The sequence below is a fragment of the Dictyobacter alpinus genome, from assembly GCF_003967575.1.
Taxonomy (GTDB): Bacteria; Chloroflexota; Ktedonobacteria; order Ktedonobacterales; family Ktedonobacteraceae; genus Dictyobacter; species Dictyobacter alpinus.
In genome coordinates this window covers 4,902,074-5,363,446 of the sequence record NZ_BIFT01000001.1, presented here as the reverse complement: position 1 = coordinate 5,363,446, position 461,373 = coordinate 4,902,074, and the positions used below count along the sequence as shown (strand labels likewise).

Here is a 461,373-nt window from a genome sequence, read left to right as displayed (position 1 = left end):
AGGCGTGGCTGGATGCGATGGCGCTGGTAGTTGAACCTGCGCGCTGGGCCATCCAGCGTTCAGCATCGGGATTGATGGTCTTGTCGTTTTCGGAGACAAGATACCAGGAGGGGAGTTTTTGCCAGGCGGGCGGGCCGGATTTTTCAGTCAGGCAGCCGAGTCCGGTTGGGCGCTGGACGGCGGCAAGGACACGAGCCTGGACGGGTTCGACGTCGGCGGCAAAGACCTGGGGAAAGGCCTCGGGATCAATATAGAGTGCGTTCTCTAAGTAGGAAGGACCAATTTTGCCCTGGCCTTCGGTAGGAGGGAATTTCTGGTTGAGGTCGCCGAGCGTTTCGCCCTCGGCGGGCGCGTAGGCAGCGATGTAGACCAGTCCGGTGACGTTGGCCAGGTCACTACCAGCTCCAGTGATGACGGCGCCACCATAGGAATGGGCGGCCAGGATGGTTGGACCAGCTAGCGAGGCGGTGGCACTCTTGACCACAGCGATGTCGCTGGATAGGCTCACGAGGGGAAGCTGTACAGCGACGACATGATGACCGGCCTCTTGCAGTAGTGGGATCACACCGGCCCAGCTCGAACCATCGCAGAAGGCTCCATGCACCAGCACAATATTGACGTTAGACGACATATTCTTGTCCTCTCCCTATGAGATTTCGTCTCATATTTCACTTTTCCCTTCTCACTCCCGTTTGAGTAAGAAGGATCACGTATTGAGGGTCCCGCAGAAAGGATATAATGCATGGGAGTTACGTGTCCAATATATCTTTTGTTACCCGATGATATGAAAGGGATATCATGCCATGGAGCTGCGACACTTGCGCTATTTTGTGGCGGTGGCCGAAGAATTGAATTTTCGCCGCGCCGCCGAACGACTCTCGATGGCTCAGCCTCCTCTCAGCCAGCAGATTCACGATCTGGAAAAGGATCTGGGAGTGCAGCTCTTCGATCGCTCCAACCGCACGGTACAACTTACGGTGGCCGGCCGGGTGTTCCTGACGGAAGCATATGACATTTTAGCAAGGAGCGAGCGAGCGGTCCGCCGGGCGCAGCGGGCAAACCGGGGCGAACTGGGACAACTCACGCTTGGCTATACCAGTCTAACCTACAATCCCCTCTTTCCTCAAATCCTACGCCTGCATCGCATGCGCTATCCCGAGGTCGAACTTATCTTGCGCGACCTCGTGACGATTGAGCAGATGCAGCAGTTGAACACAAATATGCTGGACGTGAGTTTCGCCACCCATGCCTCTTTCGCGATCACGTCGCTGGAACAGGAAACGCTGGCGCAAGAACCTATTTTGCATGAGCCTATGGTTGCTCTGCTCTCCGCCAACCATAAACTTGCCAGGCAGCCAAACATCACCCTCGCCGATCTGGCGCATGAGGCGTGGATCTGGTTTGCTCGCCCTTTCGATCCCACAACTTACGACTATATGATGCGCCTCTTCGAACAGGTCGGTTTCCATCCCAACGTGACGCAGGAAATCAATCAGCAGCACATCATTCTCAGCCTGGTCTCTGCCGGCTTCGGTGTGAGCCTGGCACCAAAGAGTACGGCCAACCTGGGATCTTATGTGGACGTTGTCTTTCTCGACGTAGTCGATCCGACGCCCATCGTCGAATTCAACATTATCTGGCGCCGCAATGATCCTTCACCCATCTTGCAACGTTTCCTCGCGACTGTACGCGAAGTCGTTCAGAACGGAAAGCACAAATAAGCATCTAGATATCATATAATAGATAGCAGGGAAAAAGATCATGGGAGTTTCTTAATTGATGAATAAAGGATAAAAGAAGATGGCAACACAATTCACTCCTGAAGAAATGAAAGCGTTTGTACGTCAACACTTCGAGGATTTCGTCAACAACAAAAAGGCGGAAGTGATTCTCCAGAATATGACTCCTGACTTTTACGATCATGATGGTCCCGGTGGTAAGCCTGTTGGCATTGCAGAGGATGAAGCTATGATGCGGCAGATGTATGATCTTATGCCCGGTATCCAGATTACGATCGAGGATATGGTTGCGGAGGGCGATAAGGTGGTCTGTCGTAATATCTGGCGCTGGCAGGATGCCAGAAGTGGCAAGCAGATGGAGTTTCATGGCTTTGTGCAATGGCGCTTCGAAGGCAAGCAGATCGCCGAGCGCTGGGCCACCGTCACGCCGCCCCACGAAGCCTCCGCTTAAAACTGTCCAAATGGACAGTCATGTGCGCGAAAAAAAAGTGTTAGAATGCCTGATAGCATCAACGCGATATATCGCTATGCAATCAATCAGCAAGGAAAACACAACAATGCAATGGAAACAAATCAGCCAGCAGCCGACCAAGAGTCCGGCGAACCCACGCTGGCTCGTAATTGCGCTGGCCGCCATCGGTATACATCAGGCTCAGAGCATGCTCGCCGAGCCCCAGGAGCGGCCATTCCGCATCCTGGCCTTTACCATTATCGGCCTGATGCCCTTAACCTATCGCCTCCCCCAGCGCCTACGCGGCGGACTCTGGATGCTACTTGGCGGCCTGCCAGTCTTTGGAGCCTTTATCGGACACCTGATCCCAATTGTACGTAAGCAAGAGGTTCCACCTGCCAGCGAAACCGCCCCCCTCAACCTCGCCGGAGGCGCCTTCCTGGTCGCACTCGGAGCCGCCCAGGCATTTGGACGCATCATCAATAAATAGGACCGCTGGTGGCCAATCCTTTTCGGTTAGCTCATCTCCATGGCATGGCGTCGTGTACGTCGAGTGGGGGTATGAGCCAGCGTGACGGACGTCGAGTGGCGCCACATGCAAGGCCGCACTGCTGGCTTTTCGTGGGCCAGGATGTCAGAACGACTCGCAGTGCTGTGGCGCCTACACCAATCTCGTTGGATGTTGCCTAATCATGTTGGAACGTGTGTGAGGGAATATCACATGATCGCCCACCACACCATTCCGAAGCGATCATGCTTGAAGAACCATGATTGGTGTAGGCGCCACAGGCATGCGATGCTTTCTTAACATGTATCGCCTTTGATCATGCCGCATGCCGGCCTTGCGTGTGGCGCCCACTCCACGTACGTCACGCTGGCTTCTCACGTCTTCTCCTCGATAGACGCGCTGCTTTTCACACCGTTTTCGTGGCCCCCAACGTGCTTAAGCGATGCGAACCTTCGCCCACGAGCGAAGCCGCCCACGCCATAAGTTCACCTGCCACCACGTCTCGCCCCACGATGAGCTCCGTCCGCCTGCCCCTTTATGTCAATGTTATGATCGCAGGGGCAGGTGGACGGAGATGGTTGCAAGGGAAGGCTGGCGGGTACGTGTACTCGAAGTGCTGGCGGATTCGCTCGTGGGCGAAGGTTCGCAGCCACCAGGGCTGCCGCTACTGCTGCTATTTCTTTTTTTGTTATATATGAATTGCAACTTGAAACGTTATTTCCGCATTTTGTCTTATCCCCAGGAACTAGTTAGTAGAGGCTGGATCAAGGATACTCCTCCGTCCCCGTCGTCCTTCTCGGGTTTGTATCTCTGGATCGGCTATGGCACTCGCTCCCGCTCAAGGCGGGTGCCACTTGTCTTTCATTCATACCAATAATGCATTTCTTTTTTTACCTTACTCACTATATCTGACCACCCTATGATGGCCATGGTAACAGATTACGCAAAAATACCACCAACGCTTGACAAGCCTGAATTTCCTGGTTATTATATGTCTATTAGACATACTAGTAGACCGTCTGATAGATCTAGCTTTATTGTGGGACATAATACGTGTAAAGGAAATAATGAACGATGATTTCTTCACCACTAAATGTATTGATCATTGGCGGCGGGATCGGTGGACTGTGTCTGGCTCATGGACTTAAGGCGGCAGGCGTGCGGGTGGCGGTCTATGAGCGGGATGGGGCGGATCCGCAGCATTGGTTACAGGGCCATCGTATCCATATTAATCCTATTGGTAGTCGGGCGCTGCATGTATGTTTGCCTGAGGCTCTCTGGGAGGCGTTTGTGGCGGTCTCCGGTCGGCCACCCGCCGGACTAGGCTTTATGACGGAACAGCTACGGGAGTTGGTGGTGGTGGGGCAGGATTTTATGGCCCATGGCGAGGGCAATGCGGTCGATGCCCATCATCCGATTAGTCGTATGGCGCTGCGCCAGATCTTGCTGGCGGACTTACAGGATGTACTGCATTTTGGCAAGACGTTTGAGCGCTATGAGCGGGCAGCCGATGGGACGGTGACGGCCTTTTTTATGGATGGGAGCACGGCTACAGGAAACGTACTGGTGGGGGCCGATGGGGCTAATTCGCGGGTCCGTAAGCAGTATCTGCCACACGCCCGGCGGGTCGAGGCGGGTTCGGGAGGCATGGGCGGTAAGCTGATTCTGACGGAGCAGAATCGGGCCTGGCTGCCTGCCGCACTTTCGAGCCGCTTGAATCTGATCATGGCTCCAAACAATTATACGCTCTTCAATGCCTTCTTCGATCCGTCTCCGGCGAATCTTGCCGGTCTGGAGAGCAGGCGCCCTCAGCTTGAGGCCGCGGGCCTGGATCTACAGAAGCTGGTGGATACGTCAAAGAGCTATCTTCTCTGGGCCTTCATTGGCCGTACTGAGAATTTTCCGGCCACGGCGGATACCCTGGATGGCGCGGCGTTGCAGCAATTAGTCAAGCAGCGTATGACGGGCTGGCATCCCGACCTGCTACGCCTGATCACCGAGGCGGATCCCGATAGTGTGGGCTTTACGACCTTTAAGTACTCGGCCCCGATCGGACCATGGGAGAGCTCAAATGTGACGTTGCTGGGCGATGCCATCCACAATATGACTCCGGTTGGTGGGATGGGGGCCAATATGGCGCTGCGTGATGCCCGGCAACTGGCACAACAACTGGCGGCCGTTGAGCGTGGCGAGCTTGAACTATTGCCGGCCATTAAGAGCTATGAGGCCGATATGCGCAAATATGGCTTCAAGGCGGTTCACAGCACGCTCCAGAATGCCCGACTTGCAAGTTCCAATGGTCGCCTTGGCCGCGAATTCAACCGGACCTGGTTCCGGGCCTGCAATCTTCTTCCACCTCTCAAACATGTTTTTGAGGAGCAATGGACCGAGGAGATGCGCAATCCAGCCGAGCTGGTAACAAGCCATTAAACAGTACTAGGCCTCGGAGGCTGGTGGCTCGGCCGCAGCCTCCTGGCTAGCATGGAGCCGGGTCGCCCATTCCAGCTCTACCCGCCAGAGCGCGGCCATATGATCCATGGTCTGGATGGCCGTTTCTCGAAAATGCAGATTGTGCGTATTCGTAGCATCTATCTCATGGAGCAGGTTCTCTGATTGGGTCTTGATATGCAGCAAGCAGGCCTGACAGTAGTTCATGTAATGATTGAGTAAGTGCAGGCGATCTTTCTGTGCCAGCAGGTCGAGATAAGGGACCTTGAGGTGGAATAAGCGCTGATAATCACCAATATTAGATGTAGTATCCATCATTACCTGATAAAAACGCTTGCGGCCTGCCTCAGTAATCATAAAGGTCCGAACCGACTGCTCTCCGTCCCCCGCACCATTGGCGCGCACAATCAGTTCCTGCTTCTCCAGGCGATTCAATAGCGGGTACAGGGTCCCGTTACTCAATTTGGCCCAGGGACCGATCATGTCGTTGGCGATCTGCGCAATTAAATACCCATGCAAAGGAAAACGCATCAAGAGCGAAAGGACAATTAATTCGTACATTTTTGGTTCCCCTGGCCAAAGCTCAACGTATCAGATAGTAGGAGGGTCGACACGACGGTCGGCAGCCTGTAAGATCTTCAGTATAAGGTGGTGGCCCTGCCTCGTCAAGCAGACAATGAGCGCCATGAAAGGATCGATATTTATGCATATTACGGCACTGGAACCAGAAAACGCGGTAACGCTCCATGAGGTTGCGAAACTCTTAGTTGAAGGCTTTGCGCCCGATTATCCCGCTGCCTGGCCCAATATAAGTGTGGCGACCGAAGAGGTACAGGCCTCCTTCGCCGATGGACGCCTGAGTCGCGTGGCGCTGGATGAGGATGGCACGGTCCTGGGGTGGATCGGCGCGATCAGCCAGTACGAAGGACGCGTCTGGGAACTTCATCCCCTGGTGGTGCGTGTCGATAAGCAGCAGCAGGGAATTGGGCGCGCCCTGGTGGCCGATCTAGAGGAACAGGTCAAGGCACGCGGCGGCCTTACGATCATGCTGGGGACCGACGACGAAAGTGGTCGCACAACCCTCTCGGACGTGAATCTCTTCACCGGGGTCAGCGACCACATCGCCTCAATTCAAAATCTCAACCACCATCCCTATGAATTCTATCAGAAGCTCGGCTATATCATCGTCGGCGTCATCCCTGACGCCAACGGACTCGGCAAGCCCGATATCCTGATGGCTAAATCGATGGTGCGTCCGCATCAGCCATTAGCGCCATCGACGAATGCCTGATCTTGCTAGCAAGGTTATACTTACGCGCCAATGCTGTTCAGCTCGGCCAGATCTTCATCGGACAGGGTCAACGTAGCGGCAGTAATGTTGCTGCGTAGATGCGCGACCGATGAGGTGCCTGGGATCAGCAGGATGTTCGGTGAGCGCTGTAACAACCATGCCAGGGCGACGGCCATCGGTGTCGTGTCCAGACGCGTAGCGACCGCCCCCAGTTTGTCGGACTGCAGAGGAGAGAAGCCACCAAGCGGGAAGAAGGGCACGTAGGCTATACCCTGCGTGGCCAGAGAGTCGATCAGGTCATCGTCGACGCGGTGGACGAGATTGTAGAAGTTCTGCACGCACACGATGGGCGCGATAGACTGTGCCTCGGCGACCTGTTCAGCGGTCACGTTACTGATACCGAGATGCCTGACCAGTCCTTCCTGCTGGAGTTGCACGAGTACCTTAAACGGCTCGGCGATCGAGCCTGGCGTGGGACGATCCATGCCCCCGACGCGCAGGTTGACGATGTCGAGGGCGTCGAGTCCGAGATGCTCCAGATTGTCCCGTACGGCCTGACGCAGTTGCTCGGGGGCCAGCGCCTGAGGCCAGTTTCCCTCGGCGTCCCGCAAGGCTCCAATCTTGGTGACGATGTGCAGATCACCAGGATAAGGGTGCAGGGCCTCTTTGATGATCTGGTTGGTGACATATGGACCATAGAAGTCGCTGGTATCAATGTGCGTGATACCCAGCGCGACCGCCTCGCGCAATACGGCCACGGCAGCCTCACGGTCAGCGGGTGGGCCGAATACATGCGGGCCCGCCAACTGCATCGCGCCATACCCCATACGCGTGACCGTCAGACCATCGGCCATGGTAAATGTTCCTGCGGCTGTAGCCGGTAGATTAGTATATTGATTCCCTGAATGCGATACCATAAGAAACTATCCTCTTTCTTTTGTTGAAACTGCGATGATCACGCTGTGTGATACACTTATGAGTATCCCATCAGGGCTAGCATATGACCAGAGTCTCTTTATCGTATGATTGAGACTAGTAGGATAAGGAAGCAAAGGATGATCAACGACGAACAACGCAGACAGGACCTGGCAGATTTTCTACGTACGCGACGTATGCGCCTCACGCCTGAACAGGTGGGGTTGATAGGCGGTGGCAGGCGGCGCACGCCAGGATTGCGACGCGAAGAGGTGGCGCAACTCACGAATGTGGGCGTCTCCTGGTACACCCTGCTGGAGCAGGGGCGCGCGATCCATCCTTCCAGCGATGTACTCCATAGTATTGCGGATGGATTACAACTCACGCCTGACGAACGGCAACATCTTTTCTTGCTTGCTGATCAGCAACATCCTGTCGATACCTATGTATCGCATGAACAGGTAAGTCCTACGTTACGCCGTGTGCTTGACACGCTTGATCCTTTTCCAGCCCTCGTCATTGGTCGGCGCTGGGATTATCTAGCCTGGAATACGATGGGTGAGCAGCTCTTTCTGCTCATGGAGCCAGTACCGCCCTATGAGTATAATGCCGTCTGGCGTCTTTTTACTGATCCCAGGAGTCGTCAGATCCACAATCCCAGCTGGGAACAGGTCGCACAAAGAGTGCTCGCGGAATTCCGTGCGGATAGCGTGCGTTACGCTGATGAAGAATGGTTCAAGCGCTTGATCACTGACCTCCAGCGTGTCAGTCCCGAATTCCGTGACTGGTGGCCGCGTCACGATGTCCGTGGCAGGACCGATGCCCGCAAAGACATACAGCATCCCCTGGTAGGACTGCTGATGTTCGAGCATACAACCCTACAGGTCCCCCCCACGCCCGAACTCAAAGTCATGATCTATACCCCACTCCCTGAAACGGATACGCTAACCAAATTACAGCACCTCATGGCGATGAAGGTACCCGCCACTCCCGTCGGCTAACTCACATGCCTGTCACACCCAACACAAGGGTTTTGTAACAGAATCATGTTTCGGCAACCTAACCGTGTGGCAAGGAGACGGTCCACGTGAACGTCCCTCATCATGACCATGGTGGGGATCACCTATCGCGGTATGAGGGGATGAGTCTCTGGTCCATGGCTGTCTGCCTTTGCAAAAAAATGAATGACACACGATTTTACACAGCCACTTGACAAGTAACGTTAGTTAGATTAGTATCAGGATATGAACAGAAAAAAAGAAATCACGAAAGCTTATAAGGAGCGCAGAGCCAGTGGCGGTGTCTATACGATTACCAATACGCAAAACGGGAAATATCTGCTCGGACATGCTGCTGACCTTAACAGTGTGCGCAATCGCTTTCAGTTTGCGCAGACAACCGGACTGGTCGTCCATCCAAAGATGAAACAGGATTGGGAGCAGCAGGGTCCGCAGGCCTTCAAACTAGAGATACTTGAGGAGCTTGAGCCACAGCCTGGCCAGAATGCCAGCGAATTTCTTGCTGATCTAAAGATGCTTGAGGAGCTGTGGCAGGACAAACTGGAGCTTCAAAAAGCCTACTAAAATAACGCGGCTCTCACCAGAGGGGGAGCCGCGTCAAAAACAGAGGATCAGCTAGTAGCGACGCCTCCAGGTAGTATAGAGGCCCGCGCAACCCAGTACAATGGCTGAAGCCCCGACCAGCGCGAAAAAGCATTGGGTGCTAAAGGTGCTAAATATCGCCACCCCATGCATATTATAGCCAATGATATACATGGCAAAAATACCTATCCCAACGGCAATCAACATATTCTCATTTGGCCTGCGCTGAAACATGGGTTCCATCCTTCCAGTTCACGTTATCGACAATCTTCAGCTATAGTTTTCTTCTATTACTACGAGGACTGCTCCGCTTTCGCTTCAGCTTTCACCACTGTAATGCTACAGCTTTTATCGTTTTTAACAAGTATCGTAGCTACAGTATCGCACAATAATCATTACACCGCCACTGAACACCTGTCCTACTAGCAGTAAAAAATGCGCTACCCTCAACACGCACACCTCCCCCCTTAGCGTTACACCCCCGGGTCGTGTATGATCATGGTGGTCATGTTGCCACATGGGAACTTTTTTCTGCTGTGATCCGTCTACTTTGTAGAAGGAGGACACTATGCGCAGCAATAAATTTTCTATCACCTTATTCATCGCGGTCCCGCTCTGCCTGATCTTGTTGGCAGCTTGTGGAAACCAGGATGCTCAATCTAACTCAAATTCTTCTGCATCGAATCCTACCCCGAAACCTACGCCAACACCAACAACACAACAATCGACACCTACGCCAACGCCAACGCCTCAGTCGCTGACCCCGACTCCGACGAACAAGCACCAGATGCGGCCCCCCAGCCGGGGTGTGCCAATTCCAGGATCTCCCCAGGATCCGAAGAGTGGCATTAAATTGGCTCTGGATAAAGCCGGCTATTCAACCAAAGATCCAATCAACGTAACTATCAGCAATAACATGAAAGATACAATCTATCTATCCGCGACCGGGACCAGTTGTAGCATGATTCAGCTTGAGATGCTGGTCAATGGCAACTGGCAGCCACAGGGCCGCTGTATCAATGTACACGCGGCTCCCCTGGTCCCACTGAATACGGGCAAGTCAATTAACCAGAAACTACAGCCACAGACAGGTCCGATGCCCACGAAGCGCACCGATACCAGCGTCTGGCAGCCTGGCACGTATCGCGCCACACTCAACTTTAGCGGCACAGTAGACCCCGATACCGTGGGCGGCAAAAATATCGTTGTATCAGCTACCTTTACTATTAGCTAATACAGGTACCATTGATAAAAAACGGGGATGCAAGGGGCGGTCAACCCCTTGACTAGGGGTTCGGGGGCTGTGCCCCCGGCTTCTCTCCCCCACACCGCCCGCGTAGCGGGCGCACAACCGACCAAACGAAGTTTGGCAAAATACCAGTACTTATCACCACCAAAAAATTCGTATAAAAACTCACGAAAATGAATTCAACAGGCAATTACGAGCTAGAGGAAACGAAATTATGTAACATTTCTAGTAAGACGTATGTCCACACAAAAGAAGACTGCATTGACATTTATCATTTGCTCATGTATCCTTACAGACATGTGAGTATTTAGGGTGCTTTGTGCCAGGAGCACCAGGGACACTGGTTTTATGCTGTGCGTGACCATTTCGATTGATGCGTCGGGGGATAGCATCAGTCAACGTTTTCCCTTTCAGTGAGATAGGTTGTTGCTCTTTATTACCATACGCTGACATGCGTACATCGTTACGCATCGTTGTCCGCACCTCTATCTCAATATATATGTCTATACACATGCATATATCCCGTGAACCACGGCCCACGAAGGCCTGGGTTCTGAGCAACCAGCGCTGCGCTGAAATGCCGGGCGTACAGCATAAGATGATATCCCCTCCAATTTTCAAACCGATGATCGGGTAACGAAAACACGGAGGTATATAACTCATATGGCTCGTTCCTCCCTTTTACGTCGATATAGTATCTTTAGCATCTGCGCTGTCTGTATGCTTGGGATCTCGGCACTAATGGTGCCATCGGCGGCGGCCTATCCTATTCAGCCGCACTACAATCATTTTCTGTATACGAATCATGATGATTATTTGTATGATGACAACGCTCAGAACACCGAAGGAGCTGCTCTGGCGCAACAACAAGCTTACGATGATCGCGCTTTCCCTCATAATTACATTGACGACAATCAATCTAATGCGGCTTATAATGCAAACCAGGCACTGGCACAACATCCACTGCCCACAGGCGATTCACAGTCACGGAGTGGTCGAAGCTGGAAACAGGTTGGCCCGCTCTACGGACAAGAGGCTGCTGAGGCGACCTACACTGGTCGTGCTACAACTGTCTCTGGCCGTGTAACCGCGATCGTGGTGGCGAAAGATTGTAACGAGAATGTCTGCCGCGTCTGGCTGGGTGCAGCCGGTGGCGGTGTATGGCGGACCGATAACGGGCTGGCCGAGAAGCCAACCTGGCAGTCAGTCAACAATGGTATTCGTTCGAATGCGATTGGCTCGTTGACCCTGGATCCTAATGATCACAGTGGTCGCACCATCTATGCTGGTACCGGTGAAGAGAATGGCTCCAGCGATTCTGAAGCTGGCGTCGGACTCTATAAGTCCACGGACTATGGACAGCACTGGCATCTGGTTTCTGGCAGTGTTTCGGCTGCTAAGGACCGCTCGATTGGCGCAGTCGCGGTAGATCCAACCAATGCGAAGCACATCTATATAGGTACCGATGTGGCTCGTCATGGTTCCTCAGCCTCCAATGGTGGCCGTTTCTCACCTCCGGGAGCACCTGTAATTGGTTTATATGAATCAACCAATGGTGGTCAAAGCTTCAAGCTGGTCTTCAGCAAGGAGTCGGATGTGGTGAATCCAGCTTCACCAAATGGGAGCGATTTCTTCCGTGGCGGTGTCAGCAAGATTGAGTTCTCGACCACTGGTCTGGCCGCTGGCGTCAAATCACAGGTCTACTTCTCGGTCTTTGATTATGGTCTGTATCGCTCGGCCAATGGCTCGTTTGAGCAGATCTTTGCTTCCGCTGGCGGTGGCGCTATTGCGAATAGTGCGACATCCCGCACAGAGTTCTCTCTGGCTCCAAATGGTCAGAAACTGCGTATCTACGTTGGTGATACCGATGGCGGACCTGCGCAGTTATATCGCGTAGACGATGCCAATGTAGCGGCGGCAACCCTGACCAACGGTACGGCTAATGCAGGCTGGCTCGATCTGTCGAGTCCAACACCTGGCACTCCGGGCTACAGTTCCTACAACTATTGTGGCGAACAGTGTTCTTATGATATGCCAGTCTATTCTCCTCCAGGACAACCTGACAAAGTCTGGATTGGTGGACAGTTCCAGTATGCTGAGGTCACCCCAACCGGTGCGAAGTCTAATGGTCGCGCGGTACAGCGCTCCGCTAACGCTGGAGTCAGCTTTACCGATATGACCAATGATACGCAGTCACCACCACAGGGCATGCATCCTGACCAGCACGCGATGGCCTTCAATCCCAATAATCCGGATGTTGCCTTCCTTGGCTCGGACGGTGGATTGGTTCGTACCAGCGGCAAGTTCGCTGATACCACCAGCGAGTGTACCGCTCGTGGCTTGACCGGCGCTGATCTGGTAGATTGTCAGATCTGGCTCAAGGCGATCCCGACCCGCATCTACAGCTTGAACAGCGGTCTGGGTACCATTCAGTTCCAGAGCGTGACCTACAATCCACAGGACCCCAGGCATGATGTGATCGGTGGTACCCAGGATAATGGTACGTTCAATACGACTTCGACCCCGCTGACCTGGATCCAGAATGTAGGCGGCGATGGTGGACAGTCGGTGATCGATGCCGGTAATCCTAATATCCGTATGCACACTTACTATGGTCCTCAGGGTGATGTGAACTTCCATAAAAACGATCCTAAGGGCTGGGACTATTGGGGCGATCCGCTGGCGGCCAGTGGGGAGGGTGCCTCCTTCTATGTGCCGTTGATCGGTGATCCAAAAGTCAGTCAGACCATGTTTGTCGGATTGGAACATGTCTGGCGCACACAGGACAGTGGTGGTCCACAGGCATACCTGGATCAGCATTGTAATGAGTTGACCGGCGACTTTAATCCCGCCACACCTTGTGGCGACTGGGTTGCTCTTGGTAGCAATCTGGTAGACCAGACTTATGGTACCGACAAGGGTGGTAGCTATGTGGTCGCGATCACTCGCGCTCCTAGCGACAACCAGACGCTGTGGACCGCGACCCGCCGTGGCCGCCTCTTCATCTCACAGAACGCCAATGCGGCTGCTAAGGATGTGGCTTATACCCGTTTGGATACGGCAGCCCAGCCAACGCGCTTCATCAGCGGCATCTCGGTGGATCCAAAAGATCCAAACCATGCCTTTGTCACCTATTCCGGTTATAGCGCGTACACACCAGGCACACCAGGACACGTCTTCGAGGTTCGTTACAATCCAACCACGAAAGCCGCAACCTGGAAAGATATCAGCTATGACCTCGGTGACCAGCCGATTACAGGTGTAGCCTTTGATGGCGTCACCGGTGATCTGTATGTCGCCACCGACTTTGGTGTAGGTCGCTTGAAAGCCAACCACAACCACTGGCGCCCGGCGGCCTCCGGACTTCCTATCGTTGCAGTGTATAGCCTGACGCTCTCGAACAATGGGCGCATCCTCTATGCCGCAACCCATGGCCGTGGCGCCTGGAGCCTCGACCTCTAAACCATCTGTCCCTGCTTTGCTGGCACGCAAAACATAAATACCACACGATCCGGGTCCTCGCAGACGAGGGCCCGGATCTTTTTTTCCTCTGGCTCAGCAAATCACCCATAATACCAGGTAAAAAGAAAAACACGTTGTAGCGGCAGCCTTCATGGCTGCGAACCTTCGTCCACGTGCGTAGCCGCCCGCACCATGAGTGCACGGACCCACCAGCCTCCCCCTACGACAACCTTCGGTCACCTGCCCCTTGTGTCAATGCTATGATCGCCAGGGAACGTTTTGGTGAGCCTGCTCGCCAAAACGTTCCCCCCATACATTCCGCAACACCCAACGTGATGCGTGTAGGCGTCACGACCAGAAAGTTCGTCGCCTATTTTGTCGTCTCAGGAACAATTATGGCCTCTAAACCTGCGAAGGGCTGAATAGGAATAATTTCCCAGGCGGTAATACCAGCCTGAGAAAATGGAATTGTCCCCAGCTTTTGCCGGGCTTCTTCCAGGTTTGAACATTCTAAGATGAGAACAGCGAAAGGATTGTCGCTGCGCTGATACATCTCTCGAATCGTCCCCTCTTTGTATAATTCCCAGACTCTTGTTACATCTTTCTTCAGCAGGCTGTTAACCTTCGCTGTATCCTTGGCACCTTCGAGTCCGTGATCCATTGCAAGAAACTTCATCAAAACCTCCTGTCACTTACACATTCGCTTATTTTTTTAGGCTAGGGATGCGTGCACTCACAACGGTCCATGACCATTGAGATGAGTGCTCCTTTCACAATATATGAATATATTCATTATATGGCTTTCAGGTATCAGTACCTTCTCTCTTCGTGCTCTCTTTTACTCTGTTCTTGCTCTTGTTCGGAGTGCAGGTTTTTAAGAAAGAGGGTTGGACTGGCGCCAGTGAGCCGTTTAAAATGACGGTTGAAGTGGCTTTGATTACCGAAACCAACGCGATATGCGACTTCTCGAAAGGGGAACGTTTTTGTCATGAGCAGGCGTTTGGCCTCCTCGACGCGGTATTGAATAATATACTGATGAGGTGATACGCCTACCGATTGCTTGAAAATACGCGCAAAATGGTATGGGCTCATTCCTACTACCTCAGAGAGTTGGGAAAGGGAGAGATCTGTGTCTAAATGGTCGTGGATATAGTCAATAATACGATGGAGATCGGACTGGACTAGCTTTCCATGGATGGAGGGAATATGAATTGAAGAAGCTGCATAATGTTGAAGCAGATAAACGGCCAGAGCGGTCGCCATCGATTCCGCATATAATTGTCCAGAGGATGCCCCGGTCTTCAGTTCCGCCAGAAATGCTCGTGCCAGATATTCGATCTGTGGATCATGACCGCCAAAGAGTTCCAGAAGCTCAATCTGGTCTGTATTAGCTACTTCTTGAGCAATTTGAGTGAAAAATGCCGGCGAAAGAGCAATATTGAGCACCTCCGCTTCCTGATGCCAGCGATACTTGCGGAAAGAGTCTGGAACATAGAGACAGAAGTCTCCCGGGAAGAGCGACCTGGATTGAAAGCCTCCACGAGCTTGCCATTCAAATTTCGTCAACGGCTTAAGCTGGAGGTTAATCGAATAGTGTGATACGGAAACGACTGGTGTCTCCAGGGGAGGCAAGCGTTGTTGTTCTACAAGCACGCTCTTCCATCCAGTATTAGCGCTCGACAATAGGATAGATGAGTCGGGCGCAAGGTGGATAGGGAGATGATGCTCTCGTTCGATGAGGAGAATAGAACTTTTTGACACACTTAAAACCTTATGCGAGTGGAAGATTTTCATCTTCAGACTTTTGACGTGTATCGTATCCCATTTTTGCGAGCGAAGCAAGCGACTATCTCAGAGGTGAAATGGTTTCTCCAGACCCGGATCTTTTTTTCACACAATACCAATCTCGCTCCACTTTAGCTTCTATCAACGGCAATGCGTGTTAATGACGCATTACATGCCTTTGGCTCCTATATCACACTCATGCTTCTTGATCCATGATCGCTGGAGAACGTTTTGTTTGGTGCGCCTGCTCGTCAAAACGTTCCCATAAATTCCGCAAAACCCAACGTGATTCGTGTAGGCGCCACAGGCATATATGCCTTTCTATCACGTTTCGCCTTCGCTCATGATATATGCCGGCCTTGCGTGTGGCGCCCACTCGGCGTACGCTCGGCCGGCTTTTCACGCCTACGAACAAGATCGCCAATCATGATTGGAGCCAAACATATGCTGATACATGGGGCGCCCACCCGACGTACTCTCTGGTTGGCTGATCAGGTCGCGACTACCGCGCCCCGCTACACGCGTCTTATGCCTGTGTTTCGTTGCGTCTGGGCGGGCATGAGCATGTCGGACAGATGCCGGTCAATGGCCTGGATGGCTTGTTGGATTCCGTCCTCTTGCCTGAGTCTATAAGCGATTTGCCGGGCGCTGTGCCGCATAGCTTGATCTTCCAGGACAGTTTGGATGCTGCGGGCTAGCTGGCGTGGGGTCAGCAGGTGGCGGCTGAGTGGTTTGTGCGCGGCTCCGGCCCTGGCTGCAAGGGTGCCCCAGAATTGTTGGTCGGCGATGTGATAGACAGGAATCGAGGGCACGCCAGCGCGCAGGCTGGCGGCGGTCGTGCCGGCGCCCGCGTGGTGGACGATCGCGGACATCTGTGGAAACAGCCAATCGTGCGGGGCGCCGTTGCTGATATAGATATTCTTGCTCCACCACTGCTCGAATAACGTCTCGCGCGCGGTCAGGATAATGCCGCGCTGACCCGAGAGGACCAGGGACCTGAACGCCAGGTCCAGCGTGCGCTGTGGCTGCTGGCTGATCATACTGCCAAAGCCAATATAGACCGGTGGCGGCCCCGCCTGGATAAAGTCTACCAGTTGTGGGGCGGGCTCCCATTTCCTGGGCGCCTCCAGGGGCCAGAATCCAGTAACTTCGATATTATCAGCCCAATCGTCAGGTTTGGCCAGCAGCAAGGGACTATAGCCCAGCAGGATCAGGTCGACATGCTGTGGCAGCGTGGCATAGAGCGATTCGCTCGGCAGCGGGGGCAGGCCGTAGAGGCGCTGACGAGCACGATTGACCGCCGGCGTAAAGAAGTGCCAGAAGACCTTTCCCGACCCGAGATGCGACTGCTCATTGATAATCTGCCCCATCTGGACCGGATGCTGCGGTAACCAGGGCGCGCTCGGCTCAGGAAAGGCGGTGGTGGGCAACATTGATGGCTGGAGAAAGGAGGCAATCAGCCGACAGCGCAGTTTCTCCGCTATCGAGTACGCAATCAGGAAACTCATATAGGTAGAGATAATCACATCGGCATCTCGACTAGCCTCCAGGCTGCGCTGCATATAAAGATCCATACGTGGTGCCAGGTAGGCGCGTAAACGATAGACAAATAGGAAGGCATTATTGCTCGCCTCGAGTAATTTCACTCCATCCTTTCCCTGAAAAAATCCGGTTGGCTCATCGTCGATGGCCATAAAATGAATGCCGTAGCTCACAACGAACTTCTCGAAAACGGCGTGCGTCGCCAGACATACTGTGTGTCCCGCCGCTACCAGCCCCCGACTCAAGGCCACATATGGCTGTACATCCCCCCGAGATCCGATCGCAATAATAGTGATACGCATAAAAAAATATAGCTCCAAGCATGAAGAGAAAGAGATATCGATATTTCTATCATCTGGTAATAGATAATAAAAATAGACCAGTACTATAGAATATGGAAATTTTCTATCTTTAGTTTCAGCTAATGGGTGATTGCCCGCTACGCGGGCGCGGTGGGGGGAGGGAGGGAGTGCTGGGGCACAGCCCCCGATCCCTCAGTCAAGGGGCTCGCCGCCCCTTACATTCCTGCTTTCCAGTCAGGCAGGGAAAGGCTCACCTTCTGGTTTTTCTGCTTCCAGATACAGCATGGGCACGGTCAGACGTAGTTCTCCAGCCGCACTTGCAAGCTGGTTCAACCTGTTTTCCAGGAGCGCAAAGACGCGCTCTTCGTCCTCTTGATCGACCACCTGTCTCCAGCTATCTAAGAAGCCAAGCTGCGTTAAGGGGTGATTGAAAAAGGCACTTCCGTCCAGGTAGCGTAAGTGGAAACTATCCTCTCGGATCTTGACCACGCGAAATCCTGCGGCTTGAAGCATGGCGCTGAGAGATTCTTTGGTTCCGCGACGCGCCTCATCTGCTTGTAAGCGCTCCAGGTAAGCCGGCTTCTGGAGCTCCTGCAGCGTCTGGCGAAAGACCTCATAAAACTCGGACATATGTCCGGTCGGATTCGTCGTGAGGACGATGCGCGCCCTGGCTTTTGCGACACGGAAAGATTCTGCCAGGACCGCAGCGGGATCCGTAAAATTGTTTACTCCCAAATTGGACACGATCAGATCAAAGCTTCCGTCTGCAAACGGAAGCTGGGTGGCATCCGCCTCCAGCACCTGCACATTAGGACTCTGATACGTTTGTGCTTTCAATCTGGCTCGCTCTATCCCTTGTTTCCAGATATCGACCCCCGTCACCTGGCAGGAGGCTCCATGCATCTGGGCCAACTCGAATAACGGAAAGCCGGTTCCACAGGCCACATCCAGGATGTTCTGCTTGGGGCGTAATTCCAGGTGGCTCACAAGGAAGAGGCCGAAGTGAGCGGCCCAGAGCGAGACCTCGTCAACTACTGAAGCGATGGCTGGGGCGTCCTGGTCATAGGTAACATGAAGAAAATTTGGCATGAGCAATCCTTTCCTTTTGCAAGAGGTTCTAAGCCATCAACGCCTGCCCCACCACTTGCAAGTCGAGCCAGTTCTTCAGGCTCTCAGTATACCATAGGTCTATTTCGCCGCAATGTACTAGTAGCCGAGCAGGGCGCGCATGTTGTTGGCTTTGGCCATGATGCGTGGATTTTCGGCGGCAAAGACGGTGTCGTCGCGATGGCAGTAGTAGAGGGTGTTCCAGATGGTCCAGGCTCGATCACGTTTGGGTCGCTCGCGCGCCAGCCGTCGTGCCCGCATGAGGAAGAGGATGGTGGCGATGATGAGACAGCATACCAGCATGAAAATATCCATGTTCATCGATGCAATGTGCTCGGTGGTAGGATGCTGGTGCGCGGCTTGATAGGCAAACCAGCTCATAACTGCCGTGATGGGAGTGAGGACGGCGCCGAAGGCCAGAAAGAGCAGTGTCAGGGCACCATAGTGCTGCTCGGGAAACGCCAGCTGCTCACTCAGCGTCACCTGACCAAACTGGTGAGCAGGAGACGCCTCATCTGGCGACACGGGCACACTGCCATTTTTTATATAGAGCCGATAAGTCTCGCTCCCGGCCATAATCGCACTGACCTTCTGTACAGCATCCACACGCCTACAGAGGGGACACTGCACTAATCCAGCTTGCATCCAGCTTGATCTCCTGTAGAAATTCTCAAAACCTCTTCTATAGAATGATAACATATCTCATGTGCATTAAACAACGATGAAAAACAATCATTTAGTAGCTTGCGCGCTAGCTCCGGAAAATTTCTCTGATTACTCAAATAATGGAGTCGCCTGGAAGTTGCGTCCTAGAGAGGATCAGCTTCCAGGAGGTCTGAGAAGCGGTAGCCGATGCCGGAGAGGGTCTGGAAGAAGCGAGGATGACCGGGATCAGGCTCAAGTTTGCGGCGTAGATGGGCAATGTAGACGTGCAGGTAGTTGGCTTGTCTGGCTTCTTCGTTGCCCCAGATCTGTTGCAGGAGCATCTGCTGTGTGAGTACTTTGTCCTGGTTGCGCAGGAAGATCAGTAGCAGGTTGTATTCAGTGGGCGTGAGTTTGATCTCCTGGTCGTTGAGCAGGACACGATGGGCGGCGGTGTCGACGCTGAGCGGACCAACTTGATAGGTGGTGGCGCCAGCACTGACGCTACTGTGGGCGGTATGGCGCAAGGCGACCCGGATGCGGGCCAGGAGCTCATCGAGTCCAAAAGGCTTGGCGATATAGTCGTCGGCTCCCAGGTCCAACACTTTGACTTTCTCGCGCTCTTTACTGCGTACAGAGACGACAATGATTGGTGGCAACTGTGAACGCGCACGCAGGCGCTTACAGACCTCCATGCCACTGATATCGGGCAGACCAAGGTCCAGCAGCACCAGATCCGGCTGCTGCTCCTCCACAATCTGGAGGGCGGTCGCGCCTTCCTGGGCGGTCAGTACCTCATATTTCTGGGCGACGAGGCGTTTTTGCAGCAGGCGAATAATGTCCTGCTCATCCTCAACGATTAAGATGCGTGCCTTCCTGGTCATCGATCGGTTCTCCTTGTTGATTGGGAAACGGGAGAGTAAAAGCAAAGACCGCACCCCCTGTAGGACGGGACTCAGTCCAGATGCGTCCCTGGTGCGCTTCAATGATCCCACGGCAAATAGCTAGCCCAAGTCCCATGCCTGCTGGCTGCGGTGGACGACTCTGGGATGGGGTCAGACGATAGAATTTTTCAAAGATATGTTCCTGCTCCTCAGCCGGAATGCCCGGACCTTCGTCCAGGATGCGCACCATGATGCTGTCGGTCAGGACGCAGAGCTGGATCTCCAGTGGTGAGTTGTCCGGTGTGTAGTGCAGGGCATTGGTGAGCAGGTTGGTCAGGACTTGCTCGATCAACACAACATCGATAGGCACGGGCGGCACGTCAACTGGCATGGTTCGCTGTATCTTGCGCACCCCAATCGAGGGTCGCAGGCGCAATAGCACATCATCCAGCAGGATATCCAGGGCATACCAGGTTGTTTGTGGCTGGAGCACCCCCGACTCGATGCGCGACATATCCAGCAAATTTTCAATCAAACCGTCCAGCCAGTCCGCTTCACGTTCAATTTCGGTCAGCAAACTATGGTGTGCTGGAACCTCGCCGCCGAGTGCTTCCTCAAATAAGAGCGTACTGGCCGCCGCTTTAATCGTCGTCAAGGGCTTACGTAAATCATGTGAGACCGAGGTCACCAGGGCCGAGCGCAACTTCTCGGTCTGCTGATACATCTGTAGTGCCAGCCGCTCCTGGCGCAGCTGCTCCTGCTGCATCAGACTCACCACATGCTCCAGCAACGTCGAGAAGAACAAATGAGAGGCCGAAGAAGAGATGCCAATACTGGACCAGAAGGGCTCTTTGTATTCTCGACTATTCATCAGGACATGCAGGCGCAGGATGCCCATTACCTTCTCCTGATTACGCAACGGAATCAGTTGGACACCGCTACGGATGTGGCGCTGCTCCTCCTTGAAGATGCGGAAGATGCGTGGAAAGAACATCCGCCGCCGCACGGGCAGCTGGCGTAGCGGCTCATGCAACATAATATGCTGTCCATGTTCACGCACCCAATTCAGGGCCAACGTTTCATCGGGAAGGATCGATGCAAACTGTGGCCCAAATGGCGGTACCGCCACCAGTCCTTTTTCCTTATCAGCATCCGCCAGCAGAAACGTACACTCCAGGAGTCCAAGGGGACGAAAGACCTCGACCAGCGAATGGGAGAAGAGCGATAGCTGCAATTCTAACGTCTGCTGACGATTAGAGGTCTCGGCCAGCTGGTACAATAAACGTGTCTCCCGTTCCTTCTGGCGCAGGCTCTCGATACGTCGATGCAGCGCCGAAGCCAGATAACTTGTTAGAAGGGCACTCAAGAGAAAGGACAACAGGCTCAGCACATCCTCAAATTTCGACGCCTGGAAACTATAGACCGGTGCCACAAAGAACAGATCAAAGGCAAAGAAGGCCAGCAACGATGCCAGGAATGCATCATAAAAGCCCCGAAAGGCCGCCAGGACCAGGATTACCAGCAAATAGACCAGCAAGCTATCCGGCAAATGTTGTGGCAACTGGCTGATAGAGATCAGTGCCGTCACCAGCATTACACTCCCCAGGGCCAGCAAGCTCTCGCGCACATACCACTGCCAATGCCACTTCTTCGGCTCAAGAAACCATGGCAACGGCAAAAACTGACTCATAGCAGACCTCCCCATGGAGTTAAGGCACACTGTCTCTATCGATCTCAATCGCACCCCTACGCCTGAAGTATAGAAAGCATCATCAGCCTCGTCAATAGCGCCCTCAACCCCCCCACGCCCAACATAGCTAAAATAGCCACCCTCTATATTTCCCGTATATGCCCCGGTGAGCGGGGTTGCAAGGGGCCGGCGGCCCCTTGCCGGGGTTCGAGGGGTGTCCCCTCGCCTCTCTCTCCCTCCCCTATCTTCCCGAGAAGCGGGGTTGCAAGGGGCCGCCAGCCCCTTGCCGGGGTCCGAGGGGTGTCCCCTCGCCTCTCTCTTCCTCCCCCCACGCGCCGCCGCAGGCGGCGTGTCCTGCACCATTCCTCCGGAGTTTCGGAGCAACCCATCCATTTCCCAGAAAAATAGATACATAATATATTGGACATTATGCACATAGCACAAAGAAAATCTATCTATATCCTGAAAATGCTGGATGACATTCTGAAAAACTTCTTAAAATTGCGGCATGTTTTATGAAATATGACTGAAATTTTACTCTCATATGTGCAACATGCACAAAACAAGCTGTCTCTTCTTTGAATAGATTGTCCCTATGAAGACACCTCGCTGGACATTATACTTGCAAGAAAGACGCATGTAACGAAAACAAATCAACGTCGAATTGTTCTCTCCGCATTGCTGCAGTTCCGACCATGCATTGAGTCTCGTCGATGACAAGCAACGCAAAGGTGTGTTTTCCCTTTATTGGCATTCTGAGGATACAGGCAGGACACTTGTTGGCTGGCTAGAAAATACCAACAAAATGTTGCACGCTTGTCCTTTTGTCTCGATGTTGTGTGCCAACAGACGACGCAACCACGCGAAGCCCGTAAAAGGGAATTTGTGTATTTCGTACTACATAACTTTGGAAGGCATACGCTTTTCGTGCACATTGGACGAGAAATAAGGGACTGGGATTACATGCGTTTCTTATTTTTTAATGATGGAGAAAGTGAGCGCTACAGATGATAACAACTGAAGTTACCCCCTCATCAGAAAAAAAACAGGCGGCCTCCGTCGGCAATCGGAATCGGACGCTACTTATTCAGGTCATTCTACTGGCAGTGATCGGTCTGATCGCTGGTTACGCGTCAAAGTACTTTGCTGGCGCTTCGGCAGGCAATTTCGATGCTAAAGCAATCAATGCCGGTGATACGGCCTGGGTCCTGACGGCGGCCGCGCTGGTTATGGTGATGACTCCTGCGGTCGGCTTCTTCTATGGTGGTATGGTTACCAGCAAGAACGTGGTTAGCGTCATCAAGCAGACGCTATTGATCCTGGCGCTGGTAAGTGTCCAATGGGTTGTGATCGGCTATAGCCTGGTCTTCGGCAATGATATCGGTGGTGTCATCGGCGGCCTGAACTACTTCGGCCTGAGTGGAGTTGGCTATGCTCCCAGTGTGTACGCTCCAACCATCCCACATCTGGCCTTTATGGTCTTCCAGGGTATGTTCGCCATTATTACTCCCGCACTTATTATCGGATCCTTTGTGGAGCGCATTCGCTTCCGCACCCTGGTCATCTTTGTCCTGCTCTGGTCCACCCTGGTCTATGATCCTATTGCCCACTGGGTATGGGGAACCGGCGGCTGGCTGCACAATCTAGGCGCCCTGGACTTCGCGGGCGGTACGGTCGTGCATATCAGTGCTGGCTTCGCGGGTCTGGCTGCGGCCATGGCTATCGGCAAACGCAGAGGTTTCCAGAAGGGCGAGGCCCTGGCATCGAATAACGTCCCCTTTGTCCTGCTTGGTGCCGCCCTGCTCTGGTTCGGCTGGTTCGGCTTCAACGCTGGTAGCGCCCTGGCTGCATCGCCTCTCTCGGTAAGCGCCTTCGTTGTCACCAATACGGCCGCCGCCGCCGCCGCCCTGACCTGGATGGCCTTGAGTTGGGCCGAACATAAGAAACCCAGCGCCATGGCGACCGCGACCGGCGCGGTCTGTGGATTGGTCGCCATCACACCAGCCAGCGGCTTTGTCGGACCTGTTGCCAGTATCGCCATCGGTATCATCGCCGGTATCGTGACCTACCTGATGCTCTTCCTGCGCAGCAAATTCACCAACATCGACGACACCCTGGACGTCTGGGCCGCCCACGGTATGGGTGGTGTCACCGGAGCCATCCTGACCGGAGTCTTCGCCGAAAAAGCCATCAATAGCGCCGGCAACAACGGCCTACTCTTCGGCAATCCCGGCCAGTTCGGCACCCAGGTCCTGGCGGTCCTGGTTACCCTGGTCTACTCATTCATCCTGACCTTCATCCTCTTCAAGCTCCTCTCCCCCCTCGGCCTACGCGTACCAGCCGAAGACGAAGAGCTGGGCCTCGATATCGCGGTCCACGGCGAAGAAGGCTACCGCTTATAAGCCAACAGCAATCACAAAATCTTCCCAGCAGGAGCGGTGATCGCCGCTCCTGCTTTTTTCTCCATAAACCACAACATAAACATAAATATTGTAAAAAAGAACACAAATAATACATTTTATTCGCAAACGCCCTCGTAGCTGCGACCCTCAGCGGTCGCTTGCCACTCGCCGCAGCGTGGTGGCCCGGTATCCGTCTGGTTCGGCTCCCCCACCGTCGACACCTTGCCCAGAGAGGGATCCCCTGCGATACCTCTGCCCCCTCCATAACGCGACCAGATGAAGGTTTCGTTTGGGCACCGCGTGAGAGAACGAGTCAGACCAGGGGAACCGGATCGCGGAGATACCGGGCCACCACGCTGCGGCGGGTGGCAAACGGCCGCTGAGGGCCGTAACTACGGGGACGTGGTCGTGTTCGGGGGCGGTGGCAAAAAAAACGTATGAGACCCCACCTAATATACCATCTTGACATGATTAGAGCTTTTCATGTATGGTACGGGCATTCAATGTTGCTACTCAGTAGCTTTATGACAGAAGATTGGAGAATCACCAAATGCGGCAATTTAACATTATTATCACGCAGGAGAATGAAATGAGAAGAGATACGATAAGACAGAGGATGCTACTGCATGAGAACAGTAAACATCGGGATCGTGGCGCACGTAGACGCTGGAAAGACCAGTCTGACCGAACGTATCCTGTATGAAACCCATGTTATTAATGAAATTGGCAAAGTTGATCAAGGCAATACTCAGACCGATTCTATGGAATTGGAAAGACAAAGGGGCATCACCATTAAGGCCTCGATTGTCTCATTTTGTGTGCAGGCTCATGAGCTAAAAGTTAATCTCATCGATACCCCCGGACACGCGGACTTTATCGCGGAAGTGGAGCGCTCATTCAGTGTGTTGGATGGCGCGGTCCTGCTGATATCGGCCGTGGAAGGAATTCAGGCGCAAACGAAGTTCCTGATGTCCATTCTGATCAAGCTGAATATCCCCACGATCATTTTTATTAACAAGATCGATCGCCGTGGCGCGCAATCGGATACGCTACTCACGCGCATCACAGAAAAGCTCACTGAGCGCATCATTCCTCTCTCTACACCTGACAACCTCGGCAGCAAACAGGCGTTTATTATCGAGAAGAGCTTCGAGCACGATCAGGCCTTCCTGGAAACATGCCTCGAACAACTGGCACTTCACGATGATCGCTGGCTGGAGGCCTATGCCAGCAATGAAAACGTGAGCGCCGAGCAGATCAGATGTGCCTTGACGAAACAGGTCCGGGAGGCGAAGCTGTATCCGATCTTCTTCGGCTCGGCCATGACCGGCGTTGGCGTCACCGAACTGCTCACGGGCATCGCCACCTTTTTTCCCACCAATACCAACGTAGAAGATGCTCCGTTATCCGGAGTCGTCTTTAAACTGGAGCAAGAGGTGGGCGGCGAAAAGATCGCGTATATCAGGCTATTCTCAGGCCGCATCAATGTCCGCGCATATATTACGGTGTGCCAGAGAATGGACGCACATGAAACAGAAACACATACGGAGAAAGTAAAAAAGCTGCATGTGTTCAAAGAAGGCAAAACCATACAGGTCGCCAGCGTGGAGGCCGGCGATTTCTGTAAAGTCTGGGGATTGCAGGATGTGCGTATCGGCGACATTGTGGGTACGTGGTCGGAGCGCATCAAGGACCTGCATTTTGTGGCGCCCCAGATGGAGGCACGCATCGAGCCCAGACACCCGGAACAGACGTTGCAACTCTACCGGGCCCTGGTGGAGATGTCTGCCGAGGATCCACTGATCCATGTGCTCAAAGATACCTTTCATCATGAGCTCTATCTGCGGCTCTTTGGGGAGGTGCAAAAAGAGGTCGTTGCATCAGTGCTATCCGAAAAATATAGGCTGGCGGTACACTTTTCAGAGACGCGGGTGGTCTGCGTCGAAAAGCCAGCCGGAACGGGACAGGATGTAGAGTACAAGGGGGCCGAAGGTAATCCATTCGTGGCAACGGTGGGCTTCAGAATTGAGCCCGGTCTCCCGGATAGTGGGATCAGCTATAAGTTGGAGGTCAAGCTGGGTTCGTTGCCGCTCCCATTCCATCGGGCCATTGAGGAGACGGCCCGTGAGACCTTAAAGCAGGGCCTCTACGGCTGGGAAGTTACCGACGTGGCCGTATTCCTGACCCACACCGGCTATAGCAGTCCGGTCACCGTAGCCGGCGATTTCCGCAAACTGGTCCCCCTGGTCCTGATGAACGCACTCGCGCAAGCCGGTACGGCCGTCTATGAGCCACTCTACCAGTTTGAACTCAACGTGCCGGCCCATGCTATCAGTAAAGCTATGTTCAAATTGTCAGCGCTACAAGCCATCTTCGAGCAGCCCACACTGCGCGGCGATACCTTTGTATTGACCGGCACCATACCCCTGACAACGGCCGAGGAATTTAAAAACGGCCTGCATGCTTTCACCGAGGGCGAAGGTATCTTTGTAACGAAGCCCGGCGGCTTCCGCAAAATAGAGCACACTTTCCCCACCCGCAAGCGCGCAGACTATAATCCCTTGAACCGTAAAGACTACATGCTGCATATCCTGCACACCTACTAAGAACCAGCCAGCCAGCACACGCGCTGTTGTGATACTTCATACAGCGCGTGAACTGGCCGGTTGTTGCTTTTTCTTGTCTACATAGTGTATGGTGTAGCTATATTATGATCGAACTATATGTTGGGAAGGGGTGGTGAGCTATGTATGATCCATTACGCAAATATTCTTTTGATGAGTATTGGAGTATGGTTGAAAGCCTGCCAACACGGAAATTTGAGTATATCGATGGTGATATACGCATGATGACTGGCGGCTCGCTATCTCATGCGCAAATTGCTGCACGCATTGCTGGTATGCTTGATCGCGCATTGTTCAAGACCGATTGCAACGTCTACGGCTCAGATGCGGCCGTAGCATTGTCAGACAGTTGTATCTATTATCCCGATGCATCTGTATCCTGTGATCCATTCGATTGGACGCGCAAGAAAGCGTTAGAGGCGCCTACAGTCATTGTAGAGGTCCACTCGCCCTCGACTGAAAAGACTGATAGAGGTGAGAAACTGATCGCTTATCAGCAGTATCCGACCATCCAGGAAATTTTATTTGTGGACTCGCGTAAGCGTTTTGTAGAACATCATCATCGCATTGGTATCTCCACCTGGCAACACTCTATCTACACAAAAAATAGCGATAGTGTAGACCTCTCAAGTATTGAAGTAAGCTTCACACTCCAGGAAATTTACGCCAAAGTATACCTCGAACTAGAGGAAGAGCTCTAGAGCTACCCCTTGGTATTGCCCCCCACAACACATACCACCATTTATAGAGGATTTGAGCAAGATAGGAGAAGTTTTTTGCTTTACAAGACGGTAGAATATCTTGTATGCAGTTAAGCAGCGGATAAGTTAATGACTCTGGAAGCGAGCTGATCGTACGTGGGTTTTCCCACCCAGACCGGATCGCCAGTCATGATCATGTCGCAGATAAAATGCTTAGCATAAAAGAGAGGAGCCTTGCGGCCAATACTTTCAACGTAGGGAACGATTGGCGGCCGCTACACTCGCTCCATTGAGCGCGTCTCTCAACGTAACGGCAGGGCTTGTCCCTGCTCCAGTTCACGTACAACCTGTCCCTGAGACACGTGCTCGTTGTGAGGCCGAGTATGGCGAAACATGTCTGCCTCGGGCTTGTGCCTGCTTGTACGTGAACTGGAGCAGGGACAAGCCCTGCCGTTACGTTGAAAGTATTGAGCCTTTCCGCTCCCATGAAATCGTCAAGGATTGATAGTATGAAACTTCTGCTCACCTCTGGTGGCATCACCAATGACAGCATTCGTAACGCCCTGGTTGATCTGCTGGGCAAACCGATCGCCGAGTCCAGCGTCCTCTACATCCCTACGGCACTGCATGCCAACCCCAATGGTCCAACCATGATCGCCCGGCTGATCAGTGGAGATACCAACAGTGCTCCATTCCCGGATGGATACGTCTCTCTGTGCCACCTGGGGTGGAAGTCGTTAGGCGTGCTTGAGCTTACCGCGCTGCCCAGTATCGATAAAGAGCGTTGGGTCTCTCGGGTCCGGGAGACGGATGCCCTGCTGGTGGAAGGCGGCGACCCCCTGTATCTTTGCTACTGGATGCGGCAATCTGGACTGGCCGATCTCTTACCAGAACTTCCACGTGAGCTGGTCTATGTGGGGCTGAGCGCCGGAAGCATGGTGATGACTCCCAGCATCGGGGAGGACTTCGTCGGCTGGAGGCCGCCTACCGGTGGTGATACCACGCTGGGACTGGTTGATTTTGCCATATTTCCGCACCTCGATTACCCCTCTATGCCGGATAACTCCATGGCCAACGCGTTAAAGTGGGCCGCCAGCATGCCGGTGCCGTCATACTTGATGGACGATCAGACCGCCATCCAGGTAATTGACGGCAAAGTCAAAGTGATCTCCGAAGGCCAGTGGAAACGCTTTACGGCTTAGGTTCCAGGTTCAGGGAATGTTGCGGATTTTTCCCATTCGGCCCGCCAGGCGGGATTTGTCACGCACAAATAGCAGGATGTTCCAAAAATATATAGATATATAGATAGGAAATACGATGAGAAAAGTTATTGTACTCGAATTTATCACTCTTGATGGTGTCATACAGGCCGGAGGTGGGCCAGATGAAGATACCAGTGGTGGCTTCGCGTATGGCGGTTGGCAAAGCCCATATTCCGACGAGGTGCTTGGAGCCGTCATGAAGAAGCAGATGAGTCTGCCGTTTGATCTGTTGTTGGGGCGCAAGACCTTTGAGATCTGGGAACCCTACTGGCCGAAGAATGTCGACATATGGCCGGGCGCCAGTACAGCGACCAAATACGTCGCCTCGAATACCGTGACTTCTAGCGAATGGCAGCCCTCCGTGTTTTTAGGCGGAGACATTGCGGAAAAAGTCAGCCAGCTCAAGCAGCAGGAAGGTCCAGATTTGCACGTTTACGGCAGTGCAAATTTCGTTCAGACGCTGATGAAGCATGATCTGATCGATGAGTTCTGGCTCAAGATCTACCCGCTAACGTTGGGCACTGGAAAACGCTTGTTTGTCGATGGCACCATCCCAGCGTCGTTCAAGGTGAAGGAGAGCAAAGTCTCGCCAAATGGCATCATTATCGTGAATTACGAACGTGCCGGCGCGGTTACCACCGGCACGGTGTCAGGAAGCTGACATCCCTGAGGTCGCGCATCACGCGCGACTCATCAACCCATGTGAATGTTCCTGAGCATGGATATGTGGATAAAAGAGATGTATTGGGCCTCGCGTGCAATACATCTCATGATCAGGCCATTTCAGCATGTACTCAAGCGGCGCTGATAGAAGGCAACGATGAGCAGCGCCGTCAGCAGCGGGACGATACCGATCCAGGCCAGTTGCGTGATGGCAAAGGCGCGCAGGGCCAGTCCACCGACGGCGGCCCCACCGGCAATTCCCAGGTAGAGGGCGGAATTATTGAGGGCCAGGATCACATTGGCGTGCTCTGGCGCGATATTCAGTAAACGCTGCTGCTGCGGAATGAAAAGCAACGCGAAACTCATTCCCCAGAGGATAAACATGATTGCTCCACCAACGAATGTGGTCACGACCAGTGGCAGGAGCAGTTGCAGCACGATCAGCATAGCAAGAAAAACTATAATCAGGCGCTGTGGATTAAAGCGATCTGCCAGCAGGCTACTCAATCTATTGGCGCATACGATTCCCAGCCCGAAACAGGCTAGCAGCAGACTGACATCTCTAATCTGTAGCTGCTGCTGTATAAATGGAGCAACGTAAGCATACATACTATAGACACCAATATTCCACAGCAGGGCAGGCAAGAGGACAAGCATCACCCGGGGTTGCGCGATTGGCCGCAGGCGCTCTTGCAGGGAGAGCGGACTTGGGGGAGCTGATCTGGGCAGTCCACAGAGCAGCAGACAGAGAGACGCGATCCCGGCCAGGAGCGCGACCATGGCGAATGAGAGCCTCCAGCCAAGCCGCTCACCGATCCAGGTCCCCAGTGGCGCGCCCAGGACGGTGGCGATATTCAGGCCACTGACAACCAGGGCCAGCGCCTGGCCTCGCCTGGCGGGCGGTGCCAGTGACATGCCGGCGGCAAAGGCCAGCGGCGTATAGGTAGCGGCGAAACAGCCGGCCAGGATACGCGTAAGCAATAATATGGGAAACGAGGGCGCGAGCGCTGAAGCCAGATTGGCCAGACAGAGCAGGCCAGACGCGCCGATCAACACGCGGTTTGGCGCCCACCGACCACTCAGGGCCGCCAGCACGGGCGCACCCAGACCATAGGTCAACGAGAACACGGTAATTAACTGACCAACCAGTCCCTCGCTTACGCCTGTATCTTGCGCAATCACTGGCAGGACACCCGCTACAATAAAGGCGTCCGTGCCCAGAGCAAACATGCCCAGGGCCAGCAGGAGAATACGCGGATTCATGCGTGTGGGCGGCTCCTGCTCTACTACACTTGCGTGCATCTTTTTCGTTGGTATCATATAGAAATGCTTTCTTCCCGGTAAAGATATGATAGCTGCCATGTCATCGTGCAAACGTATGTGATTGCACTATATATCGGATCAGGCGCGTCCATCATACCAGCGCAGGCGTGGAGAGAGGAATAGCAGACACGAGGCGATATGCTATACTTTCTTAAAAAAAGAAAGGCAATATAGGAAATGGCTTTACAGTCTGAAAGGTCGCTTGATCCGACCGATTGGAAGATTTTGCGTGAGCTGCAGCAGGACGCCCGCCTCTCTTATAATGAACTCGGCAGGCGCGTGGGCTTATCATCTCCGGCGGCCGCTGAACGCGTACGCAAGCTGGAGGATGCCGGGATTATTATGAGTTATGGCGCACAGATAGATGTCGCCAAAGTTGGCCTCCCCTTGCTGGTCTTTATCCAATTACGTTGCGCACCCGATAGATGTCTGTTTAAAACCAGTAACGCCGGGAAATTCCCAGAGATCCTGGAGATGCATAAACTCAGTGGTAGCCACTGCGCCCTGCTCAAGGTCGCGCTTTCCTCAATGGAGCATCTAGAAGCCTTTAATGAGAGGCTAAGCGTTCATGGCGAGCAGATCACCAACGTGGCAACCTCCACTCTCTTCAGGCAACAGGTCATCGACTGGGAGGAACCGGGCATCAATCTTCGTCCCTCAATCCAACCCGGCTGGAATGAACGCTAGGCGACGCTTGCGCTGAACGCATGGTTTATCGCTCCGTTGCGGCAGTCGGGTGGTAAGCGCTTTTCTTCAAGAAACATCAATACCACCCATAAACCTTTTATGCATCAGCGAATGCCTACATATAGATATCACAGTCCTTAAGTGCCTCTGTGATCACAGCCGGCATTTCTTCCAGGGGATTATTATAGATCATCAGATGATGCAGGCTCGTGAGCTGGGCGAGTTCAAGCGGCAGGGTCGTCAGGAGATTGTTCATCAGGTTCAGGGTGTGCAATTGCTGCAAGGCGCCGATCTGGGCGGGCAGAACCTGAATGCGGTTGTTGGCGAGGACGAGTTCGTGCAGTTGGACAAGCTGGCCGATCGTGTCTGGTAGCTCGGTAAGCTGGTTGGATGAGAGGATCAGGTCTTCGATGTGGGTCCAGTTGCCGATGCTGGCGGGCAGCCCGGTGAGCCGGTTTTTGTGCAGGCGTAGCAGGCGTAACTCACTCCAGTGGCCGATTTCTGTGGGTAGCTGGCTCAGGCGGTTGTTCTGGGCATAGCATTTCTGCAACTGCTTCCAGCCTCCTACACCAGCAGGCAGGTTTTCAAGCAAGCTATCGTTGATCTGTATCTCCTGTAACTGCTGCCAGCCAGACACGGTTGGCGGCAACTGTCGCAGGTGGGTACGCGAAAGCTGTAGGCGCTGCAACTGCGTCCAGCCGCCAACGGCTGCTGGCAACTCTTCAAGAGGATTATAGGAGAGCGAAAGGATCTGCAGCTGGCTCCAGCCCGCGACTTCAGCCGGCAAGGTGGACAGACGGTTCCAGCGCAGGTCCAGGTCCTGGATGCTCTGCCACTGCTGAACTGTGCCTGGAAGACTGGTAATGTTACAATTCTCAAGGGACAGGTGACGCAGGCGCGACAATTGGCCGAGAGCCGTGGCCCATTCAGGGTCCTGGGACCATTCACCACCCTCGATTTTCAGGCCGCTAAAGGTGAGGATCTGTAATTGGGCCAGTTGCCCGATCTGATCTGGAAAACGACGCAGCGGACAGCCAGACAGATACAAGGAATGCAGGCGGGCCAGTTGTCCCAGGCTGACTGGCAGAGATTCGAGAGGATTAGCATTCAGGTTCAGCTCTTGTAGAGTGGCCAATCCGCCCATCTCTTCTGGCAAGCTGGCCAGACGATTGTTGTCCAGCAGGAGGCGTCGGAGTTGGGATAGCTGGCCGATCTGATCTGGCAGGATGTTGAGCTGGTTCTGACGTAGGTCGAGTTGCTCCAGGGCGCCAAGCTGGCCGATCTCGGCTGGTAGCATGGTCAGGGCGCATTCTTTGAGGGTGAGGAGACGTAGCTGACCGAGCTGACCGATGCCGGCTGGCAGCTGCTCCAGGCGACACTGGCCCACCGACAATTCTTCCAGCTGCGCCAGCTCCCAGAGCGTCTCCGGTAGCTGTGCCCACAGAGAATAACCGAACAGCGCCAGTGTGTGTAGGGCGGGTAATTGACTTAAAGAGGATGGTAGTACCGGCGCACTGGCACAGGCCAGGGACAGCTTCTCAAGCCGCTGTAGCCCACTCAGATCATCTGGCAAGGACACAGTTTCACGGCCCCATACCTGGAGCTCACGTAAATGCTGCAGCTGATTAAGCTCGTCCGGCAAGGAGACGCTATCACCTGTAAGTTGCAAAGAAGTCAGCTGCCGCAATTCATCAAAGCCCGCCACCACCTGCATGCCCCCCGCCTCCCATGCATAACGCCATTCCCGTTCCATTTCCAGCGCGCCACCCTCAATGGATCCGCCCAGTTGCCGCAGTAACGCGACCATAATTTCTTGATCATGCATAGATTCAATCATCCCTCGACCTCTTTCACCGCGAAAAATACATATAAAATATCAATATATAGATGCTTGCTTCATTGGTTAAATTTGATCATAACACCGCATTTTACCACCTGTGCTTAACACCCAATGGACTATAGGTATTTTGGGCATAGTCGATGCGCATCGCCATAGCGATCAGATAAATCCATGACTTTACCGCTTTTATATAGAGGTAGGAGATAATACCATTCAGTATTTTATTGCATCTTAAGCTTTTTTTACGCAAAGGTCGATTTTCTCTTGAGAAATGGAGTGGAGCGCAATGTCCAACGAGCAACCAGGCCCGTCTCCATTTGAGACGCGATGGGCGCAAGCAATGGATCCAGAGACGCTGCCAGCGCTACTGGAAACGCTGAGCAAAGATCAAGCATGCGAGATACGCTGCTGTGTCACGCTGAATTCAAACACACCACTTGACTGCTTACTTCTACTAGCCAGAGAATTTCCTGCTGATTTCCTACATAATCCACTCATCGCGCTCCTTGAGCTGGCACAACCACATTTTTTCCAGTATATCGATGCCGAGACATGGCTACATTTACTCAAACTCAGGTATGTCCCGCAGCATTGGATAGACTGGATTATCAGCTCGTTTGCCGCGCTAGAGCGTGAGGATGGCCGGATTGCGATGTGGAGCACGCATGCATGGGGGCCTGGAAAAATCATGAAGGGATACACAGTATTAGAAGCGGCTCTTTTACATGGAGCGTCCGATGCAGCGACCGCAGATACCTTGCGCTTGCAAGCAGCAGATCTACTGATTCGTGAATGGACCATCGATTGGGTGGATATGCTCTACACGGTACTTGAGATAGCAGACCGCCTACCTCCTGGCTGGCTGACGCAACTTGCCTTGCACCCCGATGAGCGTTTAAGAACCGCAGTGGCGGCCAATCCCAACACGTCTGCCGCTACGCTCCTGTCGCTCTCAAACGATGCCACCACAAGTGTTCTCTATGCGGTTGCCGGCCATCCCAACACTCCTGTGGATGTTATCAGTCGGCTCGCCAGCCACAGTAATCACAGCATACGCGCCCATATCGCCGAGCGTCATGACATTACAGAAAAGATCATCACGCAACTGACGCTTGATCCCGAGAGCTATGTGCGCAGTACCCTGGCGCGCAATCCAGCCACCCCAGAAAAAATCCTGGCGCGCCTGGCTACTGATCCCGAAACACCCGTGAGACTCATGGCGGCCAGGCATCCACAGTGTCCCCAACACCTCTTGCAACAACTGGTCACCGATCCCGAAGAAGCGGTAAGAGTGGCCGTGGCCCAGAATCCCATCACACCTGCTGAGCTCATCCTACACATGGTCACCGATCCATCATTACAGGTACGCTGCATCATAGGACAAAATGCCTGGACGCCCACGGAGACCTTAGCACGCTTGCTTGCGCAGCCTGACACGACTATCCAGCAAGCAAGCGTCTGGCATCCTGCCCTAACCCGCTCTATGGTTTCAGAGGCTCAATCAGCACTGGCAGGTGTTCCTTGCCGCCTCGCCCCATTGGTTTGAACGCTTTATCCTGGCCAGCCATACAGACACCTCAACCACCATCCTTGAGCAGTTAAGCAACGACGGCAATCGAGCTGTTAGCGCTCTCGCCCACTGGCAACTAACACACGAAGAGAGGCCTTTCCCCGGTTGAAATGAGGTAGATGATGACGACCCAGGGCACATATATGTCCTTTTCTCATCATTGCGCCAGCACGACCAACAAATGTGCTACACTATTTTTGTATTCAAATGTTGGGAGAATATGATGATGAAACATTCTACTCGGACCCTTTTTCCGGAGTTGCCGCGACCACTGATTTTTGCGCATCAGGGCGGTGAGTTGCTGGCCCCCACAAATACACTGGCCGCCTGCGCGGTCGCGGATGCCATTGGAGGCGTAGATTTTCTGGATATCGATGTCCACATGTCCCGTGATGGGCAACTGGTGGGTATCCACGATGCGACGGTGGATCGCACCACCAACGGCCAGGGCCGCGTCGATAGCTATACGTTGGCAGAGTTGCAGCAATTGGATGCTGGCTATCATTTTCAGGATCTTCAGGGGGCCTACAGCTATCGTGGCCGGGGCGTGACGATTCCCGCCCTGGATGAGATATTCCAGGCCTATGCCTCAAAATATTATCTACATTTTGAGATCAAGGATGCCTATCCAAAGTCCGGCCCATCCCAGATCGAAGAAAAGCTCTGGACACTGATCCAGCGTTACGGAGCAGAGAAGCGCGTGATCGTGTCATCATTTATCCAGGATGTCGTGACACGTTTCCAGACAGTAAGTGCGGGCCGTGTCGCCACCGGAGCGGGCCGGTCCGAAGTCGCCGCCTTTGTCCTGGCCCACAAAGCCCGCCTGCCCTGGCTCTATCGACGCCGCTCCACCATCCTCGCCATCCCTGACCGCAATAGCGGCGTCAATCTCCAGGATCCCCACCTGATCGACGGCGCCCACCGCCACGGCATGGACCTCTACTACTGGACCATCGATGAGCCCGCGCAGATGCGCCAACTCATCAACATCGGCGCAGACGGTCTCTTCACCAACCGCCCCGACCTGCTCAAAACCGTCCTCCAAGAAATGCACCTGCGCTAATGCGCAACAGGAAGCCTGAGCATACGCAGAGTGGGCATATCAAGCCAGCCGGGCGTACGTCAAGTGGCGCCACACGCAAGGCCGGCATGCGGCTTGATCAACGGCGATATGTGCATAAAAGACCTCGCATGCCTGTGGCGCCTACACGAATCATGTTTCTTCAACCTTGATCGCTCCGGAATGTTTTGGTAGGCGATCAGGGGATGTTGCCTCACACACGTTCCAACATGATTAGGCAACATCCACCGTGATTCGTGTAGGCGCCACAGCACTGCGAGCCGTTCTCGTACGTTCGCCCACACAAACCCAGCAGTGCAGCCTTGCGTGTGGCGCCACTCCACGTACGCAACGTTGGCTAGAGGCGCCCCATATCACGGCGTACGCTCGTCTGGCACCACACGTTGAGCCAACCACGGCTAACGCGCACCAATACAGCTACTTTTGGTCCACGGCGGGCACGATGAAGTCTGGTATCAGGGCGCGAATCTTATTGTGTTGTTCTCGATCGATTTTGGCTTGCTCGGTAGATGCCGTCGCGACAATAAGTAGATCGAGTTGTGGAATGGCGTAGATGTATTTGCCGCCATAGCCAGAGGCGAAGAATGCGTGCATGCCGCGCACCTGCTCGATCCACCAGAGATAGCCATAGTTCGCGTTGACGGGAGGTCCACCCGCGCTCTGCTGGCGCGTGGAGGCCGCGATATACTCCTGTGGAATCACCTGTACGCCATCCCATTGACCCTGGTTGAGATAGAGGAAGCCGAGCTTCGCCATCTCGCGGGCAGTAAAATGTGCCCCAAAGCTCCCAGTATTGGTGTTCTGCAGGGTGACTTTCCAGGGATAGCCATCCTGCTCATCCCATAATGCGTCTCCATGCCAGGTATGGGGACCGGTTCCCTCTTGCTTCCAGGCAAAACGTACGTCTTGATCGCGCCAGATACCAAGCGTCTTGAAGAGCGTCTGCTCCGCGAAGGCCGCCGCCTTCATGCCTGTGACTCGCGTCAAAATGCCCGAGATGATATCAACACTCAGGTTATCATAGAAGAAGCGCTCGCCCGGTTGCTCAACCATCGGTCGCTGTACCGAGGTCAGGACAGGATTACGCCAGAACTCAAAAGGATACTCCTCGCTAAAGCCGGTCTGGAAGCTGAGCAGATGATGCAAGGTGATGGCCTGTTTGCGCGTATCCTGTTCCTGCTTGGCGATCTCTGGAAAGAAGTCCAGCATATGTTGCTCAACGCTACGCAGTTTTCCCTGCGCCAGCGCAACTCCGACCAGGGCCGAGATAAAGCTCTTGGTGGCCGAACTGATCGAGTTGAGGCTATGCCGATGAAAACCTTGATAGTAACGCTCAAAGGCGAGCTGCCCATGGCGCACAATCAAGAGTCCCTGTAATCCGGGCAATTGCTCATCTATGTATGCCTGCATAGGTGTAAGCGATGCTTGCTGCAAGCCAACCGCCTCTGGCTCACATGTTTGCCAATCGGTTGTCGGCCAATAGGTTCGTTGTGGAATCGAGTTTGACATAAATACACATCTCCAATACAGAAAAACTCTTATCGTATTGTAACACTTTATGTAAATTTCCAGTGTCTCGTCGCACAAGGCAGCGTCTCGCACGTTTGTATCCTTGCCCTCCCATGGGGGATACAGCCCGGTTTGTGATATATTCAGTGGGAACACCTTACTCATCGGGCGGCTGTGATAGATTCAACTGAAAGGGGAAAGAATGACGCAGAATAATCGTTTGCGCCAGTTACGCATCGCAAAGAACTGGCGTCAACATGATCTGGCTGAACAGTTGGGCACTTCAGTTCTCACCATTCACCGCTGGGAACGAGGTGTCCAGCACCCCGGCGCCTTTTATCGTGCGAAACTCTGTGCTATTTTTGTGTTAGCGTGCAAGAACTTGGTTTGGGTGAAGATGTATCTTCATCATCACTTGCCCGTCGTGGTCAGCAAGCGACGGGATATCCAGAATCCGTGGCGACAACCTGGTCGCTCTCCTTTGCGCATATCGAGCAAAACAATCCGGCAGCTGCGGATTTGTTGCAGCTCTGCGCTTTTATGGCCCCGGATCATATTCCAGAAGAGTTGTTTACCGATGCTGCTGCCTATTGGCCAATGCCGTTGCGGGAAGCCGTGGCCGATCGTTTGCGCTTCAACCAGATGATTAGCGAATTGCTGAGCTTCTCCCTGGTCAAGCGGCTCTCAGAGGATCGCCTATTGAGTATTCATCGCCTGGTGCAGGTGGTGCAATTGGAACGCATGCCTGAGCAAAAACGGCGCCAATGGTCGGAGAGCCTGGTCGGTGCCGTGGATGCGATATTCCCTCGCAATCCAACAGATCCCGTTGTAGCCTGGCCCCTTTGTCGGCGCTATTTAGAGCAGGCGCAGGCGTGTGATATCCTGATCCAGGAACATGAACTTGTGTTGCCAGAAGCGGCTGCGTTGCTTGACCGTACAGCGACCTACCTGCGAGAACACGCGCTCTACCCGCTCGCTGAACCACTGTATCAGCGGGCGCTCCATATTAATGAGCAGCAAGGGGCGGGTGAGAACGTACAGACAGCTGATATTCTTACCAATCTGGCTGTACTCTATCTAGAGCAAGCAAAGTACAAGGAGGCCGAAGCACTCTATCGGCATGTGCTGCAGATTCGCGAACAGTAGCTGGGGGATGAGCATCCCGATGTAGCGATAACCCTCACAAAATTGGCTATCCTCTATCAGGAACAGGCAAAATATGCCGAGGCCAGATCGCACTTCCAGCGGGCACTACGCATTTGGGATCAACAGGCTGAGCCTGACTATCACCATATGTTGCATACTCTGCTAGTATTGGGGGCTGTAAATTACGAACAAGGACAGTATACACAGGCTGAACAGCTCTACAAACGGGCATGGCATATCCGCGAGCAGCAGTTTGGCGCTGAGCACCCCGACGTGGCGCTTGTATTGTATGCATTGTCGTGGGTGTATGGTCGACAAGGAAGATACGCGGAGGCGGAGGCGCTTTACCAGCGAGCACTGCGCATCTGGGAACAACACCCGAGTACTGACTATAGGATAACCTATGCGTTGACAGGACCGGCACATCTGTATCGCGATCAGGGAATGTATGCAGAGGCTGAGTCGCTCTACCAACGCACTATCGATATGCAGGAACAGCAGTTGGGACCTGACCATCCAGATCTCGTTGCTGCGCTCACAGGATTGGCAACTCTCTATCAGAAAGAGGGAAAGTATGAGGCGGCGGCGGCGCTGTACCAGCGAGCACGCTCCATAATAGAGCAACATTTGGGAATGGAGCATCATGATCTGGCGAACTTGCTCTATTATGTTGCTGACCTGCAACAAGCGCAAGGCCTGATCCGAGAGGCCGCCGACACATTCCAATCCGCGCTTACGCTTCGTGAGAAGGCGCTCGGATACGAACACCCGTTGGCCGCTGAAACTCGCGGTCGCTTGCAGACAGTCCTGACTTTGTTGAAGTAGACAATGCTTATGTAGCAGCATTTTTTGCAGGCATCGATTGGGCTGACAATAGCCTATGAGTATTGAAGTACCCTACATCAAGCTATAAAATGGTAGCGATACGTATCTATTATATATAATCTTTATTCTAAAAAGAAAGGCAGGGGAGTCATGGAGACCGTGAAACACGATGTATCGCGCAGCGGTACGTTGTCTGAGCCAACGGGCGAGCTTCCCCGGCTACGCTGGACCCGTCTTGTGGCGATCAGTATTTTCGCGCTGGCCCTGAATTTTCAGTGGGCGGCCCTGGGTACGATTGTGTTGCCAAGCCAGATCGTGAAGATGGTAGGTGATCTGGACAAGGGGTCGGCCCTGGCTTTTGTGCTGATTCCTGGCGCATTTGTCTCGCTCTTTGCGAATCCACTCTTTGGTTGGCTCAGTGACCGCACGCATGGCCGATTGGCGGTCTGGGGCCGGCGTCGACCATATATATTTCTTGGGACCGTGGGGAGCGTGGCCTCTCTTATCTGGATGGCGACGGCACGCGATGTGCTGTCTCTGGCGATAGCCTATGCGCTGACCCAGTTTGTCAGTAATGCGGCCCAGTCGCCTTTCCATGCCCTTTTGCCCGATATTGTACCACCACAACAGCGCGGCCTGACCTCTGGCGTCATCGGCATCCTGGTCATCATCGGCAATATCGGCGGAGTCCTGCTGGCAGGCCATTTTATCGATGCATCTCTGCCACTGCCCGCATATACACAGGGGCTCTGGCTAACCTATGGTATCATTATCGTGATCCTGGTAATCTTTATGATTATCACCCTGTTCTGGGTGCATGAAATTCCTGGCCCTGTCCAGAGCCAGACACGTGAGCGGCGTCCACTGTCCTACTGGCTACGGCAGCCAGCGACCCGCACGATTGCGTCGGTGCTGGCTACTACAGTGTTGGCCTGGGGCATCATCACGCTATGGAATATCTGGCAGATTGGTGGTATCGACATCGATAGCAACTTCGAGCAGGTCCTGATCGAGGTCATCGTCACCATCGGCATCCTGCGCCTCTTTGATTTTCGGCCACGGCGCGATCCCGATTTCGCCTGGGTGCTGGCGACACGCCTGATCATGATGCTCGGCATCAACATCATCCAATCCTTCCTGCAATATTATATGCGTGACGTCGTCAAAGTCGCGCATCCGGAGCAAGCCACCACCAATTTCCTGATCATCGTCTCGCTGACCAGCATCGTCAGTGCCTTTGGTGCTGGCTGGTTCTCAGACCACTTTGGCCGTAAGCGCATTGTCTATATCGCGGGCGGCCTGATGACGGTTGTCGGCTTAGTCTTCGTGATCACGCATCAACTCCCCCTCCTGATCGCCGCCGGAGCCATCTTCGGGCTGGGATATGGAGCCTATCAAAGCGTCGACTGGGCGCTGGTCGCCGACACCCTGCCCTCCAAAAGCAACTACGCCCGCGACATGGGAGTCTGGAACGTCGCCCTCTCCCTCTCGCAGGTCGTTGCCCCCATCATCGGAGGCCCCCTTCTCGACACCTTTTCCCACGCCGGCCGGCCCGTGTTAGGTTATCAGGTCCTTTTCAGCATCTCAATCATCTTCTGCCTGCTCGGCACCGTCACCGTCCGCTTCATCCGTGGCGTCAAAAATTGAAAGGCTCCCAGCGTAACGGCAGGTCTTGCCCCTGCTACCATTACATGTACGAAATGTAGCTTAAACATGTTTAGTATCAATACGAGCACGGCTCCTGATCGTACATGCTACAAGGGCAGGCGCGAGGGCCAATACCTTTCGGTTAGCCCAGCTCCATGGTGTGGGGTCGTGTACGTCGCGTAGGGGTATGAGCCAGCCGATCGTACGTGGAGTGGGCGCCACACGCAAGGCCGCACTGCTGGGTTTGCGTGGGCCGAGGTGCGAGAACGACTCGCAGTGCTGTGGCGCCTACACCAATCACGGTGGATGCTGCCTGATCATGTTGGAACGTGTGTGAGGCAATATCCCCTGATCGCCCACCAAAACATTCCGGAGCGATCAAGGTTGAAGAAACAAGATTGGTGTAGGCGCCACAGGCATGCGAGATCTTTTCTGCACGCATCGCCGTTGATCAAGCCGCATGCCGGCCTTGCGTGTGGCGCCCACGCGACGTACGTCACGCCGTCTCATACCCCCACGCGACGTACGTCACGCTGGCTTCTACCCCCTCTCGACGTACGTCACGCTGGCATCTCACGTCTTCTCCTCGATGGACGATGCGCTGCTTTTCACACTGTTTTCGTGGCCCCTAACGTGCTAAACCGAAAGGTATTGGGCACAAGGGCATGCCAATTTGACAAGGATCGGGGAAAAATCTATAGTAGAGATTATCTATAGGCTATTTATCATATTGAAGGGCGCGTATTGCATGGATGCTCGGACTATCACAGATCTGGTTGGTAATATTATCGGGGCACTTTTCGTGGCGTGCATAATCGTCGTAACTGTGATGCAGGAGACTGGCTACATATTGATACGTCTGAAGCTCTATCGTTGGGCAACTACCTATTACACTTCACTTATTTGGCTGGTACCGTGGAGCGAGGCGCTGTATATCAATCGGGCCTGGGCCCGGCTCTGTCTGGCCGAATTCGATGAGGCGATTGAGGATTGTGATCAGGCCCTCAAGATTAACCTTGAGGCCGCTATGGCTTATAATAATCGCTCGGCCGCCCAGCTGGGACTTCAGCACTATCCGGAAGCGTTACAAGATGCAAACCAGGCAATCCTCATGGATAATAAGCTTGGGAGCGCCTATTATAATCGCGCCTATGCGCTGGTAAAGCTCGGTAACTATGCGGCGGCCCTGAAAGATTATGACCGGGCCATCGAGCAACGTCCAAGGCTCTATAACCAATACTATATGCGCGGCAACTGCCATCTCTATCTCCAACATTATCTTGAAGCGATGGCTGATTACAATAAAGCCATAGAACTTGATCCCAGCGCGCAAAACGTCTATCATAGTCGCGGTATCCTCTTTATGATTTATGACGACTATCAGCAAGGATTGGCTGATCTGGAGAAAAGTTGCGAGCTCGCGCCATACGAATTATTTCATCCACTGGTCCTGCAATGGTGCCAGCTCTGCCTGCATCCACAGCTGAACAATGAGGTACGCGCACGCTTTGCGGCCCTGGCTCCACTTGTGGATGGCCATAATGCCTGGCACCTGTATCAAGGGATGAGCTTGTGGTTTGAGGGAACTTATGCCGATGCACTCTCGCAGTTTGAGCTCTATATTGCTGCCGACCACAGAGGTAGCGAAACTGGTTACTTCTGGTCTGGTATGGCGCTGGCCGCCCAGGGTCACTACGAAGAGGCCCGGAGAGTCATCGATTATGCCCTCAAGCACAACCTCCCTCGCTTCTTCCTTCAAACGCTTGCGCTCCTACCATCCAAGCACAGCGGATTCGCCGACCGTTATCTGTAATTCGACCTACACGGCCAGCTTCTTTGCTCTACGATAGAGGAATTCAGGCAGGATCCAGGGTTTTGGCCATATGGAGGTCGGTGATGATATAACCGAGCTTTTTGTACATTTCCAGGGCACCACTATTAGCACCGAAGACGTGAAGTGAGATCGATTTAATACTGAGCTCGTGTACCTTTTTTTCCATTTCCTTGAATGCCTGGGAGCCGTAGCCGTGGCGCTGGTGGGCATCCTGAATACGAACGTCATAGACAAATGCATATGGCGTGCGCATCGGCCTCTCTTCGATCGCGAACCAGAGGATACCGACCGCCTGCTGCTGCTCGGCCTCAACGATAGTAAATAAATAGTGTTTTGGCGTCTCTACTCCCTGCGGCAACAACTCGCCATATTGCTGACGCGAGAGCTCTAAGGCCTGCTCCTCCGTCATTATAGTGCTATTAGCTGCGATATCTTGTGCATAATCCCGGATCGCTGGCTCCAGATATGCTTGAAATTCTACTTCAGTCATAGGCCGTAATATAACCATAGCTCTATCTACTCCCTCATTACTGTTATCCACTAACATTACGGCACCTATTATACTACTTATGGCGAATTTGAAGAAAGCGCTAATTCTGCGTATCCTTATATGTGCTTTCCTATTGTATTATTATTATATATTTGCTATCTATGTATTGCAGAAAGAAATAGTGATGCTACGCCGCTACTATCTTGCATCCTTGTTATTGGTATTACTTTATTTGGGGATCGCCACACCAACCTCGGCGGCTTCCCAGGATCAGCCGAAAGACTATCGTGCCAGCGCCTTCAATCAGGATATTGTGGTGCAGAAAGATGGCTCGCTACTGGTCACTGAACAGATCACCATTCGCTTTACCGGCGGTCCATTTACCACCTTCACCCGCGCGTTCACGGATAATCCCGCTGCAATCGATACATTGCAGCAGGTCGGCATGGATCATCAGGATGGTGGGGAGCCGGCTGATACTATTGAGGTCAGCCATACACGCCGGTCGGTGGGCGTGACCTGGACATTTCGGCCGCTCTCAAATGTCAGCCAGAAGTTCTTGTTGAGTTACCGTGTCTCTGGCGCGGTCCAGCAAATGAGTGATAGCGACCTGCTCCAATGGATCGCTGTACCAACCGAGCATCCATACCGTATCGATTCCGCGATCGTCCACATTCACTATCCGGATCAGGCACGCCTCCTGTCGACGCCACAGGAGATGCAGGGCAGGAAGACGCAGATTACGCCGGGGTCCCACGAAACGATCTTTGTGGGCAAGGATCTGGCACCCAATGAATATACGCAATTCCAGCTCTTATTTGCGCCCGGCAGCGTGATCCCCCAGGACCCCTGGCTGCTACAGCAGCGCCACCTGCTGCCCTATTTGATTGTGCCATGTCTACTCGGCGGCATGCTACTCTTCGCCATAGGCTGGTGGCTCCTGGCGCTCCGGGCCCGCAAATATCGGCGTCCATTGCCAGCCGGGTCCCAGCCCTGGACTAGTGTCAAGGCGCCTCCGGACAAGCTTTCACCCGCCATGGCTGGCATCCTCGCGCGCAATATGCCCGATGGCTCCCTCTGGAACCAGTTTTTGGCCACCGTTTTCGATCTCACCAATCGCCATATCCTGACCTTCCAGGAAACAGAACATGCCTATAGCTGGCAAAAAGAGCCGGACAGGCAGTACTGGCTGGAACTACTCTCTCAGCCAGATGATCTCCTGCCACACGAGCAGGCGCTCCTGAAGGTCCTCTTCAAAAGCTCGAAGCAGGCCTCGGAGACCAGGATCAAGGTCCATAATATTCGTGGTCGCTACAATATGCATAAATTGCAATTCGATAACGTGCTCCAGCAGATGATCCAGCAAGAGAACTGGTTTGATCCACAGCGCCGCCAGCAACGCCATTTCTATGCCTATAGCACCGCCACCCTGATAATCCTGGGCGGTATCGGCATCATACTCACCATCATACTCATGGCACGCATCACCCCCTACTACGGCTGTCTCTTCCTGCTCGACGGCCCCATACTGACCCTGGCACTGGTAGCCGGAACCTACTATAGCAAGCATAGCCTGGTCCAGGACAAATACTGGCCGCTCGCCTGGGAGTGGCAACAGTTTTCAGCCTATCTGCGCCAGGTCAGTTCTGCCGGCGCCATACTCACCAACAACCAGGCCGCGCAGATCGACGGCTATCTCCCCTATGCCGCCAGCTTTGGCCTGGCCCAGTCCTGGCTTGCGCATTTCTATGAGCCCACCAAAAATAGCCTCCCCGACTGGTTCTCCACCCAGATCCACGACCCCCAACAACAACACAGCGCCTTCATGAACATGCTCTATAACAGCCAGCTCATCCCCACACCCAAAAAACGTACCACCACAAACCCATACGCCCCATAAAAATGAAATGAGTGGTAGCGGCAGCCCTGGTGGCTGCGAACGTCCCTTTACGAGCGGAGCCAGTAAGCACCATGAGCACACCTACCCACCCGCCTCCCTTGACGGAAACGTTCGCCCACGTACCCCTGCTTCTATGATCTCAAGGGTACGTGGTCGGAGGGTATCATAGGGCGAGACGTGATGGCAGGTGAACTCGTGGTGTGAGCGGCTTTGCTCGTAAAGGGACGTTCGCAGCCACCAGGGCTGCCGCTACCGCTCGTGTTATTCTATTTTGTCTTTTCCTGTGGCAGCTGGCTTCATACATAGGGCATGGAGCCAGCTGCTATCTTGCAACAATGCGAGATATTATGCGTAATGATTAAATAATGTACTTAAAACTATTTTAAATCATGGAGAGAATAACATGGATGTAGTGAATCAAGAGCTGGCTCAGGTCGTCAAAGACACATTACAAGAAATTACTAAGGATGTTGTGCAAGGTACAGCCGCATTGAACCGTCAACCATTTGTAGTCTCGCATCATGTAGAGGTCGCATTAGCAGATGATGTTGCCACGCTAAAGGCTTCCCAAATACAGGAAACTACATTAGCAACGACGGCCCGCGCGTTATTCAACATCTGGAAGGAGCGCCGGCACAATGAGTTCCTGAGCAAAGGTGAAAATGTAGCCATGTTGATTGAAGAGATTATCCGCATGGGACGAGATGGTCATCTGCAATCTGAGGCTACCACAAAAAGCAGCTATACGCACGAACAGCGGGAACAGGTCATCGCCAATGTGCAATTCCTGGCAAACTTTTACGTGGTGGATACATCAACCCTTACCTATCATGATCAAAACCGGACAATAGCCTTCAATGGTCCATATCTCCACGTGAGCGTAGTTAACAAGGTCCCCGCTAACGAGATCGTTGGTTTCTATATCCAGCTAGCTCCGTGGGTTTCTACTTATAGAGCAGCACTTCAGCAAGAGACAAGTAAAATGTGAGATAGCTAATCGTTTCGTGTTGTCTGCTTGTCTAGCGTGGTAAGCCAAGCGAACCATACAGCACGCCGGCTGATCACACCATCCTATATGAAATATGGGAGAGTCTGGCTCTCCCATGTTTCGTTCTGACCTTTATGCTCTGTCGCTAGCTTTGCATGCGTTCAAAGGTTACTGGCAGGTGACGGGGGCCGCGCAGGACGGCGTTGGGGCGGTATGGTGGTGGATCTACCTTCAGGCGCGGCTGCACGAGGCGGTGGAAGAGCGCGGTCAGAGCTATCTGGGCCTCGATACGTGCCAGGGGCGCGCCAACACAGTAGTGGACGGCTCCGCCGAAGCCAAAGTGCTGGTTGTCGGGTCGATCTGGATCAAAGTGATCTGGATTGACGAACTGCTGGGGATCACGATTGCCTGAGCCGAAGATCAGGCGAATACCGGCCCCTTTGGGAATGGTGGTGCCGGCGATCTCGATGTCGGCGAGCGCGTAGCGCTGAGCAAACTGTACCGGCGGCTCGTAGCGCAGGACCTCTTCGACGACGCGGATGATGCGCTCCGGCTGCTCATGTAGACGCGCGAGTTCCTCGGGATTACGTAGCAGGGTCAGGCTGCTATTGGTGATCAGGTTGACGGTCGTCTCATGTCCGGCGATGAGGAGCAGGACCAGCGTTGTGATCAGGTTGGCATCGTCCATACGGCCCTCGGGATCGTTGTTGACCGCCAGGGCTGAGATCAGGTCATCCTCAGGATGCTCACGCCGCTTCTGGACCAGATCAAGCATGTAGGGCGTGATCTCCTGTCTGGCGCGTAGTGCCTCGGCCTCCATATCTTCGCCGGGCTCGGGGTCCAGGCTGTGCGCCAGGATATCGGCCCACTCGTGGAAGCGGCCCTCATCTTCGCGTGGTACACCCAGCATTTCACAGATCACGGTCACGGGCAGGGGATAGGCCAGATCATCAACGACATCCAGTTCCTGGGAGTCGCGCCGGGCATCCAGCAGTTCGTTGACGATCCCGACGATCCGGTTGTGCATCGCGTTGACCCGTTCCGGCGTAAACTGGTGCATTACCAGGGCGCGCAGGTGGTCGTGCTCGGGCGGATCCAGGAACAGAAATGGTGGCGTGGGCGAGACGCCGCGTGCCCCCACGGACACCTCACTCTTGCGCTGATCCTTGCCCGCGCGCGGATCATGCAGGAGCGCGGCGATCTCTGGATAGGTGCTCACAGCATAAAAACCATCGTCCAGACGCGCCACCGGCGTGGCACGTAGGCGCTCATAGAGCGGATAGGGATTGGCCCGATTGGCGGGGTCCATGACCTGCGCGAACAGCTCCGTAGAATTACTTGCTACTTGACTCATATATCAAAACCTTTCGATTGATCGATGCAAAAATCACCGGACCACGTATGCAATCCGGTGCTCCACTTAGATTGAAGTGGGACCGGATGGGACGCGTGGATCGGATGAGCCATTCATGTCGGGTCCACCAGCAGGTTGCGGCGGTGTTCCGGGGCCAGGTCCGGTTGAGGTGGCGACCGGACTATGCGTTGACTGACCGGGAGCCGGGAAACCGGATGGCCTGACCTGCAGTTCCTCTGGTCCATCGGGCGCGTTCAGGCGTGGGGGAAATGCTGCACGCTCCTGGATCATCTCCGCGTAGATACCAAGTGAGCGCGGCATATTCACCGCGACGGCAGCCACGAGGCGTCCTTTCAGTCCATAGGCCGCTACGAAACGACGGCGCTCAACCGCGCCCTGCGTCACCACGATCTGATCGGCTACGGTCGGCAGGCCAACGGCTTTGATGTTGAGGCCAAACTGATTGGACCAGAAGGTGGGCAGGGGCCGGTGTGGCTTGCGTTGAGCTGGCTCACAGAGCATATTGTGGGCCGCCGTCTCGGCCTGCTCTACGGCGTTGCCCCAGTGCTCTACGGCCAACAACTGACCATCATAGAGTGGATGCGGCCAGCGTGCCACGTCGCCCGCGACAAAGATATCATCCAGCACAATGCCATTGGCATCGAAGGCGCGACAGGCACCATCGCAGACCACGCCACGCGCGTCCACGGCCAGTCCCGAGGAGAGCAACCATTCAACATTGCGGACCGCACCCAGCGCCACAACCGCTACATCGATCTCCAGCGCATCGCCATCCGAGAGGTGCGCCCGGCGCAGGTGTCCGTTGGCATCCCCTTCCAGGGCCAGTACGGTAACATTACAACGCAGATCAACACCGTTCGCACGCTGAAAACGCGCCGCCACCATCCCGGCTGCACCACCGAGCGCACCAGCCAGAGGGGCCGCACTACGCTCCGCCACCGTCACGGGGAGTCCCAGTTCACGACAGACCGAGGCGACCTCCGAGCCGGTGAAGCCCGCGCCAATGACCAGCACCCGTTTAGGATTGGCCGCCAGCACCTCGCGCAGGCGTTGCCCATCGTCTAGCGTACGAATACTGAAGACGCCATCCAGGGCCATCTGCTCCGCGTCGGGCCAGGGCCGCGCCCGTGTACCTGTCGTAATCAATAGACGATCAAATGGGATACGCCGACCGTCGGCCAGTTCGACAACATGCTCCGACAGATTCAGATTGGTCGCGGCTACCCCCAGCAGCCATTCTGCCTGAATATCACGCATCTGCGGGAGATAGGTATGCGATACCGGGAGCCAGCCACTCAATACGGTTTTGGAGAGCGGGGGACGATCATATGGTGCATATGGCTCGTCGCCGATCAAGGTCAATTGCCCCTTGAAGCCCTGATCACGCAGAGCCTCGGCCGCACGTAGACCCGCCAGGGACGCCCCCACAATCACGATGCGTCCATCAGTCCCAGCTTGTCTGCCTGTATTCATGAGGCCGACTCCTTCTGTGTATCGGGACGTGGCCCATCCTGCCTCTTCACCATGGGTAGCGGCTCACTGGCCCGACCAATATGGATCGCCTGCACCGGACAGGCTGCGGCGGCGCGCTCGACCTGCTCACGCAGAGCATCGTCGGGCGCATAGTCATATTCCAATGATTCGTCGCCATGCAGCCGGAAGATCGTCGGCGCCGCATAGACGCACTGACCATAGCTCTGGCACTTGTTCAAGTCAACGACAATTCTCATCACAATAACTCCTTTAAGTCACGCTTACAGTCTCAGGCTCTATCTTTCTCATGCCTCCTCTACAGCATAGCCCTGAAGCAAAGTATCTGGATAGAACCGGTTGCAACGGCAAAAAAAGAGAGAAGTGGGGGCTGTGCTCCCCACACCCCCACTTCTCCTCCTCCTCACCACCACAGATGGCAAAAACGTCAGCCATATCTTGACAGAGAGTTAATTAGTAGACATACTGTCTAGATAGAAACTATACTCGTGGAAGCGAGGCGCTGTCAAGAAAAAAAGCGCTCCGGCGCACGTTCCTGGACACCCTTTGTGTATTAATAGACAGCTGTCTCAAAAAGAAGGAGATGCAGATGGAGGATCGTCGTGTCCAGCGCACGCGCAAGCTACTGGAGCAAGCATTGTTAGAGCTTATCGCCGAACAGGATTACGATAGTATTACCGTGCGGCAAATCACCGACCGGGCCAATATGGGGCGGGCCACCTTCTATCTGCACTTCACAGATAAAGAGCACCTGCTGCTCACCACGGTCCAGGTCCTGCAGAAGGATCTCGCGCAGCGCCTGCAGCCGCTCAATCGGCAGGATCTATTAAGTGAGGAAAATATGCTGGGCGAGAAGATCTTTCAGCATGTCGCTCACTACCAGGACCTCTACCGGGTACTCCTGGGCGAACGCGGGGCCGCAGTCGTACGCCAGCGTCTGATGGAAGCAATGACACAAGCGGCCGAACACTATGTGGTCCACGCCCTGCTCGAAATTACGCCCGAGCCAGCGATCCCGACGAGCTTTCTCGCCTCCTTCTTGAGCAGCACCACCTATACTGCGATCAAGTGGTGGCTGGACCAACCGCAGCAGCCGCCTCCCGCCGAGATGGGTCGGCTCATACGCAAACTCACTACCCCCGGCATGCTGGCCATACTCGACATCGATCCGCGTCAACTCTCATCTCCCAGTTGAGAATAAATGACCATCATTGTGTCATTTTGTATATTCTCATTCTTTTGTGTAGCAATAACAAATGGCGGCACTTTGGTCTAAAAAGCCAGCTATGTTCCTTGATAGAAGTTATGAAGATAATGCCAAAATATCCTTTAAATTTTGCAACTTTTCTTTGCTGCTCAACGTTATAAATTTGTGCATTTAAATACAATATAAATACACAAATTTTAATTAGTATCTTATCTCTATGATAAGTAGCAAATGACTGCGAAGGTTGATGCCCTTATGCAAAACACAAAATTTCGTTTATCAAACTGGTTATCTCTTTGTCTGTGCATTGTTCTTTTTACGCTGTTTTTGAGTGCTTGTGGATCAACCCAGGCTGATAGCACGCCAGCTCCCGCCAAGCCTGCCCCGACTGCGACCCCCACACCTATGCCCACGCCAACGCCAACCCCCAAACCAACTACCGCGTTTAAGGGCGAAGGCTTTACCTTTAACTACGACGCCGCCGAATGGACAGTAAAGACTTCGGCCGCAGGACTGAATGAGCTTATATCCAAAAAAAATCCTGACATGGTTCTGGTTGCAGGCACTGCTCCAACACAGGGCAATACTAATCTGGATAAAGTTATCGCCTCCATGGAGGCCGGTGTAAAGGCAACTGCGACCAGCTTTAAAGAGGATCCGTCTGCTCCTGCGACCGTCAAGATTGCTGGGCAGGATTGGAAGCAAAAAGCTGCGGATGCGCAGGGTAAGGATGCCAGTGGTAATGTGAGCTCGGTGAAAGTGTATGTTCTGGCTACCCAGAAGGGTGCAAAGGCCTATATTATGGATTATACGCTTCCAGCGAAGACTGCTGATACTGATCAGAAAGAGTTGATTCAGCCTATCCTGGATTCGTTTAAGTTTGTCTAGTCCAGGTCTAATGGTTGCGAGATAAGAAGGTGCCGGCTGGAAAACCCCAGCCGGCACCTTCTTTGTTTGCGCACACCTCGCGCCTGCGGCGCTCGCTTATTTTTTAGGAGGGTGTCGGGCGGCTGCGGCCGCCCGACACCCTCCTAAAAAGGATGGAGTTCGCTTCTCTTTCCTACAGTTGGCACCCTCCACGGGGCTTGCTTTACTTTGTGGGTGGTTGCATTATAGGGGTTGGTTCCAGTTGATGCGGTAGGAGTACATCCAGTCGGAGGCTTTGGGGTTGGCGAAGAGTTTGAGGAAGATGGGGGTGGTGAGGTCGCGGAAAAATTGTTGTGAGGGGGTGGTGGCATGTTTGCCGGAATCGCCTTGCTGGCCGGCCTGGTATATTTTGCGGGTGCGCGCGCGACGAAGGTGTTCGTAGGTGCTGAAGGCTTGCTCAAGTTGTGGGATGTCACGCAGGCATTTGGCTAGGATGCCGGAGTCTTCGAGGGCCTGTGAGGCTCCTTGTCCGGAGCTGGGTGCGACTGCGTGGACGGCATCACCGAGCAGGACGATGGGTCCCTGGTGCCAGCTGGCAGGCTGTTCTGGGAGGGCATAGGATAAAAAGTAGGGAAAGATGGATTCGGCGTTCTGTATGGTCTGCCGGATGAGCGGTTGATCGTCCTGATAGAGATCGAGTAAGGTCTGTTTCTGCTGGTGTGGATCGATGGTGTCGAACTCGCCCCGGGCTGGTTCCGTGGATCGGGGATGGTTGGTAAACCAGTAGGTATAGCCGTTGTCCCCGATCAGGTAGCCGAAGAAGGCTTTCTTGCCAGCGATAAAGTGCATGGTTTCTGGCTCTGAGTCCAATGGCATGTTGGCGGTGAAACCACCACAGTTGATCAGGCCAGTATAGTGGGCGGCGGGAAAGGTTGGGTAGAGCAGTTGACGGGTACGCGAGTGGACGCCGTCGCAACCTACCAGGAAGTCGCCTGTCGTGCTGCTTCCATCCTCAAAGCTGGCGACAACGCCTCCCTGACTGGTCGTCTTGATGTCGCTTAACTTTTTACCACGGAAGATCGGAATACCCCGGCGCTCAACTTCGTCAGTCAGGATATTGCTCAGTGGGATGCGCTTGATAAAGTAGCTCTTGCTGCCATGACTGGCCAGGGAGCCACCACCGAGCGACCTGCCACGTCCATTCCACATACGGAAACGGGTTACTGCTGCTCCTTCAGCGGCGACTGCGCCATCTAATCCGAGTTCTTGCAAGACGGCGACACCATTACATGAGAGCGTGAGTGAATAACCATCGGGTTTGGTGCGGGCCTCATAGATCTCCGCATCAATGCCCGCTCGCTGCAAAAAGAGCGCCAGAGCGGGACCAGCGATCCCGCAGCCAATAATCAATGCCTTCTTCTGCTGACCCATTATCATGATTCCTTTCCTGATATACCATTGATACAATCAATTCTCTGTAGAACTTCCTGTTTCTGAATCGTTATACTCATCGAGCTGTTCACTACTCAGTGCAGCCAGGTCTGGCCGCGTCACCTTCCAGACGCGTTTTCCTTCCGCGAACATGGTCACGGTCCCATTGTTGATATCGAGTACCAGTTGCGCCAGGAAACCGTGTTTTGCCTCTAACAGGGTCAGACTATAGAGGTCCTCCATCACAAACACACGGTCGACCCCTATCTTCTCCGCTCGCGCCAGCGTTGTGCGACAGACGCTGATCTGCTGATCCAGGACCTCTAGATGTTCCTTCAGCAGCGCCGCGACCTCATCTGGAGAGAGGTTACCCAGCAAGGCCAGGCCGGCCGCGAACTGTGTATACTCGACCGCCGGCCGCCGAATCAATGAGCGCAACCAATCTATCAGTTCCGCCCGACCCGCCTCGTTCGTCGCATACACTGTCCGCTCCGGATAACGGCCCTCGCGCTGCGTCTCCAGTGGCTCAATCCACTTTTCACGCAGTAACGCCTCGATCACCGAATACAACGAGCTCTGATTCACCTTGATCACCGTCGTCAGTTCCCGTTGCCGCATTACCGCCAACATCTCATATGGATGCATCGGCCGCTCCGTCAACAGCGACAAAACAGCCAGTGCCAACAAATTCGCTATCTTCCGTTTAGCCATACGTCTCTATTCTCTATTCAACTATTCCGAACTCGACTAGTCTCACAGAGAGTATAAAATATACCTTCTCTATTGTCAATACCAGAACAAGAACGGAGTACTATTCATTTTTTGCAACGACATGCACATCATCGTGGACATGCTCAGGGACCTTGGCGTAGAGACGGCGATCATGATCGTCAACAGGTGCTTTGACATGGAGCGAGGAGACGGCAACCCGCAAGGGGATTGCCCTACATCTGTCTTTTTCTCGTTAGGTTTCTTGAATATTAAATAAAATTTCAAGCTTGAAAAATTCAATAAGGTAACCTGGAAATGACTATTGTAGGGCAATCCCCTTGCGGGTTGCCGTCTCCTCCCCTCTCGATTCGGTTGTTTTAACACGATTCGGTCTCTCTATTCCAGGCGACACTGCTGCGGTTCCCTTGTTTCCGCCTTCATCCAAACAAGGGGAACCGCATAAAGGAGGGTGAGAGAAGATAAGCGAACTGGGGGCGGCTGGGATACTGGGTCCCACCTTAAGGGCGGGACGAATTGCCCGCTGAGGGGCAAATCTACGCGGACGGAATCGGGATACGCGTGACGGGTGGGATCGGATACGTGTGGCGGGACGGGATCGTTGGATAGGTAAGACGGAGCGGAGGGAGATGGGGTGCTATTGAACAATTGGTGAAATGATACGTATGATTATATAAGCGTATATTTTGCGCTGATACATCTCTTTAGCTATATATTGCTGGGAGGCGAAAATCAGGCAAGAATCAGCTAACAATAACAATGCTTGATTTGATTGACATATGCACATATGAAAACGATCAGAAGAGGAGATTTTATGGGTACACCACAAATGGCGAATGGTGAAAAAATAGTGCTTCTCAGCTATTGGCCACGCCAGCAGGCGGGCGAGGAGCATATTGGTTTTGGTATGCCGCGCAACTATTTGCTCTATAGCCTGTTCATGGTCCCTCTGTCGCTGTCAATGGAATGGCTGATTATCCCAAGGTTACAGCCGATACCAATTTTGTCAATTATAAATCTTATGACGTTTTTGCTCTTCTTGCTATTTATACCAGCAGGACGACGCACCGGCTTTTATAGTCTGGATGAGCAGGGGAAAGCCGTGACCTTCCTACAGAGGGGTGTCCCCGGACAGCTCAACGGCCAGCTGGGGATGGACCGCAAAAGGTTTTTAGCACAGACTGGCGTATTGGCTTAATACGAAGAAGATATAGAAAGGATCTCTTGATGCTTCAACCATCTGAGTCAGCGATCCCCAAAGGATTATTCATCACGAGCTACTGGCCGCGCCAGCAAGGGAACGATGAAAACATCGGCTTTGGAGTCAGCCGCGACTATATGTTGTACCGAGTTGCGTCTATGCTCCAACAGCGCAGCTTACGTTTCTTCATCTTACCGCGTCTGCGCGCAAAGCTTCCCCTGCTGATACTCGTCAATATCCTGGCCACAATCCCCAACACGATCAGTAATACTATGATCATGCGCGGCTGGCTACACAATAAAAAGGGCTATTACGTGCTCGATGATGAGGGCAAAGCGCTCTCATTCCTGGGTGCTCGTATGCCGGAGAATCTCATGGGCCGCATGGGAATGGGGCGTCAGAAATTTCTGCGTCGGCTCAGCCAACAATAACTTGCCGCTAGCAAACGCCACGCCTGATCATACACAGCCTGATCAGGCGTGTGGGGCCAGGAATAATACCATGAGCACTTCGTCGAAGTAGGTATCATCAATCTTGATGCCATGCGGCTCCAGGCCATAAGGTTGGAAGCCAAGGCTGTCATAGAGGGCACGGGCCCCGGCATTGGTAGAGACCACACTCAGGTGGATCTGCTCCAGGCCGGAAAACTCATGGGCGCGCTTGAGTACTTCCTGCATCAGCATCCGGCCCACGCCCTGTCCACGCACCTCTGGAATCACATACGTTCCCCAGATGGTAGCTTTGTGGCGCATCTTGGAGTGCGATTCGCGAAAAAAACCAACCAGACCCACCATTGTGCCCGCAGCATCAAACGCGCCCAGCACAAAACGCTCACCATGAGCTGCCGCAGAATCCAGTCGTGACTCAACCAGGGACAGCGGGAAGTCCCGCTCCTCCTCAAACGAAGAACCAAAGGCCTCCGGCACCTCCCTTAGCGCACGTAAGCGTAGCTGCTGGTAAACCTGAGCGTGTACGGGCGTCAATAGCTGAATATTCAATATCTGAGTCCTTTCCAACAAAAACATCCATCATAACGCACAATCCCTATTATCTCGAGGAACCCACCGCCACGTCAATAGCCAAAATAGCCACAATGTCCTCCCATAGGCATCCCGTTGCTCCTATACAGAGTAAGCCGAGCGTACGCCACAAGCCCGCGTTGCGTACGCCGAGTGGGCGCCACACGCTGACCGAGCGTACGTCGAGTGAGCGCCACACGCCGACCGAGCGTACGTCGAGTGGGCGCCACACGCCGACCGAGCGTACGCCGAGTGGGCGCCACACGCGAGGCCGCACTGCTGATTTTACATGGGCCAACGTGTATGAACGACTCGCAGTGCTGTGGCGCCTACACGAATCACGGTGGATGTTGCGGAAGTGATGGGGAACGTTTGGCAGGCCATGTTCGTCCTTTGACGGAGAGGAACGCCAACCATGAGTGGTGGGCTTACACGTTGCTCCATGAGTGGTGGGCTTACACGTTGCTCAACGATCAAGTCTGAAGAACCATGATTCGTGTAGGCGCCACAGACATGCGATGCTTTCTAAACACGTATCGCCCTTAATCATGTCGCATGTCGGCCTTGCGTGTGGCGCCCACTCGACGTACGCTCGGCTCGCTTCTCACGCCCACTCGGCGTACGCTCGGCTCGCTTCTCACGCCCACTCGACGTACGCTCGGCTCGCTTCTCATGCCGTCCCATCCAGGGCGCGTCGAGCTACCACGAGACGTCCTGGCGACAATGGCAAGCCATCCCACGTATCATGATAGTTTGAAGCAATGCTCAATCCATCTCACCTCACTCAACTGAAACCTTCACTTCTGGGACTGTGCACGCGCCAGGTGCTGGTTGATGGTGCGGTACAGATTCTCGACATCGCGCACTTTATTCGGGATAGTCATATGGGTGCCAGTAGTGGTCAGCCAGACATTGGGGGCGATCTGCTGCTTGAGATCCTCCCAGCGGTACGCAACCAGCTTACGGTTGGTCGGGGCGATCAGTCCATCTTGATACAGGTACAGGCTACTGCGTAGACTCTGCTGCTTGAAGCTGTCAAAAATGATAAATCCAACAGCCACAATGAAGATGATTACTAATATGATGATATTTATTATTGGAATGCTCGCATAATTCGTTATTACCAATATAACGAGTACGAGAGCAACCAAAACAATAAAAAGAAATATGCCACCAAGCGAATTTTCGGAGGAATACACCCGGACCGGCTTGCCAAGCTGTTTCCGAGTAGCGATCTTTTCTATGCTGGCTGGCACAACAACCTCGCCAGCCGAGCTTCTGGCGTCTGCCTGTCTTTTATGGCCAATCCCTGTAGCAAGCATACTGATAAAAATGCTTACACCAATATTGCCGATGATCAACACGACAACCCACGGAGAAAAGGCACGCGACAGGTTTCCATAGCTCAAACCCACCCCGACTAAGAGCACAGGAGGGACAATGGCGGTAAGAAGGCTAAGGAAGAGGGTTGCCTTTAAGCTGGCGCTACGCAGACCCATCAATAGTGCCAGTAGAAAACTGTAGCCACAATTCATGAGGAACACCACAGGGACTGCATCATATCCTGAGTAACTTCTTCCATAAAGATAATAGAAACCATTGATCAAGATAATCGTGACCAGTCCGATCAAGATCTCCCCGGAACTGTTCCGTCTGGGCGTCACGGACGCAGGTGTTTGGATCTCATCGCCGGCTTGAACGACGGGCGAAGGACTCGAAACGGCGGGCTGCGGACTTGAGACGGGCTGCGGGACCGGGGGTTGTGTGGTCCTGGGTTTTTCCTGCATCCAATCGCTCCTGCCGGGCAGGATAAGTTTCGCGGGCTCGGTCCCGGCCGATGGAGGGTCCGCGACTGGTGCCGGCTGCATTGAGAACGGGGCTGGATTGGCGGGTAGCGTCGGGGCCAGTGGCGGTTGATAGTTTGTCTGCTGGCTCGCCTCTACAAAGGCACGCGCAAACTCCTGGACGCTCCTGAAGCGCCGGGCAGGATCTTTGGCCAGCGCGGTCTGCACAACCTGCTCAAGGGCTGGAGATACTTCGGGCACGCTGGCACGCAGCGCCGGTGGCGGGGCCGATAGGTGCTGGGCAATAATCTCGGTCGAGGAGCCTTGAAAGGGCAGGTTACCAGTAAGCCAGAGATAAACGGTGACCGCCAACGCATATTGATCGCTGGCCGGACGTGGCTTGCCCTGAAGTTGCTCGGGGGCCATAAAGGCCAGGGTACCCAGCGAGCTTTCAGTGCGCATCGAGGAGGTCGCATGCGCGATGGTCGCGATCCCAAAGTCGCCCAGCAATAGCTTGCCCTGCTCCCCAATCAACATATTCTCCGGCTTGATATCACGATGGATCAGGCGCCGATCATGAGCATACTGCAAAGCATCCGCGATCTGCGTTACATATTCAACCACCTGAGCAAGTGGTACCCGCGATCCACGCGCATGGCGCTGCCGCAACGAACCATAGGGAGCATAATCCAACACCAGAAACGGCTGTCCCTGCTGCACATCAAAATCCAGGATCCGAATAATATGCGCATGCCGCAGCTCAGCAATCGTCCGTGCCTCCTGTTGGAACGCGGCAATATCCTCATCAGCCATCAGATGCGTATGCAAAATCTTCAGCGCAGACTTCATCCCCAGGCGCACATGTTCCCCGAGATAGACCTCGGCAAAGCCGCCCTGTCCAATCAAACGCAGCAAACGATAATTGCCAAATTGCTGTCCACTATAATCAGGCATCCTGCCTCCCCGTCTTCCATATCAGGCAGCACACAAACAGAAGAGTTCTAGAGATACTGTATATGATACCGCCATACGACTATAAGATTTTTGTTTGCCACATAAAGAGATAGACAAACGGCACCTATGGCACTTATATAATAGGCCCTGAGAGCAAGAGCCAGAATAATAGAAGCACGCTGGCTACGAACGCGAGCAATGAGAACAGACGCCCTCTAGACCAGCCAAGGTCCCGGGTTGCCACAAGGGCGGTGATTGCCATCATCAGAGACAACAAGGAACTAATAATTAAGGTCAAAATGAAGACGTCCCAGGCATATCCCGCTGCTTTCCCTGTTACGGGAACGGTGCGTAGAAGGATATGAGCAACCACCGCCAGTAAGCTACAAACCAGACTCCCGAGCGCGGGCCAGTAGAGCCGCTGCCGTGGCTGATCAGTTAAAATCAGGCCGCGCAAAATTGATAATAGGCCCAGAAGAAAGCATGGGATAGAGACAAACACGATGACCATGGCGCCGTCCACGCCGCAGAAATCATTGGATGGCGCACAGGTGGCATGCATCAAAACATACCAGCGAAAAAACGGAAAGATGATGCCGAAAAGTGCGAGTGCTATGCCCGATGTGATCAGCAAGCGTTTACTCTTCTGTGTATCTGTTGCCATGGGTATTATCATCCCCACCATATCAATAATCACCAATATATATAGAACTATATAATCGCTGCTATTAGTATAGCCTGTTCTATCTCATAAATAGGAGTGTCAATTGACCTATTCCATTCTATTGTACTCGCCATTCAACAGGCAATATACTAAAAGATCAAGCGCCGGTATCTGGCGGGCAGAACTTGATTGACAATATGCATGTAATCAAATACGATACGATACGGCAAAATGGATATGATGATATTTCGATCTTTTAGACTATAGGAAGGCGCGAGAGACGATGAGACCAGAGGTTCTGCTTGAGGAGTGCGAGGCGTTGACGCATAAAGGGCGGATGTTGCGGATGGTTGAGGTTGGTCGCCTGGCTGGCAGTGATGAGAGTGCACGCGAGACGATTGCGGATCTGTTGCAGGGCTCGATCTATGAGCGGTTGCTGGGATTGCAGACATGCTTTGGGAGTGGTGATGCGGCTCCGGCGCTACTGGCTCTGGCTGATCCGTCGCGTAGCGTGCGGGCTCTGGCAGTAGCTCTGGTGGCTCTGTTTGCTAGTGATGCACAGGTGCTACAGGCGTTGGATACGCTGGCACTGGATTTACGGGTGGCGCTGCTCCATCGCTTAATCCGGAGGCACAGACTGGCGCTGATCGATGACTATATCGGGATGCTGGCGACACGCCGGGATGTCCATTTTAAGCGGCTAGTACCGCTGGCTTCGCAGGAGCTGGTGGCACGCTCACTGCCTGCCTTGCTGGATCGCTTTGATGTAATTGACTGGCAACGCCTGACACGGATGCATCCTGAGCTGGCACATGCGCAGGTTCAGGCTTTGGTCCAGGCAACAAATGGGGTTGAGCAAGATCCGCGGCTACGCGGGATTGTGAATACGGTGCTACTCGCGTTGAGCGAGTCTATGCCTGATCTGGCGCTGGATATTGTAAGGACGCTGGCGACCCTGGTTCCTTTGGGCCGTTTGCGGCTCTATGTCCTGCTCAAGAAACGGCCACAGGAACTGGCGGAGCTGGTACTGGCAAGTGATGAGCAGTCTCCGGTTACTTTTAATGCAGTGGCTCCGCGCTTAAAACTGGACCAGCTACTGGCATTGTTCGAGCGCTATCCTACGAGTATTAATCAATCCTGCTTCACAAAGTTGCGGCCAGAGCAGCGGGCGGCCGTTTATCAACTCTGCGGTCTGGGCTGGCGCTCAGGGGAGGGTGTGTTAGCACACGAGCTTGTGGCGGCCCTGCCAACTGAGCAGCGGGTAGCAGAGGCGCGCCGGCATCTGGAGCTACCGGCGCTACAGACACGGACTGAAGAGCGACTGCGCTATGCGGCATTCTTGCCATGGGATGAGGCCGTGGCGTTCCTTGAGCGTTTTGTGCGCTCAAATGATGCCGATATACGCGCTGAAGCGCTCGGCACGCTGATTGCGGCTATCCGCTATCAGGGCGCTCACAGCCAGGATGCTCTGAAACTGGTCTTGCAGCGCCGCTTTGAACAGGATCCGGTGCGGCGCGCGATGCTGACCGAGCTGGCCGCCCTCCCTACTGGTCGCTGGCAGTCAGAACAGCTCAACGACCTGACACAGATTATCCGCGATGCGCTTGATGCCAGCGACCTCTCGTCCATGAGCATCTATGCACTACTGACGTTAAGCACAAAGTTGCTACCATTCCATCCTGAGTGGGCGGCAAGCCAGCTGGCACTGATCTATCGTGAACGCGCATATATACGCCTTCCACAACTCAATAGAACACTCACGCTGGCCGAGACACGCCATCTTGCCAACGAGCTGCTACCACTCCTACCCATCTGGCACAATCGCGAGAGCGAATACATACTGCTAGCCCTGGCTTATATATTCGACAAACGCATCCGGGACGTGCCTGAGTTGCTGACAATTCTAGATGCAATCCTGCGGGACACCTTGAACAGCTCTGTGGCTGAGAGCATTCTCTCGCTGTTTAAGCAACATACACCTGAACGGCTGGCTGTGCTCGTGCCCCAGCTGCTGGAAATAGACAAAAGCTTTATCACGCTCAATGCAGTCATGAATTATCTGAATCGTCAACGCCAGGATCTGCTGACGCCGTTCCTGGGTCAACAGGCCTATGCGGGACGCTTTAGTACGGGTAAGACGCGGCTGATGCTGGGGATAACAGATGGCTTCCAGCGCTGGACGCCACGTCAGCAGGAGCTGTTCGCGCAGACGCTGCTGGAGCTGGCTCGACAACAAGATCGTGCGGCGTATGAAGTTATCACGCCCCTTAATCAATTGGGAGCAATGGCCTTTATCGATGCCGCGGCCCTGATCTCATTTGCCAATGACCCACGCCTGGGTGTACGAGATCACGCGCTGCGCGTGCTGAGCCGTCTGGACGCGGGCCAGGGTATCCCGACCCTGCTTGAAGCCCTCGATGATGATCGGGCGCGCATCGCGATCTATGCGCTGCGCCGCATCCTGCTGAAGATGCCTGAGCAGGAGGCGCTACGGCTCTTACAAGCTACTCCACTTAAAAAGATTACCGTGGCTAAAGAGGTCGTGCGCCTGATTGGCGAACTGGGATCCGAGGCGGCCTACCAGCAACTACAGGAAATGGAGAAGGAAGAGCTCCATCGCGATGTACGCATCGCCCTGCTCAGGGCCTTCTGGTCCTACCTTGAGCGACCGGAATCCTGGGACAGCTTCAGGCGGGCCGCTCAGGAGCCGGATGTCTCGGTCGCCCAGGCGGTCGGACGTATTCCGGAGGATGGTCTCTCCTCCTGGGCACGCGTACAACTCCTGGACCTGCTGAAGCTCCTGCTGGCCCATCCAGAGCCAGAGGTTCGGGTAAGCACCCTGCAACGTATTGGGGGCGATCACCTGACAGACGCCGATCAGATCCTGGTGACGCCGCTGCTCAAGCTGATGCACTCACTGCTACCCGATGAAGCATCCTGGGCGTCACAAGCGGTCTTTGCTACCTATGCCAGCCAGCAACCGGCACTGATTGGAGAGGCTATCCGAGAGCTACTGGGGAAACGCGAGGCATTAACTACCACCATCCAGAACTACCTGAGCGTGCTACGCATGGGACGCCAGCGTCTCCTGCCAGCTACCCGCGTACTCCTGGCAGTGCTGGACGAGGACCCACTTACCCTCACCCTGCGCATGCGACTGACCCTTGCAGGACTGCCATGGGACGAGCTTGCAGCGGCCCTCATAACCCTTGCACCTGAACTACACGCCGATGCCCTGATCAATACCGAAAGGGAGATCGAGCAATTGTACACACGACCAGAAGTCCGGCTGGACGAGCTAGAGCAGCGGCTGGCCGCCAACCCGGATCCCCGCCTGCGCCGGCTCGCGCTCTCCGCGCTCCATGCCCAGGTCATCCAGGGCAAAGGCTGGAACGACCAGTTGCGCGCCCGCCTGTCCAGCTACCAACAAGATTCATCGCCCCTGGTAGCGGAGGCCGCCCAATATATGTTCCCCGCATAAACCTGTCCGTGACATGGTCCGACATGGGCGTCACCATCCCGAGACATGTGTCGCCCACTCCATGTACGCTCGGTCCGCTTCACACGTTTTCCCACCCAGGAACGGATCGCGCTACCCATGGTCGTGATCAAGTATCAGATCTTTGTGGCTGTTACATCACTCTCTCCTGAAGCGTGCTGGTTAATAACATGGGCGTATACCTGTGTCAGAGATGAGTTAGTCAGTGTTCTATTAGGAGAAAGGACTAAACTATGAGTACCGTACAAGATCGTCGTGCCTCGCAAATTGGTCTCTTTATACTCAACTTTCTCAAGAAGCTAGAAGCCCAGGGAGGGCCTCCTCTCTATTCATTATCGCCCACCGACGCGCGTAATGTTCTTGTTAGTGTACAGAACTCGGTAAATGTCCCGAAACTATCAGCCGATATTGAGGACCGTACTATTGCCGGTGGTCCAACGGGTGAGATTTCTCTACGCATCGTCCGACCGCAGGGGGTGAGTGCTGCCCTACCGGGGGTTATGCATTTCCATGGTGGTGGTTGGATCCTTGGTGATAAAGAAACCCATGACCGCCTGACACGTGAGATTGCTAATGGTGCGCAGGCCGCTGTGGTCTTCGTTGACTATGAACGTTCGCCGGAGGCCAAATATCCGACCGCGATCGAGCAAGCCTATGCCGCGACAAAGTGGGTCTCAGAAAATGGCGCGTCCATTGGCGTTGATACGTCACGACTCGCGGTCGTCGGTGATAGTGTCGGAGGCAATATGGCCACCGTCGTCACCATGCTTGCAAAGGAACGTGGTGGACCTAAAATCGATTTTCAAGCCCTCTGTTATCCTGTAACGGATGCTAATCTGAATACAGAATCATATCGCATGTTTGGGGGCGATGGATACTGGCTTACGCGCGAGGCAATGAAGTGGTTCTGGGATAGTTATGTACCACAATCTGAGCGGGATAAGCCAACGGTCTCACCATTACAGGCCTCGTTCGACCAACTTAGCGGACTTCCTCCTGCATTGATCATTACTGCAGAAAATGATGTCTTGCGCGATGAAGGTGAAGCCTATGCCCATAAACTCATGGCTGCAGGTGTACCGGTCGCCGCAACTCGTTATATAGGAGCAATCCACGACTTTCTGCTACTCAACCCGATTACAATGGCCCCGGTTGTGCGTGCGGCCGTCGCCCAGCTCAATCAGACTTTAATGATGTATTTGCACGCAGACCAGAGATAATAGTTGCTCCAGCTTGGCCGCTTATCCATTGTAGGAAAGCTGGTAAAAAGGGAAGGGAGACGCGATGCAGGCTGGTCCAATGTGACCAGTCTGCATCGCGTCGTCGCACGCAAGGAATGCGAGCAACTGGCTAGAGACTACTCAAAATCTCTGCCCCGTGTCGAGTAACGATCACGGTATGTTCAAACTGCGCTGCCCATCCCCCGTCTCTCGTTCGGACGCTCCATCCATCGGGATCAACTTTCATACGTGCCGATTGTTCGACCAGGGTCGGTTCAATGGTAATCACCAGCCCTTCCGGAATCCTGGGGCCAGTGCCAGAACGACCAACATTTGGCACATCTGGCTTCTCGTGCATGACATGACCGAGGCCGTGTCCGATATACTCACGCACAACGTTAAAACCTCGTGACCAGGCTACTTGCTGGATGGCATATCCAATGTCGCCGATGCGCCTCCCAGGGCGTGCTGCCTGGATACCTGCCATCATGGCTTCGTGTGCTGTCTCGATGAGATACTGATGTTTTGGGGCGATTTTCCCAACCGCAATGGTGATCGTCGAATCGCCAGCATAGCTATCTAAAAGCATTCCGGCATCAATACTCAACACATCCCCGAGCTTCAATTTCTGCTTGCCCGGTACTCCATGCACAGCGACATCATTCACCGAGGTATTGATACAGCCTGGGAACCCCTCTTCTGTCGCAAAGACAGGTTTGGCCCCCAGTTTGGTGATGTAGTCCATTGCGTAGTCATTCAGCTCACTCGTTGTTACCCCTGGACGAGCCAATATTGCGAGGTCTTGTAAGAGCTTTGCTGTAGCTTGATTCGCTCGTCGTAAACCAGCTCTCTCCGCTTCTGTGGTAGCGACCAAGTTCTTTTTCCCCCTTTTGCATAGACTTCCAGTTTTCTGGAAGAAACCTGAATTGTAGTATACCATCAAGGAGCCAGGGATACGAATGCGCGGAAAATCAGGAACAGCAACGTGTCACAAACAAGGTGATGTTCCCGTCTAGTGTGCAGCCAATTGTTCAATAAGAAAGAGAAAAGAGGCTCACATAATGGATAAATATGCTTTGAATACGGATGAGGAGCATACAATGGATGAAAATGGCGTACATACGGACACGGATGTAGTAATTGTCGGTGGCGGGCTGGCGGGACTGGCTGCGGCCTGTTATCTGGCACGCGGAGGGGCTTCGGTACGCCTCTATGAGAAGGCGGCGCGGCCAGGTGGTCGAGCGGCGACGACGGTGTTTGAGGGTTATCATTTGAATCTGGGGGCACACGCTCTGTATAGTGGTGGGGCGACCGAAGAGGTGTTGCGTGAGTTGGGGATTGCCTACGTTAGCCATCGGCCAACCGATATCTCGGTGTTACGCGAGGATCGGCTCTATCAGTTTCCGGATAGTATATCGAACTTGCTGCGCACAAAACTACTGGACCTACGCGATAAGCTGGAGTTGGGACGTATCTTCGCGCAACTGACTGGCTTGAAACCAGCGTCACTGGCCCGGATGAGCGTGTCGGACTGGATTGCGGCGAGGGCCAGACGTCCACGCGTCCAACAGTTCCTACGTATGTTTGCCTGTACGAATGTGTATAGCGCGGCCCTGGATCAGGTGAGCGCGGAGGTCCTGATCCATAAACTCCAACTTTCCCTGAAGCATCCGATCCTGTATCTCGATGGCGGCTGGCAGGTACTGGTGGATGGCTTGCGTCAGGCGGCCGAGCAGGCTGGTGCGCAGATCAGCACGGGTGTCCGTGTGGAGGCGGTCGAGCAGCGGGGTCGCCGTGTGCAGGGGGTGCGGCTAGCCAATGGACACTATGTGGCGGCGCGGGCCGTGCTTATCGCGACGACTCCCAGAGAGGCGATCAAGTTACTGGACGCGGTATCAGCAGCCCCGCTTGGCAGCTATCTGGCTACGATGCTACCCGCCGAGATAGCCTGCCTGGATGTGGCACTACGCAGCTTGCCTGATCATGCCCATCCCGTGGTACAGGACCTTGAGGGGCCGCGCTTCCTGACGGCGCAGTCCCGCTATGCACAAATAGCACCGGCAGGTGGTGCGGTCATTCACACCTTCAAGCAACTTGACCCACACCATCCCAGTGATCCCAGAGAGGATGAGCGTGAACTGGAAGGTTTACTAAACCGCGTACAGCCGGGCTGGCGTGAGTTGCTGGTCAGGCGGGTGTTTCTACCACGTATGGATGGTGTCAGTATGCTCCCAACTACGAACATTGGTGGCTATGCCGGTCGACCCAAAGTTCAGGCAACAGGCATTGAGCGGCTCTTGCTGGCTGGAGACTGGATCGGCGAGGGATTTCTGGCCGATGCCAGCATGAATAGCGCCCGTCAGGCGGCTCAGCTCTTGCTTCAGCAACTGTCATCCAGGCACATAGCTCGAGCGGAAGCTGTGCTACAATAGCATCTGACATGGTTTGAGGAGTGCGAAAAAGATGTCCATGTGCAATAAGCCCGAAGATACAACGACCGTCATCTTTCAGCAATATAAAACGCTGCTCTTTTCGATTGCTTATCGCATGCTGGGAAGTTGCAGCGACGCCGAGGATATGGTACAGGAGACCTTTGTGCGCTGGCTACAGGCGCAACAGGACAGGGTGGAATCCCCAAAAGCATATCTCTCAACGGTAGTGGTGCGGCTCTGTATCGATCACTCGCGCCTGGCACGGACACAACGCGAGATCTATGTCGGTCCCTGGCTACCTGAACCACTGTCCGATAGCCTGTATCCCGAGCTCTTTGAGAGCGTGATACAGGATGAGTCGCTGTCGTATGCGTTCCTGGTGATGCTGGAGAAACTAGGTCCACTGGAGCGGGCGGTGTTTCTGCTGCGCGACATCTTTGATTATGAGTATGCCGATATCGCGAAGATGGTTGAGAAGAGTGAGGCCAACTGTCGCCAGGTGCTACGCCGTGCCCGCCAGCACCTGGGTCAGCAACGCCTGCGCTTCGCGGTCTCGCGTGAGCAACAGGAGCAACTGACCCAGCAGTTCCTGCGCGCCAGCATTGAGGGCGATATGCAGGGCCTACTCCACCTGCTAACCGACGACATCGTCTTTACCGGCGATAGCAACGGCACAGGCCCCCAGGCACGCAAACCGGTGATCGGCCCCACCAGAGTCACCCGAGGCATGTTTGGCGGTATGCGCTTCATCCCTCCCGATAGCCAGGTACGCATCATCAATCTCAACGGCCAACCCGCGATTATGATTTATACCCCGCAAGGCATCTACGGCGTCATCCTATTTGAGATCCAGGACAACCGCATCCGCAATATCTACAGCATCATCAATCCCGCCAAACTCCAACGCCTGATGCCCAATGCACACGATTCCACACCTCGTCTAAAAGAGTGATGGTCGTCTTTTCTCTCGCTGTGTTTCGGCAACGTATCAGCTCACATCCTCTTTCATCGTTGATGCAGCAATGGCGCATTCGCGCCATTGCTGCATCAACCAATAAGGCAAGAATGGAGGCGCCTGCGCTCCCCAGGCTGGCTAAAAACGCACCACTTCCATTGGGATGGAAGTCAAACACGCGCTCTTAGATCTGTGCCAGGCCCCCATCGACAGCCAGTTCGATACCAGTAACAAAACTACTGTCGTCCGATGCCAGGAACACCACGGCCTTCGCAATTTCGTCAGGATCGGCCATACGCCCTAGTGGTACGCTGGCCGCAAAGTTTTTCCTGTACTGCTCGCGCTCCTCTTCTGTCGCTACTAAGTCGTCAGAACCAGGAGTATTGGTTGGACCAGGACTGACGGCATTCACGCGGATCTGGCGGTCTTTCAGGTCCAATATCCAACTGCGTGCGAATGAGCGGATCGCCGCATTCGTTGCACTGTACACACTAAAGGCCGGTGTGCCTTTGTTCGCGGTGCTTGACGCGGTTAGAATGATCGAACCACCATCCCGCAAGAGTGGGAGCGCCTTTTGCACCGTGAAGAGCATTCCTTTGACATTGATGTCGAAGGTTTTGTCGAAGTGAGCCTCGGAAATCTCCCCCAGGGGAACAAATTCCCCAACGCCGGCGTTTGCGAAGACGATGTCGATGTGGCCATGCCGCTGCTGCACGGTGGCATACAGGCGATCAAGATCGGCGAGGTTCGAGACATCTCCCTGAACCGCAGTCACGTTCTTGCCAATCTTCTGTACCGCAGCATCCAGTTCACTTTGACGGCGACCGGTAATGTAAACATAGGCACCCTCCGCGACGAAGCGCTGAGCTGTCGCGAGTCCAATGCCACTGTTAGCACCCGTGATGACGGCAACTTTTCCTTCAAGCTTATTCATGTCTTTTTCCTTTGTGTGAAAATGAGTATCGACGCGAAAGCGCATTATTAGTCTGTTCTATCGATCATCATAGAGCGGACTGATAATGGTCTATAAAAGAGCGGAAGATATCACTTTCTCGCTCTTCACTGTGTTTAATGTAACCAATACAGTTACATTAAACGCTAAAAAAAGAGGGTTTCTCCTCGTATGTGGAGAACGCCACGTTTTAGACAGGATCTAGAATATTAAGGTTCGCTCCTGTTTGCGTGGTTTGAGAAGAGGGAGTCAATGTCTCAGCGAGAACGTCGGCCACAGTACTCTGAGCCAGATGCCGCTTCATCGCAGCCTCTGCATCACTATAGAAACGTGTCAATGCTGGCTGGATGCCTTTTCCGATGACACATTCCTGGTTGGGAAGTGTATGATGCAGTTCGAACAGCGGCGACTGCTCGACTGCTTGATAGACCTCCAACAAGGATATCTGCTCAGGAGGACGTGTCAATGTCCATCCGGAGCCTGCTCCACGCTGTACATTGACCAGACCGGCTTTGTGTAGCATTCCCAGGATCCTCCGGATAAAGACGGGATTCGTGTTGACACTTCCCGCTATCTGATCTGAGGTGATGTTATCCTGTTGTTGTGACGCCAGAGCGATCCAGGTTAAAATGTGCAACGCGACAGTAAAATGGCTATTTGATCTCATATATTTTCTCCGCTTCTAATCGTAACCATTATAGTTACAATTAGAAGCGTTGTCAAGAGGTCGCCTTCACTGATGGGTGCCATTTATTTTTTGCAATGCCATACATCCTATCATGGCCATGTTTAAGGATCTTCACAGAGGGCGAGGAGACGGCGATCATGGTCGTCAACAGGTGCTTTGACATGGTGCGAGGAGACGGCCCACGAGAACGTCCCTCATCATGATCATGTTGGGGATGACCTATCGTGATGTGAGATGTATGAGGGGATGGGTCCATGGCTGCTCTTGTCAAAAAATGCATGGCACCCCTCACTGATCTTTAGCATTGCGGTGAGGGGGCGCTTCTCAAACCATTGCACTCGGATTTACCTCTCGCTTATGGCGCTCAGGAGTTCTGCTTGCTCAGGATGGCTTGCAGGTCGGTGATGGTTTGCTGGCTGTTCTGAAATTGGATGGCCTGCATGCCGACCTGCCAGGCGGCGGCAATGAATGGTGGGCGATCATCGATAAAGAGACATGCTTCAACCGGCACGCCCAGGCGCCTGGCGGCCAGTTGATAGATTTCGGGCTGTGGTTTATGCAAGAGTTCTTCGGCCGAGATAATGATCAGGTCCACCAGTTGGTCTAGCTGATATTCTCGTGTGATCAGCCCACGTACATCTGCGGGCGCATTGCTCAAGATCGCTAGCTTGTACGTCGGCCGTAACGTACGTATATACTCCACCAGTTCCTCGTTCAGGCTGAGTCCGGAGTTAAACACTTTCGCCAGCACATGCCAATCGGAGCTAGCCAGTTTGAGTCGGCCAGCCACATCCTCCCATAGCTGCTGCGTCGAGACACGGCCCGCCATAGCATCGCGAAAGAGAGGCGAGCTCAGCATCGTCTCCTCTACAGAATTCTCAGGTAACCCCCGCTCACGCTCAAACGCATGTCGCACATGGCGCTGCCCCTGCAATAACAGGACATCAAACAAATCAAAAATGACCGCAGAGATCGGCATACAAACTTGCTCCTTCATAATCGCAGATAACTATCTATCTAAAACTTACACGCTAAAAGCGCGGAAAACAAGTCCTGTATGCCGATCTCACGCCATGAACAACGGGCTATCCTTGTCCGGTAAAGAGACCATAGAATAAGAGCACGGCCGCCGTAACCATGACCAGGGCTGTCAAGACCAGGATGACGTTGGTGAGCCAGCTTAAGGACTGGTCCCGCATCACTTTGCGGCTATTGCCAATAAAGATCAGGTAGACGACCAGAATCGGAGCCAGCACGCCTGATATGACGTTCGCCCAGAAGATGAGTGTGATCGGATCCAGGTGCAGCAGGGACATACCCACGCTGATCAGCAGGGCCACGGTCAGGATCAGGTAGAAGCCCTCGTTTTGCCAGGGCTTCTTGGAGAGTCCCACGGGCCAGCCGAAGGTGCCGGCCACCGCATAGGATGTACTGGCAAGCAGGACCGGAATGGCGACCAGGCCCGCGCCGATCAGGCCGATGGAGAACAGGTATTTGGCGACTGGTCCCAGCACATAGACCAGCGCCTGAGCCGCGTCCGCGGCGGTCTGGATACTATTGTGATGCTTCGGATTCGCGAAGATCGTGGTGGCGGTCGTAAGGATAATAAAGTAAGCGACAAGGTTGCCACTGATGACGCCGGTCGCGATATCCAGGGCCGCCAGGCGGATCTTCTGGGGCAGCGTGCCGGGGCGCTTCTCTTCCTTTTCACCCTGCACCTGCCAGAAAATGTTATAGGGCGAAATGGTGGCACCGAGCAAGGCGACGGCGGCACTGATACTGCCAAAATTAAAGTCCACATGCGGCACAAAGGTATTATACAGGACCGTACCCCAGTTTGGATGCGACAAAATGGCCGTGAAGGCATAGACAATAAAGGCCAGACTCATAATGATAAAGATCTTTTTGAGGGCCTCAAAGTCCCGGAAGACGGTGAAGTACCAGATCAGAGCCGCCACCGGGACCACAAACCAGATCCAGTGGATGCCGGTGATCAGTTCCAGGCCACTACCAACGGCAACCAGATCGGCCGTGATCAGCGAGAGATTTGCGACAATCAATACCATAGCCGCGATAATGGCAACCCAACGACCATAATGCTCACGCAACACCTCGGCCAGCCCCATCCGGGTGACGCGCCCGATTTTCGCGCAGGTATACTGCACCGCCTGATACATTGGCGTCGAGAGGAGGAGCAGCCAGAGGTGTCCATAGCCATTCTGCGCACCATCGATCGAATACGCCGTGACCGCCGAGGCATCGTTGCCCGCCGCGCCAGCCATAAAACCAGGACCCAGCGTGCGTAGTAGCTCAGGGATACCACCGCGTCGCTTCGCATCCGGCTGAGGTGTCTCCTCCCGCTCTTCAGCGTCTGATGCCGCCAGGCGATTGCTCAACTCCATCTCGCGCACACCCTCGGCCGTCGGAATATTCTCCTCGATCTCGCGCAACACCCCACTATCCTGCTGCCGTTCTCTCAGCTCATGCTCATTAGCATCCGCAAGTTCCTCAGGACCGACCGTGCTCAATGCCTCTAGTTCTACTTCGCTAGCATCGACCCGCACCACACCCACACCGTCAGGGCCGCCAGCCATATCAACGCTCTGAATACGGTTGGCCGGAATCTCCAGTTGCTTCTTAAAGAGCGCACCTTTTTCAACGACAATTTTTGCTACATCGCCATGAGCATCGCGAACGACCCCTTTTACTTTGGGTTTACTGATATCATCTTCACCCAGATCACCATGTGTCGCCTCAACCGCCATCCCTGCTTTTATTTCTCCGGCTGATTGCGCACTCTTTTCCACCTGATTTTTAGCCATAAAAAAAAGACCCTCTCATCAAAGATCCTATGAGCCCCTGCAAGACGCAGACTGCTAGCTAATAGGTTACCTATTAATAACATGCAAACCCGGAAAAAAGTTTCGTGCTAACCCTCTTCATACTTCGTACGTTCTGCCGCTGACACGTCGCAGGCCTGGAATCCATATAGGGACTATATTCCTATAAAGGCATAAACTCAAAAATCTATATAGGTAGCATCATCATCTTTATGCACAACAGGATTACTTGTGTGGCTCAAAAACAACACGAGCAGGCTCAGCCCGATGACGCACACAGCAAACCAGATAGTGAATCCAAGGATGCCAGCAAGAATTGCGAAAGGGAGCGGGTCAGCGGGCAGCAATGCCATGCCAATGAAAGCCACAGCCACTACAACGACTGAGATGAGAAGTGACCGGAAGGCCATCTTACGTATAAAGCGGCGATCAGCCGCGACCTCGCCTTCTGGTCGCGGGTCAGTCTGAGCAGACGTGTTGCCTACAGCAAATCTTCTCGAAAGACTATCACGCATTCTATTACGCACTCTATGACGACTCCAGGGCAGTTTGGGCCATAGGTACAAGAGTGCTTGAAGCAGCATGCCAGTGATGCCAGCAATCAAAGTATATTGGCCGTAATGGCCAAAAAGATGCAAGATAAAAATGATGCCAATGCCAATACAACACAGCAAGAACAAATTGAAGATCAGATTGAAAGTAAAACATCCCATCGGCTGACTACGCATGACAGGTGGCATATCAGGTGGTAGGTTAGGTGGTGTACGATATTCTTTTGGATCCATAGAAGCATAAATACTTTCTTGCTTGCCAGGTAGCAAATAACTGTCTATCTACTGCCCATCGATTCATCTACCTTTATAGACGTTATTCTATGTCATCCATCCAACAAATGCATACTCAAACCCAACCGGTAACGGCTGCCCTCGTGGCTGCGAACGTCCCCTCATGAGCGGAGCTAGCAAGCACCATGAGCTCACCTTCCACCAGCCTCCCTTGAGGATAGCTTCCGGCCACCTTCCTCTACGTCTACGTGCACAAATAAACATGATCTCTAGGGAAGGTGGCCGGAGATGATCAGAGGGCGAGACGTGAAGGGAGGTGAACTCGTGGTGCGAGCGGCTTTGCTCGTACAAGCACGTTCGCAGCCACGAGGGCAGCCGCTACTGCTCTTTTTATTTCTGTTTGGTCTTTTGCCGGTTTATTTTCCCTCTATTCGGTAAAGAGACCATCGCGTAACGAAAAGTATTAACCACGAGCGGTCGCCGCGACCGCTCGTTTTGTTTTTATCTGGTCTTTATGTGCGGGCGTTGAGGGCAGGCAGGACTTCGTGGGCGAGGAGTTCGAGGCTGGTTGTGTCGGGAAAGCCGCCGCCGTTGATCATGAAGTAGTCGATGCCGAGGTCGACGATGGGTTTGAATTGCTCGACGACCTGTTTGGGGGTGCCGGTCAGGCCTGGTCCAAAGGGTCCTTTGTGCTTGGAGGTCAATTCCTGCAATTTTTGTTCGTTGGGTGCGCAATAGCAGCCAATCATGGCGGTACGGCGGATGGTCTTCGGGTCTCGGCCGATGGCCTCGCAGGCTGCGTCGAGTTTGGTCACGAGCTCTCTGGCACTGTCGAGATCGCGATAGCCGATATTCCACCAATCAGCATGGCGGGCCACCAGGTGCAGCATACGCGGCTGGAACGCGGCCACCATAATCGGAGGAATCGGCTCCGGCTTGGGCTGGCAGAAAGCATCGGTCACACGATGATATTTCCCTTCAAAGGTGACGTGGTCCTCGCGCCAGAGCGCCTTCATAATCTGGAGCGCCTCATCCAGTTCATCAACACGCTGTCCTGGACCAGGATAAGGGATATTGTAAGCTTTACACTCGGCTTCGTTCCATCCGGCACCAATACCGGCGATAAAGTTGCCCTGGCTCAGATATTGCAAGGTCGCTGCCATCTTGGCCAGCAGGGCCGGATTACGAAACAACTGGCAGAGCACGATATGCCCATATTTCAAGCGTGGCTCCCGCGCCGCCAGATAGGTCAGGGTTGTCCAGCCCTCCAGGAAATGACTATCATCAAATTGCACATGATCTGGAAACCAGACCGAGTCAAAATGACCCACAATCGTATCCAGACCACGCTGCAAATTTCCCATAAACTCTTGCCGCGGCAGCGTATTATCCCCCACCGGAGGCATCCACCCAAATTCAACGTTAGCCATACAAGAACCATCCTTCTAAATACTTCTCTCTGCCCTTCATTATAACCAGACAGTAATGCCGCAAGAATGAATAGAAGAGATAATAATGATCAACACCAATTCAACTCTATTATACACACACATATCGAAGAAGTGCATTTATTGTGCCTCTGAAATTGGAGTACAAGGATCATAGGTGCGCGTTTTTTCCTAAACGTTTCGACTGGCACTTAAACACCCAAAGCATGGTAAAACTGGCAGTCGTAGATAGAGGTATTTTCATGTTATACTGCAAGCATGACACAAAATATGCGTTTGACTTGTTTGAGCGGTTGTTCGTGCTGGCGGTTTCAGAGCATGTGGCGTGTCCTACAAGTGGTTTAGGAGGCAGCATCTTAGACGATCAGCATCAGGATAGAAACGAAAGGTAGCATGTTCCATGGGTGATATCTTGCGAGATTTTGAGCCGGCCCAACTGGCTCTGGCGCTGGATGAGAATTATATTGATTTTGCTCGTTTCATTTGTACCTTGCCGCAAGCGCGCTTCCATGAGGAGCCGGGACTATCATGGTTCGAGACGGGTGTGCCGCTGAGTTTCTTGAATGGCGTGATCAAGACGCAGCAGAGGCCCGAACAGCTCTCGACCACGATCAAGCGTATCCACACATATTTTGCGCAACGGCACCTGCCATTTCACTGGCATATAGGATCAGCCTCAGAGCCCGCTAACTTTCACGCTCAGCTTGAGGAGCAAGGCATTGCCTATGATGAATCTGAGCCAGGTATGGCGCTGGACCTCCAGCAGATCGGCGACGAGGTGTCGAATCCGATTGGACTGGAGATTCAACCAGTAACGAATAGTGTCAGGCTGCGGCAATGGATTGAGGTCTGGGGCTGTGGAGCACCGCCTGAGATCAATGAACACTTCTACCAGGCCTACAACCAGCTCTCTCTGGAACCGGGGAACCCATACCGCCTATATCTTGGACTCCTCAATGATCAGCCAGTAGCTACAGCGGCCCTTTTCCAGGGCAAAGAAGTGGCTTCGATCCGCTATATTGTTACGATCCATGCGGCCCGCCGCCAGGGCATCGGGTCAATTATGACACGCACGGCCGCCCTTGAAGCGCGCCGCCTCCACTATCGCGTCGCCGTCCTCACCGCTTCCCCCCAGGGACGCTCTGTCTATGAGAACATCGGCTTCCGCCCTTTCTGCACCGTCTCCACATACGAATGGTGGCCCGCCAGAGGCTAGACCAGACGATAAGCGCACAACCGGGCTAGATTTTATATTGACCAACTGCCCATTAATATGCTATACTAAGGGCAAGAAGAAAAAAGCAGGGTGAGATCGAGAGGGTGCTATGCCAAAGATTGTAGATGAGCAGATGCGGGAAGCCACACGGCGCAAGATTCTGCGTGAGGCGGCCCGCGAGTTTGCGCGCCTGGGCTTTGATCAGGCCAATATTAATCTGATCGCGGAACAGGCCGGCATCGGCAAGGGCACCATCTACCTCTATTTTGAGAATAAACGCGAGCTGTTCCTGGCGATGCTGCGCACGATTGCTCAGACGCAACTCGGGACGGTGCGTACGGCCCTGGCGGAAGCCGGAACGTTAGAGCAACGCATCGCGCGGCTCTTTCTGGCCTTTGCTCGTCTGGCCGAAGAAGATAGCGATAGTTTCAGCGTCTATATGAGTGCCCTCTACGGCGTCAATCGCGCCTTCCAGGCCGAGGCGACGCGCCTGCTACGCGACTACCTGGCCGTGATCTCTATGGTTCTGGAGCAAGGTCGGGCCAATGGCGAGATCCAGGCCGAGAGCAGCGAAGCCAACGCGCTCCTCGTGCTTTCCCTTACCGAATCCTATATCTTATCGGCCCGCGTCCTTGATTGGCCTGAAGCCGAGATTACCAATCGTGCAAGCGCCATCGCCCACGCAATTATCCAGGGCCTGACTGCACAACCCACATAATCGTGGGGATATCATGCGAAAACAATCGGGGACAAGCCCCGAATCTACGTAATCGTTTTTTTTTGTTGTTTTTTAATGAATGACTGCCCACTCATAATAATATAATCAGGAGTAACAAGAGCTTATGAATTCTTTATCAAGTCGTTTAGCCGGCCGCAAGCGCTTCCGACTACAGCGTCTGATCCACAGCTTTGAGAGTCCACGCTACCTGCTCAAATGGGTCTTTCTTAGTACGTTGATCGGCTGTATCGCGGGTCTGGGCGCCATCGCGTTCTATGCGGCGATCCATTTTTCGACGAGTATTTTTCTTGGTGGATTGGTTGGCTATCAGCCACCCGAGCCGGCCGGTGAGGGCGCAACGGTGGTGACGTCTTTCTGGGCGGCGGCCCATCCATGGCTGCTACCGCTGATCACGGCGCTCGGTGGCTTGATCGCCGGTATTATCGTCTTTACGCTGGCACCTGAGGCTGAGGGCCATGGTACCGATGCGGCGATCGCGGCCTTCCATGAGGGCAAGCCCATCCGGGCACGTATCCCGATAATCAAGCTGGTGGCGTCCGCAATCACCATCGGGACCGGAGGCTCGGCGGGCCGGGAGGGTCCGGCGGCCCAGATTAGCGCGGGCTTTGGCTCAATCCTGGGACGTGTACTACGGCTGGATGCGCAGGACCGGCGGATCGCGCTGGCGATCGGCATCGGCGCGGGCATCGGTGCCATTTTCCGCGCCCCACTGGGTGGCGCGATCCTGGCGGCCGAGATCCTGTATCGCGATGACCTGGAGGTCGAAGCCCTGATTCCAGGCCTGATCGCCTCGATCGTCGGCTATAGCATCTTTGGCGCCTGGTCCGGCTGGGATCCTATTTTCTCGACTCCCAATAATCTGGCCTTCTCATCGCCTCCACAGCTGATCTACTATGTCGTGCTGGGACTACTCTGTGGACTGGTCGGCCGACTCTATTCCAATGGATTCTATGGACTCACGCACGTTTTTCATCGTATGCCTCTCCCCAACTGGTTTAAGCCAGCGGTCGGCGGTCTGCTGGTTGGTCTGATCGGACTGATGATCCCACAGGCAATCGGCATGGGCTATGGCTGGGTGCAGGTCAGTATGCGTACAAATGGCCTGCTCGCCATTCCGCTGTGGATCATTATCACGCTCCCCTTTGTGAAGATCCTGACCACAGGACTCTCCATCGGCTCCGGCGGCTCCGGCGGTATCTTTGGTCCTGGTATGGTGATCGGCGGGATGCTCGGCGCGCTGGTCTGGCGGCTCTGCTACCATGTACTACCCGGTATTCCAGCGACACCCGGCCCCTTTGTGATCGTGGGCATGATGGCCCTGTTCGGTGGCATCGCTCACGCGCCCATTGCGGTAATGTTGATGGTCGCCGAGATGACCGGCAACCTCTCCCTGGTAGCACCGGCCATGATCGCAGTCAGCCTGGCCTACCTAATTGTTGGGCAGCAGTCCATTTATAGCAGCCAGGTCGCGACACGGGCGGACTCGCCGGCGCACCGCTTGCAGTTTACCTTCCCATTACTGGCAACGCTCTCAGCACGTCAGGCCATGAAGCCACTGGTCCAGCAGCTACGACCGGAGACCCCGCTCAGCGAGGCCATTGCCCTCTTCGAGCAACATAAGCTGAACGGCCTACCAGTCATAAACGAACACGGCACCCTGGTCGGCATCCTCACACCCGGCGACATCGAGCGTACCGAGGAACGGCTACGCGCCAGCCATACGGTCGGCGAAACCATGAATCACAAAGCCCAGAGCATCAACGCCGAGGACACACTCGACAACGTGCTTGAAGAGCTGACCACACAACGGATCAGCTGGGCCCCGGTCGTTGAGCAGCATCCACTCACCCAACTTAACAACGTCCTGGGCATCATCTTCGTCGCCGACGTCATGCGGCTCTACCGCAAAACCGTCCACAACGATGAACGCCGCATCGACACCATCATCCAGAAGAACGTCCCGGCATAAGATTGGGAAAACATGATCATCCGGCTCTGCGACGTGGCGCTCACTCCACGTCGCAGGGCCGGATGATCGTGCTTCACACAGCCGTACCACACGTTCCTCATCACTGACGCATCATCACCGTGATTGGTGTAGGCGCCACAGCACTGCGAGTCGTTCTTGCACGTTCACCCACGTCAACCCAGCAGTGCGGCCTCGCGTGTGGCGCCCACTCCACGTACGCAACGCTCGCTCATGGCACCCGCTCCCTCGGCGTATGTTCGGCACCGATCATGGGCGGCGATCTAGGTCGTCATGGAACGGCGTGTTCCGCCGGCCGAGCGTACGTCGAGTGGGCGCCACACGCAAGGTCGGCATGCGGCTTGATCAACGGTGATACGTGTTAGAAAAGCATCGCATGCCTGTGGCGCCTACACCACTCATGGTTCTTCAAACATGCTCGCTCGGCAACGTAGAAGCACACGAATCATGGAGGTGATGCGCTTCGTACGGGCACGATTCTGGATGGACGAACACGCCCGCCAGACCTTCCCCCATCAATGTGGTCCCATCCAACGTGATTGGTATAGGCGCCACAGCACTGCGTCCCGTGCATGAACATTCGCCCTCGTAAACACAGCAGTGCGGCCTCGCGTGTGGCGCCCACTCGGCGTACGTCACCGTCGCATACACACATCTTACGTAACGATTTTCACACTCAACATGGTCATGAAAAGGGAGCGTAACATAGGTAAGTATTTGCTCCTCGATTATTATTTTCCTGCATAATATCTTTTCAAGTATGTCCTATTTCTGGTGTCCTGGTAGTCTATATAGACAGATATGCATAAAGAGATGTGAAGGGTGTGAGAAAACTTAGCGGGATCGGGGCGCGCCAGCTTATCCACACCATGTTGTATAGATGCACACAAGACGATGGGGTCTCTCGAAGAAGGAGTCGAGTCATGACAGAGGCAGGTAGCGAGCCTCCGAATATGGAGGATCTAGTCCGGCGAGCTCAGCAGAAGGATGAACAGGCATTCGCTGTTCTCTACACGACCTATCTTCATCAGATCAATATGTTCTTACATAAAAAAATGAATAATGATCATATGGCTAGAGATCTGGCGCAGGACACGTTATTTAAGGCCTGGCGCAATCTGGCATCGCTGAAAGAGCCGGCAGCGTTCAAGAGCTGGTTATATCAGATTGCCAATCATAGTTTTTTGGATCTTCAGAAGCGCCGGAAGAAGATAGCGACCGTCGATATCGCTTCCTGCCAGGAGAATACCTATCATTTACAGGTTGAGGGTCCCGAGGATGGCTATATCTCTAAGGAGTTGTTCTACGAGGCACTTGACCTGATGAAGCCCAAACATCGAGACTGTTTACTACTCTATGTCCACGAGAATAAAAGTAAAGCTGAAATCGCAGATATGCTAGGAATAAAAGAAAATAGCGTCGACAAATATCTTTCGCGTGCACGCCAGGAGCTACGCAGCATTTATGCACTTATTGTAGAAAGAGAGAAAGATCAATGATGGGTCAGCCACCATGTGCCGCCTGGGAGGGAAAACTGGCACTCAGGAGCAGCGATCTCTCACATGCGGATCGGATCGCACTTAACGCTCATGTGGCTGGGTGCGAGGCATGTCGCAAGACACAGGAAAACTATTACCTGATGGATCAGGCTTTGCGTGCCTTGCCACGGTCCTATAGTAGACCTGATCCTGGACCTGCGCTACAGGCAAAACACAAAAAAGTGCGCGCTAGCTGGTCACCGCGAATTATATCGATGCAGGACAGACAGCCGGTGTCCATACAACGAGCGGCCGCGCTTCGAGTGCCTGCCCGTCCGAAGACGGTCAAAGCAACGGCCATGTTGCTTGTGGCGGCGACAATCTTGTTGTTCGGCTTCCTAAGTATCCTGAACACAAGTCGCGCCTCGGGGACCGCCCTGCTGACATTTAACGGTCAAAATGATTATGTGAGCGCCCTCGCCTGGTCACCCAATGGTCGCTACATTGCCACAGGCGGCTACAACCATACGGTCCAGGTCTGGGATGCGGCCACGGGCCAGGTGGTCATGACCTATACCGGCCATAGTGAGCCGGTAGATGCCCTCGCCTGGTCGCCCAATAGTCAGTTCCTGGCTTCGGGGAGCTGGGATCACACGGTCCGTGTCTGGCAGGCCTTTACCGGCCATACCGTCGAGGTCTATACAAACCATAGTTCAGAGGTGAGCAGCGTCGCCTGGTCGCACGATGGCAAGGAGATCGCTTCCGGGAGCGGTGATCATAGCGTACAGGTCTGGCAGGCCTTTGATGGCCATCTCGTGGTAAAGTTTATCGGACACGGCGAATTTGTGAATGCCCTGACCTGGTCGCCCGATGACAGCGAGATCGCCTCTGGCGGTCGCGATGGTCGGGTACTGATCTGGAATTCCCAGACTGGCGTCGTACGTTTAAACCACATCTATGCCATAGGATATACTGTAGATGCACTGGCCTGGTCGCCCAGGGACCAGACTATCGCCATCGGGGGTCGCGACAAGACGGTGCAGGTCATCAATGCTCAGAGTGGAAAACTGCTCTTCGTCTACCGAGGTCACACTGAAGATGTCGATGCCCTGGCCTGGTCGCCCGATGGCAAATACCTGGCCTCCGGCAGTTGGGACAAGACGGTCCAGGTCTGGGATGCGAAAAATGGCCTGCCACTTTTCACCTATCAAGGGCATAAGGATCTCATCGATGTCCTGGCCTGGTCGCCCGACAGCAAGAGAATAGCCTCCGGCAGTTGGGATCGCACGGCACAGATCTGGGAGCCCGGCACATAACGGATCGGCCCATGCGGCTGCTCTCATGGCGAGAGTGGCCGCATGGCGAGCAGGCAGTTGCTTCACCTGGCATCCTGGCGTGTATCAATGATGTTATAGCGCAACCATGCAAGACACAAGGAGGGACCCGCAATGACGATTTTCGGGCGGCATGCCAGACAAGAACTTGACCTGTTAGTTGAAGATTTCGTGGTGACCAGGATCTCAAGACGTGAATTCTTCTACCGTGCCACGGCGGCCGGATTGAGCCTGAGCGCGGCCTCCTCCCTGCTGGCGGCCTGCAATGAGAATCCCGGAACCCACACCAACAGCAATAAATCGACCCATGTCCAGTCCATCGAGACCCTGACCGTCTGGAGCGGTGAAGAACTGGATAGCTTCCTGCAGATTAACGCGGCCTTCACGAAAAAGACTGGTATCGGGGTCATTAGCGAAACCACGCGCGATATTAACGCCGTGCTGGCGACCCGCCTCAAAGGCAATAATCCACCGGACGTCTGCGGCATGCCCAGCGTGAGCACCTTCCACCAGCTTGCCAGCCAGAACAAACTGCTGCGGCTAGACACTTTTCTAGATATGGGACAATTCCAGAAGAACTATGCGCAGACCTGGATCGATTATTCCTCGTATCGCGGCGGCATCTATGCGATCCTGCCTAAAGCCAATGCCAAAAATACCATCTGGTATAATCCAAAGGCCTTCAAGGCCATCGGTGCCAGTATCCCCAAAACCTGGAACGAACTGATCGCGCTCTCAGACAAGATCGCCGCGCAGGGCAAGTATCCCTGGTCGATGGGCATGAATAGCGGAACGGCCAGCGGCTGGCCGGCGGCCGACTGGATCGACGAGATCTATATCAATAAATATGGGCCAGATATGTATGACGAGTGGATCGCCCATCAGCTTCCCTGGACCCATCCCAGCGTCAAGGATGCCTTTCAGCTCTTTGGCCAGATCGCGCACGGCAAACACTACATCAAAGGCGGTCCCCAGACCATCCTGTCAACCAATTTCCAGGATGCCTCCTACCTGCCATTCGACCAGCCAGCCAATGCCTACATGTACTACCTGGGCGATTTCACGGCCGGCTTCATCAAGGATCAATTCAAGAATAGCCAGAGCGGCAAAGATTTCGACTTTTTTGCCTTCCCCACCATCAATCCAAAGTACAAAGGCTCCGTCGTCGGTACCGCCGACCTGATCGCAGCCTTCAAGGATAATGATGGGACGCGCCAATATATGGAGTTTTTATCCAGTGCCGAAGCCCAGAGCATCTGGGTCAAGCGCGGAGGAGCAACCTCCATCAACGCAAATGTCGACCTGACCAGCTATCCCGACGACCTGGCCCGCAATGCCGCCAAACAGATGGCGACCGCCAGTTCACTCCGCGTCAGTGCCGACGACCTGATGCCCCTGATCGTCGAAAACTACTACTGGCAAGGAGCCCTGCAGTATATTGAGAATCCCAAACAGCTGGATAACATCCTTGCCACGATCGAAGAGATTGCACTACAAGCCTACATATAAATACAGAGATCATTAGACCGTGTACACTGACTATCGATAACATGCAGCAAAGGTTGACGGCAGCATACGAGAGGGAGTTTTAAGAGGTCAAGAAAAGATAGACGGCCAGCAGGACACCAATGATACAGGCCAGAACCGTCAACACAATCGGGAAAGCAACCACAGGATGGAACGTGTCACGGTCAATGTCGCGTCGTACTTGAATAAAGTGGAAGAGCGACCAGACGATTGCCAGTACACCCAGAAAGGTCAGGGCCACACCAATAATCATCGAATAGTGTAACGAGACCAATGGTAACGGCTGATTTTTCACACCCAACTCACGCAAAAATAAACCAAAACGAGCCACCACAAAACCAATCGTAATCGTCGCCAGCCCTGTCCGCATCCACGCCAGAAACGTACGCTCATTCGCCAGATGATTCGTCACCTGGCGACTTGTCCAGCGCCTCGACTTCTTCTTCTCATCTTGCATCTACACGCTAATCCTCAATCTTTCCTCCAAAATAGAGCCCTTTCCACCATACCACCGCCCTCACCACCATGTCAAAACCCAAACAACGGCCGCCAGCCGCTCACCCCACGTAACGGCAGGGCTTGCCCCTGCTCCAGCTCACGTACGTAATATCCCTCAAACACGTAATCTTGTGAAGGCGAATCTATCCAGATACGTGCTGCGTACTGCTTTTGCATAGTCATACGTCTACAGGTTGCAGGCGCAAGACCTGCCGCTACGTTACGCGGGGAGACGTGGTACTGTTCGCCGACATTGCAATCGAGATGAGCTTGAGTGGAATATATGGGCAACAAAACCACCTGCACAGATAATCAATAGCGGTTCGATAGGAAAGCGAAAACGCATCGTGCTATAGAAGATAACGTTTTGAAGGATGGTAAAACCAAGCACAAGATACAGCATCAAGAGCGGCTTTTTGTAGCGCCTCCACGTCAGGAAAAGTCCAACGGCCGCGAGCAGATAGGTAGGCCAGGTCTGGATCGGGATGAGGATAAGCAGGATTTTCGACGAGAGGCGCGCAGGAAACTGCTCAAGGGGCAGTCCGTGTGAGTAAGTGTAAGGCTTCCACATGTTTATAAAATGCAAGCAAAAGATAGTTGGTAGTTCCGCCAGATGTGTCCACATCCAGTCCAGCGCTCTGGCTGTCTGCTGCTTATCATCAGCAAGCGTATAATTAATTTCATCATGAATGCGGCTATCATCGGGAGGAGTCCAGAAGCCACGCTGATTGGGATCGCCAATGAGGACCTTATCATTGTAAGCTCCATCCAGCACCTCACCCATACCAGTGGCGACCAGCACCAGTTGCTGTGTGACCAAGTAATTGCGGTAGGTCCAGGGGATGACCAGCAAGAACGCCAGGAGCGCAATCAGGACCGTACGCCGCAGAGAAACACGCCAGGATTGTAGCTTGAGAATAGGCAAGAGCAGCATCCATAGTCCCAACACCGCAAACAACCCCGAACCATTGGGACGCGTCAGGATAGCTGCGGCCAAAAAGCAGCCCGCAGCCATCAACCAACGCATGTGCAGTACACGTTTGAGCATATCTACCTGCTCATGCCGCTCAACTGTCTGAGAAAAGTTTTTGACATACTGAACACGGAACAAAGCATAGGTAAAACCAAGCAAGCAGAATGTGTACAGCGACTCCGTATAGAGCCAGCCATCATACAAAAAGAGCCCGGTATAGAGAGCAGCCAGACAGCCACAAACGGCAGCAATTCGCCGACCAAAGAGATCCCGGGCAAAGTAATAGATCAACAGACAGGTGCCCGCGCCAAGCGCACAATAGAACAGGCGCGGCAAGAGAGGATCTTTACCACCGACCACATAGAGAGCCGCGATAATCCAGGGCCAGAGCGGCGCGCGGCTCACCGAAGCAAACTGACCATGCACACAATAACAATGGTTATCAATCAAATTACGCGCAATATGCTCATAGATCCCAGCATCATAAGTAGCCACATATCCATGCGCATTGACCAGATTATAAGCCAGCCGCACCACCACCGCCAGCACAAAGACTCCGATCGCAAGCCCATGACGCCGCCGCATAGTACTCGATGAAATCCTTTTCATCATAAATTATGAAACATCCTCTTCTGCAATTATTTATATATATCTATCATAATATACATCCCGCACATAAACAAGCACAAATAAAGCCTGGGTTGTGTGAATAGCTATAATGTAGCAACGTATATTCAAGATAGTAATTGTAAATAGTAATACTAAAAAGTGATAGAAAGGATTCTGAGGTGCTAACTGGCAATCGTATTCGTCGTTATTCTTATGGGTTAATAGCTACGGCTGGATTATGTTGTCTATTGCTGTTCAATGGCCTGGTCGCTTGCTCTCCTGGTACAACTGGCGAGGTGAATACGTCAACGACACCGAGACCGACGCCGACAAAGTCACTGGCGGGAACAGTGTTGTATCAGTCGAGTTGGGCGGGCGGGCTGAAGGTATGGCAGGCGACGGCCGGCTGGAAGTTGGCGGGAGACTATGCACAGACCGATCTGGGCGAGCATCGTATGTTGACGATCCCTTATCGCCCGACGGTGGCTAATTATGCCCTTGAGTTCCAGCTTCAGGTGGTCGAGGTACCAAAGGATGGCGGCTACTTTATCGTCAAAGCCGACCCACAATCCAGCCGCGACGGCTTCCAGTCGCGCATCCTGAATCTTTTGGATACGAAACCACATGGCTATGCCACCCATCCTCTGGTCGAGACGGTGATTGATCCCGATATGCATCAGCAGGCGAATGTGAATGCGCAGGCATTTGATTATGAGCCTGGCAGCCAGTGGCACACATACCGTGTCGAGGTCTCAGCCGAGCAGACACAATTCTTCGCCGATAATGTCCGCATCAGTCGAGCCTCCAGCGCCAAAACCGCCACCCTCTCCAATGGTCCACTACGCCTGGATTGCGGCAAAGCCATCCTGCGCGTCAAAGGATTTGAAGTGACGGCACTTTAACTGACGGACCTGTTTGACCGGTTCAAAGCAGTGGAGAGATCGAGAGAGCAGGGGTTCATAATATAGAGGAGGAAGTGTTTACTTTTTATAATAAACATAGACCTGGAAGTGATCAACTAAAAAGCTATAGCAGGTCGTTTATCTATTGAGATGACGAGCGGCACTTGTATCATGAATTTCCATGCGTTCAAGTTCTCACTCAACCTCTCAAAAGGAAAGGAATTTCATGATGTCTCAAACCGAGATAAATGATTCCCAGCAAGTAAACGCTTCCCAAGGGGCCGTTATCGGGCAGATGGCGAACGATGTTTTGCAGACGAGTACAATCCAAAGCATGGTCGCAGGCGAAGCGACTATGAAGCGCACGCCGGCGAGTCTCAAGTCATCCGACAAAACCATGGAGGCTGGACATCCATACCTCAAGCAAATCCTGGATTTACACCATGCCTATTCACCCGTCTATCATCCACATTCTCCTGCTGATTACGCGCCAGCAACGCCATCAAGTCCTGCATCGACACCACCGGTACCCACACCAGTACCACAGGTAACCATACTTGGACCGTTCAACACGAACTATATCGCATTTGATAATGGTGTTCCTGTTGGTGGCTCTGCGTCTCTCACACTGCATTCCGATGGAACCTATAGCTTTAATGGCAGCTTTCACGATTCGGGCGCACCAAGCTATAATGTTGAGTTCTCATGGGTTATCGTGGGTGCGGCAGGGACGGCATATTCCTTTACCGCCTCTGGCCATATGGCGGGTACATTTGAGAGCGGCTCACGCGATTGTATCTGGACGCAATCTAATAGGAATGACGACATCGCCTTACACTGGGATGAGTTGACGAGCGGATACACGTGGCGTTGGCAGGCATATGTGAACTGGAATGTTCAATCTGCGGTCGATAGCCTTGTCTCGGCACTTAAAGCAGCGGGCACCGTCATTGCAACGGTCGTGGCTGTGGTGGCGGTGGTGGCTTAACAAGTCACGCTCTCCTGAGAGATAACCACAGATTTCATCATTGCACGTATGTTGTCCATATATGCAATGGTGAGGCAACCTCTCAGGTTTAATGGCACGACGTGTGGCAGGAGCCTTGCGTACGTGAAGTAGCGCCACACGCAAGGCCGCACTGCTGAGTTTACGTGGGCCAGAGGATCTTAACGTCCCGCAGTGCTGTGGCGCCTACACCAATCATGTTTTGGTGTGCTTGATTGATGAGGAACACTTTGCAAGCCACGTCCGTACATCCAGACGCGTCCCTTGGCGGAGACCATGCTTCATATGCTTACACCTTGCTGAACGGTCATGCTTGAAGAAACATGATTCATGTAGGCGCCACAGGCATGCGATGCTTGCTCAACTATGGAGAGCGCATATTTTTCGACAAATATGAGGAATGCCATGGCTGATAACACTCTTAATAATTCATTGGTTATAAACGCACCGGTTGAACAAGTGTGGTTGTTGGTCGTTGAGAAGCAGCAAGCCGATAAACAAGATACAATGGCAAATAAGTACATCCAGAACGCACCTGAGGGACCACTGGCGGCAGGGCAAGTCATTCATATGAAAGTAGGGCCTGTACGTATAACTATCTATGTGGATGCTGTTGTGCAAGCCAACCCTCCATTGGAGGGTCAGACAATCTCTGCCAGGATGACTTTTTTCGGGAAGGAGGGCAAGGTTATCGGTCGTTGGTTTCGCGATGCCGAACACCATCTCATACAAAACTACTCAGAACTAAACCATCCCTGGTATACGTTCATAGACCAAACCGATATTCGGTGTATATCTATAGATACAAACTCGTCCATCTTTGTCTATAGTACACAACCTGAGGCGACTTTTCGTCTGCGTCTGATGCCACGATGGTTGGCCCGACGCTTCAATGATGATGAGATGATAAAAAAGGCAACAATAAAGGCGATGGAAAAATATTTGCAAACGATTAAAACTGAAGCCGAACAAAATTTCAATCAGGCAATAAGAGGTTAGCGATTGATTAATTATATGGGATGATATATACTTTCCGTGTTACTACTGATTTTATAGTGATGAAAGGAGGGTCCGACTTATGAATATAAAGGGATTTTATATGGAGCGGTGCACCTCTGGACGGTTTTCACTTTCGATATTGCTACTGACAATCTCATAACCACATTCCATATTGTATATGGCTCGATAATCTCTCCGGGTGCACTTTCTCTCTTCTGACGATTCCGGGCAAGACTATGCTCTATAAGCTGTGGATACTTATTGCTTGTTGAGGGCTGGTCTGGTTGCTCTTAGAGTGAATTTTCACAATTTCGATGTCTGTATGGGTCAGGCCACGTGGCTGACTTATCGCTATAAGAAAAACGAGACGAGGAAAGTTAAGTATGAATACGCATACACCATTACATCTGGCGAAGTTTTATCAGGGTTGGGATGGCTATCAGCAGCATCTGGTGAAGGCGCTTGCTCCGCTGTCGGCGGAACAGTTGAGTTCGCAGATTGCGCCACATTTGCGCTCGGCCTATACGATTGCCGCGCATATCATCGGAGCACGGGCACGCTGGTCGTATTATGTGTTGAAGATTGGTGGCGACGCGATGTTTGAGATCGGGGCCTGGGATAGGTCCGGCCAGCCGGTCAGGTCTGCGGCCGAGTTGGTACAGGGGCTGGAGCGGACATGGGATGTACTGCAACAGGCTCTGGCAGAGTGGACGCCTGAGGATCTGGATGAGATGCTGGAGGATGTGGATGATGATGGGACGGTCGAGCGCATGTCGCGTCAGTGGGTGATCTGGCATTTGATCGAGCATGATATCCATCACGGCGGCGAGCTCTCTTTTGTGCTGGGCGCCAATAAGATTCCGGCCATCGATCTCTAAGTTCCCAATACTGCACAGACGCGGGGTATCCCTAAAAAGGGATACCCTTTTTTTGTAGCTGCACAATTTCTGTTGAAATGCGCCACAACATTGGTTAATATGTGGAGGGTTTCCTCGACTGCAAGCGGTTAAAGATTTCCTCGTAGAAGGCCGTAGGATTGGATGTATGGGAACAACATTTTTTCGCACAAGCGATCTGGCGCGCGAGCTGGGAGTCCACGTGAACACCATTCGGATTTATGAAGCCTCCGGGTTCCTGACCCCCATTCCGCGCGGGACCAATGGCTATCGCCAGTATAGTGAGCTACATCTCGAACAAGCACGGCTCACATGGCTGGCACTTCGCTGGCCATATGCAGGTGATAAACATCAGCTCATTATGCTAGTGAAAAATGCAGCGAATGGCGATCTGGGCATGGCAATGGAGTTCGCGTATCAGTATCTTGCTCAGGTACGTGTCGAACGCACCTATGCCGAATCCGCGCTTGAGTTTCTTGAGCGTTGGGCAGCGGGACGTACAATGGACGCCTCACCACATCCTATGCATATTCGCCAGGCAGCCCTACACCTTAATGTTTCTGTTCATATGCTGCGCAATTGGGAGCGTAACGGACTGCTCACAATCCCACGTGACCCGACCAACGGCTACCGTCTCTATGGAGGCACCGAGTTTGGACGGCTGCGGGTTATTCGCATGCTTGTCAAGAGTGGCTTCAGCCTCATGGCGGTTCTACGTATGTTGAACCAGTTTGATAGCGGCAACACGGAGAGCCTGCGTGAATCACTGACTGTTCCACCGGAAGAAAATGTCGATAAAGTTATTGTTGCGGCTGCTGATCATTGGCTTGCAAGCCTGCTAGAACTGGAGCAACGCGCCCAGGAAATGATTGGGCAAATTGGACGCATGATCGAGCGATTTTCCACAGGATAGGAGACTTCTCCTCCTCTCAAACTCTCCACTTACACACCACCCTTTTAAAATACAATTACTAATGAACAGCACAACGTTTTCTCGTCGATTTGAAAGGAGAGCAACTATCCATGAAATTGAACCATCTCAATCTGAGCGTCACCGATGTCCCGGCAGCAGCAGATTTTCTCGAACAGTATTTCGGGTTGCGCAAACAACCAGGAGACAAGAAAAGCTTTTGCGCGCTCTTTGACGACGACGGCCTGGTTCTCACCTTGATGAAGGCCAAAAACGTCGCCTATCCTGCTACATTTCACATCGGCTTTGGTCAGGAGAGCGAGCAACGCGTGAACGAGCTGTATCAACGTTTGAAAGATGACGGCTTTGAGATGCATCCACCACAACGCAGCCATGCCTGGACATTTTATGTGCAAGCGCCTGGCGGATTTACTGTCGAGATTGCCGCATAGTTGGCGAACCAGCATGCACATTTCCTCTCAGAAAGAGCATGAATACAGTATCCTCTGCTCTTTCTGAGACTTTCATCATTTTAAGGGTAAAGAAACGTAAGTCTCCTGAGCGCGATCTTGCAGATCTTGAAGACAAACTCATCAAGGCAGGTTTGCCAACATAGCAAAAGAGCAATTTAGAAGAAGTTTGCTAACTCTATCTGAGCTATACTTGTCCTGGTACTAATGTTCCAGGCTACAAATTCAATAATATAAAGGAGAAAACAACAATGATTACCAAAGTTGGCGCTGTTTGTGTCGCGGTATCAAATCAGGATGAGGCACTCGACTTTTATGTCAATAAGCTCGGCTTTGAGAAACGCAGCGATGTGCCGATGGGTGATGATGGACGCTGGATAGAGGTGGCGCCAGCCGGTGCGGCTACGACGATCGTGCTGGAAAAGAATCAGAACAATCCGGGACAACGCATGGGCACGTTTATCGGCTTTATTGTGCATACCAGAGATATCCAGGCAACCTGCTCCGAACTCAAGGACCGTGGTGTGCGCTTCACAGCCGAACCCAAACAGGAGTTCTGGGGCTACTGGGCTCAATTCGTGGATCAGGATAATAACGAGTATGGACTCTTTGAAAACAAAGAAAGTTAAGTCATAGAGACGATTAAGGAGGCAAGCTATGCAGAAAATTGTTACCAGTCTGTGGTTTGATGGCAATGCGGAAGAGGCCGTCAATTTTTATACATCGGTCTTCAAAAACTCAAAAATCACTGACATATCACGCTACACTGAGGCCGGCCCCGGCCAACCCGGAACGGCCCTGGCGATTATGTTCCAGCTCAACGGTATCGAATACATGGCCATCAATGGTGGTCCAGAATATACGTTCACACCCGCCATTTCGCTGATGGTCAACTGCGAGACGCAGCAGGAAATTGATAGTCTCTGGGAACAACTCACTGCCGGCGGTCGCGAAGATCAATGCGGCTGGCTGACCGATAAATATGGCCTCTCATGGCAGATCGTCCCCGCCAATATGGGCCAGCTCATGCAGTCTAAGGATCCCGAAAAAGCCAGGCGCGCCACAGAGGCCATGTTCAAGATGAAAAAGCTCGACATTAAAACCCTTCAGGAAGCCTGACCGCCACAAAAAATCAAACTACCTGAAGATGCTTCTTGCTTTTCCTGGCCCCCCTTTCCGCTGAAGGATACTTCATTGAAAAGGGGGGCTACCAGTCTCTTTATGCTACGTGCGATGCAGTTTTGAAGTAGGAGCGACGACCATAAAGGACAAATGCCGCCAGGAGGCCGAGTATTAATGGAAGTAATGATGCCGCACCATAACCCCATACGAGCGAACAGATGGTTGCGCCAGCCATGAGAATCGTCAGGCCGGTAGCGGCCAGCGGCGTCAGGATGGGCAGGATGCGTAGCAGCATCGGCAAGAGCAGGCCTAATGCACCTAGTACTTCAGCTGTTCCGATCAGCCGAATGATGATACCTGGCAGCGGCGTCTGCGCAGTCAATACTTCAATTGGTGAGAACAGTTTTGTACCACCAAAGAACAGGAAAGCCAGAAACAGCAAGACCTGAACCACCCACAATAACACATTCATGGCCGGCCTTTTTCGTCCCGTCGTATCGGCATTTTCATTCATCTGCTGCTCGTTCAATATTTTGCTCATATTGTGATTATCTCCATTCGCATATATCGTTAAATGCACATCACCTTATAAAAACAATATAACACGCCAGAAAGAAAAAAACTTCTTCCATCTTGCTCTTTCAGCACAGATTGGTAGTCTTGTCCACATCGCTTTGAATATACATTTTCGTGTGGAGAACAGACCGACGGTAACAGCAGTAGCGGCAGCCTTGGAGGCTGCGCACCTCCCCAATCGAGCGGAGCCGCCCACACCATGAGCTCACCTCCCTCCTCGTCTCGCCCCGCTCTATCCTCCGGCCACCTCCCCACATGCAGATGCATCCACCTTATAAGACTTTATTGCTTTTTCAACTTGGCCTTAATAGGATTATTCAGAATATAAGCCGTTTGATTAGCAAAATCGATCTCGTTACGCACAATATGGTCGTAGAAACGACGCTTCCAGAGAGCGGTTGGTAGTTTAATTTTGTTCACGTAAACGTAATATTGCCAGACATTGTAGACAATGGATTTATAAGCACCAATGACATCGCTCACACTGCATACATCTTCGACATTGCCATCAATCAACAGCATGCAATGGAGATGATCGGGCATCACCATAAATGTCATAGGCGCGACACCGGGAAAGCGTTCAGCAAGTTTTGCCCATTCTGTTTCAAGGATAAAGCGTAGATGGGGATGACAGAAGATCCGGGTACCAATTTTGGCCTTGATAGTGATAGCGTAAGCTCCTCCTGAACGATAATCGTATCCTTTGAGGCGCATGGGGTTGTGATATTTATGCGACATTAATTTGGCCCATCCTTTCTAGAGTATTTACTATAAATAAGATGCCTTTCATAGGCGTAATAGCGGAAAGTATGGGGGGAGGATTTGAAGGTGCGTTTGCGTGGGGGTAGGTGGCCGGAGGTGGTCGTAGAGCGAGGCGTGAGGAGAGGTGGATTCATGGTGCTAGCTTCGCTCGTGGGGGGAGGTGCGCAGCCTCCAGGGCTGCCGCTACGACTATGTGTTCGCCAACATGGTTGAAAATGAGACGGTTTCGTGTTCGCCGGCGGTGGTTGAAATTGAGACGGTTTTGATACGTTTAAATTTGAGACGGTTCTGAAACGAGTTCTGGCTTTATTGGATGAAAATTGGCCTCAAGGGGCTTTTTGGGCTTGACCTGATGGGCTTTGCGGAGTATAGTTTGTAGAGATCAGTGCGTGACCATTTATATCAATTTGGTCATTTGTTTATGAGAAGGAGAAAGTATTTTGGTAGAACGGGGTCAGGAGACGATGGTGGCGGCGCCTGAAAGTTCGCGGCGCGAGGAGCGGGCGAAACGTATTCTGGATGTTGCGACCACTCTGATCTTGCGCTGGGGCTACGCTAAGACGACCCTTAACGATATCGCCAGCGAGGCCGGGGTGGGAAAGGGGACGCTCTATCTGCATTGGAAGTCGCGTGAAGAGCTTTTTGAGGCGCTTATCACCCGTGAGAAGATAGAGATGGCTGAGGAGATCAGGGTGCAGATGGAACAGGACCCGCAAGGGGCGACGCTGCATGGTATCCTCAAATATTCAGCGTTGGCCTTGCTGAAACGTCCGTTATTGAAGGCGCTCCTCTTACGCGATACTGATATGCTTGGCAAGCTGGCCCATGATGAGAAGGGGACAGCGGCCTACATGGAGCAAATATCGGGCTTCGTGACCTATCTGCAATTGTTACGTGAACAGGGATTAGTACGGACAGATTTGAGCCTGCAGTTGCAGGTTTATACCTTTTCCGCCATTTTTACTGGCTTTTTCCTGGTGGCCCGCTTCCTGCCAGCGGAATTTTTACTTTCCGATGAGCTACTGGCCGAGATGATGGCTGAGACGGCCCGCCGTACGTTGGAACCAGGTGGTCCTTCATCATCCAACGCCTTCCAGGCAGCCTCTCAGGCGTTCTCAGACTTCATGGATCGCGCGGTAGCCAATGCGCAAGAACAGTCCGACCACACGCAGGAATTCACGGCCCACCTATCTACCAAACGGGGGCCTGGCAGAGTCCGAGGCAGGAAGGGCGGCCGACCAAAGAAGCTACAGACAGATGAGCGGATTACACTGGCACAGCGCCTCTACACCGATACCGATAAGTCTATTGAAGAGATTTGCGCGACCCTCGGCATCTCGCGTGCCAGCTTATATCGCTATATGAAAGAGAGACCAGAAAGAGAGTCATAGTTATGCAAGATGCTGCGATTGAAGTTGTTGATCTGACAAAAGCGTTTGGTCGGGTGCAAGCGTTGAATGGACTGAATTTGAGCGTGCGCACGGGTGAGGTGCATGGCTTTCTAGGACCTAATGGGGCTGGGAAAACTACGACGATTCGTATTCTGCTAGGACTGCTGCGGGCGGATACTGGTTCTGCCCGGCTCCTTGGTGGTGATCCCTGGCAGGATGCAGTGCCACTGCATCGCCGGCTGGCGTATGTGCCCGGCGATGTGACGCTCTGGCCTAATCTTACTGGCGGCGAGGTCATCGATCTGCTTGGACGCTTACGCGGTGGACTGGACGCGCGGCGCCGCACTGAACTACTGACACGCTTCGAGCTCGATCCTCGTAAGAAGGCGCGCACTTACTCCAAGGGTAATCGGCAAAAAGTCGCTCTGATAGCGGCGCTGGCCTCCGATGTCGAGCTACTCGTGCTGGACGAGCCAACGTCGGGCCTTGATCCTTTAATGGAGGCGGTCTTCCGCGAGTGCATTGAAGAACTGCGCCAGCAAGGACGCACTGTCCTGCTCTCCAGCCATATCCTCTCCGAGGTCGAGGCCCTCTGTGATCGCGTCAGCATTATTCGCAGTGGTCGCCTGGTGGAGAGCGGCAGCCTGACCGAGCTGCGCCATCTGACCCGTACTTCGATCTCGGCCAATGTCGCTAAGACGCCGGACCAGCTGGCGACCCTCGCGGGCGTGCATGGTCTACAGGTGCAGGGGAATCGCGTGCGCTTTGAGGTCGATACCAGCGAGCTAAATACTGTACTCAGCTATCTTAGCTCGCTGGACCTGCAAAGTCTGGTCAGCCAGCCACCAACCCTGGAAGAGCTATTCATGCGCCATTACCAGATGGAACAACCAGGCGGAAATTCCAATGAGAAACAGGCGGAGGTGGCACGATGAACGAATTTATAGGAACAGGCAGCTTGCTGCGCTTTATGCTGCGCCGAGATCGCATTGTGCTCCCGATCTGGATCCTCTTGATCGCGCTCCTTGGCATCAGCTTCGCCTCCAGCTATATGCAACTCTATCCCACTGAAGCTGCACGCCAGGCCTTTGCCGGTCAAGTTGACGCCTCTCCTGCTGAGGTCGTTATGCTCGGTCGGGTACTTATTCCCTCTGTAGGCGGACTTACGGCGTGGCGCTTCTCCATGGCTAGTGCGATTATCATTGGGATCGCCAGTATGCTCACGCTGATTCGCCATACGCGTAGCGAAGAAGAGAGCGGGCGACGCGAACTGCTTGGCGCGGCAATCATCGGTCGTCAGGCACCCTTGACCGCCGCGCTCCTACTGACATGCGGAGCCGATTTCGCCACCGGAATGATCCTTGCCATCGGACTGCTTGGCCTTGGCCTGCCCGCCGCTGGATCTATCGCGCTTGGACTATCATTAGCACTGGTGGGATGTTTCTTTGCAGCCATGGCGGGCGTGGTCGCACAGCTATGCCAGCGAGCAGGCATGGCGAGAAGCCTGGTAGGGATCGCCATCGGCCTGTTCTATGTCCTGCGCATGCTCGCCAATGCAGGCGAAGCCAACGGCTGGTCCTGGCTCTACTGGAGCACCCCGCTCGGTTGGATGCGTCAGATCCATCCCTTTACCAGCGAGAACTGGTGGGTACTGCTCCTCTTTCTCGGCTCGGTCGCTCTCCTGCTTGGCACGGCCTATGCTATCGCGGCCCGCAGGGATCTCGGCGCCGGACTTTTCTCAGCACGCCTCGGACCAGCCAGCGCGGCCCCGGGCCTGAATGGTCCGCTGGCTCTGGCCTGGCGTCAGCACCGTGTCGGCCTGTTTGCCTGGACCAGCGCCTTCGCGCTCCTGGGAGCTGTATTTGGCTATATCGTCCAAAACGCCGAGAGCCAGCTCCCTCCTGGACTTATCAGCAGCAAAGCCCAGGTAGGAGATAGCTTTTTCACGCTCGCCCTGACGATCTTTGTCGAGGTTGTCGCCGTATATACCGTCCAAGCCACCCTCCAACTGCGCTCCGAGGAAACAAATGGACTCGCCGAACCCATACTGGCAACGGCGGTCCAACGGCTCAGGTGGGCGGGTTCTCATCTACTGATCGTACTCCTTGGCTCAACGCTGATCCTGGCCACATTCGGTTTCACAGCGGGACTCACCCACGGCATCAGTACAGGGAATGTAGGCCATGAACTCCCACGTATCCTGGCCGCCTCACTGGCCTACGTTCCAGCCGTCTGGGTCCTGCTCGGTATCACCATTGCCTTCTTCGGCCTGCTCCCACGCTTCGCGGTCATCGCCAGCTGGACCGTGCTGGTAATCTGTGTCGCACTCGATCTCAGTGGTGAGTTACTCAGAGCCAACCAGCAAATACAATATATATCACCCTTCACCAACGTCCCCAAACTGCTGATCGGCCAGGGGTCGCCTGGCGCCATCGTCTGGCTGCTCGTCATTGCCCTGCTATTGATCATAGCAGGACTCGCCAGCTTCCGCCTCCGCGACCTCCAATGAGCAGCTGATAGTGGGTGGTGAGTTTATAGGATCTCTCTCACCATCCACTATCATCTTGATTTCTCCGAGAGCAGTTGCGAGATTTTGGTTGGTGTATCTCCTTCATCCACGGGGGTATAGACATTGACATTGAGATCGGGCGCGTCAAAGACCTGAAAGGTGAGATGCTCAAAATGGAGATAGCCAGCCTGTGGATGATTAAACGTTTTGTGGCCTTCTAACGGACCAAGCACCTCATGATCGGACCACCAGGCCCGGAATTCAGGGCTACATAGCATCAGATCATGGATCAGCTCTGTCAAACGCGGATCACCAGGATACCGACCACAGCTGGCACGGAACTGCGCGACCATCCGGCGCGCATGCTCTTCCCAATCAACCAGGAAGTGTCGATGTCCTGGCGTGGTGAACATGCGCCAGATGGAATTGCGTTCGCGACTGGTCAGCTGGTTATAATCGCCAAAGAGGATGCTAGCCGCTGCGTTCCAGGCCACAACATCCCAATGTCGTCCTAAGACAAAGGCTGGACTCAAACCCTGATGATCCAGGAAGTTCTGTAATGTTGGACTCACAATCTCCAGCTCCCATGCTCTCTCGGGAGGCGGCTGCTGATGAGCTAAGAAGAAGAGATGTTCTCGCTCACTAACATTCAAGCGCAAGGCCTGGACGATGCTTTCTAAGACCTGGGTCGAAGCGGTAATCGAGCGCCCCTGCTCCAACCAGGTATACCAGTCCACACTGACGCCTGCTAGCTGAGCCACTTCTACTCGTCTGAGTCCGGGCGCTCGTCGCCTGCCTCCTCGTGGCAATCCCACGTCTTCAGGAGCAAGCCGAGCCCTCCTGGTGCGAAGAAAATCTCCGAGCTCTTGCAAGCGCGGATTCTCCTGCTCACGTATCGTCATTGCTGCTCCTCCTTTTGTTCCCCTGGATCGCGAGACTATAGGAGTCTGACTCCTATGATAAACGCTCATCTTGTTCTAGTATCTCTTGCAGTATACACTTTCGATATGTCAAGAACAACTTGCAAAGACAAATTTTAACCCTAAAGCTATAAAATCTAATGGAGGAATTTCCCATGAGAGTTTTTGTCACCGGTGCGACCGGCTATATTGGATCTGTGCTTGTCCGTGAACTCCTTGATGCAGGACATCAGGTTGTTGGTCTCTCGCGCTCGGATACGGGCGCAGCCGCGTTGAAAGCGGCTGGTGCCGAGGTGCAGCATGGTACGCTGGACGACCTGAAGAGCCTGCGCAGTGGTGCCGCTGCGGCGGACGGCGTTATCCATCTTGCCTATGTCCACGATTTTTCAGACATGGCGGCCGCGGCCGCGATCGACCGGCGCGCCATCGAGACCATCGGTGCGGTGCTCGAAGGGAGCGGCAAGCCGTTCGTGGGCACCTCGGGAACATTGATGCTCACACCGGGTCGCGTGGGAACAGAGGAGGAAGAAGGCGCGGCTGGATTACCCCGGGCCGTTGCGGAAAATACAGTCATAGCGATGGCCGGGCGCGACGTGCGCTCAGCGGTCGTGCGACTCGCGCCGACTGTACATGGCGAAGGCGACATACACGGCTTCATCCCGAGTCTGATCGGCCTCGCCCGCGCGAAGGGCGTGTCGGCCTACATCGCCGATGGCGCGAACCGCTGGCCTGCCGTGCATCGTCTCGACGCAGCACAGTTGTTCCGGCTAGCCCTGGAAGACGCCCCGGCCGGCACCCGACTACATGGAGCCGCCGAGGAAGGTGTGCCATTCCGCGCTATCGCCGAGGCCATCGGCCGTCAGCTAAAGCTACCGGTCGTCAGCATTGACCCCAAAGACGCAGCAGACCACTTCGGCTGGCTCTCAATGATGGTGCCAATCGACAACCCAATCTCGAACGCGTTAACCCGTGAACGCATGGGATGGCAGCCAACCAGGCCTGCGCTGATCGAGGACATCGAACACGGTCACTACTTCAACCTCAAGAAATAATATCACCGTAGATAGGCTCATGGTGCGGACAGCATTGCTCATCCGTGCCATGAGCCTGAATCCTTTCCAGAATAATCTCGATGTCTTCCCAGCTTGAGAGAGGAACAATGTTGAGATCTGTCGACGGTAACTCACGTTCATATGCGCGCATGGCTATAAGCAATAGCCTCTCTTGTAATAAAACATATTCGTGTTTCTGAAGCTGCTTGATTTCTTCAAGTATGCGTACATAACTATCATCAATAAGGATTATATTATCATTTTTAGCGATCTTCAATATTTCTAATACTTTTCCTTGTATCCGGTTACAGAATACAACCTGTTCATAATTTATAAGTTTTTGGTATTTCAACCAGCTGAAAGTGGCTTCTTCTATCTCTTTTTGTATTTCAGGTGTTTCTGAATAGCGGGAGGTATAGTAAATAATCTCTCCAATTGAGGCCAGTTTCGCAACACCTATGGCTGCATCGTCGAGCGGCAACGATGCCAGCAGACATCGTTCTCGAAACTCAATCCAGGCCAACTCATCATCTAGATATGGATGCTCGGATCGCGCAGCCTGAACCTCTGGCAGCACATAAAACGCGTCTTTGCTTTCCAGATTATTCAGGATGTCTGGGTCGATGTTCAGATTAAATTGGCGATTGCACTCATCTAAAAAAACGGGCAAATTACTCCAGCATAGCGTTCCATCAATATCAACAGCTATCTTCATATTTTACCTCTCAAACTTCTTTTATATCCAGTATATTAATGCCCCCTAATTATTTAAATCGTGGAGATCATACATTTTTGCAACAACATGCATACCATCTTGGACATACTCAGGGACCTTAATGTAGAGCGGTTTGCCGTCTCCTCGCTCTATGTGAAGGTTCCTGAGCATGAGCATGTCGGATCCGAAACGTTTGCTACGTGAGATGTATTGGGCCTTGCACCTATTCCAGTTCGCTTTACACGACGAAGCGTGTAAAGAACGTTACGTACGTGGTCAGGTTGCAGGTGCAAGACCTGCCGTTACGGTTCTTCTCAGGCTGTGCGTAGGGTGGCGAGGATGGCACAGACGAGCAGGCCGATGGCGATGGCGGTCAGGATTCCTCGGACGCCGAGGGGGATGAGTAGGAGGCCGCCAAGGGCGGTGCCGAGCGGTTCGCTGCCATAGGTGAGGAAGCGGAAGGCGCTGTTGACACGGCCTTGCAAGTGATCGGGGGTCAGACTGAGCCGATAGGATACGACGATGACTCCGTAGAGCGGCCAGACCAGGCTGGTGAGGGCACTACCGAGAATAACCATGATGGGTGATGTGGAGAGGGCCAGCAGGAGAGCAGACAGACTCCAGAGCAGAATACAGCCAATTATGGTCAGGCCACGGCTCACACGTGTCTGGAGCCAGGGAGCACAGATCCCGCCGAGAATACCACCGATCCCACTGATCCCGAGCATCAGGCCGAGCATGCGTACATCCAGATGCAGGATGTTCTGGGCCAGGATGATCACGACCAGCGTGAGCGGGGCCTGCAAGAAGTTCACGGCCATGGTGAGGATGGCCATGCTGCGCAAGAGCGGTTGATTCCAGAGAAAACGCAGTCCTTCTATGATCTCTTTATGCAGGGCACGCCTCTTAGTTAGCGGGCGCTCGGTCTGGAAGGATGTGCGGATACACAGCAGCGAGATCAACGAAACCAGATAGGATAGGCTATCGGCCAGATAGGCATAGCTAGCTCCCAGGACCACCACGGGAGTCAGGCCGATAATGAAGCCACCCAGGCTCGGTCCCAGCAGGGTACCAAGGGATTCGCTGACGGTGTCCAGCGCATAGGCCTGGGCCAGACGAGGCTCGGCCACCACCTGAGGTAGCGCGGAGATCTGGGCCAGACTGGCAAAGACATAGCCACTCCCCTCGACAAAGGCGACAAGATACAGTTGGAGCAACGTCAGGTGTCCCAGTGCATAGGCCAGCGGGACCGAGCCCAGGGCCAGCCAGCGCGTCAATTCACAGCAGATCATGACCGTTTTGCGGTTCCAGCGATCGAGCAGGGCGCCCGCCGGCAGGCTGAACAACAGATAGGGCAGGAGACGCATGGCAGTCAGGAAACCCGCCTGGGCCGGCGAATGTGTCAGGGCCAGCACCAGCAGCGGTAGAGCCAGGGCCGACACGTTCGATCCCAGCATAGAAATACTCTGGCCGTTCCAGAGCAACAGGAAATCCCGATTACGCCACAGTGGTCGCTCGGAGGGCTGCAATTCTGGTTGCATAATAGTAGAAACTCCTTCTTCATGGCTAGATTACTTGACAAAAATCGTTCTATACAGGAAGAAGCAGGAGGACCACGGGCAGCACAAACGACCGCAGCGCCAGGCGACGTGCGGACCAAAACATGCCAGCAACACAGGCTGGCAAGCCAGAAGATGCTAACAGATTACGAGTCAATTATGTCCGAACATACGGCTCCCTTTTTTAATATGCTTGCCTGGTTGTGGGCCGCGCTTAGTTAGAGGCCCTGCCAGGCATAGGTGGTATCGGGTTTGACGTCAGGCGAATTATAAGCCAGGGTCACCAGGGTATGGGACTGTAATTCAATGTTATGGAAATCGCCGCTATACGGCTTACCATCCACATAGGCCTTCCAGCCAGTAGCCTGATCTAATTTAGGCTCATACTGAAGATTCGAGAAGCGTTTGCCCCACAGTTGTGTGAAATCACCAAGGGTATATTTCTTCTGGGTCGGCGACTCGATATGGATGATGCCACTGGTATCATGGGTATGCAGCCAGTAAATACAAGAATTGTCGCTGGCAATACCGATCGTTTGCGGCACCGCTACGGGTTTACCATCGATATACATCGATAAATGGGCGTGAACATGATAGGCCAGTTGCTCCTGGGTGTCACAGGTAATGCCGTTCAAGGGAGCATATGGCGTCGTAGCGCTACTCTGACTATTTGTTGCTGTTGTGTCAGGGGTGCTGGCCGTATTTGTTGTCGAGACGCCACTAGCCATGCCGCGCCAGATAAATACACCCATAATCGCCACCACCAGCACAATGGTACCAACGATCAGACCAGTCTTCCTACGTTGACGCTGCTGTTCACGCAAGCGCTCGGCTTCACGGCGCATCTGCTTGTCACGCCGATTCTGCTTGACGCTCTGAGGATTTGTTCGGTTCATACAGCTCATCTTTCATCGAAAAAATATAATACTATTATATATCAGATTGTAGTTCTAAGAGATCAAAAAAGGACCCTTTATCCAGCGTAATGTTGTAAAATTTTTATCAAATCATCCGTATGCAAGGAGTTTTATGCTGCCAACCTCGACACAGCAACCAGCGGCTACGCGAGATATGCTGGCTGGTTCACAGACCTTATTTGAGCTGGCACGGCGTGGCAAGCGCCTGACACCCTGGTTTGTGGCGCTACCACTGTTGTTTGCCTTCTTTGCCTGTCTGCTGCTGGCCTATGTGATCATGGTTCTCCTGGGACTAGGACCCATTCTGAACGCATGGGGAAGCAGCAAGAATGTCAGCCTCCAGGCGCTGAGCCTGCTGATCCAAACGGCATTCCAATATAGCTTTGTCATTCTGGGTGTGGCCTTATGGGTCAGGCTCTATGAAGGGCGCCCATTCTGGACCCTTGGTTTTCAAGCTCAGGGTGCCGCTAGCAAGATTCTGCGCGGCTTTCTGGCGGGACTGGCCATGTTCGCGCTCTCGATCGGTGTCCTCTGGCTGACCGGATCCGTACGATCCATTAACAATACGCCGGATCAGATCGGCTGGTCGGCCCTCTCAGGGGTCCTGATTGTACTGCCGGCGTTTTTAATACAGGGACCCACTGAAGAGATCTTGATGCGTGGCTGGCTGATGCCGACCCAGGGCGCACGCTATCGGCCCTGGGTCGGCATCGCGCTCTCAACCATCACCTTCACACTCCTGCACATTCCAGACCACCTCGGCAGTTATAACCTGCTATCGGCCCTGGTCCTGATTGTGGTATCGCTCTTTCTGGCTGGCTACGCCCTGCTCGAAGGGAGCATCTGGGGCGTCTGCGCCTGGCACGCCGCCTGGAACTGGGCGGAAGGCAATATTTTTGGCATGCAGGTGAGCGGCATGACCATCTCCGGCGGCACCCTGATCAAGCTCGCGCCCAGCGGACCCGACTGGCTCACAGGCGGCGTTTATGGTCCTGAGGCCAGCGTACCCGTACTTGCCATCCTGCTCAGCGGACTGGCCTGGATATGTTACCGCCTGTACCGCCGCTCCCGTACCTACGTACAGGCATTATAGACAGGGAGCGAGGCCGCCAGAACAAAAGGGTCGTAGCGGGCCGTAGGGCGGCTCCATTGCGCAAAGAGCGTTTTTGGTGACATGATGAAGGCTGAAAAAGCGTTGGGGACAGAGAGCCACGAGGCAGAAATAGGAGTTCAAAAAAATGAAAATCGCATTATTTGGTGCCACGGGCATGATCGGACAACGTGTGCTGGATGAAGCATTGAGGCGCGGCCATCAGGTCACGGCGATTGTGCGTGATCCAGCCAGCATGGATCTCTCAAATCCTAATCTGGTGGTCGTAGCCGGTAATGTGCTGGATATTGAAAGTGTCGCCCAGAAGGTCGTGGGCCACAATATCGTTATAAGCACGCTGGGACCCGGTCATGATGGGGATCCCGAGCAGTTGCTCACGATTACCCATTCATTACTAGATGGGGTCAGGCGCTCAGGTATCAAGCGCCTGATCGCGGTCGGCGGGGCTGGCAGCCTTGAGGTCGCCCCCGGTGTGAAGCTCGCCGATACGCCCGAGTTTCCAACGGGCTGGAAAGGGATAGCCAGCGCGCACGAAAGCGCTTTGGATATCTATAAGCAAGAGAAGACATTAGAATGGACCAATGTGAGTCCTGCGGCCCTGATTGAGCCGGGGACACGCACCGGACACTACCGTACCGGCACCGATCGACTGCTCACAGACGACAAAGGCGAGAGCAAGATTTCCGCCGAAGATTTTGCGGTCGCCATCCTCGACGAGGTTGAACATCCCCAATTCAGCCGCCAGCGCATCTGCGTCGCCTACTAACCAGACTCCTCAATTCACGGCCGCGACAGAACCTCGCAGCCGTGAATTATGCCATTGAAGCAACCTGAGCATACGGGAAACAAGCGGCCGCAAGGGACGAATCTACTTGCTTGTTTGCATCTGGTGGGATATACTTTGGATGGCAAACGATTGGTCTTACAAATAGACTCAAGGGTTACAACATTACACTAAAGGATGGGCAAAGATGGATAGCGACGCAGGCTCTGCGGCGGATAAGGTACGGATGCTGTGTACGACGATCATGAAGACGGCGCGACAGGAGTTGATGCAGCGTTTAGACGATGCTGACATTGGGCTTTCACCACATCAGTTTCTGGTGTTGCGCCGCATTAGTGAACGGGCAATGGCATTGAATGAGGTGAGTCGCGATCTGGGATTAGATCCTTCGACGCTGGCTCCAACGGTCGAGTTGCTGGTGCGCAAAGGCCTGGTGAGGCGCGAACGTGATCCATTGGATCGCCGACGCACCCCCCTGTCCCTGACACCAGAGGGCAGTGAAACCCTGGATCGCCTGCAACGCTCTAATGGAGAGAGTCCTTTGCATAAGAGCCTGAGCACGATGGGACCTGATAAAAGCCAGCAGTTGCTGTCACTTTTACAGGAATTTGTGGATTCATTGGATACGCATCCAATTGATGAGACAATGCACCATTGTAGAAATCATTCTCTTGACAAATAATCGTGCCCGCTGGCCTGAACATGGGTTGGCTCAGACAAGAATCCAGATTTTCCATCGATAAAGGATTGATTATAAGCTCATGACACGTTATGCAATTATAAATGTGCCGGCCTATGGACATGTAAATCCGACGCTGGCTCTAGCCCAGGAATTGGTGGCTCGTGGCGCTCAGGTCGATTATTATGTGACTGAGGAGTTTCGAGCCTCAATCGAGTCCACTGGCGCGACCTTTCATCCTTATCACATGCCGGAGTTTGGACCTCCAGCCGAGATGCCTGCTCCACAGGGTGGGCCTCCTCAGATGATGCTGATACAGATGCTACACGCCAATACGCTGGCCTTACCCGAGATTATCGAGCAACTACAGGCCGAGCGGCCCGACTGCCTGATCTATGATTTTATGAGCCTATCCGGTCTACTGGCGGCCCGCATTCTTGATGTGCCCGCCGTCAAACTGCGTCCTAGCTATGTTCCCAATTCTAGCATAGGCGCGCTAATGGCAAGGGGACCTTTCGTCCAGGGTCGCCCTCCCATGGGAGCTCCAGGACAGGCCCCGACGACGCCGCCAGCGGGCGCGCCTCCCATGGCCCAGGGTCCTTTCTCTCAGATCAAGGGACCAGAAATGACGGCATTTCAGCAAGAATTGGATCGGTTATGTGCCCGCTATGACATTGAACCGGTCAGTCCCCAGGATCTATGGTTCCACCATGAAGAGCTGAATATCAGCTTTATTCCTAAGGAGTTTCAACCGGGTGGTGAGAACTTCGACAAGCGCTTTGTGTTTGTCGGACCCTCGATCTTCCCGCGCCAGGATGCACCAACCTTTGAGCTACGCAAACGGGCCGAGGAGCCGGTACTATATATCTCGCTGGGTACGGTCATGAATAATCAGCCGGACTTCTTCAAGCTCTGCTTTGAAGCCTTTGCCCACGAGCCCTGGCACGTCGTCATGGCACATGGGAAGCGCATCGACCTGCAAAAACTGGGAGCGGTGCCAGCTAATTTCCAGGTCGCACCCTATCTCCCACAGCTAGAAGTGCTCGCGCAGAGCCGTGCCTTTATCACCCATGGCGGCATGAATAGTACCATGGAAGGACTCTACTATGGCGTGCCACTCATCGTCGTCCCGCAACAGCCCGAGCAAAGCATCACCGCGCAACGTGTCAGCGATATAGGACTGGGTATGGCGCTGAAGACAGATGAACTCAATGCCACCATCCTACGCGAAGCTGTTAAGCGCGTCAGCCAGGATGCAACGATCCGCAAAAATGTCGCAGACATGCAACAAACCATCCGCAACTCCGGCGGCGCCCATCAGGCCGCCGACGCCATCGCCAGCTTTAGCGGCCAGCCATCCAAATAATCCACTAATCATCCAGAATCCCTCTCTCTCGCAGGAACGAGAGAGAGGGATTCTATCTCAGCAGGTCTTGCCCCTGCTACCGCTTCACGTAACGGCAGGTCTTGCCCCTGCTACCGCTTCACGTAACAAATGTCCCTCAAAAATGCATTTACATTGAAGCGTGCCCAGCAAAGCGCGTCCTTCAGCCTCCGGCTTGTGCCTGGTCGTACGTCGGACCAGTCGCAGGGACAAGTCCTGCCGTTACGATTTGTCCTTTGAACTACCACTTTTGGCTATTCTTGTCGGTAAATGTAACATTATGTGCGGTACAACGATCTATTATAATAGATACATTTGAAGCTATTTATATTTATTTCAATCATCAAGAAGAGAGGCCGCTAGCTTTTCATCTCTATTTCTACTCTCATAACAAAAAAATCTTTTTATTGAAACAATCGTAATAGGAAGAGGAATATTTATATATGCAAGAAGAGCAAAATTTGTCCGGGAAGAATAGTGCAAAAGGAGGTCAATTTAAATCTCTCTCAGGTATACAAAATACGCTTCCTGAAAAAAATCCTCAATTCAGGTCTCTTGTTGGCACAAACAATGCCACACCCGCACAAAATCCACCACGCATCTCTCTGCCCGATGTGAGTACGCCTACACCAACGCAAACGCCGCCACCCATCTCTCTTCATGGCTTGAGTATGCCCACACAAACTCCATCAGGAACGTCGCTCTCCGGCCTGGGTACATCCCCACCCGCGCAATGGCCGCAGCATATTTCTCTCTCGGGACTGGGTGCGCCGGCCCAACCTCCGCCTATGGTATCGCAGCCCGGTTTGAGTGCTCCCCCGCCCGTACAATTGCCTCAGGCGGTATTGGGCTCCAATACTCCATCCATTGGAGCCGCAATCAGGAGAAAGAATGCCAGCGTGAAGAGAAAAAGAATGAAATATATCATTCTGGGCACGATCCTGGTATTACTCATCATTTCGCTAGTGATCGCGGGCATCTGGCTGACGTCTATAAGTTAGGCGACTTTTTTGAAACGAGACGCGTGTGTATCCTATTTGACGTTTACCTGTATCACAAGGTTTTCGCCACAACCATCTAAACAACTTTCCATCCCTTGTTTTACAGAAGAGCCGGCGTGACGTTACGTACGTAACGTCGTATTCTCACTTCTTCCACTCGATACACGATTTGCTGCTTTTTCCACTGTTTTCGTAGCCATAAAAGCGCTTAACCAAAAATTATGATACTGCTGGCAACATCAATTCGCCAGCAGTATCAGGTATGAGGTCTATCCAACAGGATCGCGCCACAAGCGCGCGATCAGGAATGTTTGGCCGGTGTGTATTCGCCGGGTACATTACGGAAGCTGATGCCGAAGCGGTTCCAGGCATTGATGGTGGCGATGGCCAGTGTGAGATTGGCGAGCTCCTCTTCGCTAAAATGCTGGCGCACCTGCTCATAGACTTCATCGGGCACATGATCAATCGAGATCAGGGTCAACTTCTCGGTCCAGAGGAGGGCGGCCCGCTCACGCTCGGTGAAAAATGGTGTCTCATGCCAGACGGGAAGCGCATAGAGGCGCTGCTCCGACTCTCCACCGGCACGCGCGTCCAGACTATGCATATCAACACAGTATGCGCAACCATTGATCTGCGAGGCACGCAACTTGATCAAATCCATTAAAGCTGGCTCCAGACCACATTTGGCAAGATACGTCTCAAGTCCATTCATGGCTCGCATAGCACCTGGAGCAGCTTTTGAATAGTTCATTCTGGCTTTCATAATTCTCTATCCATCCTTTACTTGCTTCTATACTCAAACGATGTATTTGTCTTAACGATAGCCATAGAGTAGCAAAAAAATGGCCTTGTTAAAAGAGCCATTTTTAGTTATAGTAAAGATGCCATTATTGATAAAATTGAAAAGGAATGAAGCAGGTAAGGATGATGAAACGAGCACTGCCAATCGAGAAGACAAACATTATCCTGGATCAACATGCGGCCGCGCCACTTTATCGACAGCTCTATGAGCGGCTGCGTGCCCAGATTCTGGCGGGACAGTTGGAGATGGGGGTGCGCCTGCCTTCGACGCGGGTACTGGCGAGCGAGCTAGGGGTTTCGCGCAATACGACGGCTCTAGCCTATGAACTGCTACTCCTGGAGGGCTATATCGAGAGTCGGGTCGGCGATGGTACCAGGGTAGCCCGACTACAGTCTTCACTGTTACGGCAAGCAGGCAAGAGTGTCAAAAAGCCAAGCAGACAACCGGGCGTAAAATCGCCGCTGGCACAGCGTGGCCAGGCATTGCTCGATGCCGAGCGCACAGGAGATATCTATAGCGAGCAGGCCACATCTGGCACCAATCCATTTCGTGTGGGTCAGCCCGATGTGACACATTTTCCATACGAGCTATGGGCCAGGCTCGTAGCAAAACAGGCGCGGCAAGCGCTACCGGACGTCGCAAGCTACCAGCATGCACAGGGCTATCTGCCATTACGTGCGGCGATCGCGACCCATATCGGCATCACACGCGGTGTCCAATGTACACCAGAACAATTAATCCTGACCTCCGGCTCACAGGGAGCGCTGGACCTGGTGGCGCGCACCCTGCTGGACCCTGGTCAGTCCGCGTGGGTTGAGGATCCTGGCTATATGGGCGCACGTGGCGCGCTCCTGGCCGCCGAAGCCAGATTGATACCAGTACCGGTAGATGAGCAGGGCCTGAATGTCGAGGCCGGCCGGCAGCTAAGTTCCTCGGCCAGACTGGTGATAGTGACGCCATCACACCAGTTCCCGAGCGCCGTCACCATGAGTCTGGGGCGCCGCCTGGAACTACTGGAATGGAGTCGCGCGGCACAATCCTGGATCATCGAGGATGATTATGATAGCGAGTATCGCTTCAGTGGTCGCCCCCTGCAAGCACTCCAGGGACTGGATAACAGTGAGCGCGTCATTTATATTGGCACCTTCAGTAAGGTACTCTTCCCCTCATTACGCCTGGGCTACCTGGTCGTGCCGCCCGCGCTGCTGCCCGGCCTGAACGCGGTCCGCCGCCTCATCGACGTCCACCCTCCGCTGCTCGAACAGCTAGCGCTCACCGATTTTATTGTCGAGGGCCATTTTGCCCGCTACCTGCGCAAGATGCGAGCCATGTATCTTGAGCGCCGCAATACACTGATCACGGCACTCACCCAGGAACTTGGCGGCCTGCTAGAGATCACCACGCCCGAGGCTGGCATGCATCTGGTTGCCTGGCTCCCACAGGATATGAGCGGCGAGTACATCATCAAGCAAACGACTCAGCAAGGATTGCCCATCCTATCCCTCTCAACCTACAGTCTGCGCCCCCTCCAACGCGACGCCCTGGTACTCGGCTTTGCCACCTCCACCCCCAAAGAACTCCAGACCGGCGTACAAAAACTGGCCCGCGCCCTCCGTGGGCGATCATGAGGCCCATACATCTCACATAACGTTTTTCGCCTGGAACAGATGGACACAATCATGTTTGAGCTACGAGACAACGTGGAGCGAGGAGACGGCGATCGCGATCGTAACCAGGGACATGAACGTGGGCCGTCTCCTCCGCCCACGTTCATGTCCCTGATCATGACCACGTTGGATCTGAAATAATTGCCTCTTATGATTCGATTGATATGCTTATCACCTGAAATTATGTAAAAAACATACATGTCCAATTAAGCAGGAGAAGGTGGCACCTGGGCTTCCCAGGCGCCACCTTCTCCTGCTTAATGCCAGGGTAGATCCTCAGTCAACTGTGATAAAGCCGGCAGGCGCTACACCAGGGCCAGGGCCGATCGCTACTGGAGGTGCGCCAGGACCAGCCCAGGCCTGCGGCAAGGAAATAGCTCCGGGACCAGCCCAGGCCTGCGGCAAGGAAATAGCTCCGGGACCAGCCCAGGCCTGCGGCAAGGAAATAGCTCCAGGACCAGCCCAGGTCTGCGGCGAGGAAATAGCTCCGGGGCCAGGGCCGATCGCTACTGGAGGTGCGCCAGGACCAGCCCAGGCCTGGGATGAGGGAGCAGCAAAATGAAACACAAAGAGCAGCAGAGCCAGACAAGCGATTGCAAGTACCAGGATGGCAATGTATTTGCGAGAAGGAGTGGAAAGAGCAGATTGTGTGTTCATTAACAGACCTCCTGAAATTTAAATATTTAAATACATTAGTGATGTTTAACGAAGGAACTGATAGAAGTATGCAATAAAAAAGCTAGCAAAACAATGAAGTAGCTCACAGATAGAAAAGTGATTTATCTCACATTCAGGTCGTTCCAGGTGGGAAAGTGCTACCAATCGTTCATTATGTTGCAGGCACAACCATGCAATGCTCAAACAAATGGTCCCACATGGATGCACCATGTGGGACCATCTGTTTGAGTCGCCTCGATAGTCAAACGAAGGATCGGTTTATACCAAAGCATCAGGGTTTAGTGGTAGCACAATCGTAGAGCTGATTGCCAGCCTGCTGGCTTATAGCGCCGGTTGAACTGGAGGATGTTTGCCAGGCGCTGGTAGGAACCAGTTGACAGTTACTGGTCACCCAGGTGCTGTCCTGGTTTTGTCGGCCAAAGCCGCCAGCCGTCACGGGATTGAATTGGCCCGGGGTGGTCGTGCGACCGGATGTATTGCTACTAGCTGAACTGAGCCAGAAGTAGCGTACGGTCCCATTGCTGATCAGCTTCTGGAGGTCCGTGGTGGTCAGAATGGGATCGCCTCCACTGAAGCCTCCGAGGGCCATTACGGGTTTATTGGTGGACATAATAATGGAGTCGGCGGTATTGGAACTGGCGGTGGCGAGCAGAAATTTGTCTGTACCTTGATGCTGTTCCAGGTAGCTGACCAGGGCCGGATTGGCGTTTCCACCCCCGCCAAAGCCGCCTATCGCTCTGGCAGCCGCATTCTGGCCGCCACGCGTGCTCCCTGCCGCGCCGGTTCGGCCAGGGAAGCCAGGGAAGTCAGGGAAATTAGCGATGGCATCCGTCTGGACCGTGGGGCCAGCGGTAGGCGAGGATGATTCGACATTACGCAAGACCGAGTAGCCGGACCAGATGGTTGGGGCGACCAGCAGTACGAGGAGTCCGGGGAGCGCGAGGCTGCCGAACAGCCGCGATACGCGGCCGAAGCGGTTGAGGCGCGGCCGAGCACGGAAGACGATCAGGGCGATCACAACCAGGGCCGTCAGTATGCCGATGATGGGGCTCAGCCATAGCGACCAATCAGGATAGCTCGTCAGCATATAGATCTGGGCCACAGCGGTCAGGGCCAGCGCCAGGGGAAGCAACCAGCCATCCCATGTCTCGCCGCGATACGCCCGCCACATTCCCACCAGTCCGATACCGACCAGCGCAGCGATGCCCGGTGATAGCTCAGTCATATAATATTGATGGAACGAGCCATCAACCGAGAAGAAGGTCGCCATGGTCAGCAGCCACATGCCCCACAGTACCAGCGCGATCTGGCGCTTATTCCCCTGGAAACGGAAACGCTGCTGGACCAGGAGCGCAATCAGCGCGATCAAGGCAAAGGGCAGCAACCAGCCAATCTGCCCACCCAGAGTAACCCCCAGCAAGCGCAATGGTCCGGCCCCACCATTCTGCATGCCTCCTGGGCCGGCGGCGAATTGACGGCCCGCGCCATTGCCACGCGGAAATTGACCACCACCTGGGAATTGACGATTCGTGGCCGTAGGAGTAGGCGTTGGAGCAGCAGTACTACGATAGCTCACCGGAGCCTGTGAAGCGGTGGTACGCGATTGAGGGGGAGTAGTAGGATTGGCGTTTTCAGGACGCGTGCGGCCACCGCCACCACCAAAGCCATTCCCGCCAAAACGCAACCGATTCAGGCCGTTATAACCAAAGGCCAGACTCAACTCCGAGTTATCCTGGGTCGAGCCAACATAGGGCCGCATTGAGGCGGGAGTCAGATCAACGGCCAGCGCCCAGGAAAGGGAGAGGACGAACATGACCAGCAGGGCCAGTAGCAGGTGCCAGACACGGGTCCAGACTTTGCGCGGCGCGCACAGCAGGTAGGTCAGACCTAGAGCCGGCACCACCAGGTACGCCTCGGCCATCTTAACGTTAAAACCGAGTCCAACAAAGACCGCGCTAAGCAGCAGCCAGCGCAACTTGCCACTCTCGGCGGCATGGATCACCGCCCAGGCGGCCAGCAACAACACCAGGGCCAGCGTGCCATCAATAGTATTATTGCGATTAGTAACCACACTGATCGGAGTCACAGCCAGGGCCAGTCCGGCCAGCAAGCCAGCCACCGGACCAAAGTGGCGCGTCACCAGGCGATACAGCAACCAGACCGCCAGCACACCACACAGCGCCTGCGGTAGAAAAATACTAAACGGCGTAAAACCAAAGATTTTAGCACTCAGCGTCTGCAACCAGAAACCCAGCGGCGGCTTATCCACCGTCACAAAGCCACCAGGATCAAACGAGACAAAGAAAAAATTATGCCAGCTATCCGTCATACTACGCACACCGGCCGCGTAATAGGCATTACCATAACCATTCTGGCCCAATTGAAAGAAATCCATAAATACAGCAAGCAGGAGTACTGCCCCCAAAGCAATACGCTGCCACAAACGAGATATCACCATATCTCGCTCTGGTGGATTTTGCTCGATCGTAGGTGTAGTTGCCACATCAACAATATCAGCCATGAGTTTTCTATCTCTCCTTCAAGGAAGGTTGATCATTTCCAATGAATACAGGACATGTCAAAATCCCCCACCGCATAAACACATGCATATGCATACACGGGTTCGCTATGCACAGTATAAGAGACAGTTCTCAATAAAAGCACAGGCATTTGTAAATAAATTATGAAGTGGCCATTTCACCCTCCCTCCACATGCAATCTAACGTCATCGTATCTACGTGAAGTGGATCACAATTCGCGAAAATTAGAGCTCCTCATCTGACTCAACCTCATTAGTAGATTGCTCTTGATCTTTTGATTGGCTTTGCTTTCGCTCTTTCTCATTCGCCTGCGCATGTCGTCTCTCCTCAAACACTGCCGGATTATTCAAGATGTATGTATGCTGCGCTTTAAAATCCTGCTCCCCACGAATAATATGGTCGTAGAATTTCGACTGCCATATTTTGCCTGGAAGATCGATATTGTTCTCTTTTATGTATCGTAACCAGGCGTTTGCAGCACATGACTTGTATCCGCAGATCATTTCTATCACACTTTTAACTTCTGGGTCCTCTATTTCAATCGTCAAGATACCATGGATGTGATTATGCATTACCACCATAATACCGGGAGCGATACCTATATAATGTTGAGGAAGATTAATCCATTCCTCATATAAGATAGATCGTAAAACAGGATGTTGAAAGATCCATACTTTTTGCTTTGTGCATATCGTAATGGCGTAGGACCCTGGTAATCGATAATCATATCCAAATAAATGCATTTCATTTCTCCCAACATATCTATACACCTCTCTATGTAACCAGATACCAGGATAAAGATCGAAATCAGGAAATTTTTCCAATGTATTTGACGAATTGGTAATCGGAGCGATCACGCTTGAAGAAACATGAGTGGTGGGCCTGCCAAACGTTCCCCAGCGGCCATGCATCAAGAAACATGAATAGTGTAGGCGCCACAGGCATGTATGCCTTTATGCATGTTTCGCATTCGATCATGCTACATGCCGGCCTTGCGTGTGGCGCCCACTCGACGTACGACCAACCCGCCTTTCACGTCGTCCCATTACTAACAGGATCGCCAATCTTGAGGGGAGCCAATCGTACGCCGTGATACGGAGCGCCTCCAGCCAACGTTTCGTACGTCGAGTGGGCGCCACACGCAAGGCCGCACTGCTGGGGTTTCGTGGGTCGAGGGGTTAGAACGAGACGCAGTGCTGTGGCGCCTACACGAATCTTGTTTGGCGTTGCCGAGTTGATAAGGGTCAGGCTCCAATGGTGTGGATGAATTCACGGGCTACGCGTGAGATGGGGCCGATGCGGCGGTAGATGAGGGCGAAGATGAATTCTTCGGTGAGGTCGGCGATGGGGAGCAGGATCAGGTCGTGCTCTAGATGGGATGGGCGGATCAGGGCGGGTAGGGTCAGGGTGACGCCGATGCCTTGTCGGACCATTTCTTTGAGGCCCTCGACGGATTCTATCTCTACCAGGGGCTGCATGGGGAGGCCACGCTGCACAAATATGCGTTTGGTGATCTGGCCCATGCGCGATGTCTGGTCCAGGAGCAAGAAGGGCTCGGCGATGGCCTGGGACAGGGTGACGCTCTTCTGCTGGGATAGGGGATGCTGCGCCGCGACGAGCAGGTGGAGCGGCTGACGAAAGAGTTCTTTGATGATCAGGAGCTCGGATTGCATCCTGGGATCGAGGATCAGGCCCAGCTCGATCTCTCCCTGCTCGACACTGGTTACCAGTTCGTCAGTGTGGTTGACGCGTACTTTGAGGCGGACATTGGGATATTGCTGGTGAAAGGTGGCGAAGAGGGCCGGGAGAAATGAGGTGGCCAGTGATTCGATACAACCAAGCTGGATGGTGCCCCGGTGGCCGGCCTGTAGCTCACTCAGCAATTGCTGACCCTCCTGCAATTGCTCCATGGCGTTGCGCACGTGCAGCGCGAACTCTTCTCCCGCAGGCGTGAGGGTGACGCGTTTCTTGTGGCGCGTAAACAGCTCAACCCCTAACTCGTCTTCCAGGGCCGCGATCTGGCGGCTCAAGGCGGATTGCGCCACTAACGAGAGTTCGGCGGCCCGGCGAAAGTTTTGCGTCTGCGCCGCCGCTAGAAAATATGTCAGTTGATGAAACTCCATCTCGGCCTACCCCCTATAGTTGATCTCACGGTAAGATCAACATTATATCAAATAGGTGTTGGACGCATCAACTTGCATGCTTTATAGTAATGGAGTGATCACAACAACAGCATAGATGAAAAAAGAGAGTAGCAGTTTTAAAGCCATTTTCTGTCGCTCCTGGACGGAGCAGAAAAGAGTAAGCAATGACGCAGGTTGAACAATTAGCAGAGTTTGTTGCGCGCGTGCGATACGAGGATCTTTCAGAGGATGCGCGGCAACAACTGAAGATCCGTATCCTGGATGCGCTGGGATGTGCCATTGGCGCGCTGGACGCTCCACCGATCAAGATGTTGCGTGCCCAGCTTGATGACTTTGGCGGCAAGCCTTTGAGCAGCCTGATTGGTGGCGGCAAGACCGCTCCCGATCGGGCTGCACTCTATAACTCGGCCCTGGTACGCTACCTGGACTATAACGATAGCTTTATCGCCAAACAAGAGACCTGTCATCCCAGCGATAACCTGGGAGCGGTCCTGGCGGCCAGCGAGTATGCGCAACAGGACGGCAAGGGATTGATGACGGCCCTGGCACTGGCCTATCAGGTGCAGTGTCGGCTCTCGGAGGTAGCTCCGGTGCGCGCGAAGGGCTTCGATCATACGACGCAGGGCGCTTATGCGCTGGCGGCCGGCGTGGCGAAGGCGCTCAAACTGGACCAACCAGGGATCGCGAACGCGGTGGCGATCAGTGCTACGGCCAATAATGCCCTGCGCGTCACGCGTACCGGCAACCTCTCCAACTGGAAGGGACTGGCCTATCCCAATACGGCCTTTGCCGCCACGCATGCCACCTTCCTGGCCATGCGCGGCATCACGGGTCCCATGGAGGTCTTTGAAGGAAATAAGGGCTTCATGGATGCGATCAGCGGCCCCTTCATCCTGGACTGGTCTCAGGAGGATCTTGAGGCGGTACGCTCTACCAGCGTCAAGAAATATAACGCGGAGTTTCATTCGCAGTCCGCGCTAGAGGGACTACTAGAGCTGCGGGCGGCCCATCAGATCCAAGCGGAACAGATCGAACGTGTCCAGATCGACATCTTTGATGTGGCCTATCACATCATTGGCGGCGGCGAAGAAGGTGATAAACGCCAGATTCGCACCAAGGAAGAGGCCGATCATAGCCTACCCTATATAGCGGCGGTCGCGCTCCTGGATGGCGATGTTTCGCCCGCACAATATCTCCCCGAGCGCATCGGACAGCATGATGTCCAGGATCTCCTGCGCCGCGTCAGCATCAGACCCGACGCGGCATTGAGCCAGCGCTTCCCCGCCGAGATGCCCTGCCATATCCAGGTCACACTCAAAGATGGTCAACAACTCAGCATCGAGAAACAAGATTACGCAGGCTTCCAGCGCCGGCCCATGTCCTGGCAACAAGCTCTCGCCAAGTTTGAACGCCTGACCACGCCCTACACTGATAGCGCACAACGGACAGCGATCAGCGAGACCGTCGCCGCGTTAGAAACAAAAACGGTTGCCCAATTAACCGCAGTATTACAGCCAGCATTTGTCCATGCATTCTAGACTATAAGAATAAAAAGGAGCAGGTATCATGAACGAGCGTGCATTTCCATTTATCCGTATGAATGAGCGTGAAGGCAAACCGCGCACACGCGGCATTACTGAGATCCGTGGACCGTACTATACGCCGATGGGCAAGCGTTACCTTGAGGATGTATTGGAGACGATGGGTGAATATGTGGATTCACTGAAGTTCGCGGGTGGGTCTTTTACACTGATGCCGCAGAAACAACTCAAAGAGTTGATTGAGCTGGCCCATAGCTATAATGTACAGGTCTCTACCGGCGGCTTCATCGAACATGTATTGACCCAGGGGCCAGAGGCCGTGAATCGCTATATAGAGGAATGCCACAATGTGGGCTTCGATATCCTGGAGATCTCTAGCGGCTTCATCACGATCCCGGTCGATGACTGGCTGCGGCTGATCGAGAAGGTGCAGCGCGTCGGACTCAAAGCCAAGCCCGAGGTAGGCATCCAGTTTGGCGCCGGTGGCGCCACCGCCATTGAGGAACTGGAATCCGAGGGCACACGGGACGTAGATTGGGCCATCGGGCAAGCCAAAAGATTCCTGGATGCCGGCGCCTACATGATCATGATCGAGTCCGAGGGCATCACCGAAAACGTCAAAACATGGCGTACGGATGCCGCCGCCAGGATCATCGGCGCACTCGGCCTGGAGAAAGTCATGTTCGAGGCCGCCGATCCCGAAGTCTTTGCCTGGTACATCAAGAACTATGGTCCTGAAGTCAACGTGTTCGTGGATCACAGCCAGATCGTCCAACTCGAATGCCTGCGCGCCGGCATCTGGGGCAACAAAAGCCTCTGGGGCCGTGTCCTGACCTACAAAGGCTAGTTTGTCCGGCTCTGGCTCTCCTCAGGGAGCCAGAGCGCAACCGCCCTCTATGCTGGTGAAAGTCTACATCTAGATACATTCATCATCTCTAGCGTGAGACACTTCCTTCAAGGTTGGGTGTTCCTTTACCCGTGGTGATCAAACGCAACAAACTCTGTTGGATATACTGTGTCCACGCAGGCATGCAGGCACCATAACACTCAACCTGGGGAACTAAACCTTCGTGAGTAAAGGTGAGTTTCGTTTTATCGCCTTCCTTAGAGATGTCAAAAATGACTTTTGTGCCCGTCCACTCGCTTTTATCTGCAAGAAAACTCATATCGCTATCCGTAACCAACCAGACAACTTTTCTGTCAGGGATTACCTCTATCAATTTTTGTTTGGAATAATGGACGCCTGGAACCTGAAAGATAAATTCATCATTGAGTTTTTCGGCGTTACCTTCAATGCCTCTTGACCACCATCCGCGCACATTGGTGACGGCATTAAAGACTTCGCCTGGAGGTCGATCTACCAAAATGGTCGTGGTGAAATTCTGAGTACTAGATGTGTTCATAGCTATCCTCTCTTCCCTATCTCTCTTAAAATTCGCTCATGTTGATAATAGATATTCCTGCATACTGCAATTATAATTCTACCGATAAATAAAGAAAAAAACTTCTTCGATCTTGCTCTTTATCTGGGAATACAACACTTATAGAAATATCTAGCCCATACAAATACAAATTTAACATGAAAGGCATGATAGTTTGACTTATATTCACTATACTCCACAAATGTCAGGTAATTAAAGGTTTTTTTGGCCTGTTATAAATATCAGGAGGATTTCTGGGTAAATTACCAGGGACAACTGTTCGCGTATAGGTGATAATAGAGAAGGAGATGCTAAATGAATTTTCTGGCTTTTCTTGATAGAGTGAATAAAAGCGGGTATATGGTTTATTAAGGAGTGCATAGCATGGAAACCGAGAAGACGCTGCCACCAACCTTGTATGAGTGGGCCGGTGGCGAGGAAGCGTTCAAGCGGCTGACGACGACGTTCTATACGAAAGTATTGGCCGATCCCCTGATCGGGCCGCTCTTTGCCGGAATGGCTGAGGATCATCCACAGTATGTGGCGTGGTGCCTGAGTGAGGTCTTTGGCGGCCCGAAGTCCTACACGGAGCATCGGGGAGGCCATCGACACCTGATTATGCAGCATCTGAATCGTCACCTCAGTGAGCAGCAGCGCGCCCATTGGGTCAGTGTGTTGCTGGAAACAGCCGACGAGATCGGGCTGCCCGCTGACCCGGAGTTTCGCGCGGCCTTTGTCAGCTATCTTGAATGGGGCAGCCGGATCGCCCTGGCCGTTTCGCAGCCCGGCGTAGAGATCGGCGAGGACCTGGATCCGATGCCCCATTGGGACTGGATCGTTCAGCCTCCCCAGGATACGACCCCTTAACGACCATGAATGCGGCGGATCTCCTGGATCTCCTTGCAGTGGGTCATGACATGATAGGCCTGGCTATGAAGCATATCCTGTACGCTCAAGGTTGTCGCTTCATGGCCAACCCAGGTAAATACGACGCAGCGTTTCATAGCAGCCGGCAAATGCCGCACCAGTTGCAATGTGTGCTCATGGTTAGCACGAAAAAGCGCCAGGGCAGGTCCAATGGCTCGTCCAGCGTAGTCCAGCTTACCGGCACTGGCATTATCGGTGGTATACCAATCATGCCGATACTGGCATCCCGATTGTGTTAACGCAGCCTTGACTACATGCATCCAGAGATCATCGCCGTCAGAGATATGATGCACCAGTTGCTGTATACTCCACTCACCGGGAGACTTCGTTAGCTGTAGATCCTGCTCAGATAACCCGGCCAGTGCCTCATCCAGGAGTTGTGGTCCCTGGGCATAGCGCTCAAGCACATCCTCAGCTGAACGCGTCGTAAAAAGCAGAATATTGCCATCCGGATCACGCACACCCAGCGCGGCATCACCGAAGACCGTCTTCAGTTCCCGTATACTGGTAAATCCGCGTGTAGCCCACTGAGCCTTCAATTCGTCCAGATCCGGACAAAACAGCGTCAGGAAAGTGCCAGGCTCGATCGTGACATATCTCTCCTGCACATAATCCGTAATATCGCCCGCATCGGGGCCAGCCAGTAAGATTGCCTCATGGCTAAAATCTGTTACCACTGCCAACGTTGCGGGCAGATCCTCATCACTACTCCCAAAACCAAGCACCTCAGTATAAAACGCGCGACTGGCGACAAGGTCCTTGACATGTAACAGCAAAGCCGGACGAGAGGGTAACTTATCAACCTGTACCATAAGTTCTGCTCCTTCAGCATCTTTATCCCATTACTCTATACTTATACCTTACAAAATTATGCCCATCTTCGTCAACCATCTCACCCCCACAATAACGAGATGAGGGATGGCGTAGGCGCTTGTTTTCGCCTACGACATCCCCGGATGTATCTTCGCTGAACTTTATGGATGGCTATGCGCAGTACGAGTTAGGAGCTACGGCGAACGTCATGCAGTTTCCTGAGCAGCATTCACGATCGAAGCCACAAATGACCCCTTTGGCTTTACAGCTACACTTGCCGTTGAAGCAGTCGCCCGAACAACAGTCACGGGCGTGCGCGCACTTCGTCCCATAAGAACTACAATTCGCGGCGGCCAGGGCTTTGCCGATGCCACTGGCACCGAGCACACCACCCACAGCGCCCGCGAATAATACCCCCATAGCCCGTCGACGGGATGTACTGGTCGCCAGCGATCTGGTCAACGCATCAAATTTACTGGTACCCATACTTTCTTTTTTCCCTCTCGCATTCCGCTCACAGACAAAGCTATACTTGCATATAACTCGTCATAAAGCAGGCCGGGATCAAAAGGGGCATAGAAGAAAAAATGCCCCTTTTAAATCCATCAAATGTACAACCACAACTATTATTTGTAGAAGTGCGGTTCGTAGTACCAATACCACAAAAGAGAAAAGAAAGTCAATAAGATCATGATATGCGATAAGCAGGAAAGCCCCATGATAATAGTGTTTGTGGAGGATATTTGTGAGCTCGCATAGCTCACAACCACATGGTTGCGAGCTATGCGGGATATGCTCATCAGGAGGGATTAGACTGAATGCAGTTGGCCGCTCAGGATGGTGATGGCCTGACCACCAAGGTGGACGCGCTCGCCGTCGAGGGTGACACGCACAATGCCGCCACGCGTGGATGCCTGGTAGCCAGTCAGGCTTTCACGACCAAGTTGCTGGCTCCAAAAGGGACTGAGAGCGCAGTGGGCGGATCCGGTCACGGGATCCTCATTGATGCCGACACTGGGACAGAAGAAGCGGGAGACAAAATCGTATTCGGCGGCCGCATCGCTGGCGGCGGCTGTGACGATGACTCCACGTGCAGGAATGGTGGCGAGCAGCCCAAAGTCCGGCTGCAGACTACGCACAGCGGCTTCTGATTCCAGCTGCACCAGATAATCAAGCTGGCTTTTGACGACACGCTGTGGTGTCACCCCCAGGCTCTGGGCCAGGATGGGCATAGGCTCGGCTACATCTTGTCCTGGCTTGGCAGGGAAATTGAGCTCGATCCAATCGCCGGCTCGTCGGGCGGTCAAGAGGCCGCCGCGTGTATAAAAATGGGCCTCCGCCTCTGGTGCCAGGAGACCCTGCTCCCAGAGCGTATGGGCACTGGCCAGCGTACCATGACCACAGAGCTCAAGCTCTGTTTTGAACGTGAACCAGCGCAAGCGATAGCCATCAGACTCGGGAGAGAGAAAAGCGGTGGCCGCAAGGTTCATTTCTCTTGCTACCTGCAACAACCAGTCATCTTCGCGTGGCCCATCCAGCACACAGACCGCCGCCGCATTGCCCGCAAAAGGTGTGCGTGTAAAAGCATCAACGTGAAACAAAGGAAGGCTCATATTCCATAATTCTCCTGCAATATAACATTATTTCTAATCCCATTGTAGAAGATGCTCTATGCTCTACTCAACAGCCAATATGCTATATATCGAGCAAGCCAATAGTGCTCTATTTTAGCTAGCGCTTGTTTCCTACTCTCATTGTGGAGGTATAGCCAGCCACACTCGGGCGCCTTTGGCGCTCCAAGAGTTTTACGTGTGGTGTCAAAAAGTGTTCGGAGAACACTTTTTGACACCACACGTAAAAGAAGCATGGGCCCTTCAGAGCCCGAGTACGGCTGGCTGCACGCTCCACGATGAGTGTGGAAAACAAAGGCTGTCAAAGAGCGAAAAATGTACAAAGTCGAGCTTATAGGTGAGCCCGACGAATTTGATGGCGCCACTATCGTTCAAAGTGATTATTTATTATATAGTGCAGTCGTTGCAAGCGGCAGCGTGAACCAGAAGGTGGCGCCTGCTCCGGGGCGGCTGATCACGCCGGTCATGCCCTGGTGCTGCTGGGTAATAGCGCGGCAAATATGCAGGCCAACGCCTAGTCCGATGTTGGGAACGCCCGAATCTTCCTGGACATGGATGGTGGACACTCGATAGAAGCGCGTCCAGATCCGCTCCTGCTCGTCTTCGGGCAGGCCCGGACCTTCATCGCGCACCTGCACTCGGGCCTGGGAGGCCTGCTTCTCAATGCGGACAGAAATTGGCTTATCGCTGGGGGCATACTTTAAGGCATTGGAGAGATAGTTATTGACGACCTGCGCAATACGATCTGCATCCGCTACGACGGAAACACATTCATCGGGGATATCTTCCAGCACAATCGTACGCATAGGAGCAATGATGCGCTGGCTCTCGACGGCCTCGCGTACAATCTGGACCAGGTCACAAGGAACTTTGATCATGTGGAGTCGCTGCCCCTCGATACGGGAGGCGTCCAACAAATCATCGACGAGCCGATGCTGCACCTCCGTCTGCCGTAGCGCAATGGAGAGCACCTGCTGCACCGATGTGAGTCGCTGCTGATCAGCTGGCTCGCTCTCTTTAATGTAGCGCCGCAATCGGCGCTGGGCCAGTTGAATATTGCCCTGGGTCGCCGTCAAAGGCGTCTTTAGCTCATGGCTCACCAGGCCAATAAAATCCTCTAGCTGTCGATGTGCCTCCTGGGCCTTATCGGTATTCAACTGGGCATGCAAGCGCGCTAGCTCACGTTGATGGACAATTAAAGAAATAATGATGCCAGAGAGCGCGAAAGTCGCTAAAAAGCTGATATTGTAGATGCTCCAATTATGAAAAATAAGACCATAGGGATGGACATAGAGCCAATCGATCACCAACAAACCCAGCAGAAGCGTAAGAAGCGAAGGACCAAAGCCCCAGATAAAAGCCACCAGAATAATATAGAAATTCAGGAACGCACTGGGAAGAAAGACCGGTATCTGCCAGCTTTCGCGTTCAAGGCCTGTCAGGAGACCAATGCTGACCAACAAAAAACCAGCCAGATATCCATAGAGAGGACGACGCCACAGCGGCATGTGTCCCATCGTATAGATATGCCACTGGATATGTTTTCTTTGAGGCCACAGATTGCGTGCATAAAACTTACTTAACACGTTGCATCTCCCAGACACAAAAACTCAACCTATCTGCATAAAAGCTCCTCTATACTTAGTCATACACCACTTTGATTTTATAGTTTAATTTTTCGATCGTCAATGTACCCCAAAGCAGGAGAGGTTATTTATTTTTTTGCAACGACATGCACACCATCGTGGACATGCTCAGAGACGTTCACTTGGGGCGAGGAGACGGCGATCATGATCGTAAACAGGTGCTTTGACGTGGGTCGAGGAGACGGCCCAGGTGAACGTCCCTCACCATGATCATGTTAGTGATGACCTATCGTGATGTGAAATGGATGAGGGAATGGGTCCATGCTTGTCCCCAATGGTTGTTTGTAGAATGAAACCGGGGCGTGGTCTCTGGCGTGTTGCTTAATGCGAGATTGATTGTGGCACGCTTGAGATTGGTGAAGCCAGAAAGAAGAGCAAAAAAGATGGTTGAAGGGACACTTGTAAAAAGCAAAGGGAGTCCGGCTCTGGCATATGGACTGCTATTTGGAATTATCCTGAGCATAATCCAGGTTGCGCTTGTTCTGCTCCTGAATTATCTGCGACAGCCTGCTCTGACATTACCACTTAGCCTGGCTGGACTTGTGCTGGCACTGGTGATATATTTCTCTGCCGGTGCACGGGCAGTACGGTCAACGGGACGTGTGGGCACAGGGGCTTTTGCCGGTATGTGGACCGCAATTATCAGTTCCCTCATCAGTCTGGCCGCTGCCTCTCTACTGGCCGCCGGTAATAGCAGCACGTTACATAACATGTGGAACCTGATGATCGAGGATATGTCGAAACGCCTCAATCAGCCAATTCCGGCTACCGCCGATCAATTTCTGGTTGGAGCCGTCGCCGCGACCGGCCTCGGCAGTTTCCTGCTCATGCTACTGCTTGGCATTCTGATTGGCGCGATCGGAGGCATGATCGGACGTAGTCAGACGACACGCTATAGCCGTGTGTACGACAGTGCTCGTACCAACCTTCCCAAAAGAAGCTGATGCTTAACCTATAGAGGTTGGTAAGAGGCGGCACTGGTCGTGCCGCCTCTCCTGCATTTAGCGTATATAGGAAAGGACCAACGCACGGAGATTCCATTGCTGATTGAGTGATTGCGGTGTATTTCTAGGATAGGAAATGATCTGCGTTCCTGGCGCTGTGTTGCCACCATAGATGTCAAGCACGTAGCCATTAAGCTCGCTGATAATGTAACCACGTGATATGCGCCAGCGCTGGTTGGATGATGCGGGTGAGTTACGAGGATAAGAGATGATCGGGGTTGCCGGCGCTGTGCTGGCACCACTTATATCCAGTACATAGCCGTTAAGCGCGCTGACAATATAACCATCCGCGCTAATGTACCAGACCTGATTGGGCGTGAGTGGGGTGTTCAACGGATAAGCAATAATACGCGCTCCTGGCGAGGTATTGCCACCTCGGATATCCAACACATAGCCATTTAAGCGACTCTGGATCACATAGAGGCCTGCCTCGACATCATTTCTAGGCAGCCCATGCTCACCTCTATCATCATCTCCCCGTGGAGGCGCAAACGGAGGCTCTTTAGCTGCGAAAGTTGTCTGAGGGAAGCTCAGAGCCAGGCCAGCCGCCCCCAATACACCAGCGGTCGCCACCTTTAAAAAGTCAGTGCGGCTCAGATGGCGCTCCTGACTCTGTCCACTTTCAAGTTCTTGCTGCTTATCATCATTTTTAGACATAATTCTCTCCTTCTTCTTTCCACATATGATATCTATTTAGATATCTACTACTACTATAAAGAGTTCCACAATATATAGCGATGAATTTATTATCTATTTAATTATCTCATCCATTTATGTGAACTATTTCATAGCTTTTTCGCACCTGCCTCTACCAAACCACACCAGCTTTGCTAAGGATTACAGATCCAATACCCCCTTGCTTTTTATATATCGATTCGTTATACTATGGCATATACTACTATCGAATCGATATATAAAAAGGGATACCCGATGGCGACGAACGAGAACCAACCAAAAGTGAAGAAAGCACAGGAAAGTAAAAAAAGTAGTGGCGGGCGCAGTCCCCAGCCAGCCTATGAGCTATTTGTGCTTGGGGAACTGATGAATGGACCACAGCATGGCTATAAACTGCATGCGATTATCCAGCGTATCCTGGGTCCATTCCATCGTCTCAGTTGGGGTACCCTTTATCCTCTGATCCGCAGGCTGGAAACGCAGCATCTGATTACATCGGAGAGCGAACAGGACGGTGAGGAGGGAGCCGAACGAGGGGAACGAGGACAGCAGCGCAAGCATTATCGCCTGACGGAGGCCGGTCAGGAACGCTTCTTTGCGCTCATGGCAGATCCGGGGGATTATAACGCGGACTATCCAGATCTGTTTGCGATCAAACTCTCCAAGTTCAATCTGGTATCTCCCGAGCAGCAACTGGCCGTGTTGCAGCACTATTATGACTATCTACGTGTACTGCGGGACCACTATGGGCATGGACGCAGCCAGATCATGGCCAATCCTGGCATCAATGATGAAGAGCGACCCTTTGTCCTGCAGCTATCCGATTATCATATGAGTTATCTCGATGCCAGGCTAGCCTGGCTTGAGACAAAGATCGCTTCCCTGACTATAGGACAGTGAATACCAAAGAATCGAGATCGATAAAAAATGAATGATATCAAACAGGCAAAGGTGACCGGGACAGAAAAGGATCTTCTGTCCACTTCAACCGGCAAAAAACGTTCGCGTAAACGCTATGTCCGGCGTGTCTTGCTGGGCTTGTTATGCATTCTGGTGGCAGGTGGCGCGCTCTTCGGCTGGGGTATGTGGTCCTCGCGCTATCCCGATAGGATCAATATGGGGACGGCCTGCGATATGGGCTCGATGCCTGGCATGGATATGAGCTCGACACAGGATACTATGTGCCAGGGCAACACCCATACCAGCGGGACACCGATCGCGGCGCTGCAAGCACCTCAAACGGCGGCCCATGTTGATACATTTACCCTTATCGCTCAATCCAAAAAACTTACATTGGGTAGCGGCAATACGACCGATGCCTGGACGTTTAATGGTACATCTCCAGGACCTACCTTACATGCACGACAAGGTGACCTGCTGATCGTACATCTGGTCAACCACCTCTCGGTCTGTGTCAGCATCCACTGGCATGGTATCGCGGTCCCCAATATTGCCGATGGCGTAGCGGGCGTCACCCAGGATGCGGTGAAGCCAGGCCAGACCTATACCTATCGCTTTGTGGTTAATGATCCCGGCACCTACTGGTATCATTCGCATCAGGAGAGCTTTGACCAGACAAACCGTGGACTCTTCGGCATGCTGGTGGTGGCGCCAAAGACGCCTGCGGTGCATGATGATGTGGATATGCCGCTGGCCCTGCATAGCTGGAATGGAGCATTTACCCTCAATGGCAACGCCGGCACACTCCAGATTGCGGCCCGACCTGGACAATGGGTGCGCTTGCGCCTGGTTGATACTAATAGCTCATATCAATTGACTCTGGCCGGTACTCCGTTTATGGTGGCGGCCCTGGATGGACACGATATCAACCAACCTGCCTTCCTGACAACAACCACACTCGCGGTAGATGGTGGACAGCGCTACGACCTGCGTTTCCAGATGCCGGCTCAAGGTTCAGTGGCGCTCTTCGCGGCACACGATGGCGAGCAACAATATCCCAAACAGCCCGCGCTCCTGGTCGGAACAGGCGCACAGGCGGCCCCAACTATCAGCAAGACCGTGTTTGACTTCGCGCACTACGGCCAGCCACTGCCAGAAAAGATTACGCCTCAGAGCCATTTCGACATCACCTATACCATCTCGCTCGGTACCACCATCGGCTTCTCCAACGGCCGACCCGGGCCCGTCTTTACACTGAACGGCAAAGCTTTTCCTGATACCCCCAACCTGCTAGTAAAACCAGGACAACTGGTCCGATTACGCTTTGAGAACGGTGCCAATAATGGCATCCATCCCATGCACCTGCACGGCCATACCTTCACCCTCCTCACCAAAAACGGACATGCCCTCACCGGGAGTCCCATCCATCTGGACACCATCAGCTTACACCCCGGTGAAAGCTACGAAGTCGCCTTCTACGCCGATAATCCCGGCCTCTGGATGATCCATTGCCATAACCTTTTTCACGCCAACCATGGCATGGACATGATGCTGGTCTATCCCAACATCTCCACACCCTACAGCATCGGCAACGCATCCGGCAACTTCCCCGACTAACCGTAACGGCAGGGCTTGTCCCTGCGACCTGTTCACGTAAGAAATGTCCCTGAAATACAGCTACCAGCGAACAGTGGCACGTACGACCAGGCACAAACCAGAGGCTGGATGCGCTTTGCTCTGCTTGTTTTAAGGATACGTGTCTCGGGGACATTTCTTACGTGAACAGGTCGCAGGGACAAGCCCTGCCGCTACTGCTCGTTTATTTTTTATTTTTCGTTGATGTATCTTTTTCATTGAGGAGAAATTGGGAGAAATGCCTATTGCACTTCGCGCTATTGAACTCTACAATAGAGATAGCTAGACCTTTACATATTTGATGGCCTTTGATGTTATGCCCATTGTCGCGTTTACTAAAGAGAAGCATTCAGTCAATTAGCAGTATCGAAGGGAGCACACGATGTTTCGTCCCAGAAATATCTCAGGTGGCATCTTTCTCATAGGGTTAGCCCTGGCAATCATTATCGGTCATAATCTATTCTTACCCATTTTCTTTGTTACGTTAGCCTTTACCTCACTCTTCGCGTCTGGAGAGCTTGATAATCCACAAGCCCGCTTTGGCAGTCTATCGGGATTTGTCTGGCTACTCACTCTGGCACTGTGTTTCCTGACAGGGCAATGGGCATTAATCCTGCTTGGTATTGGAGCGACAATCATATTACGGGCATACCAGAATCCTATTAATGACCGAATGCGGTCCTGGACTAATAATCCTCCTCCACCAACCTATCAGGCTCCTCCACCAACCGCTTACTATCAGCCACCCAGCCCACAGGCTCCGGAGCGATCCTACAACGAAGGCTATCCACCAGCAGAGCCTGTCCGCCCGGCCGAACAACCACCCGTGGCTAGCGATCCCTATGCCGCCGAACAATATGATCGTCCCCAGACCAATTATCCGGTTCAACCTCCACCCATTCAGCAATAAAGTTATCAGCTAGCCTGGATGCCTGGACACTACATTTTCAGCGTGTCTAACCATCCAGGCGGCACTCTATATAGAGTGCAGTACGCGACTAGCTCAGCAGCAGTTGTTGCACTAAGAGGTAGACATTGACGGCCGCGATACCAGTCGCCAGGGTCCAGGCTACAATATTGAGCCAGCGCTTATTCACAAACTTGCCCATCTGTTTTTTGTCGCCGGTGAACTGGACCAGCGGGATGACTGCGAAGCTGAGTTGGAAGGAGAGGACGACCTGGCTCAGGACCAGCAGGGCGCCGGTTCCGCGCTCTCCATAGATGATGGTGACAATAACAGCTGGAATAATGGCGAGCAGACGTGTAATCAGGCGTCGAATCCAGGGCTTGAGCCGTAGATGCAAGAAGCCTTCCATTACGATCTGGCCTGCCAGGGTACCGGTGAGGGTAGAGTTCTGACCGGACGCCAGCAGGGCAATGGCGAACAGGGTACTGGCAATTGGAACGCCCAGGACCGGCGAGAGCAGTTTGTAGGCGTCGGCGATATCGGCGACGTTGGCGTTTTTGGTGCCGTAGAAAGCGGCGGCGGCCAGAATTAAGATGGCGGCATTAATAAAGAATGCAAAGAGTAATGCGACAGTCGAGTCGATGGTCGCGTATTTGACCGCCTGGGTCCTGGCTTCGTCGGTATGCTCGTATGCGCGGGTCTGCACGATACTTGAGTGCAGATAGAGGTTGTGCGGCATCACGGTAGCTCCGAAGATACCAATGGCGATGTAGAGCGCGCCCGGATTGGTGACGATCTGCGTTGATGGGATAAGTCCACCGGCAATGCCCGCTAATGAGGGCTGTGAGATAAACAGATTATACCCAAAGCAGACGGCAATGGTCAGGATCAACACGGCAACGATGGCTTCGATGACGCGAAAGCCACGGTTCTGTAATAACAGGATTAAGATCACGTCAACGGCTGTAATCAGGACACCGACAATCAATGGGATCCCAAACAAGAGGTTGAGGGCAATGGCCGAACCGATGACTTCAGCCAGATCACAGGCGATAATAGCAATCTCACAGATGAACCAGAGTCCGATGGCAACGGGACGCGAGTAGTTTTCGCGACAGGCCTGGGCCAGATCACGGCCCGTGGCGATCCCCAGTTTCAAGGCCAGATGCTGGAGCAGGATAGCGACCAGATTTGAGATCAAGATGACCGAGATTAAGAGATACCCAAAGCGTGCGCCGCCAGCCAGATCGGTCGCCCAGTTACCGGGATCCATATAGCCGACCGCGACCATCAGGCCGGGTCCGCCATATGCCAGCATCGTGCGCCAGAAACCCTTTCCCTTAGGAATATGGACCGATGCATACACTTCCGGCAAGGAGGGTGTGATCAGTGTTTTCTTCCATCCACTCTTCTCCGGGATGGTGCTGGTTGGTGTTTCTGCCATGATCAAACTTTCTAGTGTGTTTCTTTACATGCTCAAAAAACCAGTAAAGATAAATTTTATAGTTACAAAATAATTTTTTATAAGTCTAAAACTTTATTTAACATACTTTCAAATTATTGTCAACCTTTATTGAAATATTTATTTTGCGAGTGGACTGAACCACTTCATGTGATAGGTCGTTCGCCCACTACGCGGGCGGTAGGAAGGGAGAAACGGGGGCCACAGCCCCCGATCCCCCAGTCAAGGGGCTCGCTGCCTCTTGCATCCCCGCCTGGCTATTACATGCTGTCTGACGAACTACTGGCATAAATTATCAGCGCTTTGCAACACGAACAGGCCATCTTTCGTACATTTTTTAGTTCAGGATTCCTTAAGCGTGCAGAGGATGAATAAATTCTTATAATCATGTAAAATGCTTATAGCTAACATAGGGCTGCTCTAAAGCAAAGGAATAAATATTTATGGCCAGAACACTTGATGGAGGTCTGCTCACCCGGAATCAATCCGCGCCAGAACGTGCGTTGCACGCGGTCTGGACGCTGCGCTTAGCGCTGGGATTGACCGCCCTGCTGGGGGCGATCTTGTTTCTTGAGGGAACCAGTTGGGATATCCAGTGGCATATCTTTTTAGGGCGTGATCGCACCTTGATCCCCCCGCATATGGTGATGTTGACCGGTGTGGCACTGAGCGGCATTTCAGGCCTGCTAGCGGTGGTACTGGAAAGTTTCTGGGCCCGCCGTGATAGTCAGGTGGCGCAACGGGGCACCAATTTTGCCAGCATCTTCTCCGGCTCACTGGGAGCGTATATCGTCGGTTTCGCGGCCCTGGATGCCGCCATTGCTTTTCCATTGGATGCCTACTGGCATGCGCTCTATGGGATCGATGTCGCCATCTGGGCTCCGTTCCACATTATGTTTGTCGCCGGTATGGGAGTTGTCGCACTGGGATCCGCCTATATGCTAGCCTCGGCCGCCAACCTGGCATTCAGTCGCCGTGGCAAACTCGTGGCCTCAATCGGCCTCGCGCTAGCCCTGGCCACCGTTTTAAGCATCTTTACCCTGCTACTATTTGACTCCATGGAAGTGGGCAATACTCCCTTGCTGGGATTTTTCTACCTGAACTTTTTCCCGCTCCTGGCAGGTGTATTGACGACATTTGTACTGGTAACGGCGGCCTATGCCTTACCCTGGCGCTGGTCGGCGACGGCCATCGTGAGCCTCTACCTGCTCCTGGCTGGCATCATGGCGGTCTATGTACAACCCGCTACCGACTGGCTGGCCAGCGTGGAGAACCTGAGTTATCGACGGGAAGCCATATTCACATCCGCGGTCACGCTACAATGGTTTATGGCGCCCGTGCTCGTAGCGCTTCTGATCGACATCGCTGTACGTCATGCCCAACACAAACACTGGTCCACGCGCAAACTCACCCTGGTCCTGACAGCCATCGCGATGTTGAGCACCTTGCCATTGGAGCTCTTGCGGCCCGAACTTCTTCTGATGGTCTTTGTCTATCTCGGCCCACTCGGTAGCCTCGCCTCTTACCTGCTTGGATTGGCAGGGGTGTATATAGGACAACACTGGGGACGAACCGTTGGCGACTCGATGGCTATACTTGAAAGGTAGGGAAGCGAATATGTCCAAACCACTCCAATTTGTCCTGCTGGGAATCGGTGTCCTGGCCTTACTGGTAGTACTGGGTGAACTGGCCTACTCGGTAGCTGCCACCACCCATGGCAGCACACCAGCCAGGGTCGTCAAGGTCAATGCGGGCAAGTATCCCTTGACCGTCAATCTGTATACCTATCCTGCCAAAGCCAGCTATGCGCTCCCATTCTCGATCGAGCCGCAGCAGCCGATCAATGGCAAGCTCAGCTACGACGTCACCTCGACGCCCGATCCCAGCGATGCCAGCGCCACCCCGGTACGAGCAGGATTAAGCCCGGACGCCAACCACCCCAACGCCATCCAGGGCACCGCCGAAATCACCGTCCAGGGACTCTGGACCCTCGACATCAGCGTTAATGGTCCCGACGGCCCTGGTGAGGCCCGCATCCCTATCACCGCCACCGCGCCACCCGCCCTCCCCCAATGGCTCGGCTGGGCCATCGGACTCATCCCCATCTATGGGCTCACCATCTTCCTTATCGCTCAGCGCCGCCGGCCCAAAACGCAACAACCCACCGTCGCCGCCTGATATCCAACCGACCATTACCGTTGTAGGTAATGGTCGGCTACATAGGGGTAAAAAAACATAAAATAATTTATTTCTCTTTTTTCCAAAATAATAGTATTAAATAGGATTACTGGTACTATACACTATAGTATGTAATATCAGCATTTAAGAAGGAGCTTATTTTGAATACGACCAGTTCAACAGCGACACGACTCTATCTTTTACAATTGGCGCTTGGTGGCGAGGGCACACCGGTACCAGGTTATCTCATCCAGACCAGCGATGGCAAGAATATTCTGGTGGATACGGGCGTTCCGCTGGATGGCTCATTCACGCCAAATGGGGGCCATGAGATGCAGGTTTTCTCCGTGGTGGAGCAACTGGCCACGATTGGCCTGACACCACAGGATATCGATATACTTGTCTGTACCCACTTTGATCCTGATCATGCCGGCAATCATGATGCTTTCTTGTCTTCGGAGCTCGTGGTACAGCGTGCGCACTATGATTTTGCTCGGGCCAGTGCCTCTCCCCGTTTTCAATTGACGCGTGCGCATTGGGATCATCCCGCGTTACGCTATCGCTTCGTAGAGGGAGATACGGAGCTGGTTCCAGGTGTGGAACTGATTGAGAGCAGTGGACATGTCCCTGGACACCAGGCGGTCCTGGTACATCTACCCGAAACGGGGACGGTCTTGCTCGCCATCGATGCGGCGGCAATGGCGGATGATCTAGATCCCGCCACACGCGCGTTTGAAAACGGCGTCGACCTCGATCCCGCTCAGGCACTGGAAAGTGCACGCAAACTCTTCAAGCTGGCACAAACAGCCGGTGTGACCCTGACCGTCTTTGGTCATGATGAGCAGCAGTGGCCCACCCTTAAAAAAGCGCCCGCCTACTATGCCTGACAGCTAGCAGGACGCAGAATCGTGCAAGGGATTGGACATCGGTATAGCCAGCTGCTTCAGAAGAGCGCTGGCTATACAACAGGCGGTTCCCTCGCTTTCACCATTCTTCCAGGCAGGGGAACCGCAGCAAACCAATGTATCTTCATACAATTGAACCTGCACGTAAGGATACTGGATCGCCACGCTGCGGCGGGCGACGAATTGCCCGCTGAGGGGCAAAGCTACGGGGATGGTGTCGTGTGTCATGGTAGAACAATTCTGCCATGGCGCGTTGATCGCGAGGATGTTTTACTATATAGGAACTTTTTTATATCCCTATCCGTCTTCTTCTTAGAGGAGGGATACTATGCGTAGTAATAAATTTTATGGCATTTTATTCATAATGGTCCTGTTCTGCTCAATCTTCCTGACGGCTTGCGGGAACCAGGGGCCCCAAACTGGCTCAAATTCATCTGTAGCTCATCCTGCCACGACACCACCGCTAAAGGGCGGTCAGATTTCTCGGCCCACGGGCACCGGCACCAATCCTGAACCTGGGACTACGAGCAAGCCTCAACCGGCGCCAGCGGGACATGCGGAGTCAATTGTTGTCGCCAATGGCCAGGCTTATGTAGGATCAGACAATGGCCAGATCTATGTCTTCGATGCGTCTCATGGCAACATACGCTGGCAACACAGCGAGCAGGCAACGCATCTTTTTGCTGTGGATGGTGACACGCTCTACGCTGGCGATGATGCCTATAACACCTTCTACGCCCTGGATGCCAGCAATGGCATGGTACGCTGGCAGCGCGCGCTGAACATGGGATTTAATGTGGTCAAGGTTGCGAACGGGATAGTCTATGTTGATGCTCTCAGCGGGAGTTCCCCCTCGACGATCTATGCGTTGCAGGCCACGACTGGAAAGCTGCTCTGGCAATATGCAGTGGCTTCGACTACCCCCAGCCTAGTCGCAGTCAGCCAGGGCCGCGTCTATGATATTCCTTCGCGTGATACCAACAGTTCTGGCGCACCCACGCCATTAACGGTCCTGAATGCTACCGACGGCCATGTACTCTGGCAACTAACGCCCAGGGCCGGCGAGGGCACCTTTGGTAGCGGAATCGGTGGTGGCATTGCGGAAAACAACGGGGTCGTCTATTTCTCTACGACGCAAGGGACGGTTTACGCAGTACAGGAGGCCAGCGGAACAGTGCTCTGGCACACCAGCCAGCCGACCAGCGATGCTCCCAGACCGGTGTTCAGTGCGGCGGCCCCCGTCTTCATGAATGGTGTGGTTTACGCTGGCACGAGTAGCGCAGTTTTCGCCTACCAGGCCAATACTGGTCAGCAACTCTGGCAGTATCATACGAGTAAACAAGGAGGACCGCCGCTGAGCATTCAACCTCTGGCTAGCCAGGGCGCAATCTACTTTGCTACCGGCATTCCACAAGGAGATTTGGTCGCGCTGAACGCCAGCACTGGTCATGTGCTCTGGCAACATCCCCGGACCGGTGGAGGTGGTGGCGATGCCTGGCTCCTGCTCAATGGGCTGATTATCAACCAGATTGGTGAGGTTGCTGCCTGGCGCACCAGCGATGGCGGCCAGGTCTGGAGTCATAACAGCAATAACAACGCGGGCCCGCCCGGTCCCGGCAGAAACGTCTTCACCGATACCAGCACAGGCACGCTCTATGTAGGCGGTAGTGATGGAAACCTCCAGGCCTTGCGCGTAAGCGATGGCGCGCAACTCTGGACCTACCACATTCAAGAAAAGCCAGTCCAACAAGCGGCCATCTACAGCGCCCTTGTGACCTTCCGCAACTCGCTCTCCTATGAACAGGCTCTCCAGACTGTCAGCGACCTAGGCTTGAAAACCTTCGCCGTCTGCACATTCTCCTGGGCTCCCGAGGACAGCAAGGACTCGTACACGAAGTATCATACGCTCGAAGTAGCCGCGAATACCAATTCCGCGCCGCTCTGGTTGAACCGTTTGCAGGCTATACCAGAAATATCGCAGATCCAGGGACAACCAGTAAATGCTATGCGCCACTGCCCACTGGAACCGGTTGGTCCCATTCACCGTCTCGATCCGAAACAGGCGGCCACCTATCTTCAGATTAATTTCACCAGCGCTACGCCCTACCTCAACGCCTGGGAAAATCTGAACGCGCTGGGCTTTCGCCTGGCCGATCCTTGCTATGAGAAAGAGCGAGCACAGGGCAAGGCACCCACCTGGCACGTTATGGGTGAAGAAAGCAGCTTCACGCAAACACACACCCTGGTCCTGGCTACCACAACCTTCAACGCGACCATCTGGCACCAACAACTTCAAAGTATCGTTAGCGTCAAACAAGTGACCACGCTCTCAGGTTCAACCTGCCCTTAATACAGGACGCAACACCCCAAAAATCATGTTGCAGCTAAACTGCCAGTCTCTTCTCTGATTGTATATAGAGAGAAGAGACTTTTTTTTTGTTTGCGGCAGATTATCTCCTCTTTAAAGTTTTTGGTCCCTGTACTTATACTAAGAGTAGAAACAGGGTTGCCTTCCCATAGAGGTTTTCATAAAGGCAGTACATGCGAATTCCACCGATGATTGTCGATCTATGAACGTTTTTGTCGCCCTGGACGGGGCGGCAAAAACGTTTCCTCGTGCTCCATGATGCATTGTCTACCATTAATGGGCACGGGTTGCTAATATGGATGCCAGACGTTCGGTATAGCTCAATACACCCAAAAAAGGAATGTATGAAAAACATGCGGTCAGTAGAAAGTAGCAGCGACCGTAGATCTCTGCTCATAAGAATACTCGCTATCCTTGCGCTTGTTTGCGGCCTGTTCGTGTTACGCCCACTTGATGCCGTACACGCCGCCCCTGTTAGTCCTGTGGCGATCAATGTCTATGGACAGGGCGGTAGCTTCACGACCGCGACCGCGAACAAAGGTGGCGTTAGTGCCAACAGCCTGAATGCACCGGTGGATGTCGCTCACGATAGTGCGAACAACCTGTATATAGCAGATACGAACAACAACCGCGTGCTTTTCTATCCCAGTGGCAGTACGACCGCGACCCGTGTCTACGGCCAGGGCGGTAGCTTCTCCACCGCGACCGCGAACAAAGGTGGTATCAGCGCTGACAGCCTCAATGCTCCACAGGGGGTCGCGGTCGATACCAGCAACAATCTCTATATCGCCGATACCAATAATAGCCGCGTCCTCTTTTATGCCGGTACCAGCACGACCGCCACCCGCGTCTATGGTCAGGGCGGCGATTTTACCACTGCGGCGGCGAACAAAGGTGGCATCAGTGCTGACAGCCTCAATAGACCCACTGGTGTTGTCGCGGATAACAGCAACAATCTCTATATCGCCGATACCAATAATAGCCGCGTCCTCTTTTATGCCGGTACCAGCACGACCGCCACCCGCATCTATGGTCAGGCTGGCGATTTTACCACCGGCACGTCCAACAAAGGTGGCATCAGTGCCGACAGCCTCAATAGCCCTCAGGGCGTTACTACAGAAGGTAGCAATCTCTATATCGCTGATACCAATAATAGCCGCGTCCTCTTTTATTCCGGCTCCAGCACGACCGCGAGCCGTGTCTATGGCCAGGGTAGCGATTTTACCACCGGAACGTCCAACAAGGGGGGTATTAGCGCCGACAGCCTCAATAGTCCCGCGCACACCGCGATTGATGCCAGTAGCAACGTCTATATCGCCGATACCAATAATGCGCGTGTCCTCTTTTACGCTGGCACCAGCACGACCGCCACCCGCGTCTATGGCCAGGATGGCGACTTCACCACCGCGACCTCCAATAAGGGGGGTATCAGTGCTCAAAGCATGACCCAACCAGCCAGCCTGGGAGCAGATAGCCTGGGAAACCTCTATGTGGCTGATGTCAATAATAACCGGCTGCTGGACTTTCAGAACAGCCTTAGCGTCAGTACACAACTACCCACGTCAGTGGCAACGGACACGCACTTTACGGTCGCCGGCGAGTTGATTGATCGCGGCTCCGGCTCGGCATTCTCTGATTTCACCGGAACCGTCACGGTCCAGATCACGCCAGGGTCGGGTACAGCAGGAGCGGTATTAAGTGGAACCACTTCGGTAGCGGCTGTGGGTGGAGTTGCCACCTTCTCTGATCTCTCGATAGACAAAGTTGGCAACTGCTATCGACTAACACTAAGCACTCCAGGGGCTGCGTCGACGCAAACGCATCAATTTAGCGTCACTGGACTGGCAACACCTGCGCCCTGTAGCGGCAATACCTGTACTCTGCATATTTGCCTGGCAGTTACTGGTAGCACACTCACCGTTAACAGCAATCCTACCTTGATCGTCAACCATGGCCAGACCATTCCCGTCATCAACCAGGATCAGTTCATTCCCTTTTCTTTTCTTGCCACCGTTGCTGACCTACGCGGCACTGCCCATGGCTGGACAACCGCTGCCAGCGCGACAGCCATCAATTTCGCAGGCGGAGGCTCAGCCGATTTAATCCTTGCCGACACGTTTCCCATCATTGCAACCTGCACCGGAGGCGCTAATTGCTCATCCCCATCCACCCTCACACTTGGCTCCGGCGGTCAAAATCTGGTTCCGGGCCCAGTCACCCTGGCCACCGCCTCCATTGAGGCCGGCGCAGGCTCATATAACATCGCTGCCAACGGCACCTTCCTGGTCCCAGCCAACGTTGATGCCAATGGTTATACCGGCGGAGTCATCACAATGTCAATCACAGGCAACCCCTAACACAACACACCACCAGCACCGATCATACCTACCACATTCATCCAGAGCCTTCTCCTAATAGGAGAAGGCTCCCCTTATTATCTATTATGTACTTTTAGCATCACCACAACTATTCTTTATTATTTAACGCCACGTACAATTTTTCTACATACCCACCTTTTTTGAGGAGGGAAATAGCGAGGCGGTTGTGACCGCCTCGCTATTTCCCTCCTCAAAACAAGCGAGAGCCGTAGGCGCGAGGTGTGAGGGATAAAACTTGCACATGGCGTTATGTAGGAGGTGGAGTACGGATGTGCAAAATTCGCACATCCGTACTCCACCTCCTACATAATAAGGTAAGGATGCTTTAGCACCCGAGTGTGCCCAGGCACAACAATCCCAAACCACATCCAAGATGTTATACTGCTAGAAGAGATTTTATACATTGAGGAGCACAAATGATGAAATTTGCAATCAATACACCAAACTTCGGCAGCTTTAGCGATGCGCGCCTGATGGCTGAACTGGCTCATGAAGCGGAGGAGGCTGGCTGGGATGGCTTTTTTGTATGGGATCATATCGGAGGCGGTACCGCGACCGCCCAGCCGATGGCGGACCCATGGATTGTACTGACAGCGATGGCGCTGGCAACTAAACGCATCAAACTGGCTCCCCTGGTAACACCGCTCCCACGCCGCCGACCCTGGAAACTGGCACGAGAATGTACCACCCTGGACCATTTGTCGAATGGCCGCCTGATCCTGGGTGTGGGTATCGGGAGCGATGAATTCTTTAAAGAGTTCAGTTCCTACGGTGAGCCAACTGAAGATAAACTGCATGGCGAGATGCTGGACGAAGCCCTGGATGTACTGGCATTGCTCTGGTCCGGCGAGACCGTCAATTATAGTGGGAAACACTATCAACTCAATGACGCAGTCCATTTACCGAAACCACAGCAGCAGCCACGCATCCCGATCTGGGTCGCGGGCGTCTGGCCCGCCAAAAAACCCTTCCAGCGGGCCGCACGTTGGGATGGTGTCGCACCCCTGGCACGCCAGTTCCACTCGATGAGTCCCGCGGAAATTCGGGAAGTCAGTACCACTATCCAGTATTATCGCGAAAGTGACGCCCCATTCGATATCCTGGCCAACGGCAAGACCAGCGGCACAGACCATCAAAAGGACCTGGATCAAGTACAGCCCTATATCGATGCAGGCGCAACCTGGTGGCAAGAAGATGTGGGCGCAGGCAGTTCACAGGACCTGGCAGCGATCCGCCAACGTATCCACCTTGGTCCTCCAACGCGCTAACCAGAGATAGTAATTCTTTTAAATTCTCGGCTGCACACCTATATATAGTGTGCCGCCGAGAATTTACAACTCCACCATATCAGGGTTGATGGATACGGGTCCCCGTAAGTTCCTGGGCCAGTGGATCGAGGATAGTTCCGCTTCTGGAGGCCTGGAATAACTGGTGCTTTGCTTTGGCGTTGCGGACCGCGCCAAGGAGGCGACCAACTTCCTTCTCTGCTCTTTGCAGTTCGTTCTCCGACTGGATCGCGCGCTGCAGCCGCGCCAGCAAATTATTGAGGCCATAGCCAACTTGCCAGAGTACGTTGTCTTGTGTCAGCGGCGCCCGCGCCTCAAAATTGCCATTAGCAGCCTGGACATGCGTGTGTAAGATCTGCTGAATGCCTTGCTCCAGTTGTAGTTTCTGCTCTGCGGCCGCTCGGTCACGCTCGGCGAGCGCACGTTCCAGGACCGCAACCTGCTCGGCTCTCGCGATCGCCTGTCTTGTACCCTCAGCCCAGAGATAGGTTACGATCGCCACAATAACTTGCAAGACGATAGGACTGGCAAGGGCACTATAATAAGCTGATGTTGTGACTAGCTTAAAATCTGGGGCATGGGGAAGAAAAGAAATAGCCGCCCAGGTAAATATGGTATTACAGAGGGCCACGATGAACACGCTCTTACCAGGCAAGAGGGATACGGCCATCAACTCTGTCAGAACGATTAGATGGAAGATCGTCAATGAACGCGCCGTTATGCCAGTGCGCGAGGTAAGTACAACGAGGATAAATGCGATTTCCACCACCACAACCATAGTGCTCCCCGCCAGCAAAACCTGTCCTCGCCTGTTGAGTATGAACGCACCAGCATCGATTACCATAGCAATAAGCACGATAAAAAGAAAGAAGTGATTGGTACTCATAAATGCATTTGGTAGTTGCGTAATGCCGAAGCAAAACATAATAAGCAACATCACACTGGACAGGCGCCCGGCGCGGACACGTTCCCGATCTTCTGAGGTCGATTGTTGCGGCTCTAGCGGGGCAGCCAGACGATACCACCATTCTAGTGGACCATTCTGGGAAGGTGGGGCAACGCTCTGTCTGTCCCCAAGTGTTATCCCTCTATCATTGGGAGGCGTTTTATTCTCATCGGATGCGAATGCCTCTGTTTGCATAACCATATTCCCCCGTTCTCAGGTTATTTCATTTATAAAATACACAGGTACGACTTGTAGCAAAAATAGCGTAAAATATTGCCTCCTTAGCAGCGTATAGTGTTCCCCCTTCATACACCATTAAACTAAAAATGGAATATAATCTTAGATCAATTGTGATGCTTGATGGGTATGTATGGAAAGGGGCCTTGTATTTCTCCATTCAGGGTAAAAGCAAATACCTCTATAGAATAGCCAATCCTCTATTTATTGTCAATAACTCGAAATTTTTGGCTATCTATCTTCTTGCTTGCTTTATCTTTACCTATCACAAATAATTCTATGCTCATGCTACTTGAGTATATATAGATATATATCTTACTGAGACGCTTCAATCCTGTAAGTAGGTAAAGGAATCTGGCCCTCTATCTACAGATAGAGGTGGCCGGCTCAAAAAAATCAATCTGCCGATAGATGCGCCTGCTATGCTGATTCGCTATACTTGCCTGAGTTGCGAAAAGCTATTCATTTCCCTGGCTGCGAAAGGAGATCGCTATGCAGACGGTTCGCTTGTCAACATGGCAGCGCGTGGGTCCAGTAATCACATTGCTTGTTCTGGCACCACTAATTGCTGAATTTTTGTTTGGTTCGACCCATATTACGACTTCCTACCTCTTCATCGTTCAAATGGGAGGTTATGGGTGCGCCTCCCTCATTATTCGTGACCTGGTGCGTCGCCAGCATAAAGGCTGGCTGGCAATCCTGTTGCTGGGTGTCGCTTATGCGCTTCTCGAAGAGTGTGTGGTACTACAAAGTTCCTTGTATCCCCTCTTTTCACAGGATATTCAACATATCTATGATCGAGCATTTGGTGTGAATTGGGTCTATCTGCTTACCATGCTGGTATACGAGAGTATCTGGGGGATTGTCCTACCAATTCTGTTATGTGAACTGATCTTCCCGGCACGACGTGCGGAACCATGGTTGAACAAACAGGGATTTATTATTACTATTATTGGCTATCTTGTGGGGTCTGGGGTAGCCTGGTTTTCATGGACGCAGCATGCTGTTCCCACCTTCTACCCAAAATTGAACTATCAACCGTCATTACCAACCATAGCGCTGGCCATAGTGGTTGCCATATTGATAGCGGTTATCGCCCTTGGACCATGGCCATTGCCTCAACATATACAGACAAGCAAACGGTCGGTACCCTGGCCGTGGTTGGTTGGTTTGCTTGCCTTTATGCTGGCCCTGCCCTGGTTTATCCTGATCCTGTTCCATTACGGCGTGGCTCCCTCGATCCCGGTTGCTATCCCGCTCATCGGTGGGATAATCTGGGTGGCGCTGGCTTTCTGGCTGATCTGGTACTGGTCAGGTAGTACGAACTGGCAGGATAGGCATCTCCTGGCTCTCAGCATGGGTGCTCTTTTGGCCAGTATGCTGGCTGGATTCGTGACCAGCGGGGTCGCTCTTCCTATCGATCGCATTGGCAAACTGGTCCTCAATATCATCGCCATTGTGCTGCTGGCTTACCTGGGCTATAAAATCCGGCACAAAAAATTGGTGCCGCACGGCGCTTGAGCAGTTCAATAGTGTATTCTAAACTAAGAGCTGCTAAAATATCGTACCTATATATATAGTGCGATTTTATCTGTTGAAGCGAGGAGAATAGTGCATGAGTTGGCAGATTCGGAGTATGACCTCCATCCTGACGCTAGCCATTGCGATACTCTATGAGATTTTTCTCAAGCAGACATTTCTGGAATGGTGTGTACTATGTGCCAGCCTGCTGCTCTCCTTGTTTATGATCTGGATTCATCAATCCTGGTGGAGCCGTACAAGATATATAGTGGCAACTGGCTTGCTCATCGCTTTCATGCTTATCCATTCTTTTTTCAACGCCTGGAGTCCCTATAGCAGTCTACTACTGCTCCCCCTTGTCCTGGTTCTGGCGCGGGATGTACACAGATATCCACGTCTTACGACCATACTGGCAGTGGTCACTATAGCGGCAATGCTCGTGATTTCATCGACCTCCAACCTGACGTTTACGCTGATGCCATGGCTAATTTCTGCGTTCATGGGTGTACGCGCCATCAATGCATATAAATACGCATACAGCATCAGCCAGCTACACCTGCTGGAACTCAATCAGGCACATTGTGCATTACAGGATACACATGACACGTTACAGGAAGCGACAATCCATTCGATCCGTTATGCAGCCATGGCCGAACGCACACGGCTAGCGCGGGAGATGCATGATGGGCTGGGGCACCAGTTGACTTCGTTAATTGTACAGCTACAGGCACTCAAGCTTATGCTTCCCATGCAGGCTCAACAGGCGGCAGATGCAGTACCAGCCATGCTCGAAGTTGCACGTACAGCCATGGCTGATGTGCGCCAGGCTGTACATGCGTGGGATGAAGATGAAAGCGCGTCGGCGCTGGTGTCGTTACAGGGACTGGTTTCACAAACTGCGGCCCATGCGCCTCTATCCCTTGATTTTCGCCAGGATGACGCGATCTCGGACTGGCCAATAGAGATCCGCGTCACGCTCTATCGTATCTTGCAGGAGCTTCTCACAAATATTATGCGCCATGCCGAAGCGACCTCGGCCACGATCCAGGTACAGGAACAGGAACAACAGGTTATTTTGACGGTGGCGGACAATGGCAGCTACACGGCAGATCGACAGCTCACGCCAGGTTTCGGATTAAAAGGTATTATGCAACGCAGCCAGAAACTGGGAGGGTCCTGTACATTTTCTCCATGTCAGCCCCATGGTTTGCAGGTACAGGTCATTTTGCCGGCCACACCCACAGTTCAACATGCGCAAGCGCTACATCAAGGAGAGGACAGCCATGGATAAGCCTGCCCCTATTCGTATCGTGCTGGCCGAAGATCAATCTATCATCCGACAAGGCCTGAGCTATATCATCAATACACAGCAAGATATGACTGTGGTTGGCGAGGCCGTCGATGGCGATGAGGCAATCCAGACGACCATGCACATGCTCCCGGATCTTGTCCTGATGGATATTCGTATGCCGAAGCGCGATGGGATTGAAGCAACCAGTGCTATCTTAGCGACCCTGCCCGACACGAAGATCGTGCTGTTGACTACCTTCGATATCCAAGAATATGTATTCAAGGGGATTCGGGCCGGGGCGGTCGGTTTCTTGCTCAAAGATGCCGATACCAGTGTCTTGCTGGCCGGGATACGTGCGGCACAGCAGGGGGCCATTATGTATCACAGCCATACTTCGGCCCAGGCGCTGGCCGAGGCTATGCAGGCCCGGCACGAAAACATCCCATCCCAGGACCAGACCAACACCTTGCTTGAGCCCTTGACAGAGCGCGAACGAGAGGTTCTGCAACAGATGGCTTTCGGTCAGCGCAATCAGAAGATCGCGCACATTCTCAATGTCTCGGAGGGTACGGTCAAGACCCATGTCCATCGCATTCTCCAAAAATTTGGGGTAGAAGATCGCACACAGGCGGTTGTGATGGCGCTGCGCCAGCGTCTCGTCGAATGAGTAGCGTCGCTAGAAACGGCCGTCGCTCCGATAGAGTTGTCGTGGGGCGATGATCTGGCTTTCGCTGGTAGGGGGTTGCAGATCGCGAATGGCCTGGGCGCAGAGGGCGATGCTCATCAGGAAGTCGTCGTGACCTTCGGCGGGATCTACATACATGTCGATGCAGTTCTCGGCCGGGATGCGGTAGCGGGCCAGCCGTAGCTGTTTCCAGCATTCTTGATAGATCTGCTCGGGTGCCTCGTCTGGTTGATAGAGCTTGAGTCGCGCGGAACTGGTCAGGCTGAGTAGCTGATAGGTGAGCTGACTCTTGCTGGGACGACTGAATTTATAGCTGCTGATGCGCTCAGCACCGAATTTGTCGAGCAGCAGACTGGATAGGGCTTCGCCGAGTCCGGTACTGTCGATCAATACACGGCGCAGGTTCCAGTGCTGGATCAAGGCGCTGACACGGGCATATTGTTCGCTGTGCCGCAGGCCGGTCCACCATTGTTGATGGACGATCTCGATGGCCGGTAGCTCCAGTTCGTTATAGCTGACACGCGCAATCGTCAGGATGGTACTGTCACGTTTACGGTTGGGCTGCGTTTCGGCTCCGGGCCGGGGACGCTCTTCGCCGCCAACATCCAGTCCGGCGACATAGTACTCGTCGCCAGTGGGTTCGGCCAGCCAGCTATGACTACCTGGGAGCATACAACGTTGCAGGTCGTTAAAGAGCATGCCGGCTCCACTGATGGGCAGGAGCCGGTACTGCGTGCGGATCGAGAGGTGGTCTTCCCCAAGGCGCAGTATCTCGCCTGCGACAAAGCGCCGATAGCGGGGATTGATGGCCGCCAGCACGCGCCAGTCACACTCAAAGTGGCGCTGGATACCGTCCTGCTGCTGCCGCTCCAGATTATGGGCCCGCATGCGGGCCAGCAGGGTATCCTCGGTCCAGGCGGTGCCATACATCACGGTCACGGCATTATTGGTGGCGGCCATCGGTTTAAGCTCGACATCATACTTGCCCGGCTGGACATCCTGGGCTTCGTCGATCTCCAGTAACAGGCTGGCGGTGGCCCCCACGATCGAGGATTCAGGTCCCGCTGAGAAGAAGAGGATGCGCGGCCCGCTCTGCACATCGACTTCGGCGGGATCAGGAGCGAGACCGATAATATAGCCAAAGGCTTTCCAGACGCGCTCACGCAGCAGGGGGGCCTCCAGCATACTCAGCAGGCGCATCCGTGAGTTGACGATCTGCGGCTTATAGGTTGGGGCGGCCTTGACGATGGAGCCATCTGGATACGCGAAGAGCAGATAGGCCTCCAGGACGGCACTGAGCTGGTTCTTGCCCATCTGGCGCGCGAACATTACGCTGAAGGTATCGCCGCGCCCCTCACGGATCGCGGCCAGAATGGCATCACCAACCTGCTCCTGGTAGGGGTAGAGCGGCTTGCCCAGGATATGGCGGGCGAACCAGCCAATGCCCGCCGGAAACGTCTCTGCTATCTGCATGACCTTATGCCTCGACCAATTCTATGCTGACCTCATAGGAGGCGGCCAGACTACCTCCCGTGGCTAGCGCGATGACCTGACTATGCAGATCGGGGATACGCTCACTATAACTATCAAAATGGACCGCGACGCTGCCATTGAGCGGATCTACAAAGGATAGGGTGCTGCCCAGACTGCCAGTATAGCTGGCGCGCAAGGTATCGCGATACGCCTGACCAGCCAGACCGGTGGGCCGGCCATCATAACGCTGGAGATCATTCAGGCACAACACCACCATCTGCCAGCGCCGCTTGCCGGGTCCCAGATCCACATAGGAGAGGGCGCCATCGGCCCGCGTGGTCGCGCTACGTACACGCGGCTGCTGCATCTGATAGCTGCCCGGCTTCAAAAAGTAGCCACAGCCATCCAGCAGCATCTCACAATCCACACCAATCGTCGCCATTAGAGAAACCGCTCCTCCTGAATCCTCGTCGTTGTGCTTGTTCCACCTGAATCGCTAATCGAGACCATATCACCATCAATCGAGATCGCCATCCCACGGCTGCGCAGGGCCGCGCAGATCGTATCGATCAGCAAGCTCAAGCGCGTATTCTCATCCTGCATATCCTGCAACTTGCCACGCATCCCCGTCAACTCCAGTTCCAACGCGTGAATCACCCGCTCCTGAATCTCGTTCGCCGTACGCGCCACGCCACTGCGATAGGCCAGTACACCTCCCAGAATGCCGGTCACCGTCAAAATCAAATTCAACATCCCTAAAAAATCCATCAATCACATCGCTCCTCTCTCAAACCTGATATACATGCCCTGCTTAGATGCGTCCTCTCCAGGTGAGGCGCGGGGCGGCGGCCAGACCTTGTTGTCGCTGGCGCTCTTGCAGGCGAGCCATAAATTGCATCTGCCGTTGCAGGGCCACCGCAGACCAGGCGGCGGGTATATTACTATCATCCAGGCGATCATGCAGGAACCCATCCTGGAAGGTAAAGTTATCGTTGGTCGGCACCTGATAGGCCTGCATGGCATAGCTACTGGCCCCAAGCATGATCAGGTCACGGTCAATATCGGGAATAGTAGAGCCGCTGGTATCGAGCTGCTGGCGCGTCGCATAGAAGATTCGCAGCATCTGTGTGGTGTCCTGGGGCAGCTCGCAGTCCGGCATGAGCAGCGTAAAGGATGGCTGCTGGCCGGCGCCCATGCCGGGAGCATAGCTGGAATCGAGCAGGTTAGAGTGCTCCGCGAAGGCCAGTGTACGACCCGGCGACGGCACAGGATACCAGATGCGCTCAATCCAGAGAATGGGATAGCTGGGATTCCAGCTATCCGGGAAGGCATAGGTGCGCTGGCCGGCCTGGATGGGCAGGTCGGCAGAGGCAATATGCGGGATATAGTGCGAGTAGCAAACGACGGCTTTGTCGATGGCTCGCTCCAGGTCAGACTGGTTCCAACGCTGGCCGGGTCCGGCGGGATCGAACAGGTCGAGGCGTAGCAGGTTAACGGCGTCGGACAGCAGCATAGGCTTTTTCTACTCCTTTTACCACAGAGGCTAACGCAATCCCGCCTGAAGCTGTGCGGACGCAGCCTGGACAACTGGATTGACGCGGGTCGCCTGATCCACATACGGACTCCCATTGCGCCGGGTCTGGTTTAACGCGAAGACAGCAGCCTCCAGGGCGGTATTGAGCACGCCAGGCTGGGGAATAGGCAGATGGAAGGCCTGAAACAAGTCGATAGCGGCCCGCAAAGCAAACTGCTTCTTTTCGAGTGGACCAGACTGGTCATAGACCTGTTCGGCCATCGACACAGCCATCTGGACACATTTCTCCAACATCTCTTGTTGCCGCGTAGGTAACTGGTGCTCAAAAAACTTGAGGCACCAGACGGCGGCCACACACAGAAACGGGAAGGCATTAAGCAGGATGGCGGTCAAAAGATCAACATGATTCATAGACAAACTCTCTCTCTTTCTAACAACTACAACTATCCATTCGTTCCAGGTAAAAACATGGGACGACGTGTTCCCCAGGCCGATCGGACGTCGAGTGGGCGCCACACGCGAGGCCGGCATGCGGCATAATCAAGGGCGATAGGTGTTTAGAGAGCATCGCATGCCTGTGGCGCCTACACTGATCATTTTCATTCACCATGACCACACAGCAACGTTTTGATCGGCGAGTATGCACACCAACAATGAAGCTGAGATCCTACCGCTCCATCCGTTCCCTCTTGATGCCGCACCATCACCGTGATTCGTGTAGGCGCCACAGCACTGCGTCTCGTTCATACACCTCGGCCCACGAAACACAGCAGTGCGGCCTTGCGTGTGGCGCCACTCGACGTACTTCACGCTGGCTGGCGGCCCCATAACCCGACGTACGTCACGCCGGCTGGTAACGCCCATTACTCCATATACAATCGATAGGCATGTGAAGCCCATTCAACACGCGCCTCAGGCTTCGGTGATAGGAACGCGTGGGGCGGCTGGAGCCTTGCTCTGGCTGGCTGCCGCTAGCTGCTGGTTGAGCTGCTTGATCTGCGCCTGGAGTACTTCACAGGTCACGTCATTCTGTGCTAGTAAGGCCTTCAGGGTATCGCGCTCGCGGGTGACCTGTCGGCTCAATTTTTCAAGGGCGATCACCTCCTGACCGGTCCAGGCCTCAAAGACGCCACGCAGACGGGTCCACTCCAGGGTTGATCGCCGGAAGCGCTGGCGGGTGCCGCCTCCCAGCGAGGGATTGGAGATCTCTAACGGGTTCGCCCCCTGCTCGGCTTCAAGCGGCAGGTCATCACTATCCCAACCGTGGGTCAGGATATAGCTGCGGAAGCCCTTGACAACCGGTTGGCCATTTGGTGCCCGTAGCGTGTTGCCATCATCCTTCCAGCCGGGCGGGACGTGCTCGACCAGTCCTGGTTGGGGTTTGGCGAGCGGCCAGACAGCATTATATTTCAGCACCTTGAGCCAGTCAGCGTCGCTTCTGGTGATGGGTTTGGCGATATAGGGATCCATGGCGGTCAGGGTCGTGTTGGTACAGCCATAGAAGGCCAGCATATGTGTCCAGTCAAGCTCGGCGCTGACATAGGGATCGAGCTCGGCGGCGATGACAGGATGTCCCTGGGCCAGTTCGCTGCGGATCGTGCCGAGCAGACCGGGAAAGGTGCCGGTCAGGGTGCGCAGGATCACGCCATGGTTGGCGACCTCGGCCACGTAATCGCTCATATAGGTTGCGCCGACAAAGCTGGCCCCATAGATGCGATTCTTGAGCTCGCTACCCGTGAGCGCCGTTCCGGTCAGGAATTGAACGCAGGCCGCGATACTGGTGGCCACGCAATCATATTCAGCATTGGCCTGGCCTGGATCTTCGGTACGCTGGGACTTCATCGGAAAATTCTGTAGTTCCATCAGTGTTTTACACTCCTTGTAGTTCTAAGCTGGCGGAAAATTCGGCGTGCGGGGCATCATAGACTACGCGATTACGCATGATGCGCACCGTGCTACTCTGGCCGGTGCCGGTAGGGATGGGTTGATCTGCGATGGTCAGGACATCCAGTAGCTGGTGCTGAGGATTCTGAGGCACGCGGATCTGGTGCTGACTCTGGGCTCGCTGCTGCCGCGCCAGTAGGAAGGCGGCCTTGCTGGCGCACTGGGCCGCCGTCAAAAGTTTCTGGTCAACGTGCTGCATTACCCGCTCCTGACCACTCCACTGCATCTGCACATCATCATAGACCTCGGCGGTCGTGAGCGCGGTCGCCGTCGCGCTTACGGGCGGCTTACCGGTGACGATAATATGATTGCTCATCTGCTCATGTTGTCCAAAAGTCAGCAGCTCCAGTTCCGACCGATACGACCAGCTGGCAGCGCTGGTGCTGCTCAGATCACAGAACTGCAACACCTCATCCTGATCCAGGAAGTATTGCAACTCGTAGAGCTGGCAGAGCTCATTGAGGGCCGTACGATACGAGCTACCAGCCGGCAGGACAAAGAAGGGAACACTCTGGCTGATCTGGCTACTGGCGCCCGGCAGCACCGGAGCAAACAGGCCGGCCCGCGCGCAGACCTCACTCAAGAGCCAGCCCAGGGTCTGTCCTACATATGTCAGCTGGAAGCGATTGATCAGGTCCAGTTGCCGCGTCAGATCACGACACAGCAGGCGCAACCGGGAAGTTCCTGCCGTACGTCGCAGCTCGATGCTCTCGATACGATAGGTGCCGACCCGCACCGTCTCCCCCACGCCCGGTGGATTGCCGGTGTGATAGCCTTCACGCACCACTACCGAACAGTTCGGCCCGATCGGTCGCGTGGACCCTGACTGGCTCAAGGCCGCCATCAACGCTCCCTGGTTGTTGTCCAGCTCCAGTTCCAGAGTGCCGGGCTGGCCCAGTTGCTCCTCACGTCTATATGAAATCACAGCGGCACTGCAGTCCTGGTAGCGCTGGCTGCTCTGGCTATAGCTCTCGGCACGCCGGATACTGGACATGCTGATGAGCAGGTTGCCGGTGGGGAGGGATAGAAAACAGGTGCCATATTGGGCACTGATACTGTGCAGGATACTGCCCTGGGACCAGTGTTTGAGGTCGGCGCTCTGCCGCAGCCGGGGATAACTGTAGACGGCTCCGGTGAGGCTGCCGCTGTCGGCTTCGATACAGGTCAGGTTGTAACGTCCTGTACTTGTATCGTAGCGTAGACAGGGGGCACGGCGCAGAATAGCATTGCCGCTGGCCGGAACGATGACGGGATAGCCCTGCCAATTGGTAGTGGCTGGCGTGTAGCTACTCTGATAGAGGGTGGTCCCATCGCTGAAGACCAGCCAGTAGCTCTGACCATCCCAGTAGGCACTCAGGCCGGCCCCATAGGAGAGCGCCGAGAGCGTGGTCGTGCGCAGCGCGCTCCAACTACTTCCACTGAAAAAGGAGCAGCCGGTCAGGACACCGCTGGACAACTGGTAGAGGAAGAAGATGTCGTTATTGCCGGCGCTGCCCATGCCCAGCAAGGTCGCATTACTGGGAGGCGTCAGGACCGTGCCGGGAGTCGCGCTCCAGTGCTGGCCGTTGTCGCTGCTACTCCAGGTCCAGAGCACGCCACTACCGCTGCCCTGCTGGACAAAGGCGCGCAGTACCCCATTATTGTTGGAGATGGCGCAGCCGCCGTCGCCAAAACAGGTGGTGCTGGCCCCGCCCAACGTGGTCCAGACCGTCCATTGGCTGGCATTACTGGGGTCCGTGATGCGCTGCCATTGCAGGGATTGCGCATACATATTACTGCCACGCGTCAGCCGCACCCGCACGATGCTGCCGTCGCTGGCCAGACAGGCATCATGCCAGCCATCCGCTGCATTAGGAGTCTGATAAGACTGATAGTGTAGGATATGATCCTCGATGCTGACCGCGATTGCCGGTACGCGTGTACTGGCCTGGATCGAGGCGGTGAGCGCGGGACTAACGACGCGGGCCATCATCTCCTTCTCCTCCTTCCTCTTCTACTACTACCCTGCCACCATCCAATGCCTCTACAGGCGCCTCACCACGCATCTGGCGCGTCAAATTCTGCAACATAATCTGGACATTGTTGGTGGGCACGTCCGGTGTATCCAGCTTCTGCCTGAGCGTCAAAAAATGCTGGATCTGGCTGATGATCTTGAGCGCGAAGTTCAGGCGCTCCTTCTGACTCAGTTCCTCGATGTCGATGTCCAGGAGCAGACTATAGGCCTGCTCCTCCAGGCGCTGGACCCAGCGCTCAACCTGCTGCCTGGCTGCGTTGCTGTCTGTCATCTTGCTCATAGCACATATCCATAGGTGTAGAGGCTGAGCGTACAATTGCCCACAAAAGCCTTGATATCCACCCGGCCCTGGCCATCGAGGGCCAGCAGGCCACAGCTATTCACGACCACATTCGCCACGGCGGCATTACCGAGCGTGACATAGGCCCCCGGATCGCTGGCGCCATGCGGGGCGAGCTGCATATAGCTATTGACCGTAGGACTACTAAAGAAGGCTTTGTAGAGCACTCCCAGAGCACGCGCGGGAATCCCGCTGCCACCCCCGCTCAAGGTATAGGTTGCCAGCGTTCCGGCACTAAAACCATCGCCATTGATCTGCCGATAGCCCGGCACAAAGGTCACACGGCCCGGAGGCGGCAGCGGAACCGCCGAGCCGGTACTATAGACCGCGAGCACCACGGCATCGCTGGCATTATGCTCATCGAAGAAGAGGACCGCGCACAACGCGCCATTGCTCGGCGTACTACTCCCATCCACATGAAACGCGATCGGCACATTCGTCAACTCGGTCGAAGTCGCCTCCAGCAACAGCACCGACGCCGTATAGCTGGCCGCATCAAAGCCAGTCAACACCGCCCGCTTAATCACCTGAGCCATCTATCATCCTCCCTTCCTTTATTCCACACAACCAAACATCATCCAACCTGATCAGGCATCATTACTACCTTGACCAGGATTACCGATCAAGTCGGCGGCCCCATGGGTATGAAAGCTAGCCGCGCTATAGCTGCTCCCCAGCACCGCATTCACATTCGCAGCAATATTCGCCAACGTCTGCGTCCCCGACGCATCCACCCGCACCCACGTCCCATCCTGAGGCAAAACCCCATCCGCCGTCAGCTGCTGAATAGCCAACGTCCTCGGACACAAGTAACTCCCAATCGGGGCAACCTGCCCCCCGTTATAGCGGCCAAAGGCCAGCTCCAATTGATTCAACATACCTCTCTCAAATCCTTTCTCTCATGCAACCCACCCTCAAGGTGGGACTTGTATCACCCTTCATTCACTCCCTAATCAGCGAGCGAAACATACGTCGAGTGAGCGCCACACGCAAGACCCAATCCATCTCACGTAGCAACATTTTCTACCCGACATGCTCATGTTTAGGAACCTTCACATGGAGCGGGGAGACGGCAACCCGCAAGGGGATTGCCCTACATGAATCATTTCCAGGTAATTTGTCATAATTTGAATGGGTAAGAATAATACGTATTCGATGCAATCATGCAACAAGGAACACGTAAAGTGTAGGGCAATCCCCTTGCGGGTTGCCGTCTCCCCGCTCCATGTGAAGGTTCCTGATCATGATCATGATTGAAAATCCGGTTTTTGCTGTGAAGGCGTGTGAAGCGAACCGATCGTACGTCGAGTGGACGCCACACGCAAGGCCGGCATGCGGCATGATCAAGGGTGATACGTGTTTATAAGGCATCGCATGCCTGTGGCGCCTACACCAATCTTGTTTCTTCCACCTTGATCGCTGAGCAACTTGTAAGCACATCAATCATGGTTGGCGATCCTCTCCGTTAAAGGACAAACATGGCCAGCCAAACGTTCCCCATCACTTCCGTTCCATCCACCATGATTCGTGTAGGCGCCACAGCACTGAGAGTCGTTCTAACCCCTCGGCCCACGTAAACCCAGCAGTGCGGCCTTGCGTGTGGCGCCCACTCGACGTACGTCACGCCGGCTTATCACGCTTTCGACGTACGCTCGGCTGGCTCATGAGACCCACTCCACGTACTCTCAACTCGCTTCTCACGCCGTACCATTATGTATAAGAATGCTTATCAAGGGTTTGTGTTAAAACTCGGCGTATTTGATGCTGATGGCATAGCTGCCGGCGGCATAGGTTTCCAGGAATAATGTGATGCCGTTGGCGCTGCCGGCTGGCAGGTAGATGATCTGCTCGTTCTGTAGGAGCTCGATGGGGCCGTTGGCGATGTCGAGCAGGACATAGGGAGCGGTCGGCGTAGTACTACTGCTGGTATAGGTGCAGTTGGTGGCGATGGCGCTGGCGGCCCCGCCGGCCTTCTGGTTGCTGACAGTCGCGCTACTGCTGTAGACCGGATCGCTGGTAGTCATCTTCAGCCGCGCCGTGATTGAGCTGGCGCTGGCCGTGCTGGCCACCAGGCGCAGCGAGTAGATCAGGATGTTCTTGCCGCTGGCCGCCGGATTGAACAGGCTAAGCGGATAGTTGTTGGTGCCGGCCGCCGAGCTTTGCAGGCCGCCATGGACACAATAGGCGCGTCCCTGCAAGGCCAGTTGACGTACCCAGTTCTGTACGCTCGGCACACCATTAACGCCAACCGCGCGATCCAGGCTGGTGCCATTGAAGAGCGCTAGACTTCCCAGCGGGATATTCGAGCCCTGACAGTTATCCTGTGAGGCGGCCCGTACCAGGTAGTAGTTGCCGGCATTAGGATCGATGATCACATTGGCGACAGGATCTATGCCGGTTGCCAGTAGACCATTGAGTAGCGGACCCTGCGGCGCATAGCCATCCCAGAAAGCGCCGGTATGATTGGCATAGACAATACCGGACTGCAAAGGCACCGGATTATTGCCGGGCGTATATCCTGCGGCCACATAGATTACTTCGGTATAGCCTCCGCCGACCAGCAGGATCGGCGCGCCGGCGATCAGGCCAGTGACCGAGGTCAGGGTCAGACTGGTTGAGCCTACGCCCGCTCCCGCGCTGATGTTATTAAAAACGATGCCTTTTCCCTGTAGCTCACGCTTGCGATCAAAGCTATTCGCGCCCGGCGCGCCATTATTAAACAGGTATGGCACCCCCGGCATCATGGCCTGACCCGCGCCACCGTCCAGCCCCACACCACCTGCTGGAGCTACCCGCAGACTGCCAGCCGCATCCACGCGTAAAGCCGCCCCCAGTCCCTGCGGATCCAGCCCTCCAATCAGACCAGATCCGTCCGCATTCACAAAATTTGTCATACGCCATTCCCAACCGCTAAACCCATACACATCCCAACATGCGCATGTTTACACACCACGATAAAGTCCACGGTAATCAACGACGGCCCCACCATATTCATGGCGAATCTTATAGGTGATCGCATCCTGCGTGAAATTGAGGCCAAGGATCGGCTGATCCTGGATGAAGAGCGTAGGATTCACCTGTCCGCCTACAAAGCCGATTTCGATGGTATCTACCTCACGCGGGTCTCCAACCAGGAACCATTGGGTGGCGCTACTGAGCTGCGGCGCGATGATCGGGGTCACGTAGCCAAGCATCGGATTGATGTCGTTGTTGGGCGAGCCCGGCACGCCCGCCGATCTGGTGACGACCATACTGGTCCATTCCAGCTCTGGCGGCACAACCAGATAGCGTGGGCGCAGTCCGAGCCGCTTGCCGGCATAGTTGGCCTGCTCACGCATGGCGGTAATGCCATTCTGCATCGCCGCTGAAGAGAGTGCGGCCGCCCCCATGTTGTTATGTGGAGCGCCTGTGGTGAACAGGTTGGCCGCATCATAGATCAAGGGATTGCTGGACAGAAAAGCGTAGACAAACTCGGCCAGCGTATAGGCCGCTGAGACTGCCAGCTTGGCAGGTATCTGCCGGATAGCTTGCAGGTCGTCATTGAGGATGGTCTCACGCGAGATGGTGACCAGGTTGCCGCGCTTCTGCGGCACGTAGGTCGCGGCCGAATCGGTGAGGGTGATGGCGCTATAGGGTGTGTCCTCGGCCACGATCGGCAGGCTGCCGAAGGCCCCCAGGCGCACACGCGTCTGCTGCTTGAAGTCCCGGATGGGTACGATCGTAACGAACTTCTGCCACTCGGCTGGCCAGGCCTGGTAGTCCTTGAGCAGGCGCTTATTCATGCTGGTACCAAGCAGGTAGGAGAAGCTGGCGGTTGTCGTGTCGGCCTCGCTGATGCGTCCAATCGGCGCGCTCTCCGCGACCCGGATCGCGCCCAGATGGCTGCTACTACTGATACCCGCACGTAGCGAGGCATCTCCGGTGACGCGGGTATAGGCTTCATGGATACTGCCAAAGCCATGGATATTACCAAGTCGGCTGCGATCTACATCCAGATCAAACATGGCATCAAAGGCGGCCTGGACCTTCTCGGCCTCGGTAATCATCTGACTTACCGTGGCTTTTTCATGGCCGTTGCCACGGATCAGGCCGTCGCGGGTGAGCTGGGCCAGCAAAGCTTGCGCGGAGGTCAGTTCGGCCTCCAGTTCATGCTCGTCGAAGGCGCGACCCTGCAAGCGCTGACGCACCTGGGCCTTCACAGCTTCTGGCAGGATGCTTTCTTGCAGTCGGCGCTCCAGGCTCAAGGTGGCCTTCTGCATAGTCACCTCGCTCAGCAGCCGCTCAACCTCCTGACGTTGCTGCTCAATCTGCTGCTGCTGCTCCTGTAACCGGCCTGCGCCAACCTCTGGCTGGGCCTCCACGGCCTCCTCGCTCTTTAACGTCTCTGTCATAAGATACGCTTCTCCTTCTTCATACTCTTCTAGCGCCGTCCGGTCCTCATGGAGGATACGCCGGAACGTGCCACCGGCACTGGGGCGCGTCACGATGTCGCAGGAATTGACCTGCTGGATACTGATAATCTCTTTGGCTTTACTGGCCTCATTCAACTGCCACTGGCCGAAGATGTCGATTGAGAGCCCAATCAGCTCTGGCCGCCCCAGCGTACAGGCCTCTTTGATAATGGACCAGAGCCAGTCGGCGGCGGCAAAGATGTGCAGGGTGGCGTCAACGCGTCCACCATCGGGTCCGTCAGGATGATAGCTGGCGTCATGGTAGAAGCCGATGACATCACGGACCGAGCGGTTGACCTGATCTTCACTTGAACGTGCATGATCGGCATAGGCCTGGGCGCCCTCGATCAGGTGCGCGATCCGCTGTAGCGAGACCTGATCATACACATAGCCATTCCTGGAGCGTCCACCCTGGATAATCGTGACGCGTACCGCGTGTCCCTCACCTGTATCAGCACCTTCTAGCTGCTCGACCAGCTGTCCTGTAATGCGTATGTGCTGCTCATTATGCACCAGCGCCTGCGGACTCACCACTCTTCCTGCTCCCATCCGTAGGCCAGCAGACTTTGATGCCGCTGCCGCCGTGAGGCCTCAGGATTATCCTGGCCCAGCCATGACGCTGGATAGCTCGGATCGTTGTCCTGTTGATAATACTGCAACCAGTCCGGACCCACGTCGCCGACTGGATCCGCATCAGGCGCTAAAGAGGGCGGTACTCGATCCGCCGGCGTAAACGAAACGCTCTCATCGGGGAGATACTGTGGATACATAGCATCCTTTCCTTATCTGTTCTCTGTGGATGAATAATTGCGTGGAAATGTTCGTGGGATCATCAAACCAAATGGCGCAGATAGGCGTGGATACGCGTGCCGCCGACCGGCATGCCAATCGGGATGGCCTCGATGACCTGGTATTTACGGGCCGCCTGGACCGCGCTGGCGCTGGCGGTTGTAGTATCGGCGATCAGCACTACGCCATTAAAAGAGGTACCCAGGGGGGCCTGGAGCAGCGTATCGTAGTCTCGCTGCGGCTCGGCTCCTGCCTTATTCTGGATCTGCCAATCGACGCGCTCACGTGGACGCCACAGGACCTCGATGGCCTGGTAGCTATAGCCACTGCCGTTCTGATACACAAAGACGACTGTCTGCTTACGGCCGCCCCAGGAGCGGGTCAGGATACTCTGGATGTGTTCGATTTTGCGGCTATCGAGTGGCATGCCGCACCTCCTGTTGCGCGATCTTCTCACGCTCGGCATGCACATCCACTTCGGCCCCGACTAGTTGAAAGAGGAGACGCATGGCGGTCTCGTCGCTGACCCAGCCCTGCTGACGGGCACTGCCAAGCGCGCTAACCAGCGACTCCATGGCGCTGGCCAGCACCTGATGGTCGCTACAATCAATCTCGGGGAAAAGTATATCGTAGCGCGTATCAACCGTCCGGCCCAGCTGACCGGCCCGCTGCGCCTCCAGGATCACGCGATCCAGAATTGTACGCACGATATGTTTGAGGATTTTCTGCCGCCGCTGAAACCTGAGCAGGGCGGGCAGGCCCATCTCAGCGGCCGTCGCCCGATTGCCCTGTGAGGAATCGCTCAGGTAATGCTCCGGCAAGCCGGCACCGACTGCGATCATCAGTTTGATCGCGCGCCCATCTTCCCGCGCATCATTAGCATTGATCGCCGGCTGGACCGCGTTCCATTTCTCGGCCTCGTTGTGCAGGATCACGCTACCCGGCTCGGGAGGATAACTATACTCAATGCGCTTGCGCTCGATGGTCTTCTTATCGGCGCCTGTGAGCTGCACATCCCACAGAAAGGCGCCCTTATATTTATTGATCCGGACGCGGTCTGTCAACCAGTCCTTGTAGCGCCGTAACCACGGCAGCAGTGTCGCCAGATCCGAACGCCCACGCTTGGCGTTCGAGACCTTATTGATCGCAAACTGCACCACCTCGCTACCAGCGCTCAGCCACTCACCATCGCCGGAAGCCAGTCCACCAGCCGGCGTTGCCTGGATCAACGTCGCCTCTGCATCGTGCCCGATTGAGCGTCGATGAAAGCGCCGTGGCGTCTCCACATCCTCTGGATCGGTCTCAATCACATCGATCAGCGACGGATCAATCAGCCGCACGCGTACCGCGCCATCATAAGGATTCACAAAGAAGCGCACAAAGATCTCGCCATACAGCGCCAGCTCCTGGCAAAGATCATATATCCGCTCATCCATGCGGTTAGATGGCTCATTCCAGAACGTCTGCAACAGACGCTGCACGCGCTTATGGCCGGCCTCGATCGTCACGCCCTTGCCCAGCACAAAGCTCGTCGTCATCTCAATGATCGCCGCCGCAATCGGATTTACATTCCAGGCCTCATAGCACTGCTGATGCAACTCCAGATACGTGGCTGGTCCCAGATCCTTCAACGCCAGCTCGCCACCCAGCCGCCGCCAGTAGTAATCCTCCTCCACACCGGTCGCTTCCGGTGCTCCACCATCCAACACAACATCCTCACGCACCAGCCCACCACCTCGCCGCCGTGGTCCACCCCTCTGCCGACCCATAAACGCACAACCTCCTCACCACACCCAAAAAATCAACAGTAGCGCCGTACCACTACTCTGCTACACACTATACACCCAATAACCGCAATTGTCAACACAAAAGCATTCCAGCCAGCAAAAATCATTATTTATACGTATTTCATAAAATTACAGCCAGAATATTTCCACATCCCCACAACCCAGAAAGAACCTCATATCACCAAAAGCACCCCATAAACACAAAGCGGTAGCGGCAGCCCTGGTGGCTGCGCACGTTCCCCATCGAGCGCAGCCGCCCACACCACGCGCCAACCTGCCCCCACGGCTCGCTCAGCGACAGCCTGCGCCCACCTGCCCCTGCGTTAATGAGAAAAAAAACATAAGGTCACAGGGGGACGTGGACGGAGGTTATCATAAGGGAAGGCTTGCAGGCACGTGCACTCATGGGGCAGGCGGCTGCGCTCGATGAGGGAGGTGCGCAGCCACCAGGGCTGCCGCTACTGTTATTATTTATTTTTACTTTGTATTATGCTTTTACTGAATTTATGTATATTACACTTAAGGTAAGGCTTGCGATGATAAGGAGCGCAAACAATACCTCAACACCAATGCTTGTTGGTAATCCTTGACTGCTCATCACAAGAAAGATCGCCAGGATCGCGGCTCCCATAAGGATTATAAACACTAGCAGCGGACCGGCAAGCAGGTAGCCGAGGGGCTTTTTTCGCCACAGCAACAGGGCGGTCAGGAGGATGGCGGGCAGGTAGAATGCCAGGTCCAGGATGTGTACAGGATTGGTTAGCACGCCGTCCAGTGCGAGGCTCGTCGGAACGCTTCCTGTGATCAGGGCCGGGATCTCCTCACCTAGCCATAGAAAGTAGAACAGCAGACACAACACGAGCAAGAATCCACTCACCAGTCTGGTTGGAGTCCTGGCCGCAAAGGTCTCCTGAAGCTCTGCCAGGCGTATGTGTATGACGCTACTAACAAGCGCGTAAAAAGTGAGGCCCAGGATTGCCACATAGACTAGAAACAGGCGGTTAAAGTGGATATCAAACGCGTAGATAACATAGGCATACAGCAGATAGAGTAGCACCCCGCTCCAGATCAGGTACGCTTTGATTGATCCTTTGCTGACAAAATAGAGCGCGATCAATAAGACAACCACGGCAACAAGATTGACAATATCCTGGCCGACTCCTTGCAGAGCCCAATCGGGAGTCTCTCGTGCATAAGTACTCTTAAAAATAAGACCTGAAACACTCGCGACAACCACCAGTAGGGCAGCTATCACTGATAGCCACAGGGACATCTTTGCTATTTTCATGGTATCCTCTCAAAAGAGATGTATGGATATAAGAAACTTCATTTCTTCCATCTTCTCCTATAAAAGGATAACCTCTTTCCTTCTCAATGCAGTCACAAATGCCTGTATCCATCTCACAAACGTTGTAAAAAACAACGGTAAGTGAGATGGCTATTTTTAGCGGAATGCCTCCGGTAGTTGCTGCACGTCAACGGCGTCGCCCCATAACAGGGGAATGACGTGCCGGGCCAGTTGTGTATCGCTACTGGTCCAGAATTGCTCGTCGCCGCGTAGCTGATCCTGGTTCAACAAGGCGCGGGACTCAAGTACGCGCCGCAACTGGGCGGCAACCGCCTCTCCGGTGTCGATCAGGAGCACTTCTGGTCCGGCGATCTCTGTGATAAGTGGGCGCAGATGGGGATAATGGGTGGAGCCAAGGACAATGGTGTCGGCGCCAGCCGTCAGCAGTGGGCGTACATAGCGCTCAACCAGCGCACGCGTGGTTGCGCTTGTGAGGTCGCCTGCCTCGATCTGCTCGACCAATCCTGGAGCAGGCTGGACGATCATGGTGCGATCTTGTCTGAAGCGCTCAAGCAGTGCGGCAAAGCGTGTGCTTTGCGAGGTCACAACCGTGACCAGTACGCCAACAACCCCTGTCTTCGTGGAACTTACAGCCAATTTCAAGGCTGGCTCGACCGCCACAATCGGTACAGGGAAGGTCGAGCGCAGCAGATCGGCCGCGGCCGCTGTCGTGGTGTTAGATGCGATCACCAATGCTTTCACTCCCTGCTCAAGCAAGAAACGTGTAAGCGTGAGTGCGCGCTGCTGCACATACTCCGGCGACTTATCGCCGTAAGGAGCATGGCCCGAGTCTGCAATATACAGCAAACGCTCCTGGGGCAGAGCCTTACGAATGGCTTGCAGTACGGTTAAACCACCCATTCCTGAATCGAAAACACCTATTGGCGCAGCAGTATCCATAAAATTACGATCCTCTACACATAAAAATTTCTATCTCAACCAGATTTTATCATACCACCAACCATCCTGACCTCATCCGAACAAGCTCCGCAAACGTAGCCCAAGTAATAGTAAATATAGCTATCTTCTATTCTAAGACACGTCATGTATAGACAAGCATAGAAAGGATTCATATCATGCCACGCCGACAAGTTGTATACTATCGTCGTCCGAGTCTGAAAACTATGTTGGGCATCACCAAAGCCAAAAAACGCTTTAATCGGGCGGTTGGCATTACTGCGCTCAAGCGGCCATTTCGCGCTCCAGGCAACTTTAAACGCAGGATTCTAAGCCGGGTTGGCTATTATAGCGAACCGATGAAAGCATTCCGCGCTATGCAACGCATGAATAAATAAAGACAATACGGCTGCCCCTTTAATGAGGAGCAGCCGCATATTTTGCCTTCTTATTTATCTGCCACCAGACATGCTGGCAGCAATGGCACCCAGCAAAGCGAAAAACAGCGCAACTCCGATGATTGCGAGAACTACACCTATAATTGGCAGAAGAAGTACTGCCAGGCTGGCCTTTCCTCCACTTAAGCGGTGCACGGCCATGGTCATAAAGATCAGCAGCACATACATGTAGATGCTGAGCGCGAAGCTTGCGAAGAAACCCACAAACGGAATGAGTATTAGCAATCCACTGATGATATGGATCGGAACAGTGATGAGTGCGCAGCTATAAATGTATTCGAGGAAGGTTCCCTGTCCCTTGAAAAGTTTGGCAAGCCCAAAGAAGATTGACCAGGAAACAAACGCACTAAGTGGCGTTGTTATGATAGCAGACAAACCACTCCTTAATGCCACATTTCTATACACCACTACAAAATCAGTGCCTCCCACTTTTGATATGTGCGTCATTGAGGAAACAGTCGACGAGAAAAGCATCGGCAGTACGAAGGCATTGGTTGCAAAAGCCACTAATGCGCCGATGACCGCCAAAAAAGCCAGTTGGACTAAAATAATATTCCAGGCGGCCTTCCGCTTCTCCTCCGCAAAGGTGGCGACACCTGGCTTTGTCAGCACTCTCAGATATTGTTTAGGCAGTTGCTTGATCGCTTCCCACAGCGGCAATGGCTGAAGATAGCTATGTTCGCCTGCATAAGGTTGTCCATTGGCTTGCGTTGGCGGATAACCATAAGGAGCATAAGGCGGTTGCGGATAGCCACCATAGTTGGGCGGCGGGTAGCCACCATAATTAGCATTGGCAGGTGGCGGCGGATAGCCATAATTAGCATAAGGCGGTGGATAGTTCGTGTGTGCAGGTGGTGGATAACCGGTTCCCGGTTGAGGTTGTCCATTGGGTTCCGGGGGGTACTCGCGATAAGGCTGTGGTCCATCCGATGCTGGATCATTATTTGCATCAGGTTCTTCAGGCATAGCGAATCCTCTTTTTTTCTTATAAATATTTCATCCATCAAGAGAACATAGACAAAATCGATTGACGCATTTATTCTAATAGAAATACATAAATTAAGCAATATTCTTTTTCGGCTACTACTCCTTAGAAGTACTTGTATATATCGCTCATTCTTACGTCTCTATATTTATCTACACTATCCATACAACTCAATATATAAGAAAGAAGAATACTATGCTTCAAAACAACACTGCGCTAGCCTTCAAACAACCCATCATTGCCCTTGTTGCCCTGGGAGCTTCTATAACGTTTCTGCAAACACTATACCACTTTAGCTTCTGGACTACGATCATCGGGGCGACCCTTCTGCAAATCCTTCATACTTACGGCCATGCGCAACCAGCCTCACGCGCAGAATGTGTAACCTATGCCGCAGTCTGGGCGCTCTGCCTGCTACTCACTATTAGCTGGTTCCTGACAGGACTAAACATCCTCTTTTTCAGTCACCTGCCGCGCTTAGCCACTACTATCAACGGTATGTCTCTAAGGCTCGATTATTTCGACATACTCATGTTCGTTTGCTGGCTGCTCGCCTTCTTGATTGTGAGCAACCGGGAAATCCAACACCTGAAGCGTCCCCAGGTCGAGCGGGCTCTATAGCACATCTGCCAGATATCGCTATGAGATGTGTGTGGAGGCACGGCCCGATAGTGGGCCGTGCTTTACATGGAGGTTGGTTCTTTTCCTCACCAGTCGAAGCTGGCGAGAGCATAGTCCATTTCTTGCAGGCCGTGGGGATAGCCGTTTTCTGTGTAGTACCAGCCAGATCCCTGATTATTGTGGTCGTCAAAGTTACAGTCGTCATGGCTGAGTGGGTCGGCAGTATCGCAATAGCTGGCATTGCCGTCCATGAGGAGGGAGGGGTCATGGATGGCTCCGCCGTGGTTGTAGCAGGTGCCGTTGCTGGAACTATCATACCAGACTTTATGGTTGGCGCTCATCATCAGGGCGCTATTGCCGATCAGGTAGTCGCAGTGACTACCAATGATGGTCCAGTCCGTGGTGGTGGTTCCGCTATTGGGATGCTGGGCGTTGGCCCCCAGGTCACGTATAAAGCGGCTGTTCCAGCCTATTTGCTGTCCCTGGACACAGTTGCCGCAGGCCAGGGGAGCGCCAATGGCACCATTATGCGGGGTGTCGAAGGTAATCGCGTCCGTCACGCTACCAAGGGTGGGTGGCAGCCAGGGCATCGCATGTTCCTGGACCAGTTGCATGGTGCGACGGATGATCAGACCTCCCATACTATGACCAACCAGGACCTCGGACCAGCCGCGCTGCCCAAAATTGTAAAAGAGATACCAGGCAAGCAGACAACTGACGTGGTCGAGGCTCTCGTTATTGGTGCCGTCGTTAGTATTGCCCAGGCTGGCGCAGTGGGCTCGGTACAGAGAATCATGGAGATCGGCCGAGTAGTGGCTGATACTATTGCGTTCATTCCCGTTGCTGGCACAGGCGGATCCATCGGACTGCACCTCATCGCTATAGTAGCTGAGCTGGCGGAAATCCCCTCCCCAACGCGACGCCAAAAAATTGGCGGCATCGGACCAGTAGGTCTGGCAATCTGGCATGCCTTCGCTCCCATTGGGAGCCGATCCAAACAGACCATCGCCCGCGTTGAGTCCATGCACAAAGACGACGCTGGTCTGACTATAAGCGGCATGCGGAACAAATAGGGGCGTCCCCTTTTCCTTTACATGCACCTGCCGGGGGCCGGTTACGTTGGCACGCGGCTGACGAGCGGCAGGAGTTTTTTCCTGTGCCACGGCAGGACTGGCCGGGGTCAAGAGTAAAAATAAGAGTGTCCCCAGCGCGAATAGGAGAAAGCCTGTACGCACAATAGCCAACCGACCCCCCAAAAAAGAAAAAAAACGCATACAGTACAGAAATCCTTTCCATCCTCGGTTCTCACTACGGAAAATGGCGCGAGCTGTCGGGCCACTGACTGACTGACTGGCACACGACATCTCTACTACTAATAATAACATTAAAACCGCTTGCTTTCCTGTAAGAGAAAACGTCAATGGCTCATATTTTAGGGCTTTTTAACGTATTGGGTTATCCATACTATTGGAAAGCAGCTTACGCCTCAGATAAAATAAACATTAAAAAATAAAGGCGAATTGGCTATGTATGCTATCTTACTCTAGAAACCTCTGGCTCAAGATGTTATAGTAAATTTATATATTTAGGATTTCATACATTTCTTGTGCTATCTTAATCAGAACGTGGAAAACACACGTATTTATTTGCTGCGATCGAAAGGAATAGCGAGCTGATGTCAAATGCTCTGATACTAGGGGAAGATTCACCAGAACAGGTCGAGCAGGAACCGCAAAAGTCTGTCTCGGTCCTGTTTGTGGTGCTGATGTGTCTGGCTTCATTGACGATGTGGATGGGCTTGATTCCTCTGGCCCAGACGGTTATCCCGATGCATATCATGTATCTGTATGGGGGGAGCACACAAAATAACGCGGTCTATGGGAGCACGTCTGTTCTCCAGTCTTTTACAGGTATTACATCGATATTTGTCTTTCCGCTAGTGGGAGCGTTCTCTGATCGGACGCGTTCGCGCTTTGGGCGGCGGCGACCCTGGATTGTAGGAGGAGCGCTCGGGGCGGCCGTGATGCTGGTCCTGCTGGCCAATGCGAGCTCGCTCTGGTTTCTGGGGGCGGCCTGGTTTGGCTTCTGCGTCTTTGCGGTGAGCGCCCAGAGCTCGATTATGACGCTGCTGGCCGACAAAATTCCCATAAATCTGCGGGGACGCGTGGCCGCGTTTACGGGCCTGATGACGCCGGTTGGGATCGTGATCGGCACGATTATCGCGGGCGTCCTGTCGCGACAGGGAGGAAATCACTTCACACTGGTCTACTATATTATCGCAGGGGCTGAAATTGTCGGTGTCGGCTTATTTGCGTTCCTCCAATTACGCAACGAGCAATTACCGGCGCAGGAGAGCATTCCGCCGTTCCGCCTGGGTCAGTTTTTCCGGGGCTTCTGGATTGACCCACGGCTGCATCCAGATTTCGCGATTGCCTGGTTGGCGCGGCTGCTGATTGTCTTTGGTTGTACTATTTTGCAGGACTATCTGAAGTTTTTCCTGGGCGATTCTGGACTCTTTACCCACGATGCGGCCAGTTTCGGGGTGGCGCAGTTCCAGTCCCTGTCGACGGTAGGAATCCTGATCGGTAGTTTCGCGACCGGCTATCTCTCGGATCGCCTGCGGGCCCGTAAGCCGTTTGGTGTCTTCGCGGGTGTGTTAGTGGCGTTATCGCTGCTGGTCATTGCTATCTTCCCCAATCTCTTGATGGTCTATGTGACGGCCATCCTCTTTGGCCTGGGCTTTGGCGCCTACTCGGCAACCGAGATTGCGCTCGGCACCCAGGTCCTGCGCTCACGGGAAGGCTATGGACGCGATATGGGCGTGCTGGCCCTGGCCGGCAATATCTCACAAACCATTGGACCCTATGCCGCGTTCTCGATTATCGCACTGACTCACAATTATGTCCTGCTCTTCCTGCTGGCCGCGATCTTCCCGCTGCTAAGCGCACTTTGTATCCCATTTATTAAACGCGTCAACTAAACATTGAAGTACATAAATACATACCCACTGCTGATAAACAAAGGATGGATATGAGTTTTGTATCGGCTTGATCTAGAGACGCTCTTGCTCGTATTGCGAGGGCGTCATGGCATTCTGGAAACAACGATCACGAGTGCGCCACGTTTAAAAGGACCCTGCCGGGTGATTGTGACGGTGGGAAACGGACAGGTAACGTCCTGCTTGATCTATGATCAGCAGGACAACAAGCTTGTCGGTGAGATGGCCCTGAAAGCAGTACTCGGCAAGGTGTTGGAATGGAATTACCGTGATCCTCCGCCATCGGCACCACCCGCACCATGGTCACCTTCCACCGGGAATGATCCATATGGCGAGCGTCCTCCATCGGGTGGATTGCCAAACATGCCACCGAGTGAACGTCCTCCGTCGGGCGGATTACCAAACATGCCACCGCAATACTCGCCACGGCGTTTACCGAATAGTGATTATGGGATGTCTCCCCGTTCGTTCCAGGGGGAGACGCCAGCGTTCAATCTGAGCTTGATTCCCAGGCGCATGGCCCAGCCTTCGTCACAGGATATGCAACACTGGTCGCGCCAGGAGCGTTCAATCTTTTCGCTCATCAACGGCACGCATTCAATCGCCGCCATTGCAGGTCTACTGCATATGGATGCCCTCGTGACCTTAAAGATTATCGCGAATATGGCCTCCCAGGGACTGGTCGTTTTCTAGCAAGGTCATCCCCTTTGCGGCCGTTGGCCTAACGCTACGGTCTTTAACATAGATAAGATAAGGAATGGAAATAGAGGTATGAATCAATCTCTTCCGCCCAACGATCAAGGGGCGGCGGCACTCCTGCCTGATAATCAGGTCAATGACATTGGTGACCTGAGATGGTTACGCTGGTGGTATCGTCTCTCATTGCCTGCCCGACCAGGTGAAGGGGCCACCTTTAGTCAGCAGGACACCTATCGCCGGGCGCACCTGGCTTGCATCCTGCTACTCATGATGCTGATCATCATGAGCTTCGCGATCCTGGTCTCTAGCATCGCTGGCAAACTACCAACCACAATCATCGCCCTGGCAGTACTCGGGGTGCTCATCGTGGCCGTCATTCTCAATCGTCTTGGATGGCTGATCCTGGAAGGGATCTTGATTGTTGGTCTCTACACGATTGGTATCGCCCTGTCATTTGTGCTTTTACCCCGACTTACCGTCGGCAATATCATCCAATATGATCTGCTCTCCGTGGCGATCCTGCTCGCCATCACCTTCTTCCCACCGTGGAGTGTCTTTCTGGTCGCGATCTTCAACTGCGCCTTTATCGTGATCAGTCTGCACCTGCTCAGCTATGATCCCATGTTACAACAAATGCTTGCCAGCGAGGGCGAAGGTCGGATCGTGACACGTCCCATTTCATTGATCGCTGTGATTACCATCATCACCTATCTCTGGGCCCGCAGCAACCACTACGCCTTGCAGCGCGCCGACCGCGCCGAGATGATTGCCCGCCTGCAATATGATCTTGCCGAACGCGATGCACAGATCTCATCCCAGAATATGCAGATGGAGCAAAGTATCCAAACAATCACCGATGTCCTGACCACCTATTCCAATGGCAACCTCAGGGTACGCATACCCTTAACCCAGAATAACGTACTCTGGAATATCTCTGGTCCGATCAATAACCTGCTCAACCGTGTCCAGAACAGCCGCCAGCTAGAAGTCGAACACGAACAAATGCGCAACATGCTCATCCAAATGCAACAGGAAAACAATTATCTGCGCAACACATACGCCCGACAAGCAGGACCAGATGCCCAGACACGTCAATAGACCATAAGCAGCCCCGCTACGCAAGATGCGCGCTAACTCCTTCTGGAAAGCGCGCATCTTGCTTCACACCACATCCTTATCATACGACCTATTCCGCCACTTCAACCAGTTCAAATACCTCGGCCACCAACATCATCTGCTCCGTCAACGCATAGCCCTGCTCCTCAAACCAGTCCTTCCACTCAAGCCGATGATCCTGACGAAACTTCTCAGCATCCTCACCGGCCCCCTCGCCACTGACCAGACGTGGATCAGGGTCGCCAAATGGAGTCTCAAACACATCCAGCATACGAATATTGCACCACGGCCTCTCATCTTTATCGATTACCGTTACAATTTGATCCTTATTGGCATAAATCTCCGCCAACTCGTCCTCCGTATAACTAAACATAGGAGAACAGGTCGCCGTCTTAGAGCCATCCATAATCATCCGAATGATACGCATACCGCGACCATCATCATCCTCCCAACCAAACTGGGCCGTGCGCTCAGATATAATCATCTATTTCCTCTTCTTTTTTTCCTACCCATCAGCAACAGGTAAATATCCAACACATCAAAAGCATACAACAAATTGTATCAGGTCGAGCAAATCCAGCATGATACAATGCCTCACAATACTCACGACCTGAACATAACCAAACTGGACGTTCTCTCACACACGTTCCGGAATAACACAACACCACTCATGGTTGGCGATCCTCTCCGTCAAAGGACAAACATGGCCTTCCAAACGTGCCACCCCCAATTCCGCAACATCCACCGTGATTCGTGTAGGCGCCACAGCACTGCGCGTCGTTCTGACAACCCAGCAGTGCGGCCTTGCGTGTGGCGCCACTCCACGTACGGTCAGCCCGTTTCCGATAACGTTACGTCAAACTTTCGACTATACGAATTTATCCATGCAGGCGCTCCCATTCTTCGCGCAGGATCGCATACAGATATTCATCGCCCCACTTGCCTTTAAACCAGATATTCTGGATAAAATGGCCCTCGCGGCGCATGCCCAGACGCTCCAGCAAAGTTACGGAGGCGCTATTCTCACAATCGGTAATCGCGATCACGCGATGCAGATCAAATGTGCGGAAAGCATAGCTGAGCCAGGCCGTAACCGCCTCGCTAGCAAAACCATAGCCTTGATAGGCACGCGCCAGACTATAGCCAAGCTCGGCCTGCCGGGGCTCTTCGGCCTCCAGTTTAAAATAACAATCGCCCAGCAGTTCCCCGCTCTCCTTATGCTCGATCGCGATCTGCATACCTACCCCAGGCACACCCGGCTGCAGATCCCGCTGCTCACGCAAAAATGCCCACGCCTCCGCCTCACTAATACCCTCCCAACTCTGATATCTGGCTACCTCAGGATCATTACGATATTCCAGAAAAGCCGCCAGATCAGTATCCTTGAAGCGCCGCAAGCGTAGCCTGCTCGTCTCCACATCCGTAAACTCAAGCATATCGTTCTAACATCTTTCTACTTCGCTAGTATAGCAAGCGTTACAAATCTCGGATGTATGTGCTTGATGTACTACATATAAATACTTCACGCTAGAAGGACCATCGAATTACTTTATATTATGCTATATCTACTCAACACCTACTTTCCTACAGCAGTATGTAGCTAATGCTTCACCCTACGCTGCGCCGCAACATGGCATCCATAGAACAAGATGTTAGAGTAGGGATACTATCTTCGCGAATTTCTACCTTAGCATGAAAATCAAACTATTATTCTGTCACATTTTATACATGCCAAGCATCTTCTATAGATACGTGATGTTCAGTGTTAGAGAAAGCCGAAAAAACGATGCAACTCATATTCGCCAGATGTGATCCACCAACTGATCTCAGCAATATCAGGTATGTCTACTTGCTATGCGCAGTCATACTATTAATCGAGGCATTGCTGCTTCAACGTACAATCAAGACACATATCTTAAGAACAAGAATCTTCATATTATTCGTCCTCTTTGCCAGTACAACCGCATTTCTATTGGCATTAACCACGAAGCGAGAAGTCTTGTTTTGTAGGCTCATGATAAGTCAAGTGGAACAGATGATAGATATCTACAGGTGGGATAGTTTCTCTATGCAGACTAAATTCCTGCCGGCCATTATCGGTATCATCACGCTCATAATAATTAACATTGGTATGGTATCATATCTACAAATGATGAAAGGATTTAAACGTTTATTATGAGTAATATGACTTACCAGGATCTGAATGAGCAGTTCTTTAAGCTGCATGGTGCGAAAGAATATGAGCAGGCCGTTACTTTGCTGGCAGGAAAAGAGCAGCAGTTTCCGGAGCACGCCAGAGACATTTATTATAATCGCCTCTGCGTAGAGGCGCTGGCCAGCAAACAGTCCGAGGCGTTACAGACTCTCAAGCAGGCATTAGAACAGGGATACTGGTATGCCCCTGAATGGTTGCAAAAAGATGCTGACCTGGTCTCGCTACGTGAGCTTCCGGAATTTAAAGAAGCCATCAAGATATGCGAGCAGCATCTAGAGACTGCGCAGTTTATGGCCCGGCCCGAACTCGTGGTGTTACCCGCTGGCACCACTGAGACGCGCTATCCTCTACTGGTGGCGATGCATGGCAATAACGGTAATGCCGCAAACAACAGCGAGCCCTGGACCGGCGTGGCCGAGCATGGCTGGCTGGTCGCCCTACCGCAGTCCTCGCAGATTGTGGGACAGGATGCCTATATCTGGGATGACCGTATGAAAAGTACCCATGAAATTCAGGCACACCTGGAGACGCTCTGGCAGAAGCATAGCCTCGATCCTCGCCGCGTGGTCCTTGGTGGTTTCTCGATGGGTGGCGGCCAGGCGGTCTGGATGGCCCTGCACAAATCCGTGCTCACCCTCGGCTTTGTCGCCCTTGCCCCCTACCTGACCAAAGACGAACTGGACGCCTTACCCGCCCTGCTCGCAGAACACCAGACCCCCCATATCCGTGGCTATATCATCGTCAGTGAACGCGATCAGGAATGCCTGCCCATTGCGCACCAGATCGCCGACATCATGCACAACGCCAACCTACCCTGCGAACTAGAGATCATTCCCGACCTGGGCCACTCCTACCCAAAGGATTTCTCTGAACGCGTCATCAAAGCCCTGGCCTTCGTCGAGCCACAATAAATTCCCCCAACGTTGGGGCAACATACACGCTCGGCCTTCGCCAAGCCACAATAAATCCCCAACGTTGGGGCAACATACAAGTAACGGCTGCCCTCGTGGCTGCGAACCATCGCCCACGTGCGCAGCCGCCCGAACCATGAGCACACGGTCCCGTCAGCCTCCCTTACAAGACCGTGCTCGCCCACCTCCCCCTACGACCATGCCGGAATGCTAACGCGCCGCTTGGCGGCGTAGCGTCAGGCGGGCCCAACTTAGCAGCACTACCATGACAACAGCCAGGATACCCGCGAGGATGGCGACCGGCGGGTTGGAGCTACGCACCACATTCGCTACGACGATCCCGATCAGCGCCCAGACAAAGGTGAGGGCATAGCCAGCGTTGCCACGGCTCCTGATAGTCACAAAGCCAGCGATGCCTGTTCCTACCAGCAACATGATCAGCGTCCAGGCCGTCGCGGAGAGTCCCAGCAGGCTGGTGACGCCGGACTCCTGGGCGACCGAGGCTGGATTGGCGATTGAGGCAATGGTGGCCCAGGCCGTGTAGATACTGATGGGCAAGATGACCAGCCAGCGCTGCGCCTGCGTGAATGCCGTACGCCACTGGATAATCTGGAGGAATGCACCCAGCAGCGAGGCCAGAATCCAGAATAGACATACCACTGTAAACCAGGCCACGCCAGTCTGGGCAGCAATCAACCACACAATCGTTGCTAGATAGGCCGAGGCGGTATAAAAGCCAATCCTCCGCAACAACTCATCCTCACGCTGCCGTGGCAACGCCTGATAGATTGCATATACCAGCGCGCCCGCATAGATCAAAGACCAGACAATAAAGGTATAATCCGCCGGCACGATCGGCGAGGTCGCAGCAGTACTTGAGGAGAATTTACTATTTGATCCCACGATATAGCCCAAAACTGTCACCACCACCTGTCCCACAGCCAATACTACATTCAGGACTTGCCGCACCAGGTCTCTACCCGGTCTGGCTACACTGCTTGCAAGACTAGACATCGCGTACAACCTTCTTTCTTTTACTCGCATCTTCGATTGATTATCAGACGCGTCTGTGGTGCACTCCAAATAGCTACCAACAAATTGGTAGCTTCAACAAACAAAAATTTTTCTGCTCCCCTTTGACGCCTAAGGACGGGGAAGCAGACCATTGAACAGGGCATCGATCATGACATAGGCCATCTCCTGTCGGCTCTTCACCAACGCTGGCTCAGGGATAGCATGGAAGGATTCAATCATGCCAAGGATGCCGCCAGCGATCGGACCAAAATCCAGCTGCGTGATCTGTCCCTGTTGCTGTGCGTGCTCAAGGGCGTTATAGATAGGCTGGATCATCGATTCCAGGGCCAACTGCGAGAGCCTCTCGGCATGTCTGGGCTCAATCGCGGGCATGTCAGAGAGTACCATGCGTAACAGGTCGATCGGTGGCTGGGACAACAACCAGTCGGCGGCCGCGAACAGCTGCTCTCTGATCCCAGGTTGTGCCTGCTGGATAGCCCGGGTCAATCCTTCACGATGACGCTTCAGGTGCCGTTCCGTGACCTCCACAAACATCTCTTCCTTGCCACCAGGCACATGATGATACAACGATGTATGCCGGATCCCGACCTCAGTCGCAATATCACGCAGCGTCACAGCCGCATACCCCTTACGCGCAAACAACTGCTCCGCAGCCGCCAGCACACGCTCCCGCGCTTCCGTCTCTAACATACTCACACACTCCCTACCAAACGTTTGGTATTACCATAACATCCCTAAACGGAACATGTCAACCTCTATGTTCAGACGAGCCCCGCCAGGATTGTACGGTCTCTGACCTGGAGCTGGTCGTACGTGAACCTGCCGCTACGTGAGGAGAAAGTATTGGGGCTTGCACCTGCTCCAGTTCACGTACGACCAGTGTATACATGTGATCCCTCGTCTCCCGCACGGATCGGAAACCTCGGGTCCGTGCATTTTAATCACACATTTTCCTATCCAAAATTGGATCGCAAATTATGATTCGGACACATGACTTATACCAGGCCTTCAAACTGGTCCTGCACATAGGCATGCTTGGCGGCATCGTCGCGGGACGAAGAGAGATAGCGGGTCCAGGCCTGCTGCTCATGCCAGACGGCGGCAAGCACCCAGACACAGAATGTTGGTGTCGTGTCTTCACGCCTGACTTTTTGAAAGGGACCGTCAGTGGTCAGGTCCTTGATATAGAGGGTTTCCCATACCTCGTTTTCGTTGCGCCAGCTACATATATAGAGGATATAGACACTACTGCACTGGTGATGGATGGCGAAACCGACCTCATCCTTCAGTGGCAGCTTTCCACGCTCTAGCTCGGAGAGCAAGAAGGAGCGTGCCTCGGCACCCAGTTCGGCCGGTATAGGGGTTTCCTGGCGATAGATATCATACCACTTGAGATAAACATGAGCGGTACTGAGAGCCTCACGCGGCATGACTTGCTTTTGACGATGTTGATAAGCTGGCGCGACCTGCCCAAACATTTCTAGATATGGTACTTCTATTTGAGACATATATTCCTCCATGAATAATAGTATGTGCTCATAGCAAGAAACGCACTATTCTTTATCAAAGAGCGATGAGAATTCGGCACCGGATAGGCTGTCCTGTTGCATGCTAGTGTAGGTGCCGTGCTGATGGAGTTCGCTGGCGATGGTACGCAGATGTCCCAGGACGGCACGCATGATGTCGCCGGCGAGGCTGACACGGGCCACGCCGAGCTGCTCAAGTTCCGGCAGGGTGGGCGCGGGCGGGCCAGCGAGGATATTGATGGGACCATTGATGGCTTTGACCAGTTCGGCGGTCACGCTACGGTCGAGGCGGCCAATGGGATAGACACAGTCTGCCCCGGCCTGGAGATAGGCGTTGGCCCGCCGTACCGCGTGCTGAAGGCGGTCCCCCGGCTCACCGATGCCTAATAGGAAGACATCGGTGCGGGCATTGATGACGAGTGGGATATCCAGGTGTCGCAGCGCCTGGATCAGCTCGACCTGGGCCGCCATATCTACTAATTGACCCGGGGCGTGCGGCAATGAATCCTCGATGTTGATGCCGACCGCTCCGGCTTCGATGACCTGCTGGACCGTGTGGAGTATCTCTTCAGGCGTATCTCCATAACCGGCCTCGATGTCGGCGGTCACTGGCAGATCGACCACACGGGTAATGCGCGCGATCGCCGCGATCATCATCTCACGACTGATCTGCTGACCATCGCCATATCCTAGCGCGGCCGCGATCCCCGTACTGGCCGTAGCGATCGCCGGAAAGCCTGCCTGCTCCACGATACGCGCGCTGGCCGCATCCCACACATTTGGCAAGACCAACAACTGCGGATCATGGTGCAACTGACGCAAACGCTGCGCACGCTCGCGCTGTATTTTTAAATCTATAGATACCATAAGCTGGCTCCTTATTGTGTTTCATTGAGCGCTATCACCAGGAAAAATCGGAGGCAAGCTCCGAACCTACTATAAGGGGATAATGGTCTAGGGGGAAGATCCAATTATGCTGTCCGGGGCCATACCATTATTGGGGATAGCCGAGCGCTCCATTTTGTCTATTCCTCTATACTAGAGGTAAGAATGATCGTGCCAATACTGTTAGGAGAAGAAGGAAAGAAACTATGCCTTTTCACGAACAAGTCGACATGCACACAGAACGATCCGAGGTCGACAGCATGCACACGCTGCTGGCCATCCCGCCCAATTTCTACTCCATCCCATTTGGGCTGGTAGGGTTGGCCAGAGGCTGGCGTCTTGCTAGCAATTTCTATGGCTTACCTGTCTGGATTGGGAATGCGCTATTCCTGTTGGCTGCGGTCATCTTTTTATTATTTCTTGTTTTACTCATCATAAAACTTTTGATCGCACCCAAAATGGTCCTTGCGGACCTGACAAACTCTGCCGTCGGCCCGTTCTTCTCGCTCCTCCCGATTATTGGTATGTTGCTTGCGGTCGGCCTGGCGCCTTACGCTTTGAGTGGGGCACGAGTACTGTTCCTGGTATTCTTTGTCGCGACGGTGCTTATTGGCGGATGGTACACGGGCCAGTGGATCATCGCTGCATTGGATGCCGATAAATTCGGCCCCGGCTATTTTTTGCCTACCGTTGCCGGTGGTATCCTTGGGGCCGATAGCGCCGCCAGCTTTGGCCTGACCGGACTGGCCTGGATCAGCTTCGGTCTTGGCATCATCTCCTGGCTGATGCTCAGCCCAATCATCCTCAATCGATTGTATTTGCGCCCCAATTTTCCGGCGGCACTCATTCCTACGCTCGCGATAGTCATTGTACCCTCGGTCATAGCGGGCAATGCCTACTTCACACTCACCGGGAACAGGGTTGATCCGGTGGCTTACATCCTTGCTGGTTATACCGTGTTGATGGCACTTGTACAGTTGCGCCTGCTGACACTGTACCTTAAACTGCCATTCTCTCCGGGTTTATGGTCCTTTACCTTCTCGTACGCGGCAACCGCTGCATATGCGCTGCGCTGGCTTCACCTGCAACATTTCGCGGGGGCCACACTGCTAGGATATATAGTGCTCGCAGCGATTACCTTGTTCATAGGCGGTATTCTGCTACGTTCACTTATTGCACTGGGACAGGGCACGTTCCTACCCCGCGCCGGCAACTCCTGACACCTCCCCACCCAAAACCAGATCACCAGCCATAAGCATAAGGAGAGGACACATCCCCAGCGAGCCCTCTCCTCACCACGGACACATCCTTCCATGGGGGTCAATACATCTCACGTAGCAACATGCCATCCCCAACATGGTCATGATCAGGAACCTTGATATAAGCCTAAGAGATGGCCCACGTTAAGGTTCCTATTCTGATATTTTTTGTGATTTTTTATGTATTTTGTGTCTGGGATGCTCTAATGCTTCTAGATATCTATTATCTAAAGGAGATTTAATATACTATATAAAATTTACTATAATGATTTGTAGCTATTTTTATAATTAAAATAGAAGGAGCACATAGGGCAAAATTTGTCTAGTAATAAGTGTTTTTTTTGTTCTATTCCGGGTTGGTAACCATGTGTTGTTCAGTTCGATCAATAGATTGGCGGAACAAAATTCATTGGATTGGATAGCAATCACTGTATTGAGTCTCAGAGTGGCATTGTTAATCAATCACCTCTGCTCCTCAGGAGGTTGCTTTTCTTTGGAGGTCGCTTTGAAAAGAGAGGGACAACACAACAGATGTGTGCGCTCGCCGTGGTTGGTCATGTCCTTGTTGTTTGTATTGATGACCGCCAAGCTGTTAACCAGCGTTTCATCGACATCTGCCATGCTAGCGAGATCACAGCCACAGGCGGTTAAATTAGCTGGTCATATTGCACCATTGCTCGACAATCTGCCAGTTGTCGGAAAACTTGCCGGCACTATACGGCTTGAGCATCTCCAGATTTATTTGAAGCTACGTAATCAGCTGGAACTGGATGCGTTGTTGGTGGCGCAGGAGAATCTTGCCGCCCCCGAATATCATCGCTATCTCTCGCCGCTGGTCTTTAAGAATATATTCGGACCCGCGCAGGAGACGGTTGATAAGGTCTCAGCGTACTTAAAAAGTTGTGGCTTTCAGGTCACGGCTGTCGCGCCCAACAATTTGTCGATCAGTGTATCCGCGACCGTCGCGACCATCGAAAAAGCGTTCGCGCTCACGCTCAACTATTACCACCTCAGAGGTGGACTGGTCTATGCTCCCTCCACGAACCCATCAGTGCCGGCGACGGTGGCGCCGGATATCCAGTGCATTATCGGATTGGATACGGTTGAGCGCTTTTATCAGCAAAAAAAATCCCTTCAAGCAGGTATGGGTGTGGTTCATGGCTATACTCCGGGTGAACTACGCAATGCCTATAATGTGAGTCCATTGCTCAATATTGGTGTCAATGGTCATGGGCAAACGATCGGCCTGTTTGAACTGGATGGTTATAATCCAGCCGATATTGACCTGTTCCGCAAGACGTATAAGCTTGGCCCGGGCAAATACTCTAACGTCCTGGTTGATGGGGCAACAAATACACCAGGGGTCCATGCGCTGGATGTGGAGAAGGACATGGAGATGGTCTCGGCGATTGCACCAGGGGCGGCACAGAAGGTCTATATTGCGCCTGATACGACAACCGGGGTCTATGATCTCTACAATCAGATCGTTACAGAGGATACGACCAGTGTTATCACGGTTGGTTGGGGTGATTGTGAGGCGGCCTCTGGCGCGAGCACACTAAATGCCCTGAATAACATCCTCAAGCAAGGCGCGATACAGGGACAGGCTTTTTTCGCGGCCAGCGGTAACGCAGGGGCCTACGGTTGTGGTGATAACAATCTGAATGTTTCTACTCCGGTGGACAGCCCTTATGTGATTGGCGTTGGAGGCACCTCGCTCTCCACTGGCAGAAATGGCAGCTATACTGGTGAAGCGGCCTGGAGTAACCCTTCTCCCGCACCACATGTGCAGGGGCATGGCGCTGGCGGCGGTGGTGGTATCAGCGCGTACTTTAAACGTCCCTCATACCAGGCCGGTCCTTATCTCAAGAGCACGTATCGTCTGATACCGGATGTCTCCGCCAATGCGGATCCCGCCACCGGCGATAGGATATATTGTAGTGTTCCTGCTGCTGGCTGCTCAGGCTGGATGGTAGAGGGAGGCACCAATGCAGCGGCACCACTCTGGGCCGCGATTGCTGCTGATATTAATCAATATCTGTCTGATCGTCATAAGCCAACACTGGGAAGGGTCAATTCGGATCTCTACCTGCTGTATACTATTCCCCAACCCTATGTGCCCTTTCACGATATTATCACCGGCACGAATCTGTATTACACAGCCAGCGCAGGCTATGATCCAACCACAGGACTGGGTAGTCCCAATGCCTGGAATATCGCGCGCGACCTGGCGGTGGTGATCCCCCTGGCCATCCTGTGCCGGGCCTCCGATCTTGATCCTACCCCTCATGTGGCCGTCCTATGCCGCTCGGCTTCAACCAATACCGTGGCTGTGGAGATGGTCGTTAATCTTGATGGCAGTGCGGTGCTCACCTCCTTGCCTGGCGACGGTCTGCCAAACGTTGACACACAATTGCCGAAGGGCACGATTGACAATGTGTCCCTGGATGCGCTGCTGACACAGATTGGAGATGTCACCACTATTCCCGCCCATTACTGTCTCAAGCCCATCTCCTTTGGCACGATTACCACCATAACCTATCACGGCCAGACCAGCAATGATCTATCCTGTCTTACCTCCGCTGATCAGGAAGATCACCACAAGCTCTGGCATGTAGTCGATGATATTCTGAGCCAGTATGTTCAACACGCTCATACGTAATCGACCCGTTTAAACGTGTGTACGCGGCAATACAATTCACGTAAGTAATCTGGAAGCAATTCATGTGGAATAATCCTCTTGCGGCAGTGGGCCGTCTCCTCGACCCATGCCCTGCGCTTAAAATTCCTGGAGAGAACAATGAAAAAATCTTGCAGTCTCTATGCTGCCAGGTATTGGACAACAAGGCTAGCGACAAGTATATGTACCGGTATCGTCCTGCTACTCCTTAATAATATGGCTACTCCTCTTGCGACGCTGGCATCTGAGCAGATGCCGCAACGGGAACATGGACAGGGACAACGTATTCCAGGGCATGTCGTCCCACTCTTGAGCAAAATCACACCTATTGGTCCAACACCAAAGGCAACACCTATGCATCTGAGCGTGGTCTTGAAATTGCGCAATGAGGCTGGCTTAGATGCCTTGCTGGCGGCCCAGAATGATCCCAGTCTGCCTCAGTATCATCATTATATAAGTACCCAGGAATTTAATAGCCGCTTCGCGCCCACCCAGGCTACGGTGGATGCAGTCTCAATCTACCTGCGTCAGCAAGGATTGCATATTAACTCGATTGCCCCAAACCATGCCTTGATTGATGTCTCAACCACGGTCGGCGAAAGCGAAGATGCTTTTTCTATCACCATGAATAACTATCAACTACAATCGCGCGTCGTCTACGCCCCGAACACCGATCCGCTCATTCCCAATGCACTAGAGAATAGTATCCAGACAATTAGCGGTTTAAATAATGTGGCACTCTATCATCCTGGCAGCCTCCAGCACACGCTCAAGCAACTGCATACGCATGCAGGCCCGGGTGGTGGATATACGCCGGTGGAATTGCGCAGCGCCTATGATGTCAACCCCTTGCTCAATGCCAGAATGAACGGGAACGGACAAACGGTGGCCCTCTTCGAGTTGGATGGCTATGATCCCGCAGATCTTGCCACTTATCGGCAGCAGTATCAACTGGGACCACTCAACGCCTCCAATGTGCTGGTGGATGGCGCGACCAACACGGCTGGCCCGAATGCCATTGAGGTCACACTGGATATGGAAGTCATCTCGGCGATGGCGCCCGGGGCGGCGCAAAAGGTCTATATTGGTCCGAACAACGCATCTGGCATTAATGATACCTATAATCGCATCGTCACCGATAACGTGGCCAAAGTCATCAGTGTTAGTTGGGGCGAATGTGAATTAGCCAGTTCACCAGCACGACTGAATGCCCTGAATACCATCATCAAGCAAGGCGCGGCCCAGGGGCAGACCTTTTTCGCGGCCAGTGGAGATATGGGAGCTTATGATTGTATTGATAATGGCATCCAGAGCTTAGCCGTTGACTCAATTGCCAGTAATCCTGCGGTCGTCAGTGTGGGTGGCACCACGTTGTATACAGGTCCAAAAGGAACGTATGACCGTGAGACCGCCTGGGGCAGTACCCTTGGGAGTATCTTCCATCCGGTGGGCAGCGGCGGCGGCAAAAGCGCGCACTTCTTACGCCCCGCTTTCCAGAGTGGCACCAATCTGACCGATCAGCAACGCCTGGTCCCTGATGTCTCCGCCAATGCGAATCCTGCGAGCGGCTATTCCATCTATCTGACGGCCGGGAAACCGAAAAAATCGGGCTGGCAGGTGGTAGGAGGCACCAGCGCGGCGGCCCCGCTGTGGGCGGGCATCGCGGCTGATCTCAATCAGGCGCTATTGGCCGCCCATGCAGCGCCGCTCGGGCATGCACTGCCGGCCCTCTATCGTCTCTATAATACGCCGCAGGTCTATCCTCCCTATCATGATATTGTTACAGGCTCCAACCTGTATTACCAGGCGGGACCTGACTATGATCTGGCCACTGGCATGGGGACGCCGGACGCCTGGAACATCTTACGCGATCTGCAGAATGCACCCAGCCTACCAACACATTTGTTGCGCAACGGGGGCTTTGAGGATGGACAGGCACCGTGGCAGGAACACTCCGGCGGCGGCTTTAAGATCATCAATAATGCCAATCCGCATACCGGCAAATATGCGGCGTACTTATGCAGCTATGTGAATTGCCATGATCGTATCAGCCAACTGGCTGTTATCCCGGCCTTCACCAAGAAAGTCACGCTGAGTTACTGGGTCTATATCGGTCGGGGAAATACGTCCACCGGTTGCCAGAATAATTTTCAGGTGTTTTTACGCACCGCGAAAGGTGAGCCGATTAGCCAGGTACAGAAGTTATGCAATACCGATGCCGACGGCTGGATGCAATATACGTTTGATGTGACCTCAACGCTGGAGAAATATGTGGGGCAAACAATTCAACTGGCCTTCGAAGCCAGCGGCACCAGTAGTCCACGCTCGAACTTTTTCGCCGACGTGGATGATGTGAACTTACAGGGGCTGGCCGTGGCTCCGGGTATCACCTCCCAATTGATCCAGAATACGAGCTTTGAAGCCGGGCGTGCTCCCTGGCAGGAAAGCTCTAAAGGTGGTTATGAGTTGATCAATACGGTCATTCCACATACCGGCCAATCTAGCGCCTACCTGTGTGGCTATCCCAACTGCGCTGATACGATTGCGCAAACCGTGAATATCCCTGCCTCAATCCATAATGCCGTGTTGAGTTACTGGATCTATATTGGGCGGGCAGATTCCACGATCGCGTGTGCGGCGACCTTTCATTCCGCCTTACGCTTGCGCACTCCCCAGGGAGCCACGATCGCTGACATCCAGACCCTCTGCGATACCTCGGCGCCGGGCTGGACCCTCTACAGTTTTGATCTGACCAGTGCCCTGACACCCTTTGCCGGTCAACCTGTGCAGATCAATTTTGAAGCGGTCGGATCGAGGAATGCCCGCGCCAACTTTTTCGTTGTGCTGGATGACATGACGCTGTATGTGACGCACGATTGATTTTCAAATCTCATTACATGCGTTGGTTTCATTTTCTACCTGATTCGTTTTCTTGATCATTTCGGAGGGAAAGATGGAAAAAGCTTGCAGCACACCTATTTCTCAGTGTAGCTACACGAAGATAGTGCTTCGACTGTGTAGCGGCATTATGTTGTTACTGTTTAGTAGCCTATCCCCGCCGGTGGTAATGGCCTATCCCCACAATGTGGAGCAGTCGCATGTACAGGGGCAACGGATTCCGGGGCATGCCGTCCCGCTCTTAAATAAACTCACGCCCATTGGTCCAACACCAAAAGCATTGCCATTGCATTTGAATGTGGCCTTAAAGCTGCGGAATGAGGCTGGCTTAGATGCCTTGCTGGCGGCCCAGAATGATCCCAGTCTGCCTCAGTATCATCACTACCTGACTAGCCAGGAATTTACCAGTCATTTTGCGCCCACCCAGGCGACCGTCGATACCGTTGTGGTCTATCTGCGCCAGCAGGGCTTGCATATCAACGCGATTGCCCCAAACCATGTGCTGATCGATGTCTCGACCAATGTGGCCACAGCTGAGCATGCCTTTGTGATTAATCTTCATAACTATCAGCTCCAGACGCGGGTGGTCTACGCGCCTGATGCTGATCCGCTCTTGCCTGATACATTGCAGAGTAGCGTCCAGACAATTAGTGGCTTAAATAACGTTGTTTTTTACCATCCAACAAGTATTCAGCAGAAACTTAAGCAACTGCATACGCACGCAGGCCCGGGTGGTGGGTATACGCCAGCGGAATTGCGTAGCGCCTATGATGTCAACCCCTTGCTCAATGCCAGAATGAACGGGAGCGGACAAACGGTGGCCCTCTTCGAGTTGGATGGCTATGATCCCGCCGATATCGCTACCTATCGGCAACAGTATCAACTGGGACCACTCAACGTCTCCAATGTGCTGGTTGATGGTGCCAGTAATACCCCTGATGCAAATGCGATTGAAACCACGCTGGATATGGAAAACATTTCGGCCATGGCACCCGAGGCAGCACAAAAGGTCTATATTGGTCCGAACAACGCATCTGGCATTAATGATACCTATAATCGTATCGTCACCGATAACGTGGCCAAAATCGTCAGTGTCAGTTGGGGCGAATGTGAATTAGGGAGTTCATCATCACGGTTGGATACCCTGAATACGATCTTCAAGCAAGGGGCGGCCCAGGGACAGACCTTTTTCGCGGCCAGTGGAGATATGGGAGCTTATGATTGTATTGATAATGGCATCCAGAACTTAGCCGTTGACTCAATTGCCAGTAATCCTGCGGTGGTCAGTGTGGGTGGCACCACGTTGTATACAGGTCCAAAAGGAACGTATGACCATGAGACCGCCTGGGGCACGACAGTGAGTGGGGGCATCTTGCATCCGGCGGGCGGCGGCGGCGGTAAAAGCGCGCACTTCTTACGCCCCACTTTCCAGAGTGGCACCAATCTGAGTGACCAGCAACGCCTGGTCCCTGATGTCTCCGCCAATGCGGATCCTGCGAGCGGCTATTCCATCTATCTGACGGCCGGGAAGCCGAAAAAATCGGGCTGGCAGGTGGTGGGAGGCACCAGCGCGGCGGCCCCGCTGTGGGCAGGCATCGCGGCTGATCTCAATCAGGCGCTATTGGCCGCCCATGCAGCGCCGCTCGGGCATGCACTGCCGGATCTCTATCGTCTCTATAATACGCCGCAGGTCTATCCTCCCTATCATGATATTGTTACAGGCTCCAACCTGTATTACCAGGCGGGACCTGACTATGATCTGGCCACTGGCATGGGGACGCCGGACGCCTGGAACATCTTACGCGATCTGCAGAATGCGCCCAGCCTGCCGACGCAATTGTTGCGCAATGGGGGCTTTGAGGATGGACAGGCGCCGTGGCAGGAACACTCCGGCGGCGGCTTTAAGATCATCAATAATGCCAATCCGCATACCGGCAAATATGCGGCGTACTTATGCAGCTATGTGAATTGCCATGATCGTATCACGCAACTGACCGCCATCCCGGCCTTCACCAGGAAAGTCACGCTGAGCTACTGGGTCTATATTAGTCAGGGCGATGTTTCCACCGGGTGCCAGAGTAATTTTCAGGTGTTTTTGCGCACCGCGAAAGGTGAGCCGATTAGCCAGGTACAGAAGTTATGCAATACCGATGCCAATGGCTGGATGCAATATACGTTTGATGTGACCTCAACCCTGGAGAAATATGTGGGACAAACGGTTCAACTGGCCTTTGAAGCCACTGGCACCAGTAGTCCACGCTCGAACTTTTTCGCCGATGTGGACGATGTGAATCTGACCAGCCTGGCTGTAGCACCGGGCATCACCGCCCAGGTGATCCAGAATCCCAGCTTTGAAGCTGGCCGTGCTCCCTGGCAGGAAAGCTCTAAAGGTGGTTATGAGTTGATCACAACGGTCATTCCACATACCGGCCAATCTAGCGCCTACCTGTGTGGCTATCCTAACTGCCATGATGACATTGCCCAGACCGTGACCTTGCCGACCTCTATGAATAATGTGGTGTTGAGTTACTGGATTTATGTTGGGCGGGCGGATTCCACCATCACCTGCGCGGATACCTTTCACTCTGCTTTGAAGCTACGTACCTCCCAGGGAGCCACGATTGCCGACATCCAGACCCTCTGCGATACTTCGGCGCCGGGCTGGACCCTCTACAGTTTTGATCTGACCAGTGCCCTGACACCCTTTGCCGGTAAACCTATTCAGATTGATTTTGAAGCAATCGGATCAAGTACTTCACGCGCCAACTTTTTCGTCGTGCTGGATGACATGACGCTGTATGTAACGCACGGTTGACCTTAAACCAGGGATGCGGGGAGGACCCCCTGCCCCCCCGCATTGGAAGCAAGGACTGTCATGCAGCCGGCATGCCTGCCATATTAGTATTCTTACTATTTTTGGAGGGAAAGATGAAAAACGCTCGCACCAGACATGTTTCTCAGCGAGGTGGAACGCAGGTTATGATTCTTATGTGTAGCGCCATTGTACTATTGCTCTTTAGTGATCTGTCTCCCCTGACTGCCATGGCGCATCCCCGCAGTATAGAGCGGCCGTACATGCAGGGGAAGCGTCTTCCTGGGCATGCTGTACCGTTGCTGAATAATCTGAAACCACTTGGTCACACTGACAAAAATCAGCCTTTGCGCTTGAGCGTTGTCTTACGACTTCGGGATGAGCCAGGCTTAGATGCATTAATCGCTTCACAGGATGATCCCACATCGCCCTTTTATCGTCACTATCTGAACTCGCAAGAATTTAATAGCAGCTTTGCCCCTACCCAGGCGACGGTCGATGAGATCAGCACTTACCTGCGGCAGCAAGGATTTCAGATTACCTCAATCTCCCCAAACCATGTGCTCATTGATGTGTCAACCACGGTTGCTACAGCCGAACACGTCTTTGATGTAACTTTCTACGACTATCAACTCAGGACGCGCGTCGTCTACGCGCCCAACATCGATCCAGTCGTTCCAGATTCTTTGATTAACGCTATACAGACGATTGTTGGCTTAAATGATATTGCACTCTATCATCCCAATTATATTCAGAGTAATCACCAGCCACTCTATCCCCATGCTGGTCCTGGTGGCGGCTTCACCCCTGATGAATTGCGGGCCGCCTACAATGTACAGCCCTTAATTGATGCAAAGATGGATGGGACAGGGCAGACGGTGGGACTCTTTGAGTTGGATGGCTATGATCCAGCCGATATTCACGCTTACCGGCAACGCTATAAGCTTGGTGCGCTTCATGCGTCTAATGTGCTGTTGGAGGGCGCGAGTGATACGCCGGGTAAAAATGCCCTTGCGGCGACCCTGGACATGGAGGTCATCTCGGCTCTGGCTCCTGGGGCCAGCCAAAAGATTTATCTGGGTTCCAACACGGCGGTTGGTATTAATGATACCTATAATCGCATCGTGACCGATAACGTGGCCAAAGTTATTAGTGTCAGTTGGGGCGAATGTGAATTAGCCAGTTCAGCGGCCCGGCTCGACGCCCTGAATACGATCTTCAAACAAGGAGCGGTGCAAGGACAAAGCTTCTTTGTGGCCAGTGGGACTTCTGGGGCGTATGATTGTGTTGACGATAGTCAACAACAAGTTTTAGCGGTTGACTCACCTGCGAGCAGCCCGTATGCGGTGGGTGTTGGGGGCACCACATTACATACTGACGCGAAAGGTGGGTACGTCAGTGAAACTGCCTGGAGCGATCCCTCTAGTAAAGGCATGGGAAGTGGAGGAGGCAAAAGTGTGCACTTCATGCGCCCCACGTATCAGCATGGCCCCAATCTGTCCGACCCTGCTCGGCTGGTCCCGGATGTCTCCGCCAACGCGAATCCCGCGAGCAGCTATTCTATCTATCTCACGACTGGGAAGACGAAGAAAGCCGGTTGGCAAGTGGTGGGGGGTACTGGTGCCGCGGCATCGCTGTGGGCAGCTATTGAGGCTGATATCAACCAATCCCTGCTGGCTGCACATGTAGCGCCGTTTGGCCATGCAATTACGGCAATCTATCGCCTCTATAACACGCCACAACTTTATCCTCCCTATCATGATATTACTACCGGTTCAAACCTCTATTATACTGCAAGTCCCGGCTATGATCTGGCCACAGGCGTTGGTACTCCTGATGTCTGGAATATTGTACGTGATCTCAAAAATGAGCCAGCGTTATCCGCGTTGGGGTTACGTAATGGTGGTTTTGAAGATAAGGGTACCAACTGGATACAGCACTCGAGTGGCGGTTATGATCTCGTCAGTGCGGGGAATCCTCATACGGGAAAATACGGCGCGCTTTTTTGTAGTTATGCGAACTGTCATGACTCTATAACGCAGGCCGTGGTAATACCGGCGTTCGTCAGGCAGTTGACGCTCACCTATTGGGTCTATATGGGTGGAGGCAATGCCTCAAGCACCTGCCAGGATAATTTGCAGGTCTTCTTCCGGACCGCTAAGGGCGATCCAATTACGACGGTTCAGAAACTGTGCAATACGACGGTCAATGGTTGGGTGCAGTATAACTTTGATGTCACGCAGGCTCTGCAAACATATGCTGGTAAGACGGTGCAGGTTGTGTTTGCAGCAACAGGGACCAGTGGTCCGCGCTCAAACTTTTTCGTCAACCTGGATGATACGAGCTTGCAGACCCTGGTGGTTGCACCAGGTATTACCACGCAGTTAATTCAAAACTCGAGTTTTGAGAATGGTCATGCACCATGGAAAGAAGCTTCTCAAGGTGGCTATGAGCTGATAAGTACCGTGTTTCCACATACAGGTAAGTATAGTGCCTATCTGTGTGGCTATCCCAACTGCCATGACTCCATTATGCAAACGGTACTGTTACCAGCCTCAATCCGGCATGCCGTCCTGAGTTACTGGCTCTATACTGAACGTTCTTCCTCCTTGAATGCCTGTACAGATGTATTTCGATCTTACTTGCGCTTAATTGCGGAAAATGGAGTTATTGTGGCCGATATTCGAACAATCTGCGATACAGATGTCAATGGCTGGACCCTCTTCAGCTTTGATGTGACCAATGCATTGGCAACCTATGCTGGCAAACTCATGCAGGTAGATTTCGAAGCAATCGGATCGAATGAAGGTCGTGAAAGGTTTTCCGTGGTCCTGGATGACCTGACGCTCTATGTTACCCATGACTGATTGTATAAGCAGGGATTATGGGCACTGCACGGTAGCCTAGCTTGCTGGCAGATGAGCACTGGCAAGAGACCTCTCATCAGAGCGAGATAGATCCTCCTCTTATACAGGGGTCTCTGCAACTATAAATAAACCCTGAACACTATAGAGATGTGCAAACCTCTCCAATGTATCTGCCTCAGTTCTAGTATAGCTCGTGTTCTTGATAATCCTGGAGGTAGCAATGAAAACATCTTGTGGCATATATGTCAGCTATCGCATAGCAATGGTCTGGATACATATTTGCGCGGCAATAGCACTGACATTGTTTAACTGCCTGACCACACAGTTAGCTATGGCATCGCCTCAGCAGCAGCATGTGCGGGGTCAACGCATTCCAGGGCATGCCGTCCCACTGCTAGAAGGCCTGACCCCTATTGGTCCCACGGCCAAAGTTCAGCCCTTACATCTGACTGTCCTCTTGAAATTGCATGATGAGGCAAATTTAGATGCCTTGCTGGCCGCCCAGAATAATCCGACCTCGCCACAGTATCATCACTACCTGAGTACACAGGAATTTAACAGTCAGTTTGCGCCTACCCAGGCCGAGGTTGCGGTTGTCGTCGCCTACCTGCGACAACAACGTATACGGATCAACTCAATCGCTGCGAACCGTCTGTTGATTGATACCTCGACCACCGTGGCCACGGCCGAGCAGGCCTTTGCCATCAACATCAATAACTATCAGCTCCAAACGCGTGTCATCTATGCTCCTAATGTCGACCCATACGTGCCTGATACTGTTAATACTATTATAAAGAATATTACTGGACTAAATAATGTCGCTCATTATCGTCCGATCAACTTGCAGCAGCGGCTAAGGCCGTTGCATCCTCATCGCGGCCCCAAGGGTGGCTTTACGCCACAGGAATTGCGTAGCGCCTATGATGTGACGCCATTGATTGATGCGAAAATGGATGGTCGCGGTCAAACGGTGGGCCTCTTCGAGTTGGATGGCTATAATCCCGCTGATATTGCCACCTATCGGCAACAATATCAGCTAGGACCACTAAACGCCTCCAATGTACTGGTGGGTGGCGCCAGCGATAGGGCTGGCCCGAATGCCCTTGAGGTCACACTGGACATAGAAGTCATCTCGGCCATGGCGCCCGGGGCGGCGCAAAAGGTCTATATTGGTCCGAATGACTCGGCCGGCATCAATGATACCTATAACCGCATCGTGACTGATAACGTGGCCAAAGTCATCAGTGTCAGTTGGGGCGAATGTGAATTAGGGAGTTCGGCGTCACGGTTAGATACCCTGAATACGATCTTTAAACAGGGGGCGGCCCAGGGGCAAACCTTCTTCGCGGCCAGTGGGGATTCCGGGGCGTATGATTGTAATGACAGTGGGATCCAATCCTTAGCCGTTGATTCTCCTGCCAACAATCCCTATGTGGTGGGGGTAGGAGGTACCACGCTGCGCACAGACCCGAAGGGGGTCTATGTCAGTGAAGTCGGTTGGGGTGGTTCCCAGCTCGGGGGCCTCCTGCATATCACGGGAAGTGGCGGTGGCAAAAGCATGCACTTCTTAAGTCCGGACTATCAGAGCGGCATTAATCTGACTGACCCGCAGCGCCAGATCCCGGATGTCTCCGCCAATGCGGACCCTGCCACCGGTTATTCCATTTATCGCACGCCCAAAAATCCGAAAGATCCAGCCTGGCAGGTGGTAGGAGGCACCAGTGCGGCGGCCCCGCTATGGGCGGGCATCGCCACCGACATCAACCAGGCGTTGCTGGCCTCAAAGCTCTCCCCACTCGGGCATGCGCTGCCAGCCCTCTATCGCCTTTATAACACGCCGCAGGTCTATCCTCCCTATCATGATATTATTAAAGGCTCCAACCTGTATTATCAGGCGGGACCTAACTATGACCTGGTCACCGGCATGGGAACGCCGGATGCCTGGAATATCCTGCGTGACCTGCAGAGCTCACCTGGATTGCCCACGCAATTGTTGCAAAATGGGGGCTTTGAGAGTGGCATGACGCCCTGGCAAGAACACTCCGGCGGCGGCTTTGAACTCATCAGCACGGCTAATCCACATACAAGCAAACATGCAGCATACTTATGCGGCTATGCCAACTGCCATGATACAATCACCCAGACAGTCTTGATCCCTGCCTTCGCCAGGCGCCTGACACTCGATTACTGGATCTATATCGGGCGCGGCGATACCTCAACCACCTGCCAGGACAATCTGCAGATCATTTTCCAGACCGCGACTGGCGATCCGATTAACCAGGTGCAGAAGTTGTGCAATACCGACGCCAATGGTTGGGTACAATATAATTTTGATGTGACCGCTCCGCTGACAAAATATGTCGGTCAGAAGATTCAAGTTGCCTTCGAAGCCAGCGGCACCAGTGGGCCACGCTCGAACTTTTTCGTCGATCTGGATGACGTGAACCTGACCAGTCTGGCTGTTACGCCGGGCATTACCACGCAGCTCATCCAGAATCAGAACTTTATAACTGGTCAGGCTCCCCCCTGGCAGGAAAGCTCCAAAGGTGGCTATGAGATTGTCAGTAGCGCCAATCCGCATACGGGTAAATACAGTGCCTATCTGTGTGGCTATCCCAATTGCGTTGATACGATTGTGCAAACCGTGAACCTGCCGGCTTCCACGCGCAATGCCGTCTTGAGTTATTGGGTCTATATCGGGCGGGCTGATACTACTACCACCTGTACCGATACCTTCCAGGCGTTTGTACGCCCCCCGGGCTCTCCGAGCGCACCGACCAGTAGCACAGATACGGAGATTCAGAAATTGTGCAATACCGATGCCAATGGCTGGGTGCAATATAGCTTTGATATCACCGCCACCCTGGTGCCCTATCTCGGCAAGCCCGTGCAGGTCGGTTTCCGCACCATCGGTTCAAGCAATCCACGCTCCAACTTTTTCGTCAACGTCGATGATGTATCCCTGTATGTGACACACACGTAACCAGAAAAAAATGACAATACATGCGTTTAAGGGAGGGAAGAAACGCCCCGTAGTTACGGCCCTCAGCGGCCGTTTGCCACCCGCCGCAGCGTGGTGGCCTTGTATCCCTGCGATCCGGTTCCCCTTCTCTGCGGCGTTCCCTCACGCGGTGCCCAAACGGGACGTTCCCATGGATGTTCTCATCAGAGAGTATCGCGGGGGACCTCTCTCTGCCGGAGGTGATAGTGATTGAGGAGCCGAACGAAAATGATACCGGGCCACCACGCTGCGGCGGGTGGCAAACGACCACTGAGGGTCGTAACTACGGGATCGTTTGCGTGGGAAGGGGAGGGATCGCTTCACACATTTTGCCATTCAAAATTCGGATGTTCGGCTTTCTCATCGGCCGGATAAGGCGAGCGTTTCGCCGCGTAGTCGCTGCACATCGCGCATGGGCGGGATGCCAAAGAGGCTTTTATATTCGCGATTGAAGTAAGAGGCGTCCTGGTATCCGACACGGTAGGCGGCACTCGCGGCGTCAAGGTCCTCGCTCAACATCAGGCGACGAGCCTCCGAAGGATTTTGCCACGCCCTTACTTAGACTATACGAAATACTGGATCAGGGTGACCGAAGAATCCTGGGGGTTGGAGATTTCGGCGTCCTGGAAGCCGTGGCGCTGATAGAGTCGGAGGGCGGGATTGGCGCGATCAACTGAGAGGCTGAGGGCGGGATGTCCCTGGGTGGTGGCGGATTGGATGAGCGATTGGATGAGCGCTCCTCCGAGGCCGAGGCCACGGGCATTGGCGCTTACACTGATGGTGATTTCTGGGATGTTGGCCGCGATAAAGCCATAGCCGGGAGCTTCAGCCGGAAAGAGTCGATACCAGGCGGCGCCAAGTGGCTGCTGATCCTCGTCCACGGCGATCCAGCCGGTATCGCCTTCGCGCTGGCCCCAGTTGTCCAGGTATTTGCTGACACTGGGCACGGCCAGCGCCTGCTCACGTCCAAGGGCACGCATGCCAGCATCGACGGCGGCGGCCTCATAGAGCATGTCACGCATAAATTCCAGGTTGGTGGGTTCAACGAGTCGCAATATATAAGTAGAAGCCATAGAGAGTTTTGTATCCTTCCCAATCAATAGAGTTTGTATTTTTCGTACGCCGAGTGGGCATCATACGTCGGCCGATCGTACGTCGCGTGAGCGCCACACGCAAGGCCGCACTGCTGAGTTTACGTGGGCCAACGTGTATGAACGACTCGCAGTGCTGTGGCGCCTACACGAATCACGGTGATTGTTGCGGAAGTGATGGGGAACGTTTGGCAGGCCATGTTCGTCCTTTGACGGAGAGGAACGCGAACCATGATTGGTATGTTACAACGTTGCTCAGCGATCAAGGGTGAAGAACCATGATTCGTGTAGGCGCCACAGGCATGCGATGCTTTCTTAACATGTATCGCCGTTGATCAAGTCGCATGCCGGCCTTGCGTGTGGCGCCCACTCGACGTACGATCGGCCCGCATTATCCGTTTCCCCAACCTTGACCGGATCGCCAACCATGATCGTGACCAAGCATAAAATGTTGCGATGTGAGATACATTGCACGCGCCACCCTCACGTACGCCGAGTGGGCGTACGTGAGGGTGACGCGTGGCGGTAATTATGCCAGATCGCTACGGGTGATGACTTCGGTTTTGAGGCGCTCGGCGAGATCAGCAATGGAGAGGGTGCCGAGGTCGCCACCGCTACGGCGGCGCACGGCTACGGCGCCATTCTCGGCCTCTTTATCTCCAAGGACCAGCATGTATGGGATCTTCTGCATCTGGGCGTTGCGGATCTTTTTCTGCATGGATTCGCGGGCCTCGTCGATCTCGATACGCAGGGTACGACCATTCGGTAGGTTCACGTCCTGCAAGGCGTTTTTGACCTCATAGGCGTAGTCCAGGTGCCGGTCGGCAATGGGAATGACCACGGCCTGGACCGGGGCCAGCCAGGTTGGGAAGGCGCCAGCATAGTGCTCGATCAACACGGACATGAAGCGCTCGACCGATCCCAGGATGGCGCGGTGCAGCATGACCGGACGCGTCGCATGGCCGTCGGCACCCACATATTCCAGGTTGAAACGCTCCGGCAGATTGAAGTCCAGCTGGATGGTTGCCAGCTGCCAGGAGCGATCCAGGGCGTCCTTGGCGGTAAAGTCGATCTTGGGACCATAGAAGGCGGCTTCACCAGCCTCTTCGACCCAGGTAAGGTTGTTGTCACGCAAGAACTGACGCAACTGCTCCTGGGCATTGTTCCAGGTTTCAGCTGTGCCCAGATACTTCTCCGGATGCCTCTCATCCCAGAGGGAGAGCCGAATCGTGAGCTGCATGCCAAAGGGTTTGTAGAAACCGTCGATGATCTCGTAGATGCGCCGGGCTTCGTCGGCGACCTGATCGGGACGGCAGAAGACGTGGGCGTCGTCCTGGGTGATGGCGCGAACACGTGAGAGGCCCTGCAGGGTGCCTGGCAGCTCGTCACGATAGACGGCCGTAACTTCACTCAAACGGATTGGCAGTTCGCGATAGCTACGCATACGGCTGGCAAAGATCTGCGTATGATGCGGACAGTTCATCGGCTTCATACAGAAATCCTCACCACTCTTGCCACTGACATGGAAGATATCATCCTGGAACTTGTCCCAGTGTCCTGATACTTTGTACAGATCGCTCTTGGTGATGTGTGGAATACGCACGCGCTGATAGCCACGGGGCTTTTCCAACGACTGCACAAACTCTTCCAGCAGATCACGGATCACCGTACCCTTAGGCGTAAAGAGAGGTAGACCACCACCAACCAGATCCGAAAACGTAAACAGGTCTAACTCCTGCCCCAGACGGCGATGGTCCCGCTTCTTCGCCTCCTCCAGGAACCAGAGATAATGCTCCAACTCTTCCTTCGTATTGAAGGCGGTACCATATAAACGCTGCAACTGCGGATTCTTTTCATTGCCACGCCAGTACGCGCCCGCGATACTCATCAGCTTGAAGACACCAATCTGGTTGGTTGCATCTACGTGTGGTCCACGGCACAGATCCACAAAATGACCTGTCTTGTAAAATGAGACCTTATCGACGCCCTGATCGCTACTCACGCCGACCGCATCGCTATCGCCAGTCTCCTCGACCACAGCCGTACTACCACGCTCCTTCAGCAGGTTCAAGAGCTCTACTTTATAAGGCTGCTTACGCTGAGTCATCTCCTCAATGGCGGCATCGATATCCATCTCAACGCGCTCATAAGGCAACTTCTTATTCTTCAGCTCACGCATCTTGGTCTCAATACGCTCCAGATCCTTAGGAGTCAGAGCGGCCGGTAGCTCGATATCATAATAGAAACCGTTTTTAATGGCTGGCCCAACGCCAAATTTAGCATCCGGCCATAGCAGCTGTACCGCCGCCGCCATCAAATGGGCCGTCGAGTGGCGCATACGATCCAACTCATATTGCGCCTGTTCGTCAGATACTTCCATTGAAGCACTCATGTAATTATTCCCTTTCTCAATCACTCATCAATCTATAATTCTCAGCAGTAGCAGTATCTACTAGTGCCGCGCTCTATTCAAAATCGTTTCTCCATCGAGGTGGGAGTACGGGAGAAATAAAAAAAACCCTCTCATCCCGCATAACGGGGACGAAAGAGCTTGCTCATCCGTGGTTCCACCCACAATTCATTCATTCTACACAGAGAACGAATCTCTATAGCCCGCTAACGGAGGCTCACCGCTCACGCAGAGAAGCTTCTTGAGTGGTATCCATCGAAGCGTGTTCAGGACAACTTACAGCCAGGATTGTCCCTCTCTATCAACACCCAAAACGACGACATTGTCTCAAGCTATGCCAGTTTTAGCAAAATTGTGTTGCTTAAATACCATACTAAAGCGACTATAACATAAAACGCCAGCAGTGTCTACTCTCCTAAGTCCGTTGTGTTACGGATCAGTGATATTGTCAGGAGAGACGAGTTCAGCGAAAATGTCAGTATGGAAAAAAAGACAGTGACACTGAACTCACAAGAACAACAACGAATCAAACGACTCAATGAGCACATGGCCGGACTCTTGAGCATCAAACAGGTGGCCGAACTGATGCAGGTTTCTGAACGACAAGTCTACCGATGGAAAGCCAGCTATCGAGAAAAAGGAGTCGAAGCTATGGCTCATAAAAATCGTGGGAAAGCAAACCCTCGGCGCATTCCTGACCCAATGCGTGAACACATTGTGCAGCAAGCGAAAGGGGTCTATGCCGGGTGCAACCAACATCATCTCCGTGACTTACTTGAAGAACGTGAAGGAGTGATGATTTCACGCAGCAGCCTCAGGCGCATCTTGGAGGAGGCCAGCATCCTCACACCGATTCCAGCCCCCAAGCTCAAGCATCGACTGCGGCGTCCGAGATATCGGCAGGAGGGACAGTTGGTCCAGATTGATGCGAGCCCTCATGCGTGGCTGCAGGAACGTGGTCCACGTTTGAGCTTAGTTGGCGGTATCGATGATGCAACGGGCAAAGTCGTCGGAGCCATCTTTCGTGAACATGAAGATCAACACGGCTATTTTCAGGTTATTCAACAAATGGTTGAACGCTACGGTCGTCCATTGGCCCTCTATCATGATCGTCATACCATGTTTCCCGCTTCTGATCACCATGCGAGCCAGCACGAGAGCGTTGAGGAGCAATTACGTGGAACGAAAACGCCAACGCAGTTGGGACGATTATTTACGCAATTACGGATGACGTCCATTGCTGCCCGTTCTCCTCAGGCGAAGGGACGTATTGAACGGCTCTGGGGAACGTTTCAAAATCGTCTCGTGAGCGAGTTGCGCCTGGCCAAGGCCTGCACGCTGGAAGAAGCCAATGCGGTCCTGCAAGAGTATCTTCCACGCTTCAATGCCCGCTTCGCGATCGCCGCAGCAGAGTCAACCGTCGCGTGGCAAGCCTGGCCGGATGAGCTTTCATCCCAGGACTGCTTCTGTTTGCAAGAGCAACGCTCAGTCAGCAATGACAACACCATTTCCTACAAAGGACAGCGTATCCAACTCTTGCCAGATGAGCAACGAATCAGTTGGGCACGCTGTAAAGTCATGGTTCACGAACAGTTTGATGGCTCAATACGTATTGTCTACCAAGGACAGTCGGTGCCCTCACGTCAAGCGCCTCCTGATCCGATTCATCATCGCCATCAGGAGCCACCACAACCATCTGCAGCCGTCGAGAAGACAAAGGCACAACCGAAAAAAGGACACACACCTCCAGCGAATCATCCCTGGAGAAAGCGTGCCGTTGTCTCATCTCGTCAGTGACATTTTGAGTGAACAGAAAGGATGACATTTTCAATGGACCTTGACACTCTCCTAAGTCCGTTGCCACAAGACAAGACAAGCGGCACGATATGAGAAGCAGGACAACAATCTACCGAGTAGGCGCCACAGCACTGCGAGTCGTTCGTGCATGTTGGCCCACATAAGCTCAATTGACCTCCGCATGGGGCGACCACACCTACCATGATTAGTAATCCGGTTCGCAATGGGCCGAAGCATGGTTGGAATGAAAGCCTCAGGACCCGGTAGGACCTGGGCGTTGTCGTTGACGGTGTCTGCGAACTTTGGCTACATTTCCGCAGCCGGTGGCGGAACACCAGCGGCGGCGGTGATTTTTCGTGTGATCGACAAAGAGCCAGCTACAGCTAGTATTCATGCATTCGCGTACCAGGACGAGTTGTGGAGACGTCAGGAGTTGGGCAGCCGATCGTGCTACTGGTCCGAGCATCTGGTCAAGCGCATAGCGGTCACCCACCCACTCCCAACCGAAGCCATCTGCGACCGGGACGATGCGCCCTCCAGCCAGTGATTTACCTAGATAAGTATTCAAGGTGGCTAGATCAGTATCCGTTGGCTTTTTGTTCGTTGCGATCGCGGCAAAGATACGATAGATAGCTTCTCTAAGTGTACGGGCGCTAGCAAGCACGGCATTAGCTTCGTGTGGATGATGTTGCTTTTCAAGGAGAAGAAAAGCAACATTGTCCGTAGCCATGGACTCCATCTGTTGACCCCATGCGACTAGATCGTCGTAGCTGGATAGGTATTCCTGTGTCTCACCACCACGTAGCCCGCCAAGCGTGTTGGCAAAATCCAGGCACATTTGCCCTCCAATGGATGGAAAGCTCTTTGTAGCTGTTTTACTGGTGCTCATCTTCTTTTGTGACCTTTTATATAGATGTTGACAAGTTACATATCACTAACTACAATGTAACTATCTATATATATTTTAGATGGTTACAAATATCTGTCAAGGGAGGCAATATAATGCAGAAGTTCCCCTTTACGGTAGATATATCCCAGACGGTCCTTGATGATTTGAAAAGCCGACTGGCGCAGGCTCGCTGGCCTGATGAAGTGAAAGGGGCAGATTGGGACTATGGTACGGATCTGACCTATCTGAAGGAGCTTGTAGACTACTGGCAGCATACATTCGATTGGCGCGCCCAGGAAGAGAAAATCAATCGTCTGGCACACTTTCGTGCGGAGATCCATGGTTCAGGGATTCACTTTATTCATGAACGTGGTCAGGGTCCCCAGCCATTCCCAATTATCATTACCCATGGCTGGCCTGGCTCATTTTTCGAGCAGCTCAAACTTATCCCGTTGCTCACGGATCCAGCGAGCCATGGTGGCAATCCAGAGGACGCGTTCGATGTGATCATTCCATCACTGCCAGGATTTGGCTTCTCGGACCGCCCTGGGGTTCGCGGCATGAACTCGACAGAAACGGCCAAGCTATGGGCGCTCTTGATGACTGAAGGGCTTGGCTACACACGCTTTGCGGCCGCAGGCGGAGACATCGGCTCGGGCGTCACACAGCGTCTGGCACGGGCACATCCTGAGCTACTCGTTGGCATCCATCTCACCTACATCAACCCATCATTTTTACAGCCAGGACAGCCCAATCTCTCCGAGGCTGAACAGCGCTATTTGCAGACCATCGAGCAGTGGTCGAGAGAGGAAGGAGCATATTCACACCTCCATTCAACAAAACCACAGACGCTCGCCTATGGCCTGAATGACTCACCAATCGGCCTGGCAGCCTGGATTACGGAGAAGTTCCGCGCATGGAGCGACTGCCAGGGCGAGGTCGAGAGACGCTTCAGCAAAGATGAGTTGCTCACCAATATCATGCTTTACTGGGTGACCCAAACCCTACCATCCTCAATTCGTATCTACTACGAGAACGCCCATGCGCCATTGCCACTACAACCTGGACAACATATTGAGGTACCCGCCGGCATAGCCCTTTTCCCAAAAGAGCTTGGTTCACCTCCACGCGAATGGGCCGAACGCGGCCTGCGCGTACACCGCTGGACCGAGATGCCACGAGGCGGCCACTTCGCCGCAATGGAGGAACCAGAACTACTGGCTGATGACTTGCGCGCCTTCTTCCGTCCGCTGCGCACGACACCAGCCTGAATCATGTGGCAGCTACTCGTAGTAGGCTGGGGAGGTCTTGAGCGTTTTCCATTGCGCGCCATCGTGGCCGAAGATGACGAGTTTGATATGCTCTTGCTCGATCAGGTCCAGCAGTTTCTGGGTACTGGCACGTAGTTGATCTTCGTTATCATCGATGGGTCCGGCTTTGCGGGCGGGGGTAAACATGAATTGGAGCATCACGGCATCGATGGCGAGCAGAACCGGACCCGTCTTTGGTAACCGTACCAGCACGGATTGGTGTCCCGCTGTATGCCCGCTGGTCTCAAGCAGGGTCAGGCCGGGAAACAGTTCGGTATCACCATCGACCAGCCGATAACGCAGGGCCGGATCATCCCAATGCTTGCGCGCGGGCGCAAAACGGGGATGTCCACTACGCGCCAGTTCATAGTGCTCACGCTGCACGATCAGCTCGGCAGCGGGAAAAGCATCATGATAGCCTGCATGATCGACATCGAAATGCGTACAGATCAACATATCAATATTGTCAGGACCCAGACCAAGTTCCGCCAGACACTGGAGCACATTCTTATCCTGGTCCGAGGCGCTCATCCCCGGCGATGGCGGGACATCATTCGGATAACCACTATCAATCAGGATGCGTTTACCATCGCTCATCTCGACCAGATAACAGCCAGATACCATATCCAGCATGCGTGGACCCACAGCAATAGTCGTAGTCGACAACGAGAAAAGATAGAGTCGTTGTGGAACAGCCTCATGCGTTGCCATAAATCGATCCTTTCTAGCAAGGAGAGAGATATCTTTTTCTCTCCTCTACTTTGACCAGATTTATCTTTTAACTGTTTATGATACAAAAACTATAGATATGGTTGGATTATAACAGTTTTTGCAGTGTAAAAGCTGTTAATGATTTCATAGACAGGATTCACGTTTTGTGCTATGTTTGTGGAAATTAGGGAGTGCCCGCTACGCGGGCGGGAGGGGAGGGAGGGAAGGATGCCGGGGGCACAGCCCCCAATCCCCCAGTCAAGGGGCTCGCCGCCCCTTGCATCCCCGCTTTACAGTTAATCGGCAAGCCGCCCCTTGCATCCCCGCTTTACGGTTAATCGGCAAGCCGCCCCTTGCATCCCCGCTTTACAGTTAATCGGCAAGCCGCCCCTTGCATCCCCGCTTTACGGTTAATCGGCAAGCCGCCCCTTGCATCCCCGCTTTACGGTTAATCGGCAAGCCGCCCCCTGCATCCCCGCTTTACGGTTAATCGGCAAGCCGTCCCTTGCATCCTCGCTTTACGGTTAAAGGGAATGTTAGGAAACATGTTCGGGGGCGGCGCTCAGGGAGCGTTGTTCTAGTTGCTCGAAGGCGGCGCGCATGGTGGCGGGTACGGGATGGGGGCGGCCGGTGTGGTAGTTGCACCAGACGAGGATGGAGCGGCCAGTGGCGAAGATGCGGCTGTGGTCGGTGGTGTCGCGGATCTCGTGCTCCATGATGATGCTGGTAGTGCCAACCCTGGTGACACGCACACCAACCTCGGCACGATCACTACGTACCAGCGGGATATGATAGGTACAGGTCGCTTCCTTGACCAGAATGCCATAGTGGTGGCCCCGTGGACCTGTCTGGATACGCGGATTATGGTCCTCCGTCGGCTCCTCCTGGGGTAGCTGATCGGGCTCCTCAGCCTGCTGCTTACGCCATGGCGCTAGCTGATCAAAATAGAAGCTACGCGCCTCCTCTAAATACACAAAATAGACCGTATTATTCACGTGGGCCAGCGGATCTAAGTCCCGAAAACGGATCTGTACGGGATACCAACAATGATACGTCTCAACCGACATAACAAATAGTTCCTTCCTGCGTCCAGTAACCTGGCTCGGCTGCTTAAGATTCTACAACAAGGCTACTATACCAGATAGCTGTCTTTGTAGAAAGCATGCTGCAAGCTACAAAAATACTATGACCCGCCATTATAGTCATATGTCCATATGGATATGATACAATGCTTGCAGCATGTATTGTTGAGGTAGTTCAAGGAGAGAGAAACCGTGCAGAATAAGATCCCGTGGCGTATTGCTCTGGTGGGGCTGGCGGTTGTGGTTCTACTGGCCCTGGTGGCCATTCCTTTGTACTTCTGGCAGAATGCCAATCGAGATACGGCTGCTAAGACCCCTACTCATCCAAGCTCGGAATTTGTGACGCGCTCAGGTTCCCATTTGCTGCTACATGGACAGCAGTTCCGCTTCGCCGGGCCGAATATCTACTGGTTGGGCCTGGATACCGATGGCCATGGTGAGCTCTATCCCAGTCATTTCCGGGTCGATGATGCCCTGACGACGGCTGAGGATATGGGCGCAACAGTCGTACGGGCACATACACTAGGAATCTCGGTAGGTTGTCCACTCTGTGTGGAACCTACGCTGGGCAGCTTCAATGAGACGGCCCTGCAACATATCGACTATGCCATCCAGGCGGCCCGAGCACACCATCTACGACTGATCATTCCCCTGGTCGACAACTGGCGCTACTACCACGGCGGCAAACATACCTTCACCGATTGGCGCAATGTGGATGCCGAAACACTCTTCTACTCCGACAAGACAGTGATCGCGGACTTTGAACAGTATATTGAACACATACTCAATCATATCAATAGCTATAATGGAATCGCCTACAAAAATGATCCAACGATTATGGCCTGGGAGACCGGCAACGAGATCTCACCATCGGTAAACTGGACCAGGACAATCTCTGACTATATTAAAGGTATTGATAACCATCACTTGATTATGGATGGGAGCAAGAACATCAGTGCAGGCACGCTCGCCATCAATTCGGTTGACATGTTCACCCAGCATTTCTATCCCCTCAGTGACAGCTTACTGACATCCGATGCTCAGGTCGCGAGCTATCAACATAAGGTCTTTGTGGCCGGAGAATACGACTGGACCGGCACAAAGGGCGGCGATACGCTCAGTAGCTTCCTCCCCAGCGTTGAGCATAATAGCGAGATCGCGGGCGACCTCTACTGGTCCCTGTTCGGACACAATGATACCTACGGCTATACGCAACACGACGACGGCTATACCCTGCACTATCCCGGCAATACAGCGGACCGACGCGCACGTATCCAGTCCTTGCGCAGCCATGCCTATGCGATGAGCAAGCAGGCCGTGCCGAACTTACCCGCGCCGGGAGCACCACTAATTACCAGCATAGCCGGCAACAAGATCAGCTGGCGTGGTAGCGATATCGCCGTCAACTACAGCCTGGAAAGCTCGGTCAGCGGCAACAATGGTCCCTGGACGATCATTTGCCGGCAGTGCGCCACGGACAATGATACTCCCTGGACCGACGATGCGCGGCCCCGGCAGAAAAGCTGGTACCGTGTCCAGGCCTATAACCTGGATGGTGTGGCTGGACCCTACTCGCCGCCTGTTTTGGCCTCATCATAAACCCAAATCTGGCCTTCGGTGCACAAAAAGCTTGTCCCGCAGACATCTCTGGCAAATCACACGCCCGCTTGACGTCGTGTGATTTGTTCAACTGCGCATCAAGAATATAGTTGCTTGTGATCTGCCAGCATATCAACAAACTTTTGGATGCGAGCCACACGAGTCTCCGTCTTCTTAGCTGTTTGAATTCTCAATAGGATCGCATAACGATTTGTTTTATTCAATGTATCAAAAAACATTTGCGCCTGTGGATTCTCATCTAATGCCGCCTGAAAATCCGCTGGAACACTGACCTGGCTTTGTGAACTATAAGCCGCATCCCAACGCCCATCTGCCTGAGCCAACTCGACCTGTCTGATCCCTGCCGCACGCATCCTACCAGCTGCCTGTAGAACAGCAACTTTGTCACGATTCACCTGCGACCAGGTACTTTTGGCGCTACGCGGCGTAAACTTTTGCAGCCAGAATTGAGCATCAAATGGAGCCGTCTGACCATCAATCCAACCATAACAGAGGGCTCCATCCAAAGCTTCCACACGGGTAATCGATGGAATACCACTTCCTTTCCTGGCAAGCTTGAGCCATACGCCCTTCGCTTCATTATGATGATCTTCAAGCCATAGTTCCCACTCCTGCTGTGTTTCAAATGTTAAGGTAGGATAGTTATCAGCGTTTTTCATACATTCACTCCCTAAGTCAGGCGCTATATGGTGCCGCTTGACATTCTATGCACCGCTGCACCATCCATTTCAATTGCTCGCTGTAGCAAGTATAATCTCAAAGGGTGACAGAAACTGTCCTTTATTTTTTGCTTTTGGTCTCCCGTATCTCATTTATCACCTCTGAGCCGGGCGCGCCACTGATTACCAGCATAGCTGGCAACAAGATCAGCTGGCGGGGCAGCGACATCGCCGTCAACTACAGTCTGGAAAACTCGAGCAGCGGCAACAATGGTCCCTGGACGATTATTTGAATGAAGAGGTCAGCGAGGGCAATTGATCGCGCCGGCTGGCTTTTGTCCCTGGAGGGTCTGGATGATATTATGGGCGGCCTCCAGTTCGATGGCGAGGCGAAACTCGTCCACGGCTGAACCCAGGTGGGGCGTAAAGCAGGTGTGGGTAGTATCATCCAGCAAGACCTGTGGAACCTGTCGTGGATGGTCGGGCCGCGCCCAATCTTCCATCTCAAAGACGTCCGCGGCATAGCCGGCGAGCTGGCCACTCTGCAAGGCGGCCGCCACCGCCTCTTCATCGACCAGGGAGCCACGCCCAACATTGACGAGGATAGCCCCCCGCTGCATACGGGCCAGGCAGGCCGCATCGAAGAGATGCAGGGTCTGGGGCGTCAAAGGGAGAAGCGGGAAGATGATGTCGCTACGCTCCAGTAGTTCCTCGAAAGGAGTATAGCTGGCAGACAGGCTGGTTTCTTTAGCTGGATCAAGCCGGAGGCGGTCGGCGTAGAGGATGTCAACATCAAAACCAGACAGGCGGCGGGCCAATGCCCGACCCACGGCACCCATGCCGACAATACCAACAGTGCGACCGGTCAGAGCCGTCCCATAGAAGTGCGGCCGCCAGCCCTGGAAGCCGCCGCTACGCATAAAGTGATCCCCCTCATGCAAATGGCGGGTCAGCGAGAGCAGCAGGCCCAGTGCCAGTTCGGCGGTCGGAACCGTCAAGATATCCGGCACAATCGTCAACTGGACACCATGGCGCGTACAGGCATCAACATCAAAATTATCATAGCCCTTCAGAGCCGCCGACACCACGCGCAACCGCGGACAGGCCGTCAGAAACTCCTCATCCACATGATCTGGCATAAACGCCATCAACGCCTGAGCATCCCGCGCCCGACGCAGAATCTCCGCGCGCGGCAACGTCTCCCGCGTCTCATTCACCACCACCTCACCATAGCGCTCCAACAACGCAACCACCTCATCATGAATCCAATGGGTCACCACAACCTTCGGCCTACTCTGATTACCAGACACGCAACACTAATCCTTTCGCAATAACAACAACATACTACATCCCATCATACGCACAGAATGGACCAGCCCACAAGCGACTAACAATCCAGGCCATATTCATGTATGATTATTATATGCAGGCGCAACACAACACGTAGATTTGGCCCTTACGGCCAATTGGTTCTTCTACATTGCACTCTGATCCAACCTGATCACCTGATTCGTTTTAATGAAGGGAAGAGTGACCTGGATGATAAGATGTGAGAAGCAGGCCAATCGTACGTGGAGTGGGCGTGAGGAGCGGGCCAATCGTACGTGGAGTGGGCGCCACACGCGAGGCCGGCATGCGGCTTGGCAACGGCGATACGTGCTTAGAAAGCATCGCATGCCTGTGGCGCCTACACGAATCATGATGGGGGATCTTGTTCGCAAGGGAAGGGGGATAATGGAACATCCCACCATACACACGTCCCTGCTCTACCCGGCAACACCAAGCATGATTCGTGTAGGCGCCACAGCACTGCGGGTCGTTCTCGCACGCTGGCCCACGTAAACCCAGCAGTGCGGCCTTGCGTGTGGCGCTCACTCGGCGTACGATCCGCTCGCGTGTAGCGCTCACTCGGCGTACGATCCGCTCGCGTGTGGCGCTCACTCGGCGTACGATCCGCTCGCGTGTAGCGCTCACTCGGCGTACGATCCGCTCGCGTGTGGCGCCCAAAATGCGTAGGATCACTATGTGAGACTTATCAGGTACAAGGACCAAACATACATTCTTGTGCTTCTATTGTTTCTTTTGACAGGAAGGATCCTTTATGTTGGATGAGTTTACGCTTTCGTTGCAGCAGGCTGAGGATGTGCTGGGATTGCTGGATCTGCGCGGTCCGGTACAGGTGGCGCAGGTGCGAGATTATAATCATACATACCGCCTGGTGTGTGCGGGCCAGACATTTTATTTGAAGGTACATACAAAGGATTGGTATCCTCAGGATGATGCGGAGACGGGCTATTCGGCACGCCATGAGGCGAGCGCGTGGAAGATTTTGGCCGATCATGGATTAGCAGCCCCTGAAGTAATGCTGGTCGGTGTAGGCCGCTCCAATCCAGTGGGACGGTCGTTTCTGTTGACACGTGAGGTGCAGGGCGAACCACTCCAGCAGCTATTCAAACGCGCGACGCCACAGCAAATACAGGAGATGCTCTATGCGGTCGGCGCCTATCTGCGCCAGATGCACACGATCCATTTTCGCTATCCCGGCTATATCATCGACGATGGACCTGCGGCCCCACCCCACGAGGATCAATGGCAGCACTTCATCTGGTCCCTCACGACACGTCAGCAGGAGACACGCACCTGGATCCAGGCTCACAGCAACGAGCTCTCAGCTCCCCTGCTCACGCAGCTTGAAGCCTGTATCGATGAAATGCCAGAGTATCTCTATTTAGACTATACGAAACCTCGCTTCACGCAGGGAGATTTTAAGGCGGACCAGATCCTGATGCGACAACAGGATACACACTGGCAGGTGGCGGCGGTACTGGATATGGAGGTGGCTTCGGCCGGCGATTGTCTGTCAGATGTGGTGGCTTTCTGTCTGGCAGCGGCCCAGTGTCTAACTACGGAGAGTAACTGGTGGCTGGATCTTTTCGCCGGCTATGGGCATGAGCCTGACTTCAAGGCTTTTATCTTGCGCGCACTGGTTGGCTGGTATCCATATCAAGCCAACATCTGGCCCGGCACGGGAGAGAGCGGCTTCAACCATCTACTACACTCAAACAACTGGTCCGAATTGTTTGCTCATGCTCACCTGACATAAGTACATGAAGCGCCAGGTACCCTGGACGATATGACGTGAGGAGCAGGCCAATCGTACGTCGCGTGAGCGTTATACGCGCTCACGCGGCATACGATCGGCTCGCGTGATGTAATATCCTTATAGAGATGAGAGAATAGAAAAGACGTCGTGATACAGTTTCTGTCCCATATCGTCACCGGAGCAGGAGATATCGGGGCTGATCTGGGTTCCATAGACGATATGGGTGGTTGTCGCAAAGGAGACTGGCTTGATGCAGTTCCTTCTCTCAGTAAGGCTAGTCAGAGGGGTGGCAGAATTGACGTCGTCAAAGAATTTCGACACCGTCACCTCAGAAAGTTGATGGGTGGTTGTTCTATTGCAACGTACGAGAGAAATGGTACCACCTGAACTCACCGTCATCGTGACGGCACAAGTATTTGTTGAACGTGAGATAAGAACAACGAGCGTATCAAAAGGATCGACGGTCTTTCTTGCGGCTACCTCGCTCTGCTGAACATGACGAAATAGAACAGCAGGTGACACGTGGGCCGCGACAGGACTGGTCCACAAGGCTCCAATCATCAAGCAGCAGGCACAGAATATGAAACGTAATGCTAATGTAACCATACGACCTTCCCTTTCCTCCACAAGAGCAGGCTCAGCTACTCTCATTTATAAACTATGATCTGCGAAAAACAACGCGCATCAAATGCAAAGTCTATATACTGGACAGGATATCATAGACATCATGATAAAGGGTCAGGCCAATCGTATCACGCGAACAGGATACATCAGGACTTACTTGCGCGGCAAAGGTAATAACTGTGCTGGTTCCAAAGGATGGGGATTTCACGCATGGATGGGCCGAAGGAAGATTTGATAATGGTGGGGCCGTAATGACATCACTAAATAATTTCGCCACAACTACGGCTGGCGGCTGTTCTACCGCCGTTTTTTCACACCTCAAAACAACCACATCACCATTCGAATTCACTACCAGTGTTACCGCACAGGTATTTGTCGAGTGTGAAACAAAGACGACGATGGATTGTACGCTAGAGTTAATTCCCTTTACGAGAGGCACATCAGAAGAGTGACCAGGTACGTGAGCAGCTAACGTAGAGCCTGGTAAGGGTCCAATCAGTAACGTTCCAATCATGACACAGCACACAAGGAATGTGAGACGTAACATACAAATATACCTCCATTGTCGGGAAATCAGGAATGGCTTTACGCTTCTCATACACAACCATGCGAAAAATAAATCCTTATCCCGCAAAAACCTTTCTACTTTTACAAAACATCTTTCCATTTTTTTCGCTATACAATTATGTTCCATATACAGTATACGAAGATGCCAAAACAATATTTGTATGCTCTAACTGTAGAGTTTATACAAAAACTATAGTAGTGTGAGTGATGGAACACAACGATAAACCAGATGCCATACATTTTTTGCCGAGGCTGGTGGCGCTGGGAGGCGCACTGGCTGTGTTTGACATGGCGGGTCGAGAGAGATAAGCTGAGAATAAAGGATGATGGTTTTGGGTAGGCGTTTATTTGCTGCTGTATGTATCGGAGGTGCGCTGATGAGGGCAACGACATATGAGGAGGCGTTGCGACGTGTGGAGGATTTAACGGTGCGGATCCGCTATCTTGAGGATCAGATGAATGAGTTGCTGGAACGCATGCTGGCGCAAAATTCGTGGTTTCGGGTGATAAAGATCCTGAATCAACGCCAGGCGGTGGTGTCTGCACAGCATGTGTTGCTCAATGAATGGAATCAAGCAATGAACGAACTGGTAGGATTTCTGGAGTTCCCCGAACGTGAACGCATGTATGCGCGCTTCCGTCCGGGTGTCTATTAGCCAATGCTTATATAATGTCCACTGCCTGGAGCAGGGCAGTGGACGATAGTAATACTACTTTGTAAACACAGAAATGGCGAAAACCACGCCTGGCAAGCCAGATGTACTATTACTGCTGGCTGTGCAGAGCTATGATGGCTTGGACCTGGATGTGTCAGCGGCTTGAGCGTCGCTCATGACGGGTTCAGGTTTTCTGGCCTGGCGGATATCACTGAAAAGTAGCAAGACAAAGAGGAGCAGGACGGCGACCGAAATGGCTGCATCGGCAACATTGAATATATAGAATTTGAAGTTGAGTTGTGGGATGCGGAAATAGATAAAGTCGACAACATAACCACCACGGATAAAGCGGTCCATGAGATTGCCGATCGCGCCCCCCAGGATCAGGCCGAAGAGGATTTTATAGATGGCGGGCCCACGGCTAAACCAGCGTATATATAAATAGAGCAGAACGATCAATGCCACGGCGATCAGCACGGTCAGCAGAATCGGATTGCTGAAGAGGCCCATGGCTGAGTTCCAGTTCTGGATATAATACAATGACAGATAATCCCCTACTAGCGGGACAAGCTTCCCACTATCCGGCGGACTCAGGCGCGCAACCACCAGATTTTTTGTCCACTGATCCACAATGATCACAAGGATGGCACAGACAGCGGCCAGCAGGTGAGAAAAAAGTTGATTTTTTGTTTTCATCGATCAATACAGCCATTTCTCTTACTAATAACTACGCCTCTTTTTTATCACAGCTATTCCCGAAAAGCAACCCAACCAATACAACGCCCAGGGCTTTTTCATGTTCCTTTTTGGCGCCTGCGGCGCCGGGTTGGGGGGTGTGGCGCGCGGCTGCAGCCGCGCGCCACACACTCCACACCTGAAATAATGTACATCTGATCGCTTGCGAGTGATTTCCCTGCTATCTCCAGGCGAACATGAAAAAGCCTTGTACAATTCCCACCACCGCGCATAAACGGCTGGAATTCTGCTATGCCTTGACTCTCAAGTCGCTGGAGGGATTATACTTTATTACCGGAACCCAATATCTTGTTGAGAAGTAGTAGATACTATGTCGTAAAACTCAGATCTTTCTGACTGAGAGGAGATTATCATGATAATGCAAGAAGACAAGATCGTTGATATCCCTGCCGAGCGTATCAAGTTCTTTGGTGGCCCGGGAAAAATGCTACTACCATGTCCCGCGACCATCGCGGCGGTCATTATGAGTATACCGGAACAGCAGTTGATGACGACAAACCAGCTCACAAAGACGCTTACAGCACAATTTGAGGTCGAGGGGACCTGTCCAATTACTACCAAAAACTCGCTCAAGGCGCTGGCGAATGATCCCAACCAGCAGGTCGCTTACTGGCGCGTGATCAAAAGTAGCGGCGGCCTCTTCTCAAGTTTTCCGGGTGGCGTCGATGGTCATGCCGCCCGGCTAGAGCAGGAGGGCTGTACGATCGATACCCATGGGAAGGCACCAAAGGTCAAGGATTTCGGCCAGCGCCTGGCTCGCTTCGCTTGATCTGTGTAAAGGCACATTTAAAAGGCTATAAGAATACAACCTGTCTGAATAATATGTACATACTCTTCAATATATGATACGATACGTGCTACGAATGATGATGTGCATAACTTGAGAAGGGCTGGAATTTTATGGCCTGGCTGCTACTTGATATTGTGATCATTTTTTTGCTGGTCTTTGTGCCTTCTATGCTAGCCAGTCGCGCACGGCGAGAGTCATCTCCACGGTCCACGCCATCTTTGCGGCAAGCTAAAGTAACCAGGCCACGGCAGCCGAAGATATTTCGGGAGCATACGCCACTCATAGCTGATCAACTGCAACAGGGACAGGCGCGACATGGACTGATTGGACAACGAATAGAGCTGGTGCAGACACTGGTACAGCCACAGACGACACTGCTCTACATGCTACGTGCTCGGGCGATCGCGCTCTACCAGGAACAGGAATCCTGCTCCTGGCAGGAGGCAGTGGAGGCAATCACCTACTTTGGCCTGAATACAGAGACCAGCGGACCCGGCCACGCGGATCCGCTGGTGGTCTATTTCCTGCTACAGGCTAATTGCCGCGAGGACGCGATAGCCTACTTCAGCTTCAGCACCGGCTCTCCAGCAGACGTAGCGCGTGAAGTAATCCAACAGATCGAGCAGATGATCGCGGATGGCAAAACCGAACTACTTGAAACAGGTCCGCACGATCCTGATCCACAGGCGCTACGCTTTCTTCTGGAGTCTGGCTATGCCCTGCTCGCCATACGCTACTATCGGCAATGCACCGATGTGAGCTTGCTGGATGCCCTCGCGGCTATCCAGCATCTCCAGGAGCGGTGGGAGCTACCCACGGATCCCCTATAGTGTGGGCACTTCCTCTTGACTATAGGAATTCCAGTAGCTTGCTTAGACACTCTCGAAGTCGGGGATGCGCCGCTTGAAGACGGCGGCAAACCTTTCGGCTTCCAGGGCCTCGCCAATCAGCATACGCGGGTCTCTGCAATAGCGCATAACAAGCACACTAACAAGCTCCCAGCCCTCCAGACCATAGCGGCTAGTAACCGTCTCTACTTCTCCGGCATCCAGACCAACGTGCAAGTATTCCCACTGTTCCATGATAGGCATCTCCTATTCTATTTTACATGCGATAATGCTTTGCATATCCTCCTGTTTTAGTAGACGCAAAAATCTTTTATTTATCACATCGGTTTTGGGAATCTGATGTCAGGAGAGCGGGCTCCGATGCGTAGCAGTTGCCAGGTGGCGCAGGCGTCGGCGCGGGCTCTGGTGCCCTGACCGCTCGGGCGAGGAATATGGTGGCGTTGGCAGACCTGGATCAGGCTGGGCCATTGACAGGGACTGCCCTGGGGGGAGAACTCGGCCTGGTATTCGGTGTAGGCAACCATGGCACAGTGCCAGATATGTTCAGGCATGGTCATATCACGCAGGGCGGCGGTACGCGTCAGGAGTTGCGAGTTATAGAGTGCCCCATAGCTAATGATGGTTTTGTTAAGCAAGACATCATTAAGATCGGACCAGATCTGCGCGAAGGTGAGCAGGTCGTCTATATCGTCGTCCAGGAGGCGGCCCTGATTACTGGAGTAGGGACGAAACATACGCTCGAAGATGACCTCTCCCTGGTGATCAACGACGGCAACGGCGATAGCTTCAGCACGCTGGCCGGTAATCACGATGTCTTCGGTAGCCAGTACTACCCAATCGTTGTGCCACTGGAGGGTGCGGCACCAGCGGGAATAGGCCTGCCGGGTTGGCATGATATATTGTGTCATCATAATTGGTATTGTCCTTCTCATATTTCAGTAAAGTACAGTACAATCAGCACAGCATTACAGGGCCGCGTTTCGTTCGCGGCGCTCGATCTCTTCATAGTAGAGCCCCAGTCGGACCGAGACCAGGATCTGCTCACGTTCATGATCGGACAGGCGGCCGGCCAGCAGGTCCTGCTCATATTGCGCGCTTAAGGGCTGCTGCAGACGGCGCTTCTCATCAACCAGTTGCTGGTCTGTGAAGGTGTACTGATCGATCTGATCGGAAATAGCATGAAGGTCGTTCAAGTTGAGCACTGGCTCCTGGACCTCCTGGCGGCCCCAGAGTTTTTCTTGCTGGGACTGATAACTGCTCTGCTGACCGGGCTGAGAATCATCATCGCCGTAACCGCGCAACACAAAGACACGATCAACGAGTTGGATGACCTCACGTTCAAGTTCAGTGAAGAAGAGCGGCATTCCATTGGGCTTTCCACGGGAATTTTTACAGCGGAAGCGGACACCACGCAGCCGCTCACGTACGGCTAGCAGTATTTCGGCAAAGTAGTAATCAGGGTCAAGCATGGTGTATTCGTCGTCCTGCTGATTGAGCAGGAGCAGGTGGCGGTAGAGCTTGTGGGCACGGGTGAGCGATGAGCGGGGCGCATCATCGCCTAACTCACGGGAGATATAGCGCATGGTGGTCAGGATATTTGAGCCTGGCTGCTCGTCTGTCAGTTGCCAGCTAGCGGCCAGTAAATCATCGATCAACTGACGCTCAGATTTTGCAGTGGCCTCAAGTTCCTCACCCTGTAGTGTGCTCTCCACTACCACGGGCTCTTCGGCTGGAGATTGTGGGAAGAACGCTATGTCTGTCTGTGTCTGTCCACAATTGTCAGAGGGAGAAACGGCATTCGAATTCGAAGTAATATAATTATTATTATAGTTATTATTATAACTCGAGTTCGAGTTACTCGAAGGAAAAAGAGCAGTTGGCTCATCTGCCACTGATGACATTTCTGTCATTGAGCTCAAAACCATGGTTGGCATGGACATTTCTGTCATTGATATGGCTCTATTGTCATTTTTGTCCATGACACAATTGACCGGCTGGCGGAGCTCATTGACAGAAATGCCATCAACACACACTGCGGGCGGGACATATGTGTCATCAGTATATGGGGATATATCGTCAACTGTGTCCGTACTATCCTCAAGGATATGAGGACACGACGTGACCGACCGGTAGCTCTGGTCCGTGGCGACCAGGGCCGCGATCTGCTCAAGGAATGGCGTGCAATCAAACTCGTAAAAGGTTTCGAGGCGACCATAGCAATCGTAACACTTATGCATGAGCAGATGTCCATTCCTGACCATAGCCTCCAGCTTACGCCGGATCTGGCGCTCGGAGAGGCCATAACGGCGCGTAAGTGCCGAGAGTTCCAGGCGGCGCCGAGGCTGCTCATAGTCGCCGGTCAACAAGATGATCCGTACAAAGGAATATTGCCATTCGGTGATACCTGTCTGAGGATACCAGAGTTCAACCTCTAGTGGAATCGGAGTCAGATCAGACTGCGACGAGCCTTGTGGATAGCAGTGATAGCGATTCAGCCCTCCTATGGCAATATCATCGATAGTTTCTACTGACTTAGCGCTCGACACGGTCATGTTCATGATTTATCCTCCTGCTTTTGGACACAAAATGTCCTCTAAATGTCAATAAAAAATGTCTAATTTGGACATAGATGTACCTGCAATTCCGAAAATCCGGAATTGATCCAACATTGCATTGACTGCTTGCATAGCGACTGCTATGCTCTTCAACAGGTGAGAGTGCCGGTAGGGGTTGGGATTTGACAGATCATTTACCCTCTTCCTGGCACAGCCTTTTTTTTATACGGCACTCCGCTCAGTCATATAGGCGGCCATTCACGATTGGGCTTCAAAGGCAACTCCTTTCAATTGTGTGAGCTTCGCTAGCCGCGCTTGAGCGGCGTTCACAATTGCGTTTCAAAGGCAACTCCTTTCAATTGTGTGAGCTTCGCTAGCCGCGCTTGAGCGGCGTTCACAATTGCGTTTCAAAGGCAACTCCTTTCAATTGTGTGAGCTTCGCTAGCCGCGCTTGAGCGGCGTTCACAATTGCGTTTCAAAGGACACACTGACATTCGTCACCGGGGGGGGCACGAAGTAGTTGCGTCTGCGACAGGCAAAACGAATCGCTGAAGAGATTAGTGAGGGTGCATGAGCCGATATACGCTGGCACTGCACACCAAAAATGGACGGCCGGATCGTCCAGAAGACCTTGTGCGGCTGCGGGAATATTGGAAGAGTCAGTGACTGCCAATTGATATAAAAAGCTGAACTGAATTTGGAGTTCTCACCCACACCACCATCCCCAATCAAGCGATTTTCCATTTTATGCCGGTAGCATACCACGCAATTGCAACGTCTGCAATAGTTAAAAGCAAGTATTTTCCTCGTTATATGCGGCTATATTTACTACATATAATTAATTACATACCTATTTATAACCCCCTTGAGCACAAATACGCTTGCGCCGCTTCGCAAAGCAAAAAAAAATGGTAGTGTGACGGTGCAGAAAATTGTCGGCTGAGCCGACAATTTTCTGCACCGTCACACTACAAACCTGATTAATATCCCGGGCATCGACCAGGCCTGAATAGTTACTATCCACTATTTCAAGTGTGTCATGAGCGTGGCAGCAATGCCATTGATTTTTAGCTACAACTATTTTATGATGAAAATCCATAATTACTATTTTACAAATCGGATGTATGATACATTATTTTATGCGATGCCTGTATCTCCATCATCAGAAATGAAACAATAAAGAGAAGATCGCAGAGTAAATACTGCGTATGATAAAGTAAACAAGAAGGAAAGTTCTCGTTCATGTTAAAGATAGCTGGTAATACTGCATTCATTTTAAGAAATTTACACACACACCTCTTACTGATTATGCAAAAAACGCAAAAGCAAAAGAATATATCGTGGCTGCTGCTCTTCATGATAATTCTGGTTGCACTATCAACTCGCTTCTTTCTGATCATAAATACCTGGCCAACGACGAACAGTGATGAAGCAATAATGGGGCTGATGGCCATGCACATTACACAACATGGAGAATGGCCGGCGATGTTTTATGGACAAGGCTATATGGGTGCCATAGAAGCATATATCGCCGCCCCTTTTTTTCAGCTCACAGGACCATCCTTACCAGCTTTACGGATTGGCTTATTATTATTGTTTGGTGCTTTTTTGGTAGCGATATACTATCATACGCGCTTCCTCTATACTAAAAATTTTGCATTATTTATTTGTCTTCTACTTGCTGCCGGTTCAAAAGATATAATTGGACGGCAATTAAAAGCGATTGGTGGCTATCCCGAACTACCACTACTGGCCATGCTGATCTGTATACTGGTAGCACAAATAATCTGGTCCGCTACTGAGACGTCCAGGGAAAGATTCAGCATAAAGCGAATTTTTTTATACTTTTTACTGGGCTTGATAATGGGTCTTGCCATATGGGCCGATCTACTCATCCTCCCATTTATCGCGACAGGGCTGGTGCTCCTGCTCCTCTTTTCTAGAAAAGATCTCTTCTCTCTACCAGGTATAGTTTTACTGGTCGGCCTTTGTGTCGGCATAGCGCCAATGATTATTTATAATGTAACGGCCCCCTTCGATCAAAATATAATCGCCAATATGGCTGGATTTATTAATGCCAGCGATGGCAAAAGTTATTCATTGCTCCAAAAGATCGCCGGTATCTTCTTCGTCAGCATCCCTGGCGCGACTGGTTATCCATATCTCTGTAAGCCAGATGCATTTCCAATCCTGGGAAAATTCAATGCACAGTGCACATTCCTCCAGGCTGGTTGGAGCCTTGGCTACCTTGTTTTATGGACACTGGCAGTATGGCGGGCCGCAAGCAATATTCTGCGCGCAAGAAAACAGCCCTCAGCCGTTGCCCTCCAGTCTCAGTCTCAGTTCCGGCAAAAACAGATCCTTGACTATAGCCGCCTGATGATACTGCTTAGCTGTGGCATCACAGTTGTTCTGTATGCGACCAGTATGTCCGCGGCCGCAGAGCCCCAGATTGCCGCACGCTATCTGGTGTGCCTGCTCCTATCAATTCCAGTTGTCTTATGGCAACTCTGGCCACACACACACACTACACGTACAGTAAAATCCAGCCACATACCCGCTCTACTACGGTCCAGTGCCAGTGTGGGTATTTTGCTACTGATTACAGGTATATTTTTGATTGGTATAGTGGAGACCTTTAGCGATATCACACAGGCACAACACTTTTCCGCGCAACAAACAAAGCTCGTTGAACGTCTACAAACCCTCGGGGTCACCCGCCTCTATACAGAATATTGGACCTGTAATCGCTTGATCTTCCAGAGCCATGAAAAGATTATGTGTAGCATACTGGCAGAAGATTTCAAGCCGGGCATGAATCGCTATCCCCCTTATAGACGCGCCGTGCAAGAGACTGCGAAGCCTGCCTACCTGTTCCTCTATAGATCATCATACGATCTAAAATTCATTCAAGAACAACAGAAAGCGAAGCAGTTACAGAAATACCGTTACATCAAATATGAGGGCTACTCTCTCTATGTTCCTATCTAATGGGCGCACAAGCAAGTTGACAGGAAGACGGTCTATCCACATGGAATGTATTTAACATGAGTTCTTACGCACCAGAATCCATAAGCTGACTAACAAGAAATCAAGCATATTTTTATATTCTCATGCAAAAAACGTCATCAATATTAAGGGAAAGGGGGAAGAAATATGATTGATTTTTTAAAGGAGCAATGGGCGCACATTTTAGTGGTACTCATAATGTTCGGCATTGCCACATTCCTTCTATACACGACCATTGACTTATGGAACTTTCATCAGGGACTACAGAATCCAGGTGCCACCGACACCATCAAGGGCAAGGTCATCCAGGCAGATTTTGTGACTAGCGCTGACAGTAGCGAATGCAAAACCGTAGTCCGCTTTCATACCCGGGCCACAGAGCAAGGCTACAACATCTATTTCAATGACACCGCTGCGGATGAGGCAACATGCCAGCAATATAGAGGGAAAGAACTCAATGTAACCTATCGTCGGGATAATCCCTACAATGCAGAAGTGATAACACCTCGCAGTGATTTGAGCAATTTTTACTTTCCTTTGATTATGGGCATAGTGGGTTTTGTATTCACAAGTCTTTGGGGTGGCACAGAACTCTTCATTATATTGAAAGATGTAATAAATGATTTTAGATATCGGCCATAATAAAACAGAAGTTGATCATGCTTACTGCACCGGATCTTGGTATACAGCAGCAACCAGGTTTACTTCTTGCAGAGTCTATGTTATTCTTTGCCTAAGAAAGATAGATAGATACAACAAAAGGATTTTTTATGCCGCTGTACGATTATATCCCCTATGATGCCACGGCCGCTCAGGCGAACACGCTGGACCTGATGCGGCATGAATGTGTAATGGATAGGTAATCGCTATCCAGACCAGCTGACAAACGAATTTTCCGCATACTTATCCACTTGCGTGTGTTCGCCACAGGGCATTTCTCGTTCGACGAGGGCCTGCGGCTTTTTTTGCGTACACGCCTGTAGCTACTCTGAGAACCAGGGAGATGTCCCGGGGCGCTTTGTGTGCAATCGCGCATATTCAGAAAGGACGTTACAGGTGTCTACCACTACTACTCATTCACCGACTACCCCGTCGGAGCCGAAGTCGCTCTGGCGTAATGTGAACTTTTTGATTTTGTTGTCGGGTCAGGGTATTTCATTGACCGGGACACAGATTACGCAGGTGACGCTGCCACTATTACTGCTCTCATTGACGAACTCGCCGGCGGTTGCTGGCCTGATAACGGCGATCGGTTCATTGTCACTGCTCTTGTTCTGCCTACCAGCCGGGGCTCTGGTGGATCGCTGGAATCGCAAGAAGGTCATGCTGATCTGTGATGCTTTGAGCACGCTGGGACTGGTTAGTCTGGCGCTGGCCCTGCTCTTGAACCATCTTACACTGGTCCATGTGGCGATCGTGGCTTTTTTCAATGAATCGCTAGGCATCTTCTTTAGTCTGGCGGCCACGGCGGCCATGCCGGCGGTGATCGCAAAGAAGCAGATTCCCCAGGCCCTGAGCATCAACGAGACCGTGACCTCGACCGCTGGAACCGTGGGTCCAACGTTGGGTCCGTTACTCTTTAGTCTGGGGCGGGCGGTCCCCTATCTCGCGGACGCGCTCTCGACGGCGCTCTCAGTGATGTCGCTACTGTTTATCCGCGCCCAGTTTCAGGAGGAACGTAGCGGCCAGCCGCCCGGCGCGCTCTGGCACGATATACGCGAAGGCATGCTCTGGCTCTGGCAGCACAAACTGATCCGCTTCCTGGCCCTGACCACCTTTGGCCTGATGGCCCCATGCTCTGGATATCTCCTGATCATCGCCGTCATGGCCCGCGAGGTCCATGCCAGTGAGGCCGCCCTCGGCCTTATCCTGGGTAGCGGCGGCATCGGCAGTATTATTGGTGCCTTGCTAGCAGGACCACTATACCGCCGCTTCGGCCTGACGCGTATGATCGTCGGCTCGGTCTGGATCTGGGCCCTTAGCTGGCTGCTCTTCGCCTTCGCGCACGATCCCATCATGCTCGGCGTAGCCAATGCCGGAGGCTTCGTAATCGTGCCCATCTATATGGTCCAGCAGCTCAGTGTACGCACGGCCCTGACCCCCGACCACCTGCGTGGCCGCATCAACGCCGTCTTCCGCCTGATCGCCTTTGGCAGCCAGCCAATCGGACTCGCCATCAACGGCCTGCTCCTGCAATATGTCGGACCCTACTATACCGTCGCCATCCTGTTTGTACCACAAATCATCCTGGCCATCGGTATCCTCTTCAAAATCAAATTCCTACGCCAGATGGAAACCATGATCAACGCCTGACCCGAGACGTGTGAAGCCGGCCGAGCGTACGTCGAGTAGCGCCACACGCAAGTCCGCACTGCTGCTTTGACGCGGGTCAACGGGTCAGAACGACGCGCAGTGCTGTGGCGCCTACACGAATCACGGTGGATGTTACCTGATCATGTTGGAACGTGCGCGAAGGCAATATCCCATTATTGTCGTCCCTTGACGAGCAAGATCACTCACCATGACCATGATCGCCCACCACAACGCTCCGGAGCAGGCAAGGTTGAAGAACCATGATTCGTGTAGGCGCCACAGGCATGCGATGCTTTCTGAACACGTATCGCTGTTAATCATGCCGCATGCCGGCCTTGCGTGTGGCGCCCAATCGACGTACGTAACGCTGGCTTATGACGCTTTCCCCAGCATACACGACGCTGGCTGGTGCAACACGTGGTATCATTCACAGCAGCGATTTTCTGGGTTCCCAGACATGGATGGTTTTCGCTTGGTCGGCACTAGCGATGCGTGTACTGTCAGGGGACCAGGTTATGGAGTTAACCCTATCTTGATGTTCGGAGTAGGTACAATAATGCGCGCCGCTGCTGACATCACGTATACGTACAAGGTGGATACCAGGCAGCCAGAAGGGTGAGATGGCGGTAGCGATCCACTTACCATTGGGGGACCAGGCAATCGGTTTGTCCAGTCCAACTTCGGGCCAGTTATTAACAGCAATGCCGGTCGAGGCATCCAGTATCAGCACAGAATTTTGCTGGAGGTAGGCAATGTGTTTACTATCCGGTGACCACGCGATCGCATCAGTGTTTTTATCACAATTGATGCGAAAGTTACTCACCCCTGTCTTTGCGTTCCAGATCCGCACACTGAGATCATTGCTGGCAGTCGCAATAAGCTTATTATCCGGCGACCAGGCCACGGCACTAATAGTATCCGTATGTCCATAAAAATTACTGGGATATTTATCAGACACAACATTCCAGATCCACACGGTGGGGGTTTCATTTGCGTTATCCCAGTAACCTAAAGCAATTAGCTGACTATCCGCTGACCACGCAATAGGAATAGAGGCATTATCAGACGATAGGGGGAACAAATTGAAGTTGGAATTGATGCCATCGGATGTCTGCCATACCTTTACAGTACAATCCGTAGCAGATGACGCTATATATCGACCATCTGGCGACCACACTAGTTTTCCAACACTGACATGAGAATTAGCCTCAGTAGCAGGTTCATAAGTATGAATATCAGTATGCCCATAATAAATATAGTCAAGGGAGCCATCGGCCGTCTTCCACATATGAATGGTGTTATCATCACTCCCTGACGCGATACGCTTGCCATCCGGTGACCAACCTACGGTATTGACGGCCCCCGTATGTCCACGATAAATATACTGAGGATGTAACGTGTTCGTCCACCACAGGCTGCTGCCAGTGACATATATACCGGCAGCCGCGGCTGCGCCCCCGATTAAGAGGTCCCGCCGCGAGATGCTGCGGCGGCCTGGGGAAGCAGGTGGCGGCGAACTGGATGGCATCTGCAGTCCTTGCTGCTGTTGTCCAGACATCAACTATGCGCTCCTCATAATAAATCATATTCAATAATATAAAGTTTAAAAGATTATGTATCTCTCTCTCTATACATACGCCATTTGTTATGCATTTATCTCCCAGACATGGACCAATCTATCGAGATCGGATGATGCGATACGCTTACTATCAGGGGACCAGGCGATAGCATTGAGTCGTGTTTGATGGCCGGAATAACTGTAAATATGCGCGCCGGTTGTGGCATCCCACACGTACACAACTGGCAGGTCAAACATTGAGGTTCTGGCCGCGACGGCAATATACTTGCCATCCAGCGACCAGACTGGCTTGACGAGCGTATCAATAGTATGAAACCGGTCTGCTTGCAAGGACTGGACGATCTTACCGGTTGCAATATCCTGGATCCGCAGGCCCGGACCAGACCCATGGAAGTAGGCGATACGCTTGCTATCGGCTGACCAGAGCACATCAATGGTAGAAGAGTCAACATCTGTTTTAAAAAAAAGGTCACCTGAGATGGGATCCCATACCTGTATGGTATGGTCCTCACTGCCGGACGCGATCAGTTTCCCATCTGGGGACCAGGCCACGGCACTGAGAGCTTGCGTATGCCCACTATACATTAGCGGGGATTGGCCAGTCAGGGCATTCCATACCCTTACAGACGGTGTCAATCCGTCTAGATAATCCCAGTAGCCAGAAGCGATAAACTGGCTGTCCGGCGCCCATGTAATTGGGACGACATGCTCATTAAGGCCCCAAGAATCAGGGCGATATGTATGGATATCGGCTCCATTGGCTGCATTCCATACCTGGACCCTTTCATTCGTAGTGGATGATGCGAGATACTTGCCATTCGGGGACCATATAACGCTTTTGACGCTACCTGCACGCATATATTCCACCGGTTTCGCCCAATGCGTGTAGGCTAACGTACCATTGGCAGCATCCCACACCCGAACCTCATTGCTACGACCTGAAGCGATACGCTTGCCATCTGCTGACCAGGCCAGCGCGTTGACGCCATCGGCCGTTTGCTGCAGACCAGGAGTAAACACGGTATAGCCACGATAGATGTACAGAGAACGGGGCCTTGTCGCCCACCAGAGGCCGCTACCAGCAATATACGCTCCTCCAAGTGTCGCCAATCCTCCGAACAGGACGTTCCGGCGCGAAAACTTGCGGCGACCGGGCCCACTATTTTGGGCTGAAATAGGCGGTGAACTGGATGGCATCGGCTGTTCCTGCTGCTGTTGTCCAGGCATCGAACAATTCCTCCTCTTAAAGAACTGCCTGTCAATGGATCAATTTCTTCTGTACTAGCATAGAGGATAGAGATCAGACAGGTCAAGCCTGAAGAGTTCCAAGGGCAGATTTGCTTTTAGCGGCTGAATTGAATATACTCATACTGTTTTGATATACATATAGGAGGTAGATTGTTTTTATGGCCCTTGCAACCTGGTGGCGCACCGATCTTTTGCCCGCGCTTGCACCCCTGCCGACGTTTTCTGTACAGCTCTCAGATGACCGGGAACTCATTGCGCGCCTTGCCCATTGTTCTCCACGGATTATAGACGCGCGCTTCGAGGCCGGAGACCGCCTCTACCTTGCATTTATGGATGAAAAGCCGGCCGCTTACGGCTGGGTAACGACGCACAAAGGATATATTACCGATCTCCGTCTGACCTTCGCCTTGCCTGCCCACAATAGTTATCTCTATGATTTTCTAACCCTGCCCGAGTGGCGTGGACACGGCATCTACCCACGACTCCTGCAAGCCATCATTCGGCAAGAAGAGTCCTGTGAGCGCTTCTGGATTGGCTATAGGCCGGGCAACGAGGCATCCGCACGCGGCATGAGCAAAGCCGGTTTTCAGATCATCTGTGATCTCGTCGTCACCCAGAGTCGTGCCAGCGGCCTGATCCTCTTCGAGCAGAGCGAACACGCCCTTGCCAGTTCCGGGGTATTCCAACTTCCAATAGTGGCTACAGAATCCTCATCCCGCTAGAAAAGTGCCAATTTCAAGATCACGCATCGGGGCAAGTCCCTCTTCGGAATCCCAGTAGCCGGAGGCAATGCGTTTACTATCGGGCGACCATGAAATCGGGACATCAAGGCCGACATCCGAATTTATTGGCTGATAACGATAAATATGCTCGCCGGTAACGGCATCCCACACCTGGACCGTGTTATCAGCGCTCCCAGACGCGATGCGCGTCCCATCAGGTGACCAGGAAATCGCATTGACGGGAGCCGTATGCCCACTATAGATCTGCGCCTGTGGCGAGATCGACCACCACAGACCACTACCGCCGACATACGCACCTCCCAGCGCGACCACGCCACCGATCACGAAGTTACGCCGCGAAAACACACTGCGGCGCGGCGCAGTTGATGCTACACCAGATCGTACTTGCTGTCCCTGCGGACGACGTTGAGGCATTCCGGGTATTCTCCTCATGCATAAATTTCATATTACCCTATATAATGTAAAGGAATAAACACACCCAGGTCAAGCTCAAAGGGCATCCGAAGCGGATTTGCTCCCATAACAACACCAACAGTAGCGGCAGGGCTCGTCCCTGCGACCGGCCCAACGTACGATCAAGTCCAGGCCAAAAGCTACCCTGCCAACCGAAAACGCGTGTTTTAGCGGCATAGATTACGTGTACCGGCAGCAGGGGCAAGCCCTGCCGTTACGGTGCGCTATTCGTTGGCGACAGTGGTTGGCGCGACATAGCTGATGGTGGCCAGATAGCGCTGGAGGGGCTCGACGGTGATGGGCTGGCTGCGCAGGCAGATGTAGCCGTCGGGCCGAATCAGGATCAGGCCTTCGTCGGAGATGCCGTAGCGGGCGGCCAGGACACCTTCTGGATCATAATATGCTTGCTTGCTCTTGCTATGTGGCTGGCTACGCAGGATCGGATAGACGTCCAGCCAGTCCTGCCACTCGCTGAGTGTGCTCTGCAATTTGTGCCTGGCCGTCTGGTTATCCTGATGCAAAAAGATCAACAGGACATGACGTGTCCCATTTAACAGAGCATAGAGACTCCCCGGTTTCTTGGCAGTCCCGATGGTAACAGGACCATCAGGGGCACGGTCACCGGATTTGAGCAGGGTTTGGAGCGGCTTGACCTTTTCCTCACGATACTCGCTGGCCAGTGGACTATGGCGATAGGAGACGCTGAGCTCTGCAGCGGTGGCGGTAAAGGTGGCCTGGATCTTCTTCATCTGGGTGAGTCGGGGCGCGATCGCGTCTCGGGTCGCGGTAATCAGCGGCTGTTGCAGCAGGGCCAGATTGGTCAGGCGGCCAGTTGCCACCAGGAGTTGACGGCCAACGGCCGATCTTTCACTGGCATAGCTATCAAGCAGGGTAGATGGTGATTTCCCCTGGACGATCAAAGCCAGTTTCCAACCCAGATTAAAGGCGTCCTGAATACCGGTATTCATGCCTTGCGCACCAATGGGAGAATGGATGTGCGCGGCATCGCCGACCAGCGCCACACGTTGCCAGACATAGCGATCAACCTTGCGTTGATTGACCTGATAGCGTGCCAACCAGGTTGGATCACTGGCACGCGCGCCCTGCGGACCACAGGAGTCGATAGCATGCTGAATTTCGGCCAGCGTGATATCTCCGGTTGGCGCATCCTCTGGCTTATAAGCGATAATAAAACGGTGTTGTCCATCCGGCATCGGAAAGTAGGCGATAAAGTTGCCATGATTCAGGCGCGCAAAGGCCTGGTTGCCGGGTATATCCCAGTGCATACGCACATTGCCGGTCGCAAAGCTCTGCTCAAAGGTCTTGCCCACAAACGTAGCACCCACCAGATGGCGAACCGAGCTATGGGCACCATCGCAACCAATCAGCCAACGCGTCCAGACACGTTCCTCGACACCATCGGCCCCGCGCAACAGCACCTCAACGCCATCAGTATATTGCTGTAGACTCACCAGTTCAACACCACGCTCAATCTTACCTCCCAGATCCTCCACATGCTGCGCCAGCACAGACTCGACCGCGGGTTGTGGAACCATCAGTACATAAGGATAGGCACTCTCAACGTGACGTGAAAAATCAAAGGAGGCCAGTTGACGACCTTCACTATAGATACTAAAGGCCGGCACCTTCACCCCTTGCGTCACCAATTCGCCCGCGACCCCCGAAGGCGTCAAGAGCTCCAATGTCCGCGCCATCACCCCCAGCGCCTTCGTATTCTGGGCCGGCAGACTATTCTTATCGATCAAACGAGGCTGGATACCGCGCCGCAACAACTCATGGGCCAGCGTCAAGCCAACCGGGCCGGCCCCCACAATCAAAACATCGCTCCGTGACTGAATATCAGAAGACATCATCGGTTGCTCATTTGTAAACACTGTTATCAAGCTCCTTCCAGCAAATCCATCCAAACGTTAGTGTGGCAAGACAGCACGCATGATCACCTCAACAACGGCATCGGCGCGCTCCAACAACTCAGGCTGAGCCGGCTGGCCCACAAAAAACACATCCAGCAAAGCATAGGTCAGCAAGCCACCCAGCAGCGCATGGCTCACAGCATCTTTATCGACCTCATCCACCACCTGCTGCTCCCGCGCCTGCTGCAATAGTAGCGTCATAATCGACAAGCCACGCTGCGGCACCGCATCCTTAAACAAGCGACCAAGATGTGGGAAACGCGGAGACTCGGCCATAATAATGCGTAGCAGGGCCAGATATTCTGGCTGGACCATCACCGACAAGATTTCACGTGCCACTATCGTCAGTCCCAGCCGTAGAGAAGGCGCATCGCGCGGCACCGGCAGATCCGCCAGTACCGCCGCCGGCCGTGCCTGCTCCAACGTCATATGCTCCAACACATCCACAAACAACGCCTCCTTATTCGCATAATGGCGATACAACGTCTCCTTCGAAGCCACCCCCGCCTCCGCCATAATCGCATCCGTACTCGTCCCCATAAAACCAGACTCCAAAAAGAGCCGCTGCGCCGCCGCCCGAATCTGCTCCCGCGTCCTCTGTGAACGCGCACTCACCTTCTTATCCATCCAACTTATCTCCGTATCGTACTTTACGGTACGATTATAAAACATCCCGCCACCAAAAGCAAGAGCAACAAATCCAATCACCCCCTGCGGCCAATACTCCTGGAGTAACGGCAGGGCTTGCCCCTGCTGCCTGTTCACGTAATAAATATCCCTCAAACACGTATCCGTGTTAAGGCAAGCACAGCCATGCACGTCCAGCCTCTGGATTGAACATTGTCGTACGTTGAACTGGTCGCAGGGACGAGCCCTGCCGCTACTCTGGGGAGCGTCCTGGCATAGAAAAACTGAACAATTGATTATTTATATTGATTTATCTATGTTACACTCTTTTTATAATCTACAAGACATTTTATACACAGCAAAATAAAGCATAAGTTATTGATAGTATGTTATACTTTTCGATAAGCAAGCATCTAAACAGTGGGTACTTTCATGACAGATACAATAATAGCCGTTTGTTGTATCACTACATTGAAGAAACAGTGTTGTTTTCAATCCGCTACGAGTTTACAGATCTTTGCTGATCTGCATGGCTCAAGGCACAATGTAAGGAGCCCAACATGAGTATTCAGCGTTGGTTGCGTAAACCACCCGCTATTTTGCTACTCTTATTTTTGCTCTCAATGGCCCTGGGGGCCTGTGGAGAGAAGACAGGTGGCCCGAAGGAGATTGTCTACTGGACCAGCGTTACCGATACGCTCGACATGCAGGCCCAGCATGATATCGCGGATGCCTTCAATAAGGCTAATCCTGATCTCCATGTGCGGGTCGTGCCTGAACCTTCGACGGGAACAGGCGATTCGACGTCATTGATTACGTCGGTACGTGGTGGGGTGGGACCGGATGTCTACTTGATTGATCGCTTCACGGTCGGTCAACAGGCTGCCCTCGGACTTTTAACGGACTTGCAGCCCTATGTCAGTAAAGACAACCCCAATCTCTCCAAGGAGTATCTCCCCTTTGCCTGGTCCGAGGCGCTGCTCGGTGGTCATCCCTATGCGGTTCCGATGGATACCGATGCGCGGGTACTTTACTATAATAAGAAGGTGCTACGCGACGCGGGCATTGATATGTCTGTGCTGGATCCTAAGAATGGTCCGATCACGATGAGCAAGTTGAAGGAGCTTGCCTTTAAGGTCAATCATAAGGATGCTCAGGGCAACTATGATCGCGTGGGCTTTATTCCCTGGTTTGGTCAGGCCTTCCATACGACCTGGGCACTGGACTATGGGGCGCAGTTCTTCAATAATAGCAGTTGCCAGTTGACGGCGCTTGAACCTGCTATGCTGAACACTTTCAATATGTATCATGAGTGGTCGCAGGCCCTGGATTATCAGAAGATCAGTACCTTTACGGCCACGTATCAGCCCGCCAATGCCCTGCCCTCACAGAATCCTTTCTATACCAATCATCTGGCCTTCAAAATCGATGGCGACTGGGATCTCTCCAGTAGCAAGCAGTATGCGCCAAATCTGGAGTATGGCGTGACGTATATGCCGGTTCCAGATGATCGTACGACTCCCTTTACGTGGTCGGGCGGCTTTGCGCTGACGATTCCGACGGGCGCCCAGAATGCCGATGGCGGCTATCGCTTCTTGCGCTACATGTCTGGACCCGACGGTCAGCGCATCTATACGAAAGAGACCAGCCACCTGCCAACCTGGAAGTCTTTATTGGATGAGAAGCAACTCTTTGATCCTGGTCATGCCTTCTTTGCGAAGACCCTGGATTACTCGGTCAGTCGCCCACCATTGCCGGTTGGTGGTCAGATTAGCGATGAACTCAGTTCGGTCCAGGATAAAGTTGACTTCAATACCGCGACCCCCAAAGAGGCATTACAGGAATACTACAAGCGCGTCCAGCCACAGATGGACCAGTATTGTCCATTTAAACTGGAAGGCTGGAGTAATCCCTATAAATAAACTGACTTGCTTATAGAGTTTACCCACATATGACTGCTGTGCTTGCTTTATCAGTAGACAATGATGTTGTAATGCTGAAGGTGCACCGACAGACCCGGCACCTTTCCATGTAAGGAGACAGTGTTGTGATAGCAGTAAAGTCTGACCAAAAGACAGCGCCCAGACTCACGCGGCGCGAACGAACAAACCTGACCAAAGGGCTCCTCTTTATCAGTCCCTGGATCATTGGATTGATAATCTTCACAGTGTATCCGATGATCTATTCAATCGTGCTCAGTTTTACACGCTACTCGGGCTTCAAGGATCCGGCCTGGCTGGGCGTCCAGAACTATACCCGTCTGTTTGGAGATAGCCTCTTCTGGCTCTCGCTGAGCAATACGCTGTATTACGTCCTCTGGGCTGTTCCCGTGGGCATTGTGGTCGCGATCTTGCTAGCCATCGCCATGAACCGCGATGTGCGCGAGGTCAGCGTCTATCGCGCGATCCTCTATCTACCCTCAATCCTGCCGGCATTTGCCATGGCCTTTATCTTTATCGTACTGGTTAATCCCCAGTATGGTATAGTCAACTATATATTCTCGCTGTTCGGAGCCCCCACCCAGGACTACCTGAGCGATCCAACAGGCGCCAAGAATGTGATTATTGCGCTGGCCCAGTTGGGGGCCGGCAACGCAGCCCTGATCTTTCTGGCAGGACTACGCGGCATACCGGATACACTGTATGACGCGGCCAGAATCGATGGCGCAGGCGTGATGAGACGCTTCTTCTCGATCACGCTGCCACTGCTATCCCCGATTATCCTCTTCAATCTGATTACCGCCCTCAGTGGTGGTCTGCAGATTTTCCAGCAAGCCTATATCATGACCAAAGGTGGACCAAACAACGGCACATTGTTCTACATGCTTTACCTGTATCGTAACGCCTTCGCCTACGCCCAACTCGGCTATGCCTGCGCCCTCTCGCTGGTCCTCTTCATCATCGGCCTGGCCCTGGCTGGCGTCCTTTTTACCGTCTCACAACGCTTTGTGAACTACGAACTGGTAGGCTAAACATACCTTTGGGAGGAGATCAAGATGACAACTCAAGTTATGGACAAGAAGGTCGTCGAGACCGAAGAGATGGTACGCTATCGCCGCCGCGCCACGCTACAAAAATTTATGCAGACGGCCGGTCCACGCGTTTTCCTGATCATCATGTGCCTTATCTACATCGTGCCATTTTATTGGATGCTGAGTACGGCGCTCAAATCAAACACCGAGCTCGCGGAATTCCCGCCCAGCCTGTTCCCCAAGTCCCTACACTTCGAAAACTTCGCAACCGCGGTCAACACGATTCCCTTTGGCCTCTACTTTAGCAATACCCTGCTCATCACCATTCTGACCATCATCGGATCCGTACTCGCCAATCTGGTCGTGGCCTATGGCTTTGCCTGCATCGAATGGCCGGGACGCGACAAGGTCTTCTACATCGTGCTCGCCACCATGTTCATCCCCTTCCCCATCGCCATCGTGCCCCAATTCGACCTGTTTGCCCGCCTGCACTGGATCAATACCATCCTGCCGCTGGTCGTCCCCCACTTCTTCGCGGGAGCCTTCTTCATCTTCATGCTACGCCAGTTTCTGCTCCAGATCCCCAAAGAACTGATCGAAGCATCCAGAATGGACGGAGCCACCGAACTCCAGATCATGTGGAGCGTCGTCCTCCCGCTCTCGCGGCCCGCGCTGGCCGCCGTCGCCCTCTTCTCAGGTATCAGCGCCTGGAACGACTTCATGGGACCCCTGATCTACCTCCAGGACGACCTCAAGCGCACCCTGGCCGTTGGACTCCAGGTGTTCCGCTCGACCCACGACATCCAATTCAACCTGCTTATGGCCGCCTCCCTGCTCACCGTGCTCCCGCTGATCATCCTCTTCCTCTTCAGCCAGAGCTTCTTCATCAAAGGCGTCACCGTCGGCAGCATCAAGTAAATACAGTAACGGCAGCCCTGGTGGCTGCGCGCGTGCCCTCACGTGCGCAGCCACTTTATTATTTTTCTATAGCGAGGCGGATACCGAGGGCAATGAAGATGCCACCGGTAATATAGTCGAGCCAGCGTTTGGCACGTAGGTAGGCCCGGCTGATGGCTCCGAGGGAAAAGATGCAGGCAACGATACAGAACCAGCTGATAGCAATGACGAGCATCAATATAGCACTCGTAATCAGGACCCAGAGGGGTGGATTGGCAGGCAAGATGACGATAAATAGACTGCTAAAGAAGGCGACCGCCTTTGGATTGCTGATATTGGTGATAAATCCTACCCGCCAGGCGGAGAAACCGGGTGCAGGAGCAAGTTGCTGGGACGATGATACGCTGGCCGGGCGATGCGCGTGCAGGATCGTCTTGATGCCAAGATAGACGAGATAGCACGCGCCAATCGTCCTGATAATCTCAACCAGCCAGCTCATGCGCACAAGTAGCGCTCCTAATCCAACGATACTGCCAACGATCCAGATGGAGATGGCACTGGTCACGCCCAGCGCGACAAGCATGCCATCGCGCCGGGAACGTGTGGTCGCATATTGGACGATGGCGGCAAAGTCTGGACCTGGACTCATAACGGCAAGCAACCAGACGCCCGCGAGCGCGATCAGACTGGGTACATATGACATAGATTCATTCCTCTCGTTCCTGATGATTTTACTTATTGTATCATAGGAAAATCAACCTGTATCCAGCCCGATCGTCGCCCTATAAAGCGATCAGGTTCGCCGCTATTGCACTGCTGCATTGATCGGGGCCAGCACCCTTCTTCCCAAGAGTAAGAGGCCAATAAAACCCACACCCCATAGCACCAGGGCGGCCCCAAAGCCGAGTACAACCCACTGGAGATTGATCTGGTAAGTACCCAGTTGCGCATGCGCAGGTAGTACGAACAATGCGAGCAGACCAAGCACACAGAGTATTGCGCCAACCAGATAGTAGGACTTCATGTGAAAGAGAGGGGCCAGCGGGAAGAAATGCAGACCAACAATGATCGCCATAATAGGAAAGAATAAGTCAAAGCGATGAAGCACTGCATTGCAGATAATACTCGCCATAAAAATCAATATCCCCTCAGCAGCAAAGATAATCATAAACCACATATTCATCCGCTTGCCGCGCTGCTCGTTCGCTTCTGTCGTCTGTTCAGGTAAACTCCGTGCCGAACGGATCAAGGAGAACGCACCGGCAAGCAATCCTAGCGCGATCAACACAACCAGGACCCATGGCCAGATGCCACCCCATCCCTGCAGGCCTCCAATCCCGATAGCGGCCCACAATGTAGAAAAAATCGCCATAAAAATCATGCCAGAAGAAATACCACGTATCGCAGAGCGAGGAATAGCTGCTGTTGTCTGAGCCATAGAAGCATTGATTCCTTTCAACAAATTCCTAATAAATGCAAAATGCACCAGGAATGGTGTTTCTATTAGATATAGTTTTTCTAATACAGACAATAGAATAGTCGTTCCATCATATAAAACTTTCCTCATTTAGTCAATTGATTGATCAAGCAATATTTAGCCATCGATCATTCTACTCTTACTTCTCACACAATCTGCTAAAATAGCATAAATATATATACATAGAGCACAGGAAAAGTTATCCGTAGAGAAAGCAACAGGAGAAGAAAAAACTATGTTCTTTCACTTTCAGCTTCACCCCATTGCGGAAATCAAACCGTGGGGTGGAAAAGAAGAACCGGTATTACATTGGTTCGGGCTCTCAGATGGTTGGTATTGGTTTCAAATTGGTGAGACAGAGATATTCCGCTATAGCAAACCTTTCTTAGCGGCCTACCCGCCTATACCACATCCTCCACGACCATATATAGACTACTATGTCGTGCGTTTATGGGAAGATATCCTGGAGATTGTGCCCGACATCATCGATCCGCTCCCAGCGCCATTGCTACAGCGCATGGAATCCATCGACCAGTGGCTCAACTGGTGCAAAAAAGCGGAAAAGTGGCGGGAAGACGCACGAGAAATGTGTAGTGAAGAGGAGAGCGACGCCAGGGGTGAACTTCTATCCACTGCCCTTGAGTGGTGGTGGAGACGCCACCTCTATACAGGTCCCTTCATCATTACTCCAGGGATGCACTTTTGGAGTGATGGCCAGATAGTCCACTGCCTATGGGACACGCGGCAGGCACAATTCGCAGACGATCAATTCATCTGGGAAGCTATCTATGGTACAAAAGCCATACCTGTAACCACATTTATGGAGGCCGTCACCTCCTTCAACGAGCGCTTCATCGCTGCAATGGCCGAGCGCGTCAACACGGTCCTTACCAACTGGTCTCGTCCAGAGATCACCATAGATTTTGCCCATCTGGCCCGTGAGCATGTTCAGCGCTCAGAACACTTTGCCAGCCGCATGGCCGAGGTTCCAACCAGGGCAAGAACAGCAACAGCGTGGGAACAGTGCTTAGAAGCTATCAAAGTTATTGAAAATGATACCGCTTTTCAACAAGAATGATGAGGTGAAAGCAAGAGCTTCAGGGTGCCATTCATTTTTTGCAACGGTATACGTCCCATGGAAAAGACCACGTAGTTACGACCCTGAGCGGTCGTAACTACGTGGGCTTGCTCGTGATGAGGGAAGGAATCGCTGGGGTATGTATGGGGTTTCTTCTCATGGTTGCGCTTGCAAAATAATGCATGCCACCCGCTCTTTCCTGCACGGTTGACAAGCCCGGGCCTTCTGTTTACAATATTGGTAGGCGGCTCATAAGATGTTACCTCATGGGGAACATGAGATTTGTATCCCCAAAAGAGTCTTGTAGGAGCCGCCACCAGCATATATTTATCCCCACTCAACCTTCTCCCTGTAGGACTCTCCGCGTTTCACACTACCTGTCTGTTCATGGATGCGCTTCAACACGATTACGGGTTTAAGAGATATTTCTGACGTGGGCGGTTTGCAGGAGCAAGACCTGCTGCTACGAGCGCTGCTTCCACCATGTCCAGCTACATGCGATGGCCAGGAGGCTGAGGAGGGCGCCGATGAGCAGGGCGGTAGGGGCACCGGAGGTTTGGGAGAGCCAGCCCATGAGGAGATAGCCCAGGGGGAGGCTGCCGTCGAAGAGCAGGACCTGGACTCCGGTGACGCGTCCGTTGAGGTGGTCGGGGGTGATGGTTTGTAAGGTGGACATGGACTGCATGGCGAAGAGTTCTTCGCTGAAGCCAATGCTGGCAATGAGGAGCAGGGAGAGCAGGTAGATGTTTGAGTAGGAGAAGATAATCTCCAGTAGACTGAAGATGAGCATGATCAGCATAACGCCGCGTATCGTTGAGCGTCGGTTGCTCCAGGCCAGCCAGATAGCGGCGAGGAGGGCGCCAATGCCGGTGGCGGCTGATAAGAAGCCGAAACCACGGGCACCTGTATGCAGCAGGTTGGTAGCGATAGGTAACAACAGAACGCCAAAGTTCGAGCCAAAGAGCAGGACCAGTCCGACGGCCATGGTGAGCATCAGGATTTCCGGTGTGTGCCGAACGTAGGCTAGTCCCTGGCATAGACTATTCCAGGTGCTTTGTTGGTCGGCCCCGCTTTTATCCTGGGACACCGAAACATGTAATTCATGGCTCCTGATCAAGCTCAGGCTGACAATGATCGGCAGAAAACTGAGGGCGTTAAGCAAAAAAAGCACGGTGACATCGGTGGCGGCGATGATCAGTCCTCCCAGCGCCGGACCGACGATGCGTGCCAGACTGGAAAAAGAAGAGTTCAGGGCATAGGCGTTGGGCAGATCTTCACGGCCAACCATCTCGATGATAAATGAGCGACTGACCGGCTTGCCCAGGCTATTGGTGAGTCCTGATAACAGGACCAGCAGATAGAGCTGCCAGAGTTGGAGCATGCCGGTAACGATGAGTATCCAGAGGAGTAAAGACTGGCCCATGGCCGCGTATTGGGTGAAAAGCAGGATGCGCCGTTTAGGCCAGCGGTCAGCAAAGACACCACCAAAAATCGAGAAAAACAGGATCGGTAGGGCCTGGAGCGCTCCTACCAGGCCGATCTGCCAGGCGCTATGGGTTAGTTCCCACACCAGCCAGCTCTGCCCAATGCTTTGCATCATCGCGCCCAATAGCGAGATAATCTGGCCGGACCAGAATAGCCTGAAATTACGTTGCCGTAACGAGATAAATGCCCGCCGCCAACCAATTCTCACCACAATTGTTTCCCATACCTCTCTATACTATATTGAAGTATCTGCGATCTGTTTTGCATTCTAAGTTTAATCGTCAGTATATAGGAGGCATAGACAAAAAACACCGTCCCAAAGCACGATGTCCTGCACTTGACAAAAATGCTATAATTAAAATGAGAAATAAGGGTTCTAGCTATCAAAAATGCGCATGATTTTCTACTATTTATAAAACTCATATCAATATTTTATACTACTTGCATAAATGCTACTTTTTGTGTATCGTCTACTGAGTAGTTATATCCAACGATCCGACCGCTAGAAAATCCCAGAGGAATTTTACCTATGATGCAACAGCCTCCAGATGGAATGCCCGCCACATCTATCGAGACCAGCGAGCAGTTCTCTCGCGAGGTTACCGGTCACGAGTCAGGCAAAAACCTCATGAGCCTGCTGGATACATTGGGCGCGGCCGTCTCGACCATTGATAGGCAGTGGCGCTACACCTATGTGAATCCCCTGGCGGCTGCGCTGCTTGGACGACCACAGCAGGCCTTGCTCGGACAATTGGTATGGGATCTCCTTCCAGAGACGATCGCAGACTGCTTTGCTACCGAGGCGCGTCTCGCCAGCCAGGAAAACACAGTCAGGCAGTTTGAAGGCTGGTACCCGGCCCTGAATTGTTGGTTTGAGAGCCGCATCTATCCCTCACCGGCCGGCATCTTGGTTGTTTCCCAGGATATCAGCGCACAAAAAAAGAACGAACTCAGTGCAACCTTCTTAGCCGATGTGGAGGAACAGTTCAGTCCCCTCTCACCTTCACAGAATATCCTCCAGTCTGCTCAGTGGCTTGAACATGCCCAGGCCAGAGAGAGTGAGGCGCGCTTCCGCACGCTGGCTGATAATATTTCCCAGTTAGCCTGGATGGCCGATCAGAGCGGCTGGATCTTCTGGTACAATCAGCGCTGGTATGACTATACCGGCACCACTTTGCAAGAGATGCAGGGCTGGGGCTGGCAGAAAGTGCATCATCCTGATCATGTACAGCGGGTCAGAGAGAAATTTCGTCACTATTTGGCCATAGGAGAAATCTGGGAAGATACCTTCCCGCTCCGTGGGAAAGATGGGGAGTATCGCTGGTTTCTGTCGCGTGCGATTCCACTTAAAGATGAAAAGGGCCGGGTGCTACGCTGGTTTGGCACCAACACTGATGTGACGGAACAATGGCAGGCTGAAGAGGCCCTGCGCCAGCTCACCATGCAGCAAGAAGCAACGCTAGCGCAACTGGATTCACTCTTACAACATGCGCCCGTTGGCATGGCTTTTTTTGATCTTCAACATCGCTATCTACGCATCAATGACTTTCTTGCAGACATTAATGGCGTTCCCACCCATGAGCACATCGGCAAAACGGTCAAAGAGGTGCTGCCAGACCTTGCCACCTTTATTGATGTTATTCTTGATGACATCGTAAAAACACACCAGCCATTCATGAATCTGGAAGTGGTGGGGAAGACACCAAAAGTGCCCGGCATCACACGCTACTGGCTCACCTGCTATTATCCTGTCATGGATAAGGCCAATCGAGAGGTTGAATCGATTGGTGCCATCATTATGGAGATTAGCGATCGCAAGAAAATGGAGCAGCAGAAGGACGAGTTTATTGGGGTCGCCAGCCATGAATTAAAAACTCCGGTCACCAGTCTGAAAGCCTATGCCCAGTTGTTGGAACGCCGTTTCCGTAAGGACGGCGATACGCATGCAGCCAGCTTGCTCCAGAAAATGGGTCTGCAACTCAATAAACTGACGACCCTGGTTGAAGAACTCTTGGATGTCACGAAGATTGAGAATGGACAGCTACAGCTCCATTTTTCCTCGTTTGATAGCAATACGCTCATCAACGAAGTGGTCGAAGAGACCCAGCGCGTGGCAACCAGACAACGTATCGTGCGGGACCTCACGGACTCCGTCACCCTCATGGCGGATCGGGACCGCATCGGACAGGTGCTGACCAATCTACTGACCAACGCCATCAAGTACTCACCACAGGCGGATACCATACTGGTGCATACCGTATGCGCCGAGGACAAGTTGATTATCTCGGTACGCGATTTTGGCATCGGCATTGCCAAAGAGAAACAGTCAAAGCTCTTTGAGCGCTTCTTCCGCGTCGAAGGCGAGAGCCAGCTCACCTATCCCGGACTGGGATTAGGCCTGTACATCTCAGCCGAATTTGTGAAGCGCCATCACGGCTCGATCTGGATCGAGAGCGAACCGGGCCAGGGGACAACCGTCTCATTTTCACTACCACTATCCCTCCCAGACCAGCCCTGAACAGCAATGACGAAGAAAGAGTCGGCCAGTTCGTGATGAACTGGCCTCTCTTTTGAGCCATGTTGCTACTGGTTTACGCCACCGCAGTCATCGACACGATCTGCGTATGGTCCGCTTCCCAGGCCAGGGTGCCATCCAACTTATACGCATAGAGCTTGCCAGTATTGGAAGTGATGCCAAAGACTGCGACATACACCTGATCATTTACCACAACCGGATTGATCGCCAGCCCAAACATAAGGGGCTTCTTCCATTTAAGCTGGCCGGTACTGGCATCCAGGGCCGTTATGGTACAACTCTTTCCTTGTGGTCCGCTATAAGTTGGTGCATAGATAACGCCATTGGCTATCGCAGGTGCCGCCGACGCATTCCCATCAATTTCACGACTCCAGTCAGGTTTGCCATTCTGGATATTGTAGGCATACATAATACCACCAAACGCATGCAAATTACCGTCGACGAAATGCATCAGGCCAAAGTATAATTTCTGATTGCTCACCGTCATATCGTACACCTGATTGGAAAGCTCATTGGTGCTCCATAGATTCGCGCCAGTCTGCGCATGATACGCCCTGATAAATGATCGCATCACCCCGCTCTCTTTGCTGGTGTAGTTGAAGGCGACATAGACAACACCATTCACGATCTGGGGACGCGTCACAATAAACGGGTTACCAACGTTTATCTGATCCTGCCAGGCAATCTTACCATCATGTGCATTCATCACATACAATCCCCGACTGGTGCCCATATATAAGTTGCCTGCATACCAGGTCATAGTTATGCTGGCGAAGGAGAAGGTATAGCTTTTCTTGATGCTGCCTTTGCTCGCATCTAAAGCATAGATCGCTGACTTGTCGGTAGGAGTATTCACGACAAGCGTACTGACATAGACCGTACCATCAGCAACGATCATGTCCTGTGGCTCTCGATCAGGCAGGCTCTTGTGCCAGAAGACCGCGCCAGTCTGCGCATTGAGGGCCACGACACGTTGCTCATAGGCACCAGCCGGATCAAGGATGTTGGCAAGCAACACAAAAACCGTGTTACCAAGCGGGACAATACGATACACCTTCTGATATTCCGTCTTGACACCGGTAGCACTTTTTATGTCGTAGCGCCAGATGATTTTTCCCGTCAGAGGATCGTTCTTGGTCAGATACTGATCATCGCCAACGTAGACGCCGGAGACAGTCTTTACCTGAAGATTGGGTGCGTTGACGACCGGTGCTGTTGGTCGCGGCGGCGGGCTGATAGTACTCTTATGATGCGATCCACCCGTAATATTCAGGAAAGCGATCAGGCTTCCGACCAGGAGGGCCGCAACGAGTACGGCAGCGATCAGACCAAACCAGCGTGTCAAAACCAGCCTAGAGTTAGTCCCCTTGCGTTGCGTATGCTGGCCTTGCACATATCGAAACCTTTCAAGGTGTGGTGATGATGTATCATGGTGAGAAACATTGTTCAACCAGGGCCGCTCCCCAAAACCCGTATCGGTACCCAGGTCCAGACGCTGCCAGACGCGCTCAAGTGACTGGAGATCGCTCTGGTAAAGGGCCTGTAACTCACGGGCGGTGCGCGCTTCCGGACCAGGAGTAGCGTTGCCTTGCAGCAACCCATCAACCTGCTCATCTACAATTCCCGGATTAAAGTATTCTTTATCTGCCATCGTGTGATTCCTCCCCATCCTTGCTGTAGATACCCCGCAAAGTGTTAAGAGCGCGCGAGAGCATAACCCGCACGGCCGCCTCACTCTTATTGACCAGTGTGGCGATTTCGGGACTACGCAGGCCATGGGCAAAACGCAAACGCACAATCTCCTGCTGCACCTCCGAAAGCGTCTGTAGACGCGCGCGAACCAGGGCATGCGCCTCATTACGCAGAACCGCGAACTCAGGCATATCCTCCTCCGCGTCAAACAAATCCCCCTCCACCTCTTCTAATTTGGAATGGACACGATGTTTCGCGCGCCGATGATAATCCATGACCTTGTTATGCGCGACGCTCCAGAGCCAGCCGCGCCGCTTATGTTCATTCAGGCCGCTCAAGACCGGACTCTCAAGCGCCACCGTAAAAACTTCCAATAAAATATCCTCTGCATCCTCCTGAGAAAGGACATTTCGACGTATGTACATCAACATGTTTGGTGCATAGCACGCATATAATTCAGCGACCAGGATCCTATGCTCCTGCTTCGACGGTTGTTTAAACAATTGCATCTGCATCCTCTGCAATTTTCTATTATTGAGATCTCATCATCTTCGTCGTATGACAACGAAAAAGTGTTACATGTTGGTACTCGCATGGTGATCCAAGCCAAAAGTACGCGCTAGATAATGCATAGCGTTATAATTTTCCTGGAACACTTCAAGCTTTTCCTGAATCCACAAACTTTTACGCACTTGAAGTTAAAAATAATTAGAATACGCGTCCATATATATAGATAAATCATCTATCTGAATATCTGGCTATTATTGTGTTATAAGTAAATTTTTGCGCACAGCTTCGATAGCACTGGTCTGAAAGTATAAAGTATGAGTAAAGGTAATCAATTTCTGGCGATTGGTAGCCTGGTAGTGATCCTGCTGATCGTTATATGGATGGTGGTATGGCAATATGTTAAGCGTGAGCAGAGCAGTTCCGGACCTCTGATCACGCAAAATACGTGTAGCTATAACTGGAAACAGATGCCTCTGGATGTCGCGAAGAATGTCCGGATCAGCCTCCAGGGGGTTGTGGCCATCTCGTCAAAAGATATCTGGGTAGTAGGAAATGCCGGGATCAAGCATTGGAATGGTACCCAATGGCAACCGGTGCTGGATGAGGCTGTCCAACAAGGAACATGGACCGGCATTACGGCCCGTTCCGCCCATGATATCTGGACTATCGGGCAGGGGCCCGCTGGCCGACCCCAGGCCGCGCACTGGAATGGGAAAAGCTGGAAATTAACGACGATATCCATAAAATCGGCCGATATCGTCAAGCCCACCGGAATCACGGCGATCACAGCTAAAAATGCCTGGATCGTTGGTTCAAGCCAATCCGGGCCGAATCAACAAGAAACAAACCATACACTGATACTGCACTGGAATGGCAGAAGCTGGCTTGAGGTCGCAGGCGCACAAATTCCAGCCGGCAACGATGCAAAACTCACAGGAATCTCAGCCGTTTCGGCAAAAGATATCTGGATTGTCGGCAACCTCGTAAACACCACAACCCACGCCCCAAAACCATTGATTGAGCACTGGAACGGCCGCAATTGGCAACTAATCCCCTCGTCAGAGGATCATCCTTCCTACCATACCGTAAGGCTCAACGCGGTAACGGCGGTCTCCAGCCACGATGTCTGGCTTGTCGGCTCAGGCTTTTTCAGCGGTGATAGAACCGTACGTGGCACCTCTGGCCTCATTCAGCACTGGGACGGAAAAATATGGAGCTATACTAAGATCAGCATACCCGAGAGCCGCTCCAATATGCTGGCCTCCATTAAAGCCATCTCCCCCACCAATGTCTGGGCGGCCGGCAGCTTCGTAAATCCCAATAGCCGCCTGAGTGGTGCCTATATGCAGCACTGGGATGGCCAAAAGTGGAACATAATCACCTGGCCCCGTATCTATGGCCAGCTCGCAAACAACACCTCGGTCAGCATCACCGATATATCCGGCACACCCGACGGACAGATCATAGCCGTTGGAGCATCAGTGGTCTTCACGCAGAATCCCCCCATTGGAGATGCCGCGCGCAATCCCACCCAACCATTTATCCTGGCAAGCTGCCATTGACCCAACGACGCCTACTCGGCATAGGTGCTTCACCGCACCTATGTCAGGTGGGCGCCACACGCAAGGCCCAATACGTTTCGGTTCAGCGCTTTTGTAGTTGCGAAAGATGCGGCGTAAAAAATCCACGCATCGTATGGCGCGTAACGCCACATGTACGCCAGACAAATCACATAGCAACATTTTCTATCCGATCACAATCATGGGTAGCGATCCAACCTTGGATGGGACAACAAGAGAAGCCAGCATTGCGTACGTGGAGTGGCGCCACACGCAAGGCCGGCATGCGGCATGATCAACGGCGAAACGTGTTAAAAAAGCATCGCATGCCTGTGGCGCCTACACGAATCATGGTTCTTCAGCCATGATCAATCAGGAACGTTGAAGCACACTATCATGCTTCTTGATCCTCTCCATTAAAGGACGCACCTGGATGGACGAACATGCCCCGCCAAACGTTCCTCCTCACCTCGGTAACATCCACCGTGATTCGTGTAGGCGCCACAGCACTGCGTCTCGTTTATGCACGTTGGCCCACGCAAACTCAGCAGTGCGGCCTTGCGTGTGGCGCCACTCCACGTACGTAAAGCTGGCTCATGACACCCACTCCACGTACACAACGCCACGCCATAAAGTCACCTCTCGCTTCGGGGAGACGTTTTGGCTGCAAGGGTCGAGGCGACTCATGGGACGGCGCGCATGTCGTAGACTTCGAGGGCACGGGTAAAGGTACGGCGGTAGATGTAGATTTCGTTAATGCGCTGGTGCAGGGGCAAGACCAGGTACTCAACGGCGTCTGGCGTGGTTTGTGGGAGGGCGCTAAGGGTGCCGTGTTTGCTGATATGTAGCGTCAGGTCCTGCTCGGGTTCAATTGGACCCAGGCGATGATAACCATGATGAAGCATCCAGGCCACAGACGTGGTGTTATGGAGGATAAGCTGGTCATTGTCGCTGTCCAGGTCGAGTCCGATACGGGACCGGGACCAGGGCCACCAGCGATTACGCCAGCGTCTGGGCCGGGTCTCAGGTAAACGAACAGGCGGATCTTCGATCTCGGGGATAGAGGTAACTGGCACGGTGTTTCTCCTTCCTGGGATGGTAGTAACGCGCTTATTTTGATAAGGGCTGCAATGGACTGCGATCATGGGCACGTCCATTGGATGGGACGAAAGGCATACAAATGCGCCTGGCCCGGGTGGTCAGAGAGGGCGTGCTCCAGCCTGGACGCCTGGGATGCTGGCTGCGGGTGGCGAGTCCATGCAGTCCCCGACAGGTGCGCTCCCGGCCTAGCCAGCGCGCCACCAGCGCGTCAGCTTGATAGGTCAGGCGGTGTTGATAGCTGGACAGCAATACAACGGCGCAGACAGTGATAAGCAGCGGTAAGATACTCCAGGCAAACTGCCTGTGCCAGACAAGGATGATCGTGGATAGCAAGCCTGCGCTGCCCAGCAAGATGAGCAACCAGGAGATAAGCTGGTTCAGGGGCCTGAGGCTGAGCAGATAACGCGCCAGCCCACTGGCCAGCAGGACATCCAGCTCGACCTGATCAAGGATCCTTTCACGACCACGGACGGCGTTCAGCTGGATCACACGCGGCCAGAGCAGCGCCACACGTACGCGTGGTAGATCACCACGGCGCCTGAGCCTATAACGCAATCGCGGATCTGGCCACCTCTGCCTTATGTGGGCGCCACGCGCAATCTCCGTATAGGACTCCTGCACATATACAGGAATCCTACGGACCGGACGACGAGCACGCTCCGGCCAGGACGGAATATGTAACCGTACACGCCGCCTTCGCTGCAATTGCTCGCGCACATTCATCCAGGCCGCTGGCGCTAAGGGTTGCTCAGGCAATAGAGGACCATAATATACTGATAGCAACTGCTCTACATCCTCGTCTGGCTGCTGCTGCTCCGACGGCTTGCGAAAAGAATCAGACATCACAGACCTCCTCCTCTTGTATCCACTAAATGCTGACGCAACAGCTCACGGGCACGATTCAAACGCGATTTCACGGTCCCGATCGGCCAATCCAGCACACGCGCAATGTCCAGCTCGGTCAGGTCCGCACCATAGCGCAGAGCAATTACGCGGCGCTGCTCAGCATTCAGACATGCCAGCGCCTGCCGCACCTCCTCTCGCTGCGCCACCAGTTCCTGCATATCGCGCTGCCCATCACCATAGACCGCCTCCTGCGCCATCACATCATCCAACGAGACCGGACGCAAATGGACCCGCTGCTTCTCCATTACATCCAGGGCATGGCGATACAGGATACGCATCAGCCAGGGACGAAATGGACTGTCCGCATGAAAACGCGGCAGACCACGCCAGGCCAGCAAAAATGCGCCCTGCGTAATCTCCTCAGCCAGCGAACCCTGATGGCACATCCTCAGTGCGGCCGCCATCGCCACACCATGATGCAGTTCCCACAACTGCTGAAACGCCACCTGATCCCCCCCGATCGCTCGTTCCACGAGGTCCGTTTCGCAAATAGACACGCCATACCTCCCTTCTCGTTTATATATACAGCAATAGCGGCACAAAAGGTTCCGCCTTTTTCACGAGTTGGAAAAAGAGCCATAACCACCAGGACCGAGACGCTCTGCTAATTGCATTTCGTCGGCCAGAGTTCGCGTGCTATAATGTTGAGCCATAGCGTATATTTCAAGATGCAGCGCTATTATCATAAAGAGATACGTCGACTCTATTGAACATGAGGGCCTGACGAGGGGAAATCAGAACAATGGCTTTAGCAACATGGTGGCAAGGCGATCCATTACCCGAGCTCGCCCCCCTGCCAGAATTTTCTGCCCGGATGGCAACCGATCGGGCGGCCCTGGCAAACCTATGTCATAGTACAGAGGAAAAGATAGCGCAACGTATTCAGACAGGGAGCCAACCATATATCGCCTATATGGGAAACATCGCTGCAGCTTATGGCTGGGTGGCGGCTCACTTTGGGGAGGTCACAGAGATCGGATTGCGCTTCCAGGTGCCGGTTCGACAACGCTATCTGTGGGACTTCGAGACGCTGCTCCCATGGCGGGGACATGGCATCTATCCGCGCTTATTGCAGGCCATCATCCACCAGCAGCCTCCAGAGATCGAGCGTTTCTGGATCCTCTACCAGCCCGGCAACAGGTCCTCTGAAATAGGCATCCATAAAGCCGGCTTTCAATCCATACTCGACTTCAGCATCGAGGAACGAGGCTTCCTCGGCTATGCCCTTAACAACGCTCCACGGGCCAGAGAGGGAGCTGAGTTTCTCCAGATCCCCCTTGTTTCTCGCACAGAGGAGACCTGCTAACGATGTTTCTCTAATACATCCGGATTAATAGCATCATAATTCAAGTAGAATTTTTCGTCTTTTACGCGTTTCTGGACATAGGAGATAAAGGATTTTACCAGTGCGCCCGGATCTTTGCGCGTATACATATACTCGACCGCCCAGAAACTATAGGCATCATTCTTTATACTATCCAGCGTGGGCTCTGCATTATTCATTTTGAGCAGCTTAATTTTGGCCGCCGACACATTATCCTGGGCCGTCTTCAGGTCCACATAGCCGATCGCACCCTTTGTTTTTGCCACCGTATCCTGTACCTGGCCGGTTGTATCTACTTCAAGGATATCGCGGCGCAGCACCACATTAACACCGATCACATGCTGCTCAAAGGCGGTTCGAGTGCCCGAGGATTGTGAGGCACGACCCACAACCTGAACCTTCAGATCAGGACCGCCAACTTTATTCCAATTGGTAATTGATCCATCATAGAGACCGCGCAGCTGGTCCTTAGTCAGGTTATCCACTTTCTCCACACTGGCATTCACGATCAAGACAAACGGGATAATACCGATAGCATTGGCATCCAGATCGATCTGGGCGGCCTGATTGGCCCTGGAAACCGGCAGTTCCGAATTGGCGATCTGGATCTTATTCTCCTTGAGATCGCTCAGGCCCTTGCCACTGCTATCATCCTGAATCGTGATCGTGGCCACGGGACAGGTAACCTGGTAGTCTTTAGCCGCCGCCCGGGCCGTGTCGGCAAAGGCGCTGGAGCCACCAGCCGAGATCGAACCAGGCGCGCAATCGCCACGCACAAAGGCTGAGATCGGCGAGATCGCCTGCGCCAATAAAAGTCCTGCAATGAAGAGACCACCACCGGCCAGCAAGCGGCGACGCGTCCAGAAACGCTGCATTGGCCGCGCCTCCACGATCGATCCCCCGGTAATGCGGCCCGTCACCCGTAGCGGGATACGGCGACGAATCAGGATCTTCATCGTAATCGAGTCACGCGGATTCAGCATCAGCGGCGTCAACTCTACATAGCGCTGCTGCGCCTGATCAATGCTAAGAGCATGCTGCCAATCATCCTCATCAATCAAGCCCACCGGATTCGTCGCCTGGATACCACAGCGCAGCACGCTCTCCGGCTCAAATTCAAAACGCAACTTAAAAATCTCGTTCACATCAATTGGTGCATTCCCAATATGGGTCAACTGAATCACCAATATACGCGCATCCTGCACCTCCTCACCATCATCCAACGTCACCGTAATACGCTCACCAAAATCCTTCACCACATTCACAATCGAAGCATTGGAGAGCACCTCATAACTGAGCACCTTCTTCTGCTTACCACGCAGATAGAACCAGACGCTCAAAGCCAGACTGATCAGCGCCACCAGCAAAGAAATGACCCCAATCCAGAACTGTCCCTGCGGTTGGGTCGGATCCAATGAAAGAAGATTCATCGGCGAACTCAAAAAAATCACAGCGTGCAATCCTCTCAATACATACACTCACGTCTATTTAACGCTTACATAACATTTACATAATATTTAATTAATATATTGTGTATGTATCACCATAATATTGAATAGAACCATTACAGCTCTACACTACATTTATACCTCAAAAACAGCTACAGTACAACAGTATTTTCGGGATAAATTCACAATTCCAACCACACAATAAAAGCGCATCTCAATAGAATAAGCTCTATTCCATATAGGGATGCGCATCATGAGTCACCCCAAATTTTTGTTCCAAAAATTCAGAACCGGGGTGCAGGAGCGGAGCGCCCTGCCGGGGGTGCGGGGGTGTCCCCCGAAAAAACCCTTTTACCCCTTTTGCGCGCCGCCTGCGACGGCGCGCGGGTGGTTTAATTTATGCAGCAAACAGAGCTAATTGGTAAGATAGGGGTATTTTAGTACTACGATGGATTGTATGCAGCAAGATAAACTGTTATACTCTTCTGAGTTATTAGCCATCGACCACAAAACAGCGTATGTTGAATTTAAAGAACAATATTGATGGAATCATATTTCATTATGCATCTACTTAAAAGTTCTTTATTGGTGTCTGTGGAGAGGAAAAGAAGCATGTTTCGTTTACTTATCTGGGGTCTTTATCGTATCGTCGGTCCCAAATGGGGCCGGATCATTACGGGATCAATCCTTGCACTGCTCGGAATTCCCATCTGCTTTACTGACAATGGCGCATTTCTCGGTATTATTCTGATCCTTTTAGGACTTGGCCTCCTAGCATTTGGCATCTTTAAGTCCAATGGACCATCATCAACCAAAACAAATGCCTATGGACAGGCACAGAGCATCTATAATAGCCCGCAGCAGCCCCAGTATCAGGGGCAAGCACAGCAGCCGGCTCCTTATGGTCAGCAACCCTACAACCAGTATGCTCCACAGCAACCTCAGGCTCCTTATGGCCAACAGCCCTATAGCCAGTACGCTCCACAGCAACCTCAGGCTCCTTATGGTCAACAGCCTCAGTATCCTTACGGCCAACAGCCTCAGTATCCTTACGGCCAGCAGCCTCAAGCACAATCGGGGGCGGGTTATGGCCAGCAACCTTATGGTGCACAGGGTAACGGTGCTTATGGGCAGTCTGGTCCAGGCTATCCGCAACAATAATTGATAACTTATAAATAAAAAAAGAGACCTGCGCTAATATCTAGTGCGGGTCCCTTTTCCATATTTCAACGTCCATGCTCAGAAGCTGCATTTTCATGCATCAGAAGAGATCATCACCCCTCATCTGACTGCTGCTGAGAAAATTCAGGGACGTGATACTGCGTGCGGAAAAGCAATCAGTAGCACACTTCTCAATGCTTAAGATAAGGAGAGCAGATCTGCACTCTGCCTTCGGCGCGCAGACGCTAAGGGAACTAGTGCTGGTTACGTGAGCCAGCGCGGTCATTCGTGTTTGAACCCTGATTTGAATTCAAGACGCGAACAACATCACTAACTGAATTGAATGACTGCTCAGGAAGTCTGCGCATCTGGCTGATGAGCTGATCATCGGCACCTTTACGCTGGGCAAAGGCAACGACCTCATCACGCTGGGCTGGGAATTTCATGTCTTTCAGGTAAGACTCGATCTGAGTTGCTTCTACATTAGCCATGGGAAATCCTCCTTTTAATAAAGCTTGTCAGTGCTTCATCACACCTTCAAGCATCTTCATTTCCTCTTCACTATACGCTGACCTAGAATAAGAGGATTTCCACCTAATAATACGCATTTTTGGCTACTCATCGAGCTAGACGATGTCCTGGGAGGTAGCTTCAACTCCGGCCTGGACTGGCGAGGGGACGGCCGGCTCACCTTCTCCACCCAGACGGCGGCGGGCCGTCTCACGTCGACCGGTAGCAGGAACATGTTGCGTGGCCGAGGCCAGTCCAAAGACCGGCATGTTCCCATAGACTGCCTCATATTTGCCGGGCTCCACCACGTAGGTCTCATGCCAGATGCCCACACTCCCATCTGTACCGATCGCCCGATTAAAACGTCTCCAGGCCGACAGATGTGGCTCATCCTTCGCGCGCGCAAACTTCTCCAGATCCTCAAACGAGCGCCAATACTGGATCATGACAGGTCCACGCAGGCTGAGATACGTTTCGGCCCCCAAAAAACCAAGCTCGGGATGCTGATAGAGTGAGCGCAACATGGGACCCATAGACATGACCGTGGGAACCCACCTACGTAGCGCGAAAAATTTATTGATACGCATGCCAATTAAAAAAACCACAAATGGTTGATCGATCTGCGCAGTAAAACGTCCTGGAACAACAGTAGCCATAGTAAAATCCCTTTCCGTTAACATGGTGATAAGCAAACATAGACACAGTTACATCTATGATTCAGTACGCAACGGCATCATTTTTTCAGCGTTACTATATCTCTCAAATATGTATCTAATAGATATATACATGGAATATACAACAATGTCAAGGTTTTTTGGGACGCAGATTCATCGGACAGACAGATTGGGGTCATACGCAGCTTTACGTTTGGTTATAAATACACTAGTATAATCTCAAAAAAATATGGGGAGGGAACCCTTCTTGGGGACGCAATTACAGGCGGAAAGCAAGATGCCACTGCATATGTACGAGAGCGCCGCCCACGCGAACGTGGGGCGACCATTAGAGAAACTAGTGAGTCGGTCCGCACAAATACTGTGTATACTGGGAGCGATTATCTCGTTGTTGCTGTTCGCCTGGCTCTGTTATAGCCTCTTTGCTGCGCTCAGCTTTGGTGTGCTGGCGCAAACCTATCATACGAGCGCTGAAGTACCCGCTGATCAGTTACAAAATTATCGTTGGCTGCAAAATTTGCACGATAACTTCTGGCTAAACATGCCAGGCATCATCATTCCGTTAGGGGCTAGTCTGATCTTGTTTGGCCGCTTCTATCTGGCTGCGCGCACACAACTCTATATCTGTAGCGAAGGTCTGCTTACGATCTATAGGAAAAAAGAAGAGGCGATACGCTGGGATGATGTCAGGGAGTTTTATCTCTTGAACGGATCGGTGACGCAGCTGGTGAGAACGAATAAGACCAGACTATTGCTGCCTTTTTCTATCCTGGGCGCATCCAATAAAGCTGGCGACCAGGCGATTATAGCGGAACTGATGCCGCGTTTATTACCCCCGGCCCTGGCCAGCTATGAACGTGGAGAGGTCGTATCATTTAGAGATTTGCAGATCAGCCAGCAAGGTATTTCGTTCCTTGGAGAACTGGTAAGCTGGGATAACCTGGGCGCGGTCGCCTGGGAAAACAATGAACTATCAGCCTATTATGCTAAGGAAGAATCGCTTGACGGCGAGCTTAACAGACAATGGTATGTCTGGCAGACAAAAGAACATAACAGTAACACCACGCTATTGTCGTTGCCGAATCTGCTTGTCTTTGTGGCGCTGGTCAACGAGATCCTTGACCGTCAGCATGAGCACAAGGATAACCCACCAACGCCACAGCCACTGACAGATGCAAAAGAATCCGTTGAGAACAATTCGTCAAATACAGGAGGAAATGCGATGGAAACACACATCATGTGGAATTTTCTGGCTGGCCCTGGCATGGAACATCTGCAATTAGTGGAAGATGAGGGCGGCATCGTCGCAGATGGACTGATCATTGGGATCGAGCAAGATATCCGCTTTCGCCTCTGGTATCGGCTCCAGATAGATCAGGACTGGCATATACGCGAATATTCGCTCCAGGTAAGTGGAGAGCAAAGTCAGGCGGCATATTTATTGAGCGATGGACAAGGACACTGGACCGATGCCGACGGCAACGCGTATCCTGACCTGGATGGCTGTCTGGATATCGATATCGCCCACACGCCGTTTACAAACACGTTACCTATACGCCGCCTGGAACTCGCGGTTGGCGAGAGTATGGAGATCCAGGTTGCCTACATTACGGTTCCCGATCTCAATGTCCGGCCAGCCCGGCAGCGCTATACCTGTCTGACACGCACAGAGTCCGGGGGCAGCTATCGCTATGAGAGCCTGGACAGCGACTTTACAGCCGAACTTACGGTAGATGAACAGGGGCTAGTCATAGATTATCCAGAGCTATGGCAAATGGTATAAAAGAAGAGCAGGCCCGCCAGACAAATGGATCGGCGGGCCTGCTCTTCTTTATGCACAATGCTTATTGCTTGTTACTCCCACCAGTTGGAGGCTCGCCGCCGGTTTGATTGATATCGGAGGCGGAGAGAGAGCCGCGATCAGTAGAATTCACCTCGCCGGCATGGGCGGATTTGCCGGTGCCGCTGGTCACAGTACTATCACTGGAACTCGCGCCGCCGGTACTCGCTCCCTGCTCACGCTGATCGAACGAAGAACCCTCACGATTGGGGACGCCACCCAGGTCAACCTGTCCACGCTTCTTATCAGCTGGCGCCTGATTTTCAGCGGCCTGTAAATTATCGGCGGTCGTATCCGTTACCGCCGTCGAAGACTGCTCGTCCTCCGACCGATAACGCCGCTCGGACGCCTCACGATACGCATCCTGATCCAGATCGGCCGGCTCGACGATCCGATTATCCTCAATCTCCTGCTGAGACCGCTCATCATCAGACCGCTCACCACGATTTAAAGGATTACTCATACCCGTATTCTTCTTCAGCTCCTCCTCCACCCGCTTCCCCGTACGAATCTCATCATCCAAACGTTTATTTAAGTCCGACATTGGCACCACACTTTCTAAGTTCAAGGCTTGCCCACAATTAGCGCATAGCATCCCTTAAGTCACGCGTAGCCGCTCAAAAAAGTTTCCACTCGTGTGAGATACATTGATAATGGGAGGGGCCGGCAATTATGGGAGGTGCAGGGAGCAAACGTGGAGGGTATTGTCTTTACTGGCGGAGGCTAGCTGGGTGCCGGCGGGATGCCAGGCAACTTCGAGGATCTCGTCAGTATGTTTTGTATAATTGACAACCTTCTGGCCGCTGTGAGGATTCCAGATCTGGACGCTTTTATCGCTACTACCGGAGGCGATATGTTGTCCTTTGGGTGACCAGCGGACGGTGCGCACGGCGTCGCTATGGCCAGAATAGTTCAGGCTGAGTCCACCGGTGAGGGCGTCCCAGAGGTAGACGTGGGTATCGCTGTGAGCGCTGGCAATACGCTTGCCATCAGGCGACCAGTGAACTTCGTTGATAGTGCTGTCTTTGAGACCAGCATAGACAAATGTTGGACTATCCTTGCCGTTCAAACTATACCAGACATGCAGGCTACCATCTTCTCCACCCGACACAATACTCTGATCATCGGGCGACCAGGAGAGGCTCCAGATACTCCCTTTGTGTCCACTATAGATGGCCAGACGCTGCCCGGTAAAGGCATCCCAGACATGGACCTGAGCATCGCGACCAGCGGAGGCGATACGGGTACCATCATGAGACCAGTTGAGATAGAGAATACTTTTCGTGTGTCCATGATAGGTAATCCGGGGCTTATCGCTATTGGGTTCCCAGATCTGGACGGTGTGGTCCGCGCTGGCGGAGGCGATCACATTATTTGTGGGAGACCATTGGGCACAGTTTACATAATTACTATGTTTGCGGTACACAAATACATTATGGCCGTTGCTAGCATCCAACACTTGAACAATATTATCGCCCATCGCGCAGGCTAAAAATGTTCCTTGCTGACTCCACGACACATCATTAAAGAAAAACTTTGTCCCATAAATATAATTTGTACTGATCGCCGGCTTATTAACCGGCTTGACGGCGCTAGCGGAGATCATCTCCTGCCGCCACCACAGTCCACCGCCAACTCCGCCAAGTATCAGGGCACTGCCGACCAGACCAATCAACATATTCCGCCGTGAAAGGCCCACTTTCTTGCCTGGTTGTTGAACTTGCTCTGGAGAAGGTAGAGAGGGATCAGGGGGTAGTGGAGTACTCTCAACAGGAACGTCCTGCTCCTGCGATGCGATCACCGGCTCGGTCGGCTTTTCCGGTCCCTCTGGCTCAGGCTCTGAAGATTGGGTGTCCGTTGGCGTATCCAAACTATCATCGGCATCGTCGTCGAGCAGACCCAGTTCTGCGGCATCCATCTCAAAGAGCGTGGTCAACTTCAGACGAAAATAGGGACTGGGTTTGGTGATATTGCGCTCCCAGCGCTTGATCGATACCACCGTAGTGCCTAGACGATCGGCCAGTTCTTGTTGAGACCAATGATGACGGAGACGCTGATTACGCAAACGCTGATTTACCATCTTTTTCTCGTCTTCAGACATGATGGACATCCCTTTCCATTATTCTCAATTTATTATAGCGGAAGAGGACAAAAGATTCAATCAGCTACCTCGCCAAAAAAGATGATACCAAAACTGATACCAGAGTTGATACCTTTACATCTTTGCTTCAACTTCACAATTGAGTATGCTACCTGTGTGAGTTATTCTCGATGGACAACCGTTCATTGAAGCGAACAAGTCACCACAAAAGCCTGGACAAATATAGGGGTAGGTATTTTTTATACCTACCCTTACGTTGAGTTTCTATCTGCAATTTGTTTCTTTTCATGATAGAGCTGTCGTACCTCTCCATTAACCAGCCTGCTAAATAAGGACATATCAAAGTCGCGCACCTGATTTGCATGAGCGCGGGTTGTGGTCGCCCCCCCTTGATTTGAGCGCATTCAGATTTGGCTCAACAGCTTTCCATCTTCTTTGCGCAAGAGAGCATCTAGTGACGCTATCCTTCCTTTGCTCCCTGTGTGCTTGCCGGACCACTTCTAAAACGCAGTAATTAGGGCAATGCGTAGCGTTTTCCGTGTGTGTAGCGATATAGGGAATGAGATCTTCTAAATGCAATTGCAGAATGAGGTACCCAGTGCAACCAGGAAATAATCGGGTCAGCGCTACCGATTCACCATATGCGCTTTTGTATGAGCGGCATGCAGCAGTAATTTTGATTTATATACGTCGTCGTCTTGCTACTGATGCCGATGCTGAAGATATATTGCTTGATGTGTTTCTAGCTGTCCTTGAGAAAGAGGACTTCTTGCTCCTGAAGGAGGATGAGCAACTGACCTGGCTATATCGTGTTGCCCACAACAAATGCGCTGATTTTTATCGGCGGGCCCGGCGGCGTCCAACAATATCATTGGAGCAAACAATGGAGATGATCCCTTTTTATGCTGACGAAGCACGAGAACCAGAACAGATTGTGGTGCGTCGCGATGAGCAACGCTTACTCTACGAGCAAATAGCCACCCTTCCAGTCCAACATCAAAAAGTTGTCCTCCTCCGTTTTGGAGCAGGGATGCGCTGTGTCGATATTGCTCGGATGCTCAAGTTACGAGAAGGAACCGTACGTGGATGGCTTTCTCGGGCACTCAATCTGCTACGTATCGTCTACGAAAATGAGAGGGAGGACAGCTAGTCATGAATGAGCGTAATCAACAATTTACTCCTGAAGAAGTAGATGAACAAATAGATCAGCTTTTGCATAGTCAGCAAACGCCATCCGCAAACAGCCAGATGCTTGCAGATCTCTCAACTTTAAGTGAAAGAGATCTGCGTATAATCGCCAATGTTCGTCAGCGCCTGGAGCCTCATTTTGAGCAGCATCAAAGAACAGACCAGGTCCGGCGTCCAGGTCAAACCCGATCAACCACTGGCGATCAGCCAGTAGCTGATCGAGGAAGGAAAAATCCCATGCAACAGGGTTATAGGCTAGTCGAAAAACATAGAACAACACACTACATGTTGAATGCCCTGGTGGCTGTATTTGTGTTGGCCCTCTTACTGAGTAGCACATTCGTCGTGTTTGGCATCCTGTCCAGAAAAGCCACACCCACAGGACCCAATCAGCCAATCGTAGTCCCAACACATCAGGCAACCACAGTCCCAACAAACATAGTGAAACCCCAAAGCTCTTTTCTGTATGTCCGCAAAGAAGATGGCATTTATAAGGTTGATCCACAAAGTGGACGAACACTCTGGTACCATGCGATAGATAATACAGTAGAGGAAAGCGTTACAGTAAAGGATGATAGTGTTTATCTGGTAACAATGAGTTCCGACACCAGCCAATTGCTGGCCCTTTCTGCGCAAACTGGTCATCAGCAGTGGAGCATGCCCATCAATGCTGGCATTTATCGTGAGTACAAGGTTACCGCTAGCGCGGTATATGTGTTCGTCCAGGATCAAAGTCCCAATCAGAATGTATTAACTGGCAAGGTCTATGCTCTTAATCGCGATAACGGAAAAACGCTCTGGATAAGACCAACACTCAACACTGCACGTGTTGGCGCTGAATACAAAAATAGCGTATATATTGCAGATGGAAACACGCTATTGGCGCTGGATAGCAAGGATGGTCATGAACTCTGGCATAGCACTGTCGCTGAAACTTCCATTGGTGCCTTTCCCCAGGTTATTACTAATAGGCTGTATTTGCAAAGTAGTTCGCTTGTCGCTGGAAAGGGATGGAGTAGCTACTATTATGCTTATGATCTGGATAGCCATACGCAGCTCTGGAAGAGCAGTGAAGCAGTAGATGCCAGTGGAGGATCTGCGCCCACGATTGTCAATGGGGGCCTCTATACCTCAGATCAGCAACAAGGATGGGTCTATGCCTTTGATATCACCAACGGTAAAAAACTCTGGCAACATGATGTTGGAGCGGGTATTGCCAGTGCTCCGTTAGTGGTAGGGGATGCACTTTACATTGTAGAGAGTAATAATCAAGTTCCTACTAGCAGTCACATTGTAGCCTTGAAGACCAGTAATGGAGCGCAAATCTGGTCCCAATCGACTGGTGATTTTACTATAAGGCAACTTTTTGCCAATCAGGGCAAGCTCTATTATGGTATGACAGATAGTAAAGTAGTGGTACGCAACCTCACGAACGGAGAGCAGTCATCAGTCATCACAATCGAGGATAAATCCACGCGTAAGCCAACGGTGACGATGCCATTTATCACAATTGCACCCTGAAGTACCGCGTGTTTTCACTCAAAGGAAGGCATAAAGTAAAGATCATCCCTGGCTATAGGTCCAGGAATGATCTTTACCAGAGATCAGTAATTGGTAAGAAATCTGACGTAAAGGCATACAAAAATCAGTTTCTCTCTTTGAGAGTTACTAACTTCCTCCTTCTTTTTCCTATGGCAACTTACAGAGTCTACATACGTACATGATGTGTATTTCATCATTTTTTGATGAAATTAAGTTTTATTGTATGGCTTGATTTTCATGATATGGGAAAGGGAAAATTATGAATGAGCAACAGTACAAGTTTGATAATGAACATGGTGCCCATTCTCCCTGGGAAGAGAAAGTGTTTTCTCTTCGTGAGGAGAAGTTGCAAGAGCATCAACGACTATTCTTATTTTGGAAAAAAGGAGCTTTGGCGATTATATCAATAATTTGCGTTGTGCTCTTTTTTTTCGCTGTAAATCAGCAACTAGTTGTCCAAACAGCTGCTAATATAAATAGTTATGATTACACATATACATATATTAGTAATGCAATATTCATTATATTTGTTATTGTTGCTAACATATGCTACTGGAGAAAAAAATAGTGGCGAACATTGCACATGCTCAGGAACGTTATCATGGGGCGAGGAGACGGCCCACGATAATGTTCCTGTTCACGATCATGATCGCCGTGTCCTCGCTACCCTGGTCGGTGGCTTCAAAACGATCATAGTTGGCTCTTCAAGGTAGCACCAAATTAGAGGCCGCTGGCAATCTACCCTGTTTGGTCATGCCATTGACATCATATGTGTAATCATGGTACACAAAGATATGCTGCCCGTCGCTGGTATCTCATGCGTGCGCTGTGATGTCCATTTCCCCCTGAAACAGCTCACGTCCTTCCGGCGACGGGTAGACGTTGCGTGAGGGGTGTTTAGGTAAGACTTTTTTCGCTATCAGGTGGGGGAACGTAGTAGCCGACACCGAGTTGGTTGCGCAGGAAGCGGGGCTGGGAGGGATCTGGCTCGAGTTTGCGGCGCAGGTGGCGCACAAAGGTGCGCAGGTAGGTGTTCTCGCCACTGTAATCGGGTCCCCAGACTCGCTGTAGGAGCTCGCGGTGCGTGAGCACTTTGCCAGCGTTACGGGTGAGTTCACAGAGCAGGTCGTATTCAGTGGGGGTGAGATGAACCTCACTGCCACCGGAACTGACATGGCGGCGCGCAAAGTCCACGATGAGTCCATTTTCGCCACCACAGCGGTAAAGGGGGCGCTGGCCTTCTTTGCCGCCAGCGCTGTTCCTGAGTCGCTCGGTCTCATCGGCGCGGCGCAAGGCGACCCGCACACGGGCCAGGAGCTCGTTGATGCTGAAAGGCTTGGTCAGATAATCGTCGGCACCAACGTCCAGGGCCTTGATCTTCACAGGCTCCTCATCATGGGCCGAGAGGACAATCACGGGCGCGGTACTCCATTCACGGAAGCGGCGCAGGAAGCTGAGTCCATCAAGGGAGGGTAGCGAGAGATCAAGCAGGACAAGCTGGGGCTGGAAGATGGCGGCCATATCGACGGCCTGGGCGCCATCCCGGACGGCCTGGCTGTGATAGCCGCGAGCTTTGAGCTGGGCAAGGAGGAATGTGCGCATCTGTGGATCGTCTTCGACACAAAGGATGCGGGTCTTTTTCTCACTGCTTGACATGGCTTATGACTCCCCTCTGGCAGGTGTGGCGATGACCGGCACGATCGGACGCGTGAGCCTGCGCTTCCCCTTAAAGACTGGTAGCGTGAAGGCAAAGGTCGCTCCATGCCCCGGACGACTGCTGACTTCAAGCTGGCTCCCATGGGCCTCGATAATACCACGGCTAATGTAGAGTCCAAGCCCGGTGGCGGGACTCCAACGCGTGGCTTTCTGGCGATTGCCGGGTGGGCGCTGACTGGAGGGACGGCTCAAAGCGGCAAAGGTGCTGAAACGCGTGAAGAGCGCCTGCTGCTGCTCCTGGCTGATGCCGGGTCCACTATCCTTTACAGAGATCCTGATGCTGTGTGGGCGCTGGCGCGGACCCTCGCCGAGCGGCTCGGCGCTCAACTGGACCGCTGAACCGGCGGGCGCATAGCGGAAGGCGTTGCTCAGGAGATTGGTTAGCACACTAATCAGGAGCTCATAGTCTCCATGCACGGCCGGTAGCTGGTCGGATGCCTGGATCGCGAGCCGGGCATTGGAGGCGCTGATCAAGGCTTCGAGCCGCTCCTGGAGGTCCTCGAACAACTCTGGTAGCAGGATCGGCTCGCGCGACAGTTGGAGCGCGCCCGCCTCGACCCGTGAGGCATCCAGGAAATGATTGATCATACCAACCAGACGATCAACCTGCTGGTCCGCCGTCTGCAAGTAATCATATTGCTCCTCACTCGTCCAGTGCAGGTCCGGGGCCAGTAGGGCACTGAGATGGGCGCGAATATTGGCCAGCGGCGTCTTGAGCTCATGGGCCATGGTCGTAAAGAAATCCTCGCGCGTACGCTCCAACAACTTGATATGCGTGATGTCCTGAAACACCAGAATCGCGCTCTCGATACTACCATCCGGGCCGCGCAAAGGAGCCGCATTAAAGAGGAGATAGATGGTCTGGCCGTCACTTTTCTGCAGGTGGAGCTCGGCCTCACTGCTCTCACCCCGCTGGAGCGCGATCGCCAGCGGCTGCTCGCTATATGGCACCTGATTAGCATCGTGGTTATACATGGGCAGCGACTGTAAGAGCTGCTCGCAGTTCTGCTGCATCACGCGCCGCAGGGCCTCGTCGGGATCATCGGCCGGTGGCAGTTGGACACCAATATGCTGAAGTACCACGACGGCCTGGCGGTTGATGACGGAGATCGTATTATCTTCGGCCGCTACCAGCATCACGCCGATCGGTAGGCGTTCCAGCAGGAGAGCCATGCGCGCGCTCGTCGTAGCCTGGGCCTCCTGGGCCGCCTGGAGCGCCTGATTACGCTGCTTCAGTTCAGCGGTACGCGCCACCACCTCGGCTTCAATGCGCTCGCGATCCGCCACCTGGGCCGTCATATCATGATAGATGATAATAAAAGCAAAGATATCGCCCAGTTCATCACGAATCGGCGTATAGGAGATCTGGATACTATAAGCGGTCCCATTCCCCCCGATCAGCTTCACCTCATCCTTACGTCCAGCTAGCGCGCGTCGCTCCAGATCCTCGACAAAGTTCGTCGTACTCCAGGGCATGCGCTGCCAGCGCGCCTGGCCCTGCTCAAGAGCCAGCGGCAGGCTCTGTCCCAGCACCGACTCGCTCCAGCCCATCAGGTCGCGGGCCGCCTGATTGACATCGGCGACACGCCAGCGCGGATCAACCAGGATCACCCCATCGGGCATGGCCTGCATGATATTCTCTTTCTGTCGCACATTACGGCTGGCGGTGCGTGCCAGCCGGTCGATACTGCGGAAGAGTCGAGCGTTCTGGATAGCCAGGCCCGCTTGCTGCGCAAACTGTTCCAGCAAAGCCACCTCTTCAGCAGGAAAACCACGGGCCCGCAGGTGATAGACCTCGATGGTGCCAAAGACCGTGCGCTGCTGCCGGCCAGCCGAGGCCAATGAGACAGGATCATTGGTATGGGGCTCAAAAATGGGTACGCACAACACGGATCCAGGCCGATGCGGCTCACCCTGATGGTTCAGATAGGGGAATATATACTGGGGAGTGCGACGCGTATCGGTAATGATGCGCGTACGATGCTCACGCGCCACGGCCTGCAGCAGAATCTTCTCATCCACCAGCGCTTCCCAGGGCTGCGAGACCGCATGCAAGCCAAGCTGAGCCACCGCCCGGGCCGTTCGGGTGAGCGCCACACTCTCTGGTAGCGACTCCTCAAGCTCCGTCAGGCGTGGCTCAATGGCTGGAACAGAATTGTCCAGCAGGATAATGGCGCAGCGCTTCGAGCCAAAGGTCTCCTGCAATACATATAAGATACGTTCAAGCACCAGGGGCAGCGAGGCAGGACCAGCCAGGGCCGAGGAGATCGCGTGCACACCCTGAATATGCAGCCGGGCACGTACGGCATCGGTATTATCTTCCAGCGTCAGCAGTAACTGATCCGGCTGCCCGGTGGCTACATGATACTCGATACTGATGCGCCAGTAGGTGCGGCCACGGACCTCCAGGAAACCCTCAAAGGGAACCTCGGCCAGCGACATACGCTGCCGGGTACGCGCCACCTGCTGTAGGAGAGGTTGCAATTGCGTATGGATAGCATCAGGCAGAAGCTCGGCAGGAGTATGCCCGATCATCTGTGGCTCCTGCCAGAGGGCCGCCACCAGCGTCTGTAGATAGTGATTCACATAGCGAATCGTGAAATCCTGCGCATCCAGCAACAATACGCCGACCGACATCGTATTTAGCAGATATTCAAGTTGTGCTCCGTGTCCAGAATCCATCATCATACTATTTCTAGATACCCATCATGGTACCATTTGTGATAACCTCTAACATTGATGTATGCTGGCTACGCTATTATTTACCGCTTCATACTATAAAAATGGCAGCCCTGCTCTCGTCCTATTTAGAAACAGACAATAAATGATGTATCCCTATAAATACAGTATATATTCTTTACATGAGAATTGTATGCACGGAAAATCATGGATGTGTCACTATTATACCTCGTTTTTTGCTGAGTGTCTTGTCAGAGCTTTTTAATTTTCCTCTTCCTGGCGCCTACGGCGCCGGAGTCTGGTGTGGTGTGTGTTCTGTGGGCGGCCGCGGCCGCCCACAGAACACACACCACACCAGAAATACTCTGTATATGATTTGCCTGACAGTTACTCCCGGCTGAAAATGAAAAAGCCCTGGTGTCTTGTCAATATGTTTGTGCATGGGATGTGATTCTGTTATGATGGTAAGTGAAATCTGTGGAAATTGAGGATTTAAAGATGGATTTGCGTGGGAAACGAGTTCTCGTGATGGGCTTAGGCCTGCAGGGATCTGGGATGGCGTCGGCGCGCTATGCGGCCCAGCAGGGAGCCCTGGTGCGCGTGACGGATATGAAGTCGCCAGAGGTGCTGGCCCCGAGCGTCCAGGCCCTGGCCGGTCTACCAATCGAGTTTATTCTGGGAGAACATCGGGACGAAGATTTTCGATGGGCCGAGATCGTCATTCGTAATCCAGGTGTCCCCTGGACATCTCCCTATATCCGCCTGGCCCAGGAACACGGGGCACGCATCGAGATGGAGATCGCGCTCTTCTTCCTGGCCTGTCCTGGCCGCATTATCGCTGTTACCGGCACACGCGGCAAAACCACCACGGTCAGTCTGCTCTATGATATCCTGCGTGCCAGCGGGGCCCATACCCTGATCGGCGGCAACGTAGCAGGCGTCGAGACACTCTCGCTCTTACCACAGATCACACCGGAGACCCTGGTCGTGCTAGAGCTATCCAGCTGGCAGCTCGAAGGCCTGGCCCTACACAAGATAAGTCCTCAGGTCGCAGTCATGACCAATGTCTATCCCGACCACCTCAACACCTATAACGGCATGGAGGATTATGCCGCAGCCAAGGCCAATATTTTCCGCCATCAGCAAGCCGCAGACCTGGCCGTGTTCAACTATGATAATCCTTGGACGCGGCGCTTTGGTGAAGAGTCAGCGGGCCGTACCTGGTTTACCAGCCTGGAACGTGGCGGCAGCTTTGCGCGCGGCTCCGAGCAGGTCGATCCTTTTATTTTTACCGAGACCCCCCTGGCCGGTCGGCACAACCTGGAGAATATTCTGCTGGCCACCACCACTGCCCGCCTGCTCGGTATTCCCGATGAGATCATCGCCGAGCGTGTCCGTAACTTCCATGGAGTCCCACACCGCCTCGAAGAGGTCCGTGAGCTCAACGGGATCCGCTACATCAATGATAGTGCCAGCACCTCACCGGTCGCCGGTCAGGTCGCTCTCGAAGCCTTCAAAGAGCCGATCGTGCTGGTCGCGGGCGGCAACACCAAGCACCTGCCCCTTGAACAATGGCCCGAACGCATCGTCGAGCGCTGTCGAGACGTGGTCATGCTCGCCGGTAGTGGTACCGACGAACTGCTACCAGCTATCCAGCAGGCAGCCGAAAAAATGCAGACAAGCAACCCGGTACGCGGCATCTACACAGATTACCAACAGGCGCTGGCCGCCGCCCAGCAGCTCGCCCGGCCCGGAGACATCTACCTCTTCTCCCCCGGCTTCACCAGCTTCGGCATGTTTCTCAACGAATTCGATCGCGGCGACAGATTCGTCGCCTACGTCCGCAACCTGTAGCGTTGCAGGGTTCCCCCCTAAATGGATAACCGCAGGTATGCGGCTTGCTCAAACATGTAGAGCAGTTGAGCAAGCCGCTCATGTCTGTGGCGCCTACACGACTCACATCTCTTCGCGCATGCTCACTCGGCCGCGTTTTGAGCGGCATACGTCCTGAAGGTAAAATCTTGCCATACCAAATGTTCCCCATCACTTTCGTATCATCACCGCGATTGGTGTAGGCGCCACAGCACTGCGAGTCGTTCTGACTCCTCGGCTCACGTAAACCCAGCAGTGCGGCCTTGCGTGTGGCGCCCACTCGGCGTACGTAATGTCGGCTTATACCCCATTTGGCGTACATACGGTACCAATCATGCGTGGCGATCCGGCGCGCCATGGGACGGCGTGTCCATCTGCCGAGCGTACGTCGAGTGGGCGCCACACGCAAGGCCGGCACGCGGCTTGATCGAGAGCGATACGTGTTTATAGAGCATCGCATGCCTGTGGCGCCTACACCACTCATGTTTCTTCTACCATGATCACTCGGCAACGTTTTGACCGGTGACCAAACTTTCCTCATCAATGCCGTATCATTCACCGTGATGATTTGCTATCGTACTCATTTATGGCATATAATAAAAAGTGTTTTATACTCATCAATGGCATTATAGTAAAAATGTTTCTATAGTATAAAATATCAGGCACAGCTCCGACAACAAGAAAGATAATGGGCACTGGCAGCCGATTATTCTTATCAAGTGGACGGAATGGTGAAGTATTGAAGAGCAGACCAGGGAAGATATATTCGAATGTTCTATAATCAAATGTATTTTTATAGTCTGGGTTGCACATATGGCGTAGGTTTGTTAAACTAACGGTTGTTCGGGGTTGACGCGTTGGAAGAAGTTCATCGGTAGAACTTCACACCATTGGAGTTGAGGACAACGCGATTATCGAAAACCCCAAAGGAGTATGGGTTATGACGATGATGATGAGCAGGAAGGCCCTGGAAGAGTATGGGTTGGTCAATCTGGGCACTATTAACTGGAATCTTTCCCCGGCCGTACTGATCGAACATGCATTGGAGCGGCAAGAGGGAAAACTGGCCAGCAATGGGGCTTTGAGCGCGACAACGGGTGCTCATACGGGTCGCTCACCAAAAGATAAGTTTATTGTCTCAAACGAAGATTCCATGGCGCGCATCTGGTGGGGCGAAAACAACCATCCGATGACACCGGAAACATTTGAGATTATTCGTAGAAGTCTCGCCGATTATTTACAGGGTCGGGATGTATATGTACTGGATGCCGCGGCCGGTGCCGATCCAGATTATCGTATGCCGATTCAAGTTATAACAGAGCTGGCCTGGCATAATCTGTTCGCACGCCAGCTATTCTTACGCGCCACAGAGATCGATCAGGCCAGCGAACAGCCGGGGTTCACCATTTTGTGTGTCCCACATTTCCGCACCAATCCTCGCATCCACGGAACCAGATCCGATGCCGCTATTATTATTGATTTTAAAGAACGCCTGGTTCTGATCGCGGGTACTGAGTATGCGGGCGAAATGAAGAAATCCATCTTCACGGTCCTGAACTTTATCCTGCCAGCTAAGGGCGTTTTGCCTATGCATTGTTCCGCTAATATCGGGACAGATGGCGATGTGGCGCTCTTCTTTGGACTCTCCGGCACCGGGAAGACGAGCCTTTCGGCCGATAGCAGCCGGCGCTTGATTGGTGACGATGAGCACGGCTGGGGCGAGAACGGCGTCTTCAACTTCGAGGGAGGCTGCTACGCCAAATGTATCAATCTCTCTGAGAAATACGAGCCACAGATCTGGAATGCGGCGCGCTTCGGATCCGTCTATGAGAACGTTATCCTGGACGACAAAACACGTGTCCCGGATTATGCGGACTCCTCACTGACCGAGAATACACGCGTGGCCTATCCGATTGATTACATTGATAACGTGGTCATGTCAGGTATGGGTGGACATCCGAACGCCGTCATCTTTTTGTCGGCCGACTCCTTCGGCGTCCTGCCTCCCATCTCACGGCTCACCACCGAGCAGGCCATGTACTACTTCTTGTCCGGCTATACCAGCAAGCTAGCGGGTACCGAATCAGGGGTAACGACGCCACAGGCCACCTTTAGCTCCTGCTTTGGAGCCGCCTTCCTGCCCCGACGACCAGGGGAGTACGCCAACCTGCTACGCGAGCGCATCGAGAAGCACCAGGTTCGCTGCTACCTGATCAACACCGGCTGGACCGGAGGTCCCTATGGCACCGGCTCGCGCATCAATATCAACTATACCCGCGCCATGGTCCGTGCCGCGATCAGCGGCGACATCGACAAGGCAGAAATGGTCGCCGATCCCATCTTCGGCTTCCAGGTCCCGACCTCTTGTCCCGATGTACCCGACTCTGTCCTCTCGCCCCGCAGCACCTGGGACGACAAAGAAGCCTACGATCAACAGGCGCACAAGCTGGCAAACCTGTTCAAAGAAAACTTTGAGCAGTTCGACATCGTCAAAGATGCCCTCAAACACGCCGGCCCACGCTAAGCTAACGAACGTAGAGAGAAAAATGGAGAGGCGGTCACGATCGCCTCTCCATTTTTCTCCCTACCTCCCACAACCTCACGGAGAAGGACGGCACATAGCGTTAGATCCGATCCCCGATCAGCAGGAGAGCCTGGGCCGTCTGGTTTCTATATCCTCCAGGCGCGATTTCAGTGGTATCCAATTCAAAGCCAGCCCAGCGGAACAACTTGATCGCCTGATAGCTCCAGGTCAGGGTCGGAATATACATGACACAATCGCCCTCGATCTCCACCATCAACCTGACGCCTTCCGCGATAATAGCCTTGCCCAGGCCCAATCCCTGATATGCAAACTTGACGGAGACCCAGCGCATAAATGGATAACGGCGCTGGCCAGTATAGCCCCACCAGGCCATAAAGTTAGCGACCTTCTCCCCATCATCCTTCTGAATGAAGAGTACCCGGCGCCTCAACTCATTATAGAAAGGACCAAATTCTTGCCTGAAGAACTTCACCCCCTCCTCCACATTATTAAAAGTCCCGGCCGATGTCTCAATCTCCGCCCAGGCCTGCTCATCTCCCGGCTCATACGTCACAAAGGAATACCCCGGCGGCAAGGCAACAGGCGGCAATGGCGTACCAGGATTTCGCTTTAAAATGACCCGCAACGCTTCTATACTTTTATCTAACATTTTTCCTCCTCTTCCTCTTCCATCCAATCAAAACGTAATCTTCACCATGTCACATCACTTTAACACAAATACTGATATTTTGCACCTTTATCCAACTTTATCACTTTATATTCCCAAAAGAAACGCCACAAGAAAAAAATAAGCGGTAGCGGCAGGTCTTGCACCTGCAATCTGTAGACGTACGACCATGAACAAGTAGTACGCAACACGAGCCTGAACTGTTTGCCGTCACACGATCACGTGGTTGAAGGACATTTCGTACGTGAACAGGTTGCAGGTGCAAGACCTGCCGCTACCGGGTTTATTTCTTGTGGCGTTTCTTTTGTGTTGCTTTTGATGGGTTGGATAGATTGATCTTTTTCTCTTTCTCTGCTATAAAGGGAGAAAACAGAGGAGGAGCAGAGATGTTATCACACGATGCTATACGTGAAGCGGTCGCGCAGGCTATGCCGGCCGCGTTAGGAGATCTGGCCAGACTGGTGGCGATCCCTTCGGTGGCGACCGAGGGTTTTCCTAAAGCGCCGGTGGTCGAGGCGGCTCACGCAACGCTGGATATTTTGCAGCGGGCCGGCGTTCAGGCTGTGCGGCTACTGGATCAGCCTACGGGCTATCCGTCCGTTTATGGTGAGATCCCTGGTCCAGCGGGAGCTCCAACGGTGCTGCTTTATGCTCACTATGATGTCCAGCCGGCTGGCAATAAAGAGGAGTGGCAGACACCACCATTTGAGCTGACGGCCAGGGATGATGGACGCCTCTATGGTCGGGGTGCGGCCGATGATAAGTCGGGTATCGCCATCCACGTAGCGGCGCTACGCAGTCTGGCGGGACACCTACCGGTCAATATTAAGATCATTGTGGAGGGTGAAGAAGAGTTTGGTAGTAGCCTCGAAGCCTATGTGGCCGCGCACCCGGAGCTCTTTCAGGCTGATGTGGTCGTGGTCGCCGATGGTGGCAACGACCGGGTTGGCGAGCCGATCCTGACTACCAGCCTGCGTGGCATGGCTTCCCTGGTCGTTGAGGTACGCACCCTGCAAGGACAGCTCCATAGCGGCGGTTTTGGCGGACCCACGCCGGACGCGCTGGTAGCCCTGATCCGAATGCTCTCTACCTTGCATGACGACAAGGGCGGCATCGCTATTCCCGGACTACAGGGACAGCCCTGGCATGGGAGTGAGGTCCCGGAAGACGCGTTCCGGTACGTGGCTGGCGTCCTACCTGGAGTCGAGTTGGTCGGCACAGGCTCCATCGCCAGTCGGCTATGGTCCAACTACGCCATCAACGTCACCGGACTCGACGCACCCGCCGTCACCGGTGCCCGTAATATTCTGATTGACGCGGCCCGTGCCCGCGTCAGCCTGCGCGTCCCACCCGGACAGAGCGCCCGAGAGGCCCTGGCGATCCTGACCCGTCACCTGGAGAGCGTCGCCCCCTGGCATGTCCAGCTCAGCTTCTCCGAACAAGAAACAGGCGAAGGACACGCCATGGCCAGCGATGGACCCGCCTATCAAGCGGCCCGCGCCGCCATACAAGCAGCCTATGGCAAAGACGCCGGCGAAACCGGTAGTGGCGGCTCCATACCCGTCATCAACACCTTCGCCAGCATCATGCCCCAGGCCGAAATACTCATCTGGGGAGCCGAAGACGGAGCCGCCAACGTCCACGCCCCCAACGAAAGCGTCGATCCCAAAGAAATCGAGCGCGCCGCCCTCGCCGAAGCCATCTTCCTGGCCTCCCTCACATCGTAGGTTCGGGGCTTGCCCCCGATTGGCTTGGCTTGTTGCTCCCGATTGGTCCTCAATCATGCTTTGATGAGGGCCAATCAGGCCAGCATCAGTCTTCCAGCCACTCCTGGATCACCTCTTTGTTGGGGTGGACCGAGAACATCTGTAGTGGGGCATCGCCAGTATTTTTAAACTTGTGAGGTGTATTGGCGGGCGCCACCACGACGCTACCGGCCTCCACCTCCAACACCTCATCACCCACCGTAAACGTCGCATGCCCATGCTGCAAGAAAAACACCTCTGGATATGGATGAACATGCAGGCTTGGGCCGCCACCCGGCACGGTCGCCACCTGGAAAACCGATACCGGCAAATCATCACCATATGCCTGCCCCTGAAACAGACTGGCAGTCGCATTGAGCTTTAATTCATCATTTGAAGTAGTATAGGCCATAGTTGATTCCTTTCACATATGTCAATCAAGTAAGCGTTTATGAGAATTATAACAGTATAATGGTGTTGCCAAAAGATCCATTTTTCATCACAAACAGGGTACCATTATAAAGTAAACACACCTGATGGCGCCCCATTATATCGGCGTACGCTCAGCTCCAATCATGCTTCACCCTCCTGTTCGTAATGGACGGTGTGAAAAGCCGTCCGAGCGTACGTGGAGTGGGCGCCACACGCGAGGCCGGCATGCGGCATGATCAACGGCGATACATGCATGAAAGCACGCATGCCTGTGGCGCCTACACGAATCTTGTTTCTTCAGGCATGATCGCTCCGGAATGTTTTGATGGGCGATGGCGATCATAGGATATTGCCTCATACACGTTCCAACATGATCAGGCAACATCCAACGAGATTGGTGTAGGCGCCACAGCACTGCGAGTCGTTCTGACATCCTGGCCCTCGTCAAACCAGCAGTGCGGCCTCGCGTGTGGCGCCCACTCCACGTACGCTCGGTTGGCGTGTGACGCCCACTCCATATACACAAAATCACGCCATGCTGGTAGGATCATTTATTTACAACAAAATATAATGCCAATGGACTTGCCAAATAATCCATTATCTACCATAATTGATTGACCAGGGAGATACAACACTTCATCTTCACTCTCGAGGGGGAGGACATTATCATGGACTACGTGGAACAACTCTGTTCCAGAGCAGTGCAGGCCTTTGCTGAAGAGTCGGAGGTAGTGGAAATCGGGCTGTTTGGTTCATATGCGCAGAGGACGAATGATCGCTATTCGGACATTGATTTGCATGTCGTTTCACATGATTTTGATACAACAATGTCCCATTTTATGGCCTGCCTCTCGAAGATCGGACGGGTCCTGGTGGCATTTCCACTCACGGTACGCGTGGGCTATGCTGCCTATATGGTGTTATTTGAGGATTATCCGCTGTACAATAAACTCGATATCAATATAGCCGATAGAGATAACACTATTCCTTTTGCTCCGACAACGTGTATATATCGCAGAGATACAGTTCCTCCTTACACAGTGAGTAGCTTGCTCCCTTCGCGCTTTGAAGAGCCGCTCAATCTGTTGTATGACTCCTATCTAGGGGCGCTTCGATACATGAAGTATCGCCAGCGCGAGAAGCATTTTAGCGCCTACAAATTTTATCGAGCGCAACTCGAGCGTCTACTCGTTATATGGTATCAAGATATGAGTCATGATCATGCCATAGCACGTTTAGGTATCCTGGAATATCAGCAACTGGATACGCATCCAAGCAGTGCGGACATGCAACGCTATCTTTATCCAGCCAATGAGCAAATGATGGATCAGCTTTACCTTGAACTACTACAGATGCTGACACATACATTGCCATCAACCTATAGCCAGGAGCAGAGAGAGGTACTCGCTTCCATACTTGAATTTTTGCGATCAGCAGCAGGAGGTTTTGCCCATGATCTTTGATGAACTGCCATCCGAAGTTCTGCCAGTCCTGGAAAAATATGCCGCGCCACCCAGGCTGGTGGCTCATCTCACTGTTGTGCATCATGTGGCGGCGATGCTTATCCAACAGGTAAGCGTCTACTGGCCTGAACTTGTCTATGATCGGGATTTGGTCTTATTTGGGGCCGCCACCCATGATATAGGCAAAGCTATCTACCGCCATGAGCTACGTGAGCCGGGACATCAACACGAAGAGATTGGACCACAGTTGCTGTTGGAAAGTGGCTTCTCAGAGGCACAGGCCCGCTTTGCTCGCACGCATGCACGATACAACCAGGAGGAACAACCACAACTTGAAGATCTGCTGGTCGCCTTCGCCGATACTATTTGGAAAGGCAAACGAGACCAGACCCTGGAGCAGGTGCTCGCCCACCATATCGCGACACATACAGGAGAAGCACAATGGGAGGTATATATGAAAATCGATGATATCGCGGAAGCACTGGCCAGTGAAGCCCATGCACGTATCGTCTGGCAAGGGCGAGATCAATCTACTCTTACGTATGACCGCAAGCTAGAATTTGGCTGGGAGGGCGATAATGATCTTGGCCTGCGCTTAATCCAACAAATAATCGCAGGCAAGAAGACCGCCACCTGTGCTCCTATGTTTAGTTATAGTAAAGAGGAACTGATCGAGATTTTTAGCAGCCCGGGAGAAATGGTGACGGTGGTCGACAAAGAGCAGAGGCCATACTGTAATGTGCATATGATTGATGCCTTCCTGACCACTTTTGGCAATCCCGATCCGCGCCTGGTCAGTGGTGAGGGCAATGGCGAAGATAGTGAGCAGTTCAAACAAGAGCACCGCCAGGACTGGCAAAGCTGGTTGGAGTCAGAGGGCCATTCACTTACAGATGAGACACAACTGGTCGTGCAAGTATTTGAGCTGATTGAAAAAGTATCGGCATAACTGGCTTAGAGTGCCTGGAGGCGGGTACGTTGACATAGGTTGCTATGTCCTCACCACTCTGTTCGGTGGCTTCAGAACGATCATGATGGGCACTTCCACACAAGGAAATGCTCACGGTGAATGTATTGGATCTAGCCACTGAAGCTACGAGGGGTTTACGGCGTGTTGCAGTAAAAAGTGCTTGAAGACGTGGGCGGTGGCGGATAGGTTTTTGTCTTCGAGGTGGACGAGGAACCAGTGGCGCATGATGGGGAAGTTTTCGGCGCTGAGCATGACGAGACGACGCGTTTCCAGTTCCATGTCGATGGCCACACGTGAAATAAGGGCAATGCCAAGTCCGGCGGCCACGCTTTGTTTGATGGCGCTATTATTGCCGACTTGCATACTTACTTGCAGGGGGAGTCCAGCGGCCTGGAAGGCTCCTTCGAGGGCGGCTCGGGTGCCGGAGCCTACTTCGCGCAGCAGGAAGTGTTCGCGAGCCAGATCGGTCATGGGTACGTTAACGCAGCCAGCCAGGCGATGCGTCGGGGGCGCGATCAGGACCAGCTCGTTGGGGGCGAAGGGCGCGGAATAGACAGGTGCCTCAGCGGGAATTTTGCCCATAATTACCAGGTCGATACGGTTGTGGAGTAGGTCATCAACCAGATAGCCACGATTAACGACTTCCAGTGTAATCTCGACATGTGGATAGATATGACGAAATTTACCTAATAAGGACGGAATAACATAGGTTCCAACGGTCGTATCGGCCCCTACGCTTAAGCGGCCATACTGGGGACTGCGCAGAGACTCCATCGTCTCCAGCGTCTCGTCGATTAAAGCTGAAATTTTCTGGGTATAGCGATACAGTTCCTCGCCGGCATGCGTTAAATGCGTCTTACGACCAAGCTTATCGAACAGCTTGAGTCCCAGGGATTCTTCAAGCTGGCGAATCTGGGCCGAAACGGCCGGTTGACTGAAATGCAATTCCTCGGCGGCCCGCATATAGCTACAATGTTTGGCTACTACTTGAAAAGTAGCGAGTTGATGCAGATTCAAGTTGCGCATATCCCTTGCTCCTTTGCAAAGAAACATATAATCGTATAGTATAGCCCAACTGAACAGCATTTTCCTAGAGTGTTCGATTATGAGGGTGTCATTCATTTTACGCAGCCGCGAAATAGTTCTTGAGGGGCTTTTTATAGTCCCTCAAGAACATTTTTACATTTTGTAATATCTAACGCTTAAAATTTTTAATCTCGCTAAAGAATACTAGTCAACACTGCCGCCATGGTGGCCGTGACCGTGACCGTGGTCGTGGCCACTCCAGCCATTATCACCATTCCAGCCGCCACCATAGCCCCAGCCGCCGTTGCCACCCCAGCCACTGCCATAACCGTAGCCGTAGCCGTAGCCATAACCGTAGCCCCCATGGGGACCGTCAAACCGACCGGAAGCGCCATTGACCTGTGCCAAATCGCTATCAGTTACCTCAAGTGTTTCGTTCGAGGCCTCAGCAAGCTGAGAAAATTCCTCGTAGGATAGAGAAGCTTTTACATTTTTAATCTCATTATGCATATAAATGCCCCTTTCCCTTTGCTTTACACAAAGGCTATAGCTTACTGGTACCATTCTTTCCGTTTTGAGATACAACTAGCGATTGTTACACCTTCTACTAGCCCACATAGTTTTATGGTTTACAATCCGCTTTCTTACTATTTCTTGTATCTATTCTCGTCTTCATCTCTGGTACCTATATCTATTATATAAATGCATCAAAAAAGTAATGGCTACTGATGCTGAACTAAGCCATCCAGGCCGCATATTCCATGAAGGAGTCGCCATCTTTTGAGCTTTTTTTTCTATGGTCGCTCAATGTAACTTTGAATCGACGCATAAGCGTTTACTTATGCTATACCTCAGTACTTGTGATGATAAATACTAGTTCTTTTACTGTTTTTCCAGGTATCCTTTCTAGTAGGAGTAGCGTAGACACTGTGGTCTACCACTATCGATACGAGGTCAATTATGATCTTGGTTGGTCATTGCCAGGAAAGGAACACTGATCATGATGAAACGTCAACAGGCTGTCGAGCTGTCCAATGCATGGGAGACCGAGGAGCGCTGGCACGGGACGAAGCGTCCCTATAGTGCGGAAGATGTTTTGAGGTTGCGGGGTTCACTGCATATTGAGCATACACTGGCCCGACGTGGAGCGGAGCGGCTCTGGACATTACTGCATAGTGAACCATATGTGGCGGCCCTGGGTGCGTTGACCGGTAATCAGGCTGTCCAGCAGGTGAAGGCTGGCCTGAAGGCTATTTACTTGAGTGGCTGGCAGGTTGCTGCCGATGCCAATCTGGCTGGTCAGATGTATCCCGATCAGAGTCTGTATCCCGCTAATAGTGTTCCACAGGTAGTGCGTAAGATCAATCAGGCCTTTCAGCGCGTAGATCAAATTTATCATGCAGAGGGACAGGACAATATCGATTGGTTCGCGCCAATTGTGGCCGATGGTGAGGCCGGCTTTGGTGGTCCATTGAATGTCTTTGAGATGATGAAGGCCATGATCGAGGCCGGAGCCGCCGGAGTCCATTTTGAGGACCAGCTGGCATCCGAGAAGAAATGCGGCCATATGGGCGGCAAGGTCCTGATTCCAACGCAGACCGCGATCAAGCATCTGGTCTCGGCCCGCTTCGCCGCTGATCTGCTCGATGTGCCCACGATCCTGGTGGCCCGCACCGACGCCAATGCCGCCACATTGATCACGTCAGATATTGATCCGGCGGACCAGGAATTCCTGACTGGTGAGCGTACTCCCGAGGGATTCTACAAGATTCGCAATGGATTAGATACGGCGATTGCACGTGGACTGGCATATGCGCCTTACTGTGATTTGATCTGGTGTGAAACCTCTGAACCAAATATTGAAGAGGCACAACGCTTTGCCGATACTATTCATGCACAGTATCCTGGCAAGTTACTCGCCTATAACTGTTCACCGTCCTTTAACTGGCGCAAAAAACTGGAGCCGGACGCCATCGCGACCTTCCAGAAGCAACTGGCTGCGATGGGCTATGTGTTCCAATTTATCACCCTGGCCGGCTTCCATGCCCTCAACCATAGTATGTTCCAACTGTCCGTAGCTTATAAGGACCACGGCATGAGCGCCTATTCGGAGTTGCAGCAGGCCGAGTTCGCCTCTGAGGCCCAGGGCTATACAGCCACCAAACACCAGCGCGAAGTCGGGACCGGCTACTTCGATGAAGTCGCTAAAGTCATCTCCGGCGGCCAATCCTCAACCACTGCCCTGACCGGCTCAACCGAAGAAGGACAGTTTCACTAAAATATAATGAGTCATCCCGAACTTTTGCAAAAGTTCTTAAAACTGGGGGTGCAGGGTCCTCCCTGCCGGGGTGCGGGGTGTCCCCGCTCATTCTTTCTCCCTCTCGCGCCGCCTGCGGCGGCGCGAGAGGGAGAAAGAAAAAGAGGTTTTTGCGGGGACACCCCGCACCCCGGCAGAAGGGCTAGCCGCCCTCCTGCACCTCCCGCATTGGAAGAGAAGAATCCATTTTTCAAAAATCTGGGATGACTTATTAGTATGTGTATGACGCGCAAGCATACAACAGTAATACAGGAGGCACTATGACTATACCTTCAATGAGCCGCTATGCAGAGGGCATTGAGATCAATGCTGAGATTACCCCTGAGTTCGCGGAGATTCTGACGCCGGAGGCGCTGAGCTTTATCGCTAGCCTGATCCGCGCCTTTGGAGGCCGACGAGAAGAACTACTGGCAAAACGTGTCCAACGCCAGCTTGAACTGGATGCTGGCAAGTTACCGGATTTCCTGGCCGAGACCGCGCCCATCAGAAGCGGTGACTGGACGGTTGCGCCGATTCCCGCAGACCTACAGGATCGTCGCGTCGAGATCACGGGTCCGGTCGAGCGTAAGATGATCATCAATGCCCTCAACTCGGGTGCCAGCGGCTTTATGGCCGACTTCGAGGATTCCAATACGCCGACCTGGGAGAACACCATCCAGGGACAGATCAATCTGCGGGACGCTATTCGGCGCACGATCACTTTTACTAATGCAGATGGCAAAGAGTATCGCCTGAATGAGCGTACGGCAGTCCTGATGATTCGTCCACGCGGCTGGCACCTGCTGGAAAAGCATGTCGTGATCGACGGCCAGCCCATCTCCGCCGGCATCTTCGATTTTGGACTGTATTTCTTCCACAATGTCAGACAACTCTTGGAGAATGGGAGTGGGCCTTACTTCTATCTACCAAAACTAGAAAGCCATCTGGAGGCGCGCCTCTGGAACGACATCTTTGTGTTGGCGCAGCAGGAACTCGGGGTTCCACAGGGTACGATTAAAGCTACGGTCCTGATTGAGACTATTCTAGCAAGCTTTGAGATGGACGAGATCCTGTATGAGTTGCGTGAACATTCTGCCGGACTCAACTGTGGACGCTGGGATTATATCTTTAGTGTGATCAAGAAGTTCCATAAAAATCCGGCCTTCCTGCTGCCCGATCGGGCCGAGGTCACCATGACCACACACTTCATGCACTCCTATTCACTCCTCACCATCCAGACCTGCCATAGGCGTAATGCCCATGCCATCGGCGGGATGGCGGCACAGATCCCGATCAAAAACAATCATGCCGCCAATACGGCCGCACTGGAACGCGTACGAGCCGACAAGCAGCGCGAGGCCCGCGATGGACACGACGGCACCTGGGTCGCCCACCCTGGATTAGTCCCGTTTGCTCTGGAAGAATTCAATATCCAGATGCCACGACCCAACCAGATCCAGCGCAAACGCGAAGACGTTCACGTCACGGCCGCAGACCTGCTCCAAATGCCCGCCGGAAAAATCACCGAAGCCGGGCTGCGCAACAATATCAGTGTCAGCCTGCAATACCTGGAAGCCTGGTTGCGTGGTAATGGCTGTGTCCCCATCAACAACCTGATGGAAGACGCCGCCACCGTCGAGATCTCGCGCGCCCAGATCTGGCAATGGATACGGCATCCACAGGGAATACTGGATGACGGGCGCCGCATCACCATCGACCTGTTCCGCCAATTCCTACAAGAAGAACAGCTACGGCTCCAGGACAAGATCGGCAAACAAGAATATGCCGTGCGCCCATTTACGACCGCCGCCGCCATCCTGGACCAGATTATCAGCGACGATAGCTTCGTCGAATTCCTGACTATCCCAGCCTATGCCTACCTGGCATAGAAAAAAATACGACGCCCCCGTAGTTACGACCGCAAAATCGGCGCATAATACAAAGAGTAGCGGCAGGTCTTGCACCTGCAACCTGTTCACGTACGATCATGCACAAGCAATACGTCGCACACATCTGGATCTGTTCGCCTTCGTATGGCCACATGTTTTGAAGAACATTTCTTACGTGTACAGGTCGCAGGTGCAAGACCTGCCGCTACTCTTCGTTATCTCACCATGGATGTGCTTAACCGAGTTGCGCTTGCCAAACAATGCATGACACCCTTAATCAGGGCTTTTTTTGACCGCTTTCGATGGTATTATAATGATGGAGTTATATAAAAAGGAGTATACCATGTCAAATATAGAACAGGCATCGAATGGATTTGGAGAGGTCAATGGTACGAAATTGTATTATGAGGTTGCGGGTACGGGGCAGCCATTGGTTCTCATACATGGACATCTGCTGGATAGAAATTCGTGGGACGAGCAGTTCGCGGTCTTCGCTCAACGCTATCGGGTCATGCGCTACGATCAGCGTGGCTTTGGCGATTCGGGATTGGTGAGCAAGGAGAAGCCCTTTTCTGCTCGCCAGGATCTCTATGAATTGCTGAAATTCCTGGGCATTGAGCATGCTTATCTGATGGGAGTCTCCGGAGGAGGCGCACTCGCGATCGATTTCACGCTTGAGCATCCTGAGATGGTTGATGCTCTGATCCCGGTCACGGCTGGCGTGAGCGGCTTTCGGCCATCAGAAGAAATGATGCAAAGTCGTCCCGATCTGATGCGCCTGTATACGAGCTTGAATGATGCATTTGAACACAAAGATATCCCACGAGCAGTTGATGTCTCGCTAGATATATGGACAGATGGTCCCGGTCGGCTTCCAGCGCAAGCGGCCCCCGAAGTGCGCGAGTGGATACGCAAGATGACGACTCGTAACTGGGAACGCCCGGATGGTAAGGAACAGGCTGAGCACCCACCAGTGCCATTAGAGCCACCAGCCATTGGGCGGCTCTCGGAGATTAAAGTACCAACGCTCGTCATTCTAGGAGAGTGGGATGTGCCAAATCCACTGGATCAACTGGTAGTAGAGATTCCAGGAGCCGAAAAGGTGATCATGGCAGAGACAGCACATCATCCATTTATGGAAAAGCCAGCCGAGTTCAACCAGATTGTCCTGGATTTTCTGGGATCACTCAATTCATATTGAGTTGCTAGCGGGCTCCACTATAGCGCAAGTTACCGCTAAATATGGCTCGAAAAGGATAGGATGGAGAGTGTTACTTATCTCCATCCGTGTTCCACCAGCTATCGAACGGCGTAACGGGCAACTGGCGTTTATGTTCGGTGAGCTTAAAACGCTGTTCGATGCGCTGCGCTTCTTCAGCGGGAACCTCTCGCCCTTCGAGATAAGCGTCGATGATTGTATAACTGATGCCAAGCTCATGCTCATCGAGCTGCCCCGGCTTGTGATCCAGTAGATCAGCGGTCGGCAGTTTGTTGTATAGGCGCTCATCGGCCCCAAGATAATGCAATAATGAGCGCCCCTGTTGTTTCGTCAAGCCAGCCAATGGAGTCAGGTCTACTCCCCCATCGCCATACTTGGTGAAAAATCCGGACACAGCTTCGGCGGCATGATCGGTACCAACCACCAGGACATTGAACTGATTGGCAAAGCGGTAATGGACCGCCATCCGTTGCTGCGCCTTCTGGTTGCCCTTGTTATAATCGCTCATCTTCAGGCCCGTGGCGGCCTCGAACGAGGCGACCGCGCTATCGATGGCAGGTTTTATATTGATGTCATACGTCCTATCGGGCGCAATGAATTGCAGGGCGCGCTGCGCATCCTCTTCATCATGCTGGATACCATAAGGAAGTCGAAGAGCGATAAACACATAATCTTTGCCGGTTTGTTCACGCAAACCCTCTACCGCCAACTGGCACAAACGGCCAGCCAGACTTGAGTCCTGTCCACCCGAAATACTCAGCACAAAGCCGTTCATATGCGCATACAACACATAGTCCTGTAAAAACTTCACCCGAAAAGCCACTTCTGCGGCCGGATCTATCAGCGCTTTTGTATGTAATGCCTCAATAATTTGCTCCTGTTGAGTGGTCGTCATCAAAAAAACTCCTCTCACAATGCAACCTGCTACCATTAGTACTGCCGAGGAACACAAAAAGATGTGCGACACCTTGATACGTTTCAGGAGCATTCTTCATGATCTCTTCTCCATCCATATCTATTGAAGGTGAGATGAGAAGTCTCGTCATCTCACGTCCCAACTTCTGCAAGCTCCAGGATCTCTTGCCATCCTCAGTGTGCCACAACAGAAACATGCCACAGGCCACGCGTGAAAAGCCCAGGCGCACGCCTGTAAGCGGCACACATCTCACTCAATGAGTAGCTAGCCTGAGTGCCACGGCAAGCAAGAAGCATGCAAAGGTCAGGACTGCTGCCCAGACACCCACAATATGGAAGCGCTCCGCATAGGTGACTTGCGCCTTCCAATCCTGGGGAGGCGCGTCCAACGCCCAGTCGACCGTGGCACTGTTGATCGGGACGGTACCGATAACCCGGATCACGATCCAGATCAACAGTGCCACCACAGCTACGCATCGGAACACAAAGCCGGGCATAGTGGTGTTGAGAAACGTCAGGCCGATCCCTAAAATGGCCGCCGGTGCAAAAAAGGCGGGGACCAGCACACGCAGCTTGATTACTAGTGCTTTACGGAACTGAAGCTGTGAATGGTCGGAAAGCTGCTCGGCGGGCTCGCGTACCCCGTAATGGATCACGAACTCGATGCCAGCCAGCATTCCGGCGAAGAACACATTCATGAGGTCAAGGACAGTCATAACAGTCATGATTCTTGTTTTCCTTTCATCGCTTACCTCTTACAAGCAGTTAAAAACTTACTCCTTTGTGTCTTCACCGTCCTTCATCACGAGCTTTGGGAGAGAACCAAAGCGATCGCCCGCACCTCCTCCGACTTCAGCGGCGTTCGTAATGAGTTGTTGGAGGTGGGCCAGGAAACGATCCATCTCCCCTTCGGAAAATCCTCTTTTCAGGCTTTGCTCGAAGTGCTCCACCGAGGAAACGAGCGTCAGTGAGATGTCTCGACCCTCCTCCGTGAGATAGACTTTGACGACACGGCGATCTTCCCGGTCATGTCGCCGCTCCACCAGCCCAATCTGCTCCAGTCGCGTGATAATCCCTGTCACCGCTGGCGCATCAACACCACGCTTCTGACTCATGGTTCCGATGGTCATGCCATCCTGCACGAGCAACAACGCTAAGGCGCCCCACTGTGGAGGAGTGACGACATACGATTTGCCACGCTCCTGGCAATGGGCTCGCAGCACATCTGCGTAGGCAGCGGTGACCCAACGTTCAGCATAGAAAAGCCAATACGTGACCCGACCACGATTGTCTTCCAGAGGTAAATCCATACAGCTCCTTTCTGTGTAAACATTTTTCATAAAAATATTTTCCATGTTAATAATTAACATGGAAAATATATCTGATCTCTCATCGGTTGTCAAGACTTTGGTGGACGAATGTGGGGAGGCGTGCTTAAGGGCGAGGACAGAGTTCCTTTTTTGAGCACGTCAAGGTTAGTTACCTATGTTGCTACGGCAGACACGGCTGAAAACGTGGGACGAACCGCTGGCTCCCCGCCGCTTTAGCGCGCGGGAAGCTTTAGATGAAATGAGACATTATGTCTAGGAGGTCCGCAACTATTATTAGTGCGGCGCAGATCTTCTTCAAATGATGCAACGGAGGGTTTCCAGCCGAGAACTTGTTCCGCTCGCGTTGGGGATAGCCAGAAGCTTGGCGTTACCCCTCCACCGCAGCCATAGAGAATCCCTGCGCCGATGACGATCATGCCATGAACGCCTTGCTCAATCGCCTGATAAACGATCTGCTCGGGCGCTTGATGCATCGCCGCTGAAACACCTGCCTACTAACTCCAATTTCTAGTAAAGATATATTACTTAGATGACTGACAAACCGCCGTCAATGGGAAGAATGACGCCAGTGGTATATGTATTGGTCATCAAGAAGAGAAATCCCTGCGCCAGCTCCCCTGGCTCGCCCATATGCTGGACAGGCAGGTTTTCACGTGCCCATTGCTCTGATGAGGTGCGCTGTGCGGGCGATTGGGTGGCCCAGACTCCCGTATTCACTGTACCTGGCGCAACCACATTTACGCGAATAGGAGCCAGCTCTGCGGCCAGTGTACGTGCAAAAACAGCAACGGCACCGCTGGCTGCGGACATGACGGAGAGGCCTCCGCGGGATGGATTGAGGATAGAAACGCTAGATGTCAGGGTAATCGAGCCAGTTGCGGCAATGTGCGGAACGGCGGCACGCACCACAAAAAATGTACCCCAGAATTTCTCCATGCCGCGCTGCGCTACCTCTGTAGACATGGTGGCAAGCGGAGAAAAAAGCTGAGTTTCATCAGCAACGGCGGTCATCACGAGATGATCCAGAGAGCCAATCTGCGCAAAAAGCTGGTTCATCGATTGCTCGTCGAGCATATTGGCAGTCATGGTCTCAATATTACCCGTTATGCCTTGCCGCGCCTGAGCAAGTTTCTCTGCCGAGCGGCTAACCATAATGGTATGAGCATCGCGGGCAGCTACTTCGGCCGCCACGGCTCGTCCCATGCCAGAGCTTGCCCCAATTATCACAACAGTTTTTCCGGTAAGTTCAGTACTCATATTTTTCTCTTTTATGAAAGCATATTCAGGCACATCTGTATTCCCTCTCTCTACTAGTTCGTACCTGTACTTTTATTATTGTACACTTGCTTTGAACTGTCTAGGCAAATCTTGCGCAACCTGGTATTGGGCTGGGGTGACGCCCACGAGGCGTTTGAAGTAGCGTCCAAAGCGACTTTGATCGTAAAAGCCTGTTTTTTGAACGACCTGGGCAATGGATACGCCATGAGCTAAGAGGAATTTTGCCCGTTCGACCCGTACCTGAAGATGATAAGCGTATGGAGAGAGCCCAACGTGTCGACGAAATAGATGAGCGAGATGATATGGACTTACCCCCGCCACTTGCGCCAGGTCCTCCAGGCGAACTCCATATGAATTAGTCTCATGCAGGAAGGCACGGACGCGTTGCACTGCTTCTGGTGCTGAAGGGATGTTACGAAGGGTCACACGATTTTGCGCGGTGTGAGTGAGAAGGGTTGTCAAAAAATCACTGAGTTGGATCTCATATTGCAGTGGTTCGCCTCCGTACTCCAGAGATCTTGTTAGCGACCGAAATAAGCCTATCAAATTATCATCCACAAGAATTGGATTGGGAAAGAAAGGCTCATTCACGTTGTGACGCATCACGTCTTCAGCTACCTTCTGAAAGAGAGAAGGACGTAGATAGATGAGATGATAGGAGGTCTGAGGAGGTCGCGCCTCTGCATCCCAGGTCGCATGGACCTCTCCAGGATGCATGAGGCTCAGTTGCCCCCTCGCAACAGTGTGCGATGCCCCCCGATAGCGATATACGCAAGCCGCTTCCAGGCTTAAACAGAGTTGATAGTCATCATGGGCATGAGGAGCCACTACTTCAGGCGAGCCGGGTGTACACACATAACGCTCAACCAGGAACTGAGGATAAGGCCAAACAGTCACAGTATGCTTGTCCATGGCATGCTTTCTCCTGTAAGTAATTCTTATTGTACTAAATCAAAGGCCCCTATGAGCATTCCTTCGGGCTCTTCGAGCTTGAGATATTTCTGCTCTGCTGACTCTTTGAGCACTCGTAGGCTTCCTGAAAATTTCTCCCTTCTTTTTCTGTCGTGCTCTTAGTTTACCAGCTTTTCTCAAAGTAATGAGTAGTCACCTTTTTTCGCCGGAAACGTTGTTAGATAATTTTTAGGGGGTATACTAAGATGAGGATATATATCGACCAGGTGCTAGATAGACAAGGAGTGTCATTCATGAGCAATCCTTCAACCAGGTCACAAGTAGGTGATCCTGGGACAGATCAAGCAGGCGGGCGCGTTCCTCTGTGGGTGTCCATCGTGGTCATCCTCGGGGCACTGTTACTCCTGACCGGTGCCATCATCAGTAAGGTAGATCCTACGTTCCTGACAAATGGGAGTCCCATGACAGAGGCGGCACGGGTCTATGCGGACTATATGTTTGCCCGCAATCTCGCGCTCGCGCTGATATTGCTTCTTTGCCTTGCGATCAGGGCGCGAAAGATGTTGGCCGGCCTTATGGTCCTGATCGCCCTCATTCAAATTATTGATGTCGCAGACGATCTAGCTCGTGAAGCATTTCTGCTCGCTCCAGGCTTGCTCGTCTTCGCCGTCGTATTCCTGCTTGGCGCGTGGCGACTGTTTGGACAGGCAATCTGGCACGTCAATGCCTGGCGCGATTGAAGAATCATATACTTAAATAAAGAGCTTTTGTGCATCCGCACTAGTTACCTGTAGAAAGTTCCAGACGCCAATCATTGCAGCGCATGAAACTGCCCCTGGGATACTCGAACTCGCATTCCTCGATAAGGGTAAATCCCAGTTTCCGGCAGACGGCGTTGGATGATGGGTTGTGAATAGATGGGAAGGCGTGCAAAGACCGATACGTGCCGTCCGGCTGGACAATGGCAAGAACCTGGGCAACCGCTGCGCTGGCGATACCTTGTCCCTGGAACGCGGGAAGGACCGACCATCCCATCTCATAGATATTCTCTCCATGATGGGTAGTATCCCAGTAACCAACTGAGCCAACTGCCTCGCCCGTGGCCTCGTAAACAATCTTGAACATCTGGCCCTTGCCATCAGGCGTGAGCCGCTCGTAGCGGGCCTGGCGCTTGACAAGCTGTTCGTCACTCTCGGGACCGCCAAGGTGTTCGGTCATCGCTGGATCACCCAGCAGTTTCTTCAACAGTGGAAGGTCGCCTTCGCCCCACGGCTCGATACGCACAGTGCTGCGATAAAATATGTCGCTCTCAGTCATGCCAAATTCCTTTTCGGTACCATCACGATGTTCACGTAGCAGATGCCATACTATGGAGAAGGCTCCGCTATATATCCCATAGCGGAGCCGATTGGTTAGGAGAGAACCTGGCCGTTATAGTAAGTGACCGAGCCGGGCTGCGAATCTTCGCGGCTGGCTCCACCATGATGCTGCTTGAAGAGATCATTTTTGGTGTACTCATCAAGATCTTCTTTGGATTCCCAGCGTGAGATTGCCAGGATGCTGTTATCATCGGCAGTCCACAGCTCAAGACCTAAAAAGCCTTTGAACTGCTTCATAGCCGGGGCAGCATGCTCAAAGCCTTTGATGACCATTGGCTGCTTGTCTGCTGGAACGTTGACTTTATTGACCGCTATAAACATAGAAATATACTCCTTAATTTTTCTAGTCACATATGACTCTATGTATTAAAGCATATTCTGTCGCGTTTAGTCAAATTTGACTAAACGCGGAATTATAGCGGTCGCCGCTCATTTAGAGTAGGGGAAGTCCCATTACTAGCGGCGGATCGGTGAGACGGGCCGGACGGAGCGTGAGGTCTGAGATGCCGCAAATATGCCCGTTGTGGATGATCAGTGGGCTTGAGTTCTTGGCCACCAGCTGCTTTTCGCCAGGCGATAAATAGGCTTGAGGATTCGATGCCATCGGGAACGCGGCCGAGAGCAGATAATAGACACCATCAGGAACGTTGGTCAGCAAATATGAGCCGGGAGCGTTGAGTCTGGTACAACGCACGGGCGCGCCCTGCGGCAGCGGCCGGCGGAAGAGGCCCACATAGATCACACCTCGGAAGTTCGCGGGCGCAGTAATCGAACCATACAAAGTCGATGGAGCACTAATCAGGTCCTGCGGATGTTCAGATAACAGACTGACGGAGCGGGTCGCTTCCTCAAGAGGATCGACATCAAATTGATGGGAGCGCTGGCGCAGCATACGTGGGGACAGGCCGACGGCTTGCGCGAAGCGGGAAGTAAATGAGCCAGTGCTGGTATAGCCAACCTCGAAACAAATATCGGTAACACTGAGTGGCGTCGTTAAAAGGAGGCGGCGAGCCTTCTGCAAACGGAGCGCAGATAGAAATTCTCCAGGCGGAATACCAATCAGACGACGAAAGACGCGATTAAAATGGTAGGGACTCAAGCAAGCGACCGAAGCAAGATCTTCTAATGTCAACAATTCGTGAAGATGGCTATGCATGACCTGGATAGCTCCCTGAACGGCCTGCATATGGGCCGTGAAGGTCACATGACTTCCGACGTCTTCACTGACAATGGGCGGCATTATTTGCATAGTGGATCCTCTCCTCTACAAGTAATCATTCTTCCCCCACCCATTCTTTTTTACCTGTACTTAAACGGTAACAATACAAGCCAGTACTAAAAAAAGATCTGATAGAGAATCCTTCATGCTTCACCCGCCCCCTTCCCGCACAAAACAAGTAACGAGAAAAAAAGATGCTCAAAACTATAAGAAGAGCAGCCGGGACCGTATATGGTCCTGGCTGCTCTTGTGTGGATAATGCTAGTAGTTTGTGCGGTTAAAGGTGTCTGGGCGTAGCGGATCTTCGGTTGAGTTGGTTCGTGGCTGCGCATTGGACCAGTTTGTGCTGATAGGATTGCCAGCATGGTCGCGCATACGTGCATCATCACGACGGACACCAAATTCTTGCGTCCTCTGCTGCACCCCGTCGCTTACTTTTTGCTTGAGCTGCATCAGGGTATCGCTCTTTTCGGCGGATCCACGTAGCGCCTGAATGCGATCATTAAGGATAGCGCGCGTTTCGTTGCCCTTTTTGGGAGCAAGCAACAAGGCAATACCAATACCTACCAGTACGCCATTAGTAAAATTCCCCATAGCCATTTTCCTTTCTACCTATCAATAGGATCGTGAATTTCCTATACATCGAGGCTAAAAAATTTCTGGAATGGACAGCATAGGGATAGCACGCAGTCATATATAAAAAAGTTGCAGGTTTGGCTTTACAGCACTCGGACGCTAAAGCGCCCATGCTTCTTTTAAATGTAGTGTGAAATTGTGCGCAATGCGCACAATTTCACACTACATTTAAAATCTTTTTTGCGCCAAAGGCGCGAAAACAATGCTACGTGAGCTATGGATTTCATGGGCATCAAGCACTTAATCAGTCAGGCGGTAGCGTGGTGTATAGCCGAAGGTCTGGTGGGCTTTTTTGTTGGAGAGGAGAGATTCGCGTCCCTGGAGGGGGCGCGTCAGGACTGAGAGCAGGTCGGGGCGAAAGCGTTCGAGTAGTTCCATGGTGGGTTCAAGGCGGCTGGTGTCGGAGGCACAGATGGTGTAGGCTCCGTAGCCTGGCAGGTCGCTGGCCTCCAAAGCGAGCGTAATTCCCTCAACCACATCGCAGATATGTACCCAGCTAAAAAGATCTTTGTCCCAGTGGAGGGTCGGACTGTGATCTTCACGGACGCGCTGATACACTTCATCGGTCCAGACGCCGGTGAAGCGCAGGGCGGCGGTTGTGATGCCATAGCTACGATGGAAGGCGGCGCAGGTCTCTTCGTTGACCAGTTTGCTCAGGCTATAAGGATCATCGGGCACCGGTTCAACGCTCTCATCCAGGGGCAGGCGCGCATAGAGCGCGGGTTTCTCGTTCAGACGCCAGTAGAAAGTGCCGAAGGCATTCACGCTGGAGGCCGCGATTACGCGCCGCACGCCAGCTTTACGCGCCTCATCAAACAGGATAAAGGTACCCAGTGCGTTCGTGCGAAAAATATTCACACCTTCAGCCGGATTTCCATGCGGGATACCACCCAGATGCACAATCGCGTCTACGTCGCGCACAGCTTCAGCTACTATCTCGGGATTCGCAATATCGCCACGCAGAAAGGGCCAATCAAGCTTTAGCGCCTTACGTACAGGAGGATAGATCCAGGGACTGGAAATCGGAACTGACGCGGGATCGCCAATATCCATCAAACGTAGCTCATGTCCTGCCTGCCCCAGATACTCGGTCAACGACCGACCAATCATGCCAAGCGCACCAGTAATCAATACTTTCATCCGCTAAGAATCCTTTTATGCTAAGCTAACCCTACACTCCTCCAGGGTGTAGCCGCCTGGATGCAGCGCATAAACACCATTTGAGGAAAACACATACAGAACAATCTCGCTGGCAACTGCATCTACTATCCCACGCTGGATCGAGTATTGATGGAGTTCTATAGAAGAAGTAATATATAGGATCGCAATCATCATTGAGGCAATTTATACTACTAATAACGCAAGTATACAAATCAGCGCTCTCTTTGTCAATATATGCCGGAGGGAGAATAAATACATGTATTACCTGAATAAAATTTCAGGCTGTAAATAAATCACAGCGGCAAAGCGTTCATGCCCGATAGACTAGGAAAACTGAAGAATATTAACGATTTTCACACGGATTTCACACAGCGGCCGCAATCTTCACGCCTTCCTCACGCATTATCGGGTAAGCTGTGCTTAGAGGAAAAGAGCACAACAAGGGAGACGTTGGCTCATTACTCCGTCGCACCGGCGACGAATGACAAGCCAGCTGTCAGGTAAGCTAGCGGAAGCAGGACGCCCGTCATGCATGACTACAGTGCTGCACACAATCCGTCGGATCGCGACTCGACGCCAATAATCATGGAAGTTGTAGAGCCTGTTCATCTCGCAGATGGAGGGCATAAACGTAACTATTCTATCCTGGTGGTTGAAGATGATCCTACGCTCGCCGCATTGGAAGCTGATACATTAACGACCCTTGGTTATACCGTCGTCTCTGTACATAGTGGTGAGCATGCAATCACTTCTCTCCATTCCGTAGTTCCCGATCTCGTAGTGCTTGACCTTGAACTCACAGGAGAAATCCATGGCTGGGATGTATTGCAAGCATTGCGCTCCATTGCACCCATCATACCAGTCCTGATCACCTCGAGTTCAGTCACCAGCGCTCGTCAATACATGCGCGACCGTGGAGAGACGCGCCTGACTTTAGACCATTTACCGAAGCCGTACCCTTTACAGGCACTTCTAAAGCGCATTCAACGCATGTTGCCAATCTCACCTACCCACTAATTCTGCTTAATCCCAAAGGAGGCAAGATATGGACCGCTACGAAGATCGCGATATTCTACGTAAAGGTGGATTTGCTGAAAATGAGGTTGTTCAACTAAGTAAGCTTCGTAAGGATTACACCGATAAAGAGAAAAACCGGAATCAGGTCGCCAATCGCCGCATGGAATTTATTCGCTGGCTCGTCTCCACCGGCAAACTTACCGACCAGATAGCCTAGAACCATAAAGAAAAAGCGGCGACCATTAAATGATGGTCGCCGCCACTTTTTTGTATGGCTTAAATTAAGATGGCTCCCGACCAGGATACCGCACAATGATACCTTCCTCATCGCCAAAAGAAGAAACAACCTGCATCTCCTGAAGCTGCCGAGGCGAGGGAAGCTTAGAAACAGCACCCATAATGCGCGCAACCATATCTGCCGGCGGATTAAACTGCTCTAATTGGCTAAAGACACGATCAACATCTGCAAATTCATCATCTTCATCAAAGTCATCGTCTTCAATAAAGTTGAAAGGTGAAACATTCTGCATATGTATTCCCTCAATTATCATTTGTATAGGTCATGTGTATATCTACGGACAATCCACACAAATGGTTTCAGTTTTTTCCAAGCTTTCTTATCTAATTCTTGGGAAATGTATGATTTTCTCAGCAAATCATAAGCTATTTTCAGGTAAATTACAAGTCGTGGAACGCCCTATTTGTTTATCAGGGGTGACACCAGTAAAGTATTCGTAGTTTATACCCTAAATTTTTTCTATGGACAAGACATATCTACCGTGCTCCGCCCCCATGATAGGCTGCTTGCAGCGCTGATTCGTGCTGGAAAAAAGTACTATAATTCTTTTACAGGTTTGAATTCTTTTATATGTTTGCGTGGTATATGTGTTCTCGAAAATGGCGAGCGGTGCTCGCCATTTTCGAGAACACATATAATGTTGGGCACTTTAGTGCCCGAGTGTGGGCAAGAGATGGATAATCCACACCAAAAATGCACGCATTATTTCTCTTCCTCTTGACAAAAGTATTAGGCTGCCCTAATATCTTAGTAGTTAAGTCGGATATTAATCCAGCCTAATATTTTCAAGAACGTAAGCAGATAATTTTTATGGGGGGAGGCAAAGAATGCGCTCACTCCGGTTACGATAGAAAGGATTTGATCCGTGAGGATGATGCTCTCTTCAAAGATAGCGCGGCCCACCCTCCTTGCAGGACGTATTTTGCTCATTATTGGAGCAGTAATAGTTGCAGTAGTTCTGGTCTGGCAGGGTGTTGTGGCATCTGGTAATCCCAATCCAACGGCGGCCCGCATTAGTCCAGAGGCGGCAATTGTAAATACTGGCATTCTGGTTTTCCGTGAGGGACTGGAATGCATTCTCGTGTTAATGGCAATTACGGCCAGTATGATGGGAAAAAACCAGAACTATCGCCGTCCAATCGCGATTGGCTCTGGCATTGGTTTTGGTGCCGTCATCCTGACCTGGTTCGCGGTCGTTGGTCTGCTGAGTGCGCTCTCCAACAATGTTTCCGCGCTCAATATTCAGGCCGCTACAGGACTGCTGGCGATCATTGTACTGCTGGTGATCATGAACTGGTTCTTCCACAAAATCTACTGGACCGGTTGGATCTCTATGCAGAATAAGCGCAAAAAAGAGTTACTGAGCCAGAAAAAAGAAGATGGCTCCTCGCAGTCCCGCCTGATGTCCGGATTGATCCTATTGGGATTTGCCTCGGTGTATCGTGAAGGCTTTGAGGTTGTGCTCTTCCTGCAAACGCTACGCTTACAGGTTGGATCCTTGATCGTGCTCTATGGCGTCTTAATTGGACTCGTTCTGACCGCTATCGTGGGCTCACTGACCTTTGTGCTGCATCATCGCCTACCCTACAAGAAAATGCTGGTCCTGACCGGCGTCATGCTGGGCGCGGTCCTGCTGGTCATGGTCGGCGAACAGGCTCAGGAGATGCAGTTGGCCCATTGGATTTCGACGACACCAGTCAACCTGCCAATACCCGAATGGATGGGACTCTGGTTCGCGATCTTCCCCACGGTCGAGACATTGGTGGCCCAGGCTCTGGCCGGAATCGTGGTCATCGGTTCCTACTTCCTGGCTCGCTACCAGACCGTCTGGCAGCCACGCAAACGCGGCGAGACCCCGGCCCAGCGGCCCGAACAGCCTCCGGTCGCGACCCGGGAACCCTCAGAAGTTACTGCTTAGACAGACTTAACCCCAAAAGCGCCCCGTCCAAGACATCGACGGGGCGCCTCTTTTTCCCCATAATCACAACGTAGCGGCTGCCCTCGTGGCTGCGCACGTTCCCTCACGAGCGTAGCCGCCAGCACTTCGAGTGCACCTTCCTCCACGCCTCGCTCAGTGACAACCATCGTCCACATCCCCCTGTGACCTTATGATGCTGACCATTTTGCTCGATAGGAAAGGTGCGCAGCCACGGCGGCATATCATACGTGTACCGGTCGCAGGGACAAGCCCTGCCGGTACGATTAATGTGTTATGATAGTGATATAGCTCCATCTGGATTGGTTTGTTGCGCGGCTACACTACGGGGGAGACTGTGCCATGATTGTACGCGATATTATGTCTACGAAATTGACGACGGTCGAGCCTGGTGAGACGCTGGCCCATGCGGCCAATCTGTTTCGGCAGTATGGTTTTCATAATTTGCCGGTGACGCGCCGTGTGCATCGCACTGATGATAGCGGGACGCGTACGGTGCTGCTGACGTGTGAGGGTCTACTCTATTCACAGGATATTGATCTGGCGGCGGCAGTCTCTCAGAATGAGGGCAATGGACAGCCCTGGCAGGAGCGGCTGGTGGTTGAGCTGATGCATAGCGCGGCGGTCCGGGTGACGCCCTCAGCGAGTGTGGCGGCGGCGGCACAGATTCTGGTTGAGCGTGGCCTTAGCTGCTTGCCGGTGGTAGAATATGCACCGATCGAAAATGAGACGCGAGCAATCCTGGTTGGCCTGCTGACGCGTAGCGATTTCTTGCTGGCACTCTCACGGTCAATGGGAGCCTTTGAGCCGGGGATGCAGCTTGATATCGTGCTCCCCCATGGTGATATGACCCCCCTGGCCCGTGCCCTGTTACTGGCTAGCGAGCTACGTGTCCATATCCGCAGCGTCCAGGCGGCCCCACGCAGCGATGGCACCGTTGAGCTCGCGACACTGCGCCTCGGCACCATTAATCCTATGCCCCTCTTACTACGGTTGAAAGAAGAAGGTATCGAATACTCGTTTGGTAGCCCATTTCTGGGGTCCAAATAGTCACAGAAAAGGCAGTGGAAAAGATGACAGAGCAATCCCAACCAGCCTCCAGCCCGCGTGCACGGCTCATATTTGATCCGCAGGAACTGCAATATAATTTTGGCGTGCAACATCCAATGGATCCCGGTCGTCTGCGAGCCATGGTCGATCTGCTGGGGAGTAGTGAGCTCTGGGACGCCAATAATCCACAGACCCGGCTTGACCTGCGTCCCGCGACCCTGGACGAGCTCGGCCTGATCCATGATCCCGCCTATCTGGCGGCCGTCCAGCAATTAAGTGTGCCGGCGGCGCCCACGATGAGTCCCGAGGAACTGGAGCAGCGGCGTACATTGGAGCAGCGCTATGGCTTTGGGGATAGCGATACGCCGGCGGTGCCGAATATGCATGAGGTGTCGGCGGTGATTGCGGGCGGCTCGCTGGTGGCGCTTAGCGCGGTGATGGGGCTGCCCGAGGGGGGCATCTTTGCCTCCGAGGAGGAGCGCCCCCTGCATGTCTTCCATCCTCAAGGCGGCCTGCACCATGCCTGGTCGGACCGGGCTTCGGGCTTCTGTGTATATAATGATGCCGCCGTGGCCATCGCCCATGTCCTGCAGGCCAGCGAGGCCAAGATCCTGTATATCGATTTTGACGCCCACCATGGTGATGGCGTGCAGCGCGCCTTCTACGATGATCCACGCGTCATGACCATCTCGATCCATGAGACCGGTCGCTACCTGTTTCCTGGTAGCGGCGATGTGCTAGAGATGGGAAATGGCAGTGGCCGTGGCTATTCCGTCAATGTGCCGCTGGAGCCATTTACTGAGGACGATAGCTATATCGAGACCATGGATCCCCTGCTCTCACAGCTCGTGACCGCCTTTGCGCCGGATGTGATTGTGACCGAACATGGCTGCGATACCCATGCGTGGGATCCATTGACCCATCTCAGTTTGACTATGCGGGGTATTACGGCCCAGATCAAGCTGGCCCACCGGCTGGCCCATACCTACTGTAGTGGTCGCTGGGTCGCGCTCGGCGGTGGCGGCTATGCGCTTTATAGTGTGGTGCCGCGTGCCTGGAGTATCCTGTGGGCCGAGATGTCGGGACAGAAGGTACCGGAACGCTTGCCGGAGGATTGGCTTGAGCGCTGGCGCCCCCTCTGGGAGGCTGCGGTCGAGCGTGAGAAGCTGGGGCAGCAGATTATGGGCAAGGAGCTTAGTCCGCAGGAGTTTCCCACCACATTTCAGGATCGGCCCGAGCTATTTCCGCCGCAGCCACGGCGCTGGGATATCAACTATGCGAACCGCCAGACCGTGGGACAGGTGCGCCACTTCTTGATTCCATCCTCGATCCGGCAGGCCTTTCCGCTTGCGCGTAGACACTCGCCGCTCTCGGACCTGTTTGACCTGCTGCACCTTAACCGCAGTGACACGCCCTCGCGTATCCACACCCTGCAAACTGAGCGTGGACCCGTCATCCTGCGCGACTTCAGTCCGCCCTCGCTGGTGGAGCGCCTGCGGGCAGATAAAGGACTCTGCTCGTTTGCGCGCGTACCTGAGCGTGAACATCAACTATTACTCGACATCGCACGCAGCCCGGACTGCGCCCTCACCATTGCCCATACGCCCTCCGGCGTCATAGTCGGACAGGTCACTATAGCGCCCGCCGACGAATGGTGGAACGGGGTCGATAACCTCTACGAAGTCGCCATCGAGGTCAGTTCAGACTGGCGTGGTCTCAATATCGCCAAAGAGCTGCTGACCTTTTCCCTGGAGCTCGAAGCCAAGGAAGACATGATCTTCTTCGCCATCGGCCTCTCCTGGCACTGGGACGCCGAAGGACTCGGCATCTCCACGTTTCGCTATCGCGAGCTGATCAAGCATCTTTTCAGCACCCAGGGCTTTGTAGAATATTCCACCACCGAACCCAACGTTAGCATGGAGCTCGCCAACGTCCTCGTCGCCCGCATCGGCGACCGGGTCGACCAACGCGTCTCCCGCCAATTCCTCAACCACCTCATCCGCTCAAGCGGCTTCAACACCTTCCCCTGATCCCCCCAAAAGCGGCCGCTGGCCACCCGCCGCAGCGGAGTTCTCTGATCACAGGAGGATTTTTTAACCTTCCTTTTGGCCGATACGTATAACTTATTGAACGAATTTGTATCATTACGCACTGAAGGGATTTTGTTGTATGAGTACGCTAGAGAATGATGAATCAACCAGACAGCGACCACCGGCTGGAGCCAGGGCCGAGGAGGCTCCCGCTCAACAGCCAGCACAGACATCCCAGGAACCTGAAGCGACGGCTGAGGATCAACAGGAGCCGGCGATAACGACAACCGACGAGCATGAGACGGTCCAGCCTGACTCGACGGAAAAGGTTCAGCCCGCTCCCACTGACACAGCTCGGCCTGCTGCCCCGGCAGAGGGCGAGAAACAACCGTCTGAAGGCACCCAGGAAGGTGGAGATATCTATCTTAAACCTGCGGCAGATCAGGAAGAGCAAATCCCCAGCGCGCCATCAGCTTTGCCAGAGGAACAGGAACAGGCCGCGACAATTCAGGTGCCGGTCGAACAGTTTGCTCCGATACAGGCCAGTAATTCAGTCCCCCTGGCCGGTAGCATTCCGGTGGTGCCGCCGATGGAGATCGAGGACCTGCTCTCGCTTAAAGTGGCTTCTGATCCACAGATTTCGCCGGACGGTCGTTTGATCACGTATGTGTTGCTGGAATGTGATGATGAAGAAGATGCAACGCGTAGCGCGATCTGGCTGGTCGAGAGTGCCGGCGGCAAGCTGGCCGCCCCGCGTAAGTTGAGTAGCGGCGCCTACAATGATACAATGCCGCGCTGGTCGCCCGATGGACAATCTCTGGCCTTTTTAAGTAATCGTTCAGGCGTAGCGCAAATCTATCTCCTGACCCTCAATGGAGGCGAGGCCGAGCAGGTCAGCAATCTCAAGCAGGGGGTCAGCGAATATAGCTGGCATCCCAACGGGCAGATCTTGCTGGCCCATAGCGCCTGGAAGCCACAGGACGATCAGCCCGCCACGACCTCTGATCGGCTCTACACGATCTATACGCGCCTGGGCAGCCAGGCGGATGGCGTGGGCCATAATCATGGACGCCACCAGCAGCTCTGGCTGGTTCCGCTGAGTGGGAGCGCGATGCGCCTCACCTCCGAGCCGGTTGATCTGGTACAATCCTGCTGGTCACCCGATGGACAGGAAGTGGTCTTTTGCGCCAACCGCCGCGCCGATCCGGATCTCAGTGTGAGCATGGCCCTATGGGTCCTGACACTCTCGACCGGCATGATGCGCCGTCTGACCCCTGAGGAGGGACTGGCCCAGAAGCCATCCTGGTCCCCGGATGGGAGCCGCATCGCCTATCTCTACTCACCCGACCAGACCGAGTCCAGTAATATTTCTCCCTGGATTGTCAATGCCCAGACCGGCATGACGCAGTTGGCGGTTCCGGATGCACAGGACTTCACCTGTCAGGCCTGGATTATCGACGAGCTACGCAACGAATACCTGACCGCTCCACAATGGTATCCTGATAGTCAGGCCCTGCTGGTCCCGGTTCAGGAGCGCGGTCAGCTACACCTCTATCGACTGGACCTCGGCCAGCAACATAGTGAGCGCCTGACCACTGGCAATGGCCGCTATATCAGTCCACAGCTTAGCCGCAACGGCCAGTTGATCAGCATGGTGCGCGCCGACTGGTTTACGCCGGGCGATATCTGGTGTATGGCTGGTACTGGCAAGCAGCCTCGCAAGCTCACCCGTGTCAACGACGCCATCCTGCAAAGCCACCGCCTGACGCGTCCAAAGCGTATTAGCTGGAAAAGCTTTGATGGTCTAGAGATCGAGGGCTGGCTCTACCTGCCTCAACTGCCCGAGAACATCAAGGCCCCGCTGATACTGGCTCCCCATGGAGGTCCCTCGCTGGCATGGGGCGATAGCTATGTGCATGAATTCCAGGTCCTGGCGGGCAGTGGCTACGCGGTACTGGCCCCCAATCCACGCGGTAGCGCCGGTTATGGAGAGGATTTCTGTCGCCGCGTGCTCAACGACTGGGGTGGAGACGACTTCAAGGATCTGATGGCGGGCGTCGAGCATGTGATCGCCAGCGAGGCCATCGACGGCGGGCGGCTCGGCATCAGTGGACTCAGCTATGGCGGCTACATGACCAACTATGGAATTACGCAGACCACGCGCTTCAAAGCGGCCGTGAGTCGCAACGGCATCAGTTCGCTAATCAGTGCCGCGCAACTCTCGGATCAGGCACTCTGGTTCGACATGGCCATGTCCGACAAAAAACTGGCTGCCGAGCGCTCGGCCCTCACCCACCTGGACGCCATCCAGACGCCGCTCCTGCTCCTGCATAGCGCCGACGACCTGCGCTGCCCCTTCAGTGAATCCCAGCAACTCTTTGTCGCCCTGCGCAAACGCAAAAAGCCCGTCGAACTCGTCGCCTACCACAACACCAGCCACCTGCTCGACTGGCCCGGCATCGGCACTCCCAGCCAGCGCATCGACCGCCTGCACCGCACCATCCAATGGTACGACCGCTTCCTCTAAGATCCGTTAACAATGCGGCATCCTGTTGTATGGGATGCCGCAGTGTGCACAATACATCTCACGTAGCAATGTTTTAGATCCGACATAATCATGATCAGGAACGTTAACATGGGGCAAGGAGACGGCAGCCTGCGTCAATGTCCCTGGTTATGATCACGATCGCCGTCCCCACACCACGTTTGTTCGGTGGCTTAAATGGGATCATGTTCATGCGTCCCAGGCGACAAAGCTTATGTGCGCTGGAAGGCGACGTGTCCATGTCAAGGGGGATGTGAAAATATCTGCTGTAACGTTTCAACATATGGTTGACGTGTAGTGGATAGGGGAATAAATTGTCTCACGCTATTTATTTGAGGAAAGGTAAAAAGGATATGCAACATAGCTTGCTCGGTATCCACCATGTGACGGCGATTACGGCCGATCCACAGGGGAATATCGATTTTTATACTGGTCTGCTGGGCCTGCGACTGGTTAAGGTGACCGTCAATTTTGATGATCCAGGCTCCTATCATTTCTATTACGGGGATCGTGAGGGAAATCCCGGTACGATCATGACCTTCTTTGCCTGGCCGGGCGCCCAGAAAGGTCGTCAGGGGACGGGCCAGATTAACGCGACGGCCTTCGCGATTCCACAGGCTTCTCTGAGTTATTGGCTTGGTCGCTTGATCGAAAAAGGCATCAAGCATGAGGGTCCAATCACACGTTTCGGGGAACAGGTCCTGACCTTCCGCGATCCTGATGGATTGGTCATTGAACTGGTCGCGCATCCAGGCGAATTAGAGCGCCCCGGATGGGACAATGGCGAGATTCCGGCCGAGCATGCGATTCGCGGCATCTCGGCCGTTACGCTCTGGGAAGATGGACATGAGGAGACGGCCGGCCTCTTGACGAAGACGATGGGCTTCCGACTGGTTTCTGAGGAAGATAATACGTTCCGCTATGAGCTCGGCGCAGGTGGCGCGGGCGCGCGCGTTGATGTACGTAATGCCCATGGCTTCTGGCGTGGCGCGGTCGCGACCGGTACCGTCCATCATGTCGCCTGGCGCGTCGCTAACGATGAGGCCCAGGCCGCATGGCAGGAACAGCTCGATGCACAGGATTTCAACGTTACCCCAATTCTGGATCGCGAATATTTCCACTCAATCTACTTTCCAGAACCCGGCGGCGTCCTCTTTGAAATCGCCACTGATCCTCCCGGCTTCGCCATCAATGAATCGGTCGAAAGATTAGGGACACAATTGCAGCTACCACCCTGGCTTGAGACCAGTCGACCCCAGATCGAGCGAGCATTGCCGCAGATCACCTATCCACAGGTCGGCGGCAGACGATCAAAGGCCGAAAAGACACAGGAATAGTGTCAGGATTCTCAGACTAAAAATGTTCAATAGAAAGAGGAGGCCCGCTCTCATCATAGCAGTAGCGGGCCTCCTCTTTCTATTGAAGTAAGTGGTCGATAAATTGCTTGCGTTCAGGCGATAAAAATCTGGACCATATAGTAGATTGATGACACTACAAGGCAGATGCAGTAGATGCCGGCCACAATCTGAGATATTTTATTGGTTCCAGCCACATATCTTGGTCGTAAGCTAAACATTGCCAGGCGGGCAGTGATTAGCAGGACCCCGATAAGTAAGAGAAAATCCACAATTTTAATCACAATGTTAGCGTCAAATACTGCATACATAATCACGATCCCTCCAAAGGAGAGGATTGCGCCAAGGATATCAGCCGCAGCAATAGCCATGAACAATCCTTCGTCGTAGGATCGTGCGAGCAGCATTGGCGTTGTCTTCAACATGATGTAGAGTCCAGCGACATATGCAACTATACTGAATAAGACCCATAGAACATTTGACATGTACTTTTATCCCCAAAGTGTTTTTGTGTGGGCACCAATTCCTCCTGCTGCCCATGCAAGATACAGAATTCGTATCAAGACAAATCTATTGCAGCGCTTGCGTTACCTGCATGGCCATTATACCATGCTCACCTATGTTGTATAGTAGATTTGGGCCTTGCGCCCAATTGTCCCACTATTGCAGATTTGGATGTATGATCTTTTTCATTCCCGCCTGCGGCGGGAAGGGGGAGAAGGGGAAAAGTGCGGGGGACACCCCCGCTCCCCCGGCAGGAGGGCCTGGCCGGCCCTCCTGCACCTCCCGGCCTGGTCCGCGCATGCGGCGGGTGGACCAGACCGGCGCGCATGCGGCGGGTGGACTTGACTGGTCCGCTGGCGCTTCCCGGTATGGCTGCTTTATCTAATGGATTTGTGAGGGAGATTTTTGTATATATGGCTGAATTGGTCTGGCGGGGGAAGGCGCTTCCACGGCCTTCGGGGGTTGAGGTGGTGGTTGAGGGGTTTTATGGTTTAGTGGATGGAGAGGTTATGGGTGCGGGTGCGCCTGGGGATTGGTATAATCGGTTGCTGCATGGGGAGCGTGGACTGGCTTTGCAGGCGTTACAGTCGGAGTTTGCGGGTAAGGTGGATCTGATCTATATTGATCCGCCATTTATGACGGGGCGTACCTTTAAGAATGGGGCACAGATCCTGACGGGTGATGGTATTTCGTATCATGATATCTGGAATAATGATCTGGATAGCTATCTACAATGGCTCTATGAGACGTTCTATTATCTTTATGAGTTGCTGGCCAAGGATGGTAGCCTTTATGTACATCTGGATTGGCGTGCGACTCATTATGCACGTGTAATACTCGATGAGGTGTTTGCGGGCCGCTCTCGTAGTAAGGGGGCCGGACTCAAGAATGAGATTATCTGGCACTATCAGTCGGGTGGACGTGCCCAGAAGTCCTTTGCGCGCAAGCATGATACGATTCTGCTCTATACTAAGACGGCGGAATATTGCTTTCATAGTGAGCGCATCGGCCAGCCACGTGGAGAGAAGAAGCGTAATCATATGCGCAAAGAGGTCGGACCCGATGGCCATACCATCTGGACGATTCGCTCGGCGGGCAAGTTGTATACCTATCGGGCCGACAGTACAATGTCTCTTGACGATGTCTGGAGCGATATCAGTCACCTGCACCAGAAGGATCCTGAGCGCACCGGCTATGCCACCCAGAAGCCTGTCGCGCTCCTCGAACGCATCCTGCTCGCGTCAACCGAGGAGAACGATCTGGTGCTGGACTGCTTTTGTGGCAGTGGCGTCACGCCTGTCGCGGCCGAGCGCCTGGGACGGCGTTGGCTGGCCTGTGACCAGAATAAAGGCGCTATTGCGGTCACACGCCAGCGACTCCTTCAAGAAACCCGGCGCAACGTTTTTGCATTGCAAAGCGTTAACAGGATAGAATAATAGTAGTAGTAATTTGCCAGACATTATTTGATGGAAAAGCGGGTGATGCAAGGGGCCGCCAGCCCCTTGACTGGGGGTTCGGGGGCTGTGCTCCTGGTCTCTCCTCTCCCCCTTACCGCCCGCGTAGCGGGCTGACAACCTATAAGGCGGGGATGCAAGGGGCCGCCAGCCCCTTGACTGGGGGTTCGGGGGCTGTGCTCCTGGTCTCTCCTCTCCCCCTTACCACCCGCGTAGCGGGCTGACAACCTATAAGGCGGGGATGCAAGGGGCCGCCAGCCCCTTGACTGGGGGTTCGGGGGCTGTGCCCCCGGCCTCTCCTCTCCCCCTTACCGCCCGCGTAGCGGGCGAACAATCCATCAAACGGGGTTTGACAAAGTCGTAATAGTTTTGCAATGGATGCAATACGATACATGTGGCACTCAGAGAACCAGCGCCGGTAAATCTTTGCAAGTACCGCAGAAATGCTGAAAATAGTACAGCGAGAGTAAGGCAAAAACAGTTATGTTAGAACTTCTGGAACAACTCTTCCGACAGGTCCGAGCCTATACACAGGCAGAGCGCTACGATCGGAAGCAGATCTATGCCCAATCACAAAAGCATACAACCATGCAGTTTGACCGAGACGCCGAAGACTTAATCATCAATGGCCTCTCCGACAGTGGACTGGGCTTCGAGATTATCACAGAAGAACGTCCCACCTTCTCAACCTCTGAAAAACCACAGTACCGTATTGTCGTCGATCCAATTGATGGCTCCACCAATGTCGAGCGCGGCATCATGGTCGCCGCAGTCGCCCTGGCGGTCCTGCCGATCGACGCGCCGGTGATTCCGGAGAATGTCCAGTGGGCCCTGGTAGGAGAACTTTTTACCGGTACGGTCTTCGAGGCCCAGAAAGGCGGCGGGGCCTTCCGCAACGGTCGGCGCTGCCAGGTCAGTACAACGACCACGATGAAAGATTGCGTAGCCGGACTCAATCTGGACGGTCGCAACGGAGATATCTTGCGCTCCCTGCTTACGGAAAGTCCTCGCCTGGGTGTGGTACGCCGCACCGGTAGCTCGGCCATCGATAGTGTCTATGTGGCCAGCGGCACTTATGATGCCTATATCGATATCGGAGACGAGATCACCGGCGAATCCTTCCTGGCCTCGGCCAGCATTGTCCTGGAGGCCGGCGGCATCGTCACCGACCACGAAGGCAAAGCCCTGCGCCCAATCAACACACTTAACGACCGCTATTCACTGGTTCTCGCTGGCAGCAAGAAGCTCCACCATGACATTCTAGCAAAAATTCAACGCGGCGGCTAACCCGTTCGGCAGGTGGCCTTGACAGCTACGTGGAAGGGTATAGTATATTATTATATATTAAGTAACAAATAGGCTATTTTTTATCTATGCGCCCCGGATAGGCACTTATGAGCAGCCATCATTTGCAAAGGATATTACAACACATGCAAAGCAAACGGTATACATCCACATCCTCAATACAGCGGCAACTGCTGTCATACATACTGGGTGGACTGGCGCTCTGCCTGGTACTCAGCGGCTGTCAGGTGCCTGGTATAGCGGCCACGAACTCTAAAGCCTCGCCGGCCCCGACGCCCACGCCGAAGCCCGCGATCACCACCGGCATGCAGCAGCAGGGCACCCAGGAGCTCCAGACATTGGAGCAGTGGATCGGGAGTATGAAGCAATATGGTGGCCAGACCGATACGTATCAGCAGCAATATAATAGCGACAAGCAGGCGCTAGCTAACGCCACCACGGCCAGCAGCTACAAGAGCGCCCTGGACACGACGCGCAGCCATGTCGAAAACATCAAGCTACCAGCCATCAAGGTCCAGCAGCAGAGCACGCAGCAGCAGCTCCAAAAGATGGCCTCAGACTGGCAGCAGAGCCATCCGCACTTTGACTCATTCAACAACACCAACTACAAAATGGGCTTTGAATACGACAACAAAACCGGTATCGGTACCTGGATCAAAGACGACGTGGCGGCCGCCAAAACCTTTGCCGACTACCAGCAAATCGTCGAAAACACCAACATGTACATCATCAACTTCAAAGCCATGGCCCAGAATGCCGGCGACAAAACGCCCTACAACCAGGTCCATCAAGCCGACCTGAGCCTGATGAAAACCTACGGCAAGACCGATGGGCGTGTGCTGGTCGTCTCGCTCAGCGAGCAATCCATGCGCGTCTACGACAAAGGCAACCTGATCAAATCCTTCCTGGTCACTACCGGCCAGCCAGACAAGCCCACCCCACCGGGAAGCTGGTGGGTCGAGAGTCACCAGACGCACATCACCTTTAAATCCATCGCCCCCAAAGGCGATCCTTACTGGTATCCCGACACCCCCATCAACTACGCCATGCAATACCATAGTGGCGGCTACTTCGTCCATGACAGCTGGTGGCGTGCCGAATACGGACCCAACACCCAGTTCCCGCACAAAGACGTCACCGGCGATAGCGCCGCCGACGTCGGCTCCCACGGCTGCGTCAACATGTCCAAAGACGACGCCCACTGGGTCTACGACCACGTCCAACTCTTTACCGGCATCATCATCTACTAAACCGCCGCACCCACCGGAACCCTGATCAAGGTTCCGGTGCGCCCCCATGAGGGGATCCCCAGTCCACATCGCACTATTTCATACCCAACATAGTCATGATTCGTGATCCGATTTTGGGTGGGACGCCGTGAGGAGCGGGCCAATCATACGTTGAGTGGGCGCCACACGTAAAGCCCAAGACATCTCACGTAGCAACATTTTCGATCCGATCCCGATCATGGATGACGATCCGGTCTTGGGTGGGAAAACGTGTGAAGCGGACCGATCGTACGTGAAGTGGGCGCCACACGCAAGGCCGGCATGCGGCATAATCAAAAGCGATACGTGTATAAAAGCATCGCATGTCTGTGGCGCCTACACCAATCATTTTCATTCAACTATGATCGCCTGGCAACGTTTTGACCAGCAACCATGTATACGAACCATGAAGGCAAGGCCTTGCCATACCACATGTTCCTCTTCAACCCCGGCACCACCAAAGATGATTCGTGTAGGCGCCACAGCACTGCGAGACGTTCTGACCCGTTCGCCCACGTAAACCCAGCAGTGCGGCCTTGCGTGTGGCGCCCACTCGACGTACGCAACGCTGGCTGGCAGCGCCCACTCGGCGTACGTTACCGCCGCGTATACACCTTTTACGTATCGATATATCATCCCCAACATGATCATAATTGGGAACTTTCACATGGGCGGAGGAGACGGCCCACGTCAAGGTCCCTGTTTACGATAATGTCCATTCGTTCCAAACCAAAAGCCGCAAAGGCGTGCCGTTACGATGGGAACGAGCTGTTGGCCCAGCGTTGAATGGTGGGATGGTGTGGCTCCCAGGCTTGCCAGGTTGTGCGAGCCCAGCTTTTAATGAGCTGGTTGTAGGAGGCAAGATCGGTGGCCTGGGCGACATCCATGATGGTCATGGGGCCGAGCGAGCCGGGGGGATCAAGCCAGATAAATTGGTCGGTCGGAGTCCGTAGCATGGCTTTGATGCTGGCTTCAAAGGAGAGGCCGCGTTCCAGCGACCAGTAGAGTCCGAGCAGGTGGCGGCATACGGATTGGATGGATTGGCGCGAAGGCTGACCAGGATGCTGGACCATATAGGTGTCAACCAGGAAACCACGTGAGCTGACATAGGGACGTATGCCGACTTCACCAAAGATATACCAACAGCCCGGCGAGGCATCTATATATTGATGTTCGGGACCTGGGCTATCTGGCATATAAGGTACTCGCGCCCCACATCCAGGACAGGCTTCAAATCTGGTAGCTGTATCCATAGTCAAGCATCCTTTTTTGCCTATTATTTCGTTGTGATGTGATTATTACCCAATCTCATCAAGGTGTTCCGCGTAGTAGGTGAGGCCACGCTTGAAGTATTGGAGCTTTTCGTCGGAGGTGGTCTCTAGCAGATTATGTAAGGTGATCTCCATGGCCTCTTTGTATTGCTTTGTATTGTAGAGGGCCATGGCGAGAAAGGTTTGCAGGGCCCGGTTGTCAGGAAATTCTTTGACGCCCCGGCGCAATGTCTCAACCGCTTGCTCATATTGTCCCAGCGCACGATAGGTGCTTCCCAGGCCAAGTAGACAGCGCTCCAGGTCTTTTCCGGCCAGTCCCTGTGAGAGCGCCTGGACATAGAACGCGATGGCGCCCTGCTCACGTCCCATGTTGTCATGCACGATGCCAAGCTGATAACTGATCTCAGCGTTAGTGGGATCGTCGACATGGAGCTCATTCAGTAACTCCAACGCTTTTTCCAGTATCGTCAAGTCTTGTCTGGCTCGTCCCTCTTCACGGATTTGAATAGCTTGATCTAAAAGTTCGCGTGTCATTTTTCTTCTCAAATATCCTTTGTACTGTATTCTTCATTTCTACGTTGAGCCCTCAGGATAGTTGGCGCTCGATCTGAGAGCAGTGCTCTTCTTCGTGGGACACAAGGTCGCGTACGATGCCGAGCAGGGTCTGGGTGCCGTAGGTTTCGTGCTGACCGGTGCGCTGCCAGTCTTCGGCGAAGAGGCTGCGTAGAACGGTGACGACCTCGATGCGCCGTAGGGTGAACAGGGTGAGCGATTGGTGGATGTCACGTTGCAGGTAGCGGGCCACCTCGGACCAGCGCCGCTCGTCAAAGGAGACAAGTGGCGCATCCTCACGGGACAATACCATGTAGATACGGGTGGTGACAATATCATCGACAGCCCGCATATGGGCAAAAATTTCTGGGACCGCCCATGCACCTGCCGCTGGACGGCGCAAAAATTGCTCGCGCGACTTCCCCGTCATCGCCCGCACCAGACGATCCGGAATCGCCGCCATCTGCTGTACAAGTGCTACGATCTCATCCTGGCTATGATCCGCCATCGCAATCTATCCTTTTTTCCAAAAATACGTCAATGTCTACAGGAAAATCCCCCACTATCGCTCATCCATACGCCCCGGCAATTGTACTGTACGCAACAGCGAAATGCAAGTTAGCCACCGACCGCCAGGGCTTTTTCATTTTCAGCCGGGAGTAACTGTCAGGCAAATCATATACAGAGTATTTCTGGTGTGGTGTGTGTTCTGTGGGCGGCCGCGGCCGCCCACAGAACACACACCACACCAGACTCCGGCGCCGTAGGCGCCAGGAAGAGGACAATTAAAAAGCCCTGACCGAGCGCAGAATTGTGAACTGGTTCACAGACATTTAGCAGTAATATGCTAAAATATTCAGGATAGATGTATGTATATCAGCCAATCAAAAATACATATGATGCAGGAGGGGTGGGCATGAGCACGAAGAGTCCCGGTCAGCAGTCGCTGGAGATCGATTGGCTGACACCGCAGACGCGTGAGATCATTCTGCTGGCCCAGCAGGAGGCTGAAAAAACGGGGACCCCTGCGGTCCAGTTGGAGCACCTGCTCCTGGGTGTGCTCAGTGAGGGAAAAAGCCTGGTCGCCAAACAGTTACAGAGTTGTACATTAGATATGGCCACGCTACGTGCCCATATTGACGCCGTCTATGCCAACAATTTCTACTTCAAGGAAGACAACCCGCCATTCTCACAGGCCGCCGAAGAATGTGTCCAGAACGCCATCGCCATGATCACCTATTATCTGACCCGTTACCGCCCATCCGCCAGGGTCGCGGCCAACCATCTGGTGCTCAGCGTCATCTCACATCCCGGTATCCAGCGACTCCAGATGGCCCATCCCACCCAAATCGCGACACTGCGCCTGCAAATCACAGCGGATATGGAGCCCAATTTCTTACGCCATAGCGAAAACCTGCTACACCCCCCACCGGCCAGAGAAGTCCCGAAGCCCCCCACCTGGAAACGGGCCAACACCAATGTCCGTGTACACTGTCCATCCTGCCAGCGGCCCATACAGGCCAACTGGAAATACTGCACCTATTGCGGTCACCACCGCACCAAAGTCTGCCCCAACTGTTCAGCCCCTTCACCCGCCGTGGCCGATGCCAGATTCTGCATAGAATGTGGTCATCATCTCGATCCCTGAAACAGGCAAAAAGAAAGGGCCTGCATACCAGTAACATGGCTGCAAACCCTGTCTTTGCTCGCTAGCTTAGCCGCCAGCTTTAACATCACCAACATCGACGGGACAGAGTGGGCCGACTTTCGCGGTGTGGGTCGGGATATTGGTCAGGGTATTATAACGGAAGGCGACACGCTCGGTGCCACCGGAGTTCTGATACCAGAGCAGATCATAGTTGTCCTGGGGTACAGCCGTAAAGGTGAAATTTCCGTTGGCCTGGATGTCTGTCTTCAACTGTGTACCATCCCAGAGGGCAAACATTTGATCGGTCGTCATGTTACCCATGAGCCCTTGAACCAGGGACATACGCGTATAATTCCTGTTTGGCTCATTATTGACGAAGTGTCCTGTCACATTCTGCGGCTGCTTCAGCTCGTTCTGGGCATTTTTCCCTTCCGGGGTATCAGAGAAATCTTTACCGAGCCGTTGATAGGTAGGCACGGCCGAACTACATGAAGAGCGGCGCTGATCCTTACCAACATTGAGAAGCGAGGTTGCCATATGCTTATGCAGCTTCGCTGCTTCAGGCGTACCAGCAAAATCTGTCAAGATCTTATCGAACGAGGTAACGGTATCGTCATAGTTCTTTTCTTTAAACTGTGACTCGCCAAGGTTATAGTAGGCCGTGGAGTCCACACCCTTGACCTCGCTCTGGCAGGCGGCATAACAATACTGAAGCTTTAATGTGGTATCGAAGTTCTTAATAGCTTCATTGTAATTGCCAAGCTGAGATGCCTGCTTACCCAGCGCGATCCGGGCCGTTACTTCCCCTTGATGTGCCTGTATCACCTGATCATCAATGCCAGGATAATCCGTAGAGACCGTGGTAAACTGGTTGATGGCCTGAGTATACAGTTTGGCCTTGTTGAGGGCCAATCCCCAGGAGGTATAGGTACGCGCGAGCGCGACACTGCCAGGCTTTTTCTCACCGGCCGCCGTGTATTCGTCGATGGCCGCCTGCCATTGTCCACGATCTTCAAAATAGCGGCCCTCTTGCATATGCAGGCTCCCCTGCATCGCATTAGCGATCGGGGAGGCCGCGAGCAAGGCCACAATACATACGATCGAGATGATGCGGCGCGGCATGCCAGCGGAGACCGCGAGACGGCTACGCGTACGGATAAACCAGACGATGGGCAGGATAATACCAATGATCAAAGCAACGATACCAACGCGAGCGGCCTGGGCCGCCCAGTCGCCACCGCCCAGGAAGTAGCATGCCACTAAAACGATAGCGATCAATACAATGCCACCGGCATATGCCAACAACGGCATAGGTCGCTCAAAAATATTGGGCGGCCGAGAGGGCACCGGATTACGTGAAGGTGGTGGGGGAGATTGCCATGGATTGTTATAGAAATTCGTATTTGGCGGAGGAGGAGGCGGAGCATAGCCCGCACCCGACTGCGGCGCATACGAGGGACCCGACTGCGGCGGTGGCGGCGGTGGACCATAATATGTTCCTGCTGCTCCCGGCGGCGTCTGTGGGCCTGGATAGTTACTCCCTGATCCTTGCGCAGGAGGCGGAGGATAGCTTCCACCCGCGACACCCGGCTGCGATGGATAGGGATACCCTCCTCCAGGTGGTCCTGGTGGAGGCGGATAACTGGCTCCCGATTGCTGAGATGGCAACGTAGGGCCATTATTATCTTGATTCTGCTCAAACGGAGTCAAGGGATGAGCTTTATCATTGGACGGATCCATTAGTGGGAGAACCTCCATGTATTCTTACTAATAGACATATATAAAATTGTATAGAAAACACCTGTACGGCTGTATGACGCACATAGAAATAAGTGGGTAACACCATAAGTATATTTACCTTATTCTTTATTATAACAGTCCTGGCTATAGTTTCTAGTTGGCTGTTAACCAGGGATGTCATTCAAATTTTTGCCAGGGTATGCGTCCCATGGAAAAGACCACGTAGCTGCGACCCTCAGCGGTCGCTTGCCACCCGCCACAGCGTGGTGGCCTGGTATCCGGCCGGTTCGGCTCCCCCACAGCCGTCACCTCGTCCAGAGAGAGGTCCCCCGCGATACCTTTGGGTGGTTCCATACGGTGCACACAGGGAATGGTCTCTTTTGGGCACCGCGTGAGGGAACGGGTTATGCTAGAAGGAACCGGATCGCGGAGATACTGGGCCACCACGCTGCGGCGGGTGGCAAACGGCCGCTGAGGGCCGTAACTACGGGAACGTGTTCGGGATGAGGGGAAGGGATCGCCGGGGCATGATTTTTCTTCTCATGGCTGCGCTTGCAAAAAAATGCATGACACCCGTTAACCAGTACACTATCTGGTGCCTTTGAAGTGCATGAAGCGTCAAAATTGAATAGAGGCATTCGTTGTATTATAATGCAATAAGAGAGTCTCTGTCCTTGCAGGTGAAATGAGATAAAGGGAGGAAGAAAAAAGCTTATCATTCGTTGACTTGGTCAAGAATAAAATATGCGAATTATAATTTGTTCGCCTTTGGGCGACAAGGTGAGCATAGAAAATGTATTTTTTGAGGAGGTTGAGCCAATGAAATATTATAAAAAAATTACTGGTAATCGTTTATATCTCTCACCTATAAATACCGATGATGCAGAGAATTACATAAAATGGCTAAACGATAAGGCAGTAGCCAAAACATACGCTCAGTATTCATCGGTAGTAGCATCGAAAAATGATTTGAAATGGCTTTTTGAGCCTGCAGATGGGGTACAGCGTTATGCTATAGTGCTCCTTGACGGTGACGTATTGATTGGTAGCATCAGCCTACAGAACATCAACCACCTCAACCGTAATGCTTTCATTGGCATTTTTATCGGCGAGGAGGAGCAAGGCAAAGGTTATGGTACTGAAGCCATTCGGTTACTACTTGGCTATGGATTCAACACAATGAATCTTCACAACATTATGCTTTCCGTCCATGCTGACAATGATGCGGGCATCGCTTCTTTCAAAAAGGCGGGTTTACGAGAAATAGGACGACGGCGCGAGTGGGTATTCAAAGACGGAAAGTACATAGATGTGATTTACATGGATATATTGGCACGCGAGTTTGAAGAATAATGTGTGCTTGGATAACAACCACGCTGTACAAGCATCATCTCCATTCACATTTTATTCCAAAGGCAGGCATTGGCTCTATCAAGCTCATCGGTTCCCCCTGAAGGACGGAGAACCGAATGAGATTTACAAGAGAAAGGATAGATTGCTTAATGTATCTCCCACAACTCATCAAGGATGAGCTAGAGCGCTGGCATAATCCCTATCCATTGCAACAGATTTTTCGGACCGCTGATCCGGTGGCGGTGACGGCACAGATCGAAGAGTTTTGTGTACGCGAATTGGGGAGCGGGATCGCGGATACGCTGTTCTATGCAGTCAGTATTGGCGTGGTGTGTGGGCTCCAGTTGAGGGATGGCGCACGCATCGTGTTGAAACTGCTGGGCCCAACGGCCTCGATGGCACATTTGCAGGATGTGGTACGTGTCCAGCACTATCTCCTGGCTGAGGGCTATCCCTGCACACGCCCTGTCTATGGGCCGGCGCGCCTGCTGGACGGGATAGCCATGGTCGAGGAGTTTGATAATCGCGGCGAGTATCATGATGCCCATGAGCCACTGTGGCGCCAGAAGATGGCCGAGTTGCTTGCCTGGCAGCTACAACTGTTACGCCAGCCGGAGCGGATTCCAGATATAGATGTAGGGCATTTCGATTTTCGTTTGCCGCCTGGCACTCTCTGGGGTAAGCCTCATAGCAATATCTTTGATTTCGAAGCCACCACAGAGGGAGCCGAATGGATCGACGACCTCTATCGCCAGGCCAGAAAGAATCTGGAAACCGGAGCCGGTCAACTGATACTCGGCCATATCGATTGGAGCACCAAACATATCCGCTACCTGGGTCAGCAGGCCCATATCATCTACGACTGGGATAGCCTGGTGCTGGATAAAGAACCGGCCCTGGTCGCGCATGCCGCCGCGACCTTTACCTATATTCCATTTATGCCAGGAATCGCTGAAGCACCGACACGTGAGGAGTCCCTGGCCTTTATCGCGGACTATGAGGCGGCACGTGGCTCCGCGTTTACAAAGGACGAACGGCAAACGCTTGCAGCCACCATCACCAGTACCATGGCCTATGGTGCCCGCTGCGAACATAGTCTGGCCCCACATGAACGCGACTATCCAGCCGGTAGCCGGCGCGCAGTCCTGGCCCAATATAAGGACAGCTTCCTATTTCCACCCATGTAGGCGTTTCTGGGCGAGTTGGGCATCGGGTCCGTTGGTGTCCAGTTGTTGGTGGAGGTAGTTGCGATAGTGCTGTATGTAGTGCTGCTCGAAGGCGAGGGCTTGCTGACAGAGGCTACGTAAGCGCTGGCGTTCAGCCAGCGCTTCGGGAATAAGGTAGTGCCAGCGCTGGTTGCCCCAGGTATAGACATCCTCGATGAATTGGGTCCATTCGTCGTTGATATGGGCGCGGTACATGTGGACACTGGCTTGTTTGCCAGGCACGGTCTGGCCCGCTTGCCAGGCGAGCAGCACGGTGGCGCTCCAACAAACGCTGGTAACAAACTTCTTGATATTGCGCCGTGGCTCGTTCTGGGGCGGCATCAGCGGCTGATCATAGCCATAGAATTCTCCGTCCGCATCAGGATAGGTCAAGGGCGGAACAATATTTTCGAGCTGGCGGAGCATGTTGGCGATATAGATATAGGGAAAATGGGCATACAGATGCAGGTATTGTTCCATGCTCTGTAGCGGCAATTGCTCACGGATATCTCGTCCCCAGAGCAGGTTACTGGCAGCCTGGATGCGATAGTGGCCGTTGGCGAGGAGCGGCCCTTCATCCAGGGCGTTAAGCTCGGCCATAAAGGGGCTGAACAAGGAGCAGTAATGCATGATGCGCTGGATAATAGCGCGCTCAGCGGCCGTGAAGCTCCCATTGGCGACCAGGAAAAGGTCAATATCGCTGGTCGCAATACCCGTATGATCAAAGAAGCTCCCATGCAGATAATAGGCCCTGATCCGCTCTGGCAGGGCCGTTTCCAGCAGTCCAATGGTGCCAGTCAAAATAGCATCGATCTGTGCATTGCCACTCGTGGCAGCGAGCCTCAGTTGTTGTTCCATAGTATCTCCTGAGTATGCATCTAAACGTTTGTGTAAGGAACACACCATGAGTCATCCCGAAATTTTGGAACAAAAGTCCAAAACCGGGGTGCAGGGGCGGAGCGCCCTGTCGGGGGTGCGGGGGTGTCCCCCGAAAAACCCCTTTTCCCTTTTTGCGCGCCGCCTGCGGCGGCGCGCGGGGGATGAAGGGACACCCCTCGAACCCCGGCAAGGGGGTGGCTGGCCCTTGCAACCCCGCTTCTCAGGCGCATTGAGGAAAAGAGAGCACCCATTCTTAAAATTCGGGGTCACTCATGACAGCCGCGCATTACCAGAAAGAGAGAATATTATTTCAGGCGTAGCAACTGCTCATGGATCTGATCAACCATAAAACCAGCATCTTTGCCTTCTCTGGACCACTGAGGAACCAGTCCGCTTTCATAGAGGGCATAGCCGAGGGTCTTCCCGATGGGCAGTTTGCTGGTAAGCAGGTCGATCCAGGCCTCGGGATTAGGATGCTTCTGGCTCAGAGTCGCCTCGACCTGGAGTCCCAGCAGGACAGTTTCGAGCTCGGCATCCTGTGGCTCCGTGATATGGATATGACCATCATTAAAGAACGGCGTTTTATCAATCAAGGTCGTGCCACCCGCGCCACCATCACGGACCGCGTAGCTGACCTCCTGCATATGCGCCATACGGACCGCGCCAATACACATCGGACACGGCTCGATCAGCGAGTAGAGCTTGCAGCCATAGACATTGACCGCCTGCCAATCCAGTACCAGCAAAGCATTCAGTTCCGCATGCGCGATCCGATTGCCCGCTATCTGTCGACCCTCACCAATCTGCTCACGAATCCGATTACGACCATGCGCCACAATAGTACCCTCCGCATCCGTAATCACCGCCCCATGAGGCAGAGAATTATGGGCATAAGCCTCCCAGGCATCCTCTATACAAGTTCTCCAGATCGGAGAAAGACGTTGCCAGATCAAAAGGGGATCCCTCCTTACAACTGTTTCAGTCCCTGGATATACTGTCGCTCAAAATACTATATATCCTAAAATATAAATACATACAGCATTTTACACGAAAAGTGTGTATTTTGCAAACCATTTTCCTGAGATCCTGGCCTTTTTTTCTCATCAGCACCGTTATTTCTCAGCTTGCTTGTTGTCCCCTGGAATCGCTATACTCTATGCGTATAGGTTAATCAATGTTAACTATGCTATATGGATATTATAGAGGAGGATATTTTAACAATAAGGAAATATAAATATGCAAGAGCAGCGTACGTTTTCAGTGGCCGACCTCACCCAGTGCGATAAAGAGCCGATCCAGATTCCCGGCAGTATCCAGCCTTATGGGGTACTGCTGGCTTTGCGTGAGCCGGATTTCACGATTGTTCAGGTGAGCACAACAACTCAGGCAATGTTGGGCATTCCACCTGAGTCGCTGCTTCATGCTCCGCTAACCCGTTTACTGGATGCGGATCAATTTGCCTGCTTCCAGAAAGCTCTCGCGCAGGCCTCGCTAGAGAAGAACCCGCTGTGCCTGTTTACGATGCAGATAAAGGGGCAAGAACGCTCTTTTGACGGTATCGCGCATCGCATTGATGGTCTGTTAATCCTGGAACTGGAGGCGACAACGACTCCGGGACAGGTTCTGCAGCAGCAACCAGATACCTTTGAGATTTATCGCTCCATTCAGTCTGCCTTCACAATGTTGCATCAAGCCTCAACGGTCTCGAGCTATAGTCAGATGATCGCGCAACAGGTGCGCCACCTGACCGGTTTTGATCGAGTGATGGTCTATCGCTTTGAGGATGATGGTCATGGCGTCGTGATCGCTGAGGACAAACGTGAGGATCTGGAACCCTATCTGCACCTGCATTATCCAGCCTCGGATATTCCAGTCCAGGCACGCCGCCTCTACAAACTGAACTGGCTGCGCCTGATCGCTGATATAGACTATCGACCGGCCACGATTATACCCGCGCTCAACCCGCTCACCGGTCAGATGCTCGACATGAGCTATAGCGTACTACGCAGTGTCTCTCCGATCCATGTGACCTACCTGAGAAACATGGGGGTCCAGGCCTCGATGTCGATCTCAATTGTACGCGATAACGAACTGTGGGGCTTGATCGCCTGCCATCATACAACATCACGCCTCGTCCCCTATGGGATCAGAAGCGCCTGTGAAATCCTTGGACGCACTATGTCGCTGCAACTGCCAACCATCGAAGCACAGGAAGAGGCTAACGCCATCGCGCAGATGCAACACATCCGGGGCCAGCTGATCGAATTCTTTTCCTGCGAGGAGGATCTAGGCCAGAGTTTGACCGCACACACCCCCACAATCCTCGATCTCATCCCGGCAACGGGCGTCGCGCTCCATATTGGAGATGACATCACGATCCTGGGCGAGACCCCGTCAAGGGCCGCCATCAAGAGCATCCTGGATTGGATCAGGACACAGCCCGAATGCGACATTTTCGCCACCAACGCCCTGGCTCACCACTATCCTGAGGCGATCCAGTGGCGCGAAGAGGCCAGTGGAATCCTGGCCCTCACCCTTTCAAAGACATGGCAACGGGCCATTATCTGGTTCCGAGCTGAAGTGATCAGGTCAATCGAGTGGGCCGGCAATCCCGATAAACCAGTTGAGGTTATCGACCAGGAGATCCATCTCTCACCACGCGCCTCGTTCGCGTGCTGGAAACAGCTGGTGGAGGGCACCTCCCCACGCTGGAAACATACGGAAGAGGTGGTAGCCAAGGACTTTCGTAACGCATTACTACGGGTCGTGATTCACCGAGCCGAAGAGCTAGCACGCCTCAATACCGAACTTGAGCAAAGCAATGCCCAGCTGGACATCTTCGCTGATATCGCTTCACATGACCTGAAGGAGCCGCTACGCGGTATCCACAACTACGCCCATTTCCTGATTGAGGATTATCCACAGGGATCCACATTGGATGAGGAAGGCATTGCCAAACTGCAAACGCTGATCCTGTTGACCCAACGCATGGAGGACCTGATTAACTCATTACTCCATTATTCACGATTGGGATGCACAAACCTGATCCTGGAGATGAATGATCCCAATGAAATCGTACATCAGACACTGGAAATGCTACATCTGCGCCTCGAAGAAACACACACACAGGTGCTTATTCCCAGACCACTGCCGATTATCGCCTGTGATCGCGTCTCAATCGGGGAAATATTTTATAATCTCTTGAGCAATGCCATGAAATACAATGACAAAGTCTATAAACGCGTTGAAATTGGTGTCCTGCCTTTGCTGGCAGGACATGTTGAGCAGATCTTCTATGTTAGCGATAACGGCATCGGTATTCCACAGGAATATCATGAAATCATTTTTCGGATGTTTAAGCGCTTGCACGCCCGTAGTGAATACGGCGGCGGCACTGGAGTAGGTCTGACCATAGTCAAAAAGATCATAGAGCGGCATGGAGGCACCATCTGGCTGGAATCCGCAGAAGGCCAAGGAACCACCTTCTATTTTACCTTGCAACAAAAGGTAGGCGAACATGAACCAGCGGCTGGATAAATACACAATTCTCGTGGTCGAAGACAGTGAGGAAGACTACGTTACCTTAACCCGTCTCTGTAAGAAATGCGCCATACCCTGTAATCTGTTCCGGTGTTATAGAGGGGAAGAGGTACTGGACTTTCTCTATCAACGCAATAACTTCGCCGCACCCGGCGCAAGTACACGTCCAGCGTTGATCCTGCTCGATCTCAACCTGATCGGCATGGATGGGCGACTCGTCCTCTCACGTATTAAAAGTGATCCATGTCTGAAGAGTATTCCGGTGGTCGTCATCACCACCTCATCCAGTACCAGAGAGATAAATTATTGCTATGCAGAGGGAGCCAGTGGATATCTCTTAAAGCCAGTCAACCTGGACCACTACGCGGCAGCCCTCAGAAGCCTTCTTCAGTACTGGTTTGAGACCGTCCAATTGCCTGAGTAGGGAAAGTGAGGTCATATCATGCGAACAATGGTCCGCACACGTACAGTATTACTGATAGAGGATAGCCCTGAAGACTGTGCCCTCATTCGTCGCTATCTCACTAACGATCCCAGTCAAACCTATACACTGATCGAGGTAAATCGAGGGCGCGAGGGGATACGCATGTATCATGAGACACCACCCGATGTCATCCTGCTTGATTATTATCTACCGGATATGGATGGAAGTGTATTTTTAGAACGACTCCAGCACGATCCGGCCAATGCCTTGATCCCAGTTGTGGTACTCACTGGAAGCAAAAACGAAGAGCTTGTGATTGAGACCCTGCGCAGAGGTGCGGTAGATTATATTACGAAAGATGGCCTCACACCCGAAACATTGCGCGTTGCCCTCTATGGCGCCATCGAAAAGGGGCTGCTCCGTCGCCAGGTAGAAGCCAATCGGATAGAGCTGGAACACTCAAATTGCTTGCTGCGCGAGCAGCAAGCGCGCCTGCACCTTGTCCTGGATGCGGCGCGTATGCACACCTGGGACATTAGCCTGTTAGACACAGCCTGCCAACCAGAGGACTACCTGGATATGCTCCTCGACAAGACGGTCCCCCATACTAATGAGAATATCGATGGCAAAGCATACCATATTTATGCGAATGACCGCGTAGCCATCGCAGAAGCGTTGCGGGGAGTACTGGCCGGAGATATGCCCTATGATCTGACCTACCGTATCATCAAGCCAGATCAAACACTACGCTGGATCAGTACACGCGGCAATGTGATCCGTGATGAACACGGCACACCACTACGGCTGGTGGGAGTCTCGATGGATGAGACCGCCCTCTGGCAGGCGCAGCAGGATCGCACACACGCACTGAGCGCCTTCCAGACATTGGCCGAACATGCCCCCGACATTATTACACGCCAAGATGCCAAAACATTTCGCTACCTCTATGCCAATCCGGCCATCGAAGCTGCGCTGGACATTCCAGTAGAAGCCTTTATCGGAAAAACATCCTGGGAACTGGGCCTACCAGAAGAGCTCTGTAGATTGTTCGACCAGATACTCACGCAGGTCGTCAAGACGGGTCAACCCGCACGCACCACCAATGAGATACGGGGCAAATATTATCTATCCCTGCTGGTGCCTGAAGAGGACACCATGCATCACCTTACTTCAATCCTGGCGATCAGCCATGATATCACCGCCCTGCAAACAGCACATCACCAGACAGAAGAAGCCCTGCAAGCCTTGATCTCCGTCGCACAGGCGCTGGTCTCAGGTCCAGAAAAGACACAGGAGCACGCCGCGGGACAGATGTGGGAGCATGCCGCCCAGCGCCTGCTTGATGTGATTTGCCACACCTTTAACTGTACGGGCGCGCTGATGAAAACACTGGTGCCCGGTACTGAAGTCATCGACAAACTGATCACCAGCGGCTTTGACCAGGAGACCGACCAGCGTCTCAAGGAAAATGCCCGTGGGCAACAGCTCTCACAGCGTTACGCGGACATCTCTGTGACAACTCGTCTGCGGGCCGGAGAAGTTATCGCCCTGGACGTAAGCCAGCCCCCGTATCGGGAGCGCCGACCACGTAGTGATCTTTCTGAAACCCTTTTAGTACCAATGCGCCTGGATAGAACACTGATTGGCGTCATCACCCTGTACGCAGTCGAGCACATGCAGAGCTTTTCTCAGGAAGAAATTATGCGGGCCGCGGCCATGGGAAATCTAGCCGCCCTGCTGATTGAGCGCGAACGCTTCTTCCTCGCACACGAGGAGGCGCACGCCCGCGAACTGGCGGCCCAGGAAGCGGCTCGCCAGATGGATGCGTTCCTGGGAATTGTGAGCCACGAGCTCAAGACGCCGCTCACATCGATAAAAGCCAATCTACAACTGGCTGACCGCAAATTACAGCGCCTGCGCGCTCAGACAGCGGCCCGCACCGACGATGGAGCGGAACCACTAGAGATGGTCTTAACACCTCTTGAGCGGGCCCTGAGACAGTTGGACATGCAGAATCGGCTGGTCAATGATCTGCTCGACATCTCGCGCATCCTGGCGGACCGCCTGGAGTTGCAGATGAAGATGTGTGATATGGTTCAAATCGTGCAGGAGGTGGTAGCCAATCAACGCCTCCTCACACCAAAACATCAGATCAACCTGTTCACCACCATCCTGGAACTGCCAATCTTCGCCGACACCGGACGCGTAGAGCAGGTTATCATTAACTATCTCACCAATGCCCTCAAATATTCGGACGTCAGTCAGCCGGTGGAAGTCTCGCTCAGAGTCGAAGGAAGTAACGCCCTCGTCACGGTAAGCGACCGGGGGCCGGGTCTGACCCTGGAGCAGCAGCAACACATCTGGGAACGTTTCTACCAGGTACCCGGCACAATCGTAAAAAGTGGCTCCAGCATTGGCCTGGGGCTAGGTCTCCATATCAGCAAACAACTCATCGAACGCCAGGGCGGCCAGGTCGGCGTAGAAAGTATAGCTGGCCAGGGCGCAACCTTCTGGTTCACGCTCCCCCTGGCAAAAAACCATACCGTACCCATGTCCAGGGATTAAACCAAACAACGTCACGAGGCAGGCGGCTTGTGCATACTGAGGGGAGAAACGAAGCGTGCGCTTCGTTTCTCCGGACAAATGTGGATGCTAGAAGGAGTTGAAGACGCCACCCAGGTTCTCCCAACCACTCGACCAGCGCGAACCGTTCCAGGATTTATGGTACATGGCGTTGTCGGTGCCCAGCCCAAAGATGTCTAGCCGGTTGGATCCCCAGGAAACAACTCTGGGTGGGCTATTGAAGATGCCACCCAGGTTCTCCCAACCACTCGACCAGCGCGAACCGTTCCAGGCCTTATGGTACATCGCATTGTCGGTGCCCAACCCAAAGATGTCCAGCCGGTTGGAGCCCCAGGCAACCGCACTCGGGGGACTATTGAAGACGCCGCCCAGGTTCTCCCAGCCACCGGACCAGCGCGAACCGTTCCAGGCCTTATGGTACATACCGTTATCGGTGCCTAAGCCAAAGACATCCAGACGATCTGGTCCCCAGGCGACCGCGCTGGGTTTACTATTAAAGACGCCGCCCAGGTTCTCCCAGCCACCGGACCAACGATTGCCGGCCCGCGACCGATGGTACATGGCGTTATCGGTGCCTAAGCCAAAGACATCTACACGGTTTGAGCCCCAGGAAACGACGCTGGGTGGACTGTTAAAGACGCCGCCCAGGCTCTCCCAGCCCTTGATCGAAGGATTCCAGTAGCCGTTCCACGACTTGTGGTACATCCCTCTATCGCTCCCCAGCCCAAAGATGTCCAGTTGATTTGAGCCCAATGAAACTACCGATGGAGGACTGGTAAAGACGCCGCCCAGGCTCTCCCAGCCACTCGACCAGCGGGAACCGTTCCAGGATTTATGGTACATGCCGTTGTCGGTGCCCAACCCAAAGATGTCCAACCGATTTGAGCCCCAGGCGGCCGTGCCAGGAATACTGTTGAAGACACCACCAAGGCCCTCCCAGTCAGTTGGTGAGGGCGACCACTGGGAACCATTCCAGGCCTTATGATACATCGCATTATCGGTCCCCAGCCCAAAGATGTCCAGCCGATTTGAGCCCCACGAGACGGCGCCCGCGCTAGTATTACGCGGATGAATGGCCGCCAGAGCCTGTTCACTGAACAAAAACGGCAGGGCGCCACCCGCCAGCACGATGCCAGCAACGCCTGCAATCATTCCACGCCGGGACACATTACTAGCAGCCAATGTAGAGAGAAGGGTAGAGTCAAATTCATGCTTTTCCATAATAACCTCTTGCTAATTGTGATGATACACGCTTATATATGTATTCTCTCTTCATTGTACTGATACATCAAAGCCGCGCTATCACATTCACAATAACAGGAGCAAGCATAATACAACGTAACGGCAGGGCTCGTCCCTGCGATCAGTCCAACGTACGACCAGGGACGCGTTAGAGGCTGGGCGCACCTGGATCTGTCAGCTACGTGTTTGAGGAACATTTCATACGTGAACAGGCTGCAGGGGCAAGCCCTGCCGTTACATCAAAGATTTTTCTTGAGCGGATAGAGGTAGTAGCCATCACGACGGGCGCGAATGCTGATACCCATTTGTTCGAGCTTCTGGCGCAGGCCGAAAAGAGCATTATAGACACCACGCATCTCGGCGCGTTTCGTGCCTTGCTGGTGCGCCAGGAAGAGGCGCTCACGATACATATGGACCTGCTGATTCCATTGGACACGGGCGGTAACGTCATGGGAGAAAAGCGCCTGCACAAGCTTATCAAAGGGACAATGATAACTGGCCTGCAAGATCTCATGAGGACAACAATGGGGCAGCGTCAGTAATGGAAGCAGGACACGCATCTCAGTCTCAGTGAGAACACGCTGGGACAACACATAGCCCTCTTGCCGACGCTCTTTGCTAACTAACGAAATAATAGATGATGAAATATTCACCATAATCTCATGACCAGGAAAAACACCGCCTAAATCAAACTGGTGAAAAATATCTTGTTGTGCTTCATCTATAAAAGTGTTAATGGCTACTTCCATGAATACCAAATTTCCGTTAATACAATGTTGTTCTAACTCAATACAATTCCTACTCTGATTGTTTCAACGTATTGCATGCTTGCTATTATTGTAAACATAAATAAGTTTCATTGACAATAGATCAGAAAAAAAGGCCATCAAAGTACAAAAATCTTTACTTCTACCCTGGCAAGCAACCTGCCCAATCAGGCATTTCGACGACGTTATTATGTAATTTCGTATACAGAATAGATGAATATCCAGGCAAATCATGAAAAGTTTTCCAATAATAGAGTACTTTCTCTTCAACATGTTGAAGCATATAGAATATAATAAGTATTGTGTTCTCTAAATGCGAGAAAAAATGTAAAAAGCAATACGGCATTTTCAGAACGAAAGACAAGTAATATACTATGCTATTGCAATGCAATCGTGAATGCCGCTAACATGCGGATAGGCTCCCTGACACGATTGAGCGGAATATGCATCAACGTGATTGCACGGAAAGGGCAGAATGCGTAGAGTTGTTATTACAGGCTTAGGAGTAGTTTCGCCGGCAGGAATTGGCAAAGATGCCTTCTGGGAAAATCTCATGCAAGGACGATCTGGTGCGGTTAACCTGAATGATGTCTCGTGTTGCACGTTATTTGGACATCATGAGTTTGGCGCACAGGTAGTCTGCGAAGCCCCTGGCTTCGATCCAGAAGTACATCATGTTCCTTCGGCATACCATAAAGCCGATCGATTTATCCAATTTGCCTTTGCAGCGGCGCATCAGGCATTTCACGACTCACGTCTCCACCAGGATTCCTGGGATGCGTCTCGCATGGGAATTACTCTCGCTACGGCCATTTGTGGGACGCAAACACTTGATCGAGATTTCGCGTTGGCCACGAACTATGGGAAGGAGCAGTTGGATGCCTCGAAGGTGTCGCCATATTTATATTCGGCGGCCATGGGTAATTCGGCGGCTCTGGCTGTAGGGGCCTTATATGGTGTGCAGGGTGAGTGCTCAACCGTTTCGACAGGTTGTATCGGTGGGCTCGATGCTATCAGCTACGCGTATGAGAGCATCGCGTATGGCGATCACGATCTGATGCTAGCAGGCGCGAGTGAGGCCCCAATTACGCCCATCACTATCGCTGCCTTCGATATTATCAATTGTTTATCCCATCACACCAATCCAAGTTCGGCATCACGCCCCTTCAACCAGGACCGTAACGGCTTTGTGCTCTCCGAGGGAGCGGGCATTGTGGTGCTGGAGGAACGTGAACATGCCCTGGCACGCCAGGCTCCGATTTACGCAGAGATCACCGGTTGCGCGGTCGCGGAACACGCAATGCATATGACCGATATGTCTCCGGAGGGCAAAGACCTGGCTCGCGCGATCGAGCAAGCCCTGGTCAATGCGCACAAGGAGCCAGCGGATATTGATTTCGTCAATGCCCACGGTACCTCAACCCCGCAGAACGATTATTATGAGACCCTGGCGCTCAAGCAATCCCTGGGAGCGCGCGCCCACGAGATCCCGGTCAACTCTACTAAATCGATGATTGGCCATGCACTGGCCGCCGCAAGCGCCGTCGAGATTATCGCCTGCGCCATGAGCATACAAGCGCAGAGCATCCATCCAACCATCAACCTGGTAAATCCTGATCCTCGCTGCGATCTGGATTATGTCGCCAACTGCGGTCGTGATTACAACTACCAACGGCTACTCACTACCGCCAGCGGTTTTTCTGGCTTGCATGCAGCCATGGTGATCGAATCCTAATTGATGTAGAGAGGCAATCACACAGAACAATGATAGGAAAAATAGTTATTACCGGTATGGGTGTCCTGTCTCCCTATGGTGTGGGCACTGACCTGCTATGGGAAAACCTTGTGGCTGGTGAGAGTGGCATTACGCCACTTACCGCCTTTGACGCCTCCGCACTGGATTGTCAGGTTGGTGGGCAACTTAACGATTTTCGCGCCACGAATTACTTAAGTCCACGCGTAGCGCGCAAAATAGATCCATTCTCGACCTATGCGCTGGTCACCACACAGATAGCCTTAAAGCAGGCCGGCCTGCTGCTAGAGAACGGCAAACCACGCTGGAGTCAGCAGGAACAGGATAGCCATCGCGTTGGGGTCTGCGTTGGCAATAACCTGGGTGGCTGGCAGTTCGCTGAACGGGAACTCTATCATCTCTGGCAGCAGGGCCCCCGGGAGGTCAGCCCGTATATGGCCACCGCGTGGTTTCCCGCGGCGGTCCAGGGAAATATGTCGATTCAATTTGGTCTCAGAGGCATTGGTCGCACCTTCTTGAGTGACCGGGCCAGCGCGGCCATGGCCATTATTCACGCGGCCGATTGCTTGCGCCGTGGCAAAAGCGACATCATGATCGCGGGTGGCAGTGAGGCCCCCTTCTCGTATTACGCGGCCCTATGCTACGAAACCTCCGGCCTGATGTCGAAGCGAACCGAGTCCCAGAAACTGAGCGCCTATCGTCCATTTGATGCCGAGCACAACGGTCTGGTCGCAGCCGACGGAGCAGCCTTCTTCATCATGGAACGCGTCGAAGATGCCATTGCTCGTGGAGCACCCATCCTGGCGGAGATAAGTAGCTGGGCCACCAACGCCGACGGCTACGACGCGGTCCAACCCGCGCCCGATGGACAGCGCTACGCCGCCGCCATGACGCAAGCATTGAAGAAGTCCGATATGTCTGTGGAAGAGATCGACTGTATATTCGCCGCCGGATCAGCGGTACCGACAGAAGACATCTCAGAGACACGGGCAGTCAATCTGGCCTTTGCAGAGACCGCCCGGCGGGTCCCGGTCGCCACCCCCAAGTCCGCCTTTGGCAATGCCTTTGGGGCCGCAACCGCACTCGACATGGCCATCGCCATTCAGGCCATGGAGCACCAGACCATTCCTGGTGCCATCAACCTGGAACACGTGGCCCCTGAATGCGAGCTCAACCATGTGACGACCACCCAGCCCGTCGAAAATCTACACGCCTGTCTGATCAACGCACGCGGCATGGGCGGCACCAACGCCTCCCTTGTCCTGAAGGATTGGTCACAGGCACACAAATAATCTCGCAAACCATAGCTTATTTTTAGCAATTACACAAAAGGAGCATTGAGTACTATGAGCAACAACATCACACGAGAAGCCATTGGCACCGAAATCGAAACGATGGTACAGGACCATGTCAGCATGGATATCCCCTTCTCCCAGGAAACCAACCTGGAGGAAGACCTGGACATGGATTCACTGGAGCGCGTTGAACTGGGAGTAAAACTAGAAAAGAAATTTGGGGTGCTATTACCCGATAGCGTCATCCGTCAGTGCGCAACCATCGGTGATCTGACCGAGGCGATCGTCAGTAGCAAAGAAATGGTCGCTTAAGTCATTTTGTTGAAAGAAGAAATAGAAAGGACAAACACAGATGCCTCGTGCCTCACGCTCTATTTTCGTCAAGGCGGATCCTGATCAGGTCTTTGAATTTACTAACGATATTCCCCGCTGGACCGAGCTCTACACCAATATGTCCGCGGCCCGTGTTGTTTCCTTCGAGCGGGATGGCCGCTTTGCCAAACTAGTCTTTGAGCTCACCAACAAAGAAGGCCATACCTGGCAAGCCTGGCGTATCCTGGACTACAAGGATCGCGTGGCGATGTCACGCCGTGAAGCCCCATCGTTTCCATATGTCTTTCATCATCTGACCTGGCGCTATGAGCCAGCTGAAGGTGGTACCCTGATGACCTGGACCGATGACTTCGAGATGGATCCGAAAAGTCCCATCAAAAATGAAGTGTCCCTGGAACCAATGCTAGAACATATGGGCGAGTCTCAGGCAAACTTCAAAAAAGTAATCGAATCCTATTTAGCCGCTCCTGCCAAATAAATATTCAATCTGGAGTGTAAGATGCATGAAGAATCTTACACTCCATTCGCTGTCAGGAAAACAACAAATAATGCATTTTTATGATAGAAAACGAAAACAAAGTAAATAAGTCCAACAACGGGAAAATCTACACCTGATCATTCTCCGCTAAACATATCTAAAAATCCCTTACGCCGTTTGGCGTTGGTCAGGATCGTACCATCCAGGTTAGCGCCTGTCAGATTGCTACCACGAAGATCGGCACCACTAAATCTAGCAATCTTCAAGTTTGCATTGGTGAGGTCTGCATCACGTACCAGAGCATCACTAGCATCCGCCCCGGTAAGATCAGCGGCACTCAAATTCGCCGTACTTAGATTAGCAGAAACCAGTACTGCGACGCTCAAATTTGCGTTCCGAAAATCCGCTTTTTGCAGGTCGCTACCCGTAAAATTTACGAAACGCAGGTTCGCCCGACTCAAGTTAATGCCACGCAAATTCATCCGACTAAAGTTTGACTGACTTAAGTCAGGCTGAATCTCAGGATGCTCCTGACGCCAATGATTCCAGAATGCAATACCTCTTTTTAGAACAGCGATATGCGTTTGATTTGCCATCACCTTCTGCCCCCTTTCTCAGCATGATTGATCTATTATAAGCTTATAAAGTGTCAGAGGGCAAGAAGATTTCCATTTGTCTCAATAGAATTCAGACACATCATATGTAAAACACGGGTCGCAGGTACTTAGCTTGCTTCTTTTATAAATTATCTCTTTTTACTGTATCGATCATATCAGAATCTATTGTAAATAAATAAGCATGCAGGTTCAAAATCCTATTTTTAGTGTTAAAATTCCCTGCTCTCTAGCTACAAGTTTCGCACCTGAGGTACTCAAGCAGAGAAGGCTTTCTATAAGATAGGTTGCAAGTGGAAACAAAGCGTTGATACATGATCTTCCGCTTAAACACGTGACCTTGAGGCTGAACACGCTTGGATCCGTCAGCCTCAAGGTCACGTGTTTAAGGGACGTTTCTTACGTTGGACTGGTCGCAGGGGCAAGCCCTGCTGCTACGGCTTTGAGCGTAATCGAGATATTAATCTATTTATTCTGTGTTTAATACGTGCGATGATTAATCGTCATAATATATGTTATCTGACTTTCAGTAAAATTGAAATTTGATGACTTTTTGGTGGCATAAGTGGAAAGTGAGGATGTAACCGTGAAAAAAATGTGTCGTAGATTTGTACTTGGTGCGCTGCTCGCGGGCGTCATGTTGTGTCTGAGTAGCTATAGCAGCCAGGCTGCCATACAACCAGTATTCTCCCCCGATCAGGTCCAGATCAGTATTATCAGCATTGATGCCCATATAGCTCGGCCCAAACTCGTCTTGGCCGATCAGGCACAGGTCAAAAGTCTTTACAGGCTGATTCAAGTCTTGCCAGTATTACCCGCGAACGCATTTTGTACGCTAGAGATAGGATTAACCTATCGGCTGGTATTTCAACAGAACAAGCAGCAGGTTACGATGACGGCCGAGCGCTTCGGCTGTAAACCTATTACCACAGGCACGCAGAAGCGCCCACGGCGTACCAATGCCATGTTCTGGCGGCAACTTGACCAGGCTATCCTGCATGCGACCCCTATACCATAGCGCTGCTTACAACTTCATGTTCATGGAAGGCGATCCTCAGAGGATCGCCTTCTTTCTTTTCTTCCAGGGTAGCATTCATTGCTTGCAGCGACATACGCACGCTGAAAGGCACACAACTGGAAAAAACATGGCATCTATTATGCTTTGGGGTTGGTACGGTGGCGCATGTCCATGACAATGATGAAGATGCCACAGAGGACACTGATGGCGGCGATAATCAGGTCGATTGGAGCAAATGGTCGTAGGAGCACAGTCAGGCCGAGTATGACGATCAGGCCAGCGGCACTACTGAGCCGGACCAGCAGACGGTTGGAGGTCCAGCCATAGCCACTGATACCACGACTGGCGGGCGAACCGGGAACATTGGCGGTAATGAGTTCATAGATAGCGACCATAAGTGTGAAGCCGCCAATTCCGGCGAGGAGCAGGCTTTCCAGGTTCATATGGTGCGTCCTTTGCTGGTAGTTGTTTGTTGTTGAAAGATTGGCAAGAAATATAAAAGTCGGCTTATACATACGGCTACGAGCAACTGAGAAAAAGACATGCTACCCTACATCTACGTATCTATATTATATTGACGAATGATGCATGTACAAATAGCACTTGCCTCTGGTATAAAGAGAAGTGATCATCGTGTCAGGCAACAGGAGAGAAGGCCGTGTAAAAGATTCAAGTCGGCACTTGCATTTTTGTACGTGGGCACTTCTCTCCTCGCATTTGAAAGGAGTATACAGGTGAAAAACTTTTTCTCTACCCACATGGTGAACACACACACCAGCAAGGGCTTTGCACATGTACTATGGGCACTGCTCTTCAGTATCATGCTCACCTATGTCCTGGTAGGCAGTACCTCGGCCCAGCCCGGAATATCCACCAGAGGGCATATCTTGCCCGCGGACCTGACCATTCATTGGGTGGTACCACAGACATTCCAGGCAGTGCATGTCGATGATAGCCTGGATTTCAGCGTCGTCGTCAGTAATCATGGCGATCAACTCACGGGTCCTATGCCGATCACGATCGTGCTCAAGTTAGCCTCAGGACTGAACGACCTGCACTTCGTGAACACGAAGTTCTGGCACGCCAGTTTCATCAGTAATCGCATGCCCACCAGCATTAGAGCCTACTATGTTGGTCCTCTACCCCTGCGCGCGGGTCAGAGTCTTGAGCGCTTTACCTTTTCTGCTCGCCTAAATCAGTCGGCCGTACCGGACCTCACCCTGCAGGCGCTGGTCACCAGTCCTGGTGACACCAACCCACGCAACAACACAGCCTCCTACACCCTGGGCGTCTTACCACACAGAAATAACCACCCACATTTTTAAAGCACCAAAAACATCACGCCTGGACAGATACCCGATGGCGACCCTACCGGGGCCGCCATCACTTAATCTTGATACTCAACACTGATGTCACCACTATTTGTGTTAATGTGAAGGTCCGGCGACGAAGCAGTGGTAGTTCCAGCACCGGGATTATGGACATCACCATTCTGAGTATTGGTTGTCACTTTTGCAGGATTAGAGGCAGGCAAGTTTACTTTAATATCACCGCTATTCGCCTCAAATGTATAATGACTACTGGCATCTAGATTACCAGTAAAATCAATATTGCCACTCTCAGTCTTCAAATTAGAGCCATCGGCGATCCTGGCCTGGTTAATCTTTATATCCCCGCTCGCGGCCGTGGCATTTATTTTTCCGTCAACATTATCAATCTCGATATTCCCACTTTTGGTCTCAAGGTTCAGATTCATCTTGGCTGGAACAGTTATATCAAGATCATTGTTAGTAAAGCTAAATGGGCCCTTTCCCCCGTCTTGTTGTTCAAGATGAATCGTTTGACCATCCGATTCGCCTTTAAACCCATCCCCGTTGTTGGTGGAAACACGCACATTGTCGCTGGTCCCAAAGTGAACGTGGATATCCGCACTGGAGGCTTGCAGGTCCAGGGTCGAACCCTTATATTCCTGTACCGAAGCGTAAGATGCTAGATGAGGCTTGCCGAAACTACCGATTCGAGCCGAGCTAGCGGCATAGCTCCACATGCCGACAATTAAAATAACGCAAAATACGATAGCGAACCAGAATCGCGGCCGGCGCCGTCGAGACCGGGCCGTGGACGCGGGGCGCAACTTCTCGCCCTGGGCATACGGACCATATTGATAGTCGTCAACGTATCCCGGCTGCTCACGTGGATCAAGATTTGTCTCACGCTGAATAGGAGTTGCATTATATTGAGAACCATACCGACGTTCAGGTGGTCCATCCTCAGTAAATTGAGATTGCTGCTGCGACATAAGGGTCCTCCATAAGCTATCAAAACCATCAATAAGGCAATATTTTATGAAAATTGGAATACCATCATGATGTATACGACTGATGCGCAACTATGTTACAAAAATGGAGGGAAAGCTACAAGTTTAGCGAGGCGGGGATAAAGGGGAATTTGATAGAGGAAACACAAAAGAGGAGAATGGGCCACCTTGAGGAGCGGCCCACACGCGAGTTAGAGGAGTCCGCCCTGATCCGGTTGCTGATTACCAGTACCCGTGGCTGGCGTTGAAGTTCCACCGCCGCCCAGACGATTGTTCGCCTCGGCCTCAAGTTGTTTCTGCAAACCATCCAAAATGCCGCCAACGGCTTTTTTAGCTTCAGGAGTAAAGCGGTCACCACCAGGTACGCGACCAGCGTACTGATCGATCACATCTCCAATATGGCCTTCAAGCTGCTGACGTGCACCATGCAATGAATCTTCAACAAAACCTTGCTGCTGTGGATTCCCTTGATTTGTCATCTTTTTTTTGCTCCTAACTATAGCAAACATATTTCTTGCTTTTAGCACGGTTCATAAAGGGAATCCGCTTCTACCAGCATGATCAATTCCTACCCGGCGCGCTACTCGCTGATATTGCCTTCTTCATCAACCTGAAAGATGTTGCCCTCGGCATCCACATAGTTGCCCTCGGACGTAATCTCAAAGGTCGTAGAAAAAGTTGGCAGGCCACCCTCATCCCCAATACTCTTCTGATAGAAGCCCGGCTCCAGGTCCGCAAGATAGTCTCCTCCCACCAGACCACTGACCGATACCACATTCTGCCAGCGCACACTCTCAGTGGACGCGCTCTCCTGCTGATCAATCCGAAACATCCCGCTGTGCTGGGGATTCAGAACCGCTGGCACACTGATCTTTATTTTCATCAAGCATCATCCTTCCATACTGAAAAATACAAATACCCTTTATTACACGCCTCTTGATGCAGAAATGGCACATCCTATGTTCCTGAACTTATCATATCATACACGGCTATGTTTGCACATCGTCCAAATGAACGATCTATTTTCAGCTTCTCTTCGATTATACTTCTAGAGCAAGCATCTCTTTCTATACAGTAATGCGCTATACACGCTAAAAGAGAGGATCTTTCTATGCTCAGCACTAAAATCGAAGCCTTGATCACCAACAAAGTATCTGCACATGGTCCAGGAGTAGCCATAGCGATCGTAAAGGATGGTCAGACGCTCTATCGGCAGGGTCATGGCCTGGCGAATCTAGAATGGCAGATAGCAATAACACCTGCAACAGTCTTTGGTCTGGGATCAGTGACCAAGCCATTTACAGCTACCGCCATGGTCCTGCTGGAGCAGCAAGGAAAGTTACGACTGAGCGATGCGCTACAGACCTATCTACCGGATTATCCAGCGTATGAGCATGAGATTACCCTGATGCATCTCCTTACACACACCTCTGGTATTCCAAACTTTATAACGCAACCTGGCTTCTGGAAGTACCATGCCTATACCAACTCGCTCGAGGATGTCATTGCGCTCTTCAAGGATCTTCCGCTGGACTTTGAGCCGGGCAGCGCCTATAGCTATAGCAACTCTGGCTACCTGCTGCTGGGATTGATTATTGAGAAGCTACTGGATATGGATTATGGTCAGGCGCTTCAACACCTGATTTTTGAGCCGCTGGGGATGACACATTCCTGTTATATGCGCTCGGAAACGATCATCCCTTATCGGGCCGGTGGCTATGAACGGGAAGGAGGCACATATCAGAATGCGCGAGGCATGTCGGCGGAAACCAAACATGCAGCCGGTGCGCTCGGCTCAACCCTGGATGATATGTTGCGCTGGCAGCAAGCGCTGCGCGCGGGACAACTCCTGGACCATGCGGCACAGGCGCGCATGGATACTCCCCTGACCCTCAATAATGGGCGGCGCGAAAATTATGGGCTGGGCTGGGCGCCTGGCAGTTATCGTGGACACGCCTTCCGTTGTCACGCGGGCGGCGTCCCCGGCTACTCCAGCTTCATTGGATACTTCCCCCAGGACGACCTGACCATCCTGCTGCTCTCTAATCTTGGTAGCTTCGACTGCGCCGAACTCGCCCGTCAGATCACCAACCTGCTATTAGAATTACCCACACCAGTGTATCCAACCTGCGAGCCAGCCCCGGAACGCTTCACTAACATGATCGGTAGCTATAGCGGCCTGTTTGGCACCCTCAAGATCCATCATCAGGGATCGCAACTCTATCTTGATGGAAGAGTTCCGCAACGGTTCATCCCAATTGATGAGAGCAGCTTCTACCAGGCCAACGATCCAGATGTCACATTGCACTTCGAAGATCCAGATGCCAGTGGTCGCTATCAACGCCTGCGTAAGATCCAACCGTTTTTCTGGTTTACTGTTACCAGACAATAGCGAGAAAAGCCAATCAAGTGGGAATAGAACCGCGAGTCTGAATACTTATTATATAAGGAATTATCGCGATTCTACTCTATCTATTTCTACCCACACTATTTGGAGGAAACTACATAATGGCAAATACAAATATGCAAGGTAAAGTCTGTCTGGTGACCGGGGCCAATAGCGGTATTGGTAAAGTAACGGCCCTCGAACTGGCAAAGCTGGGCGCGACCGTCATCATGGTCAGCCGCAATCGCGCCAAAGGCGAGGCGGTCCAGGCAGAGATCAAGCGTCTGAGCGGCAACGAGAATGTAGACCTGCTGACCGCCGACATGTCATCAATCGCCTCGGTGCGCCAGCTCGCACAAGAGGTACAGGCGAAGTATCCACAGCTCCATGTCCTGCTCAACAATGCTGGCGGCATGAACAATAAACGCCAGGTCTCGGTGGACGGCATCGAGCAAACCTGGGCCAGCAACTATATTGGTCCATTCCTACTCACAAATCTATTACTCGACCTGCTCAAGGCCAGCGCGCCCGCCCGTATCATCAACGTCAGCTCGACCGCCCACAAAATGGGCAAAATCAACTTCGATGATTTGCAGGCCGAGAAAAACTACCGCGCCTTCCCAGTCTATAGTAACTCCAAACTGGCCCTGACCCTCTTCACCTATGAACTGGCCCGCCGCCTGGAAGGAACAGGGGTTACCGTCAACAACCTGCATCCGGGCGTCATTGGCTCCAACTTCTTTGGCACAGGCCTGCTTGGTCGCCTGAGTAAACTCGTCATGCTCACCCCTGAACAGGGAGCGCAGACCTCGATCTATCTGGCTACCGCGCCCGAAGTCGCCACGGTCAGCGGCAAATACTTCGAGAAGAGCAAGATCTCTACATCCTCAAAAACCTCACAAGATCAGCAACTCGGCCAGCGCCTCTGGCAAGTCACCGAAGAACTGATCGCCCAGAAATCCAACCAACCCATCAACGCCTGATCCCGCTTCAAGAGCTCCCTGGAAAACAGCGAGCCCGGCGGTCGATGCGCTCGCTGGGAGTGAGCGCATCGACCGCCAACCGTTGCTTACATTGAAAGTATTCTGCTGCTACCCTGAGTGCAATTGCCGTCATACTATAAACAAACACTCGCTCATTTACATGCCTCGAGTGTCTTTTAACAAAATGAGAGTAGAATCGTTTTAAAAGCACGAGCAGAAGCGTCGTTAATAGTAGTATGTTTGATGGATCCTATCTGTTACACATTGATCTTATTAACGATTGCAAGGAGGGCAAAAGTGGCAGACGCTACTTATGAGCTCAACTCGGCGCAGAAACCTCGCTTCGGACAGGCATTGGCGGCTTTGCCTGGACAGTATCTGAAGGTTCTTACACACCCATCGATCAAAACATTTGAAGAGGAAAAAGATAAGGGAAGTTGGGGCCTGGTCTGGTTCCAGTTACTTCTCTTGGGCGTGATTAGCGCGTTCATTATCGTGTTAGCTTACGCTATTGCTCCGCCCGACGTGAGCAGCGTCGCCAGATCCAGCGGGATAAGCGTACAAGATGCGCGGAATGCCCTGGTGATTACGTTTGCTATTCTGATTTTCATCCTCACACCGATCACTTTTTTACTGTCGGGTGGCATTCTCTACTTGATTGCCAGGATTGCGGGCAGCAAGGGTACATACCTGCAACAAATCTGGGTTACCCTTCTTTTTGGAGTACCGCTGGCACTCTTGAGCACGTTACTCTATCTCATTCCAGTCACGAATCAATGGCTGCCATGGGTACCACACATCTATAGCGTGGTGCTAATCATCCTGGCGATGATCGCGGTACACAGGCGAAAAATGGCATAAGCATCCTCCAGGTAGTGCGTGAGCAGTATAAGCATTTTTTCTAGCTTTGAGATTACTACTGATATTGAAGAATAGTTCGTATGAATAAGCACCCTGAGGAAGGAAAAAACGCGATGCCATTTCTGCGTGATTTTATCGGACAACCACTGCAATGGAAACGCACACGTCTCCTATCCACTACTTATGAGTTGCGCTCCGGCGACCAGGTGCTCGCTACGATCAACCGCGCAAGCACAACACGTGCAAGCGCGGAAGCAGAGGGAAAGCGCTGGAGCTTTCAGAGAGAAGGTCTGAGGAAGCTGCTCGTTCATCCTGGCGAACCCCAGGCAGCCGACGAGGCAGATCAATCGCTGGCTTCGATCCAACTCGGCGGGAATTGGAATGGGACGCTGACCTTTCAGGACGGCCATTTCTACACCTGGACTCGTAGTGGCATCTGGCGTCCGAGTTGGTCATGGAAAGATGCTGGAAATCAAATCCTGCTTACGTTGAAAAAAGGTCGCTCACTCGAAATTGCAGCGGCAGCCAGTAATTTACCAGATCTGGCCTTGCTGGCACTTTTTGGCCTTTGCCTGATCTTTTCGATGGAAGATGATGATGCGACACTCACAGCCGCCACCAGTGTTGTAATTAACTGATCCTGGTTATAGAAAGGCTGTAAGCAAGGGTAGCGCAAAAAATTATCAGAGGGGAGCCCGCATTATGTAGCGAAGGCTCCCCTCTGGGTAGTAAAGTCTGGCGTCAGGCCCGATTTGACTAGGAATTCTTTTTGGCGGCGTTGCCGTTCAGATTGATCTGGAAGTAGATCTCTTTGCTGAAGTTACCATAGACACCATCAATGGTATCGCTGGTAGCATTGCCGCTTCTAGGTACGGTAAAAGTGGGTGAATGGCAGAAGTCATCGTCGGAGCAGCCTGGCATTTTAGAGATATCCAGTTTCACCACAGGGGCCAGCTGGGTACCGTCAGTATCGCTATTGCTGCCGGGATAGATATTGAGCGTCTGACCATCTTCGCTCATGGTAATCAGATAGAAGTGCCCTTTCGCGTCCTGGGTGATGCGGGCCTTCTGAGCATCGGTGATATCCTGCTTCACATCCTTGAGGATCTTACCATCGGCGATAACGACGTGGTGGGGTCCATCATACAGGTTGTTGTAGAGGATGTGGACACGATTATAACTATCAACATAGCTATCGGTCAGATAGGTTACGTCGATATCGTTATTGTTCTGTGGCTGTACCTCGGCGACTTTCAGTTCTTGCAGGACCGGATTCGTCACATCTTTAATGTAAAAGTATTTGATGGCATTAAAGACATAATCAAAGCCAGAGGCCGATGGCAGTCCAAGCAAGGGCCGTTTGACATCGCGCATAGCTGCAATGGTCAGGTCATTGTGGTCGCCTGGGAAGAAGAAGGCATAGGTATAGCGATAATCCAGGCTATTCTCATGGAAGGTCCATTGATGACTGGTGGATGAATAATAGGTCCACAGGAAGCGTCCTGGTTGATCTTCAGCTGTCTGGTAGACAACTATATCACCCTTGTCATTGATGCCCGCACTACTATAACCCTGATCGGTAGACCAGTTGCCGGACAGATCTTCAGTCTTAAAGGTCTTGCCTAGATCGGTTGAGCTGAGATGTACAAGCTTGCCAGCGGTACCCGGCCAGGTAAAGAGATGCAGCTCATCATGAGGTCCACGCACAATATTGATCGGCTCGGTCCCGGCATTACCTTTATTCAGCTCCTCCCAGTTGCCGGTCGCCGTTCGATGCAAGAGATGCCACTGGCGATTCTGGAGATCCTGGCCGGCATCGATATAGACAGTAAAGAGATCGCCGTTCGAGGTACGCACGATGCGCTCTTTCTGCACCCCCCAGCTATTGGGTACATATGTATCATTCTGACCAAACGCCTGATCAGTAACCTGCTCCAACTTCGTCAAAGCCGGCTGGCCCGTAACGGGTACAGGGGTCGGAGTCGTGGTTGGGGTTGGTGTATCTGTTGCCGTTGGTGTATCTGTTGCCGTCGGTGTATCCGTTGCCGTTGGTGTACTTGTGCCGGTTGGCGTTAAGGTTGGTGTATTCACCTGCACTGGCGTCGGGGTCGCGGTTGCGATACGGGTCACCGTGGGAGATGGACTTTTCACAGGCGTCAACGTCGGCGTAAGGGTTGGTGTGGTCCGATTGGTTGGTGGATTGGAAGTACGTGTTGGTTCCGGTGTGGTTGAAGGCGTAGTTGGATACGTAGTTGTGGTTGGATAGGTAGTATCATCAGGAGTCGACGTGGGATTGTCTGCCTGGGAATTCGAAGGATCTGGATAGGTTGGATCGCTAGTTGGTGTGTCCTTAGTTGATGGAACATCGGTCGTTGCCTGCGTCGATGGTATGCTATCTGGCATGGTCGCTTCGGGGGTCGGAGTCTGACCGCCCAGCATGGCCTGGAGGGGGCGAGTACTGGCCGAACTGGCCTTCGCCGGCTGAAATTCACTATAGAGAGAGGCCATCGAACAAATAAAAATCAACAATACCAGAAAACCAGCCGCCAGCCGCTCACGGTATCGCCAGCAGAGCGGGAAAAACTGGCGCATATTCTGTCGACTAAATAAGGATCTGGTCGATCGTATAGCAGCGAAAATTCGCCCGGGCAAGCGCATAGATATGGGTAGTATTCTATCTCGACCGAAAGCGAAAATTCGCCCGGGTATACGTAAAAGCTGGAGAAACGTTCTACGGATAATTAAGAGTAACGCATTCAAGGTATAACATTCCTTCCATGGATTGCTAACTTTTTACTCAAACCTATTACAACTTTTTACTGCGCAATACACCGCTTGCTTTTTAACAATCACTTAAATTAAAAGAGCATTCTCTAGTATTATATACTTTAGTAAGATTATATGCTCTTTGCGGAATTCTTTCAACCTCCACAGCTTCCCATTTTATCTGCGCTACCACCGTTTTTGAGCACGATTATGCAACTAATTACCAGATATTTTGCTGTTATCATATTCGTCCATATTGAGCAGATTGATAAGCAAACACTATCTTGAAATAGTGTTTGCTTCCCACTCTCATCGGCGAGGGTACAACCAGCCGCAGGCGGGCCCTGAAGGACCCACCCCCTTCTTTTACGTGTGGTGTCAAATGTTGCGCATCGCGCAACATTTGACACCACACGTAAAACCGTTGAAGCGCTTTAGGGCCCGCCTGTGGCTGGTTGTGCCCGCGCCGATAGCAGAGAGGTGGTGCTTGCATTCTTAATAAGCATGGCGTAGGCTATAAAAAGAAAAGCTTGTCTATTTTCTTTTCATAGTAGCGAAAGAGTTGTATTTTATGATGAACTATGGAGTTATCATTCCACAGGGATGGAAAATGGATCTGGTCGGAATTGCAGATCCAGTTGAGGCATATGAAGCCATGACGCATGTGGCCCAGGAGGCCGAGGCTCAGGGCTATCATTCTGTCTGGCTGTATGATCATTTTCATACGGTGCCAGAGCCAACCCAAGAGGTGACCTTTGAGTGCTGGACCAGCATGGCTGCCCTGGCACGAGACACAAAGCGCGTACGCATTGGTCAGATCGTGACCTGCAACAGCTATCGCAATCCTGCCCTACTGGCAAAGATGGCCAGTACCGTGGATGTGCTCAGCCATGGTCGCCTGGACTTTGGGATTGGCGCTGGCTGGTATGAGCATGAATATAAGGCCTACGGTTACGATTATCCCGATGCACCCGAACGGCTACGCATGCTGCGTGAGGCCCTTCAGGTGATCCTGGCCATGTGGACCCAGGAAGAGGCTCATTTTGAGGGCAAACGCTATCAGGTCCGTGGAGCAATCAACCAACCTAAAGGTGTCCAGAAGCCCCATATCCCTATCCTGATCGGTGGTAGTGGCGAGAAAGTTACCCTGAAGCTGGTTGCGCAGTATGGTGATGCCTGTAATCTCGGCGGCGATATCGCCAACATCAAACACAAGCTGGAAGTCCTGAAGAACCACTGCGAGACACTCGGTCGCGACTATAACACGATCCGCCGTACAGCTATTGTAGATCTGTGCGCAATCGGGGAGACCGAGGAAGCGGCGCTCGCCAAACTCAACGCCAACGACCGGGCCAATCTCGCCGAGCTACGCAAAGTCAGTCTGATTGGTTCACCCGCCCAGATTCGTGAGCGACTCGCCGAATATGAAGAAGCAGGCATCCAGGATATCCTCATCCACTTCGTCGATGCCGCCACCAACCCCGATGTGGTGCGCCTGTTCGCCCAGGAATGCATGAACGCCAGATAGCCCTACAGCATCATTGTCCATTCCACACGCGCAGGTGACCTTGAAATCCCTAATTTTGGGATACAGGCACCTGCCAGAGCAATCATTTAGAGTTTTTCCTCAGTATAACCAGAAACGGCATCTTTTTTTTCTCTTGTAGATTCTTTAGAATCTTAAAAAACTTGATGGTTCAATAGGACTACTAGACGCAAAGGAAAAAAAAGCTTATATTAATGGCTTAACGGTCCTTTTGGTGCCATTTTGTCACCACTGATAGCCTTTCTGGTAAGAATGCAAGCAGCAAATTACTAAAGTCAGAGCACGCGCTGCTATCCTCAATTCAAGTTAAACCGGGTATGCACTGCACTACCCGCAAAGAGAAAATTTTGCCGAAGTGGAAGCATGCTTCCAGAAGGTCGCGACTACCCGGGAAAAGATGCAGGGGGCAGATCAATAATAGCCTGGCCTAAGCATACATCGACAAAAAAAATTTACGCTGGCGGAACCAGTACTTCATACAAATGCTAATAATTCATAGCGGATAATCTGATATCTTTTCTGCCTATTTGCTATTTTATTCTCATCTCGCTTTCTTAAATTTATATAAAGAGAGGTATTATATGAACAAGGATACAATGTATCCTTTCCACCAGACACAGGTCCATGAAAAATCGTTAGAGGAAGGTACATTACCACTTGCTGGTATCAAGAAAGAGCCAGCCTGGTGGAGAAGTTGGGAGCTCTATCTCATTATTTTATTAGCAGTTGTATTGCGACTCTATCGCATTGACACTGCTCAATATATGACCGATCATAATACATTTTACCAGATGGCTCATGACGCGGTAGCAAATGGTTTATGGCCTATTAGTGGGAACCGCTCATCGACGGGTCCATTGATTCCTCCTCTATTTATCTACATCATGATGATTCCCGCTGCTATTACGGCTAATCCGGTTGGTGGTAATATTCTTGTTGCACTCTGTAATATTGCGGCGGTGCTCCTGACATATATTTTTATGCGACGCTATTATGGACGGCTGGCTGGCACGATTTCAGCTTTATTGTATGCTACGGCAATCAATGTGATTATCTTCAGCCGAGATATCTGGCAACCGGACCTGTTGCCACTCCTGGTAATCTTGTTGCTATTCATGTTATTTCGGGGCGTGGTACAAAAGAAACATTATTGGTTTTCCCCTGCGGTCTTACTCATCGCGGCGATGTATCAACTCCATTCTACGGCGGTATATCTTGTTGTACCTTTGTTGGTTGCACTGGTTCTGGCCTTCAAAACAATTCGCTGGCGAGAGTTGCCATTGATAATTTTAGGGCTCCTGGTGTCTTTTGCACCATATATCTATCTAGAACATCGCCGACAATATATAGATATTATTGGATTGTTCAATGTGGCTAGCAGACCCTCTACTTTTAACACAAATGCGCTATTATTTTATAATATGTGGGTTCACTCTTTTGTGCTCAACCCATTATACTACCTGTTTGTGCCACCACGTATTAACGTTGATACCCACCTTATTCCGAGTAACGCACATTCTATTTTGCTAACCACACCATTGCAGCTTATCGCCCAGTTTAGCCATTCGGAGAGTCGATTGATGAGTGTACTGCTAGTGGGAGCATGGTTGACGGTGGCTTTACTGATTATCTGGCCATTCCATTCCTCTAATACACAACCTGGATTGAGGGGTTGGTGGAAAAATCTATTGAATTCACCAGAACGCCAGGGACTGCTGCTATTGCTGGTCTGGCAAGGAACCTCCCTACTTCTGCTACGACACTCAGTAAGCATTTTTATCCACTATTTGATCTATCTTTTGCCAGGCCCATTTATACTCATAGGGATCTTGCTTGCTACTATAGTACAGTGGGTACGCCGTGTGCATTTTTCTGGGGTATGGCTGATTCGCTATGGAATCTATGCGCTTGTCGGCTTGCTCGTGATCGTGCAAACAGTCGGTAGTGCTGGCTGGTTAATTGATCATGCTCGTGGCAATTTCGATAATCATTATGCCTTTCCGCAATATTTTGACCTGGCAACCACGCAACGCATTGTGGACAACGCCAACCAACTGGCGCAGCAACAACACCTTTCACGCATCTACATCGATATTCAGGGGGATGACGTGAGTACGGTCACCTACCTGGCGCAATTTGCGCATACGCCAATCGCGGTCTCTGATGCGACGCAATGCCTGATGCTACCAGATGTCGCGAGTGGTCCAGTCGTCTATGTCACCGATCCCAATCAGCCAGACATTGACAGCTTATTGCAGCATTACACGACAACGACATCGGTTGGTGAAATCCCGCATCCAGGAGGAGCGCCACTCAAGATGTATGTACTCAGAGCAAAACCAGAGCCACAGCCAGCTCTAAAATTGAGCGGAGGGCTGCAACTACTCTCCCAACAGGCAGATGTCATATCAATGGGAGGTGGTAATCCGAACATGCTGGTGACGCGTTGGAAGATGCAAGACGCAACTCCCCCTGCGCCACGTGCGGTCTATAATTATCGCTTTCTGGGACCGGCGAACCTGGGGTTTATCACGCGTGATAGGACAAATACCTTTGGTGCCAATAGAGCACCATACTGCCGCATGTCAAGAAATTGGTCTGGCGATGAGCTCATACCGCTATTCGCGTTTAATGGTCATGCTCCCCAACAACTCACCATGGGCGTTGAGAAGTTCAGCACGGCACCGAAACACTATGATCGTGGCACCCTCAAGATGGTTATCTATGATATTGTTGATGGACCACATAGCTCTTTACACACGACAGATGGGAAAGGCACAATCAAGCTTTCTGTACACGCTGCAACTATACCGCATTAGCACTAATGTGTAAGCAAAATGCACCCAAAAATATCACTTGCATATTTTGGGTGCATTTTGCTTACACATTAGAATCTACCACAACATGCTACCCTGCCACCTGTCGCGGGTAGTAATATAAAAATTCCAGGGTAGCCTTGAAATCTGCGGGATCGAGAGGCAGGCTCGATCGATCACAGTCCGGCATCACTATCATTTCCAGGTAATATTGACGGGTTGGCCGCTCTCGGCGCTTTCGATGGCACCGAAGACCATAGCCAGGCTTTTGATGTTGTCGGTGGCCCTGGTTTCAGGCTGGGTGCCATTCTGGATGCAGGTGAAGAATTCACGGATCAGGCCAGCATGTCCACCGATGCTCTGGGTTTCATAGGCGGGTATGTCAATGTCCTGGTACTCGGAGGTAAAGCCGCCGCTGGCCTTGACGATCTGAGCTTGCTGCCTGCTCCCTCCGTCCCAGATGACACTCCCCTGCTGGCCAATGAAGCGCCAATCGCACTCCCAGCTAGTGGGCAGGCCTTCGGCACACCAGCTACCGCGATAGGTATAGACGATCCCATCGGTCATCTCAAAGATAGCAAGCGCGGAGGCATCATGGTCATACCAGGAGCCACGCGGATTCCATTCTTTGCAGTAGACGGAGATGGGATCGGCCCCGGTGAGCATACGGGCGGCGTCAAAGGTATGGATAGCCATGTCGAGGAGCAGGACATGCTCCATGTGATCACGGAAACCACCAAAATGGGCCCCGATGTAGAAGTCGCTATTGACAGTGGTCAGCTCGCCAATCTTTTGGGCCGCCAGGAAATGCTGGACACGGCGGATCGCAGGATCATAGCGCCGGTTCTGGATCACGGAGAAGATCTTGCCGGCCTTCTCGGCGGTCGCCAGCATCTCGCGCGCATGCTCCATAGAATCGGCTAGCGGCTTCTCGCTCAACACATGGCAGCCATGCTTCAGAGCGGTCATCGTAATCTCATAATGGGCCTCAGGAATAGTGCAATTAAAGACCGCATCTACCTGCGTCTGATCCAGGACACTGGACAGATCAGTGCTGATAATGGCCCCGTCCAGCTGGAAATCCCGGGCCTTCTTATGGGCCGCCTCCTCGAAAATATCGACCAGCCCAACGATCTCTACATCCGGCATCGTGCGGACAGCCTCCAGCCACGCGGCACTCATGCCGCCACAGCCGACTAACACGGTTCGTACTTTATTCTGGCTCTGCATACAATCCTCTCGGTCGAGATAAGCCGGGGCAAGCCCGGCACTACGGATACAAAATTGATGGCGGGCCTATTTAGCGGTCCAACCACCATCGATGACCAGCGTGGAACCGGTCACGAAGGCCGCTTCGTCGGAGGCCAGATAGAGCGCGGCACTGGCAATCTCGGCTGGCTCACCCATACGTCCGATTGGCTGACGTGCATGCAGCTTTTTGCGCTCTTCATCCATGCTCTGGGGAAAATTCTTTTTCAGGAAGCCCTCAACAAACGGCGTGTGGACCGTGCCGGGACAGATGGCGTTGGCGCGAATCTTCTGCTGTACAAAATCCATGGCAATCGAACGGGTTATGCTGATAACAGCTCCTTTGCTGGCCCCATAGGGCAGGCGACGATCGACGGCAATCATGCCAGCCACCGAAGCGATATTGACGATGACGCCTCCCTGCGGTTGCTGCGCCACCATCTGCCGCACCGCTTCACGCGCACACAGAAACACCCCCCGGGCATTCACACCCATCACGCGATCCCAATCATCCAGGCTGGTCTCAAGGATATTCCCAACATGACTCACACCAGCATTGTTCACCAGGATATCCAGGCGACCATGTTGCTGCGCCAGTTGCGCAAGGACGCTCTGTACCTGGGCCTCATCGTTCACATTAAGCTGGACCGCCTGGGCATGTCCATCCTCAGCCGTAATCTCATCCACCACACGGCTGGCCGCATCCTGCTGGATATCTGCGATAATCACATGCGCCCCCTGGCGCGCATACAGTAAAGCAATCTCCCGACCAATACCAGAGCCAGAACCAGTCACAAGCGCGATTTTATGATCTAGACGAAACATCTTATCCCCCCTCCAGGAAAAAATAATGATGAAGAACACCCAGCCACCAGGGGCATCCTTCATCACCGTTCATAAGGCTAGCGAGCTAGCTAGAGCTGGACACCAATGACGTTGAGCAAATACTCTCGACACAATAGCAGACTCTCTTTAGGAGTCGTCAGCGAGACATCGATCTCAACCGTCATCCAGTCCTGATAATTAACATCGGCGAGCGCGCTCATGATCGGCGTGTAATCGATGATACCTTTGCCAAGCTCACAGAAGATCGGCAACTGCTCGGTACCGGATGAGACATTGTTGCCGGCTTGCTTGTTACGTCGCTCCTCAATGGCGCCTTCACGCAGATCCTTGATATGCATATAGCGCATGCGCGAGCCATAGCGGCGGATCATCTGCGGCACATCGATCTCCGCGCAAGTCAGGTGAGCGGTATCGGGACAGAAAAAGACATAAGCAGGATCGGTCAGCGCCATGATCGTATCGATCTCATGTTCGGTCTCGATCTCTGTTCCCAGGTGAGGATGTACGCAGGCCGAGACACCCAGATCATAGCAGGCGCGGGCCGCTTCATTGATGGTTTTGGCCGCCTCTTTAAGATCGGCATCGCTGGTCCCACCTGCTGTCCGGGGACCGCCAGGACCAAAGACGAGCCGATCAACGCCGATTTTTGAGAGGAAGCGCGCCAGACGCACATTGGTATCAACGGTCTCTTTGCTCCTGGCGGGATCGCTGAAGCGGCCGCCACCATACAGGGCTGATAGACGTAGATTATGGGAGGCCAGCAAGTCTCTTAGCTGTGTAGGATTCTCTTCGTAGGCCAGCGCGACATGTGAAAATGGCTCACAGGCATGGAAGCCAATCTCTTCAACTTCCGTTAATGCCTGCTCAAATTTGTCGCCCCAGGTGATCAAATGACATGAAATAGGGTTATTTGCCATGATGCTCCTTTGTGGCAGTTATAGCCATCCTTGCTATCAGCAACCATGGATAGTTGCTGCGGATCCAGCCTTCTGCGATTCTCAGTATCGACGCTTACATCCCCGCCTACGGCGGGCGGGTGAGAGGGGGGTAAGATTGGCGGGGAACACCCCCGCCCCCCCGGCAGGGACGCTACGCTCCCTGCACCCTCGCTTCCCCACCTATAGCGGGAGGGAGGGAGGTTGACGGGGGACACCCCCGCACCCCCCCCGGCAGGGATGCTACGCTCCCTGTACCCTCGCCTCCCCACCTATGGCGGGAAGGAGGAGAGGTTGACGGGGACACCCCCGCACCCCCAGCAGGGACACTGCGCTCCCTGCACCCTCGCTTTATAAGTTTAACGTTAAAGTACATCGATGTAAAAGGGTAGATTTATGAGATATCCACTTTGAGGGCTAGTATTTTTATAGTGTAACATATCAAGCATTCAAGCTACCATTCACCCAGGGCTCACAATGAGATAAGCATTATTTCATGTGTGGATTGTGTCTGGTGCGCGACCGCGCACCAGACACAATCCACACCCCAAACCTGGCGCCGCAGGCGCCAAAATCGAATCTGGCGAGTTGACAAACGGCTGTTTTTTTACTACTCTTTAGGTATAGAAAATAATAATTGTCTTCGGGGCAGGGTGAGGGAATATCTTAGATATTTCCAATTCCCGATCGGCGGTAGAGCCCGCGACCTTTTGTGGCGAGAGCCACATTGGTGGACCTGGGGAAGTTCCAGGGCCGACGGTATAGTCCGGATGGGAGAAGACAGTAGAGGCGCTTTGCGCTCGCTTTGGGCCTCTTTTGATAGGTGTAGCTGTTGTTTGCTTGCTTTTTTTGGGGCAAGTATGTCTTTCTGATATGCTGCGCATGCGCATGCCAGGGATCAACAGGTATTTCTACATGTCCTTCTCCCCTCCTGCTTCTTTTTTCTATCCTCGCCTCCCCGTTGCCGTAGGTTGTTTGTGGCGTGGTATGCCATGCGAGCAAAAGGATAAACTTCGGTGAATGATTCTGAGGCAATGCAACAGGCGCTGTTATGCGCGGCCCAGGTTGAGGGGCGAACAAGTCCTCGACCCCCGGTGGGGGCGGTAGTGGTACAGGCGGATAGGGTTCTGGGCCAGGGCGCGACGGCCCCTCCTTATGGTCCTCATGCCGAGGTTGTGGCGCTAGCGGAGGCCGGTGCGGCGGCACGCGGGGCGACGCTGTATGTGTCGCTTGAGCCATGCTGTATTACGATCCATACTCCTCCCTGTACACAGGCAATTATCGCAGCCGGCATTAAGCGCGTGGTGATCGGCACGCTTGATCCTAATCCACAGGTGGCTGGGCGTGGCATGGCTCAGTTACATGAGGCCGGGATCGAGACGAGCTGTCTACACATGGAGCAGGCGTCCGAGCTGATGCGTCCCTTTGCGACCTTTATTACAAAAAAACGACCCTATGTGACCGCCAAGTGGGCGATGACGCTGGATGGTAAGCTGGCCACGGGCTCCAAAGACGCTCACTGGATCAGTGGTCCGGAGTCGCGGGCCTGGGTGCATGATCTACGGGATCGCGTAGATGCGATTCTGATTGGCTCTCAGACGGCGATACAGGATAATCCACAGCTCACGGTACGCCTGCCAGCGGTCCCGTTGGAGATTGTCAGGACGCCGCGAGCTGGTCCTTTGCGGGTGGTGCTGGCGGCCCATGGTCTACTTCCGGAGACGCTCCAACTCTTGCAGGAGGAGCTGGCGATGGGTACGTGGGTGATCGTAGGCGAAAATTGTAGCGCGAAACAGCGACGTTGGCTGGAGGAGCGTGGTGTGAAGGTGCAGATGGTAGCCGCCGATGTACAGGGCCATGTAGACTTCGCGGCCGCGCTGCAACTGCTCCATGATCAGGGATATATGCATGCACTGATCGAGGGTGGCTCACAATTACTGGGTAGCGCATTTGATGCCCGGCTCGTCGATCGGGTGGCCGCCTTTATCGCGCCCAAGATCATTGGGGGCGCGACCGCACCAACGCCCGTTGGCGGTACCGGCCTGGGAGTCATGTCCGAGGCCTGGCAGCTCTCCAATCGTGAAGCACACCAATTTGGTAACGATATCTTTATTACTGGCAATGTCCTCTATGCAGATAGAGACTGAGATACTATAGATACTGATGAGTAGACAGCAAGGAAAAGCGGAGAAGTATATGATCTATCAAAAGCCTGAAAAAACAGCTATGCGTTATCTATCGGTGCCCGAGGCGATCCAGACCGTGCAGGCGGGCAAGATGTTGTTAATATGTGATGATGAGGGGCGCGAAAATGAGGCTGATCTGTGTCTGGCGGCCCAGTTTGCCAATCCAGAGGCGATCAATTTCTTGCTGCATGAGGCGTGTGGGCTGATCTGTGTCGCGATGTCCGGTGAACTGCTGGATACGCTACAGTTGCCGCTGATCAACCATGAGGGTGAGCCATTGCAGGGCACGGCCTTTACGGTTCCGGTGGATGCTCGTCACGGTACGACAACCGGCATCTCGGCGTCTGATCGCGCCCATACGATTCGTACCCTGGTTGATCCGACCAGTCGACCAGAAGATCTGGCGCGGCCCGGCCATGTCTTTCCCCTGCGGGCCCGTGCTGGTGGCACTCTTGAGCGTCGAGGGCATACAGAGGCATCGGTGGACCTGATGAAGTTGGCCGGCCTGACAGCTGGAGCGGTCATCTGTGAGGTGCTGGATGCAGAGGGGAACGCGGCCCGTGGCGAGGTCCTCCACGAGATGGCGCAACGCTGGGAGATCGGCGTGATCTCAGTAGAGGCCATCGCCCGCTTTCGCCGTGAGCATCGCGTCAGCCGCATAGCGCAGACCCGGCTACCACTACCGGAAGGCGAGTTCACCACACTGGCCTATCAGGAGATCGCCACCGGCGAACAGTATGTCGCGCTCACGCTCGGCGACATCGAGGGTCCACAGAAAACACCTTTGCTGGTCCGACTGCATTCGGCCTGCGCGACCGGTGATATCTTCGGCTCACAGCGCTGCGACTGCCAGGCACAGCTGCATGCCTCCCTGAAAGCCATTGCCGCCGAGGGGCGCGGCATCCTGCTCTACCTTCCCCACGAGGGACGCGGCATCGGACTGGCCGGCAAGCTCCAGGCCTATGCGCTCCAGGACCACGGCCTGGATACCATCGAAGCAAACGAGCAACTGGGCTATCCCATCGATGCACGTAACTATGCATGCGCCATCGAGATCCTACAAGACCTGCATATCCAGCACGTGCGCCTGCTCACAAATAGTCCCAGGAAGATCCAGGCTCTGACCGCCGCCGGCATCAAAGTTGAGCGCGCACCACTGGAGATTCCACCAACCGCAGATAATATTCGCTATCTGCAAACTAAATCCAGGCGCATGGGACACCTGTTGGGCACGCAAGCTATCAAGCAGAGTAGTCCCGAACACAGTACGCTCGCTTAAATAAGCATAAAACGGAACAAGAAAGTGAAATAGCTATGCAGAAACAATTTCTAGAGGCGCCCGCTCCCCCGGACCTGCGTGGTAGTGGACTGAACGTCGGAATTATCGTGGCGCGCTTCAACTGGCCGATCACGGGTTCCCTGCTGGCCCTGGCCTATGAAGAACTGGTACGGCTGGACGTTGCTCCGGAACAGATTACCGTCGTACACGCACCGGGCGCCTATGAGCTGGCCACGATCGCACAGGCCATGCTCAGCACACCACACCATTATGATGTCCTGATCTGCATCGGCTGCGTCATGAAGGGCGCCACACGCCATGATGTACTGGTCGGAGACGCAGCCACCCAGGGCATCCAGCGCGTCGCCCTCGATACAGGCATCCCGATTATCTTTGGTGTCCTGTGCGCCGAAAACACACAGCAGGCCCAGGAACGCATTCCACGCGGCATCGAATTCGCCCAGGCCGCCATAGAAATGGCCTGCACGGTCCAGCAACTCAAATATCGCAATAGACAATAAAGTATTTAAGGAGAAATAAAAATCATGTTTACAGGGATTGTTGAAGAACAGGGTAGCTTGAAAAGTAGCGAAGAGAACGGTCTGGTGATCAGGGCGCAGCAGATACTGCATGATGTCGAGGTCAAGGATAGCGTGGCCGTTGACGGCACCTGCCTGACCGTGACCGAGAAAGGCGCGGACTGGTTTCGCGTCGACACGATGCCCGAAACACTGCGCCGCACCCGGCTCGGCAGCCTGAAACCCGGGGACAGCGTCAACCTGGAACGCTCCCTGCTTGCCAATGGGCGCATCGGCGGCCATATGGTCCAGGGACATATCGAAGCTTGCGCACCCATTCTGAGCACACAGACAGACGGCATCGGCCTGGACGTCATCATCGCGCTCCCACCCGAGCTCCAGGGCTATATCATCCCCAAAGGCTTCGTCGCCCTCAATGGGGTCAGCCTCACCGTCGTCGATGTCTGGTCCGACCGCTTCTCGATCTCCCTGATCCCCTATACCCGCCAGCAGACCAATCTAGGCGAGGCACACGCAGGCATGCTCCTCAATGTCGAAAGCGACATTCTGGGCCGCTACGTCGCCAACTTCCTGCAGACCACGCGCTCGTCGCTGCAAGTTTAATTACGATGCGATAAACAGGCCAGTCTCCTTGGAGATCTGGATAACGCCATGCTGGTCGAGCTCCTGCTGGATGATAGTGGCGAGGGTGTTGAGCTGGTCTTCGCTAATGCTATCAGGAGGAAAGCAGGAAAGCACATAGGCAAGTAATGGACCGGCTTCTGTGACAGCTAGTTGGTTGTTTTCCATCATCCGTAGCTCGACATGAGAAAAGCTGGCCGCTAGCTGCTCGGCACCATTTTGCACGCGGAAATGCACATCGGCTGGCGCGCCCAGGACGCCCTTGAGGGCAATGCCGGCGCGCTGGCAGAGCTGCTTGATCTCAGCCAGATGGTTTACCCCATTGGTGGCGGCATAGAAATGTCCTGTCGGAGCCAGCACCCGGCGCATCTCGGCAATGGCGCGAGCACGATCAGGAACGTGGTAGAGCATATGATTGGCGATCACCACCTCGAAGCTAGCATCGGGGAAAGGAATGGACTGTGCGTCAATCTCGACATACTGGAAACGCTCAGTGCCCAGGTTACGCTGCGTATCTGCCAGCATGCCCGCCGAGAAATCCGAGAGCGTAATCTGCCAATCAGCCGGAATGCGCTTCAGATTCTTCAGCCACAATTGGCCCGGACCACAACCAAGCTCCAATACACGATAAGGAGCAGCAATAGTAATTTGATCAAAAACCCAGCGCTGCCAAGCTATGGGATTAGTGCTATAGAGTTCATGAAGTTGAATACGTGCATTGAGGCGCGCGGAATCATTGTACTGGGAACTCAACAAATACTGCTGGTCAAACATCTGTGTCATATGTAATATCGCTCCTCTGTTTTATAAGGGGATATCATCAGAGGTAAATGCACAATCGCCACTTTCGACGATAGGTGGATTAGAGAGATGCTTATTGCCAAATTTCTCCAGGGCCGCAATGACCTCTCCCAGTTCTTGTCCTTTTTCGGTGATATGGTATTCGACGCGTGGCGGGATTTCCAGAAACGCTCTGCGCTGCACAAACCCCAACTCTTCCAGTAGCTTGAGCCGGCTGGTTAGGGTCTTGGAACTAATATGTCCCAACTCCGCGCGTAAGATGTTAAAGCGCATAGAGCCCTGCAAGAGATTAGTGATAATCAGCAATATCCAGCTATCTCCCAGAAGATGAATTGCACGGCCTAACGGTGTGGCATTACAATCGCTATGTGATTGTGGTGTTTCTTTAGCTTGTGCAGAAGGTTTCATACGCCGAGTATAGCATTATTTCAGCAAGAAAACAACATACTTGACAAAGCTAAATTTTCTATGTACTCTGAGTTCCATAAGGAAACTAATAGGCAAGAGGAAACTAGTAGGTACTTTGTTCGTGTTCTGGCAAACTTCGTTTGATGGATGGTTCGCCCGCTACGCGGGCGGTAGGGTGGGGGAGAGATCGGGGCACAGCCCCCGATCCCCCAGTCAAGGGGCTCGCCACCCCTTGCATCCCCGCTTTGCTAGCACATGGAGGGGGTCAGACTACGGGTGTATTTGTGAGGATAGTTTGCGCTATTAGTTTGAAAACAGGCATTATATTTAATGAGACTGGAGACCGTTAGAAATGTTTATCGCCTACATTGTTATTGCTGTCTTATTATCAGCACTGCTCATATTTTCAGGCGTGGGCAAACTGCGTAAGGATCCCCGCATTGTCCATTCGATCCATGATATTACCAAAGTAGAGATGAAGTGGTTCCCATGGTTGGCCGCCTGTGAGTTCGCTGGAGCTGTTGGCCTGCTGATTGGTATCTTCTGGTGGCCACTCGGTGTCGCCGCAGCCATCGGGGTCATCATCTATTTTATCGGAGCCATCATTGCCCATTTACGCGTAAAAGACTTCAAAGGCGTCACAAACCCAATCTTCCCATTGGTACTGGCAATCGCAGCCCTGGTATTGCGCTACCTGACCCGCTAGACACATTTCGATTAAACGCTTTTGGGAGCGGGAAAATGGGATGCATGTGAAGCGGGCCGGTCGTACGTCGAGTGGGCGCCACACGCAAGGCCGGCATGCGGCTTGATCAACGACGGTACGTGTTCAGCAAGCATCGCATGCCTGTGGCGCCTACACCAATCTTGTTTCTTCACGTAGGATCGCTCGGCAACGTTTCGACTGGCGACCAAACATTCCTCATCAATGCCGTACCATTCACCGTGATTCGTGTAGGCGCCACAGCACTGCGTCTCGCTTAAACAGGTTGGCACTCGTAAACGCAGCAGTGCGGCCTTGCGTGTGGCGCCACTCCACGTACGCAACGCCAGCTGATGGCGCTCCCATAACTTTGGCGTACGCTCGGCTGGCTCATGATGGGGGCTTGCTTACATTTGTGCGAGGGTGCCACGGAGGTATTGGACGGAGCGCTGGAGTTCGGGGAGGCCGTTGATGCCGTCTTCGATTGAGATCCAGCCGTGAAAGCCGGCGCTTTGCAGGCGGTGGAAAATGGCTGAAAAATCGTTGAGGCCGGTGCCGATTTCGCCGTGGTTGAGGATGGCGGCATAGCCAATACTTTCCTCCTGGGACCGGAGGTCGGCGAGGGTCGAGCCTTCTCTAAGGCGGCGATCACTGGCATGCATGCTGACGACCCGCGTCAGGACGGCATCCAGGACAGCCAGGGGATCGTCTCCGGCGAGCAGGGCGTTGGATGGGTCATAGTTAACGCCAAACCAGGGCGAATCGATAGCCTGGATGATACGCTGGAACACTGGGAGCTGCTGCGCGAACTCTGGATAAGTCCAGTAGTTGTCCTTGTAATGGTTCTCGATGGCCAGAAGCACTCCATAGTGTTGGGCAACCGGCAATAGGCGCTGGATACACTCTACGACCAGCTCAACCCCTTGCTCCTCTGAGAGGCCGGGCCTCCGTTGTCCTGAGAGGATGCGACAAGTACGAGGAGACGAGGCTCCAAAGAAGTCGACCAGCTCGATCATACGCTTATAGGACTCGACTTCAGCGTCCCGCTCGACGGCCGTTGGCTTGGTAAAATCAGGCGAGGCACATAGCATAGGCATACTCAATTGATGAGCCTGGAGAGCCGCGCGCACCGCCTGTAAATAGGGCCGCTCAAATGAGGCAAAGAAGCTAGGATAGAACTCCAGGCCATCTACGTCCAGCGTCGCCGCCTGCTCGATCCAATCAAACAAGGTCATGGTCTTGCTTACACACAGCTCATCCATATAGCACTTAGGAAAGACCGCAATATTTCCTAGAGGCGTGCTTGCTTGCATGCTGTTGACCTCCTTGTTCGACGAGTATATTTGAGATCTGCCCCCAATTTACGCGAGGGTTATGGTTTGGATGTGGCCGTAGCCGTTGGTGTGGCGCTCGGAGTGCCCTCCGGCGTCCCGGTTCCACCATCAGTCGGGGTAGGTGTCAGCCCTGGCAAAGGATCAGGAATAGATTGGATATCCATGCTAATAAACGAGGCTGTGGCTTCGTCGGACGACCAGCCATTATTGACGAACAGGGCCAGCTGGCCTTTGGTATAATCATAATCCTCAAGCATCGCGACCTCGACACCATTGACCTTGATGGTCATACGAGGACCGTTCATGGAGACCTGGACACGATTCTCATGACCAATCGATTTCATAGACGGAACCTTACTGATATGCTTCAACTCAATATCCTGCGGGAGCTTATTATCATCCAGGGACTCCTTGAAGATACCAATGCTATTATCACCAAGAATATCAATGCGATAATCATGGTCCAGGTTGCTATCACCACGCAAATAGAGGCCTACCTTGTCATGCTTGTCCGCCTGCTGTAGCACATAGCTAAAATTAAGGACATAGTTGCTCAGGGGCGCGGATGTCGGCACGTTTTCGATCAGGATTTTGTGCTCGTTTACCGATAAGGTAAGTTTGTTATCTGCTACGCTGCGGATATAGCCCGAGCTGCTTGAGATCGCCCAGCCGTTGTGATTATCCAGAAATTCTTCTTCGAAGAGGGGGGTAGGGGTGGCGGTAGCCGTAACGCTGGGACTTGCTGTGGCTGTTGGTGTGACTGCTGGCGTGGTAGCAACTCTGGTGACGGCTTTGGTTGCGGTGGCGACCATGTTCACAAGCGGATCTCCTCGGCCCTTGATTTTGTCAGCAAAGATGATGCTACTACTTATAAGGATAAGTAGCAGTAAAGCGGTCCAGGCTAGAAGTTTGTAGTATCTGCGCCGGCGCTTTTTTTCACTTACCATAGCAATAAGTTGCTCCCTTGTTTCAGTATATATAATATAACGAAGTTATTCGTTTTACGTTTCATTTTCTGCAGTTTTTCTCTTGCCGCCTGCGGCGGCAGAGATGGGGGGGATGAGCCGGGGCATAGCCCCGGACCCCAGGTTAAGGGCTCGCCGCCCTTAACAATCCCGCTTTCTCTCCTCGCCGCCCTTAACTATCCCGCTCTCTCCTCGCCGCCCTTAACTATCCCGCTCTCTCCTCGCCGCCCTTAACTATCCCGCTCTCTCCTCGCCTTCTTTTAAGGATCTTGCTTTACTAGCAACAACATACAAAGAATCTACGAGTAATGGTTGACCAGGGTATGATGATGTGGACTTTAGTACGGTCCATCCATGCCTGCGGTGCTGTTTATATGCTTTCTTGTTTTTATAAATCGTCAGAACCCCAATAGCTACCTTTTCTCTCGCTGTACTTTGGCAGCATGTTAGCTCACATCTTCTTTTATTGATTGGTGCAGAAATGGCGCATTCGCGCCATTTCTGCACCAATCAATAAAACATGAATGGGGGCGCCTGCGCTCCCCAGGCCGGCTCAAAACTCACCACTCCCATCCCAATGGGAGTCATACACACTCTCTTAAAGCAGGTGGGCGGTTTCGTCAGGCATAGGGGCGGCTACTCCGGGTGGGAGGAGCAGCCCTTCGGTGATAAACTGGCGATAGATTGTGTTTACTTGCTGGACACTGAGCCGGCCATTGGGGCGGAACCAGGTGGCGACTTCGGTACACATGGCGATGATGGCATAGGATGCTATTTTGACATCGCTCCGGCGAAAAATTTCACGCTCCATGCCATCCTGCAGCAGCTCTTGTAACAGGGCCTCGTATTTGTCGCGTAAGGATAGGATGTAGGGTCGGTGCTCGTCTTCCAGGGCGCGCATTTCGGTATCTATGATGAAAAATTCCTCTTTATAGGTTGTATGCAAACGGATATGGTTGGCGATCGCTGCATGGAGACGCTGCAAAGGATCGTCGTTCTCCTTCAAAATATGTTCCAGGCTGGCATTCAAGCGCAGCATGTGGGTCTCCATGATCTCGACGAGTAGCGCCTGCTTACTTGGATAATGATGATAAATACTGGCAGCCTGAATGCCCGCTATACGGGCAATATCGCGCAAAGGAGCGGCATGATAACCATATTGAGCGAACAACTGTACAGCTGCAGCTAAGATGCTTTCCCGCATAGAACGGCTCTCTGGCCGCATAAGATTTTTTCCTCATTTCTGTCAGACTGCTACTATTGTAGCAGAAATGCTGCAATCAGTGAACGCCACATCCCCCACTTTTGTGTCCAGCCCTGCTAAGAGCGTAGTACTCTATCAGACATCATGTGATGGGAAAGCGGGGATGCAAGGGGCGGCGAGCCCTTTGCCTGGGGGCTTGGGGGCTGTGCCTCCGCAAGCTCCTCATCTCTCGCCCGCGCAGCAGGCGAACAACCTGACTTTTGGTTATTGCTATTGAGCGTTTATTTATAGTAAAAATACAGCTTTCGCTTATTGCTAGTTTTCCCAGACTCGCGTATTATGGGGAAGAGCAATTTGAATGCAAAGCATGCGCTTGCCGATAATATACTCTTTATATAAATTTTACACACAGTTAAGAAAGAAGGTTTATGGAAACTGAAGTAGTTTTAGAGACGAATCAACTCAAAAAATATTTTGGGGCCGTCAAGGCGGTCGAGGATATTTCGTTGAGCGTGAAGCGCGCGGAGATCTATGGCTTTCTGGGCCCCAATGGTTCCGGCAAGACCACGACCATTAGTATGATTCTTGGCCTGATGCGTCCAACGGCCGGTGAGGTCAAGGTGTTTGGTGAGACGGTCACGCCTGAACAGAATAGTGTGCTGAAACGCGTCGGGATGATGGTGGGGGCGCCTGCCTTGCTGCCACCCTTTACTGCACGCCAGAATCTGCAGATGATGGCAACCATGCATCCAGATCTACCAGAAAGCCGTATCGATGAGACCTTAAAATTGGTAGATCTCTATCCAGCGGCTGATCGCAAAGCCAAAACATTCTCGATGGGTATGAAGCAGCGCCTGGGTATCGCGCTGGCACTACTAAACAAACCCGAACTGTTGATCCTGGATGAGCCAACCAACGGCATGGATCCAGCGGGTATGCACGAGATTCGCCAGTTGTTGCGCTCACTGTCCAGTGAAGGCATCACGATTTTCCTCAGTAGCCACTTGATGCATGAAATCGAGCAGGTCTGCGACCGTGTAGCAGTCGTGCAAAAGGGCAGTATGGTCGCGCAGGGAACGATCGCAGAGCTCTTAAGTGGAGATCCAATTGTGTCTATCCACACAAATGACACAACAGGCACAGTCAAAGTGCTGGAGAAACTGGAAAATGCCCGTTCGATCGAGACAAAGGAACGCTTTGTTTATGTCCAGGGTATCGCCAGTTCACAGGTCATCGAGGCCCTGGTGCAGGAACATGTGGTACCAGAAGAGGTGTCAGTGACACGTCCAGACCTGGAGAGCGTCTTCCTGTCGTTAACCAAATAGCTTGCCTGCATGAGCCTCATGCATTGATTATTAGTGATATTGACACAAAAGGAATTTTTTAGCCCATGTTTTATAATATCTTGCGCATGGAGTATATGAAAAACCTGCGCCGGCCTTTTTTCTGGATTGAAATCGCTGTTCTGGTAGGACTGCTCACCCTGTTCGTGGCACTGTTTTTTTTATTGCAGAGCTTATCTGAGGCCACCAGAGCTGCGGCTGGTACTATCACGTGGCCTCAGGGACCAGCATTCGCAGAGGGCCTGCTGTTTTCAATAGGACGAGTGCTCCTGATCATCCTGGTAAGTGTGATGGTGGCCCGTGAATTCACCTGGCGCACCATCCAATTGTGGTTGAGCCAGGGTCTATCACGTCCGGTGCTCATGCTAGCCAAATGGCTGATCCTGGTAGTAGACGCCCTGATCATGACCGCAGTAGCAGTCGTAACCTCCAGTCTGTTAACCCTGATCTGCTCCTTTATCATTAATGGCACCGTGCATACACAGGGGCTCGATGTTGTGCAAGTACTGCTCAGCTATGTGCGCACCTTCTATACATTATTACCTTATATCAGCCTGACCTTTCTGCTGGCAGTGCTCACCCGCTCGACGGCGGCCGCCATCAGTATTGGTCTGGTCTTTGCACTTGTTATTGAAGGCCTGGTCGCACAGCTCGGTGCATTATTCAACGAACAGGTTGCGCGCTTCATCGCCTATCTTCCCAACAATCTGGCTGCATCGGTAAATACGTTAAATAATCCGGCTCAGGATCCCAGTACATCTCCCCTCGCCGCCACGCAGGCCTCACCAACGGTCGCGGCCATCATGATTGCGGTCTATACACTGGTCTTCCTGGGACTGGCCATCTTCGCGTTCCAGCGCCAGGATCTTACGCAGTAGGATCTCTGATCATACTTTCTGCCGCAGGAACACAACCATGCGGGGAATGAGGAGGCTGGCCAGGATGGCGATCCAGAGGGCGGCAAAGGGTGCGAAGAGCCGACCAAAGAGCCAGACGCCGAGCCAGCCTCCCAGGCAACCACTGACAGCACCAATGGCCAGGACGATCCACCAGGATGATCCTGGCCATATTGCTGGTCGCAGACGGGCCGCCAGACAAACAAGGGCACTTGCCAGGCCAATGACCAGCCAGAGGAGTGAAGACCAGAGCATAGTTATAAACTCCTTTGCTTATGAGCCAGCATACAGCAAATCATCCAACACACTAAAGAGATGTGTCCCATCACCGATGAGTTGTCCCACATTGAGTCCTGAGCGTACCTCAACATGGTCGAAGATATGGAACTCGACATATTCATGGCGATGCTGAAGGCGCGTCAGTTCGGCATCAAAGGCTCGCGTCTCAGTGACAGGTAGCGAGGGATCATTGCGGTCATGCAGCAGGAAGATGGGGGCGCGAATATCCTTGATGACACGCCTGGGCGATAGCTGATCCAACAACTGCTGGAGATCGGGAGGGAGGGAGCGCATCAGGGAATCAACTTGTGCCGGCGTATCGCCTTTCAACAAATGGTAGACATCCTGGGCACCAATCGATAACGTCGCCAGTTCGCCGGAACTTAAAGGTTGGGCCTTAGGGGCCAGGGCCGTGCGCAGAGTATCCTGCTCGGACGCGGCAAAGTTTTCGGTGGTCATATTGGTGAGCACCTCAATCGGCACGTCGATTGGCTGCCAGGACTCGCGCTTGCCGTCGATGGTAATGCTTCTACGGCCAAAGGTTTGGATCAAGGTGCGGGTATCGAAATAGCCACCGAAGGCCGCGATATATGCCACTTGATCACGGATGCGCGGATCGGCGGCCGCGAAACAGGTCAAGGGAACACCGCCACTAAAGGAGATCATGCCACTACGGCGACCCTGCATACCCGGCCAGCTTTGTAGTTTCTTGAACGCCTGCACCGTCGCATCGGTATCCTGAACTGAAACATCGTAAGCCATCAAGGTAGGCGTCGTCATGCTCATCACCACCATTCCCGTCCGCGCCAGCGCCTCCAAAAGATTGACAAGTTGCGGCACCTGGCGATTATCACCGACGCCGGCCACGACCAGCACCCCGCTCCGGGCCCGTACAACCATAGGCGCCGGGCTATCCGGCGCATACACATCCAGATAGACCACACCACTCTGCGAAGGGATCGTTGTCTGGGTATGCTTGATTGGCTCGCCATTCGCCACCAGAACGGACGGCTGATTCGCCGCAATCAGAGCCGGCAAAATATACGCCGAACGCACCACCGAGCGGCCCCATGGAAAAACCGTACAGCAAAAACCAAGCAGGAAAAGCAGTAGCAGCACGATCCGCGCCGCCATATGCCTCCGCTTCAGTCGCCCGCGACCCATGTGAGAATCCCTCCTTCATACATACGTTCCATCATACACCAAGTATATGCCACCATTACACCACACCACAGGGTCATTTGCCCCATCTTCACCACTGCCCGCCCGCCGTGGGGAGAGCGGCTCGATGGAAAGAAGAGGTACAAAAAAAGAGGCGTGGCCAATAGAGTCGGCCACGCCTCTTTTTTCATAAAAACATCTAGTGAAAGTTTGTCTGGGGATAGTCATTGATATTGCAATGCGTGTGCACTTTTACTGGGCGCCCACACTCGCTCAAAACCAGAAAGGGAACGTAAAAAAGAAAAGGATTGGATTGTGTGATTGACGCTCTTTACTTGTCCAAATCCATATCATCCTCGTCCTTGATCAATCCCAGATAAACTCCCATCCAGCCCGCGATAAAGTGCGAGCGCCAGAGTCCTTGCTCAAACTCATTCAAGTCTGAAGGTACAAGATGTTCAATAATCATGGTAAATTGATTGTCATCTAACGGTACAGGATTCAAGCATTCATGGTCCTCTAAGAAAGTAAAGTGCGCCCGAATACCAGTGAGATATCCATGCTCAACGGCACTTTCGTAGATTGTCCGCTCCGATAAACCAATCCGTATGCGTTTTCCAAATGGCAGATCGGTTCCAGGGGAGTAGACCAGGTCACCAATTTTTTCCAGTGGTGGTGGTGGAACTTCATTTGACCGTGAAGAGAAAGACATTAGAGAACCTGCTTTCTGCATGCGAACCGTACGTACGATGTTACAAGGCTTTGCATTTTTTATACTACCTGGCAAACATAAGGCACGCGACTAAAGTGTACTGATAGATCTTCATATTTCTATCTTCCAACACAAAACTTATCATGCTCCCTTCCCTGGGAAAATATCAATCACATCAACCGACAGCTCTATTTTACATTCAATCTATTCACAAAACAAATATATCCAGATATCGACATTTTCTATTACTTTTAGGTCAGTTATTTTTACGTCCTTTTTCGATAAAAAATACATATATTTCTATAAATCAAGAAAAAAATATACTCCGGTAGATCCACCACGGTCTGAAAAAACTCTACTGGTTCTTTGCTTCGTGTGGTTGAGTCATTGTCTTCTAGAGGCGCTTCTGGCATGGAAAGTGAAGAGGCGGGTCTCCTCGGTCTGGATAGGATTTTGATGTCAGGGTATTTCTATTAGTGCGAAGCATTTAGAACCAATTGTAAAGCTAGCTCCCACACTATGCATGTTTAGCGGTTGGCTTGTTAGCTAGCAATAGTGCATTTTTGTGAAAATAACTATATAATGCAAATTGCCCTTATTATAAACTGGTGACTTGTCAAACTTTGTTTGATGGATGGTTTGCCCGCTACGCGGGCGGGAGGGGAAGAGGCCGAGGGCACAGCCCCCGATCCCCCAGGCAAGGGGCTCGCCGCCCCTTGCATCCCCGCTTCTAATCGTGATTGTGACGATGGATTTTCAAAATAGAATTTTCGGATGGAATAAAACATTGACAAAACAAGAGATTGCTATAACAGAGCAGGTGCAGCAAAAAATAAAACCCCTGCTACGAGGATGGTTCCATGCCGCGGCCGCCTTAGCGTCGGTTATCTTAACGCTTGTTCTCTGCTGGTATAGTCGCGCCGATCTGCCGCGCTTCATTTCGCTGTTCATTTTTGGCCTCAGCATGATCGAAATGTATACGGTGAGCGCCATCTACCATATCGTGCACTGGGAGCCGGCCAAACGCCGCGTCTGGCGTGCATTAGATCATGCAAATATCTTTGTGCTGATCGCCGGCACCTACACGCCGCTCTGCTTCAACATTTTATCCGGCTGGGTACGCATCACACTACTCACCACCATCTGGCTACTCGCCTTAGCCGGCATCGTCTTCGCCCTCTTTCCCTACGCGTTACGCGTCCCCAAATGGTTTAGCGCCTCCATCTATATCCTGATGGGCTGGATCGCCGTCCTGGCCATGCCCGCCTTCCTGGCCGTCCTCCCCTGGTCCTTTGTCTTTACCATGATCGCCGGAGGACTGCTCTACACCATCGGGGCCATCGCCTACGCCACCCGCTGGCCCAATCCCTTTCCGCGCGTCTTCGGCTACCACGAAATCTTCCATATCTTCGTCATCGCCGGTAGCGTCGCCTTCGCCTCCTGCGTCTGGATCTGGGCCCTCACCTTCCCGCGCGTCTAAACGGAACAGGGAGCGTAGGGAACAGTTGGCGGCCGATACACTCACTCGCATCGAGCCGCTCCCCAGGCGTAATGGCAGGGCTTGCCTCTGCTATCTGTTCACGCACGACATGCCGCTTAAACAAGTGGTTGTGTTGAGGCGAGCCCAGCGAAACGCTGATCACGACGAAAGGTGGCGATCCAATTTTAAAGGGGAAAACGTGTGAAGCGGACCAATAGTACGTCGAGTGGGCGCCACACGCGAGGCCGGCATGCAGCTTAATATAAAGGCGATACATGCTAGAAAAGCATGCATGCCTGTGGCGCCTACACGAATCATGTTTCTTCAAGCATGATCACTCAGCAACGTTGAAGTACACAAATCACGATTCATGATCCTATACATCATAGGAACGATCTGGATGGATGAACATGTCGGCAAAAAGTTCCCTATCACTCAAGTACACCAAACATGATTCGTGTAGGCGCCACAGCACTGCGTCTCGTTCATGCACGTCGGCCCACGAAAACCCAGCAGTGCGGCCTTGCGTGTGGCGCCCACTCGGCGTATGCAACGCTGGCTCATAGCGTCCATCCGACGTACACAACGACACGCCATAGAGTCGGGCTTCCCCCCTTAACGAAAATGCATGGATTGTCAGATATTTCTTTAGCTGTGTTTCAAGAGACATCAGGCGCGCTGGTAAGGACGACGACGCTGTGGGGCTGGAGTTGGATATGAGTGTCGGTGATAAGTGGGGCCTGCTCCAGGGATTGGATGTCAGAGGGGGCAGGCTGAGCGGTATCGATGACTTTTTTCCAGTTCCGGGCTTTCCCGGGATGAGGGATCTCGAAATCGAGCTCGGCAAAGTCCATGTTGAGCATGATATGCAGGTCGGTATCGGCCTCTCCGGACCAGATGGTGAAGGCGAGCACACGCGAGTTGGGGTCGTTCCAGCCGGGATCAAAGAGACGGCAGCCGTGCCATTCTATGTCTTTTTTGCCGCTACGGTCAGTGCTACCGGTGAAGAAGCTTTCGCGCCTGATACTGGGATGCGCTTTGCGGAAGGCGATCATGGCTTTGACGAAGTGCAGCAGCTCGGACTGGCTGTCAAGCAGCCGCCAGTCAAACCAGGTAACGGGGTTGTCCTGACAGTAGGCGTTGTTGTTGCCTTGCTGGGTACGGCGTACTTCGTCTCCAGCCAGGAGCATCGGGACGCCCTGGGATAATAACAGGATGGCAAAGAAATTCTTGATCTGCCGGGCACGCAGGGCGTTTATGGCGGGATCACTGGTCTCGCCCTCCACACCGTAGTTCCAGCTCGTATTATAGTTGAGTCCATCGCGATTATCTTCACCATTGGTGAGATTATGTTTCTCGTTATAGGAGACCAGATCATTGAGGGTAAAGCCATCGTGGCAGGTCACAAAGTTGATACCATTAATCGGACGCTGCCCCGGCTCAGCGAAAATATCCTGGCTACCAGCGATCCGCGAAGCAACCGCACCAATAATGCCACTATCACCCTTCACAAAACCACGAATCGTATCCCGATATTGGCCATTCCAGACCGCCCAGCGATAGCCGGGAAAATTGCCTACCTGATAGAGTCCGGCGGCATCCCAGGGCTCGGCGATGATTTTGGTGTCGGCCAGGATGTCGGATAGCTCGATCGACCAGAGGACGGGCGCATATTCCATGGGCTTGCCATCGATGCCGCGCGTAAGGATCGAGCCCTCGTCAAAGCGAAAACCATCCACATGCATCTCCTGTACCCAGAAAACCAGGCATTCGGTGATCAGTTTAGAGACGATCGGATGATTGCAGTTAAAGGTGTTACCACAACCAGAATAATTCAGGTAATGGCGCTTATCCTGGGGATCCAGGAAGTAGTAGAGGCGATTATCGATGCCCTTGAAGCTGATCATCGGCTCATTATCATCGCCCTCACCGGTATGGTTGAAGACCACATCCAGGATGACCTCGATGCCAGCTTTGTGCAGCGCCTTAACCAGATCGCGGAACTCGTCGATATGGTGGCGTCCCTCGATGTCTATGCAGTAGCCGGGATGGGGCGCGAAGTGCCCGATGGGATCATAGCCCCAATAGTTGGTCAGGGGCTCTCCAGTCAGAGGATTGGTACGGGTGACACTACCAGGATCAAAGGCCAGCACCGGCATCAGCTCAACCGCGGTAATGCCCAGGTCTTGTAAATAGGGAATCTTCTCGATCATGGCCTCAAAGGTGCCAGGATGGCTGACAGCGGAGGAGGCGGAACGCGTGAAGCCACCGACATGCATCTCATAAATAATCGTCTCGCTCATCGGTCGCACCGGACAGCGATCGCCCTCCCAATCGTATTCCGAGATATCTATCACAGTACCACGCAGAGCGCTTGCCACATTATCCCCCGAACCGATAGCATCGCTACGACGCCATAGATCGGTGGTGATCCCTCGACAATAAGGATCGATCAGCACCTTGTTAAAATTGAAGCGATCACCGGTCAGCTCGGTCTGGTTCGCACCAAAGATCCGATAGGCATAATGCGCCCCCGGCTTGAGTCCCCGCACATAGACATGCCAGAAATGAAAGGTACGATTCTTCAGCTGATCCAACAAAATCGTCTGGATAGGAATAGTATCATTCCTCTTCTCAAAAAGTAGCAGCTCGATATTGGTGGCATGTTCAGAAAAGATCGAAAAATTCACTCCCCCCGCATCTGGCGTAGATCCTAATGGACGTGGCCGACCCGCATCAACAGTATACATGGTGTTGCTTCCTTCTCGCTCATTATAATGGTAATTATACGCCTATTTACACCATTCGCATGAACACATAAATTATTCCTCAATCCACCATTTAGCCGATGCCAGTTAGCACTTTTCCTTTTATACTGCACACAGGGAAAACATTTGAAGGCCTGGCATGTATAACCCCAACCACTGGAAACCTCTGCCACTAACTATATCATTGTATAGCCGGGATTGCCAGAACACCAACGTATGTTTTCCCTCTTCTCATGCTCACAATTGAAGGAGCTGCTCGCACAGAAGATAGGGCATACACGGTACATAGGGGAGGCTTTATGGGACGAATGCGTCTGTTGCTGGTTAGCTTGATGTGTGTACTGCTGCTGCTGGCTTATGCTGGCTCTTTGCCTGCAACACAGATAGCATGGGCGGACATGCCACCCGTAGGTACCCAACAGTTCGACGTGGAACAGCAGTTTACGCATGCGATCCCAATGGATGAAGAGGCGGTCCCATTCGGGGAAGGATTACCCCCCTGCCTGAGCAGCCAGGTCCAGCCACGCTGCTATAGCCCACAACAGATTCGTCGGGCCTACCAGATTGAGCCACTACTGAACCGGGGCATCAGCGGACAAGGGCAGACCATCGTGATCATCGACTTCTTTCAGAGTCCTACGGTCCGGGAAGACCTGCGCCTCTTTGATCAGCTCTTCGGCCTACCAGAACCCTCTTTGACTATTTATACACCTTCAGGGACCGTGCCATTTGATAGTAATGATCGAGCACAACGGCTGGCAGCCATCGAGACTAATCTGGATGTCCAGTGGGCACACGCGATCGCGCCGGGAGCCGCGATCGCCCTGGTGTTAAGTCGCACGGAAGAATCCGATGATGTCTATGCCGCCACTAAATTCGCCATCGAACAGCATCTGGGTACCGTGATTTCCCAGAGTTTTGGCATTTCAGAAGCCGAACTACCAGCGGATTTTATGCAAAAAGAACATGCGCTATTTGTAGAGGCACGCGCACAGGGCATCAGTGTTTTTGCTTCATCCGGGGACCGTGGTACATTGGCGCCGATCTATGGTGGCATGCCCAGACGGCTACAATCATTTGGAACAGGCGTTGATTTTCCTGCCAGCGATCCATTGGTAACCGGTGTAGGAGGTACCAGCCTCTTTCTCGGGCCCGATGGTAGTTACGAAGGCGAAACTGTCTGGAGCAACCTTCAAGGCGCCCCTGGAGGTGGCTTTAGCCGTATCTTCTCGCGTCCAGCATATCAAGAAGGGTTTGTGGGAACAAACACCATGCGCAGTGTACCCGATGTTGCCTACGTAGCTGATCCAACCACCGGGGTAGCGGTCGTCACTACCATCGTTCCAGGACACCCGATGATCATCCCCCTGGGTGGTACCAGCGCTGGCTCGCCCCAGTGGGCCGCCATTGCTGCCCTCGGCAACCAGCTCGCTGGACGACCCCTCGGCTTCTTGAATCCTTCGTTCTACCAAATTGGTCGTGGCCCCCTCTACAAAGAGACCTTCCACGACATCACCAGTGGCAGCAATGCCTACACGCTCAAGACCCTCCAACTCAGCTATACCCTCCCCGGCTATGAAGCTGCCCCTGGTTGGGATCCCGCCACCGGACTCGGCACGCCGATCGCGACGCCACTGCTCCTGGCACTCGCCAGCCGACACTATCCTCGGCACCCGGCCAGACGTATGCCGCTCATCACCGCCCACAAAATTGGTAGCATTGGATGTAGCAGATTTCCTAAACTCCACCGCGTCAAAAAACAGACCATTCACCACCATCATCAGAGTAGATGGTGGCTGCATAACCACAAACTACAGCCCAAAAAACACCTGTCAAGGACGCCTTAGGACCATAGCTTGAAAGGACCACTCAGACTTCTCAAGCGGAATAGTTTTAAAGGACACGATCTCAAAATATGCTTCAACCGCCTGCCGCATAAATGCTTCAGTATGCCGCGAAAAGAAGCGTGGGGGGTGATGCCAATCCTTATCGCTAACGCCTTCTTTCTCTATACCACCATAGATACCAAGAAAGAAAAGCCCGCCTGACCGTAGCAGACTACTCAACTTCTCCAGGACCGCAGGAAGGTCCTGCGCAGGCACATGAAGCAAACAGTTTAGCGCATACAGCGCATCAAACGAAGCCGGCGGGAAGTCCAGGCCCAGGAAATCCTGCGCATAGGCCTCCAACCCCTTCACCCGGCACAGATCAACCATAGCTGGAGACAGATCGGTCGCGATCACCTCTAGACCCTGCTGCTGAAAGAAAAGGCTGTCGGTCCCGGTGCCGGCCCCTACTTCCAATAGCTTCTGCTTCCCCTCAAGTCGCAAAAGATCCAGGAACGCCTGCCGCTCAGCCAGCTTCCAATCCTGCTTATCCTCCAAATCACGCTTCTCCGCACTCTCACGACCATACGCCACCTTCAAACTCTCAATCACCTGCTGATAATCCATTGATAGTACTCCTCACCTCGTTTAAACTAGAAATCTACATGATGTGTTTGGGGCAAAAGATGTGCCGAGGCACATCTTTTGCCCCAAACACATCATGAAAAGTGGGCACTTTAGTGCCCGAATGGAAGCTAGCTTTCCAGGCATAAAAAATAGCGCTAGTACTTTTGAACCAGTAGAATAAAGGCAAAATCCTATGGATTTGGAGCACGAGAATCACACTTATTCACCTGAAAAGAGCTCCTTTCAGCTCCATCACCCTGAAATGCAAGATTTTTCGGCTATTATACACGTCGAGATATCTAGTAGATAATTAGACAATAGGGAGCAATGCTCGTAGAATATGCTACTGAAGAAGAAATTTCTACGAAACAAATGTATCTCAACTTTCGTATTATATATAAAGAGGTAGAATAAGGTCTAGACGTATGGATGAAGAAATCAACAATTCACCAATCCTTATAGTGGACGATGATGCAGCTCTGTTGCAAGCTCTTCCCCAGGTTGTAGACCTGCGTATGAAAAATGTTCAGGTAGAGACCACGGATTCAGCTCAACAGGCGCTGGAATTAATTAAAGAAAATGATTATGATGCGATTGTCAGTGATGTAAAAATGCCTGGCATGGACGGCATTGAGCTGCTTTCGCATATCCGTGAACTGCGCCCGGATACCCCGGTCGTACTAATTACGGGACATGGCGATCACGGTCTGGCCATTAAGGCGATCCGTGGTGGCGCATACGATTATATCTTGAAGCCGATTGATCGGGATGCTTTTGTGAATGCATTACAGCGAGCCATGCAGACCCGGCAGTTGCGGCGTAAGGTCATGGAACAGCAACTAGCCCTGGCTCTTCATGCCAGGTCCCTGGAACGCCTGGTAGAGAAACGCACCAGTGAGCTGGTGGCGGCCAATGCGACAAAAGATAAATTCCTGGATATCGTCTCTCAGGAACTAAAGTCGCCACTCTCAAATTTAAAAGGCATGACGCAGCATATGCGCAACCAGCTTGAGCGTGGCGATGCCACCACGGCGGTCCAGCAGGGTCTGAGCGATATGGAACGCTCGATCACACGTACCGAAGTACTGGTACAGGACTTGCTAGATACATCATTGATGGAGACTAATCTTTTTGCCTTGAAGCGTCAGCGCACAGATCTAGTTGAACTTTGTCGCAAACTGTTGAATGATTATACGACGCGCGCAGTCCTCTCACTAAATTGTGAGTTGCAGGGTGATCCCATTGAAGTAGAAGTAGATCGTGATCGCTTCTCACAGGTCTTGATCAATCTATTGTCGAATGCCCGTAAATTCTCAAAACGCGGGACCGCGATCACGATTACGGTCCAGCAAAGCGGCTATGAAGTCATTATTTCGATTCAGGATATGGGTATCGGCATCCCAGAAGATGCGCTACCACATATCTTTGAACAATTCTATCGTGTACCCGGAGTCGAAGTCCAGAGCGGTAGCCGTACCGGCCTCGGACTAGGCCTCTTCCTGGCGCGCAAGATCGTTGAGCGTCATGGCGGGCACATGGAGGTCCAGACCGTCCTTGGTCAGGGGAGCGTCTTCAGCATCGTACTCCCAATCTACGTCGATCCAGACGCCACCAAACAGCCCGAGGTCCCCCCAACCCTCCACACCCAGGCCGTCTGGACCATCACCCACTAAACTAAGCATCACCAGGACCGCTATTGCATAATAGCGGTCCTCCACATCCAGCCGAACGTGCGTCGAGTGGGCGAAACCATGAGAAGAGAACCCGTGCCCCAAAGATTCCCTCCCTTATCACGACCACGTCCCCGTAGTTACGACCTTGCTTGTGTTTCTTTGGGTTTGTGGCTTGTTGTTATGGATGAGACAAAATATAATAGGTACGGCACATAGATTGTAAAATAGATAAAGGCTATGTGTAATTTTTTATCGCCGGCGTGTATGGATGTGGAAAGTAAAGGTTTGGAAACTTTTGATACAGAAAAATAAGACGTATACTCTCTATGATAAGACGCAGAAGCGTTTTATCGAGGTCCAGCAGGCATTACATCAAGCTGGTAGCAAGAAAGGCACATGGTTACTGGCACTGACGGCGTTTCTATTGTTCTGTGGAGGGGCCGCCCAGGGCTTCTGGCCAACGACTGATCCGGCCCGCTATCAATGCTATGCGCTGACCTTCTGGCTGGGGAGTAATGCGGCACGGTTGTTACCGGCAGTCCAGTGTAGCTTTCTACAGATTACGCAGGTACATCAGGCATTTCAGATGTTGCCACTTGAATATCCACCGCTAACCCTGCTCCCCTTTTCAATACCGCTCCTGGTTCCGCTGCCCCTCTATCAGGTCGCGTTCGCGCTCCTGATGTCGCTACTGGTCGTGCTGGTCTACCGCCTGCTGCTACGACACGGAGAGCCAGGAGGAGCCATCGCCTTCCTCTTTTTTCTGGTTATTGGAGCCTGCGCCCTGGTTCAGATGCGCTATGATCTCTTGCCGGCCGCGCTGACACTGATGAGCCTGATCGCCGCCCAACGCGGACGCTGGGGACTGGCCTATGTGGCGCTGGCACTGGGTGTATTGCTAAAAATCTATCCTATCTTACTATTACCGGCCCTCTTTATCGCCGAGCAACAGAGCAAAGGACGCTTCTATCAACCGGCCGAGGGTTCGCTGATCCACATGCCACGCGACCTCTACCACACAGTACGGGGCGGCCTACGCTGGCAGTGGCGCAATTGCCTGCTCTTTTTCGCCGTTGTCCTCGGCATCACGGCACTCTTTGCCCTACTCGACTTCAACCACGCAGTCGTCAGTCAGTTCAACTATTTCCTCAAACGCCCCATCCAGATCGAAACGCTGGGCGCCACCCTGCTCTGGCTCGCCCATCTGGGAGGACTCGATTGGCGTATCGTCTACGACTATGGCTCAATCAACCTGCACACCGCCCTGAACGGAATAATCTCGCCCACCTTCACAATACTCTTTATCCTCGGGGTCATCTACATATACTGGATGCAATGGCAGCAGCGCCTGGACGTAACCCAGACCGTAATCGCCCTGACACTCGTGTTTATCAGTACCGGTAAAGTCTTCAGCCCACAATACCTGATCTGGCTGATCCCTCTGCTGGCCTACTCAGGCGCCTTCAACACCATCTGGACCTACCTGTGGGGAGCCGTCTGCCTGCTCACAACCGGCATCTATGTCATCTTCTACTCACAGATCCTGGACTCCCAGCATATCCACCTACCCCAGGGCTTCTTCGAGGTGGCCGCGCTACGCAACATCCTGCTAGCCATCCTGACCCTGGCCTACCTCTTCAACTGGTTTCATGCCCGCCTGGCAGCGAATCCCTCAACCACACCATAGCGGCATGGCTTACCCCCAATACATTTCGGTTAAGCATTAGTTGGCGAATAATACAACGTAGCGGCAGGGCTCGTCCCTGCAACCTGTTCACGTACGACCATGCACAAGCAGTACGCAGCACACGCTCGATCTCTTCGCCGTTACACGAACATGTGTTTGAAGAACATTTCGTACGTGAACAGGTCGCAGGGACAAGCCCTGCCGCTACGATTCGTTATAACCCAAGGGCTGCTTTTTATATTTACACGTTTTGTGCATGAGCGCTGATAAAGCGCAGCACGCGGTTCCAGGCGTCGCTGGAGGCTTCGGCATAGTCGGTAGCCCGACGATCAAAGAAGCTGTGAGGGGCGCCAGGATAGCTGATGACCTCGTTTGGTATCCCGCTCTGCTTCAACTTCTGCTCAAATTCCTGTACCTGCTCGTTAGGAATACCCTGGTCGGCCCCGCCAAACAGACCCAGAAGCGGATATTTGATCTGTGCGGCCCGATCGAGGAGCGTGCCTTCACCACCCATGTTTCGGCTCATACCAGCATAAAAACCGATCACGCCCGCGAAGCCAAAGTCTTGCTGTGTCCCACTCAAGAAAGACAGGGTACCGCCCAGGCAGAAACCTACCAAAAAAGTAGCTTTTTTGCCAGCCGGTGTGCCATAGAGGTAGTCCTGAGCCGCCTTGACATCAGCGAAGATGCCTGGCAACTGCAACTGCTGGACGTGTGGCATATACTCAAATGAATCGTCACGCGCAGTCAAACCTGCCGTACGGCCAAAATAATCGATCGCCACGGCCTGAATACCAACTTCCGCGAAGCGCAGTGCCAGCTCTTTATAGAACTGATGCAGGCCACGCACATCAGGATAAATGATAACCTGTGCACCCAATGGCTGATCCGGCTGGGCCGCATAGGCCGCAAAACGCGTACCATCGGCCGAAGTCAACACAATATCCTCACCCCGAGCACTTCCGCCCTGCCCCGGAGGCAACGGTGGACGCGCATTATCGTCATAGCACATACAAATACAGCTCCTTCTTTTACTTACAAACTACGCTTATACTATACCACTTACATAACATAAGTAGCTCCATTACACTCCATAGCACGGACCAGCCCCCATCAAGGTTGCACATAGGCGTTACACTTTTGGGAAGGTTTCATACGGTACGTCGTACCGGTTCGCAGGGACGAGCCCAATACTTTTCGGTGAAGCACTTTTGCCGCGACGAAAACGGTGAAAAAAGCCGCATGTCGTCCATTGAGTGGGCGACGTGATAATCCAACGTTGCGTACATTCGGCAACGATCATGGGTGGCGATCCGGTGCGTCATGGAAAGCGTGTTCCGCCGGCCAATCGTACGTGGAGTGGGCGCCACACGCAAGGCCGGCATGCGGCTTGATCAACGGCGATACGTGTTAAAAAAGCATCGCATGCCTGTGGCGCCTACACGAATCATGTTTCTTGAACATGTTCACTCGGCAACGTTTGGGAGCGCAAGCCCACGAATTATGGTGCTTCACACAGGATCGCTCGGCAACGTGTTGACAGGCAACCGTGCATGCAAACCATGAAGGTGAGACCTTGCCGTACCACAGGTTCCCTCTTGATGCCGTATCATCACCGTGATTCGTGTAGGCGCCACAGCACTGCGTCTCGTTCATACACTTCGGCCCACGAAAACCCAGCAGCGCGGCCTTGCGTGTGGCGCTCACTCGGCGTACGCAAGGCTCGCTCATGGCGCCTCGCCGTACACAACCCCACGCCATAGCGTTAGAGGATATCAATCTTCCCCCTCCACCGAAAAAATATTGGGGACGAGCCTTGCCGCCGACGTGCGTTTTCGCTACTCTTTTGTGGTCTGATGTGGACCTTTTATCTTGTCTGGCAGGAAGGGAGCTTTTCAGGTGTGCATTATCCTACAAAAGATTTATTAGTGGCGAAGTAGCAGCGCGTTCGCTGGCAAGCCATTTTCGACAGTGTCAGTGGGATATGCTATGATAGCATTCATATCTTAAAAAGCGAGTGTAACAAGATGTAGATTCTCTGGTAATAAATCCTATTTAACCCACTTTTCCATCCTATGTAGCAAGGAGATTGAGATTCAGATGAGTATTCAAACACGTAGCGGCATGCAGAGGGGAACGATCACAAAGTATCGACCCTTTACGCCAATCGAGCTGCCAGATCGACAATGGCCATCAAAGATGATTACGACGGCGCCTACCTGGTGTAGCGTCGATCTACGGGATGGCAATCAGGCTCTTCCGATTCCGATGAGTGTGGATGAGAAGTTGGAGATGTTTGATCTTCTGGTGGGGGTCGGTTTTAAGGAGATTGAGGTTGGCTTTCCCTCGGCCTCTCAGACGGAATATGAGTTTATGCGCCGTTTGATTGAGGAGGATCATATCCCGGACGATGTGACGATCCAGGTGCTGGTCCAGTCCAGGGAGGAGTTGATTTCACGGACCTTTGAGTCGCTGCGTGGCGCGAAAAAGGCGATTGTCCATCTGTACAATTCGACTTCGGAGCAGCAGCGGCGCATTGTGTTTGGGCTGGATAAGCCAGCGATCGTGGATATCGCGGTGCGCGGCGTGCGACAGATCAAGGATCTGGTGGCAAGTGTGCCTGAGACGGCGATTACGCTGCAATATTCACCTGAGAGTTTCTCGCTAACCGAGATTGATTTCGCACTGGAAATCTGTGAGGCGGTAGTAGATGTCTGGCAGCCAACACCTGCCCAGAAGATTATTTTGAATCTACCCACGACGGTCGAGGTTTCAACTCCGAATATCCATGCCGACCAGATCGAGTGGTTCTGTCGCCATATGCGCAATCGTGAAACGGCGATCATCAGTCTGCATACACATAATGATCGTGGCACCGGCGTAGCCTCGACAGAGATGGGTCTGCTCGCCGGCGCGGAACGTGTCGAGGGCACCCTCTTTGGCAATGGTGAGCGTACCGGCAACGTCGATATCGTGACCCTGGCACTGAACATGTATACCCAGGGCGTCGATCCATGCCTGAACTTCAGCGACCTGCCCGCGATCCAGGAAATCTATGAGAAATGCACACGTTTAAGTGTGCCGATGCGTCAGCCCTATGCCGGAGAACTGGTCTTCACGGCCTTCTCAGGCTCGCACCAGGATGCCATCAATAAAGGCATGAACGCCCTGGAGAAATCCCATAGCCCACTATGGGATGTGCCCTACCTGCCAATCGATCCCAAGGATATCGGTCGTTCTTATGAGGCGATTATCCGCATCAACTCGCAGTCCGGCAAAGGTGGCGTAGCCTATCTGATGGAGAGCGAGTTCGGCCTGCAAATGCCAAAGGCCATGCACATCGAGTTCGGCAAAGTCATCAAGCATCTGGCCGATGTACGCGGCTCCGAAATCCTTTCCAGCGAGCTATATCAGGCCTTTGAACAGGAATATCTACAACGGACCGCCCCCTTCAAACTGACCAGTTTTGAAGGTCGCACCATACTAAACAAAGCCGGCTCCGAGGCCCTGGAATGCATAGCCACAGTCAACATCAACGACGTACCGCACGAAATCCGTGGTCAGGGTAACGGACCAATTGACGCCTTTGTGCGCGCCCTCAACCAGCACGGACTGGCAAACTTCACCCTGAAATCCTACTCCGAGCACGCCCTCGGCAACGATGCATCAACCCAGGCGGTCGCCTATATCCAACTGCAAACACCCGCGGGCGCCTTCTTCGGCGCAGCCCTGGACACCAACATCGAGATCGCCTCAATCAAAGCCGTCCTATCGGCCCTCAACCGCTCCACACAACCAATCAAGTTCAACTAGAACACAGGTGCAACAAAGACGGCCAGGGGTACTATGCTTTTGTACCCCTGGCCGGTCCTCCTGCCCTCCTTCAGGGTCAGAAATGCATGCTACCTCGATCTCAGCACCGGCAGGTGCAGCCAGACCCGCCTGCCGGGCCAGGAATGCCACCTATCATCCAGATGCCAGGAGGGCCGGTCAGACCCGCCTTCCGGGTCTGGAATGTTACCTTTCATCCAGATACCGGGAGGTGCAGGAGGGCCGGCCAGGCCCGCCTGCCGGGGGTGCGGAGGTGTCCCCCCGCCAAATCCCCCTCCCCCTGCCGCCAGTATGCCGGGAGGTGCAGGAGGGCCGGCCGGGCCCTCCTGCCGGGGGTGCTGACTTTTTATCACAAATCTAGTTGATTCGAAAGGAGGGAGGCGAGTTGCACTCCCTGCAACACGTTCTGGATATACATCCATCCCAGCCACAAGGTTTTCCATCCGGGTGGACCATCGCCTTTGCGACCCAAGTAGCCACCTTGACGTGCAATGCCATGCCAGCATTGCCGCACTGTCATGGTTTGTGCTGGATGCCCACTCAAATGAGCCACCACCAGCACAATGTCAGTGGGTATCACTACCCGCGCCAACCCGTCAGGACATTGACGCGAAAGCACGCGCAATTGCAACAAGCGCACGGCAATGGGGGCAATGATGCCCAACAATGTTCGCAATCCCTCGTAATCTCGAATCTCTCGTTCTTCCATATGGCATCCCGTTTTGAGACCTTGGTGATAGTCCTCAACAATCCAACGCCTGCGATACCACGCGACCCGTTCTTGAGCCTGAGTGGCTGTGGTGGTGGGAATCGAGCTCAACAAGATCCAGTCCAAGGCTTCAACCCCTTCCGGGGGATCAGGTTCCCATGCGCGGATCACCCAGATCACCAGCGGACGCCACTGGTTGGCTTCCCGGGTGCGGGGAGGCAACAGACGCACACACTGCCAACTCACTGCCAAAAGGACCTTGCGGGTCGGGTGTTTCTGGCTACACTTGAGCTCCATCCACATGCTCGATCGAATAGGCATCTGCTTGACCATCTCCAGCAAATGCAGCGTTGGGCTACAATGATGATGCGATCGTGGAGGCACAGGTGCCTCCCCCTGTTCCACCAACAGATCAATACAGCGATCTTCATAGGCCCGGACGAGAAAATCACACCCCTGCTCTCGGCATTGGCGCATGAACGAAAAGATGTCACTGTAGCGGTCGCCCACATGAATCCATTGACAGCCAACAGGAGGCGAGCCCAGTGTGAGCACACTACGTTCCCATACCTCCGATTCCCGTTCGCGTTTCCAGCGTTGCTGTTTGCTCTCTTTCTCAGGGGCTGGCTGGCGCAAAAAGGGTTCTTGATGAGCCAATCCCAACAACTGATCATGCTGGGGGACAACAGCCAGGACGCTTTGCAACAGAAAGCCGTGATGCGTTCCATTTCCAATGGGTCCCAGTCCACGTGTCGTAGGATGAGCCTGGTAATCCATCTCCGTGGTATCCTGAATCAACAAGACTTGCCGATGCTGGTGGCAGGCTTGTCGTGTGTGCTCCCAATGGGGGGCAACCAGACGTTCATACGAGGTATGCGACGAATGCACAAATCGATAGGACGCTTGCAAAGCCGCTGGGTTCAATACACCAGGCAGAGACGCTTGTGGATTCTGCGCCAGATGAAACGCAAGATCGACGGCACGCTTCACACGACGTGGATCGCCCAGTTGGACCGAGCCAAAGGTTGCTTGGGCCCACTGCTGAGACGACAACAAGATTGCTGGGGACAACATCACCTTCTCCTTTCTCTTCGTTCTTGGCTATTCCAATGGCATGCGTACCAAGAATCGTGGCTTTTCTACTCCCACGATTCGACGACTAAAAATGTGATAAAAAGTCAGGCCGGGGGTGCGGGGGTGTCCCCCGCCAAATCCCCCTCCCTCTCCCGCCTGCGGCGGGAGCAACAATAAAAAGAAGAGACACGATGGGTAAATCATCGTGTCTCTTCTTTTTATTATACTTTCAATGATTATGCGTATAACGAGCAACCATCTCCAAAACTTCATCAATATCAAAAGGCTTGGCCAGCACAGCAACATAATGGCAGTCATTCGGATTAATAGATCTGTGCACAGCAGTCATAAAGATTAAAGGTATTGAGCTATAGCGCGGATTAGCACTCATGCGGCGGCATAACTCCCGCCCATCCAGAATCGGCATCATCACATCACATAACACGAGATCCGGCTGAGACTTCTCAAGACATTTCAAACCCTCCTGACCATTACTGGCCGTCATGACCTGATAACCCTCTTCCGACAGCACATCATGTAGTACCTCGATGATCGATACCTCATCATCAACTATTAAAATCATACTCATTGGTGCTTCTCCCGAGAGGATGAAGTATCTTTGGTAAAACCAGACTCGCTATCTGTTTCACGCGGACGAGCCGCACCTGTCAAAATTGCCTCTGCACTATCAAAGGTCGCGGCAATATTTAGTCCCTGATCTGTAATACGAAATTCGCGTATAGATGGATCATAGCCACTCTGCCTCATCTTTATAATCGAAATCAGGCGATAGAGTTGCGAATATAATTCAACGTAACGCAAAAAAAGGATATTTTCGACCAGGATGGCGATTTTGCTAATACTTTCAGGCATAACAAGGGTTGGACTCAGCAGGTCTGCGAGCTCAATAGACCAGATGGTCGTGATGTCCATATTGCGTAATGAGGTAAAAAGCGAGGTCAGGAAAAGCACAAGTCGATCGGTAGAAGCAACCGTATTCTGGAAACCGGCAATTCCATCAATAAAGAGGCGGCGTACCTTTTTGCGCCGTACCGTTTCCAGTATCTGTTTACCGAGTACATCTATAATATCTTCAGTTGGAGGCTGAGTCATAAACTCAAGGTGCTGGTTAACGACGGGATCTTCCATATCCAGTCCCATTTTCACCATACGCTGCTTCAACTGTGAAGTGGATTCATAAAAGCCAAAGTGCAGGCACTGCTCACCTTGCTTTGCACCTTCATACAAGAAATGCAGGCCCAGCAGCGTCTTGCCCGTACCTGGTGCCCCTAGCACAATCGTCGAGTTGCCGAGAGGGATACCGCCACGGACCATCTCATCCAGTCGTGTTACCCCAAAGCCCAGCCGCTCAGGTGGCGCCAAAGAGGTCAGTGAGGGAGGTAAAGGGACCTGCTGGGACTTGAGTAGAGCATCAATGCGAGGATGTAATTCGATGCCCTTGCCAGAGATCGCATAAAGATGGCGCCCCTCCATAAAGCTGCTACCACGAAACTTATAGACCTGGAACTCACGCATCCAGCGAGAATCGTTGAAATGAGAGGATAAGCGGAACAAACCATCCACCATGGTGTGCTCCGGCTGATCATACATATCTTTTTCATACTGCATTAATAAGACAGTTGTACAACCGATCGCCTCAGTAATCACACTCAAGGAATGCAAAAACTCTTTGCGCTCACTCAGCGTGGACGCATTCTGCTCAATCGTGACCATACCATCAATGACCAGCAAGGTCGCATGCTGACGGCGAACTTCCTTGCGAATCATCGTCAACAAAGCATCCAGCCCCTGCTGCTCTAAGGTTGCATAGCCACTAAGATAGATCAATTTATCAGCAATAGGTTCCTGCGAAAAAAAATCGAACGATTGCATATGAGACAACATTCTACTATGTGTCTCAGCCAATACAGTCATATAAATAGCACGGCCACCAGCGGCAACATGATTAAAGCACATCTGGTTACCAAAAATAGTTTTGCCAGCACCGGGTGCACCCATAATAAGATAGGTTTCGCCCTTTAGAAGCCCGCCTTGTAAAATCTGGTCAAATCCCTCAATTCCACTTGGTACCCGCTCGATTCTGGCGATGTCATGAGAAATTTCTGTCATCTGCACACTCTCCCCTTTAGTTACGGTTCAGCTACTAAAGGCCGTTTCAGGTTGGTATATTTATCTCAGGTTAAGCACAAGTAATATAGTAACACGAACTACTAAGATACGGCCGTTAGTAGATAATTATCACAACACAATTCTGAGCTCAGTACTCACATTTCGCGACCGCTTCCAATAGCTCGACAGAAAAGACACCTCGCAAGTTGGGTATCATCCCCTCTCTAGATGGTTCCCGCCTCAGGCCTTCAGGGATTACACTTCTCTCATTGCCAAATGTGATTGATAGACGCAATATTCCAGAAGAAAAGGATACAAATTATGTTGAGGACTTTTTTAAAAAAGTATCCCGTGACGACTTTTTATATACTGGCCTTCGCGCTGGCATGGTGTATTAAGATACCAGTTGTGCTCTCAAACACCAATAACTTTGCACTCAGGCTGCTCCCCTCATTCTTGCCGGCGCTGACCGCGCTGGTGATTACGGCCATTATCGCTGGCCCGCGCGGTGTAGGTGAGCTATTAAAGCAGGCCGGTCGCTGGCGCGTCTCACCTGTGTGGTATCTGGTAGCGCTAATTGGGCCAATGCTTTTAAATCTACTGGCACTCATCCTGCCAATCCCTTTTGGCTGGACCTTTCCCAGCTTTGCATTCGTTGGCATCCTGCTCCTGCCAAAGATTGTGGTAGGTACCTTCTTCAGTCTTGGCGAAGAACTGGGATGGCGAGGATTTGCCCTGCCACGGCTCCAGAGCTACTATGGTACCCTGACTGCCAGTTTACTGGTTGGTCTACTCTGGTGGGGCTGGCACCTACCAGAAGTTATGGCGGCCGCGCAAGCAGGACTCACATGGCAGCAGAGCGCGGGCCTGCTGGGCCGCGACCTGGTCCTGGATCTGGCCGCCTCGATCCTGATGACCTGGATCTACAACCGCAGCGGTCACAGTGTGCTTCTGACGACCCTCTTCCACCTGAGCATCGGGCTGCTGGGCCAATTCCTCGCCATCCCCAATCCACCCTATGTATCCCTGGTGAGTGTCCTGCTCAATGTATTACTCTGCCTCGCCGCCATAGCGGTACTAGTGCTGACACGGCTCACCTCTTCTATCACCAAAAAGGCTGTTACAACTGAGGTGCCAGGATAAAAAAATAGTCAGACTTGTAGCGGAGCTTCCATTTGCCTATACTCTTATAAGACATGAAAATTGTAGCTACGCCTGAAAAACATCAATTTGCAAAAATGGAGAAAAATATATGGGGCGGCACGTCAAAAATGTGCAGGCGCTGGCTAACGGCCGAAGAGCCAGAATGGCTGGATTACAGGGACAGATGGCGCTGTCGTATGTATGGACGACGGTAATAGTGGTGTTGGCGTTGGAGCTGCTGGCGCTATTTGGACTGGCCTGTATGCTGTTGCTGATTGTGACGCCCTATGTCTATACGCTTGAGGCCCGGCAAGTCGCGCAACATTATGCACTGGTGGCGTCACTCCAGGCACAACCGACCGCGCTCAACCCACAGAGCACATTTCAGGCTGGCCAAACGGGCACCCTTGAACTTCCTGGTCAGTCAAGCGCGGCGGATCCGGTCGCTGTACCCTATATTGCCAGGCAGGCAGCCAATGATCGACGGCTGGCGATAGCACTGCTGATCGCCCCGGATGGCAGCATCCGGGCCAGCTCCTATCCTCAACGCTATCCGGTCCACGGCACTTCCGGCACGCTATTGCCGGAGCGAGGTCCATTGATCAAGCACGCACTAACGACTGGTACCCCGAGTAGCGGTCAGAAAACAGGCCTGGACGCGAACAGTGTCTTCGCGCTGGAACCGGTCTGGAATCGGCAGTTACAGCCAATTGGAGCGGTCTATGTCCAGTTGACCAACTTACCCTCGCTCCACGACATCTTTATGCTCCCGTTACCATGGCTCGCGCTACTCCTGATCGGCAGCCTGGTCCTGCTGGTCCTCTTGCCACCGATCAGCGGACTCTTTGGGGTGCTGACCATGCGCGGCCCCATCCGGCGCATCCGCCGACTCGTCCGGGCCACCGCACAACTGGCGAATGGGGATTATGAGCAACGCGTCACCATTGGCCGACAGGACGAGATTGGGCAGTTGGAGCACTATTTTAATCGTATGGGCTGGCAATTGGCCGCCAGTAGCCGGCAACAACAGGTATTGACAGAGCAGAATGCACGTCTGGCTGAACGCGCACGACTCTCGCGAGACTTGCACGATAGCATGAAGCAGCAGGTCTTCGCGCTGGCCACCCAGATCGGGGCGGCGCTCACGCTACTGGATGCTCAACCTGACCAGAGCCGTACACATCTTGAGATCGCCGGCGAACTGGCCTATCAGGCCCGGCAAGAGCTGACGGCACTGATCCAGGAACGACGCCCGTCGCGACCGCCAGAGACAGGCTTTGAGCAGCTACTACGCTCCGAGCTTGAGCGTTGGAGCCGGTACAATGACATCCCGATTACCAGCCAGCTACACCCGGTGATAGGGCTACCACCGATATTCGTACAGGAACTCCTGCAGGTTGTCCGGGAGGCACTTGCCAATATAGCTCGCCATAGTCAGGCGAACCGCGTCGAGTGCTACCTGCAACAGGACCAGGAGCAGCTGGTGCTGACCATTGCCGATAATGGCTGTGGATTTGAGCCAACCAGCATCTCTCCCCAGAGCGTGGGACTACAATCAATGCGGGAACGGCTGGCCGAGGTCGGGGGGAATTTCCAGCTCCAGAGCCAGCCTGGACAGGGAACACAGATCAAGTGCGTCGCGCCTCTGAGACATGTAATGCAGGCAACGTATAGTGGTGAGTTAGATACATGATAGCCTTGAGTGAAAGAAGCAGGAAAAAGAACTATGCAGAAAGATGACATTACCATTTTTCTGGTCGATGACCATAGTATTGTGCGGCAGGGCGTGCATGCATTTCTGGCTGCGCAGCCCGACATGAACGTAATAGGCGAGGCCGCATCAGGTGAAGAAGCCCTCAAACTGATCCCGGACCTGATCCCGCATGTGGTCCTGATGGACCTCCTCATGCCCGGAATGGGCGGTGTCGAAGCGATCCGGCAGATGAAACAGGTCAGTCCCAGGACACAGGTCGTCGTACTCACCTCCTACCATGAGGATGAAAATATCTTTCCAGCGCTACGGGCCGGGGCACTCTCATACACCTTAAAGGATATCCGTTTAGAGGAGCTGGTCGATATCGTCAGACGGGCCGCCAACGGCGAGGCCAGCCTCCATCCTCATGTAGCGGCCCGCCTGATCCAGGAGGTACGTCAAACCAGGCGGAGCGTTCCGGCATCGTTCGCGCAACTGACGGAACGAGAACTAGAAATCCTGCGCCTGCTGGCCGAAGGCTGCTCCAACACCACCATCGCGCAAAGGCTGGTGATCAGTGAGCAGACAGTAAAAGGACATGTCAGTAACATTCTCAGTAAATTACATATGGTGGATCGCACCCAGGCTGCCGTTTTCGCCTGGCAGCAAGGGCTGATGGAGAAAAATCCAGCCCGTGAATAAATTGGGGGGCCTGTGATGTTATGGTTAAGAGATAGTTTACAAAAATGAAGCAAAAAAGGATAACATACAATGAGTCTCCCTCTTTCTATATTGGATCTTTCGCCTGTGGATGCTGGTTCGAACAGTGTGCAGGCGTTGCATAATACGCTTGAGCTGGCCCGCGTGGCGGATCGGCTGGGCTATAGCCGCTACTGGCTGGCGGAACATCATAATAGTACGATGACGGCGAGCGCGTCACCAGAAATCATGATCGGACATGTGGCGCAGGTCACCAAAAATTTGCGTGTCGGTTCCGGCGGCGTCATGCTCCCCAATCATTCGCCCCTCAAGGTTGCCGAGAACTTTCAGATGCTAGAAGCTTTGCATCCCGGCCGCATCGACCTGGGACTTGGACGCGCCCCCGGCACCGATCCCAGGACCGCCCTGGCACTGCGCCGCTCGCGACAGGCGCTCAATGCCGATGATTTTCCTGAGCAATTAGGCGAACTTCTCGCCTTCTCAAGCGAGAACGAGGGATTTCCCATTGGGGATACGTTCCGCAATGTCAGGGCAATCCCCAGTCATGTTACCCTGCCACCACTCTGGCTACTCGGCTCCAGCGACTTCAGTGCCCAGGCCGCCGCAGCCCTCGGCGTAGGATTTTCGTTTGCCCACCATATCAATCCAGGCTTTGCCATACCAGCCATCCAGATGTATCGCAACCAGTTCACACCATCGAGCCAGTTACAGGAACCCAGAGTCATCCTGACCACTGGCGTCATCTGCGCCGAGACCGATGAAGAAGCCGACGAACTGGGAGCCGCCATGGCCCTGGCCTGGCTACGGCTACGCACCGGTCAGGCCGGTCCCCTGCCCAGTCCTGAAGAGGCCCGCAACTATCACTATAGCGCCGCCGAGCAGGCCGTCATCAACGACACCCGCAGCCGACAGATCTCTGGCCGCCCCGAAGTTGTCCATGAGAAACTCCTCAAACTGGTCGAGCAGACCGGAGCCGACGAACTCATGATCACCGCCATGCTCTATGGACACGAAAACCGCGTCAAAGCCTTTGAACTGCTGGCCGAAGCCTTCCAACTCAAGGCCCAGCCCGCCACCGCCAACGTCGCATAAATGACAGCTACACATCACACAAACGACCATCTATCATAAATGGTCGTTTGTATGCACAATTAATTTGAGCTGGTGACCGGATGCAAGAGGCTCTGGGCTTTATAGTCCAGGGCCCGCAAGGCCAGTTCGGTCGCGCAACACAAATTCAGGGCACCGGTATTAATGATCAGATCATAGAGGTGCGCGTCGCTGATGGCACAATGATGCAGTTCTTTGACGCTGCGTTCACGCTCGCGATCTTTGCGATAAACATACTCGCCAGCCGTCAGCGCATCCAGGTTGTCTCGACGCATCACGCAATTGATACGCTGAGAGGTTGGAGCCACCACCCGCAGGTGCAGGACATCCTTATAACTGGCCAGCGTTACCTGGGCACCACGGCCCACAATTACCACATGGCCGATGTCGGCAGCCGTAGTCAGAACCTGTCCAAGCGTCTGCCCATAGGTGATGTCGTTAACACTTAACTCCAGCGGGTTTTCTGGCAGCACTGGCGGTGAAAAATACTGCATCGCTTCAAAGAGCCGTTGCGCAAAACCCTCCACCTGCTCATCATGGGTACTGGCCACCTCGGGACTAATGTCTAGTTTCCGGGCGACAAGCTGGACAATGCCGGAATCCAATACCTCCCAGCCGAGGGAGTGGGCCAGCATGCGAGCGATCTCACCGCCCCCACTACCATATTCCCGTGATACCGTAATTGCACGCATCGAAGTCGGATGAAGATTGTGATTCATGAGCTTTAAATTTCCTTCCTGCATTCCAACACACGCACATTCTCCCTCATCTCACGTTTCAGCCGGTGGAAAAGTTGTCTCAGCATCAATGGATGTGCCATAGTAGTAAAGACAGAACCACACAGAGATAGAATTTGGCTCGCGCTGAATGACTATATATATAAATAAACACTGATATAAGAAGGAAGTAGATCAATGTCGAAGCAACCATCCACCACTCTGGCCACCCGCTGGCATGAGATCGCGACACAATTAGAAAAGGCTACCGATGCGCTCGGTAGGCCGATTGATCCGGGTATCATGGAACTGGTCGTAGCCCTGAATGTACTGGGTATCCTGACGGACTCTTCATGCGAAGGGCATCTGGAACATGGACATGCCGCGCCATGGGTAGATTTTTATGCGCCAGGAACGGAAAGCGTGCGTCGACAGGCCTCTGACGCCAATCGAGCATTACGTGAAGCCGAGGAGCGAGAAGATGCGCCCGAGGTCATTCAGGAGTTGGTCAATGAGGTATTCCGGCTGGCCAGAACCGAGCAGGTCACCTACTATAAAGGTGCCTGGCTGGTCCATCAGGCACTGGAGGCCTTCTACGATCAGCATCCAAGTCCATATGATCAGCAGCTCTATCTCCATAGTGATAGCTTCGGCCATAGCCGCCTGCAGCCACATGGCATCGACTACCAGCCCCAACACACCCGTGAAGTCCAGGCCACAAAACTGGCCCAATACCAGCAAGAGGTCCAGGACTTCACGCAGTTCCTCAAAAACGATTACCTGCTCCGCGAGCATAGCGATCATCAGGAAGTATAGGTGCCGTTGATTTTAACATAATCATAAGAGAGATCACAGCCCCAGACGCGGGCCTGCTGATCTCCAAGGCCGAGAGAGACATTGATCGAGATCTCGTCCCGTCTGAGATAGTTTTTCAGTGCAGATAGATGCCCTTCATCCATAGCAAGACCTCGATGATAGACAGGAATATAACCAAAGGCAATATCAGTTTTCTCCGGTACAATTGTGTCTTGTTCATAGCATTTTCCTATGGCCATGGCGATCCGGCCCCAGTTGGGATCAGCGCCGAAGATGGCGGCTTTCACCAGCGGTGAGTTGACGATAGATTTGGCGACACGTTTGGCCTGCTGGCCGTCAAGCGCGTTTTTTACGGTAACTTCGATTAATTTGGTGGCTCCCTCACCGTCGCGGGCAAGCTCACGAGCCAGGCGCACACACATGTCCCGTAACGCCTGCTGAAAATCGGCCAGATTTACTTCGCCTGCCAGTCCGTTAGCCATGATGGCCACAGTATCACTGGTACTGGTATCAGTATCGACGCTCACCATGTTAAACGAGTCATCAACTGCATCTTTAAGGATGGTATGCAGTTGTTCAGGGGTGAGGCTGGCATCGGTCATAAAATAGGCCAGCATGGTTGCCATATCAGGCTCAATCATGCCTACGCCCTTGGCAATGCCAACCAGGGTCGCATTGCCGACACGACAACAATGCATTTTGGGATAGGTGTCCGTCGTCATGATAGCCTGGGCCGCCTGCTCCAGATGACCATAGCGCAACTGCTGCTGAATACCCGCGATCCCCTGGCGCAGGCGCTCCATCGGTAACTGGCGACCAATGACGCCAGTTGAAGATGGCAAGATATCCTCAGGAGTAATGGAGAGCTCCTCAGCTACCAGCCGCACAACTTCGCGAACATTGGCCAGTCCTTGCTCGCCCGTGGCAACATTGGCGTTTTTACTATTGATCACAAAGGCCTGTAAGCGCCCATCACGCACATGTTCACGGCCAACCGTGATGGCCGGACCACAAAAACTATTGCGCGTAAACATGGCGGCCGCGGCGGCAGGCACGTCTGAGGTAATAACGGTAAAATCTAAGCTTGTGTCTTTAATGCCAACATTCTTTGCGCAGCACCGAAAACCTTTGGGCTGCATACCTAAGAGGCGCATGATCATTCCTTCTTTGTCTGTCCGCTTTGTACTAGCGGGTAAATTGGGTGCCAATGGCCGGACCATCCAAAATCTCATGCAGGAGCACATGGTCCATACGGCCATCAACAATATGGACACATGGAACAGCTTGTAATGCCTGCAAACAGGCAGCGACCTTGGGCAGCATGCCGCCTGAAATTACCCCCTCGGCAATTAACGCCTGGGCCATCTGCCCATTAAGCCTGGGAATTACCTCCCCATCCGGCTGACAGATGCCACACACATTGCTCAGGAAAATCAGACGATCCGCCTTCAGCGCACTCGCGATATGCGATGCGGCAACGTCGGCATTGATATTCAAACACTGCCCATGATCATCCAATCCCAACGGCGCAATAATGGGGATATAGCCAGCAGCACAGATACGCTCAAGCAGGCTAGCATCCACCGCATCCACCGCACCGACAAAACCCAGTCGCTCATCCGCGACACGTGCATGGATCATATGATCGTCCATACCAGACAACCCGACGGCGCGTCCACCAAGTTGCTCGGTCAGCGCCACCAACTCCTGATTGACCTGTCCACACAGGACCATGCGCACAACGCTCAGCGTCAAAGCATCGGTCACACGCAAACCATCCTCAAAACGGACCGGAACATTACATTTCAGCAACCATTCATTGATTGAGGCCCCGCCACCGTGTACCAGCACCACCTTGACGCCACAATCACGCAACCATATAATATCCTGCAAGACCACACGTTCCGACTCCAATGTACTTCCACCCAGCTTTACTACCAGCAACTTATTACGCATGGTAGCCACCAATTGCTGCATCTCACTATCCAGATTCATCACTGAAAGCGAGTCACGCTGCTCCCCGGTTTCCATATCATCGGACACAAAAAGTGCAACCATCTCAAATCCATTCCTTCTATGGCGTATCGTGTAAAAAAACATCATCGCCACATGTTGTTCAACAAATTGTTCATTTTCATCTGCTCTCCCAAGAGTATAGTGCGAAACACATCAAAAAATGGTATAGAGACTTTTATAAGACCTCAAAAGTTGCTCAACAAATAACGCATCCTCATCCCCGTAGATTTGCCCCTCAGCGGGCAAATCTACGGGATACGTGGTGGGTGATATGCGTACGTGGTGGGTGGGGGTGAGGCATGGGATGGAATGAACTTGACATACTGGATGGGATGGTGTATAAATTAGTTAGTTGACTGACTAAATAGCAATTAGATTGAGCAAGGAAGGTGTGAGATGGCGCGAGGCGAGAAGCGTGAGCGGCTGGTTGAGGCTGCGAAGGAACAGATGTATGAGCAGGGGGTGGCACAGACGACATTGGCGGATGTGGCGCAGGCTTCAGAGGTGCCCCTGGGCAATGTCTATTATTACTTTCGCACCAAAGATGCCTTGATTGACGCGGTACTGGCTTCACGTCTGGATGAGGTGCGGGACTATTTAGCGGGCGTTGAACAATCTTCGCCTGATCCACTTGCGCGTCTGAAGACGCTGGCCAGTTCTGGCCGTGCATTCAAGGAACAACTGGTGCGCTTCGGTTGTCCTTACGCAGGTCTATGTCGGGAACTGGAACGGCAGGAGCATCCTATCGGTGATCGTTCAGGCGATCTGTTCCGCTTATACCTGGATTGGGCAGAACAACAATTCCGCTTGTTGGGCAAGGATGATACCTCACCCGATCTGGCCCTGGACCTGCTTTCAGGCATGCAAGGAGCCTATGTTCTGACGCATTCATTGCATGCTCCCGAACTCCTGGAACGCAAGATCGCACGCCTGGAAGCCTGGTTGGACTCATTGGCTTGATCCAGGCAGCCAGACAGCTTATGCAATAAATTTTTTATGCGCGAAGTAAGTTAGCTAACTAACTTACTAGAGAGAGAGAAAGAGAACGTATCATGACAACAGCAGCAACCTTAGAGCAGCAGATCAATGAGTTTAAGAGTCAGATGGCCCGGCAGGCTCCGGCTGAGGTAAGGTCACGGATCGATGGTCTTATTGATGATCTGGTCAAATCCGGCATGGCCAAGAGTGGCTTAAAAGTAGGACAGAAAGCACCAGAATTCACGTTGCCAAATCCGCTGGGAGAGCAGATTGAACTGGCTCGTTTGCTGAAAGAGGGTCCGGTAGTCGTCACCTTCTATCGTGGTGAATGGTGCCCATACTGTAACCTGCAACTGCACGCTTACCAGCAGATTATGCCACAGATCAAAGAGCTAGGCGCCACACTGGTAGCGATCTCCCCACAGACCGCCGACCACTCGCTATCAATGACCGAAAAGCACGCCCTGACCTTCCATGTTCTCAGCGATGCTGGCAACGCGATTGCCCGCCAATATGGACTGGTCTACTCTCTAAATGAGCAGATACGCCCACTCTTCACCCAGATAGGCTCGGACCTGCCCACATTCAACGCAGACAACTCCTGGGAACTTCCCATGCCCGGCACCTTCATCATCGACCAGGACGGCACCATTCGGCTCGCCCAAATCGATGCCGACTTCACCCACCGCCTGGAGCCCGCCAGCATCCTCGACGGCCTACGCGCACTCAACAAGTAGCAGCAGGATACCACTTCACGCAAGCAAATAAGTAACGGCAGGGCTTGCCCCTTCTACCCCTTCACGTAATTAATGCTCCTCAATCTCGATTACGCGCTTGAGGAGCACAACGCAGCCAATACATCTCACGTAGCAACACGCCATCCCCAACATGATCGCCCACAGGCACTTTGACGTCAAACGAGGAAACGGCAACCCGCAAGGGGATTGCCCTACAATACTCATTTACAGGCCACTTTATCATACAGGGAGAGATTAAACCTTATATTATCTTTACGATAACGAAACAAGAAATACAACAGATGTAGGGCAATCCCCTTGCGGGTTGCCGTCTCCTCGCCACACGATTCAGTTGCTTCAACATGATCCTGTACAGGCAACAAATCCCGACGTGAGATGTATTGGCCGCAAGGGCGCAACACTGTTTAAATATGAAATGATCGCATGAACCCTGGAGTCCTATACGGTCTGACACGGTGAACCCATGGGGAGGTTCCTTTTGGGCACCGCGTAAGGCAACTAGCCCGGCGAAAGGGACCTGGATGGCGGGGAAACTGGGCCACCACGCTGAGGCGGGTGGCAAACGACCGCTGAGGGTCGTAACTACGGGAACGTGGTCGTGATAGGGGGAGGAATCGCTGAGGACCATGTCGGTGTGCGTGAAAAAAAATGAATGACACCCTCAGGCAGTTAGACTCTTGCATTCATATATAGAACCTTTTATAATGCAAGAGCATGGCTGGCATGTGACACTTTTCCTTGTCCATATTACTCGATCATTAGAGTAGAGACATATAGTAAGCTTCCATTATTATTGTTTACTGATTCGGCCGCTATACATTTTTGATCATTATGTGGATAGATTATTAAGAGCGATCTACGAGAGAAAGTGGTTATTCATGAGTGGCCAGGAGAATAAATTCCAGGAGAGTAATTCTCAGGAGAATAGATTCCAGAAGCGGAATTTCCAGCTCGTGCTGCTGATTGGGCTTTTTCTGAGTGTGTGCTTTGACCTCCTCAAAAACGCTATCTCACTGCCAGCCTGGATAGGTCCGATAGTGCCTTTGCTTATCATTGCCTTTGTTGCGCTTTTGATACTCGTGGAGACAATGAAGGAAGAGGACACATCAACGACTCAGGGGCGCCGTGCCTTCCTCAACCATCTTGTACTGCCTGCTGCCACGATTAGCCTTTTAACCTTTCTGGGTGGCTTTCTGATCATAAAGGAGGGGGACATGCAGAAAGAACGGGACCAACTCAAAAAAGCCCAGCAAGCATTTGAAGCTCAGAGAAAGAGTCAGTTGACCCGACTACGGATTGGCTGGCTACCAATTGGAAATAGTCCAGGAGGGAAGGTTGATACCAGCAACTTTAATAATAGTCTGGCTAACCTCTTAGGGATACCTGTCTCGTCAGAGTCTATAGGATCAACATACACCGATACGGTCAACGCCCTGGCCCAGGGAAGGGTTGAAGTTGGATGGCTGGGCCCATTTAGCTATTTGCATGCTCATCAGAAATATGGCGCGAAAGTCATCCTACGTCAAGTACGAACGGAAGGGCAGAAAACGTATCAGAGCTACATTATTGTTGGCGCGAATAGTGGTATTCACACCCTCCAGGGGCTCAAAAGCCAGACATTTGCCTTTGTAGATCCTTTATCCACAAGTGGCAACCTGATTCCACGCTACGTACTTAAAAAAGCTGGTATTGATCCCGATAAGGATATCAGAGGCGTCTATGCAGGCTCACATGAAGAGGTTCTTCAGGGTGTGTTCAGTGGAAAGTATCCTGCCGGAGCAGTCTCAAGCGATAACTATGATCTCTATCAAAAAGAAGCCCGCACACCTAGTCTCATCATCCTCGCTAAAAGCTTTCCTATTCCTTCGGGACCAATTGCTGTACGTAAAGATATCCAACTCTATGATGTTTTGCGCGTTCAGGATGCGTTTTTAACTATCGGGGAGAGCGATCCAGCTATCCTCAATACCATTGGCTTTGTAGGCTTTGCTAAGGCCACAGACGATACCTATAAAGAACTCCTGGAGATAGCAAGCTACTTAAATATTGACATATCTAAATACAATGGGTAAAGCCAATTGAATATCCCCTACAACGTCTAACCAGCAAAAAAGGGGCCGTCAAGGAACGCCATTTTCTGCTGGTTAGGAGCGTCAAAGAACTGACTCATTATGCTTCCCCTAGCATGGCCTCCACCCAGATGTTTACGTCTTCGGGATTGATGCGCATGAAGGAATTTGCAGGGGCGCCTAACACACGCTCGATGGCATCCATGTAGGCGGCGTGGGTAACCACGATCATGGCGATCGTGGGTTGATTGTCACGCTTCGGCTCTAGTGAGAGCAATAAGCTGGCATGACTATTGCCCATACCCACGAGCAGGGACAGGATAATTTCGCCGGCCTGATCAGGATAGTTCAAGGTGAAGAGGTCTTCCTGAATGCCCTGGCGAACGATCTGATTGAATAGCGGCACACGCTGCTCGCGAATCACCTCGTCCACTTTCTGGCGCACAACGGCGTTATCGTCGGCATACCAGACACGTAGGAGCCTGACAACATCAACCTTGTTGGCCCGCCTCAAATGGTCCAGCGTATCAAAGACCCCCTGGAGTTTCTCGATGGCGCTCAGATCAGGATCATGGATGATCGGAAGCAGCGGCTTTTCCGCATCTTGTCTGATCCGTTCGATGATCGCATCCAGGAGCGTCCGGCGCGAGTCGAAGTAGTGATGGAACGCGCCACTGGAAATTCGTACATGGTCCAGGATATCCTGGATCGACATCTGCACGTATCCCTTGGTAAACACCAGACGCTGGGCGGCATCAAGAATCTCACCACGCTTCGCGGCGAATTCTTCTGGTTTAACAGTTCGAGCCATTCATTCACCTCAAAATAATAAAAAGATCGTCTATTTATTAGTATCATCACTGGCTTTCTTTTGTCAATATGCTATGGTATTACATATATTACTGAGTAGACCGTGAGAAATAGATTGACAAAGGATTATTTATGGATTCCAGGGGAGATCAGCTTTTGAACTGGGTAGGAACATGGTATGCAGCGCCGATGCAAATGCCGGCGAGTGGATTGGCCGGGCGCACGTTACGGCAGATTGTGCATGTGAGTGCGGGCGGTGGGCAGGTCCGCTTACGCCTATCGAATCGCTATGGAAATGCGACGGTCACACTGCGTTCAGTCTCTGTGGGACTGGTCCAGGATGGTCCGGTGGTGCAGGCGGGCGCTCAAACGGTGCTATTTGATGGACAAGCGATGGTGACATTGGAACCGGGACAGGAGGTCATCAGTGATCCGGTCGCTCTACGCGTTGAGGCGCTGAGTAAACTGGCGGTATCCTTTTTTGTGGCACAGGGAGAATGTACTACCGGCCACATGAGCGCTCAACAACATTCATATGTGTCCGTTCCTGGTGATTACAGCGCCGTTCTAGCAGAGGCCGCCTTTCTTGCGTATCCCCTGATAACGACATCCTGGTGGCTCCTGAGCGGTATCGATGTTATTCCGACGACTCCACTGAACGCAGTAGTGGCTCTGGGTTCTTCGGTCACGGACGGTTATGGCTCAACGCCAAATGCGAATCATAGTTGGCCCTCATACCTGGCCAAGCGACTGCTAGAGGCCGGCGGAACACGCCGGATGGCCGTCCTGAATGCAGGCATTTCGGGCAACCAACTGCTCGCCGCGGAACCAGCACAATCGCTGCCAGAAATAGAGGTGCCACACTTCCTGTGCGGAGAGGCCGGACGCCAGCGGCTAGCCTGGGATGTCCTGGGACAACCGGGGGCCACAGACCTCATTGTACACATTGGCTCAAATGATCTGCGTGCAGGCGTGCCGGCTATGGTGCTGATCGAGGCATTCCAGCAACTGGCACAACGGGCACGCCAGAGTTATCATCGTGTCTTCGGAACAACCCTCTTACCCGGCGGCTATCCTCCCCAGCAGATACCACAACGCCAGCTCTTCAATCGCTGGATGCTGGAACAGGGCATCCAACACTTTGACGCCATCTTCGATTTCGCGGCCCCATTGCGATCCGCGGAAGACGAATCCCTGCTCAATCCAGCCTACGACTCCGGCGATGGCGTCCATCCCAACGACAACGGCTACCAGCTGATGGCCGCAGCCATAGATATCAACCAACTCAGCGGCAGCCACCAGGGCCAATAGTTCTCGATTAAGCACATCCATATCGAGATACCAACAAGTAGCGGCAGGTCTTGCACCTGCGACCTGTAGACGTAAGACCTGCCGCAAGCAATACGAGTATGGATAGGTTATCATTACACAATTGCGTTTTTTAGACATTACGTACGTGAACAGGTCTCAGGTGCAAGACCTACCGCTACGATGAGATGGTGTAGTTGATCTGCTGCCAGGTGGCGCCGCCATCGGTGGTACGCATCAGCTTCTGGTCGGTTGCGACCGTGCCAGGGGCCGCAGGTTGCAGCAATTGTTTGCTGGAGATGCCCCAGCCGTTGCTGGCATCGATAAAACTAAATGCAGCCATAGAGTATGCGCTATTGGATGTCGCGGACCAGTTGTTGCCGCCGTCAACGCTACGGTAGACTTTTCCATTCTGGCTATTGGTAGCCCAGATATGATTCGCATCCTGCACATACATAGTAGTAGCCAGGAGATTCTCCACGGCATTGGTCGGGAACCAGTTGTTACCACCATTAGTTGAGCGGTACAGCATGCCGAAGTCACGATTATCTCGGGTCGTAAAACGAACTGGTAGCAGAACCACGTTGCCGATGAAGACTGGTGGTAGGGTTGCGCTGGTGCTTACCTCAAAGCCACCCAGGACATGGGGCAGAGAGATGATCTTCCAGTTATGGCCACCGTCATGGGTGAGGGCGATCGAGGGAAAGCTATTGTCGGCCCCTGCGCCAAGATCACCGGTAGCAATGCCGGTCAGCGCATCCTTAAAAGAGATTCCTGTCACATGTCCCAATCTCAGGCCATTATTTTGAGCGTTACTCGCGATCTTGCTCCAGCTCTGGCCGCCATCGCTTGAATGCCAGATATCTGAACCAGCGTGACCGGCGCCAGGCGTGCTGGAAGCTTCAAGCCAGCCCTCCTGTCCGTTCAGGAAGTGCGGAACATCAGGGATGCTCACCAGCGGATCATTGATTTTCGAGCTCTGCCAGTTACTGCCGCCATCGCTTGTGCGCAGGATAGCAATGCCCGCCCCTCCCTGCTGATTGGCAGGCGGCACCGCGATCCAGGCATATTGTCCACTCAGGAAATCACCCTTAGCCGACTGATTGAGTCCAGCATTCGCGGGCGTCACATCTTTCCAGTGCGCGCCAGCATCTACCGTCTTCAGAATAGAGCTGGCGGTCAGGGCCCAACCATTGTTCTTATCCACCATACGAATAGCCGTCAGCGGCAACGTCGGTTTGGATGTTCCTGTATTTGCAACCGACGTTGCCGTTGGGGTGTTCTGCGCTACAGGGGTAGATCCCGGTGTTGCCGTGCTGGATGCGTCCGCAGATGGGACAGATGGGGCCGTACCCGTGTCCGTACTCGCATTGCCACAGGCCGCCAGCAGAAGGGCCAGCACCAGCGTTAGCAGGCAGAAGGGCAGCCATGCCACACGCACTGGCGTTTGATAAGTCTTCATATCTTCTTCTTTCAAGGTTATCTATAACATCCAAAGAGTTTTTCATAAACCCTCTGCATAGAAAAATGATAATGCTATAATGATCGTTGCTACACGCAGTGTGAGCTTATTCACAGTGTGAGCTTATTCACAATTGGACACGAATGGGTGGTCTATATCTCTATGCGTGTGTCGTAGAAAATAGTGTGCTCATCAGTCATCATTTTCCACCACACACGCATAGATGCTATAGAATACTCTGATCACAAGGCAACGGCATAGCTTTTGCCATGTGATTTGGCGGAAAGAAGTGAACGCAGTTTGGCACAGGCGCGGTAGTGATAGGTCTTAGCCGTACTGGTCGGAATTTGCAGGCGGCGCCCAATCTCAGGGAATTTAAGATCCTGTGAATAACGCAACCAGATAATGGCACGATACTTCACCGGAAGTTCTTGCAGGGCATCATGTATGCTTTGCTGTACATCATGACGTTCAACCCACTCTTCTGGAAGCAGCGTTGCGTAATCGTGCAGCGGCGTAAAGGTAAAGGGCTCCTCATCATCTATAAAGCATTCTAATTCAGAGAAGAGGTGCGCAGGCTGGCGTTTTTTACGTCGAATCTCATCGACACAGCGATTCGCGGCCACACGGAACAGCCAGGATTTTAAAGATATATCGGCCCCATTCCAGCCTACCGATGGACTACTCGCGAGTTTAGGCAGACTGCGGAAACACTGGAGCCAGACAAACTGGAGCACATCCTCGGCGTCATCTCGGCCCAGATGCTTGCACACATACGCATGCAGTAAATCACGATAACGATCAACCAGCAAGCCAAAGGCGGACATCTCTCCATTATATGCTTGCTGGATCAACATATGATCGGTACAATTTTGCTTTTGAGGATGTTCAAGTTGTTGCATAGTGTTTATCACTTTCTTACGCTATAGTTCTGGTCAAACTACTAGAATTTTCGCTAGCTACGACGGAAGCGCATAGCCAATGAACTCAAAATCGCAGCTATATGAAATTCACGCTCTACTCTATGACTACTTATCGGGCAAGAAAGCGGTACGGTGGTTATACAGTACAGCTTCCTTGCCTGGTGTATCTTCCTACATGTGACTATAGTGATTTTTATGCCGCATAAAGCTTCCCTTTTGATCAATTGCCCACCCAGCGAGCAAGCAATTGCAGGACAAAAGTACACGGATGCCAACTATCCATGTCACTTTTTCCTTGAGTGCCTGATTACACAACATACATGGATCAAAACAGCGATGCCTTGATGACTACCCATCACTGTTTCCTTTGCTATGAAAATAATACTCGTACAGCGATGCCTTTGCAACGATCGTTAACGATCGTCTAACCATCGTTTTGTTTAAGCGACACAACAACTTGCCTGATGAATATATATATAATCTTAATGCATGTTTTACAAAACATACAGTTGTAAAAATTGTCACATTGTAGAAAATATTGCAAACAAATGTTTCCATGCGTTTCCAGGAAGGTGAGGAGGGCTGAGCGCCCTTCGCATGCATGCAAGTACTTGCTTATCATGCCAGCGTTGGGTATGATGGTAACAGAGCAACGTATCCAGGCCAGCGAACTCGATGGGACTAAGTGTGCTGGTTTGTTTGTAAGGGGAAAGCGCGCGCATGGTCAGAAATGAGCGCTTAAGACAACAGCGTATTCAACGCAATTGGCGCCAACAAGATGTGGCCAATCATATAGGAACAACCACCATCACGATCCAACGCTGGAAACACTACTTACATTTTCCCTGGTGAAACACCTGCCTGAAGAGCGCCTGCTCAGTATCAATCCCCTGTTACAGGTTGTCAAAAGAGAATTGATCTCGCCTCCAGAGCAATACCAATGGGCCGAGCGTGTGATACGCGCGGTCCACGCCGTCTTTCCGGCTACGCCAGCCCAGAACCGGGACTCCTGGCCGGTATGCCAGCACTACTTGAAACAGGCGCAAGCATGTAGTGACTTGCTTCAACACCATCAAATAATTCGGCCCGAAGCCGCCGAGTTGCTTGAACGCATAGCAGAGTATTTGCATACACAATCTCTATCGACTATCGCTGATCCCCTCGATCATCAGGCGCGACACATTCGCGCACAACTCCCTGCATAAAAAAAAGCCACAAGCACGAATCCTGTCGATCGTGGATAGCTATGCCGCCATGACGGAGTCCAGGCCCTATCGCTGTCCCTATACACCAGAAGAAGCCGCGACAGAGATACGGCGCTGCGCCGGTAGCGCTTATGATCCATGTGTAGTTGAAGCGTTCCTGCTGGTATTACACAAAAAGAGCGGGCTCTTTACATAACGGCATATCATACGTGGAACGGTAGCAGGGGCAAGCCTTGCCGCTATGCGGGTAAGCTGAAGCAGAAGGTTGAGCCCTGGCCTTCTGCGCTGGTGACACCGATGGTTCCGCGCTGGCGTTTCATGATTTCGGCGGAAATATAGAGACCAAGGCCAATACCTGGGATAGTTTCATTGCCACTGACACGGTAAAAACGCTCAAAAATCTGCTGCTGCCGCTCTTTAGGAATGCCGACACCAAAGTCCTGTACGCTAAACACAACATGGTCTAACTCGAAGCTACTTTTCACGATAACTTTATCGGCACGCGGAGAATATTTGATGGCATTCGTCAGAAAATTAATCATCACTTGCTCTATACGATCTTTATCCCCATAGATTATTTTTTGGGTTGTGCCCTGCTTTTCTAGTATATGTTTATTGGTGGTACGTTGCATTGCTTCAACGACGTTATCAACTAATTCATCAAAGGCAAAATAATCTTCGTTGAACTGGAGTTTTCCACCCTCGATCTTGGTAACATCCAATAGATCACCAATCAATGCGGTCAATTTATTGATCTGGGTATCCATCTTCCCGAGGAGCGCGGCCGAACTCTCATCGCCAGCTTTGGCGAAACGCTTTTGCAGGACCTGAGCGAAGGCTTTAATACTAGTAACGGGCGTCTTTAATTCGTGGCTGACAATACCCATAAAGTCTTCCTTCTGGCTCTCCAGTTGCTTACGACTGGTCGTATCACGGGTTGAGCCAGCGACCAGGATGACGTTTTTGTCGTTGTCAAAGACCGGCACAAAAATATACTCATAATAGCCCTCAATACCAGCCGGGCTGGTAAAAGAGGCCTCATCTTTCACAGGCTTACCTGTCAGCACAACCTGCTCAATCTGATCTTGTAATAGGGTCGCAAGTTCTTCAGGATAGGGTAATTCGTGGAAATTTTTACCAATAATTTCAGCCAGTGTAAAACCTAATAACTCCAGCAAAGAATTATTAGCGTAAGTGAATCTACCCGATGTGTCGAAGGTATAGACAAAATCTTTCAGGGCTGCAAGGGTAACATCAAATGTTTGTGCCTGTTGCTCAATCTGTAAAGCCATTTGTTCAACTTTTTGTCTGGCCACCACCTGATCAGTGACATCGTAACCATGGGCAGCGATCCCAACAAAAGCGTTATTTGAACTGCGCAGTGGTTCATACACAAAGTTCAGATAGCGCTCTTCAATCTCACCATCAGGAACTTTCTGCAAACCAATCTTCATTTCATTGCCAATAAAGGGCTTGCCCGTCGCCAGGACCGCATCTAGTAGCTCAATATAGCCCTGGCCTTCTACCTCTGGCAAGGCATCAAGAACGGATTTACCAAGAATGTCGCGATGCCCAACGAGCTGATAATAGCTCGTATTGGCCATCTCAAACACATGATTTTTTCCACGCAATATAGCCATAAAGGCAGGTGCGCGCTCAAACACATCAGCCAGCTTACGCTTTTCAGCCTCTAGTTCCTGCACAAGAGCTTTGCGCTCTTCTTCCCAGCGCTCCCTTTCAGTCAAATCAAACGAACCATCCTGAAGCATTTTTAGAAGCTCTCTCTTTATACTTATCTACATGCGGCTCAACATTTGTCGTCCATTCGGACTATATATGCTCAATGGACCGCAAAATCCATCCTGGCACTGGCTATCCCTCTTAAGGCTTTCCAGCGCACACGCAAGGCTTTGGGATGGTCGCATATGCTTCCAGCGGGAAGATATGTTAGTGGCGCTATTCCTCTAGATAGAGTAGAAAAATAGTCCTGCCATCATCTACTATAGACAAATCAGAGCGATAAAGTCAAGCATACGCCGATAAATCCTATTGTCCTTGCCATGCTTCTGTTAGCACTGCGGGCGAACCAACAAACTAGAGGAGTTTTGATGCACCTTGACAACGAAAAGATGAGAGGTCATAGCCATTTTTCCTGATTTATTCTTGTATATATGTTCTTGTCATTTATCGATATGCTATACTCAAATACAGCCATACATTATTGCACTGAAGGAAAAATAAGGATTTTTTTTCGCTTAAACTCATGATGAGAAGCTATGCTCTGTATCTGTTGAGTTTATGTATTGTAACTGCTTTTCTGTGACCTGTAGAAATTTCAAGGAGTATCAAACGCATGGACGCCATTCCGCCCTCTCATTCCGGGCAACGAGCAAGCAAGCCTGGGAATATGTATCCGTCATCAAACCCTTCACCGCCTCCGGTCAGAAGGAATTTTTTTCAGAAGCTATGGGATGGATGGTCCGCATTGACGGGTCCTAATCCTGGTAAGGATACACTTGAAACTGACCTTTTTGCGCAGGAGCGCTTACGCCGTGCCCACCTGGTGAGCGCTTTGCTGATTATCAATGTTGTCGTATTGATGTTACTCGTTCCCAGTATATTTCCGTCCTCGCCCTCTATCTGGATACCTACGGCCATTTTATTTGTTGGTGGGATTATTGTCGCGATCAGCAATCGATTTGGCAATATAACCCTGAGCTCGGTTATTTATGTACTGCAGATAGACGTCGCCCTGGTGTGCTTCTTCTGCTTTAAGCCGGCACAGGAGTTGTACAGCGAAAACATGACGAGTCTTGACCTCTTCGTGCTGGCGGTCCTGGTCGGTGGCCTCATCTTGCCCAAAAAACTGATTCCATGGTCCGGTGTCCTGCAGATAGTGCTGATCTGCGCGATCTTTTTCCTACGTCCACATAATATTAGCCTGGATGAATTAGTGCAGCGGTCGGGAAGCACCTATGTGGTACTGGTGCCGACGTTTTTACTGCATGTGGTAGGAACCACACTTGCCTGGTTACATGCCTGGAGTGTTGAGCGTGCGCTCATTCGTGCCAGTCAGGCCGAAGAGCTAGCACAGGCGCGGGCCGAGGTCAATCATCAGTCCCTGATCATCGCCAAGCAGAAAAAACGCCTTGAGGAAGGTATTTCGTCAATCCTGGAGACCCACCGCCAGGTCGCGACGGGTAATCTGGCCGCACGAGCACCTGTCCACGAGGATCAGGAACTCTGGCAAATTGGACAGGCCCTCAATCTCATGCTAATGCGCATTCAGCAGCAAGCACAGGACTATCGCTCTCTGCAGATGACGTATAGAGAAATCGAGCAATTAATTACTGTGCTGAATGAGACACGCGCAGGCACACGACCGGCCTTCCTTCCACCTTGCCGCACCCCTCTGGCACAACGTTTGCTGATGACATTGAAGCGCTAGTACTTGCTACATTGGGAAGGTCAGGGTGACGGTCGTGCTTTGCTGGGGTACGCTGGTGAGGGTAAACTCGCCATTGTGGTCCAGTATGATACGACGAGCAATCGAGAGTCCAAGGCCCGTTCCGCCGATCTGGCGTGAGCGGGCTTTGTCTACACGGTAGAAACGTTCACCGAGGTGTGGCAGATGTTCGGCGGCGATGCCAATGCCGGTGTCGCGTATTTGCAGGATGGCCCGCTTCCCTTGCTCACTGACACTGAGGATGACCTGCCCGCCAGAACGGTTGTATTTGATGGCGTTGTCCAGCAAGATCAGGACAGCCTGCTCTAAGAGCATGGGATCTCCAATAATATGGGGATCGCCAGTAGCCTCTACTTTAACGCTGATCTCGCGCTGCTCGGCCAGGGTCTGCACACGGCGCGCCCCCGCCTGAGCCAGTTGGGGCAGGTCAATGACTTCATGTTCACGATGGGTCGCATTGGTATCCAACCGTGCGAGGGTCAAGAGGTTGTCTGAGATACGGGCCATGTGATTGACTTCAGAGACAATATCCTGCAAAAGCTCCACATCATCGGCATCAAAGTGCTTGCGCCCACGCAGGAGCACATCGGCATCGGCATGCATGAGCGTCAAAGGCGTGCGCAATTCATGCGAAGCGTCCGCGATAAAGCGCTGCTGATTCGTCCAGGCCAGGCGGGCGGGCGCCAATGCGCGGTTCGAGAGAAACAGGCCACCAATACCAGCCCCAAGCAGGGCCACGCTACCAATACCCAGCAGGAGCATCAGCAGAGATGAGAGCGCGGACGCCTGGGCCCGAACGGACTCACCAATGACTATTACGCCGCTAGCGCCTCGTCCATTTGAGCCGGGAACGACCAGCGCATAGCGATAGACCTGTCCTTCGGAACCGCCAGCATCCACGATATCATGGGCCGGCTGACCCGTCTGTAGCGCGGTTTTGGCCAGCGTATTCGCCAGAAAAGCCGGAGCGATGCCCGAAGTATTTTCACCTGAGAGCAACGAACCCGACTGATCAAAACACACCACCTGTTCCGGCAACTGAAATCCCTGTCCTGGAGGAGGCGGGAGCGGCCCTGGATTATGCCCATTCAATAATGGACAGGCACGCAGCGGGGAGTCAGCGAGCCATTGCGCGCGATGCCCCTGAGCATGCGCGGCGGCATCCGTTTCAATCGGGCTGAACAAAGCATACTGTGTACCCAGATAGAGCGCGATCCCAAACAGGATCAATGCGCCCCCCATGACGGCACAATACCAGAGCGTCAGGCGAATGCGCAGCCCCTGAAACAGGATAGCTCCAGCCTCTCGTGAGCGGCGCTGCCTGCCACGATACCCTGCGAACCATCTCCAATGCATCTTGCGCGCTCCTTCTCTCTACTTGTATCTATTATTATTGGCGTGCATCGATCTTATACCCTACGCCACGCACAGTTTTAATTAATGGGTAAGCAAAACCCTGATCGATCTTATCACGCAAATAGTGAATATAGATATCCACAACATTCGAGAGTCCCTCCAGATCATAGCGCCAGACAGCATCAACGATCTGTGTACGCGAGAGCGCCTGCCCTGGATGGCGCAGCAGATATTCCAGCAAAGCAAATTCCTTAGCCGTAAGATCAACGATGCGTCCGGTCCGCCGTACTTCGTGGCGCACCAGATCAAGCGTCAGATCGCCTATACTCAATTGGGAAGCCTCATCAAAACGCCGATCGCGACGACGTAGCAAAGCATTGATACGAGCCAGTAATTCCTCCATCGCAAAAGGCTTGGTCAGATAATCGTCCGCGCCCACATTCAGCCCGGTCACACGATCCTCGACCGCCCCACGCGCCGTCAGCATCAGCACTGGCGTCATAATACGTTCAGCCCGAAGCTGACGGCAGATCTCAAGTCCATCAATACCCGGCAACATCAAATCAAGCACCACCACATCATACGTATCACTCAAAGCCAGATCAAGTCCTTTATCACCATCATAGGCCAGATCAACCGTATGTCGCTCCTCCAACAACACACGACGCAACAAATACGCCAGACGCTGCTCATCCTCCACAACCAGAACATGCATAATATACTTCCCTTTTAACACCTACCAGATATTTCTCATCAAAATTTTATCATGTAAACATACTAGATTTAGTATTTATTTCATTCATTTCAGCAAATAGTGATCACAGATCACTATTTGCTGAAATGAATGAAATAAATACTAAACATTGTAAGGGCACTTTAGTGCCCGAGTGCGCCCAGGCGCACGACGCCAGATCCATTATGAGCATACCACCACTTTATTGGAAAGAGATTGGAAAGGAATGAGGATATTCCAATCTAGCCAGAACCGAAGCGCAGCATCAAAATGAGAACATTCTCATAAATTTCTCATAAAGTTTTCATACAACTGTTCTATGCTTAGCACATGATTTAGTTAATCACACCAAAGATTGGACAGCTAGAACAATGGAAATAAATCCAAACAATTACGATAGACAGACCACAAGGATTGGAAAACCGCCCGCAGGACAAAAAGTTCGGCCTCCACAGAAGATGCCGAAGGCACAAGCGCTGGAAATGGCAAACAAGCTGAAACACTGGTTCGCCGTTTCTTCGATCCTGGGTTTTGGCGCATTCGGCGGACTGGTCGCGCTCCATCAGGTTGGCAGCACAACCAGCACGGCAACCACCAGCACCCAGGCGACGACATCTACATCTTCTCAGACCAGTAAGAGTATCTCACAGCCGCAGGAGGGAAATAACATTGGTACAACTACAGCGACACCAACAGCGACCGCAACCAGCACGCCAACCCCAACACCAGTTGACAGCGGTACAACCAATAACTTCCCCGCGCCAGCCGGCCCTGTTAGCGGCACCAGCGCATCCTGATTATACGACTCCTGAAGGCATGTGCCGCAAGGAGTTCCGAGCGATGGGCACGACCATTTCTATGCTCCTGCCGGAAAAGCAGGCCGAGAAGGGCATACAGCTTGTCTATCTGCTCTTCCTGGAATGGGAGCAGACCCTGAGCCGTTTCTTGCCGGAGAGCGAACTTTCGCGCCTGAACAGACAGGCTGGCACGCCCATGATGGTAAGTGAACTGCTCTACACGGTCCTGGTGGCCGCATTGGCGGCGGCTCGGACCACCGAGGGCGTCTATGATCCGACATTACACGATCAACTGGTCCAACTGGGCTATGACAGAAGCTTTGAGCAGCTTGAGGCAGTACCAGCCAGCCTCGGAGAGGCACACAACCAGGGAGGCGCATGGCGACATATTCAGTTAAGCCCACACTCGCGTCGTGTTACGCTGCCCATGGGCTGCAAGCTGGACTTTGGCGGGATCGCCAAGGGTATGGCCGTGGATGCCGCCGTGGAGCGGCTACGCCAGCATGGCATCAGGCCCGCACTCGTCAATGCGGGCGGAGATCTAGCGGTCCTGGATCTCCCGCCGCGTGCCGCGTACTGGCCGATTGCGGTTCCCGCACAAAACGCTAGCTGGACCCTTCCGCTGGGCCGTGGGGCTATGGCCACATCGGGAATTGCCCGCCGACACTGGTTGCAGGGACAAACGTTGCGCCACCACCTGCTCGATCCACAAACAGGACTACCAGCGCTAAACGATCTCTGGTCCGTAACGGTGGTCACCGATTGGTGTGAGCAGGCCGAAGTGGCCGCGAAAGTCGCCTTTATTCAAGGTCCCCAGGACGGCGTAACCTTTCTACGCCAACAAAATATCGCAGGCATGTTTATACACATAGACGGCAGTTGGGAAACCGTCGCACCATGGCCTGAGCTTGAAATGCACACATAAATGTCTTTATACTACTTAAAAAAATAATATATGTTTATGCTCATGAAAGAAGAAAAACAATGAATAGTATCTGGCAAAACGTCACCTGGGATATTGCACGTGCCGGCGGCTTCACAACCTATGTCTTACTGGCCCTGGCCGTGATTATGGGACTGGCCCTCTCGACCCAGTTGCAATCACCCGGTCGCTGGCCCCGCCTGATCAATAGCGAACTGCATAACTTTCTCACATTACTCAGCAGCATTTTTCTGGTGGTCCATATCGCAGCCGTATGGATCGATCCATTCACCCATTTCGGTTGGAGCGACATCCTGATGCCATTCGCCACCAGCTATCGTCCCATCTGGATGGCCCTGGGTATCGTCGGAGTATACCTTGGTATCGCCATCGGTATCAGCACATTACTACGACCATATATTGGCTATAAACTATGGAGGAAACTCCACATATTGACCCTGCTCATTTTTATGCTGGCAACCATCCATGGCATCGGCACCGGTAGCGACACCCAGACGCGCTGGGCCCTCGGCCTCTATGCGGTCAGTAGCATCCTGGTAGCGCTCCTGCTCATACGCCGGCTGTGGGCACTCAAAAAGAAGCGCACACCCGTAGTCAACCCCGCACGCCAACGCCCATGGGCGGCATAAAACACCTCGACATAAACAAAGGGCCATACGTTGTTGTATGGCCCTTTGTTTATGTCGAGGTGGCATGTGTCACACTTTTTGGCCCATAAACGATGTGTTTAGCGAGATCTCAAACATGCAGAGGGGATAGCGCAAAGCATGCATCAGCCACGTGACACACAAACGACCGGTGCATCTACGGATGTGCTTTTTGAACGCTATGGGGGAAAAATATTCACCTACCTGCGTCAGCACACGCACTTGCGGGAAGATGCTGAAGATATTTTGCTCGACATCTTCACCGCCGCCATGGAAGATACACGTTTCGCGACACTGCCTGAGCAGGCCCAGGTGGCCTGGCTATGGCGGGTCGCTCGCAATAAAACCATTGATGCTTTTCGGAAAGGAAGTATACGCAACAATGTCCCACTGGAGCATGTTGCCGACACCATCTATATGAACGAAATACACGGTCCTGAAGGGGCCGCTCTCCGTCTGGACAACGTAGCGCAAATCAAGCAACTGTTAGCTGATCTATCACCCGCGCAACAGGAAGTACTCTGGCTGCGCTTCGGCTATGAACTCAATAGTCCTGAAATCGCCATCATCATCGGCAAAAGCGAGACAGCGGTACGCGCGATGCTCTCACGTACCATGAACTTTTTGCGCCAGTCACAGCACATACGCGGAAAGGGGGAATAAATCATGACTCATCAAGATGAATACTATCGTCCTGAACAGATTGATGAGCAGACCAGCCAGACCGCGCATTCACCACAACAAGATCCCATGGCCAGCGAACTTGCTGAGACACTTGGCCATATCTACCACATCGAGGTAACCAGTGAAGATCAAGAGGCCATTGCCCGTGTCAAACAACGCTTACGCAACATCAATGCCCAGCAAGCGCCAGCAGAAGCAGGCAGAGACATTCCTCCATTGCATACGCGATTGGACTCAGCGCAGAGCGATAGTCTCGCCAGACAACAAAGGAGCAGCGGCATGAAGCAGAACAAGGTCAATAGGCCAGGCATTAACTCTATCCGGCAAGTCCTGGTCGCGATGCTGGCCATCGGGGTAATCATCGGCAGCTGGTTCGTGGTAACCAGCATTTTTCATCCTGGTCCTGTGGCTCTGACCAGCGATGGCCAGACGACCACAGTCCAATCCGGGCCAGCGAATATCTACAAAGTAGTCAAAAAGACACTCAGCAAGCTCAATGGGCAGACTGGTGCGGTCATCTGGTCGCAGCCCCTTAGATCTCGCCTGGGAATACAGGAGTTTAACATCCACATTATTGTCAGGCAGGAGACAGTCTATGCGATGCTCGACCATGACCTCTACGCCTTCAGGACCGACAATGGTCAACAACGCTGGCATACTGAAATGCCGCAGGCCACCAACTTCACCACCGATATTAATCATACTGCCTTCTATATCTTTCGCAACGACGGCACATTAGCGGCCTATGCCCTTGATGATGGACATCAGCTATGGCAAAATACGCAACGCTTTAATAATTCAAGCTTCAGCGTCTCGGACCAGAACCTCTACATCAAAGACGGTGTTAGAAATCCTGAGAGCAACCTGCCAGATGAAATTTTATACGCATTTGATGCACAGACCGGACATCAACGCTGGCAGTTCAAGACTCCAGGCGGGAGCGGACTGCCCGGTCCTACCTATGTCTCCAATGGCCGGGCGTATGTCTCCATCGATCAATATCTCATCGTGTTGGATGAGCAGAGCGGCAAGAAAATATGGCAGCAACAAACAAATATACCGGGAGATTACTTTACCGGCATCCAAGCTAGCGATGGCGTCATCTATGCAGGTACAGGCCACGTCAGCACACTCATGGGCTGTCCGCCAGACAAACCTGAGTGCAATGGCAAAGATACTGGCCGTATCTTTGCCTTCAACGCACGGACAGGCCAGAGGCTATGGCAGAGCGCTACACGCTTCCATCGCATGAACGACGCCAGTAATATCAACGCCTATAGCGCAGGCTTTGAACCGTATCCGACTCCGGTGAGCAATCATATCTTGATCGGCTATTATATTCCTGCTCCCAAGCCCAACCAGAAGCCAGATGCGACGCCCTACACAATCTACGCCTTCGACACACGGACCGGCAGAGATGTCTGGCAACTGCCCATCACCACACGAGGCGACAATTTTTACGCCACAATTAATGGCAACACCCTGTATACTACCAACGGCTCACAAACCATCATGATTGATCTCACAAGTGGTAAAAAAATTCAGGAGAAGAACATTAGCAACACAAACAACACTATCCTGGGCTTCAACAAAGACCTGATATACATGTTGGACATTAACACCAGTTCCTTTCAAGCCCGCCGCCTGAAGGACTTTTCGCTGGTCTGGACAACCCCTAGCTCCAACATCATCACCCAGATTCCCATCCTGCAACCCTGACCAGATGGAAAAAAAGCGGTAGCGGCAGCCCTGGTGGCTGCGCACGTACCCCCAAGTGCGCAACCACCAACCTTTCGAGTACACGTACCCGCCAGCCTTCCTTGACGACAACGTTCGCCCACTTTCCCCTTTTGTCAATGCTATGATCGCAGGGGCAGGTGGCCGGAGATTTTCGTGGGGCGAGACGTGGTGGCAGGTGAACTCGTGGTGCGGGCGGCTGCGCACGTACCCTCACGTGCGCAGCCACCAGGGCTGCCGCTACTGCTCTTTTTTCTTTTATCGATACGATATATGGGTTTTATTTGGTGGGGGTACAGTTGTAGAGTTGGGTGGTGGTGCTGCTGGCTTTACCTTGCCATTGGCTGGCGTTGACGGTGGCACAGTTCTGGGTGACCCAGGTTGTGAGGGTGCTTTGACCTCCACGGTGGCCGCCTGCGAAGGCGCCGGGGTCGTTGAGCAGGAAGTAGCGGATGGTGCCGTTGGCGACGAGCGCGGAGAGCTGGCTGGTGGTCAAAATGGGATCACTGCCAGAGAAGCCTCCGAGGGCCATGACGCCTTTGTTGGTTGCCAGGATGATGGCGTCGGCCTGATTGGAACTGGGGACGGCCACCAGGTATTTTGCGTTCCCCTGGTTGGCTTCCAGGTATTTGATGAGGGCACTACTGACATTGCCCCCGCCACCAGGACCTGCCGCTGGCCGTTGCGGCACGACACCGCTCTGTCTGGCGGTAACGTTTTCTCTCCCAAGGACCATTTGTTGGCTGGGGCCCGCTACAGGCAGGTTGTCTGCAGTATTCTGGATGGCGGGCACGGCCGACCAGATAGCGGATGTGAGGAGCAGGACGAGCAGGCCAGTACAGAGTGCCGAGACCAGCATGGGTTTGTTGAGGTTGAGGCGAGGAAAGAGGCGGGCGCCAAACAGGATCAATGAGGCCAGCGTACAGCCCGTTGCAATCACGGGAATCAGCCAGGTTCCCCAGGCGCTATTACTCATGATAATGTGGATCTGCTCGAACGCGGTCAACATCAGCGCGATTGGGAGCAGCCAGCCACGCCAATTGGTATGCCAGTAATCTCTCCACATTACGACGACACCAATTCCGAACAGGGCACAGATGGCGGGCGCGAGCGTCGATAGGTAGTATTGATGGAAAAAGCTGGCGATACTAAAGAAGGCTCCCATGGTCAGGAGCCAGATGCCCCACAGGATCAGCGATTGTTGCTCAGGCGACGCGCGGAAACGTGGACGACCCTGCCATGCCAGCGCCACTATACCAAATAGGGCCAGCGGCAAGAGCCAGACAATCTGTCCACCAAGCGGCTCGTTAAAGAGACGTAAGATGCCAGGCGTACCTGTATTGAACATACCGCCAGTTCCTCCTGGCGCTCCCTGTGGGGGTTGAGCTCCATTTATACCCTGTGGTGGCGGGGTTCCCTGGGGAGGATTACCTGTTGTCGGGCTCGCCTGAGTTCCAGCGTTGCGGCTCCCACCAATACCAAAGGAACCGAGCAGGCGCTGCACACCATTATAGCCAAGGGCCAGACTGAGCTCTGAATTGTCCTGTGAGGAACCCACATAAGGACGCTGGGACGCTGGCGTGAGATCGACGACGACCGCCCAGGATAATGAGATCGCCAGCATGACGGCCGCCGCTACGAGAAGTTGAGCAATACGCATCTTGAGACTTCTCGGTGCGGCAAGCAGGTAAAGGAGTGCATAAGCCGGGACCACCAGGTAGGCCTCAAGCATCTTGATATTGAACCCAAGTCCGACCAGGACAGCGGTAAGCAGTAGCCAGCGCCACTTGCCTGTCTCGGCGGCCTTCATGATGGTCCAGGCACCCAGGAGCATGGTCAGGACCAACGTGCTATCGATGGTATTATTGCGATTGGTGACCACGCTAATCGGACTGACCGCCAGGGCCAGCGCGGCCAGCAGACCAGCCACGACCCCGAAATGACGACGCACAAGATGGTAGAGCAACAGGACCGCAAGCACACCTGCGAGCGCCTGCGGAAAAAAGACACTAAACGGCGTAAAGCCAAAGACCTTCGCGCTGGCCGCCTGCAACCAGAATCCCAGCGGCGGTTTATCCACCGACACAAAACCCACCGGGTCTAGCGAGACAAAGAAAAAAGTGTGCCAGCTATCAAGCATACTTCTAATAGCACTGGCATAGTAGGTATTGCCGAAACCATTCTGTCCCAATTGATAGAAGTTCATAAAAATGGAGGTAAGCAGAATAATACCCAGGCTCACAGGCTGCCAGAGGCGGGTCCAGCGTCTGGCTGGCCGTTCCAATGGCTCCGATGGCACAACTGGCACGCTCGAAGTTGTATCGATCATAGTAATAATTGTCCCTTCGCAAGGCTATTAATAGGTATTCTTGCATGAGCAAGAAAGTGGAGAGCAAGGCATCTTTACCTTGTGGGATGCTTTCTATTGCATAGCCTAGCAGCGGGGCATGGGAATACTATTGGAAATACATGAGAAAATTCTCATATATTTCTGCTTATCGGGAGACAGCACACTTTGTAGCACTAGCTCAAAGCGCTCATGGTCCTGACCACTTCCCGGTAGAGGTGTTCATATTTGCGTGCCATAGTGTGGCAGGAGAAATGTTGCCGGGCGTACGCACGCACTTTTGCGCGGTCAAGCTCGTCCAGATAGTCTATGGCCTGAACCATTTCTTCGAGGGTATTGACGAGAAAGCCGGTCTCACCATCACGGATAATCTCGGGCGCGGCTCCACGTGCAAACGAGATGACAGGACAACCTTGCGCCATGGCTTCAGCCATTACCATGCCGAACGGCTCTTCCCAGGTAATGGGATTAAGGAAGGCACGCGCCTGACTCATCAGGGTGTTTTTCTGTTCATAGGTGGCGGGACCATGATTATGGATCTGGTGGTTATCAATCTGGGGCTCGATCTGCGTGTAATAATAATCATGATCCGGGGTAAGCGTGCCGGCAAGTACTATTTGCACACGAGCCTGCCGGGCCGCTTCAATGGCCAAATGAGGTCCTTTGGCGGAAGCATAACGACCCAGCCAGAGAAAAAAGTCAGCCACAGGCTCCAGCGGTCGGCAAAATTGTTCCAGGGGCAGACCATGATGAACAACGCCGATAAAGTGCACTGGAAGATGTTGGGCCTGGCGAGCACGTTCACTAATCGCTACCAGCGGCACATAGGGAGCCCAGCCAGCAAAGTCTCCACACTTAATCTCATCCGAAACTTCAGCAGGCGCAAATGGCAGGTTGCTATGCAGGGTCGTCAGATGCGGCACCCGTAAAGCTGCTAGCAAGGGGAACAAATACATATCACCACCCGATGAGAGATGGGTATGCACAATATCAAAGTCAGCAGCCCGAACATATTGGAGTGCCCGCTGCAAATAATCGCATTCACGCTGGAAATCCGTCCACGGCACACCATCCTCATGCAAACCACGCTCAAGCAGCGGCACCAGATGGGCCGTCGTCTGGCTGTTTCCAGTTGCAAATAACGTGACATCATGGCCCTCAGCCACCTGCTCTTCAACTAAATTATGGATAACGGTCTCCGTCCCCCCATAATTCTTCGGTGGAATCGCAATCCATGGAGGGGCAATCTGAGCAATTTTCATACCAATCTCCATCAGTCCTATAACACTATATATTCATAGTAGAAAAACAATCGAAGAATGAGTAGAAACAGTTACATTTTTGTAATACGCTTGACCGCAGCTAGATGGAGACAAGTTCGTTTAGCGGAAAAAGAGCGCTGAAAATGTCACCAGGGCACAAGCCAGCTAAAAACAGTCACGTATTTTTTTGCAACGATATGCAGACCATTATGGACATGCTCAGAAACCTTCACTTAGAGCGAGGAGATGGTGACCATAATCGTAAACAGGTACTTTGACGTGAAGGAAGGAGACGGCCCACGGCCGCAAGGGGATTGCCCTACATTTGTCTTTTTTTTTATTCCGTTCTCTCAAATATACCATCCTGTTTATTCCCTTCCTGTATGGCAAAATGACCTGAAAATGACTATTGTAGGGCAATCCCCTTGCGGCCGTGGGCCGTCTCCTCGCCTTATGATTCTGTTGCTTCAACAAGATGCGGTCTCTGCGTTCCAGGCACACCCTTGATGTGAAATGCATTGGGCCTCCAATTTCCCACTCATGGGTACGCTGGCACAAAAATGAATGGCACAAAAAAAGCAGCGAGGCTCTTGATTAGAAAAAATCAAGAGCCTCGCTGCTTTTTTTATGTTAAAGGGTGGCCCCATGGACGAAAAGGCGTGTGTGGTACTCCTCGCCTGATCCTGAGAGGCGATTATAGCGGAACTCAAGCAACTCGCCGCTAGAGCTTGCGAGCACCTCAATGCAGCCTTGCGCCGAAAATAAACTCTGACGTAAGATTGGCACATCCATCCCCACCATTCCAACACTCACAGCGTCAGAAAGATTCAAGGTAACGCGTTCGATGGGCGCTCTCTCCTCTTCAAACATGGAGCCTTCCGCCTGTAACTGTGCGAGCAACATTGAGGGTGCAACCTCGGCCAGTGGGCGCGCGGAGGTACGCGGCGCGTCAACTGCTACTGAGGATGAATACGACTGCAAGGACGATGGACAAGACATGCGAAACCTCACTTCTTTTTTTAGGGCAAATGATACCAACCATGAACACAGTAGGAGCAGGAAAATCCAGAGGATGGGCTACTCCATATAATCTATAACCTTTTTGACGGCAATTTGCTTCCCATTTTTTGATCGGATGAGTTTTTCTGTCAGTTTCTGCTCTATTTTTAGAATGTGTCAGGCTCTCACCCTCATAGGGAAGCGTGCTGTCAACCGCACTCGGGCGCTAAAGCGCCCATACTTTCAAAAAGTGTTCGGAGAACACTTTTTGACATCACACTTGAAAGGGAGGCATAACCTTGAGCCTTAAATCAGTTGTTGAAGTAGTGCTCTGCAAGGTCTGGGAGAAGTTGCGGGTGTACAGGTCGCCATCCCAAGAGTGCCTGGGTTTGTGCACTCGACCTCGGTCTGTCGACCGCCGCCACTATGCCCAAAAAAGGGCCGAAGTGGGCGTTTGCCTCTTCATGGGAAATGCTGACCACCGGCAAATTCAGGTGGTGACCGATGACGCTAGCAATGTCGCGGAATGGCACTCCCTCATCGCCGACCCCGTCAAGCCGTGACCTCGCCGGAGCGCTTTCCAGTGCCAGGCGGTACAAGTGAGCCGCATCGAGGCGATGGACGGCCGCCCAGCGGTTGGACCCGTCGCCGATATAGGCAGAGACTCCCTTCGTGCGAGCGATAGTGATCAGTCTCGGCATGAATCCGTGCTTGTCGTCCTTGTCGTGCACGGATAGAGAGAGAGAGACCACCACTGATCGCACTCCCGCCAGTGCGAGCACCACGTTGTCCGATGCCTCCCCGTTCAGGTGTGCAGTGGTCACGAACGGCTTGCCTGTGCCTTCGAGCACCGCCCCCATCGCCTCAACGGCGCGCAGATCCTTTTGCACGGCGGTCGCATGGTCTGAAGCGTCGTGTTGAAATGCCAGGTGAATGACACCTTCGGCAGAGGCAGCACCGCTTTGAAGGCTGTCGAGGTCGTCAAGGGTACCGCGGTGCACCTCGGCCCCGGCTTCCTTGAGTACTGCGGCCCCCTTGTCTGAGCGGGTAAGGCCCACGACCGTATGACCGGCACCAATAAGTTCGTGAACGACAGCTAAACCAATATAGCCCGGTGCTCCTGTAACGAAAACACGCATAAGAAAGCCCTCCTTTTACTGGTAAGATCAAACGTAAGTATGGTAAAATGAGGCCATCTCCATTTATAAACGGAGGGTTCCTCACATTACCTCTCTATATTAACGGAGGGACCCTCACTTTGTCAAGGGTTATTATTCAAAGGCGGAAAGAAGGAGCATAAAATGAACGAGCCAACATCAGTCAACCGCCCAATGCGAGCTGATGCCCAGCGCAACTACGCTAGCCTGCTGAACGCGGCACGAGTTGCGGTCTCCGAGCGTGGTGCTGACATCGTCCTGGAGGACGTTGCCAGGTCAGCTGGGGTCGCGATAGGAACGCTGTACCGCCATTTTCCCACGCGCCAGGATCTCCTTGAAGCCGTGTTCCTGGATGAGACCAGTGAATTGAAGGCGCACGCTGAAGAACTCGCAAGCGCTCCGGTTCCTTTCGACGCTTTGATAAGCTGGCTTCGTCTCCAGATGGATTTCGCGGCTCGGGGGCGGAGCATGGGAGCTACCATCATGGCTGCTAAGCACGTTCCAGGAACGAGAATCTATGATGCGAACAAAGTGATGCATGAGGCGGGAGAAGTTCTCTTGCTCCGCGCCCAGGCTGCAGAACAGATCCGAACGGATGTCCATATTCTCGACGTGATGCGACTCGTCTATGGCATCGCCATGGTGAACGAACATGCCTCAGACCCTGATGGGGCTAACCGCATGCTCGATCTCGTCATCGCCGGAATTAGAACAAAGCCGAGTCGGGACTAAAAGATGGCTTGTCACCTCCCGGCTCTCAGCGATCTTTTTGACTATCTTTATTGGCGCCTGTTTATCCAGGCGCAGATGTCTGGCTCGTGCTCCTCATGAAAATGGCTGAAGAAGGCCGCCCCGCTCAATGGTTCGCCCTTGGGAGTCAGAAACACTCTTAATTAAAAACAGCATTATACTATTTTTCAATAGAATAGGTGCCAGATGGGCAATTCGACTGATGCATCAGGAAGACGATAGGTAAAAGACTAGTAACGATCGCTCAAAATAGGATGCAATGAGGTATGATCATTACAGAGAACAGGGACGCACAGTTGAGTGCAAAAACTATTCTCACAGGAAAAGAAATTTTAGGATGCAGAGTGCTCGCGTCAATATGCGGGCCGAAAGGAAATACAATGAGTTTCGCACAGGAAAATTCTAAGCGCTCAAACACGATCACAACGAAGGATGGCACACAGATCTTTTATAAGGACTGGGGAACTGGTCAACCTGTTGTATTTAGCCACGGTTGGCCCCTGAATGCTGATGTGTGGGACGAGCAGTTGAACTTTGTCGCCTCTCATGGCTATCGCGCCATCGCTCATGATCGCCGCGGCCATGGCCGCTCCAGCCAGACCTGGGATGGCAACAATATGGATACCTATGCTGACGATCTGGCCGAGCTCTTCGAGGCACTCGATCTGAAAAACGCAGTCATGGTTGGTCATTCCACCGGTGGTGGTGAAGTGGCTCGTTACATTGGTCGCCATGGCAGTTCACGTGTGGCGAAAGCTTTGCTGGTTGGCGCGGTTCCTCCAATCATGGTGAAATCAGATAGCAATCCAGGTGGCACACCTATCGATGCCTTTGATCAGATCCGTGCCGGCGTTGAGGCTGATCGCTCACAATTCTACAAAGATCTCAGCCACCCCTTCTTCAATGCCAACCGCCCAGGTTCAAAAGTATCACAGGGCCTGCTGGACGCATTCTGGCTCTGGTCAATGCAAGTTGGCTTCAAAGGCGCTTATGACTGCATCAAAGCCTTCTCCGAAACCAATTTCACCGAGGACCTCAAGAAAATAGATGTGCCAACCTTAGTCATCCACGGCGACGACGACCAGATCGTGCCGATCGCGGACGCCGGTATCCTCACCGCCAAAATCGTTAAAAACGCCACCTTGAAGGTTTATGAGGGAGCACCCCATGGCCTTACTTGCACCCATCAGGATAAATTCAACGCTGATCTGCTGGAATTCCTGAAGGCCTAAGCATCCAAAATTATCCAGGAAAACATAATCTCCAGTACGGGGGTAGTTGCCAACTCCCCCAAACTGGAGATTTTTTTTGAGAAAATTTCTTTGTTTAGTTCGGATTTACACGAAGCAAAGGCATCTAAAAGGCCATAATACTATCCTAAAATACAATCAAATCCCTGTTATGTCCTATATCATTGACATTTTCATCTCTTCTATTCTATACTAATTCTATCAATTAGGGAAAATACGAAGCAAACAGAGTCTGTACATGCGTTTATAACCTGACACGTTTACCATCAAAGTATTTTTCTATGTGGATGTATTACGTCACGTTTTGTAGCTACAGACATGTATTGCGCCTGAGAGGAGGGAATTAGGATTTCGACGATCAGGACATGCGAGAGATTTGCATGTGTAATGCGTAAAAGACCCTGTTCGCCAACGTTGGCGAGATTGTGGAGAAAAAAACTATGTTGTTTATCAAACCATGGCATGGTAGGCTGACTCTGACCCATTCCTGGAGCGTGGCTCTCCTACTTGTGTGTACTTGTATTGCACTCCAATTTGCCCTATTTGGAGCCAGCGGATCCCCTTTCCATGCCAGGGCTGCGAGCGGAACGTTTCGCAATCCCATTGGTACATATCCTGATCCATACATACAATATTACAACGGGATGTACTACTCTGTTTACACCACCGGCAATAGCCTTAAAATGGCAAGCTCGGCCAGCATTGCCGATCTTTTAAGGTCTCCCTCAATCACCGTGTGGAGAGACACCGACCCTTCCCGTAACCAGGATATATGGGCACCTGGCTTGTATCAATGGCAGGCTCACTGGTATCTCTACTATACCGCGGATGATGGCTCCGACAATAATCACCGGATCTATGTACTTGAGAGTAGTGGCAACGACCCCAATGGCCCCTATGTCTTCAAAGGGCGCGTCGATCCCTCAAATAACTCCTGGGCCATTGACCCATGGATCCTCGATAATAATGGATCCTTATATTTTCTCTATAGTGGCGATGATGGCACAACCCGCAACCGCATATTTATCGCCCCTATGAGCGATCCTTTAACTTTGAGCGGTGGCCGCACAGAATTAGCGGCAAGCGGGACCTGCTCCGAGGTGCGCGAGGCTCCCTCGACCCTGCAGCGCAACGGACGCATCTTTCTCTTCTACTCTGTCTGCGATACCGGAAAGCCGGACTACCATCTTGAAATGATGACCGCACAGGAAAACAGTAATCTGCTGGATACCAATTCCTGGACGAACAATGGGGTGCAGTTTCAGCGCGCAGACCAGAATGGCGTGTATGGACCAGGTAGTAACGGCTTCTTCAAATCGCCTGATGGCACCCAGGACTGGATTGTCTATCATGCGAAGAATACTTCAGACTATACCTATCAAGCACGCACCACACGCGTACAACAAATTAGCTGGAACGCGGATGGCACGCCAAACCTTGGTACGCCTATAGCGGCGGGTGCGACCATGGACCTGCCATCAGGCGATCCTGGGGCGAGTCCATTGGGACTTAACGACACAGATACGGCGGTCGGCACAAACTATTTTGAGTACCAGGGAAACTGGAATTCTGGGAGCGGCTGTGGGGTGCAGTGTTACTATGGCAACGATCATTGGAGCAATGAGACCAATGCCACGGCCACGATCCACTTCCATGGTACACAGATCGCCCTGCTCTCAGTTGCGGATGTTGGTAATGGCATCGCGGGCATCTCGATAGATGGAGGACAGGAAACACGGGTCGATTACTACGCCTCCGTTCGTCAGGGAGAACAACTTCACTATGTCTCGCCAGTACTCAATCAGGGTGACCATACCATGACGATCCGGGTGACAGGCGATAAGAATCCAGCCTCTGGCTCAACCTACATTTCCATCGATAGAGCAGAGATATATAGCTAGAGCAAAGAACTGCTTTTTGTAGGTCAGGAAGACTAGCATGGATGTTAAATACAAGGAGGTATAAAAAATGCCAATCAAGCTCAGCAAACCCGCGCCCGTTCATATTGTGCGAGCAATCGCGCTTATACTCATACTTACCGTGATGCTCGTTATGGTAAGCGTTCATAGCTCCAGTGGGCCAGCCGCGCATGCCGCGACAGTAACCGTAGGTGCAAACGCGAATGATTATCCGCGCATCATCCGTTTAGCCCACAATGGGAGCGCCAATGGCACCTTGATGGTCATCTCGGATGGCTTTGTTCCCTATAAAAGTAGCGATAATGGCCTTTCATGGTCAGCACTTCCTGCGCCCCCCGCTGGTTCGGGTATCTGCTGTCCAGGCTTATTTGAGTTACCGACTGCGCTGGGCAATCTTCCAGCGGGCACTATTTTGCTTGCCCGCACTGAAGGTAGTGGAGGATCAATCGAGTTATATGCAAGTACAAACCAGGGGAACAACTGGTCTCATCGTAGTACGATCGCCACTAATGGGCAGGGAAATGGATTGGGGCTATGGGAACCCGAATTTGCTGTTGATAGCGCCGGCAATCTTGTGGTCTACTATTCGGATGAACGTCATCAAAATGATGGCTATAATCAATTGTTAGCGCATGAAGTCTCGACAGATGGAGGACAGACCTGGGGTCCAGAAGTATATGATGTCGCGCTCAACGACAACAATGCGCGTCCAGGTATGGCGCGGGTCGTCAAACTGCCCACCGGAACATATGTCATGGCCTATGAAGTGTGTGGCAATCCCGGTTGTTCGGTCCATATTCGTACATCAGCGGATGCCGACAACTGGGGCTCCGCGACAGATCTGGGAACACAGGTCTATGCAGGTGATAATAGCTACTTTGTCAGTTCTCCTGGTCTGGCCTGGAGTCAGGCTGGAGGCGGGAATGGCGAACTAATCCTGGTTGGGAAGTATCTCCAGAATGCCGCCAATGGGCATCAAAGTGGAAATACGCTTTTCATCACAACCGATCTGTCAGGCAAGGGCGGCTGGACAGCCCAGCCAGCGCCCTTGAGTATCAATGTACCAGGCGGCGGCGACCACTGCGCAAACTACTCGACATCGCTCCTGCCCTCGGCCGATGGTACAAGCCTGCTTGAAGCCGCAGGCTCCTACGCCAGTAACGGCCAGTGCCAGATGCTGGTTGGTTCAAGCAATGGAACTGAAGCTACTGGCGCCATTGGCGCACCGGGCAACAAGTGTGTGGATGTCGCAAATGGAGATGCCACAAGCGGCACGCATGTACAACTCTATGACTGCAACGGCTCAAGTGCGCAGCTATGGACTGTAGCCAACGACCACACCTTGCGTGCACTCGGGAAGTGCCTTGACATCGACGGCAATGGGACGGCGAACGAAACAAAAGTTGAGTTGTGGGATTGTAATGGCGTTGGCGGTCAACAATGGATTCAGCAGTCAAACGGCTCACTCTATAATCCACAATCTGGACGCTGCCTCGATGATCCAGCCGGCAACACCACGAACGGCACCCAACTACAGATCTGGGACTGCAACAATCAGTGGCCACAGGTCTACCACTTACCCGGCTAATATTCACAGAGTCTTGTACAGAGAGCAGCGGGTATGTTCTTGCTAATTGGAGCATACCCGCTGCTCTCTTGCATGATACATCTCACATAGCAACATTTTCTATCTGATCCCGATAATGGATGACGATCCGGTCTTGGGTGGGAAAACAGGTGAAGCGGACCGAGTGTACGTGAAGTGAGCGCCACACGCAAGGCCCAATACATCTCACGTAGGGATTTGTTACCTGGACAGAATCATGTTGAAGCAACCGAACCGTGTGGCAAGGAGACGTCAAAGTCCCTGAGCAGGACCATGTCGGGCTTTCATCTCGCTAATTGAGATGTATTTCAAGCAAGGACGGCATGCGGCACGATCAAGATCGATACGTGTTAGAAACGCATCGCATGCCTGTGGCGCCTACACCACTCATGGTTCTTGATCCGGTTCGCAATGGAACGTTCAGGATCGCGATCACACATCCGAATCATGGTTCTTGATCTGATTCGTACAGGGACGGGGGCCGGATGGATGGACATGGAATGCCAAACGTTCCCCGTCAATGCGGTAACATCCAACGTGAGTGGAGTAGGCGCCACAGCACTGCGTCTCGTTCTTGCACGTTCGCTCGTACCCAATCCGCATTCCTGGGCATCACCATCCCGAGAAACGCAACTACGGAATCGTTTGCGTTGTCAGGGGAAGGATCACTGGGAGAACGGCTCAATGGTTGTGAGCGCATCGGCAGTCAAGCGTTGCTTATGTTGCATGTATTACCCCGCTTTCCCTATAAAGGATAGAGAGTACTCATTTTTTGTTTTCAAAAATAATAGTGAAGTTGAAGTAAAAGTGGAGAAGCTTGTATTCATTCGCCACAAAAAAAGACAGGGAGGGAGAGAAAGCGTGCGGTTTTACATAAGAATTAGAGAAGATTCTCCGGTATAAGACAATGTGAATTATACGACAAATGCATGTCTTTTAACGAATTCTTAAGCACAGGATAATACTTTTTAACAGTCTTGTTAAGGATTAATATAAAGTGGAAGAGCAATGAATTGTAAATGAATAACCATATTTATACTTATAAGTATATCTACCAACAATAGTAGATACAATACTGCGCGACTTATTTTCCCCTAAAAAAGAGGAGAAGCCTGCCAATGAAACAGTCCCGTTTTATTTATGCGAGCACGTTGGCCTTAGCGATCGCCATTGCGCTCACCCTCGCGAGCTTTGTTACCCCGGCCAGTGCAAGCCCAAGTGGTGATGTCCTTCACTCGATCCACAGTATGGGCGTAAAAAGAACCAATAATAATTTTGCAAAGACCGCTGGTACCAACAATCTTACGTACCATGGTGGCACAAGCGGCTATGGCGTCGAAACTGGAGCGGACAAAGTATATTTAATCTACTGGGGATCACAGTGGAACGGCAATGACCCCTCCGGCGAAGCAGCCATCCAGCAAAAATTCTTTAATGGTGTCGGTGGTTCGAGCTGGAACAACTCGGTGACACAGTACTGCCAGGGCGTAGCTAGCGGTACGGTTACCTGTGGTTCCGCAGGCACACATGCTACCAACCCCTCCGGCGTACTCGCGGGTGTCTGGTACGACAATTCAGCCAAGGCTCCTTCTAAACCCAGTCAGTCAAGTCTTGCCAGCGAAGCGGCTAAGGCAGCGGCCCACTTTGGCAACACGACGACGGCTTCGAATCGCACGGTTCAGTATGTGATCAATACCGCAACACACAATAGCGCCAGTGGCTTCGGTTCCCAGTATTGTGCCTGGCACAGTTCAACGAACACCAGCTACGGCAACATCGCCTTTACCAACATGCCCTACATCACAGATGCAGGCACAAGTTGCGGCGCCAACTTTGTGAATAGCGGTAGCGCAGGTCTGACCGACGGCATCACCATTGTCGGTGGTCACGAATTCGCTGAGACCGAAACAGATATCTATCCCAGCACCGGCTGGATCGATAGTAGCGGAGCTGAGAACGGCGACAAATGCGCCTGGATCAGTTCTGGTCAGGGTGCATCAACCAATATCACCTTGAGCACCGGTACCTTCGCAGTCCAATCGCTCTGGAGCAACGCATTCAATGGCAACGCCGGTGGCTGCGTCAACTCCTACTAACGCCAACCTTACCTCAAATTACGTGGAGGGGTCGCCAATGCTGGCGATCCCTCTTTTCTGCTATCAGCTACCTGTTTTCTATGGCTGTACGATCCCCGTTTTCTGTGGTCGTACGATCAACATCGGCAATTTCGTGGTCGTGAGAAGACGATCTGTGACACTGCCCATCACCCAGCGTTCCAGCCCACCTCGACCATGAGTAGAAATAGCAATCAGGTCGCAACTCCCCATGCCCTCGATCTTGTGCTCCTCCAGGTGAAGCAATGTGGTGGCAACATCTTTCTCACATTCGACTGAGGATGTAAGAGAGAGCTTGAGGTCCTTTATTGTCGTCTGCAAGTGCTCCGTCACCTGCGCCAGGTAGACCCTGGCACTTTGGAGAGCCTCTTCATTGGTCTCACGGACAGAGCCCTCTTTTTCATCTGTCGGAACGGGCGTGACTACCTGGCTCAGGTGCAGTGCTCCTTGAGCAGGAGCGGCCAGGGCCGCAACCAGCTGCGCCGCCGGGATTAGCGCGGCTTCGGAAAGCCTGGATCCATCTAACGGGACAAGCGCACGCAGTGGTCGCGCGTTCTCTGCGCTTGATGGCAGAGAGACACCTTCGTTCTTACGTAAGACGAGGATGGGCACCGTACTTTCATGGGCCAGGGTGTGCGCAAAACTGCCCAGGGCCCAACGGGTGAACCCGGTTCGGCCATGGCTGCATAGTATAATCAGATCAATCTCTCGTGAAGCAGCAGTCGCGAGGATATTTTGAGCAGGAAGCCCAAACAGGACCTCAGTGGTGGTTGGTATGCCCAAAAGCTTCGATGATGTGGTAGCCGTACTGAGGTAGTCCATGGATTGGGTCATCTCTATTTCGACTGATTGCTCAGTTACAAATGAAGCAGTTCCCAATCCGCCATCATAGCCACTCCCGAGGTCGATTACTTGCAGGAGATGAATCGAACCACCTGAAACCTGTGCCAGGCGCGCCGCCACCGGGAGCGCCTGCTCTGCACGAGACGAGCCATCCAATGGAACGAGTATTCTTTGAAACATGCTTGCACTCCTTACATTGCTAAGTTACGTGTTCATTCATCGCTAGCATACGCATTGAACGTGAGAAGATGCGTGAGAAGATGCGTGAAAACATCTTTTGCGTAGCGTCACGGAGTGTCCCACAGAGCCGTCACTGTTTCAGACTGATATGCATTGCGGAGAAGTGGTTCCTTCGATAGTCGGTCAGCCAGAGAAAGCAGCTCAGCCCAAAAATTACCAGGCCGAGCGTGAAGTAAAAGATCTGCAGCGACAGAGCAAACCCAAGCATATTTCCACTCGTATGGTCAAGGATGACGACTTCCACAATCTCGAAAATCATCATGCCAAGCCCGGCAGTAGCGGATAGCAGCACACCTATTTCGCGTCCCATGAGGATGGTGGCAGCGGCCAGGAACATGCTGCCACCCACGATGACGATCAACAGTAAGGCAGGAATGGTGTAATCAACGAACGGCGAACCTTGCAGCGCGTTCAATGAGGCAGGAATCGCTCCTGTCAGCAGGCCGATACCCCCACCAACGGCTCCCAGTGCGACAAATACCTCTAAGACGATCAGCGAAATGCGGATGCGTTTCTGTTTCATACTCTTTCTTCCGTTTTTACCTGGCCTGGAGAAAACCAGTCGAACATCACCTTCCTGCTGGAAGATCAGGATATTCTATGAGAAGCATGCGCTCTTGATCTCACGAATGGATCACAATGAGTCCCTGGCTGCGCACAGAAGCATCACCGCTCGCATTTCACCGAGCATCGAAAACCGAGATACGAGTAAAAGTAGAACTGGCTTCCGATCAATGATCGTTGCTTACTTAACCAGACTGTATGCCAGGCAACGATCATCAGCCATCCGCTATAGGCGACCATCACAAGTCGGTTGGGCCAGCCAATCCACACATTTGGGCCAAATTTGCCTGCCATCGGGAGCATAACGGCCACAATCACGAGCATCAATAGCAGGCTGATCCAGGTTAGACTGGTGGCCCAGAAAAGCACGCGCCGGGCAGAGGACCAGGCAGGATGGCGGGCCAGGCTACGGCTGACCAGGAGAGCGGCCAGAGGCAAGCCGGGAACACCAATAATCGAAGCCAGAGCATGAAGATTGCCATGGGTGGTCAAGGAGTCTTTGCTTGCCGTGATAGGATCGATCGTAAAGATGGCTGCGGCGGCCAGGGCGGCGGCAGTCACCAACAGGATAGCCAGTCCGATATAGCCACCGAGCGTTCGGATGTACGAGCGAATGGCGATGAAACAGGTAACGCAACTCAGAGCCATGGTGAGGAAGACGAGTTGCATGACCCAGCCGTAGTTCCCGATTGAATACTCGCTAACCATGCGCCACGAGGGGTCAAACTCTGGTTTGAGAAGATGTAGAGCAGCAAGTAACACCAGAGATACACTGGCTGCCGCAAATGATAGCCGCGCTATGAGCCGTGAGGTCGTTCTCATTGAAGTGAGCGTGATATCTGTAGCCATCAGGTCCTCCCTCTATTCATGTTTCGTATCCGCAATGCTTTCCCCTGTACGCGCTGAGGACGACTTAAAGCGTCCGGGCGGCTTCCTGTAACAGTGTGGCGACAAGCTTATAATCAACGGTTTGGCCTGCAAGGATTTTGATAGTTTGGCGGTCGGGACTGCCACCAGGCTCAAAAAAGCCATCGGGGGCTTGCAGGGTCTGGGCATTGAAAATGGTAAAGCCGACCCAGGACTTCGCGGCATTGAAGAGGCACACATACTTCCCCTTCTTTTTATAGTGTGGCTTACCATATTGCATCCGTTCTTCAATGTCCGGAACGACTTGATAAATGACCTGACGAAGATGCTGGCAAATCTCAGCTTGCCACGGTCGATCAATGGCATCAATATATGCGGTCACATCTGCATTCATAACTTCTCCTGTGCACAAAAAACGACTGCTACTGTCGGGCAAAGAACGCTGCCAACGCGGGAGCGATGGCTTCGGCCTTCACCATGTGATTCTGCCCGGCCAGCGTCTGATAGCTGGCGTGGGGAAGAGTCTGGGAGAGTGCCTGCATTGAGTTGCGCATCCAGGTCGGACTTTTGCCGCCGTCCATAACAAGAATGGGGGCCGTGATATTTTCTCCCAGGTTCTTTGGGAGGGGAACGCCAGCTCCGTAAGCGATGATTGTGCTGATATCGTACGGTAGCGTGTGCGCGACGGAGGTAAGCTTCGACCACATTGGGAAGAGCGGCATGATGGTAAGCATAAAGCTGGGAGCACCGACCAGTTTCATGAACATCTTGACCGCTTTGGAACGTTGATTCTGCGCCACCGCCTCTTTGAGACTGGCCAGGAAGGCCGGCGTTATCGGTTTGCCGGTATCATCAACCACGAAGGGCGCTTCATACAAGGCCAGTTTTGTGATCCCTGGCAGCTGATTTGCCGCTGCGATAGCCAATCCGGCACCGGAGGATTGGCCGAACACATAAGCGGTACCACCGGCAACGTCAACCAGCGCCGCCAGGTCTTCGACTTCCCGCTCAACCGCATAGGGCTGGGTATCGCCGCTTTCCCCACGCCCCCGGCGATCATAGGTGATGACGGTAAAATGCGAAGCAAGCTGCGCAGCCATATCCTGGGAAGGTCCAAACTGCCGATAACAGAGCGCCCCATCGACCAGAATGAGGGCCGGCCCCCGGCCAACCTGTGTATAGGCGATAACGGTCCCATCTTTGGAGGTCACGGTGTGCTGTGCGATGATTGTAGCCATTATGTGTCTCGCTCCTTTTACTCTGTTTACTCTGCTTGCAATTCTTGCACGTAGACAGCCAGATAATCCCAGGTCGTGCTCATTCCCTGCATCATACCCATGTTGATCGCGACCTTCAGAGCCGCTGTAGTGGTAAACTGGAAACGGGCAGAGACATGTGTTGTGCCGCCCTCTTCAGTAAAGGTCACCGTAGCCAGATGCTCCGGCACACCCTCGATAGGATTAGCATGCTCGTCGGCGAAGGTTGAGGAATAGACCAGCTTCTCCGGTCGCACAATCTCGTTGTAGACACTACGCGACCAATGATCATCCCCCTCCGGTGAGCGCATACAATAGTGCCAGATGCCACCGGGTCGCAGGTCGATAGTGCACACGGGAATAGTATACGGCGCTGGTGCCCACCAGCGCTTGAGATGCTCCGGCTGGGTAAAAACCTGAAACATCAGCGCGCGAGGCACATTAAATTGCCGTTCCACGACAAAATCCTGTTCCCCAATACGCGTACTCAGCGATTGGTAATCAAACATTGTTATCCTCAATTCGATTGCTCGTGAGTGGCTCGCTGGCCCCTAATTCAAAAAGATAGTTGTCCAGACGATCAAAGCGTGCTTCCCAGAGGTGACGAAAAGATTGGAGCCAGTCCTCCATCTCCTGGAACGGTTCATGCTTCAACATATAGATTCTCCTATTGGCCTGTGGCTGGACCTCCACAATTTCAGCCGTACTCAGGACCTTAAGGTGCTTCGACACCTGCGGTTGTTGTAATCCCAGCCGCTCAGTGATCTCACCGACGGTCAGCGGACCGTCGCGCAACAGTTCGACAATATGTAAGCGATTTGGCTCTGTCAGAGCAGTCCATAGCGTTTTCATACTTACAGTATACCCCATAAAGAATATACTTGTAAAGGCATATTCCTTATGGGGTATACTTACTGCCAGAGAGCACCTGAATAGATGAGCAAACGCTTCATCACAGTCCTTCGTTTCTATGCAACGCGGCGACTGGCGCGCAGGCCATTGCTAAAGGCGGCGGCGCTCACGACGGCTGAGAGTGCCATGGTGATAAGGATGGAGATTACCCAGATGATTTGGCCATTCCCAAAGCCTGAGCTACTGGCGACGAATTGCGGTGCATCAAGCCATAAACGCAGCAGCCAGATGGCGGTAGCTGCGGTGGATGTGGTGATGGTCAGGACAAGCAGACCAATAGGGATCAGCGCGAAACGCAGCATGCTCCGTTTGAATTCACTGCGCAGAACGGCCAGCGAGAGCGAGGTCATAATGGCCAGGATGACAAAAAAGATGCTGGTGAGGAGGCCACAGATCATGGCAAGACTGAGCGCTAGCATTAATGGGGACTGCGCGAATACACATCCGTTGGTCGAGGTGCATGGCGGTGGGCTGAACAAGGTTTGCGTCACCAGGAGGAAGCAGAGAAAACCAGCGGCGCAGAGAAACGCGATTCCGAGCAGCGAGAAAGCCTGTTTCGGTTGCAGCAGAAACAGCTTGAGCACACCGCGTAGCCCATCCGGTACAGCCTGTTTCACGGCAATAAACATGATGGGGAGTCCTCCCACTACGATGACGAACAGGGTCAAAAGGATACCTGACTCCATGATGGCGTGAGAGATAGCGACCTCCGCATGCGCATTACCAACGGCATTGAAAGGAGCACTGGGATCAGCAATGCGCCCCAGGGCAATAGCCGCCAGCAGAAAGAGGAGGCCGGACCAGAAAACCGCGATCAGCGAGCGACGCAGTGTAGGGAGCATAGGATATGGCCCTCCAAGATATTCAGCCAACAATCCAGGCACGGTCTCGCCTATCAACGCCGGCCAAAGCAGAAGGACACCCGCCGCTCCCTGTTGTTGGTAGGCCGCACGACAACACTGCCGAAAATCGTTGAGTGCCGCCGCTGCATAGTCCCGGCGAAAGGCTGGCGGCCCCAGTCTGAGCAAGCCACGGTACAGCAACAGAGAGAGCAGAATAACTTTTGGTAGTACAGGCTGCCTCATATTTACGCTCCTTGCAAAGATTGAGCCGAACCAGCGTTACCAAACAGAGGCTTGCTACGCGCCATAGCCAGCGTCTGCTCCAGATGGTTCGTCCAGGCGATGGCCACACGCTGCCCCAGAGAAGTCAGACGATAGTAGCGGCGGCGCTCATCATCCAGATCTGGATCTGGCCGCTCATCCGCTTCAGCGATCAAGCCATCTTCCAGCATATGCTTAATCGAACGATAAAGGGTCGTCGGACCAATCCGCAGCTTACCCTCAGTCTGGCTGACAATCTCCTGCATAATACTATAGCCATGGCGCTCACCATCCGAGAGAGCCAGCAAAATGTTAAACACCGCCGGCGTCAGCGGCAGAAAGGCCTCGGGATCAGGCATATATACATCTCCTTTCATTATGAATATATTCACCGTGGTTATAGTCTCTATGGCAATAGTAACAGACGCGCTCAGAAAAGTCAATTGCCGCCGGCGGCCTTTTATCTATCCGGAGAGCATTTCATAGTGTCAAATATTCCTTTGTACATCAGCCAGAAGCATCTATGCAGGCAAAAGCTAAACGCCGCCCTTTAATCAGGGCGGCGTTTTTCGTCTATTTTATAAATAAATCGTACAAAAATTATATAAACAGTATTCGATGAATAAAGAAGATAGTATCAACAAGTAAAATTTCACTATTGCCCACATGTGTCAGTACTTCTTTCTAGTATAACCAACATAAAGAAAAAAGAGAATACACAGAGGTGTGTCTAGAAAAAACAGGCTATGAGTGGCTATAGTTAAAACTGTAAGGAAGTTATCAGGCACACGAGATGTACTGTGTAATATTCATACCTTCACTCGCACATGAATAGATTATTCTGAGAAATCAATCACGATTTAGTGTTCCTTTAGCTTAGAACATGCTAGTGACCGACATGATCTCAATCATTGTTTTCACCCCATTGTGGGAAGAAGGAGATTCATTGGAAATGAAAAAAACATTAATTTCTATGAGCGTTACAGTTTTATGTCTCTTGTTATTGCTTGCTATTCCCGAAAGTGCATTCGCTCATACATCCGGTATCACACCGCCCACACATGTGAAGCAGAAACAGGCACGAGTTTATAGTTCGTATGATGGCCAGTGGCCAGAACTTTCAGGGTGTTGGGATAGCACAGCATATGTTGCTGAAAAAAATACTGTTTACCGTTATGGTCGCGCTGAATTGATTATATTATGGGCAAATGACCGTTGCGGAACAAACTGGACAGATATTCAAGTGCTTGACGGTACCTCACTCTATATGCAAGCATTTGTTCAAAATAGCACGCCTCCGAATATTGCATCTGACGGACAATTTGGAAGTCCAGTAGTCTCTTCAAGAACCTGGTCAAGAATGATTTATTCCCCAGTATACCCGGCCAGGGCATGCGTCTTATGGGATCCCAGCACCTCGGACGAAATCTGGCAGTGTGGAACAGGACAACCAGGATTTAAATAGTCTTAGTTGTTCTGGTTGCCTTAGTGTATATAGATGAATACCCATAAGGATACTGAAGCAGTTCATGAATAGTTAGGAATGTGATCCACGTGTCTTGAAGCATGTAAGAGACAACGTGGATCACATCTGGTAGTTTGGGGTATCAGCGTCGGCCCTGATAGGGGACAAGGAATCACCAACCAATTACTTGAAACGCACTCCAATAATAAGGGTTAGTATAGGGGGCGACGGCAGGATCTTGAGATTGTGCGCCTAGCCGAACAATCAATTCAGCATCTGAGAGATCATAGCGAGTTGAGCGTCCACGAACAGGGATTGGTTGCCAATGCGATGAAGCCATCGCTGGAGTAATATCCTCAAGGGGATGCCACGGCAATAGAGTCGGCAGCTCCTGGGCAGAGGAGGGAGGAAGACGACGATGCCAGGACAACAATTGTTGATTTGTAACCGTACGCAACCACTGCTGGGCACGCGCAAGTGCGGCGGTAGGCGGTTCGTAGTCTCGACGAGGAAGCCATTCTTGAATAAAACGCACGATGAGCAGATACGTAGCCTGGTCATCGACAGGCCATTGGGAGGCTAAAACTGCGTGTGCTCCAGACTGGAGCAGGGCAGCAGCAAGACTATGGAACTCATCTCGAGCACCACTTGTATCAAGCAGGGCAGTCTGGCAAGCGGAAAGAATGACAAGCCGGAGACCACGCACATCGATTTGGTGATTGAGCATCTCAGCCATAGTGATGCGTTCATTATTTGTCAGGCGCAAAGCTGATTGTAAGAAATCTCTGGTATCAAAGGAGCCATGACAGGAGGCATCGACAACCCAACTCGTTTCTAGTGCCGAAAGAAGTCGTTCACGGGTCGCACGTGTTTTGATATATGCAGCAGATGGTAAAAAGGATTGACGTGCCAGAGAGTGCAAGGTAAGAGCCTCAGCCTCGCTCCAAGGTAAGTTCTCTTGAGGATCCCCCAGGGCGGTAATGCCAGCAGAAGGAGGGCGACTGGCATGGGATCGCAACAGGGAACGGGTGCTGGGGACCACACTCGTGGGGAGCGTCTCATTCACAGTACGTCCGCTGGCAAGCACAAGATTTGGAAGCGGGAAGATAGCAAGATAACCACAAGGAATCAGGGTTACTCCTGCTGCTTCATGCTCTTTTAGCCAGCTAACAAGAGGATCCATCACCATAGTTTGAAGAAGTGGCAGGCAGCGATCAAGTTCTATCTGGAGGAAGCTATGATCACAGGTGGCACTCATTTCGTTCAAAACGTGTTGCGAGAGGGAAGAAAATGGTTGGGTTATAAAGGAGGTAAATGGAGAGTCCGCCAACAGGGTTTGAAGCGCTTGAAGAAGAGAACTATCTTGACCCGCTTGCTGACAGGCAGCCTCTAAAGCTTGAACTTTAGCCTGGATGGTTGTCCCTTCCCATTGCTGGCAGAAACGTTCAAAGCCTTGCCCGGTTTGCGCCAGAATAAGCCCACCAATGATCCGTTCGGAGTGATCATTGAGGTGCGTCTCGATTAGCGAGTCAACAAATTTGTCGGTAAGACCAGGGAAATCTAGAGAAAGGAAACAGGCGGAAGAGAAGGTATGCAATCCCTGAATGGCAATGGCAGCTCCCCCCCAGGGAGTAGCAAGAAGATAGACCAGCACATGGCCTTCCCCAAGCTGGACCGCTGCTTGATGAAGCCTGGCAGAATCCAGAGGATTGTCCATAAAGGAGCCAGGATCATTGGCCGCACGAATCTCTGCAATGAGAGTATCAAAATCAGCTTTGGCCTGACGATAGGTTGTCGTTCGCTCGAGATCCAGATGGCGTCGTACATTTTCATCGAGGTGTGTGGGCAGCGATTCATGAAGCTGTGCCTGCGCAGCAATCAGGGTTGTGCGCACCTGGATATAGCGAGCACGTCGTTGCTGATTGTGGATAAGCATTGGATCGGCAGCATCAAAAGCCATAGCTTCAGCCAGACCATGGGCTCGTCCTCGTTCGATAGCTATAGCAGCGTCCTCCATACATTCCAAACGAGAAAGAGCATACCCAAGGCGGATCGCAGCATCTCGTCCCTCTTTAAGAATTGCATCTCGCCCATGTGTGCCTGTCCCCAGAATGATGAGCAGATCTTCTGCTACAAGCGCTGCAATATAGGACTCTTTAGCCCCTTCCCAGTTCTTGAGTTGGGCTTCTACTTCCGCAAGATTCATATGCACATTACGATATTCACGTGGAAAGGCTTGCAACGTATACACTTGTAAGGCTTCCTGATAAGAGATAATAGCCTGCTCCAGGTTTTCTTTGCTTTCTCCTACTATACGTTGTGTATAAATGTAGCCCAAATCGTTCTGTATTTCAGCATATCCTAATGGAATTGCATTCCGAGTGCGTATACGTAATGCATGATGATGGCAGACAATGGCTTGTTCTAAATTCTCTCTTCGTTCTCCCATCATACGTCGCGCATACACTTTACCAAGATTGTTTTGTACACGTGCATATTCCAACGGGAAGGTGTCGGGAGTATATACACGCAAGGCTTCCTGATAAGATGCAATAGCTCGTTCAAGGTTTTCATGCCTTCCTACTATACGTTCTTGATAGGCAATGCCCAGGTTATTCTGAACCCTTGCATATTCGAACGGAAAGGTTTCAAGTGTACATACGCGCAAGACTTCATGGTAACAGACAAAGGTTTTTTCTAAGTTTTCGCGTCTACCTCCTTCGATACGCTCTTTATATGCAATGCCCAGGTTATTATATGTTTGTGCATAGTAGAATGAAGAGGTATTCTGCGCATGTACACGTAAGGCTTCCTGATAAGAAACAATAGCTCGTTCGAGGTTTTCTCGTCGCTCTCCTGCAATACGAAGCCCGTATACAATCCCCATATTATTGTGTATCTTGGCATAGTCTAAAGGGAAATTATCGATTGTAAGTACACGTAAGGCTTCCTGATAAGATGCAATAGCTCGTTCAAGATTTTCTCGTCGCTCTCCTGCAATGCGAGACAAATATGCGCCACCTAGATAACGTTGTATCGTTGCATATTGGTAAGGATAGCTAGCTACAGTAAAGGTTTGCAAAGCCTTTTCTCCACATTGGAATGCTTTTTCAATAGCTTGAGTACGACTAGTACGTTGTTGCATCATCCATGCACTCATAAGCTCAAGATTGAGAGTTGCATGAACCACAAGAGGAATAGCTGTATCTTTCTGAATTCGCTCTAATGCCCCTTGTAAAAGGGTTACACGCGCTTCAGCAGTCATCTCCGGACTGCTTTCTTTGAAGAGTTCTATAAGCTCTTGCTCAACGGTTTCTAACCAGGAAGGGAGATCAAGAGCGAAACCACCATACAAATTGATATAAGACTCACGGATGGCCTGAATATTTCCACCTCGTCTTTGAGCATCTTGCAATAATAATATCGCTTCACGTAGCTTTTTCTCTTGATTTGTTTTTTCAGATTCCTGTGCTATTATTGCTTTTTTTAATGTATTGACATGTTTTTCAAGCAAATATGAGTGACTTTCCAGAAAGCGTCGCTGCTCTCGCACAGTTGGTAGGTCCAACCACATTTGCAATAAACGAACATGATCAAAAGAGCTATTTGGGTCGAGAGATGAAGGATTTTCTTGAGAATTAGCCACATCGCGATTCGTCATTTCGCCTGTCGGTTTGTTCTGATCATCATGCTGATGCATAGGATCCTTCCTGCACTAATACCATATTTTTCTATACGCTGAAAAGGTTCTAATTTTCAAATATGTTTCAATCTATATACGCGGTACGATTTTATTTTTTATGCATAATAGTATACCCCCTGCATTCACTAGAATAAAGCACCAGGTATTGCCTCTATTTGAAGCACAAAAGTGTAAAAAATATCTATATACACGCTATAACATAGTGCAGTCCAAATACCCATAAGAGGATTTTCATGAAAAAAATATACACAGTAGTGTGACTAGAAAAAGAAAGATGGAAGAGATATAGTTGAGTAAGAAAGGAGGAGCATATGCGACAATCTTCAGATATGGCGAAACAATGGAATCTATTTGTACGAGAATTGGAAACATTGTTAGAGATGCGGGGGTATGGTCTTAATGATCTGGTCAGTAAAACGCACCTGCATCCAGAAAAAGTACGCCGACTTAAGCGGTCATTGATAAAACCACACTTTCACATTCTCAACCCCGATGAAATAGAACAGATAAGCGAGAAATTTGCCTTCACGGTGGACGAACAACTTCGTATCCGGGCAGCAATTCTTGCAACGGCAGTAGAGGAAACATTGATGAATCGTATCGATCCCGAGAATGCCCTGCGTGCAGCTGAGGAACTATTTCCTTTGTTAGTCAAGGCACTGCGCCAACGCTATGGACGATACAGTGGTTTAGCAGCAACGAGGGGATTTCAAATGACGCATGAATTTATACCTGATAAAGATGTTTTAGAGCCAATTTTAGTACAATTCGATCAAGCAATGATTTCACTCTATTTAAGTGGACAAAGTCAAACAGATCAGGAACGCATGGAGCAGGCACGGGTAGCACAGAGCCGCTTCCGTAATGTTCTTACTGAACTAGAAACGTTATGCGTAAAAGATCCGACAATGACACAAGATGAAAGCTGGAATTTCTGGGTCGAGGAAACACATAAAAACTTACAGGTAATAGAGGAAGACATCTTACAATTTTGATCAGAACTTGAAGCAACCCATAATGCAAAAGGAGTCTTTCCATGCACACAAAAAAATGGAAGATAAAAATCGGCCTGTCTATCCTTCTAGGTATCATTGCGATATATCTTTTCTGTTTAACATTGTCTATGGGTAGCGCAAATAATAATTCAGTGGCAATTGCAGTTGCATCATCCATTAGTTTATTTTCATCAATAATATCGTGCCTCATTTCTCCTTTTGATTTTAAGCAATTACAGAAGTTTTTTTATACTGTACATTCTCAGCAACCGACATCCTCACAAAGCATACTTACAAAAAAGTTTCATTGGACAAGAAAAATTTTTCTTACTTCGCTCATACTCGCCATCACCACCTCCATTGGAATAAATGTATATGTGTTATTTTCCCCTCACACAAATGTCGTCACATCTGCAAATAACGATGGACCTGGTACATTACGTCAGATTTATCGATCCGCCCAAAGTGGTGACACGATTGTATTCTCACCAGACCTTAGAGGAGCAACCATTACGCTAACATCGGATTGGTTTTTACGTAAAGATATTAAACTCACTGGTATTACAAACGATAAAAATACCACTACTCAATCTCTCCTTAAATCAATGGATAGTGATAATAGCATCACTATTACAAATACGAATAACGCTCAAATATACATACCTGAGGGAACTAATATAAGCCTGGAGCATGTAAATATTAACTCTACCAGGACAGCAACAAAACCATTTCTTGAAAATCATGGTATTCTCACGCTTTCGCATTGTTTTGTGTATCATAATCATTCAAGCGAAAAAGGTGGAGTTATTACCAATACGGGAGGCGCATTAACACTAAATGATAGCCTTTTTCAAGAAAATACTTCTGAAAATGATGGTGGTGCAATCTACAATGTTGCGGGTTCTCTTACCTTAAACCACACAACCCTGACGAACAACCAGGCTGATCACAATGGAGGGGGCATTTATAATCAAGGGGGGCTTGTTAGCATTACTAATTTTAGTTATCTCTTAGGAAACCAGGCTAAAAGTGGTGAAGGGGGCGGAATTGAAAGCCGACATGGCTCGCTGGTAATATCAAATAACAGTTATCTCGAAAAAAATGGTGCCATCAGCGACGGTGGAGGCGTTCTCCTTGCTGGTGGGCAGGCTCAACTAGATACGATCACGATTGTCCATAATGTAGCGGGAAAAAGAGGAGGGGGAATTGCAGTTGAGGTCAATGACGATGATGGTGATATTGGGCAATTAACCTATCGCAATACCAATTTCAATATGAACTACATCGGCCAGGATAGTAATCGTGCTGATGCAAATATATGGGGCAATGAACTTTCGTTGAACAAACATGTTTCCAGTAACTTCGCAACACTTATTTCAGCGAAAGACCTGGGCAAACAACTACAAAACTATCAGCCTACCCTTAATCCTCAATTCGTTGGTGTCATCGACTTAAAAACGCTCGATCAATACTGCCAATCACTCGGATGGGAAGCAGCCTCTACAGAAACAACGGCTTTTAATATTGCGTGTATGAAGTCTGATACAGGAGAAAGACAACTTTTAACGCAGTTTAAAAATAATATTTTTAATAGAGTATGTGATTATCTGGCAGGAAACGTGAATCCAGCAACTCCAGACAAAGGCCCTATCGTTGCCCGACTTGGCAACAATGATAATCCTTTAAGCTGGCAATGTTTCAAACAAGAAACATTTTTAGGGAATATAACGACCGACTATTATGGTACAAGTGTAAGTGTCACACAATTGGATCAATACTGCAAAAATCAAGGGTACAATAAAGCAGAAGCCTATGACAAATCAAGTGTCTATGGCTGGCGATGTATGGGATCTAACAGCCAATACAGTTCTATAAATATGGCTGATGCCTGCAGATCAATGTATGGTAATAATCAGCGCCCTATCATTGATCGTTTCGATAGATTCAGTAAATATGATGATTGGCAATGCTGGGGACCGACAAATTAAAACAGCTGATATGAAAAAAATGAAATGAATGGGCTTAGATAATAAGCAACGGTGGCGGCCGATGCGCTCACTCTCATCGGGCCACTCTCCCAGAGTAGGTCTTGCCCCAGTTCATGTAAGTCATATCCCTGGACACGTAGTCGTCTTGAGGTAAGCATAGCGAAGCGTGTCCAGCCTCTGGCTTGTGCCTGGTCGTACGTGTGACAGGAGCAGGGACAAGCCCTGCCGTTACGTCGAGTAGGGGTGGCTCGATGGTGGCTATTCCTGGATTGATGCGAGCTGTTCATCGTAGGGGTCTTCAAGTAGCTCGCGATCTTTGGCTTTTTGTTCTTTTTCCTGTTGCAGCATCCAGCGGAGGAAGAGGACGCTGGTGACGATGACGAGGAGGAAGACACCTCCGACCACCCACATGAAAAGTCCACCCAGCTGCTGATCGGTGGCGGTCACGGTCATACGCATCGTGGGGTTTTCCATGCTAAAGCGATACAGTGGCGCCGAAAAGGTCATGCCCGCACCAAGGAGCATCATGGGCATATCGCTGAAGAAGATATAGGCAAGTTTCCCGGCCAGGGGGAGCGGGGCTTTTCTGCCGGCCGTGATTTCGAACAAGGGACACCAGAAGAGGAGGCCGGTTAACAGGTATAACAGGTTGGTAATATCGTGCAGGAACGGATTGCTCATCATCGCATCCATCAGTACAGGAGCATGCCAGAGCCAGATGTTGCCGTTGAAAAGGAGGGAGGCCACCACCGGAATTGTCAAAACAGCCAGGCAGCGCCGCAGCACGGCATGACGGTCCAGAAAACGCTGGATACTCCCGGGCGCAAGTCCAAACAAGATCATTGGTGGAACGACGAGTGAGAGCAGCAGATGTTGGACCATATGGATAGAGAACATAAAATACATACCCACAATATCCATTGGAGTCACAAATGCGATAATCGCTATGATCAATCCACATATAAATACAATGGTGCGTACACTCATAAATGATTTTGCGCTGACGTGCTCTTGCATGATGATACCCTTCCAGACCTGATCAAAGAGATTGCTGATGAAAGCTTTTTTTATTCTGCTACATATAATAAAGCAGAATAAAAGGTTGTCAATGAGGAGAACACTGTACTCCACACCGTATTTTAATGGCTCCACTCATACATGCGTACGCCGCTTTTCGAGATAGAGAGCCTTGCGCCAACTCACTGACAGACTGAACAGAAGGAATTGGCGAGGAATAATTTCCAGCAACAAGAATGTTATGGCTGGTTATGGCATAGTCAGACATAATAGATAAGGAGGAATTTGTAACATGGAGTTAAGGAGCCAGAATATGAATCCAACACGCGTCCATCCTGAAGAAAACCAGGATCAAATAGCTACGGTCCCTTTATTCACCCCATACAAGTTACGGGGCCTTACCTTTCGTAATCGTATTGTCGTCTCCCCCATGTGTCAATATTCCTCGCATGACGGCTTCGCGAACGATTGGCACCTGGTCCATCTCGGCCAATTTGCTATCGGTGGAGCCGCTCTCGTCTTGGCTGAGGCAACAGCGATAGAGGCTCGTGGACGTATTACGCCACAAGACCTCGGCATCTACAAAGATGAACACATCCCGATGTTGGCTCGTATCGTTACATTTATCCGTGAACAAGGGGCTATCGCAGGAATGCAGCTTTCACATGCTGGCAGAAAAGCCTCGACCTATCGTCCCTGGAGCGGGCATGGAAAGATTCCAGCCCAACATGGTGGCTGGCAAACGGTTGCACCCAGTGCGGAAGCTTTTTCTGATACCTATCCCGTTCCAGCAGCATTAACGCACAGAGGAATCGCGGAAATCGTTCAAAATTTCCGAAGAGGGGCCGAGCGAGCATTGAGCGCTGGTTTCCAGGTGCTCGAAATCCATGCCGCACATGGCTATCTCCTGCATGAATTCCTCTCTCCACTCTCAAATAAGCGCGAGGATGAGTACGGTGGTTCACTTCAAAATCGCTTGCGCTTCCTCCTGGAGGTTTGTGATGCAGTACGTAAGGCTATGCCTGAAAACTTGCCATTGCTGGTCCGTATCTCTGCCACTGACTGGGCTGAAGGGGGACTCACAGGTGAGGATGCAGTAGAGATAGCTAGTGCATTATCAAAGCATGGAGTAGACCTGATAGATACCTCTACAGGAGGCAATGTGCCCAACCCGATCATCCCGGTTGGGCCCGGCTACCAGGTTCCTTTTGCCGAGGACATACGCCACAAGGCGCATATACCTACTGGTGTGGTTGGTCTCATCATCCATGCGTCACAGGCGAATAAAATTCTGGAGGATAAGCAGGCGGACATGATCTTCCTGGCACGCGAGCTACTCCGTGATCCCCATTGGCCATTGCAAGCTGCCCGTAAGCTCCACTACGATATAACCTGGCCCGACCAATACCTTCGCGCCAGACTATAAATTACATCTTCTGGATACTCAATCAGCGGCGATGATTGGGTATCCAGGGTGAACCATAGCTCGCTCCCCTGACCATTATCCAATCTGAAGCAGAGGGCTTCACTTATTTTAACAATTATTGACAAAGTAAATCAATTATGTCAATAAAAAGGCTTGACAAAATCGAAGCTCAACCAGTATGCTTACTTTATCACCTTTGCATAAGATTTGAAGGAGCACACCAGTCGCATGAGTATGTCTTCCTACGAAACCAGCGGAACCGATGTAACGGACGAGGTTAAGCCAACGGTTCTTTTAGAACATGTGCGTTTTCGTTACACTGCACAGGAAGAGCCAGAGGCCACCACCTCCCCCTCTACGCCACTCGTGCTCGACGATATCTCCTTCTCACTCTTGCCCGGTGAACTGCTTTTGATTGCTGGCCCGAGCGGCTGTGGGAAGAGCACCTTGCTCAAATGTCTGAACGGGCTCATTCCCCATACCTATTCCGGCAACTTGAGCGGCGAGATCAGGCTCAATGGACAGGCAATTAACGGTATCTCTTTACGCGACCTTGCCAGGCAGATCGGCACCATGCTCCAGGATCCCGATAAACAGATTGTGGGTAGTACTGTAGAGCAGGAGATCGCCTTTGGCATGGAGAATCTGGGCGTGTCCCGTGCACAAATGCGCCAGACAACTCAAAATGTCTTGCAGCAGCTCAAATTAGAAGCGTATCGCGATAGGGCGACGCATGCCCTCTCGGGTGGACAACGCCAGCTCGTGGCGGCCGCTGGATTACTCGTGATGGAACCAGCCATCTTCCTCTTCGATGAACCCTTCGCGAGCCTGGATTCTTTTGCCGTCGACGAACTAGAGCAATTGATCCATCATCTGCGCCAGGAGGGACATGCCATTATCATCGTCGAGCATCGCGTTGAAGAGGCCCTGCGCCTCGATGTAAACAAGGTCCTGTTGCTGGATCATGGTCGGCAGGCATTCTTTGGCGCTGTGCCCGCATTTCTCGCGCGAGCAGATCCCGATCAGATCAAGTTGCCAGTCGCATCCAAACTTCAGCAACTTGGCGCGTCCGTTTCTCCGCAAGAGGTACGAAAACGTTTGGTGACGCCGATCATTACCGGACAGAGTGCGCGGGAAGAAAAAACTACCGATGCTGGCGATACCATCCTCTCGTTTGAGAACATCCACTATCGCTATACGACCTTCTCACCCGAGATCCTGAGGGGGGTCTCATTCCAGATTCGCCGTGGCGAAACGATTGCGCTGCTCGGTCCTAATGGATCTGGCAAGACGACCCTGGTGAAGCAAGCGCTAGGACTGCTCCGTCCCACCCAGGGATCGATACAGCTCTATGGTAAAGAAAGCAAAAAGATGAGTGTGGCCAGGATTGCCGGACAGGTAGGATATGTCTTCCAGTATCCTGGAGCCATGCTGTATGCGCCAACGGTACGTCAAGAAGTGAGCTTTGGTCCAGAAAATCTTGGCTTTCAAGGCGACCAACTCACCAGCACCGTCGAGCAGGCGCTAACAGCCGTCAATGTCCAGGATTTCGCCGATCAATCACCTTTCACGCTAAGCTTTGGACAACAAAAGCGCGTGACCATCGCATCGATCCTGGCGATGCGTAGCAAAATATTACTCCTCGATGAACCAACCGCAGGTCAGGACTATCGCTCGTACATTGCTTTTATAGAGCACATTCGGCGTATTCCTGATCTGGATGCATTGCTCTTTATCACACATGACCTGGATCTGGCACTGCGTTTCACGCAACGAGTTCTCCTGCTCAAAGATGGCAGGGTTGAAGCCGATGGTCCACCATTGGAGATCCTGAGGGACCAGGAGCTACTGCAACGTTGTCATTTACGGCCCACATCGTTGTTGAACTATCTTATGTCGTCATAATTGAGACCAGTTCTATTTTTCCGTCATAACGAAAGGACACGAACTCATGGCTAAACGCTCGACAGCATCATCTTCAATCTGGAAAATCGGCGTACGGCAGGTTGTCTACATGGCCCTCGGAGCGGCCCTGTATGCAGGACTAAGTATTGCCACCAACGTGCTGCAACTTCCCAGTATCGGCCGGGTCTCGTTACGTCCCGGCATCGTCATTCCATTATTCTTCGGGGCAGTCTTTGGACCTATTGTCGGACTCTTCACCGGACTCGTCGGCAACTTTCTCAGCGACCTGATTTCCGGCTATGGCGTGTGGTGGAACTGGGATCTTGGCAATGGACTTATTGGCCTGATCGCGGGCCTGGCTATCTACAGTACCGTGCGCTACGGCCTGGGGCGCTATGTTAAAACGCGCCTGATTGTCATTGCCGAACTACTTAGCGCTCTGGGTATCATCGTTGGTGTCGCCTTCGGATCATATACAGACATCTGGGTCTCCAAATATGATTTCGCCGGCGCCACAAGCGAGTTTGTCCCGGCGGCTATCTCTGATCTTGTCTGCGGCTTGATCCTGCTACCAATCTTCCTGCTTGCCTACAATGCCGCGACGATCCGTCGCGGCATCACGGCACGTACAACACAATCAGAACCTGTTGAACCGCAAGCCTCCATAGAATAAAATCCGCATCCATCCAATACGCAGGGAGGGCATAGAGCCTTTCCTGCGTCGGCATTGACCGACCATACAAGCCACCAGCCAGGGAAGAAAGACAGCCAATGCTCACTACTTTCACCTATATCAAACGCGACTCATTTGTGCATCGACTTGATCCACGCACCAAGATCATCCTGCTCTTCGCCTATAGCTTTGCCGTCGCCCAGACCTCTAACTTCTGGCTTATCGCGGGAGGCTTCCTGCTAACCATCATCTACTTTCGCCTGAGCCGCTTGCGCTGGGAGGAAACAAAATCCACCTGGAAGTTAGTCATCACCGTCTCACTGATACTGACGATTGGCAACTACCTGCTCTCAGGGGGCAACATCCTACAAGAAGTAGATTCATACCGTGTACATGTACTCTTCTCGCTCCCATTTCTGGGTTTCCGCCCACAGCTACCCTATATTGGACCCGCCCCACTGCTCTTTAGCGTCGAGAGCATTATCTTCTTTTTCACCCAGCTCATGCGCAACATCGGCATTGCAACGCTCGGCATCATCATTCCCTACACCGTCGATCCCAGTCACATGGGAGTCGCCTTCCGAGGACTGGGCATCCCCGACAAATTCGCGTATGCCATCGACCTTTCATTTCGTTTCCTACCAACAGTTGTGCGCGACTTTGATACCACCCTGGCGGCCCAACGCGCTCGTGGCTTCGAAATCGACAATCTGCGTGGTGGACCCTTCGGCAAAGTGATGCGCATCACACCACTCATCTTACCCGTCGTCATCGGCTCCATCCTTGGCGCGGAAGACATCATCAACGCGATGGAATTGCGCTGCTTTGGCGTCACAAAACGCTCCTGGTTCATTCAGCTACAAATGAAACGGGCGGATATCGTGCTTGTCAGCATCGGCATCAGCTTCTTCGTACTACTGACCCTCCTCAACATTGCCGGCAGCTTTTATGGCCAGGGCCCCCTCCACTTCACCCACACCCAGGGCATCCCATCATTTTTGCTCGGTGGGCATTAAAAACATATAAAGAAGGATATATTTAATTCCAATTAATGGCATACTTAATGCACTATTTCACGTTTACAATTTAACAGTCAATTGCTTTTATATCACTTTTTGCAATCATAATAATATTAAAAATGAAGAAGCAGGACACTAATATCCTGCTTCTTCTCTATTTTCCTAATGACCATAGTAGAACAACTTTTGTATCTGCTCTACCTTCTGTTCCACCAAGAGGTTGAAAAACGGCATCCCGGATTGATAATCTGGGATGCTTCATTATAGGAGCAACTATCGAAAAGCTCAGCAGATAATAAGCGTGAAAAAATTTATTATCTAATTTGAGTCGCAATTTAGAGCGAAAGGTATTCTTGTTTCTCAAATCTGAATTAAAGAGGATAATTACCAGGATTCTCTGCATAGAGTTCTGTATATCCACAGTTTATACACACAATTCCTTTGAGATCTAGCCTATCCTTCCTCCAAAAACCCATTGTTCTTGGACGAACGAGTTTGAGAAAGTCGCGAGCTAGAAGTTCTGTCATTGTTCGTTTTCCATGACATTTAGGACAAGGTGCTGATAGTGCTTCTTGCATACGTTAAAATCTCCCTTTATTTTTATGGTCGTGAAGTGCCACATTTAAAATAACACAGCATTCAATATGGTTGCTTCGCCGTAGTAAACCTGACGATGCAGCCTTTAATGAAGCCAGCCAACAAACCACCAATGCATGCAATGATCACCAGAAGCAAACAACCAATCATAAAAGGTATAAATATGATAAGAGACACCAACATGCCAGAGACATTTCCCATATGGGTAGAAATATCGCTCCAGATAAGAAGTATCCCCCAGAACAAAACATGGAGCAGACCAGTATCGTAACCAGTCATGCTCCCTCTCTCCATAAAAGCAAGGACCTTTCTGCTCTTGACATGGCTGTTAGTAAAAAATACACTGAGTGCTCCACCAACAAAGCAAGTAATCGCAAACAAGTAAAACGATACGATAATTTCTTTAGTTCTTCCAATGCGCGTCTCCAGAAAAATCTCAACTGGAAACAACAGTAGACTCACGCTTACAATCGTAAGCCAGTATATCTTCCGAGCAGATAACGAGAATAATTTGTGTAGACGCCTGCCGCTTCCTTGCTGCATAATATATTCCACTCCTCACTAAATGAAAGCTATCCATACGATGAAACACTGACAGATCTGTTCCATATTCGCTGATAACCAACGATTTTCACACCACTCCCGGTCACGAGTCGAATAGTGAGCCAGAGCCATTGTGATAATTCACCTGAACACTTGTATTTGGTTCAGGCCAGTAGCAACGCTCCGTGGTTTTTTGCGTTCCTGTGGAGGGAGGAGCATTGTCGCAAGAAGTGTCATGCCAGAGACTCTGGCCATCACTCATACGCAGCGCCGCTAGTTCGAATCCGCCTGTTTTGTGGCGGAGGAAGTAGAGATTGCCCTGATTGAGGGTGCCTCCAGCAAATCCTGACTGTGCGTGCTCCCACAGGATTCGACCATCTGCGGCATTGACCTTGATCAATTTTCCTCCCTCATTCCCTTGTCTGTAGCTCTTTTGTAGCGCCACCAGCAGAGATGTTTGATCAGGGTAGATCATAATGGTTTGATTCGGATACGACCAGTCCAGGGTTATTTTACCCGTTGCCAGGGAAAGAGCGGTAATTCCATGGCGATCACCACAAAATAGGGTCGTGTCATTAAGCACTTTAATATTCGATGCTTGTGACGAGGTACATGCGGGCACGAGAGGAATCTTCCATGCAATCTTTCCAGTTTCAAGATGAAGAGCTGTGAGGGAGTTATCGGAAGATGAAGCGATGACGAGGCCAGACCCAATCATATAACTCCGATCGAGAAGCTTACTCTGCCAGAGGACCTTTCCTGTGAGGACGTCAAGTACACACAAAGGTGGGGATACTTCACCCGAGCCAGCACAATCTGTGGACATGTAGCTCCTATCATGGTAACGGCTGATTGGAGCATAAGACCCGGGCGATTGAGGACGCCACAGTAACACACCATCGCTACGCCGCCTCACCTCTTGTCCAAGAATAATGACGTCGTCAATACTTTGCATGGATGGAATAGAGTCCAGGGTTGTAGGTTGACACCAGAGCCCTTTGTTCGCCAACACATCTCTGGCGCAGAGTTGACGCGGGCCCTCGTATGGTACTTTAACGTAGTAGAAGGTCTGCCCAAGAACCCATCCTCTGCTGGTTGTCTCATCACTCGACAGATGATAGGAGTTCAGGAGAGTCCCGTCACTGCTGCGAATCCAACAAATATCAGTGGGGATATAGACGAAGGTTCGTTGGAATATGTGGCTGCGCGGTTCCGGTTGCATGGCCATAAGAGGTATCGCGTCCGGCCATGTGTATGCCTGAGGATCGTGAGGGGGATGCGCCATAATCGCAGGACATGCGGGCTGCACTGTTTTATGGAAAGACCGATACACTGTCATGTAAATACTATCAAAGTTATTGCAGCATACCAACAAGGCACCAATGAGAATAAGAAAAAGTACCATTAATAGGTTATAATTCTTTCTTTTAGACGGAGGTGCATACATCGCTTTTCCTCATTCTTAAATGAAAATCTTTTTATGAGTACTACGCAGATTACGCGAGCATTCTCTCAGCTGCCGCCTTCCCTTTTTGTATCGACTCTACCTTCTGTTCCACAGAGAACGCTGGCAAATGAGTCATGAGAAGGCTCGGTAAAGACAAACCTGGATAGAGAGCACCTACATCTTGATACCTACCCATGAATTTCCAGTATTTCATTTTTCAATATATTTTAGCGACATAACGGGCTTTAAACAACCTGGCTCATTGACTATGCAGGGAATCGCTCATGTGCAAGTCGTGAAAAAGGTGAAAATACCAGCATCTCTATATGTGCAAGAAAGAAATTATAATACCCGCTACAAAAAAGGCGATGCCCACAAGTAGCCAGAACAGTGGAGAAATCATCTTTGTGTTTGGCTGAATTATCGCATGCTGTGGATGCGCTGGATCATAGAGGATAGGTACTTTATCACCTATCTCCGCATGTGTCATGAAAGATGAATATTCTCGAACGCGCAATTCCTGCAGCACACCATGATTATCTATGAAATGGATGACCAACACCGTTTTAGGGACAACCACTACCCCATTGTATATCCTCTCATTCTGTTTATACATCACCGTACCTGCAACGTTGTTTGCATTCTGTAGAAAAGGTTGCGTGACAAAGCGCTTGTAAAGGCCAAAGCCAAGAAAAATGACACCAATTACTCCCAATAGTATAGTTACTTGCAATTTCCCCTCCTTAAATAGTGTTTGATACTCAATGTTATTGTGTTACACCGGGACTAAGTACAATCACACAGCTTTTTAAGCATTGGGCCGTGCAGTCAATCCTCATACAGAGGAGCGCTTTATTCCATTTATGGAATAAATTGTGAGATGATTGTCTGGTATCAATTATACTTCTCGAAGAGCGTAGTGGGATACGCCTACAGATGTAATGGAGATACAACTGGAGATCTAATTTCTTTATAAATATTCTTCCCAGATTGATTTGATCACATATGTCGGGGAGCCAACCTGAAGCAGGCACAAGTGGAAGGGACAAACTTCCGATGAGCTGATCTTCATGGGATTCCATGGACGATCATCACGACTTTGACAGCCCAATCGCGCGCGAGTTTTGAGGGCGTCTTCTGGGATCAGCCAGAGGAAAAAACTTGTTGAGAATTTTTTTCACAGGAAATCATCCACGTGTGCCAGGCAAGCGTATCACAAGAAAGGCGACCGCTTCGAGTGAGGATCTCAGTTAACCATGCTGGCGTTACCTCTTCAATAGTTGCAATACAATGGTTCACGAATCTCCCTTTCGCTAATGATTTAAAAGAACTCCACACCGCACTCCTAGAAAAGTAAAAGTACAATCTTATTGTGGCTTCAGACTATCATGATGTTATCTTTCAACTATAATAGATAAAAATATGAGTTAAAAGCATAATTTGCAGCTAGAAATTAATAATTTTCGATACATGCATTTTCACAATGTATCATCACTCTCTCTAAATCTTGTTTGTGGTTGGGATTCTTTAACTTTATATATGCTCAAATTTAGAATTGACATTAATAAATCGAATGGCTCTTTCTTCTTTATAAAGACAGAGAGAGAAAAGTACAGAAAAAGGCTCGAAACAAAAAGAAATACTACCTGATAAAAAACATACAATATACCCAGAGTTATAGTTATTGCATTGGTAAACTCCATATATTGATGATGAAAAATGGCAGGAATATTTGCCACAAATAAAAGGATGATGGTTGCCAATCCTACTATGATGGTACTCTTTTTTCCTTGTTTTGACTTGCTAAACGTCCAATAGAAAACAAGAATCAGACCACATGCACTAAAAATTTCAAAAAAACTAATATATCTCAGATAAGTAAATGCACCAATAAAAAAAAGAATACTGGCAAGAGATAGGGTATACAAAGAAATGAAAATCAGCGGTACTACATTTTTCGTAAACATCTCAAAGGATTCCTGTTTATCTAAATATCCACGTTAAAAAATTTAATTTAGCTAAATAGAGCAGTATTAGTGGAACATTGACTTCGCGAAGGTAATACTACTCTTGCTTATAAGTACACACACACTGGAAGTGCCAACTACCTAGAAATTGTGCTGTGACACACAGTGAATATTTTATAAGGCAAATACACTACAATAGCCGATCAACGTGTGCGAGAAACCAGAAGCTTCAATCACCCAACAGTCCTGCTCTGAATGATGATTCGGCCAGGTGAGTTGCTCAGATAATGTCGCTTCAGAGGCATTATCCCCGTCGTGATCATAAAATTCAATTGATGTTAATAAGGTCAAAAGATGAAACATATCTTCTACTGGCATGTAGCGACGAAAAACATACTGCTGTTCAAGTGGTTCTTCTTGCATTGAGTCCTCCCTCCGCATACGCGTGCTGCTGAGTAGCCTACCACAGAGAGGAGGAGCGCGTCTAGCGGCTTGAGATGTACGACCAGTAATCTCGGTCCAGAAATCTTTCTTGATTGCAATTTCTTAGAGAACATGTTCACTTGTTATCCCATCGCCCGAAGAGTGGAAAAACGCATTGGGAATGCAGTCTTCAGATGCATAGACAAGAGCATCTTCATGAGAAGAGAAGTGGACAGCACGTCAAATCAATGCTATTTCATCACACATTTTTGTGATTTCTATTTTTATGAAGCATTTTGATTATCGGGTCGCTAACACCCTTTTCTTGCGCCTTGTCCGATTTATCGAATATGGAGATGCAACGCTCTATGCACGGGACAGAGAGGAGAGTGCATCCCATTATATACTTGCATCTCTCAGCAAAAGTGGGCTTCGTTTTTTCTGTATGGTCCATTTCTCGTAATATGTTGAGCGATCTGTCGAACTATACTATCTCAATAGATCAATGGTATTTTAGGTCGCCCCCCCTTTTGAAAAGAAGGGGGTGTACATACCAAGGTGGCACAGGCGGTATAGGTATTTGGGCCGCTGGTACAGCCTTGATGATTGTCGGTAGCCAGTGTTCACCATTGGCATGCCCGAGGCCGAGGCATCATACACCGTTTGATGCACAATCAAGGAACCAGGCGCCTGACAGATCGCTATAGTCAGTATAATCCTCAGGCCGGGTTACAGCACTAGATATTTTTATCTGTATCCTCTACGATATATGCATTTCTGGCTATATATCTAAAAGTGCTGAGGCCAGCACCGACAAAGGCAGCGCAAGGAAAAAGTAAAAGGATTGCCCATACTTGATTCAGATTTTTCAATAAAACTAGCGATAAAACACCGAATAAGCATCCATTTAACAGCAAAGAAAATCCTAGCATATAAGCAGCTCTCCAAATGGGATGAAGTCTCTTAATTCTTTGTAAAAACATACTTGTAGCCTTTCTTTATTATAGACACCCCTATAGTACAAAAAACCTAAATGCCAGAATGTAAAACGAATATTTCAACACAGAGAATACTTTTTTAATGACGGATTGTCAAAAAATACTCTATTTCCAAACTCTACTTCACATTTAGACATTTCCAATTGTAAGCCTCTACTATATTTTCCCTCGATAAACTGGTCCATCGTATTCTCTTCTCAACCTATACCAATCAATCTACATACCAATTATCATGAATACTCACCAAAAAAATCTGTTACCAGCTGGATCTGTAAGGGATTGAGAAAATAATGCCATCATACGCTTCTTAAGGTATCTTTGCCTGCCCAACGTTAATTATGCTCTTTTTCAACATTTTCTATTTTAGCCACAAAACGCCGACAATAAAAATCACCAGCCTGAAGTATTCCTTTATCATTAAAGGATTGAATCTCAAAATATCGATCCTCCCAATGCCACTCATGCAATGAACGAATCTCTAAGTGAAGAGGTTGAATACTACTTATACCTAATTCGGTAGAGCTAACTCCATAGCAACTGACATGAAGAACGTGTTTCAGCGCATCAATCTTATTGTCTGCATAAAACCATAATTCAAGGACCGGCTCCATCTCAAAAATATCAAAGGAATATTGCTCATGAAGCAAGATCTTCAAGAGAAATGGAAATGTTTCTGGTTTGAGCGCTTTATAATCTGCGACAGCCTTTTCATACTCATTCATATTTAACTCCCACATAAATAAAGCAATGATCACAATTATATATTTTACTGATTGTATACTACCAAACACAAAATTGAACACACAAATATGTAACATAATCTGGTAAGTGATAATCGAGGAGGAAAAAGCAAGTAAATTAAAGATAAAATACTACATGCTGCGATAAAGAATAAAGCAAGCCAAGTTATAAAAGACCATCGAAAATATAGCGCAACCAATCTAACTATAGAAGTTGAGATGAATGAACTATAAAATAAAGCTTGCTCATAAACACGAACAGGCTTATCAATAGGTTCATATTTCCGATCATCGTTATCGATCCAAATTGGATCTTGAAATTTACGTTTAAAAAAATACTCTTTCACCTTTAATAAGTATTCTATTTGCATTTTTGCACCTTATCATACTTAATATCATTAATACACTTAAAGCTCATCAAAAAAATACAAATACAAATACAAAAATATAAAAGATTCATAGGAGGCTTCACCGATCATACCTGGAGCGTTCCTGAATTGTTACGGTACAAGATAGCCCCGACTGCTTGGATCAAGCTCAAACGTCGAGTAAGCCCACGAAAACAACACGTGCCCAATCTTGTGATAGCGAATCGTCCTCGGCTTCGACTTCGAAAGGGACGTTTGTGCTCAGTTATCAGTTAATAGGGTTCTACCATGTTTACATAGAGCCCAAAGGAATCATGCATTAATTTAATTAATTGTAAGTAATTTTGTATTTGTCCTTCCAAATCCCCTATTGCATATTCTGATTTTTCTGCCATACTTGAATATTTTTCCCGCGATTCTTTCCATTTATTTATGAGACTATATCTTGTGTTAATATTACTTCTTATGTAAGTGCCTATAGCTTTTTCATCGCTACTTCTATCTTCCGATGGAAAGAAAAGGAAAACAATACATAGGTATTTTGCAAAATCGTAGTACATATATTCCTGCTTGGATAATGAATCGTAAAATTCCTCTTCCTGTTCTGTCAATACATCACATCTTACGAATGCTTGTTCCATCACTGTTGTTCTTGCTACTTCCGGTAGTTGAGAAAGACAATGTAAGTACAACTCTTGATACGGGCTTGGAAGCTCTTGTTTATTCACTTTCCTTTTCCTTTTGCCATCTTTTAACGAGTAATCTCATTGATACGAATTATTCACGGTGTCAACAACTCTTTTGTCTTGCTCAGACATCTATCAATAGAGCTCACTTCTCCATCAATTGAAAAATTGCTACGTATCATCCTCGCATATCAAAATAATGCAAGCATATTTATTCGAGTGATAAATCCATTGCTTTACAAAAGAGGTTAAGGCATGATTGACATTCATCTTCCTGCAAGCCAAATTTTTCTCTTAAAACTCCTATAACCATTAATCGTGTCGGGTGCGATTTTTCCCAGCAGATATCTCTTGCTATAGAAGAAAACTGGTTGCCAATTTTTTCATGAAGGTAGCCCATAATAAGAAAAATCATCGTTTTTGCTCTGTGTATATCGTCAAATTCAATTCCAGTTAATGCGCCCATCGCATGCATTTCGCCAAGGCTCTTCGCAAGTATATCCTGGTATTCGCCAAACGACTCTACAACAAATTTATAATCCCAATCATCTCCAAAATTGAGTCTGTGCTCTGCGAGAACCTGACGCATCTTCCATGTAGCAATAAGGGCCTGCCGTAGCAGTGGAATGATGCGAGGATCTTTCCACTGAACAAAGTCATATAATACCCCCCCGTATTTGGAAAAGATCCAAAGAAGTTCTCCACTGTTAAATTTAGCCGCCAAAAGATCAACCAGCAAAAGCGGAGACAACATTGAAAATGCCAGTTCGCGATGACTTTCCCACAAACTCCAGGCACCCATAAATCGCACGGTAAATGGACCTTGATACAAATATGGCAGCAAAAATGGCAGCGATTCGGCGTGCTGTGCATAACCAATCGCTGCCAAAGCAATACGTTTCTGCTTCTCGTCCTGCGTCTGGATAACCACCTGTTGCAGGGTTTTTATATCAAAACCACCCCAAAGAGTGAAAAATTCACGAAAATCATCTTCTAACTCGTACTCTAGAACGTAATCAGCACGATTGGCCGTGAATGCCAATTCCATATATTCTTTCTCGTTACGCATAACATGCAACACCTTTCTACGTCCAATCTCTCAAACAACTTATCAAGAAAACACACAGCACATGGTGGTACCGTTTGTCGAGCAATCAAACTCCCGTCTAAAGTGAAGCAAGGTCAGCAGGTTTGTTCACGGATTCACCATTGTTTTGCCCATGTCACCTGGAGCGCTTGACTGATCTCATCAAGGGCTGCAATATCCCGAACAGCAACACTACACCCAATGCTCCAGGTGAGCGCTTGACCATTGCGTATATATAAAGGAGGGAAAGCACCGGAAAATTCATCTACAAGCCCAAAAACCATGGGGCCAACGGTCCTACACTGCCATTGCTGCTCCAGCCATGCTTGCTGGAACTCCTGTTGACGGAGGCTATTCGTGTACCCACCATGAATAGCTCCACCACAAAAAGCATGATGATAAGTAAGAGTGTCAAGAAAGTCCGATACATGAGTGTAGCTCGGCATCCAAATAAGCGGGGCATCAACGTCCCCCCACTCCCAATCTGGTAAAGAATAGGCACCTACGACGGGAGGATTAGCTTTATCCAGATCCTCATGTCGGATCGCCCAGGAATAAACCGCCTGATTTTCAAAGCAGAAAATGAGAGCATCTGATCTCACAACCAGTTGGTCAGGTCCAACCAAGGACTGATTGCGGCTGGTCAGATCCTTGTGCCGCCCCCACGTTGCGTAAAAGTTCCGGAGAGTAGCGGGCAAACGACAACCAAGTTGTATCTCTGCAGCCTGAATGATGGTTTCCTTATACCCGTCGCCAGGTTGCCAGGGATGGTACAGTGTACGAATATGAGGGGACTGTTCTGACCAATCAAGTTCCATAAAAGTTCCTTCATCACTTTTCTGATCGTAGGACAGATCCTATTCATACAAGACATGCCCTAAAGAGAGAACCTGGAGAGTATTTTTGAACTCCTCCTCAAGCCATTGAGAAACTAACTCTGCCGCTTGTTTTCCTCTAAAATTCTGAGAAGGAATATTCTTTTTAGACATACCAGTAATCGATATATGTGTGCGTGTATTTGTTATTTTCCGTGAAAGCACCGTTACGATTGTTGGACTTGTATCTAAAAGCCCTACTCCTATAAGAGCTTTCACTTCACCAATAATAGCATCATCAATAGAATAATTGTCTTCTACTAACGCTTTTTACCGTGGAGAGATAGAAAGATGGGTAATGTAAAAAGGCATATTTCGTGTAAGCACTATTATGTTTGTGGTCATGTTGGGCTCAAGCCGAAGAAGTATGCGCGCTTTGCATCTTCTACGTGGAACTTCTGAATAGTTATATAAACTATATGATTTATTTGTATTTAACTGATTTTTCTCGGATATTCACTATTAATTCATCCAGATACTCAAAAGCGCTATCAAGTATCAATATTGTCAAATCATCATCACGCATATACGAAAGAATAGCATTACTATAGCTACTTTGCTGAGCTATGCCTAATACATCTTTCCAATAAATAGCCTGCACATTCTTTCTTCTCAACTTTTTCTCTGCATAGATGAGACCGTTTTCACACAAAACCAAACGTTTGTATTTGAGTTGCGGAATATACAATAGCCAGAAAAAAGCAGATACGAGTAAAGCAGGCACAAAAGTCGCAATAGTTTCAACCATACCTGTTGATATTTGGCTATATAGACTCTCATATCCCTGAGAATTTATATACATTGCATACCATGCTTTAACAAATATTATCATGAAAAATATGATTGCAATAACGGCAAAGAAAACAACAACATAAGTCATTCGAACATAAAACTGAATCCATTTCTTACTGATACCGTAAACTGCAAAAGGATTCCCAAGGTGGGAAGTGGCAATAACCTGTTCATCTTCTCTCCTTAAGATTATCCGATTTTCTTGCCCCATAGCCTTACTCCTTATTTCCCTCAACAAAGAAATGTATTTTATTTTCCGTTATTTCTTTTTCCTTTTTTTCCAGAAAGTCGATAGTATGGGTCAGGTCTACATACTCAGCATATTCTTTCCCTATAGGAGACCGGAGTACCTTTAACGGTTCTAGCACCAATTCAGGAGGGGCTTTTTTCAGAGCAGAAATAAACAACTCATCCAGGTATTTTTGGACTGCCGCTAAAATCAGCGGTGCTTCTTCCGGTATAGATGCATATTTTTGCAGTAAAAACAGTGATGCTTCTCGTACTTCATAATCTTCAGAGAGTAAATATTTTCTCGCAATTGCTATTCCCTGATGAATTTCTTCAGGAGTACGGAGCAAATAACGAGCCATAGTGAGTGCCTGGTAGTAACCCTTTTCGGCAAACTCCAGAATCTGTGGAAGAACTTTATAAGTATCCTTCGTCCAAAGCGCAAAAAGAGCTTCTTCTCTCAACCCTTCTTCTTTTAATGCAACACGTATTATCATGAGAGAAAGTATCGTGTCTCTTAGCTTTAATGAGCGAAGAAGTCGAAGTGCTCCCAAACGAACGTCATAGTTATCATCTTTTAATAACTCCCCAGCAATTTTTCGACATCCATCGATATCACTCATTGCCACTGTAGTAAAGCGAGCATGCAGTTCGGGAAATTTGGCTGGCCAAGCCTTTTGAGATAAGTACGATTTGGCTTCCAATAATGAGCTTTTATACCATGTTAGCTCCTGGCTAATTTCATTGTCATTCATTTTTAGCTCCATAACATCTAAATAGCTATTCAAAGCTTTTTCGCCTGATAAAGATGATCTTTGACTTTCCAAACTGTCACATGTTATGGAGGTTTGGGAAGCATTTTTTAGCAAAGCTTGTATATAGATTATTTGTATCTTTACACCCATTGAGAATATCACAGATGATGAGGCCAATATGACTCACTATTTTATCTAAAGCAACGCCTGTCGTAGGCTAATCCAAGCAACGTTGATCAGGAGTAGGTGATACCCCTGATCTTTTAGATTCTACAATAGAAAAGAATGCTAGCCTTTGACAACCACAATGGGCTTCAAACGCGCGACGAGGCTGGCTAACCCGGCGTTATGCACGACGTTGACGACCTGCTGGGCATCCTTGTAGGCTTGCGGCGCCTCTTCGGAGAGCAAGTTTTTGCTGTGTACACGTACGGTGACGCCTTTGCTTTCGAGCTGCTGGATCAGTTCCCGGGCACCCACGGCCTTTTTGGCAGCGGTACGGCTCATGCGACGTCCGGCACCGTGGCAGCAGGAGCCGAAGCTCTGTTGCATGGAATTGGGACCACCAACGAGCATAAAGGAATAGCGGCCCATGTCGCCGGGAATCAAGACGGGCTGGCCAACACTGCGATACTTTTCAGGAATGGCAGGATGTCCGGCCGGAAAGGCTCGGGTGGCTCCTTTGCGGTGGACACAGACTTTCCTGAGCTGGCCGTCGATCTCGTATTCCTCGATCTTGGCGATGTTATGGCAGACATCGTAGACGAGCGGCATATCTCTTGCCTTCGCCTTACGGCCAAAGACCGTCTTGAAGGCCTGACGCACCCCCTCCATCAACAACTGACGATTGGCCCAGGCAAAGTTCGCGCCACACGCCATGGCCCCCAGGTAGTCCTGTCCCTCCTTTGACTGGATCGGCAGACACGCAAGCTGGCAATCAACCAGGTTGTAGCCATAATCCTGCTGCTTTGATTCAGCTAGCTTGATATATTCTTCTGCGATTTGATGTCCGACAGGACAAGAATGCCGAAGACGTATTGTTCGCAAAGGGCCTCCTTACATGGCTCTGGTTTCTTGTCATCTCTTCATGCATGATGGGAACGAGAGATAGGTGGTAAATAGCATGAAAGTTCGCCCCTTGCAATCGAACCTGCCTCGAGCCACGATCCGTTTCTCTGCAGGCTACCGATAGTAGGCCAGCAGTCTCATTGCTTCTGGATAGAGTTCGTCAAATATTTGATCGATGGTCTCCTGTGGGACAACAGATTCAAGCTCAGCACTGAGAGATTCATCATTATCCCATCTGGGATCCTGTTCCAGCTTGTCGCGTTGCTCGACAAGAAGGGAACTCGCGTATCATCTGCTGAAGTGTTTTGCTTTAAAACACTTATACATAATCAGATTTTTCGAGTATATAGCGAGCGATTCTTAGGTGTTTTTTTTAACACAATATGTCATTAATTAGCATCTATAATACATGATAATGCAAAATAAGATATTTGCTTGACAAAATACATGTAGATATTTGATAATTGTTTTGGGTTAATGTAGCGCCTTAGCTCAAAGCGATTCGAACAACATAACATTACAACATAGCAGAAACGTTATGGCATTGATATTGGTTGTTAAACGTAAGATACAACAGGTTTACAGCAGGGAGGTTCCTCTTCTATGACCCAAAATGTAGTATATAAAATTTTAATCGCAGAAAGCAGGGAGGTTATACGTCTTGGCCTGCGCTCAGTCTTTGAGCAAGATAGCAGGATTACAGATATCTATGAAGCGGCAAACTTTGAAGAGCTGAAGTCACATATGCTATCGTATACCATCAATTTCGCGATTATTCATCAATCATTTCTCGCAGAGAGTAAGCAACTCCCGCTGTCAGGAAAATTCATCCTCTTGACGAATACACCAGACATCACGACGCTGTTAGAGGCATACAGGCGACAGGCACGGGGGTATGTCTCAGAAAATGTCACAGCTGATCTGTTACGCATTGCCCTTCAAGCTCAGAAAGGCGCATTTTTACTCGATCCACTTTTTGTACCCTGGATGCTGGAATATCTTTCAAACAACATGCAATGCGTGGATGCGCTTAACGCACTATCACCAAGAGAACGAGAAATATTCCAACTCCTACAAGAAGGATGTGATCGGCGTAACATTGCGAAACAACTGCACATTTCCGAGGCGACGCTCAAAACACACGTCAAAAATATCGCCCGCAAGCATGAAAAAAATGGGGCGATCAAAGCCGGCGCGGAAAAAAGTGCTGGCATGAAGAATAGAATATCCTCCTCTATTATCCCAGTCTAATCCAAGAAGGAAACGATAGCAGGTAAATACCAAAGCCTGTATTTACCCGACCAAAGGACGACATAGTATGCAGAACCAGCAAAATAAGCTTCTTCAATTTTCTCAGATTCGGCGTCAATACAAGCAGCCCCACAATCTCTATGACATGCTGCGATCACAGGATCAAATCTTTTTTGACCGCAGCATTCAGAGCTGGCTGGTAACAGCCTACGGCCCGAGTGTGGCAATCCTGGACGACAGTCGCTTTAGCGCGGAATTAGGGGCGAACGCCGTGGCAACGCCACCATCGGTGAGCAAGCAAATTTTGTTTCTGGATGGCGAGCTACACCAGCAGGCCCAGGATGTAATCTTGCATCAACTAGCATACCTGGTCAGAGACATTCCGAATAAGATCAGAGACTTCGCGCACATAACACTCTCGCAGGCTCATCAGAAGGGGGAGATAGACATTGTCAAAGACTTTGCTTCTCCCATATCACTGTTTTCTATTTCACATGTTCTGGGCATTTCCACCACCAGGATGGAAGAGCTACACGAGATTGAGCGCTGGTCAGATACGTTCAGCGATATTACCAGTGGCTATTTCGGGGGTGATAAGGCGGATATCCAGCGCCTGGAAGACTACTTCCGTCGTTTAATTGCCTACAAAAGATATAACAGGGGGAATGACTTATTAAGCGCGTTTCTACAGGCCGAAGGAGTGTATCAAACTGAAGATGACCTGATAGCAAATTGTATCATGGTCTTTGCTGCGGGAAGGGCCACCACAAAAAAATTGCTGGGCAATGGCATACCACTCCTCGTTGAACACTGGTCTACTATTCAACCATTATTCCAGAAGCAGCCAAGATCGCTGGTAAAACAGGTATCGGAAGAACTCCTGCGCTACATCACACCAACGCGCTACCTGGTAAGGCAAGCACGCGAGGATGTCGACCTTTCGGGACAATTTCCGGGCGCGCATCACATTAAACAGGGGGAAAAGATATTTCTTTTCCTGGAGGCCGCCAACCGCGACGGCGGCCATTTTCCACAGCCAGATCAGTTCCAACCCCAACGCCGTCCCAATAAACATATTGCCTTTGGTTATGGCACACATCAATGTCCAGGAGCGACGCTTGCACGCATGGAGATCCAGATCGCGCTCGAAACTTTTCTCACCATGATCTCGCTAAGGCCAGAGATGAGCGAGACGATGCCACCCATATGGAACCCGAATCCCAATCTTGGTGGCTATTCTTCCTGTCCTTTTCGATTACGCTGATCGGTTCCCACGATGCCGTGATCAGGGGATCGCGTTTTTATCACGCAGTTCCAGGGGGCCCGCAGCTTGTTGCAGCGGTAGAGCAATAGCGATCTCACAGCCACCAGTGCTACGATTCTGAAGCGTAATGCTCCCCCCTTGTTTCTCTATCAACAATTTGCAAGCATGCAGGCCCAGACCTGCGGCCTGGCGTACCCTATCGCCGAGCTGCTGGCTTCCCTGATAAAACTTTTCAAAGACATGAGGGAGATCCTGTGGCGCTATGCCGCAACCAGTATCAGATACAACCAGCGAAAGTATGTGTGCATTGTTTGTACAGCTTAGTTGAACAATACCATGAACCGGTGTATAACGTAGAGCGTTCTCAATCAGATTGTCCAATACTTGTTCGATGCGGTGCAGATCAATACAAACCTGTTCCTTTTTACCTATCGGGGAGGTGTACGAATACTCGAAGCGCACTTCATGCGCAGATGCCTGCAAGCGATAGATCTGTACCTTCCTCTCCAGTTCGTCTTCTAGCCAGACGTATTCAGGCTGAATCACGAAACCAACCTGCTCCAGAGAAACCACGAGCAGCATATCATTGAGCAATCGCGTCATCCGCTGGCTATTTGATTCCAGCACTGGCAGGTAGCGATTCAAGCGCTCATTACGTTTCTGACCCGCTTCAACACGCATCAAGCCTTCAATGTGTCCTTGAATAATGGTAATTGGTGTGCGCAAATCGTGCGAAAGAACCGCCATCATGGTATGCATCTCTTCCTGCTTCCTCCACTCTCTCTCCAGCGATTCCTGCAGTTCGAGGCGCAGTTGGTTGAAGGCTACGCAAAGATCACCTAGCTCATTGCGCCCTTGATAATCGATAGAAAAGTTAAGATCTTGTTGACGAATTTTTTCTACCGCCTGCATCAATTCACTCACTGGCTGATGAATTTTCCGTCTGAGTAAATTGGCAAAAAAGAGAATAGCCCCACCCAGAACAATAAACGGCAGGACAACCAGTAGCGCGACACAGACAATCTGAAAAGGGCGATTGTGGGCAAAGATAGAAGACCCCTGCACACTCAGAGCTACCAGGTACGCACAGGCTACTTCCAGGATGCAGGTAAGAACGATCGTTGTCAGTAACGTGCCAAGAAAATACCAGGCAAACAGGTGCGCGAAAACAAAACGCGTACGGCGTCCAGCGGGCCTGGTCAGAGTGATGCGCTGCGTTCCCATTTATATCCTACTCCCCATACGGTAACAATGTATTCAGTAGGTGGATCATACTGTGTAAACTTTCTGCGAATGCGTCTAATATGTTCAGTAACTGTCTCATTACTCCCCAGCGAATCCATCCCCCAGATGCGATCATAAATGATATCACGCGAAAATACCTGCTGCGGATGCAGCGCCAGCATCTGTACAATTTCAAATTCTTTGCGGGTCAGCGATAAACTTTGATTCTTGTAGCGTACCTCGTATGCGCGCAGGTCGATCGTAAGTTCACCATAGCGCAGCTGCATAGCATGGTCTGACTGCTTGACACGATGGTGGCGGCGTAGATGCGCTTCCACCCGTGCGATCAGCTCCCTGATACTGAAAGGCTTCATCACATAATCGTCAGCGCCAACCCGAAAACCCTGAATTTTATCCGTGTCACTCTGTTTGGCGCTGAGGAAGAGAATGGGGATATCCCATTCTTCCCGCAGGCGGGTACAAACGGAGAATCCATCGTGACCAGGTAACATAATATCTAGAATTACAAGATCGATCTTCTTCTGCTGAGCGATCTGCAGAGCTTGCTTTCCATTAAACGCCGAATGGACGCTATAGCCTTCGTCTTCGAGCGCATCTCGAATAAACTGGACTATGTCATTTTCATCATCAACAATCAAAATAGACCCTTTTGCTTCTTCATTAAGCGATGACACCTTTAAATGCTCTGCCCCCTTTTTTCTTTTCTGCACGAAGCAGTGTGCTTTTCTGTCACAGATCATACACCATAATAATAAATATTTCCATGTTTATATTTTGTTGAGAACTTTATTCTAAGATAGAAGCAGATATGAATGCAGTGAGAAAAATTCCTCTGCAACATATTGCGTTGCTGACATTCCTCTTTTGCAGTAATGTCATGCGCGCCCAACATTTTGTATCACGGAGGGCACATGTCTTTTGATCAACTTGCATACGAATGCCGCCTCCACTGGAAGTCTCTGTTTCTAGCACCAGCTGCCTTGATGTTGGCTTGCATACTTTTCGCACTCCTCCAATTGAACTTCAAGGAGAATGTTGGCCGGACCTACCTTGGCTTCGCGGAGATTTTTATTCCTCTGGCGGCCGGCGTCATTTCGGGTTCGCTGATTGTAAGGGAACCCGCCCTGGAGCTTCAGTTAACGGTGGCACAAACATATCGAAAAACAACCTTTCAGCGCGTCTTCTTATTAACACTGATCTATGCCTTTTTCTGCTGCTTACTGATTAGCGGTATGGCTTTGCTGCATTTCTGGTTTTTACCATCATACTTGCTGACCTCACCAGTTATCTGGCAATGGCTGCTGGCCCAGTTCATCTGGTTCGCTCCGCTCGTCTGGTTTGTCGCGGTAGGAGTATGTCTCTCGGCGCTGACACTCAATAGCGTGGTAAATGGCGCGATTCTCGCCGCATTCTGGCTTATCGAGCTACTCTACTGGGGTCCCTTCCACGACAACGTCTGGCTGCGCTCCATCTACATCTTTCCTACCACTATGTGGATCTATCAAGGGGACAGCGTTCATCTACCAGCCTGGTATCTGAATGATTTCTGGCTGCTACCTCATGTTGAACAAGTGATAATGGCAGTCATCCTGTTCGGGCTATCATGGTTCCTCTTGCGCAATACAGAGCATCTCTTGAAAGGAGCAACTACCGAATGAAGGCTTTCCAGACGTCTCGCAGTGCTCAATTCCTGGGCATCTTCAAATATGAGTTTTGGATGCAGGTCCGTCGACCATCTCTCTGGATTTTCTTTGGTCTGATCACGGTCTATTCCTACTTTGTTGTGGCCGGGGGGTCCCATTTATATCCGGCCCTCAAACAAGAGCTTGCAACGCACTCAATGCTATTCACCATCGCGGATATCGTAGGCAATGGTGAATTATTGCTGCCTCTGTGCGTTGGTTGCCTGCTAGCTGATCGCCTGGTGCGCGATCGGCGTGTTAAAGTTACTGAACTTTTTAATACCATGGATGTCTCCTTGAATATGCGTCTGTGGGGAAAGTACTTTGGGACACTAACCGCAACCATTGTTCCGCTCATCCTGGCTATGGGCATCTTCATTGCCTACATCTATGCGGCCACCCAGAGCCTGCTGGTCATCCCGCTGTTTGTGTTTGCGTTCTTGATCATTGCGCTTCCCGGACTGCTATTTGTGGCGGCATTTTCGCTGGCCTGCCCCGTGTTCATGCCCGTTCCACTCTACCAGTTCCTTTTTGCTGGCTACTGGTTATGGGGCAATCTCTTTCTCAAGCAGAAAGTTTTACCCACGCCCAGTCGCTCGATCCTGACTCCTTCGGGTGCGGTGATCGCCAATGGCTTCTTCGGCACGAATACAGAACTTTTAGGGATCACCCCGGCCTATGCATCTGTGGCCAGTATGATCATTCTCATAGTTATTACCGCAATTGTCATGATCGCATTGAGCCGTTTCCTGAAATGGCAGCAATTTCATTAAACAATATCTATACACAGGAAGAAGAGAAATAGAAGGAGATAGAAGGTAATGGAGATCAGTAGCGAGAATATTACAAAAACCTATCGTGGAGATGTGCAGGCTCTCAGAGGCATTAATCTCACCATACCTCATGGCATGTTTGGCCTGTTAGGACCCAATGGTGCGGGCAAGACGACGTTTATGCGCATCCTGGCAGGTATCCTGCAACCAAGCAGTGGAAATCTGCACGTCGGCAATATCGATGCGACGACAGAACAGGGTCGTCTGCACTTAAAGAGCATCCTGGGCTACCTGCCTCAGGATCTCGGCATGTACCCCGATCTATCGGCGCGCGATTTCCTCGATTATGTGGGCATCCTGAAAGGTCTGACTGATCGCAAGGCACGTTTACAGCGTGTCGATACCTTGCTGGAAGTGGTGGCGCTCAGTAGTGTTGCCAAACGAAAAATTAAAACCTTCTCCGGCGGTATGAAACGCCGTGTGGGCATCGCGCAGGCATTGCTCAATGATCCGCAATTGCTGATCGTCGACGAACCTACCGCCGGCCTCGATCCGGAGGAGCGCATCCGTTTCCGCAACCTGCTCTCAGAGTTCAGCAGCAATCGTACCGTCTTGCTCTCTACCCACATCGTAGAAGATATAGCGCAGACCGCGCAGAATCTGGCTATCATCCGTAGTGGACAGGTCATATTCCAGGGCACCATTCCACAAATGCTCAAGGATACGCGCGGCAAAGTCTGGGTCGTCATGACCAATGGACCCAAGCCTGAGGGCAACGCCACCATTGTTTCGATGGTTCATACGGAGCAGGGGGTGCAGTATCGGATTATTGGGAATGTGCAAGGCCTACCAGGGGTCGTCTCGGCCTTTCCTGCTGAGCCAACGCTTGAAGATGCCTATATCTGGTTTATGCATATGAACGAACAAAGCCACTCCCCCACGTTCTCCTAAGGATAGTGAATGCTCTTAAAGCAATGTAAAGCATCCGTCGTACGAGGCTCGCACGACGGACGCTTTACCTCACCGCATCTCCTTGTTCGCCATGCGATGGGCCAACCGGTTCTGCCTTTGCCTCTGCTGAACGTCTCTGATCCTGTCATGTGCCGCCCGTTTTTGCTCTTCGTGACCCGCCGGCTCCGGTATGCTATCTTCCCATTTCTCTCCACTTAAAAATTCTGCCAGGGTGGCCACGGTTGGATGTGCAAAAAACATATCCAGTACACTCACATCATCACGATTGAGGCGTTTACACAGCCGATAATGCGCTTCGACCATCAATTGCGATGTGCCACCTAAATCAAAGAAATTATCCTGAATGCCCACCTGCTTGACGGGTAACACCTCCAGCCAAACGGAGGCGATGGCACGCTCCATAGCTGATACGGGTGAGACAAAAGTAGCCTCCGAGGAGGGTGCTGTCGCCGCGATTATCTGTTGCCAGTCGATGTCACCATCATGTGTTTTCGGCAACAGGCTCTGCTTGAGTTCCCGTAATTGCCGGGCAATCGCACTTTCAAGATGATTAAGATGCCAGAGATCGACGTACTCCAGACTCCCCTGCAAAAATTGCTGCCGACATAGCTGGCGTTGAATTTTTCCGCTGGATGTCTTGGGAATCATGCCGGCTTTCAGCAATGCGATCGCGGCAACCTCAACGTCGTGCTCCTCGATGACAGCGCGGCGTATGGCTATCATGATTTCGCTGAAGTCATTATTACGGAACTGGCGGCTTACCTCGCTCACTACCACCAGTTGTTCTCGGTCGTCGTCGATGAGAGAGAAAGCGGCTCCACCATCTGCCACAAGGGCTTCATGGCAGGCGGCAACCGTTTGTTCTATATCCTGTGGATAGTGGTTTACACCGCGAATAATGATGACGTCTTTCAAGCGTCCCGTAATAAAAAGTTCTCCTTTATGCTGAAATCCCAGATCACCGGTACGCAAGAAGGGTCCTTCGCCCGTGTCGGATGTATACGCCTGGAAGGTCTGCTTCGTTTGCTCGGGACGTTGCCAGTAGCCTTTTGCTATTCCAGGGCCTCGGACCCATATTTCGCCGACCTCATCAGTGGCACTCGCGACCAGCGTCACCGGGTCAACAATTTTCAGCTGATGCCCATCGGCGATCCAGCCACAACCAGCAAGCGCGCGCGCATGGGGAGCATCATCCGGCGCCAGACAAGCCCGCCCCTGGCCGAGCGCGCTACCATCAAAAGTACGAATCATGATAGCGTCACCGGTGGCATTACTACTCACCATTAATGTCGCTTCAGCCAGACCATAACCCGGACGCAGGGTCGTGCGCTGGAAGCCATTAGCCTGAAATTTCTCCATAAATTGCACAATCGTGCTGCGCAAGATAGGTTCCGCACCATTGGTGGCGATACGCCAGCTACTCAGATCCAGTGATTGTTGATCTGCCGCAGAGATGGTACGGACGCAAAGGTCGTAAGCAAAATTTGGCGCACTGCTAATCGTGCCCCGAAAGTTGGTAATAGCTTTCAGCCAGCGCAAGGGATGCTGTAGAAACGAGGCAGGCGTGAAAAGGACCGTCAAAAAGCCCATATAAATACTACCCAACAGGCCGTTGATCAATCCCATGTCATGATAGGGAGGGAGCCAGCTGACCATACAATCATCTTCATACCAGACTAAGCGAGTCCGCTGACAGTCAAGATTATACATCAGGTTCGCATGGCTGACCATCACACCCTTGGGGGTACCTGTGGAACCTGAAGTGTATTGTAGAAAGGCCAGCGTCTCTCCGTCGATAGCGGGTAACACCCATCCTGCTTCATCATAGGGTGCCGATCCGGTAAAGAAGAACCACTGCAATTGTTGCAGTGCAGCCACCGAAGAAAATTTACGCATGATCATGGTATGCAGTGAGGAGGATGTCAGGGCAGCCACAGCCTGAGCATCCTGCAAAATTGCCTCTATGCGTCTGGCGTTACGATTCTGCTTTGGTGGATACGCCGGCACGGCAATCACCTGAGCATATAAACAGCCAAAGAAAGCCGTGATATATTCCAGGCCGGGAGCAAACAGGAGCAAGACGCGCTCACCCTGTAAATAGCGACTTTGCAAGACCGCCGCAATCTTACGTGCCTGTCGGTCAAGTTCAGCAAAGGTCAGGGTGGAGACGTCTGTTTCTCCATCCTGTAAGAAGGTGTACACGCAGCGATCCGGTTGGGTAGCGGCACGCCAACGTAACATATCTACCAGATTGCTAAATTCCTGCTTCATCTTCAAAAGAGATCTCCTTTATGCTTACACGATCTTGCTCTGAATCACCCCGGCAATCTGTTGTACCGTGGGCGCCATAAATATATCCAGGACGAGTAGATTCACGTTATAGCTGGCGCGCACATGAGCAATAAACTGCACAACCGATAGTGAATGTCCCCCCATAATAAAAAAGTCATCATGCAATCCCACACGTTCCAGCCCCAGTATCTGCCGCCACGTTTCACACAACGCGCGCTCTAACTCGCTCATGGCTTCTTCGGCGGGAAGCATCTCATGCTGTGGCTGCGCGGGCAGGGGCAAGCGCTCATAATAGATCTTGCCGTTGGTGGTCAGTGGCAACTCCGGCATAGATACATATTGAACAGGGACCATGTACGGAGGAACCTTCTGCTTGAGGTAGGCCTGTACTCTCTCTTGCTCGACCATCGCTTCCTGCTGCCACACAATATATGCATAGAGCAAGGGGTTCGCGCTGCCTTTGTGGTGGAGAACAACGGCGCACGCTTCGATCCCCGGATATGTAGAGAGCGCAGCTTCAACTTCACCAAGTTCAAAGCGATAGCCGCGCAGCTTGACCTGTCGATCGGCTCGATCGATGAACTTTAACATACCGTTCTGCAGATAACAGGCCAGGTCGCCGGTTCTATAAAGGCGAGATCCAGGTTCAGAGCTGAAAGGATCGGGACAAAATGAGGCAGCGGTCAAGGCGGGGAGGTGATGGTACCCGCGAGCGAGATTGTTGCCCCCAATATATAGCTCCCCAGCTTCGCCGACAGGCATAGCCTGCAGCCGCTGATCCAGGATGTAGACCTGGCTGTGGGAGATCGGCCAGCCGATCGGGGGCTGCGCGTCCGGCCGCTCCTGGGCGTCGAGGAAGCAAGAGGTGGCAACCACGGTATTCTCAGTGGGGCCGTAATTGTTAACCACGACAAAGGGTAGCTCACGTTCTGGATAATGATGAAGCCGGTCTCCACCGGTTAGCAGGTAACGCAAAGGGAGCGCAGCCGGCCATGGCAGGAAGAGCATACGCTCGGCCAACGGGGTTGGTAAAAAGGCAATGGTCACGCCACGCTCGATGAACCAATCCTGTATCTGGTGCAGACTATGCTCGGATGCCGGCGGCAGACAGAGACGCGCGCCAGCCGCCAGGTACGGCCATATCCCCCACACCGATGCATCAAAGGCAAATGAGGCAAAGAGGGTCGCGTTATCACTCTCCGTCACCTGGAAGTGCGTAAGATGCCAGTTAATCAGATTCTTCAGGCTGCTGTGAGCGATCTGCACCCCCTTCGGCTGGCCCGTCGAACCGGATGTATAGATCATATATGCATTATTCAGTTCAGATCCCCGCCAGGGAGGATCGTCTGCAGACTCGCTCGCCAGCACAGACCAGTGCGCATTCAGCAAGAGCATATGCGCCACACCATACCCCTCATCAATGATAGATGCCTTGTCGGTCAAAAGCACATCAAGCTGGGCATCCTGCAGCATAAAACGCAAACGCTCTGGCGGGGACTGAGGATCGAGCGGCACATAAGCGCCACCCGCCTTCAAGATCCCCAGACAAGCAATGACGGATGTAAGGGAGTTTGTCAAGCAGAGGCCAACAAGAGTATCCAGGCCTACGCCTCGTTTTTGCAGATAGTGAGCAAGTCTGTTCGCGCGCGTATTCAATTCGGCATAAGAAAGAGCACACGTGTCACATTCAATCGCGATCGCATCGGGCGTTCTGGCAGATTGCCACTCAATGCGTTGCTGAATGGGAAGCTCTGAACAATGTACATTCTCCAGGTTCATCGAGAGCCGAGAGGTGCCTTGCTGTCCCGCGACAAGGCTTTGCTCCGATGTATTCAAGTTGGAGCGTTGTCCGACATCCATATTTGTCACTGTGCACCTCTTGCAGCTGAGCTATCAACACGAACATGAAAAGAAGCCAGGCCGCGTACATTCACATTTTCTCTCCAGGTGGGAAGCTGTAAATCCATACGCAAAAGCGGAAAACGCTGCGCCACCGTTTGAATCGCGACCTGGCCCTCAACGCGCGCGAGTGCCGCTCCCAGACAGAAGTGGGCGGCGTACCCAAAGGCAAGGTGCTTATTATCATGACGACTGATATCAAAATGGTCAGGATCAGGGAAACGCGCCGGATCACGATTGGCCGCTCCCATGATCAGAATGACGACCTGCCTCTGCCGAATCAACTGTCCACCAATCTCCAGGTCAGTCAACGCTTTGCGCGAGGTGTACTGAGCTGGACTTTCATAGCGCAACATCTCCTCAATGGCACTGGCGACAATCGTCGGATCAGTCAGAAACCTATCCTTCTGCTCTGGAAAACGGAGCAGCGTATAGATGCCATTGGCGATTAAATTGGTCGTCGTTTCATGGCCCGCCGCCAGGAGCAGAATACAGTTTTTGATCAATTCCGCCTGCGAGATCTGATTGTCGGTCTCCTGAGCAGCGATTAAAGCACTGATAAGATCGTCCCGAGGCTCTTGCCGCCGCCGCAGGATAATGGCATCAAAATAGGCGCCCATTTCAGAGACGCTCTGTAGTACGGACGCGAGGTTGTCTGGAATCGATTGAAAACTGCCTAATACCGATGCGTAATCATCAGACCACTTCTTTAGCTGCTCGCGATCCTCAACAGGCACACCCAGTAGTTCCGCAATAATGGTGATCGGCAATGGATAGGCCAGGTCACGCACAACATCCATGCTCCCCCGACTCTCGACAGTGTCTAACAGCTGATCGACGATACGCTGTATATATGAACGCATCTCTTCCGCTCGTCTGGCGGTGAATGCTCTGTTCATTAATGCGCGCAGACGCGTGTGATCAGAATGATCGATAAACAAGAGCTGACGCTCCAGCACGGCATAGATAGGGATCATGTCTTGCAGTCCCAGAGAAGCCAGAGCCTCGCTCGGAAGCAAGCGCTCAGTCGATAGGCGAGGATCGCGCAGTGCTGCGGCAACCTCTGTATAGCTCGTACAGACCCAGGCTTTCACATATGGGTCCCAATGGATGGGGGCCTCGGTCTGTAAACGGTGGTAAAAAGGATAAGGATCGGCCAGAATATCGGGATGCATCAAATTGAATAGGCTCAAAGATGAATTCATCTGACATACAACCTCTCACGTATAATGAATCTTCCTCCCTCTTCCCCGAGTGTATCTTTTCTTTTGTACTGGAGAAGGCGGTAGCGTATGCTTGATTTTATTTCTGTCAACCTGCACCTTGCGCAGCTGACCCAGTATGTTCAGTAATACAAAAACACGCTGACTAGGCTGCATGGGGCCAGCGAAAACCATTTCCAGATTATGCAGCGGCCCGTTTTTCATCTGCACCGTTTCACCAATAGAGAAGTCGTGAAAGGGTGAATAGCCACTGCGATTCAATTCATCTATATGTTCATGAATAGTATCAATAATAGCCACCGGGATCGGCTCGGGACTCTCACCAAAGGTAATGATGCGCCTCACTCCGTAGCTGGTATTAATACTACTCAGCGGCGTATGGTACAGGTTCACCTGGAGAAAAAAGTAGCCCGGAAAAAAAGGCACAACCCTGACATGCTTCTTGTCTGTGCACAACGTAATTTCGGGCACATAGCCAGAGAGTCCGAAGCGCTCCTTAAGCAGATACAAAACGGAACACTCCATAAACGGTTTACAGTGCACAACATACCAGGGTTCTGAACTATACGAACTGCTAAAAGTTGATACCATAGAATGCAACTCCTGCAAGCTCTAGTGTCACCACCAACTCGCTCACTACCAGCAAAGTTTATGAAAACTTTATATGTCTGGCAAAAAAATTCCCCTGTTTTCAGACAGACGGCCGCCTGCTCGCAGCACGACTCGTTCCGCCACAATCTGGGAGGCATCAAAGATCGGCAAGAGGCTCCGCTGCCTGGATGCGGATGCCAGCAAAGAAAGCTCTGTACAGCCCAACAGGATAGCCTGTATGTCATTGTCGCGCACAAAAGACTGTATTAAACTATCCATCGCCATTACACATCTTCCGTTACTATGACCCGCTTTCAGGCCACTCTCTCCATAAATAATGGTCATAAGCTGTTCTTGCGACGTGAGGTCCGGGATGATGACCTGTACGTTATGAGCGAGAAAAGAATGCTGATATAAATTACTCTTGATTGTCCCTGTTGTGGCCAGCAAGCCAACGCGTTGTAAATGTGGTGATGCCTTCGTCACGCCAGACGTCGCCTCATCTATCCAGTTAATGATCGGTATTGAAACCGCTAGCACCAACTCTTCCATAAAGGCATGAGCCGTATTACAGGCTATCACCAGCAGATCCGCACCAGCATGTTCGAGGCGCCGGGCCATCGATAACAGAGCTGGTGTGGGATCTTCACCGTTGCCTAAGAGAAACGCTGTGCGATCAGGAGTATGAGAGTAGCTATCGATCAGCACATGCAAGTGCTCTTGATCACAACAGGCAGCGGTAGATGTAATGATGCGCTGATAAAAATCAGCCGTCGCAGCCGGACCCATACCCCCAAGAATGCCAATTGTTTTGGTCGTATGTACTCTCGCCTCTAGCATGTTCATCTCCATAACACGCGCTCGTAAAGAGCGACAGGGATACCCAAAGATCTTCTCATCAGCCATCGCCAGGCTTTAGCGTTCCAGCGTGGTACCAATCGCCATCTCACGGGCCAAACTATAGACTTGCGAGGCGATGACAATGTCCTGGATGGCAAGTCCAAACGGATTCACCAGGATGATATCCTTTTCGCTCCGCCTCACTTCTTTACTGCCTAACACCAGCTCACCAATCTGCGCATCAATTTTGCGGCTACCAGGGGGGACGTCTGTTTCATCAGGGCCACAAACCTCCCCGACGCGATACATTTTGCCAAGGAGCCGCTGCTGGTCATTTTTGACCAGTTGCCAGTCATCCACGACAACCGCATGCGCCTGCTGCACCACTTCTGGCAGCGCGTCATCCAGGGAGACATTCACCAGGACTGCGCCCGGTGCCAGCCAAGAAAAACGAATATAGCCAACCGTGGTGGTGGTCGCGGGAATAATAATCTGTGTTTCACGGATCGCTTCTTCGGCCGATGACACAGACTGTAGCGTCACATGATGGGTCGTCAGAAACGATCCGAGCGTCTCCTGTAAAGCTCGTGCTCGCTCGGAGTCCGTATCATACAACTTTATCGTCTTCAACGAAGGCGTCCTCGCGACCAGCAACTGTATATGTGCCTGCGCCAGTACACCTGAACCGATGACAGAGATCACTTCAACCTGTTGAGCAGAGAGCAGATCGATCGCCAGCGCGGAGACACTGGCGGTGCGCAGACTAGAGATATACGCACCCTCCATAATACAGCAGGGGCGTACAGTGATTGGATCATATAATACGGTCAGACCGCTAGCGCGTGGGAAACCACGAGTCGGATTAGAGATATTGCCGTTGATGATTTTGGTCCCCGCCATCTCAAATGCTCCCCCGATATAGGCAGGCATATTAAGGCTGCGTACAGACTCTCCCAGCGGGTTTTTCCAGGCCATATACGCTTCATCGGGAAGCTGCGTCTGTCCACTGGCATGCAGGGCAAAGACGCTGCGGATCGCCTCCACACTATCAATCCTTTGACAGATGGTCTCGACTTCACGGCGATTCAGATAGAGTAGCGGTACGTCATGAACAACCATAGGTCCATCCTCTCTTTAATCATGAAACTGACGGGTATACAGGCGGGCATACAGACCTTTCTGCTGCAGCAAGTCCGCGTGTATCCCTTGCTCGACAATCCTCCCTTGATTGAGAATCAGGATCGCATCGGCATGCTCTATGGTTGTGAGACGATGAGCAATGACCAGCGTTGTACGACCTTGCATCAATCTATTGAGAGCCTCTTGCACCAACACTTCAGATTCATTATCAAGTGAAGAGGTTGCTTCGTCCAAAATCAAAATGCGAGGATTGCGCAGAACAGCGCGCGCGATGGCGATGCGCTGTCGCTGTCCAGCTGATAGTTTCATACCCCGCTCGCCAACGATAGTCTCGTATCTCTGCGGTAGTTTTTCGATAAATTCGCTGGCATTAGCATCCGCCGCCGCCGCCGCAATCTCTTGCTCGGTCGCCTCTAAACGCCCATACACAATGTTGTCGCGAATGGTGCCTCCAAATAGCACCGGCTCCTGTGGTACAATCGCGATCTGCTCGCGCAACGATTGAATCCGTATTGACGCCAGGTCGTGGCCGTCAATGAAGATCTGCCCCTGCGTAGGCTCGTAAAAGCGCGAGAGGAGATTCATCAGCGTTGTTTTGCCCGCACCACTAGGACCGACAAAAGCGACGGTCTGGCCCGCTGAGATGACGAAATCGAGTCCTTCCAATATAGGCGTCTGGGCGCTATAGGCAAAACTGACCTGCTTAAAGATGATGTCGCCCGCCAGCGGAGGCAGGACAACCGCGTCGGGGGGATCTGGTCGCTCGGCCGGCGTATCTAAGATTTCAAAGATACGGCTTGCCGCGCCAAGTGCTTCCTGAACCTGCACATAGCGAGAACTCAGTGATTGAATGGGTTCAGCGATCAAAAACATGTAGATGGCGAAAGAGATAAGCTGGCCCGGTGAGAGCCGGCCATTTAAGACCTCGGTACTTCCATACCAGATCACCAGCACCATGGCACCAAAGGCCAAAAAGTTCAGGGTGGGCGCAAAGATCGATCGCACCCTGGCGCGCTTCATGCCCATATCGAACGCCTTCTGGGTGCTCATGTTAAAGCGTCCTATTTCATAGGCTTCGCGCGTGAATGACTTTACGACGCGCATCGACGATAAGGTCTCTTCCAGCACAATGTTGACATTGCCTAACTCTTGCTGCACACGTTGCGACCAATATTTTAAACGCTTTCCCAGCACATAGGCAATGAGCATCACAATGGGTACGATAACGGCAATGAGCAGGGTGAGCTTCCAGTTCATCACCACAATAATCGCGACCGCCCCGCTTAAAACCACCAGATCCTGCGCCACGTTGAGCACATTACTGGTCAAACCCATCTGCATAGCTTGCACATCAGTTGTGGTGCGAGACATTATATCGCCCGTACGCTGGTTGCTATAGAATGCCAGCGAAAGGGTCTGTAAATGAGCAAAAACCTGCTTACGTACATTCAGGATCAGGCGTTCGCCTATGTAAAAAGCAAAGTAGTTCTGCCCATAATCAAAAAAGCTACGCAAAAAAAAGACGAGAACCAGCAACAGCGCGATACGATTGAGCAGCTGCCAGTCATGCTGTACAAAGACACTATCCAGGAGATTCTGGATCACCCAGGGGAAACAGAGGCCCGCGCCGCTCGATACCAGAACACAGACGGTTGCGCACAGTATTTCTTTCCAGAATGGTCGCAGGTATCGCCAGAGACGTAGAAAAGGATCTGAGGGATGCTGTAAAGATGTCTTCTGCCGCGGATGCCCTGGCGGGCACGGATCCCGATGGATATCCGTGCCATGCTCAGTCGCTGATTCCAGAGTTTCCATGTATGGATCCATTTACGAAAGAACTTCTTCAAGGATGACAAGGTTTCCTGTCCCGTTCAGGGAAGCAAGATCAATGTCAGCGATACAGCGCACCTTTACATAATTGAGGGTTAATGTTCCCTCAACATGCACCATACCCGTCCCTTGCTCAAAGTCAGCCTGCCGCACATCGGTCGCCTCTTTATCTACCCTGACACCAAGATCTGTACCACCCCGCGTCTCGGTAAACTTGATAAAGACAAATCCCATTGTTTCGATACGCTGCTGGAATTCCGCCAATGAGGGTTTGGGTCCGCCAACCGTCACAGCATGCTTGCCCTCTGAAAGACGCTGTACAAGATCATTCATAACGATACCTTTCTATAGTTCCAATACAATCGGTGTGGGATATCAATATAGACGCTTACTGATATAAATCTTATACAGCCGCGTGATTTTGAACGGCAGGAGCGTCTACGACCTGCTCTTCGTAGGCATAGCGCAGATCTTCTGGTATTTCGAAATGCAGGGTGTTCACGCAAAAGTCGCGCCACTCCGGCGTTACCTGATCAAAGATCACTCCGTTGTCCTGAACTGGACTTTTGACAACGACAAAGTCATCCCACAGGTAGCCGACGCTATCATCGGTTAAAGGGGTATCCTGCTCTTCTGCTTTTTCGCTCCAATCGCGAAACTGCCGGAAATCTTTAAGATAGTAGGCTTTACAATATTTACGCATAACTGTATATCTCCTCATTATTCACAACATACTGTACAGGTTGGTGTGGCAGAAGAGTAGATACGCCCCGCACCAACCTACACAACGCAGTGTGGCGTCTAACACACCCTCCAAAATTGTCTTTGATCATCTGCGGGCTGCACGTGTTTTCACATCTGTATATGGCTCACATGTCAGTTTCATTTATATGAGTGCATCGCGTACGCGATGCACTCATATAAAAAATAACCAGTGCGGCCGCTAGCACATGCTCCCAACATCACGAAAGTCAAACACTCCTCTAAGAAGATTGTGAAGCCGCTTCCATGTGCTTGCGCAGGCTCAACGGGCGCATATCGGTCCAAACTTCCTTGATGTATTCAAGACATTCACTTTTTGGACCACTTTTGCCGACTTCTTTCCATCCCAGTGGAAGCTCTCGATCCGCGAACCAGATTGAGTATTGCTCCTCATGATTAACTACAACTTTGTATATCGTTGTATCTTCTTGCTCATCATGTGCCATTTTTATTACCTCTGGTAAGCATAGTGATTGCGCATTCATGCATCTGATAGCGTGCCTTAACCTCTTAATTACAGTTATCCGCAGTAGTGTGCATTCTATGCCAAAAAAATTCATCTTACACATCAAATGTGTTCTAAAACAATACATCTGCTGTGAGTAGTATACCGATCAAAAAAATGAAAAACAATCCACATAAAGCAGTAATTAGCTAACAAGCGGGGGTAGATAACATGCCACTCAGGGAGTAGATAAATACCATTCATGGGGTATTGTTCATACCTGCCAGATAAAATATACTGTAAAAGTGATTTAACCTGATATAATCTATGAAGGTAAATCTTCGTGGATTATTTGATATAAAAAAACTTCTAGCTCGTTTAGAAGCGAATGCTCCGGCTGGATTTTATAAAGTAAAAAATTATAGCCATTCCAATAAACCACTTTTTATTGGAATGGCGGAGCATGCGCATGAGGAGGAACAGATGGAAAAAAGACTGAAAACTACACCTGGAATCCGCAGCAATCTTCAGAAGAGGCGAGCTGAGGTAAATCTCTCTAACCTGCAACTCACACAGACCAGTTATCTACAGCCCGATCGCCCTTTCCCGTTGATCATTCAGCCCGTGATGAGCGGCGTGAATCTGATCAGCTGGGCCGAAAACAATAAGACCTATATTCAACAGGAGCTGGCAAAACATGGGGCCATCCTTTTTACTGGCTTCAATATTGATACACCGGCAAAGTTCGAGGAGTTCGCGCGCCAAGTTAGCCAGAGCGGAGAGCTTTTTGATGAGTATGGTGACCTGCCACGCGATAATCCAGGCGCGAAAGTGTATCACTCAACACCTTATCCCCAGGATAAGTCTATCCTCTTCCATAATGAGAGTTCGCATATGTATCGCTGGCCGATGAAGATCCTTTTCTACTGTGTCAAGGTGGCTGAGGAGGATGGCGCCACGCCGATTCTCGACTGCCGCGAGACATATAAAGCTCTTGATCCCGCCATCATTGCGCGCTTCCAAGAGAAGAAGCTGATGTATGTGCGCAACTTTATCGAGGGGCTGGATGTGAGCTGGCAGTCCTTTTTTCAGACCAGCAACAAGGATAGGGTCGAAGAGTATTGTCGCCGCAACAATATTATCAGCGAATGGAAAGGCAAAAACCACCTGACCACGCGGCAGATCTGCCCGGCCATCGTCAAACATCCAGTGACCAACGATATGCTCTTTTTCAATCAGCTCCAGCTCCATCATGTCTCCTGCCTGGAACCCGAGATACGCGCATCGATGCTTGAGATGTTTTCGGAGAACGATCTACCACGCAACGTCTATTATGGAGATGGTAGCCCGATAGAGGATTCGCTGATACAAGAGATTAGCGCCCTCTATGAGCGGCTCGCCGTACGCTTTCAATGGCATGCGGGTGACGTTGTTATGCTGGATAATATGATGGCGGCACATGCACGCGACCCATTCAAGGGAACACGCAAGATTCTGGTGGCTATGGCCGATATGATTACCCAGCCTGAAGTCCAATCCTGATGACGGTGAACAACGATGCACCGTATCCCTCCACACACGATAGCAGAGACGGCAATAAAGGATAGTTATGCTTGCATCCCACCCACGAAATCCCTGGTTTCCATTTACAGTCAACCAGACGCAGGGGCGTCTGCGCCTCTTTTGTTTTCCCTACGCTGGCGGTGGGGCCTCCATCTTTCGTACCTGGTCCAACCAACTCTCACCCGAGATCGAGGTCTGGCCAGTCCAGTTACCGGGGAGAGAGACTCGGTTGCTGGAGCCTGGCATCGCACAGATAGAGGATCTGGTCCCGCTCATAGCTGAGGCATTGCTGCCGCATTTAGACAAGCCCTATGCATTCTTTGGTCATAGTATGGGAGCGTTGGTCTGCTTTGAGCTGCTACGTCAGTTGCGTCGCTCTAGAGGTGTGGCGTTGCCGCTGCGTTTGATCGTGTCGGGTCGGCGCGCCCCGCACAGACCAGATACGGGTCCGCAAACATATAACTTATCCGACGACGAGTTTATCGCGGAGCTACGCCGTCTTAAGGGAACACCCGAAGAGGTATTGCAGAATACTGACTTGCTACAAATTGTGCTACCGACCCTGCGAGCCGATTTTACATTGTGCGAGACCTATACCTATAGGCCCAAGGAACCCTTGACCTGCCCCATCACAGCCATCGGCGGTTTAGAAGATAGCGAGGTGAGCCGCGCAGATCTCGCCGCCTGGAATGAGCTAACAACTGCGAAAGACTATAAGATGCGCCTGCTCCCAGGAGATCATTTCTTCCTTCATCAGCAGCAAGCGATGCTGCTACGCGTTATCATGCAAGATATCTTCAGCAGCATGGCCAGACACGCGCAATAAGCAAGGCGAGACAAGCCCCATCCGACAGTATAAAAGGAATAATACGAATGAATGACGCCACCCTCTCGGAGATGGATATCGCTATCATTGGTATGAGCGGTCGCTTTCCCGGTGCGCAAAATATTCAGCAATACTGGCAAAATCTGTGTGCCGGCGTCGAGAGCATTCGGCCAGTCTCAGATGAGCAGCTAAGGGAGACCTTCCGGCAGACACTGGGCTATGTGCCAGAAACAATCGTCCAGCAATGGCTCCAGGACCCTCATTATATCAAAGTAGCTGCAGCCCTGGAGGATATCGATCGTTTCGATGCATCATTCTTTGGCTATAGCCCAGCTGAAGCGGAGACGATAGATCCACAGCAGCGTCTGTTTCTAGAGCAGGCATGGGAAGCACTTGAAGACGCAGGCTATGCCGATACAGAGGCCTATGCGGGACTGATCGGCGTATACGCGGGGACAGAGGTGAACTCTTACCATCGAGTCCATACCAGCCTGATCCCGACCGCGCGGGATTTTCAGGCACTCGTTGGTAATGAGAGTGCCTACCTGACTACGCGCGCCTCCTATAAGCTTCATCTTACCGGCCCCAGTATCGATGTGCAAACAGCCTGCTCCACCTCGCTGGTGGCGCTCCATCTCGCAAGCCAGAGCTTGCGCGATGGTGAGTGCGATATCGCGTTGGCAGGCGGTGTGGTGGCTTATAGCACACAAAAGGTCGGCTACTTCTATCAAGAGGGAGGGATGTTTTCAGCGGATGGGCATTGTCGTCCGTTTGATGCACGCGCCAATGGCGTGGTGTTCGCCAATGGTGGCGTGGGTATTGTCGTCCTCAAGCGCTTGCATGACGCCTATCGAGACGGTGATCAGATTTATGCGGTCATCAAGGCCTCAGCCATCAATAATGATGGCGGACGTAAAGCTGGCTATACCGCCCCTAGCATCGAGGGTCAGAAGCGCGTGATCCTGGAAGCGCTGGCGCTGGCGGATGCCCGACCAGAGGACATCAGCTACATCGAGGCCCATGGAACAGCAACGCCGCTGGGTGATCCTATCGAGATCGCCGCCTTGACGCAGGGGTTCCGTGAGCATACCCACAGATCACAGTTTTGCGCGCTCGGCTCGGTGAAATCGAATATCGGTCATCTCGGGGTGGCCGCCGGAATCGCAGGCATCATTAAAACAGCGCTGGCCCTCAAGCATAAAATGTTGCCCCCTAGCCTGCATTATGAGCAGGCCAATCCACATATCGATTTTGAGCATAGCCCTTTTTATGTCAATACACGGCTAACCCCCTGGACAACCGCTGCGCTCCCACGACGTGCGGGGGTGAGTTCCTTTGGCATAGGCGGCACAAATGCTCACGTGATACTACAGGAGGCGCCAGAACAGTCAGAACCAACGCCAACCAATGATCAGTATCAGTTGATTGTGTTATCCGCCAGGTCCGGTGACGCCCTGGATACGCTATGCGCACATCTGAGTGCGCACATCGAGCAGACACCAGATCTCTCTCTGGCCAATCTGGCGTATACGCTACAGGTCGGGCGCAAAGCCTTCCCCTATCGGCGCGCCATCGTTTGTCGCACACTTACCGAGTTAAGGGATAGGCTGACCAACGGGGAGTACGATAGCGTCCAGGCCCCCTCGCAAAAACCCTCTATCGCCTTTCTCTTTTCGGGCCAGGGTTCACAATATAGCAATATGGGCCGGGACCTCTATGAGCATGAACCTGTCTTCCGTCACTATGTCGATCTGTGCGCGTCACTCGTGCAGCCAGAACTGGAATGCGATATACGCGCGATCCTGTATCCAGCGGATCCTCAGGACCAGCAAGCCGTAGCACAACTCCAGCAGACCAGCATTACGCAACCGGCACTCTTTATAATTGAATACGCCCTGGCGCAGCTCTGGATGAGCTGGAATGTCCTACCCGATATAATGATCGGACACAGCATCGGAGAATATGTAGCGGCCTGCCTGGCTGGCGTCTTTAGTCTGGAAGATGCGCTGGCGCTGGTTGTCAGTCGTGGACGACTGATGCAGGCACAACCACCGGGGGCGATGTTGTCGGTCTCCGCGCCATATCACGAGATAGAGTCCTTGCTAGGTCCAGAGGTCTCGTTGGCCGCGCAGAATGGCCCCGAGGCCCACGTTCTATCAGGATCGGTTGAGGCTATCGAAGAACTCGAACAGCGGCTACAGCGG

The 461,373-nt window shown here is 52.3% G+C and carries 405 protein-coding genes, 2 pseudogenes and 1 riboswitch (2 of these 408 only partly in view); of the genes and pseudogenes, 197 read left to right on the top strand and 210 right to left on the bottom strand.

Translation table 11 applies throughout. The annotated features are described in order from the left end of the window. Positions 1–631, bottom strand: partial view of an alpha/beta fold hydrolase gene (locus tag EL633_RS21195; RefSeq protein ID WP_126629111.1) — the 5' portion only. 68 nt of this gene lie to the left of the window's left edge; the window shows 631 of its 699 coding nt (coding positions 1–631); it begins with the start codon at positions 629–631; the stop codon falls past the left edge of the window. 172 nt (positions 632–803) lie between these two features. Here EL633_RS21195 and EL633_RS21190 point away from each other — a divergent pair, with 172 nt between their 5' ends. The 4 genes from EL633_RS21190 to EL633_RS21175 all read left to right on the top strand — a co-directional run bounded on the left by EL633_RS21190 (position 804) and on the right by EL633_RS21175 (position 5,128). After that, on the top strand, positions 804–1,721 hold the full coding sequence (locus tag EL633_RS21190) for a LysR substrate-binding domain-containing protein (protein ID WP_126629110.1): 918 nt from the start codon (positions 804–806) through the stop codon (positions 1,719–1,721). 79 nt (positions 1,722–1,800) lie between these two features. Further along, positions 1,801–2,190 carry an ester cyclase gene (locus EL633_RS21185; protein WP_126629109.1) on the top strand — a complete coding sequence of 130 codons (390 nt, stop codon included), beginning with the start codon at positions 1,801–1,803 and terminating at the stop codon, positions 2,188–2,190. A gap of 106 nt (positions 2,191–2,296) precedes the next feature. Further along, entirely contained in the window at positions 2,297–2,680 is a 384-nt protein-coding gene (locus tag EL633_RS21180) for a hypothetical protein (protein WP_126629108.1), read from the top strand. A 1,092-nt stretch (positions 2,681–3,772) separates the two neighbouring features. Beyond that, positions 3,773–5,128: an FAD-dependent oxidoreductase gene (locus EL633_RS21175; RefSeq protein ID WP_126629107.1), complete on the top strand. Its 1,356-nt coding sequence runs from the start codon at positions 3,773–3,775 to the stop codon at positions 5,126–5,128. A gap of 6 nt (positions 5,129–5,134) precedes the next feature. Here the strand turns inward: EL633_RS21175 and EL633_RS21170 are convergent, their stop codons facing one another. After that, positions 5,135–5,707, bottom strand: a complete 573-nt coding sequence (locus EL633_RS21170; protein ID WP_126629106.1) for a PadR family transcriptional regulator — start codon at positions 5,705–5,707, stop codon at positions 5,135–5,137. Between the two features lie 142 nt (positions 5,708–5,849). Between EL633_RS21170 and EL633_RS21165 the strand changes: the two genes are divergently transcribed. Beyond that, positions 5,850–6,437, top strand: coding sequence for a GNAT family N-acetyltransferase (locus tag EL633_RS21165; protein ID WP_126629105.1), 588 nt, complete (start codon positions 5,850–5,852; stop codon positions 6,435–6,437). A gap of 20 nt (positions 6,438–6,457) precedes the next feature. On the opposite strand, the gene EL633_RS21160 is transcribed toward EL633_RS21165, so the two are convergent. After that, complete coding sequence (locus tag EL633_RS21160) at positions 6,458–7,354, bottom strand: aldo/keto reductase family oxidoreductase (protein WP_126629104.1); 897 nt, start codon at positions 7,352–7,354, stop codon at positions 6,458–6,460. A 138-nt stretch (positions 7,355–7,492) separates the two neighbouring features. On the opposite strand from EL633_RS21160, the gene EL633_RS21155 reads away from it, so the two are divergent. Then, complete coding sequence (locus tag EL633_RS21155) at positions 7,493–8,353, top strand: helix-turn-helix transcriptional regulator (protein WP_126629103.1); 861 nt, start codon at positions 7,493–7,495, stop codon at positions 8,351–8,353. 243 nt (positions 8,354–8,596) lie between these two features. Then, positions 8,597–8,935: a GIY-YIG nuclease family protein gene (locus EL633_RS21150; RefSeq protein WP_126629102.1), complete on the top strand. Its 339-nt coding sequence runs from the start codon at positions 8,597–8,599 to the stop codon at positions 8,933–8,935. Between the two features lie 51 nt (positions 8,936–8,986). Here EL633_RS21150 and EL633_RS21145 read toward each other — a convergent pair whose 3' ends face one another. Then, the gene (locus EL633_RS21145) at positions 8,987–9,187 is read right to left on the bottom strand and encodes a hypothetical protein (protein ID WP_126629101.1); all 201 of its coding nucleotides are present in this window, start codon (positions 9,185–9,187) and stop codon (positions 8,987–8,989) included. A 334-nt stretch (positions 9,188–9,521) separates the two neighbouring features. On the opposite strand from EL633_RS21145, the gene EL633_RS37230 reads away from it, so the two are divergent. Then, on the top strand, positions 9,522–10,187 hold the full coding sequence (locus EL633_RS37230) for a hypothetical protein (protein ID WP_176599710.1): 666 nt from the start codon (positions 9,522–9,524) through the stop codon (positions 10,185–10,187). A 294-nt stretch (positions 10,188–10,481) separates the two neighbouring features. Here the strand turns inward: EL633_RS37230 and EL633_RS21135 are convergent, their stop codons facing one another. Continuing rightward, complete coding sequence (locus tag EL633_RS21135) at positions 10,482–10,865, bottom strand: hypothetical protein (RefSeq protein WP_126629100.1); 384 nt, start codon at positions 10,863–10,865, stop codon at positions 10,482–10,484. On the opposite strand from EL633_RS21135, the gene EL633_RS21130 reads away from it, so the two are divergent. Further along, on the top strand, positions 10,866–13,664 hold the full coding sequence (locus EL633_RS21130) for a WD40/YVTN/BNR-like repeat-containing protein (RefSeq protein WP_126629099.1): 2,799 nt from the start codon (positions 10,866–10,868) through the stop codon (positions 13,662–13,664). It begins immediately after the preceding gene. Positions 13,665–14,034: 370 nt separating this feature from the next. Here the strand turns inward: EL633_RS21130 and EL633_RS21125 are convergent, their stop codons facing one another. The 7 genes from EL633_RS21125 to EL633_RS21095 form a co-directional block, all read right to left on the bottom strand. Further along, positions 14,035–14,340, bottom strand: a complete 306-nt coding sequence (locus tag EL633_RS21125) for a superoxide dismutase (protein ID WP_126629098.1) — start codon at positions 14,338–14,340, stop codon at positions 14,035–14,037. Between the two features lie 134 nt (positions 14,341–14,474). Further along, positions 14,475–15,425, bottom strand: a complete 951-nt coding sequence (locus EL633_RS21120; RefSeq protein WP_161982301.1) for an AraC family transcriptional regulator — start codon at positions 15,423–15,425, stop codon at positions 14,475–14,477. Positions 15,426–15,964: 539 nt separating this feature from the next. Beyond that, complete coding sequence (locus EL633_RS21115; protein WP_126629096.1) at positions 15,965–17,293, bottom strand: glycosyltransferase; 1,329 nt, start codon at positions 17,291–17,293, stop codon at positions 15,965–15,967. Positions 17,294–17,527: 234 nt separating this feature from the next. Continuing rightward, positions 17,528–18,382 (bottom strand): class I SAM-dependent methyltransferase, encoded by an 855-nt coding sequence (locus EL633_RS21110; RefSeq protein ID WP_126629095.1) that lies wholly within the window; start codon positions 18,380–18,382, stop codon positions 17,528–17,530. A 117-nt stretch (positions 18,383–18,499) separates the two neighbouring features. After that, on the bottom strand, positions 18,500–19,045 hold the full coding sequence (locus EL633_RS21105) for a hypothetical protein (protein ID WP_126629094.1): 546 nt from the start codon (positions 19,043–19,045) through the stop codon (positions 18,500–18,502). Between the two features lie 164 nt (positions 19,046–19,209). Further along, positions 19,210–19,926, bottom strand: coding sequence for a response regulator transcription factor (locus tag EL633_RS21100; RefSeq protein WP_126629093.1), 717 nt, complete (start codon positions 19,924–19,926; stop codon positions 19,210–19,212). Then, on the bottom strand, positions 19,895–21,616 hold the full coding sequence (locus tag EL633_RS21095; RefSeq protein ID WP_161982300.1) for a sensor histidine kinase: 1,722 nt from the start codon (positions 21,614–21,616) through the stop codon (positions 19,895–19,897). The genes EL633_RS21100 and EL633_RS21095 overlap by 32 nt, the downstream gene beginning before the upstream one ends. A 1,181-nt stretch (positions 21,617–22,797) precedes the next feature. Here EL633_RS21095 and EL633_RS21090 point away from each other — a divergent pair. The 5 genes from EL633_RS21090 (at position 22,798) to EL633_RS21065 (ending at position 29,266) form a co-directional block, all read left to right on the top strand. After that, positions 22,798–24,018 carry an ammonium transporter gene (locus EL633_RS21090; protein WP_218027555.1) on the top strand — a complete coding sequence of 407 codons (1,221 nt, stop codon included), beginning with the start codon at positions 22,798–22,800 and terminating at the stop codon, positions 24,016–24,018. A 626-nt stretch (positions 24,019–24,644) separates the two neighbouring features. After that, the gene (locus EL633_RS21080; protein ID WP_126629090.1) at positions 24,645–26,624 is read left to right on the top strand and encodes an elongation factor G; all 1,980 of its coding nucleotides are present in this window, start codon (positions 24,645–24,647) and stop codon (positions 26,622–26,624) included. A gap of 140 nt (positions 26,625–26,764) precedes the next feature. Then, a complete protein-coding gene (locus EL633_RS21075; protein ID WP_126629089.1) occupies positions 26,765–27,343 on the top strand; it encodes a Uma2 family endonuclease in 579 nt (192 codons plus the stop codon). Between the two features lie 509 nt (positions 27,344–27,852). Next, positions 27,853–28,545, top strand: coding sequence for a Type 1 glutamine amidotransferase-like domain-containing protein (locus tag EL633_RS21070; protein WP_126629088.1), 693 nt, complete (start codon positions 27,853–27,855; stop codon positions 28,543–28,545). 115 nt (positions 28,546–28,660) lie between these two features. After that, positions 28,661–29,266 (top strand): dihydrofolate reductase family protein, encoded by a 606-nt coding sequence (locus EL633_RS21065; protein WP_126629087.1) that lies wholly within the window; start codon positions 28,661–28,663, stop codon positions 29,264–29,266. A gap of 122 nt (positions 29,267–29,388) precedes the next feature. Here EL633_RS21065 and EL633_RS21060 read toward each other — a convergent pair whose 3' ends face one another. Further along, positions 29,389–30,588, bottom strand: a complete 1,200-nt coding sequence (locus EL633_RS21060) for an MFS transporter (protein WP_161982299.1) — start codon at positions 30,586–30,588, stop codon at positions 29,389–29,391. 180 nt (positions 30,589–30,768) lie between these two features. On the opposite strand from EL633_RS21060, the gene EL633_RS21055 reads away from it, so the two are divergent. Beyond that, complete coding sequence (locus EL633_RS21055; RefSeq protein WP_126629085.1) at positions 30,769–31,278, top strand: Lrp/AsnC family transcriptional regulator; 510 nt, start codon at positions 30,769–30,771, stop codon at positions 31,276–31,278. A 115-nt stretch (positions 31,279–31,393) separates the two neighbouring features. Here EL633_RS21055 and EL633_RS21050 read toward each other — a convergent pair whose 3' ends face one another. Then, positions 31,394–33,115: a leucine-rich repeat domain-containing protein gene (locus tag EL633_RS21050; protein ID WP_126629084.1), complete on the bottom strand. Its 1,722-nt coding sequence runs from the start codon at positions 33,113–33,115 to the stop codon at positions 31,394–31,396. Positions 33,116–33,404: 289 nt separating this feature from the next. Here EL633_RS21050 and EL633_RS21045 point away from each other — a divergent pair, with 289 nt between their 5' ends. After that, positions 33,405–34,664 (top strand): hypothetical protein, encoded by a 1,260-nt coding sequence (locus EL633_RS21045; RefSeq protein WP_161982298.1) that lies wholly within the window; start codon positions 33,405–33,407, stop codon positions 34,662–34,664. Positions 34,665–34,908: 244 nt separating this feature from the next. Continuing rightward, the gene (locus tag EL633_RS21040; RefSeq protein WP_161982297.1) at positions 34,909–35,751 is read left to right on the top strand and encodes a glycerophosphodiester phosphodiesterase family protein; all 843 of its coding nucleotides are present in this window, start codon (positions 34,909–34,911) and stop codon (positions 35,749–35,751) included. 435 nt (positions 35,752–36,186) lie between these two features. Here EL633_RS21040 and EL633_RS21035 read toward each other — a convergent pair whose 3' ends face one another. Continuing rightward, positions 36,187–37,278 carry a serine hydrolase domain-containing protein gene (locus EL633_RS21035; RefSeq protein ID WP_161982296.1) on the bottom strand — a complete coding sequence of 364 codons (1,092 nt, stop codon included), beginning with the start codon at positions 37,276–37,278 and terminating at the stop codon, positions 36,187–36,189. A gap of 202 nt (positions 37,279–37,480) precedes the next feature. Here EL633_RS21035 and EL633_RS38195 point away from each other — a divergent pair. The 4 genes and pseudogenes from EL633_RS38195 to EL633_RS21015 form a co-directional block, all read left to right on the top strand. Next, positions 37,481–37,597 (top strand): annotated as a pseudogene (locus EL633_RS38195) (helix-turn-helix transcriptional regulator); the annotation flags it as partial. A gap of 68 nt (positions 37,598–37,665) precedes the next feature. Continuing rightward, on the top strand, positions 37,666–38,424 hold the full coding sequence (locus EL633_RS37560; RefSeq protein WP_246039180.1) for a DUF7779 domain-containing protein: 759 nt from the start codon (positions 37,666–37,668) through the stop codon (positions 38,422–38,424). Next, entirely contained in the window at positions 38,425–39,249 is an 825-nt protein-coding gene (locus EL633_RS21020) for a tetratricopeptide repeat protein (RefSeq protein ID WP_307720622.1), read from the top strand. Between the two features lie 150 nt (positions 39,250–39,399). Then, positions 39,400–40,896 (top strand): MFS transporter, encoded by a 1,497-nt coding sequence (locus EL633_RS21015; protein ID WP_126629077.1) that lies wholly within the window; start codon positions 39,400–39,402, stop codon positions 40,894–40,896. A gap of 142 nt (positions 40,897–41,038) precedes the next feature. On the opposite strand, the gene EL633_RS21010 is transcribed toward EL633_RS21015, so the two are convergent. After that, positions 41,039–41,338: a hypothetical protein gene (locus tag EL633_RS21010; RefSeq protein ID WP_126629076.1), complete on the bottom strand. Its 300-nt coding sequence runs from the start codon at positions 41,336–41,338 to the stop codon at positions 41,039–41,041. A 306-nt stretch (positions 41,339–41,644) separates the two neighbouring features. Here EL633_RS21010 and EL633_RS21005 point away from each other — a divergent pair, with 306 nt between their 5' ends. Beyond that, a complete protein-coding gene (locus tag EL633_RS21005) occupies positions 41,645–42,709 on the top strand; it encodes a tetratricopeptide repeat protein (protein WP_126629075.1) in 1,065 nt (354 codons plus the stop codon). Between the two features lie 43 nt (positions 42,710–42,752). On the opposite strand, the gene EL633_RS21000 is transcribed toward EL633_RS21005, so the two are convergent. Next, entirely contained in the window at positions 42,753–43,238 is a 486-nt protein-coding gene (locus tag EL633_RS21000) for a GNAT family N-acetyltransferase (protein ID WP_161982295.1), read from the bottom strand. Between the two features lie 166 nt (positions 43,239–43,404). Here EL633_RS21000 and EL633_RS20995 point away from each other — a divergent pair, with 166 nt between their 5' ends. Beyond that, positions 43,405–45,120 (top strand): DUF2207 family protein, encoded by a 1,716-nt coding sequence (locus tag EL633_RS20995; RefSeq protein ID WP_161982294.1) that lies wholly within the window; start codon positions 43,405–43,407, stop codon positions 45,118–45,120. A 403-nt stretch (positions 45,121–45,523) separates the two neighbouring features. Continuing rightward, a complete protein-coding gene (locus EL633_RS20990) occupies positions 45,524–46,108 on the top strand; it encodes a hypothetical protein (RefSeq protein ID WP_126629072.1) in 585 nt (194 codons plus the stop codon). Between the two features lie 145 nt (positions 46,109–46,253). Here the strand turns inward: EL633_RS20990 and EL633_RS20985 are convergent, their stop codons facing one another. From EL633_RS20985 to EL633_RS20975, 3 genes are all read right to left on the bottom strand, one after another. Then, a complete protein-coding gene (locus EL633_RS20985) occupies positions 46,254–47,462 on the bottom strand; it encodes a cytochrome P450 (RefSeq protein ID WP_126629071.1) in 1,209 nt (402 codons plus the stop codon). Positions 47,463–47,528: 66 nt separating this feature from the next. Further along, positions 47,529–48,956 (bottom strand): NAD(P)/FAD-dependent oxidoreductase, encoded by a 1,428-nt coding sequence (locus EL633_RS20980; RefSeq protein WP_126629070.1) that lies wholly within the window; start codon positions 48,954–48,956, stop codon positions 47,529–47,531. Beyond that, a complete protein-coding gene (locus EL633_RS20975) occupies positions 48,953–49,213 on the bottom strand; it encodes a ferredoxin (RefSeq protein ID WP_126629069.1) in 261 nt (86 codons plus the stop codon). Before EL633_RS20975 ends, EL633_RS20980 begins: the two co-directional genes overlap by 4 nt. Positions 49,214–49,563: 350 nt before the next feature. On the opposite strand from EL633_RS20975, the gene EL633_RS20970 reads away from it, so the two are divergent. Both EL633_RS20970 and EL633_RS20965 read left to right on the top strand, forming a co-directional pair. After that, positions 49,564–50,169 carry a TetR/AcrR family transcriptional regulator gene (locus EL633_RS20970; protein ID WP_161982293.1) on the top strand — a complete coding sequence of 202 codons (606 nt, stop codon included), beginning with the start codon at positions 49,564–49,566 and terminating at the stop codon, positions 50,167–50,169. A gap of 267 nt (positions 50,170–50,436) precedes the next feature. After that, positions 50,437–51,069 carry a hypothetical protein gene (locus EL633_RS20965; RefSeq protein WP_126629067.1) on the top strand — a complete coding sequence of 211 codons (633 nt, stop codon included), beginning with the start codon at positions 50,437–50,439 and terminating at the stop codon, positions 51,067–51,069. Between the two features lie 222 nt (positions 51,070–51,291). On the opposite strand, the gene EL633_RS20960 is transcribed toward EL633_RS20965, so the two are convergent. Continuing rightward, entirely contained in the window at positions 51,292–52,479 is a 1,188-nt protein-coding gene (locus EL633_RS20960) for an FAD-dependent oxidoreductase (RefSeq protein WP_161982292.1), read from the bottom strand. A 36-nt stretch (positions 52,480–52,515) separates the two neighbouring features. Continuing rightward, positions 52,516–53,190: a PadR family transcriptional regulator gene (locus EL633_RS20955; RefSeq protein WP_126629065.1), complete on the bottom strand. Its 675-nt coding sequence runs from the start codon at positions 53,188–53,190 to the stop codon at positions 52,516–52,518. Between the two features lie 832 nt (positions 53,191–54,022). Here EL633_RS20955 and EL633_RS20950 point away from each other — a divergent pair. Both EL633_RS20950 and EL633_RS20945 read left to right on the top strand, forming a co-directional pair. Then, on the top strand, positions 54,023–54,406 hold the full coding sequence (locus EL633_RS20950; protein ID WP_126629064.1) for a hypothetical protein: 384 nt from the start codon (positions 54,023–54,025) through the stop codon (positions 54,404–54,406). Between the two features lie 29 nt (positions 54,407–54,435). Further along, positions 54,436–54,840, top strand: a complete 405-nt coding sequence (locus EL633_RS20945) for a hypothetical protein (RefSeq protein ID WP_126629063.1) — start codon at positions 54,436–54,438, stop codon at positions 54,838–54,840. 42 nt (positions 54,841–54,882) lie between these two features. Here the strand turns inward: EL633_RS20945 and EL633_RS20940 are convergent, their stop codons facing one another. From EL633_RS20940 to EL633_RS20930, 3 genes are all read right to left on the bottom strand, one after another. Beyond that, on the bottom strand, positions 54,883–55,407 hold the full coding sequence (locus tag EL633_RS20940) for a GNAT family N-acetyltransferase (RefSeq protein ID WP_126629062.1): 525 nt from the start codon (positions 55,405–55,407) through the stop codon (positions 54,883–54,885). An 818-nt stretch (positions 55,408–56,225) separates the two neighbouring features. Beyond that, positions 56,226–58,166 (bottom strand): serine/threonine protein kinase, encoded by a 1,941-nt coding sequence (locus EL633_RS20935; protein ID WP_126629061.1) that lies wholly within the window; start codon positions 58,164–58,166, stop codon positions 56,226–56,228. A gap of 133 nt (positions 58,167–58,299) precedes the next feature. Continuing rightward, on the bottom strand, positions 58,300–58,830 hold the full coding sequence (locus tag EL633_RS20930) for a hypothetical protein (RefSeq protein ID WP_126629060.1): 531 nt from the start codon (positions 58,828–58,830) through the stop codon (positions 58,300–58,302). Between the two features lie 283 nt (positions 58,831–59,113). Here EL633_RS20930 and EL633_RS20925 point away from each other — a divergent pair, with 283 nt between their 5' ends. Further along, positions 59,114–62,311: a hypothetical protein gene (locus EL633_RS20925; RefSeq protein ID WP_126629059.1), complete on the top strand. Its 3,198-nt coding sequence runs from the start codon at positions 59,114–59,116 to the stop codon at positions 62,309–62,311. Positions 62,312–62,562: 251 nt separating this feature from the next. After that, the gene (locus tag EL633_RS20920) at positions 62,563–63,549 is read left to right on the top strand and encodes an alpha/beta hydrolase (RefSeq protein WP_126629058.1); all 987 of its coding nucleotides are present in this window, start codon (positions 62,563–62,565) and stop codon (positions 63,547–63,549) included. A gap of 130 nt (positions 63,550–63,679) precedes the next feature. On the opposite strand, the gene map is transcribed toward EL633_RS20920, so the two are convergent. Next, on the bottom strand, positions 63,680–64,423 hold the full coding sequence (gene map / locus EL633_RS20915) for a type I methionyl aminopeptidase (RefSeq protein WP_161982291.1): 744 nt from the start codon (positions 64,421–64,423) through the stop codon (positions 63,680–63,682). A 187-nt stretch (positions 64,424–64,610) separates the two neighbouring features. Between map and EL633_RS20910 the strand changes: the two genes are divergently transcribed. Continuing rightward, positions 64,611–65,981: a phytoene desaturase family protein gene (locus EL633_RS20910; protein ID WP_126629056.1), complete on the top strand. Its 1,371-nt coding sequence runs from the start codon at positions 64,611–64,613 to the stop codon at positions 65,979–65,981. Between the two features lie 31 nt (positions 65,982–66,012). After that, complete coding sequence (locus EL633_RS20905; RefSeq protein ID WP_218027530.1) at positions 66,013–66,933, top strand: RNA polymerase sigma-70 factor; 921 nt, start codon at positions 66,013–66,015, stop codon at positions 66,931–66,933. 187 nt (positions 66,934–67,120) lie between these two features. Here EL633_RS20905 and EL633_RS20900 read toward each other — a convergent pair whose 3' ends face one another. The 6 genes from EL633_RS20900 to EL633_RS20875 all read right to left on the bottom strand — a co-directional run bounded on the left by EL633_RS20900 (position 67,121) and on the right by EL633_RS20875 (position 73,631). Continuing rightward, entirely contained in the window at positions 67,121–67,870 is a 750-nt protein-coding gene (locus EL633_RS20900; RefSeq protein ID WP_126629055.1) for an SDR family NAD(P)-dependent oxidoreductase, read from the bottom strand. 208 nt (positions 67,871–68,078) lie between these two features. After that, positions 68,079–68,555: an Rrf2 family transcriptional regulator gene (locus EL633_RS20895; protein WP_126629054.1), complete on the bottom strand. Its 477-nt coding sequence runs from the start codon at positions 68,553–68,555 to the stop codon at positions 68,079–68,081. A gap of 385 nt (positions 68,556–68,940) precedes the next feature. Further along, on the bottom strand, positions 68,941–69,555 hold the full coding sequence (locus EL633_RS20890; RefSeq protein ID WP_161982290.1) for an HAD family hydrolase: 615 nt from the start codon (positions 69,553–69,555) through the stop codon (positions 68,941–68,943). Between the two features lie 106 nt (positions 69,556–69,661). Further along, positions 69,662–71,398, bottom strand: coding sequence for an NRAMP family divalent metal transporter (locus EL633_RS20885; RefSeq protein WP_126629052.1), 1,737 nt, complete (start codon positions 71,396–71,398; stop codon positions 69,662–69,664). A gap of 197 nt (positions 71,399–71,595) precedes the next feature. After that, entirely contained in the window at positions 71,596–72,201 is a 606-nt protein-coding gene (locus tag EL633_RS20880; protein ID WP_126629051.1) for a hypothetical protein, read from the bottom strand. Between the two features lie 512 nt (positions 72,202–72,713). Next, on the bottom strand, positions 72,714–73,631 hold the full coding sequence (locus tag EL633_RS20875; RefSeq protein WP_126629050.1) for an LLM class flavin-dependent oxidoreductase: 918 nt from the start codon (positions 73,629–73,631) through the stop codon (positions 72,714–72,716). Between the two features lie 418 nt (positions 73,632–74,049). Here EL633_RS20875 and EL633_RS20870 point away from each other — a divergent pair, with 418 nt between their 5' ends. From EL633_RS20870 to EL633_RS20845, 6 genes are all read left to right on the top strand, one after another. After that, a complete protein-coding gene (locus EL633_RS20870) occupies positions 74,050–74,865 on the top strand; it encodes a GNAT family N-acetyltransferase (RefSeq protein ID WP_126629049.1) in 816 nt (271 codons plus the stop codon). A 109-nt stretch (positions 74,866–74,974) separates the two neighbouring features. Continuing rightward, the gene (locus EL633_RS20865) at positions 74,975–75,583 is read left to right on the top strand and encodes a TetR/AcrR family transcriptional regulator (RefSeq protein ID WP_126629048.1); all 609 of its coding nucleotides are present in this window, start codon (positions 74,975–74,977) and stop codon (positions 75,581–75,583) included. 124 nt (positions 75,584–75,707) lie between these two features. Further along, the gene (locus tag EL633_RS20860; protein WP_126629047.1) at positions 75,708–77,573 is read left to right on the top strand and encodes a chloride channel protein; all 1,866 of its coding nucleotides are present in this window, start codon (positions 75,708–75,710) and stop codon (positions 77,571–77,573) included. A 941-nt stretch (positions 77,574–78,514) separates the two neighbouring features. Further along, positions 78,515–79,090 (top strand): RNA polymerase sigma factor, encoded by a 576-nt coding sequence (locus EL633_RS20855; protein WP_161982289.1) that lies wholly within the window; start codon positions 78,515–78,517, stop codon positions 79,088–79,090. After that, a complete protein-coding gene (locus tag EL633_RS20850) occupies positions 79,087–80,385 on the top strand; it encodes a WD40 domain-containing protein (protein WP_126629045.1) in 1,299 nt (432 codons plus the stop codon). The genes EL633_RS20855 and EL633_RS20850 overlap by 4 nt, the downstream gene beginning before the upstream one ends. A 132-nt stretch (positions 80,386–80,517) precedes the next feature. Continuing rightward, positions 80,518–81,912, top strand: coding sequence for an ABC transporter substrate-binding protein (locus tag EL633_RS20845; protein WP_126629044.1), 1,395 nt, complete (start codon positions 80,518–80,520; stop codon positions 81,910–81,912). A gap of 79 nt (positions 81,913–81,991) precedes the next feature. On the opposite strand, the gene EL633_RS20840 is transcribed toward EL633_RS20845, so the two are convergent. Both EL633_RS20840 and EL633_RS20835 read right to left on the bottom strand, forming a co-directional pair. Beyond that, the gene (locus EL633_RS20840) at positions 81,992–82,387 is read right to left on the bottom strand and encodes a YidH family protein (protein ID WP_126629043.1); all 396 of its coding nucleotides are present in this window, start codon (positions 82,385–82,387) and stop codon (positions 81,992–81,994) included. Between the two features lie 261 nt (positions 82,388–82,648). Beyond that, positions 82,649–84,013: an ArnT family glycosyltransferase gene (locus EL633_RS20835; RefSeq protein ID WP_126629042.1), complete on the bottom strand. Its 1,365-nt coding sequence runs from the start codon at positions 84,011–84,013 to the stop codon at positions 82,649–82,651. 176 nt (positions 84,014–84,189) lie between these two features. Between EL633_RS20835 and EL633_RS20830 the strand changes: the two genes are divergently transcribed. The 8 genes from EL633_RS20830 to EL633_RS20795 all read left to right on the top strand — a co-directional run bounded on the left by EL633_RS20830 (position 84,190) and on the right by EL633_RS20795 (position 90,312). Then, positions 84,190–84,912, top strand: coding sequence for a hypothetical protein (locus EL633_RS20830; RefSeq protein ID WP_126629041.1), 723 nt, complete (start codon positions 84,190–84,192; stop codon positions 84,910–84,912). A gap of 226 nt (positions 84,913–85,138) precedes the next feature. Next, positions 85,139–85,900 carry a hypothetical protein gene (locus tag EL633_RS20825; RefSeq protein ID WP_126629040.1) on the top strand — a complete coding sequence of 254 codons (762 nt, stop codon included), beginning with the start codon at positions 85,139–85,141 and terminating at the stop codon, positions 85,898–85,900. Between the two features lie 423 nt (positions 85,901–86,323). Beyond that, positions 86,324–86,917 (top strand): SRPBCC family protein, encoded by a 594-nt coding sequence (locus tag EL633_RS20820; protein WP_126629039.1) that lies wholly within the window; start codon positions 86,324–86,326, stop codon positions 86,915–86,917. A 383-nt stretch (positions 86,918–87,300) separates the two neighbouring features. Beyond that, the gene (locus tag EL633_RS20815; RefSeq protein WP_126629038.1) at positions 87,301–87,795 is read left to right on the top strand and encodes a DinB family protein; all 495 of its coding nucleotides are present in this window, start codon (positions 87,301–87,303) and stop codon (positions 87,793–87,795) included. 166 nt (positions 87,796–87,961) lie between these two features. Further along, a complete protein-coding gene (locus EL633_RS20810) occupies positions 87,962–88,726 on the top strand; it encodes a MerR family transcriptional regulator (RefSeq protein WP_126629037.1) in 765 nt (254 codons plus the stop codon). A 110-nt stretch (positions 88,727–88,836) separates the two neighbouring features. Next, on the top strand, positions 88,837–89,175 hold the full coding sequence (locus EL633_RS20805) for a VOC family protein (protein ID WP_126629036.1): 339 nt from the start codon (positions 88,837–88,839) through the stop codon (positions 89,173–89,175). Positions 89,176–89,444: 269 nt separating this feature from the next. Beyond that, complete coding sequence (locus EL633_RS20800; RefSeq protein WP_126629035.1) at positions 89,445–89,822, top strand: VOC family protein; 378 nt, start codon at positions 89,445–89,447, stop codon at positions 89,820–89,822. A gap of 28 nt (positions 89,823–89,850) precedes the next feature. After that, positions 89,851–90,312, top strand: coding sequence for a VOC family protein (locus tag EL633_RS20795; RefSeq protein WP_126629034.1), 462 nt, complete (start codon positions 89,851–89,853; stop codon positions 90,310–90,312). Positions 90,313–90,412: 100 nt separating this feature from the next. Here the strand turns inward: EL633_RS20795 and EL633_RS20790 are convergent, their stop codons facing one another. Both EL633_RS20790 and EL633_RS20785 read right to left on the bottom strand, forming a co-directional pair. Beyond that, positions 90,413–90,856, bottom strand: a complete 444-nt coding sequence (locus tag EL633_RS20790; RefSeq protein WP_126629033.1) for a DoxX family protein — start codon at positions 90,854–90,856, stop codon at positions 90,413–90,415. 317 nt (positions 90,857–91,173) lie between these two features. After that, positions 91,174–91,629, bottom strand: coding sequence for a transposase (locus EL633_RS20785; RefSeq protein ID WP_126629032.1), 456 nt, complete (start codon positions 91,627–91,629; stop codon positions 91,174–91,176). A 464-nt stretch (positions 91,630–92,093) separates the two neighbouring features. Between EL633_RS20785 and EL633_RS20780 the strand changes: the two genes are divergently transcribed. Genes EL633_RS20780 through EL633_RS20770 form a run of 3 tightly spaced genes read left to right on the top strand, consistent with a single transcriptional unit; the run spans position 92,094 to position 95,553 of the window. After that, positions 92,094–93,044 carry a TetR/AcrR family transcriptional regulator gene (locus tag EL633_RS20780; protein ID WP_126629031.1) on the top strand — a complete coding sequence of 317 codons (951 nt, stop codon included), beginning with the start codon at positions 92,094–92,096 and terminating at the stop codon, positions 93,042–93,044. Between the two features lie 2 nt (positions 93,045–93,046). Next, on the top strand, positions 93,047–93,979 hold the full coding sequence (locus EL633_RS20775) for an ABC transporter ATP-binding protein (protein ID WP_126629030.1): 933 nt from the start codon (positions 93,047–93,049) through the stop codon (positions 93,977–93,979). Beyond that, positions 93,976–95,553 carry an ABC transporter permease gene (locus tag EL633_RS20770; protein ID WP_126629029.1) on the top strand — a complete coding sequence of 526 codons (1,578 nt, stop codon included), beginning with the start codon at positions 93,976–93,978 and terminating at the stop codon, positions 95,551–95,553. Before EL633_RS20775 ends, EL633_RS20770 begins: the two co-directional genes overlap by 4 nt. 50 nt (positions 95,554–95,603) lie before the next feature. On the opposite strand, the gene EL633_RS20765 is transcribed toward EL633_RS20770, so the two are convergent. Next, the gene (locus tag EL633_RS20765; RefSeq protein WP_126629028.1) at positions 95,604–96,455 is read right to left on the bottom strand and encodes a helix-turn-helix transcriptional regulator; all 852 of its coding nucleotides are present in this window, start codon (positions 96,453–96,455) and stop codon (positions 95,604–95,606) included. Between the two features lie 173 nt (positions 96,456–96,628). Between EL633_RS20765 and EL633_RS20760 the strand changes: the two genes are divergently transcribed. Further along, complete coding sequence (locus tag EL633_RS20760; protein WP_126629027.1) at positions 96,629–97,525, top strand: SDR family oxidoreductase; 897 nt, start codon at positions 96,629–96,631, stop codon at positions 97,523–97,525. Here the strand turns inward: EL633_RS20760 and EL633_RS20755 are convergent. Together EL633_RS20755 and EL633_RS20750 are read right to left on the bottom strand one after the other, a co-directional pair. Continuing rightward, positions 97,515–98,240 (bottom strand): hypothetical protein, encoded by a 726-nt coding sequence (locus tag EL633_RS20755; protein WP_126629026.1) that lies wholly within the window; start codon positions 98,238–98,240, stop codon positions 97,515–97,517. The two genes, EL633_RS20760 and EL633_RS20755, sit on opposite strands and share 11 nt — an antisense overlap. A 314-nt stretch (positions 98,241–98,554) precedes the next feature. Continuing rightward, positions 98,555–99,781 (bottom strand): MFS transporter, encoded by a 1,227-nt coding sequence (locus EL633_RS20750; RefSeq protein ID WP_126629025.1) that lies wholly within the window; start codon positions 99,779–99,781, stop codon positions 98,555–98,557. Positions 99,782–99,802: 21 nt separating this feature from the next. On the opposite strand from EL633_RS20750, the gene EL633_RS20745 reads away from it, so the two are divergent. Beyond that, positions 99,803–100,021, top strand: coding sequence for a hypothetical protein (locus EL633_RS20745; protein ID WP_126629024.1), 219 nt, complete (start codon positions 99,803–99,805; stop codon positions 100,019–100,021). On the opposite strand, the gene EL633_RS20740 is transcribed toward EL633_RS20745, so the two are convergent. After that, complete coding sequence (locus EL633_RS20740; RefSeq protein WP_126629023.1) at positions 100,018–100,695, bottom strand: hypothetical protein; 678 nt, start codon at positions 100,693–100,695, stop codon at positions 100,018–100,020. The genes EL633_RS20745 and EL633_RS20740 overlap by 4 nt on opposite strands. Before the next feature lie 133 nt (positions 100,696–100,828). On the opposite strand from EL633_RS20740, the gene EL633_RS20735 reads away from it, so the two are divergent. The 5 genes from EL633_RS20735 (at position 100,829) to EL633_RS20715 (ending at position 105,675) form a co-directional block, all read left to right on the top strand. After that, positions 100,829–101,809, top strand: a complete 981-nt coding sequence (locus tag EL633_RS20735; RefSeq protein ID WP_126629022.1) for a CPBP family intramembrane glutamic endopeptidase — start codon at positions 100,829–100,831, stop codon at positions 101,807–101,809. A gap of 145 nt (positions 101,810–101,954) precedes the next feature. Continuing rightward, positions 101,955–102,593: an NAD(P)-dependent oxidoreductase gene (locus EL633_RS20730; RefSeq protein ID WP_126629021.1), complete on the top strand. Its 639-nt coding sequence runs from the start codon at positions 101,955–101,957 to the stop codon at positions 102,591–102,593. Between the two features lie 205 nt (positions 102,594–102,798). Further along, on the top strand, positions 102,799–103,293 hold the full coding sequence (locus EL633_RS20725; RefSeq protein WP_126629020.1) for a MarR family winged helix-turn-helix transcriptional regulator: 495 nt from the start codon (positions 102,799–102,801) through the stop codon (positions 103,291–103,293). Positions 103,294–103,372: 79 nt separating this feature from the next. Further along, positions 103,373–104,656: a macrolide family glycosyltransferase gene (locus tag EL633_RS20720; protein ID WP_126629019.1), complete on the top strand. Its 1,284-nt coding sequence runs from the start codon at positions 103,373–103,375 to the stop codon at positions 104,654–104,656. A 461-nt stretch (positions 104,657–105,117) separates the two neighbouring features. Beyond that, on the top strand, positions 105,118–105,675 hold the full coding sequence (locus tag EL633_RS20715; RefSeq protein WP_126629018.1) for a hypothetical protein: 558 nt from the start codon (positions 105,118–105,120) through the stop codon (positions 105,673–105,675). Positions 105,676–105,976: 301 nt separating this feature from the next. On the opposite strand, the gene EL633_RS20710 is transcribed toward EL633_RS20715, so the two are convergent. Next, positions 105,977–106,438: a carboxymuconolactone decarboxylase family protein gene (locus EL633_RS20710; RefSeq protein ID WP_126629017.1), complete on the bottom strand. Its 462-nt coding sequence runs from the start codon at positions 106,436–106,438 to the stop codon at positions 105,977–105,979. Positions 106,439–106,599: 161 nt separating this feature from the next. Here EL633_RS20710 and pdxR point away from each other — a divergent pair, with 161 nt between their 5' ends. Next, entirely contained in the window at positions 106,600–108,105 is a 1,506-nt protein-coding gene (pdxR, locus tag EL633_RS20705; protein WP_126629016.1) for a MocR-like pyridoxine biosynthesis transcription factor PdxR, read from the top strand. Positions 108,106–108,156: 51 nt separating this feature from the next. Then, entirely contained in the window at positions 108,157–108,285 is a 129-nt protein-coding gene (locus EL633_RS37865) for a hypothetical protein (RefSeq protein ID WP_281275901.1), read from the top strand. Positions 108,286–108,420: 135 nt separating this feature from the next. Here EL633_RS37865 and EL633_RS20700 read toward each other — a convergent pair whose 3' ends face one another. From EL633_RS20700 to EL633_RS20685, 4 genes are all read right to left on the bottom strand, one after another. Beyond that, positions 108,421–108,801 carry a hypothetical protein gene (locus EL633_RS20700; protein WP_126629015.1) on the bottom strand — a complete coding sequence of 127 codons (381 nt, stop codon included), beginning with the start codon at positions 108,799–108,801 and terminating at the stop codon, positions 108,421–108,423. Between the two features lie 292 nt (positions 108,802–109,093). Then, positions 109,094–111,343: an ArnT family glycosyltransferase gene (locus EL633_RS20695; RefSeq protein WP_126629014.1), complete on the bottom strand. Its 2,250-nt coding sequence runs from the start codon at positions 111,341–111,343 to the stop codon at positions 109,094–109,096. A 243-nt stretch (positions 111,344–111,586) separates the two neighbouring features. Continuing rightward, complete coding sequence (locus EL633_RS20690) at positions 111,587–112,105, bottom strand: transposase (RefSeq protein WP_161982288.1); 519 nt, start codon at positions 112,103–112,105, stop codon at positions 111,587–111,589. A 501-nt stretch (positions 112,106–112,606) separates the two neighbouring features. Then, positions 112,607–113,485, bottom strand: coding sequence for a LysR family transcriptional regulator (locus EL633_RS20685; RefSeq protein ID WP_126629012.1), 879 nt, complete (start codon positions 113,483–113,485; stop codon positions 112,607–112,609). A gap of 185 nt (positions 113,486–113,670) precedes the next feature. Here EL633_RS20685 and EL633_RS20680 point away from each other — a divergent pair, with 185 nt between their 5' ends. Both EL633_RS20680 and EL633_RS20675 read left to right on the top strand, forming a co-directional pair. Continuing rightward, a complete protein-coding gene (locus EL633_RS20680; RefSeq protein ID WP_126629011.1) occupies positions 113,671–115,044 on the top strand; it encodes an MmgE/PrpD family protein in 1,374 nt (457 codons plus the stop codon). A 28-nt stretch (positions 115,045–115,072) separates the two neighbouring features. Continuing rightward, on the top strand, positions 115,073–115,894 hold the full coding sequence (locus EL633_RS20675; RefSeq protein ID WP_126629010.1) for a phosphosulfolactate synthase: 822 nt from the start codon (positions 115,073–115,075) through the stop codon (positions 115,892–115,894). Between the two features lie 88 nt (positions 115,895–115,982). On the opposite strand, the gene EL633_RS20670 is transcribed toward EL633_RS20675, so the two are convergent. Then, a complete protein-coding gene (locus tag EL633_RS20670) occupies positions 115,983–116,450 on the bottom strand; it encodes an SRPBCC family protein (RefSeq protein ID WP_126629009.1) in 468 nt (155 codons plus the stop codon). A 402-nt stretch (positions 116,451–116,852) separates the two neighbouring features. Between EL633_RS20670 and EL633_RS20665 the strand changes: the two genes are divergently transcribed. Continuing rightward, positions 116,853–117,335 carry a group II truncated hemoglobin gene (locus EL633_RS20665; protein ID WP_126629008.1) on the top strand — a complete coding sequence of 161 codons (483 nt, stop codon included), beginning with the start codon at positions 116,853–116,855 and terminating at the stop codon, positions 117,333–117,335. On the opposite strand, the gene EL633_RS20660 is transcribed toward EL633_RS20665, so the two are convergent. From EL633_RS20660 to EL633_RS20645, 4 genes are all read right to left on the bottom strand, one after another. Further along, a complete protein-coding gene (locus tag EL633_RS20660) occupies positions 117,332–118,207 on the bottom strand; it encodes a DinB family protein (protein ID WP_126629007.1) in 876 nt (291 codons plus the stop codon). The genes EL633_RS20665 and EL633_RS20660 overlap by 4 nt on opposite strands. A gap of 172 nt (positions 118,208–118,379) precedes the next feature. Then, positions 118,380–118,694 (bottom strand): hypothetical protein, encoded by a 315-nt coding sequence (locus tag EL633_RS20655; RefSeq protein WP_126629006.1) that lies wholly within the window; start codon positions 118,692–118,694, stop codon positions 118,380–118,382. A gap of 323 nt (positions 118,695–119,017) precedes the next feature. After that, a complete protein-coding gene (locus EL633_RS20650; RefSeq protein ID WP_126629005.1) occupies positions 119,018–119,821 on the bottom strand; it encodes a PhzF family phenazine biosynthesis protein in 804 nt (267 codons plus the stop codon). Between the two features lie 398 nt (positions 119,822–120,219). Continuing rightward, a complete protein-coding gene (locus tag EL633_RS20645; RefSeq protein ID WP_126629004.1) occupies positions 120,220–121,425 on the bottom strand; it encodes a sensor histidine kinase in 1,206 nt (401 codons plus the stop codon). Between the two features lie 443 nt (positions 121,426–121,868). Between EL633_RS20645 and EL633_RS20640 the strand changes: the two genes are divergently transcribed. Next, positions 121,869–122,429: a hypothetical protein gene (locus EL633_RS20640; RefSeq protein WP_126629003.1), complete on the top strand. Its 561-nt coding sequence runs from the start codon at positions 121,869–121,871 to the stop codon at positions 122,427–122,429. Between the two features lie 57 nt (positions 122,430–122,486). On the opposite strand, the gene EL633_RS20635 is transcribed toward EL633_RS20640, so the two are convergent. After that, complete coding sequence (locus tag EL633_RS20635; RefSeq protein WP_126629002.1) at positions 122,487–123,146, bottom strand: RICIN domain-containing protein; 660 nt, start codon at positions 123,144–123,146, stop codon at positions 122,487–122,489. A 273-nt stretch (positions 123,147–123,419) separates the two neighbouring features. Between EL633_RS20635 and EL633_RS20630 the strand changes: the two genes are divergently transcribed. The 3 genes from EL633_RS20630 to EL633_RS20620 all read left to right on the top strand — a co-directional run bounded on the left by EL633_RS20630 (position 123,420) and on the right by EL633_RS20620 (position 126,609). Then, positions 123,420–124,064 (top strand): PadR family transcriptional regulator, encoded by a 645-nt coding sequence (locus EL633_RS20630; RefSeq protein WP_161982287.1) that lies wholly within the window; start codon positions 123,420–123,422, stop codon positions 124,062–124,064. Between the two features lie 27 nt (positions 124,065–124,091). Then, positions 124,092–125,681 (top strand): multicopper oxidase family protein, encoded by a 1,590-nt coding sequence (locus tag EL633_RS20625; RefSeq protein ID WP_126629000.1) that lies wholly within the window; start codon positions 124,092–124,094, stop codon positions 125,679–125,681. Positions 125,682–126,081: 400 nt separating this feature from the next. Next, on the top strand, positions 126,082–126,609 hold the full coding sequence (locus tag EL633_RS20620; protein ID WP_126628999.1) for a hypothetical protein: 528 nt from the start codon (positions 126,082–126,084) through the stop codon (positions 126,607–126,609). An 88-nt stretch (positions 126,610–126,697) separates the two neighbouring features. Here the strand turns inward: EL633_RS20620 and EL633_RS20615 are convergent, their stop codons facing one another. Further along, the gene (locus tag EL633_RS20615) at positions 126,698–128,050 is read right to left on the bottom strand and encodes an Nramp family divalent metal transporter (protein ID WP_126628998.1); all 1,353 of its coding nucleotides are present in this window, start codon (positions 128,048–128,050) and stop codon (positions 126,698–126,700) included. A gap of 461 nt (positions 128,051–128,511) precedes the next feature. Between EL633_RS20615 and EL633_RS20610 the strand changes: the two genes are divergently transcribed. The 6 genes from EL633_RS20610 to EL633_RS20585 all read left to right on the top strand — a co-directional run bounded on the left by EL633_RS20610 (position 128,512) and on the right by EL633_RS20585 (position 137,165). Continuing rightward, positions 128,512–129,675 (top strand): hypothetical protein, encoded by a 1,164-nt coding sequence (locus EL633_RS20610; protein WP_126628997.1) that lies wholly within the window; start codon positions 128,512–128,514, stop codon positions 129,673–129,675. 10 nt (positions 129,676–129,685) lie between these two features. Beyond that, positions 129,686–130,246 (top strand): hypothetical protein, encoded by a 561-nt coding sequence (locus EL633_RS20605; RefSeq protein ID WP_126628996.1) that lies wholly within the window; start codon positions 129,686–129,688, stop codon positions 130,244–130,246. A 161-nt stretch (positions 130,247–130,407) separates the two neighbouring features. Further along, the gene (locus EL633_RS20600; RefSeq protein WP_126628995.1) at positions 130,408–131,133 is read left to right on the top strand and encodes an N-acyl homoserine lactonase family protein; all 726 of its coding nucleotides are present in this window, start codon (positions 130,408–130,410) and stop codon (positions 131,131–131,133) included. Positions 131,134–131,479: 346 nt separating this feature from the next. Then, the gene (locus EL633_RS20595) at positions 131,480–133,501 is read left to right on the top strand and encodes an outer membrane protein assembly factor BamB family protein (protein WP_126628994.1); all 2,022 of its coding nucleotides are present in this window, start codon (positions 131,480–131,482) and stop codon (positions 133,499–133,501) included. Between the two features lie 371 nt (positions 133,502–133,872). After that, complete coding sequence (locus EL633_RS20590; protein ID WP_161982286.1) at positions 133,873–135,876, top strand: NHL repeat-containing protein; 2,004 nt, start codon at positions 133,873–133,875, stop codon at positions 135,874–135,876. Between the two features lie 437 nt (positions 135,877–136,313). Next, complete coding sequence (locus tag EL633_RS20585) at positions 136,314–137,165, top strand: LLM class flavin-dependent oxidoreductase (protein WP_246039179.1); 852 nt, start codon at positions 136,314–136,316, stop codon at positions 137,163–137,165. Positions 137,166–137,244: 79 nt separating this feature from the next. Here the strand turns inward: EL633_RS20585 and EL633_RS20580 are convergent, their stop codons facing one another. Beyond that, a complete protein-coding gene (locus EL633_RS20580) occupies positions 137,245–138,324 on the bottom strand; it encodes a hypothetical protein (RefSeq protein ID WP_126628992.1) in 1,080 nt (359 codons plus the stop codon). 534 nt (positions 138,325–138,858) lie between these two features. On the opposite strand from EL633_RS20580, the gene EL633_RS20575 reads away from it, so the two are divergent. From EL633_RS20575 to EL633_RS20565, 3 genes are all read left to right on the top strand, one after another. Next, positions 138,859–139,887 (top strand): hypothetical protein, encoded by a 1,029-nt coding sequence (locus EL633_RS20575; protein WP_126628991.1) that lies wholly within the window; start codon positions 138,859–138,861, stop codon positions 139,885–139,887. Positions 139,888–139,981: 94 nt separating this feature from the next. Continuing rightward, positions 139,982–141,178 (top strand): sensor histidine kinase, encoded by a 1,197-nt coding sequence (locus tag EL633_RS20570; RefSeq protein ID WP_126628990.1) that lies wholly within the window; start codon positions 139,982–139,984, stop codon positions 141,176–141,178. Further along, positions 141,171–141,845 carry a response regulator gene (locus EL633_RS20565; protein WP_126628989.1) on the top strand — a complete coding sequence of 225 codons (675 nt, stop codon included), beginning with the start codon at positions 141,171–141,173 and terminating at the stop codon, positions 141,843–141,845. The genes EL633_RS20570 and EL633_RS20565 overlap by 8 nt, the downstream gene beginning before the upstream one ends. A 9-nt stretch (positions 141,846–141,854) precedes the next feature. Here EL633_RS20565 and EL633_RS20560 read toward each other — a convergent pair whose 3' ends face one another. The 17 genes from EL633_RS20560 to murI form a co-directional block, all read right to left on the bottom strand. Beyond that, a complete protein-coding gene (locus EL633_RS20560) occupies positions 141,855–143,336 on the bottom strand; it encodes a phage terminase large subunit family protein (protein ID WP_126628988.1) in 1,482 nt (493 codons plus the stop codon). A gap of 4 nt (positions 143,337–143,340) precedes the next feature. Then, positions 143,341–143,778, bottom strand: coding sequence for a hypothetical protein (locus EL633_RS20555; protein ID WP_126628987.1), 438 nt, complete (start codon positions 143,776–143,778; stop codon positions 143,341–143,343). Further along, positions 143,778–144,104 (bottom strand): hypothetical protein, encoded by a 327-nt coding sequence (locus EL633_RS20550; RefSeq protein ID WP_126628986.1) that lies wholly within the window; start codon positions 144,102–144,104, stop codon positions 143,778–143,780. The genes EL633_RS20555 and EL633_RS20550 overlap by 1 nt, the downstream gene beginning before the upstream one ends. 43 nt (positions 144,105–144,147) lie before the next feature. Beyond that, positions 144,148–144,849 (bottom strand): hypothetical protein, encoded by a 702-nt coding sequence (locus EL633_RS20545; protein WP_126628985.1) that lies wholly within the window; start codon positions 144,847–144,849, stop codon positions 144,148–144,150. Positions 144,850–144,879: 30 nt separating this feature from the next. Continuing rightward, positions 144,880–145,281, bottom strand: coding sequence for a phage holin, LLH family (locus EL633_RS20540; RefSeq protein WP_161982285.1), 402 nt, complete (start codon positions 145,279–145,281; stop codon positions 144,880–144,882). Between the two features lie 501 nt (positions 145,282–145,782). Then, positions 145,783–146,733 carry a C39 family peptidase gene (locus tag EL633_RS20535; RefSeq protein WP_126628983.1) on the bottom strand — a complete coding sequence of 317 codons (951 nt, stop codon included), beginning with the start codon at positions 146,731–146,733 and terminating at the stop codon, positions 145,783–145,785. 7 nt (positions 146,734–146,740) lie between these two features. After that, entirely contained in the window at positions 146,741–148,786 is a 2,046-nt protein-coding gene (locus EL633_RS20530) for a hypothetical protein (RefSeq protein ID WP_126628982.1), read from the bottom strand. Further along, the gene (locus EL633_RS20525; RefSeq protein ID WP_126628981.1) at positions 148,767–149,108 is read right to left on the bottom strand and encodes a hypothetical protein; all 342 of its coding nucleotides are present in this window, start codon (positions 149,106–149,108) and stop codon (positions 148,767–148,769) included. The genes EL633_RS20530 and EL633_RS20525 overlap by 20 nt, the downstream gene beginning before the upstream one ends. Further along, the gene (locus EL633_RS20520; protein ID WP_126628980.1) at positions 149,105–149,704 is read right to left on the bottom strand and encodes a hypothetical protein; all 600 of its coding nucleotides are present in this window, start codon (positions 149,702–149,704) and stop codon (positions 149,105–149,107) included. Before EL633_RS20520 ends, EL633_RS20525 begins: the two co-directional genes overlap by 4 nt. 51 nt (positions 149,705–149,755) lie before the next feature. Beyond that, positions 149,756–150,046: a hypothetical protein gene (locus EL633_RS20515; protein ID WP_126628979.1), complete on the bottom strand. Its 291-nt coding sequence runs from the start codon at positions 150,044–150,046 to the stop codon at positions 149,756–149,758. Positions 150,047–150,910: 864 nt separating this feature from the next. After that, positions 150,911–152,062 (bottom strand): hypothetical protein, encoded by a 1,152-nt coding sequence (locus tag EL633_RS20510; RefSeq protein ID WP_126628978.1) that lies wholly within the window; start codon positions 152,060–152,062, stop codon positions 150,911–150,913. A 48-nt stretch (positions 152,063–152,110) separates the two neighbouring features. After that, positions 152,111–154,150, bottom strand: a complete 2,040-nt coding sequence (locus EL633_RS20505) for a phage major capsid protein (protein WP_126628977.1) — start codon at positions 154,148–154,150, stop codon at positions 152,111–152,113. Further along, a complete protein-coding gene (locus tag EL633_RS20500) occupies positions 154,147–154,389 on the bottom strand; it encodes a hypothetical protein (protein ID WP_126628976.1) in 243 nt (80 codons plus the stop codon). The genes EL633_RS20505 and EL633_RS20500 overlap by 4 nt, the downstream gene beginning before the upstream one ends. Positions 154,390–154,451: 62 nt before the next feature. After that, a complete protein-coding gene (locus tag EL633_RS20495; RefSeq protein WP_126628975.1) occupies positions 154,452–154,835 on the bottom strand; it encodes a hypothetical protein in 384 nt (127 codons plus the stop codon). Beyond that, positions 154,822–156,177: a phage portal protein gene (locus EL633_RS20490; RefSeq protein ID WP_126628974.1), complete on the bottom strand. Its 1,356-nt coding sequence runs from the start codon at positions 156,175–156,177 to the stop codon at positions 154,822–154,824. The genes EL633_RS20495 and EL633_RS20490 overlap by 14 nt, the downstream gene beginning before the upstream one ends. Positions 156,178–156,682: 505 nt before the next feature. Beyond that, on the bottom strand, positions 156,683–157,483 hold the full coding sequence (locus EL633_RS20485) for a hypothetical protein (RefSeq protein WP_126628973.1): 801 nt from the start codon (positions 157,481–157,483) through the stop codon (positions 156,683–156,685). A 156-nt stretch (positions 157,484–157,639) separates the two neighbouring features. After that, positions 157,640–158,443 (bottom strand): glutamate racemase, encoded by an 804-nt coding sequence (gene murI / locus EL633_RS20480; RefSeq protein ID WP_126628972.1) that lies wholly within the window; start codon positions 158,441–158,443, stop codon positions 157,640–157,642. Between the two features lie 176 nt (positions 158,444–158,619). On the opposite strand from murI, the gene EL633_RS20475 reads away from it, so the two are divergent. Then, a complete protein-coding gene (locus EL633_RS20475; protein WP_126628971.1) occupies positions 158,620–158,838 on the top strand; it encodes a hypothetical protein in 219 nt (72 codons plus the stop codon). Between the two features lie 54 nt (positions 158,839–158,892). On the opposite strand, the gene EL633_RS37000 is transcribed toward EL633_RS20475, so the two are convergent. After that, positions 158,893–159,864, bottom strand: a complete 972-nt coding sequence (locus tag EL633_RS37000; protein WP_126628970.1) for a YIP1 family protein — start codon at positions 159,862–159,864, stop codon at positions 158,893–158,895. Positions 159,865–160,078: 214 nt separating this feature from the next. On the opposite strand from EL633_RS37000, the gene EL633_RS20465 reads away from it, so the two are divergent. Continuing rightward, complete coding sequence (locus EL633_RS20465; RefSeq protein ID WP_126628969.1) at positions 160,079–160,504, top strand: hypothetical protein; 426 nt, start codon at positions 160,079–160,081, stop codon at positions 160,502–160,504. A gap of 86 nt (positions 160,505–160,590) precedes the next feature. Here the strand turns inward: EL633_RS20465 and EL633_RS20460 are convergent, their stop codons facing one another. Further along, positions 160,591–161,778: a lipase family protein gene (locus EL633_RS20460; RefSeq protein ID WP_126628968.1), complete on the bottom strand. Its 1,188-nt coding sequence runs from the start codon at positions 161,776–161,778 to the stop codon at positions 160,591–160,593. 401 nt (positions 161,779–162,179) lie between these two features. Between EL633_RS20460 and EL633_RS20455 the strand changes: the two genes are divergently transcribed. From EL633_RS20455 to EL633_RS20445, 3 genes are all read left to right on the top strand, one after another. Then, a complete protein-coding gene (locus EL633_RS20455; protein ID WP_126628967.1) occupies positions 162,180–163,484 on the top strand; it encodes an MFS transporter in 1,305 nt (434 codons plus the stop codon). A gap of 57 nt (positions 163,485–163,541) precedes the next feature. Then, entirely contained in the window at positions 163,542–164,195 is a 654-nt protein-coding gene (locus EL633_RS20450) for a hypothetical protein (RefSeq protein ID WP_126628966.1), read from the top strand. A 78-nt stretch (positions 164,196–164,273) separates the two neighbouring features. Further along, the gene (locus EL633_RS20445) at positions 164,274–165,299 is read left to right on the top strand and encodes a hypothetical protein (RefSeq protein WP_126628965.1); all 1,026 of its coding nucleotides are present in this window, start codon (positions 164,274–164,276) and stop codon (positions 165,297–165,299) included. A gap of 88 nt (positions 165,300–165,387) precedes the next feature. On the opposite strand, the gene EL633_RS20440 is transcribed toward EL633_RS20445, so the two are convergent. Together EL633_RS20440 and EL633_RS20435 are read right to left on the bottom strand one after the other, a co-directional pair. Next, the gene (locus EL633_RS20440) at positions 165,388–165,801 is read right to left on the bottom strand and encodes an ASCH domain-containing protein (protein WP_126628964.1); all 414 of its coding nucleotides are present in this window, start codon (positions 165,799–165,801) and stop codon (positions 165,388–165,390) included. 394 nt (positions 165,802–166,195) lie between these two features. After that, positions 166,196–166,753, bottom strand: a complete 558-nt coding sequence (locus EL633_RS20435; protein ID WP_126628963.1) for a GNAT family N-acetyltransferase — start codon at positions 166,751–166,753, stop codon at positions 166,196–166,198. Positions 166,754–167,492: 739 nt separating this feature from the next. Here EL633_RS20435 and EL633_RS20430 point away from each other — a divergent pair. Beyond that, positions 167,493–168,443 carry an alpha/beta hydrolase gene (locus EL633_RS20430; protein ID WP_126628962.1) on the top strand — a complete coding sequence of 317 codons (951 nt, stop codon included), beginning with the start codon at positions 167,493–167,495 and terminating at the stop codon, positions 168,441–168,443. A gap of 210 nt (positions 168,444–168,653) precedes the next feature. Here the strand turns inward: EL633_RS20430 and EL633_RS20425 are convergent, their stop codons facing one another. From EL633_RS20425 to EL633_RS20410, 4 genes are all read right to left on the bottom strand, one after another. Continuing rightward, the gene (locus tag EL633_RS20425) at positions 168,654–169,457 is read right to left on the bottom strand and encodes a TspO-related membrane protein (RefSeq protein WP_126628961.1); all 804 of its coding nucleotides are present in this window, start codon (positions 169,455–169,457) and stop codon (positions 168,654–168,656) included. A 129-nt stretch (positions 169,458–169,586) separates the two neighbouring features. Then, a complete protein-coding gene (locus tag EL633_RS20420; protein WP_126628960.1) occupies positions 169,587–170,168 on the bottom strand; it encodes a TetR/AcrR family transcriptional regulator in 582 nt (193 codons plus the stop codon). 305 nt (positions 170,169–170,473) lie between these two features. Then, complete coding sequence (locus EL633_RS20415; RefSeq protein ID WP_126628959.1) at positions 170,474–170,986, bottom strand: hypothetical protein; 513 nt, start codon at positions 170,984–170,986, stop codon at positions 170,474–170,476. A 45-nt stretch (positions 170,987–171,031) separates the two neighbouring features. Continuing rightward, positions 171,032–171,871: an isocitrate lyase/PEP mutase family protein gene (locus tag EL633_RS20410; protein ID WP_126628958.1), complete on the bottom strand. Its 840-nt coding sequence runs from the start codon at positions 171,869–171,871 to the stop codon at positions 171,032–171,034. Between the two features lie 224 nt (positions 171,872–172,095). Between EL633_RS20410 and EL633_RS20405 the strand changes: the two genes are divergently transcribed. The 6 genes from EL633_RS20405 (at position 172,096) to EL633_RS20380 (ending at position 187,388) form a co-directional block, all read left to right on the top strand. Beyond that, positions 172,096–173,109 (top strand): SLAC1 family transporter, encoded by a 1,014-nt coding sequence (locus EL633_RS20405; RefSeq protein ID WP_126628957.1) that lies wholly within the window; start codon positions 172,096–172,098, stop codon positions 173,107–173,109. A 595-nt stretch (positions 173,110–173,704) separates the two neighbouring features. Beyond that, positions 173,705–175,810 (top strand): S53 family peptidase, encoded by a 2,106-nt coding sequence (locus tag EL633_RS20400; RefSeq protein ID WP_126628956.1) that lies wholly within the window; start codon positions 173,705–173,707, stop codon positions 175,808–175,810. A gap of 138 nt (positions 175,811–175,948) precedes the next feature. Continuing rightward, positions 175,949–178,708 (top strand): protease pro-enzyme activation domain-containing protein, encoded by a 2,760-nt coding sequence (locus tag EL633_RS20395; protein WP_126628955.1) that lies wholly within the window; start codon positions 175,949–175,951, stop codon positions 178,706–178,708. A gap of 148 nt (positions 178,709–178,856) precedes the next feature. Then, positions 178,857–181,541: a protease pro-enzyme activation domain-containing protein gene (locus EL633_RS20390; protein ID WP_161982284.1), complete on the top strand. Its 2,685-nt coding sequence runs from the start codon at positions 178,857–178,859 to the stop codon at positions 181,539–181,541. Between the two features lie 113 nt (positions 181,542–181,654). Beyond that, positions 181,655–184,405, top strand: coding sequence for a protease pro-enzyme activation domain-containing protein (locus tag EL633_RS20385; RefSeq protein WP_161982283.1), 2,751 nt, complete (start codon positions 181,655–181,657; stop codon positions 184,403–184,405). Positions 184,406–184,625: 220 nt separating this feature from the next. After that, the gene (locus EL633_RS20380) at positions 184,626–187,388 is read left to right on the top strand and encodes a S53 family peptidase (RefSeq protein ID WP_126628952.1); all 2,763 of its coding nucleotides are present in this window, start codon (positions 184,626–184,628) and stop codon (positions 187,386–187,388) included. Positions 187,389–187,766: 378 nt separating this feature from the next. Here the strand turns inward: EL633_RS20380 and EL633_RS20375 are convergent. From EL633_RS20375 to thrS, 3 genes and pseudogenes are all read right to left on the bottom strand, one after another. After that, positions 187,767–187,940, bottom strand: a pseudogene (locus EL633_RS20375) (helix-turn-helix domain-containing protein); the annotation flags it as partial. 29 nt (positions 187,941–187,969) lie between these two features. Further along, positions 187,970–188,479, bottom strand: a complete 510-nt coding sequence (locus EL633_RS20370) for a GNAT family N-acetyltransferase (RefSeq protein WP_218027529.1) — start codon at positions 188,477–188,479, stop codon at positions 187,970–187,972. Between the two features lie 547 nt (positions 188,480–189,026). Beyond that, positions 189,027–190,889, bottom strand: a complete 1,863-nt coding sequence (gene thrS / locus EL633_RS20365) for a threonine--tRNA ligase (protein ID WP_126628951.1) — start codon at positions 190,887–190,889, stop codon at positions 189,027–189,029. 513 nt (positions 190,890–191,402) lie between these two features. On the opposite strand from thrS, the gene EL633_RS20360 reads away from it, so the two are divergent. Next, positions 191,403–192,704, top strand: coding sequence for an ISNCY family transposase (locus EL633_RS20360; protein ID WP_161982282.1), 1,302 nt, complete (start codon positions 191,403–191,405; stop codon positions 192,702–192,704). Between the two features lie 253 nt (positions 192,705–192,957). Here EL633_RS20360 and EL633_RS20355 read toward each other — a convergent pair whose 3' ends face one another. Next, entirely contained in the window at positions 192,958–193,593 is a 636-nt protein-coding gene (locus EL633_RS20355) for a CGNR zinc finger domain-containing protein (RefSeq protein WP_126628949.1), read from the bottom strand. A 113-nt stretch (positions 193,594–193,706) separates the two neighbouring features. On the opposite strand from EL633_RS20355, the gene EL633_RS20350 reads away from it, so the two are divergent. Further along, a complete protein-coding gene (locus EL633_RS20350) occupies positions 193,707–194,864 on the top strand; it encodes an epoxide hydrolase family protein (protein WP_126628948.1) in 1,158 nt (385 codons plus the stop codon). Between the two features lie 12 nt (positions 194,865–194,876). On the opposite strand, the gene EL633_RS20345 is transcribed toward EL633_RS20350, so the two are convergent. Continuing rightward, a complete protein-coding gene (locus EL633_RS20345) occupies positions 194,877–195,614 on the bottom strand; it encodes an N-acyl homoserine lactonase family protein (protein WP_126628947.1) in 738 nt (245 codons plus the stop codon). A gap of 536 nt (positions 195,615–196,150) precedes the next feature. Continuing rightward, complete coding sequence (locus EL633_RS20340) at positions 196,151–196,681, bottom strand: acyl-CoA thioesterase (RefSeq protein WP_126628946.1); 531 nt, start codon at positions 196,679–196,681, stop codon at positions 196,151–196,153. 207 nt (positions 196,682–196,888) lie between these two features. Between EL633_RS20340 and EL633_RS20335 the strand changes: the two genes are divergently transcribed. Then, on the top strand, positions 196,889–198,295 hold the full coding sequence (locus EL633_RS20335; RefSeq protein ID WP_126628945.1) for a glycoside hydrolase 5 family protein: 1,407 nt from the start codon (positions 196,889–196,891) through the stop codon (positions 198,293–198,295). A gap of 98 nt (positions 198,296–198,393) precedes the next feature. Here EL633_RS20335 and EL633_RS20330 read toward each other — a convergent pair whose 3' ends face one another. After that, positions 198,394–198,975 carry a YdeI/OmpD-associated family protein gene (locus tag EL633_RS20330; RefSeq protein ID WP_126628944.1) on the bottom strand — a complete coding sequence of 194 codons (582 nt, stop codon included), beginning with the start codon at positions 198,973–198,975 and terminating at the stop codon, positions 198,394–198,396. 104 nt (positions 198,976–199,079) lie between these two features. On the opposite strand from EL633_RS20330, the gene EL633_RS20325 reads away from it, so the two are divergent. After that, positions 199,080–199,268, top strand: coding sequence for a hypothetical protein (locus EL633_RS20325; protein ID WP_126628943.1), 189 nt, complete (start codon positions 199,080–199,082; stop codon positions 199,266–199,268). Positions 199,269–199,277: 9 nt separating this feature from the next. Here the strand turns inward: EL633_RS20325 and EL633_RS20320 are convergent, their stop codons facing one another. After that, positions 199,278–200,285 (bottom strand): phosphonate dehydrogenase, encoded by a 1,008-nt coding sequence (locus EL633_RS20320; RefSeq protein WP_126628942.1) that lies wholly within the window; start codon positions 200,283–200,285, stop codon positions 199,278–199,280. A gap of 791 nt (positions 200,286–201,076) precedes the next feature. On the opposite strand from EL633_RS20320, the gene EL633_RS20315 reads away from it, so the two are divergent. Beyond that, positions 201,077–202,078, top strand: coding sequence for a phosphotransferase family protein (locus tag EL633_RS20315; RefSeq protein WP_126628941.1), 1,002 nt, complete (start codon positions 201,077–201,079; stop codon positions 202,076–202,078). Positions 202,079–202,195: 117 nt separating this feature from the next. Here EL633_RS20315 and EL633_RS20310 read toward each other — a convergent pair whose 3' ends face one another. Both EL633_RS20310 and EL633_RS20305 read right to left on the bottom strand, forming a co-directional pair. Then, positions 202,196–202,684 (bottom strand): hypothetical protein, encoded by a 489-nt coding sequence (locus EL633_RS20310; RefSeq protein WP_126628940.1) that lies wholly within the window; start codon positions 202,682–202,684, stop codon positions 202,196–202,198. Between the two features lie 91 nt (positions 202,685–202,775). Continuing rightward, complete coding sequence (locus EL633_RS20305; RefSeq protein ID WP_126628939.1) at positions 202,776–203,249, bottom strand: hypothetical protein; 474 nt, start codon at positions 203,247–203,249, stop codon at positions 202,776–202,778. A 397-nt stretch (positions 203,250–203,646) separates the two neighbouring features. Between EL633_RS20305 and EL633_RS20300 the strand changes: the two genes are divergently transcribed. After that, on the top strand, positions 203,647–203,925 hold the full coding sequence (locus tag EL633_RS20300; protein WP_126628938.1) for a hypothetical protein: 279 nt from the start codon (positions 203,647–203,649) through the stop codon (positions 203,923–203,925). A gap of 129 nt (positions 203,926–204,054) precedes the next feature. On the opposite strand, the gene lspA is transcribed toward EL633_RS20300, so the two are convergent. Further along, positions 204,055–204,621, bottom strand: coding sequence for a signal peptidase II (gene lspA / locus EL633_RS20295; protein WP_126628937.1), 567 nt, complete (start codon positions 204,619–204,621; stop codon positions 204,055–204,057). Between the two features lie 412 nt (positions 204,622–205,033). Between lspA and EL633_RS20290 the strand changes: the two genes are divergently transcribed. Next, the gene (locus EL633_RS20290) at positions 205,034–205,450 is read left to right on the top strand and encodes an MGMT family protein (protein ID WP_126628936.1); all 417 of its coding nucleotides are present in this window, start codon (positions 205,034–205,036) and stop codon (positions 205,448–205,450) included. Between the two features lie 131 nt (positions 205,451–205,581). Then, a complete protein-coding gene (locus EL633_RS20285; protein ID WP_126628935.1) occupies positions 205,582–206,301 on the top strand; it encodes a hypothetical protein in 720 nt (239 codons plus the stop codon). A 42-nt stretch (positions 206,302–206,343) separates the two neighbouring features. On the opposite strand, the gene EL633_RS20280 is transcribed toward EL633_RS20285, so the two are convergent. The 3 genes from EL633_RS20280 to EL633_RS20270 form a co-directional block, all read right to left on the bottom strand. After that, the gene (locus tag EL633_RS20280; RefSeq protein ID WP_126628934.1) at positions 206,344–206,553 is read right to left on the bottom strand and encodes a hypothetical protein; all 210 of its coding nucleotides are present in this window, start codon (positions 206,551–206,553) and stop codon (positions 206,344–206,346) included. Positions 206,554–206,636: 83 nt separating this feature from the next. Then, on the bottom strand, positions 206,637–207,230 hold the full coding sequence (locus tag EL633_RS20275) for a hypothetical protein (protein WP_126628933.1): 594 nt from the start codon (positions 207,228–207,230) through the stop codon (positions 206,637–206,639). A gap of 54 nt (positions 207,231–207,284) precedes the next feature. Beyond that, complete coding sequence (locus EL633_RS20270; protein WP_126628932.1) at positions 207,285–208,877, bottom strand: hypothetical protein; 1,593 nt, start codon at positions 208,875–208,877, stop codon at positions 207,285–207,287. A gap of 1,239 nt (positions 208,878–210,116) precedes the next feature. Between EL633_RS20270 and EL633_RS20265 the strand changes: the two genes are divergently transcribed. The 3 genes from EL633_RS20265 (at position 210,117) to EL633_RS20255 (ending at position 214,196) form a co-directional block, all read left to right on the top strand. Further along, positions 210,117–211,865 (top strand): ArnT family glycosyltransferase, encoded by a 1,749-nt coding sequence (locus EL633_RS20265; protein ID WP_126628931.1) that lies wholly within the window; start codon positions 210,117–210,119, stop codon positions 211,863–211,865. A gap of 165 nt (positions 211,866–212,030) precedes the next feature. Then, entirely contained in the window at positions 212,031–212,525 is a 495-nt protein-coding gene (locus EL633_RS20260) for a DUF3592 domain-containing protein (RefSeq protein WP_126628930.1), read from the top strand. A gap of 414 nt (positions 212,526–212,939) precedes the next feature. After that, positions 212,940–214,196: an MFS transporter gene (locus EL633_RS20255; protein WP_161982281.1), complete on the top strand. Its 1,257-nt coding sequence runs from the start codon at positions 212,940–212,942 to the stop codon at positions 214,194–214,196. 427 nt (positions 214,197–214,623) lie between these two features. Here the strand turns inward: EL633_RS20255 and EL633_RS20250 are convergent, their stop codons facing one another. Both EL633_RS20250 and EL633_RS20245 read right to left on the bottom strand, forming a co-directional pair. Next, positions 214,624–215,754: a WD40 repeat domain-containing protein gene (locus tag EL633_RS20250; RefSeq protein WP_126628928.1), complete on the bottom strand. Its 1,131-nt coding sequence runs from the start codon at positions 215,752–215,754 to the stop codon at positions 214,624–214,626. 87 nt (positions 215,755–215,841) lie between these two features. Next, a complete protein-coding gene (locus EL633_RS20245) occupies positions 215,842–217,002 on the bottom strand; it encodes a WD40 repeat domain-containing protein (RefSeq protein WP_126628927.1) in 1,161 nt (386 codons plus the stop codon). A 179-nt stretch (positions 217,003–217,181) separates the two neighbouring features. Here EL633_RS20245 and EL633_RS20240 point away from each other — a divergent pair, with 179 nt between their 5' ends. Beyond that, on the top strand, positions 217,182–217,745 hold the full coding sequence (locus EL633_RS20240; protein ID WP_126628926.1) for a GNAT family N-acetyltransferase: 564 nt from the start codon (positions 217,182–217,184) through the stop codon (positions 217,743–217,745). Here EL633_RS20240 and EL633_RS20235 read toward each other — a convergent pair. From EL633_RS20235 to EL633_RS20225, 3 genes are all read right to left on the bottom strand, one after another. Then, positions 217,734–218,180 (bottom strand): WD40 repeat domain-containing protein, encoded by a 447-nt coding sequence (locus EL633_RS20235; RefSeq protein WP_218027528.1) that lies wholly within the window; start codon positions 218,178–218,180, stop codon positions 217,734–217,736. The two genes, EL633_RS20240 and EL633_RS20235, sit on opposite strands and share 12 nt — an antisense overlap. A gap of 263 nt (positions 218,181–218,443) precedes the next feature. Beyond that, positions 218,444–220,114, bottom strand: a complete 1,671-nt coding sequence (locus EL633_RS20230; RefSeq protein WP_126628924.1) for an FAD-dependent monooxygenase — start codon at positions 220,112–220,114, stop codon at positions 218,444–218,446. Positions 220,115–220,150: 36 nt separating this feature from the next. Beyond that, complete coding sequence (locus tag EL633_RS20225; protein ID WP_126628923.1) at positions 220,151–220,918, bottom strand: TetR/AcrR family transcriptional regulator; 768 nt, start codon at positions 220,916–220,918, stop codon at positions 220,151–220,153. A 422-nt stretch (positions 220,919–221,340) separates the two neighbouring features. Between EL633_RS20225 and EL633_RS20220 the strand changes: the two genes are divergently transcribed. The 3 genes from EL633_RS20220 (at position 221,341) to EL633_RS20210 (ending at position 224,669) form a co-directional block, all read left to right on the top strand. Beyond that, the gene (locus tag EL633_RS20220) at positions 221,341–222,702 is read left to right on the top strand and encodes an ABC transporter substrate-binding protein (RefSeq protein WP_126628922.1); all 1,362 of its coding nucleotides are present in this window, start codon (positions 221,341–221,343) and stop codon (positions 222,700–222,702) included. Positions 222,703–222,827: 125 nt separating this feature from the next. Further along, on the top strand, positions 222,828–223,751 hold the full coding sequence (locus tag EL633_RS20215; protein WP_126628921.1) for a carbohydrate ABC transporter permease: 924 nt from the start codon (positions 222,828–222,830) through the stop codon (positions 223,749–223,751). Between the two features lie 24 nt (positions 223,752–223,775). Further along, a complete protein-coding gene (locus tag EL633_RS20210; protein WP_126628920.1) occupies positions 223,776–224,669 on the top strand; it encodes a carbohydrate ABC transporter permease in 894 nt (297 codons plus the stop codon). A gap of 58 nt (positions 224,670–224,727) precedes the next feature. Here the strand turns inward: EL633_RS20210 and EL633_RS20205 are convergent, their stop codons facing one another. Together EL633_RS20205 and EL633_RS20200 are read right to left on the bottom strand one after the other, a co-directional pair. Beyond that, positions 224,728–225,351 (bottom strand): LysE family transporter, encoded by a 624-nt coding sequence (locus tag EL633_RS20205; RefSeq protein WP_126628919.1) that lies wholly within the window; start codon positions 225,349–225,351, stop codon positions 224,728–224,730. Positions 225,352–225,453: 102 nt separating this feature from the next. After that, positions 225,454–226,086 (bottom strand): DUF7010 family protein, encoded by a 633-nt coding sequence (locus EL633_RS20200; RefSeq protein WP_126628918.1) that lies wholly within the window; start codon positions 226,084–226,086, stop codon positions 225,454–225,456. A gap of 274 nt (positions 226,087–226,360) precedes the next feature. On the opposite strand from EL633_RS20200, the gene EL633_RS20195 reads away from it, so the two are divergent. After that, positions 226,361–227,203, top strand: a complete 843-nt coding sequence (locus EL633_RS20195) for a DUF5984 family protein (protein ID WP_126628917.1) — start codon at positions 226,361–226,363, stop codon at positions 227,201–227,203. A gap of 463 nt (positions 227,204–227,666) precedes the next feature. On the opposite strand, the gene EL633_RS20190 is transcribed toward EL633_RS20195, so the two are convergent. After that, the gene (locus EL633_RS20190) at positions 227,667–228,899 is read right to left on the bottom strand and encodes an MFS transporter (protein WP_246039178.1); all 1,233 of its coding nucleotides are present in this window, start codon (positions 228,897–228,899) and stop codon (positions 227,667–227,669) included. Between the two features lie 318 nt (positions 228,900–229,217). Here EL633_RS20190 and EL633_RS20185 point away from each other — a divergent pair, with 318 nt between their 5' ends. Beyond that, positions 229,218–231,206: a PAS domain-containing sensor histidine kinase gene (locus tag EL633_RS20185; RefSeq protein WP_126628915.1), complete on the top strand. Its 1,989-nt coding sequence runs from the start codon at positions 229,218–229,220 to the stop codon at positions 231,204–231,206. A gap of 73 nt (positions 231,207–231,279) precedes the next feature. Here EL633_RS20185 and EL633_RS20180 read toward each other — a convergent pair whose 3' ends face one another. Together EL633_RS20180 and EL633_RS20175 are read right to left on the bottom strand one after the other, a co-directional pair. Then, entirely contained in the window at positions 231,280–232,875 is a 1,596-nt protein-coding gene (locus EL633_RS20180) for an outer membrane protein assembly factor BamB family protein (RefSeq protein ID WP_161982280.1), read from the bottom strand. Continuing rightward, positions 232,865–233,425: an RNA polymerase sigma factor gene (locus EL633_RS20175; RefSeq protein WP_126628913.1), complete on the bottom strand. Its 561-nt coding sequence runs from the start codon at positions 233,423–233,425 to the stop codon at positions 232,865–232,867. Before EL633_RS20175 ends, EL633_RS20180 begins: the two co-directional genes overlap by 11 nt. A 315-nt stretch (positions 233,426–233,740) precedes the next feature. Here EL633_RS20175 and EL633_RS20170 point away from each other — a divergent pair, with 315 nt between their 5' ends. Further along, positions 233,741–234,988, top strand: a complete 1,248-nt coding sequence (locus EL633_RS20170; protein WP_126628912.1) for a hypothetical protein — start codon at positions 233,741–233,743, stop codon at positions 234,986–234,988. Positions 234,989–235,668: 680 nt separating this feature from the next. Here EL633_RS20170 and EL633_RS20165 read toward each other — a convergent pair. Genes EL633_RS20165 through EL633_RS20155 form a run of 3 tightly spaced genes read right to left on the bottom strand, consistent with a single transcriptional unit; the run spans position 235,669 to position 237,489 of the window. Beyond that, the gene (locus EL633_RS20165) at positions 235,669–236,061 is read right to left on the bottom strand and encodes a hypothetical protein (protein WP_126628911.1); all 393 of its coding nucleotides are present in this window, start codon (positions 236,059–236,061) and stop codon (positions 235,669–235,671) included. Positions 236,062–236,095: 34 nt separating this feature from the next. Continuing rightward, a complete protein-coding gene (locus EL633_RS20160) occupies positions 236,096–236,929 on the bottom strand; it encodes a hypothetical protein (RefSeq protein WP_126628910.1) in 834 nt (277 codons plus the stop codon). Further along, on the bottom strand, positions 236,929–237,489 hold the full coding sequence (locus EL633_RS20155; protein WP_126628909.1) for an RNA polymerase sigma factor: 561 nt from the start codon (positions 237,487–237,489) through the stop codon (positions 236,929–236,931). The genes EL633_RS20160 and EL633_RS20155 overlap by 1 nt, the downstream gene beginning before the upstream one ends. A 245-nt stretch (positions 237,490–237,734) precedes the next feature. Here EL633_RS20155 and EL633_RS20150 point away from each other — a divergent pair, with 245 nt between their 5' ends. Then, on the top strand, positions 237,735–238,298 hold the full coding sequence (locus EL633_RS20150; RefSeq protein WP_126628908.1) for a GNAT family N-acetyltransferase: 564 nt from the start codon (positions 237,735–237,737) through the stop codon (positions 238,296–238,298). On the opposite strand, the gene EL633_RS20145 is transcribed toward EL633_RS20150, so the two are convergent. Continuing rightward, a complete protein-coding gene (locus EL633_RS20145) occupies positions 238,295–239,767 on the bottom strand; it encodes a PstS family phosphate ABC transporter substrate-binding protein (protein ID WP_126628907.1) in 1,473 nt (490 codons plus the stop codon). The two genes, EL633_RS20150 and EL633_RS20145, sit on opposite strands and share 4 nt — an antisense overlap. A 609-nt stretch (positions 239,768–240,376) precedes the next feature. On the opposite strand from EL633_RS20145, the gene EL633_RS37225 reads away from it, so the two are divergent. Next, positions 240,377–240,925: a hypothetical protein gene (locus tag EL633_RS37225; RefSeq protein WP_176599709.1), complete on the top strand. Its 549-nt coding sequence runs from the start codon at positions 240,377–240,379 to the stop codon at positions 240,923–240,925. Between the two features lie 254 nt (positions 240,926–241,179). Here the strand turns inward: EL633_RS37225 and EL633_RS20135 are convergent, their stop codons facing one another. Together EL633_RS20135 and EL633_RS20130 are read right to left on the bottom strand one after the other, a co-directional pair. Next, complete coding sequence (locus tag EL633_RS20135; protein WP_126628906.1) at positions 241,180–241,416, bottom strand: DUF2795 domain-containing protein; 237 nt, start codon at positions 241,414–241,416, stop codon at positions 241,180–241,182. A 135-nt stretch (positions 241,417–241,551) separates the two neighbouring features. Next, complete coding sequence (locus EL633_RS20130) at positions 241,552–242,091, bottom strand: DUF4188 domain-containing protein (protein ID WP_126628905.1); 540 nt, start codon at positions 242,089–242,091, stop codon at positions 241,552–241,554. Positions 242,092–242,356: 265 nt separating this feature from the next. Between EL633_RS20130 and EL633_RS37310 the strand changes: the two genes are divergently transcribed. Then, positions 242,357–243,892 carry a putative glycolipid-binding domain-containing protein gene (locus tag EL633_RS37310; RefSeq protein ID WP_218027527.1) on the top strand — a complete coding sequence of 512 codons (1,536 nt, stop codon included), beginning with the start codon at positions 242,357–242,359 and terminating at the stop codon, positions 243,890–243,892. Between the two features lie 61 nt (positions 243,893–243,953). Here the strand turns inward: EL633_RS37310 and EL633_RS20120 are convergent, their stop codons facing one another. After that, on the bottom strand, positions 243,954–244,493 hold the full coding sequence (locus EL633_RS20120; protein WP_126628904.1) for a hypothetical protein: 540 nt from the start codon (positions 244,491–244,493) through the stop codon (positions 243,954–243,956). A gap of 126 nt (positions 244,494–244,619) precedes the next feature. Continuing rightward, positions 244,620–246,050 carry a WD40 domain-containing protein gene (locus EL633_RS20115; RefSeq protein WP_161982279.1) on the bottom strand — a complete coding sequence of 477 codons (1,431 nt, stop codon included), beginning with the start codon at positions 246,048–246,050 and terminating at the stop codon, positions 244,620–244,622. 598 nt (positions 246,051–246,648) lie between these two features. Here EL633_RS20115 and EL633_RS20110 point away from each other — a divergent pair. From EL633_RS20110 to EL633_RS20100, 3 genes are all read left to right on the top strand, one after another. After that, positions 246,649–247,200, top strand: a complete 552-nt coding sequence (locus EL633_RS20110; protein ID WP_246039177.1) for an RNA polymerase sigma factor — start codon at positions 246,649–246,651, stop codon at positions 247,198–247,200. A 2-nt stretch (positions 247,201–247,202) separates the two neighbouring features. After that, positions 247,203–248,759, top strand: coding sequence for a PQQ-binding-like beta-propeller repeat protein (locus tag EL633_RS20105; RefSeq protein ID WP_126628901.1), 1,557 nt, complete (start codon positions 247,203–247,205; stop codon positions 248,757–248,759). A 280-nt stretch (positions 248,760–249,039) separates the two neighbouring features. Further along, positions 249,040–249,348: a hypothetical protein gene (locus tag EL633_RS20100; protein WP_126628900.1), complete on the top strand. Its 309-nt coding sequence runs from the start codon at positions 249,040–249,042 to the stop codon at positions 249,346–249,348. Positions 249,349–249,677: 329 nt separating this feature from the next. Here the strand turns inward: EL633_RS20100 and EL633_RS20095 are convergent, their stop codons facing one another. Then, positions 249,678–250,436, bottom strand: a complete 759-nt coding sequence (locus tag EL633_RS20095) for a response regulator (protein WP_126628899.1) — start codon at positions 250,434–250,436, stop codon at positions 249,678–249,680. Positions 250,437–250,439: 3 nt separating this feature from the next. Beyond that, the gene (locus EL633_RS20090; RefSeq protein ID WP_126628898.1) at positions 250,440–253,184 is read right to left on the bottom strand and encodes a PAS domain-containing protein; all 2,745 of its coding nucleotides are present in this window, start codon (positions 253,182–253,184) and stop codon (positions 250,440–250,442) included. 489 nt (positions 253,185–253,673) lie between these two features. Here EL633_RS20090 and murD point away from each other — a divergent pair, with 489 nt between their 5' ends. Together murD and pckA are read left to right on the top strand one after the other, a co-directional pair. After that, entirely contained in the window at positions 253,674–255,029 is a 1,356-nt protein-coding gene (gene murD, locus EL633_RS20085) for a UDP-N-acetylmuramoyl-L-alanine--D-glutamate ligase (protein WP_126628897.1), read from the top strand. A 958-nt stretch (positions 255,030–255,987) separates the two neighbouring features. Next, positions 255,988–257,571: a phosphoenolpyruvate carboxykinase (ATP) gene (gene pckA / locus EL633_RS20080; RefSeq protein ID WP_126628896.1), complete on the top strand. Its 1,584-nt coding sequence runs from the start codon at positions 255,988–255,990 to the stop codon at positions 257,569–257,571. 100 nt (positions 257,572–257,671) lie between these two features. On the opposite strand, the gene EL633_RS20075 is transcribed toward pckA, so the two are convergent. After that, entirely contained in the window at positions 257,672–258,241 is a 570-nt protein-coding gene (locus EL633_RS20075) for a GNAT family N-acetyltransferase (RefSeq protein WP_126628895.1), read from the bottom strand. 404 nt (positions 258,242–258,645) lie between these two features. Here EL633_RS20075 and EL633_RS20070 point away from each other — a divergent pair, with 404 nt between their 5' ends. Next, positions 258,646–259,986 carry a M20/M25/M40 family metallo-hydrolase gene (locus EL633_RS20070; protein ID WP_126628894.1) on the top strand — a complete coding sequence of 447 codons (1,341 nt, stop codon included), beginning with the start codon at positions 258,646–258,648 and terminating at the stop codon, positions 259,984–259,986. Between the two features lie 85 nt (positions 259,987–260,071). Here the strand turns inward: EL633_RS20070 and EL633_RS20065 are convergent, their stop codons facing one another. After that, positions 260,072–260,416 (bottom strand): cupin domain-containing protein, encoded by a 345-nt coding sequence (locus EL633_RS20065; RefSeq protein ID WP_126628893.1) that lies wholly within the window; start codon positions 260,414–260,416, stop codon positions 260,072–260,074. A 688-nt stretch (positions 260,417–261,104) separates the two neighbouring features. Between EL633_RS20065 and EL633_RS20060 the strand changes: the two genes are divergently transcribed. Together EL633_RS20060 and EL633_RS20055 are read left to right on the top strand one after the other, a co-directional pair. Next, positions 261,105–261,899 carry a nucleotidyltransferase domain-containing protein gene (locus tag EL633_RS20060; protein WP_126628892.1) on the top strand — a complete coding sequence of 265 codons (795 nt, stop codon included), beginning with the start codon at positions 261,105–261,107 and terminating at the stop codon, positions 261,897–261,899. Continuing rightward, positions 261,889–262,848, top strand: coding sequence for an HD domain-containing protein (locus tag EL633_RS20055; protein WP_126628891.1), 960 nt, complete (start codon positions 261,889–261,891; stop codon positions 262,846–262,848). Before EL633_RS20060 ends, EL633_RS20055 begins: the two co-directional genes overlap by 11 nt. A 144-nt stretch (positions 262,849–262,992) precedes the next feature. Here the strand turns inward: EL633_RS20055 and EL633_RS20050 are convergent, their stop codons facing one another. Continuing rightward, the gene (locus EL633_RS20050) at positions 262,993–263,895 is read right to left on the bottom strand and encodes a LysR family transcriptional regulator (RefSeq protein WP_161982278.1); all 903 of its coding nucleotides are present in this window, start codon (positions 263,893–263,895) and stop codon (positions 262,993–262,995) included. Positions 263,896–264,099: 204 nt separating this feature from the next. Further along, a complete protein-coding gene (locus EL633_RS20045; RefSeq protein ID WP_218027526.1) occupies positions 264,100–264,405 on the bottom strand; it encodes a hypothetical protein in 306 nt (101 codons plus the stop codon). 493 nt (positions 264,406–264,898) lie between these two features. Here EL633_RS20045 and aceA point away from each other — a divergent pair, with 493 nt between their 5' ends. The 3 genes from aceA to EL633_RS20030 all read left to right on the top strand — a co-directional run bounded on the left by aceA (position 264,899) and on the right by EL633_RS20030 (position 269,281). Continuing rightward, a complete protein-coding gene (gene aceA, locus EL633_RS20040; RefSeq protein WP_371865566.1) occupies positions 264,899–266,173 on the top strand; it encodes an isocitrate lyase in 1,275 nt (424 codons plus the stop codon). A gap of 299 nt (positions 266,174–266,472) precedes the next feature. Continuing rightward, on the top strand, positions 266,473–268,080 hold the full coding sequence (gene aceB / locus EL633_RS20035) for a malate synthase A (RefSeq protein ID WP_161982277.1): 1,608 nt from the start codon (positions 266,473–266,475) through the stop codon (positions 268,078–268,080). A gap of 343 nt (positions 268,081–268,423) precedes the next feature. Beyond that, positions 268,424–269,281 carry an alpha/beta fold hydrolase gene (locus tag EL633_RS20030; RefSeq protein ID WP_161982276.1) on the top strand — a complete coding sequence of 286 codons (858 nt, stop codon included), beginning with the start codon at positions 268,424–268,426 and terminating at the stop codon, positions 269,279–269,281. 70 nt (positions 269,282–269,351) lie between these two features. Here the strand turns inward: EL633_RS20030 and nadE are convergent, their stop codons facing one another. The 6 genes from nadE to EL633_RS20000 form a co-directional block, all read right to left on the bottom strand. Then, on the bottom strand, positions 269,352–270,194 hold the full coding sequence (gene nadE, locus EL633_RS20025) for an NAD(+) synthase (protein ID WP_126628887.1): 843 nt from the start codon (positions 270,192–270,194) through the stop codon (positions 269,352–269,354). A 274-nt stretch (positions 270,195–270,468) separates the two neighbouring features. Beyond that, positions 270,469–270,939: a hypothetical protein gene (locus tag EL633_RS20020; protein WP_126628886.1), complete on the bottom strand. Its 471-nt coding sequence runs from the start codon at positions 270,937–270,939 to the stop codon at positions 270,469–270,471. A gap of 48 nt (positions 270,940–270,987) precedes the next feature. Continuing rightward, positions 270,988–271,524: a MarR family winged helix-turn-helix transcriptional regulator gene (locus tag EL633_RS20015; RefSeq protein WP_161982275.1), complete on the bottom strand. Its 537-nt coding sequence runs from the start codon at positions 271,522–271,524 to the stop codon at positions 270,988–270,990. A 233-nt stretch (positions 271,525–271,757) separates the two neighbouring features. Then, positions 271,758–272,018 carry a hypothetical protein gene (locus EL633_RS20010; protein ID WP_126628884.1) on the bottom strand — a complete coding sequence of 87 codons (261 nt, stop codon included), beginning with the start codon at positions 272,016–272,018 and terminating at the stop codon, positions 271,758–271,760. Between the two features lie 52 nt (positions 272,019–272,070). After that, on the bottom strand, positions 272,071–272,802 hold the full coding sequence (locus EL633_RS20005) for an SDR family oxidoreductase (protein ID WP_126628883.1): 732 nt from the start codon (positions 272,800–272,802) through the stop codon (positions 272,071–272,073). 75 nt (positions 272,803–272,877) lie between these two features. Then, on the bottom strand, positions 272,878–273,735 hold the full coding sequence (locus EL633_RS20000) for an AraC family transcriptional regulator (protein WP_126628882.1): 858 nt from the start codon (positions 273,733–273,735) through the stop codon (positions 272,878–272,880). A 293-nt stretch (positions 273,736–274,028) separates the two neighbouring features. On the opposite strand from EL633_RS20000, the gene EL633_RS19995 reads away from it, so the two are divergent. Then, on the top strand, positions 274,029–274,475 hold the full coding sequence (locus EL633_RS19995) for a hypothetical protein (protein WP_126628881.1): 447 nt from the start codon (positions 274,029–274,031) through the stop codon (positions 274,473–274,475). Positions 274,476–274,515: 40 nt separating this feature from the next. On the opposite strand, the gene EL633_RS19990 is transcribed toward EL633_RS19995, so the two are convergent. From EL633_RS19990 to EL633_RS19970, 5 genes are all read right to left on the bottom strand, one after another. Beyond that, positions 274,516–275,052, bottom strand: a complete 537-nt coding sequence (locus tag EL633_RS19990) for a GNAT family N-acetyltransferase (RefSeq protein ID WP_126628880.1) — start codon at positions 275,050–275,052, stop codon at positions 274,516–274,518. Positions 275,053–275,147: 95 nt separating this feature from the next. After that, on the bottom strand, positions 275,148–275,435 hold the full coding sequence (locus tag EL633_RS19985) for an antibiotic biosynthesis monooxygenase family protein (RefSeq protein ID WP_126628879.1): 288 nt from the start codon (positions 275,433–275,435) through the stop codon (positions 275,148–275,150). Positions 275,436–275,547: 112 nt separating this feature from the next. Then, positions 275,548–276,363, bottom strand: a complete 816-nt coding sequence (locus EL633_RS19980; RefSeq protein WP_126628878.1) for a helix-turn-helix domain-containing protein — start codon at positions 276,361–276,363, stop codon at positions 275,548–275,550. 231 nt (positions 276,364–276,594) lie between these two features. Beyond that, positions 276,595–276,927, bottom strand: coding sequence for a YtxH domain-containing protein (locus tag EL633_RS19975; protein WP_161982274.1), 333 nt, complete (start codon positions 276,925–276,927; stop codon positions 276,595–276,597). Between the two features lie 282 nt (positions 276,928–277,209). Then, positions 277,210–278,109, bottom strand: a complete 900-nt coding sequence (locus EL633_RS19970) for an NAD-dependent epimerase/dehydratase family protein (protein WP_126628876.1) — start codon at positions 278,107–278,109, stop codon at positions 277,210–277,212. A 549-nt stretch (positions 278,110–278,658) separates the two neighbouring features. On the opposite strand from EL633_RS19970, the gene EL633_RS19965 reads away from it, so the two are divergent. Beyond that, entirely contained in the window at positions 278,659–279,147 is a 489-nt protein-coding gene (locus EL633_RS19965; RefSeq protein ID WP_126628875.1) for a response regulator transcription factor, read from the top strand. A 28-nt stretch (positions 279,148–279,175) separates the two neighbouring features. Continuing rightward, entirely contained in the window at positions 279,176–279,364 is a 189-nt protein-coding gene (locus EL633_RS19960) for a hypothetical protein (protein ID WP_126628874.1), read from the top strand. 64 nt (positions 279,365–279,428) lie between these two features. Here the strand turns inward: EL633_RS19960 and EL633_RS19955 are convergent, their stop codons facing one another. After that, entirely contained in the window at positions 279,429–279,677 is a 249-nt protein-coding gene (locus tag EL633_RS19955; protein WP_126628873.1) for a hypothetical protein, read from the bottom strand. Between the two features lie 639 nt (positions 279,678–280,316). Here EL633_RS19955 and EL633_RS19950 point away from each other — a divergent pair. Further along, positions 280,317–281,363, top strand: a complete 1,047-nt coding sequence (locus EL633_RS19950) for an FTR1 family iron permease (protein WP_218027525.1) — start codon at positions 280,317–280,319, stop codon at positions 281,361–281,363. Here the strand turns inward: EL633_RS19950 and EL633_RS36635 are convergent. Then, the gene (locus tag EL633_RS36635) at positions 281,360–281,530 is read right to left on the bottom strand and encodes a hypothetical protein (protein ID WP_161982273.1); all 171 of its coding nucleotides are present in this window, start codon (positions 281,528–281,530) and stop codon (positions 281,360–281,362) included. The genes EL633_RS19950 and EL633_RS36635 overlap by 4 nt on opposite strands. Positions 281,531–281,723: 193 nt before the next feature. Between EL633_RS36635 and EL633_RS19945 the strand changes: the two genes are divergently transcribed. From EL633_RS19945 to EL633_RS19930, 4 genes are all read left to right on the top strand, one after another. Next, complete coding sequence (locus EL633_RS19945; protein WP_126628872.1) at positions 281,724–282,431, top strand: CBS domain-containing protein; 708 nt, start codon at positions 281,724–281,726, stop codon at positions 282,429–282,431. A 23-nt stretch (positions 282,432–282,454) separates the two neighbouring features. Then, a complete protein-coding gene (locus EL633_RS19940; RefSeq protein ID WP_126628871.1) occupies positions 282,455–284,461 on the top strand; it encodes an acetoin utilization protein AcuC in 2,007 nt (668 codons plus the stop codon). A gap of 139 nt (positions 284,462–284,600) precedes the next feature. After that, complete coding sequence (locus tag EL633_RS19935) at positions 284,601–286,988, top strand: S9 family peptidase (protein ID WP_126628870.1); 2,388 nt, start codon at positions 284,601–284,603, stop codon at positions 286,986–286,988. 371 nt (positions 286,989–287,359) lie between these two features. Continuing rightward, positions 287,360–288,343 carry a ring-cleaving dioxygenase gene (locus tag EL633_RS19930; protein WP_126628869.1) on the top strand — a complete coding sequence of 328 codons (984 nt, stop codon included), beginning with the start codon at positions 287,360–287,362 and terminating at the stop codon, positions 288,341–288,343. A gap of 113 nt (positions 288,344–288,456) precedes the next feature. Here the strand turns inward: EL633_RS19930 and EL633_RS19925 are convergent, their stop codons facing one another. Next, positions 288,457–288,846: a hypothetical protein gene (locus EL633_RS19925; RefSeq protein WP_126628868.1), complete on the bottom strand. Its 390-nt coding sequence runs from the start codon at positions 288,844–288,846 to the stop codon at positions 288,457–288,459. Positions 288,847–289,089: 243 nt separating this feature from the next. On the opposite strand from EL633_RS19925, the gene EL633_RS19920 reads away from it, so the two are divergent. The 3 genes from EL633_RS19920 to EL633_RS19910 all read left to right on the top strand — a co-directional run bounded on the left by EL633_RS19920 (position 289,090) and on the right by EL633_RS19910 (position 292,874). Next, the gene (locus EL633_RS19920; RefSeq protein ID WP_126628867.1) at positions 289,090–290,301 is read left to right on the top strand and encodes a DNA methyltransferase; all 1,212 of its coding nucleotides are present in this window, start codon (positions 289,090–289,092) and stop codon (positions 290,299–290,301) included. Between the two features lie 501 nt (positions 290,302–290,802). After that, on the top strand, positions 290,803–291,606 hold the full coding sequence (locus EL633_RS19915) for an inositol monophosphatase family protein (RefSeq protein WP_126628866.1): 804 nt from the start codon (positions 290,803–290,805) through the stop codon (positions 291,604–291,606). A gap of 143 nt (positions 291,607–291,749) precedes the next feature. Further along, positions 291,750–292,874, top strand: coding sequence for a L,D-transpeptidase (locus EL633_RS19910; protein WP_161982272.1), 1,125 nt, complete (start codon positions 291,750–291,752; stop codon positions 292,872–292,874). Positions 292,875–293,644: 770 nt separating this feature from the next. Here the strand turns inward: EL633_RS19910 and EL633_RS19905 are convergent. The 3 genes from EL633_RS19905 to EL633_RS19895 are packed head-to-tail and all read right to left on the bottom strand — an operon-like array spanning position 293,645 to position 295,223. Further along, positions 293,645–294,145, bottom strand: a complete 501-nt coding sequence (locus EL633_RS19905) for a DUF5946 family protein (RefSeq protein ID WP_126628864.1) — start codon at positions 294,143–294,145, stop codon at positions 293,645–293,647. A 45-nt stretch (positions 294,146–294,190) separates the two neighbouring features. Further along, positions 294,191–294,697: a tetratricopeptide repeat protein gene (locus tag EL633_RS19900; protein ID WP_126628863.1), complete on the bottom strand. Its 507-nt coding sequence runs from the start codon at positions 294,695–294,697 to the stop codon at positions 294,191–294,193. Between the two features lie 52 nt (positions 294,698–294,749). Next, positions 294,750–295,223, bottom strand: coding sequence for a DinB family protein (locus EL633_RS19895; protein ID WP_126628862.1), 474 nt, complete (start codon positions 295,221–295,223; stop codon positions 294,750–294,752). A gap of 408 nt (positions 295,224–295,631) precedes the next feature. On the opposite strand from EL633_RS19895, the gene EL633_RS19890 reads away from it, so the two are divergent. Beyond that, on the top strand, positions 295,632–296,363 hold the full coding sequence (locus EL633_RS19890; protein ID WP_161982271.1) for a zinc ribbon domain-containing protein: 732 nt from the start codon (positions 295,632–295,634) through the stop codon (positions 296,361–296,363). 66 nt (positions 296,364–296,429) lie between these two features. On the opposite strand, the gene EL633_RS19885 is transcribed toward EL633_RS19890, so the two are convergent. Together EL633_RS19885 and EL633_RS19880 are read right to left on the bottom strand one after the other, a co-directional pair. Further along, positions 296,430–298,103: a tetratricopeptide repeat protein gene (locus EL633_RS19885; RefSeq protein ID WP_126628860.1), complete on the bottom strand. Its 1,674-nt coding sequence runs from the start codon at positions 298,101–298,103 to the stop codon at positions 296,430–296,432. A 177-nt stretch (positions 298,104–298,280) separates the two neighbouring features. Beyond that, positions 298,281–298,466 (bottom strand): hypothetical protein, encoded by a 186-nt coding sequence (locus EL633_RS19880; protein WP_126628859.1) that lies wholly within the window; start codon positions 298,464–298,466, stop codon positions 298,281–298,283. 381 nt (positions 298,467–298,847) lie between these two features. On the opposite strand from EL633_RS19880, the gene EL633_RS19875 reads away from it, so the two are divergent. Beyond that, positions 298,848–299,456: a GNAT family N-acetyltransferase gene (locus EL633_RS19875; RefSeq protein ID WP_126628858.1), complete on the top strand. Its 609-nt coding sequence runs from the start codon at positions 298,848–298,850 to the stop codon at positions 299,454–299,456. Between the two features lie 149 nt (positions 299,457–299,605). Further along, on the top strand, positions 299,606–300,643 hold the full coding sequence (locus EL633_RS19870) for a hypothetical protein (protein ID WP_126628857.1): 1,038 nt from the start codon (positions 299,606–299,608) through the stop codon (positions 300,641–300,643). Here the strand turns inward: EL633_RS19870 and EL633_RS19865 are convergent. Both EL633_RS19865 and EL633_RS19860 read right to left on the bottom strand, forming a co-directional pair. Next, positions 300,626–301,519: a hypothetical protein gene (locus tag EL633_RS19865; RefSeq protein ID WP_126628856.1), complete on the bottom strand. Its 894-nt coding sequence runs from the start codon at positions 301,517–301,519 to the stop codon at positions 300,626–300,628. The two genes, EL633_RS19870 and EL633_RS19865, sit on opposite strands and share 18 nt — an antisense overlap. A 326-nt stretch (positions 301,520–301,845) precedes the next feature. Next, on the bottom strand, positions 301,846–302,493 hold the full coding sequence (locus tag EL633_RS19860) for a nucleoside deaminase (protein WP_126628855.1): 648 nt from the start codon (positions 302,491–302,493) through the stop codon (positions 301,846–301,848). 283 nt (positions 302,494–302,776) lie between these two features. On the opposite strand from EL633_RS19860, the gene EL633_RS19855 reads away from it, so the two are divergent. From EL633_RS19855 to EL633_RS19845, 3 genes are read left to right on the top strand one after another with little or no spacing between them, the layout of a single operon-like run. Further along, positions 302,777–305,077, top strand: coding sequence for an ATP-binding protein (locus tag EL633_RS19855; protein ID WP_126628854.1), 2,301 nt, complete (start codon positions 302,777–302,779; stop codon positions 305,075–305,077). Next, on the top strand, positions 305,058–305,504 hold the full coding sequence (locus EL633_RS19850; RefSeq protein ID WP_126628853.1) for a response regulator: 447 nt from the start codon (positions 305,058–305,060) through the stop codon (positions 305,502–305,504). The genes EL633_RS19855 and EL633_RS19850 overlap by 20 nt, the downstream gene beginning before the upstream one ends. A gap of 18 nt (positions 305,505–305,522) precedes the next feature. Next, the gene (locus tag EL633_RS19845; RefSeq protein ID WP_126628852.1) at positions 305,523–308,069 is read left to right on the top strand and encodes an ATP-binding protein; all 2,547 of its coding nucleotides are present in this window, start codon (positions 305,523–305,525) and stop codon (positions 308,067–308,069) included. Between the two features lie 87 nt (positions 308,070–308,156). On the opposite strand, the gene EL633_RS19840 is transcribed toward EL633_RS19845, so the two are convergent. Together EL633_RS19840 and EL633_RS19835 are read right to left on the bottom strand one after the other, a co-directional pair. After that, complete coding sequence (locus tag EL633_RS19840; RefSeq protein WP_126628851.1) at positions 308,157–309,308, bottom strand: PLL family lectin; 1,152 nt, start codon at positions 309,306–309,308, stop codon at positions 308,157–308,159. Between the two features lie 260 nt (positions 309,309–309,568). After that, positions 309,569–310,078, bottom strand: a complete 510-nt coding sequence (locus EL633_RS19835; protein ID WP_126628850.1) for a hypothetical protein — start codon at positions 310,076–310,078, stop codon at positions 309,569–309,571. Between the two features lie 493 nt (positions 310,079–310,571). On the opposite strand from EL633_RS19835, the gene EL633_RS19830 reads away from it, so the two are divergent. The 4 genes from EL633_RS19830 to EL633_RS19815 are packed head-to-tail and all read left to right on the top strand — an operon-like array spanning position 310,572 to position 313,955. Next, positions 310,572–311,831 (top strand): beta-ketoacyl-[acyl-carrier-protein] synthase family protein, encoded by a 1,260-nt coding sequence (locus tag EL633_RS19830; protein WP_126628849.1) that lies wholly within the window; start codon positions 310,572–310,574, stop codon positions 311,829–311,831. Positions 311,832–311,860: 29 nt separating this feature from the next. Continuing rightward, positions 311,861–313,141 carry a beta-ketoacyl-[acyl-carrier-protein] synthase family protein gene (locus EL633_RS19825; protein WP_126628848.1) on the top strand — a complete coding sequence of 427 codons (1,281 nt, stop codon included), beginning with the start codon at positions 311,861–311,863 and terminating at the stop codon, positions 313,139–313,141. A gap of 54 nt (positions 313,142–313,195) precedes the next feature. Beyond that, positions 313,196–313,456, top strand: coding sequence for an acyl carrier protein (locus tag EL633_RS19820; protein ID WP_126628847.1), 261 nt, complete (start codon positions 313,196–313,198; stop codon positions 313,454–313,456). A 40-nt stretch (positions 313,457–313,496) separates the two neighbouring features. Beyond that, positions 313,497–313,955 (top strand): SRPBCC family protein, encoded by a 459-nt coding sequence (locus EL633_RS19815; RefSeq protein ID WP_126628846.1) that lies wholly within the window; start codon positions 313,497–313,499, stop codon positions 313,953–313,955. 137 nt (positions 313,956–314,092) lie between these two features. On the opposite strand, the gene EL633_RS19810 is transcribed toward EL633_RS19815, so the two are convergent. Then, a complete protein-coding gene (locus EL633_RS19810; RefSeq protein WP_126628845.1) occupies positions 314,093–314,551 on the bottom strand; it encodes a pentapeptide repeat-containing protein in 459 nt (152 codons plus the stop codon). A 604-nt stretch (positions 314,552–315,155) separates the two neighbouring features. Here EL633_RS19810 and EL633_RS19805 point away from each other — a divergent pair. Beyond that, positions 315,156–315,587, top strand: coding sequence for a hypothetical protein (locus tag EL633_RS19805; protein WP_126628844.1), 432 nt, complete (start codon positions 315,156–315,158; stop codon positions 315,585–315,587). 137 nt (positions 315,588–315,724) lie between these two features. Here the strand turns inward: EL633_RS19805 and EL633_RS19800 are convergent, their stop codons facing one another. Next, positions 315,725–316,030 carry a hypothetical protein gene (locus EL633_RS19800; protein WP_126628843.1) on the bottom strand — a complete coding sequence of 102 codons (306 nt, stop codon included), beginning with the start codon at positions 316,028–316,030 and terminating at the stop codon, positions 315,725–315,727. 291 nt (positions 316,031–316,321) lie between these two features. Between EL633_RS19800 and EL633_RS19795 the strand changes: the two genes are divergently transcribed. Then, positions 316,322–316,912, top strand: a complete 591-nt coding sequence (locus EL633_RS19795; protein WP_126628842.1) for a hypothetical protein — start codon at positions 316,322–316,324, stop codon at positions 316,910–316,912. A 62-nt stretch (positions 316,913–316,974) separates the two neighbouring features. Here the strand turns inward: EL633_RS19795 and EL633_RS19790 are convergent, their stop codons facing one another. The 3 genes from EL633_RS19790 to EL633_RS19780 form a co-directional block, all read right to left on the bottom strand. Continuing rightward, the gene (locus tag EL633_RS19790) at positions 316,975–317,886 is read right to left on the bottom strand and encodes a DUF4097 family beta strand repeat-containing protein (protein ID WP_126628841.1); all 912 of its coding nucleotides are present in this window, start codon (positions 317,884–317,886) and stop codon (positions 316,975–316,977) included. Positions 317,887–318,095: 209 nt separating this feature from the next. Then, on the bottom strand, positions 318,096–318,383 hold the full coding sequence (locus EL633_RS19785; protein ID WP_126628840.1) for a hypothetical protein: 288 nt from the start codon (positions 318,381–318,383) through the stop codon (positions 318,096–318,098). Positions 318,384–318,484: 101 nt separating this feature from the next. Beyond that, on the bottom strand, positions 318,485–318,787 hold the full coding sequence (locus EL633_RS19780) for a hypothetical protein (RefSeq protein ID WP_126628839.1): 303 nt from the start codon (positions 318,785–318,787) through the stop codon (positions 318,485–318,487). A 228-nt stretch (positions 318,788–319,015) separates the two neighbouring features. Here EL633_RS19780 and EL633_RS19775 point away from each other — a divergent pair, with 228 nt between their 5' ends. The 4 genes from EL633_RS19775 (at position 319,016) to EL633_RS19760 (ending at position 322,772) form a co-directional block, all read left to right on the top strand. Next, positions 319,016–320,296, top strand: coding sequence for a serine hydrolase domain-containing protein (locus tag EL633_RS19775; protein WP_126628838.1), 1,281 nt, complete (start codon positions 319,016–319,018; stop codon positions 320,294–320,296). A gap of 116 nt (positions 320,297–320,412) precedes the next feature. Next, positions 320,413–321,273 (top strand): SDR family oxidoreductase, encoded by an 861-nt coding sequence (locus EL633_RS19770; protein ID WP_218027524.1) that lies wholly within the window; start codon positions 320,413–320,415, stop codon positions 321,271–321,273. A 297-nt stretch (positions 321,274–321,570) separates the two neighbouring features. Beyond that, entirely contained in the window at positions 321,571–322,134 is a 564-nt protein-coding gene (locus tag EL633_RS19765; protein WP_161982270.1) for a YIP1 family protein, read from the top strand. Between the two features lie 80 nt (positions 322,135–322,214). Beyond that, positions 322,215–322,772, top strand: a complete 558-nt coding sequence (locus EL633_RS19760) for a hypothetical protein (RefSeq protein WP_126628836.1) — start codon at positions 322,215–322,217, stop codon at positions 322,770–322,772. Between the two features lie 118 nt (positions 322,773–322,890). Here EL633_RS19760 and EL633_RS37125 read toward each other — a convergent pair whose 3' ends face one another. Then, positions 322,891–324,726, bottom strand: coding sequence for a hypothetical protein (locus EL633_RS37125; RefSeq protein ID WP_161982269.1), 1,836 nt, complete (start codon positions 324,724–324,726; stop codon positions 322,891–322,893). 748 nt (positions 324,727–325,474) lie between these two features. Between EL633_RS37125 and EL633_RS19745 the strand changes: the two genes are divergently transcribed. Both EL633_RS19745 and EL633_RS19740 read left to right on the top strand, forming a co-directional pair. Next, the gene (locus EL633_RS19745; protein WP_126629487.1) at positions 325,475–326,428 is read left to right on the top strand and encodes an LLM class F420-dependent oxidoreductase; all 954 of its coding nucleotides are present in this window, start codon (positions 325,475–325,477) and stop codon (positions 326,426–326,428) included. A 599-nt stretch (positions 326,429–327,027) separates the two neighbouring features. Then, on the top strand, positions 327,028–329,265 hold the full coding sequence (locus EL633_RS19740) for an ArnT family glycosyltransferase (protein ID WP_126628834.1): 2,238 nt from the start codon (positions 327,028–327,030) through the stop codon (positions 329,263–329,265). 192 nt (positions 329,266–329,457) lie between these two features. On the opposite strand, the gene EL633_RS19735 is transcribed toward EL633_RS19740, so the two are convergent. The 3 genes from EL633_RS19735 to EL633_RS19725 all read right to left on the bottom strand — a co-directional run bounded on the left by EL633_RS19735 (position 329,458) and on the right by EL633_RS19725 (position 332,273). Next, positions 329,458–330,492: a Gfo/Idh/MocA family protein gene (locus EL633_RS19735; protein ID WP_126628833.1), complete on the bottom strand. Its 1,035-nt coding sequence runs from the start codon at positions 330,490–330,492 to the stop codon at positions 329,458–329,460. A 66-nt stretch (positions 330,493–330,558) separates the two neighbouring features. Continuing rightward, positions 330,559–331,335, bottom strand: coding sequence for an SDR family NAD(P)-dependent oxidoreductase (locus tag EL633_RS19730; RefSeq protein WP_126628832.1), 777 nt, complete (start codon positions 331,333–331,335; stop codon positions 330,559–330,561). 89 nt (positions 331,336–331,424) lie between these two features. Next, positions 331,425–332,273, bottom strand: a complete 849-nt coding sequence (locus EL633_RS19725) for a sugar phosphate isomerase/epimerase family protein (protein WP_126628831.1) — start codon at positions 332,271–332,273, stop codon at positions 331,425–331,427. A gap of 653 nt (positions 332,274–332,926) precedes the next feature. After that, positions 332,927–333,077: riboswitch (FMN riboswitch) on the top strand. Between the two features lie 230 nt (positions 333,078–333,307). On the opposite strand from EL633_RS19725, the gene ribD reads away from it, so the two are divergent. The 4 genes from ribD to EL633_RS19705 are packed head-to-tail and all read left to right on the top strand — an operon-like array spanning position 333,308 to position 336,898. Further along, positions 333,308–334,438, top strand: a complete 1,131-nt coding sequence (gene ribD / locus EL633_RS19720; protein WP_126628830.1) for a bifunctional diaminohydroxyphosphoribosylaminopyrimidine deaminase/5-amino-6-(5-phosphoribosylamino)uracil reductase RibD — start codon at positions 333,308–333,310, stop codon at positions 334,436–334,438. Between the two features lie 49 nt (positions 334,439–334,487). Continuing rightward, a complete protein-coding gene (ribA, locus tag EL633_RS19715; protein ID WP_246039176.1) occupies positions 334,488–335,756 on the top strand; it encodes a GTP cyclohydrolase II in 1,269 nt (422 codons plus the stop codon). Between the two features lie 35 nt (positions 335,757–335,791). Next, positions 335,792–336,277: a 6,7-dimethyl-8-ribityllumazine synthase gene (ribH, locus tag EL633_RS19710; protein WP_126628829.1), complete on the top strand. Its 486-nt coding sequence runs from the start codon at positions 335,792–335,794 to the stop codon at positions 336,275–336,277. Between the two features lie 24 nt (positions 336,278–336,301). Next, on the top strand, positions 336,302–336,898 hold the full coding sequence (locus EL633_RS19705) for a riboflavin synthase (RefSeq protein WP_126628828.1): 597 nt from the start codon (positions 336,302–336,304) through the stop codon (positions 336,896–336,898). Here EL633_RS19705 and EL633_RS19700 read toward each other — a convergent pair whose 3' ends face one another. Together EL633_RS19700 and EL633_RS19695 are read right to left on the bottom strand one after the other, a co-directional pair. Beyond that, entirely contained in the window at positions 336,899–337,699 is an 801-nt protein-coding gene (locus EL633_RS19700; protein WP_126628827.1) for a class I SAM-dependent methyltransferase, read from the bottom strand. Between the two features lie 21 nt (positions 337,700–337,720). Next, positions 337,721–338,125, bottom strand: a complete 405-nt coding sequence (locus EL633_RS19695; RefSeq protein ID WP_126628826.1) for a winged helix-turn-helix transcriptional regulator — start codon at positions 338,123–338,125, stop codon at positions 337,721–337,723. A gap of 352 nt (positions 338,126–338,477) precedes the next feature. Here EL633_RS19695 and EL633_RS19690 point away from each other — a divergent pair, with 352 nt between their 5' ends. Then, positions 338,478–338,831, top strand: coding sequence for a DoxX family protein (locus tag EL633_RS19690; RefSeq protein ID WP_126628825.1), 354 nt, complete (start codon positions 338,478–338,480; stop codon positions 338,829–338,831). 404 nt (positions 338,832–339,235) lie between these two features. On the opposite strand, the gene EL633_RS19685 is transcribed toward EL633_RS19690, so the two are convergent. From EL633_RS19685 to EL633_RS19675, 3 genes are all read right to left on the bottom strand, one after another. Beyond that, the gene (locus tag EL633_RS19685) at positions 339,236–340,141 is read right to left on the bottom strand and encodes a sugar phosphate isomerase/epimerase family protein (RefSeq protein WP_126628824.1); all 906 of its coding nucleotides are present in this window, start codon (positions 340,139–340,141) and stop codon (positions 339,236–339,238) included. 59 nt (positions 340,142–340,200) lie between these two features. Next, complete coding sequence (locus tag EL633_RS19680) at positions 340,201–341,109, bottom strand: LamG domain-containing protein (RefSeq protein WP_126628823.1); 909 nt, start codon at positions 341,107–341,109, stop codon at positions 340,201–340,203. Between the two features lie 616 nt (positions 341,110–341,725). Continuing rightward, on the bottom strand, positions 341,726–342,352 hold the full coding sequence (locus EL633_RS19675) for a TetR/AcrR family transcriptional regulator (RefSeq protein ID WP_126628822.1): 627 nt from the start codon (positions 342,350–342,352) through the stop codon (positions 341,726–341,728). Positions 342,353–342,759: 407 nt separating this feature from the next. Here EL633_RS19675 and EL633_RS19670 point away from each other — a divergent pair, with 407 nt between their 5' ends. Further along, complete coding sequence (locus EL633_RS19670) at positions 342,760–343,656, top strand: ABC transporter ATP-binding protein (protein ID WP_126628821.1); 897 nt, start codon at positions 342,760–342,762, stop codon at positions 343,654–343,656. A gap of 65 nt (positions 343,657–343,721) precedes the next feature. After that, a complete protein-coding gene (locus EL633_RS19665; RefSeq protein ID WP_126628820.1) occupies positions 343,722–344,552 on the top strand; it encodes a DUF2705 family protein in 831 nt (276 codons plus the stop codon). A gap of 9 nt (positions 344,553–344,561) precedes the next feature. On the opposite strand, the gene EL633_RS19660 is transcribed toward EL633_RS19665, so the two are convergent. The 3 genes from EL633_RS19660 to EL633_RS19650 all read right to left on the bottom strand — a co-directional run bounded on the left by EL633_RS19660 (position 344,562) and on the right by EL633_RS19650 (position 346,722). Beyond that, a complete protein-coding gene (locus EL633_RS19660; protein ID WP_126628819.1) occupies positions 344,562–344,825 on the bottom strand; it encodes a hypothetical protein in 264 nt (87 codons plus the stop codon). Between the two features lie 18 nt (positions 344,826–344,843). Continuing rightward, complete coding sequence (locus tag EL633_RS19655) at positions 344,844–346,013, bottom strand: alpha/beta hydrolase family protein (RefSeq protein WP_126628818.1); 1,170 nt, start codon at positions 346,011–346,013, stop codon at positions 344,844–344,846. A 328-nt stretch (positions 346,014–346,341) separates the two neighbouring features. Then, a complete protein-coding gene (locus EL633_RS19650) occupies positions 346,342–346,722 on the bottom strand; it encodes a hypothetical protein (RefSeq protein WP_126628817.1) in 381 nt (126 codons plus the stop codon). A gap of 787 nt (positions 346,723–347,509) precedes the next feature. Between EL633_RS19650 and trhA the strand changes: the two genes are divergently transcribed. Continuing rightward, entirely contained in the window at positions 347,510–348,202 is a 693-nt protein-coding gene (gene trhA, locus EL633_RS19645; RefSeq protein ID WP_161982268.1) for a PAQR family membrane homeostasis protein TrhA, read from the top strand. Between the two features lie 659 nt (positions 348,203–348,861). On the opposite strand, the gene glgX is transcribed toward trhA, so the two are convergent. Then, positions 348,862–350,952 (bottom strand): glycogen debranching protein GlgX, encoded by a 2,091-nt coding sequence (glgX, locus tag EL633_RS19640; protein ID WP_126628815.1) that lies wholly within the window; start codon positions 350,950–350,952, stop codon positions 348,862–348,864. A 317-nt stretch (positions 350,953–351,269) separates the two neighbouring features. On the opposite strand from glgX, the gene EL633_RS19635 reads away from it, so the two are divergent. Further along, on the top strand, positions 351,270–352,817 hold the full coding sequence (locus EL633_RS19635) for a S53 family peptidase (RefSeq protein WP_126628814.1): 1,548 nt from the start codon (positions 351,270–351,272) through the stop codon (positions 352,815–352,817). On the opposite strand, the gene EL633_RS19630 is transcribed toward EL633_RS19635, so the two are convergent. Continuing rightward, positions 352,803–353,423, bottom strand: a complete 621-nt coding sequence (locus tag EL633_RS19630; protein WP_126628813.1) for a class I SAM-dependent methyltransferase — start codon at positions 353,421–353,423, stop codon at positions 352,803–352,805. The two genes, EL633_RS19635 and EL633_RS19630, sit on opposite strands and share 15 nt — an antisense overlap. 425 nt (positions 353,424–353,848) lie before the next feature. On the opposite strand from EL633_RS19630, the gene EL633_RS19625 reads away from it, so the two are divergent. Beyond that, on the top strand, positions 353,849–355,096 hold the full coding sequence (locus EL633_RS19625) for a hybrid sensor histidine kinase/response regulator (protein WP_126628812.1): 1,248 nt from the start codon (positions 353,849–353,851) through the stop codon (positions 355,094–355,096). 295 nt (positions 355,097–355,391) lie between these two features. Then, the gene (locus EL633_RS19620; protein ID WP_161982267.1) at positions 355,392–356,783 is read left to right on the top strand and encodes a glycosyltransferase family 87 protein; all 1,392 of its coding nucleotides are present in this window, start codon (positions 355,392–355,394) and stop codon (positions 356,781–356,783) included. 241 nt (positions 356,784–357,024) lie between these two features. Here EL633_RS19620 and EL633_RS19615 read toward each other — a convergent pair whose 3' ends face one another. Continuing rightward, on the bottom strand, positions 357,025–357,795 hold the full coding sequence (locus EL633_RS19615) for a dienelactone hydrolase family protein (RefSeq protein WP_126628810.1): 771 nt from the start codon (positions 357,793–357,795) through the stop codon (positions 357,025–357,027). A 1,112-nt stretch (positions 357,796–358,907) separates the two neighbouring features. On the opposite strand from EL633_RS19615, the gene leuA reads away from it, so the two are divergent. After that, positions 358,908–360,596 (top strand): 2-isopropylmalate synthase, encoded by a 1,689-nt coding sequence (leuA, locus tag EL633_RS19610; protein WP_126629485.1) that lies wholly within the window; start codon positions 358,908–358,910, stop codon positions 360,594–360,596. Between the two features lie 367 nt (positions 360,597–360,963). On the opposite strand, the gene EL633_RS19605 is transcribed toward leuA, so the two are convergent. The 3 genes from EL633_RS19605 to EL633_RS19595 all read right to left on the bottom strand — a co-directional run bounded on the left by EL633_RS19605 (position 360,964) and on the right by EL633_RS19595 (position 364,527). Next, the gene (locus tag EL633_RS19605; RefSeq protein ID WP_126628809.1) at positions 360,964–362,397 is read right to left on the bottom strand and encodes an IS4 family transposase; all 1,434 of its coding nucleotides are present in this window, start codon (positions 362,395–362,397) and stop codon (positions 360,964–360,966) included. Positions 362,398–362,626: 229 nt separating this feature from the next. After that, the gene (locus EL633_RS19600; RefSeq protein ID WP_126628808.1) at positions 362,627–362,986 is read right to left on the bottom strand and encodes a response regulator; all 360 of its coding nucleotides are present in this window, start codon (positions 362,984–362,986) and stop codon (positions 362,627–362,629) included. Further along, positions 362,983–364,527 (bottom strand): DUF7125 family protein, encoded by a 1,545-nt coding sequence (locus tag EL633_RS19595; RefSeq protein ID WP_126628807.1) that lies wholly within the window; start codon positions 364,525–364,527, stop codon positions 362,983–362,985. The genes EL633_RS19600 and EL633_RS19595 overlap by 4 nt, the downstream gene beginning before the upstream one ends. A gap of 321 nt (positions 364,528–364,848) precedes the next feature. On the opposite strand from EL633_RS19595, the gene EL633_RS19590 reads away from it, so the two are divergent. The 4 genes from EL633_RS19590 to EL633_RS19575 all read left to right on the top strand — a co-directional run bounded on the left by EL633_RS19590 (position 364,849) and on the right by EL633_RS19575 (position 369,175). Next, the gene (locus EL633_RS19590; protein WP_126628806.1) at positions 364,849–365,670 is read left to right on the top strand and encodes a CPBP family intramembrane glutamic endopeptidase; all 822 of its coding nucleotides are present in this window, start codon (positions 364,849–364,851) and stop codon (positions 365,668–365,670) included. 109 nt (positions 365,671–365,779) lie between these two features. After that, positions 365,780–367,363, top strand: a complete 1,584-nt coding sequence (locus EL633_RS19585; protein WP_126628805.1) for a HAMP domain-containing sensor histidine kinase — start codon at positions 365,780–365,782, stop codon at positions 367,361–367,363. Positions 367,364–367,396: 33 nt separating this feature from the next. After that, on the top strand, positions 367,397–368,065 hold the full coding sequence (locus EL633_RS19580) for a response regulator (protein WP_126628804.1): 669 nt from the start codon (positions 367,397–367,399) through the stop codon (positions 368,063–368,065). Positions 368,066–368,134: 69 nt separating this feature from the next. After that, positions 368,135–369,175, top strand: coding sequence for an LLM class flavin-dependent oxidoreductase (locus EL633_RS19575; protein WP_126628803.1), 1,041 nt, complete (start codon positions 368,135–368,137; stop codon positions 369,173–369,175). A 59-nt stretch (positions 369,176–369,234) separates the two neighbouring features. Here EL633_RS19575 and EL633_RS19570 read toward each other — a convergent pair whose 3' ends face one another. Beyond that, complete coding sequence (locus EL633_RS19570) at positions 369,235–369,912, bottom strand: cytidylate kinase-like family protein (RefSeq protein ID WP_161982266.1); 678 nt, start codon at positions 369,910–369,912, stop codon at positions 369,235–369,237. A 195-nt stretch (positions 369,913–370,107) separates the two neighbouring features. Here EL633_RS19570 and EL633_RS19565 point away from each other — a divergent pair, with 195 nt between their 5' ends. After that, positions 370,108–370,725, top strand: coding sequence for a hypothetical protein (locus tag EL633_RS19565; protein WP_126628801.1), 618 nt, complete (start codon positions 370,108–370,110; stop codon positions 370,723–370,725). Here the strand turns inward: EL633_RS19565 and argJ are convergent. After that, entirely contained in the window at positions 370,713–371,879 is a 1,167-nt protein-coding gene (gene argJ, locus EL633_RS19560) for a bifunctional glutamate N-acetyltransferase/amino-acid acetyltransferase ArgJ (RefSeq protein WP_218027522.1), read from the bottom strand. The genes EL633_RS19565 and argJ overlap by 13 nt on opposite strands. Positions 371,880–371,910: 31 nt before the next feature. Beyond that, a complete protein-coding gene (argB, locus tag EL633_RS19555; protein ID WP_246039175.1) occupies positions 371,911–372,783 on the bottom strand; it encodes an acetylglutamate kinase in 873 nt (290 codons plus the stop codon). 354 nt (positions 372,784–373,137) lie between these two features. On the opposite strand from argB, the gene EL633_RS19550 reads away from it, so the two are divergent. The 3 genes from EL633_RS19550 (at position 373,138) to EL633_RS19540 (ending at position 376,549) form a co-directional block, all read left to right on the top strand. Beyond that, the gene (locus EL633_RS19550) at positions 373,138–373,701 is read left to right on the top strand and encodes a TetR/AcrR family transcriptional regulator (protein ID WP_126628800.1); all 564 of its coding nucleotides are present in this window, start codon (positions 373,138–373,140) and stop codon (positions 373,699–373,701) included. A 92-nt stretch (positions 373,702–373,793) separates the two neighbouring features. Further along, complete coding sequence (locus EL633_RS19545; protein ID WP_126628799.1) at positions 373,794–374,456, top strand: peroxiredoxin-like family protein; 663 nt, start codon at positions 373,794–373,796, stop codon at positions 374,454–374,456. 899 nt (positions 374,457–375,355) lie between these two features. Continuing rightward, a complete protein-coding gene (locus EL633_RS19540; protein WP_126628798.1) occupies positions 375,356–376,549 on the top strand; it encodes a phosphate/phosphite/phosphonate ABC transporter substrate-binding protein in 1,194 nt (397 codons plus the stop codon). A 97-nt stretch (positions 376,550–376,646) separates the two neighbouring features. Here the strand turns inward: EL633_RS19540 and EL633_RS19535 are convergent, their stop codons facing one another. After that, complete coding sequence (locus EL633_RS19535; protein ID WP_126628797.1) at positions 376,647–377,357, bottom strand: TetR/AcrR family transcriptional regulator; 711 nt, start codon at positions 377,355–377,357, stop codon at positions 376,647–376,649. A gap of 131 nt (positions 377,358–377,488) precedes the next feature. On the opposite strand from EL633_RS19535, the gene EL633_RS19530 reads away from it, so the two are divergent. Next, positions 377,489–378,667, top strand: coding sequence for a GDSL-type esterase/lipase family protein (locus EL633_RS19530; RefSeq protein ID WP_126628796.1), 1,179 nt, complete (start codon positions 377,489–377,491; stop codon positions 378,665–378,667). A gap of 175 nt (positions 378,668–378,842) precedes the next feature. Here EL633_RS19530 and EL633_RS19525 read toward each other — a convergent pair whose 3' ends face one another. Both EL633_RS19525 and EL633_RS19520 read right to left on the bottom strand, forming a co-directional pair. Next, a complete protein-coding gene (locus tag EL633_RS19525; RefSeq protein ID WP_126628795.1) occupies positions 378,843–380,126 on the bottom strand; it encodes a WD40/YVTN/BNR-like repeat-containing protein in 1,284 nt (427 codons plus the stop codon). Between the two features lie 242 nt (positions 380,127–380,368). After that, positions 380,369–381,028, bottom strand: coding sequence for an RNA polymerase sigma factor (locus EL633_RS19520; protein WP_126628794.1), 660 nt, complete (start codon positions 381,026–381,028; stop codon positions 380,369–380,371). 741 nt (positions 381,029–381,769) lie between these two features. Between EL633_RS19520 and EL633_RS19515 the strand changes: the two genes are divergently transcribed. The 3 genes from EL633_RS19515 to EL633_RS38190 are packed head-to-tail and all read left to right on the top strand — an operon-like array spanning position 381,770 to position 382,450. Further along, positions 381,770–381,901, top strand: a complete 132-nt coding sequence (locus EL633_RS19515; protein ID WP_126628793.1) for a helix-turn-helix domain-containing protein — start codon at positions 381,770–381,772, stop codon at positions 381,899–381,901. Further along, the gene (locus EL633_RS19510) at positions 381,898–382,254 is read left to right on the top strand and encodes a hypothetical protein (RefSeq protein WP_126628792.1); all 357 of its coding nucleotides are present in this window, start codon (positions 381,898–381,900) and stop codon (positions 382,252–382,254) included. The genes EL633_RS19515 and EL633_RS19510 overlap by 4 nt, the downstream gene beginning before the upstream one ends. Further along, entirely contained in the window at positions 382,172–382,450 is a 279-nt protein-coding gene (locus EL633_RS38190; RefSeq protein WP_371865565.1) for an HD-GYP domain-containing protein, read from the top strand. The genes EL633_RS19510 and EL633_RS38190 overlap by 83 nt, the downstream gene beginning before the upstream one ends. Before the next feature lie 43 nt (positions 382,451–382,493). Here the strand turns inward: EL633_RS38190 and EL633_RS19505 are convergent, their stop codons facing one another. After that, the gene (locus tag EL633_RS19505) at positions 382,494–384,023 is read right to left on the bottom strand and encodes a PAS domain-containing sensor histidine kinase (protein ID WP_126628791.1); all 1,530 of its coding nucleotides are present in this window, start codon (positions 384,021–384,023) and stop codon (positions 382,494–382,496) included. Positions 384,024–384,607: 584 nt separating this feature from the next. Between EL633_RS19505 and EL633_RS19500 the strand changes: the two genes are divergently transcribed. Then, on the top strand, positions 384,608–385,702 hold the full coding sequence (locus tag EL633_RS19500) for a HAMP domain-containing protein (RefSeq protein ID WP_126628790.1): 1,095 nt from the start codon (positions 384,608–384,610) through the stop codon (positions 385,700–385,702). 6 nt (positions 385,703–385,708) lie between these two features. Here the strand turns inward: EL633_RS19500 and EL633_RS19495 are convergent, their stop codons facing one another. Together EL633_RS19495 and EL633_RS19490 are read right to left on the bottom strand one after the other, a co-directional pair. Then, positions 385,709–387,076, bottom strand: coding sequence for a sensor histidine kinase (locus tag EL633_RS19495; protein ID WP_126628789.1), 1,368 nt, complete (start codon positions 387,074–387,076; stop codon positions 385,709–385,711). 34 nt (positions 387,077–387,110) lie between these two features. Then, entirely contained in the window at positions 387,111–387,791 is a 681-nt protein-coding gene (locus EL633_RS19490) for a response regulator transcription factor (protein WP_126628788.1), read from the bottom strand. Between the two features lie 389 nt (positions 387,792–388,180). On the opposite strand from EL633_RS19490, the gene EL633_RS37550 reads away from it, so the two are divergent. The 5 genes from EL633_RS37550 to EL633_RS19465 all read left to right on the top strand — a co-directional run bounded on the left by EL633_RS37550 (position 388,181) and on the right by EL633_RS19465 (position 392,599). Continuing rightward, the gene (locus EL633_RS37550) at positions 388,181–388,606 is read left to right on the top strand and encodes a hypothetical protein (protein WP_307720619.1); all 426 of its coding nucleotides are present in this window, start codon (positions 388,181–388,183) and stop codon (positions 388,604–388,606) included. Positions 388,607–388,625: 19 nt separating this feature from the next. Next, a complete protein-coding gene (locus EL633_RS19480) occupies positions 388,626–389,531 on the top strand; it encodes an FAD:protein FMN transferase (RefSeq protein ID WP_126628786.1) in 906 nt (301 codons plus the stop codon). 59 nt (positions 389,532–389,590) lie between these two features. Beyond that, the gene (locus EL633_RS19475) at positions 389,591–390,178 is read left to right on the top strand and encodes a ferric reductase-like transmembrane domain-containing protein (protein ID WP_126628785.1); all 588 of its coding nucleotides are present in this window, start codon (positions 389,591–389,593) and stop codon (positions 390,176–390,178) included. A gap of 138 nt (positions 390,179–390,316) precedes the next feature. Further along, complete coding sequence (locus EL633_RS19470) at positions 390,317–390,859, top strand: RNA polymerase sigma factor (protein ID WP_126628784.1); 543 nt, start codon at positions 390,317–390,319, stop codon at positions 390,857–390,859. A 3-nt stretch (positions 390,860–390,862) separates the two neighbouring features. Continuing rightward, positions 390,863–392,599, top strand: a complete 1,737-nt coding sequence (locus EL633_RS19465; protein ID WP_126628783.1) for a PQQ-binding-like beta-propeller repeat protein — start codon at positions 390,863–390,865, stop codon at positions 392,597–392,599. 298 nt (positions 392,600–392,897) lie between these two features. On the opposite strand, the gene EL633_RS19460 is transcribed toward EL633_RS19465, so the two are convergent. The 4 genes from EL633_RS19460 to EL633_RS19445 form a co-directional block, all read right to left on the bottom strand. Continuing rightward, entirely contained in the window at positions 392,898–394,946 is a 2,049-nt protein-coding gene (locus EL633_RS19460; RefSeq protein ID WP_126628782.1) for a glycosyltransferase family 39 protein, read from the bottom strand. A gap of 194 nt (positions 394,947–395,140) precedes the next feature. Next, positions 395,141–396,226 carry a glycosyltransferase family 4 protein gene (locus EL633_RS19455; RefSeq protein ID WP_246039174.1) on the bottom strand — a complete coding sequence of 362 codons (1,086 nt, stop codon included), beginning with the start codon at positions 396,224–396,226 and terminating at the stop codon, positions 395,141–395,143. A gap of 630 nt (positions 396,227–396,856) precedes the next feature. Further along, positions 396,857–397,225 carry a hypothetical protein gene (locus tag EL633_RS19450; RefSeq protein ID WP_126628780.1) on the bottom strand — a complete coding sequence of 123 codons (369 nt, stop codon included), beginning with the start codon at positions 397,223–397,225 and terminating at the stop codon, positions 396,857–396,859. A gap of 311 nt (positions 397,226–397,536) precedes the next feature. Continuing rightward, positions 397,537–398,364, bottom strand: coding sequence for an SDR family oxidoreductase (locus tag EL633_RS19445; RefSeq protein ID WP_126628779.1), 828 nt, complete (start codon positions 398,362–398,364; stop codon positions 397,537–397,539). 162 nt (positions 398,365–398,526) lie between these two features. Here EL633_RS19445 and EL633_RS19440 point away from each other — a divergent pair, with 162 nt between their 5' ends. From EL633_RS19440 to EL633_RS19420, 5 genes are all read left to right on the top strand, one after another. Then, a complete protein-coding gene (locus EL633_RS19440; RefSeq protein ID WP_126628778.1) occupies positions 398,527–399,114 on the top strand; it encodes a TetR/AcrR family transcriptional regulator in 588 nt (195 codons plus the stop codon). 398 nt (positions 399,115–399,512) lie between these two features. Continuing rightward, positions 399,513–400,364, top strand: a complete 852-nt coding sequence (locus EL633_RS19435) for an alpha/beta fold hydrolase (protein ID WP_126628777.1) — start codon at positions 399,513–399,515, stop codon at positions 400,362–400,364. Between the two features lie 458 nt (positions 400,365–400,822). Then, positions 400,823–402,283 carry a glycoside hydrolase family 43 protein gene (locus tag EL633_RS19430; protein WP_126628776.1) on the top strand — a complete coding sequence of 487 codons (1,461 nt, stop codon included), beginning with the start codon at positions 400,823–400,825 and terminating at the stop codon, positions 402,281–402,283. A gap of 67 nt (positions 402,284–402,350) precedes the next feature. Beyond that, on the top strand, positions 402,351–403,889 hold the full coding sequence (locus EL633_RS19425) for a sialidase family protein (protein ID WP_126628775.1): 1,539 nt from the start codon (positions 402,351–402,353) through the stop codon (positions 403,887–403,889). 1,136 nt (positions 403,890–405,025) lie between these two features. Next, positions 405,026–406,003 carry a hypothetical protein gene (locus EL633_RS19420; RefSeq protein WP_126628774.1) on the top strand — a complete coding sequence of 326 codons (978 nt, stop codon included), beginning with the start codon at positions 405,026–405,028 and terminating at the stop codon, positions 406,001–406,003. Between the two features lie 78 nt (positions 406,004–406,081). On the opposite strand, the gene EL633_RS19415 is transcribed toward EL633_RS19420, so the two are convergent. The 9 genes from EL633_RS19415 to EL633_RS19375 all read right to left on the bottom strand — a co-directional run bounded on the left by EL633_RS19415 (position 406,082) and on the right by EL633_RS19375 (position 412,165). Next, positions 406,082–407,044: a universal stress protein gene (locus tag EL633_RS19415; RefSeq protein WP_126628773.1), complete on the bottom strand. Its 963-nt coding sequence runs from the start codon at positions 407,042–407,044 to the stop codon at positions 406,082–406,084. 130 nt (positions 407,045–407,174) lie between these two features. After that, the gene (locus tag EL633_RS19410) at positions 407,175–407,627 is read right to left on the bottom strand and encodes a hypothetical protein (RefSeq protein WP_126628772.1); all 453 of its coding nucleotides are present in this window, start codon (positions 407,625–407,627) and stop codon (positions 407,175–407,177) included. A gap of 143 nt (positions 407,628–407,770) precedes the next feature. Then, positions 407,771–408,517, bottom strand: a complete 747-nt coding sequence (locus EL633_RS19405) for a DUF998 domain-containing protein (RefSeq protein ID WP_126628771.1) — start codon at positions 408,515–408,517, stop codon at positions 407,771–407,773. 64 nt (positions 408,518–408,581) lie between these two features. Continuing rightward, positions 408,582–408,929: a DUF1801 domain-containing protein gene (locus tag EL633_RS19400; protein ID WP_126628770.1), complete on the bottom strand. Its 348-nt coding sequence runs from the start codon at positions 408,927–408,929 to the stop codon at positions 408,582–408,584. Between the two features lie 28 nt (positions 408,930–408,957). Beyond that, positions 408,958–409,773, bottom strand: coding sequence for an alpha/beta fold hydrolase (locus EL633_RS19395; RefSeq protein ID WP_126628769.1), 816 nt, complete (start codon positions 409,771–409,773; stop codon positions 408,958–408,960). 26 nt (positions 409,774–409,799) lie between these two features. After that, positions 409,800–410,300 (bottom strand): SRPBCC domain-containing protein, encoded by a 501-nt coding sequence (locus EL633_RS19390; RefSeq protein WP_126628768.1) that lies wholly within the window; start codon positions 410,298–410,300, stop codon positions 409,800–409,802. After that, positions 410,293–410,643, bottom strand: coding sequence for an ArsR/SmtB family transcription factor (locus EL633_RS19385; RefSeq protein WP_126628767.1), 351 nt, complete (start codon positions 410,641–410,643; stop codon positions 410,293–410,295). The genes EL633_RS19390 and EL633_RS19385 overlap by 8 nt, the downstream gene beginning before the upstream one ends. Positions 410,644–410,759: 116 nt before the next feature. Continuing rightward, the gene (locus EL633_RS19380) at positions 410,760–411,788 is read right to left on the bottom strand and encodes a hypothetical protein (RefSeq protein ID WP_126628766.1); all 1,029 of its coding nucleotides are present in this window, start codon (positions 411,786–411,788) and stop codon (positions 410,760–410,762) included. Between the two features lie 2 nt (positions 411,789–411,790). Next, complete coding sequence (locus EL633_RS19375) at positions 411,791–412,165, bottom strand: PadR family transcriptional regulator (RefSeq protein ID WP_126628765.1); 375 nt, start codon at positions 412,163–412,165, stop codon at positions 411,791–411,793. 593 nt (positions 412,166–412,758) lie between these two features. Here EL633_RS19375 and EL633_RS19370 point away from each other — a divergent pair. Then, entirely contained in the window at positions 412,759–413,271 is a 513-nt protein-coding gene (locus EL633_RS19370; RefSeq protein WP_126628764.1) for a hypothetical protein, read from the top strand. 172 nt (positions 413,272–413,443) lie between these two features. Here the strand turns inward: EL633_RS19370 and EL633_RS19365 are convergent, their stop codons facing one another. Next, positions 413,444–416,971 carry a CHAT domain-containing tetratricopeptide repeat protein gene (locus tag EL633_RS19365; RefSeq protein ID WP_126628763.1) on the bottom strand — a complete coding sequence of 1,176 codons (3,528 nt, stop codon included), beginning with the start codon at positions 416,969–416,971 and terminating at the stop codon, positions 413,444–413,446. A 314-nt stretch (positions 416,972–417,285) separates the two neighbouring features. On the opposite strand from EL633_RS19365, the gene EL633_RS19360 reads away from it, so the two are divergent. Together EL633_RS19360 and EL633_RS19355 are read left to right on the top strand one after the other, a co-directional pair. Next, a complete protein-coding gene (locus tag EL633_RS19360) occupies positions 417,286–417,969 on the top strand; it encodes a hypothetical protein (protein ID WP_126628762.1) in 684 nt (227 codons plus the stop codon). A gap of 41 nt (positions 417,970–418,010) precedes the next feature. Further along, entirely contained in the window at positions 418,011–419,957 is a 1,947-nt protein-coding gene (locus tag EL633_RS19355) for a right-handed parallel beta-helix repeat-containing protein (RefSeq protein ID WP_126628761.1), read from the top strand. 258 nt (positions 419,958–420,215) lie between these two features. Here EL633_RS19355 and EL633_RS19350 read toward each other — a convergent pair whose 3' ends face one another. Further along, positions 420,216–420,974, bottom strand: a complete 759-nt coding sequence (locus EL633_RS19350; protein ID WP_126628760.1) for a cytochrome c oxidase assembly protein — start codon at positions 420,972–420,974, stop codon at positions 420,216–420,218. A 313-nt stretch (positions 420,975–421,287) separates the two neighbouring features. On the opposite strand from EL633_RS19350, the gene EL633_RS19345 reads away from it, so the two are divergent. The 4 genes from EL633_RS19345 (at position 421,288) to EL633_RS19330 (ending at position 425,994) form a co-directional block, all read left to right on the top strand. Beyond that, positions 421,288–422,400: an NADH:flavin oxidoreductase/NADH oxidase gene (locus EL633_RS19345; protein ID WP_126628759.1), complete on the top strand. Its 1,113-nt coding sequence runs from the start codon at positions 421,288–421,290 to the stop codon at positions 422,398–422,400. A 228-nt stretch (positions 422,401–422,628) separates the two neighbouring features. Beyond that, the gene (locus tag EL633_RS19340) at positions 422,629–424,305 is read left to right on the top strand and encodes an ABC transporter ATP-binding protein (RefSeq protein WP_126628758.1); all 1,677 of its coding nucleotides are present in this window, start codon (positions 422,629–422,631) and stop codon (positions 424,303–424,305) included. A 46-nt stretch (positions 424,306–424,351) separates the two neighbouring features. Beyond that, positions 424,352–424,978, top strand: coding sequence for an ECF transporter S component (locus EL633_RS19335; RefSeq protein WP_126628757.1), 627 nt, complete (start codon positions 424,352–424,354; stop codon positions 424,976–424,978). Positions 424,979–425,076: 98 nt separating this feature from the next. After that, on the top strand, positions 425,077–425,994 hold the full coding sequence (locus tag EL633_RS19330) for an energy-coupling factor transporter transmembrane component T family protein (RefSeq protein ID WP_126628756.1): 918 nt from the start codon (positions 425,077–425,079) through the stop codon (positions 425,992–425,994). Positions 425,995–426,636: 642 nt separating this feature from the next. On the opposite strand, the gene EL633_RS19325 is transcribed toward EL633_RS19330, so the two are convergent. From EL633_RS19325 to EL633_RS19270, 12 genes are all read right to left on the bottom strand, one after another. Continuing rightward, the gene (locus EL633_RS19325; protein ID WP_126628755.1) at positions 426,637–427,137 is read right to left on the bottom strand and encodes a hypothetical protein; all 501 of its coding nucleotides are present in this window, start codon (positions 427,135–427,137) and stop codon (positions 426,637–426,639) included. 103 nt (positions 427,138–427,240) lie between these two features. Continuing rightward, positions 427,241–427,963 carry an outer membrane protein assembly factor BamB family protein gene (locus tag EL633_RS19320; RefSeq protein ID WP_371865547.1) on the bottom strand — a complete coding sequence of 241 codons (723 nt, stop codon included), beginning with the start codon at positions 427,961–427,963 and terminating at the stop codon, positions 427,241–427,243. 943 nt (positions 427,964–428,906) lie between these two features. Further along, positions 428,907–429,317, bottom strand: coding sequence for a DUF3592 domain-containing protein (locus EL633_RS19315; protein WP_161982262.1), 411 nt, complete (start codon positions 429,315–429,317; stop codon positions 428,907–428,909). A gap of 745 nt (positions 429,318–430,062) precedes the next feature. Continuing rightward, positions 430,063–430,551, bottom strand: coding sequence for a hypothetical protein (locus EL633_RS19310; RefSeq protein WP_126628752.1), 489 nt, complete (start codon positions 430,549–430,551; stop codon positions 430,063–430,065). Positions 430,552–430,725: 174 nt separating this feature from the next. Beyond that, on the bottom strand, positions 430,726–430,974 hold the full coding sequence (locus tag EL633_RS19305; RefSeq protein ID WP_126628751.1) for a hypothetical protein: 249 nt from the start codon (positions 430,972–430,974) through the stop codon (positions 430,726–430,728). Between the two features lie 1,330 nt (positions 430,975–432,304). After that, positions 432,305–432,694 (bottom strand): hypothetical protein, encoded by a 390-nt coding sequence (locus EL633_RS19300; RefSeq protein ID WP_126628750.1) that lies wholly within the window; start codon positions 432,692–432,694, stop codon positions 432,305–432,307. A gap of 658 nt (positions 432,695–433,352) precedes the next feature. Then, complete coding sequence (locus EL633_RS19295) at positions 433,353–433,808, bottom strand: hypothetical protein (protein WP_126628749.1); 456 nt, start codon at positions 433,806–433,808, stop codon at positions 433,353–433,355. A 169-nt stretch (positions 433,809–433,977) separates the two neighbouring features. After that, a complete protein-coding gene (locus EL633_RS19290; RefSeq protein WP_126628748.1) occupies positions 433,978–434,835 on the bottom strand; it encodes a hypothetical protein in 858 nt (285 codons plus the stop codon). A 134-nt stretch (positions 434,836–434,969) separates the two neighbouring features. Next, on the bottom strand, positions 434,970–435,671 hold the full coding sequence (locus tag EL633_RS19285; RefSeq protein WP_126628747.1) for an SMI1/KNR4 family protein: 702 nt from the start codon (positions 435,669–435,671) through the stop codon (positions 434,970–434,972). 481 nt (positions 435,672–436,152) lie between these two features. Then, entirely contained in the window at positions 436,153–436,731 is a 579-nt protein-coding gene (locus EL633_RS19280; RefSeq protein WP_126628746.1) for a hypothetical protein, read from the bottom strand. A gap of 4 nt (positions 436,732–436,735) precedes the next feature. After that, positions 436,736–437,503: a hypothetical protein gene (locus tag EL633_RS19275; RefSeq protein ID WP_126628745.1), complete on the bottom strand. Its 768-nt coding sequence runs from the start codon at positions 437,501–437,503 to the stop codon at positions 436,736–436,738. 288 nt (positions 437,504–437,791) lie between these two features. Beyond that, the gene (locus tag EL633_RS19270; protein WP_126628744.1) at positions 437,792–438,550 is read right to left on the bottom strand and encodes an RtcB family protein; all 759 of its coding nucleotides are present in this window, start codon (positions 438,548–438,550) and stop codon (positions 437,792–437,794) included. Between the two features lie 624 nt (positions 438,551–439,174). Between EL633_RS19270 and EL633_RS19265 the strand changes: the two genes are divergently transcribed. Both EL633_RS19265 and EL633_RS19260 read left to right on the top strand, forming a co-directional pair. Further along, entirely contained in the window at positions 439,175–439,822 is a 648-nt protein-coding gene (locus tag EL633_RS19265; RefSeq protein ID WP_126628743.1) for a response regulator transcription factor, read from the top strand. Between the two features lie 67 nt (positions 439,823–439,889). Next, positions 439,890–441,086, top strand: a complete 1,197-nt coding sequence (locus tag EL633_RS19260) for a cytochrome P450 (RefSeq protein ID WP_126628742.1) — start codon at positions 439,890–439,892, stop codon at positions 441,084–441,086. A 21-nt stretch (positions 441,087–441,107) separates the two neighbouring features. Here the strand turns inward: EL633_RS19260 and EL633_RS19255 are convergent, their stop codons facing one another. Both EL633_RS19255 and EL633_RS19250 read right to left on the bottom strand, forming a co-directional pair. Next, positions 441,108–442,310: a HAMP domain-containing sensor histidine kinase gene (locus tag EL633_RS19255; RefSeq protein ID WP_126628741.1), complete on the bottom strand. Its 1,203-nt coding sequence runs from the start codon at positions 442,308–442,310 to the stop codon at positions 441,108–441,110. Next, on the bottom strand, positions 442,286–442,969 hold the full coding sequence (locus tag EL633_RS19250) for a response regulator transcription factor (RefSeq protein WP_218027521.1): 684 nt from the start codon (positions 442,967–442,969) through the stop codon (positions 442,286–442,288). Before EL633_RS19250 ends, EL633_RS19255 begins: the two co-directional genes overlap by 25 nt. 273 nt (positions 442,970–443,242) lie before the next feature. Between EL633_RS19250 and EL633_RS19245 the strand changes: the two genes are divergently transcribed. Genes EL633_RS19245 through EL633_RS19235 form a run of 3 tightly spaced genes read left to right on the top strand, consistent with a single transcriptional unit; the run spans position 443,243 to position 445,737 of the window. Further along, on the top strand, positions 443,243–443,989 hold the full coding sequence (locus tag EL633_RS19245; RefSeq protein WP_126628739.1) for a hypothetical protein: 747 nt from the start codon (positions 443,243–443,245) through the stop codon (positions 443,987–443,989). Beyond that, the gene (locus tag EL633_RS19240; protein WP_126628738.1) at positions 443,986–444,786 is read left to right on the top strand and encodes an ABC transporter permease; all 801 of its coding nucleotides are present in this window, start codon (positions 443,986–443,988) and stop codon (positions 444,784–444,786) included. Before EL633_RS19245 ends, EL633_RS19240 begins: the two co-directional genes overlap by 4 nt. A gap of 48 nt (positions 444,787–444,834) precedes the next feature. Beyond that, positions 444,835–445,737: an ABC transporter ATP-binding protein gene (locus EL633_RS19235; RefSeq protein WP_126628737.1), complete on the top strand. Its 903-nt coding sequence runs from the start codon at positions 444,835–444,837 to the stop codon at positions 445,735–445,737. A gap of 69 nt (positions 445,738–445,806) precedes the next feature. On the opposite strand, the gene EL633_RS19230 is transcribed toward EL633_RS19235, so the two are convergent. The 10 genes from EL633_RS19230 to EL633_RS19185 all read right to left on the bottom strand — a co-directional run bounded on the left by EL633_RS19230 (position 445,807) and on the right by EL633_RS19185 (position 456,781). Further along, positions 445,807–448,029, bottom strand: a complete 2,223-nt coding sequence (locus EL633_RS19230; protein WP_161982261.1) for an AMP-binding protein — start codon at positions 448,027–448,029, stop codon at positions 445,807–445,809. A gap of 24 nt (positions 448,030–448,053) precedes the next feature. Next, positions 448,054–449,910: a non-ribosomal peptide synthetase gene (locus EL633_RS19225; RefSeq protein ID WP_246039224.1), complete on the bottom strand. Its 1,857-nt coding sequence runs from the start codon at positions 449,908–449,910 to the stop codon at positions 448,054–448,056. Positions 449,911–449,915: 5 nt separating this feature from the next. Further along, positions 449,916–451,154, bottom strand: coding sequence for a cytochrome P450 (locus EL633_RS19220; RefSeq protein WP_126628735.1), 1,239 nt, complete (start codon positions 451,152–451,154; stop codon positions 449,916–449,918). A gap of 15 nt (positions 451,155–451,169) precedes the next feature. After that, complete coding sequence (gene nusG / locus EL633_RS19215) at positions 451,170–451,763, bottom strand: transcription termination/antitermination protein NusG (RefSeq protein ID WP_126628734.1); 594 nt, start codon at positions 451,761–451,763, stop codon at positions 451,170–451,172. A 69-nt stretch (positions 451,764–451,832) separates the two neighbouring features. Then, positions 451,833–452,603 (bottom strand): cysteate racemase, encoded by a 771-nt coding sequence (gene cuyB, locus EL633_RS19210; RefSeq protein WP_161982260.1) that lies wholly within the window; start codon positions 452,601–452,603, stop codon positions 451,833–451,835. 75 nt (positions 452,604–452,678) lie between these two features. Next, the gene (locus tag EL633_RS19205) at positions 452,679–453,722 is read right to left on the bottom strand and encodes an ornithine cyclodeaminase family protein (protein WP_126628732.1); all 1,044 of its coding nucleotides are present in this window, start codon (positions 453,720–453,722) and stop codon (positions 452,679–452,681) included. Positions 453,723–453,737: 15 nt separating this feature from the next. Then, positions 453,738–455,558, bottom strand: a complete 1,821-nt coding sequence (locus EL633_RS19200) for an ABC transporter ATP-binding protein (protein ID WP_161982259.1) — start codon at positions 455,556–455,558, stop codon at positions 453,738–453,740. A gap of 12 nt (positions 455,559–455,570) precedes the next feature. Continuing rightward, on the bottom strand, positions 455,571–455,906 hold the full coding sequence (locus EL633_RS19195) for an MbtH domain protein (protein WP_126628730.1): 336 nt from the start codon (positions 455,904–455,906) through the stop codon (positions 455,571–455,573). A gap of 70 nt (positions 455,907–455,976) precedes the next feature. Further along, positions 455,977–456,276 (bottom strand): hypothetical protein, encoded by a 300-nt coding sequence (locus EL633_RS19190; RefSeq protein WP_174845171.1) that lies wholly within the window; start codon positions 456,274–456,276, stop codon positions 455,977–455,979. A gap of 280 nt (positions 456,277–456,556) precedes the next feature. After that, positions 456,557–456,781 carry an MbtH family protein gene (locus EL633_RS19185; protein ID WP_126628729.1) on the bottom strand — a complete coding sequence of 75 codons (225 nt, stop codon included), beginning with the start codon at positions 456,779–456,781 and terminating at the stop codon, positions 456,557–456,559. A 482-nt stretch (positions 456,782–457,263) separates the two neighbouring features. Here EL633_RS19185 and EL633_RS19180 point away from each other — a divergent pair, with 482 nt between their 5' ends. The 3 genes from EL633_RS19180 to EL633_RS19170 form a co-directional block, all read left to right on the top strand. Further along, positions 457,264–458,322, top strand: a complete 1,059-nt coding sequence (locus EL633_RS19180) for a TauD/TfdA family dioxygenase (RefSeq protein ID WP_161982258.1) — start codon at positions 457,264–457,266, stop codon at positions 458,320–458,322. Positions 458,323–458,389: 67 nt separating this feature from the next. Continuing rightward, positions 458,390–459,169, top strand: coding sequence for a thioesterase II family protein (locus EL633_RS19175; protein ID WP_126628727.1), 780 nt, complete (start codon positions 458,390–458,392; stop codon positions 459,167–459,169). Positions 459,170–459,216: 47 nt separating this feature from the next. Next, on the top strand, positions 459,217–461,373 hold the 5' portion of the coding sequence (locus EL633_RS19170; protein ID WP_126628726.1) for a type I polyketide synthase. It continues 2,523 nt past the right edge of the window; only the first 2,157 of its 4,680 coding nucleotides appear in the window; its start codon is at positions 459,217–459,219; the stop codon falls past the right edge of the window.

Coding starts and splice junctions, on each gene's coding strand:
- EL633_RS20465 (WP_126628969.1), top strand. CDS start 160,079: ATGCTTCAAAACAACACTGCGCTAGCCTTCAAACAACCCATCATTGCC.
- EL633_RS20710 (WP_126629017.1), bottom strand. CDS start 106,438: ATGAAAGCCAGAATGAACTATTCAAAAGCTGCTCCAGGTGCTATGCGA.
- EL633_RS20070 (WP_126628894.1), top strand. CDS start 258,646: ATGTTATCACACGATGCTATACGTGAAGCGGTCGCGCAGGCTATGCCG.
- EL633_RS20880 (WP_126629051.1), bottom strand. CDS start 72,201: ATGGATCCAAAAGAATATCGTACACCACCTAACCTACCACCTGATATG.
- EL633_RS20115 (WP_161982279.1), bottom strand. CDS start 246,050: ATGTCTGAAGACGAGAAAAAGATGGTAAATCAGCGTTTGCGTAATCAG.
- EL633_RS19825 (WP_126628848.1), top strand. CDS start 311,861: ATGATAGGAAAAATAGTTATTACCGGTATGGGTGTCCTGTCTCCCTAT.
- EL633_RS19690 (WP_126628825.1), top strand. CDS start 338,478: ATGTTTATCGCCTACATTGTTATTGCTGTCTTATTATCAGCACTGCTC.
- EL633_RS20575 (WP_126628991.1), top strand. CDS start 138,859: ATGCAGACGGTTCGCTTGTCAACATGGCAGCGCGTGGGTCCAGTAATC.
- EL633_RS19415 (WP_126628773.1), bottom strand. CDS start 407,044: ATGTTTCAAAGAATACTCGTTCCATTGGATGGCTCGTCTCGTGCAGAG.
- EL633_RS20385 (WP_161982283.1), top strand. CDS start 181,655: ATGAAAAACGCTCGCACCAGACATGTTTCTCAGCGAGGTGGAACGCAG.
- EL633_RS20410 (WP_126628958.1), bottom strand. CDS start 171,871: ATGGTATCTATAGATTTAAAAATACAGCGCGAGCGTGCGCAGCGTTTG.
- EL633_RS19960 (WP_126628874.1), top strand. CDS start 279,176: ATGGACCGCTACGAAGATCGCGATATTCTACGTAAAGGTGGATTTGCT.
- EL633_RS19595 (WP_126628807.1), bottom strand. CDS start 364,527: ATGACAGAAATTTCTCATGACATCGCCAGAATCGAGCGGGTACCAAGT.
- EL633_RS20835 (WP_126629042.1), bottom strand. CDS start 84,013: ATGATGAAAAGGATTTCATCGAGTACTATGCGGCGGCGTCATGGGCTT.
- EL633_RS19225 (WP_246039224.1), bottom strand. CDS start 449,910: ATGGATGTCGGACAACGCTCCAACTTGAATACATCGGAGCAAAGCCTT.
- EL633_RS21175 (WP_126629107.1), top strand. CDS start 3,773: ATGATTTCTTCACCACTAAATGTATTGATCATTGGCGGCGGGATCGGT.
- EL633_RS19835 (WP_126628850.1), bottom strand. CDS start 310,078: ATGGAAGTAGCCATTAACACTTTTATAGATGAAGCACAACAAGATATT.
- EL633_RS19540 (WP_126628798.1), top strand. CDS start 375,356: ATGAGTGGCCAGGAGAATAAATTCCAGGAGAGTAATTCTCAGGAGAAT.
- EL633_RS20605 (WP_126628996.1), top strand. CDS start 129,686: ATGTCCAAACCACTCCAATTTGTCCTGCTGGGAATCGGTGTCCTGGCC.
- EL633_RS19205 (WP_126628732.1), bottom strand. CDS start 453,722: ATGGTTGTTCATGACGTACCGCTACTCTATCTGAATCGCCGTGAAGTC.
- EL633_RS20425 (WP_126628961.1), bottom strand. CDS start 169,457: ATGTCTAGTCTTGCAAGCAGTGTAGCCAGACCGGGTAGAGACCTGGTG.
- EL633_RS19650 (WP_126628817.1), bottom strand. CDS start 346,722: ATGTCTTTCTCTTCACGGTCAAATGAAGTTCCACCACCACCACTGGAA.
- EL633_RS19905 (WP_126628864.1), bottom strand. CDS start 294,145: ATGGATACAGCTACCAGATTTGAAGCCTGTCCTGGATGTGGGGCGCGA.
- EL633_RS20995 (WP_161982294.1), top strand. CDS start 43,405: ATGCTACGCCGCTACTATCTTGCATCCTTGTTATTGGTATTACTTTAT.
- EL633_RS20660 (WP_126629007.1), bottom strand. CDS start 118,207: ATGGTACAGGTTGATAAGTTACCCTCTCGTCCGGCTTTGCTGTTACAT.
- EL633_RS19340 (WP_126628758.1), top strand. CDS start 422,629: ATGAGTATGTCTTCCTACGAAACCAGCGGAACCGATGTAACGGACGAG.
- EL633_RS19220 (WP_126628735.1), bottom strand. CDS start 451,154: ATGAATTCATCTTTGAGCCTATTCAATTTGATGCATCCCGATATTCTG.
- EL633_RS20075 (WP_126628895.1), bottom strand. CDS start 258,241: ATGTTAGATAAAAGTATAGAAGCGTTGCGGGTCATTTTAAAGCGAAAT.
- EL633_RS19775 (WP_126628838.1), top strand. CDS start 319,016: ATGCTCAGCACTAAAATCGAAGCCTTGATCACCAACAAAGTATCTGCA.
- EL633_RS19980 (WP_126628878.1), bottom strand. CDS start 276,363: ATGCAAATAATGCCGCCCATTGTCAGTGAAGACGTCGGAAGTCATGTG.
- EL633_RS19375 (WP_126628765.1), bottom strand. CDS start 412,165: ATGCCTGATCCCGAGGCCTTTCTGCCGCTGACGCCGGCGGTGTTTAAC.
- EL633_RS20500 (WP_126628976.1), bottom strand. CDS start 154,389: ATGTATCCACAGTATCTCCCCGATGAGAGCGTTTCGTTTACGCCGGCG.
- EL633_RS20525 (WP_126628981.1), bottom strand. CDS start 149,108: ATGAGCAAGATGACAGACAGCAACGCAGCCAGGCAGCAGGTTGAGCGC.
- EL633_RS19830 (WP_126628849.1), top strand. CDS start 310,572: ATGCGTAGAGTTGTTATTACAGGCTTAGGAGTAGTTTCGCCGGCAGGA.
- EL633_RS20515 (WP_126628979.1), bottom strand. CDS start 150,046: ATGTTGAATCAATTGGAGCTGGCCTTTGGCCGCTATAACGGGGGGCAG.
- EL633_RS21070 (WP_126629088.1), top strand. CDS start 27,853: ATGAAACTTCTGCTCACCTCTGGTGGCATCACCAATGACAGCATTCGT.
- EL633_RS20885 (WP_126629052.1), bottom strand. CDS start 71,398: ATGGCTAAAAATCAGGTGGAAAAGAGTGCGCAATCAGCCGGAGAAATA.
- EL633_RS20910 (WP_126629056.1), top strand. CDS start 64,611: ATGGATAAATATGCTTTGAATACGGATGAGGAGCATACAATGGATGAA.
- EL633_RS19285 (WP_126628747.1), bottom strand. CDS start 435,671: ATGGAACTTGATTGGTCAGAACAGTCCCCTCATATTCGTACACTGTAC.
- EL633_RS20405 (WP_126628957.1), top strand. CDS start 172,096: ATGCCTTTTCACGAACAAGTCGACATGCACACAGAACGATCCGAGGTC.
- EL633_RS20180 (WP_161982280.1), bottom strand. CDS start 232,875: ATGGCAGATAAAGAATACTTTAATCCGGGAATTGTAGATGAGCAGGTT.
- EL633_RS20695 (WP_126629014.1), bottom strand. CDS start 111,343: ATGGCTGATATTGTTGATGTGGCAACTACACCTACGATCGAGCAAAAT.
- EL633_RS20555 (WP_126628987.1), bottom strand. CDS start 143,778: ATGGCGACGATTGGTGTGGATTGTGAGATGCTGCTGGATGGCTGTGGC.
- EL633_RS20565 (WP_126628989.1), top strand. CDS start 141,171: ATGGATAAGCCTGCCCCTATTCGTATCGTGCTGGCCGAAGATCAATCT.
- EL633_RS20030 (WP_161982276.1), top strand. CDS start 268,424: ATGTCAAATATAGAACAGGCATCGAATGGATTTGGAGAGGTCAATGGT.
- EL633_RS19670 (WP_126628821.1), top strand. CDS start 342,760: ATGGAAACTGAAGTAGTTTTAGAGACGAATCAACTCAAAAAATATTTT.
- EL633_RS20865 (WP_126629048.1), top strand. CDS start 74,975: ATGCCAAAGATTGTAGATGAGCAGATGCGGGAAGCCACACGGCGCAAG.
- thrS (WP_126628951.1), bottom strand. CDS start 190,889: ATGAGTGCTTCAATGGAAGTATCTGACGAACAGGCGCAATATGAGTTG.
- EL633_RS20265 (WP_126628931.1), top strand. CDS start 210,117: ATGTTAAAGATAGCTGGTAATACTGCATTCATTTTAAGAAATTTACAC.
- EL633_RS21160 (WP_126629104.1), bottom strand. CDS start 7,354: ATGGTATCGCATTCAGGGAATCAATATACTAATCTACCGGCTACAGCC.
- EL633_RS20925 (WP_126629059.1), top strand. CDS start 59,114: ATGAGACCAGAGGTTCTGCTTGAGGAGTGCGAGGCGTTGACGCATAAA.
- EL633_RS19195 (WP_126628730.1), bottom strand. CDS start 455,906: ATGAATGATCTTGTACAGCGTCTTTCAGAGGGCAAGCATGCTGTGACG.
- EL633_RS20275 (WP_126628933.1), bottom strand. CDS start 207,230: ATGATGACACAATATATCATGCCAACCCGGCAGGCCTATTCCCGCTGG.
- EL633_RS19700 (WP_126628827.1), bottom strand. CDS start 337,699: ATGACACAGATGTTTGACCAGCAGTATTTGTTGAGTTCCCAGTACAAT.
- EL633_RS19655 (WP_126628818.1), bottom strand. CDS start 346,013: ATGGGTCGCGGGCGACTGAAGCGGAGGCATATGGCGGCGCGGATCGTG.
- EL633_RS19570 (WP_161982266.1), bottom strand. CDS start 369,912: ATGAATCACAATCTTCATCCGACTTCGATGCGTGCAATTACGGTATCA.
- EL633_RS20495 (WP_126628975.1), bottom strand. CDS start 154,835: ATGCCACTCGATAGCCGCAAAATCGAACACATCCAGAGTATCCTGACC.
- EL633_RS20380 (WP_126628952.1), top strand. CDS start 184,626: ATGAAAACATCTTGTGGCATATATGTCAGCTATCGCATAGCAATGGTC.
- murD (WP_126628897.1), top strand. CDS start 253,674: ATGGATTTGCGTGGGAAACGAGTTCTCGTGATGGGCTTAGGCCTGCAG.
- EL633_RS20460 (WP_126628968.1), bottom strand. CDS start 161,778: ATGCGTTTTTTTTCTTTTTTGGGGGGTCGGTTGGCTATTGTGCGTACA.
- EL633_RS20280 (WP_126628934.1), bottom strand. CDS start 206,553: ATGGAACAGTGGGAATACTTGCACGTTGGTCTGGATGCCGGAGAAGTA.
- EL633_RS19345 (WP_126628759.1), top strand. CDS start 421,288: ATGAATCCAACACGCGTCCATCCTGAAGAAAACCAGGATCAAATAGCT.
- EL633_RS21095 (WP_161982300.1), bottom strand. CDS start 21,616: ATGAGTCAGTTTTTGCCGTTGCCATGGTTTCTTGAGCCGAAGAAGTGG.
- EL633_RS20420 (WP_126628960.1), bottom strand. CDS start 170,168: ATGTTAGAGACGGAAGCGCGGGAGCGTGTGCTGGCGGCTGCGGAGCAG.
- EL633_RS20590 (WP_161982286.1), top strand. CDS start 133,873: ATGCGGTCAGTAGAAAGTAGCAGCGACCGTAGATCTCTGCTCATAAGA.
- EL633_RS20750 (WP_126629025.1), bottom strand. CDS start 99,781: ATGCAACCAGAATTGCAGCCCTCCGAGCGACCACTGTGGCGTAATCGG.
- EL633_RS19820 (WP_126628847.1), top strand. CDS start 313,196: ATGAGCAACAACATCACACGAGAAGCCATTGGCACCGAAATCGAAACG.
- EL633_RS20475 (WP_126628971.1), top strand. CDS start 158,620: ATGCCACGCCGACAAGTTGTATACTATCGTCGTCCGAGTCTGAAAACT.
- EL633_RS19985 (WP_126628879.1), bottom strand. CDS start 275,435: ATGTTTATAGCGGTCAATAAAGTCAACGTTCCAGCAGACAAGCAGCCA.
- EL633_RS20270 (WP_126628932.1), bottom strand. CDS start 208,877: ATGAACATGACCGTGTCGAGCGCTAAGTCAGTAGAAACTATCGATGAT.
- EL633_RS20285 (WP_126628935.1), top strand. CDS start 205,582: ATGGCCTGGCTGCTACTTGATATTGTGATCATTTTTTTGCTGGTCTTT.
- EL633_RS21065 (WP_126629087.1), top strand. CDS start 28,661: ATGAGAAAAGTTATTGTACTCGAATTTATCACTCTTGATGGTGTCATA.
- EL633_RS37230 (WP_176599710.1), top strand. CDS start 9,522: ATGCGCAGCAATAAATTTTCTATCACCTTATTCATCGCGGTCCCGCTC.
- EL633_RS19590 (WP_126628806.1), top strand. CDS start 364,849: ATGTTGAGGACTTTTTTAAAAAAGTATCCCGTGACGACTTTTTATATA.
- EL633_RS19420 (WP_126628774.1), top strand. CDS start 405,026: ATGAAACAGTCCCGTTTTATTTATGCGAGCACGTTGGCCTTAGCGATC.
- EL633_RS19280 (WP_126628746.1), bottom strand. CDS start 436,731: ATGGGGCAAGAAAATCGGATAATCTTAAGGAGAGAAGATGAACAGGTT.
- EL633_RS20990 (WP_126629072.1), top strand. CDS start 45,524: ATGGATGTAGTGAATCAAGAGCTGGCTCAGGTCGTCAAAGACACATTA.
- EL633_RS20540 (WP_161982285.1), bottom strand. CDS start 145,281: ATGAATCATGTTGATCTTTTGACCGCCATCCTGCTTAATGCCTTCCCG.
- EL633_RS19500 (WP_126628790.1), top strand. CDS start 384,608: ATGGACGCCATTCCGCCCTCTCATTCCGGGCAACGAGCAAGCAAGCCT.
- EL633_RS19680 (WP_126628823.1), bottom strand. CDS start 341,109: ATGGTAAGTGAAAAAAAGCGCCGGCGCAGATACTACAAACTTCTAGCC.
- EL633_RS20435 (WP_126628963.1), bottom strand. CDS start 166,753: ATGCTTGAGTTTACGGATGTGGAGACGAGCAGGCTACGCTTGCGGCGC.
- EL633_RS19275 (WP_126628745.1), bottom strand. CDS start 437,503: ATGAATGACAATGAAATTAGCCAGGAGCTAACATGGTATAAAAGCTCA.
- EL633_RS20685 (WP_126629012.1), bottom strand. CDS start 113,485: ATGGAGTTTCATCAACTGACATATTTTCTAGCGGCGGCGCAGACGCAA.
- EL633_RS19845 (WP_126628852.1), top strand. CDS start 305,523: ATGCGAACAATGGTCCGCACACGTACAGTATTACTGATAGAGGATAGC.
- EL633_RS20895 (WP_126629054.1), bottom strand. CDS start 68,555: ATGAGATCAAATAGCCATTTTACTGTCGCGTTGCACATTTTAACCTGG.
- EL633_RS20620 (WP_126628999.1), top strand. CDS start 126,082: ATGTTTCGTCCCAGAAATATCTCAGGTGGCATCTTTCTCATAGGGTTA.
- EL633_RS20510 (WP_126628978.1), bottom strand. CDS start 152,062: ATGACAAATTTTGTGAATGCGGACGGATCTGGTCTGATTGGAGGGCTG.
- EL633_RS20105 (WP_126628901.1), top strand. CDS start 247,203: ATGAATGAGCGTAATCAACAATTTACTCCTGAAGAAGTAGATGAACAA.
- EL633_RS20845 (WP_126629044.1), top strand. CDS start 80,518: ATGACGATTTTCGGGCGGCATGCCAGACAAGAACTTGACCTGTTAGTT.
- EL633_RS19400 (WP_126628770.1), bottom strand. CDS start 408,929: ATGAATGCAGATGTGACCGCATATATTGATGCCATTGATCGACCGTGG.
- EL633_RS20185 (WP_126628915.1), top strand. CDS start 229,218: ATGATGCAACAGCCTCCAGATGGAATGCCCGCCACATCTATCGAGACC.
- EL633_RS20700 (WP_126629015.1), bottom strand. CDS start 108,801: ATGAACACACAATCTGCTCTTTCCACTCCTTCTCGCAAATACATTGCC.
- EL633_RS19530 (WP_126628796.1), top strand. CDS start 377,489: ATGGATTCCAGGGGAGATCAGCTTTTGAACTGGGTAGGAACATGGTAT.
- murI (WP_126628972.1), bottom strand. CDS start 158,443: ATGGATACTGCTGCGCCAATAGGTGTTTTCGATTCAGGAATGGGTGGT.
- EL633_RS20050 (WP_161982278.1), bottom strand. CDS start 263,895: ATGCGCAACTTGAATCTGCATCAACTCGCTACTTTTCAAGTAGTAGCC.
- EL633_RS19175 (WP_126628727.1), top strand. CDS start 458,390: ATGCTTGCATCCCACCCACGAAATCCCTGGTTTCCATTTACAGTCAAC.
- EL633_RS20820 (WP_126629039.1), top strand. CDS start 86,324: ATGGCTGATAACACTCTTAATAATTCATTGGTTATAAACGCACCGGTT.
- EL633_RS21145 (WP_126629101.1), bottom strand. CDS start 9,187: ATGTTTCAGCGCAGGCCAAATGAGAATATGTTGATTGCCGTTGGGATA.
- EL633_RS20370 (WP_218027529.1), bottom strand. CDS start 188,479: ATGGCTTCTACTTATATATTGCGACTCGTTGAACCCACCAACCTGGAA.
- EL633_RS20430 (WP_126628962.1), top strand. CDS start 167,493: ATGAGTAATATGACTTACCAGGATCTGAATGAGCAGTTCTTTAAGCTG.
- EL633_RS19705 (WP_126628828.1), top strand. CDS start 336,302: ATGTTTACAGGGATTGTTGAAGAACAGGGTAGCTTGAAAAGTAGCGAA.
- EL633_RS21010 (WP_126629076.1), bottom strand. CDS start 41,338: ATGCGTGCAGAAAAGATCTCGCATGCCTGTGGCGCCTACACCAATCTT.
- EL633_RS20920 (WP_126629058.1), top strand. CDS start 62,563: ATGAGTACCGTACAAGATCGTCGTGCCTCGCAAATTGGTCTCTTTATA.
- EL633_RS20870 (WP_126629049.1), top strand. CDS start 74,050: ATGGGTGATATCTTGCGAGATTTTGAGCCGGCCCAACTGGCTCTGGCG.
- EL633_RS19605 (WP_126628809.1), bottom strand. CDS start 362,397: ATGTTGTCCCCAGCAATCTTGTTGTCGTCTCAGCAGTGGGCCCAAGCA.
- glgX (WP_126628815.1), bottom strand. CDS start 350,952: ATGTATACTGTTGATGCGGGTCGGCCACGTCCATTAGGATCTACGCCA.
- EL633_RS20065 (WP_126628893.1), bottom strand. CDS start 260,416: ATGGCCTATACTACTTCAAATGATGAATTAAAGCTCAATGCGACTGCC.
- EL633_RS19360 (WP_126628762.1), top strand. CDS start 417,286: ATGCGACAATCTTCAGATATGGCGAAACAATGGAATCTATTTGTACGA.
- EL633_RS20785 (WP_126629032.1), bottom strand. CDS start 91,629: ATGTCGCATAAATATCACAACCCCATGCGCCTCAAAGGATACGATTAT.
- EL633_RS20175 (WP_126628913.1), bottom strand. CDS start 233,425: ATGCAATTGTTTAAACAACCGTCGAAGCAGGAGCATAGGATCCTGGTC.
- EL633_RS19585 (WP_126628805.1), top strand. CDS start 365,780: ATGGGGCGGCACGTCAAAAATGTGCAGGCGCTGGCTAACGGCCGAAGA.
- EL633_RS20665 (WP_126629008.1), top strand. CDS start 116,853: ATGGAAACCGAGAAGACGCTGCCACCAACCTTGTATGAGTGGGCCGGT.
- EL633_RS19180 (WP_161982258.1), top strand. CDS start 457,264: ATGGAAAAAAGACTGAAAACTACACCTGGAATCCGCAGCAATCTTCAG.
- EL633_RS19600 (WP_126628808.1), bottom strand. CDS start 362,986: ATGAGTATGATTTTAATAGTTGATGATGAGGTATCGATCATCGAGGTA.
- EL633_RS19325 (WP_126628755.1), bottom strand. CDS start 427,137: ATGCAGCAAGGAAGCGGCAGGCGTCTACACAAATTATTCTCGTTATCT.
- EL633_RS19430 (WP_126628776.1), top strand. CDS start 400,823: ATGTTGTTTATCAAACCATGGCATGGTAGGCTGACTCTGACCCATTCC.
- aceB (WP_161982277.1), top strand. CDS start 266,473: ATGACTATACCTTCAATGAGCCGCTATGCAGAGGGCATTGAGATCAAT.
- EL633_RS20765 (WP_126629028.1), bottom strand. CDS start 96,455: ATGACGATACGTGAGCAGGAGAATCCGCGCTTGCAAGAGCTCGGAGAT.
- EL633_RS20875 (WP_126629050.1), bottom strand. CDS start 73,631: ATGGCTAACGTTGAATTTGGGTGGATGCCTCCGGTGGGGGATAATACG.
- EL633_RS20455 (WP_126628967.1), top strand. CDS start 162,180: ATGTCAAATGCTCTGATACTAGGGGAAGATTCACCAGAACAGGTCGAG.
- EL633_RS20850 (WP_126629045.1), top strand. CDS start 79,087: ATGATGGGTCAGCCACCATGTGCCGCCTGGGAGGGAAAACTGGCACTC.
- EL633_RS20970 (WP_161982293.1), top strand. CDS start 49,564: ATGGAGGATCGTCGTGTCCAGCGCACGCGCAAGCTACTGGAGCAAGCA.
- EL633_RS20310 (WP_126628940.1), bottom strand. CDS start 202,684: ATGGTTACATTAGCATTACGTTTCATATTCTGTGCCTGCTGCTTGATG.
- EL633_RS20795 (WP_126629034.1), top strand. CDS start 89,851: ATGCAGAAAATTGTTACCAGTCTGTGGTTTGATGGCAATGCGGAAGAG.
- EL633_RS19740 (WP_126628834.1), top strand. CDS start 327,028: ATGAACAAGGATACAATGTATCCTTTCCACCAGACACAGGTCCATGAA.
- EL633_RS20720 (WP_126629019.1), top strand. CDS start 103,373: ATGACACGTTATGCAATTATAAATGTGCCGGCCTATGGACATGTAAAT.
- EL633_RS20960 (WP_161982292.1), bottom strand. CDS start 52,479: ATGGGTCAGCAGAAGAAGGCATTGATTATTGGCTGCGGGATCGCTGGT.
- EL633_RS20235 (WP_218027528.1), bottom strand. CDS start 218,180: ATGCCTCAACGTCGTCCGCAGGGACAGCAAGTACGATCTGGTGTAGCA.
- EL633_RS19470 (WP_126628784.1), top strand. CDS start 390,317: ATGCATCAGCCACGTGACACACAAACGACCGGTGCATCTACGGATGTG.
- EL633_RS21005 (WP_126629075.1), top strand. CDS start 41,645: ATGGATGCTCGGACTATCACAGATCTGGTTGGTAATATTATCGGGGCA.
- EL633_RS20240 (WP_126628926.1), top strand. CDS start 217,182: ATGGCCCTTGCAACCTGGTGGCGCACCGATCTTTTGCCCGCGCTTGCA.
- EL633_RS20415 (WP_126628959.1), bottom strand. CDS start 170,986: ATGTCTCAAATAGAAGTACCATATCTAGAAATGTTTGGGCAGGTCGCG.
- EL633_RS19865 (WP_126628856.1), bottom strand. CDS start 301,519: ATGGAACAACAACTGAGGCTCGCTGCCACGAGTGGCAATGCACAGATC.
- EL633_RS19550 (WP_126628800.1), top strand. CDS start 373,138: ATGGCGCGAGGCGAGAAGCGTGAGCGGCTGGTTGAGGCTGCGAAGGAA.
- EL633_RS21150 (WP_126629102.1), top strand. CDS start 8,597: ATGAACAGAAAAAAAGAAATCACGAAAGCTTATAAGGAGCGCAGAGCC.
- EL633_RS20355 (WP_126628949.1), bottom strand. CDS start 193,593: ATGAGCACCAGTAAAACAGCTACAAAGAGCTTTCCATCCATTGGAGGG.
- EL633_RS19200 (WP_161982259.1), bottom strand. CDS start 455,558: ATGGAAACTCTGGAATCAGCGACTGAGCATGGCACGGATATCCATCGG.
- EL633_RS20735 (WP_126629022.1), top strand. CDS start 100,829: ATGCTGCCAACCTCGACACAGCAACCAGCGGCTACGCGAGATATGCTG.
- EL633_RS21055 (WP_126629085.1), top strand. CDS start 30,769: ATGGCTTTACAGTCTGAAAGGTCGCTTGATCCGACCGATTGGAAGATT.
- EL633_RS20120 (WP_126628904.1), bottom strand. CDS start 244,493: ATGTCGGACTTAAATAAACGTTTGGATGATGAGATTCGTACGGGGAAG.
- EL633_RS21080 (WP_126629090.1), top strand. CDS start 24,645: ATGAGAACAGTAAACATCGGGATCGTGGCGCACGTAGACGCTGGAAAG.
- EL633_RS20055 (WP_126628891.1), top strand. CDS start 261,889: ATGATCTTTGATGAACTGCCATCCGAAGTTCTGCCAGTCCTGGAAAAA.
- EL633_RS20770 (WP_126629029.1), top strand. CDS start 93,976: ATGAACGAATTTATAGGAACAGGCAGCTTGCTGCGCTTTATGCTGCGC.
- EL633_RS19460 (WP_126628782.1), bottom strand. CDS start 394,946: ATGATCGATACAACTTCGAGCGTGCCAGTTGTGCCATCGGAGCCATTG.
- EL633_RS19265 (WP_126628743.1), top strand. CDS start 439,175: ATGACCCAAAATGTAGTATATAAAATTTTAATCGCAGAAAGCAGGGAG.
- EL633_RS20810 (WP_126629037.1), top strand. CDS start 87,962: ATGGGAACAACATTTTTTCGCACAAGCGATCTGGCGCGCGAGCTGGGA.
- EL633_RS20535 (WP_126628983.1), bottom strand. CDS start 146,733: ATGGAACTACAGAATTTTCCGATGAAGTCCCAGCGTACCGAAGATCCA.
- EL633_RS20775 (WP_126629030.1), top strand. CDS start 93,047: ATGCAAGATGCTGCGATTGAAGTTGTTGATCTGACAAAAGCGTTTGGT.
- EL633_RS19630 (WP_126628813.1), bottom strand. CDS start 353,423: ATGGATTATCAGCAGGTGATTGAGAGTTTGAAGGTGGCGTATGGTCGT.
- leuA (WP_126629485.1), top strand. CDS start 358,908: ATGCAGAGGGGAACGATCACAAAGTATCGACCCTTTACGCCAATCGAG.
- EL633_RS20350 (WP_126628948.1), top strand. CDS start 193,707: ATGCAGAAGTTCCCCTTTACGGTAGATATATCCCAGACGGTCCTTGAT.
- ribH (WP_126628829.1), top strand. CDS start 335,792: ATGCAGAAACAATTTCTAGAGGCGCCCGCTCCCCCGGACCTGCGTGGT.
- EL633_RS19970 (WP_126628876.1), bottom strand. CDS start 278,109: ATGAAAGTATTGATTACTGGTGCGCTTGGCATGATTGGTCGGTCGTTG.
- EL633_RS20690 (WP_161982288.1), bottom strand. CDS start 112,105: ATGCATTTATTTGGATATGATTATCGATTACCAGGGTCCTACGCCATT.
- EL633_RS19245 (WP_126628739.1), top strand. CDS start 443,243: ATGTCTTTTGATCAACTTGCATACGAATGCCGCCTCCACTGGAAGTCT.
- EL633_RS20800 (WP_126629035.1), top strand. CDS start 89,445: ATGATTACCAAAGTTGGCGCTGTTTGTGTCGCGGTATCAAATCAGGAT.
- EL633_RS19405 (WP_126628771.1), bottom strand. CDS start 408,517: ATGGCTACAGATATCACGCTCACTTCAATGAGAACGACCTCACGGCTC.
- EL633_RS19935 (WP_126628870.1), top strand. CDS start 284,601: ATGAGTACGCTAGAGAATGATGAATCAACCAGACAGCGACCACCGGCT.
- argB (WP_246039175.1), bottom strand. CDS start 372,783: ATGGTTGCACTTTTTGTGTCCGATGATATGGAAACCGGGGAGCAGCGT.
- EL633_RS20745 (WP_126629024.1), top strand. CDS start 99,803: ATGGCTAGATTACTTGACAAAAATCGTTCTATACAGGAAGAAGCAGGA.
- EL633_RS20520 (WP_126628980.1), bottom strand. CDS start 149,704: ATGGCTCAGGTGATTAAGCGGGCGGTGTTGACTGGCTTTGATGCGGCC.
- EL633_RS19190 (WP_174845171.1), bottom strand. CDS start 456,276: ATGCGTAAATATTGTAAAGCCTACTATCTTAAAGATTTCCGGCAGTTT.
- EL633_RS19525 (WP_126628795.1), bottom strand. CDS start 380,126: ATGAAGACTTATCAAACGCCAGTGCGTGTGGCATGGCTGCCCTTCTGC.
- EL633_RS19520 (WP_126628794.1), bottom strand. CDS start 381,028: ATGCAACAACTTGAACATCCTCAAAAGCAAAATTGTACCGATCATATG.
- EL633_RS19440 (WP_126628778.1), top strand. CDS start 398,527: ATGAACGAGCCAACATCAGTCAACCGCCCAATGCGAGCTGATGCCCAG.
- EL633_RS20250 (WP_126628928.1), bottom strand. CDS start 215,754: ATGTCTGGACAACAGCAGCAAGGACTGCAGATGCCATCCAGTTCGCCG.
- EL633_RS20010 (WP_126628884.1), bottom strand. CDS start 272,018: ATGCATCAAGCGCCCGAGCAGATCGTTTATCAGGCGATTGAGCAAGGC.
- EL633_RS21110 (WP_126629095.1), bottom strand. CDS start 18,382: ATGCCAAATTTTCTTCATGTTACCTATGACCAGGACGCCCCAGCCATC.
- EL633_RS19790 (WP_126628841.1), bottom strand. CDS start 317,886: ATGTCGCAGCAGCAATCTCAATTTACTGAGGATGGACCACCTGAACGT.
- EL633_RS19915 (WP_126628866.1), top strand. CDS start 290,803: ATGTTAGAACTTCTGGAACAACTCTTCCGACAGGTCCGAGCCTATACA.
- EL633_RS19685 (WP_126628824.1), bottom strand. CDS start 340,141: ATGCAAGCAAGCACGCCTCTAGGAAATATTGCGGTCTTTCCTAAGTGC.
- EL633_RS20305 (WP_126628939.1), bottom strand. CDS start 203,249: ATGTTACGTCTCACATTCCTTGTGTGCTGTGTCATGATTGGAACGTTA.
- EL633_RS20730 (WP_126629021.1), top strand. CDS start 101,955: ATGAAAATCGCATTATTTGGTGCCACGGGCATGATCGGACAACGTGTG.
- EL633_RS20805 (WP_126629036.1), top strand. CDS start 88,837: ATGAAATTGAACCATCTCAATCTGAGCGTCACCGATGTCCCGGCAGCA.
- EL633_RS20825 (WP_126629040.1), top strand. CDS start 85,139: ATGATGTCTCAAACCGAGATAAATGATTCCCAGCAAGTAAACGCTTCC.
- EL633_RS19785 (WP_126628840.1), bottom strand. CDS start 318,383: ATGACAAATCAAGGGAATCCACAGCAGCAAGGTTTTGTTGAAGATTCA.
- EL633_RS20975 (WP_126629069.1), bottom strand. CDS start 49,213: ATGAGAATTGTCGTTGACTTGAACAAGTGCCAGAGCTATGGTCAGTGC.
- EL633_RS19890 (WP_161982271.1), top strand. CDS start 295,632: ATGAGCACGAAGAGTCCCGGTCAGCAGTCGCTGGAGATCGATTGGCTG.
- EL633_RS19995 (WP_126628881.1), top strand. CDS start 274,029: ATGAGCAATCCTTCAACCAGGTCACAAGTAGGTGATCCTGGGACAGAT.
- EL633_RS20485 (WP_126628973.1), bottom strand. CDS start 157,483: ATGAAAATAGCAAAGATGTCCCTGTGGCTATCAGTGATAGCTGCCCTA.
- EL633_RS20245 (WP_126628927.1), bottom strand. CDS start 217,002: ATGCCTGGACAACAGCAGCAGGAACAGCCGATGCCATCCAGTTCACCG.
- pdxR (WP_126629016.1), top strand. CDS start 106,600: ATGATGAAACGAGCACTGCCAATCGAGAAGACAAACATTATCCTGGAT.
- EL633_RS37225 (WP_176599709.1), top strand. CDS start 240,377: ATGTTTCGTTTACTTATCTGGGGTCTTTATCGTATCGTCGGTCCCAAA.
- EL633_RS19800 (WP_126628843.1), bottom strand. CDS start 316,030: ATGAACCTGGAAAGCCTGCTCCTCGCCGGAATTGGCGGCTTCACACTT.
- EL633_RS19625 (WP_126628812.1), top strand. CDS start 353,849: ATGGATGAAGAAATCAACAATTCACCAATCCTTATAGTGGACGATGAT.
- EL633_RS19665 (WP_126628820.1), top strand. CDS start 343,722: ATGTTTTATAATATCTTGCGCATGGAGTATATGAAAAACCTGCGCCGG.
- EL633_RS19675 (WP_126628822.1), bottom strand. CDS start 342,352: ATGCGGCCAGAGAGCCGTTCTATGCGGGAAAGCATCTTAGCTGCAGCT.
- EL633_RS19335 (WP_126628757.1), top strand. CDS start 424,352: ATGGCTAAACGCTCGACAGCATCATCTTCAATCTGGAAAATCGGCGTA.
- EL633_RS36635 (WP_161982273.1), bottom strand. CDS start 281,530: ATGGTTGTCACTGAGCGAGGCGTGGAGGAAGGTGCACTCGAAGTGCTG.
- EL633_RS20905 (WP_218027530.1), top strand. CDS start 66,013: ATGTCCATGTGCAATAAGCCCGAAGATACAACGACCGTCATCTTTCAG.
- EL633_RS20670 (WP_126629009.1), bottom strand. CDS start 116,450: ATGAACACATCTAGTACTCAGAATTTCACCACGACCATTTTGGTAGAT.
- EL633_RS20585 (WP_246039179.1), top strand. CDS start 136,314: ATGATGAAATTTGCAATCAATACACCAAACTTCGGCAGCTTTAGCGAT.
- EL633_RS19815 (WP_126628846.1), top strand. CDS start 313,497: ATGCCTCGTGCCTCACGCTCTATTTTCGTCAAGGCGGATCCTGATCAG.
- EL633_RS19475 (WP_126628785.1), top strand. CDS start 389,591: ATGAATAGTATCTGGCAAAACGTCACCTGGGATATTGCACGTGCCGGC.
- EL633_RS20395 (WP_126628955.1), top strand. CDS start 175,949: ATGAAAAAATCTTGCAGTCTCTATGCTGCCAGGTATTGGACAACAAGG.
- EL633_RS19545 (WP_126628799.1), top strand. CDS start 373,794: ATGACAACAGCAGCAACCTTAGAGCAGCAGATCAATGAGTTTAAGAGT.
- EL633_RS19230 (WP_161982261.1), bottom strand. CDS start 448,029: ATGAAGCAGGAATTTAGCAATCTGGTAGATATGTTACGTTGGCGTGCC.
- EL633_RS19615 (WP_126628810.1), bottom strand. CDS start 357,795: ATGTGCTATGACGATAATGCGCGTCCACCGTTGCCTCCGGGGCAGGGC.
- EL633_RS20580 (WP_126628992.1), bottom strand. CDS start 138,324: ATGCAAACAGAGGCATTCGCATCCGATGAGAATAAAACGCCTCCCAAT.
- EL633_RS20635 (WP_126629002.1), bottom strand. CDS start 123,146: ATGTCTAAAAATGATGATAAGCAGCAAGAACTTGAAAGTGGACAGAGT.
- EL633_RS20290 (WP_126628936.1), top strand. CDS start 205,034: ATGATAATGCAAGAAGACAAGATCGTTGATATCCCTGCCGAGCGTATC.
- EL633_RS19455 (WP_246039174.1), bottom strand. CDS start 396,226: ATGAAAATTGCTCAGATTGCCCCTCCATGGATTGCGATTCCACCGAAG.
- EL633_RS20725 (WP_126629020.1), top strand. CDS start 102,799: ATGGATAGCGACGCAGGCTCTGCGGCGGATAAGGTACGGATGCTGTGT.
- EL633_RS19810 (WP_126628845.1), bottom strand. CDS start 314,551: ATGGCAAATCAAACGCATATCGCTGTTCTAAAAAGAGGTATTGCATTC.
- EL633_RS20890 (WP_161982290.1), bottom strand. CDS start 69,555: ATGCCGATCTCTGCGGTCATTTTTGATTTGTTTGATGTCCTGTTATTG.
- EL633_RS19735 (WP_126628833.1), bottom strand. CDS start 330,492: ATGCAGAGCCAGAATAAAGTACGAACCGTGTTAGTCGGCTGTGGCGGC.
- EL633_RS20680 (WP_126629011.1), top strand. CDS start 113,671: ATGACGCAGGTTGAACAATTAGCAGAGTTTGTTGCGCGCGTGCGATAC.
- EL633_RS21105 (WP_126629094.1), bottom strand. CDS start 19,045: ATGCAAGCTGGATTAGTGCAGTGTCCCCTCTGTAGGCGTGTGGATGCT.
- EL633_RS21040 (WP_161982297.1), top strand. CDS start 34,909: ATGATGATGAAACATTCTACTCGGACCCTTTTTCCGGAGTTGCCGCGA.
- EL633_RS20615 (WP_126628998.1), bottom strand. CDS start 128,050: ATGGCAGAAACACCAACCAGCACCATCCCGGAGAAGAGTGGATGGAAG.
- EL633_RS19850 (WP_126628853.1), top strand. CDS start 305,058: ATGAACCAGCGGCTGGATAAATACACAATTCTCGTGGTCGAAGACAGT.
- EL633_RS20490 (WP_126628974.1), bottom strand. CDS start 156,177: ATGGGTCGGCAGAGGGGTGGACCACGGCGGCGAGGTGGTGGGCTGGTG.
- EL633_RS20595 (WP_126628994.1), top strand. CDS start 131,480: ATGCGTAGTAATAAATTTTATGGCATTTTATTCATAATGGTCCTGTTC.
- EL633_RS20560 (WP_126628988.1), bottom strand. CDS start 143,336: ATGCAGATAGCAGAGACGTTTCCGGCGGGCATTGGCTGGTTCGCCCGC.
- EL633_RS20900 (WP_126629055.1), bottom strand. CDS start 67,870: ATGAATAAGCTTGAAGGAAAAGTTGCCGTCATCACGGGTGCTAACAGT.
- EL633_RS21050 (WP_126629084.1), bottom strand. CDS start 33,115: ATGATTGAATCTATGCATGATCAAGAAATTATGGTCGCGTTACTGCGG.
- EL633_RS21125 (WP_126629098.1), bottom strand. CDS start 14,340: ATGAAGTTTCTTGCAATGGATCACGGACTCGAAGGTGCCAAGGATACA.
- EL633_RS20930 (WP_126629060.1), bottom strand. CDS start 58,830: ATGGCAACAGATACACAGAAGAGTAAACGCTTGCTGATCACATCGGGC.
- EL633_RS19425 (WP_126628775.1), top strand. CDS start 402,351: ATGCCAATCAAGCTCAGCAAACCCGCGCCCGTTCATATTGTGCGAGCA.
- EL633_RS19490 (WP_126628788.1), bottom strand. CDS start 387,791: ATGCATGTTCTGGTTGTGGAGGATGAGCAGCGTCTGGCGTATTTGTTG.
- EL633_RS37125 (WP_161982269.1), bottom strand. CDS start 324,726: ATGCGCCAGTTTTTCCCGCTCTGCTGGCGATACCGTGAGCGGCTGGCG.
- EL633_RS19385 (WP_126628767.1), bottom strand. CDS start 410,643: ATGAAAACGCTATGGACTGCTCTGACAGAGCCAAATCGCTTACATATT.
- EL633_RS19660 (WP_126628819.1), bottom strand. CDS start 344,825: ATGCTCTGGTCTTCACTCCTCTGGCTGGTCATTGGCCTGGCAAGTGCC.
- EL633_RS19840 (WP_126628851.1), bottom strand. CDS start 309,308: ATGGAAAAGCATGAATTTGACTCTACCCTTCTCTCTACATTGGCTGCT.
- EL633_RS20045 (WP_218027526.1), bottom strand. CDS start 264,405: ATGCATAATGAGATTAAAAATGTAAAAGCTTCTCTATCCTACGAGGAA.
- aceA (WP_371865566.1), top strand. CDS start 264,899: ATGAAACGTCAACAGGCTGTCGAGCTGTCCAATGCATGGGAGACCGAG.
- EL633_RS20860 (WP_126629047.1), top strand. CDS start 75,708: ATGAATTCTTTATCAAGTCGTTTAGCCGGCCGCAAGCGCTTCCGACTA.
- EL633_RS20545 (WP_126628985.1), bottom strand. CDS start 144,849: ATGCTGCTGTCCGACGCCGTTAACCTGCTACGCCTCGACCTGTTCGAT.
- EL633_RS20570 (WP_126628990.1), top strand. CDS start 139,982: ATGAGTTGGCAGATTCGGAGTATGACCTCCATCCTGACGCTAGCCATT.
- EL633_RS19565 (WP_126628801.1), top strand. CDS start 370,108: ATGTCGAAGCAACCATCCACCACTCTGGCCACCCGCTGGCATGAGATC.
- EL633_RS20625 (WP_126629000.1), top strand. CDS start 124,092: ATGAATGATATCAAACAGGCAAAGGTGACCGGGACAGAAAAGGATCTT.
- lspA (WP_126628937.1), bottom strand. CDS start 204,621: ATGAAAACAAAAAATCAACTTTTTTCTCACCTGCTGGCCGCTGTCTGT.
- EL633_RS20400 (WP_126628956.1), top strand. CDS start 173,705: ATGTCCTTGTTGTTTGTATTGATGACCGCCAAGCTGTTAACCAGCGTT.
- EL633_RS19395 (WP_126628769.1), bottom strand. CDS start 409,773: ATGGCTACAATCATCGCACAGCACACCGTGACCTCCAAAGATGGGACC.
- argJ (WP_218027522.1), bottom strand. CDS start 371,879: ATGCGCCTCTTAGGTATGCAGCCCAAAGGTTTTCGGTGCTGCGCAAAG.
- nadE (WP_126628887.1), bottom strand. CDS start 270,194: ATGACGACCACTCAACAGGAGCAAATTATTGAGGCATTACATACAAAA.
- EL633_RS19580 (WP_126628804.1), top strand. CDS start 367,397: ATGCAGAAAGATGACATTACCATTTTTCTGGTCGATGACCATAGTATT.
- EL633_RS20130 (WP_126628905.1), bottom strand. CDS start 242,091: ATGGCTACTGTTGTTCCAGGACGTTTTACTGCGCAGATCGATCAACCA.
- EL633_RS19240 (WP_126628738.1), top strand. CDS start 443,986: ATGAAGGCTTTCCAGACGTCTCGCAGTGCTCAATTCCTGGGCATCTTC.
- EL633_RS19445 (WP_126628779.1), bottom strand. CDS start 398,364: ATGCGTGTTTTCGTTACAGGAGCACCGGGCTATATTGGTTTAGCTGTC.
- EL633_RS20650 (WP_126629005.1), bottom strand. CDS start 119,821: ATGAGCCTTCCTTTGTTTCACGTTGATGCTTTTACACGCACACCTTTT.
- EL633_RS19305 (WP_126628751.1), bottom strand. CDS start 430,974: ATGCAAGAAGAACCACTTGAACAGCAGTATGTTTTTCGTCGCTACATG.
- EL633_RS20170 (WP_126628912.1), top strand. CDS start 233,741: ATGAGTAAAGGTAATCAATTTCTGGCGATTGGTAGCCTGGTAGTGATC.
- EL633_RS21100 (WP_126629093.1), bottom strand. CDS start 19,926: ATGACCAGGAAGGCACGCATCTTAATCGTTGAGGATGAGCAGGACATT.
- EL633_RS20950 (WP_126629064.1), top strand. CDS start 54,023: ATGGGTACACCACAAATGGCGAATGGTGAAAAAATAGTGCTTCTCAGC.
- EL633_RS20935 (WP_126629061.1), bottom strand. CDS start 58,166: ATGCCTGATTATAGTGGACAGCAATTTGGCAATTATCGTTTGCTGCGT.
- EL633_RS21060 (WP_161982299.1), bottom strand. CDS start 30,588: ATGATACCAACGAAAAAGATGCACGCAAGTGTAGTAGAGCAGGAGCCG.
- EL633_RS21135 (WP_126629100.1), bottom strand. CDS start 10,865: ATGAGTTATATACCTCCGTGTTTTCGTTACCCGATCATCGGTTTGAAA.
- EL633_RS19575 (WP_126628803.1), top strand. CDS start 368,135: ATGAGTCTCCCTCTTTCTATATTGGATCTTTCGCCTGTGGATGCTGGT.
- EL633_RS19185 (WP_126628729.1), bottom strand. CDS start 456,781: ATGGCACATGATGAGCAAGAAGATACAACGATATACAAAGTTGTAGTT.
- EL633_RS20160 (WP_126628910.1), bottom strand. CDS start 236,929: ATGTCTGATTCTTTTCGCAAGCCGTCGGAGCAGCAGCAGCCAGACGAG.
- EL633_RS20840 (WP_126629043.1), bottom strand. CDS start 82,387: ATGCAAGATGAGAAGAAGAAGTCGAGGCGCTGGACAAGTCGCCAGGTG.
- EL633_RS21165 (WP_126629105.1), top strand. CDS start 5,850: ATGCATATTACGGCACTGGAACCAGAAAACGCGGTAACGCTCCATGAG.
- EL633_RS19310 (WP_126628752.1), bottom strand. CDS start 430,551: ATGTTTACGAAAAATGTAGTACCGCTGATTTTCATTTCTTTGTATACC.
- cuyB (WP_161982260.1), bottom strand. CDS start 452,603: ATGCTAGAGGCGAGAGTACATACGACCAAAACAATTGGCATTCTTGGG.
- pckA (WP_126628896.1), top strand. CDS start 255,988: ATGACGATGATGATGAGCAGGAAGGCCCTGGAAGAGTATGGGTTGGTC.
- EL633_RS20000 (WP_126628882.1), bottom strand. CDS start 273,735: ATGGACAAGCATACTGTGACTGTTTGGCCTTATCCTCAGTTCCTGGTT.
- EL633_RS19975 (WP_161982274.1), bottom strand. CDS start 276,927: ATGGGGAATTTTACTAATGGCGTACTGGTAGGTATTGGTATTGCCTTG.
- EL633_RS19300 (WP_126628750.1), bottom strand. CDS start 432,694: ATGAATGAGTATGAAAAGGCTGTCGCAGATTATAAAGCGCTCAAACCA.
- EL633_RS21170 (WP_126629106.1), bottom strand. CDS start 5,707: ATGTACGAATTAATTGTCCTTTCGCTCTTGATGCGTTTTCCTTTGCAT.
- EL633_RS19635 (WP_126628814.1), top strand. CDS start 351,270: ATGGGACGAATGCGTCTGTTGCTGGTTAGCTTGATGTGTGTACTGCTG.
- EL633_RS21035 (WP_161982296.1), bottom strand. CDS start 37,278: ATGTCAAACTCGATTCCACAACGAACCTATTGGCCGACAACCGATTGG.
- EL633_RS19535 (WP_126628797.1), bottom strand. CDS start 377,357: ATGGCTCGAACTGTTAAACCAGAAGAATTCGCCGCGAAGCGTGGTGAG.
- EL633_RS20340 (WP_126628946.1), bottom strand. CDS start 196,681: ATGTCGGTTGAGACGTATCATTGTTGGTATCCCGTACAGATCCGTTTT.
- EL633_RS20260 (WP_126628930.1), top strand. CDS start 212,031: ATGATTGATTTTTTAAAGGAGCAATGGGCGCACATTTTAGTGGTACTC.
- EL633_RS21155 (WP_126629103.1), top strand. CDS start 7,493: ATGATCAACGACGAACAACGCAGACAGGACCTGGCAGATTTTCTACGT.
- EL633_RS19410 (WP_126628772.1), bottom strand. CDS start 407,627: ATGAAACAGAAACGCATCCGCATTTCGCTGATCGTCTTAGAGGTATTT.
- EL633_RS20440 (WP_126628964.1), bottom strand. CDS start 165,801: ATGATTATATCTGAGCGCACGGCCCAGTTTGGTTGGGAGGATGATGAT.
- EL633_RS19870 (WP_126628857.1), top strand. CDS start 299,606: ATGTATCTCCCACAACTCATCAAGGATGAGCTAGAGCGCTGGCATAAT.
- EL633_RS20550 (WP_126628986.1), bottom strand. CDS start 144,104: ATGGATTTTTTAGGGATGTTGAATTTGATTTTGACGGTGACCGGCATT.
- EL633_RS20955 (WP_126629065.1), bottom strand. CDS start 53,190: ATGGCTAAACGGAAGATAGCGAATTTGTTGGCACTGGCTGTTTTGTCG.
- EL633_RS19875 (WP_126628858.1), top strand. CDS start 298,848: ATGCGAATTATAATTTGTTCGCCTTTGGGCGACAAGGTGAGCATAGAA.
- EL633_RS19290 (WP_126628748.1), bottom strand. CDS start 434,835: ATGCGTAACGAGAAAGAATATATGGAATTGGCATTCACGGCCAATCGT.
- EL633_RS20945 (WP_126629063.1), top strand. CDS start 54,436: ATGCTTCAACCATCTGAGTCAGCGATCCCCAAAGGATTATTCATCACG.
- EL633_RS19770 (WP_218027524.1), top strand. CDS start 320,413: ATGGCAAATACAAATATGCAAGGTAAAGTCTGTCTGGTGACCGGGGCC.
- EL633_RS19900 (WP_126628863.1), bottom strand. CDS start 294,697: ATGACACGCGAACTTTTAGATCAAGCTATTCAAATCCGTGAAGAGGGA.
- EL633_RS20150 (WP_126628908.1), top strand. CDS start 237,735: ATGGCTTTAGCAACATGGTGGCAAGGCGATCCATTACCCGAGCTCGCC.
- EL633_RS20100 (WP_126628900.1), top strand. CDS start 249,040: ATGAATGAGCAACAGTACAAGTTTGATAATGAACATGGTGCCCATTCT.
- EL633_RS19895 (WP_126628862.1), bottom strand. CDS start 295,223: ATGGCGGATCATAGCCAGGATGAGATCGTAGCACTTGTACAGCAGATG.
- EL633_RS19725 (WP_126628831.1), bottom strand. CDS start 332,273: ATGGCAAATAACCCTATTTCATGTCATTTGATCACCTGGGGCGACAAA.
- EL633_RS21115 (WP_126629096.1), bottom strand. CDS start 17,293: ATGCGTATCACTATTATTGCGATCGGATCTCGGGGGGATGTACAGCCA.
- EL633_RS19855 (WP_126628854.1), top strand. CDS start 302,777: ATGCAAGAGCAGCGTACGTTTTCAGTGGCCGACCTCACCCAGTGCGAT.
- EL633_RS19940 (WP_126628871.1), top strand. CDS start 282,455: ATGACAGAGCAATCCCAACCAGCCTCCAGCCCGCGTGCACGGCTCATA.
- EL633_RS20200 (WP_126628918.1), bottom strand. CDS start 226,086: ATGGCTCAGACAACAGCAGCTATTCCTCGCTCTGCGATACGTGGTATT.
- EL633_RS19950 (WP_218027525.1), top strand. CDS start 280,317: ATGATGCTCTCTTCAAAGATAGCGCGGCCCACCCTCCTTGCAGGACGT.
- EL633_RS20630 (WP_161982287.1), top strand. CDS start 123,420: ATGGCGACGAACGAGAACCAACCAAAAGTGAAGAAAGCACAGGAAAGT.
- EL633_RS20530 (WP_126628982.1), bottom strand. CDS start 148,786: ATGATGGCCCGCGTCGTTAGTCCCGCGCTCACCGCCTCGATCCAGGCC.
- EL633_RS19760 (WP_126628836.1), top strand. CDS start 322,215: ATGAATAAGCACCCTGAGGAAGGAAAAAACGCGATGCCATTTCTGCGT.
- EL633_RS20675 (WP_126629010.1), top strand. CDS start 115,073: ATGAACGAGCGTGCATTTCCATTTATCCGTATGAATGAGCGTGAAGGC.
- EL633_RS20985 (WP_126629071.1), bottom strand. CDS start 47,462: ATGAGTCAAGTAGCAAGTAATTCTACGGAGCTGTTCGCGCAGGTCATG.
- EL633_RS37000 (WP_126628970.1), bottom strand. CDS start 159,864: ATGCCTGAAGAACCTGATGCAAATAATGATCCAGCATCGGATGGACCA.
- EL633_RS19235 (WP_126628737.1), top strand. CDS start 444,835: ATGGAGATCAGTAGCGAGAATATTACAAAAACCTATCGTGGAGATGTG.
- EL633_RS21000 (WP_161982295.1), bottom strand. CDS start 43,238: ATGGTTATATTACGGCCTATGACTGAAGTAGAATTTCAAGCATATCTG.
- EL633_RS19390 (WP_126628768.1), bottom strand. CDS start 410,300: ATGTTTGATTACCAATCGCTGAGTACGCGTATTGGGGAACAGGATTTT.
- EL633_RS20815 (WP_126629038.1), top strand. CDS start 87,301: ATGAATACGCATACACCATTACATCTGGCGAAGTTTTATCAGGGTTGG.
- EL633_RS20655 (WP_126629006.1), bottom strand. CDS start 118,694: ATGGGTACCAGTAAATTTGATGCGTTGACCAGATCGCTGGCGACCAGT.
- EL633_RS21075 (WP_126629089.1), top strand. CDS start 26,765: ATGTATGATCCATTACGCAAATATTCTTTTGATGAGTATTGGAGTATG.
- EL633_RS21130 (WP_126629099.1), top strand. CDS start 10,866: ATGGCTCGTTCCTCCCTTTTACGTCGATATAGTATCTTTAGCATCTGC.
- EL633_RS19930 (WP_126628869.1), top strand. CDS start 287,360: ATGCAACATAGCTTGCTCGGTATCCACCATGTGACGGCGATTACGGCC.
- EL633_RS19480 (WP_126628786.1), top strand. CDS start 388,626: ATGTGCCGCAAGGAGTTCCGAGCGATGGGCACGACCATTTCTATGCTC.
- EL633_RS37550 (WP_307720619.1), top strand. CDS start 388,181: ATGGAAATAAATCCAAACAATTACGATAGACAGACCACAAGGATTGGA.
- EL633_RS21190 (WP_126629110.1), top strand. CDS start 804: ATGGAGCTGCGACACTTGCGCTATTTTGTGGCGGTGGCCGAAGAATTG.
- EL633_RS20740 (WP_126629023.1), bottom strand. CDS start 100,695: ATGAACCGAACAAATCCTCAGAGCGTCAAGCAGAATCGGCGTGACAAG.
- EL633_RS20610 (WP_126628997.1), top strand. CDS start 128,512: ATGGCCAGAACACTTGATGGAGGTCTGCTCACCCGGAATCAATCCGCG.
- EL633_RS19515 (WP_126628793.1), top strand. CDS start 381,770: ATGGTCAGAAATGAGCGCTTAAGACAACAGCGTATTCAACGCAATTGG.
- EL633_RS19965 (WP_126628875.1), top strand. CDS start 278,659: ATGCATGACTACAGTGCTGCACACAATCCGTCGGATCGCGACTCGACG.
- EL633_RS19910 (WP_161982272.1), top strand. CDS start 291,750: ATGCAAAGCAAACGGTATACATCCACATCCTCAATACAGCGGCAACTG.
- EL633_RS19780 (WP_126628839.1), bottom strand. CDS start 318,787: ATGAAAATAAAGATCAGTGTGCCAGCGGTTCTGAATCCCCAGCACAGC.
- EL633_RS20980 (WP_126629070.1), bottom strand. CDS start 48,956: ATGAATACAGGCAGACAAGCTGGGACTGATGGACGCATCGTGATTGTG.
- EL633_RS20090 (WP_126628898.1), bottom strand. CDS start 253,184: ATGATGATGGATTCTGGACACGGAGCACAACTTGAATATCTGCTAAAT.
- nusG (WP_126628734.1), bottom strand. CDS start 451,763: ATGGTATCAACTTTTAGCAGTTCGTATAGTTCAGAACCCTGGTATGTT.
- EL633_RS21185 (WP_126629109.1), top strand. CDS start 1,801: ATGGCAACACAATTCACTCCTGAAGAAATGAAAGCGTTTGTACGTCAA.
- EL633_RS19505 (WP_126628791.1), bottom strand. CDS start 384,023: ATGCTTCAGGATGGTTCGTTTGATTTGACTGAAAGGGAGCGCTGGGAA.
- EL633_RS19465 (WP_126628783.1), top strand. CDS start 390,863: ATGACTCATCAAGATGAATACTATCGTCCTGAACAGATTGATGAGCAG.
- EL633_RS20965 (WP_126629067.1), top strand. CDS start 50,437: ATGCAAAACACAAAATTTCGTTTATCAAACTGGTTATCTCTTTGTCTG.
- EL633_RS19990 (WP_126628880.1), bottom strand. CDS start 275,052: ATGACTGAGAGCGACATATTTTATCGCAGCACTGTGCGTATCGAGCCG.
- EL633_RS20210 (WP_126628920.1), top strand. CDS start 223,776: ATGACAACTCAAGTTATGGACAAGAAGGTCGTCGAGACCGAAGAGATG.
- EL633_RS21015 (WP_126629077.1), top strand. CDS start 39,400: ATGGAGACCGTGAAACACGATGTATCGCGCAGCGGTACGTTGTCTGAG.
- EL633_RS19695 (WP_126628826.1), bottom strand. CDS start 338,125: ATGAAACCTTCTGCACAAGCTAAAGAAACACCACAATCACATAGCGAT.
- EL633_RS20015 (WP_161982275.1), bottom strand. CDS start 271,524: ATGGATTTACCTCTGGAAGACAATCGTGGTCGGGTCACGTATTGGCTT.
- EL633_RS19355 (WP_126628761.1), top strand. CDS start 418,011: ATGCACACAAAAAAATGGAAGATAAAAATCGGCCTGTCTATCCTTCTA.
- EL633_RS19885 (WP_126628860.1), bottom strand. CDS start 298,103: ATGGATCCGTCCAATGATAAAGCTCATCCCTTGACTCCGTTTGAGCAG.
- EL633_RS19730 (WP_126628832.1), bottom strand. CDS start 331,335: ATGTTTCGTCTAGATCATAAAATCGCGCTTGTGACTGGTTCTGGCTCT.
- EL633_RS20330 (WP_126628944.1), bottom strand. CDS start 198,975: ATGAAAAACGCTGATAACTATCCTACCTTAACATTTGAAACACAGCAG.
- EL633_RS19350 (WP_126628760.1), bottom strand. CDS start 420,974: ATGCAAGAGCACGTCAGCGCAAAATCATTTATGAGTGTACGCACCATT.
- EL633_RS20205 (WP_126628919.1), bottom strand. CDS start 225,351: ATGTCATATGTACCCAGTCTGATCGCGCTCGCGGGCGTCTGGTTGCTT.
- EL633_RS20790 (WP_126629033.1), bottom strand. CDS start 90,856: ATGAGCAAAATATTGAACGAGCAGCAGATGAATGAAAATGCCGATACG.
- EL633_RS20445 (WP_126628965.1), top strand. CDS start 164,274: ATGAATCAATCTCTTCCGCCCAACGATCAAGGGGCGGCGGCACTCCTG.
- ribA (WP_246039176.1), top strand. CDS start 334,488: ATGATCTATCAAAAGCCTGAAAAAACAGCTATGCGTTATCTATCGGTG.
- EL633_RS20060 (WP_126628892.1), top strand. CDS start 261,105: ATGGACTACGTGGAACAACTCTGTTCCAGAGCAGTGCAGGCCTTTGCT.
- EL633_RS19955 (WP_126628873.1), bottom strand. CDS start 279,677: ATGCAGAATGTTTCACCTTTCAACTTTATTGAAGACGATGACTTTGAT.
- EL633_RS20390 (WP_161982284.1), top strand. CDS start 178,857: ATGTTGTTACTGTTTAGTAGCCTATCCCCGCCGGTGGTAATGGCCTAT.
- EL633_RS19925 (WP_126628868.1), bottom strand. CDS start 288,846: ATGTCAAATGTTCTATGGGTCTTATTCAGTATAGTTGCATATGTCGCT.
- EL633_RS19365 (WP_126628763.1), bottom strand. CDS start 416,971: ATGCATCAGCATGATGATCAGAACAAACCGACAGGCGAAATGACGAAT.
- EL633_RS20855 (WP_161982289.1), top strand. CDS start 78,515: ATGACAGAGGCAGGTAGCGAGCCTCCGAATATGGAGGATCTAGTCCGG.
- EL633_RS20300 (WP_126628938.1), top strand. CDS start 203,647: ATGAGGGCAACGACATATGAGGAGGCGTTGCGACGTGTGGAGGATTTA.
- EL633_RS20220 (WP_126628922.1), top strand. CDS start 221,341: ATGAGTATTCAGCGTTGGTTGCGTAAACCACCCGCTATTTTGCTACTC.
- EL633_RS19495 (WP_126628789.1), bottom strand. CDS start 387,076: ATGCATTGGAGATGGTTCGCAGGGTATCGTGGCAGGCAGCGCCGCTCA.
- EL633_RS19320 (WP_371865547.1), bottom strand. CDS start 427,963: ATGTCCACAGATTGTGCTGGCTCGGGTGAAGTATCCCCACCTTTGTGT.
- EL633_RS20760 (WP_126629027.1), top strand. CDS start 96,629: ATGAGAGTTTTTGTCACCGGTGCGACCGGCTATATTGGATCTGTGCTT.
- EL633_RS19450 (WP_126628780.1), bottom strand. CDS start 397,225: ATGTCTTGTCCATCGTCCTTGCAGTCGTATTCATCCTCAGTAGCAGTT.
- EL633_RS20020 (WP_126628886.1), bottom strand. CDS start 270,939: ATGACTGTTATGACTGTCCTTGACCTCATGAATGTGTTCTTCGCCGGA.
- EL633_RS21180 (WP_126629108.1), top strand. CDS start 2,297: ATGCAATGGAAACAAATCAGCCAGCAGCCGACCAAGAGTCCGGCGAAC.
- EL633_RS20195 (WP_126628917.1), top strand. CDS start 226,361: ATGTTCTTTCACTTTCAGCTTCACCCCATTGCGGAAATCAAACCGTGG.
- EL633_RS20640 (WP_126629003.1), top strand. CDS start 121,869: ATGGTTGAAGGGACACTTGTAAAAAGCAAAGGGAGTCCGGCTCTGGCA.
- EL633_RS20755 (WP_126629026.1), bottom strand. CDS start 98,240: ATGAAGATAGCTGTTGATATTGATGGAACGCTATGCTGGAGTAATTTG.
- EL633_RS20005 (WP_126628883.1), bottom strand. CDS start 272,802: ATGAGTACTGAACTTACCGGAAAAACTGTTGTGATAATTGGGGCAAGC.
- EL633_RS19260 (WP_126628742.1), top strand. CDS start 439,890: ATGCAGAACCAGCAAAATAAGCTTCTTCAATTTTCTCAGATTCGGCGT.
- EL633_RS21045 (WP_161982298.1), top strand. CDS start 33,405: ATGTCCAACGAGCAACCAGGCCCGTCTCCATTTGAGACGCGATGGGCG.
- EL633_RS20345 (WP_126628947.1), bottom strand. CDS start 195,614: ATGGCAACGCATGAGGCTGTTCCACAACGACTCTATCTTTTCTCGTTG.
- EL633_RS20135 (WP_126628906.1), bottom strand. CDS start 241,416: ATGGCTAATGTAGAAGCAACTCAGATCGAGTCTTACCTGAAAGACATG.
- EL633_RS19435 (WP_126628777.1), top strand. CDS start 399,513: ATGAGTTTCGCACAGGAAAATTCTAAGCGCTCAAACACGATCACAACG.
- EL633_RS37865 (WP_281275901.1), top strand. CDS start 108,157: ATGTTTGAGCTACGAGACAACGTGGAGCGAGGAGACGGCGATCGCGAT.
- EL633_RS19370 (WP_126628764.1), top strand. CDS start 412,759: ATGAAAAAAACATTAATTTCTATGAGCGTTACAGTTTTATGTCTCTTG.
- EL633_RS19255 (WP_126628741.1), bottom strand. CDS start 442,310: ATGGGAACGCAGCGCATCACTCTGACCAGGCCCGCTGGACGCCGTACG.
- EL633_RS19745 (WP_126629487.1), top strand. CDS start 325,475: ATGAACTATGGAGTTATCATTCCACAGGGATGGAAAATGGATCTGGTC.
- EL633_RS20095 (WP_126628899.1), bottom strand. CDS start 250,436: ATGTCAAGCAGTGAGAAAAAGACCCGCATCCTTTGTGTCGAAGACGAT.
- EL633_RS19330 (WP_126628756.1), top strand. CDS start 425,077: ATGCTCACTACTTTCACCTATATCAAACGCGACTCATTTGTGCATCGA.
- EL633_RS19945 (WP_126628872.1), top strand. CDS start 281,724: ATGATTGTACGCGATATTATGTCTACGAAATTGACGACGGTCGAGCCT.
- EL633_RS19380 (WP_126628766.1), bottom strand. CDS start 411,788: ATGAGGCAGCCTGTACTACCAAAAGTTATTCTGCTCTCTCTGTTGCTG.
- EL633_RS20315 (WP_126628941.1), top strand. CDS start 201,077: ATGTTGGATGAGTTTACGCTTTCGTTGCAGCAGGCTGAGGATGTGCTG.
- EL633_RS20715 (WP_126629018.1), top strand. CDS start 105,118: ATGCAAGAAGAGCAAAATTTGTCCGGGAAGAATAGTGCAAAAGGAGGT.